Annotated in this window: 413 protein-coding genes, 13 tRNA genes, 2 pseudogenes and 1 riboswitch (2 of these 429 only partly in view); of the genes and pseudogenes, 229 read left to right on the forward strand and 199 right to left on the reverse strand. The window is 55.7% G+C overall.

What is annotated here, in order from left to right; all coding sequences use genetic code 11:
• A protein-coding gene (leuS, locus tag ACL2XO_RS08615; protein ID WP_203522331.1) for a leucine--tRNA ligase crosses the window boundary here: on the reverse strand, nucleotides 1–1566 show its 5' portion. Its footprint begins 1017 nt before the window's first position; the window shows 1566 of its 2583 coding nt (coding positions 1–1566); the start codon lies at nucleotides 1564–1566; its stop codon lies beyond the left edge, outside the window.
• Between the two features lie 290 nt (nucleotides 1567–1856).
• On the opposite strand from leuS, the gene ACL2XO_RS08620 reads away from it, so the two are divergent.
• The gene (locus ACL2XO_RS08620; RefSeq protein ID WP_132927842.1) at nucleotides 1857–2333 is read left to right on the forward strand and encodes a zinc ribbon-containing protein; all 477 of its coding nucleotides are present in this window, start codon (nucleotides 1857–1859) and stop codon (nucleotides 2331–2333) included.
• 75 nt (nucleotides 2334–2408) lie between these two features.
• On the opposite strand, the gene ACL2XO_RS08625 is transcribed toward ACL2XO_RS08620, so the two are convergent.
• The 10 genes from ACL2XO_RS08625 to miaB form a co-directional block, all read right to left on the reverse strand.
• Nucleotides 2409–3134, reverse strand: coding sequence for an amino acid ABC transporter ATP-binding protein (locus ACL2XO_RS08625; protein WP_203522328.1), 726 nt, complete (start codon nucleotides 3132–3134; stop codon nucleotides 2409–2411).
• Nucleotides 3134–3808 (reverse strand): glutamate/aspartate ABC transporter permease GltK, encoded by a 675-nt coding sequence (gene gltK, locus ACL2XO_RS08630; RefSeq protein WP_132927841.1) that lies wholly within the window; start codon nucleotides 3806–3808, stop codon nucleotides 3134–3136. The genes ACL2XO_RS08625 and gltK overlap by 1 nt, the downstream gene beginning before the upstream one ends.
• Nucleotides 3808–4548, reverse strand: coding sequence for an amino acid ABC transporter permease (locus tag ACL2XO_RS08635; RefSeq protein ID WP_132922830.1), 741 nt, complete (start codon nucleotides 4546–4548; stop codon nucleotides 3808–3810). Before ACL2XO_RS08635 ends, gltK begins: the two co-directional genes overlap by 1 nt.
• Before the next feature lie 151 nt (nucleotides 4549–4699).
• Nucleotides 4700–5596, reverse strand: coding sequence for an amino acid ABC transporter substrate-binding protein (locus ACL2XO_RS08640; protein ID WP_413723692.1), 897 nt, complete (start codon nucleotides 5594–5596; stop codon nucleotides 4700–4702).
• A 354-nt stretch (nucleotides 5597–5950) separates the two neighbouring features.
• The gene (locus ACL2XO_RS08645) at nucleotides 5951–6535 is read right to left on the reverse strand and encodes an MSMEG_1061 family FMN-dependent PPOX-type flavoprotein (protein ID WP_132922828.1); all 585 of its coding nucleotides are present in this window, start codon (nucleotides 6533–6535) and stop codon (nucleotides 5951–5953) included.
• 111 nt (nucleotides 6536–6646) lie between these two features.
• Nucleotides 6647–8185, reverse strand: coding sequence for an apolipoprotein N-acyltransferase (gene lnt / locus ACL2XO_RS08650; protein WP_413742551.1), 1539 nt, complete (start codon nucleotides 8183–8185; stop codon nucleotides 6647–6649).
• A gap of 7 nt (nucleotides 8186–8192) precedes the next feature.
• Nucleotides 8193–9071, reverse strand: coding sequence for a CNNM family magnesium/cobalt transport protein CorC (gene corC / locus ACL2XO_RS08655; RefSeq protein ID WP_132922826.1), 879 nt, complete (start codon nucleotides 9069–9071; stop codon nucleotides 8193–8195).
• 29 nt (nucleotides 9072–9100) lie between these two features.
• Entirely contained in the window at nucleotides 9101–9577 is a 477-nt protein-coding gene (gene ybeY / locus ACL2XO_RS08660) for an rRNA maturation RNase YbeY (RefSeq protein ID WP_132922825.1), read from the reverse strand.
• A complete protein-coding gene (locus tag ACL2XO_RS08665) occupies nucleotides 9577–10656 on the reverse strand; it encodes a PhoH family protein (RefSeq protein ID WP_413723696.1) in 1080 nt (359 codons plus the stop codon). The genes ybeY and ACL2XO_RS08665 overlap by 1 nt, the downstream gene beginning before the upstream one ends.
• Nucleotides 10657–10890: 234 nt before the next feature.
• Nucleotides 10891–12315, reverse strand: coding sequence for a tRNA (N6-isopentenyl adenosine(37)-C2)-methylthiotransferase MiaB (miaB, locus tag ACL2XO_RS08670; RefSeq protein WP_132922823.1), 1425 nt, complete (start codon nucleotides 12313–12315; stop codon nucleotides 10891–10893).
• A 170-nt stretch (nucleotides 12316–12485) separates the two neighbouring features.
• Between miaB and ubiF the strand changes: the two genes are divergently transcribed.
• The gene (gene ubiF / locus ACL2XO_RS08675) at nucleotides 12486–13664 is read left to right on the forward strand and encodes a 3-demethoxyubiquinol 3-hydroxylase (protein WP_413742552.1); all 1179 of its coding nucleotides are present in this window, start codon (nucleotides 12486–12488) and stop codon (nucleotides 13662–13664) included.
• Nucleotides 13665–13700: 36 nt separating this feature from the next.
• On the opposite strand, the gene ACL2XO_RS08680 is transcribed toward ubiF, so the two are convergent.
• From ACL2XO_RS08680 to nagB, 11 genes are all read right to left on the reverse strand, one after another.
• Complete coding sequence (locus ACL2XO_RS08680; protein WP_413723698.1) at nucleotides 13701–14273, reverse strand: PH domain-containing protein; 573 nt, start codon at nucleotides 14271–14273, stop codon at nucleotides 13701–13703.
• A 493-nt stretch (nucleotides 14274–14766) separates the two neighbouring features.
• Nucleotides 14767–14840, reverse strand: a tRNA-Gln gene (locus ACL2XO_RS08685).
• Nucleotides 14841–14846: 6 nt separating this feature from the next.
• Nucleotides 14847–14923, reverse strand: a tRNA-Met gene (locus ACL2XO_RS08690).
• Nucleotides 14924–14973: 50 nt separating this feature from the next.
• Nucleotides 14974–15048: transfer RNA gene (locus tag ACL2XO_RS08695), tRNA-Gln, on the reverse strand.
• 51 nt (nucleotides 15049–15099) lie between these two features.
• Nucleotides 15100–15174, reverse strand: a tRNA-Gln gene (locus tag ACL2XO_RS08700).
• Nucleotides 15175–15194: 20 nt separating this feature from the next.
• A tRNA-Leu gene (locus tag ACL2XO_RS08705) sits at nucleotides 15195–15279 on the reverse strand.
• A gap of 6 nt (nucleotides 15280–15285) precedes the next feature.
• A tRNA-Met gene (locus ACL2XO_RS08710) sits at nucleotides 15286–15362 on the reverse strand.
• A gap of 537 nt (nucleotides 15363–15899) precedes the next feature.
• Complete coding sequence (asnB, locus tag ACL2XO_RS08715) at nucleotides 15900–17561, reverse strand: asparagine synthase B (RefSeq protein ID WP_413742553.1); 1662 nt, start codon at nucleotides 17559–17561, stop codon at nucleotides 15900–15902.
• A gap of 227 nt (nucleotides 17562–17788) precedes the next feature.
• Nucleotides 17789–19012: a DNA-binding transcriptional regulator NagC gene (gene nagC / locus ACL2XO_RS08720; RefSeq protein ID WP_132922819.1), complete on the reverse strand. Its 1224-nt coding sequence runs from the start codon at nucleotides 19010–19012 to the stop codon at nucleotides 17789–17791.
• Nucleotides 19013–19033: 21 nt separating this feature from the next.
• The gene (nagA, locus tag ACL2XO_RS08725) at nucleotides 19034–20179 is read right to left on the reverse strand and encodes an N-acetylglucosamine-6-phosphate deacetylase (protein ID WP_132922818.1); all 1146 of its coding nucleotides are present in this window, start codon (nucleotides 20177–20179) and stop codon (nucleotides 19034–19036) included.
• Between the two features lie 20 nt (nucleotides 20180–20199).
• Nucleotides 20200–21000: a glucosamine-6-phosphate deaminase gene (gene nagB / locus ACL2XO_RS08730; RefSeq protein ID WP_132927840.1), complete on the reverse strand. Its 801-nt coding sequence runs from the start codon at nucleotides 20998–21000 to the stop codon at nucleotides 20200–20202.
• Nucleotides 21001–21340: 340 nt separating this feature from the next.
• Here nagB and nagE point away from each other — a divergent pair, with 340 nt between their 5' ends.
• Together nagE and glnS are read left to right on the forward strand one after the other, a co-directional pair.
• The gene (nagE, locus tag ACL2XO_RS08735; protein ID WP_413742554.1) at nucleotides 21341–23395 is read left to right on the forward strand and encodes an N-acetylglucosamine-specific PTS transporter subunit IIBC; all 2055 of its coding nucleotides are present in this window, start codon (nucleotides 21341–21343) and stop codon (nucleotides 23393–23395) included.
• A gap of 428 nt (nucleotides 23396–23823) precedes the next feature.
• Nucleotides 23824–25491: a glutamine--tRNA ligase gene (gene glnS / locus ACL2XO_RS08740; RefSeq protein WP_132922816.1), complete on the forward strand. Its 1668-nt coding sequence runs from the start codon at nucleotides 23824–23826 to the stop codon at nucleotides 25489–25491.
• On the opposite strand, the gene alsK is transcribed toward glnS, so the two are convergent.
• The 10 genes from alsK to ACL2XO_RS08790 all read right to left on the reverse strand — a co-directional run bounded on the left by alsK (nucleotide 25475) and on the right by ACL2XO_RS08790 (nucleotide 34703).
• On the reverse strand, nucleotides 25475–26416 hold the full coding sequence (alsK, locus tag ACL2XO_RS08745; RefSeq protein WP_413742555.1) for an allose kinase: 942 nt from the start codon (nucleotides 26414–26416) through the stop codon (nucleotides 25475–25477). The genes glnS and alsK overlap by 17 nt on opposite strands.
• Entirely contained in the window at nucleotides 26385–27071 is a 687-nt protein-coding gene (gene alsE, locus ACL2XO_RS08750; protein ID WP_132922815.1) for a D-allulose 6-phosphate 3-epimerase, read from the reverse strand. The genes alsK and alsE overlap by 32 nt, the downstream gene beginning before the upstream one ends.
• A 9-nt stretch (nucleotides 27072–27080) precedes the next feature.
• Nucleotides 27081–28028 carry a D-allose ABC transporter permease gene (gene alsC / locus ACL2XO_RS08755; protein ID WP_413742556.1) on the reverse strand — a complete coding sequence of 316 codons (948 nt, stop codon included), beginning with the start codon at nucleotides 28026–28028 and terminating at the stop codon, nucleotides 27081–27083.
• Between the two features lie 11 nt (nucleotides 28029–28039).
• Nucleotides 28040–29572 (reverse strand): D-allose ABC transporter ATP-binding protein AlsA, encoded by a 1533-nt coding sequence (alsA, locus tag ACL2XO_RS08760; protein WP_203522313.1) that lies wholly within the window; start codon nucleotides 29570–29572, stop codon nucleotides 28040–28042.
• Nucleotides 29573–29624: 52 nt separating this feature from the next.
• Nucleotides 29625–30563 (reverse strand): D-allose transporter substrate-binding protein, encoded by a 939-nt coding sequence (gene alsB / locus ACL2XO_RS08765; RefSeq protein WP_132922812.1) that lies wholly within the window; start codon nucleotides 30561–30563, stop codon nucleotides 29625–29627.
• A 19-nt stretch (nucleotides 30564–30582) separates the two neighbouring features.
• Nucleotides 30583–31470 (reverse strand): transcriptional repressor AlsR, encoded by an 888-nt coding sequence (gene alsR, locus ACL2XO_RS08770; protein WP_203522312.1) that lies wholly within the window; start codon nucleotides 31468–31470, stop codon nucleotides 30583–30585.
• 529 nt (nucleotides 31471–31999) lie between these two features.
• Nucleotides 32000–32476, reverse strand: coding sequence for a ferric iron uptake transcriptional regulator (fur, locus tag ACL2XO_RS08775; protein WP_132922810.1), 477 nt, complete (start codon nucleotides 32474–32476; stop codon nucleotides 32000–32002).
• 330 nt (nucleotides 32477–32806) lie between these two features.
• Entirely contained in the window at nucleotides 32807–33322 is a 516-nt protein-coding gene (gene fldA / locus ACL2XO_RS08780) for a flavodoxin FldA (protein ID WP_203522311.1), read from the reverse strand.
• A gap of 169 nt (nucleotides 33323–33491) precedes the next feature.
• The gene (gene ybfE / locus ACL2XO_RS08785; RefSeq protein ID WP_413723704.1) at nucleotides 33492–33791 is read right to left on the reverse strand and encodes a LexA regulated protein; all 300 of its coding nucleotides are present in this window, start codon (nucleotides 33789–33791) and stop codon (nucleotides 33492–33494) included.
• 135 nt (nucleotides 33792–33926) lie between these two features.
• On the reverse strand, nucleotides 33927–34703 hold the full coding sequence (locus ACL2XO_RS08790) for an alpha/beta fold hydrolase (protein WP_413742557.1): 777 nt from the start codon (nucleotides 34701–34703) through the stop codon (nucleotides 33927–33929).
• 204 nt (nucleotides 34704–34907) lie between these two features.
• Here ACL2XO_RS08790 and seqA point away from each other — a divergent pair, with 204 nt between their 5' ends.
• The 4 genes and pseudogenes from seqA to ACL2XO_RS08810 form a co-directional block, all read left to right on the forward strand.
• Nucleotides 34908–35435 (forward strand): replication initiation negative regulator SeqA, encoded by a 528-nt coding sequence (gene seqA / locus ACL2XO_RS08795; protein WP_132922806.1) that lies wholly within the window; start codon nucleotides 34908–34910, stop codon nucleotides 35433–35435.
• 27 nt (nucleotides 35436–35462) lie between these two features.
• Nucleotides 35463–37106: a phosphoglucomutase (alpha-D-glucose-1,6-bisphosphate-dependent) gene (gene pgm / locus ACL2XO_RS08800; RefSeq protein ID WP_413723706.1), complete on the forward strand. Its 1644-nt coding sequence runs from the start codon at nucleotides 35463–35465 to the stop codon at nucleotides 37104–37106.
• A gap of 528 nt (nucleotides 37107–37634) precedes the next feature.
• Nucleotides 37635–39443 carry an ABC transporter ATP-binding protein gene (locus tag ACL2XO_RS08805; RefSeq protein WP_413742558.1) on the forward strand — a complete coding sequence of 603 codons (1809 nt, stop codon included), beginning with the start codon at nucleotides 37635–37637 and terminating at the stop codon, nucleotides 39441–39443.
• Between the two features lie 336 nt (nucleotides 39444–39779).
• Nucleotides 39780–40466, forward strand: a pseudogene (locus ACL2XO_RS08810) (PadR family transcriptional regulator); the annotation flags it as partial.
• A gap of 68 nt (nucleotides 40467–40534) precedes the next feature.
• Here the strand turns inward: ACL2XO_RS08810 and kdpE are convergent.
• Nucleotides 40535–41215, reverse strand: coding sequence for a two-component system response regulator KdpE (kdpE, locus tag ACL2XO_RS08815; RefSeq protein WP_413723708.1), 681 nt, complete (start codon nucleotides 41213–41215; stop codon nucleotides 40535–40537).
• 256 nt (nucleotides 41216–41471) lie between these two features.
• Between kdpE and ACL2XO_RS08820 the strand changes: the two genes are divergently transcribed.
• From ACL2XO_RS08820 to pcp, 9 genes are all read left to right on the forward strand, one after another.
• The gene (locus ACL2XO_RS08820) at nucleotides 41472–42425 is read left to right on the forward strand and encodes a YbgA family protein (protein ID WP_413742559.1); all 954 of its coding nucleotides are present in this window, start codon (nucleotides 41472–41474) and stop codon (nucleotides 42423–42425) included.
• Nucleotides 42426–42439: 14 nt separating this feature from the next.
• Nucleotides 42440–43882 carry a deoxyribodipyrimidine photo-lyase gene (phrB, locus tag ACL2XO_RS08825; RefSeq protein WP_413742560.1) on the forward strand — a complete coding sequence of 481 codons (1443 nt, stop codon included), beginning with the start codon at nucleotides 42440–42442 and terminating at the stop codon, nucleotides 43880–43882.
• A 23-nt stretch (nucleotides 43883–43905) separates the two neighbouring features.
• Nucleotides 43906–44649 carry a type 2 GTP cyclohydrolase I gene (locus ACL2XO_RS08830; RefSeq protein ID WP_413723710.1) on the forward strand — a complete coding sequence of 248 codons (744 nt, stop codon included), beginning with the start codon at nucleotides 43906–43908 and terminating at the stop codon, nucleotides 44647–44649.
• 115 nt (nucleotides 44650–44764) lie between these two features.
• A complete protein-coding gene (pxpB, locus tag ACL2XO_RS08835; protein WP_413742561.1) occupies nucleotides 44765–45421 on the forward strand; it encodes a 5-oxoprolinase subunit PxpB in 657 nt (218 codons plus the stop codon).
• On the forward strand, nucleotides 45415–46353 hold the full coding sequence (gene pxpC / locus ACL2XO_RS08840; protein ID WP_132922796.1) for a 5-oxoprolinase subunit PxpC: 939 nt from the start codon (nucleotides 45415–45417) through the stop codon (nucleotides 46351–46353). The genes pxpB and pxpC overlap by 7 nt, the downstream gene beginning before the upstream one ends.
• The gene (gene pxpA / locus ACL2XO_RS08845) at nucleotides 46350–47084 is read left to right on the forward strand and encodes a 5-oxoprolinase subunit PxpA (RefSeq protein ID WP_203522298.1); all 735 of its coding nucleotides are present in this window, start codon (nucleotides 46350–46352) and stop codon (nucleotides 47082–47084) included. The genes pxpC and pxpA overlap by 4 nt, the downstream gene beginning before the upstream one ends.
• Before the next feature lie 120 nt (nucleotides 47085–47204).
• Nucleotides 47205–47936 (forward strand): DUF969 domain-containing protein, encoded by a 732-nt coding sequence (locus ACL2XO_RS08850; RefSeq protein WP_132922794.1) that lies wholly within the window; start codon nucleotides 47205–47207, stop codon nucleotides 47934–47936.
• On the forward strand, nucleotides 47933–48946 hold the full coding sequence (locus ACL2XO_RS08855; protein WP_413723712.1) for a DUF979 domain-containing protein: 1014 nt from the start codon (nucleotides 47933–47935) through the stop codon (nucleotides 48944–48946). The genes ACL2XO_RS08850 and ACL2XO_RS08855 overlap by 4 nt, the downstream gene beginning before the upstream one ends.
• Nucleotides 48947–48956: 10 nt before the next feature.
• A complete protein-coding gene (gene pcp / locus ACL2XO_RS08860) occupies nucleotides 48957–49604 on the forward strand; it encodes a pyroglutamyl-peptidase I (RefSeq protein WP_413742562.1) in 648 nt (215 codons plus the stop codon).
• 255 nt (nucleotides 49605–49859) lie between these two features.
• On the opposite strand, the gene ACL2XO_RS08865 is transcribed toward pcp, so the two are convergent.
• The gene (locus ACL2XO_RS08865) at nucleotides 49860–51140 is read right to left on the reverse strand and encodes a citrate synthase (protein WP_132922791.1); all 1281 of its coding nucleotides are present in this window, start codon (nucleotides 51138–51140) and stop codon (nucleotides 49860–49862) included.
• Between the two features lie 627 nt (nucleotides 51141–51767).
• Between ACL2XO_RS08865 and sdhC the strand changes: the two genes are divergently transcribed.
• The 22 genes from sdhC to nadA all read left to right on the forward strand — a co-directional run bounded on the left by sdhC (nucleotide 51768) and on the right by nadA (nucleotide 73590).
• Nucleotides 51768–52157: a succinate dehydrogenase cytochrome b556 subunit gene (gene sdhC, locus ACL2XO_RS08870; protein ID WP_132922790.1), complete on the forward strand. Its 390-nt coding sequence runs from the start codon at nucleotides 51768–51770 to the stop codon at nucleotides 52155–52157.
• Complete coding sequence (gene sdhD / locus ACL2XO_RS08875; protein ID WP_132922789.1) at nucleotides 52151–52498, forward strand: succinate dehydrogenase membrane anchor subunit; 348 nt, start codon at nucleotides 52151–52153, stop codon at nucleotides 52496–52498. The genes sdhC and sdhD overlap by 7 nt, the downstream gene beginning before the upstream one ends.
• Complete coding sequence (gene sdhA, locus ACL2XO_RS08880) at nucleotides 52499–54265, forward strand: succinate dehydrogenase flavoprotein subunit (protein WP_132922788.1); 1767 nt, start codon at nucleotides 52499–52501, stop codon at nucleotides 54263–54265.
• Between the two features lie 17 nt (nucleotides 54266–54282).
• Nucleotides 54283–54999, forward strand: a complete 717-nt coding sequence (locus ACL2XO_RS08885) for a succinate dehydrogenase iron-sulfur subunit (RefSeq protein ID WP_132922787.1) — start codon at nucleotides 54283–54285, stop codon at nucleotides 54997–54999.
• A gap of 386 nt (nucleotides 55000–55385) precedes the next feature.
• Nucleotides 55386–58193 carry a 2-oxoglutarate dehydrogenase E1 component gene (gene sucA, locus ACL2XO_RS08890; protein ID WP_413723714.1) on the forward strand — a complete coding sequence of 936 codons (2808 nt, stop codon included), beginning with the start codon at nucleotides 55386–55388 and terminating at the stop codon, nucleotides 58191–58193.
• Nucleotides 58194–58208: 15 nt separating this feature from the next.
• Nucleotides 58209–59447 (forward strand): 2-oxoglutarate dehydrogenase complex dihydrolipoyllysine-residue succinyltransferase, encoded by a 1239-nt coding sequence (odhB, locus tag ACL2XO_RS08895; RefSeq protein WP_132922785.1) that lies wholly within the window; start codon nucleotides 58209–58211, stop codon nucleotides 59445–59447.
• 112 nt (nucleotides 59448–59559) lie between these two features.
• The gene (gene sucC, locus ACL2XO_RS08900) at nucleotides 59560–60726 is read left to right on the forward strand and encodes an ADP-forming succinate--CoA ligase subunit beta (protein ID WP_132922784.1); all 1167 of its coding nucleotides are present in this window, start codon (nucleotides 59560–59562) and stop codon (nucleotides 60724–60726) included.
• On the forward strand, nucleotides 60726–61595 hold the full coding sequence (gene sucD, locus ACL2XO_RS08905; RefSeq protein ID WP_132922783.1) for a succinate--CoA ligase subunit alpha: 870 nt from the start codon (nucleotides 60726–60728) through the stop codon (nucleotides 61593–61595). The genes sucC and sucD overlap by 1 nt, the downstream gene beginning before the upstream one ends.
• A 1112-nt stretch (nucleotides 61596–62707) precedes the next feature.
• On the forward strand, nucleotides 62708–64276 hold the full coding sequence (gene cydA, locus ACL2XO_RS08910) for a cytochrome ubiquinol oxidase subunit I (protein WP_132922782.1): 1569 nt from the start codon (nucleotides 62708–62710) through the stop codon (nucleotides 64274–64276).
• Nucleotides 64277–64290: 14 nt separating this feature from the next.
• Nucleotides 64291–65430, forward strand: a complete 1140-nt coding sequence (gene cydB / locus ACL2XO_RS08915; RefSeq protein WP_132922781.1) for a cytochrome d ubiquinol oxidase subunit II — start codon at nucleotides 64291–64293, stop codon at nucleotides 65428–65430.
• A gap of 15 nt (nucleotides 65431–65445) precedes the next feature.
• Nucleotides 65446–65559: a cytochrome bd-I oxidase subunit CydX gene (gene cydX / locus ACL2XO_RS08920; protein WP_132922780.1), complete on the forward strand. Its 114-nt coding sequence runs from the start codon at nucleotides 65446–65448 to the stop codon at nucleotides 65557–65559.
• Nucleotides 65559–65852, forward strand: a complete 294-nt coding sequence (gene ybgE / locus ACL2XO_RS08925) for a cyd operon protein YbgE (RefSeq protein WP_413743047.1) — start codon at nucleotides 65559–65561, stop codon at nucleotides 65850–65852. The genes cydX and ybgE overlap by 1 nt, the downstream gene beginning before the upstream one ends.
• Before the next feature lie 132 nt (nucleotides 65853–65984).
• Complete coding sequence (gene ybgC, locus ACL2XO_RS08930; protein ID WP_132922779.1) at nucleotides 65985–66389, forward strand: tol-pal system-associated acyl-CoA thioesterase; 405 nt, start codon at nucleotides 65985–65987, stop codon at nucleotides 66387–66389.
• Nucleotides 66386–67072: a Tol-Pal system protein TolQ gene (gene tolQ / locus ACL2XO_RS08935; protein ID WP_132922778.1), complete on the forward strand. Its 687-nt coding sequence runs from the start codon at nucleotides 66386–66388 to the stop codon at nucleotides 67070–67072. The genes ybgC and tolQ overlap by 4 nt, the downstream gene beginning before the upstream one ends.
• A gap of 14 nt (nucleotides 67073–67086) precedes the next feature.
• Nucleotides 67087–67509, forward strand: a complete 423-nt coding sequence (gene tolR, locus ACL2XO_RS08940; protein ID WP_132922777.1) for a colicin uptake protein TolR — start codon at nucleotides 67087–67089, stop codon at nucleotides 67507–67509.
• A 54-nt stretch (nucleotides 67510–67563) separates the two neighbouring features.
• Nucleotides 67564–68877: a cell envelope integrity protein TolA gene (tolA, locus tag ACL2XO_RS08945; RefSeq protein WP_413723716.1), complete on the forward strand. Its 1314-nt coding sequence runs from the start codon at nucleotides 67564–67566 to the stop codon at nucleotides 68875–68877.
• A 141-nt stretch (nucleotides 68878–69018) separates the two neighbouring features.
• Complete coding sequence (gene tolB, locus ACL2XO_RS08950; RefSeq protein ID WP_132922775.1) at nucleotides 69019–70311, forward strand: Tol-Pal system beta propeller repeat protein TolB; 1293 nt, start codon at nucleotides 69019–69021, stop codon at nucleotides 70309–70311.
• A gap of 43 nt (nucleotides 70312–70354) precedes the next feature.
• A complete protein-coding gene (gene pal, locus ACL2XO_RS08955) occupies nucleotides 70355–70870 on the forward strand; it encodes a peptidoglycan-associated lipoprotein Pal (RefSeq protein WP_132922774.1) in 516 nt (171 codons plus the stop codon).
• Nucleotides 70871–70879: 9 nt separating this feature from the next.
• The gene (cpoB, locus tag ACL2XO_RS08960; RefSeq protein ID WP_413742563.1) at nucleotides 70880–71701 is read left to right on the forward strand and encodes a cell division protein CpoB; all 822 of its coding nucleotides are present in this window, start codon (nucleotides 70880–70882) and stop codon (nucleotides 71699–71701) included.
• Between the two features lie 256 nt (nucleotides 71702–71957).
• A tRNA-Lys gene (locus tag ACL2XO_RS08965) sits at nucleotides 71958–72033 on the forward strand.
• 105 nt (nucleotides 72034–72138) lie between these two features.
• Nucleotides 72139–72214 (forward strand) — tRNA-Lys (locus ACL2XO_RS08970).
• Nucleotides 72215–72528: 314 nt separating this feature from the next.
• A complete protein-coding gene (gene nadA / locus ACL2XO_RS08975; protein ID WP_132922772.1) occupies nucleotides 72529–73590 on the forward strand; it encodes a quinolinate synthase NadA in 1062 nt (353 codons plus the stop codon).
• 72 nt (nucleotides 73591–73662) lie between these two features.
• Here nadA and zitB read toward each other — a convergent pair whose 3' ends face one another.
• Nucleotides 73663–74619, reverse strand: coding sequence for a CDF family zinc transporter ZitB (gene zitB, locus ACL2XO_RS08980; protein WP_413742564.1), 957 nt, complete (start codon nucleotides 74617–74619; stop codon nucleotides 73663–73665).
• Nucleotides 74620–74939: 320 nt separating this feature from the next.
• Entirely contained in the window at nucleotides 74940–75296 is a 357-nt protein-coding gene (locus ACL2XO_RS08985; RefSeq protein WP_132922770.1) for a protein YbgS, read from the reverse strand.
• Between the two features lie 310 nt (nucleotides 75297–75606).
• Between ACL2XO_RS08985 and aroG the strand changes: the two genes are divergently transcribed.
• Nucleotides 75607–76677: a 3-deoxy-7-phosphoheptulonate synthase AroG gene (gene aroG / locus ACL2XO_RS08990; protein WP_132927837.1), complete on the forward strand. Its 1071-nt coding sequence runs from the start codon at nucleotides 75607–75609 to the stop codon at nucleotides 76675–76677.
• 70 nt (nucleotides 76678–76747) lie between these two features.
• Here the strand turns inward: aroG and gpmA are convergent, their stop codons facing one another.
• The 7 genes from gpmA to modE all read right to left on the reverse strand — a co-directional run bounded on the left by gpmA (nucleotide 76748) and on the right by modE (nucleotide 84479).
• Nucleotides 76748–77500, reverse strand: a complete 753-nt coding sequence (gpmA, locus tag ACL2XO_RS08995; protein WP_132922769.1) for a 2,3-diphosphoglycerate-dependent phosphoglycerate mutase — start codon at nucleotides 77498–77500, stop codon at nucleotides 76748–76750.
• 129 nt (nucleotides 77501–77629) lie between these two features.
• Complete coding sequence (gene galM / locus ACL2XO_RS09000) at nucleotides 77630–78676, reverse strand: galactose-1-epimerase (protein ID WP_413723720.1); 1047 nt, start codon at nucleotides 78674–78676, stop codon at nucleotides 77630–77632.
• The gene (gene galK, locus ACL2XO_RS09005; RefSeq protein WP_203522288.1) at nucleotides 78670–79818 is read right to left on the reverse strand and encodes a galactokinase; all 1149 of its coding nucleotides are present in this window, start codon (nucleotides 79816–79818) and stop codon (nucleotides 78670–78672) included. The genes galM and galK overlap by 7 nt, the downstream gene beginning before the upstream one ends.
• Nucleotides 79815–80864, reverse strand: coding sequence for a galactose-1-phosphate uridylyltransferase (gene galT / locus ACL2XO_RS09010; RefSeq protein ID WP_132922766.1), 1050 nt, complete (start codon nucleotides 80862–80864; stop codon nucleotides 79815–79817). Before galT ends, galK begins: the two co-directional genes overlap by 4 nt.
• A gap of 11 nt (nucleotides 80865–80875) precedes the next feature.
• Entirely contained in the window at nucleotides 80876–81892 is a 1017-nt protein-coding gene (gene galE / locus ACL2XO_RS09015; RefSeq protein WP_413723721.1) for a UDP-glucose 4-epimerase GalE, read from the reverse strand.
• 253 nt (nucleotides 81893–82145) lie between these two features.
• The gene (gene modF / locus ACL2XO_RS09020; RefSeq protein WP_413742565.1) at nucleotides 82146–83612 is read right to left on the reverse strand and encodes a molybdate ABC transporter ATP-binding protein ModF; all 1467 of its coding nucleotides are present in this window, start codon (nucleotides 83610–83612) and stop codon (nucleotides 82146–82148) included.
• A 75-nt stretch (nucleotides 83613–83687) separates the two neighbouring features.
• The gene (gene modE, locus ACL2XO_RS09025) at nucleotides 83688–84479 is read right to left on the reverse strand and encodes a molybdenum-dependent transcriptional regulator (protein ID WP_203522286.1); all 792 of its coding nucleotides are present in this window, start codon (nucleotides 84477–84479) and stop codon (nucleotides 83688–83690) included.
• A gap of 212 nt (nucleotides 84480–84691) precedes the next feature.
• Here modE and ACL2XO_RS09030 point away from each other — a divergent pair, with 212 nt between their 5' ends.
• The 7 genes from ACL2XO_RS09030 to modC all read left to right on the forward strand — a co-directional run bounded on the left by ACL2XO_RS09030 (nucleotide 84692) and on the right by modC (nucleotide 90311).
• Complete coding sequence (locus ACL2XO_RS09030; protein ID WP_132922762.1) at nucleotides 84692–84874, forward strand: AcrZ family multidrug efflux pump-associated protein; 183 nt, start codon at nucleotides 84692–84694, stop codon at nucleotides 84872–84874.
• Nucleotides 84875–85307: 433 nt separating this feature from the next.
• On the forward strand, nucleotides 85308–85844 hold the full coding sequence (locus ACL2XO_RS09035) for a hypothetical protein (protein ID WP_413742566.1): 537 nt from the start codon (nucleotides 85308–85310) through the stop codon (nucleotides 85842–85844).
• A 187-nt stretch (nucleotides 85845–86031) separates the two neighbouring features.
• Nucleotides 86032–86400, forward strand: coding sequence for a hypothetical protein (locus ACL2XO_RS09040; protein ID WP_413723724.1), 369 nt, complete (start codon nucleotides 86032–86034; stop codon nucleotides 86398–86400).
• 123 nt (nucleotides 86401–86523) lie between these two features.
• The gene (gene ddlA, locus ACL2XO_RS09045) at nucleotides 86524–87633 is read left to right on the forward strand and encodes a D-alanine--D-alanine ligase (RefSeq protein WP_413742567.1); all 1110 of its coding nucleotides are present in this window, start codon (nucleotides 86524–86526) and stop codon (nucleotides 87631–87633) included.
• Nucleotides 87634–87784: 151 nt separating this feature from the next.
• Nucleotides 87785–88564 (forward strand): molybdate ABC transporter substrate-binding protein, encoded by a 780-nt coding sequence (modA, locus tag ACL2XO_RS09050; RefSeq protein WP_203522282.1) that lies wholly within the window; start codon nucleotides 87785–87787, stop codon nucleotides 88562–88564.
• Complete coding sequence (modB, locus tag ACL2XO_RS09055) at nucleotides 88564–89253, forward strand: molybdate ABC transporter permease subunit (RefSeq protein WP_132922757.1); 690 nt, start codon at nucleotides 88564–88566, stop codon at nucleotides 89251–89253. Before modA ends, modB begins: the two co-directional genes overlap by 1 nt.
• Nucleotides 89253–90311, forward strand: a complete 1059-nt coding sequence (modC, locus tag ACL2XO_RS09060) for a molybdenum ABC transporter ATP-binding protein ModC (protein ID WP_413743048.1) — start codon at nucleotides 89253–89255, stop codon at nucleotides 90309–90311. The genes modB and modC overlap by 1 nt, the downstream gene beginning before the upstream one ends.
• Nucleotides 90312–90372: 61 nt before the next feature.
• Here the strand turns inward: modC and ACL2XO_RS09065 are convergent, their stop codons facing one another.
• Nucleotides 90373–91197, reverse strand: a complete 825-nt coding sequence (locus ACL2XO_RS09065) for a pyridoxal phosphatase (protein ID WP_132922756.1) — start codon at nucleotides 91195–91197, stop codon at nucleotides 90373–90375.
• 177 nt (nucleotides 91198–91374) lie between these two features.
• Here ACL2XO_RS09065 and pgl point away from each other — a divergent pair, with 177 nt between their 5' ends.
• Entirely contained in the window at nucleotides 91375–92370 is a 996-nt protein-coding gene (pgl, locus tag ACL2XO_RS09070) for a 6-phosphogluconolactonase (RefSeq protein ID WP_203522281.1), read from the forward strand.
• A 94-nt stretch (nucleotides 92371–92464) separates the two neighbouring features.
• Here pgl and ACL2XO_RS09075 read toward each other — a convergent pair whose 3' ends face one another.
• From ACL2XO_RS09075 to bioA, 4 genes are all read right to left on the reverse strand, one after another.
• Nucleotides 92465–92947 (reverse strand): kinase inhibitor, encoded by a 483-nt coding sequence (locus ACL2XO_RS09075; protein ID WP_132922754.1) that lies wholly within the window; start codon nucleotides 92945–92947, stop codon nucleotides 92465–92467.
• A 44-nt stretch (nucleotides 92948–92991) separates the two neighbouring features.
• Entirely contained in the window at nucleotides 92992–93672 is a 681-nt protein-coding gene (locus ACL2XO_RS09080) for a type 1 glutamine amidotransferase domain-containing protein (protein WP_132922753.1), read from the reverse strand.
• 34 nt (nucleotides 93673–93706) lie between these two features.
• Nucleotides 93707–94750 carry an NADP-dependent oxidoreductase gene (locus tag ACL2XO_RS09085; protein WP_132922752.1) on the reverse strand — a complete coding sequence of 348 codons (1044 nt, stop codon included), beginning with the start codon at nucleotides 94748–94750 and terminating at the stop codon, nucleotides 93707–93709.
• Between the two features lie 70 nt (nucleotides 94751–94820).
• Nucleotides 94821–96110, reverse strand: coding sequence for an adenosylmethionine--8-amino-7-oxononanoate transaminase (gene bioA / locus ACL2XO_RS09090; RefSeq protein WP_413742568.1), 1290 nt, complete (start codon nucleotides 96108–96110; stop codon nucleotides 94821–94823).
• 102 nt (nucleotides 96111–96212) lie between these two features.
• On the opposite strand from bioA, the gene bioB reads away from it, so the two are divergent.
• Genes bioB through bioD form a run of 4 tightly spaced genes read left to right on the forward strand, consistent with a single transcriptional unit; the run spans nucleotide 96213 to nucleotide 99816 of the window.
• Nucleotides 96213–97253 carry a biotin synthase BioB gene (gene bioB / locus ACL2XO_RS09095; protein ID WP_132922750.1) on the forward strand — a complete coding sequence of 347 codons (1041 nt, stop codon included), beginning with the start codon at nucleotides 96213–96215 and terminating at the stop codon, nucleotides 97251–97253.
• On the forward strand, nucleotides 97250–98407 hold the full coding sequence (gene bioF, locus ACL2XO_RS09100; RefSeq protein WP_413742569.1) for an 8-amino-7-oxononanoate synthase: 1158 nt from the start codon (nucleotides 97250–97252) through the stop codon (nucleotides 98405–98407). The genes bioB and bioF overlap by 4 nt, the downstream gene beginning before the upstream one ends.
• Nucleotides 98388–99146: a malonyl-ACP O-methyltransferase BioC gene (gene bioC, locus ACL2XO_RS09105; RefSeq protein WP_413742570.1), complete on the forward strand. Its 759-nt coding sequence runs from the start codon at nucleotides 98388–98390 to the stop codon at nucleotides 99144–99146. Before bioF ends, bioC begins: the two co-directional genes overlap by 20 nt.
• Complete coding sequence (bioD, locus tag ACL2XO_RS09110; RefSeq protein WP_413723731.1) at nucleotides 99139–99816, forward strand: dethiobiotin synthase; 678 nt, start codon at nucleotides 99139–99141, stop codon at nucleotides 99814–99816. Before bioC ends, bioD begins: the two co-directional genes overlap by 8 nt.
• Nucleotides 99817–100029: 213 nt before the next feature.
• Here bioD and ACL2XO_RS09115 read toward each other — a convergent pair whose 3' ends face one another.
• Nucleotides 100030–100740 (reverse strand): ATP-binding cassette domain-containing protein, encoded by a 711-nt coding sequence (locus tag ACL2XO_RS09115; RefSeq protein ID WP_132922746.1) that lies wholly within the window; start codon nucleotides 100738–100740, stop codon nucleotides 100030–100032.
• A 911-nt stretch (nucleotides 100741–101651) separates the two neighbouring features.
• On the opposite strand from ACL2XO_RS09115, the gene uvrB reads away from it, so the two are divergent.
• A complete protein-coding gene (uvrB, locus tag ACL2XO_RS09120; protein ID WP_132922745.1) occupies nucleotides 101652–103661 on the forward strand; it encodes an excinuclease ABC subunit UvrB in 2010 nt (669 codons plus the stop codon).
• Here the strand turns inward: uvrB and yvcK are convergent.
• The gene (yvcK, locus tag ACL2XO_RS09125; RefSeq protein ID WP_413742571.1) at nucleotides 103645–104586 is read right to left on the reverse strand and encodes a uridine diphosphate-N-acetylglucosamine-binding protein YvcK; all 942 of its coding nucleotides are present in this window, start codon (nucleotides 104584–104586) and stop codon (nucleotides 103645–103647) included. The two genes, uvrB and yvcK, sit on opposite strands and share 17 nt — an antisense overlap.
• A 256-nt stretch (nucleotides 104587–104842) precedes the next feature.
• Nucleotides 104843–104988: riboswitch (molybdenum cofactor riboswitch) on the forward strand.
• Between yvcK and moaA the strand changes: the two genes are divergently transcribed.
• The 15 genes from moaA to ACL2XO_RS09200 all read left to right on the forward strand — a co-directional run bounded on the left by moaA (nucleotide 104979) and on the right by ACL2XO_RS09200 (nucleotide 118644).
• The gene (gene moaA / locus ACL2XO_RS09130; RefSeq protein WP_413742572.1) at nucleotides 104979–105965 is read left to right on the forward strand and encodes a GTP 3',8-cyclase MoaA; all 987 of its coding nucleotides are present in this window, start codon (nucleotides 104979–104981) and stop codon (nucleotides 105963–105965) included. (Overlaps the previous riboswitch by 10 nt.)
• A gap of 20 nt (nucleotides 105966–105985) precedes the next feature.
• The gene (moaC, locus tag ACL2XO_RS09135) at nucleotides 105986–106465 is read left to right on the forward strand and encodes a cyclic pyranopterin monophosphate synthase MoaC (protein ID WP_132922742.1); all 480 of its coding nucleotides are present in this window, start codon (nucleotides 105986–105988) and stop codon (nucleotides 106463–106465) included.
• Nucleotides 106465–106710, forward strand: a complete 246-nt coding sequence (gene moaD / locus ACL2XO_RS09140) for a molybdopterin synthase sulfur carrier subunit (RefSeq protein WP_132922741.1) — start codon at nucleotides 106465–106467, stop codon at nucleotides 106708–106710. The genes moaC and moaD overlap by 1 nt, the downstream gene beginning before the upstream one ends.
• Nucleotide 106711: 1 nt before the next feature.
• On the forward strand, nucleotides 106712–107173 hold the full coding sequence (gene moaE, locus ACL2XO_RS09145; RefSeq protein ID WP_132922740.1) for a molybdopterin synthase catalytic subunit MoaE: 462 nt from the start codon (nucleotides 106712–106714) through the stop codon (nucleotides 107171–107173).
• Nucleotides 107174–107366: 193 nt separating this feature from the next.
• Nucleotides 107367–108077: a Bax inhibitor-1 family protein gene (locus tag ACL2XO_RS09150; RefSeq protein ID WP_132922739.1), complete on the forward strand. Its 711-nt coding sequence runs from the start codon at nucleotides 107367–107369 to the stop codon at nucleotides 108075–108077.
• Between the two features lie 59 nt (nucleotides 108078–108136).
• Nucleotides 108137–109126: a D-cysteine desulfhydrase gene (locus ACL2XO_RS09155; protein WP_413742573.1), complete on the forward strand. Its 990-nt coding sequence runs from the start codon at nucleotides 108137–108139 to the stop codon at nucleotides 109124–109126.
• Between the two features lie 33 nt (nucleotides 109127–109159).
• Nucleotides 109160–109915, forward strand: coding sequence for an L-cystine ABC transporter ATP-binding protein TcyN (gene tcyN / locus ACL2XO_RS09160; RefSeq protein ID WP_413742574.1), 756 nt, complete (start codon nucleotides 109160–109162; stop codon nucleotides 109913–109915).
• A gap of 238 nt (nucleotides 109916–110153) precedes the next feature.
• Nucleotides 110154–111584: an ATP-dependent RNA helicase RhlE gene (gene rhlE, locus ACL2XO_RS09165; RefSeq protein ID WP_413723733.1), complete on the forward strand. Its 1431-nt coding sequence runs from the start codon at nucleotides 110154–110156 to the stop codon at nucleotides 111582–111584.
• Nucleotides 111585–111862: 278 nt separating this feature from the next.
• Nucleotides 111863–112801, forward strand: a complete 939-nt coding sequence (gene dusC / locus ACL2XO_RS09170; protein ID WP_413742575.1) for a tRNA dihydrouridine(16) synthase DusC — start codon at nucleotides 111863–111865, stop codon at nucleotides 112799–112801.
• Between the two features lie 165 nt (nucleotides 112802–112966).
• Nucleotides 112967–113632, forward strand: a complete 666-nt coding sequence (locus ACL2XO_RS09175) for a DUF1345 domain-containing protein (RefSeq protein ID WP_132927835.1) — start codon at nucleotides 112967–112969, stop codon at nucleotides 113630–113632.
• Nucleotides 113633–113732: 100 nt separating this feature from the next.
• A complete protein-coding gene (locus tag ACL2XO_RS09180) occupies nucleotides 113733–114605 on the forward strand; it encodes a carbohydrate ABC transporter permease (protein ID WP_132922734.1) in 873 nt (290 codons plus the stop codon).
• Nucleotides 114595–115425, forward strand: a complete 831-nt coding sequence (locus ACL2XO_RS09185) for a carbohydrate ABC transporter permease (protein WP_413742576.1) — start codon at nucleotides 114595–114597, stop codon at nucleotides 115423–115425. Before ACL2XO_RS09180 ends, ACL2XO_RS09185 begins: the two co-directional genes overlap by 11 nt.
• A 10-nt stretch (nucleotides 115426–115435) precedes the next feature.
• Nucleotides 115436–116260 (forward strand): phosphodiesterase, encoded by an 825-nt coding sequence (locus ACL2XO_RS09190; RefSeq protein WP_132922732.1) that lies wholly within the window; start codon nucleotides 115436–115438, stop codon nucleotides 116258–116260.
• A complete protein-coding gene (locus tag ACL2XO_RS09195) occupies nucleotides 116260–117333 on the forward strand; it encodes an ABC transporter ATP-binding protein (protein ID WP_413742577.1) in 1074 nt (357 codons plus the stop codon). The genes ACL2XO_RS09190 and ACL2XO_RS09195 overlap by 1 nt, the downstream gene beginning before the upstream one ends.
• Nucleotides 117334–118644, forward strand: a complete 1311-nt coding sequence (locus ACL2XO_RS09200; RefSeq protein WP_132922730.1) for an ABC transporter substrate-binding protein — start codon at nucleotides 117334–117336, stop codon at nucleotides 118642–118644.
• Nucleotides 118645–118864: 220 nt separating this feature from the next.
• On the opposite strand, the gene ACL2XO_RS09205 is transcribed toward ACL2XO_RS09200, so the two are convergent.
• The 3 genes from ACL2XO_RS09205 to ACL2XO_RS09215 all read right to left on the reverse strand — a co-directional run bounded on the left by ACL2XO_RS09205 (nucleotide 118865) and on the right by ACL2XO_RS09215 (nucleotide 120702).
• On the reverse strand, nucleotides 118865–119488 hold the full coding sequence (locus ACL2XO_RS09205; protein WP_413742578.1) for a glutathione S-transferase family protein: 624 nt from the start codon (nucleotides 119486–119488) through the stop codon (nucleotides 118865–118867).
• Nucleotides 119489–119639: 151 nt separating this feature from the next.
• Nucleotides 119640–120209 carry a TetR/AcrR family transcriptional regulator gene (locus ACL2XO_RS09210; RefSeq protein WP_132922728.1) on the reverse strand — a complete coding sequence of 190 codons (570 nt, stop codon included), beginning with the start codon at nucleotides 120207–120209 and terminating at the stop codon, nucleotides 119640–119642.
• Between the two features lie 31 nt (nucleotides 120210–120240).
• Nucleotides 120241–120702 (reverse strand): DUF1348 family protein, encoded by a 462-nt coding sequence (locus ACL2XO_RS09215; protein ID WP_132922727.1) that lies wholly within the window; start codon nucleotides 120700–120702, stop codon nucleotides 120241–120243.
• On the opposite strand from ACL2XO_RS09215, the gene ACL2XO_RS09220 reads away from it, so the two are divergent.
• On the forward strand, nucleotides 120701–120892 hold the full coding sequence (locus ACL2XO_RS09220; protein WP_413742579.1) for a hypothetical protein: 192 nt from the start codon (nucleotides 120701–120703) through the stop codon (nucleotides 120890–120892). The genes ACL2XO_RS09215 and ACL2XO_RS09220 overlap by 2 nt on opposite strands.
• Before the next feature lie 142 nt (nucleotides 120893–121034).
• Here ACL2XO_RS09220 and ACL2XO_RS09225 read toward each other — a convergent pair whose 3' ends face one another.
• The 4 genes from ACL2XO_RS09225 to ACL2XO_RS09240 form a co-directional block, all read right to left on the reverse strand.
• On the reverse strand, nucleotides 121035–121322 hold the full coding sequence (locus ACL2XO_RS09225; protein ID WP_132922725.1) for a YjcB family protein: 288 nt from the start codon (nucleotides 121320–121322) through the stop codon (nucleotides 121035–121037).
• A 131-nt stretch (nucleotides 121323–121453) separates the two neighbouring features.
• The gene (locus ACL2XO_RS09230; RefSeq protein ID WP_132922724.1) at nucleotides 121454–123046 is read right to left on the reverse strand and encodes an efflux transporter outer membrane subunit; all 1593 of its coding nucleotides are present in this window, start codon (nucleotides 123044–123046) and stop codon (nucleotides 121454–121456) included.
• A gap of 1 nt (nucleotide 123047) precedes the next feature.
• Nucleotides 123048–124616: a DHA2 family efflux MFS transporter permease subunit gene (locus tag ACL2XO_RS09235; RefSeq protein ID WP_413742580.1), complete on the reverse strand. Its 1569-nt coding sequence runs from the start codon at nucleotides 124614–124616 to the stop codon at nucleotides 123048–123050.
• A complete protein-coding gene (locus ACL2XO_RS09240) occupies nucleotides 124613–125824 on the reverse strand; it encodes an HlyD family secretion protein (RefSeq protein WP_413723742.1) in 1212 nt (403 codons plus the stop codon). The genes ACL2XO_RS09235 and ACL2XO_RS09240 overlap by 4 nt, the downstream gene beginning before the upstream one ends.
• A 617-nt stretch (nucleotides 125825–126441) precedes the next feature.
• Here ACL2XO_RS09240 and ACL2XO_RS09245 point away from each other — a divergent pair.
• The 8 genes from ACL2XO_RS09245 (at nucleotide 126442) to pbpG (ending at nucleotide 136318) form a co-directional block, all read left to right on the forward strand.
• Nucleotides 126442–127566 carry a helix-turn-helix domain-containing protein gene (locus tag ACL2XO_RS09245; protein WP_413742581.1) on the forward strand — a complete coding sequence of 375 codons (1125 nt, stop codon included), beginning with the start codon at nucleotides 126442–126444 and terminating at the stop codon, nucleotides 127564–127566.
• A gap of 672 nt (nucleotides 127567–128238) precedes the next feature.
• The gene (locus ACL2XO_RS09250; protein ID WP_413723744.1) at nucleotides 128239–129309 is read left to right on the forward strand and encodes a helix-turn-helix domain-containing protein; all 1071 of its coding nucleotides are present in this window, start codon (nucleotides 128239–128241) and stop codon (nucleotides 129307–129309) included.
• A 332-nt stretch (nucleotides 129310–129641) separates the two neighbouring features.
• Nucleotides 129642–130154, forward strand: a complete 513-nt coding sequence (locus ACL2XO_RS09255; RefSeq protein ID WP_413723745.1) for a spore coat protein U domain-containing protein — start codon at nucleotides 129642–129644, stop codon at nucleotides 130152–130154.
• 15 nt (nucleotides 130155–130169) lie between these two features.
• Nucleotides 130170–130895, forward strand: a complete 726-nt coding sequence (locus ACL2XO_RS09260) for a molecular chaperone (protein ID WP_132922718.1) — start codon at nucleotides 130170–130172, stop codon at nucleotides 130893–130895.
• Nucleotides 130896–130927: 32 nt separating this feature from the next.
• Entirely contained in the window at nucleotides 130928–133231 is a 2304-nt protein-coding gene (locus ACL2XO_RS09265; RefSeq protein WP_413742582.1) for a fimbria/pilus outer membrane usher protein, read from the forward strand.
• 2 nt (nucleotides 133232–133233) lie between these two features.
• Nucleotides 133234–133689 (forward strand): spore coat protein U domain-containing protein, encoded by a 456-nt coding sequence (locus ACL2XO_RS09270; protein ID WP_132922716.1) that lies wholly within the window; start codon nucleotides 133234–133236, stop codon nucleotides 133687–133689.
• 147 nt (nucleotides 133690–133836) lie between these two features.
• The gene (locus ACL2XO_RS09275) at nucleotides 133837–135024 is read left to right on the forward strand and encodes a multidrug effflux MFS transporter (protein WP_132922715.1); all 1188 of its coding nucleotides are present in this window, start codon (nucleotides 133837–133839) and stop codon (nucleotides 135022–135024) included.
• 331 nt (nucleotides 135025–135355) lie between these two features.
• The gene (gene pbpG / locus ACL2XO_RS09280; protein ID WP_413723748.1) at nucleotides 135356–136318 is read left to right on the forward strand and encodes a D-alanyl-D-alanine endopeptidase; all 963 of its coding nucleotides are present in this window, start codon (nucleotides 135356–135358) and stop codon (nucleotides 136316–136318) included.
• An 88-nt stretch (nucleotides 136319–136406) separates the two neighbouring features.
• Here pbpG and ACL2XO_RS09285 read toward each other — a convergent pair whose 3' ends face one another.
• The 4 genes from ACL2XO_RS09285 to dld form a co-directional block, all read right to left on the reverse strand.
• Complete coding sequence (locus ACL2XO_RS09285; protein WP_413723749.1) at nucleotides 136407–137093, reverse strand: glutathione S-transferase family protein; 687 nt, start codon at nucleotides 137091–137093, stop codon at nucleotides 136407–136409.
• 53 nt (nucleotides 137094–137146) lie between these two features.
• Complete coding sequence (locus tag ACL2XO_RS09290) at nucleotides 137147–137626, reverse strand: GNAT family N-acetyltransferase (protein ID WP_132922712.1); 480 nt, start codon at nucleotides 137624–137626, stop codon at nucleotides 137147–137149.
• Entirely contained in the window at nucleotides 137626–138612 is a 987-nt protein-coding gene (locus ACL2XO_RS09295) for a Gfo/Idh/MocA family protein (protein ID WP_413723750.1), read from the reverse strand. Before ACL2XO_RS09295 ends, ACL2XO_RS09290 begins: the two co-directional genes overlap by 1 nt.
• A gap of 290 nt (nucleotides 138613–138902) precedes the next feature.
• Nucleotides 138903–140630, reverse strand: coding sequence for a D-lactate dehydrogenase (gene dld, locus ACL2XO_RS09300; RefSeq protein ID WP_132922710.1), 1728 nt, complete (start codon nucleotides 140628–140630; stop codon nucleotides 138903–138905).
• A gap of 386 nt (nucleotides 140631–141016) precedes the next feature.
• On the opposite strand from dld, the gene bglX reads away from it, so the two are divergent.
• The 10 genes from bglX (at nucleotide 141017) to ACL2XO_RS09350 (ending at nucleotide 154362) form a co-directional block, all read left to right on the forward strand.
• Nucleotides 141017–143308, forward strand: a complete 2292-nt coding sequence (gene bglX / locus ACL2XO_RS09305) for a beta-glucosidase BglX (protein ID WP_132922709.1) — start codon at nucleotides 141017–141019, stop codon at nucleotides 143306–143308.
• Between the two features lie 84 nt (nucleotides 143309–143392).
• Nucleotides 143393–144265, forward strand: coding sequence for an oxygenase MpaB family protein (locus ACL2XO_RS09310; protein WP_413742583.1), 873 nt, complete (start codon nucleotides 143393–143395; stop codon nucleotides 144263–144265).
• Nucleotides 144266–144413: 148 nt separating this feature from the next.
• Nucleotides 144414–144956 carry an isopentenyl-diphosphate Delta-isomerase gene (idi, locus tag ACL2XO_RS09315; RefSeq protein WP_132922707.1) on the forward strand — a complete coding sequence of 181 codons (543 nt, stop codon included), beginning with the start codon at nucleotides 144414–144416 and terminating at the stop codon, nucleotides 144954–144956.
• 175 nt (nucleotides 144957–145131) lie between these two features.
• Nucleotides 145132–146013: an ABC transporter substrate-binding protein gene (locus tag ACL2XO_RS09320; protein ID WP_413726901.1), complete on the forward strand. Its 882-nt coding sequence runs from the start codon at nucleotides 145132–145134 to the stop codon at nucleotides 146011–146013.
• Between the two features lie 30 nt (nucleotides 146014–146043).
• Entirely contained in the window at nucleotides 146044–147198 is a 1155-nt protein-coding gene (locus ACL2XO_RS09325) for an ABC transporter permease (RefSeq protein WP_203523130.1), read from the forward strand.
• A complete protein-coding gene (locus ACL2XO_RS09330) occupies nucleotides 147195–148160 on the forward strand; it encodes an ABC transporter ATP-binding protein (protein ID WP_132922705.1) in 966 nt (321 codons plus the stop codon). Before ACL2XO_RS09325 ends, ACL2XO_RS09330 begins: the two co-directional genes overlap by 4 nt.
• On the forward strand, nucleotides 148138–148869 hold the full coding sequence (locus ACL2XO_RS09335) for an ABC transporter permease (RefSeq protein WP_413723755.1): 732 nt from the start codon (nucleotides 148138–148140) through the stop codon (nucleotides 148867–148869). Before ACL2XO_RS09330 ends, ACL2XO_RS09335 begins: the two co-directional genes overlap by 23 nt.
• A 353-nt stretch (nucleotides 148870–149222) precedes the next feature.
• Nucleotides 149223–151367: an ATP-dependent DNA helicase DinG gene (gene dinG, locus ACL2XO_RS09340; RefSeq protein ID WP_413742584.1), complete on the forward strand. Its 2145-nt coding sequence runs from the start codon at nucleotides 149223–149225 to the stop codon at nucleotides 151365–151367.
• 117 nt (nucleotides 151368–151484) lie between these two features.
• A complete protein-coding gene (ybiB, locus tag ACL2XO_RS09345) occupies nucleotides 151485–152471 on the forward strand; it encodes a DNA-binding protein YbiB (RefSeq protein WP_413742585.1) in 987 nt (328 codons plus the stop codon).
• A 16-nt stretch (nucleotides 152472–152487) separates the two neighbouring features.
• Nucleotides 152488–154362: a M3 family metallopeptidase gene (locus ACL2XO_RS09350; RefSeq protein ID WP_413742586.1), complete on the forward strand. Its 1875-nt coding sequence runs from the start codon at nucleotides 152488–152490 to the stop codon at nucleotides 154360–154362.
• Nucleotides 154363–154441: 79 nt separating this feature from the next.
• On the opposite strand, the gene ACL2XO_RS09355 is transcribed toward ACL2XO_RS09350, so the two are convergent.
• The 5 genes from ACL2XO_RS09355 to dps form a co-directional block, all read right to left on the reverse strand.
• Entirely contained in the window at nucleotides 154442–154663 is a 222-nt protein-coding gene (locus ACL2XO_RS09355) for a hypothetical protein (RefSeq protein ID WP_132922700.1), read from the reverse strand.
• A 115-nt stretch (nucleotides 154664–154778) separates the two neighbouring features.
• Nucleotides 154779–155414 carry a flavin reductase family protein gene (locus ACL2XO_RS09360; protein ID WP_132922699.1) on the reverse strand — a complete coding sequence of 212 codons (636 nt, stop codon included), beginning with the start codon at nucleotides 155412–155414 and terminating at the stop codon, nucleotides 154779–154781.
• A 23-nt stretch (nucleotides 155415–155437) separates the two neighbouring features.
• The gene (gene ybiO, locus ACL2XO_RS09365) at nucleotides 155438–157681 is read right to left on the reverse strand and encodes a mechanosensitive channel protein (RefSeq protein ID WP_413743049.1); all 2244 of its coding nucleotides are present in this window, start codon (nucleotides 157679–157681) and stop codon (nucleotides 155438–155440) included.
• Nucleotides 157682–157932: 251 nt separating this feature from the next.
• Complete coding sequence (locus ACL2XO_RS09370) at nucleotides 157933–158199, reverse strand: DksA/TraR family C4-type zinc finger protein (RefSeq protein WP_132922698.1); 267 nt, start codon at nucleotides 158197–158199, stop codon at nucleotides 157933–157935.
• Nucleotides 158200–158318: 119 nt separating this feature from the next.
• Complete coding sequence (dps, locus tag ACL2XO_RS09375; RefSeq protein ID WP_132927832.1) at nucleotides 158319–158822, reverse strand: DNA starvation/stationary phase protection protein Dps; 504 nt, start codon at nucleotides 158820–158822, stop codon at nucleotides 158319–158321.
• 803 nt (nucleotides 158823–159625) lie between these two features.
• Here dps and ompX point away from each other — a divergent pair.
• Together ompX and ACL2XO_RS09385 are read left to right on the forward strand one after the other, a co-directional pair.
• Nucleotides 159626–160144: an outer membrane protein OmpX gene (gene ompX, locus ACL2XO_RS09380; protein WP_413723759.1), complete on the forward strand. Its 519-nt coding sequence runs from the start codon at nucleotides 159626–159628 to the stop codon at nucleotides 160142–160144.
• A gap of 782 nt (nucleotides 160145–160926) precedes the next feature.
• Complete coding sequence (locus ACL2XO_RS09385) at nucleotides 160927–162522, forward strand: ABC-F family ATPase (protein WP_132922696.1); 1596 nt, start codon at nucleotides 160927–160929, stop codon at nucleotides 162520–162522.
• 44 nt (nucleotides 162523–162566) lie between these two features.
• Here the strand turns inward: ACL2XO_RS09385 and moeB are convergent, their stop codons facing one another.
• Entirely contained in the window at nucleotides 162567–163328 is a 762-nt protein-coding gene (gene moeB / locus ACL2XO_RS09390; RefSeq protein ID WP_413742587.1) for a molybdopterin-synthase adenylyltransferase MoeB, read from the reverse strand.
• Between the two features lie 50 nt (nucleotides 163329–163378).
• Complete coding sequence (gene moeA, locus ACL2XO_RS09395) at nucleotides 163379–164614, reverse strand: molybdopterin molybdotransferase MoeA (protein ID WP_413723761.1); 1236 nt, start codon at nucleotides 164612–164614, stop codon at nucleotides 163379–163381.
• 343 nt (nucleotides 164615–164957) lie between these two features.
• On the opposite strand from moeA, the gene ACL2XO_RS09400 reads away from it, so the two are divergent.
• From ACL2XO_RS09400 to gsiD, 5 genes are read left to right on the forward strand one after another with little or no spacing between them, the layout of a single operon-like run.
• The gene (locus ACL2XO_RS09400) at nucleotides 164958–165902 is read left to right on the forward strand and encodes an isoaspartyl peptidase/L-asparaginase family protein (RefSeq protein WP_413723762.1); all 945 of its coding nucleotides are present in this window, start codon (nucleotides 164958–164960) and stop codon (nucleotides 165900–165902) included.
• Nucleotides 165902–167935: a dipeptide ABC transporter ATP-binding protein gene (locus ACL2XO_RS09405; RefSeq protein ID WP_413742588.1), complete on the forward strand. Its 2034-nt coding sequence runs from the start codon at nucleotides 165902–165904 to the stop codon at nucleotides 167933–167935. The genes ACL2XO_RS09400 and ACL2XO_RS09405 overlap by 1 nt, the downstream gene beginning before the upstream one ends.
• Before the next feature lie 28 nt (nucleotides 167936–167963).
• On the forward strand, nucleotides 167964–169505 hold the full coding sequence (gsiB, locus tag ACL2XO_RS09410; RefSeq protein WP_413723764.1) for a glutathione ABC transporter substrate-binding protein GsiB: 1542 nt from the start codon (nucleotides 167964–167966) through the stop codon (nucleotides 169503–169505).
• A gap of 9 nt (nucleotides 169506–169514) precedes the next feature.
• On the forward strand, nucleotides 169515–170435 hold the full coding sequence (gene gsiC, locus ACL2XO_RS09415; protein WP_413723765.1) for a glutathione ABC transporter permease GsiC: 921 nt from the start codon (nucleotides 169515–169517) through the stop codon (nucleotides 170433–170435).
• Nucleotides 170436–170444: 9 nt separating this feature from the next.
• Nucleotides 170445–171350: a glutathione ABC transporter permease GsiD gene (gene gsiD / locus ACL2XO_RS09420; protein WP_413723766.1), complete on the forward strand. Its 906-nt coding sequence runs from the start codon at nucleotides 170445–170447 to the stop codon at nucleotides 171348–171350.
• A 77-nt stretch (nucleotides 171351–171427) separates the two neighbouring features.
• On the opposite strand, the gene ACL2XO_RS09425 is transcribed toward gsiD, so the two are convergent.
• Nucleotides 171428–172255, reverse strand: coding sequence for a 5'-nucleotidase, lipoprotein e(P4) family (locus tag ACL2XO_RS09425; protein ID WP_413742589.1), 828 nt, complete (start codon nucleotides 172253–172255; stop codon nucleotides 171428–171430).
• A gap of 358 nt (nucleotides 172256–172613) precedes the next feature.
• Between ACL2XO_RS09425 and ACL2XO_RS09430 the strand changes: the two genes are divergently transcribed.
• On the forward strand, nucleotides 172614–173723 hold the full coding sequence (locus tag ACL2XO_RS09430) for a PQQ-dependent sugar dehydrogenase (protein WP_413723768.1): 1110 nt from the start codon (nucleotides 172614–172616) through the stop codon (nucleotides 173721–173723).
• 34 nt (nucleotides 173724–173757) lie between these two features.
• On the opposite strand, the gene ACL2XO_RS09435 is transcribed toward ACL2XO_RS09430, so the two are convergent.
• Nucleotides 173758–174384, reverse strand: a complete 627-nt coding sequence (locus tag ACL2XO_RS09435) for a glutathione S-transferase family protein (RefSeq protein ID WP_413723769.1) — start codon at nucleotides 174382–174384, stop codon at nucleotides 173758–173760.
• Nucleotides 174385–175349: 965 nt separating this feature from the next.
• Between ACL2XO_RS09435 and ACL2XO_RS09440 the strand changes: the two genes are divergently transcribed.
• Entirely contained in the window at nucleotides 175350–176552 is a 1203-nt protein-coding gene (locus ACL2XO_RS09440; protein ID WP_413723770.1) for a serine hydrolase, read from the forward strand.
• A gap of 48 nt (nucleotides 176553–176600) precedes the next feature.
• Here ACL2XO_RS09440 and ACL2XO_RS09445 read toward each other — a convergent pair whose 3' ends face one another.
• The gene (locus ACL2XO_RS09445; RefSeq protein WP_413723771.1) at nucleotides 176601–177890 is read right to left on the reverse strand and encodes an aromatic amino acid transport family protein; all 1290 of its coding nucleotides are present in this window, start codon (nucleotides 177888–177890) and stop codon (nucleotides 176601–176603) included.
• 1658 nt (nucleotides 177891–179548) lie between these two features.
• Between ACL2XO_RS09445 and ybjM the strand changes: the two genes are divergently transcribed.
• Nucleotides 179549–179914: an inner membrane protein YbjM gene (ybjM, locus tag ACL2XO_RS09450; RefSeq protein WP_413723772.1), complete on the forward strand. Its 366-nt coding sequence runs from the start codon at nucleotides 179549–179551 to the stop codon at nucleotides 179912–179914.
• Between the two features lie 172 nt (nucleotides 179915–180086).
• Here ybjM and ACL2XO_RS09455 read toward each other — a convergent pair whose 3' ends face one another.
• Nucleotides 180087–180353, reverse strand: a complete 267-nt coding sequence (locus ACL2XO_RS09455) for a GrxA family glutaredoxin (protein ID WP_132922682.1) — start codon at nucleotides 180351–180353, stop codon at nucleotides 180087–180089.
• Nucleotides 180354–180598: 245 nt separating this feature from the next.
• Here ACL2XO_RS09455 and rimK point away from each other — a divergent pair, with 245 nt between their 5' ends.
• The 8 genes from rimK (at nucleotide 180599) to rlmC (ending at nucleotide 188619) form a co-directional block, all read left to right on the forward strand.
• Nucleotides 180599–181501, forward strand: a complete 903-nt coding sequence (gene rimK, locus ACL2XO_RS09460; RefSeq protein ID WP_413742590.1) for a 30S ribosomal protein S6--L-glutamate ligase — start codon at nucleotides 180599–180601, stop codon at nucleotides 181499–181501.
• A 256-nt stretch (nucleotides 181502–181757) separates the two neighbouring features.
• Complete coding sequence (locus tag ACL2XO_RS09465) at nucleotides 181758–182237, forward strand: YbjN domain-containing protein (RefSeq protein ID WP_132922680.1); 480 nt, start codon at nucleotides 181758–181760, stop codon at nucleotides 182235–182237.
• Nucleotides 182238–182612: 375 nt separating this feature from the next.
• Nucleotides 182613–183725 (forward strand): spermidine/putrescine ABC transporter substrate-binding protein PotF, encoded by a 1113-nt coding sequence (gene potF, locus ACL2XO_RS09470; protein WP_132922679.1) that lies wholly within the window; start codon nucleotides 182613–182615, stop codon nucleotides 183723–183725.
• Nucleotides 183726–183851: 126 nt separating this feature from the next.
• Nucleotides 183852–184985 (forward strand): putrescine ABC transporter ATP-binding subunit PotG, encoded by a 1134-nt coding sequence (gene potG, locus ACL2XO_RS09475; protein WP_413743050.1) that lies wholly within the window; start codon nucleotides 183852–183854, stop codon nucleotides 184983–184985.
• A 14-nt stretch (nucleotides 184986–184999) separates the two neighbouring features.
• Entirely contained in the window at nucleotides 185000–185962 is a 963-nt protein-coding gene (gene potH / locus ACL2XO_RS09480; protein WP_132922678.1) for a putrescine ABC transporter permease PotH, read from the forward strand.
• The gene (gene potI / locus ACL2XO_RS09485; protein WP_132922677.1) at nucleotides 185959–186804 is read left to right on the forward strand and encodes a putrescine ABC transporter permease PotI; all 846 of its coding nucleotides are present in this window, start codon (nucleotides 185959–185961) and stop codon (nucleotides 186802–186804) included. Before potH ends, potI begins: the two co-directional genes overlap by 4 nt.
• A gap of 146 nt (nucleotides 186805–186950) precedes the next feature.
• On the forward strand, nucleotides 186951–187436 hold the full coding sequence (locus ACL2XO_RS09490; protein WP_413723775.1) for a YbjO family protein: 486 nt from the start codon (nucleotides 186951–186953) through the stop codon (nucleotides 187434–187436).
• A 55-nt stretch (nucleotides 187437–187491) separates the two neighbouring features.
• Entirely contained in the window at nucleotides 187492–188619 is a 1128-nt protein-coding gene (gene rlmC / locus ACL2XO_RS09495) for a 23S rRNA (uracil(747)-C(5))-methyltransferase RlmC (RefSeq protein ID WP_413742591.1), read from the forward strand.
• On the opposite strand, the gene artM is transcribed toward rlmC, so the two are convergent.
• The 5 genes from artM to ACL2XO_RS09520 all read right to left on the reverse strand — a co-directional run bounded on the left by artM (nucleotide 188616) and on the right by ACL2XO_RS09520 (nucleotide 192462).
• The gene (gene artM / locus ACL2XO_RS09500; RefSeq protein WP_132927830.1) at nucleotides 188616–189284 is read right to left on the reverse strand and encodes an arginine ABC transporter permease ArtM; all 669 of its coding nucleotides are present in this window, start codon (nucleotides 189282–189284) and stop codon (nucleotides 188616–188618) included. The two genes, rlmC and artM, sit on opposite strands and share 4 nt — an antisense overlap.
• A complete protein-coding gene (gene artQ / locus ACL2XO_RS09505; protein ID WP_132922674.1) occupies nucleotides 189284–189997 on the reverse strand; it encodes an arginine ABC transporter permease ArtQ in 714 nt (237 codons plus the stop codon). The genes artM and artQ overlap by 1 nt, the downstream gene beginning before the upstream one ends.
• A 9-nt stretch (nucleotides 189998–190006) precedes the next feature.
• Nucleotides 190007–190738, reverse strand: coding sequence for an arginine ABC transporter substrate-binding protein (gene artJ, locus ACL2XO_RS09510; protein WP_132922673.1), 732 nt, complete (start codon nucleotides 190736–190738; stop codon nucleotides 190007–190009).
• A 15-nt stretch (nucleotides 190739–190753) separates the two neighbouring features.
• Nucleotides 190754–191482: an arginine ABC transporter ATP-binding protein ArtP gene (gene artP / locus ACL2XO_RS09515; protein ID WP_132922672.1), complete on the reverse strand. Its 729-nt coding sequence runs from the start codon at nucleotides 191480–191482 to the stop codon at nucleotides 190754–190756.
• Between the two features lie 428 nt (nucleotides 191483–191910).
• Nucleotides 191911–192462 carry a lipoprotein gene (locus tag ACL2XO_RS09520; RefSeq protein ID WP_413742592.1) on the reverse strand — a complete coding sequence of 184 codons (552 nt, stop codon included), beginning with the start codon at nucleotides 192460–192462 and terminating at the stop codon, nucleotides 191911–191913.
• Nucleotides 192463–192682: 220 nt separating this feature from the next.
• Here ACL2XO_RS09520 and ACL2XO_RS09525 point away from each other — a divergent pair, with 220 nt between their 5' ends.
• Nucleotides 192683–193573 (forward strand): N-acetylmuramoyl-L-alanine amidase, encoded by an 891-nt coding sequence (locus ACL2XO_RS09525; protein ID WP_253073510.1) that lies wholly within the window; start codon nucleotides 192683–192685, stop codon nucleotides 193571–193573.
• Here the strand turns inward: ACL2XO_RS09525 and ltaE are convergent.
• From ltaE to cspD, 5 genes are all read right to left on the reverse strand, one after another.
• Nucleotides 193535–194587 (reverse strand): low-specificity L-threonine aldolase, encoded by a 1053-nt coding sequence (gene ltaE, locus ACL2XO_RS09530; protein WP_413742593.1) that lies wholly within the window; start codon nucleotides 194585–194587, stop codon nucleotides 193535–193537. The genes ACL2XO_RS09525 and ltaE overlap by 39 nt on opposite strands.
• A 90-nt stretch (nucleotides 194588–194677) precedes the next feature.
• The gene (gene poxB, locus ACL2XO_RS09535) at nucleotides 194678–196399 is read right to left on the reverse strand and encodes a ubiquinone-dependent pyruvate dehydrogenase (protein WP_413723778.1); all 1722 of its coding nucleotides are present in this window, start codon (nucleotides 196397–196399) and stop codon (nucleotides 194678–194680) included.
• A 170-nt stretch (nucleotides 196400–196569) separates the two neighbouring features.
• Complete coding sequence (locus tag ACL2XO_RS09540; RefSeq protein ID WP_413723779.1) at nucleotides 196570–197472, reverse strand: lysine exporter LysO family protein; 903 nt, start codon at nucleotides 197470–197472, stop codon at nucleotides 196570–196572.
• 151 nt (nucleotides 197473–197623) lie between these two features.
• Complete coding sequence (locus ACL2XO_RS09545) at nucleotides 197624–198577, reverse strand: VirK/YbjX family protein (RefSeq protein ID WP_413723780.1); 954 nt, start codon at nucleotides 198575–198577, stop codon at nucleotides 197624–197626.
• 292 nt (nucleotides 198578–198869) lie between these two features.
• Nucleotides 198870–199091, reverse strand: a complete 222-nt coding sequence (cspD, locus tag ACL2XO_RS09550; RefSeq protein WP_132922666.1) for a cold shock-like protein CspD — start codon at nucleotides 199089–199091, stop codon at nucleotides 198870–198872.
• Nucleotides 199092–199461: 370 nt separating this feature from the next.
• Between cspD and clpS the strand changes: the two genes are divergently transcribed.
• Together clpS and clpA are read left to right on the forward strand one after the other, a co-directional pair.
• Nucleotides 199462–199782: an ATP-dependent Clp protease adapter ClpS gene (clpS, locus tag ACL2XO_RS09555; RefSeq protein WP_132922665.1), complete on the forward strand. Its 321-nt coding sequence runs from the start codon at nucleotides 199462–199464 to the stop codon at nucleotides 199780–199782.
• Nucleotides 199783–199809: 27 nt separating this feature from the next.
• Nucleotides 199810–202083, forward strand: a complete 2274-nt coding sequence (clpA, locus tag ACL2XO_RS09560; protein WP_132922664.1) for an ATP-dependent Clp protease ATP-binding subunit ClpA — start codon at nucleotides 199810–199812, stop codon at nucleotides 202081–202083.
• A 301-nt stretch (nucleotides 202084–202384) separates the two neighbouring features.
• Here the strand turns inward: clpA and infA are convergent, their stop codons facing one another.
• From infA to trxB, 5 genes are all read right to left on the reverse strand, one after another.
• Complete coding sequence (infA, locus tag ACL2XO_RS09565; RefSeq protein ID WP_002211347.1) at nucleotides 202385–202603, reverse strand: translation initiation factor IF-1; 219 nt, start codon at nucleotides 202601–202603, stop codon at nucleotides 202385–202387.
• Between the two features lie 92 nt (nucleotides 202604–202695).
• Complete coding sequence (gene aat / locus ACL2XO_RS09570) at nucleotides 202696–203424, reverse strand: leucyl/phenylalanyl-tRNA--protein transferase (RefSeq protein WP_132927828.1); 729 nt, start codon at nucleotides 203422–203424, stop codon at nucleotides 202696–202698.
• 120 nt (nucleotides 203425–203544) lie between these two features.
• Complete coding sequence (gene cydC / locus ACL2XO_RS09575; protein WP_413742594.1) at nucleotides 203545–205266, reverse strand: heme ABC transporter ATP-binding protein/permease CydC; 1722 nt, start codon at nucleotides 205264–205266, stop codon at nucleotides 203545–203547.
• Between the two features lie 2 nt (nucleotides 205267–205268).
• Nucleotides 205269–207032, reverse strand: coding sequence for a heme ABC transporter permease/ATP-binding protein CydD (gene cydD, locus ACL2XO_RS09580; RefSeq protein WP_413742595.1), 1764 nt, complete (start codon nucleotides 207030–207032; stop codon nucleotides 205269–205271).
• A gap of 205 nt (nucleotides 207033–207237) precedes the next feature.
• Nucleotides 207238–208206, reverse strand: a complete 969-nt coding sequence (trxB, locus tag ACL2XO_RS09585) for a thioredoxin-disulfide reductase (RefSeq protein ID WP_203522219.1) — start codon at nucleotides 208204–208206, stop codon at nucleotides 207238–207240.
• A gap of 537 nt (nucleotides 208207–208743) precedes the next feature.
• On the opposite strand from trxB, the gene lrp reads away from it, so the two are divergent.
• From lrp to ACL2XO_RS09615, 6 genes are all read left to right on the forward strand, one after another.
• Nucleotides 208744–209238, forward strand: coding sequence for a leucine-responsive transcriptional regulator Lrp (gene lrp / locus ACL2XO_RS09590; protein ID WP_005287608.1), 495 nt, complete (start codon nucleotides 208744–208746; stop codon nucleotides 209236–209238).
• A gap of 122 nt (nucleotides 209239–209360) precedes the next feature.
• A complete protein-coding gene (locus tag ACL2XO_RS09595) occupies nucleotides 209361–212825 on the forward strand; it encodes a DNA translocase FtsK 4TM domain-containing protein (RefSeq protein ID WP_413742596.1) in 3465 nt (1154 codons plus the stop codon).
• Between the two features lie 166 nt (nucleotides 212826–212991).
• Entirely contained in the window at nucleotides 212992–213603 is a 612-nt protein-coding gene (gene lolA, locus ACL2XO_RS09600; RefSeq protein ID WP_413723784.1) for an outer membrane lipoprotein chaperone LolA, read from the forward strand.
• A gap of 7 nt (nucleotides 213604–213610) precedes the next feature.
• Nucleotides 213611–214954, forward strand: a complete 1344-nt coding sequence (locus ACL2XO_RS09605; protein WP_413742597.1) for a replication-associated recombination protein A — start codon at nucleotides 213611–213613, stop codon at nucleotides 214952–214954.
• Nucleotides 214955–215104: 150 nt separating this feature from the next.
• Complete coding sequence (gene serS, locus ACL2XO_RS09610; protein ID WP_132922657.1) at nucleotides 215105–216397, forward strand: serine--tRNA ligase; 1293 nt, start codon at nucleotides 215105–215107, stop codon at nucleotides 216395–216397.
• Nucleotides 216398–216674: 277 nt separating this feature from the next.
• Nucleotides 216675–217820 (forward strand): MFS transporter, encoded by a 1146-nt coding sequence (locus tag ACL2XO_RS09615; protein ID WP_413723785.1) that lies wholly within the window; start codon nucleotides 216675–216677, stop codon nucleotides 217818–217820.
• A 123-nt stretch (nucleotides 217821–217943) separates the two neighbouring features.
• On the opposite strand, the gene ACL2XO_RS09620 is transcribed toward ACL2XO_RS09615, so the two are convergent.
• The 5 genes from ACL2XO_RS09620 to ycaO all read right to left on the reverse strand — a co-directional run bounded on the left by ACL2XO_RS09620 (nucleotide 217944) and on the right by ycaO (nucleotide 226389).
• Nucleotides 217944–219686, reverse strand: a complete 1743-nt coding sequence (locus tag ACL2XO_RS09620; RefSeq protein ID WP_132922655.1) for an ABC transporter ATP-binding protein/permease — start codon at nucleotides 219684–219686, stop codon at nucleotides 217944–217946.
• 307 nt (nucleotides 219687–219993) lie between these two features.
• Entirely contained in the window at nucleotides 219994–220734 is a 741-nt protein-coding gene (pflA, locus tag ACL2XO_RS09625; protein ID WP_132922654.1) for a pyruvate formate lyase 1-activating protein, read from the reverse strand.
• 197 nt (nucleotides 220735–220931) lie between these two features.
• Entirely contained in the window at nucleotides 220932–223214 is a 2283-nt protein-coding gene (gene pflB / locus ACL2XO_RS09630) for a formate C-acetyltransferase (RefSeq protein ID WP_413723787.1), read from the reverse strand.
• Between the two features lie 56 nt (nucleotides 223215–223270).
• Complete coding sequence (gene focA / locus ACL2XO_RS09635) at nucleotides 223271–224128, reverse strand: formate transporter FocA (protein ID WP_132922652.1); 858 nt, start codon at nucleotides 224126–224128, stop codon at nucleotides 223271–223273.
• A 503-nt stretch (nucleotides 224129–224631) separates the two neighbouring features.
• Nucleotides 224632–226389: a 30S ribosomal protein S12 methylthiotransferase accessory factor YcaO gene (gene ycaO / locus ACL2XO_RS09640; RefSeq protein WP_413742598.1), complete on the reverse strand. Its 1758-nt coding sequence runs from the start codon at nucleotides 226387–226389 to the stop codon at nucleotides 224632–224634.
• 250 nt (nucleotides 226390–226639) lie between these two features.
• Here ycaO and serC point away from each other — a divergent pair, with 250 nt between their 5' ends.
• The 11 genes from serC to ACL2XO_RS09695 all read left to right on the forward strand — a co-directional run bounded on the left by serC (nucleotide 226640) and on the right by ACL2XO_RS09695 (nucleotide 240025).
• Complete coding sequence (gene serC / locus ACL2XO_RS09645) at nucleotides 226640–227725, forward strand: 3-phosphoserine/phosphohydroxythreonine transaminase (RefSeq protein ID WP_413742599.1); 1086 nt, start codon at nucleotides 226640–226642, stop codon at nucleotides 227723–227725.
• Between the two features lie 101 nt (nucleotides 227726–227826).
• Nucleotides 227827–229113, forward strand: coding sequence for a 3-phosphoshikimate 1-carboxyvinyltransferase (gene aroA / locus ACL2XO_RS09650; protein ID WP_413742600.1), 1287 nt, complete (start codon nucleotides 227827–227829; stop codon nucleotides 229111–229113).
• Nucleotides 229114–229455: 342 nt separating this feature from the next.
• Nucleotides 229456–230139: a (d)CMP kinase gene (gene cmk, locus ACL2XO_RS09655; RefSeq protein WP_132922648.1), complete on the forward strand. Its 684-nt coding sequence runs from the start codon at nucleotides 229456–229458 to the stop codon at nucleotides 230137–230139.
• A gap of 114 nt (nucleotides 230140–230253) precedes the next feature.
• A complete protein-coding gene (rpsA, locus tag ACL2XO_RS09660; RefSeq protein ID WP_132922647.1) occupies nucleotides 230254–231930 on the forward strand; it encodes a 30S ribosomal protein S1 in 1677 nt (558 codons plus the stop codon).
• Between the two features lie 93 nt (nucleotides 231931–232023).
• Complete coding sequence (gene ihfB / locus ACL2XO_RS09665) at nucleotides 232024–232311, forward strand: integration host factor subunit beta (RefSeq protein ID WP_132922646.1); 288 nt, start codon at nucleotides 232024–232026, stop codon at nucleotides 232309–232311.
• Nucleotides 232312–232585: 274 nt separating this feature from the next.
• Complete coding sequence (locus ACL2XO_RS09670) at nucleotides 232586–234856, forward strand: ComEC family protein (protein ID WP_413742601.1); 2271 nt, start codon at nucleotides 232586–232588, stop codon at nucleotides 234854–234856.
• A 37-nt stretch (nucleotides 234857–234893) separates the two neighbouring features.
• The gene (gene msbA / locus ACL2XO_RS09675; protein ID WP_132922641.1) at nucleotides 234894–236645 is read left to right on the forward strand and encodes a lipid A ABC transporter ATP-binding protein/permease MsbA; all 1752 of its coding nucleotides are present in this window, start codon (nucleotides 234894–234896) and stop codon (nucleotides 236643–236645) included.
• Nucleotides 236638–237645 carry a tetraacyldisaccharide 4'-kinase gene (lpxK, locus tag ACL2XO_RS09680; protein WP_413743051.1) on the forward strand — a complete coding sequence of 336 codons (1008 nt, stop codon included), beginning with the start codon at nucleotides 236638–236640 and terminating at the stop codon, nucleotides 237643–237645. Before msbA ends, lpxK begins: the two co-directional genes overlap by 8 nt.
• Nucleotides 237646–238022: 377 nt before the next feature.
• Nucleotides 238023–238205, forward strand: coding sequence for a Trm112 family protein (locus ACL2XO_RS09685; protein ID WP_132922640.1), 183 nt, complete (start codon nucleotides 238023–238025; stop codon nucleotides 238203–238205).
• Entirely contained in the window at nucleotides 238202–238954 is a 753-nt protein-coding gene (gene kdsB / locus ACL2XO_RS09690; protein WP_132922639.1) for a 3-deoxy-manno-octulosonate cytidylyltransferase, read from the forward strand. The genes ACL2XO_RS09685 and kdsB overlap by 4 nt, the downstream gene beginning before the upstream one ends.
• Nucleotides 238955–239131: 177 nt before the next feature.
• Complete coding sequence (locus ACL2XO_RS09695) at nucleotides 239132–240025, forward strand: YcbJ family phosphotransferase (RefSeq protein ID WP_132922638.1); 894 nt, start codon at nucleotides 239132–239134, stop codon at nucleotides 240023–240025.
• 12 nt (nucleotides 240026–240037) lie between these two features.
• On the opposite strand, the gene elyC is transcribed toward ACL2XO_RS09695, so the two are convergent.
• Nucleotides 240038–240808, reverse strand: a complete 771-nt coding sequence (gene elyC / locus ACL2XO_RS09700) for an envelope biogenesis factor ElyC (protein WP_413742602.1) — start codon at nucleotides 240806–240808, stop codon at nucleotides 240038–240040.
• Between the two features lie 153 nt (nucleotides 240809–240961).
• Here elyC and cmoM point away from each other — a divergent pair, with 153 nt between their 5' ends.
• The 7 genes from cmoM (at nucleotide 240962) to ACL2XO_RS09735 (ending at nucleotide 251865) form a co-directional block, all read left to right on the forward strand.
• Nucleotides 240962–241747 (forward strand): tRNA uridine 5-oxyacetic acid(34) methyltransferase CmoM, encoded by a 786-nt coding sequence (cmoM, locus tag ACL2XO_RS09705; RefSeq protein ID WP_132922636.1) that lies wholly within the window; start codon nucleotides 240962–240964, stop codon nucleotides 241745–241747.
• The gene (gene mukF, locus ACL2XO_RS09710; protein ID WP_132922635.1) at nucleotides 241744–243066 is read left to right on the forward strand and encodes a chromosome partition protein MukF; all 1323 of its coding nucleotides are present in this window, start codon (nucleotides 241744–241746) and stop codon (nucleotides 243064–243066) included. The genes cmoM and mukF overlap by 4 nt, the downstream gene beginning before the upstream one ends.
• Nucleotides 243047–243784, forward strand: a complete 738-nt coding sequence (gene mukE / locus ACL2XO_RS09715) for a chromosome partition protein MukE (RefSeq protein ID WP_413742603.1) — start codon at nucleotides 243047–243049, stop codon at nucleotides 243782–243784. Before mukF ends, mukE begins: the two co-directional genes overlap by 20 nt.
• On the forward strand, nucleotides 243781–248232 hold the full coding sequence (gene mukB, locus ACL2XO_RS09720) for a chromosome partition protein MukB (protein ID WP_413742604.1): 4452 nt from the start codon (nucleotides 243781–243783) through the stop codon (nucleotides 248230–248232). Before mukE ends, mukB begins: the two co-directional genes overlap by 4 nt.
• 391 nt (nucleotides 248233–248623) lie before the next feature.
• Nucleotides 248624–250423 carry a L,D-transpeptidase gene (ldtD, locus tag ACL2XO_RS09725; protein WP_413742605.1) on the forward strand — a complete coding sequence of 600 codons (1800 nt, stop codon included), beginning with the start codon at nucleotides 248624–248626 and terminating at the stop codon, nucleotides 250421–250423.
• Nucleotides 250424–250605: 182 nt separating this feature from the next.
• Nucleotides 250606–251154, forward strand: a complete 549-nt coding sequence (locus ACL2XO_RS09730) for a YcbK family protein (RefSeq protein ID WP_132922631.1) — start codon at nucleotides 250606–250608, stop codon at nucleotides 251152–251154.
• Nucleotides 251155–251238: 84 nt separating this feature from the next.
• The gene (locus tag ACL2XO_RS09735) at nucleotides 251239–251865 is read left to right on the forward strand and encodes an MBL fold metallo-hydrolase (RefSeq protein ID WP_132922630.1); all 627 of its coding nucleotides are present in this window, start codon (nucleotides 251239–251241) and stop codon (nucleotides 251863–251865) included.
• A 263-nt stretch (nucleotides 251866–252128) separates the two neighbouring features.
• Here ACL2XO_RS09735 and ACL2XO_RS09740 read toward each other — a convergent pair whose 3' ends face one another.
• The 4 genes from ACL2XO_RS09740 to pncB form a co-directional block, all read right to left on the reverse strand.
• Nucleotides 252129–253319 (reverse strand): amino acid aminotransferase, encoded by a 1191-nt coding sequence (locus ACL2XO_RS09740; RefSeq protein WP_132922629.1) that lies wholly within the window; start codon nucleotides 253317–253319, stop codon nucleotides 252129–252131.
• 208 nt (nucleotides 253320–253527) lie between these two features.
• Nucleotides 253528–254622, reverse strand: a complete 1095-nt coding sequence (gene ompF / locus ACL2XO_RS09745; protein ID WP_413723798.1) for a porin OmpF — start codon at nucleotides 254620–254622, stop codon at nucleotides 253528–253530.
• 334 nt (nucleotides 254623–254956) lie between these two features.
• Nucleotides 254957–256357: an asparagine--tRNA ligase gene (gene asnS / locus ACL2XO_RS09750; protein ID WP_413742606.1), complete on the reverse strand. Its 1401-nt coding sequence runs from the start codon at nucleotides 256355–256357 to the stop codon at nucleotides 254957–254959.
• 168 nt (nucleotides 256358–256525) lie between these two features.
• Nucleotides 256526–257731 (reverse strand): nicotinate phosphoribosyltransferase, encoded by a 1206-nt coding sequence (gene pncB / locus ACL2XO_RS09755; RefSeq protein ID WP_132922627.1) that lies wholly within the window; start codon nucleotides 257729–257731, stop codon nucleotides 256526–256528.
• Nucleotides 257732–258035: 304 nt separating this feature from the next.
• Here pncB and pepN point away from each other — a divergent pair, with 304 nt between their 5' ends.
• Nucleotides 258036–260657 carry an aminopeptidase N gene (pepN, locus tag ACL2XO_RS09760; RefSeq protein WP_413742607.1) on the forward strand — a complete coding sequence of 874 codons (2622 nt, stop codon included), beginning with the start codon at nucleotides 258036–258038 and terminating at the stop codon, nucleotides 260655–260657.
• 371 nt (nucleotides 260658–261028) lie between these two features.
• On the forward strand, nucleotides 261029–261883 hold the full coding sequence (locus tag ACL2XO_RS09765; protein WP_413742608.1) for an EcsC family protein: 855 nt from the start codon (nucleotides 261029–261031) through the stop codon (nucleotides 261881–261883).
• Between the two features lie 138 nt (nucleotides 261884–262021).
• Here ACL2XO_RS09765 and ACL2XO_RS09770 read toward each other — a convergent pair whose 3' ends face one another.
• The 12 genes from ACL2XO_RS09770 to ACL2XO_RS09825 form a co-directional block, all read right to left on the reverse strand.
• Nucleotides 262022–263545 carry a sugar ABC transporter ATP-binding protein gene (locus ACL2XO_RS09770; protein ID WP_413742609.1) on the reverse strand — a complete coding sequence of 508 codons (1524 nt, stop codon included), beginning with the start codon at nucleotides 263543–263545 and terminating at the stop codon, nucleotides 262022–262024.
• A 56-nt stretch (nucleotides 263546–263601) separates the two neighbouring features.
• Nucleotides 263602–264834: a sugar ABC transporter substrate-binding protein gene (locus tag ACL2XO_RS09775; protein ID WP_413742610.1), complete on the reverse strand. Its 1233-nt coding sequence runs from the start codon at nucleotides 264832–264834 to the stop codon at nucleotides 263602–263604.
• Between the two features lie 79 nt (nucleotides 264835–264913).
• Entirely contained in the window at nucleotides 264914–265951 is a 1038-nt protein-coding gene (locus tag ACL2XO_RS09780; RefSeq protein WP_413723804.1) for an ABC transporter permease, read from the reverse strand.
• The gene (locus ACL2XO_RS09785) at nucleotides 265948–266958 is read right to left on the reverse strand and encodes an ABC transporter permease (RefSeq protein ID WP_203522202.1); all 1011 of its coding nucleotides are present in this window, start codon (nucleotides 266956–266958) and stop codon (nucleotides 265948–265950) included. Before ACL2XO_RS09785 ends, ACL2XO_RS09780 begins: the two co-directional genes overlap by 4 nt.
• Before the next feature lie 53 nt (nucleotides 266959–267011).
• Nucleotides 267012–268061 carry a HoxN/HupN/NixA family nickel/cobalt transporter gene (locus ACL2XO_RS09790; RefSeq protein WP_413742611.1) on the reverse strand — a complete coding sequence of 350 codons (1050 nt, stop codon included), beginning with the start codon at nucleotides 268059–268061 and terminating at the stop codon, nucleotides 267012–267014.
• A gap of 89 nt (nucleotides 268062–268150) precedes the next feature.
• Nucleotides 268151–268648, reverse strand: a complete 498-nt coding sequence (locus tag ACL2XO_RS09795; protein WP_413742612.1) for a nitrile hydratase accessory protein — start codon at nucleotides 268646–268648, stop codon at nucleotides 268151–268153.
• 3 nt (nucleotides 268649–268651) lie between these two features.
• Entirely contained in the window at nucleotides 268652–269014 is a 363-nt protein-coding gene (locus ACL2XO_RS09800) for an SH3-like domain-containing protein (RefSeq protein ID WP_338091464.1), read from the reverse strand.
• Nucleotides 269011–269322, reverse strand: a complete 312-nt coding sequence (locus tag ACL2XO_RS09805; protein WP_338091465.1) for a hypothetical protein — start codon at nucleotides 269320–269322, stop codon at nucleotides 269011–269013. The genes ACL2XO_RS09800 and ACL2XO_RS09805 overlap by 4 nt, the downstream gene beginning before the upstream one ends.
• Before the next feature lie 16 nt (nucleotides 269323–269338).
• Complete coding sequence (gene nthA / locus ACL2XO_RS09810) at nucleotides 269339–269950, reverse strand: nitrile hydratase subunit alpha (protein WP_203522199.1); 612 nt, start codon at nucleotides 269948–269950, stop codon at nucleotides 269339–269341.
• 450 nt (nucleotides 269951–270400) lie between these two features.
• Nucleotides 270401–271015, reverse strand: a complete 615-nt coding sequence (locus ACL2XO_RS09815) for an ANTAR domain-containing response regulator (protein WP_132922618.1) — start codon at nucleotides 271013–271015, stop codon at nucleotides 270401–270403.
• Nucleotides 271016–271031: 16 nt separating this feature from the next.
• On the reverse strand, nucleotides 271032–272210 hold the full coding sequence (locus tag ACL2XO_RS09820) for a transporter substrate-binding domain-containing protein (RefSeq protein WP_413742613.1): 1179 nt from the start codon (nucleotides 272208–272210) through the stop codon (nucleotides 271032–271034).
• A gap of 14 nt (nucleotides 272211–272224) precedes the next feature.
• Nucleotides 272225–273961 (reverse strand): nitrilase-related carbon-nitrogen hydrolase, encoded by a 1737-nt coding sequence (locus tag ACL2XO_RS09825; protein ID WP_413742614.1) that lies wholly within the window; start codon nucleotides 273959–273961, stop codon nucleotides 272225–272227.
• 453 nt (nucleotides 273962–274414) lie between these two features.
• On the opposite strand from ACL2XO_RS09825, the gene pyrD reads away from it, so the two are divergent.
• Nucleotides 274415–275425 (forward strand): quinone-dependent dihydroorotate dehydrogenase, encoded by a 1011-nt coding sequence (gene pyrD / locus ACL2XO_RS09830; RefSeq protein WP_413742615.1) that lies wholly within the window; start codon nucleotides 274415–274417, stop codon nucleotides 275423–275425.
• 156 nt (nucleotides 275426–275581) lie between these two features.
• A complete protein-coding gene (locus ACL2XO_RS09835; protein WP_413723811.1) occupies nucleotides 275582–276130 on the forward strand; it encodes a cell division protein ZapC in 549 nt (182 codons plus the stop codon).
• Between the two features lie 20 nt (nucleotides 276131–276150).
• On the opposite strand, the gene ACL2XO_RS09840 is transcribed toward ACL2XO_RS09835, so the two are convergent.
• Nucleotides 276151–277257, reverse strand: a complete 1107-nt coding sequence (locus tag ACL2XO_RS09840) for a YcbX family protein (RefSeq protein WP_413742616.1) — start codon at nucleotides 277255–277257, stop codon at nucleotides 276151–276153.
• Nucleotides 277258–277360: 103 nt separating this feature from the next.
• Between ACL2XO_RS09840 and rlmKL the strand changes: the two genes are divergently transcribed.
• The 6 genes from rlmKL to rmf all read left to right on the forward strand — a co-directional run bounded on the left by rlmKL (nucleotide 277361) and on the right by rmf (nucleotide 285355).
• Entirely contained in the window at nucleotides 277361–279481 is a 2121-nt protein-coding gene (gene rlmKL / locus ACL2XO_RS09845; RefSeq protein ID WP_413743052.1) for a bifunctional 23S rRNA (guanine(2069)-N(7))-methyltransferase RlmK/23S rRNA (guanine(2445)-N(2))-methyltransferase RlmL, read from the forward strand.
• 5 nt (nucleotides 279482–279486) lie between these two features.
• On the forward strand, nucleotides 279487–281400 hold the full coding sequence (locus ACL2XO_RS09850) for an ABC transporter ATP-binding protein (protein WP_413723813.1): 1914 nt from the start codon (nucleotides 279487–279489) through the stop codon (nucleotides 281398–281400).
• Nucleotides 281401–281448: 48 nt separating this feature from the next.
• Nucleotides 281449–282711 carry a membrane integrity-associated transporter subunit PqiA gene (gene pqiA / locus ACL2XO_RS09855; RefSeq protein WP_413742617.1) on the forward strand — a complete coding sequence of 421 codons (1263 nt, stop codon included), beginning with the start codon at nucleotides 281449–281451 and terminating at the stop codon, nucleotides 282709–282711.
• The gene (pqiB, locus tag ACL2XO_RS09860; protein WP_203522191.1) at nucleotides 282704–284347 is read left to right on the forward strand and encodes an intermembrane transport protein PqiB; all 1644 of its coding nucleotides are present in this window, start codon (nucleotides 282704–282706) and stop codon (nucleotides 284345–284347) included. Before pqiA ends, pqiB begins: the two co-directional genes overlap by 8 nt.
• A complete protein-coding gene (gene pqiC / locus ACL2XO_RS09865) occupies nucleotides 284344–284910 on the forward strand; it encodes a membrane integrity-associated transporter subunit PqiC (RefSeq protein ID WP_413723815.1) in 567 nt (188 codons plus the stop codon). The genes pqiB and pqiC overlap by 4 nt, the downstream gene beginning before the upstream one ends.
• Nucleotides 284911–285187: 277 nt before the next feature.
• On the forward strand, nucleotides 285188–285355 hold the full coding sequence (gene rmf, locus ACL2XO_RS09870) for a ribosome modulation factor (protein ID WP_132922608.1): 168 nt from the start codon (nucleotides 285188–285190) through the stop codon (nucleotides 285353–285355).
• A 59-nt stretch (nucleotides 285356–285414) separates the two neighbouring features.
• On the opposite strand, the gene fabA is transcribed toward rmf, so the two are convergent.
• On the reverse strand, nucleotides 285415–285933 hold the full coding sequence (fabA, locus tag ACL2XO_RS09875; RefSeq protein WP_132922607.1) for a bifunctional 3-hydroxydecanoyl-ACP dehydratase/trans-2-decenoyl-ACP isomerase: 519 nt from the start codon (nucleotides 285931–285933) through the stop codon (nucleotides 285415–285417).
• Nucleotides 285934–285999: 66 nt separating this feature from the next.
• Nucleotides 286000–287751: an AAA family ATPase gene (locus tag ACL2XO_RS09880; RefSeq protein ID WP_132922606.1), complete on the reverse strand. Its 1752-nt coding sequence runs from the start codon at nucleotides 287749–287751 to the stop codon at nucleotides 286000–286002.
• A gap of 209 nt (nucleotides 287752–287960) precedes the next feature.
• On the opposite strand from ACL2XO_RS09880, the gene matP reads away from it, so the two are divergent.
• On the forward strand, nucleotides 287961–288416 hold the full coding sequence (matP, locus tag ACL2XO_RS09885; protein WP_132922605.1) for a macrodomain Ter protein MatP: 456 nt from the start codon (nucleotides 287961–287963) through the stop codon (nucleotides 288414–288416).
• A 115-nt stretch (nucleotides 288417–288531) separates the two neighbouring features.
• Here the strand turns inward: matP and ompA are convergent, their stop codons facing one another.
• Nucleotides 288532–289614, reverse strand: a complete 1083-nt coding sequence (ompA, locus tag ACL2XO_RS09890) for a porin OmpA (protein WP_132922604.1) — start codon at nucleotides 289612–289614, stop codon at nucleotides 288532–288534.
• 352 nt (nucleotides 289615–289966) lie between these two features.
• Entirely contained in the window at nucleotides 289967–290473 is a 507-nt protein-coding gene (gene sulA / locus ACL2XO_RS09895) for an SOS-induced cell division inhibitor SulA (RefSeq protein WP_132922603.1), read from the reverse strand.
• 208 nt (nucleotides 290474–290681) lie between these two features.
• Here sulA and ACL2XO_RS09900 point away from each other — a divergent pair, with 208 nt between their 5' ends.
• The gene (locus ACL2XO_RS09900; RefSeq protein WP_413742618.1) at nucleotides 290682–291287 is read left to right on the forward strand and encodes a TfoX/Sxy family DNA transformation protein; all 606 of its coding nucleotides are present in this window, start codon (nucleotides 290682–290684) and stop codon (nucleotides 291285–291287) included.
• 33 nt (nucleotides 291288–291320) lie between these two features.
• Here the strand turns inward: ACL2XO_RS09900 and yccS are convergent, their stop codons facing one another.
• Nucleotides 291321–293453 carry a YccS family putative transporter gene (gene yccS, locus ACL2XO_RS09905; protein ID WP_413723818.1) on the reverse strand — a complete coding sequence of 711 codons (2133 nt, stop codon included), beginning with the start codon at nucleotides 293451–293453 and terminating at the stop codon, nucleotides 291321–291323.
• A 20-nt stretch (nucleotides 293454–293473) separates the two neighbouring features.
• Complete coding sequence (locus tag ACL2XO_RS09910; protein WP_203522185.1) at nucleotides 293474–293920, reverse strand: YccF domain-containing protein; 447 nt, start codon at nucleotides 293918–293920, stop codon at nucleotides 293474–293476.
• A 159-nt stretch (nucleotides 293921–294079) separates the two neighbouring features.
• Between ACL2XO_RS09910 and helD the strand changes: the two genes are divergently transcribed.
• Complete coding sequence (gene helD / locus ACL2XO_RS09915; protein WP_413742619.1) at nucleotides 294080–296134, forward strand: DNA helicase IV; 2055 nt, start codon at nucleotides 294080–294082, stop codon at nucleotides 296132–296134.
• A 35-nt stretch (nucleotides 296135–296169) separates the two neighbouring features.
• Here the strand turns inward: helD and ACL2XO_RS09920 are convergent, their stop codons facing one another.
• Together ACL2XO_RS09920 and ACL2XO_RS09925 are read right to left on the reverse strand one after the other, a co-directional pair.
• Nucleotides 296170–296628 (reverse strand): methylglyoxal synthase, encoded by a 459-nt coding sequence (locus ACL2XO_RS09920; protein ID WP_132922598.1) that lies wholly within the window; start codon nucleotides 296626–296628, stop codon nucleotides 296170–296172.
• Nucleotides 296629–296723: 95 nt separating this feature from the next.
• Nucleotides 296724–297350, reverse strand: a complete 627-nt coding sequence (locus ACL2XO_RS09925) for a DUF2057 family protein (RefSeq protein WP_203522182.1) — start codon at nucleotides 297348–297350, stop codon at nucleotides 296724–296726.
• A 178-nt stretch (nucleotides 297351–297528) separates the two neighbouring features.
• On the opposite strand from ACL2XO_RS09925, the gene ACL2XO_RS09930 reads away from it, so the two are divergent.
• Entirely contained in the window at nucleotides 297529–297942 is a 414-nt protein-coding gene (locus ACL2XO_RS09930) for a CoA-binding protein (protein ID WP_132922596.1), read from the forward strand.
• 40 nt (nucleotides 297943–297982) lie between these two features.
• Here ACL2XO_RS09930 and hspQ read toward each other — a convergent pair whose 3' ends face one another.
• Nucleotides 297983–298300 carry a heat shock protein HspQ gene (hspQ, locus tag ACL2XO_RS09935; RefSeq protein ID WP_413723820.1) on the reverse strand — a complete coding sequence of 106 codons (318 nt, stop codon included), beginning with the start codon at nucleotides 298298–298300 and terminating at the stop codon, nucleotides 297983–297985.
• Between the two features lie 79 nt (nucleotides 298301–298379).
• Nucleotides 298380–299570, reverse strand: a complete 1191-nt coding sequence (rlmI, locus tag ACL2XO_RS09940; RefSeq protein WP_413742620.1) for a 23S rRNA (cytosine(1962)-C(5))-methyltransferase RlmI — start codon at nucleotides 299568–299570, stop codon at nucleotides 298380–298382.
• Between the two features lie 87 nt (nucleotides 299571–299657).
• Between rlmI and yccX the strand changes: the two genes are divergently transcribed.
• On the forward strand, nucleotides 299658–299942 hold the full coding sequence (yccX, locus tag ACL2XO_RS09945; protein WP_132922593.1) for an acylphosphatase: 285 nt from the start codon (nucleotides 299658–299660) through the stop codon (nucleotides 299940–299942).
• Nucleotides 299943–299944: 2 nt separating this feature from the next.
• Here yccX and tusE read toward each other — a convergent pair whose 3' ends face one another.
• The gene (tusE, locus tag ACL2XO_RS09950; RefSeq protein WP_132922592.1) at nucleotides 299945–300271 is read right to left on the reverse strand and encodes a sulfurtransferase TusE; all 327 of its coding nucleotides are present in this window, start codon (nucleotides 300269–300271) and stop codon (nucleotides 299945–299947) included.
• Nucleotides 300272–300399: 128 nt separating this feature from the next.
• Nucleotides 300400–301059, reverse strand: a complete 660-nt coding sequence (gene yccA / locus ACL2XO_RS09955) for an FtsH protease modulator YccA (protein WP_132922591.1) — start codon at nucleotides 301057–301059, stop codon at nucleotides 300400–300402.
• A gap of 229 nt (nucleotides 301060–301288) precedes the next feature.
• Here yccA and ACL2XO_RS09960 point away from each other — a divergent pair.
• The 4 genes from ACL2XO_RS09960 to ACL2XO_RS09975 all read left to right on the forward strand — a co-directional run bounded on the left by ACL2XO_RS09960 (nucleotide 301289) and on the right by ACL2XO_RS09975 (nucleotide 304421).
• Nucleotides 301289–301376 (forward strand) — tRNA-Ser (locus ACL2XO_RS09960).
• An 884-nt stretch (nucleotides 301377–302260) separates the two neighbouring features.
• A complete protein-coding gene (gene nac, locus ACL2XO_RS09965) occupies nucleotides 302261–303184 on the forward strand; it encodes a nitrogen assimilation transcriptional regulator NAC (protein WP_203523118.1) in 924 nt (307 codons plus the stop codon).
• Nucleotides 303185–303405: 221 nt separating this feature from the next.
• The gene (locus ACL2XO_RS09970) at nucleotides 303406–303672 is read left to right on the forward strand and encodes a sigma-S stabilization anti-adapter protein IraP (protein WP_132922585.1); all 267 of its coding nucleotides are present in this window, start codon (nucleotides 303406–303408) and stop codon (nucleotides 303670–303672) included.
• A 458-nt stretch (nucleotides 303673–304130) separates the two neighbouring features.
• The gene (locus tag ACL2XO_RS09975; protein ID WP_132922584.1) at nucleotides 304131–304421 is read left to right on the forward strand and encodes a hypothetical protein; all 291 of its coding nucleotides are present in this window, start codon (nucleotides 304131–304133) and stop codon (nucleotides 304419–304421) included.
• 142 nt (nucleotides 304422–304563) lie between these two features.
• Here the strand turns inward: ACL2XO_RS09975 and ACL2XO_RS09980 are convergent, their stop codons facing one another.
• From ACL2XO_RS09980 to wrbA, 3 genes are all read right to left on the reverse strand, one after another.
• Complete coding sequence (locus ACL2XO_RS09980) at nucleotides 304564–304767, reverse strand: HHA domain-containing protein (RefSeq protein ID WP_132922583.1); 204 nt, start codon at nucleotides 304765–304767, stop codon at nucleotides 304564–304566.
• Between the two features lie 732 nt (nucleotides 304768–305499).
• Nucleotides 305500–305709, reverse strand: a complete 210-nt coding sequence (locus ACL2XO_RS09985) for a YccJ family protein (protein WP_132922582.1) — start codon at nucleotides 305707–305709, stop codon at nucleotides 305500–305502.
• A 164-nt stretch (nucleotides 305710–305873) separates the two neighbouring features.
• Nucleotides 305874–306473: an NAD(P)H:quinone oxidoreductase gene (gene wrbA, locus ACL2XO_RS09990; protein ID WP_413723822.1), complete on the reverse strand. Its 600-nt coding sequence runs from the start codon at nucleotides 306471–306473 to the stop codon at nucleotides 305874–305876.
• 464 nt (nucleotides 306474–306937) lie between these two features.
• Between wrbA and ACL2XO_RS09995 the strand changes: the two genes are divergently transcribed.
• A complete protein-coding gene (locus ACL2XO_RS09995) occupies nucleotides 306938–307117 on the forward strand; it encodes a general stress protein (RefSeq protein ID WP_132922580.1) in 180 nt (59 codons plus the stop codon).
• A 452-nt stretch (nucleotides 307118–307569) separates the two neighbouring features.
• Here the strand turns inward: ACL2XO_RS09995 and ACL2XO_RS10000 are convergent, their stop codons facing one another.
• Nucleotides 307570–307827, reverse strand: a complete 258-nt coding sequence (locus tag ACL2XO_RS10000) for a DUF1883 domain-containing protein (protein ID WP_132922579.1) — start codon at nucleotides 307825–307827, stop codon at nucleotides 307570–307572.
• A gap of 654 nt (nucleotides 307828–308481) precedes the next feature.
• Between ACL2XO_RS10000 and ACL2XO_RS10005 the strand changes: the two genes are divergently transcribed.
• The 3 genes from ACL2XO_RS10005 to ACL2XO_RS10015 all read left to right on the forward strand — a co-directional run bounded on the left by ACL2XO_RS10005 (nucleotide 308482) and on the right by ACL2XO_RS10015 (nucleotide 311239).
• The gene (locus ACL2XO_RS10005; RefSeq protein WP_413723823.1) at nucleotides 308482–309195 is read left to right on the forward strand and encodes a helix-turn-helix domain-containing protein; all 714 of its coding nucleotides are present in this window, start codon (nucleotides 308482–308484) and stop codon (nucleotides 309193–309195) included.
• Nucleotides 309196–309368: 173 nt separating this feature from the next.
• A tRNA-Lys gene (locus tag ACL2XO_RS10010) sits at nucleotides 309369–309444 on the forward strand.
• A gap of 763 nt (nucleotides 309445–310207) precedes the next feature.
• Nucleotides 310208–311239 carry a helix-turn-helix domain-containing protein gene (locus tag ACL2XO_RS10015; protein WP_413742621.1) on the forward strand — a complete coding sequence of 344 codons (1032 nt, stop codon included), beginning with the start codon at nucleotides 310208–310210 and terminating at the stop codon, nucleotides 311237–311239.
• A 449-nt stretch (nucleotides 311240–311688) separates the two neighbouring features.
• Here ACL2XO_RS10015 and ACL2XO_RS10020 read toward each other — a convergent pair whose 3' ends face one another.
• Nucleotides 311689–312033, reverse strand: coding sequence for a GlpM family protein (locus ACL2XO_RS10020; protein WP_132922576.1), 345 nt, complete (start codon nucleotides 312031–312033; stop codon nucleotides 311689–311691).
• Between the two features lie 127 nt (nucleotides 312034–312160).
• A complete protein-coding gene (locus ACL2XO_RS10025; RefSeq protein WP_214513854.1) occupies nucleotides 312161–312385 on the reverse strand; it encodes a DUF2594 family protein in 225 nt (74 codons plus the stop codon).
• A 645-nt stretch (nucleotides 312386–313030) separates the two neighbouring features.
• Between ACL2XO_RS10025 and uvrY the strand changes: the two genes are divergently transcribed.
• From uvrY to ACL2XO_RS10055, 6 genes are all read left to right on the forward strand, one after another.
• A complete protein-coding gene (gene uvrY, locus ACL2XO_RS10030; protein ID WP_413723825.1) occupies nucleotides 313031–313687 on the forward strand; it encodes a UvrY/SirA/GacA family response regulator transcription factor in 657 nt (218 codons plus the stop codon).
• Nucleotides 313680–315512, forward strand: a complete 1833-nt coding sequence (uvrC, locus tag ACL2XO_RS10035) for an excinuclease ABC subunit UvrC (protein ID WP_413742622.1) — start codon at nucleotides 313680–313682, stop codon at nucleotides 315510–315512. The genes uvrY and uvrC overlap by 8 nt, the downstream gene beginning before the upstream one ends.
• Nucleotides 315513–315570: 58 nt before the next feature.
• Nucleotides 315571–316119, forward strand: coding sequence for a CDP-diacylglycerol--glycerol-3-phosphate 3-phosphatidyltransferase (pgsA, locus tag ACL2XO_RS10040; RefSeq protein WP_132922572.1), 549 nt, complete (start codon nucleotides 315571–315573; stop codon nucleotides 316117–316119).
• 168 nt (nucleotides 316120–316287) lie between these two features.
• Nucleotides 316288–316362 (forward strand) — tRNA-Gly (locus ACL2XO_RS10045).
• A 34-nt stretch (nucleotides 316363–316396) separates the two neighbouring features.
• A tRNA-Cys gene (locus tag ACL2XO_RS10050) sits at nucleotides 316397–316470 on the forward strand.
• Nucleotides 316471–316488: 18 nt separating this feature from the next.
• Nucleotides 316489–316575, forward strand: a tRNA-Leu gene (locus ACL2XO_RS10055).
• Nucleotides 316576–316797: 222 nt separating this feature from the next.
• On the opposite strand, the gene ACL2XO_RS10060 is transcribed toward ACL2XO_RS10055, so the two are convergent.
• The 8 genes and pseudogenes from ACL2XO_RS10060 to ACL2XO_RS10095 form a co-directional block, all read right to left on the reverse strand.
• Nucleotides 316798–317211, reverse strand: a complete 414-nt coding sequence (locus tag ACL2XO_RS10060; RefSeq protein WP_413742623.1) for a DUF2442 domain-containing protein — start codon at nucleotides 317209–317211, stop codon at nucleotides 316798–316800.
• Nucleotides 317201–317404, reverse strand: coding sequence for a DUF4160 domain-containing protein (locus ACL2XO_RS10065; RefSeq protein WP_207917827.1), 204 nt, complete (start codon nucleotides 317402–317404; stop codon nucleotides 317201–317203). Before ACL2XO_RS10065 ends, ACL2XO_RS10060 begins: the two co-directional genes overlap by 11 nt.
• A 424-nt stretch (nucleotides 317405–317828) precedes the next feature.
• Nucleotides 317829–317960, reverse strand: a pseudogene (locus tag ACL2XO_RS10070) (helix-turn-helix transcriptional regulator); the annotation flags it as partial.
• A 138-nt stretch (nucleotides 317961–318098) separates the two neighbouring features.
• Nucleotides 318099–318932: a metal ABC transporter permease gene (locus ACL2XO_RS10075; protein WP_413742624.1), complete on the reverse strand. Its 834-nt coding sequence runs from the start codon at nucleotides 318930–318932 to the stop codon at nucleotides 318099–318101.
• Entirely contained in the window at nucleotides 318914–319798 is an 885-nt protein-coding gene (locus tag ACL2XO_RS10080) for a metal ABC transporter permease (protein ID WP_413742625.1), read from the reverse strand. Before ACL2XO_RS10080 ends, ACL2XO_RS10075 begins: the two co-directional genes overlap by 19 nt.
• A 6-nt stretch (nucleotides 319799–319804) precedes the next feature.
• Entirely contained in the window at nucleotides 319805–320638 is an 834-nt protein-coding gene (locus ACL2XO_RS10085; RefSeq protein ID WP_413742626.1) for a metal ABC transporter ATP-binding protein, read from the reverse strand.
• Between the two features lies 1 nt (nucleotide 320639).
• A complete protein-coding gene (locus ACL2XO_RS10090; RefSeq protein ID WP_413742627.1) occupies nucleotides 320640–321656 on the reverse strand; it encodes a metal ABC transporter solute-binding protein, Zn/Mn family in 1017 nt (338 codons plus the stop codon).
• A gap of 315 nt (nucleotides 321657–321971) precedes the next feature.
• Complete coding sequence (locus tag ACL2XO_RS10095) at nucleotides 321972–322319, reverse strand: FlxA-like family protein (RefSeq protein ID WP_413742628.1); 348 nt, start codon at nucleotides 322317–322319, stop codon at nucleotides 321972–321974.
• Nucleotides 322320–323311: 992 nt separating this feature from the next.
• On the opposite strand from ACL2XO_RS10095, the gene ACL2XO_RS10100 reads away from it, so the two are divergent.
• Nucleotides 323312–323623 carry a hypothetical protein gene (locus ACL2XO_RS10100; protein ID WP_132922521.1) on the forward strand — a complete coding sequence of 104 codons (312 nt, stop codon included), beginning with the start codon at nucleotides 323312–323314 and terminating at the stop codon, nucleotides 323621–323623.
• Nucleotides 323624–323714: 91 nt separating this feature from the next.
• Here ACL2XO_RS10100 and ACL2XO_RS10105 read toward each other — a convergent pair whose 3' ends face one another.
• Entirely contained in the window at nucleotides 323715–324461 is a 747-nt protein-coding gene (locus ACL2XO_RS10105) for a carbonic anhydrase family protein (RefSeq protein WP_132922520.1), read from the reverse strand.
• 791 nt (nucleotides 324462–325252) lie between these two features.
• On the opposite strand from ACL2XO_RS10105, the gene ACL2XO_RS10110 reads away from it, so the two are divergent.
• Complete coding sequence (locus tag ACL2XO_RS10110) at nucleotides 325253–326197, forward strand: alpha/beta fold hydrolase (protein WP_413726907.1); 945 nt, start codon at nucleotides 325253–325255, stop codon at nucleotides 326195–326197.
• A gap of 62 nt (nucleotides 326198–326259) precedes the next feature.
• On the opposite strand, the gene ACL2XO_RS10115 is transcribed toward ACL2XO_RS10110, so the two are convergent.
• Nucleotides 326260–327399 carry a L,D-transpeptidase family protein gene (locus tag ACL2XO_RS10115; protein ID WP_413723833.1) on the reverse strand — a complete coding sequence of 380 codons (1140 nt, stop codon included), beginning with the start codon at nucleotides 327397–327399 and terminating at the stop codon, nucleotides 326260–326262.
• A gap of 333 nt (nucleotides 327400–327732) precedes the next feature.
• Here ACL2XO_RS10115 and ACL2XO_RS10120 point away from each other — a divergent pair, with 333 nt between their 5' ends.
• From ACL2XO_RS10120 to ACL2XO_RS10135, 4 genes are all read left to right on the forward strand, one after another.
• Nucleotides 327733–328347 (forward strand): alpha/beta hydrolase, encoded by a 615-nt coding sequence (locus ACL2XO_RS10120; RefSeq protein WP_413742629.1) that lies wholly within the window; start codon nucleotides 327733–327735, stop codon nucleotides 328345–328347.
• A gap of 137 nt (nucleotides 328348–328484) precedes the next feature.
• Nucleotides 328485–329180, forward strand: a complete 696-nt coding sequence (locus ACL2XO_RS10125; RefSeq protein WP_132922516.1) for a phosphohydrolase — start codon at nucleotides 328485–328487, stop codon at nucleotides 329178–329180.
• A gap of 88 nt (nucleotides 329181–329268) precedes the next feature.
• The gene (locus ACL2XO_RS10130; protein ID WP_413723835.1) at nucleotides 329269–329451 is read left to right on the forward strand and encodes a DUF2158 domain-containing protein; all 183 of its coding nucleotides are present in this window, start codon (nucleotides 329269–329271) and stop codon (nucleotides 329449–329451) included.
• Between the two features lie 296 nt (nucleotides 329452–329747).
• A complete protein-coding gene (locus ACL2XO_RS10135) occupies nucleotides 329748–329924 on the forward strand; it encodes a hypothetical protein (protein ID WP_165934143.1) in 177 nt (58 codons plus the stop codon).
• A 98-nt stretch (nucleotides 329925–330022) separates the two neighbouring features.
• Here ACL2XO_RS10135 and ACL2XO_RS10140 read toward each other — a convergent pair whose 3' ends face one another.
• Nucleotides 330023–331213: a beta-glucosidase gene (locus tag ACL2XO_RS10140; protein ID WP_203522146.1), complete on the reverse strand. Its 1191-nt coding sequence runs from the start codon at nucleotides 331211–331213 to the stop codon at nucleotides 330023–330025.
• Between the two features lie 219 nt (nucleotides 331214–331432).
• On the opposite strand from ACL2XO_RS10140, the gene ACL2XO_RS10145 reads away from it, so the two are divergent.
• The 3 genes from ACL2XO_RS10145 (at nucleotide 331433) to mdoH (ending at nucleotide 336577) form a co-directional block, all read left to right on the forward strand.
• The gene (locus ACL2XO_RS10145; protein WP_413723836.1) at nucleotides 331433–331948 is read left to right on the forward strand and encodes an O-acetyl-ADP-ribose deacetylase; all 516 of its coding nucleotides are present in this window, start codon (nucleotides 331433–331435) and stop codon (nucleotides 331946–331948) included.
• A gap of 551 nt (nucleotides 331949–332499) precedes the next feature.
• Complete coding sequence (locus ACL2XO_RS10150) at nucleotides 332500–334068, forward strand: glucan biosynthesis protein G (protein WP_243701440.1); 1569 nt, start codon at nucleotides 332500–332502, stop codon at nucleotides 334066–334068.
• Complete coding sequence (gene mdoH / locus ACL2XO_RS10155) at nucleotides 334061–336577, forward strand: glucans biosynthesis glucosyltransferase MdoH (RefSeq protein ID WP_413723837.1); 2517 nt, start codon at nucleotides 334061–334063, stop codon at nucleotides 336575–336577. Before ACL2XO_RS10150 ends, mdoH begins: the two co-directional genes overlap by 8 nt.
• 249 nt (nucleotides 336578–336826) lie before the next feature.
• Here mdoH and ACL2XO_RS10160 read toward each other — a convergent pair whose 3' ends face one another.
• The 4 genes from ACL2XO_RS10160 to rhaS all read right to left on the reverse strand — a co-directional run bounded on the left by ACL2XO_RS10160 (nucleotide 336827) and on the right by rhaS (nucleotide 341390).
• Nucleotides 336827–337843, reverse strand: coding sequence for an ABC transporter permease (locus ACL2XO_RS10160; protein WP_413742630.1), 1017 nt, complete (start codon nucleotides 337841–337843; stop codon nucleotides 336827–336829).
• A 10-nt stretch (nucleotides 337844–337853) separates the two neighbouring features.
• On the reverse strand, nucleotides 337854–338849 hold the full coding sequence (locus ACL2XO_RS10165; protein WP_413742631.1) for an ABC transporter permease: 996 nt from the start codon (nucleotides 338847–338849) through the stop codon (nucleotides 337854–337856).
• 2 nt (nucleotides 338850–338851) lie between these two features.
• Nucleotides 338852–340363 carry a sugar ABC transporter ATP-binding protein gene (locus ACL2XO_RS10170; RefSeq protein ID WP_413742632.1) on the reverse strand — a complete coding sequence of 504 codons (1512 nt, stop codon included), beginning with the start codon at nucleotides 340361–340363 and terminating at the stop codon, nucleotides 338852–338854.
• A gap of 67 nt (nucleotides 340364–340430) precedes the next feature.
• On the reverse strand, nucleotides 340431–341390 hold the full coding sequence (rhaS, locus tag ACL2XO_RS10175) for a rhamnose ABC transporter substrate-binding protein (RefSeq protein ID WP_413726908.1): 960 nt from the start codon (nucleotides 341388–341390) through the stop codon (nucleotides 340431–340433).
• A gap of 512 nt (nucleotides 341391–341902) precedes the next feature.
• Between rhaS and ACL2XO_RS10180 the strand changes: the two genes are divergently transcribed.
• A complete protein-coding gene (locus tag ACL2XO_RS10180) occupies nucleotides 341903–342520 on the forward strand; it encodes a hypothetical protein (protein ID WP_413723839.1) in 618 nt (205 codons plus the stop codon).
• 37 nt (nucleotides 342521–342557) lie between these two features.
• The gene (locus ACL2XO_RS10185; protein WP_132922506.1) at nucleotides 342558–342806 is read left to right on the forward strand and encodes a YceK/YidQ family lipoprotein; all 249 of its coding nucleotides are present in this window, start codon (nucleotides 342558–342560) and stop codon (nucleotides 342804–342806) included.
• A gap of 108 nt (nucleotides 342807–342914) precedes the next feature.
• On the opposite strand, the gene ACL2XO_RS10190 is transcribed toward ACL2XO_RS10185, so the two are convergent.
• Complete coding sequence (locus tag ACL2XO_RS10190; protein ID WP_132922505.1) at nucleotides 342915–343295, reverse strand: MysB family protein; 381 nt, start codon at nucleotides 343293–343295, stop codon at nucleotides 342915–342917.
• 275 nt (nucleotides 343296–343570) lie between these two features.
• Between ACL2XO_RS10190 and ACL2XO_RS10195 the strand changes: the two genes are divergently transcribed.
• Nucleotides 343571–343993, forward strand: a complete 423-nt coding sequence (locus ACL2XO_RS10195; RefSeq protein ID WP_413742633.1) for a hypothetical protein — start codon at nucleotides 343571–343573, stop codon at nucleotides 343991–343993.
• 1 nt (nucleotide 343994) lies between these two features.
• On the opposite strand, the gene mdtG is transcribed toward ACL2XO_RS10195, so the two are convergent.
• The 3 genes from mdtG to ACL2XO_RS10210 form a co-directional block, all read right to left on the reverse strand.
• Nucleotides 343995–345221 (reverse strand): multidrug efflux MFS transporter MdtG, encoded by a 1227-nt coding sequence (gene mdtG / locus ACL2XO_RS10200; protein ID WP_413723840.1) that lies wholly within the window; start codon nucleotides 345219–345221, stop codon nucleotides 343995–343997.
• A 206-nt stretch (nucleotides 345222–345427) separates the two neighbouring features.
• Nucleotides 345428–346348, reverse strand: coding sequence for a Kdo(2)-lipid IV(A) acyltransferase (locus ACL2XO_RS10205; protein ID WP_132922503.1), 921 nt, complete (start codon nucleotides 346346–346348; stop codon nucleotides 345428–345430).
• A gap of 151 nt (nucleotides 346349–346499) precedes the next feature.
• Nucleotides 346500–347597 (reverse strand): NADH:flavin oxidoreductase/NADH oxidase, encoded by a 1098-nt coding sequence (locus ACL2XO_RS10210; RefSeq protein ID WP_413742634.1) that lies wholly within the window; start codon nucleotides 347595–347597, stop codon nucleotides 346500–346502.
• 307 nt (nucleotides 347598–347904) lie between these two features.
• On the opposite strand from ACL2XO_RS10210, the gene ACL2XO_RS10215 reads away from it, so the two are divergent.
• A complete protein-coding gene (locus ACL2XO_RS10215) occupies nucleotides 347905–348966 on the forward strand; it encodes a rhodanese-related sulfurtransferase (protein WP_413723842.1) in 1062 nt (353 codons plus the stop codon).
• Nucleotides 348967–348998: 32 nt separating this feature from the next.
• Here ACL2XO_RS10215 and solA read toward each other — a convergent pair whose 3' ends face one another.
• The 6 genes from solA to rne form a co-directional block, all read right to left on the reverse strand.
• The gene (solA, locus tag ACL2XO_RS10220; RefSeq protein WP_413742635.1) at nucleotides 348999–350117 is read right to left on the reverse strand and encodes an N-methyl-L-tryptophan oxidase; all 1119 of its coding nucleotides are present in this window, start codon (nucleotides 350115–350117) and stop codon (nucleotides 348999–349001) included.
• Between the two features lie 155 nt (nucleotides 350118–350272).
• Nucleotides 350273–350527 carry a biofilm formation regulator BssS gene (gene bssS / locus ACL2XO_RS10225; protein WP_132922499.1) on the reverse strand — a complete coding sequence of 85 codons (255 nt, stop codon included), beginning with the start codon at nucleotides 350525–350527 and terminating at the stop codon, nucleotides 350273–350275.
• 202 nt (nucleotides 350528–350729) lie between these two features.
• Nucleotides 350730–350999, reverse strand: coding sequence for a hypothetical protein (locus tag ACL2XO_RS10230; RefSeq protein WP_132922498.1), 270 nt, complete (start codon nucleotides 350997–350999; stop codon nucleotides 350730–350732).
• A 216-nt stretch (nucleotides 351000–351215) separates the two neighbouring features.
• Nucleotides 351216–351455 (reverse strand): DNA damage-inducible protein I, encoded by a 240-nt coding sequence (gene dinI, locus ACL2XO_RS10235; protein ID WP_413723843.1) that lies wholly within the window; start codon nucleotides 351453–351455, stop codon nucleotides 351216–351218.
• Nucleotides 351456–351583: 128 nt separating this feature from the next.
• A complete protein-coding gene (gene pyrC / locus ACL2XO_RS10240; protein WP_413742636.1) occupies nucleotides 351584–352630 on the reverse strand; it encodes a dihydroorotase in 1047 nt (348 codons plus the stop codon).
• Between the two features lie 163 nt (nucleotides 352631–352793).
• Entirely contained in the window at nucleotides 352794–356648 is a 3855-nt protein-coding gene (gene rne / locus ACL2XO_RS10245; protein ID WP_413742637.1) for a ribonuclease E, read from the reverse strand.
• Nucleotides 356649–357273: 625 nt separating this feature from the next.
• On the opposite strand from rne, the gene rluC reads away from it, so the two are divergent.
• On the forward strand, nucleotides 357274–358230 hold the full coding sequence (rluC, locus tag ACL2XO_RS10250; RefSeq protein ID WP_132927816.1) for a 23S rRNA pseudouridine(955/2504/2580) synthase RluC: 957 nt from the start codon (nucleotides 357274–357276) through the stop codon (nucleotides 358228–358230).
• On the opposite strand, the gene ACL2XO_RS10255 is transcribed toward rluC, so the two are convergent.
• Nucleotides 358221–358826: a Maf family protein gene (locus tag ACL2XO_RS10255; protein ID WP_413742638.1), complete on the reverse strand. Its 606-nt coding sequence runs from the start codon at nucleotides 358824–358826 to the stop codon at nucleotides 358221–358223. The two genes, rluC and ACL2XO_RS10255, sit on opposite strands and share 10 nt — an antisense overlap.
• 140 nt (nucleotides 358827–358966) lie before the next feature.
• On the opposite strand from ACL2XO_RS10255, the gene yceD reads away from it, so the two are divergent.
• From yceD to ACL2XO_RS10365, 22 genes are all read left to right on the forward strand, one after another.
• Entirely contained in the window at nucleotides 358967–359488 is a 522-nt protein-coding gene (yceD, locus tag ACL2XO_RS10260) for a 23S rRNA accumulation protein YceD (protein WP_132922493.1), read from the forward strand.
• A gap of 16 nt (nucleotides 359489–359504) precedes the next feature.
• The gene (gene rpmF / locus ACL2XO_RS10265) at nucleotides 359505–359675 is read left to right on the forward strand and encodes a 50S ribosomal protein L32 (protein ID WP_132922492.1); all 171 of its coding nucleotides are present in this window, start codon (nucleotides 359505–359507) and stop codon (nucleotides 359673–359675) included.
• Nucleotides 359676–359690: 15 nt separating this feature from the next.
• Nucleotides 359691–360725, forward strand: a complete 1035-nt coding sequence (gene plsX, locus ACL2XO_RS10270) for a phosphate acyltransferase PlsX (RefSeq protein ID WP_132922491.1) — start codon at nucleotides 359691–359693, stop codon at nucleotides 360723–360725.
• A 6-nt stretch (nucleotides 360726–360731) separates the two neighbouring features.
• On the forward strand, nucleotides 360732–361685 hold the full coding sequence (locus ACL2XO_RS10275) for a beta-ketoacyl-ACP synthase III (protein WP_132922490.1): 954 nt from the start codon (nucleotides 360732–360734) through the stop codon (nucleotides 361683–361685).
• Nucleotides 361686–361704: 19 nt separating this feature from the next.
• Entirely contained in the window at nucleotides 361705–362637 is a 933-nt protein-coding gene (gene fabD / locus ACL2XO_RS10280; RefSeq protein ID WP_132922489.1) for an ACP S-malonyltransferase, read from the forward strand.
• Nucleotides 362638–362648: 11 nt separating this feature from the next.
• Nucleotides 362649–363383 carry a 3-oxoacyl-ACP reductase FabG gene (fabG, locus tag ACL2XO_RS10285; protein WP_132922488.1) on the forward strand — a complete coding sequence of 245 codons (735 nt, stop codon included), beginning with the start codon at nucleotides 362649–362651 and terminating at the stop codon, nucleotides 363381–363383.
• A gap of 154 nt (nucleotides 363384–363537) precedes the next feature.
• Nucleotides 363538–363774, forward strand: a complete 237-nt coding sequence (gene acpP / locus ACL2XO_RS10290; protein ID WP_132922487.1) for an acyl carrier protein — start codon at nucleotides 363538–363540, stop codon at nucleotides 363772–363774.
• A gap of 83 nt (nucleotides 363775–363857) precedes the next feature.
• Nucleotides 363858–365099, forward strand: coding sequence for a beta-ketoacyl-ACP synthase II (gene fabF, locus ACL2XO_RS10295; RefSeq protein ID WP_132922486.1), 1242 nt, complete (start codon nucleotides 363858–363860; stop codon nucleotides 365097–365099).
• Between the two features lie 78 nt (nucleotides 365100–365177).
• Nucleotides 365178–365978, forward strand: a complete 801-nt coding sequence (pabC, locus tag ACL2XO_RS10300; RefSeq protein WP_132922485.1) for an aminodeoxychorismate lyase — start codon at nucleotides 365178–365180, stop codon at nucleotides 365976–365978.
• A 12-nt stretch (nucleotides 365979–365990) separates the two neighbouring features.
• Nucleotides 365991–367013, forward strand: a complete 1023-nt coding sequence (gene mltG / locus ACL2XO_RS10305; protein WP_413742639.1) for an endolytic transglycosylase MltG — start codon at nucleotides 365991–365993, stop codon at nucleotides 367011–367013.
• Nucleotides 367003–367644: a dTMP kinase gene (tmk, locus tag ACL2XO_RS10310; protein WP_413742640.1), complete on the forward strand. Its 642-nt coding sequence runs from the start codon at nucleotides 367003–367005 to the stop codon at nucleotides 367642–367644. The genes mltG and tmk overlap by 11 nt, the downstream gene beginning before the upstream one ends.
• A complete protein-coding gene (holB, locus tag ACL2XO_RS10315; protein WP_203522131.1) occupies nucleotides 367641–368642 on the forward strand; it encodes a DNA polymerase III subunit delta' in 1002 nt (333 codons plus the stop codon). Before tmk ends, holB begins: the two co-directional genes overlap by 4 nt.
• A gap of 11 nt (nucleotides 368643–368653) precedes the next feature.
• Nucleotides 368654–369445 (forward strand): metal-dependent hydrolase, encoded by a 792-nt coding sequence (locus ACL2XO_RS10320; protein WP_132922482.1) that lies wholly within the window; start codon nucleotides 368654–368656, stop codon nucleotides 369443–369445.
• 315 nt (nucleotides 369446–369760) lie between these two features.
• Nucleotides 369761–371197: a PTS glucose transporter subunit IIBC gene (gene ptsG / locus ACL2XO_RS10325; RefSeq protein WP_132922481.1), complete on the forward strand. Its 1437-nt coding sequence runs from the start codon at nucleotides 369761–369763 to the stop codon at nucleotides 371195–371197.
• Between the two features lie 347 nt (nucleotides 371198–371544).
• On the forward strand, nucleotides 371545–371895 hold the full coding sequence (gene hinT, locus ACL2XO_RS10330) for a purine nucleoside phosphoramidase (RefSeq protein WP_132922480.1): 351 nt from the start codon (nucleotides 371545–371547) through the stop codon (nucleotides 371893–371895).
• Between the two features lie 12 nt (nucleotides 371896–371907).
• Nucleotides 371908–372294 carry a YcfL family protein gene (locus ACL2XO_RS10335; protein WP_413742641.1) on the forward strand — a complete coding sequence of 129 codons (387 nt, stop codon included), beginning with the start codon at nucleotides 371908–371910 and terminating at the stop codon, nucleotides 372292–372294.
• Between the two features lie 21 nt (nucleotides 372295–372315).
• The gene (lpoB, locus tag ACL2XO_RS10340) at nucleotides 372316–372897 is read left to right on the forward strand and encodes a penicillin-binding protein activator LpoB (protein ID WP_413742642.1); all 582 of its coding nucleotides are present in this window, start codon (nucleotides 372316–372318) and stop codon (nucleotides 372895–372897) included.
• Entirely contained in the window at nucleotides 372884–373744 is an 861-nt protein-coding gene (locus tag ACL2XO_RS10345; protein WP_413742643.1) for a phosphotransferase, read from the forward strand. Before lpoB ends, ACL2XO_RS10345 begins: the two co-directional genes overlap by 14 nt.
• Before the next feature lie 141 nt (nucleotides 373745–373885).
• Nucleotides 373886–374929, forward strand: coding sequence for a beta-N-acetylhexosaminidase (nagZ, locus tag ACL2XO_RS10350; RefSeq protein WP_413742644.1), 1044 nt, complete (start codon nucleotides 373886–373888; stop codon nucleotides 374927–374929).
• Nucleotides 374930–374967: 38 nt separating this feature from the next.
• Nucleotides 374968–375510 (forward strand): alpha/beta hydrolase YcfP, encoded by a 543-nt coding sequence (ycfP, locus tag ACL2XO_RS10355; protein WP_132922475.1) that lies wholly within the window; start codon nucleotides 374968–374970, stop codon nucleotides 375508–375510.
• 174 nt (nucleotides 375511–375684) lie between these two features.
• A complete protein-coding gene (locus ACL2XO_RS10360) occupies nucleotides 375685–376989 on the forward strand; it encodes an NAD(P)/FAD-dependent oxidoreductase (protein WP_413742645.1) in 1305 nt (434 codons plus the stop codon).
• A 384-nt stretch (nucleotides 376990–377373) separates the two neighbouring features.
• Nucleotides 377374–377928, forward strand: a complete 555-nt coding sequence (locus ACL2XO_RS10365) for a glycine zipper 2TM domain-containing protein (protein WP_132922473.1) — start codon at nucleotides 377374–377376, stop codon at nucleotides 377926–377928.
• A gap of 92 nt (nucleotides 377929–378020) precedes the next feature.
• Here ACL2XO_RS10365 and mfd read toward each other — a convergent pair whose 3' ends face one another.
• Nucleotides 378021–381470, reverse strand: a complete 3450-nt coding sequence (mfd, locus tag ACL2XO_RS10370; protein ID WP_413723853.1) for a transcription-repair coupling factor — start codon at nucleotides 381468–381470, stop codon at nucleotides 378021–378023.
• A 222-nt stretch (nucleotides 381471–381692) separates the two neighbouring features.
• On the opposite strand from mfd, the gene lolC reads away from it, so the two are divergent.
• The 5 genes from lolC (at nucleotide 381693) to pepT (ending at nucleotide 387219) form a co-directional block, all read left to right on the forward strand.
• Nucleotides 381693–382895, forward strand: a complete 1203-nt coding sequence (lolC, locus tag ACL2XO_RS10375) for a lipoprotein-releasing ABC transporter permease subunit LolC (RefSeq protein WP_132922471.1) — start codon at nucleotides 381693–381695, stop codon at nucleotides 382893–382895.
• A complete protein-coding gene (gene lolD, locus ACL2XO_RS10380) occupies nucleotides 382888–383595 on the forward strand; it encodes a lipoprotein-releasing ABC transporter ATP-binding protein LolD (RefSeq protein ID WP_132922470.1) in 708 nt (235 codons plus the stop codon). Before lolC ends, lolD begins: the two co-directional genes overlap by 8 nt.
• Entirely contained in the window at nucleotides 383595–384839 is a 1245-nt protein-coding gene (lolE, locus tag ACL2XO_RS10385) for a lipoprotein-releasing ABC transporter permease subunit LolE (RefSeq protein ID WP_165934280.1), read from the forward strand. The genes lolD and lolE overlap by 1 nt, the downstream gene beginning before the upstream one ends.
• 23 nt (nucleotides 384840–384862) lie before the next feature.
• On the forward strand, nucleotides 384863–385693 hold the full coding sequence (gene cobB, locus ACL2XO_RS10390; protein WP_132922468.1) for a Sir2 family NAD+-dependent deacetylase: 831 nt from the start codon (nucleotides 384863–384865) through the stop codon (nucleotides 385691–385693).
• Nucleotides 385694–385971: 278 nt separating this feature from the next.
• Nucleotides 385972–387219 (forward strand): peptidase T, encoded by a 1248-nt coding sequence (gene pepT, locus ACL2XO_RS10395; RefSeq protein WP_203522123.1) that lies wholly within the window; start codon nucleotides 385972–385974, stop codon nucleotides 387217–387219.
• A 122-nt stretch (nucleotides 387220–387341) separates the two neighbouring features.
• On the opposite strand, the gene ACL2XO_RS10400 is transcribed toward pepT, so the two are convergent.
• From ACL2XO_RS10400 to ACL2XO_RS10430, 7 genes are all read right to left on the reverse strand, one after another.
• Nucleotides 387342–388463 carry a cupin domain-containing protein gene (locus ACL2XO_RS10400; RefSeq protein ID WP_132922466.1) on the reverse strand — a complete coding sequence of 374 codons (1122 nt, stop codon included), beginning with the start codon at nucleotides 388461–388463 and terminating at the stop codon, nucleotides 387342–387344.
• A 198-nt stretch (nucleotides 388464–388661) separates the two neighbouring features.
• Nucleotides 388662–390125 carry a two-component system sensor histidine kinase PhoQ gene (gene phoQ, locus ACL2XO_RS10405; RefSeq protein ID WP_132922465.1) on the reverse strand — a complete coding sequence of 488 codons (1464 nt, stop codon included), beginning with the start codon at nucleotides 390123–390125 and terminating at the stop codon, nucleotides 388662–388664.
• A 5-nt stretch (nucleotides 390126–390130) separates the two neighbouring features.
• On the reverse strand, nucleotides 390131–390802 hold the full coding sequence (gene phoP, locus ACL2XO_RS10410) for a two-component system response regulator PhoP (protein WP_132922464.1): 672 nt from the start codon (nucleotides 390800–390802) through the stop codon (nucleotides 390131–390133).
• A 188-nt stretch (nucleotides 390803–390990) separates the two neighbouring features.
• Nucleotides 390991–392361 carry an adenylosuccinate lyase gene (gene purB, locus ACL2XO_RS10415; RefSeq protein WP_132922463.1) on the reverse strand — a complete coding sequence of 457 codons (1371 nt, stop codon included), beginning with the start codon at nucleotides 392359–392361 and terminating at the stop codon, nucleotides 390991–390993.
• Nucleotides 392362–392383: 22 nt separating this feature from the next.
• The gene (hflD, locus tag ACL2XO_RS10420) at nucleotides 392384–393010 is read right to left on the reverse strand and encodes a high frequency lysogenization protein HflD (RefSeq protein WP_413742646.1); all 627 of its coding nucleotides are present in this window, start codon (nucleotides 393008–393010) and stop codon (nucleotides 392384–392386) included.
• An 8-nt stretch (nucleotides 393011–393018) separates the two neighbouring features.
• On the reverse strand, nucleotides 393019–394140 hold the full coding sequence (gene mnmA / locus ACL2XO_RS10425; protein ID WP_132922461.1) for a tRNA 2-thiouridine(34) synthase MnmA: 1122 nt from the start codon (nucleotides 394138–394140) through the stop codon (nucleotides 393019–393021).
• 125 nt (nucleotides 394141–394265) lie between these two features.
• Nucleotides 394266–394718, reverse strand: coding sequence for an NUDIX domain-containing protein (locus ACL2XO_RS10430; protein WP_413723855.1), 453 nt, complete (start codon nucleotides 394716–394718; stop codon nucleotides 394266–394268).
• Nucleotides 394719–395289: 571 nt separating this feature from the next.
• Between ACL2XO_RS10430 and ACL2XO_RS10435 the strand changes: the two genes are divergently transcribed.
• Nucleotides 395290–396027 carry a metallophosphoesterase gene (locus tag ACL2XO_RS10435; RefSeq protein WP_413723857.1) on the forward strand — a complete coding sequence of 246 codons (738 nt, stop codon included), beginning with the start codon at nucleotides 395290–395292 and terminating at the stop codon, nucleotides 396025–396027.
• 310 nt (nucleotides 396028–396337) lie between these two features.
• Complete coding sequence (locus tag ACL2XO_RS10440; RefSeq protein ID WP_213085628.1) at nucleotides 396338–396523, forward strand: YnfU family zinc-binding protein; 186 nt, start codon at nucleotides 396338–396340, stop codon at nucleotides 396521–396523.
• A gap of 90 nt (nucleotides 396524–396613) precedes the next feature.
• Here the strand turns inward: ACL2XO_RS10440 and ACL2XO_RS10445 are convergent, their stop codons facing one another.
• Nucleotides 396614–397270: an MgtC/SapB family protein gene (locus ACL2XO_RS10445; RefSeq protein ID WP_203522121.1), complete on the reverse strand. Its 657-nt coding sequence runs from the start codon at nucleotides 397268–397270 to the stop codon at nucleotides 396614–396616.
• Nucleotides 397271–397915: 645 nt separating this feature from the next.
• On the opposite strand from ACL2XO_RS10445, the gene ACL2XO_RS10450 reads away from it, so the two are divergent.
• Together ACL2XO_RS10450 and ACL2XO_RS10455 are read left to right on the forward strand one after the other, a co-directional pair.
• Nucleotides 397916–398185, forward strand: a complete 270-nt coding sequence (locus tag ACL2XO_RS10450; protein WP_413742647.1) for a DUF1471 domain-containing protein — start codon at nucleotides 397916–397918, stop codon at nucleotides 398183–398185.
• Between the two features lie 494 nt (nucleotides 398186–398679).
• On the forward strand, nucleotides 398680–399639 hold the full coding sequence (locus ACL2XO_RS10455; RefSeq protein WP_203522120.1) for a 2-hydroxyacid dehydrogenase: 960 nt from the start codon (nucleotides 398680–398682) through the stop codon (nucleotides 399637–399639).
• A 100-nt stretch (nucleotides 399640–399739) separates the two neighbouring features.
• Here the strand turns inward: ACL2XO_RS10455 and ACL2XO_RS10460 are convergent, their stop codons facing one another.
• The 7 genes from ACL2XO_RS10460 to ACL2XO_RS10490 form a co-directional block, all read right to left on the reverse strand.
• The gene (locus tag ACL2XO_RS10460; RefSeq protein ID WP_413742648.1) at nucleotides 399740–400969 is read right to left on the reverse strand and encodes an FAD-dependent oxidoreductase; all 1230 of its coding nucleotides are present in this window, start codon (nucleotides 400967–400969) and stop codon (nucleotides 399740–399742) included.
• Nucleotides 400970–401091: 122 nt separating this feature from the next.
• Nucleotides 401092–402216: a toxin glutamine deamidase domain-containing protein gene (locus ACL2XO_RS10465; RefSeq protein ID WP_413742649.1), complete on the reverse strand. Its 1125-nt coding sequence runs from the start codon at nucleotides 402214–402216 to the stop codon at nucleotides 401092–401094.
• A gap of 171 nt (nucleotides 402217–402387) precedes the next feature.
• Nucleotides 402388–403497: a hypothetical protein gene (locus ACL2XO_RS10470; RefSeq protein ID WP_413742650.1), complete on the reverse strand. Its 1110-nt coding sequence runs from the start codon at nucleotides 403495–403497 to the stop codon at nucleotides 402388–402390.
• A gap of 199 nt (nucleotides 403498–403696) precedes the next feature.
• On the reverse strand, nucleotides 403697–405034 hold the full coding sequence (gene argG, locus ACL2XO_RS10475) for an argininosuccinate synthase (protein WP_203522116.1): 1338 nt from the start codon (nucleotides 405032–405034) through the stop codon (nucleotides 403697–403699).
• A 684-nt stretch (nucleotides 405035–405718) separates the two neighbouring features.
• Complete coding sequence (locus tag ACL2XO_RS10480; RefSeq protein ID WP_413742651.1) at nucleotides 405719–407518, reverse strand: sensor histidine kinase; 1800 nt, start codon at nucleotides 407516–407518, stop codon at nucleotides 405719–405721.
• Entirely contained in the window at nucleotides 407518–408168 is a 651-nt protein-coding gene (locus tag ACL2XO_RS10485) for a response regulator (protein WP_413723864.1), read from the reverse strand. The genes ACL2XO_RS10480 and ACL2XO_RS10485 overlap by 1 nt, the downstream gene beginning before the upstream one ends.
• A gap of 305 nt (nucleotides 408169–408473) precedes the next feature.
• Nucleotides 408474–409682, reverse strand: coding sequence for an MFS transporter (locus ACL2XO_RS10490; RefSeq protein ID WP_413723865.1), 1209 nt, complete (start codon nucleotides 409680–409682; stop codon nucleotides 408474–408476).
• A 374-nt stretch (nucleotides 409683–410056) separates the two neighbouring features.
• Here ACL2XO_RS10490 and ACL2XO_RS10495 point away from each other — a divergent pair, with 374 nt between their 5' ends.
• From ACL2XO_RS10495 to gutQ, 7 genes are all read left to right on the forward strand, one after another.
• Nucleotides 410057–410605 (forward strand): PTS glucitol/sorbitol transporter subunit IIC, encoded by a 549-nt coding sequence (locus tag ACL2XO_RS10495; protein ID WP_132922448.1) that lies wholly within the window; start codon nucleotides 410057–410059, stop codon nucleotides 410603–410605.
• Nucleotides 410606–410620: 15 nt separating this feature from the next.
• Nucleotides 410621–411664: a PTS glucitol/sorbitol transporter subunit IIB gene (locus ACL2XO_RS10500; protein WP_413742652.1), complete on the forward strand. Its 1044-nt coding sequence runs from the start codon at nucleotides 410621–410623 to the stop codon at nucleotides 411662–411664.
• A gap of 21 nt (nucleotides 411665–411685) precedes the next feature.
• Entirely contained in the window at nucleotides 411686–412048 is a 363-nt protein-coding gene (gene srlB, locus ACL2XO_RS10505; RefSeq protein WP_413723866.1) for a PTS glucitol/sorbitol transporter subunit IIA, read from the forward strand.
• A 22-nt stretch (nucleotides 412049–412070) separates the two neighbouring features.
• Complete coding sequence (gene srlD, locus ACL2XO_RS10510; RefSeq protein WP_132922445.1) at nucleotides 412071–412850, forward strand: sorbitol-6-phosphate dehydrogenase; 780 nt, start codon at nucleotides 412071–412073, stop codon at nucleotides 412848–412850.
• Between the two features lie 124 nt (nucleotides 412851–412974).
• On the forward strand, nucleotides 412975–413340 hold the full coding sequence (gene gutM, locus ACL2XO_RS10515) for a transcriptional regulator GutM (protein ID WP_413742653.1): 366 nt from the start codon (nucleotides 412975–412977) through the stop codon (nucleotides 413338–413340).
• A gap of 102 nt (nucleotides 413341–413442) precedes the next feature.
• Nucleotides 413443–414216, forward strand: a complete 774-nt coding sequence (srlR, locus tag ACL2XO_RS10520; RefSeq protein WP_132922444.1) for a glucitol operon DNA-binding transcriptional repressor SrlR — start codon at nucleotides 413443–413445, stop codon at nucleotides 414214–414216.
• A 100-nt stretch (nucleotides 414217–414316) separates the two neighbouring features.
• Entirely contained in the window at nucleotides 414317–415270 is a 954-nt protein-coding gene (gene gutQ, locus ACL2XO_RS10525) for an arabinose-5-phosphate isomerase GutQ (protein ID WP_413726909.1), read from the forward strand.
• A gap of 17 nt (nucleotides 415271–415287) precedes the next feature.
• On the opposite strand, the gene ACL2XO_RS10530 is transcribed toward gutQ, so the two are convergent.
• The 7 genes from ACL2XO_RS10530 to ACL2XO_RS10560 all read right to left on the reverse strand — a co-directional run bounded on the left by ACL2XO_RS10530 (nucleotide 415288) and on the right by ACL2XO_RS10560 (nucleotide 423446).
• Nucleotides 415288–416571 carry an arsenic transporter gene (locus ACL2XO_RS10530; protein ID WP_203523115.1) on the reverse strand — a complete coding sequence of 428 codons (1284 nt, stop codon included), beginning with the start codon at nucleotides 416569–416571 and terminating at the stop codon, nucleotides 415288–415290.
• 100 nt (nucleotides 416572–416671) lie between these two features.
• Nucleotides 416672–417739: an ABC transporter ATP-binding protein gene (locus ACL2XO_RS10535; protein ID WP_413742654.1), complete on the reverse strand. Its 1068-nt coding sequence runs from the start codon at nucleotides 417737–417739 to the stop codon at nucleotides 416672–416674.
• A complete protein-coding gene (locus ACL2XO_RS10540; RefSeq protein WP_413723869.1) occupies nucleotides 417736–418758 on the reverse strand; it encodes an ABC transporter ATP-binding protein in 1023 nt (340 codons plus the stop codon). Before ACL2XO_RS10540 ends, ACL2XO_RS10535 begins: the two co-directional genes overlap by 4 nt.
• Nucleotides 418759–418771: 13 nt before the next feature.
• Entirely contained in the window at nucleotides 418772–419626 is an 855-nt protein-coding gene (locus tag ACL2XO_RS10545) for an ABC transporter permease (RefSeq protein WP_413723870.1), read from the reverse strand.
• Between the two features lie 11 nt (nucleotides 419627–419637).
• Entirely contained in the window at nucleotides 419638–420588 is a 951-nt protein-coding gene (locus ACL2XO_RS10550; RefSeq protein WP_413723871.1) for an ABC transporter permease, read from the reverse strand.
• A 43-nt stretch (nucleotides 420589–420631) separates the two neighbouring features.
• Nucleotides 420632–422203 carry an ABC transporter substrate-binding protein gene (locus tag ACL2XO_RS10555; protein ID WP_413723872.1) on the reverse strand — a complete coding sequence of 524 codons (1572 nt, stop codon included), beginning with the start codon at nucleotides 422201–422203 and terminating at the stop codon, nucleotides 420632–420634.
• The gene (locus tag ACL2XO_RS10560) at nucleotides 422196–423446 is read right to left on the reverse strand and encodes a M20 family metallopeptidase (RefSeq protein ID WP_413723873.1); all 1251 of its coding nucleotides are present in this window, start codon (nucleotides 423444–423446) and stop codon (nucleotides 422196–422198) included. The genes ACL2XO_RS10555 and ACL2XO_RS10560 overlap by 8 nt, the downstream gene beginning before the upstream one ends.
• A 650-nt stretch (nucleotides 423447–424096) precedes the next feature.
• Here ACL2XO_RS10560 and ACL2XO_RS10565 point away from each other — a divergent pair.
• The 3 genes from ACL2XO_RS10565 to ACL2XO_RS10575 are packed head-to-tail and all read left to right on the forward strand — an operon-like array spanning nucleotide 424097 to nucleotide 426717.
• Nucleotides 424097–425107, forward strand: a complete 1011-nt coding sequence (locus ACL2XO_RS10565; protein WP_413723874.1) for a glycine betaine ABC transporter substrate-binding protein — start codon at nucleotides 424097–424099, stop codon at nucleotides 425105–425107.
• Nucleotides 425108–425114: 7 nt separating this feature from the next.
• Nucleotides 425115–425888, forward strand: coding sequence for an ABC transporter permease (locus tag ACL2XO_RS10570; RefSeq protein WP_203522102.1), 774 nt, complete (start codon nucleotides 425115–425117; stop codon nucleotides 425886–425888).
• Nucleotides 425889–425928: 40 nt separating this feature from the next.
• A complete protein-coding gene (locus ACL2XO_RS10575) occupies nucleotides 425929–426717 on the forward strand; it encodes an ABC transporter ATP-binding protein (protein ID WP_203522101.1) in 789 nt (262 codons plus the stop codon).
• Nucleotides 426718–426810: 93 nt separating this feature from the next.
• Here ACL2XO_RS10575 and ACL2XO_RS10580 read toward each other — a convergent pair whose 3' ends face one another.
• Genes ACL2XO_RS10580 through ACL2XO_RS10595 form a run of 4 tightly spaced genes read right to left on the reverse strand, consistent with a single transcriptional unit; the run spans nucleotide 426811 to nucleotide 429949 of the window.
• Nucleotides 426811–427494 carry an amino acid ABC transporter permease gene (locus ACL2XO_RS10580; RefSeq protein WP_132922434.1) on the reverse strand — a complete coding sequence of 228 codons (684 nt, stop codon included), beginning with the start codon at nucleotides 427492–427494 and terminating at the stop codon, nucleotides 426811–426813.
• A 4-nt stretch (nucleotides 427495–427498) separates the two neighbouring features.
• Nucleotides 427499–428281, reverse strand: coding sequence for an amino acid ABC transporter permease (locus ACL2XO_RS10585; RefSeq protein ID WP_413723875.1), 783 nt, complete (start codon nucleotides 428279–428281; stop codon nucleotides 427499–427501).
• Complete coding sequence (locus tag ACL2XO_RS10590) at nucleotides 428281–429105, reverse strand: amino acid ABC transporter ATP-binding protein (RefSeq protein ID WP_413723876.1); 825 nt, start codon at nucleotides 429103–429105, stop codon at nucleotides 428281–428283. Before ACL2XO_RS10590 ends, ACL2XO_RS10585 begins: the two co-directional genes overlap by 1 nt.
• A gap of 13 nt (nucleotides 429106–429118) precedes the next feature.
• Nucleotides 429119–429949, reverse strand: a complete 831-nt coding sequence (locus ACL2XO_RS10595; RefSeq protein ID WP_132922431.1) for an ABC transporter substrate-binding protein — start codon at nucleotides 429947–429949, stop codon at nucleotides 429119–429121.
• Between the two features lie 507 nt (nucleotides 429950–430456).
• On the opposite strand from ACL2XO_RS10595, the gene ACL2XO_RS10600 reads away from it, so the two are divergent.
• Nucleotides 430457–431317 (forward strand): VOC family protein, encoded by an 861-nt coding sequence (locus tag ACL2XO_RS10600; RefSeq protein WP_413723877.1) that lies wholly within the window; start codon nucleotides 430457–430459, stop codon nucleotides 431315–431317.
• Nucleotides 431289–431621 carry a hypothetical protein gene (locus ACL2XO_RS10605; protein WP_413723878.1) on the forward strand — a complete coding sequence of 111 codons (333 nt, stop codon included), beginning with the start codon at nucleotides 431289–431291 and terminating at the stop codon, nucleotides 431619–431621. Before ACL2XO_RS10600 ends, ACL2XO_RS10605 begins: the two co-directional genes overlap by 29 nt.
• Here the strand turns inward: ACL2XO_RS10605 and ACL2XO_RS10610 are convergent.
• From ACL2XO_RS10610 to ACL2XO_RS10635, 6 genes are read right to left on the reverse strand one after another with little or no spacing between them, the layout of a single operon-like run.
• The gene (locus ACL2XO_RS10610; protein WP_413723879.1) at nucleotides 431525–432307 is read right to left on the reverse strand and encodes an ABC transporter ATP-binding protein; all 783 of its coding nucleotides are present in this window, start codon (nucleotides 432305–432307) and stop codon (nucleotides 431525–431527) included. The two genes, ACL2XO_RS10605 and ACL2XO_RS10610, sit on opposite strands and share 97 nt — an antisense overlap.
• Entirely contained in the window at nucleotides 432304–433119 is an 816-nt protein-coding gene (locus tag ACL2XO_RS10615; protein ID WP_413742655.1) for an ABC transporter ATP-binding protein, read from the reverse strand. The genes ACL2XO_RS10610 and ACL2XO_RS10615 overlap by 4 nt, the downstream gene beginning before the upstream one ends.
• Nucleotides 433116–434060 carry a branched-chain amino acid ABC transporter permease gene (locus ACL2XO_RS10620; protein WP_203522094.1) on the reverse strand — a complete coding sequence of 315 codons (945 nt, stop codon included), beginning with the start codon at nucleotides 434058–434060 and terminating at the stop codon, nucleotides 433116–433118. Before ACL2XO_RS10620 ends, ACL2XO_RS10615 begins: the two co-directional genes overlap by 4 nt.
• A gap of 18 nt (nucleotides 434061–434078) precedes the next feature.
• Nucleotides 434079–434993: a branched-chain amino acid ABC transporter permease gene (locus ACL2XO_RS10625; protein WP_413723881.1), complete on the reverse strand. Its 915-nt coding sequence runs from the start codon at nucleotides 434991–434993 to the stop codon at nucleotides 434079–434081.
• 56 nt (nucleotides 434994–435049) lie between these two features.
• Nucleotides 435050–436189, reverse strand: coding sequence for an ABC transporter substrate-binding protein (locus tag ACL2XO_RS10630; RefSeq protein ID WP_413742656.1), 1140 nt, complete (start codon nucleotides 436187–436189; stop codon nucleotides 435050–435052).
• Complete coding sequence (locus tag ACL2XO_RS10635) at nucleotides 436186–436977, reverse strand: pyrroline-5-carboxylate reductase family protein (RefSeq protein WP_413742657.1); 792 nt, start codon at nucleotides 436975–436977, stop codon at nucleotides 436186–436188. Before ACL2XO_RS10635 ends, ACL2XO_RS10630 begins: the two co-directional genes overlap by 4 nt.
• A 532-nt stretch (nucleotides 436978–437509) precedes the next feature.
• On the opposite strand from ACL2XO_RS10635, the gene ACL2XO_RS10640 reads away from it, so the two are divergent.
• Together ACL2XO_RS10640 and ACL2XO_RS10645 are read left to right on the forward strand one after the other, a co-directional pair.
• Nucleotides 437510–438682 (forward strand): amidase, encoded by a 1173-nt coding sequence (locus tag ACL2XO_RS10640; RefSeq protein WP_413742658.1) that lies wholly within the window; start codon nucleotides 437510–437512, stop codon nucleotides 438680–438682.
• A 472-nt stretch (nucleotides 438683–439154) separates the two neighbouring features.
• Nucleotides 439155–439826, forward strand: a complete 672-nt coding sequence (locus tag ACL2XO_RS10645) for a Crp/Fnr family transcriptional regulator (protein WP_413742659.1) — start codon at nucleotides 439155–439157, stop codon at nucleotides 439824–439826.
• Between the two features lie 112 nt (nucleotides 439827–439938).
• Here the strand turns inward: ACL2XO_RS10645 and ACL2XO_RS10650 are convergent, their stop codons facing one another.
• The 6 genes from ACL2XO_RS10650 to ACL2XO_RS10675 are packed head-to-tail and all read right to left on the reverse strand — an operon-like array spanning nucleotide 439939 to nucleotide 447281.
• Nucleotides 439939–441021, reverse strand: a complete 1083-nt coding sequence (locus ACL2XO_RS10650; protein WP_203522088.1) for a nickel-dependent hydrogenase large subunit — start codon at nucleotides 441019–441021, stop codon at nucleotides 439939–439941.
• On the reverse strand, nucleotides 441018–441548 hold the full coding sequence (locus tag ACL2XO_RS10655) for an NADH-quinone oxidoreductase subunit C (protein ID WP_132922420.1): 531 nt from the start codon (nucleotides 441546–441548) through the stop codon (nucleotides 441018–441020). The genes ACL2XO_RS10650 and ACL2XO_RS10655 overlap by 4 nt, the downstream gene beginning before the upstream one ends.
• Complete coding sequence (locus tag ACL2XO_RS10660) at nucleotides 441545–442060, reverse strand: 4Fe-4S dicluster domain-containing protein (protein WP_413742660.1); 516 nt, start codon at nucleotides 442058–442060, stop codon at nucleotides 441545–441547. Before ACL2XO_RS10660 ends, ACL2XO_RS10655 begins: the two co-directional genes overlap by 4 nt.
• A 9-nt stretch (nucleotides 442061–442069) precedes the next feature.
• Nucleotides 442070–442498 (reverse strand): NADH-quinone oxidoreductase subunit B family protein, encoded by a 429-nt coding sequence (locus tag ACL2XO_RS10665; RefSeq protein WP_132922418.1) that lies wholly within the window; start codon nucleotides 442496–442498, stop codon nucleotides 442070–442072.
• 10 nt (nucleotides 442499–442508) lie between these two features.
• Complete coding sequence (locus tag ACL2XO_RS10670; protein WP_132922417.1) at nucleotides 442509–443468, reverse strand: respiratory chain complex I subunit 1 family protein; 960 nt, start codon at nucleotides 443466–443468, stop codon at nucleotides 442509–442511.
• 9 nt (nucleotides 443469–443477) lie between these two features.
• Nucleotides 443478–447281, reverse strand: coding sequence for a proton-conducting transporter membrane subunit (locus ACL2XO_RS10675; protein WP_413742661.1), 3804 nt, complete (start codon nucleotides 447279–447281; stop codon nucleotides 443478–443480).
• 444 nt (nucleotides 447282–447725) lie between these two features.
• Here ACL2XO_RS10675 and hypC point away from each other — a divergent pair, with 444 nt between their 5' ends.
• The 8 genes from hypC (at nucleotide 447726) to hypB (ending at nucleotide 453230) form a co-directional block, all read left to right on the forward strand.
• On the forward strand, nucleotides 447726–447974 hold the full coding sequence (gene hypC, locus ACL2XO_RS10680) for a HypC/HybG/HupF family hydrogenase formation chaperone (protein WP_132922415.1): 249 nt from the start codon (nucleotides 447726–447728) through the stop codon (nucleotides 447972–447974).
• A 34-nt stretch (nucleotides 447975–448008) separates the two neighbouring features.
• Entirely contained in the window at nucleotides 448009–448473 is a 465-nt protein-coding gene (gene hypA / locus ACL2XO_RS10685; RefSeq protein ID WP_413723885.1) for a hydrogenase maturation nickel metallochaperone HypA, read from the forward strand.
• A 16-nt stretch (nucleotides 448474–448489) separates the two neighbouring features.
• The gene (locus tag ACL2XO_RS10690; protein ID WP_413723886.1) at nucleotides 448490–449065 is read left to right on the forward strand and encodes a 4Fe-4S dicluster domain-containing protein; all 576 of its coding nucleotides are present in this window, start codon (nucleotides 448490–448492) and stop codon (nucleotides 449063–449065) included.
• Nucleotides 449065–450975, forward strand: a complete 1911-nt coding sequence (cooS, locus tag ACL2XO_RS10695; RefSeq protein WP_413742662.1) for an anaerobic carbon-monoxide dehydrogenase catalytic subunit — start codon at nucleotides 449065–449067, stop codon at nucleotides 450973–450975. The genes ACL2XO_RS10690 and cooS overlap by 1 nt, the downstream gene beginning before the upstream one ends.
• A gap of 2 nt (nucleotides 450976–450977) precedes the next feature.
• Nucleotides 450978–451751, forward strand: a complete 774-nt coding sequence (locus ACL2XO_RS10700) for an AAA family ATPase (protein WP_413742663.1) — start codon at nucleotides 450978–450980, stop codon at nucleotides 451749–451751.
• Between the two features lie 139 nt (nucleotides 451752–451890).
• Nucleotides 451891–452088 carry a CooT family nickel-binding protein gene (locus ACL2XO_RS10705; RefSeq protein WP_132922410.1) on the forward strand — a complete coding sequence of 66 codons (198 nt, stop codon included), beginning with the start codon at nucleotides 451891–451893 and terminating at the stop codon, nucleotides 452086–452088.
• 20 nt (nucleotides 452089–452108) lie between these two features.
• Nucleotides 452109–452336, forward strand: a complete 228-nt coding sequence (locus ACL2XO_RS10710; protein ID WP_132922409.1) for a hypothetical protein — start codon at nucleotides 452109–452111, stop codon at nucleotides 452334–452336.
• A 138-nt stretch (nucleotides 452337–452474) separates the two neighbouring features.
• On the forward strand, nucleotides 452475–453230 hold the full coding sequence (gene hypB, locus ACL2XO_RS10715) for a hydrogenase nickel incorporation protein HypB (protein WP_413742664.1): 756 nt from the start codon (nucleotides 452475–452477) through the stop codon (nucleotides 453228–453230).
• Nucleotides 453231–453382: 152 nt separating this feature from the next.
• Here hypB and opgB read toward each other — a convergent pair whose 3' ends face one another.
• Nucleotides 453383–455272 (reverse strand): phosphatidylglycerol--membrane-oligosaccharide glycerophosphotransferase, encoded by a 1890-nt coding sequence (gene opgB, locus ACL2XO_RS10720; RefSeq protein WP_413742665.1) that lies wholly within the window; start codon nucleotides 455270–455272, stop codon nucleotides 453383–453385.
• Nucleotides 455273–456095: 823 nt separating this feature from the next.
• On the opposite strand from opgB, the gene ACL2XO_RS10725 reads away from it, so the two are divergent.
• Nucleotides 456096–456362, forward strand: a complete 267-nt coding sequence (locus tag ACL2XO_RS10725; RefSeq protein ID WP_132927811.1) for a helix-turn-helix transcriptional regulator — start codon at nucleotides 456096–456098, stop codon at nucleotides 456360–456362.
• A gap of 87 nt (nucleotides 456363–456449) precedes the next feature.
• Here ACL2XO_RS10725 and ACL2XO_RS10730 read toward each other — a convergent pair whose 3' ends face one another.
• The 5 genes from ACL2XO_RS10730 to ACL2XO_RS10750 form a co-directional block, all read right to left on the reverse strand.
• Entirely contained in the window at nucleotides 456450–457784 is a 1335-nt protein-coding gene (locus ACL2XO_RS10730) for an MFS transporter (protein ID WP_413723890.1), read from the reverse strand.
• A 411-nt stretch (nucleotides 457785–458195) separates the two neighbouring features.
• Nucleotides 458196–458744, reverse strand: coding sequence for a hypothetical protein (locus ACL2XO_RS10735; protein WP_413742666.1), 549 nt, complete (start codon nucleotides 458742–458744; stop codon nucleotides 458196–458198).
• Nucleotides 458741–460243 (reverse strand): sugar ABC transporter ATP-binding protein, encoded by a 1503-nt coding sequence (locus ACL2XO_RS10740; RefSeq protein ID WP_413723892.1) that lies wholly within the window; start codon nucleotides 460241–460243, stop codon nucleotides 458741–458743. Before ACL2XO_RS10740 ends, ACL2XO_RS10735 begins: the two co-directional genes overlap by 4 nt.
• Nucleotides 460244–460268: 25 nt before the next feature.
• Complete coding sequence (locus ACL2XO_RS10745; RefSeq protein ID WP_413723893.1) at nucleotides 460269–461252, reverse strand: substrate-binding domain-containing protein; 984 nt, start codon at nucleotides 461250–461252, stop codon at nucleotides 460269–460271.
• Nucleotides 461239–461373 carry the 3' portion of an ABC transporter permease gene (locus tag ACL2XO_RS10750; protein ID WP_243701439.1) on the reverse strand. It continues 936 nt past the right edge of the window, so only the last 135 of its 1071 coding nucleotides appear in the window; its start codon lies beyond the right edge, outside the window; its stop codon occupies nucleotides 461239–461241. Before ACL2XO_RS10750 ends, ACL2XO_RS10745 begins: the two co-directional genes overlap by 14 nt.

Genomic DNA, 461373 nt, shown 5'->3' on the forward strand with positions numbered 1-461373 from the left:
CAGCCAGTAATTGGCGGCGGCGGGGTCCAGCATACCGGTGTCAAAGTGCGGGCAGGTATAGCGGGCATAATACCAGGATGACTCCATAAAGGTGTCGAAGGTATCGGTTTCACGTAATGCCGGCCTGCCGTTCACGGTGGTTTTCGCCCACTGCGGGTCGGCCTTTATCGGGCTGGTGATGCCGTCCATGATCACATCTTCCGGCAGCAGTACCGGCAATTGATCGTCCGGCGTCGGGATGACCGTGCCGTCTTCCAATGTGACCATCGGAATCGGCGCGCCCCAATAGCGCTGCCGGGAGACGCCCCAATCCCGCAGGCGATAATTCACCTTGCGCTCGCCAACGCCCAGCGCCACCAGCTTATCGGCGATGGCATTGAACGCGGCGGCGTAATCAAGGCCGTCGAATTCGCCGGAGTTGAACAGCACGCCTTTTTCCGTCATGGCCTGCGCCACGAGATCCGGTTCGCTGCCGTCCGCCGCCAGGATCACCGGTTTGATGGACAGCCCGTATTTGGTGGCGAATTCCCAGTCGCGCTGGTCATGGCCCGGCACCGCCATCACCGCCCCCGTACCGTAGTCCATCAGCACGAAATTGGCGACCCAAATAGGTACCCGTTCGCCGTTTAACGGATGAATGGCGAACAGGCCGGTTTCCATGCCTTTTTTCTCCATGGTGGCCATGTCGGCTTCCGCCACCTTGGTATTACGGCATTCGGCGATAAAATCCGCCAGGGCCGGATTGGCGGCGGCGGCCTGCAGCGACAGCGGGTGGCCGGCGGCGATGGCGACATAGGTAACACCCATGAACGTATCGGGACGGGTGGTATACACCGACAGCTTTTCGCCGCCGTCCTCGACGTCAAAACGGATTTCAACCCCCTCGGAGCGGCCGATCCAGTTGCGCTGCATGGTTTTCACCTGCTCAGGCCAGCTCTCCAGCTTGTCCAGGTCATACAGCAGCTGGTCCGCGTAAGCGGTGATTTTTACGAACCATTGCGGAATCTCTTTGCGTTCCACCTTGGTATCGCAGCGCCAGCAACAGCCGTCGATAACCTGTTCGTTGGCCAGTACCGTCTGGTCGTGGGGGCACCAGTTCACCGCGGAGGTCTTTTTATAGACCAGCCCTTTTTCATACAGCCGGGCGAAAAACCACTGTTCCCAACGATAATATTCCGGACGGCAGGTAGTGACCTCGCGGTCCCAGTCATAACCGAATCCCAGTAGTTTAAGCTGGGTTTTCATGTAATCGATATTGGCATAGGTCCAGGGCGCCGGCGCGGTATTGTTTTTCACCGCCGCGCCTTCCGCCGGCAGACCGAAAGCATCCCAGCCGATGGGTTGAAGCACGTTTTTGCCCAGCATGCGCTGATAGCGAGAAATGACGTCCCCGATGGTGTAATTGCGCACATGGCCCATATGCAGGCGGCCGGAAGGATAGGGCAGCATGGACAGGCAATAGTATTTTTGCTTGCTGCTATCCTCTGTGACTTTGAAGGTGTTGTGATCATGCCAGTGACGCTGGACGTGGGGTTCGATTTCTTCCGGGCGATATTGCTCTTGCATGGCAGCCAGTGGTCCTATAGTGAAATACAGCTACGCCCGTATTTTTTATCGGACGTTCTTAACCAAAGATCCGCATAGCATAGCTGATAAGCAACAGTGGCAACAACACCCGCCGCAGCCCAGAGGCGTATTTCTGCCACAATAGGTGTCATTGGAGCAAAATATTTCCCTGCCGCCGGCTTTATGCCGGATGAGTTTGCCGCCATGAGCTAGAATTATCGGCACAATACCTATTCCGGTTCGGCCAGCGGAGCATGACAGACCGGATTGGCTGAGACGAGGAGCTAATGATGGATAACGTTGCGCTATATTACCGGGAATTACTGGCCTCCCTTAGTCACCAACTGGAGCAGGGCGAACGGGATATCGATGCCTTGGTGGCGGATGGTCACCGGCGGCTGATCGCCGCGGGGGATCTGACCCCCGCCGAAGTGGACAGTCTGACCCGGGCGGTTCGCCGCGACCTGGAAGAGTTTGCCCGCAGCTATGATGAAAGCCGCGCGGAAAACACCGATAGCGTTTTTACCCGGGTAATAAAAGAGAGCCTGTGGCAGGAGCTGGCGGATATCACCGATAAGACCCAGCTTGAGTGGCAGGAAATCTTTAAGGATGTATCACATCACGGCGTCTATACCAGCGGCGAGGTAGTGGGGCTGGGCAATCTGGTGTGCGAGCGGTGCCATCACACCCTGCCGGTTTACACGCCGGAAGTGCTGCCGCTGTGTCCGGAGTGCGGTTTTGATCAGTTTCAGCGGCGGCCGTTCTAGAGGTCCATGCGAAGCGATTTCCCTTGGCGCGTCGACGTCTGGGTTTTCAAGGCTGCCGTCCCTGGCCGCCTGAGATCAGTGAAGGATTTTCGCCAGGAAATCCCGGGCGCGATCGGTTTGCGGATGCTGGAAGAACGCCTCTTTATGCGTGTCTTCCACTATCCGGCCTTCATCCATGAAAATCACCCGGTTGGCCACTTTGCGCGCGAAGCCCATTTCATGGGTGACCACCATCATGGTCATGCCATCGTGGGCCAGCTCCACCATGACATCCAGCACTTCGTTTATCATCTCCGGATCCAGCGCCGAGGTCGGTTCATCAAACAGCATCGCCACCGGGTCCATGCATAGCGCGCGGGCAATGGCCACCCGCTGTTGCTGGCCGCCGGACAGCTGGCCGGGATATTTATCGGCCTGTACGGACAGGCCGACGCGCTCCAGCAATTTCAGCCCTTTTTCCCGCGCGGCGTCTTTATTGCGCTTGAGCACTTTTATTTGCGCCAAGGTCAGGTTTTCGATAATGGAGAGATGGGGAAACAGCTCAAAATGCTGGAATACCATGCCCACTTTGGCGCGTAATTGCGCCAGATTGGTATGGCGGTCATTCACCACGATATCATTGACCTGGATTTTTCCCTGCTGGATGGGCTCGAGGCCGTTGACGGTTTTAATCAAGGTGGATTTGCCCGAACCCGAAGGACCGCAAACCACCACGACCTCGCCGGTTTGCACTTCGGTTGAACAGTCGGTCAGAACCTGAAAGTGACCATACCATTTTGAAATATTTTTCAGGGAAATCATCAAACCGTCCTTTTCTTCAGATAATTCACCAGCAGAGAAGCGCTCAGGCTGATGACAAAATAAACCGCCCCGGCAAACAGTATCATTTCCACCTGGGTGCCGTCGCGCTCGCCCACCGACGTCGCGGTGCGAAAAAAGTCCGCCAGGCTTAACACGTAAACCAGCGAGGTATCCTGGAACAGCACGATACCCTGAGTCAGCAGCAGCGGCACCATGGCCCGGAACGCCTGGGGCAGTATCACCAACTGCATCGATTGCCAATGGGTCATGCCCAGCGCCAGCGCGGCGGAGCCCTGTCCGCGGGCGACGCTGATGATGCCGGCGCGGATAATTTCGGAATAATAGGCGGCTTCAAACAGGGAAAACGCCACCATGGCCGAAATCAGCCGGATATCGGTTTTCGGCGACAGTCCCATGACTCTTTGCAGGAAGCTGGGCACCACCAGGTAAAACCACAGCAGCACCATCAGCAAGGGCACGGAACGGAACAGGTTAACGTAAATTTTAGCCAGCCAGCTTATGGGCTTGAACGGCGACAGGCGCATGACCGCCAGGATGGTGCCCCAGACAATGCCGACCACAACCGCGGTAACGGTGATCTTCAGCGTTATCGCCATACCCTGCAGCATATAGGGCAAACTGGGAACAACGGAACTCCAGTCAAATTGATACATCATTTACCTCCTATATGGCCGGGCAAACGCACTTTTTTCTCAAGGAGATACATGGCAAACATAATAACCGCGTTAATGATCAGATAGCCCACCGTAATGGCGGTGAAGGATTCATAGGCATGGGCGGAATAATCCAGCAGTTTGCCGGCCTGCGCCGCCATTTCCACCAGGCCGATGGTGGAGGCCACCGAGGAGTTTTTTACCAGATTCAGCATTTCCGACGTCATGGGCGGCAGGATGACCCGATAGGCGCTGGGCAGCAACACATAGCGGTAGGTCTGGCTCAGGGTCAGTCCCATGGCCAGCCCGGCGGCCCGCTGGCCCGACGGCAGGGACTGGATGCCGGAGCGCACCTGCTCGCAAATGCGGGCGGCGGTAAACAGTCCCAGGCAAACCATTGACGAGACGAAAAATTGTATATTCGGATTGAGCTCTGATTTGAACCACATGCCGATATTCGCCGGCAATAATTCCGGCACCACCAGATACCAGATAAAAAATTGCACGATCAGGGGCACATTGCGAAAAAGCTCCACATAACAGGTGCCCAAGGCGGAAAGGAAACGGTTTGGCACGGTGCGCAGGATGCCGAACAGCGATCCCACCAGCAGCGCGATAATCCAGGCGCAAAAAGAGACCGCGACGGTCATTTTAAATCCCGACCATAACCAGCCGAGATACGTGGTGTTGCCAAATGGAGCTGCCTCAAAAAAAATGCCCCAGTCCCAATTTATAGACATAAAAACTCCGGGAAAAAAGGGTAGCATCGCTACCCTGAAGATTGATGAAGACCACCATGTCCATACCGCGGGGAACGTCCGCGGCATGTCTGTCTGTCCGGGACCTCAAGCAATCGAGAGGACGGGGAGTCGCCCGTCCTTATAGTCGTTATTAGTTTACGGCTTTATCGTTAGGGGTTTTAAAGAGCTGCTTGACGTCATCGGACATCTCGAAATTCATATTCAGATTCTTCGGCGGAATGGGCTGTTTAAACCAGGTGTCATACCATTTTGCCGCCTGGCCGGAGGTCTGGATGGAGACAATGGTGTCGTCCATCAGCTTCTTGAACTGAGGATCGTCTTTACGCAGCATACAGCCATAGGCTTCTTTTGATTGCGGGGTGCCGACGATATCCCATTGTGACGGGTTTTTGGATTTGGCGCGTTCGCCGGCCAGCAGGGCATCATCCAGCATAAAGGCCACCGCGCGACCGGTCTCCAGCGTACGGAACGAGTCGCCGTGATCTTTGGTGGCGATGATGCGCATGTTCATATGCTTTTCGTCGTTCAGTTTATTGATCAGCACTTCGGACGTAGTGCCGGCGGTCACCACGACGGTTTTACCGGCTAAATCAGAAAAGTCCTTGATACCGCTGCCTTTTTTAACCGCAATTCGGGTGCCGATGACAAACAGTGTATCGGAAAAATCCACCTGTTTCTGGCGTTCCAGGTTATTGGTGGTCGAGCCGCATTCAAAATCATAGGTGCCGTTTTGCAGCAACGGAATACGGTTTTGCGAGCTGATAGGCAGGTATTTCACCTGGAGATTGGGCGCATCGATTTTTTTCTTAATGGCATCCACGATGGCATCGGAATAGTTCTGGGAGTAGCCCACGACCTTTTGCTGATTGTCGTAATAAGAAAAGGGTACCGAGGATTCGCGATGACCCACTACCACCACGCCGCTGTCTTTGATTTTTTTCAGTGTGCCGGTCAGGTCTTCAGCGTGGGCCATGCTCCCCGCCATACCTAATATCAATAATGATAAAGCCACTTTGCGCATTTGCATCTTCCAACTCCTTTGCTGTCATTACGGTGCTGGTGGAATAAGCAGCCCGTAATCATGAGTATCACGTTAAGCGCCTAATGCTTAGCGCGTAAAATCAAACGAAGCCTTATTAAAAGGAACTTTATTAAAAATAGTCGATTGTAAATTCTTTGAAATCAAAAAGTTTGAGTTTTGTGAGATTAAGCGCACCAAAATACGGCGTAAGGGGCGGATTCGCACGATAAAAGTGCATAAAATGCACCATGGCGGCGCATTTCGGGCGGAATTCCCTCAACAAAAAACAGATTTTAACGACCATCGCATGATTATGGAGCAATATCTATGCCAAGGTCATTAATTACATGCTTATTATGTTTAGTTGGCGTCAAGGGACGATAACGCCACGTGAGCTTTGAAAATGTCCATGGGCTTGGGGATCCGCGCCGGGTCGGGATGCTTTTCCGGGTTCCAGAGGTCGGCAAAACTGACGGCGCGGCCGCAATGGATAAAGGCTTCCTCAACGTCGATGCAAAGGATGCTTTTTGCCGGATGCCCGTTCAGCGGGAAGCGCCGGCACAGCGCCGGATCGACGGAGATGCGTGCCCGGCCGTTGACCCGGAACGTCTCCTGCCAGCCGGGAATGAGGAACAACATGCCCACGTAGGGGTTTTGCAGGAGGTTGTTCAAGCCGTCAAGGCGATTATTGCCGGCGCGGTCGGGCAAAAGCAGCGTCTTGTCATCCTCTACCTGAACGAAACCGGGTTCGCCGCCTTTGGGCGAGCAATCGATGCCATGGGCGCCGAGGGTACCGAGAACCATAAAGGGCGACAGGGCGATCAGGCGGCGGCCATAGTCATCAATATGATTGATTTGCTTGAGGATTACCCCTTTGGCGGGCTGCGCATAGTGCTCGCGAAGCTGAGCGGCATCGGTTATCAGATAACGGGGATCGGGCGTCATGGCTTTCTCTTTGCTGAAAATAAAGGGAGGCGTTGCTGTCGAAAAGATAGCAGTAATGAGAATGATTAACAATGGCATGAAAGCGGGCTGGGTCGCCCGCTGTTTGCTCTATCAGAACCGTGGTTGCCGGCGGCGGCCGAATACCAGCGCGGCAAAGCCCAGCAGCAGGGTGGCTATCCACAGCGGCCAATCGCCGAAACGGGCGTAAGGGGTCATGCCGGTGGTGGGAGTTACCCTGGCGCTGAGTACGTCGCGGGTAAACTGAGGCAACTGCGCGTCGATTTTGCCGTCGGCGCCAATCACCGCCGTTATGCCGTTATTGGTGCTGCGCAGCAGCGGACGGCCCAGCTCCAGAGAGCGCATCCGCGCCATCTGGAAATGCTGCCACGGCCCGATGGAGTGGCCGAACCAGGCGTCATTGGAGATGGTGAGCAGGAAATCGGTGTCGGGGCGGAAGTTATCCCTTACCTGGGAGCCGAGGACGATTTCGTAGCAAATGGCCGCCGTCAGCTTCATGCCGGCCACGCTGAGCTGCGGCTGAATATAATTGCCGCGGCTGAAAGACGACATCGGCAGATTGAAGAGCGGCGCCAGCGGACGCAGCAGCTTTTCAAACGGCACAAATTCGCCAAACGGCACCAGGTGGTGCTTAGAGTAACGATTCGGGCTCGGGTAATGGTAAGGGGTATTTTCCCCCAGCACCACGATGCTGTTGTAATACTGATAGCCCGCCGGCGACGGACGCGAATCGATAATGCCGGTGATAAGGCTGCTGTGCTCGTCCCGCAGCAGCCCATCCAGCGTCAGCAGGAACCGGTTCTGATCCACTTCGTCATCCGGTATTGCCGATTCGGGCCAGATGATGATTTGCGCCTTTCCCAGAACCGGGCGGCTATGGTTCAGATAAATATCCAGCGTCGGCCGTACCTGATCGGCGTCCCATTTCAGGGATTGAGCGATATTCCCCTGAACCATGGCCACGTTAATCGATCGCGCATCGTCGGCGGTGTACCAGCGCAGGGTGCTCAGCGGCCAGGGCAGCAGCAGCAGCGCCAGTCCGCAGACCGCCGCCAATGGGCCGCGCAGCGCCAGGGCGGCCACCAGCAGCCCGCTGACGGCCATCAGCACGAACGTCAGGGACTCGACGCCGAACAGCGGCGCAAGGCCCTTGAGGGGGCCGTCGATTTGCGTATAGCCGAACTGCAGCCAGGGTAGGCCTGTCAGCACCCAGCCGCGCAGGAATTCAGTAATCTGCCAAAGCACCGGCGCGCCCAGCGTCAGCCGCCACAGGGACGTGGCCGGCCAGATGCGCGCCAGCAGGCCGCTGAACAGCATCGGGTAAAGCGCCAGATAGGCCGCCAATATTACCACCAGACCGACATTGACCGGCCCGGGCAGGCCGCCGAACTGGGCGATGCTGACATAAATCCAGTTCATGCCGCTGCCGAACAGGCCGAATCCCCAGATAAATCCCAGCCAGGCGGCCTGGCGGGGCGTGCGGTTTAAACCGACCGCCAACAGGCCGGCCAATGACAAGAGCGCAGCCGGCCAGAAATCATAGGGTGAAAAAGCCAGCGTGCCGCAGGCACCTGTTAACAGCGCCAGCAGCATGCGCAGCCACTGGCGTTCAAATCGCTCGGCGATAACCATGTAAAAATTATTCTTCCATTATGGGTTGCGGTGAATCGTCGGGGATTTTGACATGAACCTGGATGATTCGTCTACTGTCGGCCATGGCGACCTTGAACACGTAGTTGTCAATTTCAATGGTTTCGCCGCGGGCCGGCAAATGGCCGAACGCCTGCATCACCAGACCGCCGATGGTATCCACTTCCTCGTCGCTGAAATGGGTGCCGAACGCGTCGTTGAAATCTTCAATGGGGGTCAGGGCGCGAATGGTAAAGGTATGGCGGTTAAGCTGGCGGATATCCCGATCTTCCTCATCGTCATATTCATCTTCGATCTCGCCGACTATCAGCTCCAGGATATCCTCAATGGTTACCAAGCCTGATACGCCGCCGAACTCATCGATGACGATGGCCATGTGATAGCGCTGGGATCGAAACTCCTTGAGCATGCGATCGACCCGCTTGCTTTCCGGCACCACCACCGCGGGACGCAATACTTTATCCATGCTGAAAGGCTGGGAATCGCTGAGCATAAAAGGCAGCAGATCCTTGGCCATCAGAATCCCCTCGATATGATCCTTATCCTCGCTGATGACCGGAAAGCGAGAGTGGGCGGATTCGATAATGACATCGAGGCACTCTTCCAGCGACTGGTTGTTTTTCAGAGTGACAATCTGGGATCGGGGAATCATGATATCCCTGACGCGCTGTTCGGCGATGTCCATTACGCCTTCCAGCATATCGCGGGTATCGGGATCTATCAGTTCGTTTTGTTCCGAGTCGCGGATAAGCTCCAGCAAATCATTACGATTTTTGGGTTCACCATGGAACAGTTGATTAAGGATAAGGGTAAAAAAGCCTTTCTTGGGACTGGGGCTGTCATTGCTTTGCGAATGGTCGTCGCTCATGGCGTTTAGTTAATTTCACTCGTAGTGGGTTAGGGGTTAACGTCTTTTTCCGCACGATAAGGGTCCGGATAACCCATGGATTGCAGGATTTCGGCTTCCAGCGCTTCCATTTCCTCAGCTTCCTCGTCGAGGATATGATCATACCCTAGCAGATGAAGGCAGCCGTGAACAACCATATGCGCCCAATGGGCCTCCAAGGGAACATTTTGTTCCAGCGCTTCACGCTCCACCACCTGGCGGCATATCACCAGATCCCCCAGCAGCGGCAGTTCAACTTGCGGCGGAGCTTCAAAGGGGAACGACAAGACATTGGTGGGCTTATCCATGCCGCGGTAGGTCAGGTTGAGTTCGTGGCTTTCCGCTTCATCCACCAGCCGGACGGTCACTTCGGCCTGCTGGCGAAAACGCGGCAGCACCGCCGTAAGCCAGCGGGTAAAGGCCGTTTCATCGGGCAAACCCGCGACGTCTTCGCAGGCCGGCTGTAAATCAAGAATAACGTCGCTCATCAGGCTTGTCCCTCGTTATCGCCGAACGTCCCATGGCCGTTGTAGTGGTTCTGGGCTTCGCGCTTGCGCAGCTCCGCCAGAGCGTCTTTACGTTTTTGTTCGGCGTTTTCCCATTCCTCATAGGCCACGACGATGCGGGCCACCACCGGATGGCGCACTACGTCTTCGCTATGGAAAAAGTTGAAACTGATTTCCTCGACCCCCGCCAGCACATCGATGGCGTGGCGCAGCCCGGATTTGGCGTTGCGCGGCAGGTCGATTTGCGTGATGTCGCCGGTAATCACCGCCTTGGAATTGAACCCGATCCGCGTCAGGAACATTTTCATTTGTTCAATGGTGGTGTTCTGGCTCTCATCCAGAATGATAAACGCATCGTTGAGGGTCCGTCCGCGCATATAGGCCAGCGGGGCGACTTCAATAACGTTGCGTTCGATGAGCTTTTCCACCCGTTCGAAACCGAGCATTTCAAACAGCGCGTCATACAGCGGACGCAGGTAAGGGTCTACCTTCTGGGCAAGATCGCCGGGGAGGAACCCCAGTTTTTCTCCCGCTTCCACCGCCGGGCGGGTCAGCATGATACGGCGTACCTCCTGGCGCTCCAGGGCATCCACCGCCGCCGCCACCGCCAGATAGGTTTTGCCGGTACCGGCCGGGCCGACGCCGAAGGTAATATCATGATCGAGAATATGGGCGATATATTGCGCCTGGTTCGGCGTCCGGGGCTTGATGACCCCCCGTTTGGTCTGGATGTTCACCGCTTTGCCATAATCCGGCACGCTTTCGGCGGTTTGTTCCAGAACCCGGCTTTCCTTGATAGCCAGATGGATTTTTTCGGGCTCGATATCGGCGATAAGGCCGCGTACCGGCGCGGTATCCACATAGAGCGTTCGCAGGATGCTGGCCGCCGCGTCAACGCTAAGCGGCGTGCCCACGAGTTTAAAGACGTTGTCACGACGATTGATTTCAATGCCCAACCGGCGTTCAAGATGTTTTATATTGTCATCAAACGGCCCGCAGAGGCTCATCAAGCGGTTGTTATCCGCAGGCTCCAGCACGATTTCTTTAGTGTCAACGTTCAAACTTTTCCTCTTGGCCGTAAAGACCATGTTATAGAGTTTTAGGGGTATCGAGGCCGGCCGGCAACGATAACGCCACGGGATGTATATTTAATAAGAGAAGTAAACACCCGTCGGCGCCACGGGCGCAAGCCTTCAAGATGATATGGGGGCACGAATCGTAAAAAGCAACCGATGGGTATGCCTGGGGGGAAGGGCGGCGGTAAACCGCCCGCCCCCCGGTGGATCGGGGAGGAATCACGGCTGGTAGATACCCACGCCGATATCGTTCTCTTTGCGGGTGCGGGCAATGACCGACGCCGGGCTTTCACTGACCCGAAGGCCCATTTGCTCCTCGGTGCGCACCACAACGCCGCGCAGCGAGTTCGGGTAAATATCGACGATTTCCACATCCACAAACTTGCCTATCATATCCGGCCGGCCTTCGAAGTTCACCACGCGGTTATTTTCGGTGCGGCCTGAAAGTTCCATCAGGCTCTTGCGGGAGGTGCCTTCCACCAGGATGCGCTGCACCGTGCCCTTCATCCGGCGGCTGTACTGCATAGCCTGCTGGCTGATGCGTTCCTGCAGCAGGTAAAGCCGCTGTTTCTTCTCGTCCTCGCTGACGTCGTCCACCATATCGGCGGCCGGGGTGCCGGGACGGGCGGAGTAGATGAAGCTGTAGCTCATATCGAAATTCACATCGGCGATAAGCTGCATGGTCTGTTCGAAATCGGCCTGGGTTTCACCGGGGAAGCCGATGATGAAATCGGAGCTTATCTGAATGCCGGGACGTGCCTTGCGCAATTTCCGGATAATCGATTTGTATTCCAAGGCGGTATGGGCGCGTTTCATCATGGTCAAAATACGATCCGAACCGCTTTGCACCGGCAGATGCACAAAGCTCACCAGTTCAGGGGTATCCAGATAGACTTCGATGATATCGTCAGTGAATTCGATGGGATGGCTGGTGGTGAACCGAACCCTATCGATGCCGTCTATGGCCGCCACCAAGCGCAGCAGCTCGGCGAAGGTGCAAATATCGCCGTCGTAGCTGGCGCCGCGGTAGGCGTTGACGTTCTGGCCCAGCAGGTTGACTTCCCGCACGCCCTGCGCCGCCAGCTGCGCTATTTCGAACAGGATGTCGTCGCAGGGGCGGCTGACTTCCTCGCCGCGGGTATAGGGCACCACGCAGAAGCTGCAATATTTGTTGCAGCCTTCCATAATGGAGACAAAGGCGGTGGGGCCGTCGGCGCGCGGTTCCGGCAGGCGGTCGAATTTTTCGATTTCCGGGAAGCTGATGTCCACCACCGGGCTGCGGGTGCCGCGGACGTGATTGATCATCTCCGGCAGCCGGTGCAGGGTCTGCGGCCCGAAAATAATGTCCACATAATGGGCGCGTTCGCGGATATGGGCGCCTTCCTGCGACGCGACGCAGCCGCCGACGCCGATAATCAAATCCGGATTGGCTTTTTTCAGCTCCCGCCAGCGCCCCAGCTGATGGAATACCTTTTCCTGGGCTTTTTCGCGAATGGAGCAGGTATTGAGCAGCAATACATCCGCTTCCTCGGGGTTATCCGTCAACTGGTAGCCATGGGTGCTGTCCAGTAAGTCGGCCATCTTGGATGAATCGTATTCGTTCATCTGACAGCCCCAGGTTTTGATATGCAGTTTTTTCGTCATCGGCTTGCCGTTTACTCAGTGCAGGTAAAAAGCATAAAGGCTTATGCTGGGCGCGTATTGTAATACGTTGGCCTGATTGTGACCAGCCTGCCGAGCATGAGGTTGTCCGGGATAATGAAAAATTGCGTTACACTATGCAAATCCTTATCAGCGATTTAAGTGTAACCGACATGGCAGACAATTCATCCTATGATGTGGTGGTGGCGGGGGGCGGCATGGTGGGCGCGGCGGCGGCGCTGGCGCTGGCGCAGGCCGGCTTCAGCGTGCTGGTGCTGGACCACGCTCCTCCCGTGGCGCCGCTGCCCGATGCCCCGCCGGATTTGCGGGTTTCCGCCATCAGTTGCGCCTCGGTTGAACTGTTGCGCCGCCTGGGGGCCTGGGAACGTATCGGCGAAGAGTATCGGGTCCCTTATCGCCGCCTGGAAACCTGGGAGTGGGACGCATCCCGGGTGACCTTTGACGCGGCGGCGCTGCGCTTGCCCGAACTGGGATTCATGGTGGAGAATTACCGTGTGCAGCGGGGATTGTGGCAGGCGTTCGAGGCCTGTGATAGCTTGCGGTTGCTGTGTCCCGCCAGCCTGACGGCCATGAGCTATGACGGCGGCAACTGGCGTCTGGCGCTGGATAACGGCGAGACGGTCACCACCCGGCTGCTGATTGGCGCCGACGGCGCGCAATCGCGGGTTCGCCGGCAGGCGGGCATCGGCGTGAGCGGCTGGCAATATCGTCAATCTTGCCTGTTGATAACCGTGGCCTGTCCCTACGGCCAGCAGGACACCACCTGGCAGGAGTTCTCTCCCGACGGCCCCCGGGCCTTTTTACCGCTCTATAACCAGTGGGCCGCCTTGGTGTGGTATGACAGCGCGGCGCGTATCAAACAGCTGCAGGCATTATCGCTGCCGGCGCTGGAGCGGGAAGTGCTGCGGGTTTTCCCCCGGCGTCTGGGGGCGGTCAAAGTGCATGCCGCCGGCGCATTCCCTCTGGTGCGCAGCCATGCCCGCCGCTATGTCAATCCCGGCCTGGCCCTTATCGGCGATGCGGCCCATACCATCAATCCCCTGGCGGGACAGGGGGTTAATCTGGGATTCAGGGATGTGGCGGCATTGGCGGACGTGGTAGCCGGCGCCCGCGACCATGGCGAGCCCTGGGACGAACTGCGGATTCTCAAGCGCTACCAGCACCGTCGCTACGCCGATAACCTGTTGATGCAAAGCGGGATGGATCTGTTCTATACCGCCTTCAGCAATAACCTGCCGCCAGTGAAATTGGCGCGCAATCTCGGCCTGATGTTGGCCCAGCGGGCAGGGGCGCTGAAAACGCGGGCGCTGAAATACGCCCTCGGATTATAGGGTGTGCTTGTGGCGTCGGGATCGCTCCCCGCCGGATCACATTGCCAGTATGCGGGCTTTTTGGGTGCTGAACTCTTCGTCGCTCAAAATGCCCCGTTCTTTCAACGAAGCCAGTTTTTCCAGCTGGATTATCATCTCCATCGGCGCCGGGTCAAGGGGATACTCCCGCGTTGCCGCCGGTCCGGCGACGGATGTGTTCAGCCGTTCACAGGCGCTGTTCACCAGGTTGGTGAAGGGGATCACCGCGCCTTTCATCACATTCTCGATGGTATAGACTTGGCCGGTGGTGTTCAGGATAATGCTGCCGGTCATCATCCGGGTCCTGCTGCTCACCGATACGATATCCGCCAAACTGACGTTCACCTGTTTAAGGCCGAATACCATGCCCTTATCCAGGAAAATCACCCGCCGATCGGTCAGGGTGATGAGCCAGGTGTTGCCGCCCATCAGGCCGGCAGCAACGGCCAAGGGGGTTTCGTCATCTTCCAGGATGGCGGGCAGATGGTAAAATTCTTTGCGGGTGCCAAGGGGCATATCGCCGGCCTGCTTGGATAGGCGTTTGAATTCGATTTTTAATTCTTCAAGCGTTGCGGTTTTATAGTTAATCATCGTTGATTCTCAATCAATAATTTACAATTTCATCTCTATCCATCCTGGATGCGGGGCAGTTTGCACGAGAAGCCGCGTTTAAAACCTTGATCTGGATTTACTTGCGCTGCTTTAGTGGTGGAAATGAACAAACGAGGCCGTCGATGCTGCCTCTCCTTTTTCTCAGAGTATAAAAACCAACCAAGAGTTCATTACGCAACGATGAACGGACCGACGGATCGGTATCTTTGCCCCATTAACGCGTCCTAGGGGAAATAGGCAGAGGATTATGGCGGGGATTAGGGTTTAAGGAACAATATATTGACGGCGGCGCGGCCGCGTATTTATGGGGAGAGCAGGGGGACACGCCAGCCAGCCGCCGGGCAGGACCGCCGTTTTCTCTGACGGTATTTGCTTGAGATAAAAAAAACGGAGCGATGTCAACGACATTCGCTCCGTTCTAAACAGCCCGCTGTTGTCAGCTTGACCGTTTGACTGCAAACGCAGTCTTGTATGGCTGGGGTACCAGGATTCGAACCTGGGGTGGCGGAATCAGAATCCGCTGCCTTACCGCTTGGCGATACCCCAAAAATGTGGTGGCTACGACGGGAATCGAACCTGTGACCCCAGCATTATGAGTGCTGTGCTCTAACCAGCTGAGCTACGTAGCCAAATTATACTTAAATATTCGTGGCTTACAATACTTTTTGCCAATTTATTTTGGCTGGGATACCAGGATTCGAACCTGGGGGTGGCGGGATCAAAACCCGCTGCCTTACCGCTTGGCTATATCCCAAAGCAACCGCAACCACAATAATTCTTGCCTCGCATAACTGAACGAAGCTATTGGCTGGGGTACCAGGATTCGAACCTGGGCGTGGCGGGATCAAAACCCGCTGCCTTACCGCTTGGCTATACCCCATCCGGCGCGTAACCGAAATATGGTGCGGGAGGCGAGACTTGAACTCGCACACCTTGCGGCGCCAGAACCTAAATCTGGTGCGTCTACCAATTTCGCCACTCCCGCAAAGTATGGTGGCTACGACGGGAATCGAACCTGTGACCCCAGCATTATGAGTGCTGTGCTCTAACCAGCTGAGCTACGTAGCCTTCCTTCCGCGTGACCATCATTCGGCGTTGCGGGGCGCATTATGCGTAGTTGCAGAAATTCAGTCAACACCTTTTTTTGGGAATCGGCCTTTGCGCATGCTGTTTGTCCGGCTTATGACCAACCTGATGATAAAAACCGCATAAGGGGGGATTTTAGCACTTTTAGACGCAAAAAAACCGGGCCGAACCGGCCCGGAGATGCTACTAACGGCGCTGCAACAAGTCTGGGCAGGCGGGAAGGCCACGCCTGCTTAACCCCTTCAGCACGGTTTCCCTTTAACACGCTTGTCGCACCCCCGGCGATCGCGGGCTTACCGCGCTGAGGGGCGCTCGGTCGGGCAGGAAAACCATGCCCGATTCGACCCCTTCAGCACGGTTTCCCTTTAACACGCTTGTCGCACCCCCGGCGATAGCGGGCTTACCGCGCTGAGGGGCGCTCGGTCGGGCAGGAAAACCATGCCCGATTCGACCCCTTCAGCACGGTTTCCCTTTAACACGCTTGTTGCACCCCCGGCGATCGCGGGTGCGGTCTTTACTCTAATAAGCCGACTGATGCACGCCTACGGCGCGTCCCGACGGATCGTCCATGTTTTTGAAGGACTCGTCCCATTCGATGGCCTTAGCCGACGAGCAAGCCACCGACGGACCGCCGGGAACACACTCGGCGGCGCTGGGTAACGGGAACAGCTCTTCAAAGATTTCGCGGTAGAAATAGGCCTCTTTGGAGGTGGGAGTGTTATAGGGAAAACGGAAATGCGCATTGGCCAATTGCTGATCGGTGATTTGCGCGGCGGCCACTTCCTTGAGGGTATCAATCCAGCTATACCCCACGCCGTCGGAAAATTGCTCCTTCTGGCGCCAGGCAATACTCTCCGGCAGGTAAGACGCAAAGCATTCGCGCAGCACGTGTTTCTCGATTTTGCCGTGGCCGCACATCTTATCCTGCGGATTGATCCGCATGGCCACATCCAGGAAGTTCTTGTCCAGGAAAGGAACGCGGGCTTCCACGCCCCACGCGGACATGGCCTTGTTGGCCCGGGCGCAGTCGTACATATGCAGCGCCTGCAGTTTGCGCACCAGCTCCTCGTGGAACTCTTTGGCGTTCGGCGCCTTATGGAAATAGAGATACCCGCCGAACACCTCGTCGGCGCCTTCCCCCGACAATACCATCTTGATACCCATGGCCTTGATTTTACGGGACATCAGATACATGGGGGTGGAGGCGCGGATCGTGGTGACATCATAGGTCTCGATGTGATAAATCACATCGCGGATGGCATCCAGTCCTTCCTGCACCGTAAAATGGATTTCATGATGCACGGTGCCCAGATGGGTGGCCACCTCTTTGGCGGCGCGTAAATCCGGGGAGCCTTCCAGGCCGACGGCAAAGGAGTGCAGCTGTGGCCACCAGGCTTCGGTGCGCGCCTGGTCTTCCACGCGGCGGGCGGCATATTTTTTGGTAATGGCGGAAATAATGGAGGAATCCAGGCCGCCGGACAGCAGCACACCGTAAGGCACATCGGACATCAGATGGCTTTTGACCGATTCCTCAAGGGCGTCGCGCAGGGCGGCTTTATCAGTGACGTTGTCTTTGACGCTGTCATAGGAGAACCAATCGCGGCTGTAGTATTCGCGAATTTCGCCATCCTGGCTCCACAGGTAACTTCCCGGGGGGAACTCTTTGATGCTGCGGCAGATAGGCACCAGCGCCTTCATTTCCGAGGCCACGAACAGGGTGCCGTTTTCATCGAAGCCCATATAAAGGGGGATTATGCCCATATGGTCGCGGCCGATGAGGTAAGCGTCTTTTTCGGTATCATAAAGGATAAAGGCGAACATACCGCGCAAATCATCAAGAAATGCCGGTCCCTTTTCCTGATACAGCGCCAGTATCACTTCACAATCCGAGCCGGTCTGGAATGCGTAGCGGTCCCCCAGTTCCTGACGGAGGGCCTGGTGATTGTAGATCTCGCCGTTTACCGCCAGCACATGGGTGTGGGCGGCATTGTACAGCGGTTGTGCGCCGGTATTGACGTCAACGATGGAGAGCCGTTCATGGGCGAGAATCGCTTTGTCGCTGGCGAAGACGCCGGACCAGTCCGGGCCGCGATGGCGCATCAGGCGCGACATTTCCAGCGCTGTTTTGCGCAGTTCCGTGGGATCGGATTTCAGATCCAGGGCACCAAAGATTGAACACATAATTTTTCCTTGCTTCTTTTAGAGTCGTGTAAGCCGTCTCGATAACATCGATTTAGCATCAAAATGCCCCAACTATTCAAGATCTGGCAATGAAAAAAGCCTTGCTGTTGAAGATTAAATAATTTTAATGGCTAAATAATGAGGATTCACTATTAAAAAGGGCCCGGCGGCCCCGGGATTTAACCAATCGTTAATGAATAAAACGGCTCATTCGTCTTTTCCGACATTTAGTTGCCTTCCAGCAAGCGTTGCAGCAGTACGCCGTTGAGCATGGCCCGTTTCACCAGGGCAAAGGCGCCGATGGCCGAGCCGTGGTTCAGCGCGGAAATCACCACCGGCAGATTTTGCCGGAAACCGCTGAGAGTCTGGTTATCAATGCAGCGCTGCACCGCCGGCAGCAGGACTTTATGCGCTTCGGTAATTTCACCGGCCAGCACCACTTTTTGCGGATTGAACAGGTTGATGGCGATGGCGATCACCTTGCCAAGATGATGTCCCACCTGCTCGATGACCTCGCATGCCAAAGGGTCGCCACGGTTGGCGGCTTTGCAAATGGCGTCAATCTGGCAATTGTCTAGAGTGAGCTTGCTCGGGTAGCCCTGGTTGAGCAAATGCCGTACCCGTTGTTCGATGGCGCCGTTGGCGGCAATGGTTTCCAGACAGCCAAAGTTGCCGCAGTGGCACCGCTCTCCAAGCGGGTCTACCTGGATATGACCGATTTCCCCCACGTTGCCGTTACTGCCGAGAAAAATCTGGCCATTCACCAGGATGCCCGCACCGGTGCCGCGGTGCAAACGAACCAAAATGGAGTCATCGCAGTCGCGGGATGCACCAAAATAGTGCTCCGCCAGCGCCAAACTGCGGATGTCGTGGCCGACAAAAGCGGTTAAATGGAACCGCTTTTGTAAATTTTCCACCAGCGGCCACTGATTGACGGTGATATGCGGCATATAGCGCACCACGCCGGAATAGGGATCCACCAGGCCCGGCAGAATCACCGAAATGGCGATGAGCTCGCGGATCTTGCGCTGGCTTTGTTCCAGAAAACGGCCGATGGCGGTAAACAGCGCCTCTTCCAGCGCCTGCTGGGTCCGCTCAGGCAGCGGCACATACTCTTCGCACAGGGATTTGCCGGTGAGATCATACAGGGTGATGGTCGTGTCGTGACGGCCCAGGCGAATGCCGATGGCCTGAAAGGCGCGGGTTTCGGCAACGATGGAGATTGCCCGGCGGCCGCCGGTGGAGGCCTGTTGATCCACTTCGCGGATCAGGCCGCGTTCCAGCAGCTGGCGGGTGATCTTGGTGATGCTGGCCGGCGCCAGCTGACTCTGTTCCGCTATCTGAATGCGCGAAATCGGACCTGATTGGTCTATCAGGCGGTAGACCGCCGCGCCATTAAGTTGTTTTACAAGATCAACATTACCTATCGGGGCCTGTCCGCCTGGGGTCATCAGTGCTCTACTCGCTCATCGTTAAACTTCATCGCCATTCACGATGGTTTTGATTATCCGGTAATCGCGGGTAAAGGCGGTAAGGTTAGCCGCTTTACCCACCTGCAGCGTACCCAGACGATCGCTTATACCCAGAGCCTGCGCGGGGTATAAGGTTGCCATACGCAACGCTTCATCCAACGGAATACCGACATACTCGACGCTATTGCGTACCGCGTCAATCATCGTGAGAGCCGAACCGCTCAGCGTGCCGTTTTCATCCAGGCACAGGCCGTCGCGGTAGTAGATTGTTTTGCCGGCGAAAATAAACCGGTCAATCTTGCCGTCGGCTCCGGCCGGCGCGGTGGCATCGGTAATCAGCACCAGCTTTTCACCCTTGATGCGTTTAGCGTTGCGCACGTTGGCGTAATTGACGTGCAGACCGTCGACGATGATGCCGCAGTAAATTTCCGGCGCATCGAAGATGGCCCCGATAAGGCCCGGTTCACGGCCCACCAGTTGGGGCATGGCATTAAACAGGTGGGTGGCGGAGCCGACGCCGGCGGCAAAACCCGCTTTCGCCTGTTCATAGGTGGCGTTTGAATGTCCGGCGGAGACCACGATGCCCGCCTGCCGCAGGCGGCGGATAACGCCGGCATCCACCTGTTCCGGCGCCAGGGTGATCTGGGCGATAACGTCGGCATTGGCGCACAGATAGTCAATCATCGCCGCGTCGGGGGTCCGCATCAGCGCCGGATCGTGCGTGCCTTTTTTGATGGGATTCAAATAAGGCCCTTCCAGGTGCAGACCCAGCGCCTGGTTTTTATGTTGGGCTAAAAAAGCGCGCATCACGTCAATGGCGCGGTGCATGAATTCGTCAGTGCTGGTGATAAGCGTCGGCAGGAAGCTGGTACAGCCCGATTTCTCATTGGCGCGCTGCATAATTTCCAGCGTACCAACCGATAAAGCGTCGAGGGAGTCGTTGAATTGCACTCCGCCGCAGCCATTAAGCTGCAGATCGATAAAACCCGGCGCCAGGAGGGCTCCGGACAAATCACGGCGTTCTATATCGGCCGGCAACGAAGCCGTCGGACAAACTGCGCTGATCAAGGCGTCGTCTATGATTAGCGCATAGTCGTCAAGTACTTGATAGCCGGTAAAAATCCGGCCATTGATTAATGCGTACATCGTTCGCTCCCGGTTGACAGTCAAACAGCTTTCAGACTATCCGCTTCCAGTTCACGGAAATATTTCACTGTTTTGACCTTAAGTTCCAAAGTAGAAGGTTCATCGCAAACCATCACCGCTTTAGCATGAAGTTGTAGGCAACTGATAGTCCACATATGATTGACATTACCTTCCACCGCGGCTTGCAAAGCCAGGGCTTTTTGGTGGCCAATCACCAGAATCATCACTTCTTCCGCGTCCAGCAGGGTGCCGACGCCCACGGTCAGGGCGAAACGGGGAACCTTTTCCACATCATCATCGAAGAAGCGGGAATTTACCCGGCGGGTTTCCTGAGTCAGGGTTTTGATGCGGGTGCGGGACGCCAGCGACGAGGCCGGTTCATTAAAGGCGATATGACCATCGTTGCCGACCCCGCCCATAAACAGATGGATCTTGCCGTAGGATTTGATTTTCTCTTCGTAGCGTCGGCACTCTTCGTCGATGTCAGGCGCATTGCCGTTAAGAAGGTTGATATTTTCGCGTGGGATATCGATATGATCGAAGAAATTCTTATGCATGAAAGTATGATAGCTCTCAGGATGCGACGCGGGCAGGCCGACATATTCATCCATATTGAAAGTGACCACATTTTTAAAGCTGACCTGGCCCGCTTTATGCATTTCAATAAGATATTTGTACGCTTCAAGGGGGGTGCTGCCGGTGGGCAGTCCCAGAATAAAGGGTCGTTCCGCGGTGGGTTTAAACGCATTGATGCGGCTGACGATATAGGCGGCGGCCCATTTGCCGACTTCAGCGGCGGTTTGTAACGGAATGAGTCTCATCATTGACCTCTTGCAGATTAGGGCATATCTCCGGCCTGGCATGAAGAGTATAGCGTTGACGCCTTCCCCCTGAAACAATCAGGGACTACTCTTCACGCCGCCGGTACAGTTTTATGCGGATTTTTCGCTAAGCAAAATAAGTTTGACATATTTATCAGAATAAGTCACAAATTCGACAGCAACAAGGTGACAATAATCACATATTGCTGGTATTTAATTTGCGTTGAAAATTAAACTTCCTACACTGCTGGTGATGGGGTCATTTAACGCGAAATTGGAAGCAGGCAGGGGTAACAGCCCAAAATTTGGGTTGTACAATAGGGTCTAAAGGGGAATCAAGGTGAATATACTCAGTTATCTACAGAAGATCGGCCGTGCGCTGATGGTGCCGGTGGCGACATTGCCCGCCGCCGCCATCCTGATGGGTGTCGGCTACTGGATTGACCCGGTGGGCTGGGGAAGCGACAGTTCGCTGGCCGCTTTTTTCATCACAGCCGGTTCGGCAATCATCAATAATATGTCTTTGCTGTTCGCCGTGGGCGTGGCGTACGGCATGTCCAAGGACAAGGATGGCGCGGCGGCGTTGTCCGGACTGGTGGGTTTCATGGTGGTCACCACCCTGTGCGCGCCGGCGGCAGTGGCGATGATTCAGAAAATTCCGGTGGCCAGCGTTCCCGCGGCCTTCGGCAAGATCAATAACCAGTTCGTCGGCATCTTGGTGGGCATCATTTCCGCCGAGCTGTATAACCGCTTCAGCCAAGTCGAGCTGCCCAAGGCCCTGTCATTCTTCAGCGGACGTCGCCTGGTGCCTATACTGGTTTCCTTTGTGATGATCGTCGTATCGTTCATCCTGATGTATGTCTGGCCGTTGATTTTTAATGCCCTGGTGGGTTTCGGGGTGTACATCCAACATATGGGCGCGCTCGGCGCGGGCATCTACGCCTTCTTTAACCGCCTGCTTATCCCGGTCGGCCTGCACCATGCGCTGAACTCGGTATTCTGGTTCGACGTGGCCGGCATCAACGACATTCCCAAATTCCTCGGCGGCGCGCAATCCATCGCCAACGGTACCGGTATCCCCGGCATCACCGGCCGCTATCAGGCCGGCTTCTTCCCGATCATGATGTTCGGTTTACCCGGCGCCGCTCTGGCCATCTATCATTGCGCCCGTCCGGAAAACAGAAGCAAAGTGGCCGGTATCATGCTGGCCGGCGCCTTCGCCGCGTTTTTTACCGGTATCACCGAACCGCTGGAATTCTCCTTCATGTTCGTGGCGCCGGTGCTGTATTTCCTGCACGCGCTGTTGACCGGTTTGTCGGTATTTATCGCCGCCAGCATGCACTGGATGGCCGGTTTCGGCTTCAGCGCCGGCCTGGTGGATATGGTGCTGTCGTCCCGCAACCCGCTGGCCGTGCACTGGTATATGCTGATTCCGCAAGGGATTGTGTTTTTCGTCATCTATTATGTGGTATTCCGTTTCACCATCAACCGCTTCAATCTGCTGACCCCGGGACGTGAACTGGCCATGGCCGGCGATGAAGCAGACGGTTACGATGTCGATGTGGACGCTAACCCGGTAGCAGGCGGCAAGGCCGGCGAAACCGAAGTGCTGGCGCGCCGTTTTATCAGCTCGGTAGGCGGATCGGATAACCTGACCGGTATCGATGCCTGCATCACCCGTCTGCGCCTGAGCGTCAAAGACTCGGCGATAGTAAATGAATCCCTGGCGAAAAACCTGGGGGCCCAGGGGGTGATTCGTTTAAATAAAGAGAGCGTGCAGATCATCGTCGGCACCCGTGCCGAAATCATTGCCGATGCCATGCGCAAAGTGCTCACCACCGGACCGGTGGCGGCGGCCAGGTCGGTTTCCCAAGCCCCCGCGCCCGCGGCGGCGCCGGTTACGCCGATTCATGCATCCCAGGCCGCGCGTCCGGTTGTGGTCAGCCTGATTTCACCGCTGACCGGTGAAATCGTGCCGCTGGAGCAGGTGCCTGATGAAGGTTTTGCCAGCAAAGCCGTGGGGGAGGGAGTAGCCGTTCGTCCCACCGGTAAGCTGGTCTTGTCGCCCGCCAACGGGACGCTGGTGAAGATGTTCGGTACCCACCATGCATTTTGCCTGGAAACCGACACCGGCGCCGAAGTGGTGGTGCATATCGGTATCGATACCGTCAATTTGCAGGGGCAGGGTTTCACCTGTCTGGTGGACGAAGGCAGCAAGGTCACCCAGGGACAGCCGATTCTTGAGCTGGATCTGGAATACCTGAATGCCAACGCCCGTTCCATGATAAGTCCGGTGGTTATCACCAATATGGACCAGTTCGGTGCGATTTCCGCTACCGCCACCGGCCTGGTGATTGCCGGCGAAAGTAAATTGCTCGATATCACCGCGAAATAAGGTTGGCCCGTTCCGATGGTTGTCGATAAACGTACTGGGAGTCAATCAGTCGGGACGGGATGATAGAAAAGTAAACCGTACGCGCCAGGGATGGCGCGGATCGAGCCTACAAGGACGTATTCACGGCGGGTTTACGATCTAGTATTCTGTCCTGACCGGGCACGTTGTCATAAGCTACGGAACGGTAAACCGTCCCTCCGTTTTTCCAGCCAAGCCCGTTTGCCGTTATCCCCCGTCCATTCCCTCCTTATGGTAGAATAGTGCTAACCGGCAACGCTCCGTCATTGAACGCCGAGCGGGCATCCGGCCAAGTCCGGCTTGAGATTTTTCGCAACTATCGGTTGTGTCGGAACCTGGCATGTTGGAACATATAGCCTTATGGGTATTAGAGGAATGAATGTCGTGCTTTCGTTTAGAGGAACATCAAGATGAGTGAGGCTGAAGCCCGCCCGACTAATTTTATTCGTCAAATTATTGATGAAGATCTGGCCACCGGGAAGCACACCTCCGTGCATACCCGTTTCCCGCCGGAGCCTAACGGCTATCTGCATATCGGCCATGCCAAATCCATTTGCCTGAATTTCGGCATCGCCAAGGATTATCAGGGAAAATGCAACCTGCGGTTCGACGATACCAATCCGGCGAAAGAAGATATCGAATATGTCGATTCCATCAAGCAGGACGTGAAATGGCTGGGATTTGAGTGGAGCGGTGAAATCCATTATTCCTCGGATTACTTTGATCAACTGCACGCCTATGCCATCGAATTGATCAACAAAGGGCTGGCCTACGTGGACGAGCTCTCTCCCGACGCCATCCGCGAATACCGCGGCAATTTGACCACTCCCGGCAAAAACAGCCCGTTCCGCGAGCGTCCGGTAGAGCAGAACCTGGCGCTGTTCGCCATTATGCGCAGCGGCGGATTCCCGGAAGGTTCCGCCTGCCTGCGGGCCAAAATCGACATGGCCTCGCCTTTTATGGTGATGCGCGACCCGGTGCTTTACCGTATCAAGTTCGCCGAGCATCATCAGACCGGGTCCAAGTGGTGCATCTATCCGATGTATGACTTTACTCACTGCATCTCCGACGCCCTGGAAGGCATCACCCATTCATTATGCACCCTCGAGTTCCAGGATAACCGCCGCCTGTATGACTGGGTGCTGGACAACATCACCATTCCCTGCCATCCGCGGCAGTATGAATTTTCGCGGCTCAACCTCGAATACGCCATTATGTCCAAGCGTAAGCTTAACCAGCTGGTGGCGGATAAGATTGTCGAGGGCTGGGACGACCCGCGCATGCCCACCATCTCCGGCTTGCGCCGCCGCGGTTATACCGCCTCGTCTATTCGTGAGTTTTGCCGCCGCATCGGGGTGACCAAGCAGGAAAACAACGTGGAAATGGCCGCGCTGGAAGCCTGTATCCGCGAGGATTTGAACGAATCCGCGCCTCGCGCCATGGCGGTTATCGATCCGGTGAAAGTCATTATCGAGAATCTGCCGGCGGGTTACGAAGAAGACGTCACCATGCCTAATCATCCCAACAACCCGGCGATGGGAAGCCGTCAGGTAGCCTTCAGCCGCGAGATCTATATCGATCGCGCGGATTTTCGCGAAGAGGCCAATAAACAGTACAAGCGCCTGGTGCTGGGGAAAGAGGTCCGTTTGCGCAACGCCTATGTCATCAAGGCTGAGCGCATCGATAAAGACCCGCAGGGTGAGATCACCGCTATCTATTGTTCTTACGATCCCGAGACCCTGAGCAAGGATCCGGCGGACGGGCGCAAGGTAAAAGGCGTGATCCATTGGGTTTCCGCCACGCGCAATATCGCGGCGGAGTTCCGGTTATACGACCGTTTGTTCAGCGACGCCAATCCGGCGGCGGCGGATGACTTTCTCGCCACCATCAATCCGCAATCCCTGGTAATCAAGCAGGGTTTCGCCGAGTGCGGCGTCCTGAACGCCAAGCCGGAACAGCCCTATCAGTTCGAACGGGAAGGGTATTTTTGCGCCGACAGCCGCTACTTTAGCCAGCAGCATCCGGTGTTCAACCGCACCGTGGGGCTGCGGGATACCTGGACTAAAATCGCCCTTTGACCGGCATGTTCAGTCCCATGCGGGCGGCGCCTATGGCGCCGTTGAAAGAGGACGAAGAGGCCTTGGCAAAGGTCAGCGCCGTATAAGGCAGGGGTTTGCGGGTAAACAGGCCGGTACGCTCCACGAGCCGGTCATAGGGGAAACCCGCCATATCCATCACGCCGCCCCCCAGCAAAACGTAATCGGGATCGAACAGGTTGATCCCGGTTGCAATGGCTTTTGCCGCCAAATCCATAAACTCCGCCAGGCTCTTTTCATTTCGGGCATAGGTGAAAATCTCAGTCAGCGGGTAGTCCCGGGGCGCTCCGGCGTACCAGCGGGCCAGGGCCACGCCGGAGCACAGGGTTTCCAGGCAGCCCGGATTGCCGCAGCCGCAGCGGGCGGCGGGATCCCCCAGGGGGATGTGGCCGAGTTCGCCGGCGACCCCGTGCGCGCCGACATAAGGGGCACCGTTCAGCCAGACCCCGAAACCGAAGCCGGTCCCCAGATAGAAGCCCAGAACCAGCTTATCCGCTATCTGCCCCTCGGTGACGTCATAATACAATTGCATATTCACATCACGTTCAAAGGTTACCGGGCATAAAAAATTCTCTTCCAGGCAGGTGGCCAGATCGGTGAATTCCCCGGCATCGCAAGGCAGGTTGGGCACGGAAATAATGGTCCTTTTATCCCGACCGATGGAGGCGGGAAGACCTATCATCAAGGCGGCGACATCCGCCTCGCGGCCTGACAGATGCCCCCTGATAAAGGCTACCAGCCCCTTGGCCAGGCCGCCGGCTATCACCGGTTGGGTTCTTTCCTTATCGGTTATCACTACCTGGCCGTGGGCGGTTAATAAACAGATCCTGATATGGGTGGCGCCCATATCCACCCCCACCACGACTTTCTGGCGTTTACGCATGGCCGTCAGCCTCGTTCTGGGCATGCTGGATATTCGCCTGCATGATTTGCCAGGCCTGGCGAATATCGGCGGCATTGTTGAATAAACCGGAGGAGCCGACGATAAACACATCCGCGCCCGCCTCAATCAAGGATTTAAACGTCCGCTCATTGCACGAACCGTCAATCTCGATTTCATAGCGCAGCCGATGCTGTTCGCGATAGCGTTTCAGCTCCCTGATTTTATCCAGCATTTCACTGATAAAAGGCTGGCCGGCAAAACCGGGATCGACGGTCAGCACGGTAATTTTATCCGCGAGATGGATATAATATTTCATGACCTCTACCGTGCTTTCCGGACTCAGGATAAAACCCACCTTTAGCCCCAGGGAAGTGATTTTATCCACCACCCGGAACGCCTGGCCGGAAAGCGTTTCGGGATGCAGGGTAATCATACCGGCGCCGGCGGCGGCCAGCGTTTCGATATAATCCTCGGGATTGGTGACCATCAAATGGCAGTCCATGGGCTTGGTGGCCAGGCGTTTTACCTGCTCGACAAAAAACGGCGACAGCGTCAGGTTGGGCACAAAATGCCCGTCCATGATATCGATATGCAGATAATCGGCGTGACCATCGATAAATTCGATCTGTTCTTTAAAATTGCTTAAATCCATACACATCAGAGAAGGCGAAATTTTCATATCGGGCCCCTATTTACTGATCAGCCGATCTAATGCCACGGCGGCGATAATTAATCCCCCCATGACCACTAATTGGTAATACGTTTGTACTTGCAGAATATTCAGTCCGTTATTGATGGTACCTATAATCAAACCGCCGATAACCACGGAGAAAATCCGCCCTTTGCCGCCAAAAAAACTGGTTCCGCCGATGATGGCGCTGGCGATGGCATAGGTCTCAAAACCGATACCGGCCAGAGGTTCCGCCGCCCCCAGGCGCGCGGTCGACACCACGCCGGCCAGCCCGGCGCAGATGCCGGAAATGATAAATACGATAAGAATGTGGAATTTGACATCGATGCCGGAAAAGAAGGCGGAATTCTTATTCCCCCCCAGGGCGTAAATGTTGCGGCCAAGACGGGTATGGGAGGTGATGAACCACAGGATGACGGCAATCAACAAGGCAAAGATCACCGGGACCGGGATCCCTAATGGACTGGCGGCGAAAAAATTAACGAAACCGAATGAAAAGCCATAAACCGAATTGGCATCGGAAATAACCAGCGTGACGCCGCGGAAAATCGCGTTGGTGCCAAGGGTAATGATAAACGGATGCAGGCCGGTCCAATTCACCAGACAGCCATTAATCGCCCCGAGCAGCCCGCCCACCAACACTCCGCCGATCAGCGCCGCCGATAGAGGGTCAAGGCCCGCCAGCATCAATTTTGCCGTTACCATGCCGGACAACGCCAATACTGCCCCAACCGACAGGTCGATACCCGCCACCAGTATGGCAAAAAATTCCCCCATGCCGATAAGCACGGTAACTGAACTTTGCACCAGAATCTGAGTGATATTATTGGCTTTTAAAAAATACTCACTGGATAAAGAACCAAAGATCGCAACGATAATGGCCAGGATAAAAAAGGTGCCGTATTGATCCCAAAATTTCTGGAAGTTGAACTTGGACTTATCCATTTTTATTTCCCCTAATTTTGTGGTAGCGCCCATTTCATGATATCCTCTTCGCTGATAGATTCGTTATTATCAAGAATATTGGCCAGTTGCCCTTCGCAGAATATGGCGATGCGATCGCAAACAGATAATATTTCCTGTAATTCAGAAGAGACCATTAAAATAGTCTTGCCGGTAGCAGCCAGATTACGCATCACTTTATAAATTTCCGCTTTGGCGCCGACATCTATACCACGGGTGGGTTCATCAAAAATAATAACTTCCGGTTCACAGCATAACCATTTTGATATCAATACTTTCTGCTGATTACCGCCGGAAAGTTCAGTGATATTTTGATCCACCGAACTGCATTTCAAAGACAATAATTCTTTTTGCTGCTCAGCTAATTCGCGCTCGCGCTCTTGGTTGAATAAACCCATGGCGCCCTTGAAACCACCATCTTTCAGGCTTTTACTGATGGCTATATTCTGGGCGATGGAAAAATTCTCAAAAAATCCGTTTTCGCGCCGGCTTTCCGTGATATACCCCATGCCTTTTTTCAAGGCGTCCAGAGGCGACGAGGGCGTGATATCTACGTTATGCAGCTTAACCCGGCCGGTACTGGTAGGCTCCACCCCGAAAATACAGTTCATGAATTCCGTGCGTCCTGAGCCCACCAGGCCGGCAAACCCCATGATTTCGCCTCTTTTCACCGTAAAGGAGATATGTTTCACCCGGCGTTTGTCTTTGCTGGTGATATCGCAGACTTCAAAAATGGTGTCGGCATCCTCCACGCCGACGCTCTCCTTCATGGCGCGGAACCGGTTTTGCAGTTCCCGCCCCACCATCATCCGAACGATATCGTCATTGGTAACGTCGGTGACCCGTCCGGAGGCCACGCTGTTGCCGTCTTTCATGACCGTGAACCGGTTACAGATCCGCCGGATTTCGTTCAGCTTATGGGAGATATAGACGATGGCAGTGCCATCTTGCCGCAGCTGATTCATTATCAGGAAAAGATAATCCACCTCGTTATAGGTTAATGAAGAGGTGGGTTCATCCATAATAATAACCCGCGCATCCAGCATTAAGGTTTTAGCGATTTCCAACATCTGCTTTTGGCTGATGGAAAGGTTACGCACCTTTTCATCCAGCCTGACTTTTAATCCTACCCGCAATAACATGATGGCCGCTTTGGTCCGCATCTCCTGCCAGTCTACCCGATTAAATCCCAAGGTCCTTTTAACCGGCAATCGGCCGATAAACAGATTTTCCAACACGGTAAGTTCATCAATAACGCTCAGCTCCTGATATATAATACCAATACCCAGCTTTGCGGCTATTTTATGATCCAGTCTATTGTATTCAATATTATCAATGGTGATTTTACCCGCCGTCGGTTCATAAATGCCGGAGAGAATTTTCATCAGGGTTGATTTGCCGGCGCCATTTTCTCCCAATAACGCATGTATTTCATGGGTGAAGATTTCAAAATCAACGGATTTTAATGCCTGCACGGGACCGAAACTTTTAGCGATCCCTTCCATTTTAATATATGGCGCGGTCATATCACTCTCCGGCGTATGCATGTTATGCAGATTTAATCGCTATTTGTCGGGATTATTTCGTCACTAATATTGAATCCACGGTGACAATTTTAGGCTGGGCATTCAATGCTATCAGCTTTCCGGATTTAACCGAGTCCACCAAAATAGCGAGGCCGTTGGCGCCGATTTCCGCCGGGTTTTGCGCTACGGTTGCGGTCATCATTCCCTCGGAAACCATCTTGCGGGCCTCCGGCACCCCGTCGGTGCCCACTACGAGGATATGTCCGGTTTGTCCGGCATTGGCCACCGCCTGGGCTACCCCCATTGCCATGGTATCGTTAGCGCAGTAAAACGCCTTGAGCTTGGGATTACGCTGCAGGACATTGGTGGCGACATCCAGCGCCTTGATGCGATCCCAATCCGCCGGCTGGCTGGCGACCAGTTTGATATTGCTGTCGGCTTTGAACGCTTGGGTGGCGCCGACACGGCGCGATTCACCGGAAGCATTGCCGGCCTTGCCTTCAATAATGGCCACGTCGCCGCCGTCTTTACCCAGTTTGCCAATAATGTATTTGGCCGCGCTGGCGCCGACGGTAACGTTATCAGTGGTAATGAAGGCTTCCACGTTGCCTTTGGCTTTGGTGAGGCTGTCCATATCGATTTTTTCATCGAGATTCACCAGGTGAATGCCTTGCTGATAAGCCTTGGCCACCGGGATAACCAGGTTTACCGAAGATAAAGGCGCAAAGGCGATGCCTTTATAATTTTTATTGGTCAAATCCTCGAACAGCTGTAATTGCGATTGAAAATCCCCCTCGGAGGGTGATGCGAAAATATCGACGGTTACACCCAGCTCCTTTGCCTTTTGCTCAACGCCTTGTTTCATTTCCACCCAATAGGGATTGGACAGGGTTTTCAATACGACTGCGTAATCGGCTGCCGCCCGGGCCGCCACGGTGGACAACATCAACCCGCAGGCCGCACTGCCGACAAATTTAATGAATTTATTCATTTTTATCTCCAAGAGAGAATTATTTATAATCACGCTTCAGGTACTGGGTAATGGCACTGGTTTTTTCCAAATTTTTATTAGCTAAATCAATATCCTGCCTGGCTACTGAAACAAAAAACGCATCCAGCAGGGTCAATTGCAGAATACGGGCCGAGGCATTCCTGCCCAGCAGCGGCGTTTCCGGGGCCGGTGAACAGATGTTGAAATCCGCCAGCCGCGCTATGGCTGAATTGCTGCTGTGGGTAATGCAAATAATTTTCGCCCCGTTGTCCTTGGCAATTTCCACCACCCGCTTGAGATCGGTGGTGCGGCCCGAATGGGACACCACCAGCGCCGCGTCGCCGGGCTGTAACAGGGATGCCGACATCATCATCAGGTGGGCATCGCGGAATGCGGTGCAGCGCAGGCCGATTTTCAGGAATTTGTGCTGAACGTCGGTACAAATTGAATTCGAGCCGCCGACGCCATAGAGTTCACGCTGGCGGGCATTGAAAAAACAGCGGGCGGCCTGCTGGATCTCCTGCGCATCGACAATGGCCTGGCCTTCAACGATGGTGCGTACCGTGAGGTTAAACACCTTATTCACCAGATCCTCCGGACTGTCATCCGGCGACAGTTCGGCGGTAATATCATGATCCGCATGATCAAAATATTCGACAATCGCGCTGCGTAGCTGCCGAAAACCGCTGAAGCCCAGAATTTTCGACACCTTGACAATCATGGCTTCCGACATGCCGAGGCTTTGCGCCACCTCTTTAATGCCGGAAATATGGCTAAGATTGCCTGGCGTTAAAAACCACTCCACGATTCGGCTTTCATTTTCGGTCATCCCTTCTTGCTTGATGCGAAGATAGGGAGCGATGCCGATACCTCGGGGCATGGCGCCGTTCAGTTCCGATTCAGTCATTTTCAGCTCTCTGATTATCATTGCTGACGGCACTATATCAACATAGGATGCATAACAAATATGCAGCATACTTCACGTTTTAAAATAATTTATAAAGTTAGTGCTTTTTGTAAAAGTAATGCCGGACATTGCTCATGGCGCCGTGGAAACGACACCGAAGCCTTACGGATAAAATATTATTATAATACAATAGTTAACATGTATTTTTAGCGAAGATTTTTTTTCGCTTGTGGATTTGAACAGCAGGAATGAGAATTGATGGGTGTGTGATTGTTTTAAATATTTATAATAAATTTTAATTCGTGAAGTTTCTTTTGCTGATGCGATTCCGCGGCGCAGGCTCAACGGGCTGTGGCCGCCTGGCCGGCATGAAGGGGCTGAGGAGCGAATGGAGTGAAAGAATTAACGGCAGCGGGATAAGAAACGGGGCGGCATCAGTCCAGGTGCCATCGGCAATTTGCGGAATAACCAAAACCACCCGTTTCAGCAGTGGTTTTCAAGCTTTGAACGATGCCCGGTGTCGCTATGGTTACTCTTTAAGGCTGTGCACCGCTTCGTCAACATCATGATCGTGCAGGGTCTCATCCTCACGGCAATTGCCGACTTCACAATGGCCATAAAGATATAAACTGTGATTAGTGAGTTTGATATTGTGTTTTTTAGCGATATCCCGTTGGCGCGCTTCGATAAACTCGTCACGAAATTCAATGACCTTGCCGCAATCAAGGCAGATCAGGTGGTCGTGATGATGTTGCTGCGTCAGTTCAAAAACGGATTTACCGCCTTCGAAATTATGGCGGGTGACGATCCCGGCGTCATCAAACTGATTCAGTACGCGATAAACGGTGGCTAAACCAATCTCCTCACCCATATCGATCAGTTTTTTATAGAGATCCTCCGCACTGACGTGATGGCATTCCGGATCTTGCAGCACTTCCAGAATTTTAAGTCTGGGAAGTGTGACTTTCAGGCCGGCCTTCTTCAATGCAATATTATTGTCAGTCATGCGGGTTTAGTCCTGTTGCTTTGATAATCTGATTGTAGGCTAATGTAGCCTATAACAATGGTCGGCCTGAAAAATGTAACGCCGTCTCATTATAGGACTGCCTGTGTAAAATGAAAACCGCGGCCTTTTTACAATGATAGTCTGTTTAAGGTGAGGCAAGTTTTATCACATTTCATTAAAATCGGTCTAACCGCCAGGCTATTGTACTGCTTTGTGGATGAAAGTTAAAAAATTGTATCTATCGATTTGAAAGGAATTATATATCAACAGCTTCAACCGGCCGTCAACGCTATGGACGGCACGGGTTTAGCCGGGAAACCCGGCGGCGGCTCAGCCGAGCTTGAGTTCGGCGCTGATTTGTTTTACCCAGGCGTCCACGCGGTCATTGGTCAGCTCTGGCTGGCGATCTTCGTCTATGGCCAAACCGATAAAATGCTTATCGTCCGCCAGACCCTTCGATGCTTCAAAATGGTAGCCGGCGGTAGGCCAATGACCCACGATGGTGGCGCCATGGGGTTCGATGATATCGCGAATGGTGCCCATGGCATCACAAAAATATTCGGCGTAGTCTTCCTGATCGCCGCAGCCGAACAGCGCTACCTGTTTTCCCGTGAAATCAATGTCTTCCAATGTGGGGAAAAAGTCGTCCCAGTCACATTGCGCTTCGCCGTAATACCAGGTGGGAATGCCCAGCAGCAGGGTGGAGAATTGTTCCAGGTCCTCTTTGCTGCTTTTGGCAATGTCATGCACTTCGGCAACATCGGCGCCCAGCTGCTTTTGAATCATTTTGGCAATATTTTCGGTATTGCCGGTGTCACTGCCAAAAAAAATGCCTACGCTTGCCATGAATTTGAAAACCTCTTAAATATTAAGGATATGGTTTACCAGACGATCAACCGGCTTTTCGGGAAATAATCGTGCAATAATAGCAGACCCTCACAGCGGGAGAAACTCGTTCAACCGGAGTTTTATCGCAAAAGCCGGTCTTTTCCGGTCCCGGACGGCGAGCCCGGCCTTAATCTTCCTTGCCGGCGGCATCCTGATGCCGTTCCAATTCGGCCAGCAGGATTTGTTCAATCAGCTCGCTGCGGGAGAGAGCGTGCTGAAAAGCCAGCTCGTTTAATGCAGCCACCGCCTGCGCATTGATTTTTAACTCAACCCGGCGCAGACCCCGCACCTTGTCCCGGCGCAATTGATTGCGTTTATTGATTCGCAATTGTTCATCACGGGAAAGCGGGTTGGTTTTCGGGCGCCCCGGGCGTTTTTCATCGATAAACAAATCCAGGGTGGTGCGGTCCGTTTGTTCTTTTGCCATAAGTCGTGAAGGGATTGTGCATCCAAAAGCGGGCGGGTAAGTCCTTGCCGGTAAACATAGCAAGCCATATTACCCCACCCCGGTGATAAACGACAATGATTAACACTGCCGGATGGGTAAACCGGCCGGTCGCGGCTAGCTCCCCAGGGAATCCGCCAGAAACCGCACAACGGCGCGCAGCGTCGCTTCAGGCTTTTGGGCATGCACCCAATGGCCCGCGCCGGCCACCACGTGGGCCCGCGCCCGTGGAAACTGCCGCCGGATGGCTTCGCTGTACTCCTCCTTCACATAGGGGGAGAGGCCGCCGCGGATAAATAATACCGGCCCGTCCCAGGGCGGTATTTCCTTCCAGCCGATAAGCGCCGGATAGTTTTCCCATAATGCATCGATATTGAATCGCCACGCGCCCTGGGAAAAGGATTTCAATAAGAACTGAATAGTGTCCTTATCGTCGATATCCTGTTCCATTAGCAGCGCCGCCTCGCTACGCTGCGCCGCTCCCGCCTTCTCCACCCGTCTGAGGGCGGCGAATACCGGGTCGTGATGGCGGGTGGGATAGGCCACCGGCGCGATATCAATCACCACCAGCGCGGCGATGCGATCCGGCATCAGCGCCGACAGCGCCATAGCCACCTTGCCCCCCATGGAGTGGCCGATAATGATGCATTTCCCCAATTGCAATTCGTCAAGCAAGGCCGCCACATCCCCGCTCATAGCGCCATAACCGGCCTCGTCGTCGTGGGGCGAAAGGCCGTGATTGCGCAGATCGATTTGCAGGGTGGCATGATTTTCCCCCAGCGGGCGCGCCAGTACGCCCAGATTGTCCAAACTGCCGAACAGGCCGTGCAGTAATACCACCGGCAAAGCGTTTCCCGGTTGCCGGGCCGGTTGCAAACGATAATGTAATTTCATCCCGATCCTCGTGTCGACAGCAAAGGCGACTAGCGTATCATGAGGTATTGACGCCTGCGCCGCAAAAAAGGGTATCAATCCCCGCATCGCCGTCGGGGAAATTCCGACTTTATGCCAAAGCCGGATACTAGCGCTGTTCGCGGGGCCGGTTTAGCTTGTATAATCCTGTTGATTGATTTAAGAGAAGAAAGCCCCCGGATAAAGATGAAAACAATCGAACTCGACGAAGACCTCTACCGTTTTATTGCCAGCCACACCCAGCATATCGGCGAAAGCGCCTCGGACATCCTGCGCCGGATGCTGAAATTTTCTCCCCAGGCCAATGAGCCCGTCCGTCCGGCATCCGCCGCGCCGGCAAAAACGGAAGCCTCGACCCCGGCCCGGGATCGCGTCAGGGCGATGCGTGAATTATTGCTCTCGGACGTCTATGCTGAACAAAACAAGGCGGTAGAGCGTTTCATACTGGTGCTGTCCACCCTTTATTCCTTGTCGCCCGCCGATTTCTCCGAAGCGGCGGACGTGCTGCGCGGCCGTACCCGGACCTATTTTGCCGGCGATGAGCACACATTATTGCAAAACGGCAGCCATACTAAACCTAAGCAGGTGCCGGGAACGCCCTACTGGGTTATTACCAATACCAACACCGATCGTAAACGGGGTATGGTAGAACACATTATGCTGGCTATGCAGTTCCCGGTGGAACTGACAGATAAAGTTTGCGGCACCATTTGATAAACGACAGCCAATGGAGAAGCACCGATGGCTAATAGCCCCCGTGCCGGACAACCCGCCCGGCAAAGTGATTTGATTAACGTGGCGCAGTTGACCTCGCAATATTATGTTTTGCGGCCCGAGCCAGGTAATGCCGCCCATGCGGTGAAATTCGGTACTTCAGGCCATCGCGGCAGCGCGGGGCGCCACAGTTTCAACGAAGCCCACATCCTGGCCATCAGCCAGGCGATTGCGGAAGAACGTCAAAAACAGGGTATTACCGGGCCTTGTTATGTGGGCAAAGATACCCACGCCCTGTCCGAACCGGCCTTTATTTCCGTACTGGAAGTGCTGAGCGCCAACGGCGTGGATATCATCGTCCAGCAGGATAACGGCTTCACCCCGACGCCCGCGGTGTCTAACGCCATTTTGGTCCACAATCGCCGCGGCGGTCCCCAGGCGGACGGCATCGTGATTACGCCTTCGCACAATCCGCCGGAAGACGGCGGCATCAAATATAATCCGCCCAACGGCGGACCGGCCGACACCAACCTGACCAAAGTCATCGAAGAGCGCGCCAATGCTCTGCTGGCGGATGAACTGCGGGGCGTGCGGCGCCAATCCCTCGACGCGGCCTGGAACAGCGGCCGTGTCCACGCCCAGGATCTGGTGCAGGCTTATGTGGAAGGTCTGGCGGAGGTGGTGGATATGGCGGCCATCCAGGGCGCCGGCCTCAAGCTGGGCGTCGACCCCCTTGGCGGCTCGGGCATTGCCTATTGGCAGCGCATCGCTGAGCATTACCAGCTGGATTTGACGCTGGTCAATGAAGAAATCGACCAGACGTTCCGGTTTATGTATCTGGATCATGACGGCATCATCCGCATGGACTGCTCGTCGCAGTGGGCCATGACCGGCTTGCTGTCGCTGCGGGACAAGTTCGATTTGGCGCTGGCCAACGATCCCGATTACGATCGTCACGGCATTGTCACGCCCGCCGGGCTGATGAACCCGAACCATTTCCTGGCGGTCTCCATTGATTACCTGTTCCAGCATCGCCCGCAGTGGGGCGCCGACGTGGCGGTGGGTAAAACGCTGGTGTCCAGCGGCATGATCGACCGGGTGGTTGAATCCCTGGGCCGCAAGCTGGTGGAAGTGCCGGTGGGCTTTAAGTGGTTCGTCGACGGCCTGTTTGACGGCAGCCTGGGTTTTGGCGGCGAAGAGAGCGCCGGCGCTTCGTTCCTGCGGTTTGACGGCCGTCCCTGGTCCACCGATAAGGACGGCATCATTATGTGCCTGCTGGCGGCGGAAATCACCGCGGTCACCGGCAAGAATCCGCAGCAGCACTATGACGAGCTGGCGCAACGCTTCGGCGCTCCCAGCTATAACCGTATCCAGGCCCCGGCCACCCATGCCCAGAAAGCCGTTCTGTCCAAGCTGTCGCCGGATCAGGTTGGCGCAAGCATGCTGGCGGGGGATGCCATTACCGCCCGGCTGACCACCGCCCCCGGTAACGGCGCCTCCATCGGCGGCCTGAAAGTAATGACCGCCAACGGCTGGTTTGCCGCCCGGCCTTCCGGGACCGAGGAAGCCTATAAAATTTATTGCGAAAGCTTTCTTGGGCCGAAGCACCGCGAACAAATTGAAAAAGAAGCGGTGGATATCGTCAGCGAGGTGCTGGCGGGGGCGAAATAACCCAACCCGTAGCCATTGCCGTGGAGCAGGCCCTCATGGGTGGCTCACGGCGTGTTGGCGAGCGGGTTGTCCCGGCCGGGAACGTTGTCTGTGAGGGTTCAGGCGCTGATAATTCAGCGCCTTCCGTGGGAAAACGGCGGGTGTCATCACTACCCTTATTCGATTGCGCCGAATATCAAATTCATGTGCGGTAATACCGGCTTTGCGCAAAATGATGAGTACTTTATCAACTCTATCCATTTACTTCCGTCAGGCAGTATTAATTCATATCAAGATTGTCATGAAATGTTGATACAAAAAAAGATAAGATACACTGCTTTTAAAAGACTGCTTTTAAAAAGAAAGATTGATGAGCACCTTTTATCCTTGAGAGGATATACATAAACATATAAATTTGATGACATGTATCAATTATAAATATGAAATGAATTCACCTCCTCCTATTTTGGAAGCCTGCCATTAATATCATTTGTTGACTTAGTTTTTTCTATCCAGTTTGATATCAATTTCCGTAAAAAGGAATTAATAATGGGTCGACTAAAGGATATCATTATGCGGGCCAAAAGATCGGTTGAAAGGGCCAATCCCTATTGGAAAATAGTGAACTTTTCTCTTGGTCAATATGCCGGGCGGCGATTGCAGATTATATGTCTAATAGGCACATCTTTTTTATTAACCTGCTCGGAGCTGTTCATACCGGTTTTTGTCGGGCGTCTGTTTGATACCCTATCCAAGGGAGCAAGCCATTTTCAGGACACATATTCATTATTAGCGATGATCGTCATATTGGGTATAATCTCGGTTTTTTTACGGGATATTATCTTTCGAGTGATAATATATTTTACCTCAGGGATAATGCGATTGTTGACAGTGAATATCTTTAGCCACATACAGCGATTATCCACGGAATGGCATATTCACAACCTTGCCGGCGCCACTCTACGTAAGCTGAGCCGTGGGGTACAGGCCATGGATCTTTTCAACTATTTGATATTTATAGAGCTTATTCCAAGCGCTTTTATATTGATTGGGGCTACGCTAATGATCGGATGGCACTGGCCGATGGCGGGCGTCATTGTGGGGACAAGCCTCCTGGTTTTCGTCTGCATTACGCTTTCACTGATCCAAAAGTATATCTATCCTGCCGCAAAAGTTGCCAATGACGCTGATGCCGTGCTGAACGGCACCATTTCCGATGCCATCTCATGCAATATGCTGGTAAAGAGCTTTGCTTCCGAGTCAAAGGAAGAGGCTATGGTCAGGAGCGAGGCCGCGGCGTGGCGTTCGCATCTCGTCCGTTTTTGGCATCGCAGCTGCACGGCGGGGAGTATTCAGTACGTGATGCTGGTTGCCTTGAACGGCGTACTGATTGGAACCGGATTGTGGTTATGGCAGCGTGGTTATGCTTCCCCAGGTGATGTGATCTATATCATCACAACCTATGCCATTATCAATGGATATCTTCGCGGTATGGAAAACAATATTCGCAGCCTGCAGCGTTCAGTGAATGAGATAGAAGATTTGGTGACTTTCAATAAGGTGCCTGTAGAAGCCGGAAGGGATGAAACTGTCACCACAAAAAGCATTAACGGGGGCTCAATTGTTTTTAAAAATATTGATTTTCGCTATCCCGGCCAGGATAAGCTACTTTATAAGAATTTCAATTTATCCATCGCGGCAGGTGAACGCATTGGGGTAGTAGGACATTCGGGTGGAGGGAAAACAACGTTTGTAAAGCTGCTGCAACGGCTTTACGAGATAGAGCGAGGCAACATCAGCATTGATGGCATTAATATTAAAGATGTTAATATTGAATGTTTAAGAAATCATATTTCCATAGTGAGTCAAGAGCCTCTGCTTTTTCACCGGACCTTATTGGAAAATATTAGCTATGGTAATGAGAATGTTTTTTTAGCCGATATTCACGACGCGGCCAAGCGTGCCCGGATACACGATTTTATTATGAGTTTGCCTGATGGTTATGACACCGTTGTGGGTGAACGCGGCCTTAGATTATCCGGCGGTGAAAAACAGCGTGTGGCCATTGCACGTATCATGCTACGCCAAACGCCGATAATCGTTCTTGATGAAGCCACCTCTAATCTGGACAGTATCTCAGAGGCGGAAATCCAGAGTGAAATTGAAACAAGCTGGTCAAACCGGACCCTCATTGTCATCGCCCATCGTCTTTCTGCCGTAAGAGATCTGGATCGCATTCTGGTATTCGCCGATGGACAGATTGTCGAAGAAGGGGACCACGAAACGCTCCTTCTTAAAAAAGACGGGAATTACAAGGCGCTTATGGAAAAGCAGAACAGATATTACCAAGCGACGTGACGTTGGCATCGGCAGCGCCGGCAGCCATGGCAGGATGCTGCCCTCGACATTTAGATATATCTTTTCTTGCATTTCCGATGTAGGTGATCTAACTTAGATATATCTAATTAGTTGTATCTAAGAAACAGGAGATAACCTATGTTTTTCCATTTACACCATCATCATGCCTGCCGGGATACCGGCGAAGGAGCGCGGGATACCGGCAGGGGCCATCGCCATGGCGGCGAAGGCCAATCTCGCCGGGCAGCTTTATTTGAGAGCCGGCGCGGCGGCGATGATTTTCGCGGCCAGGGCTATGGCGGCGAACGCCACGGCGATGATTTTCGCGGCCGGGGCTTTGGCGGCGAACGCCACGGCGATGATTTTCGCGGCCGGGATTTTGGCGGCGAACGCCGCTGCGGCGATTTTCGTGGCCGGGGCTTCGGCGGTGATTTTCATGGCCGCGGCAGAGGTGAAGATCGTGCCGGCGGCCATTTCGGACATGGACGCGACAGCGGAGGGCGGCATGATGGCGACCATCGGGGACGGCGTCCGCTGGAGCACGGCGATCTGCGCTTGGTGCTGCTGGCCCTGGTGGCGCGCAAACCCAGCCACGGTTATGAATTGATCAAGGCTATCGAGCAGGCGTCTTCCGGTTTGTATGTGCCCAGCCCCGGCGTGATATATCCAACCTTAAGCCTGCTGGTGGACCAGGATTTCATCAATGCCGCCAGCCCGGACGGGCAGAGCCGCAAAATCTATCAAATCACTGCCGAGGGACAGGCGGAGCTGTCCAAGCACCAGCCGCTTATAGATGCTGTTTTTACCCGGCTTTCGCAAATCGGCAGGCGGCGTGAGGGCAGTCTGCTTCCCGGCATCAGCGAGAGCCTGGATAGGCTAAGAGGGTTGCTGCGGGGTAATATGATGCGCGCCGATCTGGCGCCGGAGCAGGTTGAGCGCATCAATAACGCGCTGCTTACCGCGGTAAAAAATATCGAGGCGGAATTGATGGCGGCCCCCGATGCCGGCGCGGCGCAAGACTGATGCAGCGAGGGACGATGCTTTTCAGGGCGGCTTACCGGCCGCCCGGTTTTATGCCGTTTCCCGGATTATCAAGACATGAAACGATAGCCGATGCCGGTTTCCGTAAGCAAGTGACGGGGGCGGGCCGGATCTTCTTCGAGCTTTTGCCGCAGGTGCCCCATGTATATCCGCAGATAATGGCTGTGTTCCACCGCGTTGGGGCCCCATACCTCGCTCAGCAGTTGGCGCTGGGTGACCACTTTGCCCTGATGGGACAGCAGTGTGGCCAGCAGGCGGAATTCAATGGGCGTCAAATGGAGTAGCTCGCCGTCCCGCGTCACCTGGCGATTGACCAGGTCTACGTTGATGGCGGCAAAGGTCACCGTCGACGGTTTGTCTCCCCCCCGCAGCGGATGGCGCAGGGAGACCCGTACCCGGGCCAGCAGTTCACCGATACCGAAAGGTTTGGTCAGGTAATCGTCCGCCCCGGCGTCCAGGGCGTCAATCTTGTCCTGCTCATCGCTGCGGGCGGACAGCACCATCACCGCAACCGAACTCCATTGGCGCAGGTCGCGAATAAAATCAACGCCGTTGCCGTCCGGCAAGCCCAGGTCGAGAATCACCAGATCCGGCTTGCGGGTAGCCGCCTCAAGCAGGCCGCGCACCATATTTTCCGCATCGAAAACCCGGTAACCCTCCCGCTCCAGGGCCTGGCGGACAAAGCGCCGAATGGCAGCCTCATCTTCCACAATAAGAATATTCACTGTCATGGCGCTCATCATCCCATCCTTATGGCATTGCCCGGTTTGCGAAGCGGCGGCGGGTGGAACCCAACCTAAAACAACGTCGCCACGCCGGGACATTATCCACTTAAATATCATTGCGGTGAATCCCCCCGGCGCCGGCGGCGTGGGGATAGCGTATCATCGCGGATAAACCGGCAGGACTTTTGTTAAAAGCCGGCCACCGGGCGCGGCATAATCGTCTACGCTTTGCTGAACAAACAATAGTCTAGGAGGGCCCTGAATGAGCAATAAAATTCCTGTCGGCATCAGTGCCTGCCTGACGGGAGATGCGGTACGTTTTGATGGAGGCCACAAACGCCTCTCTTTCGCCATGGATGAGCTGGCTCCTTATGTTCGATTCAATCCTGTTTGTCCAGAAATGGCCATTGGCCTGCCGACGCCGAGGCCCTCTTTGCGGCTGGTGAAGGATAGCGGCGGTCGCATCAGCCTGCGCACCGGCAAAAGCGGTGACGATACCGATTTGACGGAATCCATGCAGCGGTTCGCCCGCGAGCGAAGCCGGCAGCTGACGGATCTTTGCGGTTTTATTGTCTGCGCCAAATCCCCCAGCTGCGGTATGGAGCGGGTACGGGTTTATGATGGCGCCGGCTCGCGGAAAAACGGGGTGGGCCTGTTTTGCCAAGTATTGATGGCTGAGTTGCCCTGGTTGCCGGTGGAGGAGGACGGACGGCTCCAGGATGCGCTGCTCAGGGAGAATTTTGTCGGACGGGTATATACGCTGTATGAATTTAATCAACTGCTGCGGGAAGGGCTGACGCGCGGCGCGTTAATGGCGTTTCACCGGCGCTACAAGCTCTTGCTGCTGGCCCATTCCCAACCGGAGTACCGTCGCATAGGGCCCTTTGTCGCCGCCATGGATCGCTGGGAGTCGCTGGAGGCGTTCGCCATGGAGTATCGCCTTCGTTTGATGACGCTGCTATCCCATAAAGCGACGCGTCCCAACCACACCAACGTGTTGATGCATGTGCAGGGCTATTTTCATCGTCACCTGACGCACAAACAGCGGGAGGAATTGTCCCTGCTTATCGACAGCTACCGACGGGGCGTGCAGCCGCTGCTCGCGCCCCTTGCGCTGGTAAGACATTATATGGCCGAGTATCCCGACCCGTGGCTGTCGCAGCAGCGATACTTCGAGCCCTATCCGGAGGCGCTGCGGCTGCGTTACGGACACTAACGGCAAGGAAGAACATGAAAAACCATATCGTCTGGCTGCGAAACGATTTACGCATCCATGCCAATCCGGCTTTATCAGCCGCCTGTTCCCGGCCGGACGCACGGGTGATGGCATTGTTTATCGCGACGCCGGGACAATGGCGAGCCCATGACATGTCGCCCCGTCAGGCAGATTTTCTGTACCGCAATCTTATCGAACTGCGGCGTGCCCTGGCGGATCGCGGTATTCCCCTGCATTACCATCAATGTGACGATTATGATGCCGCGGCGGCCTGGCTGGCGGATTTTTGCCGTCAGCGGCAAGCGGATGCATTGTTTTATAATTATCAATATGAATATAACGAGCGCCTGCGCGACCGGGCGGTAGAGCAGGCTCTCGACGGCCATGTGATATGTCAGGGATTCGACGACGGCGTGCTGCTGCCGCCGGGAAGCGTCACCACCGGCGATGGGGATATGTACAAAGTATTTACCCCTTTTCGCGCCGCCTTTATCCGGCGGCTGAGAACCGAAGACCCTCACTGTCTGCCGGCGCCGGCGCGTCGCGAGACAACTCCCCTGGATCCGATTGGCGAATTGGGGCCCTTCGATTACCCGCGCCGGGAGACCGAGGGTTACCCCGCCGGCGAAGAGGCCGCGTTATCCCGTTTGCGCGACTTTTGCCATGAACGGCTGCAGGGCTATTCCCTTGGAAGGAACCAGCCCGCCCTGGACGCCACCAGCCGGCTGTCCGCCTATCTCACTCTGGGGATATTGTCGCCGGTACAGTGCTACAACCGGCTGCGCACCGCCTGCCCGATAGTGCTGGATCAGGCCGACAGCGGGGCATTCAGCTGGCTGAATGAATTGATCTGGCGGGATTTTTACCGTCATATAATGGTTTTTTATCCCGACGTGTGCCGGCACCGTCCCTTTGTCGCCTGGACCCGCCATGTGGCCTGGCGGCGGGATGAGTCCTTGCTGACCGCCTGGCAACAGGGCCGCACCGGTTTTCCTATCGTGGATGCCGCCATGCGCCAGCTGAACGAGACCGGCTGGATGCATAATCGTCTGCGCATGATCTGCGCCAGTTTTTTGGTGAAGGATTTATTGATTGATTGGCGGAAGGGAGAGCGCTATTTCATGCGCCGGTTAATCGACGGCGACCTGTCGGCAAATAACGGCGGCTGGCAATGGGCCGCCTCCACCGGCACCGATGCCGCGCCCTATTTCCGTATTTTCAACCCCGCCACCCAGGGGCGCCGGTTTGATGAACAGGGCCGGTTTATACGGCGCTGGCTGCCGGAACTGGCGTCCGTGCCGGATAAATTTCTCCATGAACCCTATATTTGGCCTCTGGCCGAGCAAACCGGACTGGATTATCCGCGGCCGATCGTTGATCATGGACAGGCACGTCAAACCGCCCTGGCGGCTTATCAAGCGGCCAAAGCACAAAGTTCGGCTCCCTCCCCCGGGTAGCCGGCGAACGGGGATATCGGGCCATGCTTAATACGGAACTTGAACAACTCATCAATCAGCAACTGGACGCCGGCGCTTTTGAGGACTACGGCCCCAACGGGCTACAGGTGGAAGGCCGCCCGCAAATCAACCGTATCGTCACCGGCGTTACCGCTTCGCAGGCGCTGCTGGATGCCGCGGTGGCGCATAACGCCGATGCGGTGCTGGTACATCACGGTTATTTCTGGAAAAATGAATCGCCGGTAGTGACGGGCATGAAACAGCGCCGCCTGAAGACCCTGCTGAACCACGATATCAATTTACTCGCCTGGCATTTGCCCCTGGATGCCCATCCGGTGCTGGGAAATAACGCTCAACTGGCGGCGCTGTTGGACATAGAACCGCAGGGCCTGCTGGAACCGCTGCTGCCCTGGGGGACATTTGCCACGCCGGTCAGCGGGCAGGAACTGCAGCGCCGGCTGGAGATGCGGCTGGAGAGGGAGGTGCTGCACTGCGGTGATAACGCACCGGCGCAAATCCGCCGCCTTGCCTGGTGCACCGGCGGCGGACAAGGGTTCATCGAACAGGCCGCCCGCGCCGGGGTGGATGCTTTTATCACCGGCGAAGTCTCCGAGCAGACCATTCACATTGCCCGCGAGACGGGGATACATTTCTATGCGGCCGGCCATCATGCCACCGAACGCGGCGGTATCAAGGCGCTGGGGGAGTGGCTGGCGCGGGAACACCATCTCGACGTGACCTTTATCGACATACCGAACCCGGCGTGACCGGGAAAATAAACCCTTGCTTGCAAACGGCCCCAGGCTGTTTGCGGGATTTTTTACCGGACCATTCTGCCGGTACGCACCAGACGGAACCAGCATCGGTTCCCAGGAGGAGAGGTTGCAACGTGCTCGATGTTATTTATTGGGTGAAAGCGCGGTGGTGCTGGAGCTGGAGCCTCCCATAACCCTGGTCAGCCAGCGGCGGATTTGGGGACTTGCCGAACGCCTGATGCATCATGAAGACGTGCGCGAGGTAATCCCGGGCATGAATAATCTTACCGTGCTGCTCACCAACCCCCAGCAGCTGGCGCTGGACGCCATTGAGCGCTTGCAAAGCTGGTGGGAGGATAGCGATGCCATCACTCCTGAGCCGCGGGCTGTTTCCATTCCGGTGATTTATGGCGGCGAGGACGGTCCCGATTTGAGTCTGGTGGCCGAGTTTGCCGGTATGACGCCCAGTGACGTGGTGGCATGCCATGCAGGCAGCACCTATGACGTTTATTTTATCGGTTTCCAGCCCGGCTTTCCCTATCTTGGCGGTTTGCCGGAGCGTCTTTCCGTTCCGCGTCGCGGCGAACCCCGTCTCAAGGTGCCCGCCGGTTCGGTGGGCATCGGCGGCAGGCAAACCGGCATCTATCCGCTGGCGAGTCCCGGCGGCTGGCAAATCATCGGGCGTACGCCGCTTAAGCTGTTCAATCCCGACGCCGGCCGTCCGACCCTGCTGCTGCCCGGCGACAGCGTGCGTTTTGTCCCGCAGAAGGAGGGCATATGCTGAAAGTATTGCATGCCGGCATCATGACCTCGATACAAGACGCCGGTAGGACCGGTTACCGTTCCCTGGGTATCAGCCCTGGCGGCGTGCTGGACAAGCCGGCCATGAAACTGGCCAACCTGCTGGTGGGTAACCTTCCGGGCGCCGCCGTACTGGAGATAACCCTCGGACAGTTCAGCGCGCAGATTACCGCCCCGGGCTGGCTGGCGCTTACCGGCGCGGATTGCCATGCCCACCTGGACGGTAATCCTCTCTGGACCGGCTGGCGTTTCCCGGTACGCCCGGGCCAGGTGGTGAAGCTGTCGACGCCGAAACACGGTATGCGCAGCTATCTGGCGGTCAGCGGCGGATTTGCCGTTCCGGAGGTTCTGGGCTCCCGCAGCACGGATCTTACCGCCGGCTTCGGCGGCTGCTCCGGTCGCCTGCTCCAGGACGGCGACCTGCTGCCGGCGGGAGAGCCGGAAATGGTGCCGGAACGGCAGATCGGCATTCGCCAACTGCTGTTCGGCAACCGGGTCCGCGCGCTGCCCGGTCCCGAATACCGTGAATTCAGCGCCGATTCCCAAGATGCGCTGTGGCGTTCAAGCTGGCAGCTCAGCCCGCAGAGCAACCGCATGGGGTACCGCCTGCTGGGCCCGGCCCTGAAGCGCAATACCGAGCGTGAATTATTTTCCCATGGGTTATTGCCGGGCGTGGTGCAGGTGCCGCACGGCGGCCAGCCGATAGTGCTGCTGGCGGACGCGCAGACCACCGGCGGCTATCCGCGCATCGCCTGCGTTATCGAGGCCGATTTGTATCATCTGGCGCAGATCCGCCTGGGGGAACCGATTCATTTTGTGCTTTGCACGCTGGAAGAAGCCCATGACGCCTGGATTGAACAAACCCACTACCTCGAACAGATAGCCTTCCAACTGAAAATACTGGAGCCCATATGATCGATTTGAATGCCGATTTGGGCGAGGGCTGCCCCAATGATGAAGCCTTGCTGCAGTGGGTAAGCTCGGCAAACATCGCCTGCGGCTTTCATGCAGGCGACGCCGACGGCATGCGCCGGTCGATCCAATGGGCATTGCGCTACGGCGTCGCCATCGGCGCCCATCCCAGCTTTCCCGATCGGGAAAATTTCGGTCGCAGCGCCATGGCGTTGCCGCCGGAAACGGTGTACGCGCAAATCATTTATCAGCTGGGCGCCCTGGCGGCGCTGGTGCGGGCGGAAGGGGGCAGGATGGCGCACGTCAAGCCGCACGGCATGCTCTACAACCAGTCGGCGCGGGACCCGCTGCTGGCTGATGCCGTCGCCCGCGGGATAAAAGCGGTGGATCCGGCGCTGCGGCTCATAGGGCTGGCGGACAGCGAACTGACCAAAGCCGGAGAACGCCACGGCTTGACGGTGCGGCACGAAGTGTTCGCCGACCGGAACTACCGTCGGGACGGCACGCTGGTGCCGCGCAGCGAGGCGGACGCGTTGATTGAGGACGAGGAACAGTCCCTGGCGCATACCCTGTCCATGATAAAGGACGGCCGGGTACAGACGTTGGAAGGTGAGTGGATAAGCGTGAAGGCCGATACCGTTTGCCTGCACGGCGACGGCGCCCATGCGCTGGCGTTTGCCCGCCGTATACGCGCCGCCCTGCAGCAGGAGGGCATAACCGTCGCCGCCGGCTGAGGGCGCCATAAACCCGCTACCATAGGTATTCCCTATCTCCCGCCTAAATCATTTAGCGTTACCCTAGCCCGATACGCGCTTCTATCAGCTTATCTATCCACTTTTCAAGAGGGTAAACACATGCAACAAGCGGTGAATTTATGGCCGTTAATGGGCATTTTGGCCATCATTTGCGGTTTTTTATTACGCTTAAACGCCGTATTGGTGGTCATTATCGCCGGTATTATTACCGGGCTGGCGGCGCATATGCCGGTAGGGGATATCCTGGAAAAACTCGGCTCGGGATTTTTGGCTACCCGTAATCTGGCCTTTATTCTGTTGATACCCTTGGCCACCATCGGCTTGCTGGAGCGACATGGCCTGAAGGAGCATGCGCAAAGCTGGATCGCGAAAATCAAAAACGCCACCGCCGGCCGGCTGCTGATAATTTATCTACTGGCCCGAGAATTGACCGCCGCCATGGGCCTTACCAGCCTGGGCGGGCATCCGCAAATGGTGCGCCCGCTGCTGGCGCCCATGGCCGAAGGCGCCGTGGAAAACCGCTACGGCGATTTGCCGCAGCGGGTGCGGTATAGGCTGCGCGCCATGGCGGCGGCCACCGATAACGTCGGCCTATTTTTCGGTGAGGATATTTTCGTGGCGTTCGGCGCCATCCTGTTTATGCATAATTTTCTGCTGGAGTCCGCCGGTATCCAGACCGAACCGCTGCATATCGCCCTCTACGGCGTTCCCACCGCGATCTGCGCCTTCCTGATCCACGCCTACCGCCTGCACCGCCTGGATAAGCATATGGCGGAACTGCTGGGTACAGTTAAACGGGATGCGCTGAGCCACGCGGGAGCGGAAAAATGACGTTTCAGCAAGATTACCTGTACTGGCTGGCGGGAATACTGTTGTTGCTGGTGGGCGCCATGTCATTACGTGACAAGGCCAACCCGCGGCGGTGGCTCACCGGCGCCTTCTGGGGACTGTACGGACTGGTGTTTCTTATCGGCGACTGGAGCGTCGCTTTCATGGCGCGGATCGTCGGGCCGGGCATGGACCCGCAACAGTGGCTGCATAAAGCCATCGGCGCCTTGGTGGTCCTGCTGGCGCTGATTGCCGGTTTCGGCGGCGTGCGCACGGGCAGCTACCACCAGCCCGGCCGCCGGCAGCGGGAACAGAGCGCCAAACGCCTGGGCAATTTGTTGTTTGCGCCGGCGCTGGCCATTCCATTGGTCACCGTGGCGGGCGTGTTGATACTCGATAATATGCCCGCCTGGCAGCAGGCGCTGTTTGGCGCGGGTAACCACTCCACTTTGATTACCCTCTTTTCCATTACCCTGGGTTGTATTATCGGCCTGCTGCTGGCAGTACGCTTTACCGGCGACCGGCCGCTGCAATCAATCCAGGAATCGCGCCGGCTGCTGGATTCCATCGGCTGGGCCTTTATCTTGCCGCAGATACTGGCCACCCTCGGCCTGTTATTCACCAGCGCCGGCGTCGGCGCCGCCGTTTCGCATCTTACCGAAACCTATCTGGCGGTGGATAATCGATTTATCGCCGTGGTGGTTTTTTGTGTTGGCATGGCTGTGCTGACGATGATAATGGGCAATGCGTTTGCCGCGTTTCCCATCGTGGCCGCCGGGATCGGCATACCGGTTCTGGTGGTGCAACACGGGGGCAATCCGGCGGTCATGGCCGCCGTGGGTATGTTTTCCGGCTATTGCGGTTCCCTGATGACCCCCATGGCGGCGAATTTCAATCTGGTGCCGGCGGCCTTGCTGGAGCTGCCGGACCGGTATGCGGTGATCAAAGCGCAGATCCCCACCGGCCTGGCGCTGCTGCTGGCAAATGTGGCGCTGATGTATTTTATGCTATGAGATAACCTTCATGAAAACAGTCTTGCTCACCGGTTTCGAGCCTTTCGGCGGCGACTCGATAAATCCGTCCTGGGAAGTGGTGCGGCAGTATCGGTATCGGCGGATAGACACGGCCGACGTGGTGGTCTGTCAATTGCCCTGCGTTTTCGGCCGGTCCGCCGAGGTCTTGAATGAAGCCATCGATCGCTACCGTCCGTCGCTGGTGCTGGCGCTAGGCCTGGCCGGAGGACGGCAGCGGATTTCCGTCGAGCGGGTGGCCATCAACGTGGACGATGCGCGCATCGCCGATAATAGCCAGCGGCAGCCCATCGATCGTCCGGTGATTTCAGGCGGTCCGGCGGCCTATTTCGCCACGGTGCCCATAAAAGCGATGGTAAATGCCATGCTCGGCGCCGGCATACCCGCCGAAGTTTCCCAAAGCGCCGGTACCTTTGTCTGCAACCATGTGATGTATGCGTTGCTGCATCGGCTCGCCCACATGTCCGGCGCGGTCAGCGGGGGATTTATTCATCTGCCTTATCTGCCGCAGCAGGCGGCGGCTCTGGCCAATGCGCCCAGCATGGCGCGGGAGACCATGGAAGCGGGATTGGAAATCGCAATACAAACCGCGCTGGCAGTGGAAGAGGATCTGCATATCGCCGGCGGGACCGTCAGTTAAAGTCGAAGGCAGGCTCCGAAGCGGTGCGGATAAAAAAGCAAACGCCGCAAATTGCGGCGTCAGACTGTTGACAAACGCACTCGGAGTCAATAAGGCGGGACAGGCTGCCAGAAGAGTAAACCGTCCGCGCCATGGAAGGCGCGGATCGAGCCTACAAGGATGTATTCACGGCGTGTTTACGATCTGGCAGCCTGTTCCGACCGGGCACTTTGTCAATAAGCTCACGCCACATAGAGCGACGTTGATATAATCATCTCATTTAATCTGCGACTTGAATTCCCGTTGATCGTAACCGGTATACAGCTGGCGCGGACGGGCGATTTTGACGCCGTCGTCATGCATTTCCTTCCAATGGGCAATCCAGCCCACGGTGCGCGACATGGCGAAAATCACGGTAAACATGGATGCCGGGATCCCCATGGCTTTCAAAATGATACCCGAATAGAAATCCACATTGGGATAAAGTTTCTTCTCAATGAAGTACGGGTCATGCAACGCGAAGTGTTCCAGCTCCATCGCCACTTCCAGCAGGTTATCCGACAGCTTGAGTTCTTTTAGCACTTCATGGCAGGTTTCGCGCATCACGGTGGCGCGGGGATCGTAGTTTTTATACACCCGATGCCCGAAGCCCATCAGCCGGAAGGAGTCGTTTTTATCCTTGGCGCGTTTGATAAAGGAAGGAATATTCTCGACGGTGTCGATCTCTTCGAGCATGCGTAAACAGGCTTCATTGGCGCCGCCATGGGCCGGTCCCCACAAGGACGCAATACCCGCGGCAATACAGGCAAAGGGATTGGCGCCCGATGAACCCGCGGTACGCACGGTAGAGGTGGAAGCGTTTTGTTCATGGTCCGCATGCAGAATCAGAATGCGGTCCATGGCGCGTTCCAGCACCGGGTTGATTTCATAGTCTTCACAGGGGGTAGCGAACATCATATGCAGGAAATTGCCGGCATAGGAAAGATCGTTACGGGGATAAATGAACGGCTGGCCAATGGAATATTTGTAACACATCGCGGCCACGGTGGGCATTTTGGACAGCAGGCGGAACGCCGCGATTTCACGGTGACGTTCGACATTCACATCCAGCGAATCATGATAAAACGCCGCCAGCGCGCCGGTAACGCCGCACAGCACCGCCATGGGATGCGAGTCGCGGCGGAAGCCATTGAACAAACGGGTAATCTGCTCATGCACCATGGTATGGCGGGTCACGATGGTGCGGAACTCTTCGTATTGTTCCGGGGTAGGGGTTTCACCGTTCAGCAGGATATAGCAGACTTCGAGAAACGTTGAATTCAGGGCCAACTGATCGATGGGATAGCCGCGATGAAGCAAAATACCTTCATCGCCGTCGATATAGGTAATTTTTGATTCGCAGGATGCGGTAGAGGTGAACCCGGGATCGTAGGTAAAATAGCCTTTGCCGCCCAGGCTACGAATATCGATTTCCTTTTCACCCAGCGTGCCTTGCAGCACATCCAGCTCTATTGGTGCAACACCGGGTAGGGTTAACGTTGCTTTATTGTCAGCCATTACATTCTCCTTAGCGCTTATTTGATAAACCTTCCATCATAGGGTACCGGCATGCCTGCGGGGCCTTGCGTTTGTTGTCAGCCCATAGCTCTGGCTTAACGATATGCAGGGTACAGAGCTTAAGGATGGTGCAAGTTATTCCCGTCCAGGATGAAAGAACGGTTGTCCTCGATGTAAAAGATTTATTGATATTAATTTTAGCTATATAAAGTCATCTTAACCCACATGATTAGGATGCACTTTACACTGTTGCATAAACTTAGACGAGGCGGAAGTCTCAATGTATCGCATCCGATACTTATAGCATAACGCGGGGGCTATTTGTAATCAAATTGTTGCTTTTTTGTCAATATGGTTATATGAATTTGGGGTAAATGTGATAATCGTGATCCAGGTCACTAATTGGCCCAAATGTTACCAAACAAATTGTAGGGGAATTGTAATCATTATGTGAAAGCCCTATACTTCTCAAAGGTCTCCGGAGTCCCTGTTGTAGGAGCACCCAGCGTTATTTAACGCGTCATTTACGCAAAAGGGAATTGGTTTTGAGCACATGACGTGTCTTGGTCAACCTTAACGCTGTCTGATCCAGCCAGGACCGGAGGAAGGAAAAATAATAATAGCTGTGTGGGCAAAACCGTGAAAAAACAAAGACCTATCAACTTGGATCTGCAAACGATCCGGTTTCCCGTTACTGCAATTGCATCCATTCTTCACCGTATTACCGGTGTCATAATGTTCGTGGCAGTAGGCATCTTGCTATGGATACTCGGCTTGTCTCTTTCCTCCGCCGACGGGTTCAGCCAGGCGGCCGCCATGATGGACAGCTTTATCGTCAAATTCATAATTTGGGGAATTTTGACCGCGCTGGCTTATCATGCTGTGGGTGGAATTCGGCACATGTTAATGGATTTCGGCTATCTGGATGAGACATTTGCCATGGGTAAAATGACGGCAAATGTTACATTTGTGATCACTGTCGTGCTTTCAATTCTGGCTGGAGTACTCCTATGGTAAGTAATGCTTCGGCACTGGGACGTAACGGAGTCCATGAATGGTTGCTGGTTCGCGCTTCCGCCATAATAATCTGCCTTTACATCATTTACATGCTGGGTTTCATTCTGTTCGCCGATACCCTCACTTATGATGTCTGGCACGGTTTCTTCGCGTTACCCATGACGAAAGTCTTCACCCTGCTTACGCTGTTTTCCATCCTGGTGCATACCTGGATAGGCATGTGGCAGGTATTAACGGATTACATCAAATTACTGCCGCTGCGCCTGCTGCTGCAATTGGCCATCGTCATCGTATTAATGGTGTATTTACTTTATGGAACTGTCGTGGTGTGGGGTGCGTAAATGAATTTGCCGGTGAGAGAATTTGACGCCGTAGTCGTCGGGGCAGGGGGCGCCGGTATGCGCGCCGCTTTGCAAATTTCCCAAATGGGCCTTTCCTGCGCCCTGGTATCCAAAGTATTTCCCACTCGTTCCCATACCGTTTCCGCCCAGGGCGGCATTACCGTCGCGCTGGGAAATACCCATGAGGACGATTGGCAATGGCATATGTACGACACCGTAAAAGGTTCCGACTATATCGGCGATCAGGATGCTATCGAATACATGTGCAAGACCGGCCCGGAAGCGGTGCTGGAACTTGAACACATGGGATTGCCGTTTTCACGGCTGGACGACGGCCGCATCTATCAGCGCCCGTTCGGCGGCCAATCGCTGAATTACGGCGGCGAGCAGGCGGCGCGCACCGCCGCCGCCGCCGACCGAACCGGGCACGCATTGCTGCACACCCTGTATCAGCAGAACCTGAAAAACCATACCACCATCTTCTCGGAATGGTATGCGCTGGATCTGGTGAAAAACCAGGACGGCGCTTTTGTCGGCTGTACCGCGCTGTGCATTGAAACCGGCGAAGTGGTCTATTTCAAGGCCAGGGCCACCATACTGGCCACCGGCGGCGCCGGCCGCATTTACCAGTCCACCACCAATGCCCATATCAATACCGGCGACGGCATCGGCATGGCGCTGCGCGCCGGCGTGCCGGTGCAGGATATGGAGATGTGGCAATTCCACCCCACCGGCATCGCCGGCGCCGGGGTGCTGGTGACCGAAGGCTGCCGCGGCGAGGGCGGCTACCTGCTGAACAAAGACGGCGAACGCTTTATGGAACGCTATGCACCCAACGCCAAGGATCTGGCGGGGCGCGACGTGGTCGCCCGCTCCATCATGATCGAAATTCGCGAAGGCCGCGGCTGCGACGGGCCGTTGGGACCCCATGTGAAGCTGAAGCTGGATCACCTGGGCAAAGAGGTCCTTGAATCCCGGTTGCCGGGCATCCTTGAGCTCTCCCGCACCTTTGCCCATGTGGATCCCATCAAGGAACCCATCCCGGTAATTCCCACCTGCCATTACATGATGGGGGGGATTCCCACCAAGGTCACCGGCCAGGCCGTGACCGTGGACGCCCAGGGCAAGGACGTCGTGATCCCGGGGCTGTTCGCGGTGGGTGAAATCGCCTGCGTTTCGGTGCACGGCGCCAACCGCCTCGGCGGCAACTCATTGCTGGATCTGGTGGTGTTCGGCCGTTCGGCGGGCATGCATCTGCAGGAATCCCTGGCCGAACAGGGAGCATTCCGCGATGCCGGCAATGACGACATCGAGGCTTCCCTGGCGCGCTATCACCGCTGGAACGACAATCGCACCGGCGAAGACCCGGTTACCATCCGCAAAGCGCTGCAGGCCTGCATGCAAAACAACTTCTCGGTGTTCCGCGAAGGTGATGCGATGGCCAAGGGCCTGGCGGAGCTCAAAGAGATTCGCGAACGGCTGCATCATGCCCGCCTGGATGACACTTCCACGGAATTCAACACCCAGCGGGTGGAATGCCTGGAGCTGGATAATCTGATGGAAACCGCCTACTCCACCGCCGTAGCGGCCAATTACCGCACGGAAAGCCGCGGCGCTCACAGCCGGTTTGATTTCCCGGACCGTGATGACGCCAATTGGTTGTGCCACAGCCTCTATTTGCCGGAAAGCGACACCATGACCCGGCGCGAGGTGAACATGCAACCGACACTGCGCCCGGCGTTCCCGCCGAAAGTGCGTACTTATTAAGGGCGGAGGAGTTACTGATGAAAGTCGAATTTTCGGTTTATCGCTATAATCCCGATATGGACGACAAGCCGCGGATGCAGGAGTATCAGCTGGAGCTCGAAGAGGGCCACGACATGATGCTGCTGGATGCGTTAATCCAATTGAAAGAAAAGGATCCGACACTGGCGTTCAGACGTTCCTGCCGCGAGGGGGTTTGCGGCTCCGACGGCGTGAATATGAACGGCAAAAATGGTCTGGCCTGCATCACGCCGCTGTCCGCCTTGCGCAAAGGCAATAACAAAATCGTCATACGTCCGCTGCCGGGACTGCCGGTGGTGCGTGATTTGGTAGTGGACATGGGGCAATTCTATGCCCAGTATGAAAAGATCAAGCCTTACTTATTGAATAACGGCAGGAATCCGCCGGCGCGGGAGCATCTGCAAAGCCCGGACGAACGGGCGAAGCTGGACGGATTGTATGAATGCATCTTATGTGCCTGTTGTTCCACCGCCTGTCCCTCGTACTGGTGGAATCCGGACAAGTTCATCGGACCGGCCGGATTGCTGGCATCCTATCGTTTCCTGATTGACAGCCGCGACACTGAACAGACCGCGCGGCTGGATGATTTGAACGATGCTTTCAGCGTATTCCGGTGCCACAGCATCATGAATTGTGTCAACGTATGCCCCAAGGGACTTAACCCCACCAAGGCCATCGGACATATAAAAAGCATGCTGGTGCAGTACAGCGCCTGATGGACCCAGGCTAAGGCGCCGAACATCGGGAGAGCACGCCTTAGGGGCCGTAGCGGCGAAGGCCGCCGAAGCGCCCCTTGACGGGCTAGGCCCGATGGACTCGGGCTAAGGCGCCGAACATCGGGAGAGCACGCCTTAGGGGTCGTAGCGGCGAAGGCCGCCGAAGCGCCCCTTGGCGGGCTAGGCCCGATGGACTCGGGCTCAATACCGGGCAGGAAGCCTTTGAAAACCGGCGCTTAACTACCACTGCCGTTTTTCAAAGGTTCCTTCGGGTTGGTTATTTACGCCGACTGTGGGTAGGTAATTCACCGCTTGAACCGCTTAAACGTTATCCCATACATGATAACCACGGCGAAAACTGAAGCTAAACAGCTTAAGGGATCATAATGCAGAACGGCGCAATGAAGGCCTGGCTGGATTCCTCCTACCTGGCGGGGGCGAACCAGTCCTACATAGAGCAGCTCTATGAAGATTTTTTAACGGATCCTGACTCTGTTGACGATAGCTGGGGCACCATATTCAAACAGCTACCAACCGCGGGAGTCAGTCCTGACCAGCTCCATTCCAAAACCCGGGACTATTTCCGTCGCCTGGCGAAAGATGCTTCGCGCTATACCTCCCCGGTAAACGACCCGGACATCGATTCCAAGCAGGTAAAAGTCCTGCAGCTCATCAATGCGTTCCGCTTCCGCGGTCACCAGCACGCCAATCTCGACCCGCTGGGACTGTGGAAACAGGAAACCGTACCGGACCTTAACCCGGCATTCCACAATCTCACCGAAGCCGATTTCCAGCAAAGCTTCAACGTCGGCTCCTTTGCCATCGGCAAAGAGACCATGAAGCTGGCGGATCTGTACGACGCGCTAAAGCAGACCTACTGCGGATCAATCGGCGCCGAATACATGCATATCACCAACACCGAAGAGAAACGCTGGATTCAGCAGCATATCGAATCGGTGGTGGGCCAGCCGAGCTTCACGGTGGAAGAGAAAAAACGCTTCCTCACCGAACTGACGGCGGCGGAAGGCATCGAACGCTATCTCGGGGCGAAATTCCCCGGCGCCAAGCGCTTCTCCCTCGAAGGCGGGGACGCGCTGATACCGATGCTGAAAGAAATGATCCGCTATGCCGGCATCAACGGCACCCGGGAAGTGGTACTGGGCATGGCCCATCGCGGCCGCCTGAACGTCCTTATCAATGTGCTGGGCAAAAAACCCCAGGATCTGTTCGATGAATTCGCCGGTAAGCACAAAGAACATTTGGGCACCGGCGACGTTAAATACCACCAGGGGTTCTCCTCCGATGTGGAAACCGACGGCGGCATCGTTCACCTGGCGTTGGCGTTTAACCCATCCCACCTGGAAATCGTCAGCCCGGTGGTGGAAGGTTCGGTACGCGCCCGCATCGACCGCCTCAATGAGCAAAGCACCCGTATGGTACTGCCCATCACCCTGCACGGGGATGCGGCCATCAGCGGGCAGGGCGTGGTACAGGAAACCCTGAACATGTCCAAGGCCCGCGGCTACGATGTCGGCGGCACGGTGCGGGTCGTGGTGAACAACCAGGTAGGCTTCACTACCTCCAATCCCCAGGATGCCCGATCGACTCAGTATTGTACCGACATCGCCAAAATGGTGCAGGCGCCGATATTCCATGTCAACGCCGACGATCCGGAGGCGGTGGCGTTCGTCACCCGGGTTGCGCTGGATTTTCGCAATACCTTCAAGCGCGACGTCATGATCGACCTGGTCTGCTATCGCCGTCACGGTCATAACGAAGCGGACGAGCCCAGCGCCACGCAGCCGATCATGTACAACAAGATCAAAAAACACCCCACTCCGCGTAAAATCTATGCCGACCGGCTGGAACATGACCACATCGCCACGCTGGAAGACGCCACCGAAATGGTGAATCTCTATCGCGACGCGCTGGATCGCGGCGAGTGCGTAGTTCAGGAGTGGCGGCCGATGAATATGCATTCATTCACCTGGTCGCCTTACCTGAACCACGAGTGGGATGAAGCCTATAACAGCCAGGTGGATATCAAACGCCTGCAGGAGTTGGCCCGCCGCATCAGCGAAGTGCCGGAGGGGGTGGAAATGCAGCCCCGCGTGGCGAAGATTTACAGCGATCGCGCCGCCATGGCGGCCGGCACCAAACCTTTTGACTGGGGCGGCGCCGAAACCCTGGCTTACGCCACGCTGGTGGATGAAGGCATCCCCATCCGATTGTCCGGTGAAGATACCGCCCGCGGTACGTTTTTCCACCGCCACGCGGTAGTGCATAACCAGAAAAACGGCTCTACCTATACTCCCCTGGCCCATGTCCATAATGGCCAGGGCAAGTTCCGGGTCTGGGATTCGGTATTATCGGAAGAAGCAGTGCTGGCGTTTGAGTACGGTTATGCCACTGCCGAGCCCCGTACCCTGGTTATCTGGGAAGCGCAGTTTGGCGATTTCGCCAACGGCGCCCAGGTGGTGATCGATCAGTTCATCAGCTCCGGAGAACAAAAGTGGGGCCGGATGTGCGGGCTGGTGATGCTGCTGCCGCACGGCTATGAAGGGCAGGGACCGGAGCACTCCTCCGCCCGGTTGGAACGCTATCTGCAACTCTGCGCCGAGCAGAATATGCAGGTATGTATACCCTCCACCCCGGCTCAGGTTTACCATATGTTGCGGCGTCAGGCGCTGCGCAATATGCGCCGCCCGCTCATCGTTATGTCGCCGAAATCGCTGCTGCGTCATCCAATGGCTATCTCTTCCCTGGAAGAACTGGCGCAAGGGAGCTTCCAGCCGGCCATCGGCGAAATCGATCCGCTGGATCCGCGTGGCGTAAAACGCGTCGTGCTGTGTTCTGGTAAAGTTTATTATGATTTGTTGGATCAGCGCCGGAAAAACGGTCAGGAAGACGTGGCTATCGTGCGCATAGAGCAGCTTTATCCGTTCCCGCATCAGGCGGTGCAGGCTGCCCTGAAACCTTTTTCCCATGTGCAGGATTTTGTCTGGTGTCAGGAGGAGCCGCTGAATCAGGGTGCCTGGTATTGCAGCCAGCATCATTTCCGGGAAGTTATTTCTTTTGGCGCATCGCTACGTTACGCGGGACGCCCGGCTTCCGCCTCGCCGGCGGTTGGGTATTTGTCCGTGCACCAGGCGCAGCAAAAAAGCCTGGTTAATGACGCGCTGGACGTTAATTAAATATAAGGATTGATAATGAGTAGCGTAGATATTCTGGTTCCTGATCTCCCTGAGTCGGTTGCCGATGCGACCGTTGCCACTTGGCATAAAAAGCCCGGCGACAGCGTCCAGCGTGACGAGGTGCTGGTGGAAATAGAGACCGACAAAGTGGTGCTGGAAGTGCCGGCCCCCGAGGCGGGAGTATTGGACGCCCTGCTGGAGGATGAAGGGTCCACCGTCACCTCCCGTCAGGTGCTGGGACGTTTGCGTCCCGGCGACAGCACCGGCCAGGAAACCTCGGAAAAGGCCCAGAGCAAGGAATCCACTCCGGCGCAGCGGTATACCGCCGGATTGCAGGAAGAAAGCAATGAGGCCATCAGCCCGGCCATCCGGCGTCTGATTGCCGAACACGACCTGAAAGCCGACGACATCAAAGGCAGCGGCGTCGGCGGCCGGATTACCCGCGAAGATGTGGAAAAACACCTGGCGCGCAAACCGGAAACCGCCCCGGCCACAGCCCCGGCGCCATCGGTGACCACCACCGCGACTCCCGGCGCCATTCCGGCCCTCGGCGGCCGCAGTGAAAAACGCGTGCCCATGACCCGTCTGCGCAAGCGGGTTGCCGAACGCCTGCTGGAAGCCAAAAACAGCACCGCCATGTTGACGACATTTAATGAAGTCAATATGAAACCCATTATGGATTTGCGTAAAGAGTACGGCGACGCGTTTGAAAAACGCCACGGCATACGCCTTGGATTTATGTCTTTCTACATTAAGGCAGTGGTGGAAGGGCTCAAGCGTTTCCCGGAAGTGAACGCCTCTATTGACGGCGAAGATGTAGTTTACCATAACTATTTCGATGTCAGTATTGCGGTTTCCACGCCACGGGGCCTGGTAACGCCGGTACTGCGCGATGTGGATGCCTTGGGGATGGGCGATGTGGAAAAAAGCATCAAGGAACTGGCGGTAAAAGGCCGCGACGGTAAACTGAAAGTGGAAGAGCTCACCGGCGGTAATTTTACCATTACCAACGGCGGTGTGTTCGGCTCTTTAATGTCCACGCCGATTATCAATCCGCCGCAAAGCGCCATCCTGGGCATGCATGCCATCAAGGATCGCCCGATGGCGGTGAACGGACAGGTTGTTATCCTGCCCATGATGTACCTCGCCTTGTCCTACGATCACCGGTTAATCGACGGCAAAGAGTCCGTCAGCTTTTTGGTGACCATCAAGGAGATGCTGGAGGATCCGACCCGTTTACTGCTGGACGTTTAGCCGATAGCGGATACGGCGCCGCCGTATCCGGTTTCCGCCAAGGGCAGTACCTTTAAATGGCGGCTGGTTGAACGCCGCCGCCGACATTCCCAGACGAAGATGGATAAACATCATGAATTTACATGAATATCAGGCAAAACAGCTTTTTGCTCGGTATGGTCTGCCTGCCCCCACGGGTTTTGCTTGCACCACGCCACGGGAAGCGGAAGAATCCGCTTCGAAAATCGGTGCCGGCCCCTGGGTGGTGAAATGCCAGGTGCATGCGGGCGGGCGAGGCAAGTCCGGCGGTGTAAAAGTGGTCAACAGCAAAGAAGAAATCCGCGCCTTTGCCGAAAACTGGCTGGGCAAACGTCTGGTGACCTATCAAACGGACGCCTTGGGCCAGCCGGTGCACCAGATTCTGGTGGAAGCCGCCACCGATATCGCTAAAGAGCTTTATCTCGGGGCGGTGGTGGATCGCGGCTCACGTCGCGTGGTGTTTATGGCCTCCACTGAAGGCGGCGTGGAAATTGAAAAAGTCGCTGACGAAACGCCGCACCTGATTCATAAGGTGGCGCTGGATCCCCTTACCGGTCCGCAGCCCTTCCAGGGACGCGAGCTGGCGTTCAAGCTGGGCTTGACCGGTAAACAGGTGGGACAGTTCACCAAAATCTTCATGGGCCTCGCCGCGCTGTTTCTTGAGCGGGATCTGGCGCTGGTGGAGATTAATCCCCTGGTCATCACCACCGAAGGCAACCTGGTGTGTCTGGACGGCAAGCTGAGCGCCGACGGCAACGCCTTGTTCCGCCAGCCTGAACTGCGCGAAATGCGGGACAAGAGCCAGGAAGACGCCCGTGAGGCGCAGGCGGCGCAGTGGGAACTGAACTACGTGGCCCTGGACGGCAATATCGGCTGCATGGTAAACGGCGCCGGTCTGGCAATGGGCACCATGGATATCGTCAAGCTGCACGGCGGATCGCCGGCCAACTTTCTTGATGTCGGCGGCGGCGCCACCAAGGAGCGGGTGACCGAGGCGTTCAAGATTATCCTGTCCGATGAAAACGTGAAGGCGGTGCTGGTGAATATTTTCGGCGGCATTGTGCGTTGTGATTTAATCGCAGAAGGCATTATCGGCGCGGTGGAGGATGTGGGCGTTAACGTGCCGGTGGTAGTGCGTCTTGAAGGCAACAATGCCGAGCTGGGGGCCAAAATCCTGGCGGACAGCGGTCTGAATATCATTGCCGCCACCAGTTTGACCGACGCGGCGCAGCAGGCTGTCGCTGCGGTGGAGGGGAAATAATGTCCATTTTAATCGATAAAAATACTAAAGTAATTTGCCAGGGCTTTACCGGCAGCCAGGGCACCTTTCATTCCGAGCAGGCGCTGGCCTACGGCACCAAGATGGTCGGCGGCGTTACGCCGGGCAAGGGCGGCACCCAGCATCTCGGCCTGCCGGTATTCAATACCGTGCGTGAAGCCGTGGAAAAGACCGGCGCTACCGCCTCGGTTATCTATGTTCCCGCGCCGTTTTGCAAAGATTCCATTCTGGAAGCGGTGGATGCCGGCATTGAGCTGATTATCTGTATCACCGAGGGTATTCCGACCCTGGATATGCTGGTGGTCAAGGCCAAGCTTGAGCAGAGCGGTTCGCGCATGATCGGCCCGAACTGTCCGGGCGTCATCACTCCCGGTGAATGCAAAATCGGCATTATGCCGGGGCATATCCATAAACCGGGGCGGGTGGGGATTGTTTCACGCTCCGGTACGCTGACCTATGAAGCGGTCAAGCAGACCACCGATACCGGACTGGGTCAATCCAGCTGTGTTGGTATCGGCGGCGACCCCATCCCCGGTTCCAGCTTTATCGATATCCTGAAATTGTTTGAGCAGGACCCGCAGACCGAAGCCATTGTGATGATCGGTGAAATCGGCGGCAGCGCGGAAGAAGAAGCTGCCGCTTACATCAAGGATCATGTTACCAAGCCGGTGGTGGGATATATTGCGGGGGTTACCGCGCCGAAAGGTAAACGTATGGGCCATGCCGGGGCAATCATCGCCGGCGGCAAGGGCACCGCGGACGAAAAATTCGCCGCCCTGGAGGCCGCGGGGGTGAAAACCGTGCGCAGCCTGGCGGATATCGGCGGCGCGCTGAAGACCCTGCTGTCGTGAGATAGGGGTTTAGGCCCGTGTGCGGCGGGCCGGGCCGCGCGGATGCGTTCGCTGCACGCCCGGCGATCGCGGGCTTACCGCGCTGAGGGGCGCTCGGTCGGGCGGGAAAACCACGCCCAATTCGGCCCCATTGCCACGGTCTCCCTTTAACAGGTTCGCTGCACGAACGGTGTTTGCGGGCCTACCGCGCCATGGGGCGCTCGGTTGGGCGGGAAAACCACGCCCAATTCGACCCCATTGCCACGGTCTCCCTTTAACAGGCTCGCTGCACGAACGGTGTTTGCGGGCTTACCGCGCTGAGGGGCGCTCGGTCGGGCGGGAAAACCACGCCCGATTCGACCCCTTCAGCACGGTTTCCCTTTAACACGTTTGTTGCACGCCCGGCGATCGCGGTCTCCCTTTAACAAATTCGTTGCACGCGTTTTATTCGCAACATCCCCGGTAAATCTCAGCTACATTTAATTCATATATCGCTGCTTGTGATAGTCATTATTAATGGCGTCATATCATTATTAAATAATAGTGTGTTAACCAATTTTAAATAACGCGTCAAAAATTTTATCTTTCCAGGTAATTTACCGATCTGATTAATCACATATAATTAACAAAACGATCATCGCTGGTTAAATTTGAAATGATATTTAACATGAATGAGAAAATATTGCGCCAAATCAATGATTTTTTATAGTGGATTGGGATTAAATTGGCGTAAATTGCGCTGTCTCAATTTTTGCAATGACGGGACGTGATGAATGGATTGATCGAGACGTCATTTCCCGACCGCCGTCACGAAAAAAAATATTTATCATAAGTAAGTTGAGGGGTAGTATGTGGATTGTAAAATTCTGAATAGATCAGCCTTATTTAATACCCGTTCTCGATTTCCCGACACCGATGCCTCGGCGCTAGTGTTTTTGCCGGGTAAACCGCAGGCCGGAAAAATTATAAAGTTTTTTATACCTTAAATAATTCACGTTGCAGGAAAGCCAACGTAGCTGCAACGTGAGGTATGGCGGGTATGTTATTCACCGCGGGTTGTTGCAGGGCTTCGGTACATCGAAGCGCCAGATTACCGCACGTGGGATCCATCCTGTGAGGAGCAAGGAGTCAAAATGTTTGATGTCGTCGAACTGTCACGGTTACAGTTTGCCTTAACTGCGATGTACCACTTTCTATTTGTCCCGTTAACCCTGGGATTGGCGTTTTTACTCGCCATAATGGAAACGGTATACGTCCTGTCGGGCAAACAGATTTATAAAGATATGACCAAGTTCTGGGGTAAATTGTTCGGTATCAATTTTGCCCTGGGTGTAGCCACCGGCCTGACCATGGAGTTCCAGTTCGGAACCAACTGGTCATATTTCTCTCATTACGTCGGCGACATATTTGGCGCTCCTCTGGCCATTGAAGGGTTGATGGCCTTCTTCCTCGAGTCCACTTTTGTCGGCCTGTTCTTCTTCGGCTGGGATCGCCTGAGCAAAACCCAGCACCTCACGGTGACCTGGATGGTGGCTTTGGGCTCCAACCTGTCCGCGCTGTGGATATTGGTGGCCAACGGCTGGATGCAAAATCCCATCGCGTCGGATTTCAACTATCAGACCATGCGCATGGAGATGGTGAGCTTCGCCGACCTGGTGCTGAACCCGGTGGCGCAGGTCAAATTCGTTCATACCGTGGCCGCCGGGTACTGCACCGGCGCGATGTTTATCCTCGGCATCAGCTCATATTACCTGCTTAAAGGCCGCGACACCGCGTTTGCCAAACGCTCATACGCCATCGCGGCGGCGTTCGGCATGGCGGCGGTCCTGTCCGTTATCGTCCTGGGGGATGAATCCGGCTACGAAATGGGGGACGTGCAAAAAACCAAGCTGGCGGCCATCGAAGCCGAATGGGAAACGCAGCCCGCCCCGGCCTCCTTTACCCTGTTCGGCATTCCCAACCAGGCGACGCAGCAAAATAATTTCTCCATCCGCGTTCCTTATGCTTTGGGTCTGATTGCCACCCGCTCTACGGATCGGCAGGTTACCGGCATCAAGGATTTGATGGCGCAGCATCAAATCCGTATTCGCAACGGCATGAAAGCCTATGCTTTGCTGCAGGAATTGCGTCATGGCAATGCCGATCCGGCGTTGCTGGGCCAGTTCAATCAGGTTAAACAGGATTTGGGCTACGGTCTGCTGCTCAAGCGTTACACCGATAACGTGGCCAACGCTACGGAAGAACAGATCCAGAGCGCTACCCGGGATTCAATCCCGCGCGTGGCGCCGCTGTACTTCTCGTTCCGCATCATGGTGCTGGGCGGTGTGCTGATGCTCATCATTATCACTATGTCCTTCTGGAGCGTGATTCGTAACCGTATCGGCCAAAAAACCTGGCTGCACCGCGCCGCGCTGTACGGCATCCCCATTCCATGGATTGCCATCGAAGCCGGCTGGTTTGTGGCCGAGTACGGCCGCCAGCCCTGGGCGATTGGTGAAATCCTGCCCACCGCCGTCGCCAATTCCACGCTGACGGCCGGGGATATCCTGTTCTCCATGGGGCTAATCTGCGGGCTTTATACCCTGTTCCTGGTAGCGGAAATGTATTTGATGTTCAAGTATGCGCGCCTGGGGCCGAGCAGCCTGAAAACCGGCCGTTATCACTTCGAGCAGCCGACGCTCGCCGTGCAGCAAGCACATTAACAGGAGCTTTTGCCATGTTTGACTACGAAGTTTTTCGCTTAATCTGGTGGGTGTTGATTGGTGTCCTGCTGATAGGCTTTGCCGTCACCGACGGTTTTGACATGGGCGTCGGCATGCTGATGCGTTTTCTTGGCCGCACCGATACCGAACGCCGGGTGTTAATCAATACCATCGCTCCCCACTGGGAAGGCAACCAAGTTTGGCTTATCACCGCCGGCGGCGCGCTGTTCGCCGCCTGGCCCATGGTGTATGCCGCCGCGTTTTCCGGTTTTTATATCGCCATGATCCTAGTTCTGGCATCGCTGTTTTTCCGGCCGGTAGGCTTTGAATATCGCGCCAAAATCGACGATCCCCGCTGGCGCAATGCCTGGGACTGGGGCTTGTTCGCCGGCGGTTTCATCCCGCCGGTGGTTATCGGCGTGGCGTTCGGCAACCTGCTGCAGGGGGTGCCGTTCCAGGTGGATGAATTCCTGCGTCTGTCCTATACCGGTAATTTCTTCCAGCTGTTGAACCCATTCGGCCTGTTGGCCGGTATCGTCAGCCTGTGCATGTTCCTCACCGTGGGGGGCACCTATCTGCAGATGCGCACTGAAGGCGAACTGCTGGTGCGCGCCCGCGCCGTGAGCCAGGCTACCAGCCTGCTGACGCTGGTGACCTTCCTGCTGGGCGGCTTCTGGCTGGTGTACGGTATCGACGGTTTCACCATTACGTCGGCCATCGATACCAACGCCGTTTCCAACCCGCTGAATAAAGAAGTAGCGCATCAGGCTGGTGCCTGGATGGTGAAATATCATCAGTATCCGCTGCTATGGATAGTGCCGGCGCTGGGCGTGCTGCTGCCGTTGCTGACCCTGCTTTTCAGCCGTACCGGCAAAGGGGCCTGGGCCTTCGTCTTTTCCTCGCTGACCATTGCCTGCATTATTCTCACGGCGGGTATAACCCTGTTCCCGTTCATCATGCCCTCGATAACGATGCCTAACGCCAGCCTGACTGTGTGGGATGCCACGTCAAGCCTGCTGACGCTGAAGGTCATGACCGGCGTCGCGGTGATCTTTGTCCCCATCGTGTTGCTCTATACCTTCTGGTGCTACTACAAGATGTACGGACGCATCACTAAAGAACACGTGGAACAAAACACGCATACCCTGTACTGAGTAAGGAGCTGAAAAATGTGGTATTTTGCTTGGATTCTCGGAACGCTTCTGGCCTGCTCCTTCGGCATCATCACCGCCCTGGCGCTTGAGCATCATGAAGACAGCCAGGGGGAGAACGACGTCCGGTGATCAAAACCCTGGTCGACCGACTCTATAGTGCTACCGATAAGAGCCCATTGCGGGCTCTTTCGCTCATCCTGGCGCTGGCGCTGGCCGGTTGCGTGTTCTGGATGCCGGCGCGTTTTGCCGTGCAGACCAGTCATTTGAATGCCTGGCACAACCTGCTGGTGGTGTGGGCGGTATGCGCCGGCGTCATTCACGGCACCGGCTTTCGGCCGCGCCGGTGGGGCTGGCGGTTATGCTTTTTGCCTTTGGCGTCCCTGATTGTCCTGGCGGCGGCGCTGATTTACGTCTTTTATTAGCTGTTGCGGCTGCGTTATGGCGGCCGCAGCCTTCATTACATAATTATTTTCATTCCGCAAAGGGAATTTATTCCAAACGTGATCGGTCTTGCGTATAGTAAGCACCGTTGTTTTGCGTTGCTGGGATATACAGTGAGTAATACGTTATTCCAATGGCCGGTACGGGTCTATTACGAAGATACCGATGCCGGAGGTGTGGTCTATCACGCTCGTTACGTGGTTTTTTATGAAAGGGCCCGTACCGAAATGCTGCGCCAGCATAATTTTCACCAACAAGCCTTACTAAGCGCTAATATTGCTTTTGTGGTAAGGCGAATGACGGTGGACTATCTCGCCTCAGCGCGTCTGGACGATTTGCTCCTGGTAGAAAGTGAAATCGTTTCAATGCGCGGTGCCTCCCTGATTTTTGCGCAACGCATCCTGAATGCTGAAGGGCAGCTTCTCAGCCGGGCGGATGTTTTGATTGCCTGTATCGATCCACACCAAATGAAGCCAATTGCGCTTCCTAAGTCTATTGTCGCGGAGTTCAAGCAGTGACTGACATGAACATTGTTGATCTGTTCCTGAAAGCGAGCTTTCTGGTTAAACTGATCATGTTGATTTTGATATGCTTTTCCATTGCATCCTGGGCGATCATTATCCAGCGCACACGCATTCTCAATTCGGCGACCCGTGAGGCTGAAGCGTTCGAGGATAAGTTCTGGTCCGGAATCGAGCTGTCCCGCCTTTATCAGGAAAGCCAAACCCGCCGCGACACATTAACCGGCACCGAGCAGATTTTTTACTCCGGCTTCAAAGAGTTCGCCAGATTGCACCGGGCCAATAGCCATGCGCCGGAAGCGGTGGTGGAAGGCGCTTCCCGCGCCATGCGCATCTCCATGAACCGGGAATTGGAAGCCCTTGAAACCCATATTCCCTTCCTGGGCACCGTAGGGTCAATCAGCCCGTATATCGGATTGTTCGGCACCGTTTGGGGTATAATGCACGCCTTTATCGGACTGGGCGCGGTAAAGCAGGCCACCCTGCAAATGGTTGCTCCAGGTATCGCCGAAGCGCTGATTGCCACGGCCATCGGCCTGTTTGCCGCCATTCCGGCGGTTATGGCCTTTAACCGGCTAAGCCAGCGGGTGAACAAGCTGGATCAGAATTACGATAATTTCACCGAAGAGTTCATCGCCATCCTGCATCGTCAGGCCTTCGCCAGCGATAGCGCTAAGTAGAAGGAGGGGAGAACATGGCCCGGAGACGCGGTCGCAGAGAACTGAAGTCAGAGATCAATATCGTTCCCTTGCTCGATGTGTTGTTGGTCCTGGTATTAATTTTTATGGCTACGGCGCCGATAATTACGCAGAGCGTCGAAGTCGACCTGCCGGACGCGACGGATTCGAAAGCGGTGAGCAGTGACGATAATCCGCCGGTGATCGTGGAAGTGGCAGGCGTCGGCCAGTACAGTCTGGTGGTGGACCACAACCGTATGGAGCAATTACCGCCGGAACAGGTGGTTGCCGAGGCGCGATCCCGCATTACGGCCAATCCCAAAACGGTATTTCTGATTGGTGGCGCGAAAGACGTGCCCTATGATGAGATTATCAAGGCGCTGAATCTGCTGCATCAGGCCGGCGTGAAGTCGGTAGGCCTGATGACCCAGCCTATTTGATGGCATGCGGATAATGCGCGCTCTTTTTGGCAAACCTGTTTTTGGGAATCGATTGTGGTAAAGGCAACCGAACAGAACGATAAGCTCAAACGTGCCATTATTGTCTCGATTATCCTGCATATTCTCCTGTTCGGTTTTCTGATCTGGAGTTCCTACACGCAGGATGTCGACACAAGCGGCGGCGGGGGAGGCGGCTCGTCTATCGATGCGGTTATGGTCGATCCCGGTGCCGTGGTACAGCAGTATAACCGTGAACAGAATCAGCAGACGGATGCTCAGCGTGCCTCGCAATTACGTGAAAAGCAGGCTCAGCAGCAGGCTGAAGAGCTGCAGCAGAAGCAGGCGGCCGAGCAGCAGCGTCTGAAGGAACTTGAGAAGGACCGGCTGGCGGCGCAGGAAGCGGCCGAACAGCAGAAAGAGCAGCAGGCCGAGCAGCAAAAGCAGGCCGCGTTGCAAAAACAGCAGGCTGAAGCCGCCACTAAACAGGCGCAAGAGCAGCAGAAACAGGCTGAAGCGGCGGCGGCCCAGGCCAAGGCCGAAGCGGCCGAGCAGGCGAAAGCCGCCGCCGAGCAGGCCAAAGCGGCCGCCGAAGCGAAAAAGCAGGCCCAGGCTGAAGCCAATAAGGAAGCGGCCGCCGCTGCCGCTGCGGCGAAAAAGCAGGCTGATGCCGCCGCGGCGGCAGCCGCTCAGGCTAAAGCGCAGCAGGCGGCTCAAGCCAAGGCGGAACAGGCGGCCCAGGCCAAGGCGGCGCAGGCCGCCAAGGCCAAGGCCGCGGAAGAAGCCAAGCAGGCCGCCGCCGAAGCGGCGCAAGAAAAAGCCGATGCCGCCGAGGCCGCGCAAGAGAAGGCCGCCGCCGCCACAGCCGCCAAGGAGAAAGCCGCCGCCGCCGCCGAGGCGAAGGCCAGCGCCGCCGCGGCGAAAAAAGCCGCCGCGGATGCCAAGAAAGCCGCCGCGGCCGCCGCCGCCAAGAACTCCAGTGAGGTCGATGATCTGCTGGGGGGCCTGACGGATTCCAAGAACGCGCCGAAAGCCGGCGGCGGTCCCACGAAGGGGGGCAAACCCGCAGGCGCCGGCAACAGCAAGCAGAGCGGGGCGACCGGCGCGGAAATCAATGGCTATGCCAGCCAGGTGAAAGCGGCGATTGAGCAAAAATTTTACTCGGATCCTGCGTTTACCGGCAAAACCTGTACGCTGCGGCTTAAGCTGGCCCCGGACGGTATGGTGATTTCAGTCAGTTCAGAAGGTGGCGATCCGGCGTTGTGCCAGGCGGCTGTTTCAGCGGCCAAGCTGGCCAGAATACCGAAACCCCCGAGTCAGGCGGTTTATGAGGTGTTTAAAAACGCTCCGCTCGATTTTAAACCGCAATAAACGGTAAAGAAGTCTAAATGGCAAGGTAAATCTTTAAGATTTAGACTATGTTGTCAGCCTGGTCCTTGTAGTTATGTTTAAGAAGTTTGGCTAAAATTCTGCTAATTTATCGGTGCGTAACGCGTCGGTATGGGAGATGAAATGAAGCAGGCATTTCGAGTAGCGCTAAGTTTACTGTTTTTATGGGCATCCATACTTCATGCCGAAGTGAGAATCGAGATCACCCAGGGGGTGGACTCGGCAAAACCTATCGCCGTAGTGCCTTTCAAATGGGCCGGTCCGGGAGCCGCTCCTGAGGAAGTGGGCACCATCGTCGGGGCGGATTTGCGCAACAGCGGCAAATTCAACCCTATCGACCCCGCCCGTATGCCGCAGCAGCCCGCCACCGCCGCGGAAGTGACCCCGGCTGCCTGGACCGCCCTCGGCATTGACGCCGTGGTGGTGGGCCAGGTCCAGCCCGGCGCCGACGGCGGTTATGTGGTGAGCTACCAGCTGGTGGATACTTCCGGCAGCGCTCCCTCCGTGCTGTCCCAGAATCAATTCAAGGTGACCAAGCAGTGGCTGCGCTATGCCGCGCATACCGTCAGCGACGAATCCTTTGAAAAGTTGACCGGGATCAAGGGCGCGTTCCGCACACGCATCGCATATGTGGTACAAACCAACGGCGGGCAGTATCCTTATGAGCTGCGCGTTTCCGATTACGACGGTTTCAACCAGTTCGTGGTCCATCGTTCGCCTCAGCCCCTGATGTCACCGGCCTGGTCGCCGGACGGCAGCAAACTGGCTTACGTTACCTTCGAAAGCGGCCGTTCCGCCCTGGTGGTGCAAACCCTGGCCAACGGCAACGTCCGCCAGATTGCCAGCTTCCCGCAGCACAACGGCGCGCCGTCGTTTTCTCCTGACGGCAGCAAATTGGCGTTCGCCCTGTCGAAGACGGGCAGTTTGAATTTGTATGTAATGGATTTGGGCTCCGGCCAGATCAGGCAAGTCACTGATGGCCGCAGCAACAATACGGAACCGACCTGGTTCCCGGACAATCAGACCCTGGCGTATACTTCCGACCAGGGCGGTCGTCCGCAACTGTATAAAGTGAGTATCAACGGCGGTAGTCCGCAGCGCCTGACCTGGGAAGGTTCTCAGAATCAGGATGCGGATGTGAGCGCGGACGGGAAATTCCTGGTCATGGTCAGCAGCGATGGTGGCGCTCAACATATCGCTAAACAAGATCTGGTTACGGGAGCCGTTCAAGTATTGTCGGCCACGTTCCTGGATGAGACGCCTAGCGTCGCTCCCAATGGCACAATGGTAATCTATAGCTCCACACAGGGAATGGGTTCCGTGTTACAGCTGGTCTCGACTGATGGGCGTTTCAAAGCGCGTCTTCCGGCGACTGATGGACAGGTAAAATTTCCTGCCTGGTCTCCGTATCTGTGATGCATGTGTAAATATGTATGGCAAACTATAAAAGGAAAATGAGATGCAACTGAACAAAGTGCTAAAAGGGCTGATGTTGGCTGTGCCAGTACTGGCTATCGCCGCGTGTAGTTCCCACAAAAGCGCTAACAATGGTGCTGATACCTCCATGGGCGCTGGCACTGGTATGGACAATAGCGGTGCAAATAATTCGTCCTCCACAGAACAGGCTCGCCTGCAGATGCAAGAACTGCAGAAGAACAATATCGTTTACTTTGATCTCGACAAGTACGATATTCGTTCTGATTTTGCTCAAATGCTGGACGCGCATGCTAACTTCCTGCGCAGCAATCCATCCTACAAAGTGACAGTTGAAGGTCATGCGGATGAACGCGGCACGCCGGAATATAATATCGCCCTGGGCGAACGTCGTGCCAATGCCGTGAAAATGTATCTTCAGGGTAAAGGCGTCTCTGCCGATCAAATCTCTATCGTATCTTATGGTAAAGAAAAACCGGCTGTGCTGGGACATGACGAAGCGGCTTACGCTAAAAACCGTCGTGCCGTACTGGTATACTAAGAGAATTGCATGAGCGGTAACTTCAGACGATCTATCATCAGTCTGTCGTTGCTGGTTGGCGTAGCAGCCCCATGGGCTGCTACTGCCCAAGCGCCAATCAGTAATGTCGGCTCCGGCTCGGTGGAAGACCGGGTCACTCAGCTTGAGCGTATCACTAACGCTCACGCCCAGCTATTAACTCAACTTCAGCAACAGCTTGCCGATACCCAGCGCGATATCGATTCTCTCCGGGGTCAAATCCAGGAAAACCAGTATCAGCTCTCGCAGGTTGTGGATCGCCAAAAACAGATCTATCAGCAACTGGACACCTTGAGTAGCGGCCAGGGTGGGCAGGGTCAGCAAGGCAGCCAAAACGCGGCCCCCACGGACAGCGGCACGGCGACGGCGTCAAATGACACCGGCGGCGGCCAGGATGCGGCCCCCGCGGCGGCAGCTCCGGCGGTAGGCGCAGCCACGGGCGATGCCAATACCGACTACAATGCGGCGGTGTCCTTGGTGCTTGAGAAGAAACAGTACGATCAAGGCATCCTTGCGTTCCAGAATTTTGTCAAACGCTACCCGGATTCAACCTATCAGCCTAATGCCAACTACTGGCTGGGACAGTTGAATTACAACAAGGGTAAAAAAGACGACGCGGCATATTATTTCGCGTTGGTGGTCAAAAATTATCCCAAATCGCCGAAAAGCTCCGAAGCGCTGTTTAAAGTCGGGGTAATCATGCAGGAAAAAGGCCAAACTGATAAAGCGAAGGCCGTTTACCAGCAGGTGATCAAACTTTATCCCAATACCGATTCAGCCAAGCAGGCGCAAAAACGTCTGGCTGGTCTATAAGGCTATACCCAAAAAAATTTGAGTGGCAGGGCGGGGCCGTGTAATGCCAACGCACCTGCAACTTGAAGTATGATGGGTATATTCTGGCCTGGAACGTGGTTTAATCACCTAGTTTAGGCCTGAGTGCTCGAAGATCAGGCAGTTGAACGCTCCTATTGGAAATTTAGGTTGCGCAGAATTAATTAATTAGTAATATATGCCGCCGTTGCCATGGGAAAGCGTTCTGTCCAGGGTAGCAGTAAGAAATCGGGTAAAAGGGTCGTTAGCTCAGTTGGTAGAGCAGTTGACTTTTAATCAATTGGTCGCAGGTTCGAATCCTGCACGACCCACCATCATCCGACCAGGTCAATTTATTGTGACGCTCGCGGGATAGCATTTGCCCCGGCGAGTAACTCTTTTTGCCGTGTTTTGCTCCTTTCGCATAACACCGTCCCAGTGGGTCGTTAGCTCAGTTGGTAGAGCAGTTGACTTTTAATCAATTGGTCGCAGGTTCGAATCCTGCACGACCCACCACTTTTAAAATACTTCCCCTAGGCTGCAAATTTCCGCTTAACGCTTATATCGCACGACCCACCACTTTCAAAATACTTCCCCTAGGCTGCATATTTCCGCTTAACGCTTATATCGCACGAGTCGTCGTGCACCACCCACCAACATCTTGCTAGAATCCTTTCAACTAAACAAATATACAAAATAACACAAATTTATGGGGACTTTTGCCGCAAATTTGATTATTTTGTTTAGTATATAAAACATTCAGGTCGTAAACAGACCCACCGGCACAGGTCGGCATGTTGCCCTTGCACCGGAATATATGCGAGATAAAGATGATTGAGCTACTGGATACCAATGCTGCCATTTACCCGTTTCCGCCTAAACCGCGGCCGCTCAGCGTGGATGAAAAGCAGTTTTATTATAGCAAAATCAAAGAACTGTTAAAGCGTCGCAATGCGGTAATGGTCGCTCATTATTATACCGACCCCGAGATCCAGGCGCTGGCGGAAGCCACCGGCGGCTGTGTGGCCGACTCCCTGGAGATGGCCAGATTCGGCAGTACCCATCCCGCCACCACATTGCTGGTGGCCGGTGTGCGTTTTATGGGCGAAACGGCAAAAATTCTCAGTCCGGAAAAAACCGTGCTGATGCCGACCCTCAAGGCGGAGTGTTCGCTGGATTTGGGCTGTCCCATTGAAGAGTTCAGTGCTTTTTGCGATGCTCATCCCGATCGCACCGTGGTGGTTTATGCCAATACCTCCGCCGCGGTGAAAGCCCGTGCCGACTGGGTTGTCACCTCCAGTATCGCCGTGGAACTTATTGAGCATTTGGACGGCCTGGGTGAAAAAATCATTTGGGCGCCGGATCGTCATCTCGGCCGCTACGTGCAGCAACAGACCGGGGCGGATATTCTCTGCTGGCAAAGCGCCTGTATCGTCCATGACGAATTCAAAACCCAGGCGCTACTGCGTATGAAGGCCCTTTATCCCGAGGCCGCGGTACTGGTTCATCCCGAGTCGCCCCAGGCGATTGTGGAGATGGCCGACGCGGTGGGGTCCACCAGCCAGCTCATTCAGGCCGCGAAAAGGCTGCCGCAACAGCAGATGATTGTCGCCACCGACCGGGGCATTTTTTACAAAATGCAGCAAGCCTGCCCCGATAAAATGCTGTTGGAAGCCCCTACCGCCGGCGATGGCGCAACCTGTCGCAGCTGTGCCCATTGTCCCTGGATGGCCATGAACGGCCTTGAAGCCATAGCACGGGGACTTGAAGAGGGAGGAGAACAGCATGAAGTGCATGTGGCTGCAGGGCTGCGTGACAAGGCGCTGGTGCCGCTGAACCGCATGTTGTCGTTCGCGGCCGGGCTGAATGTCAAGGTCACCGGCAATGCCTGAACCTGACAATGAGGATGATGCCAGGGATGGAGCGCTCCCGCGTCTTGCCGGGCGGACTGAGGCCGCCGGCATTCAATGCGGGTGATGGGCATGTGCGTGGGCATGTGTTGGTTCCGCCGTGTCTACCGTGATACCGCAATCGTCCTCCGGACACTGCTGGTACTCCATTTGTACGGTGGCGTGGCTTATCTGATAGTGATCCAGCAGGTAGTGCTGGATCTGATGAAGCAGGGCGTCGTGGTCATAGGGGGGAATGACCTGGGCATGCAACGTCATCACCGGTCTTTCACCCACCTGCCAGACATGCACATGATGGATGTTGCGCACTTCGGGGATATTAAGACACATATCGCGTTTGAGTTTTTCAATATCGATTTGACTCGGCGTACCTTCCAGCAGCTCATGCAGGCTCTCTTGCAACAGCCGCCAGCCGCTGCGCAGCACCAGGCATGACACCAGGCATGACAATATGGGGTCAATATACAGCCAGCCGGTGAAAACAATCACTCCCGCCGCCACGATCGCCCCCACCGAACCCAGCAAATCGCCCAGGACATGCAGGGCGGCGGCGCGCAGATTGATATTCTTTTCCCCTTCGCCGCCGTGGAGCATCCAGAAAGAGAGCAGATTCGCCGCCAGGCCGCCCACCCCGATGATCAACATCGGCCAGCCGGCGATGGGATGGGGCTGGTAAAAACGCCGGACTGCTTCCCATACGATGAGCAGTGTGATGACCAGCAGGGCCAGGGCATTGATAAACGCCGCCAGGGTGGTCAGGCGCAGATAACCGAAGGTATGGCTGCTATTGGGTTTGCGCTGGGCGAACCTGACCGCCAGCAACGCCATCAACAGCGCCGCGGCATCGGTGAGCATATGTCCGGCGTCGGCCAGCAGCGCCAGCGAGCCGGTAAAAAGGCCGCCCGCGACTTCCACCACCATAAACAGGGCGGTTATGGCAAACGCCGCCAGCAGCCGCCGGTTATTGCTGTTTTCCGCCGCGCCATGCGCATGATTGTGTGTGGCCGCCATCAGGGTACCTTAAAATGAATAAAGTCATAAATGAAACGCATTTACCCCGAGTATACCGGTGATGGCGAAAGTTACCGTAAAATTTTATGCAGCTATTTTTTACCAAAAAGCACCGGGGCGTTCGGTGTGGCTGCCCCTAAGGTAACGTATCGACGGCTGCGGGGTATGCTCGCGTCAATGGCCGGATGCGGTGGTGAAATCCGAATAAAAAAAGGAATCAGGCCATGGCCTGATTCCCGGTATAATACTCAGTAAAAGATGGCGCTATATAAAAGTGCGGCATTAATCAGAGTATTCGAACAGCAGATACTTAAATAGCCTTACTGTGTCGTTCCGTCTGTTTTTGTCCCATTGGGCGTTGAACCGGGACCAGTTTGGACTTTGCTGTTGATGTTAGGACATTTTCCATCTTTGCATTTGGTATTTTTATCAATGTCACTGGCGCTCATATTAGAACTGTCGGTATTGCTGGTGTTAATCTTGCTGTTATCGACATTATTTGGCGGCAGGTTCTGTTTTGCGCCGGGACTGTTCGATTGATTTTCCTGACCATTGTTGGAGGTTGAGCCGGTATCGTTGGATGAACTTGCCGTCGCGGCTAATGCTGCTCCGCTACCCAAAGTCATTACCGCTGTCAAAAAAAGCATTGCCATGTTCTTTAGGGTGGTGGTTTGCATAATATTTTCCCTCTTTCGGACTGGGGGTGAATGAAAGCCCGCATTTTTACATTTTTCACGATCGGAAAAGCTGTTTAAGGCGCATCCGGGGGCCTCGCAAGAAAATGTTAAGCCAATGACTACGACAGGTTAAGTGCCGGTTATTTTTGGCTTATCATTGTTTAAGCATAGCCAACAATCGGCATTGATCAACTTTGAGTTGGCTTATGCCCGAAATGCGCATTTACAGATGAAGTCTGCCGGGCTAGATTATCCGGCATATATCATGAAGTTATCCCTAGGCGCCGCGGTGCGCAGAGAACTAAAGTTTATGAATTATCTCAATGACGATTTAAGAATAAGAGAAATTAAAGAATTGCTGCCGCCGGTGGCCCTTTTGGAAAAATTTCCTGCCACCGAACAGGCCGCCAAAACCGTTGCCGCCGCCCGGGCATCCATTCATCGCATCCTCAAAGGCAATGACGATCGTCTGCTGGTGGTGATCGGACCCTGTTCCATTCATGATACCGAGGCGGCAAAAGAGTATGCCGGTCGTTTATTGGCGCTGAGGAATCAATTACAGGACGAGCTGGAAATCGTCATGCGGGTTTATTTTGAAAAACCACGCACCACGGTGGGCTGGAAGGGGCTGATCAATGACCCTTACATGGACAATAGTTTTCAGATTAACGACGGCTTGCGCATTGCCCGCAAGTTATTACTGGACATCAACGATAGCGGGTTGCCGGCCGCGGGCGAGTTTCTGGATATGATTACGCCGCAATATGTCGCTGATTTGATGAGCTGGGGCGCTATCGGCGCCCGGACCACCGAGTCCCAGGTCCATCGCGAGCTGGCATCGGGCCTGTCCTGTCCGGTTGGGTTCAAGAACGGCACCGACGGCACTATTAAGGTGGCTATCGACGCCATTAACGCCGCGGGCGCGGCGCACTGTTTCCTCTCCGTAACGAAGTGGGGGCACTCAGCCATCGTCAATACCAGCGGCAACGCCGACTGCCATATTATTTTGCGCGGCGGCAGAGAGCCGAATTACAGCGCCCACCATGTGAAAGCGGTTAAAGACGGACTGGCGAAAGCGGGACTGCCGGCGCAGGTGATGATTGATTTCAGCCATGCCAACAGCAGCAAACAGTACCAGAAACAGTTGGATGTCGCGCGGGATGTCTGCGGACAGCTGAGCGGCGGCGAGCGGGGTATTATCGGCGTAATGGTGGAGAGCCATTTGCTGGCGGGAAATCAAAACCTGGAAAGCGGTGAAGCGCTGGTCTATGGCCGGAGTATTACCGACGCTTGCATCGGCTGGAACGACACCGAAACCATGCTGGGAGAATTGGCGCAGGCGGTGCGCGATCGTCGCCTGCAAGACGAAAAGCCGGCCTGATTTGATTTTGTGAACGCGATTGCCGGTAAAGCGTTTATCGCCGGCAATCGCTTCGGTTCAACGGGACAAATTACTTGGCTTTGCCCTGATTGGCCACCGCGGCCGCTTTGGCGGCGATTTCAGCGGCGTTGCCCAGATAATAATGCTTGATGGGTTTCATGTTATCGTCGAATTCATAAACCAGCGGTACCCCTGTGGGGATATTCAGCTCAAGAATTTCTTCTTCGCTCATATGATCGAGGAATTTCACCAGGGCGCGAATGGAGTTGCCGTGGGCGGCGATAATAACGCGTTCACCGCTCTTCATGCGCGGTAAAATCGTTTCGTTCCAGTAAGGGGTGACCCGTTCGATGGTCAGCGCCAGGCTTTCCGTGGTGGGCAGTTCAGCCTCTGTCAGCTTGGCGTAGCGGGCATCATGCCCCGGGAAACGTTCATCATCACGGGTGAGTTCCGGAGGGGTCACGGCAAAACCGCGACGCCATTGTTTCACCTGTTCGTCACCGTATTTTTCGGCGGTTTCGGCTTTGTTCAGACCTTGCAACGCGCCGTAATGGCGTTCGTTCAGACGCCAGGATTTTTCAACCGGCAGCCAAGCCTGGTCCAGTTCGTCCAGTATATTCCACAGGGTATGAATGGCGCGCTTCAAGACGGAGGTATAGGCGAAATCGAAAATAAAACCTTCATCTTTCAGCAGTTTACCCGCTTGTTTAGCTTCAGTGCGGCCTTTGTCGGACAAATCGACGTCCGTCCAGCCGGTAAAGCGATTTTCATTATTCCACTGGCTTTCACCGTGTCGTACCAGAACCAGTTTCGTTACCGCCATCGTTGACTCCTTAAAGTCTAAAGATTTTTGTGAAAACTCCTTTTATTATATTGCCTGCCCGGTGGATGCGGCAACCGCATAGCGTTAAACAGCGTGAAATAAATAACCCGCTACACTATTGCTATCTTGCTATAACGCCACGAACTGATAACGGGTTTGGGAACGATAGGTCTCGCCCGGCTGGAGCCAGCAGTCAGGCTGCGGCCATTCCGGGTGATGCGGACTGTCCGGCAAAAACTCGCTCTCCAAAGCCACGCCGCTGTAGTTGAGGTACTCCCCGCCCTGGCGCGCCGGCGTCCCCGCCAGGTAATTGCCGGTGTATAGCTGCAGAGCCGGCGCGGTGGTAAAGACCTTCAACAGCACCTGGCCGTCAGCCGACCAGAGCTGCGCCGCGGGACTGTCGCCGTCGCGGCAGGCGGTATACAGCAAATAGGCATGATCGTAGCCTTTGACCCGCTGTTGATCGCGATCGCGCAGAAAATCTTGGGAAATGGTCTTGGGTTTACGAAAATCCATGCCGGTATTGTCCACATCGGCCAGCGGCGCGCAGGGTATGCCGTCGCTGTCCACCGGCAGGTACTGGCCGGCATAGATCTGCAGCGTTTCCTGTCGGATGTCGCTATTGGCGCCGTCCAGATGAAAATAGGCATGATTGGTCAGGTTGACCGGACAGGGGTGATCCACGGTGGCGCGGTAAGCGATGGCCACGGCGTTGTCTTCGGTGACGGTATAACGCACCATCGCCGTCAGGTTGCCGGGAAAACCCTGGTCGCCGTCGGCGGAGGATAAGCGGTATAGCACCGAGGTCAGGCTATGTTCCACGCACTCCCAGCGACGGGCGTTGAAGCCTGTCGGACCGCCGTGCAACTGGTGTTCGCCCTGATTGGCGCTTAACGGCCAATGATGGCCGTCCAGGGTAAGATTGGCTTTTGCGATACGGTTGGCATAGCGGCCCACCGTCGCTCCCAGGTAGGCGCTCTGCTTGAGGTAATCCGCCGGGGTCGGACACCCCAGCAGCACTTCCCGTTTGGCGCCGGATTTCAGCGGCAGCTGGCATGAGAGCCAGGTAGCCCCCCAATCCATCAGGGTTATCTGCAGACCCGTTTCAGAGCCCAGGGTCAGGCAGTTGAACGGTTTACCGTCGGGGGCCGTGCCGGATTCAAACTCTTTTAACATAGACCTGTTCCTTCGGAAGCATGGCAAACATAAAAAGTCTCTTTAAGGCCGGTTTTTTGCCGGTATTGTTCCGCAACCGCCGCGCGTACCGACTCAACGCGCTCTGTGGGCACCAGCGCCACCACGCAACCGCCAAACCCGCCGCCGGTCATGCGAACGCCGCCTTCGGTACCGATTTCCTGTTTAACGATTTCCACCAGGCTATCGATGGGGGGAACGGTGATTTCAAAGTCATCCCGCATGGAAGCGTGAGACTCCGCCATCAAAATTCCCATTTTGGTTAAATCTCCCGCGGCCAGCGCCTCGGCGGCGGCCAGGGTACGCGCATTTTCAGTCAGCACATGCCGCACGCGTTTGGCGACCACCGGATCCAATTCGTGTTCCACCGCTTCGAACTGGCTCAATTCCACATCGCGCAGTTTGTCGACGGCGAAAAAACGCGCGCCGGTTTCACACTGTTCGCGGCGGGCGTTATATTCGCTATCCACCAGGCCGCGTTTCACGTTGGAGTTGATGATGATCACCGCGACGTTCGCCGGCATGGGCACGGCCCGGGTACCCAGAGTGCGGCAGTCGATCAGCAGCGCATGGTTATCTTTGCCCAGCGCTGAAATCAATTGATCCATAATGCCGCAGTTACAGCCGACAAACTGGTTTTCCGCTTCCTGGCCGTTAAGCGCCAGGGCCACGTCGTCCAGCCGGAGGTGATACAGGGTCTGGATGGCCTTGCCCACCGCCACTTCAAGCGATGCCGATGAACTCAGGCCCGCCCCCTGGGGGACGTTGCCGCTGAGCACCAAGTCGGCGCCGCCGAAATTCGAGTCACGCTGCTGCAAGTGTTTCACTACGCCGCGGACATAGTTGGACCACTGCTGGCTGTCATGGGATAAAATTGGCTCATCCAGCGAAAAAATATCTTGCTGATGGTCACAATCCACGGCAATAACCCGAATCTTGCGATCATCGCGTTTGGCGCAGCTCACCACGGTTTCATAGTCGATGGCGCAGGGGAGAACAAAACCATCGTTATAATCGGTATGTTCGCCGATCAGGTTAACGCGGCCGGGTGCTTTCACCGTGAGCGCGGCATCGTAACCAAAGGATTGACGGAAGGTGGTTTCGGTGATGTTTTTTAACGTCATAGGGATACTCCGGTGTCCCGAAAATGAATGTCGCCGACCGCACGCAGGCGGTCGCTGGCTTGCTCGGCGGTCAAATCGCGCTGGGTTTCCGCCAGCATTTCATATCCGACCATAAACTTGCGCACCGTCGCCGAACGCAGCAGCGGCGGATAGAAATGGGCATGCAGTTGCCAATGGCTGTTGTCCTGGTTGATAAACGGCGCGCCGTGCCATCCCATGGAATAGGGGAATGAGCATTTGAACAGGTTGTCATATCTGCTGGTAAGCTTCTTCAGCGCTACCGCCAAATCGGCGCTTTGTGATGCATTCAGGGCGTCCAGGCGCAATACATGGGCTTTTGGCAGCAGCAGGGTTTCGAACGGCCAAGCCGCCCAATAGGGCACCACCGCCAGCCAGTGCTCGGTTTCCACCACGGTGCGCGCACCGTCGGCCAGCTCATTGGCCGTGTAGTCCACCAGCATCGGCGAACCGTGCTGACGGAAGTAATCCCGCTGGTATCGGTCTTCCCGCTCGGCTTCATTGGGCAAAAAGCTGTTGGCCCAGATTTGGCCGTGGGGGTGGGGATTGGAGCAGCCCATGGCGGCGCCCTTGTTCTCAAATACCTGCACCCAGGGATAACGCTGTCCCAGTTCGGCGCTCTGTTCTTGCCAGGTTTTGACAATGGCCTCCAGGGCGGGCAACGGCAATTCCGGCAGGGTTTTACTGTGATCGGGGGAAAAGCAGATGACCCGGCTGGTGCCGCGGGCGCTTTCACTGCGCATCAAGGGATTGTCGCCCGGCGCGGCATCGGGCGTATCCTCCATCAGGGCGGCAAAATCATTGGTAAAGACATAGGTGGTCTGATAGTCGGGGTTTTTATCCCCCGAGACACGGGTATTGCCCGGGCACAGGAAACACTGCGGATCGTGGGCGGGCAATTGATTGGAGGCCGGCGTTTCCTGCTGGCCCTGCCAGGGCCGTTTCGCCCGGTGCGGAGAAACCAGCACCCATTGACCGGTCAGCGGATTGTAACGGCGATGGGGATGATCGACGGGGTTAAACTGCATGTGAATCTCCTTTATTCCGGATAACCATTCGGGTGCCGGGACTGCCAGCGCCAGGTATCTTCGGCCATATCGGCCAGCGAGCGGGTTACCCGCCAGTTCAGTTCACGGGCCGCCTTATCCGGTGAGGCCCAATAGGCGGCCAGATCGCCGTCGCGCCGCGGGGCGAATTGATAGGGGATCTCCCGGCCGCACGCCTTGCTGAACGCGTTGACTACCTCCATGACGCTGTGTCCGACGCCGGAACCCAGGTTATAGATATGGGTGCCCGCCTTATTACGCAGGGCGTTCAGCGCCGCCACATGGCCGTCGGCCAAATCCACAACATGAATATAGTCACGAACGCCGGTGCCGTCCGGGGTGGGGAAGTCATTGCCGAAAATCGTCAAGGACGGCCGACGGCCCACCGCCACCTGGGCGATAAACGGCATGAGATTATTGGGGATGCCTTGCGGGTCTTCCCCCATCTCTCCGGAGGGATGGGCGCCTACCGGATTGAAATAACGCAGCAGGGTGATGCTCCAATCGGGCTCAGCCCGTTGCAGATCCTGCAGTATCTGTTCCGCCATGAGTTTGCTGCGGCCATAGGGGCTTGATGGCTGACCGGCGGGCAAACTCTCGTCATAGGGAACGACAGGCTGATCGCCGTAAACCGTGGCGGAGGAGCTGAAAATCAGATTTTTCACCCCGGCCTCGCCCATGGCGTCCACCAGCGCCAGGGTGCCGTAGACATTATTTTCGTAGTATTCCACCGGCTTGATTACCGATTCCCCCACCGCCTTCAGGCCGGCGAAATGAATAACCGCTTCGATGTGATGTTCGCGAAAGATAGCCGAGAGCAGGGTTTTATCGCGGATATCTCCCCGGTAGAAGGTTGGTTTGGCGCCGCACAGGCGGGCCAAGGTATCCACGACGCTGGCTTTGCTGTTATACAAATTATCCAAAATGATCGGATCGTAGCCCGCCCCGTGGAGCTGCACACAGGTATGGCTACCAATGTAACCGCTACCACCCGTTACTAATATTGACATTAGCTGGTCCTCTATCCTTCCATGGGTTTAAATTATCATGTCACATCGCCTCAAAAGGTGATCTTGTCGATATAAATGAAATCGATTACACATGATTTTAGCTGAAATTTGCGACCTCGCCTACAGCATTCACAGGAAGTATCAGGGGAGAAGAGGGCACCATACCGCACGGCATGGGAGCGAGGAATATGGTAACGCTTACATTACTGAAAACCCAGGCCGGTGGAAAGGACCGGCCTGAGAGATGTGGCGATTATAACGTCTCGAACCGATAGCGGTAGATGTCCTCCTGCGGCACAAAGGTCAGCCGGTGGGTGATGCATTCGGGCGCATCTTCCGCATGGTGTGAAACGAATAGCAGCTGGGTATCCCCTTCGCCGATAAGCACATCTACCCAGCGGCGCACCAGCGCGCGGTTCAGGGGATCGAGACCCTGCAAGGGTTCGTCAAGGATCAGCAGGGCCGGATGTTTGACCATGGCGCGGGCAATCAGCACCAACCGCTGCTGCCCCCAGGATAAGCTGTGGAAAGGCGCGTCCGCCGCGTCGGTCAGTCCCAATAAGTCCAGCCACTGCCGGGTTAACAACTGCTGGCGTTCCGATACCGCCTGGTAGATGCCGATGGAGTCGAAAAATCCCGACAAAATGACGCTGCGGGCAGTGGCGCTGACCCGGTAATCCAGGTGCAGGCTGCTGCTGACATAGCCGATATGGCGTTTGATATCCCAGATGGTTTCACCGCTGCCGCGACGGCGGCCGAACAGCGTGAGATCGTTACTGTAGCCTTGAGGCTGGTCTCCGGTGACCAGGCTCAGCAGAGTGGATTTACCGGCTCCGTTCGGCCCGACGATTTGCCAGTGCTGGCCCGGCAGCACCTGCCAGTCCAGGTGGTGCAGGATGGGACGATCCTGATAGGTGACGACGCCGTTGCGCAAGGTAATCAAGGGTTCGCCGGCGGGCAGGGTGTTTTTTTGCCCCGGCGCCTCGGTGTCGGGCAATTGGATGCCGTTCATTGATTCGGCATGGGCCAACTGGGCCACCAACGCTTGTGCCAGCAGCGTTTCGCGATCGCCGGTACAGGTTAATTCACAATCCGCCAAGATCCCCACATTGCCGATATAGGCCGGAATGTCGTCGAACCGGTTGAGTATCAGCACCAGGGCCATGCTGCCGTCTCCCAGACCATGCAGCATGTCGCTCAGTTGGGCGCGGGAGGCCACATCAAGGCCGTCGAAGGGCTCATCCAGGATCAGGATATCGGGTTTGGCCATCAGCGCCTGGCACAATAAGGTTTTACGCGTTTCGCCGGTGGAAAGGTATTTGAAACGCCGGGACAGCAGATGGGTGATGCCGAATTGTGTCGCCAGCGTTTGGCACAGCGCCGGGTCTTTATAATCCTGCTGGATAATTTCTCCGGCGGTCCGGCCAGTATCCTCCTCCCCTTCGCTTAACAGATCGGTGTTATTGCGCTGCCACTCCTCCGCCACCAGCTTTTGCAGCTGTTCAAAGGAGAGCCTGGCTATGCGCCGGTAGTCGCTGCGCCGGGAGCCGGACATAAGGGGGAGTTCATCCGCCAGCGCCCGCGCCAACGCGGATTTGCCGCTGCCGTTGGCGCCGACAAACGCCCAGCCTTCACCGGCACGAATGTCCAGCTGTGGGATGGATAACGTACGTGTATCGCTAAGACGAAATAATCCTTGCGAAATATGCAATGACGGCATCGATTGTTCCTTTTTATGCAACTGATGCCGTCAGCATCAATATTTTACCCGCCGATGTCAACTTTTTTGCCGCCTTCAGCACAGCGTGGCGAGGATCACCTTATCGGCATTAAAATATGCTGTGATTTTCTGGCCGAGAGTGAAATGCTGCTCCGCCATCACGGCTTTGGGCAGCGTGGCGCATAACACTTCGCCTCCGGCCAGGGTCAGCAACACCTCATCGTTATGCTCTCCCTGTTCAATATGGGTCAGGGTGCCGTAGAGGACATTGTCGGCGTCGTCAATGGTTTGCTCCCCGGCTACCACGGAAACCCAGGGGGCCTTGATTAACGCCAGCACCTCTTTGCCCGGCGCCAGCTGCAACCGATCGCCGCTCTGCTGGGTCAGGGCCACCATCAAGCGGGTCCGGCCGTCCGCCAGCAGGATTTCAACCTGCTGCTGCACATGCTGGTGGGTGCGGTCAATGACGGTGCCAAAAAATTGGTTGCGGGCGCTGGTTTGCAGGGAAAAACGCGAAATGGCCGCCAGCAGGCTGTCCAGCGGCATACGATCGTCTTGTAAAACGTCAAAGGCCTTTTGCTGAATCTGGCCCAATAAATCATAGAGTTGCAGTAACCGTTCGGCATAGCGTGTCAGGGTCGCTCCGCCGCCGCCTTTGCCCCCGGTGGCCCTTTCAACCAGGGTTTGTTCCGCCAGTTCGTTCATGGCGCTAATGGCGTCCCAGGCGCTTTTGTAGCTAATACCCGCCAGTTTGGCGCCCTGGCTTATGGAGCCGGTCAGCTTTATCTGTTTAAGCAGGGCTATCCTTCGCGGGTCGGCAAAAAGACGCTGCTGAAGTTTCAGGGTTAAAAGGATTTCGGCCTGCATGCCTGTCTGCCTTGTCTGGTGGTTGATGGTTGGCTCGGCGATGGGGAAGCCGATAAATTCTCGCCGATTCAGCGCCCGGGGGCAAATGATATGCCGTCGCCAAGGCACATCCCGTGCGCTATAACATAAAAAGCTTAAGCAGCCGCGCCAGAAACTGGTATAAAGACATCATGATCCTGATAACACCTGCCGCCGGCATGAAATGAGGCCAAATGCTAGAATTACTGGAAAGCTTGTTAGTCGTAGTGCTCATGGTGCCAATCGTCATGGCCGTCATTTTAGGCTTGATTTACGGATTGGGCGAACTGTTCAATGTTATCTCCAAAATCGGCCATGCCAAGGAACATGACAAAAACTCCTCCGCCAAAACAGATTTGACGTCGGAACGCCGCTAACGGCGTACCCGGTCAAGGCTTGTCGCGATGCCATCCCACCGGATGGCATTATTTGTTTCACCTGCCGCTTTGTCCTTTCACGCCACTGCAAAAAAACATGAGGATGCCTATCCGGCCAGGACAAGAGCAAAGTGAATATATTCTTTAATAAGTATGATATGACTATCTCTTGTATTTATTAAATAACTTTCTTCATTTATTTGACGGTTATATCAGTATATTTGACATTGATATAAGTGTAACAGTTAAATGGTGTTTTCTTTTAGGTGACTTAAAAAAATAAATTTATCAGATATAATGCCACTCCACTGGCTATAGATTAATGGCAAGCGCCATTTCCGGAGGAAATATGGATTTCAATACCAATGGCATTGCGCCGGCATGCGGCACAAACGCCGGAACGGGAAGCCCTGCCGGTGGAAGCATTAATCGCATGGAATCATTCAGCAGCTTTTGTTTTGGCGTCGGTAACGGTTCCGCCCGCACCATGCCCATCGACATCCCCGGGCAAAACCGGTCCTTACGGCGGTCTTTTGCCCATGCGGAGCAAAGCCCGGAAAATGTTCAGCCTGCCTGCCGGTTCCTGGTGAAAGACCAGGAGGATGCGCGGCAGGTTGCCGCCTTGCTGAAAAACATGCGGGGGGTGGCGGATCGTATCGCCTGCACCCCGGACCGCCGGCGTTTTCTGGTTCAGCATCAAGGGTCCATATTCAATTTTTGCCTGGATGAGAACGGGAGCATTGCCGCATCGGCAATGGTTCATCCCCCATCCTGCCTTCGGCAGGATTTTGCCGGCGTCGCGGGTCAGCCCGCCCGGGTGTTCCAGAAGATGGAAGGCGCCCGGCAAATTCTTAATGCCTATCTGGCGGGAAAAACCAATGCTTCCCATCCGGCGTCCGCAGTCGCCGGCAGCGGCGGTGACTCGCTCCCGGACGATTTTTTCCCCTTTGGCCTCCCGCCGCTTCCGTAATGGGCCACTGTTCTTTTCGGTAATATTTGCGATTCGTTTAATGTCCAGCCCTGTTATTCCGTCGGGTATTGATTATAGAATAAATATCCATGGCGGCGCTGAGCCGCTGTGAAAATAACCCGAACATTATCTGGATAATGGAAGGGATAATGAAAAACAGTGTAAACAGTGACCGGAGAAACTGGCGATGGGGCAACCGCAATCGTTCAACGCAATAAAAATTCTGCTTACCGGACTTAATGGCGGCCTAACGCCGCGTCGTGAAGATATTCCGTTGAACATCGAAGATAATTCTGATTTTGACGCGGTTTACAATAAAAGGCTGAACACGTTTTTTGCCGGTTATGGCGACCTTTATCAAGCAGTACAAAACCAGGACAAGGCGGCGATAAAAACAGCGCTGACGCGGGCAAAAATCGCCACTCTGTCCCTGACCAGTTTTTTCACCGCCCTGGAAGATGACTGCATCAGCCTGTTATCCCATCTTGACGATGGTCACCCGGGGCAGGATGCGCTCGCGGAACCTCATGCCGGCGGTAAAGGCGTAATGGTTTGATGACGCGGATGCCCAGGATGGATCAAACTTTAAACGACCGCTCCAGCCGGTGCTTTACATGCACTTCCCCGGCTAATACTCTGTTGGCGTTAATATCTTGTCTTAACGACCAAAGAGGATGTGATGGAACAACCGGTAAACGGCAAAAAGCGGCTGGCGGTACTGTTCGGCGGTCAATCCACCGAACACGAGGTCTCGTTGCGATCGTCGATCAATGTTATCAAAGCCGTTGATCGGCAAAAGTATGATCTGACGTTGATTGGCGTCGATAAGCTTGGGCGCTGGATGCTGTGCGATGAGGCCAATTATCTGGTCAATCCGGACGATCCGGCGCGCATTGAACTCGCTCCCTCCGCGCATTATCTGGCGGTCGTTCCCGGGGGCCAAGGCGGTCAATTGAAAGATATCGCCAGCGGCGAAACGTTGCCGGCGATTGACGTGGCGTTTTCCGTGCTGCATGGCGCGGCGGGCGAAGACGGTTCCGTTCAGGGGCTGCTGCGGGTGCTTGGGATTCCTTTCGCCGGGCCGGACGTACTGGGTTCCGCCGTCTGCATGGATAAAGACATGACCAAGCGGATCCTGCGCGACGCCGGCTTGCCGGTGACGCCCTCGGTGACCATCCATCGCACCGATGCCGCCACGGCGGATTTCAGCGCCATTGTCCACCAGCTCGGGTTGCCCCTGTTTATCAAACCCGCCAGCCAGGGATCCTCGGTGGGGGTAAGCAAAGTGCTCGATCAGGCCGGTTTCCGGCACGCGCTGGACCTGGCGCTGGTTTACGATCATAAGGTCCTGGTGGAAACCGCCATCGACGGACGTGAGATTGAAACGGCGGTGTTGGGCAACGACCAGCCGGCGGTCAGCGTATGCGGCGAGATTCTGTCCAATGATGAATTTTATGCTTACGACACCAAATATCTGAAAGACGGTCAGGCCGGGCTGGTCATCCCGGCGCAGCTGGAAAATCGTCTGAGCGATGAAATCCGCCTGATAGCCCAGGCGGCATATCGGGTGCTGGGCTGTGCCGTTATGGCGCGGGTGGATTTTTTCGTCACCGAAGACGATGACATTATCATCAACGAAGTCAATACCCTTCCCGGTTTTACCTCCATCAGCATGTATCCGAAGCTCTGGGAAGCCAGCGGCCTGGATTATCCGCAGCTAATCGACCGGCTGCTTTCCCTTGCGTTTGAACGCGCGCGGGACGCCGCCGCCATCAAAACCGATCTATGATGTTTTAGCCGGCGCCGACGCCCGTAAAGAGAGAACCGGGTCCGGCGCCAGCTTTATATTTGGTAACAATGCCTAACACCCTACAATAAATAATGACAAAAAAAACCTCGCGTTATATGCTTTTTTTATAACGTTACCTCAAGGGAATAATATGAAACAGCATACATTTAAATGGGTTGCCGGAGCGGTATTGACCGCCGGCATGGTTTTTCAGGCGCTGGCGGCACCGGCTGACGGCAAGGTAACGGTATTCGCCGCCGCCTCATTGACCAATGCCATGCAGGAAATCGCCAAAAACTATCAAAAAGATCGCAAGGTGGATATCGTTTCCTCTTTTGCTTCTTCCTCTACCCTGGCGCGTCAAATCGAGCAGGGCGCCCCGGCCAATCTGTTTATTTCCGCCGATCAGCAGTGGATGGATTATGTGCAAAATAAACAGCAGATCGTGAACGATACCCGCTATACCTTGCTGGGCAATGAGCTGGTCCTGGTGGCCCCTAAAGAGAGCGCGCTGAAGAACGTCACGATCGACAAACAAACCAACTGGACCTCTTTGTTGAAAGGCCAGAAGCTGGCGGTGGGCGATCCGGATCATGTGCCGGCGGGTATTTACGCCAAGGAGGCGTTACAGAATCTCGGCGCCTGGGATACCCTGTCGCCGGTGATGGCCCGGGCCAATGACGTTCGCGGCGCATTGGCGCTGGTAGAGCGTCAGGAAGCGCCGCTGGGCATCGTTTACGGTTCGGATGTGCTCTCCAGCAAGGCGGTGAAAGTGGTGGGCATTTTCCCCCAAGAGAGCCATAAACCGGTGGAATATCCTATGGCGCTGGTTAAAGATAACGACACGCCCGCGGCCAAGGCTTTTTATGCCTATCTGAAAACCCCCGCCGCCGCCGCGGTGTTTAAACAATATGGTTTTACCCCTAAATAATGCACCTCACCGAATATGAATGGCAGGCGGTGGACTTAAGCCTGAAGGTTTCCCTTTGGGCGGTGGTTTGCAGTTTGCCGTTCGGTATTCTGGCGGCCTGGGTTTTGGTTCGCTGCCGTTTTCCCGGCAAATCCCTGGTGGACGGGATTATTCATCTACCGCTGGTGCTGCCGCCGGTGGTGATCGGTTATCTGCTGCTGATTGGCATGGGGCGGCGGGGTATTATCGGCTCCTGGCTGTATCAGCTTACAGGCTTCAGCTTCAGTTTCAGCTGGCAGGGCGCGGCGCTGGCCTCGGCGGTGGTGGCGTTCCCGCTGATGGTTCGCGCAATACGCATGTCGCTGGAGGCCATCGATTTACGTTTGGAGCAGGCGGCGCGAACCCTGGGCGCCGGTCCCTGGCGGGTTTTCTTCACCATTACCCTGCCGTTGTCCTTTCCTGGCATTGTGGTGGGCACGGTACTGGCTTTTGCCCGTTCCCTCGGTGAATTCGGCGCCACCATAACCTTTGTATCCAATATTCCCGGCGAGACCCGTACCATCCCGCTGGCGATGTATACGCTGATCGAAACTCCCGGGGCGGAGGGCGCGGCGGCCCGCTTATGCGTTCTGGCAATCTTATTATCCCTGGCATCGCTGATGATTGCCGATGCCTTGGCCGGCTGGGGCCGCAAGCGGCTGGGTGGATGATGCTACAGATTGATATTCGTCAACGGCTCGGAGATCTGGGCATGGAAGTGACCGCCGATGTGCCCGTCAAGGGTATCACCGCCATTTTCGGCGTTTCCGGCGCCGGCAAGACGTCACTTATCAATGCCGTCGCCGGCCTGACCCGTCCCCAGCAGGGACGGATTATTCTCAATGACCGGACCCTGTTCGATGCTGAAAGGCGTATTTTTTTACCGCCGGAGGCTCGCCGGGTGGGATATGTCTTTCAGGACGGACGCCTGTTTCCCCATTATCGGGTGCGGGGCAATCTGTTTTACGGCATGGCTCCGTCCATGCGCCCTCAGTTCGACGGCATTATATCGCTGCTGGGTATCGGCCACTTATTAAAACGCTATCCCGCCACCCTGTCCGGGGGAGAGAAGCAGCGGGTGGCCATCGGGCGGGCCCTGCTCAGCGCGCCGGAAATCCTGCTGATGGACGAGCCGCTGGCCTCGCTGGATTTGCTGCGCAAGCGCGAGCTATTGCCGTATCTGGAGCGGCTGGCGAAAGAAGTCGAGATTCCGGTGCTTTATGTCACCCACAGTCTGGAAGAGATCCTGCAATTAGCCGAACGGGTATTGATACTGGACAACGGTAAAATGAAGGCCTTCGGCACGCTGGAAGCGGTGTGGGCCAGCCGGGCGCTGCGGCCGTGGCTGCCGCGGGAAGAGCAAAGCAGCGTGCTGCAGGTGGCTGTCGCCGAGCCCCATCCTGATTACCCCATGACCGCCTTATCCCTTGGCAAACAGCGGCTTTGGGTCGGCCGTGTATCGCAGCCGGTGGGTACGCCGTTGCGTATCCGCATTGCCGCAGCCGATATTTCGCTGGCGTTGACGCCGCCCCTGGGCAGCACGATCCGTAATATTCTGCCCGCCACGGTCAGCGAGTGCCTGACGGTGGGGGATCAGGTTGAGGTCATGCTGGATATCGAAGGCCATACCCTGTGGGCGCGAATCAGCCCGTGGGCCAGGGATGAACTTGGATTGCACGCTGGCATGCCGGTTTACGCGCAAATCAAAAGCGTATCCATCACTCCCTGATCCCTGCTTGCTGAACTACACTTGCCTTGCTGAACCACTTTTTCTGAACTACAACCCCGGACTACAGCCCCAGCACCCGCTGATAAATGGTTTCGGCGATGGCCGGTGACTCGTTATCGCCGATAACCAGGTCGGCCCGCCCTTTGATTTCGTCAACGCTGTTGCCCATCGCTACGCCCAGGCCCGCCGCTTCCAGCATACTTAAATCATTAAAATTGTCGCCGAAGGCGATAACCCGATCCATGCCGATGCCTTCCGATTCCACCCATTGCTGCAGCAATTTTCCTTTGCTGTTGCCGGTTTGGGCAACGTCCACCTGATCGTGCCAGGACCATTCGCACGCCAGGCCCAGCTCCAGTTCCACCGTTTCGGCAAAGGCCTGCAGTGCGCCCTTATCGGGATGCGAGGTGGCGAACTTCCAGATGGAGTCCGCCCGTTCCGCCGTATCGGCCAGGCTGTCGACCTGGATGATATTAGGCCGCTGGGCCAAAGGCAGCGTATTCGCCCAGGCCAGGGAACGAATCACGTGCTCGCTGGGCTGCTCATAGACCATGGCGTCGTCCACATAGATAAGCCCGTGAATATCGTACTGGTTCAGCAGGCCGATGACCCGCTTGGCCTGCGATTTTTTCAGCGGATTGGAGGTCATGACTTTTCCGGCCTGATAATCATATAGATAGGTGCCATTGCAGCAGATAGCCGGGGTAGTGATTTTTAATGCCTGATAAAAAGGGTGAATGGCCACATGGTGACGGCCGGTGACCACCACCACCTGGACGCCGGCGGCCTGGGCGTCCGTTAATGCTTTGAGAGACGCCGGCAGAATTTTCTTCTGTTTATCCAGTAGGGTACCGTCCAAATCAAGTGCAATTACGCTATAGTTCATGTTTCTCTCATTATCATATTAATAATATTCTTCGTTAATGGTACACCGGAAGCGAGTTGGCGAAAACCGCGAAAATGTCTGTGGATTACAAACAACAACAGTGACATGCTAACTGCAGGTTCGCATTTCCCCTCTCATTATGAATGCCACAGGTGCAGGTGCTAATAAGGAGTATACATGAAGCAGATCGTCTATATTGCCAGTCCCGAGAGTCAGCAGATTCATGTCTGGCAAATGGATAAAGAGGGTCTGCTGACCCTATTACAGGTGGTGGATACCCCCGGACAGGGCCAGCCAATGACTATCAATCCGGATAAAACCCATCTTTATATCGGTGTGCGCCCGACCTTCGGCGTAGTGAGTTATTCCATTGATGAGAAGGGCCTGCTGACGGAAGCCGGCATGGCGCCCCTTCCCGGCAGCCCCACCCATATCTCCACCGATCACCAGGGCCGGTTTTTATTTTGCGCCTCCTACAGCATGAGCTGCGCCAGCGTCAGTCCCATTGATGAGCGGGGGATTGCCGGGGCGCCGATCCAGGTCTTGGAAAACATGACCAACTGCCATTCCGTCAATGTCGATCCCACCAATCAGATTGTCTGGATACCCTGTCTGAAAGAGGACCGTATCCGTCTGTTTGACCTGGGCGCCGACGGCCAATTGCAGCCTCATCGCCCGGAAGCCGTGTATTCCGTTGCTGACGCCGGCCCGCGACATATGGATTTCCACCCCCATCGGCCCTATGCCTATTGCCTGAATGAACTGAACAGCTCGGTGGACGTGTTTGCCCTGGATGACGGCGGCGCCGCGCCGCGCACCGTTCAGACCCTCGACAGTATGCCGGCGGGATTTGCCGATACGCGTTGGGCGGCGGATATCCACATCACCCCGGACGGCCGTTATCTGTACAGCTGCGATCGCACCGCCAGCCTCATTACCTGTTTTGCCGTTTCGGAAGACGGCAGCACCCTGAGCGTGGTGGGTCATCAAGCTACCCAAACGCAGCCGCGCGGATTCAATATTGACGCCAAGGGGCATTTCCTGGTGGCGGCGGGTCAGAAGACCGACCATATCGAAGTGTACCGCATCAATGATGAAACCGGCGCATTACAACCGCTGGCGCGTTATCCGGTAGGCAAGGGCCCGATGTGGGTAAGTATACTGAGTCGCTGAAAAGGCCGCGCGGCGCCCAATGGCTCGGTAGCCCCGCTCTCATCGACCGTGCAATGAGACCGTTAAAGGGCCACCGTGCCCGGCCGCGGATAGTTCAGATATACGTCACGGTCAACGACGCGCTGCCCAGCGTATGGAAATGCACATTAAAGCCCACCATCGCGCCGCTGGCGTTTTCATCCACATCAATGGATTCCACATCCAGCGCATGGACGGTAAAAATATAACGGTGCGTCTCTCCCGCCGGCGGCGCCGCGCCGCCGTAACCGGCTTTGCCGAAGTCGGTCCGAGCCTGCACCGCTCCCTCCGGCAGCCCATCCTGACCGGAACCGGCCCCCTGAGGCAGTAGACGGATATCGGCGGGGATATTCGCCACTATCCAATGCCACCAGCCTGAACCGGTGGGAGCATCGGGGTCGTAAACCGACACCACAAAGCTTTTGGTGCCCGCCGGAACATCGTCCCAGACCAAATGCGGCGAAATATTATCCCCTTTATAACCCATGCCGTTAAAAACATGGCGTTCAGGCATTTTTTCGCCGTCTTTCAGATCGTTACTGAATAATGTAAAAGCCATTTGTGCCTCATCGGTAAGTTATCGTTTAACGCTGGCGCCAATCCTTAGCATTTAAGCAGCTTCAGCACATTTTGCGCCGCCGCGACGGAGGACGCGGGATTCTGACCGGTCACCAGATGCCCGTCGATAATGGATAAAGACTGCCAGTCATCGGTTCTCTCGTAAACCCCTCCCAAGCGTTTTAACTCATCTTCCACCAAAAAGGGCACGATAGCGTCGAGCTTAACCGCCTGCTCTTCGCTATTGCTGAATCCGGTCACCCGCTTGCCGGCCACCAGGGGCGTCCCGTCGGGCTTTTTCACATGGCGCAGCACGCCGGGAGCGTGGCATACCGTTCCCACCGGCTTGTTGTCGGCAAAAATCTCTTCAATCAGCGCAATGGAATGCGGGTCTTCCGCCAGGTCCCAGAGGGGGCCGTGCCCGCCGGGGTAAAATATCGCATCAAAATCTTCTGCCCGCAGTTGAGCCAGCGGGACGGTATGGGCCAATGCCTGCTGCGCGGCGCGGTCGGTGCGAAAGCGCTCGGTATCCTGGGTCTGGGCGTCCGGCTGGTCGCTGGCCGGATCAACGGGAGGCTGGCCGCCCTTGGGCGACGCCAGGGTAATCTCCATGCCGGCATCGAAAAAAACATAATAAGGAGCAACAAATTCCTCCAGCCAAAAGCCGGTTGGCTTGCCGGTGTCGCCCAAGGTGTTATGGGAGGTCAAAACCATAGCAATTTTCATTGATTATCTCCGGTATGTGGGCCTGCAAGCAGGCTCAAAGAGTATCGCCTCCGACCCGTATCACCAGCTTGCCGAAATTTTTTCCCTCCAGCAGACCGATAAACGCCCGCGGCGCATTTTCCAATTCCTCCACCAGATCTTCGCGCATCCGGACCTTGCCTTCGGCTACCCAGGGTTCCATGGCCTCGATGAATTCCTGGTGGCGGTGTCCGTAATCCTGGGTAATGATGAAACCCTGCATGCGTATGCGTTTACGCAAAATGATGCCGGTGAGCAGCGGCAGCCGATCGAGGCCTGCGGACAGGTCCTTTATATTGTAGTTGGCAATCAGACCGCACAGGGGAATGCGTGCCGAGGTATTCAGCAGGGGAAGCACCGCATCGAAGACCGCGCCGCCGACGTTTTCAAAATAAATGTCGATACCGCCTGGGCAGGCTTGCGCCAACCGATGGGCGAAATCCGGCGCCCGATGATCGATACAGACGTCAAAACCCAGCGTTTGCGTCACATACCGGCATTTTTCCTCCCCGCCGGCCACGCCTACCACCCGGCAGCCCTTGAGTTTGGCCACCTGGCCCACCACCGCGCCAACCGCGCCGCTGGCTGCCGCCACCACCAGCGTCTCGCCGGCCCTGGGCTGGCCGATATCCATCAATCCCATATAGGCGGTGAAACCGGGCATGCCCAGGACGCCCAACGCCCAGGAAGGGTGTTGAAGAATATCCCCTTGCAGCTTCCTCACCTCCCCGGCATTTGCCAGGGCGTAATCCTGCCAGCCGCCTTGATTAAGCACCCAATCCCCGGGACTAAAGTCGGGATGACGGCTGGCTTCCACACGTGAGACGGTGCCGCCGACCATGACCGCGTTCAATTCCACCGGCGGAGAATAGGAAGGGGCATCGTTCATTCTGCCGCGCATATAGGGATCCAGGGAAAGATAAATGGTGCGCAGCAACAGTTGCCCGTCATCGGGCTGAGGAATGTCGCCGGTCTCCAAACGGAAATTATCCAATACGGGTTTGCCGTCGGGGCGGGAAGCCAACACAATACGGCGATTGACGTTTTTATTTTGGTTCATATTACCCGAATTCCTCGATCCAATGATTGACGTTATGGATGATAGCGCCTGGCCGTAGGCTTTGGGCCGTTCAGGGGGCGAAATGCGCGGGTTCGTCCAGGGACGCGGCCAGTGCGCCGGTCAGCAGCGCCAGCTGGCTGCTGGAAATAATATACGGCGGCATCAGGTAAATTAATCGTCCAAACGGGCGAATCCAGACGCCTTCATTGACAAAATAGCGTTGCAGCGCAGGCATGTTCACCGGCGTATGGGTTTCCACCACGCCGATGGCCCCCAATACCCGCGTATCGGCCACGCGGGCATGGGCGCGCAGCGGCAGCAAGGCCGTGCGCAACTGCGCCTCGATTGCCGTTACCTTTCCCTGCCATTGTCCCTGTTCCAGCAAGGCCAGGCTGGCGTTGGCGGCGGCGCAGGCCAGGGGGTTGGCCATAAACGTCGGACCGTGCATAAAACATCCCGCTTCGCCATTGCTGATGGTATCCGCCACCACGCGGCTGGTAAGGGTGGCGGACAGGGTCATATAACCGCCGGTAAGGGCTTTGCCCAGGCACAGGATATCCGGGGCGATGTCCGCATGCTGGCAGGCGAACAGCTTGCCGGTACGGCCGAAGCCGGTGGCGATTTCATCGACGATGAGCAGGATGCCGTAGCGGTCGCACAATTCCCGCACCCGCCGCAGATAGGCCGGATGGTAAAAGCGCATACCCCCCGCGCCCTGGACGATAGGCTCGAGGATGACCGCCGCCAGGGTATGGCTGCCGGCCGCCAACGCGGCGGCCAGTTCGTCGGCATCGCTTTCCCGCCAGGGTTCGTCAAACCGGCACGCCGGCGCCGAAATAAAATCATGTTCCGGCAGATAACCCCGGTATAAGCCGTGCATGGAGTTCTGCGGATCGCATACCGACATGGCGCCGAGTGTATCGCCATGGTAGCCGTGGCGCAAAGCCAGCAGGCGTTTACGGGATTCTCCCCGCGCCTGCCAATACTGCATGGCCATTTTTATCGCCACCTCCACCGCCACCGAGCCGGAATCCGCCAGAAAGACACACTCCAGGGACGGCGGCGTCATCCCCACCAGCCGCCGGCAGAGCTCAACGGCTTGGGGATGGGTAATGCCGCCGAACATGACATGGGACATATGCTGCAACTGATCGGTGACCGCCCGGTTGATGGCGGGATGATTGTAGCCGTGAATGGCCGCCCACCAGGAGGACATGCCGTCCACCAGGCGTCGTCCGTCGGCAAGCTGTAGTTCACACCCCACGGCGTCCGTTACCGGATAACAGGGCAGCGGGCGGGTCATGGAGGTATAAGGGTGCCAGATATGGCGTTGATCGAAAGCGAGATCTGCCGGCGTCATAGGTTTTATCGTCAACCATATTATAAAAATTTAGTTGACAGTATACCCACTGGACTTACACTGACGAAACTATTTTAAGTCCGTTATCGAGGACCTTTTCTCATGGAACACAACCCCCGTTGGACGGTGCGGCAGGCCCAGGCGCTGTTTGCCAAACCCTTTATGGATCTGCTGTTCGAGGCCCAGCAAATCCACCGGCAGCATTTCAATCCCAATCACATCCAGGTCAGCACCCTGTTATCCATCAAGACCGGCGCCTGCCCGGAAGACTGCAAATACTGTCCGCAAAGCGCCCGTTATAACACCGGTCTTGCGGCGGAGCAGTTGATGCAGGTTGAACAGGTGCTGGTGTCGGCCGCCAAGGCCAAGGCCGCCGGCTCAACCCGGTTTTGCATGGGGGCCGCCTGGAAAAATCCCCGCGATCGGGATATGCCCTATCTGGAGCAGATGGTGCAGGGGGTGAAGGAGATGGGAATGGAAACCTGCATGACACTGGGCATGCTAAGCACCGCGCAGGCGCAACGGCTGGCGGCGGCCGGCCTGGATTTTTATAATCATAACCTGGACACTTCGCCGGAATTTTACGGCTCCATCGTAACAACCCGCAGCTACCAAGACCGCTTGTCTACGCTGGATAAAGTGCGCGAGGCCGGTATCAAGGTCTGCTCGGGGGGCATTGTCGGCCTTGGCGAGTCGGTAACCGATCGCGCCGGGTTACTGGTACAGCTGGCCAACCTGCCGGAACCGCCGGAGAGCGTGCCGATTAATATGCTGGTGAAAGTAAAAGGCACGCCGCTTTCGGAAAATGAGGATGTCGATGCGTTCGATTTTATCCGGACCATCGCGGTGGCGCGCATTATGATGCCCCGCTCGCACGTGCGGCTCTCCGCCGGCCGCGAGCAGATGAATGAGCAGACCCAGGCCTTGTGCTTCCTGGCAGGGGCCAATTCGATTTTCTATGGTTGCAAGCTCTTGACCACGCCGAATCCGGAAGAAGATCGGGATCGGGCCTTATTCCGTAAACTGGGCCTTAATCCGCAGCCTCACCACACCGATAGCGGCGATGAGGAGCGCCGGCGTCAGCTGGCCGATGCGATACTGGATGCCGACACCGAGCAATTTTACAACGCGGCGCGCGGATGAGCTGGTCTGAACGAATCGCCCAGGGCTTGCAAAGCCGCAGGCAGGCAGACGCTTATCGCCGCCGCCTGGCCATTATCGGCGGCAACGGCCCCCGCCTTCAATACCGGGGCCGGCAATACCTGAATTTCTCCAGCAACGATTATCTGGGCCTTGCGCGCAATCCGGGTATTATCGCCGCCTGGGCAGAGGGTGCGTCGGCGCACGGCGTCGGCAGCGGCGGTTCGGGGCATGTGGCCGGCTATAGCGAGGCGCACCGGGACTTGGAGCAGCGGTTGGCGAGTTGGCTGGGATATGAGCGGGCTCTGTTGTTCAACGCCGGCTATGCCGCCAATCAGGGCCTGATCGCCGCGCTGGTGGCCAAAGGGGATATGGTATTGGCGGACAAGCTCAGCCATGCCTCGCTGCTGGAGGCGGCCGTACTGTCCCCCGGCCAGCTGCGCCGTTTTCACCACAACGACGCCGGTTCGCTTCGTCAGCTGACGCGGGCGGAGTGTACGGGCAACCGGCTGGCCATCACGGAGGGGATCTTCAGCATGGACGGCGACAGCGCGCCGCTGGCCGCCCTGCAGCGCGGCATCGCGGATGCCGGCGGATGGCTGCTGGTGGATGACGCCCACGGTTTCGGCGTGGTGGGGGAGCAGGGAAGGGGCAGCGCCTGGCAGCAGGGCTGCCACCCGGAACTGCTGGTGGTGACCTTCGGCAAAGCGGCGGGAGTGGCGGGGGCGGCGGTACTTTGCGCCGAGCCTGTGGCGGAATATCTCCTCCAGTACGCCCGCCATCTTATCTACAGCACCGCCATGCCGCCGGCACAGGTCTGCGCCATCGGCGCCTCCCTGGACGCCATCATCCGGGGCGACGGACTGCGGGCGCAGCTGGGGCGCAATATCACCCGCTTTCGCGCCGGGGCCGCCGGTTTGGGGTATCGCCTCGCTCCTTCCGCCAGCGCGATACAGCCGCTGCTGGTTGGGGAGAACGGCCGGGCGCTGGAGCTGACCGAGAGCCTTCGTGAACGGGGCTGCTGGCTGACGGCTATCCGCCCCCCCACCGTGCCCGTGGGCGGCGCCCGCCTGCGCATCACGCTCACCGCCGCCCATCAAAGCGCCGATATAGATTGTTTATTGGAGGCCCTCGCCGATGTACGCCGACCTGCATAAACAGGGTATTGCCCGCACCTTCGGACGTGCGGCGGCCGGTTATGACCGCCATGCCGCCTTTCAGCGCGCCAGCGGCGACGAACTGGCGGCCTTGCTGGGACCGCTGCAGGGGAAAACGCTGCTGGACGCCGGCTGCGGCACCGGATGGTTCAGCCGCGTTTGGCAGCGGTCCGGCAACCGGGTGATTGCGCTGGATCTCTCATCAGCCATGCTGGCGGAGGCGCGCCGTCGGGAATCGGCCTCGGTTTACCTGGCGGGAGATATCGAACGATTGCCCCTGGCGGACGGTAGCCTGGACATCTGCTTTTCCAATCTGGCGGTACAGTGGTGCGATGAGTTACCCCGGGCGCTGGCGGAATTTCACCGCGTTACCCGTCCCGGCGGCATGATCGCCTTCTCTACCCTGGCGGAAGGCTCGCTGGAGGAATTGACCCGGGCCTGGCGGCAGGTGGACAGCGCCGTGCATGCCAACCGCTTTATGACGGCCGCCGCCATCGCCCGGGCGTTGCAGCCTTATCGGCACCAATTGCATGCCGTACCCCACCGGCTCTATTACCCCAGCCTGGTGCCGCTGCTCCAGGATATCAAGGGGGTGGGGGCGGGTTATCTACGCGACGGCCGCCCGCTGGGGCTGGCCGGCAGCCAGCGCATCCGACGCCTCGAGGCGGTATGGGAGCGCCACGCCGCGGGTCTGCCGCTCACCTATCAATTGATTCACGGACTGATTTATCGTGACTAAAACCTATTTTATCACCGGCACCGATACCGATATCGGCAAGACGCTGGCCGCCTGCGCCCTGCTGCAGGCGGCCAATGGCCGCGGCCGCCGTACCGCGGGGTATAAACCGGTGGCTTCCGGCTGCATTGAGACCCCGCAAGGGCTGCGCAATACCGACGCCCTGGCGTTATCCGCCAACGGCAACGTCCGGCTGCCCTATGAGCTTATCAACCCGCTGGCGTTTCGGGAGGCGACGTCGCCGCATATCGCCAGCGGCGATGAACGGCGGCCCATCGACGCTTCCATCCTCTCCCGGGGGTTGGCAGCGGTACAGGCCCGCGCTGAATGGGTATTCGTCGAAGGAGCCGGCGGCTGGTTCACGCCCTTGAGCGATAACCTGACCTTCGCGCAGTGGGTGGCCGCCGAGCGGTTGCCGGTGATCCTGGTGGTGGGACTGAAACTGGGCTGTATCAATCATGCGTTGCTGACGGCATTGGCTGTCCGGCAGGCGGGATTGACCCTGGCAGGGTGGGTGGCCAACGATCTTTCCCCCGAACCGCATCGCCGCGCCGACTATCTGGCCACGCTTACACAACGCCTGGGAGCGCCATTGCTGGGGGAGATTCCATGGCTGGACGAGCCCGCGGGCGCCCGCCTCGGGCACTATCTTGATCTGGCGTTGCTGGTTTAACGGTATCAAACCATGAAATTGAACGGCGATGGCGCCGATATGACGCTTGTTCAAGCAAGGATATTGAACAGCGGTATTTCTGATGCGGCGGTGGCTTGATGCAGGGCGTCAAAACGGCGATAAACGCCCCGGAAAACCAGGCAGCGAGGAAAAAGCGAAGGCCGGGCGGTAATATAACGACATAGTCAGGCGTGGAATTATCATGGCTTTATGCTACACGGCCAGATAAGCCTGGATCAGGCTTTCATCCAGCTGCTCCAGCCTGCCCTGGGCCACGTTGCAACCCCCTTCCAGCAGGCAGAAACGATCGTCGCCCTGGGGCGTGAAAGGCAGCTGTTGTTCCACCACCAGCAGGGTCAGTCCGAACTCCTGCTGCAACTGGCGGATATTACGGCCTATCTCCGCCACCACAGTGGGCTGGAAACCGCCGGTGGGCTCGTCGAGAATCAGCAACTCCGGTTCAAGCACCAGCGCGCGCGCGATGGCCAATTGCTGTTGGCCGCTGCCGGTTAAATCACCGGCCCGGTGATGACGCATATCGTAGAGTACCGGAAACAGCTCATAGACCATCGGCGGTATACGGTTGGTCTTGTTGCGTCCGGCCATCAACGCCACGCGCAGATTTTCATCCACGCTTAGCTGCGAGAAAACCTGGCGTCCCTGTGGGACATAGCCTATGCCCAGCGCTGCCCGCTCCTCCACCGGATACAGCAGTAAATCCAGCTCCGGCTCGCCGTAAAGCTGCCAGCTAACGGTACCGCTGCTTACCGGCAGATGGCCCATGATACAGTTTACCAGTGTGGTTTTACCGACGCCGTTGCGCCCCAGCAGGTAGGTGCATTGGCCGCGGGGTAATTCCAAACTGATATCCCGCAGAATATGCTTTGGCCCGTAAAACTGATTTACCGCCTGCAAACGTAGCATAAGATTCCTTCCCCCCTTTTACCCTCTTCACTTTGTTTATGGGTGGCGCGGTGTGAAACCCATGGCCATCACCACCGATACGCCGCTCATAACATAAAGCAACTATCAGGCCAATGTGGTTTTAACGGAAAAAGATAACAGGATGAACTGTGGTCGCCGGTGGGTATTAGCATAAATAAATACCCTCAAGGGGCATTTACCAAACAAAGTGCGGGTTTTTGCACTTTTTCGGTGCTGACGACGGTTTAAGTGGTGCAGCCGACTTTTAAGGCACTATGAGAGTGCGCTTTTTGTGCAACGGCGACTCGCGGCGGTATTTGATAGTGACAAAAAGAGATAGTTATTTTAAGTATAACGGCGGCTGCCAAAAGGGGTAAAAATGGCTAAAAAAATTCTGTTTTGTCATCTGGGCGTCATTATTCTCGGCTTTACGGAATGCAAGCGGCCAGCGGCGCGGTGGGACTTATCCACCATTCCTGTGGATAACCGTGTGCATTAGGTTTAGAAAAGCATGCGTAGGCGAGACCAGACGCGGCCTCGCCGCATTTTGCCTGTATTCTCCACGCTTTTTTTAATCGCTATAAATACAATTGGTTAATTAAAATCAAGCAAATTTGTACAAGCTTTGTCAATCCAATGTCATTTTTCGACATTCTTTACCGTCGGATGAATTTCATAACGCTTTGTAAGAAAATCTTTCCAAAGGTCTGAATGGAAGCGGCGGAAATTCCAAATCCGGATCGTTGTCGATCTTTGCACCCGCGCCGAGATAGGGTATTATAATACTGGTTTTGTATCCAGTGCCGATGTGCTGGCAAAATAACCGCTCTGTTCCCATACTCTAGAATTATCCTGTAGAGTTATCCCGTAGAGTTATCCCGTCTTTCATTTCTCCAGCAGGTAGCCAGTAAATGAGTAAAGAGTTCAAACTGCACTCGAGCTTCAAGCCCTCCGGCGATCAACCGGAGGCTATCCGTCGTTTGGAAGAGGGTCTGCTGGACGGCCTGGCCCACCAGACGTTATTGGGTGTGACCGGTTCGGGCAAGACCTTTACCGTGGCGAACGTGATTGCCGATCTCAACCGGCCCACCATGGTCCTGGCACCGAACAAGACCCTGGCGGCCCAGCTCTATGGCGAAATGAAGGCGTTTTTCCCCGATAACGCGGTGGAGTACTTCGTCTCCTATTACGATTATTACCAGCCGGAAGCCTATGTTCCCAGCTCGGATACCTTTATCGAAAAGGATGCCTCGGTGAACGAGCATATCGAACAGATGCGATTGTCCGCCACCAAAGCGCTGCTGGAGCGGCGCGATGTCATTGTGGTGGCCTCGGTGTCGGCAATTTACGGCCTGGGCGATCCGGACGCCTATCTGAAAATGATGCTGCATCTGACGCGGGGAATGATTATCGATCAGCGCTCCATACTGCGCCGGCTTTCGGAACTCCAGTACAGCCGTAACGATCAGGCTTTTCAGCGGGGGACCTTCCGGGTGCGTGGCGAGGTTATCGATATCTTTCCGGCGGAGTCCGATGAAATCGCTCTGCGGGTGGAATTATTCGATGAGGAAGTGGAACGACTGTCCCTGTTCGACCCGCTGACCGGCCAGGTGGTGCAGACGGTGCCGCGTTATACCATTTACCCGAAAACGCACTACGTCACGCCGCGGGAACGGTTGTTGCAGGCGATGGAAGACATCAAGGTGGAGCTGGCGGATCGCCGCAAGAACCTGCTGGCGGACAACAAGCTGCTGGAAGAGCAGCGCCTGTCGCAGCGGACCCAGTTCGATCTGGAGATGATGAATGAGCTGGGCTACTGTTCCGGCATCGAAAACTATTCCCGTTTTCTTTCCGGCCGGGGGCCGGGAGAACCGCCTCCAACCCTGTTCGATTACCTGCCCGCCGACGGCCTGCTGGTGGTGGATGAATCCCACGTCACCATTCCGCAAATCGGCGGGATGTACAAAGGTGACCGTGCGCGCAAGGAAACCCTGGTGGAATACGGTTTCCGTTTGCCTTCCGCCCTGGATAACCGGCCGCTGAGATTCGAGGAGTTCGCCGCCCTGGCGCCCCAGACCATCTACGTCTCGGCCACCCCGGGGAAATATGAACTGGAAATGACCGGCGGCGAAGTTATCGATCAGCTGGTGCGGCCCACCGGGCTGCTGGATCCGCAAATCGAGGTGCGGCCGGTTACCACCCAGGTGGACGATTTGTTATCCGAGATCCGCAAGCGGGTATTGATTAACGAGCGGGTGCTGGTGACCACCCTGACAAAGCGCATGGCGGAAGACCTGACCGAATATCTGGAAGAGCATGGCGAGCGCGTGAGATACCTGCATTCGGACATTGAGACCGTGGAGCGGGTGGAAATCATCCGCGATCTGCGGCTCGGAGAGTTTGATGTGCTGGTGGGGATTAACCTGCTGCGGGAAGGGCTGGATATGCCGGAGGTCTCCCTGGTGGCCATTCTGGATGCCGACAAAGAGGGTTTCCTGCGTTCGGAGCGTTCCCTGATCCAGACCATTGGCCGCGCCGCCCGTAACCTGAACGGCATGGCCATCCTTTATGGCGACAAGATCACCCCTTCCATGGCCCGTGCCATTGACGAGACCGAACGCCGGCGGGTTAAACAGCATGCCTATAACCTGGAACACGGCATCATCCCCCAGGCCCTCAACAAGTCAGTGGCGGATATCATGGAACTGGGCCAATCCCCGGCCCATGCCAAACAGAAAAAACGCAAGGCTATGGAAGATGCGGCTCATTACGGCGCGATGACGCCAAAAGCCGTGGATCAGAAAATACGCGAGCTGGAAGCTAAAATGCAGGCGCATGCGCAGAATCTCGAATTCGAACAGGCGGCGGCGGTACGGGACGAAATACACGCCATGCGGGAACACTTTATCGCCATCTCGTAACGGCGGCTGGCATGCTTGAGCCCAGGGATAACAGCTTCTCCAGCGCGTCCCGAAGCAGCCTCCGGTCATGATGGTGAGGGATCTCCCCGGCGGCCAGCGGCTGTTGTATCCTCAGACGGTGTTCCACGTCGGAGGTATCGCTGTCCGGACCAAGTATCAGCCCATCGATTCTTTGCCCCACGCCTATGGCGTGTTCCATGATGTCCAGTTTTTGCCGCAGGCGCAGATTGGCGGCGGCGATGCTCAGCTCCCGTCCGAGGTTATCGATATAGATCAGCGGGGCCCGGCTTTGGCGCAGGGCCTCCGTGAGATCCGGCAGCAGCAGCAGCGGCATCAGGCTGGTGAAAAAGCTGCCGGGTCCCAGCAGGATAAGGTCCGCCGCCGATATCGCCTCCAGGGCATCCGGGGTGGCCGCCACCGTTGGGCACAGCCGCAGGCTTACCGGCAGCTCCTTCAGATTATCCACCGCCGTTTCGCCGTATATGATTTCGCCGCCGGCGGTTTTGGCCTGTAAATCCACCGGCTGTTCCGACATGGGGATTAACAGCGCTTCCACTTTTAGTAGACTGCGTATCAGGTTGATGGCGTCCAGAGGGCGGACGCTTAAATCATCCAGGGCGGCGAGCATCAGGTTGCCGAGGTTATGACCGGCCAATTCTCCCCGGCCGCTGAAGCGGTATTCAAACATTGCCGCCGCAATACTGGGTCCGGACGCCAGCTGGTTCAGGCAATTACGCGTATCGCCCCAAGCGATGCCGCCGTGAGTCCGCCTGATCCGACCCGTGGAACCGCCGTTGTCGGTGGTGGTGACGATACCGGTCAAACCGGAGCCGAGTGTAGAAAGCGCCGACATGGCCCGCCCCAGTCCATGACCGCCTCCCAGGGCCACGACATGGTTCAGTTCCGCCAGGGTGGGATTGCCCATAACGCTCCTCAGAATAGCCAACATTAGCCCCGTTATGCTTAAAATAGCGGATTCGGCACTAAAAGCGAGGCTGCGAACCGATTAACGCGCATTGGCTCGCAATCTTTTGAAAAATCAGGCTATAAATACATCAATATTACGCTATATATATGTTTATATAGCGAAATTTCTCCGACTCAGTCATGGCTAAGGAGCATGATTAGGATTAGAATGATTTTTAAACCAGGTTTTACCGCTGGAACGATGCTTTCGGCGCGTGAACCCTAACTCCTAGCCTTTACGCCTAAGTGGCTCCTCCGGGAACGATAGGGTGTATTGGCCGTGGCCCCTAAAGGCCGCCAGGGTGCAGGATAGAAATGTCCGCATCTCCCGTATTTGGAAAGGTGTTAACGGTGCCACAACTCATTGATGCGTTTGCGCGCAAATTTTATTATTTGCGCCTGTCCGTCACGGATGTCTGCAATTTCCGCTGTACCTACTGTTTGCCCGACGGCTACCGGCCCAACGGAAACACCAACAAAAGCTTCCTGTCGCCGGACGAAATCCGGCGCGTGACCCGGGCCTTTGCCGAACTGGGAACGGAAAAAGTCCGCCTCACCGGCGGCGAACCCTCGCTGCGCCGCGATTTTTGCGAGATCATTGCCGCGGTACGCTCCCATTCATCCATCACCACTCTGGCGGTGACCACCAACGGCTATCGGCTGGCGCGGGATATCGTTTCATGGCGCGACGCCGGCCTGACGGCGCTTAATGTCAGCGTCGACAGTCTGGACGCGCGCCAGTTCAAGGCCATTACCGGCCAGGACAAGTTTCTGCAGGTCATGGCCGGCATCGATGCGGCGTTTGACGCGGGTTTTTCCAAGGTCAAGGTGAATACCGTCCTGATGCGCGATGTCAACGATATTCATCTCGATGCGTTCCTGGACTGGATTAAACCACGTCCGATCCAACTGCGTTTTATTGAATTAATGGAGACCGGCGACGGCGCGGAGCTGTTTCGCCAACGTCACGTTTCCGGCGATGCCATTCGCCGGCGCTTGCTGGCCCTTGGCTGGGAATTGCAGCCGCGCGGGCGTACCGACGGTCCCGCCCTGGTGTTCCGCCATGCCGACTATCAGGGAGAGATTGGCCTGATTATGCCTTACGCCAAGGATTTTTGCGCCAGCTGCAACCGTCTGCGGGTATCGGCGACCGGCAACCTGCACCTCTGCCTGTTCGGCGAAGAGGGCATCCCTCTGCGGGATTTGCTGGATGGCGACGCGTCCCTTGCGGCGTTGAAACTGCGCATTGCCGGTGGGTTGCAAATGAAAAAACAAACCCATTTTCTGCATCAGGGCAATTCCGGCAGTACCCGGAATCTTTCGTTTATCGGCGGCTGAAACCCGGCAAGGAGCACATAATGTCATCCCTCACTCATATCAATGCCGACGGCGAAGCGTTTATGGTGGACGTTTCCGCCAAAGAAGAGACCCGGCGCGAAGCGCGGGCCGAGGCCTTTGTCGCCATGTCCGCCGCCACCCTGGCCATGATTATCGAAGGCAAACACCATAAAGGCGACGTCTTCGCCGTTGCGCGCATCGCCGGTATACAGGCCGCTAAACGGACCTGGGAACTCATTCCGCTGTGCCATCCGCTGGCGCTTAGCAACGTCGAAGTGCATCTGGAAGCGCAAACCGCCCATAACCGGGTGCGTATCGAGACCCGGTGCCGTCTTACCGGCAAGACCGGCGTGGAGATGGAGGCGCTCACCGCCGCGTCGGTGGCGGCGCTGACCATTTACGATATGTGCAAAGCAGTGCAAAAAGATATGGTCATAGGCCCGGTGCGGCTGCTGGCGAAAAGCGGCGGCAAATCCGGCGAATTCGAGGCGGCGAACTGATGATCACGGTGCTTTTTTTCGCCCGGATCCGGGAGTCGGTGGGAGTGGATCGCCTGACGCTGGACAGCGCCTACGGCACGGTGGAGGCGTTGCGCCTGGCGTTGTGCGAGCGTGGCGAACGCTGGTCCGTGGCGCTGGAACCGGGCAAAGTGCTGTCGGCGGTGAACCAGACGCTGGTCAGCCGGGATCATCCCGTGGCGGCCGGCGACGAGGTGGCGTTCTTTCCACCGGTCACCGGGGGTTGATATGGTAAATACCCGTATCCGTGTCAGCGAAGAGCCATTCGATATGGCGGATGAGTACGATTGGCTGGCGGCCTGCGACGAAGATGGCGCGGTGGTGACCTTCACCGGCAAGGTACGCAATCATAACCTGGGGGACGCGGTGACGACCCTGACCCTTGAGCATTACCCGGCAATGACCGAAAAGTCCCTGGCGGATATCGTGGAAGAAGCCCGGCGGCGCTGGCCGCTGCAGCGGGTAACGGTGATTCATCGGGTGGGCGAGCTGCGGGCGGGGGATCGGATAGTCCTGGTGGGCGTCAGCGGCGCCCATCGCGGCGCGGCGTTTGATGCCGCGCAATTCATCATGGATTATCTCAAAACCCGCGCCCCCTTCTGGAAGCGGGAGACCACCCCGGACGGCAGCCGCTGGCTGGATGCCCGCCCCGGCGACCACCAGGCGGCGGATCGCTGGCGGCCTGATTAACGACGGTTTTAAACCGCCGGCGGCCCGGTTAACGGCCCGCTTTATTAAGCGGCCATTGCCGCTTTTTTTGCGGCGGGTCCTTTATTGGCGCGCCGTTTTTTGTGGTAAGCTTTATGGTAGACTATATTCAGGCTGGCCGTAACCGCTTCATCATTGCGGCCTTGGTTTTCCCTATACGTTAAAGGTGATAGTCATGGATCGATTCCCCCGTTCTCAGGGTTCCATTGTGGAACGTGCTGATGCCGGTATCCAGCCATTTATGGCCCAGGTGTACGGCTGGATGACCTGCGGATTGTTTTTAACCGCTTTCGTTTCCTGGTACGCCGCGCGTACTCCGGCGGTGCTGAATCTGATTTTTTCTAGCCAGATCACCTTCTTCGGCCTGATTATCGCGCAGCTGGCGCTGGTGTTCGTGATTTCCGGCATGGTAAACCGCCTGAGCGGCACGGTGGCCACCGGGCTGTTCATGCTCTATTCCGCCCTCACCGGGCTGACGCTGTCGAGCATTTTTATCATCTATACCGCCTCGTCCATTGCCGGGACCTTTGTGGTGGCCGGCGGCATGTTCGGCGCTATGAGTCTCTACGGCTATACCACCAAACGCGACCTGAGCAGCTTCGGCAATTTGCTGTTCATGGCGCTGATCGGTATCGTACTGGCATCGGTGGTGAATATCTGGCTGAAAAGCACCCAGCTGATGTGGGTGGTAACCTATCTGGGCGTACTGGTGTTTGTCGGCCTGACCGCCTACGATACCCAGAAATTGAAATATATGGGTTCGCAACTTTCAGCGGATGATAAGGATAGCTACCGCAAATACTCCATCGTCGGCGCGCTGACCCTCTATCTTGACTTCATCAACCTGTTTTTGATGCTGCTGCGCATTTTCGGCAACCGCCGCTGACCTTTGGCGCGCGCCGGCAGGGAGGCCGTTAGCGTCCCCGCCGGCCCCGGAGACAGATAGTGGATTTATCACAGCAACTGGCGAACTTTCCGCGCCTGGATCTTATCGGCCCGCCGACGCCGCTGGAATACCTCACACGGCTTTCCGACTATCTCGGCCGGGAAATTTTTATCAAACGGGATGATGTTACGCCGCTGGCTATGGGCGGCAACAAGCTGCGCAAATTGGAATACCTTGCCGCCGATGCCTTGCGCCAGGGTGCCGATACCCTGGTGACCGCCGGCGCCATTCAATCCAATCATGTCTGCCAGACGGCGGCGGTGGCGGCAAAACTGGGACTGCGCTGCGTCGCGCTATTGGAAAATCCCATCGGCACCCGCGCCGACAATTATCTTACCAACGGCAACCGGCTGCTGCTGGATCTGTTCGATGTGGAAGTGATGTCCTGCGAAACCCTCGACCAGCCGGATCAACAGCTGGCGGATATCGCCGAACGCCTGGAAGCGCAGGGATTTCGGCCTTATGTGGTGCCGGTGGGCGGTTCGAACGCGCTGGGGGCGTTGGGATATGTCGGCTGCGGGGTGGAGATTGCCCACCAGTGCGACGGTATGATTCGTCCGGGCAGCGTGGTGACCGCGTCGGGCAGCGCCGGCACCCATGCCGGCCTGGCGCTGGGGCTGCAAACCCTGCTGCCGGAAACCCTGGTTATCGGCGTGACGGTATCCCGCAGCGCCGAACAGCAACGCCCGAAAGTGGCGGCCCTGCAGGAGCAATTGGCCCTGATGCTGGATTGCCATGAGCCGCCGGCGAAAATTACCCTGTGGGATGATTATTTCGCTCCCCGCTACGGTATGCCCAACGAGGAAGGGCTGGCGGCTATCAAGCTGGTGGCGCGGCTGGAGGGAATTTTGCTCGATCCGGTCTATACCGGCAAGGCCATGGCGGGATTGATAGACGGCGTCAATCAATCCCGTTTTCCCGACGGTCCCATCATGTTCGTGCATACCGGCGGTTCGCCGGCGCTGTTTGCTTATCACCCCACCGTATAATCCTGTGCTCTTGGAAGCATAAAGGGAGTCGTCATGAGCACTATTGAAGTCAGGCAGCTGGTAAAAACCTTTAACGGCCACCGGGTGCTTAACGGCATCGATCTTTCGGTGGAAACCGGCGACGTGCTGGCGATTGTCGGTCCCAGCGGGTCGGGCAAAACCACCATGCTGCGCAGTATCAACCTGCTGGAAGAACCGGACAGCGGCACCATTAAAGTGGGTTCGGTCCTTATCGACGGCGCCCGGCCCCTAAGCGCGCAAAAGCGGCAGATCCGGGCTTTGCGCCAGCAGGTGGGCTTTGTTTTTCAGAATTTCAATCTGTTTCCGCACCGTTCGGTATTGGAAAACATTATCGAAGGGCCGGTGGTGGTCAAGGGCGAACCGCGGGAAGAGGCCGTCGAACGGGCGCGGGCCCTGTTGGCAAAGGTGGGCTTGAGCGGCAAGGAGGACGCCTATCCCAAACGTCTTTCCGGCGGCCAGCAGCAGCGGGTGGCCATTGCCCGCGCGCTGGCGATGCGTCCTGAGGTTATCCTGTTTGATGAGCCGACATCGGCGCTGGATCCCGAACTGGTGGGGGAGGTATTGAATACTATCCGCGCGCTGGCGGAGGAAAAACGCACCATGATTATCGTTACCCATGAAATGAGTTTTGCCCGTGACGTGGCTGACCGGGCCATATTCATGGATAACGGTGTGATTACCGAACAGGGCGCCGCCAAGGATCTTTTTACCCATCCCCAACACGACCGCACGCGGCAGTTCCTGAATAAATTTTTGAACGCCGGCTGAGGGTTATCGCATTTCTGGACCAAGCGGGTTCGCTGGCGCAATTGCCAACGGACCATGTAACGACAACTGAATTACAGTTATTTATCCGATACCCATCCCATTTTGTTACTATTTTTGCTACAATCCTTGTAATAGTTTTCGTCCGTTCACCATGGAAAGGCTTAGCCTCCCATCTGATTATCCCCCTGAGCGCAGACTGGCTGGCGACGTCGGGGCGGATCTGGAGTTTTTCAATATTATGTCATTCGATTCACTTGGCCTGAGTGCTGAGATTTTGCGTGCGTTATCCGACAAGGGCTACGAGCAGCCGACGCCGGTACAGCAACAGGCAATCCCCTATATTCTGCAGGGCCGTGATATCATGGCCAGTGCACAAACCGGCACCGGCAAAACCGCCGCGTTTACCCTGCCGATACTACAGTTGCTGAGCCAAAACCCATTGGCCAAAAATCGCCGTCCGGTACGGGCGCTGATTTTGACGCCGACCCGGGAACTGGCGGCGCAGATTGGCGAGAATGTGGTTGAATACAGCACCAAGCTGTCCATTCGTTCGTTGGTAGTTTTTGGCGGCGTCAGTATCAATCCGCAAATGATGAAGCTGCGTGGCGGGGTGGATGTGCTGGTGGCGACACCGGGCCGCCTGCTTGATCTGGCACAGCAGCGCGCCGTCGATTTGTCGGCGGTGGAAATCCTGGTGCTGGACGAAGCCGATCGCATGTTGGATATGGGCTTTATCCATGATATCCGCCGGGTGATGAAGCTGTTGCCCGCGAAGAAGCAGAGCCTGATGTTCTCGGCGACGTTCTCAGATGATATCAAGGTGTTGGCCAATACCTTGCTGAACAATCCTGCACTGGTGGAAGTGGCGCGCCGTAACGCCGCTGCCGATCAGATTGAGCAGTGTGTTCATCTGGTGGATAAAAAGCGCAAGCGTGAATTGCTGTCCTATATGATAGGCCATCACGACTGGCGCCAGGTGCTGGTCTTCACCCGTACCAAGCATGGCGCCAATCATCTGGCGGAGCTGCTGAATAAAGACGGCATCAAGTCGGCGGCGATCCATGGCAATAAAAGCCAGGGCGCGCGTACCCGGGCGCTGGCGGATTTCAAGCAGGGAGAAATCCGTGTGCTGGTGGCCACCGATATCGCCGCCCGCGGGTTGGATATCGATCTGCTGCCCCATGTGGTCAACTATGAACTTCCGCAGATTGCGGAAGATTATGTACACCGCATCGGCCGTACCGGCCGTGCCGACGCTACCGGCGAAGCCTTGTCGCTGGTTTGTGTCGATGAATACGGTTTGCTGCGCGATATCGAACGTATGCTGAAAAAACCAATTCCGCGCATTGCGCTGCCGGGATACGATCCCGATCCGACCATCAAAGCCGAGCCGTTGCAGACCGGCCGCGGCAGTCGTTCCAGCGGTCCTTCACGCGGCGCTCCGTCCCGGGGCGGTGCGCGCGGCGGCGCCTCATCCGGCGGCGCGCGGGATGGCAACGGCGGTTCCCGCGAGAGCGGCAGCCGTGATGCCAGGCCGCCCCAGCGCCGCCGTGACGCCGACGGCGCTTCGCAGCCCGGCCGAAGCGGCGCCCCGCGCCGCTCAGCCGGTTCGTCTTCCTCCTATGCCGGATCCGGCGCGCGGGACAGCCGTAGCGGCAATAAGAAATAGGGAGCGGTGTCCCTTTAACAGGTTCGTTGCACGATGAGTGATAGCGGGCTTACCGCGCAGTGGGGCGCTCGAGCAGGCGGGAAAACCACGCCTGCTTCGACCCGGCCTCGGCAAACACGGTTTCCCTTTAACAGATTCGTTGCACGATGAGTGATAGCGGGCTTACCGCGCAGTGGGGCGCTCTCCCTTTAACACGCCCCGTTTGAGCTTCGTTAATAGCCATTGATTTTCCCCGTTCCAATCCCCTACTATGGCGCGATCTTTTTTGCGGATATCTCATGCGCGTATTACTGGCCCCCATGGAGGGCGTTCTCGATTCACTGATGCGGGAATTGCTCTGCGGCATTAACGATTACGATTTGTGCATCACCGAATTCCTGCGGGTGGTGGACAGCCTGCTGCCGGTAAAAAGCTTCTATCGATTGTGCCCTGAACTACGGCGGGGCGGCTTGACCCCTGACGGTACGCCGGTGCGGGTACAATTGCTGGGTCAATATCCGCAGTGGCTGGGGGAGAATGCATCGCGGGCGGTGGAACTGGGATCGCCCGGTGTCGATCTTAACTGCGGATGCCCGTCGAAAACGGTGAACGGCAGCGGCGGCGGGGCGACGCTGCTTAAGGATCCGGAATTGATTTATCAGGGGACCAAAGCGATGCGCGGGGCGGTCCCGGCCTCTTTGCCGGTCACGGTGAAAATCAGGCTTGGCTGGGACTCCTCCCTGCGGAGCCTGGAAATCGCCGACGCGGTACAACAGGCGGGGGCTACCGAACTGGTGGTTCATGGCCGCACCAAGGAAGACGGCTATCGGGCGGAGCGCATCGACTGGCCGGCTATTGCCGCCATTCGCCGGCGCCTGACCATTCCGGTTATCGCCAACGGCGAGATCCGCGACTGGCAAAGCGGCCAAGATTGCCGGGACGTCACCGGCTGCGATGCGTTGATGATCGGACGCGGCGCCCTAAGCGTGCCGAATCTCAGCCGGGTGTTGAAATATAATGAGCCTGTCATGCCCTGGCCGTCGGTGGTGGCCCTGTTGCATCGTTATGCCTGTTTGGAAAAATCCGGCGATACCGGTATGTATCACGTCGCGCGTATTAAGCAATGGCTGGGTTTCCTGCGAAAGGAGTACCCCCAGGCGATGGCGCTGTTTAATGAGATCCGGACGCTGAATACCGCTGAAGCCATCGCGGCGGTGATTTGCCGCGAGTGCGCCTAGTGATAAAAAATGGCCCGGACCGGGCACTTTGTTAGCAAACTCAAACCGGTCCGGACCGGTTTTCTTGCGTATGCTTCCGCCGGCCCCCGTCGCGGCCACTGGCGTTCGGCTCCCGGTAGGCTACGCTATCATCATCTTCTTCAAGGCACGGTCCAATCCATGAGTCTGCTTCTGCTACATCCGGTAAAACATTATCTGACCGCCCGTCCAAGGCTGCTAATAGCCGTCGGCGCCGGGATTCTGGCTTATTTTTTCTTGCCCGCGAGCTTTTCGACGCTGATGCGCCTGACCATTGCCTGGAATGTGCTGGCCTGGTTATACCTGTTCTTCCTCTGGTGGCTGATGATGCGTGCCCAGGAGGAAGATATCCGGCATATTGCCCGTATACAGGACGAGAGCGCCAGTACGGTATTGTCGCTGGTGAGCGTCACCTGTCTGGTAAGCATCCTGGTGATCCTGCTGGAACTGAGCACGGTAAAACACTTGTCGGGCACATCTAAGGTCATGCACCTGGTCTTGACCGGCACGACGCTGATAGGGTCCTGGGCCTTGTTGCCGACGGCATTCGCCATGCATTATGCCCATTTGTTTTACCGAACCCGCGCGCAGCCGGAGTTGGCGCTCCTCTTTCCCAATGATTTACGCAAACCCCGCTATTGGGACTTTTTATATTTTTCCTTTACCATCGGCGTGGCGTCGCAAACCGCCGATGTCGCCATCGGCAGTTCGGACGTCAGGCGCATCGCGCTGCTGCAGTCGGTATTATCCTTTATTTTCAATCTGGTTATCCTCGGCCTTTCCATCAACGTCTGCGCCGGGTTATTGAGTTAAAGAAGGAAGTAAGCGGGGCGTTAAGCATCACTGACTTAAAACTGTCAAAAACGGCCTATAGGATAGGATGCACTTGAAGCCGTGATGCAGAAGTCTTCTTATGCGCAAACGCCTTTTTCCCTATTTGCTGCTGGCACCCACGTTTATTTTCCTCGTCGGTTTCACCTATCTGCCGTTAATCCGCGCCCTGATTGACAGCCTGCATGATTCCAGGCTTTCCACCGACAGTCCGCCTTTCGTCGGCATGGATAATTTTATCCGCCTGTTTCAAGACCCGGTATTCTGGCTGTCCCTGAGAAATAACGGCGTTTATATCCTGCTGACCGTGATACCCGGTATTCTGCTGGCCCTGGTACTGGCGGTGTGGCTGACGGAGAACACCAGGGTAAATCGCTGGCTGCGCACGGCGTTTTTTTTTCCTACCATTATTCCCCTGGTGAGCGCCGCCACCTTGTGGACGTTTATTTTCATTCCCAACCTGGGCCTGCTGGATTATTACCTGGGCAAAGCGGTCGGTCCGCTGTCGGTGAATTACCTCGGCATGGGGAATAGCGCGATGGTTGCCCTGGCGGCGGTGGGTATCTGGAAGTTTGCCGGCTATTACATGCTATTTTTCCTGGCCGCCCTGCAAGGCCTGCCGGCTTCGCCGCGGGAAGCGGCTATTATGGAAGGGGCCGGCCGGCGGCAGGTGTTTTTTTATATCACCTTGCCGCTGCTCAGGCCGACCCTGAATTTTGTCATTATCATCGCCTTGGTTTATGCCATTACCCAAATTGATCATGTGGTCATCATGACCCAGGGCGGCCCCAACAATGCCACCTCGGTAGTGCTGTTTTATATCCAGAACCTGGCCAACAACAGCCACGATTTCGGTAAAGCGTCTGCCGCCACCTTCTTCACCATGCTCGCCCTGTTTGTGATTTCCATCCTCAATCTGCGCACCCTGGAAAAAGGGGTGCACTATGAACGTTAAACAGCGATTCCCGCTGCGCACCCTCTCGCTGCTGCTGATCTGCGCCGCCCTGCTGTGGCTAACGCCGATATTCTGGATGATCTCGTCGGCGTTCAGCGCCGACAGTTTTTCCCCCGCCATGGCGTCGATCCTGCCCCGCCGGCCCTTGACCTTCGGCACGCTGGAGGAGGCATGGGAGAGCGCCGATTGGCTGCGGTTGTATGCCAACACGCTGATTTTCGCCCTGGGGACGTTTGCGGTGCAACTGGTGACCATTACCACGGCGGGTTATGTGTTTGCCTATCACGAGTTTCACGGCAAAACCACGCTGTTTTACCTGCTGCTGATTCAACTGATGATCATGCCGGTCATGCTCATGGTGCCCAATATGATGACGTTGCACCAGCTCGGCCTGCTCAATACCCTGACCGGGACCATGCTGACTTATTTCGCCTCGGCCTTCGGCGTTTTCCTGATGCGGCAGGCGTTTCTCAATATCCCGCGCGAACTGGAGGATGCGGCGCTGATGGAAGGGTGCCGCTGGTGGCAGGTGGTGATGCATGTCCTGCTGCCTATGACCCGGCCCGCGCTGCTGGCGTTCGCCACTGTCTCCATTACCTATCACTGGAACGAATTTCTCTGGCCGCTGATGGTCTTGAACGACCCGGATAAACAGGTGCTTACCGTGGGCTTGGCCTCCTTTGCCCTGGGAGCGGAATCCGGCGGCCAGTGGGGGCTTATCAGCGCCGGATCCCTGATGGTCTGCCTGCCGCTGATGGTGGCGTTCATTCTGTGTCAAAAGCATTTTCTCAGTGGTTTTGGTTTCTCCGGTATCAAATAAGAGGACGACTATGTTCATTGCCCAACTTTCCGATCTTCACTTTCGCCAGCAGGGAACGAAGCTATATGACTTTATCGATGTCAATGCCGCCAATGGTGAAATCATCAACCGGATCAACGCGCTGGCGGAACGGCCCGATGCGGTAATCGTCACCGGCGATATCGCCAACTGCGGCGAGCCGGGGGAATATCGCCTGGCCCGCCGCATGCTGGGCATGCTGAACTATCCGCTCTATGTCATTCCCGGCAACCATGATAACAAAGCTTTTTTCCTTGACGCCTTCAGTGAGCTTTGTCCGCAACTGGGCCAGGATCCGGAAAATATCGCCTATCAAGTGGACGATTTCCCGGTCCGGCTGCTGTTTATCGATAGCTCGGTGACCGGCGCCGCCCACGGACATTTAAGTGAAAATACCCTGCGCTGGCTGGAGCGGGCGTTATCCCGCGACGATAAAGAGAGCTATGTTTTCATGCATCATCCGCCGCTGGCGTTCGGCTCGGCGCAGATGGACCCCATTGCCTGTGACAACGGCAAGGCGCTGTTGGCGCTGATTGAGCGCTTCGCTCACCTGACGCGGGTATTCTGCGGCCATGTGCATCGCATGATTGCCACCCAGTACCGGCAGGCGCTGATTTGCTCCGCGCCCGCCACCGTGCATCAGGTGCCTTATTACCATTCGGACGAACGGGCTTATTACAGTCTGGAACCGGGCGCCATGATGATGCACAACCTGGTGGAGGGGGTGGGGTTGGTGAGCAGCTACCACTCCCTGGCGCACTATGCCGGGCCCTGGTTATACGATCCGCGAATCAGCTGCCCGCTGGATACGTTCTGATGTTTTTATTGGCAATCGATGGCTTGACCAAGCGCTTCGGCGAGGTGGATGTCCTGCGGGAGGTGACGCTGGACATCCGGGAAGGGGAATTCCTGGTGTTGGTAGGACCCTCCGGATGCGGCAAAAGTACACTGTTGCGGATAGTGGCCGGCCTGGAGCAGCCCACCGCGGGCCGCATGCTGTTCAACGGCGGCGATATCGTCAACCGGACGCCGCGGGAGCGCAATTTCTCGCTGATTTTCCAAAATTATGCCCTGTTCCCTCATATGACGGTGAGAAATAACATTCTGTTCGGCATGAAAATACGCGGCGAGCCGGCGTCGGGATTCCCCCAACGGCTGGCCAAGGTGGCGGACCTGTTGCAATTGCAGCCGCTGCTGGATAGAAAACCGTCCCAGCTTTCCGGCGGCCAGCGGCAGCGCGTGGCCATGGCGCGGGCCATTATCCGCGAACCGGCGCTGTTTTTAATGGACGAGCCGTTATCCAATCTTGACGCCCGGCTGCGCGGCGAAGTCCGCGACGGCATCATGGCGCTGCATGAGAAGCTGAAGATCAGTACCGTTTACGTTACCCATGATCAAATCGAAGCCATGACCATGGCGGACCGTATCGCGGTTTTACATCAGGGCCGTCTGCAACAAATCGGTACGCCGGAATCCCTTTACCGGCGACCGGCCAATCTGTTCGTGGCGGGGTTTATCGGCACACCGGCCATGAATATCCTCAAGCTGCCTTGGGGCGACGGAAAGGCCTGGCTGGCGGGGCGGCCCATCGACGGGGCGGGCTATGCAGCGCGGGATTACGGGGAAACGGAAGTCTATTTCGGCATACGTCCCGAGCACTTGGCGGAGGATCGGCAAAACGGTTTTCTGCACGGCCGGGTGGTGCGGCGAGAGCTGCACGGCGCTGAGTATCTCATCGCATTAAACACCCCTGCGGGGGTTATTCAGTACCGCCGGGAAAATCGCGGCGCTATCCCGGCCCCCGGCCAGGAGATTTCTCTCTCGTTTTCACCGCTGGATTGTTATCTGTTTTCGGTGGTTAACCAACATACGCTTTTAGGGGAGCAATAAATGAAAATATCAGGGTGGATGCTATTGATGGGCGGCGTGGCGGCAAGCGGTGGCGCCTGGGGGGCACAGGCCATTGACTTTATGTTTCCCGCCCCGGTGGACGGTAAGCTGACGATGGAAATGACCCGCATCATCAAAGAATTTAATCAATCCCAGCAGCAGGTCGAGGTGCGGGGCATTTTTACCGGTGGCTACGATACCACCAAGGTTAAGGCGGAGTCGGCGGCCAAGGCGGGCTCCCCGCCGGCGCTGGTGATCATGTCCGCCAATTTTACCGTCGATCTGGCGCTGAAGGATGAAATTTTGCCCATGGATGAATTATTTAAATTCTCGGCGGATAAGCAATCGGCGACGGATTTCCTGCAAAAAAACTTCTGGCCCGCGGTACAGCAGAATGCCCAGGTGCTGGGCCGGACCTATGCCATCCCTTTTCATAATTCCACCCCCATTCTTTATTACAACCGCGACCTGTTCCAACAGGCGGGCATCAGCCAGCCGCCGCGGACCTGGTCGGAACTGGCGGAGGACGCCAAAAAGCTCACCAATAAAGATAAAGGCCAGTGGGGCATTATGATTCCGTCCACCAATGACGATTACGGCGGCTGGATGCTTTCCGCGCTGACCCACGCCAACGGCGGCAACTGGTCTAACGATAACTATCCGGGGGAGGTGTATTACGACACTCCCAGCGCCAGGGGCGCCTTGCAGTTCTGGCAGAATCTGGTGTATCGCGACGGGGTGATGCCGGCGGGGGTATTGAATACCAAACAAATCAGCGCCGCGTTTTTCTCCGGTAAACTGGGCATGGCGTTGCTGAGCACCGGCGCATTAGGCTTTATGCGCGATAATAGCCGCGATTTTACCATGGAGGTGGCGATGATGCCGGTCCAGCAGCGCCAGGCGGTAATTATCGGCGGCGCCAGCCTGGTGAGTTTTAAAGGCATCAGCGAAGCGCAAAAGGCCGCCGCCTATCAATTCCTCACCTATCTCACCAGCCCCGACGTGAACGGTCAATGGAGCCGTTTCACCGGTTATTTCGCGCCGCGCATGGCCGCTTACGATACCCCGGCCATGAAGGATTATCTTGCCAAGGATCCGCGAGCGGCGGTGGCGCTGAAACAGCTGCAGTATGCCCATCCCTGGTATGCCACCTATGAGACGGTGGCGGTACGCCAGGCCATGGAGAATCAGCTGGCGTCGGTGGTCACAGACAAATCGCGCCTGGTGGCGGATGCGGCAAGGGATGCCCAGCGCCAGGCGGATGAGATCATGAAGCCGTATGTGGCGCAAACGGCGTTGAAACAGCCCTGAGACTGGGGTTAAACCCCGGTCGGAGCTTGTTGACAAAGTGCCCGGTCGAGACAGGCTGCCAGATCGTAAACACGCCGTAAACCCTTCCCTGGGGGCTCGATCCGCGCCATCCCTGGCGCGGACGGTTTACTCTTCTAGCAGCCTGTCCCGCCTTATTGGCTTCGGGCATGTTTGTCAGCAGTCTGAGACCGGAGTTAAACCCCGGTCTTTCCCATGGCGATTAGGGCTGTCCGTTTCTGCCGTGGGCGATAAAAGCCGGCCGCAGGCTTAATCGTTCATAATAGGCGCTCACCGCCGGGAGGTCGGGGCGCTGGAGCGGGGTGGAAAACCAGCGGTGCACCGACAGGCCGATGGGGATATCCGCCAGGGTAAATGCCGGACCCGCGACAAAGGCACCGGTGGCCTTGAGCTGGCCCTCCAGGATCGACATTTTGTCGGCCCAGCTTGCGGCGGCGGCCTTGATGCGTTCGGGATCGGGATGCTCGGGATTGTGCCGCACCAGGGCGCTGAAAACATAGCTCCAGGCGGGATTGAGATCGGCGGCCTGCCAATCAATCCACCGGTCGATGCCGGCCCGGATTTTGGGGGCCGCCGGGTATAGCGATTCGCCGCGGTAGGCGCGCGCCAGGTAACGGATAATGGTATTCGATTCCCATAGGACAAAATCCTCGTCCTGGATAACCGGAACCATGGCATTAGGATTCAGCGCGAGAAATTCGGGGCTGTGGGTGGATTTGAATCCGTTGCCCCAGTCTTCGCGCTGATATTCGATGCCCAACTCCGCGCAGGCCCATAGGACCTTGCGCACATTAATGGATGAAGATCTGCCGAGTATTTTCAGCATAGGCTTCCTTTACAATCAATGTTAGGGTGACAGTGGCCAAGCCATACTGGCATTTTTCCCGGCGGCTGGGAACAGGAAAACGCCGGCTTAAAGTCTCCAGGGCTGCTTGCGCCATTGAAATGCCTTGCCGGTATGCCAATGATAAGTATCCCTAGCGCGCTGCCAACTGCTCGTTGACGCGCCTTTGCAAGCGTAGGAGGCTCTTGGAGAAGAACTCCGCGTCGTCAAGGGCGCGGGCCAGGATCAGGGCGCCCTGGATACCGGCCACCACCTCCTGCGACAGGACGGCGCAGGTGGCGTCGTCAACCCCAGCGCGCCGCAGGGCGCCCCCCAGCGCGGCTATCCACCGCCTGAAATAGCCGCTGATGGCGGTAGCGAACCGATCCCGCGTGCCGTCCAGGGCAAACGCCCCCACCAGGCAAACGCGTTTACCGGATTGAAAATAGTCATCCACTTCCCGCCACATGTCATCCAGAGCGCCGAAGGCGTTCTCCTGTTCCAGCGGCAGGAAAATATGCCCGGCGAACCAGCGGTGGATATGCAGCAGCACCTCAGCGGCCATCTCCTCCTTACCGGCGGGGAAAAAGTGATAAAGACTGCCTTTGCCCAGCCCGGTACCCTCGGTAATGCGGCTGAGGGAGGCGCCCTCAAAGCCGCACTCGCGGAATATTTCGGCAATGCGGGCTACCAGCTCGGTTTTTGCGTTTTCTTTGCTGTTCAATGAATGAATGCCTTGCAGTTACCGCGAACCACTACAACCCAAAATCGGACAGGCCGGGGTGGTCGTCCGGACGCCGGCCCAGCGGCCAGAAAAACCGGCGATCGTCGCTGGTAATGGGCAAATCATTGATGCAGGCAAAACGGCGGAACATCAATCCTTGCTCATTGAACTCCCAGTTTTCATTGCCGTAGGAGCGAAACCAGTTTCCGCTGTCATCGTGCCATTCGTAAGCGAAACGCACCGCTATCCGGGCGCCGGTAAATGCCCATAACTCTTTGATCAGCCGATAATCCAGCTCCCTGGCCCATTTGCGGGTCAGGAAGGCGACCACTTCCTCGCGTCCGGTAACAATTTCAGCACGGTTGCGCCACTGGGTATCTTCGGAGTAGACCAGGGAGACCCGGCGGGGGTCCCGGCTGTTCCAGCCGTCTTCCGCCAAACGGACTTTGGCGATTGCAGTCTCCAGCGTAAAGGGGGGAACCAGGTTAGCCATGATGAGTGCCTTTTCGGTGAGTGAAGAGAAGACTGTACCGATCGGTACAGTCATTGACAAGGTTTATTTTATCCTGTCAGGTTTCGCGGGAATTGCCGAAAACGTCAAGCCCGCCCGGAACGTGGCGGAAATGAACCGGGGTCCGAGGAGAAACGAAAAGCCGCACGTGTTGAAATCGGGTATGAAATGAGGGAACGGATGGGGGACGGAGGCGAACCGATAAAATCGGTTAAGGGATTTTAAACAGCAAAAGACCTGGCTGAATGCGCCATGTCTGAATGCGTGGGTCGTTAAAATGTATTAGCGGAATGGGCGTCCGGTAAAGGCCCGGATCAGGTAATCTGCCAGTCCGGCGGGGTGTGGACGATAATATATTCCCCCAGCTCTTTCAGACCGGCCCAGATATCGCGCCAGTGCGCCAGCTCCATCGAGAGGGTAATGCCCAGCAACCCGGCGACAAACCAATAGGCCATGCTGATGCCTACGCCGGTGAAGATAAAGGCAAGGGCATTTTTACTGGATCTACGGCATACAACATTTAGCGTGCTAGCGAAAAACATCATCACCGCACTGAGCAATTCCCAGCGCATCATCACAAAGCCTGCGGCCAGCGTACTCATGTGGAACCATCCTCCCGTTGATTAAGTTGCCGTAATTTTCTCCTGTTTTTAGGTATTGTGCTACAAAAATATGTGATGGAGGTCAAATTTTTTTGACGGTAATGGATAAGTTGTTTACTTTTTTGGTTTTTTTACTTTTGGGTGCCGGCCGCTACGGTTTCCGCCGGCCCGAACACCGGATACTTAGGTAAATTCACCTGCGTGTAGGGTTCCCAGCCTCCGCCCAGGGCTTTATAAAGCGCCACCAGATCAATGCCGGTCTGGACCCGGGCGGCGGCGACCTGCTGGCGGGCCTGGGCCAGCTGCCGCTGTGCATCAAGCATGGTGATAAATGACGTCAGTCCCTGGCGGTAGCTTTCGCTGGATAAATTGAAGGCGTTTTGAAATGACGCGGCGGCTTGCTCCAGGCCATCCACCTGCTGCTGATCCGTGCGGTAGCTCACCAGCGCGTTCTCCACATCCTGCAACGCGGTCAGGACGGTTTGGCGGTAGGACAAGACCGCATTGGCCTGTTGCACCCGGGCCAGCCGGACGCTTGACACCAGCCGGCCGCCCTGGAAAATCGGCAGCGACACCTGGGGACCGTAGCTGTAAAAATGGCTGCTCCAGTGGGTCAGATAATCCGCCTCGGTATTGCGCATGCCGAACTGGCCGGTGAGGGAAAAATCAGGGAACAATTGCGCCACCGACACGCCGATATTGGCGGTGGCCGCATGCAGATTGGCTTCCGCCTGGCGCACATCGGGACGGCGGCGCGCCAGGGCTGACGGCACGCCTACCGCCACGGCGGCCGGGACGGCGGGCTGCGGCTTGTCTTGGCGTAGTTCGTTATCCAGCGTGCCGGGAGGTTGTCCCAGCAATACCGCCAATCCGTTCATCGCCTGACGCTGTTCCGCTTCGTACTGCGGCAACTGCGCCCGCAGCGAACCGAGCTGGGCAGCGGCGTTTTCCACATCATACTGCGGCGCCAGACCGTGCTGCTGGCGGCTGCGGGTCAATTCCAGGGACTGTTCCGCCACATCGATTTGCGTGCGAAGCGTCTGCGCCACGGTCTGGGCGCCCCTCAGCTGCAAATAGGTCCGCGCCACCTCCGCCTCAAGGGACACCAGGGCATCGTTGCGTTCTTCAACCGAAGCCTGGCTTTGCGCCTGCGCCATCTCCACCGATCGGCGGACTTTTCCCCAAAGATCCAGCTCCCAGCTGGCGTCGAAACTGCCCTGATACAGGCTTATCGGCTGGGTCAGGGTATCCAGCGCGGAGGCTGCCTGCGGACTAAGACTCGCCACGCTTGAGGTGTCGACATGGGCCGAATCCAGCTGGCCCGCCAGACCCAGCTGCTCGCGCTGGGCGCTGGCCTTGGCCTGCACCGACGGCAGGTAAGCGGCGCCGGCCTGCAGGGTTTGCTCACGGGCGCCGGCGATACGCAGTACCGCCTGCTGCAGATTGATATTGCCGGCGATGGCCCGGTCTATCAGGCTATCGAGCTGCGGATCGTTAAAGCTATGCCACCAGGACGGATCGGGCAGCGCCGCCAGGGTAGCGGAGGCGGACCGGTTTTTGCCGCCGTTGTCGAGATTGTTGAACGCGGCGGGGGTCACCGGTGATGGGGGGCGGTAATCCGGACCCACCGAACAGGCGGTTATCATGGCCGCCAGCAAACCCAGGCCGAAACGGCGCAGGCGGGGAGCGTGCTGCAATTGAGCTTTTAACAAACGGGCCGGCATACTAATGGGCTCCAACGCTGCCTTCGCTCTTCACCGGCGAAAGCAACAGACAGAAAGGAATCAGGATAAACGCCACCACCGCGCAAATGGAAAACACGTCGATATAGGACATAATCCGCGATTGGATAATCATTTGCTGGTACATCTTGCCGGTGGCAATTTGCAGCGGGTCGCCTATTTGCAGGGAAAAGTCCCGGATGGCCGCCGCGCTGGTATTTACCGCCTGCTGGAATTGCTCATTAAGCGGCGACATGTTATGCACCATATACGCGCTGTGGACCTGGCTGCGTTCGGTAATGGCGGCGGTGGAAAGGGAAATCCCGACGGACCCCGCCACATTGCGGAACATGGTAAACAGCGCCGAGGCGTCGGCATTGAGCTTCGGCGCCAAGGTGATATAGGCCACGGTGGTGAGGGGCACGAATAAAAATCCCAGTCCGATGGATTGGGCGCTGCGCATCATGACCAGGGTCAGATAGTCCACATTGGGCACCAGCCGGCTGGAATAGATAAAGGCCAGCGCCAGTAACGTGAAGCCGAAAGCCACCAGCCAGCGGGTTTGTACGATGGGCATCAGTTTTATCACCAGCGGGATGGACAGGACGATTAAAATCGCCCCCGGCGACATCACCAGGCCGGAGAGGGTGGCGGTATAGCCCAGCTCCTGCTGGGCCAACTGCGGTATCGCCACCGAACTGCCGTAGAGGATCATGGCCATGCCGGCCATCAGCAGGCTGGAGACGGCGAAATTTCTGTCTTTGAGACAGCGTAAATCCACCACCGGCTTTTTGGCGTAAAGCAGCCAATAGACGGCGCCCACAATGCCTACCGCCGTCAGGACCGCAAACAGACGGATAAAATTGGACGAGAACCAGTCATCGTCCTCGCCGCGGTCCAGCATGACCTGCAAACATCCCAGGCCAAGAGCTATCAGGCCGATGCCGGTAAAATCAATGGATAATTTGCGGCCTTTGACCCGGCGTTCCCACGGAGGGTCTTCCAGCAGTTGGTAAATAGCCACCAGGGTCAGGACGCCGATGGGAATATTAATCAAAAACACCCAGCGCCAGCTGTAATTGTCGGTGATCCAGCCGCCCAGGGTGGGGCCCAGCACCGGCGCCACGATTATGGCGATAGAGGAGAGGCCGAAGGCTTTGCCGCGATCTTCGGGCTTGAAATAATCCAGCAGCACCGATTGTTGTACCGGCTGCAGTCCGCCGCCGAAAAAACCCTGCAGCACCCGGAATAAGATGATTTGCCACAGTTCGGTGGAGATGCCGCACAGGAACGAGCAGACGGTAAACATGGCGATACACAGCAGGAAATATTGCTTGCGGCCGAACACCCGGCCCAGAAAGGCGGAGATAGGCAATACGATGCCGTTCGCCACCAGATACGAGGTGAGCACCCAGGTGGACTCATCGTAGCTTGCCGATACGGTTCCGGCGATATGGGGCAGGGCGACATTGACAATGGTGGTATCCAGGATCTCCATGAATACCGCCAGGGTCACTACCCACGCCACGACCCAGGGGTTGCCCGTCGGCCGCCAGTGCCGATCGTCACTCATTTCAGGAATACCTTGGGCTGCACCGAGAGGCCGAGGGGCAGGGGCATATTCGGATCCAGTCCGCTGTCGATGACGATTTTCACCGGCACCCGCTGCACGATTTTCACAAAGTTACCGGTGGCGTTTTCCGCCGGGAACGCTGAAAAGCGCGAACCGGAACCTTGCTGCACGCTGTCCACATGGCCGTGCAGTTTCAGGTTGGGGTAGGCATCCACCTCAATATCCACCCGGTTGCCGGGCTGCATGCGCTCCAACTGCGACTCCTTGAAGTTGGCCGTCACCCAGACATCCGGTGAGACCACCGACATCAGGGCGCCGCCGGCCTGTACCAGCATGCCGGGCTGCACATTGCGGCGGGTGACGAATCCGTCGAACGGCGCGCGGACGTCGGCATAGGAGAGATTCAAATCGGCGGTTTCCACCTGCGCTTTCGCCTGCTGCACCTGTTGCTGGCGCGCCTCGACGGTGGTCTCCGCCTGGCGGATTTGCAGCGCCACCTGAGCGGCTACCTGCACCTGGGCGCGGGCATTGGCGACATCGGCGCTGGCCGCGCGCAGCTGCGCGTTGGCGCTGTCGATATTTTGCTGCGAAGTGGCCCGGGGATCGACGCCGCGCTGCCGGCGATATTCCGCTTCGGCATTTTGTAGATTAGCCTCGGCCCGGGCCTGTTGCGCCTGGGCCTGCGCCAGCTGCGCCGGATACTGCACGCGGGATAGGTCCAACTGCACCTGGGCCTGGTGCAGCTGCGCCTGGGCCAGACCCAGCTGGGCCAGGGCCTGGTCCCGCTGCGCGGTATAATCCCTTGGGTCTATTTGCACCAGCAAATCCCCTTTATGCACGCGCTGGTTATCCCTGACCGCCAGGTTGGCCACATAACCGGAGATTTTCGGCGCGATGGTCACCGCGTCGCTTTCGGTATAAGCATCGTCGGTGGTCTCCTGATTACGGGTGGACAACCAAAAGTAAAGCGCCACCAGGATGAGGAGCAGCACCACCACGGCCAAAATGATCAGAGGCTTTTTACCGGGACCTTTACGGGGCGGCTCCGACGAGTCGTCTTGCTTATCGCCTTCCTCGTCGGGCTGGTTGTCTTCATCTTGCCGGCCATGGGCCGGTGGCTGGTCTTGGTGGTCGTTATCGCGGCGGTCTTGGTTCGCCGGCAATGCGTCATCTGATTTGTCGTTATTATTGCTGTCCATAGGCCCCATCAAGATATCGGCAGCAAGGCGCTGCGCCGTTGATTAACAGAGAATCTTTGCATTGAGTAAAAGGATTATAGCAAAGTTGTGAACTGCGTCAGTTTATTGCTGCTTTGCGAATGCATGAGATGTGGAGACGCTGGCCATTTCTTGCCGGGCCCCCGTTGGACAAGCGGCGCGCAGCTTGATATCCGGCCTTCGCCGCTCGCCAGACCGCGGGATCCTGTTATAACAATACATTGGCCGGCGCGTGCAAGAGATGCGTTGAGCGGCGAAAAAAAATCGTTAGAAATTATGTCTAACACCGCGCGCGCCCGCTTTTTCGAGAGCCGGCGGGTTCTGCGGACCGCCAGGAGATGAGATAAACCGGCGGAAAAATCGTGCTCTGCTAAACTCATGCATAGAATAGATTAGAAAAATTAACCTGCCGGAGAGGAGAGCCGCAAGCAGGGATAATGAGAAAGGATCAGGTATCAGGCCGAATTTTCCCCGGTTCGCGGATGAATGACATCATCACACATGATTTATCATGAAGTATTGATTGTTCTACTTACCCTTTAGTCCGTGAGATGCTCCTCTCCCCATGGCCGCCGGGTACTTGTAAGTGCAATGGATCCGTATCGATTATGCTGAAACATACCAGGCCGATTGTCATTGATAGCACGGCCGGCGATATGCTCACGTGCCGTTCCTCTCAATCCCCGATATCGGGGATGGCTGCCGCCGAAGTGCGAAGAGCCATTATTCTGACCTATCCGGGATGTTTTCTTGGCGAGGCCATCGAGCTGCTGGAATTAATGACTGCGCTGAACAGCGATCATGTTATTCATTACGTGTCGCGGTTTTATTCGCTGTCGGGAGGACCGGTGGATTCACCGTCCAGCGAGCTTATCCATGTGGACTGCCTGGCGGTGGACGGCCCGTTGCCCATTGAAAACGATCTGCTGATCATCGCCTCCGGCGCCAGGTCGGCGGGGGATCCAACCGGGGAAATATCCCGTTGGCTGCAGGCGGTCTGCCCGGCGTCAAGGCAAATCGTCGCACTGGGCTCTGGGGTCTTGCGGCTGGCGGCCGCCGGCCTGCTGAACCACCGGCAAGTGACTACCCATTCCGCGCTGGCGCCGTTTCTCACCGCCAATTTTCCCCTGGTGGAGGTTAAAGCGCCGGGTGCGCTGCTTATCGACGGCAATCTTTTCACCACCAACGAACATATCGATTTGCGTAAGCTGGCGTTGCTGCTGGTGAGAGGGCCGCCATCGCTAAAAAGAGTACAGCGGCCGGCCAAGCCCGTCGGGCAGGCCGGGGTTGAGATTGTCTTTCATTCAGCGGCGTTCGTGAGTAAGGGAACCGTTGCGCACCGGATTCTCCTTTGGTGGTTGATCCATTTGGACTATGACATAACAATGCAGAGCTCGGCGAATTTTTTAGCTATGAGCGAACGCAGCTTCCGGCGTCATTTCAAAAGTGAAGTAGGATATAACCCCAATCTTTTTCTGCTGCTGCTGCGGCTGGAATTAGCCCGTCAGGCGCTGCTTGACGGTGATTTGCCGATCGATAAAATCGCCCGGCGCGGCGGATTGCACGACGGCCAACAGCTGGCGCGGATGTTTCGCAAGTTTCTCGGCATCACGCCTAATCAATACCGGGCGGTAAAAGGCCTGGGGGAACTGCCCCTTATGGATCCGCTCTACCACGCCGTCTTTGACGGCCGTCGGACGCCATGCTGGCTGCGGGAATTCCTGGGCCTGTAATATGCCGGGCCGGCGGCGGCTGGGGTAGGGAGAGCGGTTCCATTTTCTTCCTGGCGTAAAAATACCCAGGCGCGCCTTATCGGCAGAACCAAGGACTCCTAGAGTGAATTAACCGCGATTGGCCGGAACTGCAGCCATTCTGTCCGGATTTGCTGTGAAATGAATTTTCAACAATAGCAGCGAACAGTTTATATTGGCACTCGACAGTTCGGGTTTACCATACAAAATCCAATGGGTTAGCAACAGATCTTGCCGGGACCCCTATTACCGCTGCCAAAGAGCAGTATGTTTATTAATAAAGAATTTAAAGAGATTATTTTTATATTTACTCTATTTTATAAATTGGAAACTCTCGGCTTGAGTATGTATGAAGGATTATTTTTCGATTATTGTTCATTAACAAAAAATGCTTTTGAGCTGTGATTTTCTTAATATGCCTATCAATGAATATATCAGCTGGTAGGTCTTGATTTATCTCCACTGGAGAGTGATATATTTTCCATAATGCCGTGTCATTCTCAATGACGTTGTCGGCCGGATTATGATAACTATGCTTAAAAGTAATGCAGCTTTTCATTTTATCGGCAACCAGTCTGGCGTAAATGCCGGGCCGGGGTATATGCCCTCGCCGCGTTCCCGATCCTGATGGAGATTGGCAAGGATATCCGGAGGATGGCGATTTTGACCTACCCGGGCTGTTATTTCGGCGAAGCGATCAGATTACTGGAGCTGGTCATATCCCTTGAAGAGCCTTTGGCGGAGCAAAACCAACGCAGCACCCGCAATCTGATTCAAATCTACTCTCTGTCCGGAGGGCGGGTCTTTTCGCCGGCGTCATGTTTGATATATATGGATACCCTGATGATTCAGGGTCCGAAGCCGGTGGATCCCGACCTGTTGATTATTGCCCACGGCGCACGGGCGGCGGCGGATCACGCCGGCGAGTTGTCAGATTGGCTGCGGGAGGTATGTCCCGGGACGAAGCAGATAGTCGCTCTTGGCTCCGGCGTTATTCCACTGGCGGCGGCCGGCCTGCTGAATCATCGAAAAGTGGCTACCCACTCCGCTTGGGTGCCGCTGCTGGCCGAACATTACCCGCTGGTGCAGATCGATGATCTGTCGCCTTTGCAAATAGACGGCAATATTTATACCACCAGCGAACAAATCAATTTGCACGAACTGGCGATGTTGTTGGCAAAAAATAGCCTGTCTCCCGGCCATCGTCCGCCGCAACTGCTCGCGGTATCAAGAACGGGCGACGGCGTGGCGGCGTTCAGCCATGCGTTTACCCGGTCGGATTCCATCGCCCACCGGATCATACTGTGGTGGCTGGCGCATATCGACGAAGATATCAGTATGGAGCGTTCGGCGGAATTTTTATCCATGAGCGAACGAAGTTTCCGGCGTCATTTTAAAACGGAAGTGGGTTACTCGCCGTATTTGTTTTTGTTGCTGTTGCGGCTTGAACTCGCGCGCCAGGCAATGATCGATAGCGATCTTCCCATCGACAAAATTGCCCGTCGAGGGGGGTTGCACGACGGCCAGCAGTTAGCGCGCATGTTCCGCAAATTCATTGAAACATCCCCCCATCGGTACCGAACGGAAAAATGCAATGAGGTGCTGCCGATGCCCCATCCGATCTACGCCGCCTTGTTTGACGGCCGCACCACGCCCCCCTGGCTGCGGGAACTGCAATTCGCGGCGAAGCGAGATCGAGCCGAAGACCGGGGCTCAGGGCTGTGATGATGCGGTTTCACATTTTAAATCGCTGCGAATATCGACGGGTGCGCCGTCATTAAAAGAATAAAATGAAGTTTCATTTACTATAAATTTTGCTAAGAAATAATTATCCGGCCGAAAAAAATATATTACATCCACTCGGTTTTTATCGCTTATGGCGGGCTGTTCGTAAAATAAATATCATCTTTTGGCCGATATTGCGATTATTTAGTCCGTATTTGCGATGGTATAAAACCGTACTTAACTCAAATAGCCGTTATTATGTTTGTGAGAAATGACACAACCAAAGTGCCAAATCCATTCAAATTATCAGTCGCCTCTTTCAAGGAAATATCATGTCCTGCAAACGTCTTTTCAAAGTCGGTGCCCTGTCTGTACTCTGCCTGGGTACCGCTATTGCCAGCCAGGCTTATGCCGCCGGTACGCAAAATGCCAACATCGCGGTTACCGCCGCGGTTGAATCAGCCTGTACCCTTGCCACCACCGCGCTGACGTTCCCCGCCTATACCGGTGCTGCGGTAGTGGATACCACTGCGACCTTGACGGTCACCTGCACCAACGCCGCGCCGTATGTTATGGCCCTCGGCGCGGGTAACGGCGCAGGCGCCACCACCACGGTGCGCGTTTTGACCAGCCCGTCGACCACTTCTGTGCTGAACTACGGTCTGTATAGCGATGCTAACCATACCGTAACCTGGGGCAATACCGTTGGTACCGATACCGTAGGCGGAACCGGTAACGGTGCGGCACAAGACGTGACCGTTTATGGTGAAATCGCCGCTAACCAGCTTTCCGCCCAGGTCGCTACCGATTATGCCGACACCGTCGCTGTGACTGTGACTTACTAAGAAAAGTAAAGCCTAATGCCCAGTAATATCATTTTTATCCGGGTGCTTATGCTGGCAGTCCTGTGGGCCATCGTGCCCCAGGCTTCTGCCCAGGCATTGGCCATCGTGCCCATCCGTCAGGATTTATCATCGGTACACCGTTCCGCCAGTTTTACCTTGACCAACACCTCGGATAAACCGACGTTAATCCAGATTCGCGGTTTCAGCTGGATCCAGAAGGGAAATGACGACAATTTTGTCCCTACCTCCAAGCTGACGGTAAGTCCTCCTTTTGCCACTATTCCGCCGGGCCAATCGCAAACCGTGCGTTTGTTGCTACGGGATCCGGCAACAAGAGACGAAGAGTCCTATCGTATTGTATTTGACCAAATTCCCGATCGCGGCGTTAACCACATTCAATTGACCGTGCGCTTTACCGTACCGGTATTCTCCTTGAGCAATACCCCCGCGCACCCCGACGTGCGGTGGCGCATCGAGCGGCAGGGCAATGATCTGATGCTGGTGGCGGCGAACCAGGGATTATCACATAGCATGCTGGCCAACCTGAGCGCCGCCACAGCCGGCGGCGAATCCCTGAAGCTGGCGGGTCCCGGTATGCCTTATATCCTGGCCGGCAACGAACGCCGCTGGGTTATCAAAGATCCCCGTCATTTGTTAAACACCGGTTCACGTGTTCATGTCATCAATCCGGGTCCGCAGGACAAATCGGACCAATGGGTGAATGTCGGCCCTAGCAATTGATTTCATCACCCTATTGGCGCCAGGCAAGCGGTATGCTCGCCATGGCGCTGATGTGGCCGGCGGCGGCAACCGGCACCCCGCCGGATGCCGGGCAAAGCCTGCTGCTCGATGTGGTGGTGAACGGCCAGGATCATAATAACATTCAGGAAATCGCCCAGCGGCAGGGCGCGCTGCTGTTTACCCGAGAACAGCTTACCGCCTCCGGATTGGTGTTGCACGGTAAGGCGGCTGAAACCGGCGACGGCCTGATTTCATTGGACAGCATCAAGGAGTGGACCTGGCGGCTGGACGCCAATGCACAAACCTTATATCTCAAGGTTCCGGTGCAAAACCAGATTGCCCAGCAGCTCAACGCCGATCCCGGGTCGGCTGACCTGTCGCCCGCCCACAGCGATACCGGCGCGCTGCTGAATTACGATACCGAGTTTACCCACTATGCGGGCCAGACCGGCAATAGCCTGCTGGGAGAGCTGCGGCTGTTCGGCAATCGGGGGGTGCTCAGCAACAACGCCCTTGAAACCCATAATCCCTATCTTAGCCAGACGGTACGGTTGGACAGCACCTATAGCGTCTCCGACGTGGCGACCCTGCGCACCTGGAACGTCGGCGATTATATCAACGGCGGTCTGGACTGGACGCGTCCCGTGCGCATGGCGGGTATGCAAATGATCACTAATTTCGGGCTGCGTCCCGATTTGGTGACCTTTGCGCGGCCCGGCATCAGCGGCGAGGTGGCGGTGCCCTCATCGGTGGATATCTATGTCAACGGACTGCATCAGATGACCACCCAGGTGGACCCCGGTCCGTTTGAAATCAACCAGCTGCCGGTGACCAGCGGCGGCGGGGATGTGTCGATGGTGGTGAAAGACGCCAATGGCCGGCAAACCAACGAGACCCTGCCGTTTTATGCCAGCAGTAATCTATTGCAAAAGGGATTGGATTCCCTGTCCGTTGAAGCCGGCTCGGTGCGCCGGGCATATGCCAGCCGTTCCGATGATTATGCCGGCGGCGCGGCATCCATGAGCTATCGCCACGGCGCCACCGACCGGCTGACCTTGGAAACCCATCTGGAAGGCAGCGAAAAGGTGGCGATGGGGGGCGTGGGGGCTGATATGCTGGTGGGTTCTCTTGGTGTCTTGTCCGGCTCGCTGGCCGTCGGCGGCTACTGCCAGACGCCGGGAACGCAATACGGCGTGGGTTTTGTCCATAACGTTCATGCCTTCAGTTACGGCGCCAGCCTATTAAAGGCCGACTCGCATTTTTACGATCTGGCCTCGGCGTATGGCGACGGCACTCCCGGCACTACCCTGCGGGCCAATGTCGGTTTTCCATTGCCGGGGGGCGGTTCATTCGGCGTGGTCTACGCCAAGCGCTTGGTTAATTATTATAATGATTACAATTATGAATCCACCCGAATAGAAACCTCGACCCTGACCGCCACCTATTCAAGCTCGCTGCCGTTTTTGCGGGCATTTGGCTATGTTACGGCACTGCATGATTTTGATTATGACCATGATAACGCAGTGTTTGTCGGTATTTCCCTGCCCATCGGGCATCGGGCCACGGCCAGCGCCGGCGGCAGCGTCAGCAATGGGGAAAGCTATCAAACCCTGCAGGCGCAGCAGTCCGCGGTCCAGCGGGGCGATATCGGCTGGAGCCTTGGCGAGCAGAACGGATCGATATCCCGGCAGACCGCCGGGCTGGAATATAAATCCGATTGGGGATTGATGGGGGCCCAGGCAGAGCAGGGTACGGCGGGCCAGGCGCAGCGCGGCACCTTGCAGGGGGCCCTGGTGGCCATGGATGGACATGTCTTCGCCGCCAATACCATTCAGGACGGTTTTGCGGTGGTGGATACAGACGGGTTGCCCGGTGTCGAGGTCATGCAGGAAAATCGGCCGGTGGGTAAAACCGATAAAAACGGTTTGCTGTTTGTCGAAGATCTCCGCGCCTACGAGAGCAACCGTTTATCCATTAATCCCAATGATGTACCGATGGACGTCTCCCTTGAAAACGACAATCTCACCGTCAAGCCAAACGATCGATCCGGCGTATTGGCTAAATTCCCCATCCATCATACCAACGGCGCCACTTTGCGGCTGGTGGACTCGCAGCATGTGCCGCTGCCGCTGGGCAGCGTGGCGACACTGGTCAGTGGCGGGGCACAGGCCATGGTGGGGTATGACGGCGTGACCTATTTTGAGAATCTGGCGGAACATAACCGCCTCAAGGTCGCCACACCCGGCCGGCCGGACTGCGGGCTGACCTTCGATTATCGGCCACAGACCGGCGCCATACCGGAAATCGGACCATTGATATGTATCACCGGAGCTTGATTATGCAATTACTGAACGTTGTAGGCATGGTATTGATGTTTATCAGCGGGCCGGCATTGGCCTATGACTGCGGGATTTCCGGCACGCCGCTGAATTTCGGTTCGGTGGAAGGTATTGCCGGACATATACAGCAAAGCACCGCCACCCTGACCGTGGTTTGCCGCACCGGTAATGCCCCGGAAACCGTCAGCTACCAGATTCTGATGGTGGGGCCCACGGGGGATGAGCAGCGACAAATGTCCGTCGGGACGCATAACACCGGCTATCAGCTTTATACCTCGGGAAGTTACCAGCAAGTGTGGAGCAATACCGGCCCGGGCGTTATCAGCGACAGCTACAGTCTCGGGGCCAATGCCACCGTCTCGCGCAACTACACCGTTTATGCCAAAATGAAAGCCGACCGCGCGTCTTCCCCCGGCAATTACACGGATAATGTCGCGGTACAGCTTATCTACTGAACCATTGGATGTTATGGAACCCCTGGTTAAAGTGATTCCTTCACCGCAGAAAAACTGACAAATCACTGTTTTTTGCCGACAATAGTGGCTCATCCCCCATCTAAATTGGGTTAACGAGGACTTTTCGCCGGTTATAGGGATATGTTCATGACCACTTCTTCTCAACGACTGAGCTTCACCCTGGTGCTCGGCTCCCTGGCCGCGCTGGGCCCGCTTTGTACCGATTTCTATTTGCCCTCCCTGCCGGAGCTGGCGGCCGGCCTGGGCACCACTACCGCCACCGCGCAGCTCAGTCTGACCGCCGGGTTGCTCGGGCTGGGCCTGGGCCAGCTGTTTTTCGGTCCCTTGAGCGATAAGCTCGGGCGTATGCGTCCGCTGCTGGCGTCGCTGTTCATCTTACTGCTGGCTTCCATTGGCTGCTCCCTGGCCCGCGATATCTCGCAATTACTGGCGGCGCGTTTTATTCAGGGCCTGGCGGGAGCGGGCGGGGCGGTATTATCCAGAGCGGTGGCCCGTGATTTGTACAACGGCCACGACCTGACCCGGTTTTTCGCCCTGCTGATGCTGGTTAACGGCCTGGCGCCCATCGCCGCGCCGGTAATGGGCGGCGCGCTCTTGTCCTGGACGGATTGGAGGGGTTTGTTTATGGTGCTGGCGGCCATCGCATTGCTGCTGCTGGTATTGAGCGTCTGGCGGCTGCGGGAAACCCTGCCGGCGTCAAGGAGAACCCCGGCGTCCCTGTTCGGGGTTTACGGCGGCCTGGGACATCTGGCGACCCAGCGGCAATTTATGGGATTATGCCTGACCCAGGGGTTCAGCATGGCGGGAATGTTCGCGTATATCGGCGCCTCGCCTTTCGTCCTGCAGCAAATTTACGGTCTCAGCCCCCAGTCCTTCAGCTTTTGTTTTGCCGCCAACGGCCTGGGCCTGATCGCCGCCGCGCAAATCGCCGCCCGCTGCAGCATCAGATTCGGCGAGCTCATCCCGCTGAAAGTCGGCCTTGCCGTGGCGGGCGTGGCGTCGTCGGCCCTGGTGGCCTGCGGCGTGTTCCGGGCGCCGCTGCCCATGATTTTGACGGCGCTGTTTTTTTCCGTGATGATAAACGGATTAATCGGTACCCTGGCTTCTTCCCTTGCTATGCAAAGCCAGGGTAAAAACGCCGGCAGCGCTTCGGCGATTATCGGCGTCGGCATGTTTGCCCTTGGCGCCCTCAGCGTGCCGGTTACCGGTATCGGGGGTACCTCGGTGGTGACGATGGGGCTGACAATTTGGGGATGCTATATCATAGCCATCCTGATATTTACTTTTGTAGTGAATAAAAAGGTACTGGCTTAATACCCTATTAAGGTGATAACGAGGCGTTTTGGTGCTGACTTAAATCCAATAATCAGTTATATATCGCCTAAATGAATGCCGGAGAAGAGCTTATTATCGTTTATTCAAAGAGCGATGTTATAGCTTATTTAGCTCTTCCAGAGTTAATAAACTCTTTAACCCCAAGGAAAAGTCCGGTGATGGTTTTTACGAAAATAAAAACATGTCAATTTTAATCGTACTTTTTTGGTGACAAAAAAATACAGGGTTGAGGAGATTTTCGTTTTCCGATAATCGGATATACTATGGCGTCATTCACTGCGGTCTCGCTGTCATTTTCAGGTAATGAATAATGTTATCTTTTTTTCGTGTCGTTTGTTTGGGTCTGTCGCTTTGTACGCTCGGTAATGGATTGATCGGCGACGCAGAGGCCGCCGTCAGTACGGAGCCGGCGCCGCTGACATCACCTTTGGTAATAGCCTCCGGCAGCGCCATTGTGGTGGATATGGCGGATAACCGTCTGCTTTATGCCGCCAATGCGGATAAAGTGGTGCCCATCGCTTCCTTGTCCAAGTTAATGACCGCCATTGTGGTGCTGGATGCGCATCAGCCGATGGATGAAATTATTTCTGTGGATATTCATCAGACGCCGGAATTGAAAGGCGTATTTTCACGGGTCAGGGTAGGGAGTGAAATCAGCCGGCACGATATGTTGCTGCTGGCGCTGATGTCTTCGGAAAACCGGGCGGCCGCCAGTCTGGCGCATCATTATCCCGGTGGTTATCCGGCGTTTATTGCCGCCATGAATGCGAAAGCCCGATCATTAGGCATGCTGCATACCCATTATGTGGAACCCACCGGGTTATCGGTTAATAACGTGTCGACGGCGCGGGATTTGTCCAAATTGCTTATTGCCAGTGAAAATTATCCGATGCTGAGCGAGCTGAGCACTACCCACGAGACGATGGCGAAGTTCCAGAATCCCCCCTATACCCTGCCGTTCCGTAACACCAATCATCTGGTTTACCGTCCCGACTGGGCGATTCAATTGACCAAAACCGGGTTTACCAATCTGGCGGGGCATTGCCTGGTGATGCGTACGGTGATCAATCATCGGCCGGTGGGGTTGGTGGTGCTGGACGCGTTCGGTAAATATACGCATTTTGCCGATGCCAACCGTATCCGCAGCTGGCTGGAAACCGGCAAGTCTTCGCCGGTGCCGGCGGCGGCTTTGGATTACAAGAAGCAGAAGGCCCGCCAGTCCGGCGTGACGGCGCAGAATAACAGCCGCGACCAGAACGGTATCGCGGATTAGGTCATTCCTTCCTTGGCGCGGTCTCCCTTCAACCGGCCCGTTGCACGATCGGTGATGGCGGGCCTACCGGGCCATGGGACGCTCTCCCTTATTGCGGGGTGCGCAGATCCGCCACGATGTCGCCGTACTGTGCGGCTTCTTCCTCATGGCTTTCATCCCGCCACTCTTCCGCCAGCGCCTGCCGATACCACTCTTCCATGGCCGGTAGTGCCAGCATGGTCTGGCACCAGCGCTGGGCGGCGGCGGACAGCGGCAGTCCATAACTTTGAATGCGAAAAACCACCGGGGCATAAAAGGCATCCGCGGCGCTGAAGTCAGGGCCGGCCAGGAACGGACCGCCAAACTGCGTCAAGCCCTGTTGCCATAGCGCATCCAGCCGGGCGAGATCGGCGTTTAATTCCGGCGGCAGCGCCGTCAGCTTTACCCGTATTCCGCAATTCATCGGGCACATGGTGCGAAGCCGGGTAAATCCGGCGTGCATTTCCGCCGCGGCGCACCGCGCCCAGGCCCGGGCCTGGTACTCCTCCGGCCAGACCCCGGCATGGATCTCCGCCAGATATTCGGCGATGGCCAGGGAATCCCATATTGCCATCGCGCCGTCATACAGCACCGGCACCCGGCCGGTGGGAGAAAAATGCTGAAAAACATCGGCGTTATTGTTGCCCTGAAACTGATGAGTCGTTTCAGCGAAAGGAATGTTCAGGGCTTTCATTAAAAGCCAGGGGCGCAGTGACCAGGACGAGTAATTCTTATTGGCGATATGCAGTTCATACACGATTCATCACTCCCTCGTATTCAGCATGGCGGCGTATGCCGTTCAAGCGACGATCATTTCTCTGACGGAGAACGGCAGGGGGATAGGGTCACTTTAAAACGGGGCGTGCGATAGCCGGGGACCGTACCGGAATCCACAATACCCTCTTCACGGGCGCCCATGCGCTGGAAAAACCCGGCGGCGGCCGGGTCGCAGTCAATCAGTAAACGCTTGGCTCCGGCCCGGTGCGCCGCTTTCAGCGACCAACCGAACAGCGCCTTGCCGATACCGTGTTTGGTCTTGTCCGGCGACACGAACAGTCGCTGGAGAAAAGCGATTTCATCCTCGAAGTAGAGCTGGGCGGCCCCCAGCAAGGTGCTGTCGGCCTCCGCCACGCAAATTGAGGTCTTTTCCATGTCCGAGGGACGAAACCTGAGCATCTCCCGGCACCCGCGCATAAACGCGTCGTCATAACCTGATAATGCTTTCGATTGCAAACAGAGCTCTGTGAGTTTTTCCAACTCATCAATACGGGCCGCTCTGAGCTGAAGCATCAACTTTTCCTCTCTTGGCAACGGTAAATCTGCAGCACCAGGTCGGTGGTCCGCCTGGCATCCTTACCGTCCGCCAGCGGCGTGGTTCCCCGTGCCACCGCCTGTTCAAAGTCCGCCAATACCGCGGCATGGCGTGAAAAATCGGTTACGGTCGGGCTGCTGGCGCCGGGGTCGTCGGCCGGAGGAACGGTGCTGGCGGGGTTATCAATGCCCTCTACATGCCAGTCGCTGATGCAATCGTTAAGCAGCGTAAACGTGCCTTTTGCACAGCTCACTTCCAGCCGCGGCGGATATCCCGGCGGGGCGCAGGTGGAGGCCACGATGGTGCCGATCATGCCGTTGTCATAGCGCAGCACTACCGCGCCGTGATCTTCGGCTTCAATCCGGTGGGCGAAGGTATCCAATTCGCCCTGTACCCGCGCGGGCATACCGAACAGCCAGATATAGTTATCGATATTGTGGCAGGCCTGCTGCATAAAGACGCCGCCGCCGTCGAGGGCATAGCCGCCGCGGTAATCGGCGCTGTCATAATAGCGCTGGTCGCGCCAGAAACGGCAGCTCAGATCGGCGGAGTAGATCCGGCCGAAGGCCCCTTGTTCCATCAGGGCTTTCACCGCCATGTTATCAGGGTTGGTCCGGCGCTGGTAACTGACCGCCAGGGTAACGTTTGCCCGGGCCGCCGCGTCGATCATGCCGTCCATCGCCCCTTGGGTGATATCCAGCGGTTTTTCCACCAGCACATGCTTGCCCAGGCGCGCGGCTTCGATGGCGCTTTGGTGGTGCAGGCCGTTTGGCGTGGTGATAATAACCGCGTCGAACGGACGATCGACCTCCGCCAGGGTCGGCCAGCAGGGCAAGCGGTAATCATTGTCTCCGGAGGTTTTGCTGCGTGATACAAACCCGATCAGTTCGCATGCCGGTAATGATTGCAGGGCGCTGATATAGGTTTTGCTGATATTGCCCGTTCCGATAATGACATATTTCATAAGTGATTCGGTGCCTTGTAGAAAAAGAAGAACCGATCATCCCTGAAGGCCATGATAACCGGCAGAAGACCCGGCATACTTCCTCGCGGGAGCAAGGCGCGTCTCCTGTGAGACAATCGTCAGCTCCCGTATAGACCGATCATGGCTTGTTACACTGCAAAGCAGTATTGCAAAGGTAATGGCGCTTGCCAAGCCCCCTGCCGCGACTAATGGATGAGACGCCGGAATTCTCCATAGGGCCGTCCGGCGTAACCTGTCTTGGGATGGCGTTCGCCGGCGTTAAATCAGGATTATTTATGCTCAGCGGGTCCTTCGCCCCAATGCTTTAGTTTGCTGGTTTTACCGATGCCGGGATTGAAGCTGTTGGTGGGATCGGTTTGCCGGTAAAACGCCGCCAGCGACGGTTTTGCCTGGTAGAGGTGGCCGACGTTATGCTCGGCGGGATATTCGGCGTGCCGCTTGTCCAGCTCCTCCAGCATGCGCTGTTTGAGGGCGTGGCTGTCGACGCCCTTGGCGACGATATAGTCCTGGTGGAAGACATGGCACATGAAATGGCCGTAATAGAGTTTCGCCACCAACTGCCGGTCAATGTCCGGCGGCAGGGTTTCGAACCATTGGGTTTCATTGCGGGGCAGGGCGATATCCAGCGCCAGGATGTCCTCCACCTTGTCGCTATGGACGGCGTGATAACGGACAGCGGCGCCGGCGGCGGCGAAACGGTGTAAAAAGGCTTTGTTTCCTTCCTCCGGCGTGCAGGCAAAATAATCCCCCTCGGCCCGGGCGAAATAATCGGCCAGGTAATGGCGGGCCTCATCGATGCCGGCGCCGGACATTTTCAGCAGCAGGTGGTGTTCATAGCGATCCCGGTACTCTTTTATTCGTTGCGGCAGGTGGCTCGGCCAGAGCCGGCTCAGTCCCTGCAGGAAACGATCGCTGAGCTGCGAAGGCAGCCAGGACTGGGCGTTGAGGGTGGCGTCGACGCGTCCCTTCAGTTGAAACAGCCAGGGCATGCGATCGGTGCCCAGGCGGTTGATCATCACAAAGGTATCTTTACCGTAGGTCTCGGCGATATCGAAACAGTCCCGGTGCATATATTCCCCGGCCACCGGCAGTTGGCTGAAGCCGGAGAGGATATCCCGCCTCAGGGCGGTGAGCACTTGGGGGTCGTTGGTGCCGATATAGAACACCTGCTGCTGATCTTCGGCGGGGAAAGTATCCAGGCGCGCGGCGAAAACCGCCAGTTTACCGGCGCTGCCGGCGGCCTCGAACAGGCGGCGCCGGTCGGCATTGAACCGGGACGGGGTGTCGGCATCCACTTCCCGTACCCGCTGCGCATAGTCATGATCCGAACAGTCCCGCTGCGGCGGCAGAATATCCGTGGGCCCGTATTGTCCGTTCTCCAGCCGGGTGAGGATCTGTTCCGGCGTGCCCCCCAGTTCGATACCCAGATGGTTGACCAGAGTCAGGTCGCCGTCGGCATTGATTTTCGCATACAGCGCCATTTCGGTGTAGGCCGGCCCGCGTTTAACCAGTGAACCGCCGGAATTATTGCAAATGCCGCCGATGACCGATGCGCCGAGGCAGGAGGAACCGATGACCGAGTGCGGCTCGCGCCGGTAGGGTTTGAGGCGGTTTTCCAGCTCGTACAGCGTACTGCCGGCCAGGGCGATGACCTGCTGCCCTTCGTCGATAACCTGGATGCCTCCCAGCCGCCGGGTGCTGATTATCACCACCTCGCGGTCATAATCCGCACCGTTGGGGGTGGACCCTTCCGTCAGTCCGGTATTGGCCGATTGCATGATAATGACCTTATCGGCGGCGACGCAGGTTTCCAGAACCCGCCAAAGGGCAAGCAGCGAATCGGGCAGCACCACCGCCAGCGCCGGTCCGCTGCCGGAACGGAAACCCTTGCGGTAGCGCTGGGTTTGGCGCTCCCCGGTGAGCACATTATGCCTGCCGGCCAGGGTCTTGAGCTGTTCGATAAATATATGCGATGAATAAGGCGAACGTTGCGGCATGATAATGTCCCTTGATTATAATTTATACGGACGCGGCGCAGGCGGCGCACAGCCGCGGGAGCTGACCGACAGTTTAATCCAATATCGCCGCGCCGCCTTGATGGGTGCAGGTTCAGAGTGATTAACCAGCAGGATTTTTACCGGGCCTGTTATGCTGCTTTTATTATCATACATCTCGGTTAACAGGACGGCGGGATTTTCTGCCGCCGGCGCGGACGATTATTTCAGCACTCATCTGGAAACAAATGCTTTCAATAATTTAACCTTACCCTTTCGGCTTTGTGATGGGCTACACTGAGGCTAATAAATCTCGGTGGCATAGTGACAAAAACATCCATGACCGGGCTATATGCCCGGTTTGCTTTTGCGATTGTGAGAATAACGATATGAAATGGCTGTGTTCAATAAGCCTGTTTGTAGCATTAACGCTCAATTCCGCTTTGGCGGACAATACCCAGCTTCCTTCCCCCGATTTGCCCCGTGATGCTTATGTCAACGCATTGCTGCAAAAAATGACCCTGTCGGAAAAAATCGGCCAATTGCGCCTTATCAGCGTCGGACCGGACAATCCCAAAGAGGCCATCCGTGAAATGATAAAAAAAGGACAGGTGGGGGCCATTTTCAACACCGTTACCCGTCCCGATATCCGGGCTATGCAAGACCAGGTCATGCAACTGAGCCGCCTTAAAATTCCGTTATTTTTTGCTTATGATATCGTCCACGGTCAACGTACCGTGTTCCCCATCAGCCTCGGGCTGGCCGCCAGCTGGAATCTTGACGCGGTTGCCACCAGCGCGCGCATCGCGGCCTTTGAAGGCAGCGAGGACGGTCTGAACATGACCTGGGCGCCGATGGTGGACATTACCCGCGATCCCCGCTGGGGCCGGGTATCGGAAGGCTTGGGGGAAGATACCTTCCTGGCGAGTGAAATGGGCCGGGTGATGGTGTCGTCGTTCCAGGGCGATAATCCCGCCGGCCGGCACTCCCTGATGACCAGCGTCAAGCATTTCGCCCTGTATGGCGCGGCGGAGGGCGGCCGGGATTACAACACCGTCGACATGAGCCCGCAGCGGATGTTCCAGGATTACCTGCCGCCCTATAAAGCGGCGCTGGATGCCGGCAGCGGCGGCGTCATGGTGGCGCTGAACTCCATTAACGGCACTCCCGCCACCGCCAACACCTGGCTGCTGAAAGATCTGCTGCGCAAGCAATGGCATTTTTCCGGTATCGCCATCAGCGACCACGGCGCGGTTAAAGAATTGATTAACCACGGCGTCGCCGGTTCGCCGAAAGAGGCGGTGAAAATCGCGCTGGATGCCGGTATCGATATGAGCATGGGCGATATCTATTTCAGCCGCTATTTGCCGGAAATGATTAAAAGCGGCGAGGTCAGCGAGTCGGAGCTCGACGATGCCGTGCGCCACGTGCTGAATGTGAAATACGATATGGGACTGTTCCGCGATCCCTACAGCCATCTGGGGCCGGTGGGCAGCGATCCCAAGGATACCAATGCCGAAAGCCGTCTCCATCGCGCCGAGGCGCGTGAAGTGGCCCGGCAAAGCCTGGTCCTGCTGAAAAACCGCCTGCAGACCCTGCCGTTGAAAAAACAGGGCACCATCGCGGTTATCGGGCCGCTGGCGGACAGCCAGCGCGATATCATCGGCAGCTGGTCGGCGGCCGGTCGCATCGATCAGGCCGTTACGCTGCTGGCGGGAATACGCAACGCGGTGGCGGGAAAAGCCACCGTGGTCTACGCCAGGGGATCGAATATCACCGATCATAAAGATATGGTGGCTTTCCTCAACAGCTATGAAGTATCGGTGAAGCAGGATCCGCGCACGCCGCAGGCTATGTTGGACGAAGCGGTCAAGACCGCTGAACGGGCGGATGTGATCGTGGCGGCGGTGGGCGAGTCCCAGGGCATGGCCCATGAGGCTTCCAGCCGCAGCAATATCACCATTCCCGACGGCCAGCGCCGGCTGATTGACGCCTTGAAGGCCACCGGCAAACCGCTGGTGCTGGTGCTGATGAACGGACGTCCGCTGGCGCTGGTGCATGAAAATCAGCAAGCGGACGCTATCCTTGAGACCTGGTTCAGCGGCACCGAAGGCGGCAACGCCATCGCCGATGTGTTGTTCGGCGATTACAATCCTTCCGGTAAGCTCCCCATGTCGTTTCCGCGCTCGGTGGGGCAGATTCCCATTTATTACAATCACCTGCCTACCGGGCGGCCCTATAATCCCCAGGCGCCGGACAAATACACCTCGCATTATTTTGACGAGGCCAACGGTCCGCTCTATCCGTTCGGTTATGGCTTGAGCTATACCCGTTTCAGCGTCTCGGATGTGAAGCTGTCCAGTCCCACCATGCCTCGCGACGGCAGCATCAATGTCAGCGTGACCCTGACCAATACCGGCGATCGCGACGGCGATACCGTGGCCCAGCTTTATATTCATGATGTCAAGGCCTCCATCAGCCGGCCGGTGCAGATGTTAAGAGGGTTCCGGCAGGTGTTCCTGAAGGCCGGCGAATCGAAGCAGGTGACATTCAAGCTCGATGCCGAGGCCCTGAAATTCTATAATCAACAGATGCAATGGGTGGCCGAGCCGGGCGCCTTCGATGTGATGGTGGGGCTGGACTCCGCCCGGGTCAAAACGGCCCGATTCCAGCTGTTGTAGTCAGGCCATGCGGCCAAAGGGGATATCAGGATGCCCGAGGCGGGTGCCGTCAGGTTTTATCCCATGCCGCGAATGAGAGGATAGATGGAGCGGTTGCGTCTGCTGATTGAAAAACAGGTGCTTGGGGTCAGCGGCGTGGCCCTGGGCAATATCGATTTTTCCCATCCGGCGGGAGATCCTGGGCTCTATGGTCCGGATTCGGTGGTCTGGCAGGTACACGGCGATTTCACCTCGATGATGTGCGGCGGCATCAGCGCCTTGCTGCTGCAAATGCTGCATCCTTCGGCATTGGCGGGGGTCTGGGATCACTCTAATTTCCGCGAGGATATGTTGGGCCGGCTGCGGCGCACCGCGCAATTTATCTCCGGCACCAGCTTCGGGCCCCATGAGGCGGCCTGGGGGCTGATTGAAAAAGTGAAAGCAATCCATGAGCGCGTCAGCGGCGTGGACAGCCGCGGCGTTCCCTATCGGGCCAGCGATCCGGCGCTGCTCACCTGGGTGCATGTCGCCGAAGCCCATAGCTTTCTCTGCGCTCACCTGCGCTGGTGTAACCCGGCCCTCGGCGCCGGCGAACAGGACCGGTATTACCGGGAAGCGGCGCGGGTCGCCGAGGCGCTGGGGGCGGCGGATATCCCCGATAACCGGCGGGATGTGGCGCTGTATCTGCAAAAAATGCGGCCGGCGCTGCGCTGCGACGAGCGAACCCGCGAGGTGACCCGCCTGTTATTGAACGCGTCTTTGCCCGGCGGCCTGGCGGGACCGATGGGACGCCTGATGATGCGCGCCGGCATTGATCTCCTGCCGGACTGGGCCAGGGGCCAGATGCAGCTGGCCGGCACCCCCGGCGGCCCCTGGCTTATCGATCCCCCGGTACGCCTGCTGGCATGGGTTTTACGCTGGGCGGTACGCAACGGAGCCCGGCATCGCGCCATGGCGCGTGTCGGCCTAACATCCTAACTGCTGCTTTTAGTTAAACAGAGGTTAAATAAAACCGGTATCATTGCCAGGAAAGCGTGTTTTTTGAACTATTCTGCCGTTTGGCCGCAGATTTTTTATTTTTGCGCCGATAAACTCAAGGCAGAAAAATTCACCGAGGCATTAAGTTATGGCATTTACTGAAGTCATCCTGGTGGATGAGCGGGATCAGCCGGTGGGCCGCATGGAAAAGCTTAAAGCGCACCGGGAAGGGTTGCTGCACCGAGCCGTGACGGTCTATTTATTTAATCCCGAAGGCGATCTGCTGCTTCAGCAGCGGGCCGAAAGTAAATATCACTGCGGCGGATTATGGAGCAACACCTGCTGCGGTCATCCCATGCCGCGCGAGGAAACCGCGTCCGCGGCGCAACGGCGGCTCTATGAAGAGATGGGGCTCAATTGCGCCCTGACGCCGATCTTTACGCTGCAGTACCGTTTGCCCCTGTCCAACGGCCTGGTGGAGCATGAGTTGGGGCACGTCTTTTTCGGCATCAGCGGGCAGACGCCGAAACTTAATCCCGGCGAGGCCATGGCCTACCGCTATCAGCCGTTAACGGCGCTATTGGCGGAAACCCAGCGTGACCCGGCGCTGTTCACTCCGTGGTTTTTGCTCACGCTGCCCGACATTCCTCCTTATTTTAATGAGTTCCTGCGTTTAAGACATGCCGGGTAGTTCCGCCATTTTTGTATCCTGCAAAAGGTTCTATTCTTATACATTCTTTTTGGGTGAATAAATTCACATATGAACTATTATTTCAGTTACATATACCCCAAATAATAAACTTATAGGAACCCTCTTTATGGCCCTTATCTTTCATCAAGGACGTTTACTCGGCCTCGCCGCTATCATGCTGGGCATGACTCTGGGCGCGCAGGCGGCGGATCAACCGGTTCGTGTCGGTTCCAAAATAGATACCGAAGGCTCGTTGCTGGGCAATATCATCGTTCAGGTATTGGAATCCCACGGTGTCAAAACCATCAATAAATCGCAGTTGGGCACCACCCAGGTGTTACGGGGCGCCATTACTTCCGGTGAAATTGATATCTATCCGGAATATACCGGCAACGGCGCGTTCTTTTTCAATGATGACAAAGACCCGGCCTGGAAAGACGCCAATGCCGGCTATCAAAAAGTCAAAAAGCTCGACTACGATAAAAATCATATCGTGTGGCTTGATCCGTCGCCGGCCAATAACACCTGGACCATCGCTATCCGCGAGGATTTGGCGAAAGGACAGCATATCGATTCCCTGAGCGATTTAAGCCGCTATCTCAAGAGCGGCGGCAAGTTCAAGCTGGCGGCTTCCGCTGAATTCATCGAGCGTCCCGATGCCTTGCCGGCGTTTGAAAAGACCTATGATTTCAAACTCCAGCAGGATCAGCTGCTGTCCCTGGCCGGCGGCGATACCGCGGTCACCCTGAAAGCCGCGGCGGAACAGACCTCCGGCGTCAACGCCGCCATGGCCTACGGCACCGATGGTCCGGTGGCCGCCCTGGGGTTGCATACCCTGGCCGATCCTGACGGCGTACAGCCGATATACGCGCCGACCCCCATCATTCGCGAGTCGGTTTTAAAACAGCATCCCGATATAGCGCAGTGGCTAAAACCGGTCTTTGCCTCGCTGGATACGCAAACGCTGCAAAAGCTGAATGCCAGTATCGCGGTTGAGGGGCAAAACGCCAGCAAGGTCGCGGCGGATTACCTCAAGCAGAAAGGACTGATAAAATAATCCGGTTCCGGGCGCCGGGGAGAAAAGGGTATTTTGGTTAAAAATCCTGTACTGCTGACGCTGTTCATACTGCTGCTGGCGGCGGGGCTGCTGCTGCCGTTTGTCAATTATGCCCCCAACCGGCTGATGTCCGGCCGCGGCATCGGCCTGGAAGAACTGCTGACCGGCTACTGGCTCTGGCTGCCGGTACCGGCGCTGTTGGCCGGCGCCCTGTGCTTTATCACGCCGTCCCGGCCGCTCTCGGTGGCGGTGACGATACTGGCGGAGCTGCTGCTGTTCTGCCTGGTGGCGCTGGCGGGGAGCACGGCGGCCCGTTTGGCGGGACAGGGCGGTTATCTGGTGCGCACCTCCTTCGGCAGCGGATTCTGGCTGATGGCGGCGCTGTGCTTGCTGATGGCCGCGGATGCCATTGGCCGGGCCACGGCCAGCCATGCGCTGCGGGTATTGGCCAACGCGCAGCTCTGGCTGCCGCTGGCGCTGCTGCTGATGGCCGGTCGTCTGGACGAGCTGTCGCTGCTCAAAGAGTACGCCAATCGCCAGCAGGTTTTCCAGGCGGCCCTCGGCGAGCATTTGACCCTGCTGTTCGGTACCCTGGCGCCGGCCATACTCATCGGCATTCCGTTGGGTTTTATCTGCCATCACTCGGCCCGCTGGCGGCCGGCGCTGTTTTCCACCCTGAATATTATCCAGACCATTCCCGCCATCGCCCTGTTCGGCCTGCTGATTGCTCCCTTAAGCGGATTATCCGCCGCCTGGCCCTGGCTGCGGGACGCGGGCATCGGCGGAATCGGCCTGGCGCCGGCCCTGATTGCGCTGGTGCTTTATGCGTTATTGCCTCTGGTGCGCAGCGTGCACGCCGGTTTGCAGCAGGTCCCCGCCGAGGTGATTGAAACCGCCCTCGGCATGGGCATGACCCGCCCGCAGATTTTCCTGCGGGTGGAGGTGCCGCTGGCGCTGCCGATGATACTGTCCGGGATACGTATCATCGCGGTGCAGACGGTGGGCATGGGCATGGTGGCGGCGTTAATCGGCGCCGGCGGTTTCGGTGCCCTTATGTTCCAGGGGTTGCTCAGCAGCGCCCTGGAACTGGTGCTGCTGGGCGTTATCCCGGCCATCGCCCTGGCGGTGGTGGTGGATCAACTGTTTAAACTGATCGTTTCATTTCTTCACCAGGTGCGCCAATGATCCAATTTCAGCAGGTGAGCAAATATTTCCACGGCAAGCCGGCGGTGGAAGATCTGAATCTGAATATTGCCGCCGGTGAATTTACCGTGCTTATCGGCACCTCCGGTTCGGGCAAATCCACCACGCTGAAAATGATTAATCGCCTGATTGAACACGACCGGGGGAAAATCCTGTTCGCCGGTGATGAAATCCACAGTTTCAAGCCGCAGGAGCTGCGTCGCCGCATGGGTTACGCCATCCAGTCCATCGGATTGTTTCCACACTGGACGGTGGAACAGAACATTGCCACCGTGCCGCAACTGCTGAAATGGCCCCGGGGAAAAATACGCGATCGGGTGACTGAACTGCTTGAGCTGCTGCATCTGGACGCGGCGCAATTTCGCGGCCGTTATCCCCATCAATTATCCGGCGGCCAGCAGCAGCGGGTTGGGGTAGCCCGCGCCCTGGCCGCCGATCCGGAAGTCCTGCTGATGGATGAGCCGTTCGGCGCACTGGACCCGGTCACCCGCGGCGCGCTGCAACTGGAAATTGCCCGCATCCATCAACTGTCCGGCCGTACCATCGTGCTGGTTACCCACGATATCGACGAAGCGCTGGCCCTGGCGGATCGCATCGTGCTGCTGGATCAAGGCAAAATTGTCCAGCAAGGATCCCCTCGTCATCTGTTGACGCAGCCGGCCAATGCCTTTGTGCGACATTTCTTCGGCCAGAACGATATCGGCATCAAATTGCTGGGGCTGGGAGCGGCGGGAGATCGGGCCCATAAAGGAGAACGGCTGGAGGGGAAGGGCATTCCCGCCGATATGACCCTGCGGGAAGCCCTGTCGGAATTCGTGGCCCGCCGGACCGAACGATTGCCGGTGGTGGATGCGTCAGGCAACGCGGTGGGCGTGCTGCATATCGGCGACCTGGTTAACCCCACCGGGGAGGAGGCGTCCGATGCCGCGCCGGATACTCACTGATCCGCTGTTATGGTGTCTGTTGCTGCTGCTGGGCCTGATGTTCGGCATGCCGCGACTGGATGGCTTGTTCGCCTGGCTTTTCCCGGCTCTCGATCGTCCTGTATATCTGCAGGACAGTTTTGCCTCCCTGGCCTGGGCGCATCTGCAGCTGGTGCTGATATCCAGCGTTATCGCCGTGCTTATCGGCGTGGGGGCCGGCATCGGCGTAACACGCCCGGCGGGTATTGAATTCCGCTCGCTGGTGGAGACGGTAGTGGCGGTGGGCCAGACCTTTCCGCCGGTGGCCGTGTTGGCTGTTGCGGTGCCGGTAATGGGGTTCAGCGAACAGCCGGCCATTATCGCCCTGGTGCTGTACGGTCTGCTGCCCATCGTGCAGGGCACCATCACCGGCATTGAATCGGTACCGGATTCCATCCTTGAGACCGCCACCGGCGCCGGCATGACCCGCCGCCAAATATTAACCCGGGTGGAGTTACCGCTGGCGGCGCCGGTGATCATCACCGGTATCCGCACCTCGGTTATCATCAATATCGGCACCGCCGCCATCGCCTCCACCGTGGGCGCCAAGACCCTCGGCACGCCGATCATCATCGGCCTGAGCGGCTTTAACACCGCCTATGTGCTCCAGGGCGCGATATTGGTGGCGCTGTTGGCCATCATAAGCGACATGCTGTTCGAACGCGCCCTGGCGGCCCTACGCCACCCCTAGGGCGCGCCCGTCAGCTATGAACGATGATGATATAACCCGCCAGCATCACGCCGCCGATACCGCCGAGGGCCATAAGGGATATCACGCTGAAAACGACGGCTCTGGTGAAATTCATACATTTCCTTAATGCGGGGCAAGCGACCATTATAAAGCCTGCCGCCCCCGATACAAGCGCCCCACAGCACGGTAAGCCCGCTAACACCTTGGCATGGACCGGGGGTGTTAATGGTCACCCTAGCCGTCTTTATGCTATCCAAATTGCGATGCCCCCTGAAGATATAGCCAGTATCGGGCTGACGCCGCGTGCGGTCTGTGTGACAATAGCCATACCTGCACTCGGAAAATAGTAATCCATGCCGCTGTCCGTCGCCGCCAAAGCGCAAATCCACGATTGGTATAAAGCGCTGCAAAAACATATACCGGATTTTATATCCCGTACCCCCCAACGCCAGATGATCGCCGAAGTGGCCAGGGCGCTGGCGGGGGATATCGAACGCCACCTGGTGATCGAAGCCCCCACCGGGGTAGGGAAAACCCTCTCCTATCTGATACCAGGCATCGCCATAGGCCGTGCCGAAGAAAAACCGCTGGTGGTGAGCACCGCCAATGTCGCGCTGCAGGATCAAATTTTCAATAAAGACCTGCCGCTGCTGAAAAAGCTGATTCCCGACCTGAAGTTTACCGCCGCCTTCGGCCGCCGGCGCTATGTCTGCCCGCGCAATCTGGCGGCGATGGCCGCCGATGCGGTTTTCCAAGGCGATTTAAAACTGTTTCTCGATGACGAACTGGCGCCGGCCAGCGGGGCGGAACAGGCGATATGCGTAAAAATGCAGCAGGCGCTCACCGGCTTTGCCTGGGATGGCCTGCGGGATCACTACTCCCGCTCGGTGGACGATCCCTTATGGAACAAATTGAGCACCGACAAAGCGAACTGTCTCGGACGTAATTGCCATTATTTCCGCGACTGTCCGTTTTTCATTGCCCGCAAGGAAATTGAGCACGCCGACGTGGTGGTGGCCAATCATGCGCTGGTGATGGCGGCCCTGGACAGCGAATCGGTGCTGCCCGGCCCCAGGGATATGCTGCTGGTGCTGGATGAGGGCCATCATTTGCCCGATGTGGCCCGCGATGCGCTGGAAATGTCCGGCGAAATTACCCCAGGCTTCGTTGCCCATCAATTGGACCAGTTTATGCGCCAGACCGAACAGACGCTGGCGCAGTTCAAACCCGCCAAGCCGCCGCTGTTGAGCGAGAGCGAACGGCTGAAGAATCATTGCGATGAAATTCGCGAACTGGCGTTGCAGTTTGAACGGCAGGGAACAGCGTTTCTGCCCCGCGACAGCGTGGCGGGCGAATACCGTTTCGCCATGGGCCAACTGCCGGAAGAAATGAGGGAGGCCGCCGCCCGTTTATATAAGCTGGCGGATACGCTGCGCATGCTGGCGGAGTTTTTCCTAAACGATTTGAGCGAAAAGACCGGCAAGCAAGATATCGTCAGGCTGCATCAGGCGCTATTGCACACCAGCCGCATCCTCGGCTATTGGGAATCCACCAGCCGGTTATGGAAACTGGCGGCTCAGGAGAAAGCCTCCAACGCCCCCATTTCCAAATGGCTGACCCGGGAAATGTTCGACAACGGCGCCCATGTTTATCTGCACTGTGTCGGCATTCGGGTGAGCGACCAGTTGGAAAAGCTGCTCTGGTCGAAGATCCCCCACGCGATAGTGACCTCCGCCACGCTGCGATCCCTGAACAGTTTCGACCGGCTGCAGGAGCTTAGCGGCCTGCAGGAGCGGGCCGGCGACCGGTTTGTCACCCTGGCCTCGCCCTTTGATCACCGTCACCAGGGCAAGCTGGTGATCCCCCGGATGCTCACCGAACCGGTAATGGCGACGGAAGGAGAGCATCTGGCGGAAATGGCGCGTTTTTTCCGCGGCGAGCTGGCCATGGGGCGGCATCACGGCATTCTGGTGCTGTTTGCCAGCCATCGCGCCATGCAGGCGTTCCTGACCCATGTGACGGAGCTGCGGCTGCTGTTATTGGTCCAGGGGGATCAGCCGCGCTACCGTCTGATAGAAGAACACCGCAAACGGGTGGATCAGGGCAAAACCAGCGTTCTGGTGGGGCTGCAGTCTTTTGCCGAAGGGCTGGATCTCAAAGGCGAACTGTTGACGCAGGTCCATATCCACAAAATCGCCTTTCCCCCTATCGACAGCCCGGTGATCCTCACCGAGGGCGAGTGGCTTAAAAGCCAGAAACGGCACCCGTTTGAAGTACAAAGCCTGCCCAGCGCCTCATTCCAGTTGATCCAGCAGGTGGGTCGCCTGATCCGCAGCCATGCGTGCACCGGCGAAATCGTGATTTATGACCGGCGCCTGCTGACCAAATCCTACGGCGCGCGGTTACTGGCGGCGCTGCCGGTTTTTCCCATCGAGCAGCGTTCGATGCCGGAAGAGCCCATTCCTGCAGAACCGATTGAAAAAAGGCCCCGTCTGTGACTATGCTCGTTCTGACACGGATCTCAACGCCCGCCCCGGCAGGTAGTCGGATGTAAACCCGGCGGCGTTGCGTCGAGGCGGAAGTGAAACTATATCAAGGGCGGATCACCATCGGTTATGGATTTTAGCAAAGTCATCAAAGAAGTAGGGCGCGGAAAAAACCATGCCCGCGATCTGGACCGTCAAACGGCTTTTGAACTGTACCGCGCCATACTGGCGGGAGAGGTGCCGGAGCTGGAGCTGGGCGGATTGCTGATTGCCTTTCGCATCAAGGGCGAAGCCGAAGGGGAAATGCTGGGGTTTTACCAGGCGATGGAAGAACGGGTCATGGCCCTGCAGGCGCCGGCGGATATGCCGCCTCCCATCGTGATTCCCAGCTATAACGGCGCGCGCAAGCAGGCCAATCTGACCCCTTTGCTGGCATTGGCGCTGTCCCGTCTCGATTTTCCGGTGGTGGTGCACGGTGTGACCGAGGATCCGGGACGGGTCACCAGCGCGGAAATTTTCCGGGCGCTGGACGTGCCCTGGCAGGAATCCCAGGCCGGGGCGCAAAGCGCGCTGGTGATGGGGCGGCAGCCGGTATTTATCCCGATCCGCCTGCTCTGCCCGGCGCTGGACGGCCAGCTTAAGCTGCGCTGGCGCATGGGGGTCAGGAACAGCGCCCATACCCTGGCGAAACTGGCCACCCCCTTCCATCATCACCTGCACTGGCGCCTGGCCAGCGTCTCCCATCCCGAATATATCACGCGGGTGGGCGACTTTTTCAAAGCCATCAACAGCAGCGCCCTGTTGATGAACGGCACCGAGGGCGAATCTTACGCCAACCCGCAGCGGCTGAGTAAAATCTTCGGCCTGTACCAGGGTGAACAACAATTACTGCTTGACCCGTCGTTATATCCTTTGCCGCCGCTGGAAGCGCTGCCCGCCGATCGGGACGCGGCCACTACCGCCCGCTGGACGCAAGCCTGCCTGTGCGGCGAGTTTGCCCTGCCGCAATCGATCCGGCTGCAGCTGGCCTGCTGTCTGGCGGCCACCGGGCGATCGTTATCCATGGCGCAGGGTCTGGACTATGTGGACGGCGTATTCAGCCGCCCCCGAGGCTAATCTGAGAGAGTATATCATGCAGCAAGTGATTGATTATTTTGACGCGCTGAATCGCGACTATCTGGCGGTCCATCAAACCAAAGAGGACCTGTTCTGGCAAAATTATATGGCCACCGGCGGCGATGATGTGCCCGCGCGGTTCGAACGGGCGGAACAGGCCTACAAGCGTTTTATCGCCGACCCCAAGCGCCCCGCCCAAATCCGGGCGCAAATCGAATGGTTGGAACGCTCGCCCGAAAGCAGCCAGAGAGATGAATTGCTGCACGGCCTGCGCGGCTGGGCGCGTTTTTTTGACTGCAATGTCATTGAAGATGACCAGGCGTTATCCCTGATGGACGATATTGTCGCGGCGGAAAACGATTTGTACGCCCGGCGCAAAACCTTCCAACTGACCCACCTGAATGACCAGGGCGAACGCGTGCCGGCGACCCTGGGCGAACTGCTGACCAACCAGGCCAACAACGCCGATGAAACCTATCGCCGAAGTTCGCAGCAGGCCTTGCGGGAGCTGGAGCAGTGGCTGCTGCATAACGGCTTCCCCACCCTGGTGCGCCTGCGCAATCGCTTTGCCCGGCAGATGGGCTATCGGAACTACTTTGATTATAAAGTGAATAAAACCGAGCAGATGACGCCGGAGCAGCTGTTCGCCATTCTGGACTCTTTTGAACAGCAGACCCGGGAAGCCAACCTGCGCAGCCTGCGGCAATTGGCGGAGGAGAAAGGCCAGGATGCGTTAGCGCCCTGGAATATCCGTTATGCCACCGCCGGCGATGTGACCCGCCAGCTCGATCCCTACCTGCCGTTTGCCGAGTCCCTGCGGCGTTGGGTCGACAGCTTCAAACGGCTGCACATCGGTTTCAACGGCGCGCAGCTGCAGCTTGATCTGCTGGTGCGTAAAAACAAATATGAAAACGGTTTTATGCACGGACCTGTGCCGCCGTTCCGGCAGCATGAAACGTGGATCCCGGCCCGCATCAACTTCACCAGCCTGGCCAAGCCGGACCAGGTGGGCAGCGGCATCAGCGGCATCAATACGCTGTTTCATGAAGGCGGCCACGCCGCGCATTTCGCCAATATCCGGCAGAATGCCCCCTGTTTTTCCCAGGAGTTCCCGCCCACCTCCATGGCATATGCCGAAACGCAATCCATGTTTTGCGACAGCCTGCTGAATGACGCCGACTGGTTGAAACGCTATGCCCGCAACGGCAACGGCGCGCCGCCGCCGGATAGCTTGATCCAGGCGCTCATCGCCGCCCGGCAGCCGATGCGGGCCTTCAATGAACGTCATATTCTGCTGGTGCCCTATTTCGAATGGGCCCTTTATCAATGGGACGACGAACAGCTGACGCCGGAGGCGATTACCCGGCTGGCGCGGGAATGCGAGCAGCGAATTCTCGGCATCAGCGGCAGCCCGCGTCCGCTGCTGGCCATACCCCATTTGTTATCCCAGGAGTCGGCCTGTTCCTACCAGGGCTATTTGCTGGCGCTGATGGCGGTGGAACAGACCCGGCATTATTTCCTGCAGCGCGACGGCTATCTCACCGACAATCCCGCCATTGGTCCGGATCTGGCCCGCCATTATTGGCAGCCGGGCAACAGCGTGACCCACGACGACACCCTGCGCAGCCTGACCGGCGAGGGCTTTAATCCGGCCTATCTGGCGCAAAGCTGCAATCAAACGGTGGAGGAGGCCTGGCAGCAGGCGCAAATGAGCATTGCGCAGAGCGAAAAACGGGCGCAGCCGGCGGCCGATTTTAACCTCGACGCGCGGATAACCATTATCGACGGTGAGCGGGTACTGGCGTCCAATGCCCGCAGCGATGACGACATGTGCCAACGGTTTGCCGAGACGATCCAGCGGGAATATGGTCCCAAGACCACATCCGCATAAAGAAGTCCGTAGAGTAAGGGTGGGGAGATGGCGCGATGCGATACCCCAAACAGGCGCATCGCTATGGGATTATAGCCGTTTAGTCTTTATGATAAACCGGGCTGTAACCCTCCATCGCCTGGCTTTTCCCAGGCACAAATACCTGGCGCGGACAGCTGCCGGCCGTGTCGGCGGTGGTTTTGCTGATACAGGCGCTGTCGGTGCGCGGGTTGCGCGGCATATCCGGCAGCCTATACGCCGGAGCGCCATAGGCGGCGGCGCTGGAAATCGCGAGCAGGGCGGCGATAAATCTAAGTTTCATAATAATCACGTTGTAAATTATACCATAACGAATGCTTATACTACGCCCATCAGGTATTTTTTTCCGTGGCGATTATTGACGAAATATGTCAGAAAATTTGAACGAACATGACTGGCTATTTCCTGTCGTCGGGCCGGATAAGATCGAAGCGCTGCTGCTCGGATATGCCGTAATAAGCGCTCGGCCCGCCGCCGCGCAAAATCGGCTGGGCGGCGGTGGTTTGGTAGACGCCGTGCTCGTCAATCAAAGCTTTATCGATATGCACCGCCACCACTTCACCCAATACCAGCCAGCTTTCCAATTGCATGCCCTCAGCGTCCAGCAGCCGGATGATTTGCGATAACCGGCATTCAAAATTCACCGGGCTTTCCGCCACCCTATGGGCGGCGACCCGAGTGCCTCGCACCGGCGTCAGCCCGGAAAAACCGAATTCATCCTCGCCGGCGGCCAGCGAGGCCGAACTTTCATTCATGGCCTGCGCCAACGGGCGGGTCGCCAGGTTCCAGACAAATTCGCCGGTGGCGTTGATATTGGCCACGCTGTCTTTCCACCCCACGCTGCAAAAGCCGATGATGGGCGGATGATAGTTGAAACAGTTAAAAAAACTGTACGGCGCCAGGTTACGCTGCCCCTGGGGATTAACCGAGGCTATCCAGCCGATGGGGCGGGGGGCGATAATGGAATTCAGCGGATCGTGCGCCAGACCGTGTCCCTGTCTGGGTTCGTAATAATGATACTCTGGTTGATTCATCTTTACTCCAGGTGTGCTGCTTGTTAAGCGTTAGGGGCGGGGGGCGGCAGGCCATCATTGGCCGCTTCATGGACATTATTCCGCGTCGCGGCGGCGGAAATGATTTGCACCGCCTGATAGGGCGGCCGTATACCCGCTGCTTCAAAATGGTTTTTCACCAGACCGTCCAGAGTAAATCTCACCGTCCATTGTTTCAATGCTTGGGTGGTAAAAGATACCCGGACGGTAAAGGACTGATTGGTTAAACCCACCACACCGCCGAAATTGGGCTCGCCGATAACCATGGGACGAATATCCTCTTTGCTCATCAATTCAGTCACCGCGTCCCGCAGCGCCTGGTTGACGCGATCGATATCCTCATCGCGATTGACATCATAATTGGCCACGAATGAGCCGATGCCGCGCACAAAATTGGCGAAAGTGGTAATGGATGAAAAAGGAATGATGAAATAGGCGCCGGTATCTTGGCGTACGCCCACCGAACGGATGGTCATTCTTTCCACCACCCCGGTAATATCGCCGATGGTCACCAGATCGCCGGTATTCATGCCGTTTTCAAATTGTATAAACACACCGGTGATAACATCCTTCACCAGCGTCTGGGCGCCGAAGCTGATGGCCAGGCCCAGGGCGCCGGCGCCCGCCAGCAGCGGAGCGATATTCACGCCGATTTCGGAAAGGATGATCATGATGGTAATGGTGCTGATGATAACCGACAGGGCATTGCGAAACAGCGTCAACAACGTGCGGGTCCGGGCGCTGGGCTGGGGCCTGCCGTGGGCATCGGTGGCCAGCCGGTTTTCGACAATGCTGGCCAGCAAGGTCCAGCCGAGGGCTGAAAAAATCAGAATTATGAAAATCCGCAGCAGCGCGTCCACGATGCGGGCGCCAAAATCGCCGGTAAGCCAGTTGCGCAGGTTGAACAAATGCCAGGCGTCCAGCAATAGCAGCATCACGGCAAATACCACCAGCACCCGGCAAATTTTCAGCGCGCTGGAGACATAAACGTTAAGTCGCTGCTGCAGCTGCGGATAGTTGCGCCGGGCATCCGGCGAGAGGGTGATATGCCGCGAAATCCAGCGGGTCAATAATCCGGAGATCAGCGCCCCCACGCTGATGATCATCAGGCTTTTCACCGTAGCGGTAACCATGAATTTCAGACTATTGCCAGGGTCGAACTGGGTCAGTAAAAACAGCATGACAAAATACGCCACCGCCAGCCAATGCCAAATCAGGCTGAAGGCACGGATAAACACGCTGAAGAAAGCCAGCGAGCGGTTAGCAAACTGCTCCAGTTCCTTTTGAATATTGCGTTTATTGCGCACGATCAGCCAGAGCACATAGGCGGTGGTGGCGAGCATAATGATAAAATTCACCAGCGCCGCCGTTTGGGTATTGATTTGATTGGCAATGATCGGCACGATGACCATGGCGCTGTAGCCGATAAAGCCGCTCACCAGACTCAGCCGATGATTCCAATAACGGGCGCTTTTATCGGACATCGGCAAGCGCCGCAATTCGGGATAGCGCGGACAAAAAATCATTCGCAGCAAGGTCTTGAACAGCTCCATCACCGCAAAGGCATTGAGGAACAGACTTAACTGCCGGGCAATGGTCCGGCTGTCCGCGTTCAGATACTCCGTCAGAAACTGCCCGAGCATAACCGCCGCCAACAAAATGATCATTTCCACGGCAAACGCGCCGAATACCGCCGATATGCGTTTTACGCCGCTTTTATATTTATCATTGGCAGTATGACCCCACCGGCCCAGCCGGTGCAGCAGCGGGGTAACGAGCCACCGGCAGAAAAAATAAAAGGCGAAGGTGGCGACGGACAACAGAGCGAACCGGCTCAAGGCCAGTATAAACACCGCCCGGTTAAACGTATGCTGTGGCGCCGAGGTGATATTTTTGCTTAAGGTGTTCAGCTTCGCCGCCAGGGCGTGGCTGTAAAAGCGCGTAATGTCCGTTACGCTGTCCAATAACGTCGGGGTGTCCTTTTCTTCATCAGCGGGGGCCAGTAAGGGGGCGGCCTGGCTGGGCTGGCCTTGGGCGGCGGCACGCAGCTGTTTGATAAGCTCTGTTCGGGCGGCGTCGTTATTAAGGATATCCGCCAGGGCGGCGTAAGCGGCTTTTTCATCCGCCGGACTCGGCGGGTTGACGTTGGTGGCGGAGGGCGCGGCGGCGGCCGGTGCCGCTGGTGTCGCCGGAGCGGCGGCGGTGAGTTTTGAAAGGTAGGGCAAAGAGGCCGCGTGAAGCGAAGGCATAACCAGTAAACAACCTAACAGCAGCAGCGCGCCCGCTTTCCGCCAATACGTTCTGCGGCATGATAATGCCGACACGCGGGTAAAAACCGGCATGGATTTCCCTCCTGGGCAAGCGACTTCAAATAACACCAATCGGCGTTCCGCAAAAAAGAACTCAGTGTTTATTATAGCGATGCCTGGTGGCTGAACGGCTTATACATCGACCAAAATGTAAAAATTCAGCTTGCATGGGGAAAGTCTGCTGACAGGATTTAACGCAGTTGACTGTCTTTACTGCCCCGGCGGTTATAGCCGGCGTGGGAAGACATCTTTTTATCCCGTTCCGCCTGGCACGACAGGCAGAGCTGGACGCCGGGAAGGGCGAGACGTCTGGCTTCAGGTATGGGTTCGCCGCACTCTTGGCAGACGGCGGCGCTATTTCCCCGTGAGAGTGAATGGCGCGCTCGTTTTACCGCATCTTCAATAGTTGAGTCGATTTGGTCCTGTACCGCGCCGTCCGGCGCCCAGCCGCTTGCCATGGATCTGCCCCCCTTAAAGCGTTTTGAGAAATGTCTGCATAACAAAAAGGCCGGCAACCTGCGTTGTCAGCCTTTGCGCTTATCTGCAAAACCAGCCGGCGAATGCAGCCGGGTCGGGTTTATTCAATATTGGATTCGATAAACCACAGGAATTTATCAAGATCCCGTGACGCAGCGGTAAAGATATCCGCCGTGTCATCATCATCGGCTTGGGTTATTGCTTTACGTGTATCGTTGGCCACGACAGCATAACGTTCCGCCAGGGCCTTCAGATGGTCCTGCACGCTGTGGATATTGGTGGGATAGCTAATCAACGGCGTTTTGTCGTTGGTAACCTGAACCGTACCCAGAGCCACGCCGCCTAACTGGACGACACGTTCGGCAATGGTGTCCTGATGATCAAGGATAGCGGTACGGAAACCGTCAAGCATTTCATGTACGGCTATGAAGTTGGAACCGCGCATGTTCCAGTGAGCTTGCTTGGTAATCAGCGCCAAATCAACAAATTCCACTACCAGGCGATTAAGCAAAGCAATAGTCGAGACTTTCAAATCTTCTTCGATGTTGTTACGAGTATAAATTAATTCGGAAGATTTCGTTTTAACCAGTTTAGCGGTACTCATCATCAATCATCCTCTAATATTGATCGTTATTAATTCGTTCAGGCTTAAAAGTATAGCATCATTTGCAGGGTTTGCTCCCTATCGCTCATATTGCTGATACCTGTCATCCTACCCCTGCCGGCCGCCATGAGCGCACCGGCCAAGTTCCACCGGCGTTAACATAATCTTTGCGCGCTCCCGTGCCTGCCGGAGCATCCAAATACAAATGGTTTTCATTTAAAATTAACGCCTTCTTCATATATTATAGTACAACAAAATTTGATAAACGGCATTGGCCAAGGAACGGTCACGGTCAAAAAAAAACCAGGCAGCGGTCTCGGTGCGAATTAATTCCCGGGCATAAAGCCCTTGGCAAAATGTACCAAAAGGTACTAAAAATAATTCCGCCGGGTGCGGTATCCTCTATTCTTGGCAATGTTTCCCCAGCAATGTTTCTCCATGGAGGAATGCATTTTGCGTTCCATATTTTCGAATTTTCCTCATCAAATAATAAACGAAGCGGTAAAATACGAATCATCCTGAAATTTGCGACATGATATGTGAACAGAAAATTGAGGAAATATCGTTTTGATGGGCTATTTTTTATTCATCCGCTTCGGAATTATCTCAATATCTTGTAAGTATACGTAAAGGTGGGTTTTGGCCCCGGAGAGGAAAACATAAGAAAAAAGAATAGGATAGATGCAATAGAAAACTTATGTTACACGATACGTTCACTTGGACAACAATTATTAAGCAGAGTTTCGTGCTATTTTTTGTTATATTTTCGTGGTTAGGACGTAAATTTCACATTTGAGGTGGGTATGAAAAAAATTGCATGTCTTTCAGCGTTAGCTTGTGTTTTGGCCGTAACAGCAGGTTCAGCGGTCGCAGGCGACAGTACCGTAACAGCAGGTTACGCGCAGGGTGATGCCCAGGGCATCATCAACAAAGCCAGCGGTTTCAACTTGAAGTACCGCTACGAATGGGATAACACCAATCCCTGGAGCGCCATCGGCTCCTTTACTTATCTCGAAAAAAACCAGCTCAATGACGGCAACTACCAGAAAGGCCAATACTATGGCTTTACCGCCGGTCCGGCATTCCGTATCAACGATTGGGCCAGCATCTACGGTGTTGTAGGTATCGGCGCCGGTAAGTTTACCAATAATGCCACAGCAGTCCGTGATACCCATAGCAACGATGACGTGGGTGTTTCCTACGGCGCGGGTCTTCAGTTCAACCCGATGGATAACGTTGCTATAGACGTATCTTACGAACAAAGCCGTATCCGCAGTGTCGATGTCGGCACCTGGATCGCCGGTGTTGGTTATCGCTTCTAATAGCGATTACTCTGCGACATGAATTGACATGTTGGAGAATCGCTCATCGGCATGGTTGATAAGTCAGCCATGCCCTTATTCTTCAGGGTCTTCAGCCTTGATATGCTATTCAATCACCCGCCAGCGGTTACTCATTGTTGCCTGTAGCTGCATTTTCAGCTACATACTGTAAATACATCCTGCCGAAACAATCTGCAATATGCAGACCACTACCTTAGCGGGTTACACCGACATATACAAACCTCGACATGACTTTATCGATGAATTTTTCATGACATGCCGTCACAGCGCTATAATTCCCCGCCGACGCATCGCCAAGATACATTGCCTTCCTTTAATCATTAAAAGGCTCGACCTTTTCCACTCCTGCAGCACCGGCAGTGCTGGATAGGGGATTTAATGTTGATAAACAGGCCGAAATAAACGATGTCAAAAATTATCTGTCGCTAAAATGAAAATGGGTCTGTGAAAGATGGACATCTTTTAATAAATAAACCTTATAAAAAAATTATTTTCACTCCACGGTTGGCTGGAAGGATATTTAATATCAACGTCAATTCCGCCATGAACGCGACGACTTCAGGCCGCCCAAATGATGCGTTTTTCTGCACGATGATAATGATTCGTCGTCCCGCAAGCGGCCCGGAAACGGATAGCGCGGGTATCTTTTGTGCTGTCATGGTATGCGGACATGGGAAGGAGTGTGCAGACAGGGGGCGCAATTCGGCAGCGGATTGTGGCATAATGTGCCCAGTGTCACATTTTAATGAAGAGTATCTCTTTTGCTAATCAGTAATAACATCACCATGCAATTCGGCAGCAAGCCGCTGTTTGAAAATATTTCTGTCAAGTTCGGCGGCGGCAACCGCTATGGCTTGATTGGGGCCAACGGCTGCGGGAAATCCACCCTGATGAAAATCCTCGGCGGAGATTTAGTCCCCAGTTCAGGCCATATCGCCCTCGATCCTAATGAACGGCTGGGCAAATTGCGCCAGGACCAGTTCGCCTTCGAGAACTTTACGGTGCTCGATACCGTCATCATGGGGCATGCCGAACTGTGGGCGGTGAAGGAAGAGCGCGACGGTATCTACGCCCTGGCGGAGATGACCGAGCAGCAGGGATACAGGGTCGCCGATCTGGAAGTGCTGTACGGCGAGATGGACGGTTACACCGCTGAGGCCCGCGCCGGTGAACTGCTGCTGGGGGCGGGCATACCGCTGGAACAGCACTACGGTCCCATGAGTGAAGTGGCGCCCGGCTGGAAACTGCGGGTCTTGCTGGCGCAGGCCCTGTTTGCCAATCCGGACATCCTGCTGCTGGATGAGCCCACCAATAACCTGGATATCAATACCATCCGCTGGCTGGAGCAGGTCCTGAACGATCGCAACAGCACCATGGTTATCATTTCCCATGACCGGCATTTTCTGAATATGGTCTGTACCCATATGGCGGATTTGGATTATGGCGAGCTGCGGATTTACCCAGGCAATTACGACGATTATATGACCGCCTCCACCCAGGCCAGGGAGCAGTTGGTGGCCGGCAATGCCAAGAAAAAGGCGCAGATTGCCGAATTGCAGTCTTTCGTCAGCCGTTTTAGCGCCAACGCGTCTAAATCCCGTCAGGCTACCTCCCGCGCCCGGCAAATCGAAAAGATTACGCTTGATGAAGTAAAGGTTTCCAGCCGCCAGAATCCGTTCATTCGTTTTGAGCAGGATAAAAAATTGTTCCGTAACGCGCTGACCATACAGCAGCTTACCCAGGGCTATGAAGGCCAGCCGCCGCTCATCAAGGATATGAACCTGATGCTGGAAGTGGGGGAAAAGGTAGCGGTGCTTGGTGCCAACGGTATCGGTAAAACCACCTTGCTGAAGACCCTGGTGGGGGAGCTGGCGCCGTCGGTGGGCGAAATCAAATGGTCGGAAAACGCCAAGCTTGGTTATTATGCCCAGGACCATGCCAGCGAGTTTACGGAAAATATCACGGTGTTCGACTGGATGAGCCTGTGGAAACAGCCGAGCGATGACGAGCAGGCGGTGCGCAGCATTCTTGGCCGGCTGCTGTTTAGCCAGGATGATATCAATAAACCGGTCGGGGTGTTATCCGGCGGGGAAAAGGGCCGTATGATGTTCGGTAAGCTCATGATGCAAAAGCCGAATATCTTGCTGATGGACGAGCCTACCAATCATCTCGATATGGAATCCATTGAATCGCTGAATATGGCTTTGGAACTGTACCAGGGTACGCTGATTTTCGTTTCCCATGACCGGGAGTTCGTCAGTTCGCTGGCCACCCGTATTCTGGAGCTGACGCCGGACGGACTGGCGGACTTTACCGGCAACTATGAGGATTATCTGCGCAGCCAGGGAGTGAACTAGCTAGCGGCCCGGCTATGCAATGGCCTCCCTTTGACGCGCTCGGTTTAGGCTTCCGCGTTACCGCAGATCTCGCAGTGGGGATCGCGATGCAGCGCCATTTCCCGGAACTGCATGGTCATGGCGTCGTACAGCAGCAGTTTGCCGCCGGAGGGTTTGCCGAAGGCGGTTAATGCCTTGATGGTCTCCATGGCCTGCAGCGAACCAATCACACCCACCAGGGGCGACATGACGCCCGATTCGGCGCAGGTTAGGGTTTCGCCGCCGAACAGGCGGCTCAGGCAACGGTAGCAGGGCTCATCGGCCTGATAGGTAAAGACGCTGACCTGCCCCTCCATACGAATGGCCGCGCCGGAAATCAGCGGTTTGCGCCGGCTGAAACAGAGCCTGTTCAACTGCTCCCGGGTGGCGACATTATCGCTGCAGTCTACCACCGCATCGCTGCCGTCGATTAACGGGCCGAGGGCGTCATCATCCAATATGGCGTCATAGGCCGCAATGTGGACATGGGGATTGATTTGCGCCAGGGCCTCGGCGGCTGAATTCACTTTCGCCATGCCGATGCGCCAATGGGTATGCAGAATCTGCCGCTGCAGGTTGGATAACGCCACCTGATCAAAATCCAGCAGTTTGAGGCGGCCGATGCCGGCGGCGGCCAGGTACATCGACGCGGCGCAGCCCAATCCTCCCAGGCCGACGATCAGCGCCCCGGACCCTTTGAGCTTTTCCTGGCCGTCGAAATCAAAGCCGCGCAAGGTGATTTGCCGGTTATAGCGCAGCATTTCCTCATGACTGAGTTCGTTTGCCATGGTTCGTTCCTGTTCTTGCGTGCACTACTTGCCTGCACTACTTGCCGGCACTAGGCCAGCAATAATTGATTGAAAGGCTCGATTTCCACCCATTCCCCGGCCTGCTGCGCCCCCTGTTCGGCGGGCAGCACGATAAAACAGTTGGCGGCGCTGAACGAACTGAACACATGGGAGCCCTGGTCGCCGGTGCTGCTTACCTCGATCTCGCCCCGATCGTTGCTGTTAAAATAGCCGCGCTGGAAATCCATCCTGCCGGGAGACTTTTTCAACGGCGTCAGCAGCCGGGCACGCAGGCGGGCCGGTAACCGCCAGCCGACCCGGCCGGAAAGCCGGGCGATAACGGGCTGTACCAGCTGATAAAATGTGGCTGCGGCCGAAACCGGGTTGCCCGGCAGTCCGCAGAACCAGGCATGGTCCAGCCGGCCGAAGGCAAAAGGCTTGCCGGGTTTGATGGCCAGGCGCCAGAAATTGATATGGCCTAACTCTTCCAGCACGGTTTTGGTGTAATCCGCTTCCCCCACCGACACGCCGCCGCTGGTAATCAGCAGATCCGCCTGGTTATCCGCCTGTCGGAAGGCGTCGCGCAGGGCATCGGCGTTATCGGCCACGATACCCAAATCGATTACCTCGCAGCCCATTTGCCGCAGCATCAGGCGCACGGTAAACCGATTGGTATCATGAATTTGTCCGGCGGCCAGCGGCGCGCCGATGGGGCGTAATTCATCGCCAGTGGAGAACAGCGCCACTTTGAGCCGGCGCACTACTGCCACGTCGGCGATACCCAGGGAGGCCAGCAGCGGCAGTTCCGCCGCCCCGAGCATCCGGCCGGCCGGCAGCACTTCTTCTCCCCGGCGGATGTCGTCGCCGATACGCCGGATATTCTGTCCCGCCTTGACCGGGGCGGTAAAACGCACGCCATGGTCGGCCACCTCGGCCTGCTCTTGCATGACGACCGCTTGCGCCGCCGCCGGCGTCGGCGCGCCGGTCATGATGCGAACCGTCGTACCCGACGGCCATTCGCCGGTAAACGGGGCGCCGGCAAAGGCTTTACCGGCCACCGGCAACGGCAGTCCGCTTGCCAAATCCGCCAGGCGTACCGCATAACCATCCATGGCGGAGTTATCAAACGGCGGCACGTCGACCGGCGAGATAATCGGCCCGGCGGTCACCCGACCGGCGGCGTCGGTTAATGCCAGAACTTCACTGTCCGCCAGCGGCTGCACCACGGAGAACATTTTTACCAGGGCTTGCTCCAGCGTCAGCAAGGGAGAATGTGACTCGGCCATCTTGACTCCTGTGCCATCGGCCGGAAGAGTGGGCGGCCGGTAGGGGAATTAATCAGCCATTATGGCAGAAAACGCGTTCGGCGAGAATGAAAGCCTGCCGTTCGTTTTGCCGCGTTATGACTAACGAAATGCCGTTATCGCTTATACAATCAACACGGTGCATTTCTCCTTTACACCGACGAGCAGGGTCAATATAGTCAAAAATGATAACCTAATCGTTATATGCCACACTTATTAAAATAATTTATCCGCACAATTTTCAGTGACAGCAACAAGGGATGTCGGCATAGACCGGCGTAGCGATGGTTTTCACATTTAAAGCGCAGGCAAGGTAATTTATCCAGTGACAAGACCAGTGATAGTCATCCATGGCGGTGCCGGTGCTCTTGCGCGCCAAGCCATGAGTGGGGAACGGGAGCGGCAATATCGCGATGCCCTGGGCGTTATCGTCAGGCGCGGGCAGGAGATGCTGGCCCAAGGCGGCAGCGCCGTTGACGCCGTGACCGAAGCGGTGCGCCTGCTGGAAGAATGTCCGTTGTTCAACGCGGGCAAAGGGGCGGTATATACCCACCAGGGCGGGCATGAGCTGGACGCCGCCATCATGGACGGGAGCAACCGTGCCGCCGGCGCCGTCAGCGGCGTGTCTTGCATCCGCAATCCCATCCTGGCCGCCCGCGAGGTAATGGAACACAGTCCTCACGTCATGCTGATTGGCGCCGGCGCGGAATCTTTTGCTTTTGATCGGGGCCTTGAGCAGGTGGCGCCGGACTTCTTTGCTACGCCGGAGCGTTATGCCCAGTGGCAGCAGGCAGTGCAAAATGAAAGCGGTTCAGTGCTGGATCATGATTCGCCGGATCCTATCGATCCGGATCGCAAGCTCGGCACCGTGGGCGCGGTAGCCTGCGATGCATCCGGCCATGTCGCCGCCGCCACCTCTACAGGCGGTATGACCAACAAGCACGCCGGACGGGTGGGCGACTCGCCGATTATCGGCGCCGGCTGCTATGCTGACGACGCTACCGCCGCGGTCTCCTGCACCGGGACGGGTGAAATCTTTATCCGCGGCGTGGCCGCCTATGATTTGGCGGCGCAGATGGCTTATGGCGGCCGTACGCTGATTGACGCGGCCCAGCGGGTCATTTTCGAAAAAATCCAGCCTATGGGCGGGACCGGCGGTCTTATCGCCGTGGATCGCGCCGGCAACGTAGCGTTGCCTTTTAACGCCGAAGGCATGTACCGGGCCATCGGTTATGTCGACAGCGACATCCAGATCGGGATTTATCGCTGATGGCGCAGGACCTGGGGACGAGTCTCCAAGACAAGGCCACAGCCGATGGCGGTTTGGCGCTGGCCGGCCATCAGGTGCTGTCGGTGCGCGATCTCAGCGTGCATTTCAGCCATGAAAACCAGGTCATCGGCGCGGTGCGGGGCATCACTTTTGACGTTGGCCGGGGCGAAACGCTGGCGATTGTGGGGGAATCGGGCTCCGGCAAGTCGGTAACGGCGCTGTCGGTCATGCGGCTGGTGGAACTGGGGGGCGGTCGTATTGACAGCGGAACGCTGCTGTTTCGCCGCCGCAACGGCGAGGTGCTGGATCTGGCGCAGGCCAAGGCCTCCACGCTGCGGACCCTGCGGGGCGCCGACATGGCGATGATTTTTCAAGAACCGATGACCTCGCTGAACCCGGTTTTTCCGGTGGGGGAGCAAATCGCCGAATCCATCCGCCTGCATCAGGGCAAGGATCATCGCGGCGCGCGAGCCGAAGCGCTGCGCATGCTGGATCTGGTGCGCATTCCCAATGCCAGGAACATGCTTGACAGGTTTCCGCACCAGCTATCCGGCGGTATGCGCCAGCGGGTAATGATTGCCATCGCCCTATCATGCAAACCGGCGCTGCTTATCGCCGATGAACCCACCACCGCGCTGGACGTAACCATACAGGCGCAGATTCTGCAATTGATCCGCAGTCTGCAGCGGGAAATGCAGATGGGCGTAATCTTTATTACCCACGATATGGGGGTGGTTGCCGAAATGGCCGATCGGGTTTTGGTTATGTACCGGGGCAGCGATGTGGAATCGGCGTCGGTAAACCAGCTGTTCTCCGCGCCGCGCCACGCCTATACCCGGGCGCTGCTGGCGGCGGTGCCGAAGCTCGGCTCCATGGCCGGCCGCGATTTCCCGGCTAAATTTCCGCTGCTGAAAAGCTCGCCGGGGGCGGCGCCGGATGCTCAAGTCGTGGGACCCGGCGAACCGGTCCGGTCCGCAGAATTCACGCCGCTGCCCTTGCCGCCAGGCAGCCCATCACAGAGTGAAACAGGCCTGAATACTGATGGCATTGAACACGCGATCGGGGATGAAAGGCCGCAGAATACGGTACCGCCGGGCTCCTCCCCCATCCTGCAGGTGAAGGATCTGGTAGCGGGATTTGATCTGCGCGGCGGCATTTTCAACCGGGTCCGGCGGCGGGTGCACGCGGTGGAAAAGGTCAGCTTTTCCCTTTATCCCGGTGAAACCCTGGCTCTGGTGGGGGAATCCGGCTGCGGAAAATCCACCACCGGCCGCGCGTTGCTGCGCCTGGTGGAGAGCCAGAGCGGCGATATCATCTTTAACGGACAATCCATTATTTCAATGCAGGGTAACGCCCTGCAGCATTTGCGCCGGGATATCCAGTTTATCTTCCAGGACCCCTATGCCTCCCTCGATCCGCGGCTGACCGTAGGCTACTCCATCATGGAGCCGCTGCTGGTGCACGGCGTAGCGCAGGGAAAAGCGGCGCAGCAGCGGGTAGCAACCCTGCTGGAGCGGGTCGGCCTGCTGCCGGAACATGCCCAGCGCTATCCCCATGAATTTTCCGGCGGACAGCGCCAGCGCATCTGCATCGCCCGGGCGTTGGCCCTTAATCCCAAGGTGGTGATTGCCGATGAATCGGTTTCCGCCCTGGATGTGTCTATACAGGCGCAAATAATCAATCTGATGCTGGATTTGCAACGGGAATTCGGCATCGCGTTTTTATTTATTTCCCACGATATGGCGGTGGTGGAACGCATCAGCCACCGGGTCGCGGTGATGTACCTGGGACAAATCGTGGAAATTGGTCCGCGACGTGAGGTATTTGCCCATCCGCAGCATCCCTACACCCGTAAATTGATGTCCGCGGTGCCGGTGCCCGATCCTTCACGCCGCCGGCCTGAAAGTGCTTTATTGGTAGATGAAATTCCCAGCCCCGTCCGGGACCTGGGCGATGAACCCCTGGTTGCGCCGCTGGTCAAGGTGGGCGTCGGGCATTATGTTGCCCGTCACCCCGTTGGCGGCGCCTACTGACAAGGATCTTCATGGAGAACGAAACGTTATGACACAGCATAAAAACAAATGTCACTGGCTGGTGGCGGCGGCAGTATTGGCAGCCCTTTCTTCAGCGCCGGCATGGGCCGCCAAGGACGCGGTGATAGCGGTGGGATCCAATTTCACCAGCCTAGACCCCTATGACGCCAACGATACGTTGTCCCAGGCGGTGGCCAAATCCTTCTATGAAGGACTGTTCGGCTTCGATAAAGACATGAAGCAGGTGAATGTCCTGGCGGACAGTTATCAGGTCTCTCCCGACGGCCTGACCTATACCATCAAGCTGCGCACGGGCGTTAAATTCCAGGACGGCACCGACTTTAACGCCGCCGCGGTGAAGGCCAACCTGGATCGCGCCAGTAACCCGGATAATCATCTCAAGCGTTACAACCTGTTCAAGATGATTGATAAGACCGAGGCGGTTGATGCCGATACGGTAAAAATCACTTTGAAAACGCCGTTCTCGCCATTTATCAATAACCTGTCCCATCCGGCCGCGGCCATGATCTCTCCGGCGGCGCTGCAAAAATACGGCAAGGAGATCGGCTTCCATCCGGTGGGTACCGGTCCCTACGAATTCGTGGTCTGGAACCCCACCGATTTCGTGAAGGTTAAACGTTTCGACGGCTACTGGCAGAAAGGGGAGGCGAAACTGGACAGCATCACCTGGCGGCCGGTGGTGGATAACAACACCCGCGCCGCCATGCTGCAAACCGGTGAAGCCACCTTCGCCTACCCGGTACCCTACGAACAGGCCGCCGTGCTGGCGAAAAACAGCAAGCTGGATCTGGTCTCGGCCCCCTCTATCCTGCAGCGCTATATTAGCCTGAACGTGACGCAAAAGCCGTTTGACAACCTCAAGGTGCGCCAGGCCATCAACTATGCCATCAACAAAGATGCCCTGATCAAGGTCGCCTATGCCGGCTACGGCGTGCCGGCGCAAGGGCCGCTGCCGGCGGGGATAGATTATTCGGTGAAATACAAACCCTGGCCCTATGATCCGGCCAAGGCACGGGAACTGCTGAAAGAGGCGGGTTATCCCAACGGCTTCACCACCACCCTCTGGTCGTCCCATAATACCAGTACCTTTCAGAAAGCCCTGCAGTTCACGCAACAGCAGTTGGCCCAGGTGGGCATCAAAACCACGGTAACCGCCATGGATGCCGGCCAGCGCGCCGCCCAAGTGGAATCCAAAGGGGTTAATGAAACCGGCGTGCGCATGCTCTATACTGGCTGGTCGGCCTCAACCGGTGAGGCGGACTGGGCATTGACGCCGCTGTTCGCCACCCCGTCGGCGCCCCCGGCCATTTTTAATACTGCCTTTTACAGTAATCCCCAGGTGGATAAAGATCTGATCGATGCGCTGAAAACCACCGATCGCGGGGAAAAAACCCGTTTGTATAAAGACGCTCAGGATAAAATTTGGGCCGATGCCCCTTGGGTTTTCCTGCTCACTGAAAAGCTGCTTTACGCGCACAGTAAAAATCTCACCGGATTTTATGTGATGCCGGACAGCTCCTTTGATTTCACCCACGCCGACATGAAATAGCCCGCGCGCATGCTGAACTATTTTATCAAGCGTCTGCTGGGACTGGTGCCGACGCTGCTGATCGTGGCGGTGTTGGTGTTCCTGTTCGTCCACCTGCTGCCGGGGGATCCGGCCAGGCTGGTGGCGGGATCCAATGCCGACGCTTCGGTGGTGGCGCTGGTGCGGCAGGATTTGGGGCTGGACAGACCGTTGCCGGAGCAGTTTTTGCGGTTTTTCACCCGGGCATTACGCGGCGATTTCGGCCGGTCGCTGGTGTCGAAACGCCCGGTTAGCGAAGAGATCGCCTCCCGGTTTATGCCCACCTTCTGGCTGACGCTCACCAGCATGGTGTGGGCGGTGATTTTCGGCATGGCGCTGGGCATCGTTTCGGCGGTGTGGCGCAATCGCTGGCCGGATCGGATCGGCATGACGTTGGCGGTATCGGGCATCTCATTTCCCGCCTTTGCGCTGGGCATCCTGCTGATGCAGGTATTTTCGGTCTACCTCGGCTGGCTGCCCACCGTGGGGGCTGACAGTCTTAAGCATTATATTCTGCCTTCCATCACCCTGGGCGCGGCGGTGGCTTCCATTATGGCGCGATTTACCCGCGCTTCCTTTGTGGAAGTTATGCAGGAAGATTATATGCGCACCGCCCGCGCCAAAGGGGTGGGGGAATTCTGGGTAATCGTCAAGCACGGTTTACGCAACGCCATGATTCCGGTTATCACCATGATGGGTCTGCAGTTTGGTTTCCTGCTGGGGGGGTCCATTGTGGTGGAAGCGGTTTTCAACTGGCCCGGTTTGGGGCGTTTATTGGTGGATTCGGTGGAAATGCGCGACTATCCGGTGATCCAGGCCGAAGTGTTGCTGTTTTCCCTGGAATTTATTTTGATTAATTTACTGGTGGACATGCTATATGCCGCAATCAATCCGTCTATCCGGTACCATTAAGGGCTTGGAATGAAATTCTGGCGACGCGAGGCCGCCCTCGCGGCTATGCCGGTGATGTCTTCCCATCCCGTGCGCACACCCTGGCACGAGTTCTGGCGCCGGTTTAAACAACAGCCGCTGGCGCTGGCGGCGGGGATTTTTGTCGTGCTGCTGGTAGTCGTGGCCCTGCTTGCCCCCTGGCTCACGCCCTACGATGCGGAAAATTATTTTGATTACGACCGGCTGGATCAAGGCCCGACGCTGATTCACTGGCTGGGGGTGGATTCCCTGGGACGGGATATCTTCAGCCGTATTCTGATGGGCGCACGTATCTCCCTGGCGGCGGGATTCTTTTCGGTATTGCTGGGCATGGTAGTGGGCACCGCCCTCGGTCTGGTGGCCGGTTATTACGAGGGCTGGTACGATCGGCTGATTATGCGCATCTGCGACGTGCTGTTCGCGTTTCCCGGTATTCTGCTGGCCATTGCGGTGGTGGCTATCATGGGCAGCGGCATGACCAATGTGATTATTGCGGTGGCGATTTTCAGTATCCCGGCTTTCGCTCGCCTGGTGCGCGGCAATACGCTGGTATTAAAGCACCAGACCTTTATTGAATCCGCCCGCAGCATCGGCGCCCCGGATCGCACCATTATCCTGCGCCATATCCTGCCCGGCACGCTCTCATCCATCGTGGTCTATTTCACCATGCGCATCGGCACCTCCATCATCACCGCCGCCAGCCTGTCGTTTCTCGGCCTCGGCGCACAGCCGCCGATGCCGGAGTGGGGCGCCATGCTCAACGAAGCGCGGGCGGATATGGTCACGGCGCCCCATATCGCCATCTTCCCGAGCCTGGCGATATTTCTGACGGTGCTGGCTTTTAACCTGCTAGGTGACGGATTGCGGGATGCGCTGGACCCGAAGCTGAAAAGTTGACAAAGGAGATCCGCGTCAAAAATAAAAGCGGAATTCAATAAGGTGAAAGCCCCTATGGAAGTACGGATCCCAGCTCATTATTTCCCATCCCAGGCATCAATCATCTTGTCGCGAATCTTCAGCTTGTCCTGATCGCTTGCCGCAGAATACTCTTTAGACAGGCCATTCTCCCAGTCGCCATAGCTGGGATTGGGCAGCATGATATATCTATGGCCGAAATCGTCTTGATGACGATTGACGAAATCCCGGCGCTGGGTATTTAACTGATGATAAGGCTCGCCGCTGAAGTCATTGAGGTTATCGCCGACAAACACCGCGATATCATAGCCTTGTTTTTCCACATTGCTAAAACGATCCGTCTTATTGGTGCTGCCGCCGGCAGGTTTTAACAACAGCGTTTGCGGCGTGACGTCGGCAAAGCCCAAGGCCCTGAGGTTATCCACCGTAGCGCCGTAATCCTTCTGGTCGCGATTGGAGACATAAAAAATTTGCCCGCCGTGCTCATTGACGTAGTGGGAAAACTCCACCGCTCCGGGCAGCGCCTTGGCTTTACGCGCCTGGGTCCAGCGGCTCCAGCTGGCGTTGGTAAAGGGCTGGTGGTTTTTTATTTGCCAACCGGCGTAGGCGCTGTTGTCGATCATGGTTTCATCCAGATCCACCACCACGGCCTTTTTTAATCCTGGTTTGGGTCTCGCCTGATTAAAGGCCATTTCGGCGGCATTGAATGCTTGGTATGACAATGCGCTGTATTCGCCGGATTGCTGCATCCAGTTGACGGCGGATACCGTTTGATCGGCCAGCCGCTGTTGCGCCGTGCCGGCAACGGTTGACGGCTGCCGGGAAATGCATCCGCTGGCCGAAAGACTAAGGATAATAATGGCGAGGCCGGATTTTAAAGTATGCATTGCCACTCCTTATTTCATTCCTGCTGCAACGCCCCTCTTTATCCGGGCGGTTACGAGGGCTTTGAACCAGCCTTATTGGAGGACAAATGTGTCCCCCTCGTTGGGGTAGTCATGATGTTAATAATATTTATCATAATCATAAATTAATTAGCAATATGCAATTCATTAATTTTAAAGCAAAAAAATAACTGTCCGTGACGGCTTGGCTCAATTGCCATTCCCCTTATACCGATACGGCGGCAGAGAGCCCTCTATGTCCAACCGCTTTGTCAGTTAATGTAAAACTGGCAAACCTTCATCGCGTAACCTCCGGGTCATTTCTACGCTTAATCAGGAATCCTATGAGGGAGATAATCACATGCGAAGGATATTCGCCTGGCTGCTGTCGGTGGGACTGCTTTTGACGAGCGGGCAGGGAAGGGCGGCCGAAACGCGGGTTACATCGATATTGACGGGCCTGGACCACCCCTGGTCGCTGGCTTTTTTGCCCCTGGATGAAGGACTATTGATCACGGAGCGGCCCGGCAGGCTCCGCTATTGGCAGCCCGGGCAGCCCTTATCGGCGCCTATCGACGGGATTCCCTCTGTCTATACCCATGGACAAGGAGGGCTGTTTGACGTATTGCCGGCCCCCGACTTCGCTCAAACGCGGCGTGTTTATCTAAGCTTTGCCGAGCAGGGAAAAAATGATGCCGGAACGGCGGTGGGGTATGGCCGTTTATCGGAAGACCATCACAGGCTGACGGATTTCAAAGTCATCTTTCGCCAACAGCCTAAGCTCTCCAGCGGCGAGCATTTCGGCGGTCGTCTGGTTTTTGATCGGGAGGGATTTCTATTTATCAGCCTGGGTGAAAACAACCGTCGTCCTACCGCGCAGGATCTCACCAAGCATCAGGGCAAAATCGTGCGTTTGACCGGTGAAGGCGACATACCGCCGGACAATCCCTTCGTACATGATGAGAACGCCCGGCCGGAAATATGGTCGCTGGGGCATCGTAATCCCCAAGGGCTGGCGCTTAACCCTTGGACTGGCGTGGTATGGGAAAATGAGCACGGGCCAAAGGGAGGAGATGAAGTGAATATCATCTCCAAAGGGGCCAACTTCGGCTGGCCCATCGCTACCTATGGTATCAATTATTCCGGCTTGAAAATACCCGAAGCGCAGGGCGGGGCAGTGGCTGGAACCGTACAGCCCGTGTGGTATTGGCAAAAATCCCCGGCGGTGAGCGGCATGGCATTTTACGATGCGGACCGTTTCCCTTCCTGGCAGCATTCTTTGTTTATCGGGGCACTGAAGCAGCAGGCGTTGATACGGTTAACGCTGGATGGAGATAAGGTGGCGTCAGAGGAACGTTTGCTGGAGGCGCGGGGCAAACGTATTCGTGACGTGCGGGTCGGTCCGGACGGTTATGTCTATGTGCTGACGGATGAGCGCAAAGGGGAATTGCTTCGGTTGGAACTGGAATAATCTTGTCCCGGACGCCGGGGCGCCCGGTATAATGTCAGGTATGCGGTATCATGACTCGGGCTTGAAAGGCGGGCCTGGCCGAAACGGCGTCGTACCAATGCTGTAAATGCGTGCGCGGCTTGCGATGGATACTCATATTGAACCAATGATAGGCATAGCAGCCGATGGGGATATCGCCGATACCAAAACCGCTGCCGGAAAAATAAGGCTGTTTTTCCAGCGCGTTCTCGGCAATATCAAATAACAGCTCGCAGCGTTTGATGCCGGCAATTGAGAGCTTCTGATCACGAAGGTTCCCCTTTCCAGGGCCGGCATTGCTCAATAATGGCTCCAGTGCCGGCGCCAAACTGGATAGAACCCAATCCATCCATTTTTCGGCGGCGGCGCGTACCGATGCATCCGTCAGCAACCAGGTGCTCTGGCCGTATCGGGCCGCTAAGTAACGTACGATGGTATGGGATTCCCATAATACCAGGTCATTTTCATCGTCCTGCAGGCAAGGCACCAGGCCGTTAGGATTGAGGGAAAGAAAAATAGGATCATTAACCTTGCCATGTACGCCTCCGGCGGGAATGGCAGTGTAGGTAAGAGCAAGTTCTGCGGCACACCACAACACTTTTTTAACATTTATCGAGTTTTCATGTCCCCAGATCGTCAGCATCGCGCCCTCTCAGTATCAAACGTTATTGACGATAGTTCTTTGTGGTTAATGCCTTGCCGTAAGACGTCCATAAAGGCAGTAACTGCTCGCTTAATCTTATATGTTCCATCGATTTTTGGGTTAATTTTAGAATAACCGGTATGCGTTATCCCTCCATATGGTGTTATTGGCTGTTTTTATGCTTGATGTTTGAATATTTACCTGAAAAATTAATTAATATAATAATGATATTTTATATAAAAGCTTCTTACTGGTATTTTGTATTAGAGCTGACCGCTAAGCAAAGAACAAGATAGGCCTTTATGATATTTAAGATTCAATCATCAGATGAAAGGCCGGGATCACATTTTCTTTATCCAGAAAAATCGTTTTCATGAGCTTGATGAGAATGGTAAGTACGATATTGTTATTCTTTTGCATCGTCCCCCATCCGGCCGCGGCGGTGTATTTGATTAGGGAGAATTCCGCGCAAGCGGAAGTGCTATATATCTGATCTATGCCTTTCTTTTACTGCCGCTGCTAGTGAGAGATCTCTGATAGGGAGGACGGCCAAGCTGCTTTCAATCATAGGCGGGCCGCCGTCGGGAATTCCGCCGGATATCATCCAACGGCATTTATGATGGCAAAATAGCGTGCTGCGCCGCATCGATACCGTGGTGAGAACCTCATCCGTTCCGTGCCGTTGGTTAACCCGCCGGTTGCGTTATTACCGTTGACGCAGTTTTTGCTGGGGAATACCATTGGCCTCATTGCCACTGGGATGATGTCGATCGGCGTCACATCAGGACACAAAAATGCTGAAAATGAGTTCTTGATGCGGCAAAGTTAAGGGGTATTGAATAAACTCAACCAACTGGAACATGATTCCTACATCCTGAAAGCTGTTTATCAGGTTGCTACGCTCAATCCACTACCGTGAGTAACGCGGTAACCATTTTATTTTGAATGGATACTCTGGCCACGTCATGAAGAATTTCGCTCTCCCACATAAATGTCATGGGCTTACCCTCGGCGCCCTGTTGGTGTTCACCGTTCCGGCCGCCCAGGCGGAGACGGCGCCCGGTGTGCCGCAAATCAATGCCAAGGCCTATATACTGATGGATTACCAAAGCGGCACCGTTTTGGCGGAATCCAATGCCGATCAGCGCCTTGATCCCGCCAGCCTGACCAAGATCATGGCGAGTTATGTCATCGGCCAGGCCATCAAGGCCGGGAAGATTACCCAGCAAGATAAAGTCACCATCGGCAAAGATGCCTGGGCCACCGGCAATCCGGAATTGCGCGGTTCCTCTTTAATGTTTCTAAAGCCCGGCGAACAGGTTTCGGTAGCCGATTTGAACAACGGGGTGGTTATTCAATCCGGTAATGACGCCAGCATCGCCTTGGCGGACTATGTCGCCGGCAGCCAGGATGCGTTTGTCAGCCTGATGAATAAATATGTCGATGCCCTTGGCCTGAAAAATACCCACTTTATGACCGTCCATGGTCTGGATGCCGAAGGACAATACAGCACCGCGCGGGATATGGCCTTGCTGAGCCAGGCGTTGATTCAGGACGCACCGGATGAGTATGCGCTGCATAAGCAGAAAGAATTCACCTACAATAAAATCAAGCAATTGAACCGTAATCGTCTTCTTTGGGACGGTAATCTGAATGTGGACGGTATCAAAACCGGCTATACCGACGGCGCGGGTCACAGTCTGGTGGCCTCGGCCACCGACAGCGGAATGCGGCTGATTTCAGTCGTGCTGGGCGCTCCCACCGACAGCGTGCGCTTTCGCGAGAGCGAGAAGCTGCTGACCTGGGGATTCCGCTTTTATGAGACGGCGACGCCGATTACTGCGGCTCATGCCTTTACCCGGCAGCGGGTATGGTTCGGCGATCGCAGCGAAGTGGATCTCGGTGTCGCCAAGGATGCTTCCGTAACGTTGCCCAAGGGTCAGATGAAAGGTTTGAAAGCATCCTTCACGTTAAACTCACCCTATCTGGAAGCGCCGCTGTCGCGCCATCAGGTAGTGGGCACCATCGATTTCCAGTTAGACGGCAAAGTGATTGCGCAACGACCGTTGGTGGTGATGGATGAGGTGCAGCGCGGCGGATTTTTCCGTAACATCTGGGATTGGTTCCTGCAAAAACTGCACAGCTGGTTTGGGTTTGCCATGCGCTGATCAATAAAAACCTCCCCACGGGGAGGTTTCAGCCGGTTGACAGACGTTTTACAGCAGCTTATAAATAATCGCCGTCAAGGCAACAAATCCTACTCCCCAGACAAAATAATTGCTTGCCGCACCGCGGTAACGGGCCAATGCCGGAACTTTTTGAATAGCATACATCGGCAGCAGGAACAGCAGCATGGCTATGACGGGACCGCCCAGGGTTTCGATAATTCCCAGAATACTGGGATTGTAGGTTGCCGCCAGCCAGGCGGTGATAAGCATAAAACCGCCGGTCAGCCTATTCACCGTGTTTGGATGAACTGTTTTGCCGCACTTATGTATTGATTTGGCAAGCAGTCCGGAAAATCCCTCGCTGGCTCCCAGATAGTGGCCGAGAAAGGACTTGGCTATCGCCACGGATGCCACCAGTGGTGCCAATAACCCGATATAGGGATTATTGAAATGATTGGCCAGGAAAGTGAGTATTGAAATATTTTGCGCTTTGGCGTCGGCCATGTGCGCCGGTGTTAAGCTCAATACACAGCTAAAGACAAAAAATATGACGGTCAACACCATAAGAATATTGCTGAAGAACAATATCCTCGAGCACTTCTGCTCGGCGTGGTCGCCGTATTCGCCGCGTTTTGCCATGGCAAACGAAGAAATAATAGGTGAATGATTAAAAGAAAATACCAGTACGGGTATGGCCAGCCACAGGGTGTTGATTAAGCCGCCCTGGCCTGCGCCTGCGGTTAATAACGGCTGGTGGAATATATCGGCGTTCCAGTGAGGAATCAGGAATACCGCCAGAAACATCAATACCGCCACGAAGGGAAAGACCAGGATGCCCATTACCCTGACGATAATATCTTTGCCTAACCGGACAATGCTCATCAGACCCACGAGTAGAATGAGAGCCAATAATGCGCGTGGCGGAGCGGCAAGATGCAGTTGGTATGTGATGACATTTTCGACGGTATTGGTGATCGCCACGCTATACACCAGTAAAATGGGATAGATGGCAAAGAAATAAAGTAGCGTGATGATATTACCGGCAAGAGAACCAAAGTGTTGCTCAACGACGTCGGTAATATTGTTGCATTCCGGCTTACCTGACAGGATGAGGCGGCACAAGCCCCGATGGGCATAAAACGTCATGGGAAAAGCGAGTATCGACATAATAAGTAAAGGCAATAAACCGCCGATGCCCGCATTGATTGGTAGAAACAGTACGCCGGCCCCAATTGCCGTGCCGTAAAGGCCCAGCATCCAGACCGAATCTGATTTGCGCCACTGCATGGCCGTTCTGTGACGGACCACCGTAACAGAAGTAGCTTGCGTTGTATCCATTAATTCTCCGAAAAAAAGACCAGGTAGTGGGGTTAACGGCTCACTTGAGCCAGTGCATATATCACCCTTCGTCCTATTATGGCGAAAGGATAAAGTTACAAATAAGCAATCATCAAAACCGGATTAAATTTGATATCCCGCCTGTATAATATATCCTTTAAGTCGGATATTCATGCATAAAAGTGTTTTTTTTGAGCCTGATCGGTTATTTTACGGCAATCATGAAGGCTGCTGTTTACTATTAATCAGAGGGATTTATCTGTATCTATAAGAGAATGTTGTTTTGTGATGGGGATTTGATCTTGTTATTATAAATTCATCATGCTTTATCTTATCACTTTATGCTGTAATTTCGCTGGGTTACCATTCGAGTCTATAAAAAAATGATAATGGTATATTATTTAATTAATAATTATTTTCAATAAGCATTGATAAGAGCTCGCTATGCATAAGAGTCAATGCATCTTATACAGTATACTATTACACTATAGGTTCATAATTAGTTAGGTTATTAACTTATTACTTTAGAATAGACATTGGTTCAAATAAAAAACCATTTTTGTCTCGGAACAATATCCTCTTAATGGCATGATATGGTTTATTTTGCCGCCAAACATTTTGACACAGACGTTTCCCGCGCCGCGTATATGCAAAAAGCCTTCCGAAAGAAGGCAAACCTGAACAAACGTGACGGTCATCTGCGGTAAACCGGGGATGGGTGAAAATGTTGCGGACAATAAAAAACCCGAAAGTCTTGAACCTAAGAAGGCGGGACGATCGGGCTCCTCAATTTGGGGACATCAAAGAAAAGCAGTGGCACTAATTCAGACTCTATAAGGCAAAGAAAGTTCTTGATCACGGAAAATTTTTTTGTTCACAAAGTAAACATCTCTTACTCTTTGTCTCAACCAGCCATTATGACGGATAATTTATCCCGTGGCTGCAAGAGGTGTCCTGCCCGCATAAGCGAAGCCGGAAAAGCGCCGGTATGGCGGGTGCGCAATCCCTTGCCGTTCGTCTCGGCGTGCCGGCAGGCGTGGTGATAGTTGACCATCGTTAATGTAACGGTTTACCGTCGACATCCTCCGGTAGTAAGAAAAAACTGAATCTTTCTTTTCTGTGGCCCGTCCGGAGAAACCGGAAATGCATAATCCGCCTTTTAAAACTCTTTCATGTTCACGAAATGAGTAGGGCGGCGCACTAATTCTTTTTATTGAAAAATATCTTTGGAATGACGCATTTGTAGAAAATAGCGGGGTTTTATTTATTCAGTCCGGGAGATTTACTTCCCATATTCACTAACAAAGTGTCTTCGCCTTTTAACATATCCGATACGTTAATATTCACGAATGATAACTATATTGTTACCAGCAACTATTTGATATTAATGAATTTATCCGGTATATTCATTTTTATAAAACATGGGTCCATTTCATATATTTACAGCGGGTTATTAGCCGTGGCCCCACTAAGGACGTAGCGCCATCCATAAAGATCTCCTCCGCTGCATTTCGCCGGGAAGAACCGATCTTTTTTCTGATTATGATTGTTTAGGCTAGGCCGAAGATCATGATTTCTTTTTTTCGTTAAACAAAGGTATTCATGGATTCTCCCACTGGGGATAGGTAGCTGGATAAACGACGGGGAGGAAAATGGCGATGAAACGGCTAAGGGTTGGAACCATAAGCAGTGCTGTACTATTTCTTGTGGTTTTTGCCAGTCAAGAGAGCGGGCTCATTGTATTGAATGAAAGACACCAGGGCGCGGCGCTGGGGTTTTTACTGTACTTGCTGCCGGGAATCGTCGGCGGTCTGCTGTCTCGCGGCAGTAAAATCACTTGTCCGCTGCTGGGCGCCTTACTGGTATCGCCGTTATGCCTGCTGCTTTTCAATGTAAGCAACCAGCTGCATTATTCCCTGTGGTACCAGGTGACGTATTTGTTAAGCGCGATATTCTGGTGTGCCTGCGGCGCGCTGGTGTGTTTTTTTGCCAGCGAAATCTTCAAACGCCATACCCTGCTGTAAGCGGCATACATGGCTTTCAGATTGCTGTTATATCCCAAATAATCCGTGTCGCAATAAAGCCAGGACATTCGCAGCTTGAAATATGAGGGGATATAAACGTCTTTGGAACCAAAGCGGCGGGGCGCGAGGACAACCACTACGGGCCGGTAAGGCCGGCCCGGGGAAGTGTCGTTTATTGCTGATATAAACTGAGGTTTTCTTTAGCGTAGGCTTCAAAATCCGTACAGCCGCCGATATGAACCTGATCGACGAAAATTTGCGGCACGGTTTCCACCGGTTTACCTACGGTTTTCGACAGGTCCGCTTTGGAAATGCCTTCGGCGTGGATATCGACGTAACGGTAAGAGAAGTCATCCCGTTCAACAGTCAGTTTTTCAGCCAACTCTTTAGCGCGCACACAATAAGGGCAGCCCGGACGTCCGAAAATGACAGCAAACATATTCACTCCTTAACGTATAAAATGACAATCGAAACGAATCAATGAAAGTTGTTACGCTTCTTGTTGCCGTTTACTATGCCTGTGACCGGCGTCAAAAAAAAGCAGTAATTACCTTTCAGTTTAATGCCCCGTTCCTATCTAAAATGCCGCGACGCTGTTTTTAGCTCCCAGGCAAAACATTGCTCGACCGAAACCTACCCGCGGATTATTATCAACCGGATTATGACCAGAAAGCAGGGTACTGTGTGAAAATAGCCATTTTATCCCGGGACGGTTCCCTTTTTTCATGCAGGCGGTTACGGGAAGCCGCCGAAGCCGGCCGCCATAGCGTGGATATCATCGATCCGCTCTCTTGCTACATGAATATCAATTGTGACGCGCCGTCCGTTCACTACCAGGGCAGGCGCCTGGCGCCCTATGATGCCGTGATCCCCCGCATCGGTACCGCCATTACCTTTTACGGAACGGCGGTGTTGCGCCAGTTTGAAATGCTGGGCAGCTATGCCCTTAATAATTCCGCCGCCATTACCAGGGCGAGGGATAAGCTGCATTCACTGCAATTACTGGCGAAAGAAGGCATAGATTTACCGGTGACCGGCTTTGCCGATTCACCCGACGATACCGGAGATTTGATTGAAATGGTCGGCGGCGCCCCGCTGGTGGTGAAATTGGTGGAAGGCACCCAGGGGATAGGCGTGGTCCTGGCGGAAACCCCTCAGGCCGCTAAAAGCGTGATCGATGCGTTTCGGGGTCTGAAAGCACAGTTCTTGGTACAGGAGTATGTGCATGAGGCGCAAGGACGCGATATCCGCTGCCTGGTCATCGGCAACCAGGTGGTGGCGGCTATCGAGCGCCAGGCTCAGCCGGGGGACTTCCGCTCCAATTTGCATCGGGGCGGTACGGCCCATAAGGTGGTCATAACCCCGGCAGAACGGGCCATTGCGATAAAAGCGGTTGCTACCCTGGGCCTGGAAATCGCCGGTGTGGATATTCTGCGCGCCGAGCGCGGCCCGCTGGTAATGGAAGTGAACGCGTCGCCGGGGCTGGAGGGGGTGGAAACCGCCACCGGCATCGATATCGCAGGCATGATGATCCGCCATATCGAACAGCATGGACAACGGCGGTTGCTGTCTGCGCCGTCACGTTGATTAGCACTGCCGGTATTTTAGGATTTTGCCCCGTTTGACTGCCGTTAAAAAAGAATTGGGGTCAAATAATGCCCGCTAATCATTCAAAATCAACGTGATGTTATTGCATTACCGGCCGCCCGCTTAACCGCCGTAGTTCTCCTTTTGCCGGCGAGAGCGATATTTGATGTAAATTGCTGTGTTTGACCGTAGCGCCTTTGCTTAATATTCCGTAAGCTATGCCCCGTTTCGGATTTATTAATTAGGGGTTAGCGTTATGGATTCACTTGTTATTCCGGACCTTGATATCCTTAGACGCTGGTTGGAAAAAATGAGTCTCTCATTTTTCGAGTGTGACTCCTGTCAGGCGTTGCATCTGCCGCATATGCAAAATTTCGATGGAATATTCGATGCCAAGGTCGATCTGATTGACAATGTCATCCTTTTCTCCGCGCTGGCGGAAGTTCGGCCGACGGCGCTGATCGCCCTGGTGGGTGATTTAAGCCAAATCAACGCCAGTTCCCTGACCGTTAAGGCCTTTATCGATATCCAGGACGATAATCTGCCAAAGCTGGTGGCCTGCCAGTCCTTGAGTACCGAGGTCGGCATCACCTTCGGTCAATTCCGCCATTTTATGCAGCAGGCGGAAGAACAGGTTTCCATGCTCATCCTTGAAGCCCGCGCCAACGATTTATTATTCATCGAAGAGGAAGATACGCCCGCCGAGGAGAAGCATACGGCGCCGGTTATCCATTGATACCTAGGTCCTGCTGCTGCGGTAAAATTCAACTCATTGTTTTCCATGGTTTCTGCTGCGTTTTTACTCAATTCGCCCGATTTGCCTCTCCGGTTAAGCCATAAACACCCTATTTGATAGACAAAAAATGAATAATTAATCGATTAAAGCCATTTTTTTTGCAGAGCTCTGGCGTAGCTTTGTCGCTGCGGTTATGCTTGCGATACTGCTCTGGAATCAGGGAAACGGCATGGCGTTCTTCGTTATCCCCGCGAATCCGATGAATAAAAAATATTCACGGAGATTCCATCAGCCGCTGCACCTTATTGACGCGCTGTGTCTCGGTTGAGATGCATATATACATTTTTGTTGACTGGGATCTGGAGGAAGCAACGGATGTTCACCCAACGTAAGAAATGGCTGTCGGGTTTCGCTGTCGGCTTGTTGATGGCAGCATCCGCCACTGCAATAGCGGCGGAACAAAAAACATTGCATGTGTATAACTGGTCCGATTATATCGCGCCGAATACCGTACCGGATTTCGAGAAGCAGACCGGCATCAAGGTCGTCTATGATGTGTTCGATTCCAATGAGGTGCTGGAAGGCAAACTGATGGCCGGCAGTACCGGTTTTGATATTGTCGTCCCTTCCGCCAGCTTCCTTGAGCGTCAATTAACCGCCGGCGTATTCCAGCCGCTGGATAAAAGCAAATTACCGAACTATAAAAACCTGGATCCGGATTTGCTGAAATTGATCAGCCGGAACGATCCCGGCAATAAATACGCCATTCCTTACATGTGGGCCACCACCGGCATTGCCTATAACGTCGACAAGGTGAAAGCCATATTGGGCAATGACGCGCCGCTCAACAGCTGGGATTTGGTGCTCAAGCCGGAAAATCTGGCGAAGCTGAAAAGCTGTGGTGTTTCCTTCCTGGATGCGCCGTCGGAAATTTTCGCCACCGTGCTTAATTATCTGGGCAAGGATCCCAACAGCGGCAACGCCGCCGATTATACCGGCCCGGCGACGGACCTGCTGTTAAAGCTGCGCCCGAGCGTCCGGTATTTCCATTCATCGCAATATATCAATGACCTGGCAAACGGTGATATCTGTGTGGCTATCGGCTGGGCAGGGGATGTGATGCAGGCGTCGAACCGCGCCAAGGAAGCCAAAAACGGCGTGAATATCGGTTACAGTATTCCTAAAGAGGGCGCGCTGGCCTTTTTTGACGTGCTCGCCATTCCCGCCGATGCCAAAAATGTCGACGAGGCCTATCAGTTCCTGAATTACCTGATGGATCCCAAGGTCATCGCGCAGGTGAGCAACCAGATTTTTTATGCCAACGGCAATCTGGCGTCTACACCTTTGGTGGACGAAGCGGTACGTAACAATCCCGGCATTTATCCGCCGCCGGATGTGCGGGCTAAGCTCTTTACCCTCAAGGTACAGCCGCCGGCCATTGATCGCGTGATAACCCGTGCCTGGACTAAAGTGAAAAGCGGCAAATAGTTCCGTGCAGCAACCAAAAGGCTAAACCTAACCGACAGGCGGCTTAATCTCCCGCCTGTTATGCTTTTCAGAAACGGCAGGACAAAAACGCCTTGTCTGTTCCTTTTGTTCCGGAGAGCCATGTCAGTGAATGATGCACTACCCCGCCCACAGCCTAAAAGTCTGAAAATGGTTACGCCATTGCTGGAAATCCGCAATCTGTCCAAGGCCTTTGACGGCCAGTTGGCGGTGGATGACGTCAGTTTGACCATTTTCAAAGGGGAGATGTTCGCTTTACTTGGGGCGTCAGGCTGCGGCAAATCCACTCTGCTGCGGATGCTGGCGGGTTTTGAGCAGCCGACCCAGGGACAAATCGTCCTGGACGGCCAGGATCTTTCCCATATGCCGCCCTACCAGCGCCCGATAAATATGATGTTTCAATCCTATGCGCTGTTTCCCCATATGACGGTGGAGCAGAATATTGCTTTCGGGTTGAAACAGGACAAGCTGCCTCGCGGGGAGATTAAACAGCGGGTGGAAGAGATGCTTACCATGGTGCACATGCAGGAATTTATCGGCAGGAAACCCCATCAGCTTTCCGGCGGTCAGCGGCAGCGGGTGGCGCTGGCCCGCAGTCTGGCCAAGCGGCCAAAATTGCTGTTGCTGGATGAACCCATGGGGGCGCTGGATAAAAAACTGCGGGATCGTATGCAGCTGGAAGTGGTGGATATCCTTGAGCGCGTTGGGGTTACCTGTGTCATGGTGACCCACGATCAGGAGGAAGCCATGACCATGGCGGGACGAATCGCCATCATGAATCGCGGTAAATTCGTCCAGATTGGCGAGCCGGAAGAAATTTATGAGCATCCCAACAGCTGCTTCAGCGCCGAATTTATCGGCTCGGTGAACATGTTCGACGGATTGCTTAAAGAACGCCGCGACGATTCGCTGATTCTGCAAAGTCCGGCGCTGGTGCATCCGCTGCAGGTGAATACGGACGTGTCGGTGGTGGACGGCGTGCCGGTGCATGTGGCCTTGCGGCCGGAAAAAATCATGCTGTGCGATGAAGTGCCGGCGAATGGGTCCAATTTTGCCGTGGGGGAGGTGGTGAATATCGCCTATCTTGGCGATTTATCCATTTACCATGTGCGGCTGCAAGGCGGCCAGATAATCAGCGCTCAGCTGCAGAATGCCCATCGTTTCCGTAAAGGGACGCCCACCTGGGGCGATGAGGTCCGTCTCTGTTGGGATGCGGACAGTTGTGTCGTGCTGACGGTATAGGCCAAGGGGAAAACATGTCTGTTTCGGTTGAAAAAACGCCGCCCGGATCTGAACCGGGACAGTTGAATACCCCAGGCTACCTGACGCGGCTGCAGATGAAACACGGCCGCAAGGGGGTCATATTTTTGCCCTACCTCTGGCTGCTGCTGCTGTTTATGCTGCCGTTCCTCATTGTTTTCAAAATCAGCCTGGCGGATATGGCCCGTGCGATTCCACCCTATACCGATCTGGTCACCTGGGTGGACGGCAAGCTGGATATTTCGCTGAATCTGGCGAATTTTATGCAGCTGCTGGAGGATCCGCTTTATATCGAGGCGTATTTGCAGTCGCTGCAGGTCGCGGCCATCTCCACCTTTTTCTGCCTGCTGATTGGCTACCCCATGGCCTGGGCGGTGGCGCACAGTAAGCCTTCCACCCGCAATATCCTGCTGCTGCTGGTTATCCTGCCGTCCTGGACCTCGTTTTTGATTCGGGTCTATGCCTGGATGGGAATCTTGAAAAACAACGGCGTGCTGAATAATTTCCTGATGTGGCTCGGGGTTATCCATGAGCCTTTGGTGATCCTCCATACCAACCTGGCCGTTTACATCGGAATCGTTTACGCCTACCTGCCGTTTATGATACTGCCGATCTACACCGCGTTGACCCGCCTGGATTATTCGCTGGTGGAAGCCTCGCTGGATCTTGGCGCGCGACCGCTCAAGACCTTTTTCCAGGTGATTGTGCCGCTGACCAAGGGCGGGATTATCGCCGGTTCGATGCTGGTATTCATCCCGGCGGTGGGGGAGTATGTCATCCCCGAACTGCTCGGCGGGCCGGACAGCATCATGATCGGCCGAATCCTGTGGCAGGAGTTCTTTAATAACCGCGATTGGCCGGTGGCGTCGGCAGTTGCGGTGGTGATGCTGTTGCTGCTTATCGTGCCGATTATGTGGTTCCATAAGCATCAAAACAAAGCCCTGGGGGAACACGCGTGAATACTCTTCCGGTAGTGCGTTCGCCCTGGCGCATCGTCATTTTGGTCCTGGTCTTTACGTTTTTGTATGCCCCGATGCTGATGCTGGTGATTTATTCGTTTAACAGCTCAAAACTGGTGACTGTCTGGGCCGGCTGGTCAACCCAATGGTACGGGGTTCTGATGCATGACGACGCCATGATAAGCGCGGTCACCCTCAGCCTGACACTGGCGGCGGCCACCGCCACCATGGCGATGATTCTCGGCACGCTGGCGGCGGTGGTGATTGTCCGCTTCGGTCGTTTTCGCGGATCCGATACCTTTGCCTTTATGCTCACCGCGCCCCTGGTGATGCCGGATGTGATAACCGGTCTGTCGCTGCTATTGCTGTTCGTGGCCCTGGGGCACGCCATCGGTTGGCCGGCTGAGCGGGGTATGTTCACCATCTGGCTGGCCCATGTGACCTTTTGCACCGCCTACGTCGCGGTGGTGGTTAACTCCCGGCTGCGGGAACTGGACCAATCCATCGAGGAAGCCGCGCTGGATTTGGGCGCTACGCCGATTAAGGTCTTTTTCATCATTACGCTGCCGATGATTGCCCCGGCGATTATTTCCGGCTGGCTACTGGCATTTACCCTTTCCCTGGATGATTTGGTCATCGCCAGTTTTGTCGCGGGTCCGGGGTCCACTACCTTGCCGATGCTGGTGTTCTCCAGCGTGCGGATGGGGGTGAATCCGGAGATCAATGCCCTGGCCACTATTATTTTGGGGGTGGTGGGCATCATCGGGATGATTGCCTGGTGGCTGATGTCGCGCTCGGAAAAACAGCGCCGGCTGGACCGGCAGCGGGCGGCTCGCGGCTGATTGTCGGCACAGATGCGGCGGCATTCGCAGCGGAATGCCGATATCACTGCTCCGGCAGCGGACGGTCCGTAGCTGATTTTTGTCAAAGCTGCTAGTCTTGTTGGGTGCGCCGCACCTGTGTGGCCTCATCTGCGCGGAGAAAATCCATGTCGGAGATCTTTAGAAACCGTTATTCAGACCGGGCGCGCTGGACCGGCCATGCCCCGGTGGCGGTGGTTACCGCCGCTGTCGCCATTATCGCCACCCGCTGTCTTGGGGTGGTGATGCTGGCCGGCAATCTGGGCCTGGAGGGAATACAAAGCTTTATCAGCACCAGCAGCGGTTCCTGGGATTTGACGCTGTTGTTCCTGGCCGCCCTGGCAATACTTTTTCTGGAATTGCATTGCGGATTCGCCCTGTTGCGGGGGCGGACTCGTGCGCGCTGGTGTTTTCTTGGGTGTCAACTCATTAGCGCCGGCTATCTGTTTATCGCCACCTGGCACGGTTATTATCCCGAAATGTTCGTGCTGCCCGGCGACGGCGCAGCTGAAATCCTGTCTCAGCTTTTAATGCATAAACTACCCGATATGCTGATGCTGAGTCTGCTGTTCGTGCCGAAAACCGGCCAGCGTTTTTTTACCGGCAAACAATGATTTTGTTGCCCCGGCGGTGATACAATGCGCGCCCGTTCCGCTTTCCTGTCTGCCCATGCACTGCGATTTATTTAACGCCGACCGTTGCCGCTCCTGCCAGTGGCTGGAGATGCCTTATCCGCAACAGTTAGCGGAGAAACAGGCGCGTCTTGCCGAACTTTTGTCCCCATTGCCGGTTGAGCAATGGCTGGCGCCGGTGGCTTCGCCAGAGTCGGCCTTCCGTTATAAGGCCAAAATGGTGGTGGGGGGCAGCGTTGAGCGACCCTTGCTGGGCATGCTGCCGCAGGGCGGGGAGCCTGTTGATCTGTGCGATTGCCCGCTGTATCCCGCTGATTTCGCCCCGACGTTCAGCGTGCTGAAAGCCTTTATCGGCCGCGCCGGTCTGACGCCCTACAGCGTGGCGCTCAAGCGGGGGGAATTGAAATTCCTGCTGCTCACCGCCAGCAGCCACAGCGGGGACATGATGCTGCGTTTTGTGTTGCGCTCCGAGACGAAACTCGCGGCGCTGCGGGCGGCGCTGCCCTGGCTGCGGGCGCAGTTGCCGCGGCTCAAGGTGATTTCAGCGAATATCCAGCCGGTGCATATGGCCATTCTGGAAGGCGACACCGAAATCGTGCTTACCGGGCAAACCGCCCTGGAGGAGCGCCTTAATGACATCCCGCTGTTTATCCGTCCCCGCAGCTTTTTCCAAACCAATCCGGCCATCGCTGCCCGCTTGTACGACACGGCCCGTGAGTGGGTGGCGGCGCTGAATATCACCAGCCTGTGGGATCTGTTTTGCGGAGTGGGGGGCTTTGGGCTGCATTGCACGACGGCGGAAATGCGCTTGACAGGCATCGAAATCAGCCCTGAGGCCATCGCCAGCGCCCGGCAGTCGGCCAAGGCGCTAGGGCTGCGCCGGGTGGATTTCCAGGCGCTGGATTCCACCCGCTTCGCCCTGGGGCATGATACCCCCGATCTGGTGCTGGTGAATCCGCCGCGGCGCGGCATCGGCGCCGAGTTATGCGGCTATCTGGACCGCATGGCGCCGCCCTGGATACTCTATTCCAGCTGCCAGGCGCAGAGCCTGGCGAAAGATGTGCTGGCGCTGCCGTCTTACCGGCTTGTCAGCGTGCAGCTATTCGATATGTTCCCGCACACCGCCCATTACGAGACGCTGGTATTGCTTAAACGCCGGGATTAGCTGCGCCGTTCGAAGCGCAGCGCGCGATACTCCACCAGGCGCATCAGCAGCGTCAATATGCCGTTGACGCACAGATAGATAATCCCGGCGGCGCCGAACACCATCACATCATACGTCCTGCCGTACATCAGCTGCCCGTGCCCCATCACATCCATCAGCGTAATGGTATAGGCCAGCGACGTGCTTTTGAAGACCAGCACCACTTCATTGGAATAGGAGGAGAGGGCGCGTTTGATGGCGAACGGCATCAGCAGCCGCAATGACTGGGCTCGGCTCATCCCCAGCGCCGAGCATGACTGCCACTGGCCGGACGGAATGGCGCGCATGGCGCCGGTAAACAGCTGAGTACTATAGGCCGCGCTGTTCAAGGCCAGGGCTATCATGGCGCACAGCCAAGGCTGGGATACCAGCGACCATAACCAGGGTATGGCGCGTAATGCGGCAAACTGTCCCGGGCCGTAATAAATCAGGAATATCTGCACCAGCAGCGGCGTGCCGGTAAACAAGGTGATATAGATTTTCACCAGCGGCGTCAGCACCGGGAGCTTCAGGCTGACGATCACCGTAAACAGCAGCGCCAGAAACAGGGCTATCAGGATGGCGCACAGCGTCAGCGACAGGCTTACGGGCAATCCTTTCATCAAATCCGGCAGATAGGCCAGCATCACGAAGCCCTCGTTTCAAAACGCGTTGAGCGGCGTTCAATGGCGCGGAGAATGACCTGGCTCAGCAGGGTAATGGCCAGATACACCGCCGCAGCAACCAGATACCAGGTAAACGGCTGCTGGGTAAAATTGACGATACTTTTGGTTTGCAGCATCAAGTCATTGACGCTTATCAGCGAGACCAGGGCAGTATCCTTCAGCAGCACCAGCCATTGATTTCCCAGGCCCGGCAGCGCATGACGCCACATTTGCGGCAAAATCAGCCGGAAAAAAACGGCGCTGGTTTTCATGCCCAGCGCCTGGCCGGACTCCCATTGTCCCTGCGGAATGGCTTTGATCGCGCCGCGCAGGGTTTGAGATGCATAAGAGGCGTACAGCAGTGCCAGCGCCAGCACGCCGCAGATAAAGGGGCTGACGTTAACATCCGCCGGCAGGCTCAGGGGCAGATGATAGCCGGCCAGATTAAGGGTAAAACCGTCCGATAGCGTCAGCAGCAGCTGCGACGCGCCGAAATAGATAAACAGCACTACCAATATTTCCGGCAGGCCGCGCAGCACCGTGACCACGGCGGTGCCCAGCAGCCCCAGCCATTTCCAGCGCGCGGATTCCCAAGCGGCAAAACACATCGCCAGCACCAGGCCCACAACCAGCGCGCATAACGCCAGCCCCAGGGTAGTCCCTGCGGCGCCGGCGATAGGATAAAGTTCATTCATGAAAGCGGATTACTTCTTGAACCATTTCTGGTAAATGGCCTGGTAAGTCCCATCCTGCCTGACTTTGTTCAGCGCGGTGTTGAATTGATCCACCAGGGCGGCGTTATTCTGGCGTACCGCGATACCCAGACCGGTGCCGAAATAGGCTTTATCGGTGATTTTATCCCCCACCGTCGCCAGGGAATTATCTTTCTTAAGCCACTCGTTCACCACCGCGCTGTCGCCGAATACCGCGTCCAAACGACCGTTCTTCAAGTCAAGCACGGCGTTCTGGTAGCTGTCATACGGAACCGCGGTTATTTCCGGGTGTTTATCCTGCAGGAATTTCTGATGGGTGGAGCCGTTTTGCATACCTACGCGTTTGCCCTTAAGGGAAGCCAAATCGGTAAACTTGTCTTTTTGCGCGATAAAAATCGCGGAGTTTTCATAATAGGGCTGGGAAAAAGAGACTTGCTGCAAGCGTTCCGGGGTGATGTCCATTCCGGAAATCACCGCATCGAAACGGCGGAATTTCAGGCTGGGAATCAAACTGTCAAACGCCTGATTGGTAAAGGTGCATTGTGCCTGCATTTCCTTGCACAGGGCATTGGCCAGATCGATGTCAAAACCTTGGATGGTATTATTGGCATCGACGAATTCGAACGGAGAGTAAGAGGCCTCGGTGGCGAAACGAATGGTTTCGGCTGCGCCCGCTGAAGCGGTCATTCCGGCCAATACGGCGGCGATAATCAATTTTTTCATTTTTTGTCCAAATATTTAATGCGATAAGTAGTGAGCAAAGGCCTCGGTTTGCGGCCGGGCAAAATGTGTCGCATCCCCCTGTTCCACAATGCGGCCGTTTTCCATATAAACGATGCGACTGGCAGTCTTACGTGCTACCTCGACTTCATGGGTGACGATCACCTGTGTGATGCCGGTCTGGGCCAATTCGCGGATGATACTGACAATTTGCGCGGTGATTTCCGGATCCAGCGCCGCGGTGGGTTCGTCGAACAGTAAAACCTGCGGTTCCATCATCAGGGCGCGGGCGATAGCCACCCGCTGCTGCTGGCCGCCGGATAAATGCAGCGGGAAACGATCGCTGAAATCCGTCAGGCGCAGGCGATCCAGCAGCTTATCGGCCCGTTCATTGGCATGCGCCCGCGACAGGCCGAGCACCCGGCAGGGGGCTTCGATCAAATTCTGCCGCACGGTGAGATGCGGCCAGAGATTATATTGCTGGAAGACCATACCGACATTTTGCCGCAGTTCACGGATGTCCTTCTCGCCGGGCCCATGCCGGAAATCATAATGATTACCGGCAATGGCCAACTCGCCGGCGCGCGGCATCTCCAGCAGATTAAGCACCCGCAGCAACGAACTTTTGCCTGCGCCGCTGGGACCGAGAAGCACCAGCGTTTCCCCGGCCGGGCATTCAAGCGTGATATCAAACAGCGCTTGATAAGCGCCGTAAAAACAGTCGATATGGTTTAGTTGAATACTCATGCGTTGAAACTGAATAGCCATTGAGGCGGCAGATGTTAACGTTGACGGACGATTGATGCAATCCGCCATGATCAAAATTTACATTTAGGTGGGTAATAATATCATGGACAGCACAAAAGGTCTTTGTGCCGGGCAATTTCCCGGTTATATGCTCTGTTGACTCGTTGTCCCGCTATGGACCGCTTGCCTGTGCACCACAACGAGGCGCGGGCAGTCTTAATTTTCCAGCGCTGCGCTTCAAATATGCAGGGTCGGGACAGGATGATGGAACGTAAACACGCCGTGAACCCGTCATCCCTGGCGCGGACGGTTTACTCTTCCAGCATCCTGTTCCTCCCTTGAACTCCATGCGCATTTGCCAAATCGAACCCGTGGCCGGCACGGTTGAGAATGGGAAACCACAGGCTTGCAGGTTCCGGCTCCGGATTTTAGCGCTTTTCCAGGGTCTGCCGCAGCGTCCCGGCCGGGGCAGGGGACAGCATACCGAGATAGCGCACGTCATCCACAGCCCAGCATTGGCCTTCGCGGATCATCAGCACCTCATCCTGCCACTGGACGGATTGGCTGTTCGCGCCTTGCTGACGCGACATATCCACCCGTAACGGGATGTTCTTGGCATCGGTATTCAAGATGCGCGAAGCGCTGTGGACGCTGGCCGAGGCAGGGCCGGCGGCGTTGCTGCTGAAAATATCCCCGTCGGGTAATTTAGCCGCTTTACCGCTGTCCTGCAGGCTAGCGCTGAGCAACTGATACAGCCCGTCGCTCAGATAAGGCCGGTATTGCGCCAACTGGGCGCTGCCGGGCCGGCTCTGCACGCCTTGCTGTATGCGAAGGTTATAAAATTGCTGCGCGACATCATCCGGTCCGCCTTCGGCGCAAGGGCCGATGCGGGTACCGATATCTTTGTATGCCGGTTCAACCTGGGTACAGGCGCCCAACAGTAACGCCAAGGGGAACAGTACCAACAATCTTTTTTTCATTGTTAACCTTGTTAATAGCAAAGGAAAGAGGGGAAATTACCATTGAGTATAATGAAAAAACAGTCAGTTGTGGCGCAACGGCCACTTTTGTTCATCCCGCCCACCGGTCGAACCTCAAGAATATCCGCGCCGCGGCTTTTAAACCGGTTGCGGACAGAGCGTAACCTGGTGAGAATACCCGCGATTTGTTCGGGATTTTTTCAAACGAGGTAGAGGGTGCTTGGACAGCGGAAAACGCCGTGGTAGACCGCGGGCAGCAAGAATCACCTGGGCGTTTCGGCTCATTGTCGTATTATGCCTGTGCTATATCGGCTATCTGCTGGTGGAAAAAGAGAAGGCGGCGCCGCTTTTTTACCATGTAGACAGCTCACAAAAGGCGGCGGGAGCGGATGAGCGTATTCAGTTTCTGGTGCTGCATTATACCGCGGAAGATTTTACCGGTTCCATGAAAACCCTCACCACCGGCCAGGTCAGCGCCCACTACTTGATACCGCTGCATCCTGATAATGCCGCCGGCATCCCTACCGCCCTGCGGCTGGTGGATGAATCGCGCCGGGCCTGGCATGCCGGGGAGAGTTATTGGCGCGGGCGTGAAAATCTTAACGATACTTCCATCGGCATCGAAATCGAAAACGGCGGCTATTACCGCACGCTGACGGGATATGACGCGGCGCCTTATCCCCCTCATCAGATAGCGCTGGTCATCGCCCTGAGCCGGGATATCATCAAACGTTATCATATTTCGCCGTTTAATGTGGTGGGGCACAGCGACATCGCCTGGCGGCGCAAGCAGGATCCCGGCCCGTTATTTCCCTGGCGGCAGCTGGCGGCGGCGGGAGTGGGCATTTGGCCCGATCAGAATCGGGTACATTTCTACCTGGGAAAACGGGATCCTCGCCAGCGGGTGGCGATGCCGGCTATTTTGCAGCGTATGGCCCGCTACGGTTATGACGTGACGCCGGGGATGCCTGTGGCGTTGCAGCAAAAAGCGGTGGCGGCTTTCCAGATGCACTTTCGCCCCACTGATTTCCGCGGCCTGCCGGACGCGGAAACCGAGGCGATACTTGATGCGTTACTGGAAGTAGACGCCCGTGAGGGCGGCGCCCGTTAGTTCGCCATGATGATGCAGGAATTCGCGCCAGATCCGGACCACCTTTTCAAGGTCCTGACGGCTGATATTCAGATGAGTCACCAAACGGGTCACGGTGCCCGAGGCGATGTTGATATCATGCCCGAGCATCCATGGGCCAAGCTTAGCGGCCAGTTCCGGCGACTGACGGATAAACAGCATATTGGTCTGGGCGCCCGGAGCCATGATTTCCACGCCCAGCGCGCCGAGCTGTTGCCCGAGCCACTGGGCATTGTCATGATCCTCCCGCAGACGCTGTACGTTATGCTCCAGCGCATAACGGCCGGCCGCCGCCAGGATGCCGGACTGGCGCATGCCGCCGCCCACCATTTTTCGCCAGCGCTTCGCCTGCCGGATATAGTCTTCGCCGCCGCACAGCAGCGATCCCACCGGCGCACCCAAACCTTTGGATAAACAAATGGTCAGGGTATCGCAATATTGGCTGATATCGGTCAGGGGAACATTCAATGCTACCGCCGCGTTAAAAACCCGCGCGCCGTCAATATGCAGCGACAGCTTGTGGTCACGGCTGAATTGCCAGGCCTGTTGCAGATAAGCCAGGGGAATGACTTTGCCGTTATGGGTATTTTCCAGACATAACAGTCGGGTGCGGGCAAAATGAAAATCGTCCGGCTTAATGGCGGCGGCCACTTTATCCAGCGGCAGCGTGCCGTCGGCGTCCGCTTCCAGCGGCTGGGGCTGAATGCTGCCCAATACCGCGGCGCCGCCGGCTTCAAAGCGGTAGTTATGCGCATGCTGCCCGACGATATACTCTTCGCCGCGCTGGCAATGGGTCAGCAGCGCCACCAGATTCGCCTGGGTGCCGCTGGGAAAAAACAGCGCCGCCGCTTTACCGCTCAGGCGGGCGCCGTCCGCTTCCAGCGCCGCCACGGTGGGGTCATCCCCATAGACATCGTCGCCAACCTCGGCTTCAGCCATCTGCCTGCGCATTGCATCGCTCGGCAAGGTGACGGTATCACTGCGTAAATCGATCATGCTCACTCCGTTAGATTTTCAAGGCTACCACGCGTATGGCATTACCGCCCGGAAACGGGACAACCTGAACCCGGGCGGAAGCCGTCAGCCTTAACGCAGCCAGTTGGTTTTTGCCAATTCCACTATTTCGTCGCCGCGCCCGTTGATGATGGCCCGCAGCATATAAAGACTGAATCCTTTTGCCTGTTCAAACTTGATTTGCGGCGGCATCGCCAGCTCTTCTTTCGCGGTAATCACATCCACCACCACCGGTCCGTCGGTGGCAAAGGCTTCTTGCAGCGCGGCGTCAAGGTCGGCGGATTTTTCCACCCGGATGCCCTTGATGCCGGCCGCCTGCGCGATGGCGGCAAAATTCGGGTTTTGCAAATCCGTGCCGTCGGTGAGGTAGCCGCCGGCTTTCATTTCCATAGCGACGAATCCCAGCACGCTATTATTAAAAATAACGATTTTCACCGGCAATTTCAGCTGAATCAGTGATAAAAAGTCGCCCATCAGCATGGCGAACCCGCCGTCTCCGCACAACGCCACTACCTGCCGGCCGGGAAACGCGGACTGCGCGCCCAGCGCCTGCGGCATGGCGTTGGCCATGGAGCCGTGATTAAACGAGCCTAACAGGCGGCGGCGTCCGTTCATGGTCAGGTAGCGAGCCGCCCAAACCGTCGGCGTGCCCACATCGCAGGTAAAGATGGCGTCCGGCGCCGCCAGACGGCTGATTTCCTGCGCCACGTACTGGGGATGAATCGCTTTGTTGCCGCTGGGCTTGGCCAGCGTGTCGAGATCGCGCCGGGTTTCGTGATAATGCTGCAGCGCCGCATCGAGATGATTGCGGTTGGTTTTTTCCTTCAGCCGCGGCAGCAAAACCGCCAGCGTGGATTTGATATCGCCCACCAGGGCCATGTTCAGCGGGCAGTGCGCGCCGAGGCTGCCGGATTCGATATCGATCTGGATGATTTTTGCATCGGTGGGATAAAACGCCCGATAAGGAAAACGCGTGCCCAGCAGGACCAGGGTATCGGCGTTCATCATGGCATGGTAACCGGAAGAGAAACCTATCAGGCCGGTCATGCCTACATCGTAGGGATTGTCATACTCCAGGTATTCTTTGCCGCGCAGGGCATGCACTACCGGCGCTTTCAACAGCCCGGCCAACTGCACCACTTCATCGTGAGCCTGGGCGCAGCCGCTGCCGCACAGCAGGGTGATATTCTCCGACTGGTTCAGCAGGGCGGCCAGCTTTTCCAGTTCGCCCACCGGCGGAACCGCCAGCGGCTGCCGGGGGGTATACCAAAGGGGCGTGCCCTCTTCCGGGGCGGCTTTCAAGGCCACATCGCCGGGCAGGACGATAACCGATACCCCGCGGTCAAGCACCGCTTTACGGATGGCGATACCCAGTACCTGGGTAAGTTGTTCGGGATTGGATACTAATTCGCAATAATGGCTGCATTCACGAAATAACTCTTCCGGATGGGTTTCCTGAAAATAGCCGCTGCCGATTTCGCTGGAAGGGATATGCGCGGCAATAGCCAGCACCGGTACCCGGTTGCGGTGGCAGTCGTACAATCCGTTGATCAAATGCAGGTTGCCCGGACCGCAGGAGCCGGCGCATACCGCCAGTTCACCGGTGACATGGGCTTCGGCGCCGGCGGCGAACGCCGCCACTTCTTCATGACGGGTGCCCATCCATTGGATGGTGCCCATGCGGTTCAGACTGTCGCTTAAGCCGTTCAACGAGTCGCCGGTCACGCCCCAGATACGTTTGACGCCGGCTTGCTCGAGGGTTTTGGCAACCAATGATGCCACGGTTTGTTTCATAGCGTTCCCCTTGGTCAATGATAAAGCTCATTTGGAGTCAACATTTTCGTGCCGCTAAAGCTTAGTCCTTTTGGCGGCGGAATGGCAGCGGTGGGCAGGTAATGGCTATCGATGCCGGGGCACAGGACGACGGCCCGGCATGGCCGCCGGGAATCGGTATAAGGAAATCTTCAGGCGCTGAACAGGGCGATGAGTATCGGCGCCAGCAGGCTCAGTAAAAAACCGTGGACGATAGCGGCCGGCACTACATCCAGTCCGCCGGTGCGCGTGAGCACCGGCAGGGTGAAATCCATCGACGTGGCGCCGCATAAACCCAATGCCATGCTGCGGCTGCGGCCCATCAAGCCGGGGATTAACATGATGGCCAGCAGTTCACGCGCCAGATCGTTGAAGAAGGCGGCGCTGCCCACTACCGGGCCGAAGGCGTCGGTCATCAGGATCCCCGAGAGGGAATACCAGCCGTAAGCCGAGGCCATTGCCAGACCGGTACGCAGGGGCAGCCCCAATATCATGGCCGCCAGCGCACCGCCGGCCAAGGCGCTTACCGCCACCACCAGCGCCACCGTGGCGCCGCGCCGGTTGAGCAAAATCTGCCGCAGGGTCATGCCGCCGTTACGTAACTGGATTCCCACCAGCAGCAGCAATATTATCAAGGCAAACTCACTGGCTTTGGAGGCCGCATTCAGCCATGTCCATTGTGTCAGGCCGATGGCGAATCCTCCCACCACCACCAGACAAAGTTTCAACGAGTCCAAGGCCATATGCAGCCGCGACGGCGCGGGCACGCCCTGGCGGTGCGCCCCCGGCCAGGGCCGGCGTTTTTCCAGCCACCAGAGGGCGGCGCCGTTGAACGCCATAATGCACAGCGCGCTCACCCCCGCATACCAGGCTATCAGGCGCAGGTTGACGGCAAGATTGTCCAGAAAGGCCAAACTTATGCCCATGAAAAACAGGATGATATACACCATGGCGCTGAGGATGCGATCCACCCGGTGCGCCCAGGCGCGGGATACCCGCGGCAACAGATAGCCCGCCACCAGCGGGATGAGGATTATTAACAGGCCGGAATACATTTGGGCGCCACATCCTTTTGAACGGCGGGGGGAAAATTCCGCCCTAAGCTAAACAAAATGGCGAGCGCTGTAAAGCCGATGCAGGACAGGTTTTCAATTCTTCCTGGCTTCCCCCCATGTCGTGGGGGGAAGCGCTGGCCGAAGGCGGCCGTCACCTCCGCTCAAAATGACCGGAGACCTGGGCCGCCAATTGATCCAGCAGCCCATAGCGGCGACGGTATTCGGCGCGTTTTTTACTGGGCACGGCGGTAAGGCATTTACGCGGAATACCCAGCGGCAGGCTGAAATATCCCTGCGCCTGCGGTTGTGCGTTCATCGACAGCCAGAAATTGTCATAATCCGCATGTAGGAATCGTTTACTTTTATAAAAATAGCGCCATTCCTGATGCATATGTGTTCGGTTGCCCACGGCCAGAATCTGGTTCACGCCCATTTCTCTTCCCAGCAGGATCGCCGTTTCCAGCACCAGTCGTTTGGGAAACAGCCCGTGGCAGGCTTTGGTGGCCGAATGGATCGTTTCGTGGGACAGCTGGCGGCGGCCGCCCTGCAAACCGCCGATAAAGAGCGTAGCCCCCCGTTCGGGCGTAATGACGAACGTCATTTCCGCCAGCATGACATTGCCGTCGTCGCAAAACAGCAGGGTTGCCTCGCCCTCTCGGTTCAGCCGGTCAAGAGAGCAGAGGCGCAAATGGAAAATCCGGTCGTTTTTGGCCGTAAGCGTCGCCAGCGTAAAACCGTCCCGGCTCAGGTGTCCTTCAAGCAGGGGACGGGGCAGGCGCGCCTGGATATAGTCGTAATGATGCCCCAGGGCGGCCAGCTGCTTTTCAGCGCTCATATTGGCGGCCAGATAGGGGCGGTGCAGCTTGCAGGGCAGCCCGGGCTGGGAAGCCAGCATTTGTGTCAGCAGGGGGCATTTCGCCAGCTGTTCAAGCCAGGGACCGGAGTAGCTATGGGTGTAAAGATACCGCAGCATAAACTTGTAGCGATAGAAACGGCGCTGCCAGGCAATGCCCGGCACGAGCGTGCCGCGGAACAAGGACAGCGCGAGCTGCCAGCCGGATAATCCGTTGCGGGAGCGTTCCCGGTTGGATACAACTTGTGACATGGGTATTCTGCCCTGGAAGCAAGAAAATACCTATTTCAGCAAAATCGGGCTAAACCGCGACATAATGGCGGCCTTCCGACGGCATGGGAAAAACAAGCGTTTAAATGCGGTTTATGATGATGGCAAAAATCATAAGCAAGATACTCTTTGTGACAGACATAATTATGCTTGCGTCTTAAAATAAAAATGTTATACCTTGAGTAGGCGGGATAAGCGGCATAGCAGAAAAAATGCCAGCGATACGCACTGGCATTTCATTAATATCATTATGCATTAATCGCGAGGCGTGTTATCAGGCGACAGTCTCGGTTTCAACAGGCACAATCAGACTCGCGTGGTTCCCCTTGGGGCCCTGATGAACATCGAATCTGACCACTTGCCCTGCTTTGAGCGTTCGATAACCGTCCATCTGGATTGTTGAGTAATGCGCAAAGATATCCTCGCCGCCGCTTTCAGGACAGATAAACCCAAAACCTTTGGCGTTATTGAACCATTTAACTTTACCCGTCTCCATGTTTGTACATCCCTCGCAACAGAATCTTATATGTGATGAGGATTGTTGACGTCGTAAGCTTTATCCGTCAAAACCACGACGGCTTACGCAAGTACACTCTAGAGGATAGGAACAATAGGTCAAGTGGATGCGGGGGCAGTTGGCGGATGACATTACCAAACTTTGAAGCAGGTAACGCTATTGACACTTTTTTGACAAAATCGTAATACCATTGCTGCGATCGAAATCCTATTACAGATATAGGTAACGGCAAGGGGCATTAAGCAGCATCCGATGTTAAACTTGTAATAATGACGGAGTTGGGGCGATAAGGCTCTACGCCTGCCACAGCTAACTCTCCAGGCTTTAAAGACGTTTTGACGGAAAGACGATGGGTAAGACAAGCGATAGACCGGGTGAACAGCATCTTGCCGAAGAACTGGTGAAAGAGCTGGTAGTACCCCCGTCAATGTATAAAGTGATACTTATCAATGACGATTACACACCGATGGAATTTGTTATTGACGTACTGCAAAAGTTCTTTTCTTATGATGTTGAACGTGCAACGCAACTGATGCTTACGGTTCACTATCAGGGCAAGGCTATCTGCGGGGTCTATACCGCCGAAGTCGCTGAAACCAAAGTCGCCCATGTGAATCGTTATGCCAGGGAAAATGAGCATCCGTTGCTTTGTACGCTGGAAAAGGCCTGAACAGGCAATCTATTTGGGGAGGTGCCAATGCTCAATCAAGAACTGGAACTCAGTTTAAATATGGCTTTCGCCAGAGCGCGTGAGCACCGGCATGAGTTTATGACCGTTGAACATTTATTGCTGGCGTTGCTCAGTAACCCTTCAGCGCGAGAAGCGCTCGAGGCCTGCACGGTCGATCTGGTGGCGCTGCGCCAGGAACTCGAAGCTTTCATAGAACAAACCACGCCGACCTTACCGACCAGCGACGAAGAGCGCGATACGCAGCCTACGCTCAGCTTTCAGCGTGTACTGCAGCGTGCGGTTTTCCATGTTCAGTCCTCAGGACGCAGCGAGGTGTCAGGGGCCAATGTCCTGGTGGCCATCTTCAGCGAACAGGAATCCCAGGCGGCCTACCTGCTGCGTAAGCATGACGTCAGCCGCCTCGATGTGGTGAATTTCATTTCTCACGGTACTCGCAAAGATGAGACGCAGGCACCCGGTCCTGAAAATCCGGTTAATGAAGAGCAGGCAGGCGGGGAGGATCGTATGGAAAACTTCACTACCAATCTCAACCAGCTCGCCCGTGTAGGGGGGATCGATCCCCTGATAGGGCGGGAGCGCGAACTGGAACGCGCTATTCAGGTACTGTGCCGCCGCCGTAAAAACAATCCGCTGCTGGTGGGTGAATCGGGTGTGGGCAAAACCGCCATTGCCGAAGGGCTGGCATGGCGTATCGTGCAGGGGGACGTGCCCGAAGTCATTGCCGATTGCACCATCTATTCATTGGATATCGGTTCATTGCTGGCCGGCACCAAATACCGCGGTGATTTTGAGAAGCGTTTCAAAGGCCTGCTCAAACAGCTGGAGTCGGATCAGAACAGCATCCTGTTCATCGATGAGATCCATACTATTATCGGCGCCGGCGCTGCTTCCGGCGGACAGGTGGATGCGGCGAATCTGATCAAGCCCTTGCTCTCCAGCGGTAAAATCAGGGTGATGGGATCCACTACCTATCAGGAATTCAGCAATATCTTTGAAAAAGATCGCGCCTTGGCGCGTCGTTTCCAGAAAATTGATATCACCGAGCCGTCGGTGGAAGAAACGGTTCAGATCCTTACCGGCCTGAAAACCAAGTACGAGGCCCACCACGACGTGCGTTATACGGCTAAAGCCGTGCGCGCGGCGGTGGAGCTGGCGGTGAAATACATCAACGATCGTCATTTGCCCGATAAGGCCATTGACGTGATAGACGAGGCGGGTGCCCGCAGCCGGCTGATGCCGGTGAGCAAACGCAAAAAGACCGTTAATGTTTCCGATATCGAGTCGGTGGTGGCGCGCATTGCCCGTATTCCCGAGAAGACGGTTTCCGCCAGCGATCGGGATGTGCTGAGAAACCTCGGGGATCGCCTGAAGATGCTGGTGTTCGGCCAGGATAAGGCCATTGAAGCCTTGACCGAAGCCATCAAAATGAGCCGGGCCGGGTTGGGCCAGGATCATAAACCGGTGGGCTCATTCCTGTTCGCCGGTCCTACCGGGGTGGGTAAAACCGAGGTCACGGTGCAGTTGGCCAAAGCGCTGGATATCGAATTGCTGCGCTTCGATATGTCGGAATACATGGAACGGCATACGGTCAGCAGGCTTATCGGCGCGCCTCCGGGATATGTGGGCTACGATCAGGGCGGCCTGTTAACCGATGCGGTGCTCAAGCATCCCCATGCGGTGTTGTTGCTTGATGAAATCGAAAAGGCGCATCCGGATGTGTTCAATTTGCTGCTGCAGGTGATGGACAACGGTACGCTGACCGATAACAACGGGCGCAAAGCGGATTTCCGCAATGTGATCCTGGTGATGACCACCAATGCCGGCGTGCAGGAAACCCAGCGTCAGAGTATCGGTATGATCCAACAGGATAACAGCACCGATGCCCTGGGCGAGATCAAAAAAATCTTTACGCCGGAGTTCCGTAACCGCTTGGATAACGTTATATGGTTCAACCATCTGTCCCCAGAAATCATTCAGCTGGTGGTGGATAAATTCATCGTCGAACTGCAGGCCCAGCTGGATGCCAAGGGCGTTTCGCTGGAAGTCAGCGATGAAGCGCGCGACTGGCTTGCGGCCAAGGGTTATGACAAATCCATGGGTGCGCGGCCGATGGCCCGTGTCATGCAGGAAAACCTGAAGAAACCGTTGGCCAATGAGCTGCTGTTCGGCACTCTGGTGGATGGCGGGTCGGTGAAGGTTGAGCTGGATGCGGATAAAAAACAGCTTAAATATGATTTCCTGAGCGCGCAAAAACGCAAGACGGAAGGCGTGGTTCATTAAGCCGCCGCCGTTCGGCGGGAAAGAAAAAAAGCGATGCCGGTTGGCATCGCTTTTTTTTTGCATAAAAACTGGCCGCTGCAGCATTGAATGCTGCTGGTATAGCCTCCATGGGGCACTCTCTTTAACAGGCTTGGTTCACGCTTCGGTGATAAGGGCTTGGGTCGCCCTTATTGCTTTGCGGGCACGGGTCATCATACCGGGCCGTTTAAGGACGCCGGTATGAATGTTATGGTTTATTGCAATTGCTTGGGCGGGATACCGGCGCGCTACTGCGGGCGGATATCAGCGATAAAGAAGCCTATCAGCGGCTACGGAAGACAATGCGGCCTTTGCTCAGGTCGTACGGGGTCAGCTCAACTGTGACTTTGTCGCCCGTCAGGATGCGGATATAATTTTTACGCATTTTACCGGAGATATGTGCGGTTACCACGTGCCCGTTTTCCAATTCCACGCGGAACATGGTGTTAGGCAATGTATCCAGTACCGTGCCTTGCATTTCAATATTGTCTTCTTTGGCCATCGAATCCTCTAGGTTTGAATACCATAGTTTTTAACCGGCAAGATAATGCCGAAAAACCCTCATTATGTAAAGAAGTGATGAAGAACAACGCGTCATTCACCGGAATCCGGTTCACTGTTTAAGGTGACGACAGAGAGGGTTTGTGGTTGCCAGCAATGAGGTGCCAGCGTTAAAGGTTGTAACTGACCCAGCAGGGCGAGATAGTCGCGTCGGGGAATATCCCTCGCGCCTAACGAGGCCGTATGTGAGTTCAATACCTGACAGTCTATCAGTTTTCCGCCCTGTTGACTAAAGAAACGGCAAAAAGTCAGCAGGGCAATCTTCGAGGCGTTATCCCGGCGGCTGAACATGGATTCGCCGCAAAACAACGCTCCCTGGGCCACGCCATACATGCCCCCCACCAGGGTATCGCCGTCCCAGACTTCGATGGAGTGCGCCTGGCCGAGCAAGTGCAGCCGCTGATAGGCGATTTCCACTTCCGGACCGATCCAGGTGCCTTCCTGGCCTCGTTCGGCGCAGGACGCCATGACTTCGCCAAAAGCATGATTAAGAGTGATACGGTAGGGGCAGCGCTGCATGATGCGCCTGAGGCTACGGCTGACATGGAACTCTTCGGGGAACAGCACCGCGCGGGGGTCCGGCGACCACCATAATATGACGTCTCCAGGGGAATACCAGGGGAAAATCCCCTGTTGATAAGCGATGAGCAAACGTTCCGGGGATAAATCGCCGCCAAACGCCAGCAGCCCGTTGGGTTCATGCAGCGCTGATGTCGGGGCGGGAAACTGTAATGAATTGGGAGACAGCCGGTATAATCGCATATTACTTCTCGTCATATTCACCTATGCCGGTCAACAGGGCTACCGGGTAATTGTTTGCTGTGCCGCTGATCCGATTATACCCTTCATCTTTCAAGTTGCCGCCTTGCTGTAACTCGAAAGCTATTCGGTATAGACCTCTTCCGGGCGATGATAATGGTAATAGCGGCCCCTGCTTTCCATTAATTCACCATGAGTGCCTTGTTCAGTAAAATTACCCTGGTCCATCACATAAATCCTGTCCATCAGCTCCAGGCCCTGCAGCCGGTGCGTGATGATAACCAGCGTTTTTTGCCGTCCCAGTTGCTGCAATAATGCCAGAATATGCCGCTCGGTGGCGGCGTCAAGCCCTTCCGTGGGTTCATCCAGCAGCAGCAGCGGCGCATCGTGGAGCAGCGCGCGGGCAATGCCGAGCCGGCGTTGCTCACCGCCGGACAGCTGACGTCCGCCTTCGCCCAGCCAGGCATCCAGGCCCTCGGACCCCAGCAGCTTTTCCAGCCCCATGTGTTCCAGCATGGTCCTAAGCTTTGTGTCGTCCGCCGCGGGGGCGCCCAGCAGCAGGTTATCCCGCAGGGTGGCGCTGAAGACATGCACCCGCTGCGGCACCACCGCCATCATGGATCGCAGGGCCGGTTCGCTCCATTGCGAAAGTCCCTGTCCGTTCAGCCGAATTTCACCGGCCTGCGGATCCCAGGCACGGGTGAACAATTGCAGCAGCGTGGATTTGCCGCTGCCGGTATGGCCCAGTATGGCCACGTGTTCCCCGTGGGCGATGTGCAGCGACAGCCCGTTGAGGGCCGGTTGCTTTTGCCCGGGATAGGTGAAGCGGATATTATCCGCCGACAGGGCGGCGCTGTCCGCAGCCTGTGGTCCGTTCGCGGGGAAAGTCACCGCCGGCTCGCGGCGGATGATATCGGTGATGCGCACGGCGGAAGCCATCACCTGACCGAGATGCTGGAAGGCGCCGGCAACCGGGCCGAGGGCTTCAAAGGACGCCAGGGTGGTAAAGACCACCAGCGCAATCCATGCCCCGCCGACGTCGTCGGCCGCCAGCCACAGCAGCAGGGTAACCGCCAGTCCGGTAAGCAGGATAAGCAGGGCCTGGGACAGGGCGGCCAGCCCGGCCTGCCGCTGTTGCCGCCGCTGCCAATGACGTTCTGTTTCATCCAGCTGACGACGGTAGTCCCCGGCGGCGCCGTAGACGGTGAGCTCGGCATTGCCTTGCAGCCAGGTGACCAGATGCAGCCGGTACGCCGCGCGCAGGCGGGTTAAGTCCCGGCCGATGGATTTACCGGCGTGATAGAACAGCGGCGGGAACACAACGAGCACCGCCAGCATCATGGCGCCCAGCGTCAACGCCAGCCTGACGTCCAGGGCGCATAAACCGAGGGTGACCACCAGGGAAACCACCAGCGCGCTCAGCAGCGGCGACAGCACACGCAAATACAGGTGATCGAGAGTATCCACGTCCGCCACCAGACGATTGAGCAATTCGGCCTGGCGAAAACCGGCAATCACGCCGGGGGAGAGGGGCAGTATTTTGGTAAAAATATCGATTCGCAGCTGCTGCAGCACGCGGAAGGTGGCGTCATGGCTTACTACCCGCTCCGCCCAGCGTCCCGCCGTGCGGGTAATTGCCGCGCCGCGGACGCCGGCCGCCGGCAGCATGTAATTGAATGTGTATAACCCCGCCGTTCCCGCCAGGGCCGAGCCGGCCAGGAACCAGCCCGACAGGCTCAATAAGCCGATGCTGGCCAGCAGGGTGACGATGGCCAGCAGCATCCCCAAGGCAATGCGGCCGCCGTGACGGCGATATAACGCTAAAAAGGGCAGTAATACGCGCATAATCAGCATCCTCCGAGGCGATGGGCCAGCAGGCTGGCAAACGGACCGGGTTGGACCGCCAACCCGCTGTAGCGCCCCTGCTGAAGGATTTGGCCGTTGCCCATCACCCAGATGGCATCGAACTCGCGGATATCCGCCAACTGATGGGTTACCATAACCGTGGTCTGCCGGCGGGTTGCGCTGTCCAACGCCTGCATCACCAATGCTTCGCTATGGGCATCCAGGCTGGCGGTGGGCTCGTCCAGCAACAGCAGCGCCGGCGTGCGCAACATGGCCCGCGCCAGGGCGACCCGCTGCGCTTGTCCCACTGACAGCTGCGCGGCGTTTTCCCCCACCGCGCTATGAATTCCCCGAGGCAGCAGCGGCAGGAATTCCCGCACATAGGCAGCGTCCACCGCCCGTTCCAGCTCCTCGCCGCTCGCGTCGGGCTTGCCGAGCAGGATATTGTCCCGCACGCTGTCGGCAGGCAAAAAAGGACTTTGGCTTACCCAGCCGATTTGCCTGCGCCAGTGCTGGGGCGATACGTCCCGTAGCTCATGGCCGTTCAGGCGCAATGAGCCCTCATAGGGCAGGAACCCCAACAAGACGTTCAATAGCGAGCTTTTACCGGCGCCGCTCTCCCCGACAATGGCCACCCGCCGGCCGGCCTCGAGGGTGAAATCCAGCGGACCGGCCAGCCGGCTGCCGTCCGGCGCCAGGATAACCAGTTGCTGCGCGGACAAGGTCAGGGAACCAAAGTCCGGCTCCAGTTCACCGCCCCCCTGTGCGCGGGTGTCGGACTGCAAAAAAGTGACCAGGGATTCCGCCGCGCCCACCGCCTGCGCCTTGGCATGATAAAACGTCCCCAGATCCCGCAGCGGCTGAAAAAATTCCGGCGCCAGGATCAGCACCAGGAAACCGGCAAACAGCGTAACGCCGGCGCCGTAGCTGCCGAAGTGCAGTTCCCCCAGGTAGGAGAAACCGAAATAAACCGCCACCACCGCGATGGAGATGGAGGCGAAAAACTCCAGCACGCCGGAGGAGAGGAACGCCAGGCGCAGTACTTCCATGGTGCGCAGGCGAAAATCGTCGCTGGCGCGGCTGATATGAGCCGTTTCCGCCTGCGCCCGGTTGAACAGCCTCAGCGTATCCAGCCCCCGCAGGCGATCAAGGAAATAGCCGCTCAGCCGGGTCAGCGCCAAAAAGTTGCGCCGGTTGGCGTCGGCGGCGCCCATACCCACCAGGGCCATAAACAGCGGGATCAACGGCGCGGTGCAAAACAGGATCAGCGCCGCCGTCCAGTTGATGGGGAATAAAACCGCCAAAATCAGCAACGGCACCAGCCCGGCCAGGTACATCTGCGGCAGGTAGCGGGCGTAGTAATCCTGCATATCCTCGATCTGCTCCAGCAGCAGGCTGCTCCAGCTCCCGGCGGGTTTACCCTGTATCCAGGCCGGCCCCAGCAGCTCCAGGCGATCGAGCACCTGGCGGCGTATTTCCCGCCGCAGGATGCGGCCGGCGATAAAACCGGCGCGCTCCCGCAGCAGACCGATGACCGCCCGCAGGACAAACAGGGCGGCCAGGGCGAAAAATTCGTTGAGCAGCCCGGCGCGCGGCTGATGGTCCACGATCAGCGCCTGCAGCAGACGGGCCAGCACCCAGGCCTGGGCGACGATAACCACCCCGCTGAACAGGCCCAGCAGCAGCGAGAGGCGGAGCCAGCGCTTCACCAGCGCACTTTGCGATTTGAGCCAACGGACCAGCACGTATTGTCGAGTTTTATTCATTGGAAAACGATTTCAGCCGCTGTGGTATGCATTTAAGGCAAAAATCCCGCGTAGGGATGCGAAAGGCCGGGGCGGCTTTAGGCTGCCCCGGCGAGACGACATATTACCCGGTTGGCGGTAAGGAGAAAATAAGAAGCGGCAATTTAGAGATGGATAGACCCGCATGCTCTCCCGCCGCAGCGTTGGCGTTGGCGGGAGGTTGCCGTTAACGATCGTTGACCGCCGCCAGACCGTCCAGGTAGCGCTCGGCGTCCAGGGCCGCCATACAGCCGGTGCCGGCGGAGGTGATGGCCTGGCGGTAGATATGATCCATCACATCGCCGGCGGCGAACACGCCCGGGATGCTGGTCTGGGTTGCGTTGCCGTGAATACCCGACTGCACGCGGATATAGCCGTTCTCCAGCGCCAGCTGGTCACCGAAAATCGCGGTATTGGGGCTATGGCCGATGGCGATGAATACCCCCGCCACCTCAAGGGCGTCGCTATCGCCGCGAACAACGTGCTTGAGGCGCACGCCGGTCACGCCGCTCTCGTCTCCCAACACTTCCTCCAGCGTCCGGTCGGGATGCAGAACGATATTGCCGTTTTTAACTTTCTCCATCAGCCGGTCGATGAGGATTTTTTCAGAACGGAACGTATCGCGGCGATGAATCAGGTGCACTTCGGCGGCAATATTCGACAGATACAGCGCCTCCTCCACCGCGGTATTCCCGCCGCCCACCACCGCCACTTTCTGGTTGCGATAGAAAAAGCCGTCGCAGGTGGCGCAGGCCGACACGCCTTTGCCCTTGAACGCCTCTTCAGAGGGCAGGCCCAGATAGCGCGCGGAGGCGCCGGTGGCGATAATCAACGCGTCGCAGGTATAAACACCGTTATCGCCCGTCAGGCGAAACGGCCGCTCTTTAAGTTCCACCTGGCTGATATGGTCGAAGATGATTTCGGTGTTGAATTTGGCTGCGTGGGCGTACATGCGTTCCATCAGCAAGGGACCGGTCAGGCCTTCCGGATCCCCCGGCCAGTTTTCCACCTCGGTGGTGGTGGTCAATTGGCCGCCTTGCTCCATACCGGTGATAAGAACTGGGTTGAGGTTGGCCCGCGCGGCATAAACCGCAGCGGTATAACCCGCCGGGCCCGATCCCAGGATAAGTAATTTACTGTGTTTCACCGTTGACATGGTTTCCTCATTTTAGCCGCACTGATTTAGCTATCCGATTGTAAGAAAATTACCAGATTAAGAAAAGAATGCAAAAAGCCATTAGCGATTATTATCATTGTTATGTCCTATCTCTACGGCGTTTTAATGCTCCATCAGGGCATGATCGGGTAAATAAAGCTTTTTTACCCCCTGCCAAGGGCCCTACACCCGATTTTATCGGCATGTTGTTCTGATTTTTGTTGTTTTACTTTGACAATCCGCTGTGCTTTTGCGAAAACATCAGGTAAGAAGAAATTATTCGGTTGGTGTCGATTCGGTTAATCGCCATTCGGATGGTCGGCGGAGCCGCCGATAGGCCGCATGTTCAGCCGGTAAATTTCTTCCAGGCAGAATTCTCTTCTGCCGCTGTCGCGGTTTGGACAGACAGCGTGCGCGGCAGTGGAAATGGCAGACCTTAGAATAAAACAAACAGCAGGTCTTTAAAGCAAACCCTGAAACATTGAAGTCGGCAGGGGTATGGCAAGTGCAGGGAAGGAATGAAGAGAGACAATAATAATGGTAGACAATAAAAAACGCCCGGGAAAAGATCTCGATCGTATCGACCGCAACATCCTTAACGAACTGCAAAAGGATGGACGGATCTCGAACGTCGAACTTTCGAAACGGGTAGGACTATCACCGACCCCTTGTCTGGAACGGGTGCGTCGTCTCGAGCGTCAGGGTTTCATTCAGGGTTATACCGCTTTGCTTAATCCGCATTATCTGGATGCGTCTTTACTGGTTTTCGTTGAGATAACCCTTAATCGGGGCGCGCCCGATGTGTTTGAGCAATTCAATACCGCTGTACAAAAGCTGGAAGAAATTCAGGAATGCCATCTGGTGTCGGGGGATTTTGACTACCTGCTGAAAACGCGGGTGCCGGATATGTCGGCGTATCGCAAGCTGCTGGGTGAAACATTGCTGCGGTTGCCGGGGGTTAACGATACCCGGACCTATGTGGTGATGGAAGAAGTGAAACAAAGCAACAGATTGGTCATCAAAACGCGTTAAGAAACACCACAGGTGCAAAAGACTGCTTTTAAGGTTACACTCCTGTGGATTCATACAGTCTCGGCGCCGGCCAGCACGTCGGCGCTGTTGTTATACCGGTTGAGAAACCTGGAGAGCCTTTCTTGAGCCAGGAATATACAGAAGATAAAGACGTTACGTTAAAAAAAATGAGCAGCGGCCGCAGGTTACTCGAGGCCGTCCTCATAGTCATGGCTATTTTTGCCCTCTATTTGATGATTTCCCTGGTCAGCTTCGATCCGTCCGATCCCAGTTGGTCGCAAACGGCCTGGCATGGGCCTATCCATAATCTGGGGGGCGGCGTTGGGGCGTGGTTTGCCGATACGCTGTTTTTCACCTTCGGCGTGCTGGCATACGCGCTGCCGCCGATTATGCTGATCTTCTGCTGGAACTCTTTCCGTCAGCGGGAGGTGCAGGACTATGTGGATTATTTTGCCTTGGCGCTGCGCCTTATCGGCACCCTGGCGCTGATACTGACCTCCTGCGGCCTGGCCGCGCTCAATGTGGACGATCTCTATTATTTCGCTTCCGGCGGGGTGATTGGCAGCCTGCTGGACAACGCCATGTCACCCTGGTTCAACGGTATCGGCGCCACGCTGACGCTGCTGTGCGTCTGGGCCGCGGGGTTGACCTTGTTCACCGGCTGGTCCTGGCTGACGATCGCTGAAAAAATCGGCGGCGTGCTGCTGGGCAGCCTGACTTTTATGTCTAATCGTTCCCGCCGCGAGGAAGAGTATTACGATGAGGACTATGAGGACGAGGATGAGGCGGGGGATAATCCCGCTACGGCATCGAGCAACCGGCCTGCGGAGGGTGAGGACGGCAGCGATCCGCTGTTCTCCCCGCGCGCCGTGACGGATGCCGGCAGCGCGGCGGCGGTGGCCATGCCGGCCGCCGGTGCGGATATCGCTGCGCCGGCGGCCGGTGCGCAAGCCGGGCCGGCGAACGCCGCGCTTGCGGCCCCTGATGTCTCTTTCGCCGCCGCACCGCTGGCGGGGCAGGCCGCTATTGCGCCAGGCGACCGGACGAGCGCCGCGCTTCAGACACCGGAGGCTATTGTTCCCGCCGCGCCGTCAACCGCAGCCCCCGTGACGGCGGCGCAAGAGGCCGTACCGCAATACCGCTTTGAGCTTCCGGGCGGCCAGTCCGTTCCTCCCGCCGCGCAAAGTGACTTCGCCGATGACGACGACGGTCCCCGGATGGGCAACTGGCTGGCCGCCAGCCAGGATAGCGCCCATACCCCCTATGATTTCAGCGTGGGGCAGCAAAGCAGCGGACAATTGCCTGGCGAGGGCGCCGTGCCGGTGGATCACAGCGCCGCCTCGCTGACCTTTATGCCCGCCTTCAGCGCCATCAGCGATGGCAACCCGCAGGTCAAGCAAGGCATCGGCCCCGAGCTGCCGCGCCCGAACCCGGTGCGGATCCCGACGCGGCGCGAACTGGCGTCATACGGCATCAAATTGCCGTCGCAGCGGGCCGCGGACCACACCCATGGCCTGGCGCAAAGCGACGCGGCCAAATCCCATCCGGCGCTATCCGACGATGAACAGGCCCACCAGCAGGTGGAACTGCACCAGGCGTTCATGGCGCAGCAGGCCCAGCGCTACGGCAGTGACGGCGCCGAGGCGGACGAAGAGGCGGAATGGGAACAGCAGCGTTTGGCCGCCGAATTCAAACGCCAGCAGGATCAGCGCTACGCCGAGGAAAACGACGCACAATCGCCGGACCGGCCGGTGGCGGCCTCGCCGTTATCGCCCAAGGCGGATATCGATCTACAGCGTCATGGGGACTTCAATTTTTCACCCGTGGCGGATTCTACGGACGATGCTCAGGCAGCGCCGCTGTTCACCCTGCCGTCCCGTTATGCGGATCAACACGCGGCGGCAAACCCCGACGAAGACGAGAACCTCCCGGCCCCCTATGCGGCTGATGACGACGAGATAGCGCCGGCGGGACACGGGCATACCGGCGCGGCGGTTACCCCGCCGGCAGCGGGCACGCTCTTAGCCGCAACTGCCCCTCCGGCAATGGATAGCCTGATCCACCCGTTCCTGATGCGTAATGAACAGCCGGTGCAAAAACCCACCACGCCGCTGCCGACGCTGGATTTGCTGACCTCGCCGCCGCTGGAGGATGAACCGGTGGATATGTTCGCCCTGGAGCAGACCGCACGGCTGGTGGAAGCCAGGCTGGCTGATTATCGGGTGAAGGCCGACGTGGTGGGCATTTCCCCCGGGCCGGTGATTACCCGTTTTGAGCTGGATCTGGCGCCGGGGGTAAAAGCGGCGCGGATCTCCAATTTGTCGCGGGATCTGGCGCGCTCGCTGTCCGCGGTGGCGGTGCGCGTGGTGGAAGTGATTCCCGGCAAGCCTTACGTCGGTCTCGAACTGCCGAATAAGCGTCGCCAGACGGTGTATCTGCGTGAAGTGCTGGACTGTGACAAGTTCCGCGAAACGGTGTCCCCGCTGGCCATCGTGCTGGGCAAGGACATTGCCGGCCAGCCGGTGATTGCCGATTTGGCGAAAATGCCGCATTTGCTGGTGGCGGGCACCACCGGCTCGGGTAAATCGGTGGGGGTCAACGCCATGATCCTCAGCATGCTGTTTAAAGCGACGCCGGAAGAAGTGCGCTTTATCATGATCGACCCGAAAATGCTGGAACTGTCGGTGTATGAAGGTATTCCGCACCTGCTGACGGAAGTGGTCACCGACATGAAGGACGCCGCCAACGCGCTGAGATGGTGCGTTGGTGAAATGGAGCGCCGCTACAAGCTGATGTCGGCGCTGGGGGTGCGTAACCTGGCCGGGTACAACGAGCGTATCGAGCAGGCGGCGGCTATGGGCCGGCCGGTGCCGGATCCGTTCTGGAAGCCCGGCGACGGCATGGCGATGTCGCCGCCCATGCTGGAAAAGCTGCCCTATATCGTGGTGCTGGTGGATGAGTTCGCCGACCTGATGATGGCGGTGGGCAAAAAAGTGGAAGAGCTGATTGCCCGCCTGGCGCAAAAGGCCCGGGCCGCCGGTATCCATTTGGTATTGGCTACCCAGCGCCCCTCGGTGGACGTTATTACCGGCTTGATAAAAGCCAATATCCCTACCCGCATCGCATTCACCGTGTCGAGTAAGATAGATTCGCGCACCATTCTCGACCAGTCCGGCGCGGAGTCCCTGCTGGGCATGGGGGATATGCTTTATATGGCCCCCAATTCATCCATACCGGTCCGCGTCCACGGCGCGTTCGTGCGCGACCAGGAAGTGCACGCGGTGGTCAGCGACTGGAAAGCGCGCGGCCGTCCGCAGTATATCGACAGCATTACCAGCGCAGGCGAAGAGGGTGAGGCCGGCGCCGGCGGCCTGGACGGCGATGAAGAGCTGGATCCGCTGTTCGATCAGGCGGTGCAGTTTGTCGTGGATAAACGCCGGGCTTCGATTTCCGGCGTGCAGCGCCAGTTCCGCATCGGCTACAACCGCGCCGCCCGGATTATCGAGCAAATGGAGCTGCAGGGTATCGTCAGTTCGCCGGGGCATAACGGCAACCGCGAGGTCCTGGCGCAGCAGTCAGGGGAATAACGGTAACTGCTGTCTGCGGCCCCTGTGCAAAGATGCGTAAAACGGTGACGATTTCAGAGTATTATCCTATGCCTTATCATCGTTTCTCCGATAGAGTGAGTCGTAACAGGCGGGAGGGGCCGAGAAAGCCCTTGCCACGCCTTTCTTTTTTCAAGGGATATCTATAATGAAAATACGGTTGTTTGCCGCCTGTCTGTTGAGCGCCATGGTTTCGCTGCCGGCGTTGGCCGACGATGCCCAGACATTGCAAAGCCGCCTGAACCAGGTCAACAGCTTCCATGCCAGCTTTACCCAAACCGTCACCAGCGCCGAAGGCGGTTCGGTACAGCAAGGGGAAGGCGAACTGTGGGTCAAGCGGCCCAATTTGTTTAACTGGCATATGACCTCGCCGGATGAAAGCGTACTGATTTCCGACGGCAAAACCTTATGGTTCTATAATCCGTTTGTCGAACAGGTCACCGCCACCTGGCTGAAAAACAGCACCGGGAATACCCCGTTTATGCTGATAACCCGCAACAGCCCGGATGACTGGCGTCAATACAACGTCAAACAGCGGGGCGATGTGTTTGAGCTGACGCCCAAATCCGCTGCCGGAAATTTGAAGCAGTTTACTATCAATGTAAATACCGGCGGCACCATTAACGGTTTCACCGCCGTCGAGCAGGACGGGCAGCGCAGCGCCTATCAACTGAAAAGCCAGATAAACGGCCAGATAGACGCCGCTAAATTCCGCTTCACACCGCCCAAAGGCGTGACGGTGGACGATCAGCGTCAATGAGGTGAGCATGAGCAATCTGTCCCTTGATTTTTCCCGCAACGAGTTCCAGCCGCTGGCCGCGCGCATGCGTCCCGCCACCCTGGAAGAGTATGTCGGTCAGCAGCACCTGCTGGCGCCCGGCAAGCCGTTGCCGAGAGCTATCAAGAACGGACAATTGCACTCCATGATCCTGTGGGGACCGCCGGGCACCGGTAAAACCACGCTGGCGGAACTCATCGGCCGCTACGGTAACGCGGACGTGGAGCGTGTCTCTGCGGTCACTTCCGGCATCAAGGAAATCCGCGAGGCCATCGAGCGCGCGCGCCTCAACCGGGACGCCGGACGCCGCACCATCCTCTTCGTGGACGAAGTGCATCGTTTCAATAAAAGCCAGCAGGATGCCTTCCTGCCCCATGTGGAAGAAGGCACCATCACTTTTATCGGCGCCACCACCGAAAATCCCTCGTTTGAATTGAACTCCGCGCTGTTATCACGGGCCAAGGTCTATCTGCTCAAGGCACTCACCGCCGAAGATATCGAGACGGTACTGTCCCAGGCCATGACGGATCCCGAGCGGGGCTACGGCGGCCAGAATATCGTTTTGCCGGACGAAACCAGGCACATGCTGGCGGAGTGGGTGAATGGCGATGCCCGGCGGGCATTGAACAGCCTGGAAATGATGGTCGATATGGCCGAACCCGATGCCCTGGGCAAGCGGATTTTAACTCCGGCGCTGCTCAAGGAGGTTTCCGGCGAACGAAGCGCCCGCTTTGATAACAAAGGCGATCGCTATTACGATCTGATCTCCGCGCTGCACAAGTCCGTACGCGGTTCGGCTCCCGATGCGGCGCTTTACTGGTACGCGCGCATTATCACCGCCGGCGGCGATCCGCTTTACGTGGCGCGCCGCCTGCTGGCCATCGCTTCCGAAGATGTGGGCAACGCCGATCCCCGCGGCATGCAGGTGGCTCTTGCCGCCTGGGATTGCTTCACCCGGGTCGGCCCGGCGGAGGGCGAGCGCGCCATTGCCCAGGCCATCGTTTACCTGGCCTGCGCGCCGAAGAGCAATGCGGTATACACCGCCTTCAAGGCCGCCATGCAGGATGCTCGGGAAAACACCGATTTCGACGTGCCGGCGCATTTGCGCAACGCCCCCACCAAGCTGATGAAAGAGATGGGACTGGGGGCGGAGTATCGCTACGCCCATGACGAACCTAACGCCTACGCCGCCGGTGAGAACTATTTCCCGCCGGAAATGGCCGCCACGCGCTACTACCATCCCAGCACCCGCGGACTGGAGGCGAAGATTGCTGAAAAGCTTGCCTGGCTTGACGCACAGGATCAAAATAGCCCAACAAAACGCTACCGATAAACAGCCTGTTGCGGTAAGGTGAGCGGGAATAAATGGGTTGCCGCGACAGCCCGAAAAGGCCGCGGGAAGTCTTAAACATCAATCTGATATAAATTTGACAACTCTCACTTTGACGGCTGTCAATTTAACAACAACAAGCACAGGACTAGCATGCTCGATCCTAATCTACTGCGTAATGAGCTGGACGCGGTTGCCGAGAAACTGGCTCGCAGAAGTTTCAAGCTGGATGTCGATACTCTGCGTAAATATGAAGAACGCCGTAAGGTGTTGCAGGTAGAAACCGAAACGCTGCAGGCCGAACGCAATTCCCGATCCAAATCGATCGGCGCGGCGAAAGCCCGTGGAGAAGATATCGAGCCTTTGCGTCAGGAGGTGAATCTTCTGGGTGAGCGCCTGGACGCCGCCAAGGCCGAACTGGATATATTGCAAAATAGTATCCGCGACATGGCGTTGTCCATACCCAACATTCCCGATGACGTGGTGCCCTTCGGCAAAGACGAAAACGATAACCAGGAAATCAGCCGCTGGGGCGAACCCAGGCAGTATGATTTTCCGGTACGCGATCACGTGGCTTTGGGTGAAATGTCCGACGGGCTTGATTTCGCCGCCGCGGTGAAACTGACCGGCACGCGTTTTGTGGTCATGAAAGGGCAGATTGCCCATCTGCACCGGGCGTTGTCGCAGTTCATGCTGGACCTGCACACCGAGCAGCATGGCTATCTTGAAACCTACGTGCCCTATCTGGTGAACCATGCTTCACTGTACGGTACCAGCCAACTGCCGAAGTTCGCCGAAGATTTGTTCCATACCCAGCCCCTCAGTGAAGAAGCCGAGACCAGCGCCTATGCGTTGATTCCCACGGCGGAAGTTCCCCTGACCAATCTGGTGCGGGACGAAATTCTCGACGAAGACGTTCTGCCGCTCAAGATGACCGCCCACACCCCGTGTTTTCGCTCCGAGGCGGGTTCCTACGGTCGCGACACCCGCGGTCTCATCCGCATGCACCAGTTCGACAAGGTTGAAATGGTGCAGGTGGTGAAACCCGAAAACTCCATGCAGGCGCTGGAAGAACTCACCGCCCATGCGGAGAAGGTCCTGCAGTTGCTGAACCTGCCGTACCGTAAAATATTGCTTTGTACCGGCGATATGGGCTTCGCATCCTGCAAAACCTACGACCTGGAAGTGTGGCTGCCGGCGCAGAATACCTACCGGGAAATTTCCTCCTGTTCCAATATCGGCGATTTCCAGGCCCGCCGCATGCAGGCCCGCTATCGCAGCAAAGAGGATAAAAAACCGCGTTTGGTACACACCCTCAACGGCTCCGGCCTGGCGGTGGGACGTACGCTGGTGGCGGTCATGGAAAACTACCAGCTGGCGGACGGCCGGATCGAAATACCGGCGGTGCTGGTGCCCTATATGAAAGGATTGACCCATATCGGTTGATGCAGGCTAACGGCCATCGTGAACGATGGCCGTGATTAAGCGCTAACAGCCTATCCCCTGCCTGTTTCGACCGCCGTCGCTCTCTTTGTCCCCCGATATCCCGCGGTGCCGCAAGCACCATCCTTGCCGCTATTTGTTCCTTTGCGATATGGCGCGCGGTTGCCGGAATAAAACGGCTATTGCAAAAAATGCTGACGCGAATTTAGCCGCATTGACTTTTAATACCGTAGTGGCATGATGCGCACAATTTCTGCATTTTGAGTCCGGTTTCCATCCTATGTCCGTCTATTCCCGCCCGGTGGTGATGTTGCTTACCGGGCTGTTGTCGTTGACCGTTTCCATCGCCGTGCTCAATACGCTGGTGCCCCTGTGGCTGTCCCATGAGTCGCTGCCTACCTGGCAAATCGGGCTGGTGGGGTCGTCCTATTTCACCGGTAATCTGGTGGGAACCCTATTGGCCGGCACGCTGATTAAACGGGTCGGCTTTAACCGCAGCTATCACTTCTCCTGCGTACTCTTTGCCGTTGCCACCCTCGGGCTGGGCTTAACCATCGATTTCGGCAGCTGGCTGCTCTGCCGGTTTGTGGCCGGCGTCGCCTGTGCGCTGGTTTGGGTGGTGGTGGAAAGCGCCCTGATGCGCCGGGGTACGATACGCACCCGCGGACAACTGCTGGCCGCTTATATGATGGTCTATTACATGGGCACGGTCATCGGCCAATTGCTGCTGAGCGGCGTATCCACCGCCTTGATGTCGGTATTGCCCTGGGTAACCGCCCTGATGATCGTGGCGGTGCTGCCGCTGCTGTTCAACCGCATAGACGGACAGGGCACCGAGTCCCCCCGTGCCCCGGTCTGGCCGATGCTGCTGCGCCGCAATGCCCGCCTGGGCATCAACGGCTGCATCATCTCGGGCGTGGTGCTCGGGTCGCTTTACGGCCTGATGCCGCTCTATCTGTCACACCAGGGACTGAGCGACGGCAAGGTGGGATACTGGATGGCGCTGCTGGTGAGCGCCGGTATCGTCGGACAATGGCCGGTAGGTCGCCTGGCGGACCGTTTCGGGCGCTTGATGGTATTGCGGGTACAGGTATTTATGGTCATTATCGGCAGCCTGTCTATGCTGAGCGACGCCGCCATGGTTCCCGCGCTGTTCCTGCTGGGCTGCTCGGGATTCACCCTTTATCCTGTGGCCATGTCATGGGCCTGTGAAAAGGTGCCCACCCATGAACTGGTGGCAATGAACCAAGCCCTGCTGCTCAGCTACACCATCGGCAGCCTGGCGGGCCCGAGCATGACCGCCATACTGATGCAGCGCTATTCGGATCAGTGGCTGTTTGTTATCATCTCCGGGGTAGCCCTGATTTATCTGGTGATGCTGCTGCGCAAAGCGGATAGGCACCATACGCCGGTCACCACCGCCTGATAAAGTGACAAACGGCCTTGGCGTGCAGGCCCGCAATCACTGAAGCTTAAACCAAGCGTGTTAAAGCGCGCCTTGTGGTCGAAGCGGGCGTAGTTTTACCGCCCGCCCGATTAGGCGCCGGCGCTATGCCGCCGGCAATTCACTGCGATTAAGCACCGCGCAATCCTCCGCGTTCTGACGTTCAAAACGCAAGCAGCGCGTATGATAGCGGGCGACACTGTTACGATGGGCCACGCTAACCAGCGTCACGTCCGGCAAGGTTTCCGTCAAGAGCCGGTACATCAGCTGCTCATTCTCATCGTCCAGCGCGCTGGTGGCCTCATCCAGAAACAGAATATCCGGCTTGATCAACAGCGCCCTGGCAAATGCCAGCCTTTGCTGCTCGCCGGGAGACAGCCAATGGCTCCAGTTCAATTCTTTATCCAGCATAGGCCGCAAATGGGCCAGCTGGCATTCATCCAGCATCGACAGCATCTGCTCCCGGCTGAAATGATCCGGCGCTTCCGGATAACACAGCGCCCCCAGCAAACTGCCGATGGGAATATAGCTGCGCTGTGGCAAAAACAGCACTTTCATACCGCTGTGCAAACCAATACCCCCTGAACCATAAGGCCATATACCGGCAATGGCGCGCAGCAGCGTAGACTTACCGCAGCCGGACGGACCCACTATCAACACCTTCTCACCCGGCGCAATGGACTGCGTCGCCCCATGGAACAGCGCCCGCCCGGTGGGAATGGTGAGCGTCAAATCCGTCAATGCCAACGCCTCCCCCGCGGTTGGCTGACGCACGATGTCGGTATTCTGGCTGCTGTGGCGTTCCACCGCGGCGTTGAACCCCGCCAGCCGGTTAATGCAGGCCTTCCAGCTGGCCAACTGGTTAAAGGCGTCGATAAACCAGGACAACGCCCCTTGAATCTCGCCAAACGCAGAGGAAATTTGCATCAGAGTACCGAGCTGGATGGCGCCGGAGAAATAACGCGGCGCCGCCACCAGAATCGGGAAGATAATGGCAAACTGGCCGTAAAAATTACTGGCCACGTTCAGCCGCCGGCTGACGCGCATAATGGACCACCAGTTGGCGCGAATGGCTTCAAACCTGCCGTCCAACTGTTTAGCTTCCCGCGGCTCGCCCTGGTAAAGGGCGATGGCGTCATTGTTTTCACGGATACGGATCAGTCCGAAACGAAAATTCGCCTCAAATCTTTCCTGCTCAAAACCCAAACGTACCAGCGGCCGGCCGACCTTCCATATCAGCAGCGATCCCAGTCCGGCATATAAAATGGCAAACCACACCATATAACCGGGCACCGTGAAAAGATGGCCGCTCAGGGTAACGGAGATGGGACCGCTTACCGACCAGAGAATGGAAATAAAAGAGACAAATGTCACGACGCTTGAAAGCAAACCCAGCGCCAGCGACAGCGTGCCGCTGGTAAGGGCATTCAAATCTTCAGCAATACGCTGGTCGGGGTTATCAACGGTCTGTTGCTGTTCGGTATGGTAATAGACGTGGTGCTGTAACCACTTATCCATATATTGCCGGGTCATCCAGCGCCGCCAATACATTTGCAGGCCCTGGGTCAGGTAGATTTTATAGATGGAGATGACGATAAATATCAGCGCAAGCCAGGTAAAATAGATAAGCTGACTTTTGAATACCGGGAAATTTTTATTCTGCAGCGCATCGTAAAATACCCGGTTCCATTGGTTAAAAAGAACGCTGATATACACCGTGGTTAAAGAGAGGATAACAATCACCGCCAGCATTCCCCAGGCACGCCACTTTTCCTCGGAACGCCAAAAGGGCTTTATCAACTGCCACACTTCCCGCCAGTGCGCGGTTTTAATTTCTGCTGCTTTCATATGTTAGCGATCATTTCAATTGCCAAAGCCATCATAATACGTCATCACTGGAAACTTCTCTGGAAAAAATAGGCCAGTTTGGTAAGTAAACATGTAATGTACAGGCGCTTTATTGACAATAGGCAAGCGGGGAAGGGACGGATAACCAGGCAGAACACCCGCCCTGCCGAAAGCTGTCCCGGCAGGGCGGAGAAAGATACGGTCTGAAAATACGTTATTATACCCGTCATACTTCAAGTTGCAGGTAGGTTGTTTTTCTGCAACTCGAATTATTCAGGGTATATCACGAGCAGCGGCGGGGCAGCAGTTAATACATCACTTTATGGCCGTACCCGGCCAAAATAGCTTTTACATGCTCCATGGTTTCCGTGGTGGGAGGATTCACTCCTTCGAGCTTATATTCTTCACCCATGGCTATCCATTTGTGTTTACCCAGCTCATGGTAGGGCAACAATTCGATTTTTTCGATATTGGCCATATCCTTGGTGAATTCACCCAGCATATGCACCGATTTATCATCATCGGACCAGCCGGGCACCACCACATACCGCAGCCAGGTGCGTTTGTTGATCTTTTGCAGATAGCGGGCAAAATCCAGCACGCGGTGGTTGGAAACGCCCACCAGGTTTTGATGGATATCGTCGTTCATTTCCTTGATATCGAGCATCACCAGGTCGGTCACGTCCAGCAGTTCGTCAATGACCTCATCGTAACGCCGCACGTAGCCGTTGGTGTCAAGGCAGGTATTGATGCCTTCGGCATGGCAGGCGCGAAACCAGTCGCGCACGAATTCAGCCTGCAAAATCGCCTCGCCGCCGGACGCGGTGACGCCGCCGCCGGAAGCATTCATAAAGTGCCGGTAGGTGACCACCTCTTTCATGATCTCCTCAACGGATATTTCGCGTCCGGCGTGCAAATCCCAGGTGTCGCGATTGTGGCAATAGAGGCAACGGAGCAGGCAGCCCTGGAAGAAAATGATAAAACGAATGCCCGGACCATCGACGGTACCGCAGGATTCAAACGAATGGATGCGACCAAGTACTGACATTGCGGGGTTTTCTCCATCTTTGCAGGAAGTGTGTTTTGGCTGAACGACTCTGTTTATCTGCTGCTTATCTGCTTAAAGTAGCGCTTTCAGCCAAAGCATATTCGCCTGAACGTGCTGACAATCACCCGGTGCAGGTGATAAAAAGGCCCCACTTTCGTGGAGCCTTTATTTTACGCCTTTTCAGACGGTGAGGGAAATTACATCGACGCCGTGAAGGTACGGGTGATAACGTCCTTCTGCTGTTCTTTGGTCAATGAATTGAAGCGTACCGCATAACCGGACACACGGATGGTCAGGTTCGGGTAGTCTTCCGGATGTTCCATGGCCGCCAGCAGCATTTCACGGTTCATCACGTTGACGTTCAGATGCTGACCGCCTTCCACGCCGGCTTCATGATGGAAGTAACCGTCCATCAAACCTGCCAGGTTGGCTTTACGTACGTCGTCATCCTTGCCCAGTGCTTTAGGCACGATGGAGAAGGTATAAGAAATACCGTCTTTCGCGTAGGCAAACGGCAGTTTGGCAACGGAGGTCAGAGAAGCGACAGCGCCTTTCTGGTCACGACCATGCATCGGGTTGGCACCCGGTCCGAACGGCGCGCCTGAACGACGTCCGTCAGGAGTGTTACCGGTCTTCTTACCGTAAACCACGTTAGAGGTAATGGTAAGAATGGACTGAGTCGGCACAGCGCCACGGTAGGTCGGCAGTTTCTGAATCTTCTTCATGAAACGTTCAACCAGGTCGCAAGCGATGTCATCGACGCGGGAGTCGTTGTTACCGAACTGCGGGTATTCGCCTTCGATGTCGAAGTCAACGGCCATGCCTTCAGCATCACGTACCGGTTTGACCTTGGCGTACTTGATGGCGGACAGTGAGTCGGCGGCGACGGACAGACCGGCGATGCCGCAAGCCATGGTGCGATAGACATCACGGTCATGCAGGGCCATCAGCGATGCTTCGTAGCTGTATTTATCATGCATATAGTGAATGATGTTCAGCGCGGTGACATACTGCTTGGCCAGCCAATCCATGAAGTGATCCATGCTGTTTAGCACGGTATCGTAATCCAGGACTGCGTCGGCAATCGGCGCGGTTTTCGGACCGACCTGGATTTTGGCTTTTTCGTCCATGCCGCCGTTGATTGCGTACAGGACCATTTTAGCCAGGTTGGCGCGGGCGCCGAAGAACTGCATTTGTTTGCCGACAACCATCGGGCTTACGCAACAGGCAATGGCGTAATCGTCATTGTTGAAATCGGGACGCATCAGGTCGTCGTTTTCATACTGTACGGAAGAGGTATCGATGGAAACCTTGGCGGTAAATTTCTTCCAGCTGATCGGCAATTTTTCCGACCACAGAATGGTCATGTTCGGTTCCGGAGCCGGCCCCATGGTGTACAGGGTGTTCAGGAAGCGGAAGCTGTTTTTGGTAACCAGGGTACGGCCGTCAACGCCCATGCCGCCCAGTGATTCAGTGGCCCAAATCGGGTCGCCGGAGAACAGTTCGTCATATTCAGGAGTACGCAGGAAACGGACCATACGCAGTTTCATGACCAGATGGTCAATCAGTTCCTGAGCCTGTTCTTCAGTGATTTTGCCGGCTTTCAAATCGCGTTCGATGAAGATATCCAGGAACGTGGAAGTACGGCCGAAGGACATTGCAGCGCCGTTCTGGGATTTAACCGCGGCCAGGTAGCCGAAGTAGGTCCATTGAACAGCTTCTTGAGCGGTGGTGGCCGGGCCGGAAATATCGCAGCCGTATTTGGCGGCCATTTCTTTGATTTGACCCAAAGCGCGATGCTGGTCGGCGATTTCTTCACGCAGACGGATGGTGGCTTCCAGGTCTTCGCCGTTTTCCAGTTTGCTTTGCAAAGAGGTGAACTGGGCGAATTTGTCTTTCATCAGGTAGTCGATACCGTACAGCGCGATGCGACGGTAATCGCCAATGATGCGGCCACGGCCGTAGGCGTCGGGCAGGCCGGTCAACGCACCGGTCTTACGGCATTTCAGAATGTCGGGAGTATAGACATCGAATACGCCCTGGTTATGGGTTTTACGGTATTCGGTGAAGATTTTTTTCAGCTGCGGGTCCAGCTCGCGATCGTAGGCTTTGCAGGAGCTTTCAACCATCTTGATGCCGCCGAACGGGATAATAGCGCGTTTCAACGGTGCATCAGTTTGCAGGCCGACGATTTTTTCCTGGCTTTTATTGATATAGCCGGCGTCATGGGACGTAATGGTAGCCGCAACATCGGTATCGAAATCCACCGGCGCATGGGTGCGGTTTTCGGTTTTGATGCCTTCCATTACCTTCGCCCACAGGGCGGTAGTGGCGGGAGTCGCACCGGCCAGGAAGGCTTCGTTGCCTTCATAAGGAGTATAGTTTTTTTGGATAAAGTCACGAACATTGACTTCATTCTGCCAGTCGCCTTTGCTGAAACCTTCCCAAGCAGTGGCTAGTTTTGTGTTCAGATCGGTCATTTTATACCTACCTTCTAATGTGGATTTCTTAAAACCCGGCTTCACGGCGGACCAAATTAATGGTTATTTCCACCGCGCAGATAAATTACCCAATACGTTAACCCTACCAGTAACCCCCCGCCGATGATGTTGCCAATCGTTACCGGAATCAGGTTGTCGATAATAAAGTTACTTACGGTAAGATGTGAAAACTGGTCGGGCGCCATGTTAATGGCTTGCCAGAACTCCGGACCAGCAAAATTCTTAATCACAATACCCATTGGGATCATAAACATATTGGCGATGCTGTGTTCAAAACCGCTGGAAACAAACATCGCGACAGGGAATATCATGGCGAACATTTTGTCCATCAGGCTGCGGCCGGAATAACTCATCCATACCGCCAGACAGACCAGCAAATTCGCCAGAATCCCAAGACACACCGCCTCGATAAAAGTGTGATGCACTTTATGGTCGGCAGTCTGCAAAACGTTCAGGCCCCAGCCGCCGTTGGCGACCATATGCTCCCCGGAAAACCAGATAAGCGCCACGAAGAACAACGCGCCGATAAAGTTGCCGATGTAAACGTTGATCCAATTACGCGCCAACTGCCCCCAGGTGATGCGTCCGCTGGCCTTGGCGACCATAATCAGCACTGTGGAAGTGAACAGGTCCGCGCCGCACACCACCACCAGCATCAGGCCTAAGGAGAAACATACCCCGCCCACCAGTTTGGCGATGCCGTAAGGCATTGCGGTGGTACCCGTGGTGGCGGTGATATAAAAAGCGAAAGCGATGGAGATGAACACGCCTGCGGTTATCGCCAGGAAAAACGTTTTTGCCGGTTGTTTGGTTGCTTTATAAACGCCGGCTTCTTCAGCGACTTTTGCCATGGCGGCAGGCAAGAGTAAATCAAATGGGTTGTCAGCTTTCACACTAACTCTCTCGGTGAATAATTAAACGTTGTAATTCTAACAAAGCAGTATAGTGCAAAAATTGACTTGGATCATAATGGGCCGAACTTAACGGCCTTTCGGGTAGGGGAAATGGGGTAAATTAATTATAAGTTATTGATTTTTAAGTTAAAAATAAAGTTTAATAATTACACAAAGATTTGAAAACGGCATTTTTTGCACTTTTATGAACGTTATGAAATAGCATCGCATATAGCCGCAATGTTTCATCAGAGCAATAAAAACAACCAAATTTCACTTCACGATAACAATAAACTATTTATTGGAACCTTGGCGAGCATTATATTTCGCCAAACGCCCGGCGATAATGCTCAATGTCATCGGCGCTAAATAAAGACATGATTTATGTAGGGTTATTGCACCCGCTCGCCGTGACGACGGATAAATTTATTTTATCTTCCCCCCGCCGGACCGTAACGGCGGGGGGAAAAGAGCGTAGCGCTTATCTTTCCGGCTCCGGGATCCTACCGCCAGTAGCGGCGTTTTGCCAACTGCAATTTTTCATAGGCGGCCAGTAGGGCGCGATGGGCCGGCAGCGCGTGCAGATCGCCGTCGATGGTAAACAGGCCGGCAAAGCACTGCTTGCCCCGCAGTGCGGCGTTAGCGCTGGCAAGCGTGGCGGCACCGTACATGCGTTCGAACGCGGTGCGGTACTGCGCTGGATCCCGGCCGGACTCCTGGGCGAGCAGAAGGAGGGTTTGCAAACAGCGGTAATAATTTTCACGCTGCGGCGAAAATACCGAACTATTGAAATCCAGGGTCCATTCGGTCCAGATCAACGCCTGTTCGAGGTCGCCTCCCGCGAGCGCCAGCATGGCTTTCAACTCTCCCACCCGCAGGGTGAACCAACCGTTGTCCCGGCCGGTGGCCAGGCCCAGCAGCTCACGCACCCGGGTGAAATCGTCCAGCCCTTCATCATCAAGCCGCTCGATAAATGCCAGATACCGCTCCGGGGGCCACTGGCTTTCCGGCAGGCTTAGCAGCTCGTCGCGCAGATGGGCGGCCATGGTGTTATTGGCGAACAATAAATCCTCCGCCGGATAGATATCGGACATGCCCGGCACCAGTATACGGCAGGCATAAACGCCCAAATGCTCGTAGTCCGCGATATAGACCTCTGCCTCCTTTCGCCGGAAAATCTCCATCATGGCGGCGAATTCCGCGCCGGTGGTGCCGCTGAAATTCCAATCCACAAAGGGATAATCGGCATCCTCTTTAAACAGATCCCAGGAGATAAGCCCGCTGGAGTCAATAAAATGCGTTTCCAGGTTGGTTTGCTCCGCCACTTCCTCGTCGTCAAAGGTAGGCGGGGTAAAGACATCCAGATCTTTCAGGCTGCGGCCCTGCAACAGCTCGGTCACGGTGCGCTCCAGCGCCACGCCGAAATCCGGATGCGCGCCGAAAGAAGCAAAACAGGTGCCGTTGGCGGGATTGAACAGCACGACGCAGATAACCGGGTATTCGCCGCCAAGGGATGCGTCATAGGCGAAAATGGGAAAGCCTTCCTCTTCCAGCCGGCTAATGGCCGCCAAAACGCCGGGATAGCGGTCCAGTACCGTTTGGGGTATGAGCGGCAGACTGATGGATTCGGCGATGATGCGGTTTTTGATATGGCGTTCAAAAACTTCGGACAGCGCCTGTACCCGCGCTTCATTGGCGGTATTGCCCGCCGACATGCCATTGGATACATAGAGATTGCCGATGATATTCATCGGGATATAGATAACCGCCTGGTCCGATTGCCGGGTAAACGGCAGGGCGCAGATGCCGCGCTCTTTATTGCCGGATTGCAAATCCACCAGCGCGCCGGCCCGCAGCGCCCCGTCGGGATCGTAAAAATTCCGCAGCCGATCGTCCAGGATGCCGTGCGGCAACGTATCATCCGCCGTCAGGGGAAACCACTTTTCGTTGGGATAGTGCACAAAATCGCCCTGGGCGATGCTGTGGCCGAGATAAAAATCGGCAAAGAAATAATTGGTGGAAAGCCGCTCGAAATACTCCCCCAGAGCAGAGGCCAGCGCGGCCTTTTTACTGGCGCCTTTGCCGTTGGTGAAACACAGGGGGCAGTCGCGATCGCGGATATGCACTGACCAGACATGGGGAACCGGGTTGAGCCAGGAGGCCTCCTCAATATTAAAACCCAGCGCCGACAATTGTTGATAAAATCGCTGGATGGAGTCTTCGAGGGCGGCGTCTTTACCGGGGATAAATGTCTGGGTCATAAGGCTCACTTTATTATCGTCGCTAAACCGGCATAATACGGTGTTTTGCCTTCAGGCTCCACGTATTCTCTGTAAAGACCGCCGCCGAACGTAACAGCCTTATGAATGGTATGGTTGATATTCCGGCCGCGAATGCGTCGATGGCTAAAATGCGCAAGAGAGTCAATAAACGTTGCGACGTCCGAATGCGAGTGATAAAAACGATGGCATCGGATGTTCAAACGGTTTTCGGTCAATGTGGTGAGGGGAAATGAATCAGGTCTTTAATTTTAGCGCCGGCCCGGCAATGATTCCGGCGGAAGTATTGCAGCGCGCGCAGCAGGAATTATGCGACTGGCATGGACTGGGTACGTCGGTCATGGAAATCAGCCACCGCAGCAAGGAATTTATCGAGGTGGCGAAGGAATCCGAACAGGATTTGCGCGAACTGTTGAGTATCCCCGATAATTATAAAGTGCTGTTCAGCCACGGCGGCGCCCGCGCGCAATTCGCCGCGGTGCCGTTGAATCTGCTGGGGGAAGGCGCCGGCGCCGATTACATCGACGGCGGCTATTGGGCCCACAGCGCCGTGGCCGAAGCCCGCAAGTATTGCGATCCCCGGGTCATTGACGTGAAGACCCGCCTTGACGGCATGCGTGCCGTCAAGCCCATGGGCGAATGGGCGCTCTCCGCAGACAGCGCGTATGTGCATTACTGCCCCAATGAAACCATCGACGGGCTGGCCATCGACGAATTACCCGATTTCGGCGACAAGGTGGTGGTGGCGGACTATTCTTCCACCATTCTTTCCCGCCCGCTGGATGTCAGCCGGTTCGGCGTGATTTATGCCGGAGCGCAGAAAAACATCGGTCCGGCCGGGCTGACGCTGGTTATCGTGCGCGAAGATCTGCTGGGCAAGGCCCGGCGCGAAACCCCTTCGGTCCTGGATTACCAGGTGCTGGCGGAAAACGACTCCATGTTCAATACCCCGCCCACCTTTGCCTGGTATCTATCCGGCCTGGTATTTAAATGGCTCAAAGCGCAGGGCGGCCTGGCGGCAATGGATCAGCGCAACCAGGCGAAAGCCGATCTGCTGTACCGGTTTATCGACCGCAGCGAATTTTACCGTAACGATGTGGCGCCGGCTAACCGTTCACGCATGAACGTTCCCTTCCTGCTGGCGGATGCGGCGTTGGACAAGCTGTTCCTGGAGGAATCCGTTGCCGCCGGTTTGCATGCCCTGAAAGGTCACCGCGCGGTGGGCGGAATGCGCGCGTCGCTCTATAATGCCATGCCGCTGGCGGGCGTTGAGGCCCTGGTGGCGTTTATGACCGAATTCGCCCGGCGGCACGGCTGATCTTTCGCGGCCTCCGCTGTACGAATAGAATGAAATAACCTGCGACCCCGACCTTACCGCCGGGGTCGCTGATTTTTTAATTGTTGGAGAACGTGTTTCACATGCAGGAATCCCTGACCCTACAACCGGTGGCGCACATCAACGGCATCGTTAACCTGCCCGGTTCGAAAAGCGTATCGAACCGTGCTTTGCTGTTGGCGGCACTGGCCCGCGGCACCACCCGGCTGACCAACCTGTTGGACAGCGACGATGTGCGTCATATGCTGGCGGCCCTGGCGGCGTTGGGCGTCACCTACCGCCTGAGCGCCGACCGTCGGCAGTGCGAGGTTGACGGACAGGGGCATGCCCTGACCGCCGCCGCGCCCCTGGAGCTGTTCCTGGGTAACGCCGGCACCGCCATGCGGCCGCTGGCGGCCATGTTATGCCTGGGCCGGCATGACATCCTGCTCACCGGCGAACCGCGCATGAAAGAGCGCCCCATCGGGCATTTGGTGGATGCTCTGCGCCAGGGCGGCGCCGAGGTGGAATACCTGGAACAGGAAAATTACCCGCCGCTGCGCCTGCGGGGCGGTTTCCGCGGCGGCGAGATCGAGGTGGACGGCACTGTTTCCAGCCAGTTTCTCACCGCCCTGCTGATGGCGGCGCCGCTGGCGGCGGAAGATACGGTAATCCGCATTAAAGGGGAACTGGTCTCCCGGCCCTATATAGACATCACCCTGGCCCTCATGGAAACTTTCGGCATCCGGGTTCGCCATGAAAATTACCGGGTTTTTTACCTCAAAGGCAATGAATGCTATCGCTCACCGGGGCATTATCTGGTGGAAGGGGATGCCTCTTCGGCGTCCTATTTTCTGGCGGCGGCGGCTATTCGCGGCGGCACCGTCCGGGTGACCGGCATCGGTAAAAACAGCGTGCAGGGCGATATCCGCTTTGCCGATGTGCTGGAGCGCATGGGCGCGGTTATCCGCTGGGGCGATGATTTTATCGAGTGTACCCGCGGCGAGCTGCATGCGGTGGATATGGACATGAATCATATTCCCGACGCCGCCATGACCATCGCCACCACCGCGCTGTTTGCCGGCGGCACCACCCGGCTGCGCAATATTTATAATTGGCGGGTGAAAGAGACCGACCGGCTGTCGGCAATGGCCGCCGAACTGCGCAAAGTGGGCGCAGAGGTAGTGGAAGGGGAGGATTTCATCGAGATAACCCCGCCCAAGACGCTGAAGTTCGCCGAAATCGGCACCTACAACGATCACCGGATGGCAATGTGTTTTTCATTGGTAGCCTTATCCGATACGCCGGTCACCATACTCGATCCCAAATGCACCCATAAGACTTTTCCGGATTATTTTCAGCAGCTGGCGGCCATCAGCACGCTGAAGTAGACGCCGGTCCGGCGGAGGGATGACGGTCTTTTTTGTCCCGTGGCTCTCCCTGACGCATTGGGCCGTTAGTCGTGGAACATAATGGAAGCGGGTAGGGAAATTGTCGGATTGCCCGCGGAGCCAATCCTGTCGCCGGCTTGGCCGCTTAAGGATATTCCTTGCCGCCGGTCCGCGCGGAAACGGCGCGGGCAGACTACAATCGAGCCAACGCGCGGAAGATATTTCCTTATTGGATTAGCCGCGTGCAAGGGTAACCTATATTCCATAATGATGCGTATAATGTCCCACAAGACGTTTCGTTATTATGGAAATGAAGTTTCCCGCTGAGAGGAGAAAACAACAATGGCAGCAGTCGTCCCGGTGATCACCATCGACGGACCGAGCGGTGCAGGGAAAGGTACGTTGTGTAAAGCATTGGCGGAAGCATTGCAGTGGCATTTGCTCGATTCCGGTGCCATTTACCGGGTTTTGGCGTTGGCGGCATTACACCATCAAGTGGATATCAGTGCCGAAGACACCCTTGTTCCTCTGGCCGCGCACCTTGATGTGCATTTCAAGGTACTGGACGGGCAGTTGGAAATCGTGCTGGAAGGGGAAGATGTCGGCCAGGAAATCCGTACTGAAACCGTTGGCAATACCGCCTCGAAAATCGCCGCTTTTCCGCGGGTCCGCGAGGCATTGCTGCGCCGCCAGCGCGCTTTTCGCGAAGCGCCGGGGCTTATCGCCGACGGCCGGGATATGGGCACGGTGGTGTTCGCCGACGCGCCGGTGAAGATTTTTCTTGACGCGTCGCCGGAAGAAAGAGCGCACCGACGCATGCGGCAGTTGCAGGAAAAGGGCTTTAGTGTTAACTTTGAACGCCTTTTATCCGAGATAAAAGAACGGGACAGCCGCGACAGGAATCGTCCGGTGGCGCCGCTGATACCGGCGCCTGACGCGCTGGTACTGGATTCCACCAGTATGACTATCGAAGAAGTGATAGCCCAGGCGTTAAGCCATTCCCGACGGATCCTGGCGTTAGCATAGCTGTGCATGAATCAAATACCCTGTTGCAAGGACCGGCAACGGGGCGTGTAAAACAACCCCATCAAGCAGGATGCCGGATGGACGTTAATCAAAAACACCTGAAGATTATCAAATATGACAGAATCTTTTGCTCAACTCTTTGAAGAATCCCTGAAAGAAATCGAAACCCGCCCCGGTTCGATTGTACGCGGTACCGTTGTATCCATCGATAAAGATGTCGTTCTGGTTGACGCCGGACTGAAATCCGAATCCGCCATTCCCATTGAACAGTTCAAAAATGCCCAGGGCGAACTGGAAATCAAGGTCGGCGATCAGGTTGACGTTGCGCTTGACGCAGTGGAAGACGGTTTCGGCGAGACACTGCTGTCCCGTGAAAAGGCCAAGCGCCATGAAGCCTGGCTGATGCTGGAAAAAGCCTACGAAGAAGCCGCTACCGTTACCGGCATCATCAACGGCAAGGTCAAGGGCGGCTTCACCGTCGAACTGAACGGCATCCGTGCGTTTTTGCCGGGTTCGCTGGTGGACGTGCGTCCGGTACGCGATACCCTGCATCTGGAAGGCAAAGAGCTTGAGTTTAAAGTGATCAAGCTGGACCAGAAACGCAACAATGTCGTCGTTTCCCGTCGTGCGGTCATCGAATCCGAAAACAGCGCTGAACGTGACCAACTGCTGGAAAACCTGCAGGAAGGCATGGAAGTCAAGGGTATCGTCAAGAACCTTACCGACTACGGCGCCTTCGTTGATCTGGGCGGCGTGGACGGCCTGCTGCACATTACCGATATGGCCTGGAAGCGCGTTAAGCATCCGAGCGAAATCGTCAATGTCGGCGATGAAATCACCGTCAAGGTTCTGAAATTCGATCGCGAACGCACCCGTGTTTCCCTGGGCCTGAAACAGCTTGGCGAAGATCCGTGGGTCGCTATTGCCAAACGTTATCCTGAAGGTACCCGCCTGACCGGCCGCGTCACCAATCTTACCGATTACGGCTGCTTCGTTGAAATCGAAGAAGGCGTTGAAGGTCTGGTGCACGTTTCGGAAATGGATTGGACCAACAAGAACATCCATCCGTCCAAGGTTGTCAACGTGGGCGACGTGGTTGAAGTGATGGTGCTGGATATCGACGAAGAACGCCGCCGCATCTCCCTGGGCCTGAAACAGTGCAAAGCCAACCCGTGGCAGCAGTTCGCCGAAACCCACAACAAGGGCGACCGCGTTGAGGGCAAGATCAAGTCCATTACCGATTTCGGTATCTTTATCGGCCTGGACGGCGGTATCGACGGTCTGGTCCATCTGTCCGATATTTCCTGGAACGTGGCCGGTGAAGAAGCCGTGCGCGAATACAAGAAAGGTGACGAAATTGCCGCCGTTGTGCTGCAGGTGGACGCAGAACGCGAACGTATTTCCCTCGGCGTGAAGCAGCTGGCTGAAGACCCGTTCAATAACTATTTGTCTTTGAACAAGAAAGGCACCATTGTTACCGGTAAAGTCACTGCAGTTGACGCGAAAGGTGCTACAGTTGAATTAGCAGGTGGCGTGGAAGGATATCTGCGCGCCTCTGAAGCCTCGCGTGACCGCATTGAAGACGCTACACTGGTTCTGAACGTGGGCGACGACGTTGAAGCAAAATTCACCGGCGTTGATCGTAAAAACCGCGTTGTGAGCCTGTCGGTACGTGCCAAGGACGAAGCTGACGAGAAAGAAGCTATCGCTACTGTGAATACCAAGCAGGAAGATACCGGCAACTTCTCCAGCGCTATGGCCGAAGCGTTCAAAGCAGCTAAAGGCGAATAATAAGGGGGAGCGGTTTTATCGCCGCTCCTGGACGGTAGCTAAGTGAGTCGCGCGCCGCTTTGATGATGGTGGGTGCGCGAACTTGGAGGAACTATGACCAAGTCTGAACTTATTGAAAGACTTGCTGGCCAGCACGCTCATATACCGGCTAAAGTTGTTGAGGATGCGGTGAAAGAGATGCTTGAACATATGGCGACCACCCTCGCCAGCGGTGAGCGCATCGAAATCCGTGGTTTCGGCAGTTTTTCGCTTCACTACCGTGCACCGCGAGTCGGACGTAACCCGAAAACCGGGGATAAAGTGGAATTGGAAGGCAAATACGTCCCCCATTTCAAACCCGGCAAGGAATTACGCGACCGCGCCAATATTTATGGTTCATAACGCAAAGATCATGCTATAAGCGCGTTTGAAAACCTCGCATATAAGACACCTTCGGGTGTCTTTTTTTTGTTTTCGCGGTAGGGATAACGTCCTAAGCGGCAAGAAAATGCGCGTGAATACGCATCATTAGCTGTATCGCTGCAATCACAGCACTCTTTGCCGAACGGGCCGCGATAACTGATCATAGGGCGATGGCGCCGCCCGCCAGGCTATTCCACAATCGGTTGATACTCCCCTCCCGGGGCCTGCTGATTCATTTCCTGACGGATCATGGATGCCGATATCTCTTAATCACCTTGCCTTGTCCGCCATTCTCGGCGTGCTGCCGCTGACCTTGCTGCCGCAATTGCCCGGCACGGCGACGCTTTACGGCATTATGGCCGTAGCCTGGCTGCTGGTCATGAGCCGGGCATATTTCCCGCAGCTGGCGGCCGTTGCCTTGGCGAGCTTTGTCTGGGGATGCTGGTGCGCCGGGCATCTATTACAGCAAACCTCGCAGCTGTCCAGGCCCATAATCACCGTACAGGCTACCATCGCCAGCATCTCTTATACTGAGCATCCCCGCTCGAGGGCGCTAATAAAAATTACCCACGCCGGCGGTCGGCGGGTCTTCCCGCCGGTTTATGCCTCGGTAGGCTGGGCGTCGTTGCCGTCGCCGTGGTGCGCCGGCCAGCAATGGCGGATGACCTTGAAACTGCGGCCACAGCACAGCCGCCTGAATGAGGGCGGTTTCGACAGCCAGCGCTGGGGCATCGCCAATCATCAGCCGCTGGTGGGACGAGTCATCAAGGCCAGGGTTATAGATGCCCGCTGCAACCTGCGCCAGCGGCTGATAGATAATTCATACCGGCATATCAAGGGGCTTGACTGGCCGTCAATCCTGCTGGCGCTGGCTTTCGGCGAGGGTAAAACCATGCCGGAGAATATCCGATTGGCGCTGCAGCAAACCGGCACCGCCCATTTGATGGCCATCTCCGGCCTGCACATCTCCCTTGCGGCCATGTTCGGCTGGCTGGTGGGGCGGGGCGGGCAGTTTTTCCTGCCGATGCGTTGGATAAGCCCGGCCATGCCTTTGGCGGTGAGCTGGCTGACCGCCGCGGGCTACGTCTGGATCTCCGGCGTCAATTTTCCGGCGGTCCGGGCCCTGATTGCGCTGTCCTTGTGGATCCTGCTGCGTATACGCGGAGCCCATTGCAGCGCCTGGCAAGTCTGGCTGTGGTGCGTCGCCCTGATACTGGTTACCGACCCTCTTAGCGTGCTGTCCACCAGTCTGTGGTTATCCTGCCTGGCGGTATCGGCACTCATTTTCTGGTTTCAATGGGCGCCGCTGCCGGTTGGCTGCCAATCCGGCAAGCGATGGCTCGTCCTGCGCTGGCTGCATCTGCAAACCGGAATGACCCTGTTGCTGCTGCCGCTGCAATGGGGTTTGTTCCACGGCGCCAATCCCTGGTCCTTACCCGCCAATCTCTGGGCGGTGCCGCTGGTTTCATTCATCACCACCCCGCTGATTCTTTCGGCCCTGTGTTTTACCCTGCAGCCGCAGGTGGGAGCGTTATTATGGCGTTTGGCAGACTACTCCCTAGACTGGGTGTTCATGCCATTGCCCAGATTGCAGCGAGGCTGGTTTGCGCTGGCGGAAACCGGCATGGCTTTCAGTATCGGCGGCTGGCTGGCGGTGGTTATCTGGCGCTTCGGCTGGTGGAAAACCTATGGGTTGAACATGGCGGTGATAAGCGCTCTGCTGTTGCAGCCCAAGGAAAACCAGCGTCCACGCTGGCGGCTGGATATGCTGGATGTGGGTCACGGCCTGGCGGTGGCCGTGGAACGCAACGGCCGGGTGTTTTTATACGATACCGGCGTCAGCTGGAAAGGCGGCGACATCGGCAAAGCTGAAATCGTGCCTTATTTCATCTGGCGCGGCCTGGCGCCGGAGGCCATCTGGCTGAGCCACAGCCATCAGGATCATATCGGCGGTTTGGATACCCTTAAGAAGGTCTATCCCCGTGTCCCGGTGGCCAGCTCCTATCGCGCCGACGATCACCGGCCCTGTCTCAAGGGGCAGCGCTGGGTCTGGCAGGGGTTGCGGTTTGAGGTGCTGTGGCCGCCCAAGCAGGTGGCGAAAGCCAATAATAATGATTCGTGCGTGATTCGAATCGATGACGGCAAGTATCGGGTGCTGCTGACCGGCGATATCGAAGCGCCGGCGGAGCGGGCCCTTATCCGCGCCGGCCGCGGTTTATTGCGGGCGGATATTTTGCAAGTGCCGCACCATGGCAGCAAAACTTCGTCCACCAGACCGTTTTTGAGAGCGGTGCGGCCCAAGGCCGCCCTGGCATCGGCGGCGCGTTTCAACCAGTGGCATCTGCCGGCGGAAAAGATCCGTCTTCGATACCGTCAAGAGGGCATTCCCTGGCACGATACCGGACGATCGGGACAGATCAGCGTGCGGTTTTACGATGATAAATGGGTGATAAAAGGTTATCGGGAACAAATAATGCCCCGATGGTATCACCAGTGGTTTGGCGTCCAGGCGGATAATGGGTAGAATGGTCGGCTATTTAGTCTAAGCGCTGGTTAATTGAATGCTAAATGATAAAGATCTCTCCACGTGGCAGACGTTTCGTCGCCTCTGGCCGATGATCTCCCCTTTTAAGACCGGCTTGATCGCCGCGTCTATTGCGCTGATTCTTAATGCTGCCAGCGATACGTTAATGTTATCGCTGCTTAAGCCTCTTTTGGATGATGGCTTTGGTAAAACCAACAGCCGAATCCTGGTCTGGATGCCTCTGGTGGTCATCGGTTTGATGATAGTGCGCGGGGTGACCGGATTTGTCTCAAGCTACTGCGTGGCATGGGTATCCGGCAAGGTGGTGATGCAGATGCGCCGTCGGCTGTTCAGCCATATGATGGGCATGCCGGTATCCTTTTTCGATCAGCAATCCACCGGCACGCTCCTGTCGCGCATCACCTATGACTCGGAGCAGGTGGCTTCGTCGTCGTCCGGCGCGCTGATAACGGTCATCCGTGAAAGCGCCTCGATTATCGGCCTGTTTGTCATGATGTTCTATTACAGCTGGCAGCTCTCCTTGATCCTGGTGGTTATCGCGCCCATCGTCTCGGTGTCTATCCGTCAGGTGTCCAAGCGCTTTCGCAATATCAGTAAAACCATGCAGAATACCATGGGCCAGGTCACCACCAGCGCCGAACAAATGCTCAAGGGACACAAAGAAGTATTGATTTTCGGCGGCCAGAAGGTGGAAAGCGAACGCTTCGACCATGTCAGTAACCGGATGCGGCAGCAGGGCATGAAAATGGTGTCCGCCGCGTCGGTATCCGACCCGGTGATCCAGTTTATCGCTTCCCTGGCACTGGCCTTTGTACTGTATGCCGCCAGTTTCCCAAGCGTTATGCAAAACCTGACCGCCGGGACCATCACGGTAGTGTTTTCATCTATGATTGCCCTGATGCGGCCGCTGAAATCCCTCACTAACGTCAACGCGCAGTTTCAGCGCGGCATGGCGGCCTGCCAGACCCTATTCGCCATTTTGGATATGGAAAAGGAAAAGGATGAAGGCACGCGGGTTGTCGAGCGCGCCGAAGGAAATATTGAATTCCGTCACGTGACCTTCTCTTACCCGGGCTCCGATGTACCCTCGCTGCGGGATATCAATCTGACCATCCCGGCGGGTAAAACCGTGGCGCTGGTGGGACGTTCGGGTTCCGGAAAATCCACTATCGCCAATCTGCTGACCCGTTTTTATGACGTGCAGGAAGGGCAGGTGCTGCTGGACGGCTATGATCTGCGGGAATATACCCTGCCGTCGCTGCGGGATCAGGTGGCGCTGGTGTCACAAAATGTGCATCTTTTCAATGACACCATTGCCAATAATATTGCCTATGCCCGCAAGGACCGGTTCACCGCGGCGGAAATCGAGAATGCGGCCCGCATGGCTTACGCCATGGACTTTATTGAAAAAATGGAGCACGGGCTGGATACGGTAATCGGCGAGAACGGCGTATTGCTCTCGGGGGGGCAGCGCCAGCGCATCGCGATTGCCCGTGCGCTGCTGCGCGACTGTCCGGTGTTGATTCTTGATGAAGCCACTTCGGCGCTGGATACCGAATCGGAACGCGCCATACAGAAAGCGCTGGACGAACTGCAGAAAAACCGCACCTCGCTGGTGATTGCCCATCGGCTGTCAACCATCGAAAAAGCGGATGAAATCCTGGTGGTGGAAGACGGCAGAATCGTTGAGCGCGGCTCGCACGGAGAGCTATTGGCTAAAAAAGGCGCCTATGCCCAACTCTACCGGCTGCAGTTCGGCAATGATTGATCGCATCTGGTTCGGCGGAACGCGGTGGTATTGGCTTTTACTGCCCTTTTCCTGGCTGTACGGACTGGTGAGCGCCCTGATTAAAGCCAGCTACCGGCGGGGCTGGCGCCAAACCTCGCGTTTCCCGTTGCCGGTGGTGGTGGTGGGAAATCTGACGGCGGGGGGCAATGGAAAAACGCCGGTGGTATTGTGGCTGGTGACGCATTTGCAGCAGAGGGGATGGCGGGTCGGCGTCGTTTCCCGCGGCTATGGCGGCCGGGCCGAACGGTATCCGCTGCTGCTGGACGACAAAACCCATCCCCGGCAGGCCGGGGATGAGCCGGTGCTGATTTTTCAGCGCACCGGCGCACCGGTGGCGGTCTCCCCCAGCCGCGTCGACGCGGTGAAGGCCTTGCTGAAACAGCAGCCCCTGGATGTGGTGATTACCGACGACGGATTGCAGCATTATGCGCTGGCCCGCGATATCGAATGGGTGGTGATAGACGGCGAGCGGCGGTTCGGCAACGGCTGGTGGCTGCCGGCCGGCCCGATGCGCGAGCGTGCCTCTCGGCTAAAAAGCGTCAGCGCAATCATCACCAACGGCGGCCGTGCGCTGCCGGGGGAGGTGCCGATGCGGCTGCTGGCGGGGGAGGCCGTCAATCTTGTCAGCGGACAGACCCGGAAAGTGGATAGCCTTTCCCAGGTGGTGGCAATGGCGGGCATCGGCCATCCGCCACGCTTTTTTGCCACGCTGCGCGCACAGGGCGTCGAGCCGGTACGGGAAGTCTCCTTCGCCGATCATCAGTCCTATCGGCGCCAACAGCTGTCTGTCCTGACCTCGCCGGGACAGGTCCTGGTAATGACGGAGAAAGACGCGGTTAAATGCAGGGAGTTCGCGCAGGAGAACTGGTGGTATATCCCGGTGAATGCCCGATTGCCGGAGGGGGATGAAGAATCGTTGCTAGCACCCATTGAACAACTTATCCGGCGCTATCGCCAAGGAACCGCGCCTTCGAATTGACCAGCCCAAAAAAACAATCGGCCCGATGGGGATACCATCAGGCCGAGAGAGCGATGTATTTCTTGCTTAGCGGCTAAAATTAGCGAACATAGCAATGATTTTATTTACTGTTTTCATGGCAGGTTGTCTCTTAAATTCCGAAACTGTGATGTGGCTCACAAAAAATACTACGCTTTTAACATCTCGAGATCAATCACCTTTGTACAAAATTTGATAGTTATGGCCTCCTGTTGCGATAGGCGGGAGGTGGCGATGTTCTCAGGCACTCTTCTGGCTCCTTACACACTATTGCGGCACTCTTCCATTCCCGCCCGGCAGCGCAATATGCTATCCTCAGGGCCATCAACCCATGGCGGGATATGTAGGCTGGAGGAAACATGGATCATCGTTTACTGGAAATCGTAGCGTGCCCGGTATGTAATGGAAAACTTTATTTTAACAAAGAAAAACAAGAGCTTATTTGCAAGTCAGACGCCTTGGCTTACCCGGTTCGCGACGGTATCCCGGTCCTGCTGGAAAGCGAGGCCCGCGCAATGACCCTGGACGAGACAAATCAATGAGTTTTGTTGCTATTATTCCCGCACGGTTCGCATCCAGCCGTTTGCCGGGCAAACCGCTGGCGGATATCAATGGTAAGCCGATGGTGGTGCATGTGATGGAGCGGGCCCGTGAGTCCGGGGCGGATCGTGTCATTGTGGCCACCGATCATGCCGGCGTGGTGGACGCGGTCCGGCAGGCGGGCGGTGAGGTCTGCCTCACGCGGGCCGACCATCACTCCGGTACCGAACGCCTGGCGGAAGTGATTGAACGCTATCAATTCAAAGATTCCCAAATCGTGGTGAATGTGCAGGGCGACGAGCCCCTAATCCCGCCGTCGATTATCCGCCAGGTCGCGGATAACCTGGCGAACTGCGAGGCGGGCATGGCTACCCTGGCGGTGCCGATCCGCACGGCGGAGGAAGCCTTTAACCCGAATGCGGTTAAGGTGGTCATGGATGCCAAAGGGTTCGCGCTCTACTTTTCACGGGCGCCGATTCCCTGGGATCGCGAGCGTTTCACACAGTCCCGGGAACAGATTGGCGATACCTTCCTGCGGCATATCGGCATATATGCCTATCGGGCCGGTTTTATCCGCCGCTACGTCGATTGGTCCCCCAGCCGCCTGGAGCAAATCGAAATGCTCGAACAGCTCAGAGTGCTCTGGTACGGTGAAAAAATCCACGTGGCGGTGGCCAGGGAAGTGCCGGGTCTCGGCGTGGATACTCAGGAAGAATTGAACCTGGTCCGCCAGCTGTTGCAACAGCCGTAATGCCAATACATTAAGATTGATATCGGATTAGCGGTGCTAATCCGGTATCATTGCCTCGATTACCGGTCTTTTCCGCTAAAGCTTGATCTGAAACGAGGAATTTTCCTGACGATGCCAGCATCATGACGAGTGTATATTATTCATTCTTTATTATTACTGGTTAAGGTTCTATCTGTCATGGAACAGTTGAAAGCGGAGTTAAGCGCTGTATTGGGCGAGCCTTTAAGCCGTCTCGAACGGATTAGCGAACAGCCCTACGCACACCTTTACGCCATGTACGATAAGGAAGGAAATCCGCTGTCTTTGCTGGCGAAAAGTTACGTCTGCCAGGGTATCGCCCAGCAGGAAGCCTACAAACTCTCCATGCTGGCCCGTGAGGGGGACGTGCGGTTGCCGACGGTATACGGACTGGTGGTCACCCAGCAAGCGCCTTATAAAGAGCTGTTGCTGATGGAACGCCTGCGCGGAGTTTCGGTGGAAGCGCCCACCCGGACGCCCCAGCGCTGGGCGCTGCTGAAAGATCATATCGTCGAATGCGTGCTGGCCTGGCATCGCATCGATAGCCATGGCTTAGTGGGCACGGTGGACAGTACCCAGGATAATACCTGGTCGAAATGGTACGCGCAGCGTATGGAAGTGATTTGGTCAACCCTGCTGAAAGTTTCGGCCCCGCTGTTGACCTATGAAGATCGAAGCTTATTGTTCCGCACCCGCCAAAGCAGGGAAAAGCTGTTCGCGGAGGACCCTGAAAACTGCGTGCTGGTGCACGGCAATCTTACCTTGCGCAGCATGCTGAAAGATTCCCGCACCGACCAGTTGCTGGCGATGCTCAACCCCGGCCCGATGTTATGGGCGCCAAGGGAATATGATCTGTTCCGGCTGTGCGAGGACGGCATGGCGAAAGAGCTATTGTACCATTACCTCAGCAAGGCGCCGGTATCGGAAGCCTTTCTTTACCGCCGCTGGATTTACGCTATCTGGGAGGCGGCGGCCCGCTATATCCACACCGGTTTTCTCGATCGCGGCGTGTTCCAACAGGCCGGTCCCGAGCTGCGGCCCTGGCTGGATTGACCCCCCCTGAACTCAGGTGGCGGAATCGCCGGTCATCCTCTGCCAAAGTCCGCCTAGAGTCTCATACCAGGCGCGTTCCGTATGTCCCAGCCAGAGCGCCGAGGGATAAATCCGTTCCCAGAAATTCAACGCACTGGTCACTGCCAGCTGATTAGCCGGCACCGGAATCGGCGATAGGCCCGAGGCCTGGAAGAAACGCATTGCCCGCGGCAAATGATTGGCCGACGTCACCAGAAGAAACGGTGCCCGGCCCACCAGGGCTGCGACGCCGGCGGCTTCCTGCCCGGTATCGCGGGGCTTTTTCAGCTTGATGATATCCCCGGCCGGGACCCCGAGGCTTTCCGCTACCCGCGCGGCGGTTTCAGCGCTGCTGACCGGATTGTCCGCCGCCGCGCCGCCGGTGAAGACCATTTTGGACCCGGGATGGTTTCGGTACTGTCTGATACCTTCCACCACCCGCGGCAGGCTATTATTGACCAGGTTGGAGCTCGGCGCCCAATGGGGATTAAAGGTATACCCGCCCCCCAGCACCACCACATAAGCGATGCTGGTCCCGGTATCGTCATAAGTGGGATAGGCCGCTTCCAAGGGAGCGAGCAGCCTGTCCGCAATGGGTTGCAGGCTTAACAGCAGCAGGGTAAGCCAGCTTAGGGATACCAGGATTCTGCCGGTTATCTGCCGGCGGCTGAACCAAAGCAGAATAAGGCCCGCCGCCATTAGCAGCATAAGCAGCGGTAAAGGCGACAGCAGGCCGCCGACTATTTTTTTAAGCGCAAAAAGCATCAAAAAACGCTCCTATTGGGTGAAATCTAAGCAACCAGGCACGATCCGGCGCCATAAAGATCCATTCTAAGTCAGCCTGTGACAAAATAGTTTATTCACGGCGGGTTTATGGTAAAAACGCCTGTAGCGAACGCCATGCCCGGAGCATCTATCATGCAGGACCGCAATTTTGATGATATCGCCGAAAAATTCGTGGGTAATATTTACGGCACCACCAAGGGCCTGATCCGCCAGGCGGTGGTATGGCAGGATTTGCAGGAACTGTTGACCAGGTTGCCCTCGCGCCCGCTCTACATTCTCGACGCCGGCGGCGGAGAGGGGCGCATGGCCTGCCAACTGGCGGCCCTTGGTCATCGGGTATTGCTGTGCGATGTATCCGCCGACATGTTAGCGCGGGCGCGGCAACTGGCAAGTCTCCAAGGTGTGATGGATAACATGCAATTTGTACAAAGCGCCGCGCAGACCGTTGCCCCCCATTTGGAAAGGCCGGTTGATCTGATATTGTTGCATGCGGTCCTGGAGTGGGTAGCCGAGCCCAGGGAGCTATTGTACAAACTTTATGAATATCTGGCCCCGGCTGGCGCTCTGTCATTAATGTTTTACAATAAGCACGGTCTGGTTATGCGTAATATGATCCTGGGCAATATCGAATTTGTGAAATCAGGCATGCCGAAACGGAAAAAACGCTCGTTAATGCCGGATCATCCCTGCGATCCCGAACAGGTCTACGGCTGGCTGGCCGATATGGGGATGACCGTCAGCGGCAAAAGCGGTGTCCGGGTGTTTCATGACTACCTGCAAAACAAGCAGCAGCAACAGGATGATTTTCCGGCATTATTGGCGATGGAGCAGCGGTATTGCCGGCAGGAACCCTTTATCGGCATGGGACGCTACATCCACGTCATGGCGCATAAACTTCCCCTGAAGGATGGATTATGAGTGAATTTTCCCAGACTGTACCCGAACTGGTGGCCTGGGCGCGTAAGAATGATTTCTCTTTGTCGCTGCCCATTGAGCGACTGGCTTTTGTGTTGGCCATCGCCACCCTCAACAGCGAGCGGATGGACGGCGAAATGACCGAAGGGGAACTGGTGGACGCGTTCCGCCACGTCAGCAAGGGCTTTGAACAAACCCATGAAACGGTGACGCTGCGCGCCAATAATGCCATTAATGACCTGGTGCGCCAGCGATTGCTCAACCGCTTCATCAGCGAGCAGGTGGAAGGCAATGCCATCTACCGTCTGACGCCGCTGGGCATCGGCATCAGCGACTACTATATCCGCCAGCGCGAATTTTCCACCCTGCGCCTGTCTGTGCAATTGTCCATCGTCGCCCAGGAACTTCAGCGGGCGGCCGAAGCGGCCGAAGAAGACGGCGATGAATTTCACTGGCACCGCAATGTGTTCGCGCCCCTGAAATATTCGGTGGCGGAAATATTCGACAGTATCGATATGACGCAGCGCATCATGGATGAACAACAGCAATCGGTGAAAGACGACATCGCCGAACTGTTGAACCAGGACTGGCGCGCCGCCATCGCCAGCTGCGAATCCCTGCTGTCGGAAACCTCAGGCACCCTGCGGGAACTGCAGGATACCCTGGAAGCGGCGGGGGACAAGCTGCAGGCCAACCTGCTGCGCATTCAGGATGCGACGCTGGGACACCAGCATCTCGTCTTTATCGATAAGCTGGTGCTTGACCTGCAGAACAAGCTGGATCGCATTACCAGCTGGGGCCAGCAGGCCATCGATCTCTGGATTGGCTATGACAGGCATGTGCACCGGTTTATCCGCACCGCCATCGATATGGATAAAAACCGGGTATTCGCCCAGCGTCTGCGGCAATCGGTACAGCACTATTTCGAGCAGCCCTGGACGCTGACCTTTGCCAATGCCGATCGGTTGCTGGATATGCGCGATGAAGAATTGATGCTGCGTACCGAAGAAGTCACCGGCGAATTGCCGCCGGATATGGAGTACGAAGAATTCAATGAAATCCGCGAGCAGCTGGCCGCCATGGTGGAAAACGCCCTGGCGGTGTATAAGCAGCAGCGGCTGCCCCTGGATCTCGGCCGGGTGATGCGCGATTACCTGATACGCTTCCCGCGCGCGCGGCAGTTCGACGTTGCGCGCATTTTGGTTGATCAGGCCGTACGTCTGGGTGTGGCCGAATCAGATTTTTCCGGATTACCGCCGCAGTGGCAGGCAATCAACGATTACGGTGCTAAGGTACAGGCCCATGTCATCGATAAGTACTGAAGAAAACATGCCGGTTAAGCTGGCGAAAGCGCTGTGTAACGCGCTGTTCCCGGCGCTGGACAGCCAGCTGCGTTCCGGTCGGCATATCGGCGTCGAAGAGCTGGACAATCACGCTTTCCTGATGGATTTCCAGGAGGAGCTTGAGGGCTTCTATCGCCGCTATAACGTGGAACTGGTCCGCGCGCCGGAGGGCTTTTTCTATCTTCGCCCGCGGTCTACGACGCTTATTCCTCGTTCGGTATTGTCCGAGCTGGATATGATGGTGGGCAAGATACTCTGCTACCTCTATCTCAGTCCCGAGCGCCTGGCCCATGAAGGGATTTTCACCCAGCAGGAGCTTTACGACGAACTGCTCAGCCTGGCGGATGAAAACAAACTGCTTAAACTGGTGAATCAGCGTTCCACCGGCTCGGATTTCGACCGGCAAAAGCTGCAGGAAAAGGTCCGTACCTCCCTCAATCGTCTGCGGCGGTTAGGCATGGTGTGGTTTATGGGCAACGATGCCGCCAAATTCCGTATCACAGAAGCGGTGTTTCGTTTCGGTGCCGATGTGCGCAGCGGCGACGACCCGCGCGAGGCCCAGTTGCGTATGATACGCGATGGCGAGGCGATGCCTATCGAGCAGGCATTATCCCTGAATGACGAGCAGGACGATAGTGACGCTAACGGCATGATGAATGACGGAGAGTCAGATAGCGCCGAGGATGAACAGGCATGATTGAACGTGGTAAATTTCGCTCATTGACACTGGTTAACTGGAACGGATTCTTCGCCCGTACTTTCGATCTGGACGGGTTGGTCACCACCCTGTCCGGCGGTAACGGCGCGGGAAAATCCACCACCATGGCCGCCTTTATCACCGCGCTTATTCCGGACTTGACCTTACTGCATTTTCGTAACACCACGGAAGCCGGGGCCACCAGCGGATCGCGGGACAAAGGCCTGCACGGGAAACTGCGCGCCGGGGTCTGCTATGCCGCCCTTGACGTGATCAATTCCCGCCATCAGCGGGTGCTGGTGGGCGTGCGGCTGCAGCAAATCGCCGGACGCGATCGCAAGGTGGATATCAAGCCCTTCATGATCCAGGGCCTGCCCGTCGCGGTGCAGCCCACGGAGATCCTGACGCAAATCGTCGGCGATCGCCAGGCGCGCGTGCTGAGCCTGCAGGAGGTCAAGGAACGGGTGGAAGAGCATGAAGAGGTGCAGTTTAAAATCTTCAATTCCATCACCGATTACCATTCCCTGATGTTCGACCTGGGGGTGATTCCCCGCCGTCTGCGCTCCGCCGCCGATCGCAGCAAGTATTACCGCCTGATTGAAGCGTCGCTGTACGGCGGCATCTCCAGCGCCATTACCCGATCCCTTCGGGATTACCTGCTGCCGGAAAACAGCGGCGTACGCAAGGCATTCCAGGATATGGAAGCCGCCCTGCGGGAAAACCGCATGACGCTGGAGGCCATCAGGGTCACCCAATCGGACCGCGATCTTTTCAAGCATCTGATTTCCGAGGCCACCTCTTATGTGGCGGCGGACTATATGCGCCACGCCAATGAGCGGCGCCTGCACCTTGATCAGGCGCTTTCCCTCCGGCGCGATCTCTTCAGCAGCCGCAAACAGCTGGCGGCCGAGCAGTACCGTCATGTGGACATGGCGCGTGAACTGGCGGAGGTGATGGGCAGCGAGTCGGATCTGGAAACCGACTACCAGGCGGCCAGCGATCATTTGAATCTGGTGCAAACGGCCATGCGCCAGCAGGAGAAGGTTAACCGCTATCGCGACGACATCGATGAGCTGACCTTCCGCCTGGAAGAGCAGACCGAAGTGGTGGCGGAGGCCAGCGGGATCCAGCAGGATAATGAGGCCCGCCTGGAGGCCGCCGAGCTTGAGGTGGACGAACTTAAAAGCCAGCTCGCCGATTACCAGCAGGCCTTGGATGTGCAGCAAACCCGCGCCATTCAATACCAGCAGGCATTGCAAGCGCTGGAGCGCGCCCGCGAGCTCTGCCAGGCGCCGGATCTGACCGCCGACAGCGCCGAGCGTGAACTGGCGCTGTTCCAGGACAAGGAACAGGAAGCCACCGAAGCCCTGCTGCAACTGGAACAAAAGCTGAGCGTCGCCCAGGCGGCGCACAGCCAGTTTGAGCAAGCCTACGGGCTGGTGGAGCGGATTGCCGGAGCTACGCCCCGCGGCGAAGCCTGGCAGGCGGCCCGTGAGCTGTTGCGCGACGCGGCCTCGCTGCGGCATCAGGCCGAACGGTTGCATCCGCTGCGCGGCCAGTTGAACGAACTGGAACAGCGTCTGCGTGAACAGCAGGACGCACAGCGTCTCCTGGCGGATTTCAGCAAACGTCTGGGGACCGATTACCAGCCGGAAGAGCTGGACGCGGCGCAGCAAGAGCTGGAGGCACAGGTTGAAACGCTGTCGGTTTCGGTGTCCGAGGCCGGCGAGCGCCGCATGGGGCTGCGGCAGGAATTTGACCAGCTTGCGCAGCGGCTGCAAATGCTGACCCAGCGTGCCCCGGCATGGCTGGCGGCGCAGGACGCGTTGACCGCGCTCGAAGAGCAGAGCGGCGAGCGCCTTGAAAGCGGCTCCCTGGTTACCGAGTATATGCAGCAACTGCTGGAACGCGAACGCGAGACCACGGTGGAACGTGATGAAGTGGCCGGCGTCAAGCGGGGCATCGAGGAGCAAATTGAACGTCTGAGCCATCCGGGGGGCAGCGAGGACCTGCGTCTGGCTACCCTGGCGGAACGTTTCGGCGGCGTATTGCTCTCGGAAATCTACGATGATGTCACGTTTGACGATGCGCCATACTTCTCCGCCCTGTACGGACCCTCGCGCCATGCCATCGTCGTGCCGGATTTATCCCGCATACGCGACCAGTTGGACGGCCTGGACGACTGCCCGGACGATCTCTATCTGATTGAGGGGGATCCGCAGTCCTTCGATGACAGCGTTTTCGGCATCGAAGAACTGGAAAAAGCGGTGCTGGTGAAGGTCGCCGATCGGCAATGGCGCTATTCCCGCTTCCCGGCGGTGCCGCTGTTCGGCCGCGCCGCCCGTGAAAACCGCTTGGAAAGCCTCAATGCCGAGCGCGACGCCCTGGCTGAACGTTATGCCACCCTCTCATTTGATGTGCAAAAGCTGCAGCGGCTGCATCAGGCTTTCGGCCGTTTTGTCGGCAGCCACCTGGGGGTAGCGTTCGAAAGCGATCCGGAAGCGGAGATCCGTGCGTTGACCAGCCGCCGCGGCGAGCTTGAACGGCTGCTGAGCGATCATGAAAACCAGCACCAGCAGCAGCGCCAGCAGTACGAATCGGCTCGGGAAGGACTCAGCCTGCTCAATCGGCTCATCCCCCGCATAAGTGTCCTGCTGGACGACACTCTGGCGGATCGACTCGAGACCATCCAGGGGGAGTGGGAAGAGGCACAGGATGCGGTGCGCTATCTGCAAACCCACGGCGCCGCCCTGGAGCAGCTGGAACCGCTGGCGGCGGTGCTGCAAAACGACCCCGAGCAGCATGAGCAGCTGCAGGCGGATTACCTGCAGGCGCAGCAAACGCAGCGCCTGGCAAAGCAACAGGCTTTCGCCTTGACGGAAGTGGTGCAGCGCCGCGCCCATTTCGGTTATTCCGATTCAGCCGGCATGCTGACGGAAAACTCGGACCTCAACGATAAGCTGCGCCAACGGCTGGAGCAGGCAGAGGCCGAACGCGGCCGGGCCCGGGACGCCTTGCGCCAGCATCAGGCCCGGCTCACCCAGCTGAATCAGGTGCTGGCGTCGCTGAAAAGCGCCTTCGACGCCAAACGGGACATGTACCAGGAGCTGACGCAGGAGTTGCAGGATATCGGCGTACAGGCCGATGCCGAGGCGGAAGTGCGCGCCCGGGAGCGGCGTGATCAGCTGCATGCCTCCCTCGGCCAGAACCGCAGCCGCCGCAATCAGTTGGAAAAACAGATCACGTTCTGCGAGGCGGAAATGGACGGCCTGCAGAAAAAGCTGAACAAGCTGGAGCGGGATTACCACCAGATGCGCGAGCAGGTGGTGACGGCCAAGGCCGGCTGGTGCGCCGTGATGCGCCTGGTGAAGGACAACGGCGTCGAGCGGCGGCTGCATCGCCGCGAACTGGCGTACATGGAGGCGGACGATCTGCGTTCCATGTCCGACAAGGCCTTGGGCGCTCTGCGCCTGGCGGTGGCCGACAACGAGCATCTGCGGGATGTGCTGCGTTTATCGGAAGACCCGAAGCGGCCGGAGCGTAAAATCCAGTTCTTCATCGCCGTCTATCAGCATCTGCGCGAGCGTATCCGGCAGGATATCATCCGCACCGACGATCCGGTGGACGCCATTGAGCAAATGGAGATCGAACTGAGCCGGCTGACCGAAGAGCTCACCGCCCGCGAGCAAAAACTTGCCATCAGCTCCCGCAGCGTGGCCAATATCATCCGTAAAACCATTCAGCGCGAGCAAAACCGTATCCGTATGCTGAACCAGGGTTTGCAGGCGGTTAGCTTCGGCCAGGTGAAAAGCGTGCGGCTCAATGTCAACGTACGCGAGGCCCATGCCACCTTGCTGAGCGTGCTCAGCGAGCAGCAGGAGCAGCATCAGGATTTGTTCAGCAGTAACCGGCTGACCTTCTCCGAAGCCCTGGCGAAATTATACCAGCGGCTCAACCCGCAAATCGATATGGGGCAGCGGACGCCGCAGACCATCGGTGAAGAGCTGCTGGATTACCGCAACTACCTGGAAATGGAAGTGGAGGTCAATCGTGGTGCGGACGGCTGGCTGCGGGCGGAGAGCGGGGCGCTTTCCACCGGTGAGGCCATCGGTACCGGCATGTCGATATTGGTGATGGTGGTGCAAAGTTGGGAAGAGGAATCAAGCCGGCTGCGGGGTAAGGATATTTCGCCGTGCCGTCTGCTGTTCCTTGATGAAGCGGCGCGCCTGGACGCCAAATCCATCGCCACGCTGTTTGAGCTGTGCGACCGCCTGCAGATGCAGCTGATTATCGCCGCGCCGGAAAATATCAGCCCGGAAAAAGGCACCACCTATAAGCTGGTGAGAAAGGTCTTCAATAATCAGGAACACGTACATGTCGTGGGCCTGCGCGGCTTCGCCAACGAACTGCCCGCGCCGGCGCCCGTCGCGGCGCAGGAAGCATCCTAGCCTGGTCGGGACAGGCTGCCTGATCGTAAACACGCCGTGAACCCGTCCCTGGGGGCTCGATCCGCGTGATTACGGCTACCATCCCAGGCAGCCGCCCTGCGGGCCAACGCCTGGCGGCATTGTTCCAAAACGCTCCGGGCGTTTTGGTCCCTGGCGCGGACGGTTTACTCTTTTGGCAGCCTGCCCCTCCCCATTAGCTCCGAGTATGCTTGTCAGCTGTGTGAGCCCCGCGAGGCGGCTTTTTTCCTCCTGTTTCGCTCCGTTGAAAAGTTTGTTAATTTCTTCGCAATTTCCGTAACGCATATTTGGCTTTCTGCTTATATACTAAGGAAAAGTCCCATGCGAAAATAGGACGATAATAATTAACAATTCAGCATACAGGGGACAAAGGATGTTACTGACAAGTACCGTGGTATGGCGACGTACGGTGACCGGCTGCCTGCTGGCTTCGTGCCTGTTTCCGCTGTTTGCTCCCAGGGCGCAGGTGGCCACCGCCCCGATATTGCCTGAGACCCATACCTTGGGTCACAGCGCTGCGGCGCTGGCGGCAGTGATGCCCGCCGGCATCAAACCCTTTTATGCCGGCCAGCTGGCGCTGATTTATTCCGCTCACCATAACCAGCCGCTGTGGCAGGATCGCGACGCGGTGCAGCAGTTCCAGCAGCAGCTGGCGGAGTTGGCGTTATCCGGCGTCCAGCCTCAGTTTATTGTCTGGACGCAGTGGTTAACCGATCCGCGCGTCAATGCGATGGCGCGGGACGTCATTCTCTCCGATGCGATGCTGGGATATTTGCAGTTTGTCTCCGGCGTCGATCAAAACGGCGAAAAATGGCTGTTCAACGACGGCCCGTACGTGCTTACCCCACCGCCGGAGCTGGCGGTTCAACACTGGCTGCATGCGGTGCATGACGGCAACATCGGCCGGTTCGTCGCCGGCCTCGCGCCGCAGAACCCTCAATATCTGAAAATGCACCAGGCGCTGAAAACCATGTTGTCCGACACCCACCCCTGGCCGCGGCTGAACGGCCAGGAAAGCCTGCGGCCGGGGCAAATCAGCGATGATATTCCGGCCCTGAGGGAAATATTGCGGCGTAGCGGCATGCTGGTCGCGGCGCAGCCGGCGCCGGTGCCCACCGCGGATAACGCCCCCGCCGATGCCCGCGCGCCGGCGCCGGTGACCGACGCGCAGCAGTCGGTGGTGGTCAGCCCGGCCGCCGATTCCCCCAAACCCTCCGCTTCCACATCGGATCCTTCGGTCATTGCCACCGTCGATCCCCAGGACAAGGTTTTCACACCTGAGCTGGTGGATGGCGTCAAGCGTTTTCAAAGCTGGCAGGGACTGAACCCTGACGGGGTTATCGGCCGCCAGACCCGCGAATGGCTCAATGTCTCGCCTCAGGTCCGGGTCACCCTGCTGGCGCTGAATATCCAGCGCCTGCGGCTGCTGAATAAACAATTTAACACCTTCATCCAGGTGAATATTCCCAACTATTCGCTGGTGTACTATTACCAGGGCACCGAAGTGTTGTCATCAAGGGTCATCGTCGGCCGCCCAAGCCGCAAAACGCCGCTGATGCGCAGCGCGCTCAGCAGCGTGGTGCTGAATCCGCCGTGGAATGTTCCCACCTCGCTGGTTCAGAAAGATATCGTGCCGAAGGCTATGCGGGATCCGGGCTACCTGCAGCGCAATGGTTTTACCCTGTTATCCGGTTGGAGCAGCGATGCGGAAGTGGTGGATCCCGCCACTCTCGACTGGAATATGATATCGCCTGCCCATTTCCCTTACCGCCTTCGCCAGGTGCCGGGCGCCAATAACGCCCTGGGGCGCTACAAATTCAATATGCCCAGTTCCGACGCGATCTATCTGCATGATACGCCGAACCATAATCTGTTCCTGAGCGATATGCGCGCGCTCAGTTCAGGCTGTGTCAGGGTGAACAAGGCCTCGGATTTGGCCAACATGCTGCTGCAGGACGCAGGCTGGGGCGATGCGCGGGTCAGCGCCACGCTCAAACAGGGCAATACCACCTACGTCTCCATTCGCCATCAGATACCGGTAAATCTGTTTTACCTCACCGCGTGGGTGGCGGAAGATGGTAAACCGCAGTTCCGCACAGATATTTACAATTATGATAGCGCCGTTAAAATCGGTGTAAAAAGCCTGCCCAATGCGGAACGGCTACTGCAATAACCAGCTGAAGAAATGAGAATTGTTCTGGTCGGGGAGCGTTGAGCCCCGACCGGTCATTTTGTGAGCCTTTGCAAACCTTGACAAACCGTGGGTTGACTGCTTCATTTTCAGCGGTTATGGTTCCGGACGGTGCGCTAATGTGCTATTCGTCCGTTTCCTTATGCCAACTGGTTATTTTGCTCATGGATCCTATAAATCAACATCGCCGAAAATTATTGGCGCTAAGCTGCGCAACGATGGGCATCGCCCTCCTTCCCAATGCCTCGTTCGCCATGCTTTCCACACCTCGTCCCCGTATCCTTCATCTCAATAATCTCAATACCGGCGAAACCTTAAAGACCGAATTTTTTAACGGTAAAGGATATAATCAGGCGGAATTGTCCCGCTTGAATCATTTTTTCCGGGATTACCGGGCCAATAAGATAACCAGCATTGACCCGCGCTTGTTCGATCATATCTATCGGCTGCAAATGATGCTGGACACCAGCAAGCCGGTACAATTGATTTCTGGCTATCGTTCCCGCGAAACGAACAATGAGCTGCGCGAACACAGCTCGGGTGTGGCAAAACACAGCTATCATACCTTGGGTAAAGCCATGGACTTTCATATTGAGGGCGTTCAGCTCAGCAATATCCGAAAAGCGGCTATGAAAATGCGTATGGGCGGAGTAGGTTATTACCCAAGCAGTAACTTTGTGCATATTGATACCGGTCCGGTAAGAGCCTGGTAGGATGACAGCGCTGCTATTCGCCTATACCCTTGTCCGGGCCGTAACCCGTTGACGGCGGGCGTTTAATCGCATTTTCGGAGAGTTATGAAATACCATATTGTACCGGTGACGGCGTTTAGCCAAAATTGTTCGCTGATCTGGTGTGAAAAAACCGGGGACGCGGCGCTGGTGGATCCCGGTGGCGAGGCGGCAAAGCTGATGGCGGAAGTTTCCGCCAGGGCCGTGGCGGTAAAACAGATTCTGCTGACCCACGGCCACTTGGATCATGTGGGCGCCGCGGCTGAGCTGGCGGCTCATTATGGCGTGCCCATTGTCGGCCCGCAGAGCGAAGATCGCTTTCTGCTGGATGCGCTGCCGGAGCAAAGCCAGATGTTCGGTTTGGATGAGTGCCTGCCCCTCACCCCCGATCAATGGCTTGAGGAAGGGGAGGAAGTACGCGTTGGGGAAGAGCGGTTCGAGATATTGCACTGCCCCGGCCACACGCCCGGACATATCGTATTTTATAATCGCGACGCGCATATCATTCTGATGGGCGACGTGCTGTTCAAAGGCGGCGTGGGCCGCAGCGATTTTCCCCGCGGCAGCCATCAGGCCTTGATCAATTCAATCCGCACCAAGCTGTTGCCGTTGGGGGACGATATTGCGTTTATTCCCGGCCACGGCGCCATGTCAACGCTGGGCCATGAGCGCCTGACCAACCCTTTTTTATAATGCCGGCCTAAAAGAGCCGCGCCCGACCCAAAAAAAACCGTCTTTAGCAAGACGGTGAGTTTGTTGACAAAGTGCCTGGTCGGGATAGGCCGCCAGATCGTAAACACGCCGTGAATCCATCCCTGGAGGCTCGATCCGCGCCATCCCTGGCGCGGACGGTTTACTCTTCTGGCAGCCTATCCCTCCCTATTAACTCTGAGTACTTTGTCAGCAGTCTGACCGTCTTTAGCAAGACGGTATTCTTATTTTGGCGTGGAACCGGCTTACAGCACGGCAACAATGGCTTCGCACAGCTGCGCCATATTGTCCGTGGTCATGCCCGCCACATTCACCCGGCCGGAATTGACCGCGTAGACGCCGAACTCATCCCGCAGCCGCAGCACTTGCTCCTTGGTTAATCCGCTGAACGAGAACATGCCGTTTTGCTGATTGATAAACTCGAAATCCTGTTGCGCGCCTTTTTCCCGCAGCGTACTGACGAACAGCTGACGCATGCGTTTAATCCGTTCACGCATACCGGTCAATTCCTGCTCCCACAAGGTACGTAGCGCATCATTGCCCAGAATGGTCGCCACAACGGCGGCGCCATGGGACGGCGGGTTGGAATAGTTGGCGCGGATACAGGATTTCAGCTGGCTCAAAACGCGGTCTGCGGCTTCGGCATCCGCCGCCACCAGGGTGCATGCCCCCACCCGTTCGTTATACAGGCCGAAGTTCTTGGAATAGGAGCTAGCGATAATCATTTCGCTGTGGTTTTCAGTGAAAATCCGCAGGCCCTGGGCATCTTCTTCCAAACCGCGGGCGAAACCCTGGTAGGCAAAATCAAACAGCGGCAGCCAGCCCTTTTCACGGGATAAATCCGCCAGAATGCGCCACTGGGCCTCGGTAGGATCGATGCCGGTGGGATTATGGCAACAGCCGTGGAAAAGCACCACATCGCCGGCCTGGGCATTTTGCAGGCCCTGCAGCATGCCCTCAAAATCCAGCGTATGGTTTGCCGCGTCATAATAGGCATATTCAGCAGTGCCCAGGCCGGCGGAGGCGAACACGCCTTTATGGTTCGGCCAGGAGGGTTGACTTATCCAGACGCGCTTTACGGCGGTGTTTTTCGCCAGGAAATCGGCGGCCACCCGCAGCCCGCCCGTGCCCCCCGGCGTTTGGGCGGTGCGGGCGCGTTTAGCGGCAATTATCGGACTGTCGGCGCCGAACAGCAGAACCTGGGTACATTGCCCGAAGGCGGCCAGGCCGTCGATGCCAAGATAGTTTTTGGTGATTTCGCTTTCCAGCAATATTTGTTCGGCTTTTTTTACGCTGGTGAGCACCGGGGTTTGGCCGGTTTCATCTTTATAGACGCCGATGCCCAGGTTGATTTTGTTCGGACGCGGGTCGGCACGGAAAAGATCAAGCAGGCCGAGAATGGGATCGGCAGGAGCTAACGGAATATTTTCAAACATTTTGAAGGGTTCCAGGGGAAAATGAACAGTGAGCACAACGTGCTTTCAGGTTACCGCCAGAAAACCCCTTTGCCAACAGTTTGGATAAAAAATCCCCCCGTTTATCCCCGGTATAGCGATTATATGATAAAAAAAGAAGGCAGGGGAAAACCCTGCCTTCAATATCTCAGCTCAGGACATCAAGTGCCCATGAGAAGTTGACGTCAACTTAGAACTGGTACACTACGCCCAGGGCAACGGTGTCGCCGGTGGAGTAGCCCAGTTTGTTGTTGTCATTAAGGTCATTAATGATGTAGTCAACATAAGTGGACATGTTTTTGTTGAAGTAGTAAGTCGCGCCGACTTCGTAGTATTTGATCAGATCAACGTCGCCGATACCTTCAACATCTTTCGCTTTGGACTGGCCGTAAGCGATGGACGGGCGCAGACCGAAATCAAACTGGTACTGGGCCACGATCAGGATGTCCTGGGTTTTATTGGCAAAACCGGTATTGCCGCTGAAGTTGTTGGTCAGCCAGGTTGCATTACGGGTTTCGCCGTAGGTGGCAGCCAGATATACGTTGTTAGCGTCATATTTCAAAGAGGTCGCCCACTGTTCTGCACGGTCGCCGGCGCCGTAGAAGGTAGCGTTCTGAGAATCGGTACGATCGGAGGAAGCATAAGCACCTACGATACCCACGCCGATGGGGGAAACGTAAGAGACTGAACCGCCGTAGCCGTCGCCATTAGAGCGATGCGGGTCAGTTGAACGGTCGTTTTTACCCTGGTATTGCAGGGCAAAATCCAGGCCGTCAGCCAGACCGAAGAAGTTGGTGTTACGATAGGTAGCCACACCGGTGGTACGGCCGACCATGAAGTTATCGCTGTACGCGGTATCCCCACCGAATTCCGGCAACATATCGGTCCAGCCCAGTGCGTCGTAAACAACACCGTAGTTACGGCCGTAATCGATTGAACCCGCGTCGGCAAATTTCAAACCGGCAAAGCCCAAACGAGTCTTGGTACCGTCATTGTGGTCAGCGCCGCCTTCAGTGTCGTTTGCAGCGATTTGGTATTCCCATTGGCCGTAACCGGTCAATTGGTCGTTAATTTGGGTTTCGCCTTTGAAGCCGAGACGAGCATAAGACTCATCGCCGTCGCCCGCGAAACCGCCATCGTTGTCGCTGGAGAAGTAGTGCAGGCCGTCCAAACGTCCGTAAAGGTCCAGTTTGTTGCCATCTTTGTTATAGATTTCGGCCGCGTTTACAGCACCCGCAGCCAACAAGGCCGGAATTACAAATGCAAGAATAGTGCGCTTCATCATTATTACCCTCATTGGTTTTATTTGGACACCTGCCACTGCCGCTAATAATTTCTTACAGAAGTCATAGTTTCGACATGAACTATAAATTCTAATGAAACATTAATGAGAGTTTGGTGTCTTTCTGTGTCTGCACGCAGTGTTCCATTCACAGACATGTTAATCCACACAGAAAATGCTACAAAGGTCGCAATAATGTTTCAGCGGGAAACAGAGTATTGCAAAATGTAAATATGAGGGAACTTTGTGAGAGAACTCAAACTTTAAAATAATAAAGGCCAGCAATGCTGGCCTAAAGAGTTTATATATATGTTTTTCTTATATTTAATGAAGAATTTTAGAAGTTCGCATTGCGCGGACTGCGGGGGAAGGGGATCACGTCACGAATATTTTGCATTCCTGTGACATAAACCACTAATCGTTCAAAACCTAACCCAAAACCAGAATGCGGAACGGTGCCGTAACGGCGCAGATCACGATACCACCAATAATCTTCTTTATTCAATCCCATTTCAGTCAAACGCTGGTCCAGACGATCAAGGCGCTCTTCGCGCTGCGAACCGCCGATGATTTCACCGATACCCGGCGCCAGGACATCCATGGCGGCTACCGTCTTGCCATCGTCGTTCATGCGCATGTAAAAGGCTTTGATATCTTTGGGATAGTTTTTTACCACCACCGGCGCATGGAAATGTTTTTCCGCCAGATAGCGTTCATGTTCCGAGGAAAGATCGATGCCCCAGGAGACCGGGTTTTCAAAGTTCTGCCCGGAAGCCTGCAGGATGTTAACCGCCTCGGTATAATCTACCTGGGCGAAATCAGAGGCGATAAACTGTTCAAGACGGGTGATGGCTTCTTTGTCCACGCGCTCGGCGAAAAACTTCATATCGTCGGCCCTTTCGGTCAGCACCGAGTTGAAGACATATTTCAGCAGGTCTTCAGCCAACGCCGCGATATCATTGAGGTCGGCGAAGGCTACTTCCGGTTCCATCATCCAGAATTCCGCCAGGTGCCGGGTGGTATTGGAGTTTTCCGCCCGGAAAGTCGGACCAAAAGTGTAAACCTTTGATAATGCGCAGGCATAGGTTTCGGCATTCAATTGGCCGGAAACCGTCAGAAAAGCTTCCTTGCCAAAAAAATCCTCATCAAAATTGACTTTTCCCTGGGCATCCCGCGGCAGGTTTTCGACATCCAGAGTGGAAACGCGGAACATTTCCCCCGCGCCTTCAGCATCCGAGGCGGTGATAAGGGGAGTGGATACCCAGAAGAAGCCCCGCTCGTGCATAAAGCGGTGAATGGCTTGCGCCAGGGTATTGCGTACCCGGGCCACGGCCCCGATCATATTGGTGCGGGGACGCAGATGCGCCACTTCGCGCAGGTATTCAACGCTATGGCGTTTCGCCGCCATCGGATAGGTATCGGGATCATCCACCCAGCCCAGCACGTCGACTTTTTCCGCCTGGATTTCAAAACGCTGTCCGCCGCCCAGGGATTCAACCACCCGGCCGGTTACCGCCACCGAGCAGCCGGTGGTCAGACGCAAAACATCCTCTTTATAATTCGGCAAAGTATTATTTATGACCGCCTGTAATGGATCAAAGCAGGAACCGTCGTAGACGGCAAGAAAGGAGATACCGGCTTTTGAATCTCTCCGGGTACGCACCCAACCCTGTACAGTGACTTCACTGTCAGCTGGCATGCGCCCATGCAGTACGTCGACTACAGGCACTACGCTCATAAAATACTCTCTTAACTCAGGTTGATTTGAAATAGGGCTTTATCGCCGATGCGAAGGGTTAATATGTTACTTGGCGGACGGAAGGACACAAGCAAAAAACACCGTTTTGCCCAGAGAATTTGAATCTCGGCATTCGGCTCGCGCCGGAAATAATTCCGGCGCAATCATTCAGCTGGCTTTTTTGACCTGGGGTAAATCGAACGCTTTGCGCAGCGCCCTGACAAAGGCTTTATCGTGGCACATGGTCTTGCCGGGGCTATCGGAGAGTTTTGCGACAGGTTTGCCGTTGCACTCCACCAGCTTGATCACGATATTCAATGGCTTGACGCCGGGGATGTCGCAGGTAAGACGGGTGCCGATACCAAACACCAAATTCACGCGCTGCCAGAAATGGCGGTATAACTTCAGCGCCTGATCAAAATCAAGGCTGTCGGAGAAGACCAGCGTTTTGGTCAGCGGATCGATGCCCAGCTTCTGGTAGTGAACGATGGCTTTTTCTCCCCATTCCACCGGATCGCCCGAGTCATGGCGAAGCCCTTGGTAGCGCTTGGCGAAGTCCGCGCCGAAATCGCGCAAAAATGCGTCCATGGTAATGCAATCGGTTAGCGCGATGCCCAATTGGTCAGGATATTCATCCAGCCAGGCCTGCAATGCGGCGCGTTGACTGGTGGCCAGCTCCGGACTGATCTGCTGGTGGGCCTGGAACCATTCATGGGCCTGCGTTCCCACCGGCGTCAGGGAAAGCTCCCTGGCCATATCGTAATTGCTGGTGCCGATCAGATAGGGAAAATCTTGTTTCAGTTCGGCGACCACATCATACTGCACCTGGCGTGAAAAGCGCCGGCGGGTGCCGAAATCCATCAGCTTGAAATGGGAAATATCCACATCCCGGCTGGCTTCCCGGAAATGCTGGAGTTTTTGCCGCAGTTGCGCCAGCGCCATGTCGCGAAGATTGCAGGGGGAACGATGGTGGTGGACCACTTCGCTTATTACCGCCAGCAGCGGCACCTCCCATAGAATCACTTCCCGCCAGGGGCCGGTAATGCGGATATCCAGTTTGCCGTGATGATTGCGCACACTCACCTGCCGGGGATCGAAACGGAACGACCGCAGCCAAGTCAGGTAATCCTGCCGGAAGAACGGCAGTCCGGCCAGATAACCCATCTCCTGGTCGGTCAGGGCAAGATCGCGCATCATTTCAATCTGTGCGCTGATATCGCCGGCATACTCACCCAGTAAATCGTCGCCGCGGCAACGGAATTCAGCGGCGACGGTGACGTCGTGGTATCGGTGATATACCGCCTGCTGCATATGCAGCTTATAGGCATCGGTATCGAGTATCGACGATAAAATCGGCTTAGTGGCTAAATTCATGGCGCGTTACAGCATCCTCTTACGACGCAAAATCACAGTCGGCAAATGGCGAAACGACTGAAGTCTTTCCGGGCTTTCTTATAAGTGTAGTCACATCAAATCATAGATTGCGTAATAACGTCGAGGCTTAAACGTGCCGTTCTGCCGGATTAAGCCGGTATGAAAAACGGCAAAGCCCATGGTATTGCTTCATTTTTATCCGATCCGAAGCATTTTAAGAAATGCATTCGTTTACAATGGCAACATAGCCTTAACAGGAATAGACTTATTCCGAGAAATCTATGACGATGCCAAAAGGTTAATTATGACTCAGCAGCCGCAAGCAAAATACCGCCATGATTATCGTGCGCCGGATTATACCATCACCGATATCAGCCTGGAATTTGATCTCAATGCCGAAACCACCACGGTGACGGCGGTCAGCAAGGTAGTCCGCCACGGTCAGCCAGGGGCGCCTTTGTTGTTGAACGGAGAGGATCTCCAATTGCTCGTGATCCGTGTCGATGGCCGGGAGTGGTCGCACTACCGCCAGGAAGCCCCTGGGCTGGTCATTGAACAGTTGCCGGAGGCGTTTACATTGACCATTGTCAATGTGATTCATCCGGCGGAAAACTCCGCTCTGGAAGGGCTGTATCTCTCCGGCGATGCCTTGTGCACACAGTGCGAAGCGGAAGGTTTCCGCCATATTACCTATTATCTCGATCGTCCCGACGTCCTGGCGCGTTTTACCACGCGGATCACCGCGGACAAAGACCGCTATCCCTTTTTGTTGTCCAACGGCAACCTGATTGATAAAGGCGACAACGAGGATGGCCGCCATTGGGTGGTCTGGCAAGATCCTTTCCCCAAACCCTGCTATCTGTTTGCCCTGGTGGCCGGCGATTTTGACGTTTTGCGTGACTCTTTTACCACCCAATCGGGGCGGGAAGTGGCGCTGGAGCTGTTTGTGGACCGCGGCAACCTGGATCGCGCCGGCTGGGCCATGACCTCGCTGAAAAACGCCATGCGCTGGGACGAAACCCGCTTCGGCCTGGAATACGACCTTGACATCTATATGGTTGTGGCCGTGGATTTCTTCAATATGGGGGCGATGGAAAATAAAGGCCTGAACGTATTCAACTCCAAATATGTTCTGGCGAGGGCACAGACCGCTACCGATAGCGATTATCTCAATATAGAACGGGTCATCGGCCACGAGTATTTTCATAACTGGACCGGCAATCGCATTACCTGTCGCGACTGGTTCCAGCTCAGCCTGAAAGAGGGACTGACCGTTTTTCGCGATCAGGAGTTCAGCGCCGATCTGGGTTCGCGCGCGGTGAATCGCATCGGCAATGTCCGGGTCATGCGCGGCTCCCAGTTTGCCGAGGACGCCAGCCCGATGGCTCATCCGATTCGTCCTGATATGGTTATCGAGATGAATAACTTCTATACCCTCACCGTATATGAGAAGGGTGCGGAAGTGATTCGCATGATGCATACGCTGCTGGGTGAGGAGAAATTCCAGGCGGGGATGCGGCTTTATGTCAAACGCCATGACGGCAGCGCCGCCACCTGCGATGATTTCGTCAATGCCATGGAGCAGGCATCCGGCGTTGATCTGACGTTGTTCCGCCGGTGGTACGGTCAATCCGGCACGCCGGTACTTACGATCCGGGACGATTACAATCCCGAGCTGCGTCAATATCAACTGCACGTGAGCCAGATGACGCCGCCCACCGCCGGGCAAAAGGAGAAGCTGCCGTTACATATCCCCCTGAATATTGAATTGTATGATGTGGAAGGCCAGGTTATTCCGCTGCAGCGGGAGGGCAGGCCGGTGAATAATGTGCTGAACGTTACCGAAGCGGTGCAGACCTTTATTTTCGACGACGTGCCGTCATTGCCGATTCCTTCGCTGTTGCGCGGCTTTTCGGCGCCGGTGAAGCTTGATTACCCTTACGGCGATCAGCAACTGGTATCGCTGATGCGTTTTGCCACCGACGAGTTTTCCCGTTGGGACGCGGCGCAAAGCCTGCTTTCCATTTATATCCGCCTGAGCGTGGCGCGCTTTCGCCAAGGACAGCCCCTGACGCTGCCCCTGCATGTGGCCGATGCCTTCCGGGGCATATTGCTCGATCCCGGCCTTGATCCGGCCTTGGCCGCGCAAATCCTGACCCTGCCCGGTGAAAACGAAATGGCGGAGCTGTTTGAGAAAATCGACCCCGCCGCCATCCACGCGGTGCACGAGGCCTTGATTCGCTGTCTGGCGACGGAGCTCGGGGATGAACTGCTGGCGGTTTACCATGCCAACAAAACGCCGCTATACCGGGTGGAGCAACAGGACATCGGCAAGCGCGCCTTGCGTAATATCTGCCTGTTCTATCTGGCGTTCGGCGAACACGATCAGGCGGTGGCGCTGACCACGCAACAGTATCACCAGGCGGATAATATGACCGACATGCTGGCTGCCCTCGGCGCCGCCGTAGCGGCTCAACTGCCTTGCCAGGCGACACTGCTGGCGGATTTCGACCAGCATTGGCATCACGACGGACTGGTAATGGACAAGTGGTTTACCCTACAGGCCACCAGCCCGGCCACCGATGCCCTGAGCCAGGTCAAGATTCTTTTGACGCATCGTTCATTCAGCCTGAACAATCCCAATCGCATCCGCGCGTTAATCGGCGCCTTCACCGCCGGCAATCCCTCGGCGTTCCATGCCGCCGACGGCAGCGGTTACCGCTTCCTTGCGGAAATCCTCGTTGAGCTCAATACCCGCAATCCCCAGGTGGCTTCCCGGCTTATCGAACCGCTGATCCGTTTGCAGCGTTACGACGATTCGCGCCAGGCGCTGATGCGCCAGGCGCTGACAACGCTGCAGGCCTTGCCGAACTTGTCCGGCGATCTCTACGAGAAAATCACCAAGGCGCTGGCTACGGAACAATAAGACGCAGGCCGGCATAGGCCGGCCGCAGACTGCTGACAAACGCACTCGGAGTCAATAAGGCGGGACAGGCTGCCAGAAGAGTAAACCGTCCGCGCCATGGATGGCGCGGATCGAGCCTACAAGGATGTATTCACGGCGTGTTTACGATCTGGCAGCCTGTTCCGACCGGGCACTTTGTCAATAAGCTCAGGCCGGCATAGGCCGGCCGTGTTTTTTGCGCGGCCTCTCTGATATTCCGCAACCCTTTTTGCCTCGCGGCGCTACTTTCCCCCATGATACAAAAACGGGGCCGGCCCGTTATGCATTTCGCTTATTGCACATGTTTGCGTGCAAGGGCGGGGGAAAGTTTCATTGCGTAAATGGGGGGAAGCATGATGATCCCGGATCATTATGAACGACAGGCCATGCTTGAAATACAGCATTGGAAAAATCCGCGGGCCGGCGGTTCACTCAGGGCATTTAAAGTGATTAATAAGCCGCTGGACTCTCTTGGGAACGCCATTTTACAGGCGCCAGGCATCGGCGGGATTTTGCAGGGCGTGATCATCGCCCTTACCGGTATTTGCAATGATTTGGCGCAATTAAGCGTCAGGCCACAGGCCATCTTCGAGGAGTTCCGCCGTGACGGGTGGAGCGGCGTGGCGTCCCTTGGTGATATCGGCGCCTTGTCTCTGGCCGGCATTGACAAAACGGTAGGATCCCTGTCGGCCAAATATAAAGGACTGGCGCTGGCGGAAGGCATGGGGGCGGGGCTTACGGGCATCGCCGGGCTGGCGCTGGATATTCCGTCGCTGATTACGCTCAATTTGCGGGCCGTCGGCGAATATGCCACCTATTACGGCTTCGATATCAATAAACAGGAAGAAAAACTCTTTGCCCTACAAATTATGGGCCTGGTTTCTTCCCCCTCCGACGCCGCAAAAAATATCGCCATGGCGCAGCTGGCGGCCATAGCCCGGGATACGGCCAAAAAAAGAACTTGGCGCCAATTGGAAAAACATGCCCTGGTGAAAATTATCCAGGAAATAGCTAAAACGCTGGGTATCCGTTTAACCAAGGCCAAACTGGCGCAAACCTTGCCGATTGTCGGGGCGGTAGTAGGCGGCGGTTACAACGTCTATTTCACCACTCAGGTGTGTGATGCCGCCTATTATTTATACCGGGAACGTTTTCTATCAATGAGATTCGGGCCGCAGGTAACCGCTGTCGCCGTCAGGCCGGCCTAAGCGACGCGCCGGTCCCGCACCGCGCCAGTGTGCCGGACCATAAAGTCGTAGGGCATATTATGCCGTTGGGCGCCGCGAAAGCTGATACCCTGCGTGGCGGAAAAGGAGCGGTCATCGGCAGCCGGTACCGGGGCTGTGTCAGGACGCCGCCAGGTTGCCGGTCATCAGCCCGACCATGTGGCCTTCGTCCAGCGACCGGCGCGGGATATCCGCCACCAGGCCGCCCTGGTACATAACCAGGCACCTGTCTACCAGTACAAAGAGTTCGGCCAAATCGGTGGAGTACACCAGTACCGATCCGCCGGCGGCGGCGTAGGTATGGATAGCCTGATAAATGATCTCCTTGGTGCCGACATCCACGCCGCGGGTCGGATCGAACAGCAGCAGCGTTCTGGCCCCGGTTATCAGTGCGCGCGCAATAAGCGCCTTCTGTTGATTACCGCCGGAGAGACTGGTGATTTTAAAGTTAAGATAACGGTCGCTCAGCTCCACCTGCGGCGACACATTAGCGACGGCACGTCTTTCACCGCGGCGGTTTATGCCGCCCGCCACGCTGAACCGGCGCAAAATCGACTGGGTAATATTGGCGGCGGTAGACAGCGTGGGGAAAATGCCTTCGCTTTTACGATCCTCCGGCACAAAAGCGATGCCGCCGGATTTAAACAGCGCATCGCGGGGATTACGCAGCCTGACTTCCTGGCCCTGCATCACGATTTGCCCGCCGCTGGGCGGCATCAGTCCGGCCAGGGTGCGGAAAAGTTCGCGCTGGCCCTGTCCCTCCAGGCCGGCGACGCCGACGATTTCCCCGGCTCGCAGCTCAAAGGAGACCGAATCAAAATCTTGCCCGCACAGATCGTTAGCCATCAGCAACGGCTGGGAGTTTGCGCCTGGATCCGTGCCGGCCGGCGGCCGGTGTTCTCCCCGCGCTCGCCGGCCCACCATCATTTCAAAAATATCCCCGTCGCCCACGTCCTCCAGACGGACGGTGGCGATGGAGCGCCCGCTGCGTAGTACCGTGGCATGAGAAGCGATTTCACGGATTTCGGCCAGACGATGGGAAATAAACAGGACCGACGTACCCTGCGCCGTCAGGCGACGGACCAGCGTAAACAGCCAGTCCACGTCCGCCAGGGCGCCGGTGGGTTCGTCCAGTATCAATAACCGGGGCCGGCGGTGCAGGGCGCGGACGATTTCCACCCGTTGGCGGGCGGCGATGGACAGGTCATCCACCATGGCCCGGGGGGAGATATCATGGACATCATGTTCGGCCAGGATGGCATCCGCCAGGCGGGCCATCTGCCGGGGGGCGATAAGGCCTCCGGCGCCTTTGGCTGAGCGCGGCAAAAAGAAATTTTGCGCCACCGACAGGTTGGGCAGCAGGCTCAGTTCCTGGAACGCGGTGCAGACCCCCGCCTGGCGGGCATGTAAAGGTGAACGGGGGGCATAATCGTTTTCGTCCAGCGTCATCGTTCCGTTATTGGGCGCGACGACCCCCGACAGAATTTTCACCAGCGTGGATTTACCCGCGCCATTCTCCCCTAACAGTGCCTGTACCTGGCCGGGATTAAGCGTCATTGAGACGCTTTCCAGCGCCACGGTGGCACCGTAGGCTTTCGATACCGATGTCAGGGTCATGCCCTGGGATAGGTTTTGTACCATCATTTCGTTCGCCTTTTGAAAAGCCGCCGGCGCCAGAGCCCCGACGGCGCGCCGCTGGATTAAGGTTGAACCGTCGCCGTGACTTTGGTGAGCCTGTATTGGTCAACCGGCGGCTGGCAGTGTTCGCAATTGATACCCGGTTCGTCGGGGGCTTTGACAATCGCTGCCGGCAGCGGCTGGATGGTCATCCCCGGCGTTGGAGTGCCTTTGAGCGCCGAGTCCAGCGTCACTTCCGGTAACAATGTCGGGTTATAAATCTCGGTGGAGAATCCTTCGGGTACCAGATTACCGGCAAAAACGTTACAGCCGTCGGCAATGGCGCTGCCTTTGCACAGCTTAATCTGGTCTGCCGTCGCCCAGGGCAGCGGATATTCCACGTTGGTCGGTTCCAGTTTGCGTTTGCCGGTCAGCACTTCCATCATCAATTTAAAGGCGTAGCCCGCCGTTGCCGGCGGTGAACCGGCGGAAACCCCGGTCAGCCCGCGTTTGCGATAGTCGTCGTTGATAAATCCGAGACGGAATCCGTTCATATTTTCCCCGGTAATCGGCATCATTTTGCCTTTACGGTCGGCGACGGCGTTTAATACCCCAGCTTCACCCAATTCCGACCAAATACCGTCTACGTCCGGGTGCGCCGCCAGCGCCTTGGCAGTTTCACGCTGGCTGATACGATCGTCCCAATAGCCGTAATATTCAGAGACCACTTTGATATTCGGATATTGGGAAAATATATGCATTGCGCCGTCATAATGCCGTTTATCCACCGAGGTGCCGGGCACGCCGCGATTCATAAATATCTTTCCTTTACCGCCAAGCGTATTAACCAGAAATTGGGCCATATTCTCACCGGCGCCGGCGGTAATATAACTGATGTTATAAGCGCATTTTTCCGTTACGGTAGAATCAAACATAAAAAACTTCACGCCTTGGCTGCATCCGCGCCGGACTACCCGATTTAACGCCGTGGGAGAAATGGGAAAGCTGATAATGCCGTCGGCCTTGGCGGCAATCATGCTTTCATAAGCCGATATTTGCGCCTGCGGGTCAGTACCGGAGATGACCTCCTCCAAATCGACCATTTTGTCGTAGGGCGGTGTTTTTGCAAGCGATTTAATAATATTGGCTGTTTCGCTCATCCAGTTATTTCCGCTATAACTCAGGCTAAGAAATATTTTGTATTTTTTAGCGGGCGGCGGCGTATCGGCGGCAAGGGCGTAATTCATTACGCCGCATAATAACAACGCCGAGGCGGCAAGAGACGCATATCTCTTGAGATATCTATTTAAAGACATATTAACTCCTGAATAGTTATTGACGGTTTATACACTACATCTTTCAATTTGCAGGTCTGACGGTTTTATTACTCACCCGTTATTTCTTGAATAATTTGGCGCAATTTTCCAGCCAGACGGCCAACGCATTATCCGAACCGGATTGAAATAATAGCGCCAGGGTTATTACGACACCTGATACTATTTGTCGCCAGCCCTGGCTCAGCCCGGTCGCGGCGATAACCGAATCGAGGGTGACCAAGAATAGACATCCGACAATGGTGCCGACAAAAGTGCCTTTACCGCCCAGGATAGATGAACCGCCCACCACCACGGCGGCAATCGACGGCAGCAGATAAGGATCGCCCATGCGCAACGTCGCCCCGTCGGAATAGCCGGTCAGAAGCGCCCCGCCGGCGGCGGCGCTCAGGCCGCTGAGCGCATAGGCGGCGATGGTGACGCTGGTGACGGGCAGGCCGCTGACGCGCGCCGCTCCAAGGCTACCGCCCATCGCATACAGATTGCGGCCGAACACCGTGCTCTTCTGGATAAATATCCCCAGCAGGCAAAACAGGATAAAGAACGCCAGGATGCAAGGCATGCCGGCTATGGATCCTTTTACCAGAGCCGACAACAGCGGCGGCGACGCGCCCAGGGTACTGCCGCCGCTGGCGCCCAGCGCCAGCGAGGCGACGATAATGCCGGTGCCCATCGTCATGATAAAAGGCGGGATGCCGAGCAGGGCGATGCCGATGCCGCTAAAGGCGCCAATCGCCGCCGCACCCAGCAAAATCAGCGGCAGCATGTAGGCGACATTGCCGCCGTCTGCGCCGATGGCCCCGGCGGACATGACGCCGCCGAACATAAACAGCGAGGCCACCGACAGGTCCATGCCGCCGCTCAGGATCACCAATCCCTGGCCGAACGACACCAACAGTAAAAATGTGCTCAGGGTTACTATCATCAGCATCTGAGACCATGAGCCTAGGGCCGGGCTGATCAACCGGGAAGCGAAAATCATCAGCACTGTCAGCAGGAGCAGCATCAGCGGCGCAATATACTCCCCATTGATGCGCGATCCTGTCCGTTGATCGCGCCGTGGGGAGGCGCTCGGGTTAACCGGTGTAGACGTATTCATCTGGCCGTACCTCCTGCGCGGGGGCGATTAATCACCCGGCCGCACACAATGGCTAAAATCAGTAATACCCCTTGGAAAAAACCGATATAAAACGACGCGACGCCCAGGGCAAACAGCATTTTCTGCATCAAGAGCAGCACCGCCGCGCCCACCATTGAGCCAAAGGCGCCGCCGTGCCCGCCGCTGAGGCTGGTGCCCCCGAGGGCGACCGCGGCGAACGACAGCAATAAAAAAGGCAGGCCTGCATTAGGGTCGCCGGTGGCGGTCTGAGCGCTCAGCATAAAACCCGCAGCGCCGTAAAAGCAGCCCGCCAGGATGAAGGCTTTGCAACGGGTCCATTTCACCGGTATGCCCGACAGGGCGGCGGCATTGTCATCCGCGCCGACGGCGTAAAAGGCAATACCGGTATCGGTATTTTTCAGCCCCAGCCACAGCAGGGCAAAAAAGCCGACGATCAACGCTGAAACGGGCACGGTGTTCCAGAGCATATCGGTCAGGGTATCGCTGACAAACGGGGCCACCGAACCGCCGGGCACCGGCAATAGCAGCAGCGCAATACCCTGGCTGATAATCATCGTGCCGAGCGTGGCCGCAATGGTCTGGATACCCCGATAGGCCACCAGATAACCGTTTACCGCCCCGACCACCGCCCCGGCCGCCATGGACAGCGCCAGGCTGAACAGCGCGCCCAGCGGCCCGTCGAAGGGCGCAATCGCTGTCAGCACATTGGCTATGGAAATAACCCCCGCCAGGGATAAATCGAATCCGCGGCTCAGGATCACCAACGTTTGGCCGGCGGCGGCCAGCGCCAGCGGCGCGGCGTTATTGAAAAGATTGGCTATGGAATACGCGCTGAACGCGTCCGGTTCGGCCAGCCCATACAGCACGTACATCACCAGATAGACCAAAATCGCCAACAGAGCGCCGCGAAACAGCGGTTTGCGACCGGCTTTAGGGCGTAAGCCGCCCGCGGTATGCGTATCTATACCGTGCGATAGATGACTCATGAGAAAATGTCCTGTGAAATTAGGGATTCATTAAGTGAACCAGGCCATGTCCTTCAACTTTGTTCAAACTTGACATCGATGTCGTCGAAATTGCGCAGGCGGTAGATCATCATCGAGATACCCCAGCAGCCGATAAACAAGGCGATGACGATATAACCCAATAGATTGAAATGGGCGGTCAGGTTCTGGATAACGTCCCACGCGCTTCCTTGCAGGGACAGTTTGTCGGATAGCAGCGCCAGCACTTCGATACCGCCGATAAAAAACGCCACCATTACCGACAGCAAAGTGATGGTCATGTTGTAGTAGATTTTTCGGATGGGACGAACAAAGGCCCAGCGGTAAGCGCCCACCATCAGCATGCCGTCCAGGGTATCAATCAGCAGCATGCCGGCGGTGAACAATGCGGGCATTACCATGATGCTCAGAAAGGAGAGTCCGCCGTGGGCCTGGGTGGAGGACAGTCCGAACAGCGCCACCTCGGTGGCGGTATCAAAGCCGATTCCGAACAGAAAGCCAATGGGGAATAAATGCCAGCTTTTTGACACCAGCGCAAACAGCGGGCGAAAGATCCTGGCAAAAAATCCCCGGCGGCTGAGAAGTAAATCCAGGTCTTCTTCAATGATTTCCTCGCCCCGGCGCACGGCGCGGAACGATTTAAACACCGACAGGAAAATCAGAAAATTGATCACGGCGAGAAACAGCAGGAAAGATGCGGAGGCGATGGTACTGATAATGCCGCCGATGGCCTTCATATTGCCCATGTAATTTTGGATGGCAACCGAGGCCGCCACCACGCCGGCGCACACCAATATAACCACGGACGCGTGGCCGAGTGAGAAGAAAAAACCGGCGCTGCTGGCCGTTTTGCCTTCCTGCATCAGCTTTCGCGTGGCGTTATCAATGGCTGCGATATGATCGGCATCCACAGCGTGGCGCAGGCCGAAGGTGTAGGCCAGCAATGACGTACCCAGGAGTGTGGGTTGATCGTGGAATAATAACAGCGCCCATGCCCAGGCAACGACGTTAAGAATCACAATGGCCCAACGGAGAAAACGGGTGTGCTCGTCGCCTTTAATAAACTGTTGTAGAACATCTTTCATCGTATTCACCTGTCAATAGACTGCTTAACGTTAGGTCCGCCGGCCGCGGCCGGCGGATGCCGCGGGTAGATAAATCGGCGGCGTTATTTTTACCGTGTCGCTGCGCGGCCCGGCGATACCGCGATGGGCGTGGGGGCCGCCGGACCCTGGGCATGATGATGGTGATGATGAGCATGGGGCGCCGGCGTGAGAGACGCCCGCTCCAGCGCGGCGCAGGGATCGGCGATTTGCTCCACCTGGTTGAGCGAGACCGGCTGGCCGTGTGGCGTATGAAGATAAGCCAAATGCCATAAGGCCTGCCGCGTGGTCACATCTTCTTCGCGCAGCACCGCCTTGTGTGCCAGCAACCGTTCCAGCGCCGCCAGCCATTGCCGGTAGTAGGCGTCGCCGATGCTTTCATCTGCCCGCTGCGGCTGTTCGCGGATAATGGCCGAGAAAGCCTGTACCCACTCCGTCCAGCTATACAGCCCGCCGTGGGAGAGCTGCAACGCGGTGGCGAAGGCCTCCGCCTGCCAGGGTTCGCCAAACGACATCTCGGGTTCGTCCATAATGGGAATCGGCCGCTGTTCCTGGGTTAACCTGGACATGTATTAGCCCTCCGCCGGTGCGGGGTCGATGTAGTCATCCCACAGATCGAGATAGACGGCTGACTTTCCTTCGGTCTGTGCGCCCCAAAGCGCCTGCGCCTCGAAACGCACGCTGTAGACATGCTGTGGCCGTTCCCCCTGCCCGTGGGCGGTGGTGTCGGGGAACACAAAGGCGCCCTGGTGGCGGAACACGGTGCCGGTTTTGCCGCGCACATAGCGGGGCAGGCGCGTGTGTCCCTTGGGATGAATATTTTTCGCCTGCACCCGATCCCCTGCGTTGAAACGCTGCGCACGGTCGGTAGGACGTACATATACCGGATTGGTTTTTACCGCCGCCAATACCTGATCTTTTTCCAATACCATCATGGCCGTGCCTCCTGGAGCTGTTTGATTTTGTCTGCAAGTTCTTCGGCGGTGAACAGGCCGTTATCCAGGCCCAGGGTTTCCATGGCATGGAACCAATGGACATAGTAAGGCGTGCTCAGGTACTCGGCGGGATCCATCACTTCTATGGCGTGGCGGAACTCGTCAATGGGGCACAGGCCGCCGGCAAAATAGAGGCCGATGGTGGAGAAAACCTGTTTTTCCCAGGCGGCTTTAAACACCGGTTCGTTGTGATCAGGATTGATCGGTCCCAGGTTGTGCATGCCGCCGACATCGTGAATTGAATTCATGGCAGATTCTCCAGTTTCAGGGGTGGGTGACCGGCGCCAGCAGGTCGGTTCCGATCATCGAGTCACGGCTCACCAGTGACGCCAATTGTTCTTCGCTCATGTCCTCGCTGCCCGCAGGACGCTGCGGCAGCACCAGATAGCGGATTTCGGCATTGCTGTCCCAGACCCGGACCTCGACGCTATCATCAAGGGTTACCCCGAATTCGGCCAGCACGGCGCGCGGCTCGATCACCGCACGCGAGCGATACTGCGGCGCTTTGTACCAGGTGGGCGGCAGGCCGAGTGTCGGCCAGGGATAGCATGAGCACAGGGTACAAACCACCATGTTGTGCACGGCGTCGGTGTTTTCCGCGACGTACATGTGCGCGCCTTCCAGGCCGGTAAACCCCAGTTCGGCAATGGCTGCGGTTGCATCGGCGAGCAGCCGCTGTTTATAAGCGGGATCCGCCCAGGCTTTTGCCACAACCTTGGCTCCGTTTTTTGGTGCGAAACGGTGCTCGAAGATATCGATGATTTCATCGATGGCTTCCGGTTTCAGATAGCCTTTCTCAATTAATAGCGATTGAATGGCCTTGATTCGCAATGTGGGAATCGACGGCGGCGTCGTAGGTTCAAAAACGTCTTTCATTACGATCTCCTGTGTTGTGACGTTATTTTTTACGCATGTGCTTTAAGAACATGGTGTCGCGGTTGTGCGTAAAGCGATAAAAAAAGCCCCAGCGACTCAAACGAGTCGTTGGGGCATCTTTGCCGATTCTGCGCTGTTCAGCGGCCGGTGATTTTATATTCCGGCCACATCTTTAATACCGTTAAGCATTACTCTTATCAGCCGCTCATACGGCATTCTTTGCTATTAACTAAGCAATTAGGATGCCAAAACGGCTTTTTAATCAGAAATCTATATAAAACATGAGATTGTTTTAAAAATAATTAATTTTACGCTTGGCACCGGGGAAAATATGACTCATCCAGGTGCAATTTATTTGTGAAATATCACCACTTTTGTGCATAATTATCCTTGTTAGTTGTAATGGCATCCTGCTGTGGCAAAAATCATTAACACGCTAAGTTATTTTTATCAGGGATCAAAACAGCTGCGGGATTTAATTTTCTGCAACCACTCATGGGGTCTGGCCAATAATTCAATGCTGAGTTCTTCCACGGTTGTTTGCCGCTCAGTGGCGAACCGGCGCAATAAAATATAGGACTGCTGTTCGTCGCACTGCAATGTGTTCATTAACAAAATTTGTGCCGACAGTAAAAACTTTCGCGACTTGACCCGGATCTCCAGCTTTGCGATGGTGGTTTTATCATCCTGCTTGCGCCGATATTGGTTCATCGCCAGCAGGATGGTGGAGAATATCCCTTCTGACTTCATGGGCTTACGCAAATAGCCGTCGATATCCTGGTTGATAATCCACAGCAGGCGGGACGGCGCTTCCGATCCCAGCAACGCGATTTTCGGGCATTCCGGCCAGGGCTGCGCTTCCAACTGCCGCAATAAGATATTATTGTCGCTGTCGAAAATAACCATGTCATGCCCGCCGTTCAGAGTATCGGGTTCGGGTTCGGTAAAAGGAATGCCCATGATGCCCAGACGGCGGAACTGCTGCAATAAATGCTGTTCATCACGCGCGTTGCAGCCTAACAGCGCAATTCGCAAGCCGCGCACCACCAATCGGTTATTTTTCACGTTATCCCTCATCGCGTCAGCGTTTCGCACCGGGTTCGGGCACTCCGACCCAGGTAAGATAGGGGTCGGGCTTTACCGGTTCGGGCGCCTGCCAAAAAATATGGAATTTGCCGTCCGCGCCGCAGCGCGCCAGTTTGGGCGTCAGCCAGGCATGATTGTTATCCGCATCGATTCGGGTTGCGCCGTTGGGAGCCATGAAAACATCCTCGTAGGCCGCCTGGCGAACCAGCGCCACATCATCGCTGCCGCAGCGCGTAATGGCATTCGCCAGCATATGGCCGCCAATCCATGCCGCCTCGGCATCTACCGACGGCGAGCAGTCCTCGCCGAAACGCCGGCGATAGCGCGCCAGGAACTGTGCATTTTCCGGCGTATCTATCGATTGGAAATACACCGCGGAAACCAGGTAGCCTTCCACCGTTTCGGCGCCGACCATATTCACTTCCGCTTCACAAAGGGTCAGGCTAAGCCGCGCGATGGGGTGTGAGCGCAAAAAAGGGTGGTCGGCCGCCATGTCATGCCAGACGCGGTAAAAGCGGTAAGCGGAAATACCTACCAGGGTAACCAACACCACCGGCGGTTTTTTAACGATGATATCCTCTATAATCGCCGCAACCTCGGTTTCCCCCAGCGGCAAGAGGCGGCTGGCGATCATGCGTCCGCCCAGGGGCTCCACGGTTTCGCCCGTAATTCTGTCGATTTCCCAGGACCAGACATAATCGGAACCGATATGATAGATATCCGGCTGGTAGTGCTCAGCGACGTATCGAATCATCGGCAGGACATGCTGGTTGGGCGCCGCGCCGAGATAGATCACATTATTGCTGCTTTCGAACCCCTCATAGCGCGCGGTATGCCATAGCAGGGCGTTAGCCCCCTCAACCAGCGGCAGGATCTGCTTGCGCGACGCCGACGTATAACATCCGACGATATGCCTGACGCCGTGCCGGTAAAGCAATTCATGGCAATAGTGATAATAGTTTTCCAGGTTGCAGGCCGGGTCGAAAATCACCGGCGCCAGGGTAAATGGCAAGGCGGGGTTGGCGTTAACCTCTTCAATGGCCAACAGGATGCCGTTAAGCATTTCCCGTCCAATGACGCCGTACTGGCCCGAGACGGAATAAAGAATACCGATCGGAATCGGTGACTCCCGCCGGCCGCGGTATGGCCGCGGATGTATGGCCGTAGTGAGCATCGCGTCTCCTTTTATTATGCGGTTTCACCGGGCTGGCAACGGATTAAATCCGGATAAAAATGCGTTTGGCGCATGGCCACCAGGTCCTTGCGCCTTACGACATTGGTGGGATAAGTACTGTCGAGATTACGGGTGTCCACATCTTCAATGACCACGTCGCCGGCTCCCACCACCAGGGATTCGCGCCGCGGCCAGAGGAAGGTATCCGGTCCGAAGATACCGCTGGGCAGTACCGGCAGCGACTCGCTGCTATCCTGGGCGTTGGCGAACGCCAGATACACATTATTTTCCCCGGCACGGACCCTGGGCAGCAGCCAATGATAGGGACTGGCGCCGGTGGCGATGGGGTAGTTATGCGGGATACGGGTGCCGGTATGCGCTCCGGCTGCCGGGGCGTTCAGCGCTGCGGGGCAGGCGATGATATCGCAGCCGCGCAGGGCCAGTATGCGGCCGGCCTCAGGGAAATTAAGATCGTGCCCCAACAGTAGTCCGACCCGGCCGCAGGGCAGGTCTATCGCAACCCACTCGTTGCCCTCGGCGGCCCAGGCGGCGTCTTTGGCGGTTAAATGGATCTTGCGATAGCTGCCGATGACGCCCTGCGGACCGACGGCCAGCGCGGTATTGTAAAACGCCCCTTCTTGCGAGGCCTCCACCAGCCCGGCTACCAGGGTTAAACGGTGGCTAACCGCCAGACGCATTAGCGCGAGCACCGCTTCGCCGTCCAGCGTCAGGGCAGACTGCGGGCCTCGATATTCACCGCTCAGCGCCAGCTCGGGCAGTACCAGCAGTTCTGCCCCTTGCCGGCTGGCGCGGTCGGCCAGACGGGTGATAACGGCCAGATTGCCGGCCACGTCATCGCCAGGCGCGAATTGACCGACGGCAATACGCGAGCATTTACCGGCCGGCAGGGGGCGCATGCCGTACAGTCGGAAAAAGTCCAGCGGGTTCCAGGCATAGCTGTTGTTCATCAGCTCTTTGTACAGCGCCGGCCGGCGCTGCCGGATCAACGCGCCCGGACGGGATGCGCGCCTGATGGTGCCGCTGACCAGGCCGTCGCCGCAGTCGCGCCAAGCCTGTATATGACCGTCCGGCTCGATGATGCAGCTGCCGCCGCTGAATTGCACGCCCCGTTCCAGGCCCCAGCGGTTGCTCTCGATGAGATAACAGCCGTTCTCATAGGCTCGGTTAATCCAGTAAGGTGCGGGGGTGCGCTCGGCCAGCCAATTGCTGATATGGCAGATGACATCTGCGCCGTGGATTCCCGCCAAACGGGCGGTTTCAATAAAATGGATATCCATGCAGATCAGCAGCGCAATATTTCCGATGGGCGTACTGAACACCGAATGACCCAGATCGCCGTTGGCGGCCCACTTAGGTTCGGAAATATAAGGGTGAGTTTTTCGATGTTTGCCGATGACCCCTTCAGGACCGATAAGTACCGCTGTATTGTAATAAAGCCCGTTAACGGCGTCCTCTTCCGGTAATCCGATCACCAGATAGCAATCGTAGCGCCGGGCCAGTTCGGCAAAAAGGCCGGTAGTGGCGCCGGGAACGGGTTCAACATAGGGCGCCACTTCTTCGCGATCCTGCCAGCAATAGCCGGTGGTGCCCATTTCCGGCATTACCACCAGACGCGCGCCCTGTCGTGCGGCCTGTTCCGCCAGGTCCAGCAGGCAGCGGATATTCTCTTCTTTATGGAATAACCTTGGCTCAAACTGAATGGCCGCGACGGGGATTGGTTCAGTGCTCATAGTAAAACTCCAGGATTATCTAAAAATACTCGGCGCGTGATGTCAGCGTCCAATGGCCCCGGCAATGCGTTCAATTCCGTCAGGATAAAAAAAAGCCCCGCTAACTCAGAGAGCTAGTGGGGCATCTTTGCCGGTTCTGTTTGTTTGCATGAAAAGCACGCCGTCCGCTTAACGGCTGCCGTTGATAATAAGTTAAGCAGGAACTATGCCAAAAAAATTTATTGATATAAATCAATAAAATGTCATATTTCTGTTTTGTCAATGGACCGGTATGGCGCCCTGAAAGCGCTTTTGCAGTGCAAAAATGGGGCTGTCCGCACCAAAAGAAGGCGAAGGACGCCGTAATACAGCCAAGGATGGGTAAATTGCTTTTTTTTACTCCGTTCAATTTCTTTTCCGCAGGGGATGCCCGATAATACCGCCCCGGTTGCAACCGGGATATCAGGAGACCCTATGTTTTATCCCCTCGTTAAACAGGCGTTATTTCAGCTCGATCCGGAACGCGCCCATGAATTCACCTTTCAGCAGCTGCGCCGAATTACCGGCACACCCTTTATGGGGCTGGTGCGCCAATCGGTACCCGTCAAAACGGTCAGTTGCATGGGCATAACTTTCAAAAACCCGCTGGGGCTGGCCGCCGGACTGGACAAAGACGGTGAGTGCATCGATGCCCTCGGCGCCATGGGATTTGGGTTTATCGAAGTCGGTACGGTGACGCCGCGTCCGCAGTCCGGTAATGATAAACCGCGCCTGTTTCGTCTGGTGGCGGCCGAGGGGTTGATTAATCGGATGGGGTTTAACAATAAGGGTGTTGACTATCTGGTTGAAAACGTTAAAAAATCTCATTATGACGGCGTATTGGGCATTAATATCGGCAAAAATAAAGCCACGCCGGTAGAGCAGGGCAAGGATGATTATCTCTATTGCATGGAAAGAATATATCCCTACGCGGGATATATCGCGATAAATATTTCTTCACCCAACACTCCCGGGTTGCGGACGTTACAATTCGGCGAGGCGCTGGACTCACTATTGCTGGCCATAAAAAATAAACAGGCCGAATTGAACCAGTATCACCACAAATATGTCCCCGTTGCGGTGAAAATAGCCCCCGACCTGACGGATGAGGAGCTGTGCCAAGTGGCCGATAGCCTGGTGCGCCATAATATCGACGGCGTGATCGCCACCAATACCACCACCGGACGGGAGTTGGTCCAGGGTTTGGAACATTGCAATCAAGCCGGCGGCTTGAGCGGTCGCCCGCTGCAATCACGCAGCACGGAGGTGATACGGCGTCTGTCCCTGGAATTAAACGGCAAATTACCCATCATTGGCGTGGGCGGCATTGACTCTTTGGTGGCGGCGCGGGAAAAAATAGCCGCGGGCGCATCGCTGATTCAAATATATTCCGGGTTCATTTTTCACGGTCCGCAGCTGATTAAAGATATTCTTACTCATATTTGACACTTTTTTGTAATTTAATGGCCTTTGGGGTTTATTTATCCCTTAGGCTCGTTTATCTTTTATCTGGTTGCTGTTCATGGTTTGGTGGATTTTATTTCCAGGCCCCAAAGGAAGACCAGATATTGCTTAAGCGATTGCGACGTGAAAGGATTAAATATGAAATTCACACCCGGCGATAATTGGCGTTGGTTCTTCGATGCCGAACACGATCGGATGATGCTGGATCTCGCCGACGGTATGTTATTCCGTTCTCGCTTCTGCGCTAAAATGCTGATTCCCGATGCTTTCAGCGAGTCGGTTTTTTGCGTGGATGACGCCGCCTTGTACTATACCTTCGCCGAAAAGTGCCGCGGGCTGCCGTTAAAAGAAGAGCAGCGCGCCGAATTGATTCTCAACGCGCTGACGGCGCTACGCTTCCTTAAGCCCGTCATGCCCAAGAGCTGGCATTTCCTGCCGCAGTCAACGTCGTCGGACTGGCAGCCGGTCACCGGTGATGATGTCCTGGTGCGCTTGCAGGAAAACGGCGAATACGCCCGTATGCTGGTGGCGGAAGCCGGGGATAACGCCAGTTTGTGCGTATTGGCGCAGCAGCAGCTGAGCGTTGCGTCGCGGCAGATGGTATTGGGCGATGTCATCAAGATCATGCATGACCGGCTGATGCCTTATCCCCAGCAGGATGAAATCCGCTATGCCGCGGCGGTTTAACCCGCCTGCGCCAAAGGGCCCTATCCCAAGCGGAGATCGGTTTTGGGCATGCAGCTGCAGGTCAGTATCTTGCCCGGTTCGCCGATCGCGCTGGCGGTCAAAGGGGTGACCTCTCCCGCCAGCAGCCGGACCTTGCATGTGCCGCACAAACCGGCCCGGCAGGAATAGGGTATGCGTATGTTCTGCTGTTCCAATTGCTCCAGTAAAACTTGCCGATTGTTGCCGGTGAAGGTTTGCCCCCGATAGTCAATGGTTACGCTGTATTCATCACCCGCCGGCGCCGCGCCGGTTTCTTCCGCCGCCGGGCTGCCCCCGTAACGGCGGGGCGTCTGTTCGGTGAGTATCTCCACCTCGGCGCCCACCCGGATAATACCGCTGCCGCGGGCCAACAGATTCTGGCCGAAGTCCACATCGCCGTTCTCGGCGGTCCGGTAGCTTTTTAACGTGCGCAGTGGTTCGGCGGCAGGATGCCTGCGGCCCTGTTCGACGCTGACGGTGGTCAATACACAGCGTCCGCAGGGTTTTACCACCTCAAACGGCACTTCGCCGATCCTGAGGGTGTGCCACCGGTCTTCGGCATAGGGCTCGGCTCCGGCCACCACCAGGTTCGGCCGGAATTGCGTAAGTTTGATGCCGGCGGGACAGCGCCGCTGTAAATCACCGAAAGAGGCTTCGTTTATCAAGAGGTAAGGATAACCGTCGGCAAACGACAGCGGAACGCGGGGATGGGCTTTCACCCGGCGATGGCTTTGGGCGCCGGTCCAGCGTAGCTGTACCGGGTGGCCTATATAGCCGCTTAGCCAGTTATTGATGGCCTCGGGGGCGATATAGGCGGTAAAATGATTGCCCCAGACCTCCGTTGGATGCGCGTCGGCGGTAAAATCCTGATAGCAGGCCATGGCGCTTTGCCCGTCCGGTGCGCTAATATGCAACCCGTTTTGTACTATCACCGGTGTGAACAGGACCATTTGCGGATATTGCCGGGCGGTAATAAAGGTGCCGTCGGTTTCGGTCAGCATGAACGTCCGGTCCCCCGCCAGTCCTTCAGCGCGGGCCAATGCGTAAGAGAGTTGTAAACCACGCATAGATTTAACCGGATGAATATATAATCGCGATAAACTTACCATTTTTGCCTCCCTGCCGGACGACTCAGTTGGGCCAACTTTATGACAACGGGTCGGGATTAGCTATAATGCGCAACGAATTTCTTTTCAGATGATAAGCGACATGATGAATGCACTCTTTGCCAGTACGGCACAAGGTTTGGAAGAACTGTTAAAAAGCGAGCTGGAAGCACTGGGTGCCCTGGAATGCAAAATCGCCCTCGGGGGCGTGCATTTTCGCGCAGACCACCGGCTGCTTTATCGGAGCCTTCTTTGGAGCCGTCTGGCTTCGCGCATTCTATTGCCGCTTAATGAATTTGAAGTGAAAAGCGACAGCGACCTCTACAGGGGGGTACAAGAAATTGACTGGCCGGCGATTTTTCCGGTGGAGAAAAACTTTGCGGTGCATTTCAGCGGCACCAACGACGCTATCCGCAACAGCCAGTACGGCACGTTGAAAGTCAAAGACGCCATCGTCGACCAATTCACCGACGCGGTGCAGCGCCGGCCGGATGTGGCCAAACAGCAGCCTGATATCCGGGTACAGGTTTACCTGCATCGGGATCGCGCCGTCGTATCGCTGGAGCTCAGCGGCGGGGGACTGCATCAGCGCGGTTATCGCGACAGCGCCGGGCAGGCGCCGCTGAAAGAGAATTTGGCCGCCGCCATCGTCCTGCGTTCGGGCTGGCAAATCGGTACGCCGCTGGTGGATCCCATGTGCGGTTCCGGTACGTTGCTGATTGAGGCGGCCCTGATGGCGGCCGATCACGCGCCGGGGCTGCTGCGCCGGCAGTGGGGGTTCGATGCCTGGCTCGGCCACGATGAAATCCTCTGGCGGACGGTACTGGAGGAGGCTCGGGAACGCGCGCGTCTCGGCCTGGCACAGGCGGTCCCGTTATTTTTCGGATCGGACAATGATGGCCGGGTGCTTGAGAAGGCCCGCGCCAATGCCCGCCATGCCGGTATCGCCGGGCTGATTTCGTTTTCGGTCAACGACGTCGCCAATTTGGTGAACCCGCTGCCGGAAGGTCCGGTGGGTACCCTGGTGAGCAATCCGCCCTATGGCGAGCGGCTGGAGAGTGAGCCGGCGCTTATCGCCCTGTACAACCAGCTTGGCCGGGCGGCGAAAAGCCACTTCGGCGGCTGGCGCCTCTCGCTGTTCAGCGCCTCGCCGGCCTTGCTCAGCGCGCTGCAGTTACGCGCCGAGCGGACGTTTAAAGCCAGGAACGGGCCGCTGGAGTGCGAGCAGAAAAACTACCTGCTGGCTGAAGTCCCAAGCGTCATGGCTTCCCGCGGTATCGCGGAGGATTTTGCCAACCGGCTGCGTAAAAATATCCGCAGCCTGGAAAAATGGGCCGCCCGCGAGCATCTGGATTGCTATCGGCTGTACGACGCCGATCTGCCGGAATACAACGTGGCTATCGACCGCTACAGTTCCTGGGTGGTGATTCAGGAGTACGTGGCGCCGAAAACCATCGACCCGGAGCGCGCGCGGGCGCGGTTGTACGACGCCATCTCCGCTACCCTTGCGGTAACCGGGATTCCCGCGAGCCAGCTCGTGGTGAAAGCCCGAGAACGGCAGAAAGGCAAAAACCAGTATGAGAAGCTGGCGCAAAAAGGCGAGTTCCTGCTGGTGGATGAATATGACGCCAGGCTGTGGGTGAACCTTACCGACTATTTGGATACCGGCGTCTTTCTTGACCACCGCATCGCCCGTAAAATGCTCGGCGAAATGTGCCGCGGCAAGGATTTCCTCAACCTGTTCGCCTACACCGGCACCGCCAGCGTCCATGCCGGTATCGGCGGCGCCCGCAGCACCACCTCGGTGGATATGTCCCGCACCTATCTGGAGTGGGCGGAGAAAAATCTGCGCGGCAACGGCCTCACGGGCAAGCAGCATCGTCTTATCCAGGCGGATTGTCTTTCCTGGCTGCAGCTTTCCCAGGAAAGCTTCGATGTGATCTTTATCGATCCGCCGACATTTTCCAACTCAAAACGCATGTCGGAGAGCTTCGACGTGCAACGTGACCACCTGCTGCTGATGCAGGATCTGAAAAGATTGCTCAGGCCGGGCGGTACGATAATGTTTTCCAACAACAAACGCGGTTTCCAATTGGATACCGAGGGCTTACAGGCTTTGGGTCTGGCCGCGGAGTCCATTACCGAGCGTACGCGTTCGCCGGACTTTGCCCGGAATCGCCATATACATAATTGCTGGCTGATAAGCCATGCCGATCGGGATCAATAAACGCCATGTCATTAATCAGTCTTTCCGGCGCCTGGTTGTCCTTTAGCGACGCACCGCTGCTGGATAATACCGAGCTTCATATTGAACGCAACGAACGTGTCTGCCTGGTGGGGCGCAACGGCGCCGGCAAGTCCACCCTGCTGAAAATCCTCAGCCGCGAAGTGCCGCTGGACGACGGACAGCTTATTTTCGAACAGGATACGGTGGTTGCCCGCTTGCAACAGGATCCGCCGCGCAATGTCACCGGCACCGTGTATGATTTCGTGGCCGAAGGGGTGCAGGCACAGGCGGAAATTCTCAAAGCCTATCACACCATTTCCCATCTGGTGGAGCAGGATCCCAGCGACAAAAACCTGATGGAGATGGGCCGGCTGCAAGAGATGCTGGATCATCAGAATCTGTGGCATCTGGACAAACGCATCACCGAGGTGCTCGAACAGCTGGGCCTGGTCGCCGATACCGAATTATCGGCGCTCTCCGGGGGCTGGCTGCGTAAAGCGGCGCTGGGCAGGGCCCTGGTGTGCGATCCGCAAATCCTGCTGCTGGATGAGCCCACCAACCATCTGGATATCGAAACCATCGATTGGCTGGAAACCTTTCTGAAAAGTTTCACCGGCAGCATTATCTTCATCTCCCATGACCGTTCCTTTATTCGCAGCATGGCGACGCGCATTGTCGATCTGGACCGCGGCAAGCTGGTGTCATGGCCGGGCAACTACGATAAGTATCTGGCGGGAAAAGAGGAAGAGCTGCGGGTGCAGGAACTGCAGAATGCTGAATTCGACCGCAAACTGGCGCAGGAAGAGGTCTGGATCCGTCAGGGCATCAAGGCACGCCGTACCCGCAACGAAGGCCGCGTCAGGGCGCTCAAGGCCTTGCGTCAGGAGAGGAACGAGCGGCGGGAAGTGCAGGGCACCGCGAAGATGCAGGTGGAAGAAGCCAACCGCTCCGGTAAGATCATCTTCGAGCTGGAAGATGTCAGCTACCGGCTGCAGGATAAAGTCCTGATCAGTCATTTCAGCACCCAGGTATTGCGGGGGGACAAGATTGCCCTGATCGGTCCGAACGGCTGCGGCAAAACCACCTTGCTCAAGCTGATGCTCGGTCAGCTGGAAGCCGACAGCGGTCGTATCCAGCGCGGCACCAAGCTTGAAGTGGCCTATTTCGACCAGCATCGCGCCGAGCTGGATCCCGAACGCACGGTCATGGACAATCTGGCGGAAGGCAAACAGGAAGTGATGGTTAACGGCCGTTCCCGCCACGTGCTGGGCTACCTGCAGGACTTCCTCTTTCATCCGAAACGCGCGATGACCCCGGTAAAAGCCTTGTCCGGGGGGGAGCGTAACCGCTTATTACTGGCTAAACTCTTTTTGAACCCCAGCAATCTGCTGATTCTTGATGAACCTACCAATGACCTGGATGTGGAAACCCTAGAACTGCTGGAAGAAATGATTGACGGCTATCAGGGCACCGTTTTACTGGTGAGCCATGACAGGCAGTTCGTGGACAATTCGGTCACCGAGTGCTGGATTTTCGAAGGCGACGGCGTGATAAGCAGCTATGTCGGCGGCTATTTCGACGCGCAGGAACAGCGCCGCAACCGGCGCGCGCTGCGTACGGCTCCGGCGCCGGCGGTGGAGAAAACCCAGGCCTCGGCCCCGAAAAACCAGGGGCCGAAACGCGTAAGCAAGTTAAGTTACAACCTGCAGCGCGAACTTGAGGCGTTGCCGCAGCACATCGAGCGTTTGGAACAGGAAGTGAGCGATTTGCAGGCACAAATAGCCAGTCCGGATTTTTTCAGCCAATCCCATGAAACGACCCAGGCGGTACTGGCCGCCATGGCCGCCGCTGAACAGGCGCAGGAGCAGGCATTTGCCCGCTGGGAAGAACTCGAGGCGCTGAAAAACAGCAAGGAGTAAGCGCCGCGAGCCGGGAGTGAAATCGAATAAGCCATCCAAGGGGTATGCATGTGTTCTGCCGTTCATAAAACGCGATACGTACTTTGCCCGCACTGTGATTTATTGACTACGCTGCCCGTCCTGAAGGATGGGCAGAAGGGCATCTGCCCGCGCTGTAAAAATACACTGATGAGCCGCTGGGACAATCCCCGGCTGCAACCGGTGGTATTTGCCATCAGCGCCTTGATTATGCTGCTACTGGCTAACCTGTTTCCGTTTGTGAACATGAAAGTCTCAGGCCTCGGCAACCAGATCTCCCTGCCGGTCATTCCCCAGGTCATGGTGGTGGATCACTTCTCCTTCCTGGCTTTTTTGTTCCTGCTTTTTGTCCAGGTTATCCCCGCCCTGTGCATGGCAAGCATTATTTTATTATGCCTGCAGGTCCATATGTCATTCAGGACGCGGGCATTTTTGGCGAAAACGCTTTTTGCGCTGCGCGCCTGGGGCATGGCGGAAATTTTCCTGGCGGGGGTACTGGTGAGCTTCGTCAAGCTGATGGCCTATGGCGATATCGGCGTCGGGCTCAGCTTTTTGCCGTTCTGTTTATTCTGCATCCTGCAGCAGCGGGCATTTCAATGCATCGACCGGCGATGGTTATGGGACAATATCATGCCGATGGATTCGCCGGTCACCGCCTTTAAAATCGGCACCAGCGGCCTGTCGCAGAATATCCGTGCCTGTCCTTGCTGCACGCTCATTCTTCCGGCCGGACAGCCTGTCTGCCCGCGCTGCCGTACCCGCGGCCGTCCGCGCCGGCGCCACAGCCTGCAGTGGACCATGGCGCTGCTGATAACCTCGCTGCTGCTCTATATTCCCGCCAATATTCTGCCCATTATGATAACCGAAGGCTTAGGCAGCCGGCTGAATTCCACGATTATCGCCGGGGTCATATTGCTGTGGGACGACGGTTCCTATCCGGTGGCGCTGGTGATTTTCATCGCCAGCATCATGGTGCCGGTACTGAAAATGATTGCGCTTTGCTGGCTATGCTGGGAAACCCAGGGAAAAGGCAAGGCCGATAGCGAGCGGATGCATACGATTTACGAAATGGTTGAGTTTGTCGGACGCTGGTCAATGATTGACGTCTTTGTCATAGCGGTACTGTCGGGCCTGGTGAGAATGGGCCAGTTGATGAGTATCAGGCCGGGTATCGGGGTCGTGCTGTTTGCCATGGTGGTGATGATTACCATGGTGGCCGCCCATACCTTCGATCCGCGTCTGCTTTGGGACCGTGTGGAGAAAAACATGCAAAAGGAGTCTACCGTTGACTGAAAATAATTATAACGTCGCCGATATCGAAAAAATCAAACGATGGTCGCCGGTGTGGATTATCCCCATTGTGACCATCCTTATCGGTGCCTGGATCCTTTATTACCATTTCAGTCATCAAGGTAAGGTCATCACGCTTGTCACCACCAGCGCCGAAGGCATTGAAGCCGGAAAAACCGCCATCAAAAGCCGCAGCGTGGACGTGGGCATCGTGGAGAGCGTGGTGCTGAGCGATAATCTGCAGCAGGTTGAAATCAAAGCGCGCATTAACAACGGCATGGAAAAGCTGCTGCGCCGCGACTCCGCTTTCTGGGTGGTTAAACCCCAAATCGGGCGGGAAGGGGTTTCGGGGCTGGGGACGTTGTTATCAGGAGCCTATATCCAGTTGCAGCCCGGCAACGGCACGGAGAATGCCACAACCTTCACCCTGCTGGATGCTCCGCCGCTGGCCTCGCCGGATGCCAAAGGCATTCGGGTGGAATTGGACAGCCAGCAATCCGGACAGCTAAATGCCGGCGATCCGGTACTGTTCCGCGGTTTTCGCGTCGGCACGGTGCAAACCAGTTATTTTGATCCCCAAAGCCGCAAGATGCGCTATCAGCTGTTTATCGATGCGCCCTACGACAGCCTGGTGACGAATAATGTCCGTTTCTGGAAAGACAGCGGCGTGACGTTTGATATGTCGGCGCAGGGCATGCGGGTGGAAATGGGCTCCCTGACGACGCTGTTCAGCGGCGGCGTCAGTTTTGATGTGCCCACCGGTTGGGAGCTGGGCGAAAAAGCCCACGAATATCAGGCGTACCAGTTATTTGATAACAAAAACTCCATTGCGGATTCGTTATACACCATACATAAAGACTACGTGCTGTTCTTCAGCGATTCCATTCGCGGGCTGCAGCCGGGGGCGCCGGTTGAATTCCGCGGCCTGCGTTTGGGCACCGTAGCCCAAGTGCCGTTTTTCACCACCGCGGTTAATCAGACCATCAATGACAACTATCTGGTGCCGGTGATGATCCGCATCGAGCCGGAACGGTTCGCCAGCAAGCTGGGGGCGAGCTTTGATATCAACGCCCGGCTGATGCAGGCGGAAGGGCGCGGTTTGCGCGCCGCGCTCAAAAGCGCCAATCTGCTCACCGGCTCGCTCTACGTGGATCTGGATTTTTATCCACAGTCGAAATCCTGGGTAGGGCCTAAGGAAGTTGAAGGCTATCCGGTTTTACCCACCACCAGCGCCGGATTAGCGCAAATTCAGCAAAAACTGATGACCACCCTGGATAAAATCAACGGCCTGCCCCTCAATCCCATGATAAACGAGGCAACCAAAACCCTGGCGCAAAGCCAGTCCACCCTGCGTGAACTGCAGCAAACGTTGAAATCGGTCAATACCCTGACCCAAAGCCCGGCGATGCAGCAGCTGCCGCAGGATATGCAGCAGACGCTGCGTGAGCTGAATACCAGCATGAAGGGCTTCCAGCCCGGTTCCCCGGCCTATAACAAGATGGTGGATAATATGCAGCGCCTGGATCAGGTGCTGCGTGAGCTGCAGCCGGTGCTGCGTACGCTGGACAATAAAAGCAACGCCTTGGTCTTCGGGGCCGATAAAGGTAACGACCCAACGCCTAAGAGGGCTAAAAAATGAGAAAAGGTATTCTATTGGCGGCGCTGATGCTGCTGGTGGCCTGTAGCGGCGCCAGCGACAAACGCTATTATCAGTTGCCGGCAGCGGCGGATGCCCAGCCCCTCCAGTCGTCATCCCGCACGGCTACAGGCCATCTGTGGCTTTCACGGATCAACCTGTCGGATTTCCTGGCGGGCAACGGCGTGGTCTACCAAACCAGCGACGTTCAGTATGTTACCGCCGGCAATAATCTCTGGGCCAGCCCCTTGCAGCAACAGTTGCAGCAAGCCATGGTGGCCAATTTGAGCAATGCCTTGCCCGGCACGCTGGTCTCCGCCAGTCAGATTTCCGGTGAGCAGGATCAATTGGAAGTGGATATCACCGGCTTTCATGGCCGTTACGACGGCAAGGTGGTTATCCGCGGCGAATGGCGGCTTACCCATAACGGCACGGTGAGCCGGTTCCCCATCAATGTGGTCTTGAAACAGGATCAGGACGGCTATGACGCCCTGGTCAGGACCCTGGGGCAAGGGTGGCAACAGGTGTGTCAAAATATCGCAAAGCAAATATCCGCTTTGCGGTAATAACGAATCGTTCTAAAGCGCCGGCACCGTTGCCGCGCCCGGTGTAAATGGGGTGAAAAGGGCGGTGCTTTAGTGGGTAATCAGTGGTTTACCCTGACGGCCGCCTCGCTTGGCGGACAAAAAATATCGTCATTATGCCTAATTGTCATGACGTTTATGTGAAATGTTGCATTGATCTCGAGCCGATTTATCGCTAAAGATAAAGTGTAATCACCACCCAGTGGTTACCGTTTTCTTACCATTTTCTTTCCACCAGACAAGATGAGGAAAACATGGCATGAAGAGACAAAAACGAGATCGCCTCGAACGTGCACATTCGCGTGGTTATCAGGCAGGATTATCCGGACGATCCAGCGAGTTATGTCCATATCAATCTCTGGATGCACGGTCTCACTGGTTGGGAGGTTGGCGAAAGGCCATGGAGGATAGATCGGTAACAGTATGATCGATCTGTCAGCAAAGGGATTGACCTCCGCATTCAGCGGAGGTTTCATTTCAGGGGTATCAAAATGACGTGGTGTCTTTGAACAGTCCGACTTTCAGATCGCTGGCGGTATAGATGACATGTCCGTCGCACAGCACTTCGCCATCCGCCAGGCCCATCACCAAACGGCGGTTTACCACGCGGCGGAAATGGATGCGATAGGTCACTTTTTTTGCCGTAGGCAGGATTTGTCCGGTAAATTTCACTTCACCCACACCCAGCGCCCGGCCCTTGCCCTCTGCGCCAAGCCAGCCGAGATAGAAGCCCACCAGTTGCCACATGGCATCTAATCCCAGGCAGCCCGGCATCACCGGATCGCCGATAAAATGGCAACCGAAAAACCACATATCCGGATGAATGTCCAATTCGGCTTCCACATAGCCCTTATTATGGCTACCGCCGTCTTCGGTCATTTTAACCACCCGATCCATCATCAGCATATTCGGCGCGGGCAGCTGCGGGCCCTCTTTACCGAACAGTTCTCCGCGACTCGAGGCAAGCAGGTCTTCTCTAGTATAGGATTCGCGTTTATCTACCATGTTTATTCAAACCTTTATTAATGAATCACGCACGTTAACTCACCGTTTTACCCGGCACAACCCCGGCTAACTCTGGTTAAACCAGTTCAGCCAGCGGAATCCCCAAGGTAAGCGTAGGCGTTCGTGCTGATTGATATAAGCGATACGCTCGCGTATTGAAGCAATCAAATTGGGTTTCTGCTCGTGATCGTAAGGTATCCCGGTCAGCAATTCCAACGCCTCATCAATAGTCTCCACCGGCCAGATATGGAATTGTTCATCCCGTACCGCGTCGACCAACTCTTCATGCAGGCATAAATGGCGCACATTGGCGGCGGGCATAATCACGCCCTGGGTTCCATCGAGCCCGCGGTTCCGGCACAGGGCGAAAAAGCCTTCGACCTTTTCGTTGACGCCGCCGATGGGCTGCACCCGGCCGAATTGATCCACCGACCCGGTAACCGCGATCCGCTGCACGATAGGCTTGCCGGACAGGGCGCTTATCAACGCGCTGAGTTCCGCCAGCGAAGCGCTGTCGCCATCCACTTCACCATAGGACTGCTCAAACACCAGCGACGCGGAGAAGGGCAGCTGTTGATCCAGCTCCAGCGACGCCATGAGAAATGCCTGCATGATCATCATGCCCTTAGCATGAAGATTTCCGCCCAGTTCAGCTTTACGTTCCACATCGTTAACTTCCCCGTCGCCCAAATGCACCACGCAGCTGATACGCGACGGCTCACCGAACGGCAAGGGGTGACCGGGGAAATCCATGACCGACAATGCATTCACCTGGCCTATCATCGCGCCGTCGGTTTCCACCATGATCTGCCCTTCGGCAATCTCATCCTGCATGCGCTCTGTCAGGTAGCTTTCACGCCAGATACGGGTACGATTGCTGTCGGACAGCGCCTGGGCATTAATGACATCCTGCTCGGCGTACTGGGCCGCCTCCCTGATGCGCCGGGTCAGCCATTGAGGGCACAAAGGCAGCTGATACTGATCGCCGCTATAGCGAACCGCCTGCCGGATCAACTCCGGCCAGGCTTCCGCGGCCAGGGGCGGCATCGATTGTGCTTGCAATAAACTGTTTACATAATCGCACCAGTTTTGCATGTCTTCCGTTTGGGTGACCTTCAGCTCCGACTCGAACTCGCCATACAGCGCCAGCTTGGTCAAACCGGGTTCCAGATCGTTCAAATCCGCCAGCGATTCACGATCGCCGATGACTATCAACCGCAGGTCCAGCGGCATCGACGGGATCGAAACCGGCAGCGGGCGGGTTTCATCCAGCGCCAGCCAGTCAAAACGCTGCTGCAAAATCATCTGTTTAAGACGCAGCCACATCAGCGGCTGGCTCACCAGGGCGCTGGCGCCCAGCATCAGCACTCCGCCATTGGCTTCGTGTATTTTACCCGGTTGCAAATCGATGACGTCGCGGTAATTCCTGACACAGCCGAACAGCTGCTCGTTCTCAATCCAGGGCTGGTAAATACATTTGCCGCGTCCGGCAAAATTATCCCCCGGCTCAACGGCGGCTTGAATTTTTATTTCATTGCCCGCGATGATATAACGACTGCCCGCCAGAGGCTTATCCTCGGGCAGGGCATTGTCCACCATGCGGGAAATGAGCCGCAAATACTCCTCGTCCTCCTGCGCGGTCAGCAACATAAAACGGCTGGGCGTCATAGGGTGGCAGAACTGAATAAGGCCGTCCATCAAACGCATCTGCAACGATTCCAGGGGTGCAGACAAGGGCTGGTAGGGCTGGGCAAATACCGCCGTAAAAGGCGTAAGATCTGGAACTAAATATTTCCATTCTAATTGTTTAATGGTCAAAGTATTCGGTAACGTCGCTATTCAGGGAAACGGTGATTATACAAGAATTTCACTCTACGAGCTTCATGCATCTTTCAATGAACGAATATTCTGAGGCGATCCGGGTTTAACTTGTCTGAAAATCAGTCAAAATATGACGTTCGTAGGGGAATTAGGCGGGGAAACTGTTATTATCTAGCTAACGTTACACGGTCACGGGTGCATGTACCATGAAATATCAGCAACTCGAAAATCTGGAAAGCGGGTGGAAGTGGACGTATCTTGTTAAAAAACACCGTGAAGGCGAGCGCATTACGCGGCATGAAGAAAACAGCGCCGCGGAGGAAGCGGTGGAAGCGCTGATGCTTTTCGAGCATCAAGCCGACAATATTCTTCTCTGGATTCGTGAGAATATGAATCCGGCTCTTGAAAACCGGATGAAACAAACCATCCGGGCACGCCGCAAGCGGCACTTCAACGCTGAACACCAGCATACCCGCAAGAAATCCATTGACCTTGAATATCTGGTTTGGCAGCGTCTGGCTGCTTTGGCGCAGCGGCGGGGCAATACCCTGTCGGAGACCATAGTAAACCTGCTTGAAGACGCCGAGCGTAAAGAAAAATACGCAACCCAGATGTCCTCTTTGAAACAGGATTTGAAAGCTATCCTCGGCGAGGATCGCTAAGCCGCCGCAGTTCAAGCCCGATGCCTTTGAGCAGGGCGGCGAAACGGTATCGGCAGGCAATTACAGTATAAAAAAAAACCCCGCCATGGCGGGGTTTTTGCAATTTCATAAGAACTTAAGATTGCGGCTGTGTAACCACTTCTTTGTAGCCCTTCACTTCGATCTCTACGCGACGATCCGGTGCCAGGCAAGTAATCAAAGCAGCACGGCCCTTCACGTTATCACAGGTGTTGCCGGTGACAGGATTCGATTTACCCATGCCGCGAGCGGAAATCTTGTCGGACGGGATACCCTTGGAAATCAGGTAAGTCACGACGCTTTGCGCACGAGCCTGAGAAAGTTTCAGGTTATACTGTTCTGAACCGATACGGTCGGTATAGCCCAGGACTACAACGGAACCGTCTTTCGGATCCAAGGAGCTCAACTGGGAATACAGTTGATCCAGGGCCTGTTGACCTTCCGGCTTCAGAGTGGACTTGTTGAAGTTAAACAGTACGTCTGAACGCAGTGTGAAATGCTTGGTTTGTACAACCGGGGCCGGAGCCGGGGCCGCAGGAGTCACGACCGGAGCCGGAGTACCCTGACCGAAGCGGTAAGAAACGCCCACGCTCAGCAAGCCATTATCAGGACGCGCGCCGACAGTGCTGGCATCGCCGATATTGTTGACCCACTGGTAATCAAGACGGGTTGCCCAGTCCTGGGTGATAGCGTATTCAAGACCAATAGCGGCCAACGGGGAAACACCGGTATCGTGATCGCTCAGGCGACCGGCAGAACCGTTGTCGTAGTTGGCTTTCGAATCAGCACGCCAAACCATGCCACCCAAACGGGTGTAAATGTCCAAATCGTCGGTAAGCGGATAGCTGAGTTTAGCTGCCAGCGAAATACCTTGGGCCTTAAACGCACCGTTGTCCACGCTGCCTTTGTAAGCCATGCGGCCTAGCCAGTCATAGCCCAGTTCAAACCCTAAATACGGATTTGCCTGATAACCGAGAAAAGCACCGGCACCTAACTGTTCGTTACGGGTAGGACCATTGCCGATACGGTTATCATAACCATTACCGTAAAAACCGGTATCATGGTAAGAGGACCAGCCCAATTTACCACCGGTGTACCAGGTGTTATCTTGGGGAGCGGCTTGCGCTACGGTTGCGAAACCCGCCAATGCCACTGCAAGTGCGATAGCTGTCTTTTTCATTCTTTGCGCCTCGTTATCATCCAAATAGGCAATGAGCTCTTAAAGCTAATTTAAAAAATCCATTGCCAGAGTCAGTGCTCCGCGTTTAAACATCGCCATTCAACAGGCGTTATAGAGCAACCCTGGCGAATTAAAGTCTACAACGAAGTGGGAAACTTACAAGTAAGATGTAGTAAGCCGCTAATAAAAAACAGCGTTTCGTGTATGTTTCATTGACCGAAATCGTGACAAAGTGATAGCCGCTCACGGCACTGGAATGGCTGGCGACCCGCATATATACTGGAGTGAGGCAAATTTAAAGGGATTTTGTCTTCCGTGCTGACACCCTTATTGAGATAAATCTTAAAATTAGTCAATGATAGCGCGAAGAATGAATTTTTAGCCCTGAAAACTGTCCAGAGGACCGGTTAGTCTCGTTTTGAGGATACATAATGAACCCGTAAGACCCCCCTTGTTGCGCGGCATCGCGCAGTCGACGCTTCTCATTGTCCGTCAATTCTTCAGGAAACCAGCCCAGGATTACGCTGTAATTTCCCGTCAATAATGCTTTCTCCATCGCCGCAACGGTATCGAAAGCCGTAGGTTGACGCAATTGCACCATTTTTTCCAGCGGCAGGCCCGACTGCATCAGCCAGGGGCGGCTCAATTTGCGTGACGAGGTCAGCCACAGCAGCCAGCGTGACTGGGTTCCCAATTGCCGCAGCAACGGCAAGAGGATATGTCCCACCATGGGCTGATCTTCAAAATAAACCACTTCGCTGATAATACCTTTGGCCATGGAGAGCGAGGAATCCTCCGATACGTTTTCCTCCTGGATCGTTTGGCCGAAATGACGTGCGGCTTGAAGTTGAGTGTGCATGGAATGTACGCCCCTGGTTAACTGTATATAAATACAGTATCCGGGTTCGGGATGAAAATCAACCGGAATTTTAAGCAGCCTCGCAAAAATCCTCCTGACAGGGCGCCTGCGGCGGATTAAGTTGAAAACCACATGGAAAATACTGTATTTTTAAGTAGTTGCACGAATAAAGAGTAGGGACTCTCAACACAATAACACGGAGCATTTGATGGAAACGGCATATAAACAGCGGATTTCACAGGCAGTACCTTTCTTCGCGCCGCTGGGCGTTATCACCACCCGATCGCAATTCGGCGGCTACAGTATCTGCGCCGATAAGGTGATGTTCGGGCTGATACTGGATGGCGAGCTTTATCTTCGCGGCACCCGGCAAAGCGAACACGTTTATCTCGCCGAAGGCATGCAAAAACTCATCTATACCAAACGGGGCGTTCCGGTATCGTTGAATTATTATCATGTGAACGAAGAGCTGTGGCTAAAGGGCGATAGACTGCTGGTCCTGGCCGCCCAGTCCCTTGATGAGTCAAAACACGATCGGCGTGAAAAAACCTCCAGCCCCAGGCTGAAGGATTTGCCCAATATCGGCCAGGGTATCGAGCGGCTGTTATGGAAAGCCGGCATACAGGATATCGAATCCCTGCGCTGCTATGGCGCCAAGAGCAGCTACCTGAAACTGCGCGCAATTAAACAAAACCTGAGCGTCAAGGTGCTGTTCGCCCTGGAGGGCGCATTGTCCGGCCACCACTCAGCCGCATTGCCCCCGATGCAGCGCAGTGAATTGCTTGAATGGTTTGAGCGGCAATCCTGCCGCTAGCGCCGCCGTCCGCCGCCGTTCCGGCGACGGCAGCTAAGCCGGTTTGAATCGGGTTTCAACATCCTGTTTGCGCGCTATCAGTTCAGGCAACAGTTCAAGCAACAGGCCGATTTGCTGTAGTACCAGCTGTTCCCTGGCTTCCGGCTCCGGCGCGATATGCTGGATGCGATCAATCAATTGATCCCGTTCCTGATTCACCCGCAGGGACAATTTATCCTGATATTGCAAGGCGTCGTCCACATAACAAGCGGCATCGTCCAGCACCTTCAGCAGCGCCGCCGAGGACATTTTTTCGCGATGGGCTCCCAGGGTGGAAATATAGCTCAGGAAGGTATGATTCAGACAAAGCAGCCGGAACGCCAGGTCCATCACCGCACCGGGCGTTCTGGATTCCGCCGCCATATTTGACACCACCGAGGCCAGCTCGGCGTCCTTGTTATGGGCGTCACGCCGGGCAATCCGGTAGTCCAGGCGATTATCCTTGCCCTGATGGTACTGCACCAGGATGGCATCCAGATAACGGCAATTGGCGAAAAGACTGTTATTCATTACCGCGGGCAGACGGCGAAAACGCCAGTCCGGCCAGATAAAACTCACCGCCGCCCAGGCGATGGCGCAGCCGACAAAGGTATCGAATACCCTGGGCAGCGCCACGTCGAACCCTTCCCCCAGCAAATTGAAGCATAGCATCACCAGCAGGGTAATAAACATGGTGGCCTGGGCGTACTGCCTGTTGCGAAAGGCAAAGAATAACGTGCCGCTGAGCACGATGAGGACCAGTTGCCCTTCGGTTGAAGGAACAAAATAGAGGATGGGCAGGCTCAGCAGGATGCCGCCGAGGGTGCCGATAATCCTCAGCGCCAACCGTCTTCTGGTGGCCTGGTAGTTGGGCTGGCAGACAAACAGGCTGGTGAGCATAATCCAGTAGCCATAATGCAGTCCGCTTAGCTGGATAAACGCGTAACCGACGCACAGTACCAGGGACATTCGCACCGCATGGCGGAACAGCGCCGATTCCGGACTGAGATGGCTGCCGATACGCGATCGGATATCGCTGAACCCGGTCAGCTTATCGTCCGCGAGATTATTTTCTTCCGGGTTATTGCGGGCTATCGCCTGTTCAGATTCGATGGTGGCCAATTGAGCGTCGATGGCGCGCAGATTATTCAGCAGATTTTTAAGCCCCTTGACCTGCCCCGGCCCGGCCCCGCGATCGATTGCCGCGTCCAGATGGCTGAAGGCGCGCTCGAAACGCTGGTCATGCTCATATTTCTGATGCAACAAAATAGATTGTGAAAGGGTGTCGCAGGCGCGGGCCTGCATAGCCAGCAGCCGCTGGAAACGAAACAGCACATCGCTGTAGCGCAGTTGTTCCCTCAGTTGCTGGTACTGCACATGGGATGAGCTGGCCCGTTCGTGAATATCCTGTGCGACAAAATAATAATGCAGCGCGCGTCGGGTGCCGCGTTGCCCGCGATCGCCGCGCAAACGGGTCAATAACGACGACTTGATCTGGTTCATCGCCTCCACGACGTCGCTGTTTGCCATGGCGACTTCAATCAGGGCGCGGTCATCGGCATCCTCCAGATCCGGATCGAACAGATTGGCCTTGGCGTCGAGGTAACGGGCCAGAGCGTGGTAACCATGGGCAAGGTTATCCTGCAGCGGACGGATGGGAAAAAGCATATGACCCAGCAGGGTAAGCACGTTGTACCAGATAGCCCCCGCCAGCAGCAGCGCCGGCTGCAGATACCAGGTTTGGTACATGGCGGCGCCCAGCATGGTATATACCGCTATCAGCAGTGCGCCGAAAGCGATGGTGGCGTATCGCTGGCCCAGCGCTCCTAGCAAAATGAAACCGCAGGTGGATACCGCCAGGCCGATGCCGAACAGCCATGGGTAAGGAAACAGCAGTTCGATGGATACCGCGGCAATGAAAAAACTCACCAAGGTGATCAGCAAATTGCGCAATCTGCCGCTCAGCCGATCGTCCAAATCCGTTAACGCCGCGGCCACCACCCCCAGCGTCAACGGTATGGTGAGGGTTGCCATATTGAACCACCAGGGCAAAAGCGCCGCGCCGGCCAAGGCGATAAAAATCCGTACGTTATAGCGCCAGCGGCTATCAAAAGCCAGGCGGCGAAATCCGGGTGCTACACTTCCCACTGCATGTCCTTATATTGGCGTTAACGATAGCGGCGTCGGTCGGGATTGATATGCAATTCTTCAGCCAGCTCCACCGGTACCACCCGCTGGCCCACCGGCCAGAGGGCGATGGCCGCCAGTTTGAAATGGGCGATGCCCGGCGGAATACCGATAATGGTCAGGCATTGGCCGATGCCGGTGACGATATGCGATAGACACAGCCACCAGCCGAAGAGCACCAGCCACAACAGATTCAATAGCGTGCCGCCGGATGACAAGACCACATTGCGGTTCTCAGGATAGAGTATGTCCACATGAACGGTGGTATTGCCAAAGGGTACCAGTGAGTATTTGGTTATCTCCCAGCATGAACGGGTGAAGGGCCAGGTGATGATGAGTATCAGGCTTACGACAGTGGCCAGCAGCCACCCCAGGGTGGTAAAAAAACCACCTAAGATAAAATTGAGCAAATTAAGTAAAGTACGCATTATTCCCATTGTCTGTTTTTGCAGGTGTGGAGGTTGTTTCGGTAGGCTACCACAGTAGAATGAAGACTATTCTACCCTGATTTCCAGGCCGGGGCAGAACAAGTTAATATGGGTAGCAGACCCCCTTGCGTCTTAACGAAAAGGAATCGCGGCAACCCTATGGAACTGAAATCGACTTCCCTCGGCAAGCATCTGGCACAGCATCCCTATAATCGGGTGCAATTGTTACACGCCGGCGTCGAGGTCAGCGGCGATAAGCACCATTACATCATTCCCTTTAATGAAATTCTGGCCATTCGCTGCAAGCGGGGAATTGTCTGGGGCGAGCTGGAGTTCGAATTGCCCGGGGCGAAGGTAGTTCGTCTTCACGGCACGGAGTGGCAGGAAACGCAGCGGTTTTATCACCACCTGCAAAAAAGCTGGCTCGATTGGAGCCGTGATATGAGCGAAGTGTGCGCCGATGTGCTCCGCCAGCAGGTGATAGCCATTGAACAGGCCGCGGCCCGGGATCAATGGTTCCAGGCGAGCCGGCTGGCGGCGCTGCAAGACAGCATCCGCGAGGCGTTTGCGTCTTTGCCGTTGCCGCTGGCGCGCCTGGAGGAGTTTGAACACTGCCGCGACAACTACCGCCTGTGCCTGAAATGGCTCGAGCAGGGCCCGGCGATGGCGCTGCGCTGCAACCAGCAGTGGACGAATAACATGCTGGAACAGCATAAAGACTATTTTGATACCGTCGAAAGTTCTCCCCTTAATCTTACTCAAAGCCGCGCGGTGGTTAACGGTGAAAACGCCCTGCTGGTGCTGGCGGGCGCCGGCAGCGGCAAAACCTCGGTGCTGGTGGCCCGCGCCGGCTGGCTGTTGAGACGCAGGGAAGCCGATCCGGAGCAAATACTGATGCTGGCCTTCGGGCGGCAGGCGGCGGCGGAAATGGATGAGCGTATCCGGTTGCGCCTGCGGGTGGAGGGCATCCGATCCTGGACTTTCCATGCCCTGGCCCTGTTTATTATCCGGCAAGGCAGTAAAAAGGCGCCGGCCATAAGCGCTTTGGAGAGTGACGGCCCGGCGCGGCGAGCATTATTGATAACGCAATGGCGCCAGCAGTGTAGTGAGAAAAAACCCCAGGCAAAAGGCTGGCGGCAACTGATCGTCGAGGAACTGGGATGGGACGTCCCGGAAGGGGAGTATTGGCAGGACGAACGGCTGGCACAGCGTCTGGCGCCCCGTATCGAGCGATGGATCGGCTTGATGCGCATGCACGGCGGCACCCAGGCGGAAATGATCCAGCTGGCACCCGATGATTTACACGATGTCTTTCAAAAACGTATCCGCCTGCTGTCGCCATTGCTGAAAGCCTGGAAACAGGCCCTTAAAGAGGAAGGCGCAGTGGATTTTGCCGGACTGATGCACCAGGCGGTGGATATCTTGCAAAAAGGCCGGTTTATCAGCCCTTGGAAACATATCCTGGTGGATGAATACCAGGACATATCCCCCCAGCGCATAAAGTTATTGGAAGCGCTATGCCGGCAGAATCGCCGAACGTCGCTGTTTGCCGTCGGCGACGATTGGCAGGCCATTTATCGTTTCAGCGGCGCCGAGCTCTCCCTGACCACCGGCTTTACCGAACGTTTCGACGCCGGAGCGCAGTGTGCCCTGGATACCACCTATCGTTTCAACCAGCGTATCGGTGAAATCGCCACGGCGTTTGTGCTGCAAAATCCCTATCAGCTCAAAAAAGACCTGAATAGTTTGACTAAAGGCACCAAAAAATCCGTTTTGATCCTGCCCGACTCTCAACTTGAGACGCTACTGAATAAGCTCAGCGGCTTCGCCCTGCCCGCGGAACGGATCCTGATACTGGCCCGCTACCATTATCTGCGGCCGTCCCTGCTGGATAAAGCGGTAACCCGCTGGCCAACCCTGAATATCGATTTTATGACCATGCACGGCAGCAAAGGGCAACAGGCGGATTACGTCATCATTATCGGTATGAATGAGGGCAAGGACGGCTTCCCCGCGGCGGCGCGTGAAACCGTGTTCGAACGGGTCTTGCTGCCGCAGCCGGAGGATTTCCCCGATGCCGAGGAGCGGCGTCTGCTGTATGTCGCCCTCACCAGGGCAAAGCAGCAGGTATGGTTGCTGCACGATCCCGGGCAGCCGTCGGTATTTATCGAGACATTAGCGCAGTTGGGCGTGCCTAAAGTACATAAACCTTGATGAGCCGGACGGTTGCAATCACCGTCCGGAGCCGGTTATTGCAAACGGTCGGTGAGATAACGCTGGTAATCGGGGATTTCGATTTGAATCTCGCCGCTGAATAATGCGGAGCTTATTAATAAATCTGCGGTTGAACGATTGGTGGCCACGGGAATATTCCACACGGTCGCCAGCCGCAGCAACGCTTTTACATCGGGATCGTGCGGTACGGCATTCAATGGGTCCCAGAAGAAAATCAATACATCGATTTTGCCTTCCGATATCAGTGCTCCCACCTGCTGATCGCCTCCCATCGGTCCGCTCAACATACTGTGCACCGGCAGTCCGGTACTCCTCTGCACCAGATTCCCGGTAGTCCCGGTGGCGTAAAGGGTATGCTCCGCCAGAACGGGCTTATTGATCTCGACCCAGTTGAGCAACGATTGTTTGCAGTGATCGTGAGCGACCAAGGCAATATGTTTGCGTATGGCGATGGTACGGGTGATTGACTCCATATACTTTCCTTTAATGAAATTTACGCTGTCTATAGACTATCGAAAGTCGATTTCACTGCAAACCATTTAATGCTGACTCTGGTAATGACACGCGCTCAGTCCAGCCACTGGGGACGGGTACTTGACCCGGAGGGCAAAAACCAGAAACGCAACATTTGCTCGATATGGGCGGCGGTGCTGTTCTGAAGGGGAGACGCAATCCATGCATCCGCGGCCGGGCTCTCATTGGGAGCGGGAAGCCGAGGCGGCATTGGCAACGTGGCGCCATACTCTCTCTCGTGATGCCGCAGAGCCGCCATCACCCCCTCATTGCCCACCGGCAAGCGGCTGTAAGCCGCATTCACCGCCGCATCATGTTCATCCAAAAGTGTTAGCACCGGCAGGCTGATAAAATGATCAATCTCATCGCGGGTGGTGAGCGGCGGCAGCCGGAACCGCAAGCGATGTGCATTCCAGGTATCGAACAGCACAATCAGGTAGAACGGTCGATAAATTCCCAGCCTATCATAGTCATGGTAAGCCCTGCGATTCAGGGTGAATACCAGTTGGTGCCCGCCCTGGGCTAACTCAAGGCTGCCGGCGCCGCGTAACAGTATGCTATTCACCGGCGTACCGTCGACTATCAATAATTCCATGGCCTGCGGCAATTGCAGAGTCGTCGCTAACGCGGGCAGGCCCGTAAAGAGGCTTATCCCGATAACAATGACGCGCAAAAAATTCATTATGTTCCCTCGCCGGATATCATTGACTACTTATATATTTAGAATGTACATAATAATATTTTTGTAGTATTTATTCACAAATATTTTTATTTTGAAATTATTTGATTAACCTTAATTATCTTGCTTTTTTCACCGCTGGTATACACTTAATCAACAAGTATGAAACCGGAGAAACGTCATGACCGATACCGACATTGCCGACATTTTGACGTCCGTGAAGACGATTGCCCTGGTGGGGGCCAGTGAAAAGCCTGCGCGGGCCAGCCACGATGTCATGGCTTATTTACTTGAACAGGGCTATCAGGTTTTCCCGGTTAATCCCATACTGGCGGGGCGTGAGATCCTGGGGCAACGGGTCTACGCCGATCTGGCGAGTATACCGGTTAAGGTGGATATGGTGGATATCTTTCGGCGTTCAGAGGCGGTGTATGACCTGACCCAGGAGGCCATTACCATTGATGCCAAGGTATTATGGACGCAGTTGGGCGTAGTGAACGAACAGGCGGCGGTGTTGGCGAAAAATGTCGGTATGAAGGTTGTGATGGATCGCTGCCCGAAAATCGAGATCAGGCGGCTGGGGCTGGCGAAATGAATATAGAGTTACGCGGGCGGGGCCGCCCGCGTCTAGTTAATCAGTTTCTCAGCCGTGGTGCCTGCAGTTGCTGGCGTATAGACTCCGCCAAATCGTCCAGGGTCGGTTGTTCCGGATGTACCGGCGCCGTTTCATAATTCAACTGGACTTCGGCAAGATAGGTGTGCACCGGCTTGCCTTCGTCGTCTTCCATCACCACATGGTACCAAGGGGCGGCGCGAAGCTTGTCGTCAGCCGCAATCTCGTCAATTGACGGCTTTTCCAGGGAGTATTCGGGGTCGACATCGATGATGACACCCAAATAGCCCAGTAGCTTGTGGCGGACCTGTTGTCCGATTCCAAATTTGCTGGCAATCATAAAGAGCTCCCGCGTACGTAATAGTGCCTTATCCTAAATATGGGGGATACGCGGACAATATCAAGGGAGGGCGGTCTTTTTAAATTACCCGGCAAGCGAAACCCTTTAGATAAAGGCCTTCCGGGTAGGGGGCCGACACGGGATGATCGGCCGCCTGGCGGAATTGCTCAATAAATTGTATGTCTCTGTGGGCATCAAGGGCGGCATCGGCAACTATCTTTTGGAACAGATCGGTGGTCATCAGCCCGGAGCATGAGAAAGTAAGCAAAATACCCTCCGGCGCCAGCAGTTGGAGCGCCAGCATATTAATATCTTTATAACCGCGGCAGGCGCTGGCCAGCTGGTTTTTATTTTCCACAAATTTCGGCGGATCCATGACTATCATGTCGAACTGCCGGCCCTGTTCGCGGTATTGCCTCAGCAGTTGAAAAACGTCTTCCCGTACAAATTCGGCTTTGCCCACGTCCAGATGATTGCGTTCAACGTTTTGCCTGGCGATATCCAGCACATGCTGGGAGGTATCCACATTCGTCACCTGCAGGCAGTCCCCCATCAAGGCTGCCACGCTAAAGGCGCCGGTATAGGAAAAGCAGTTCAGGACACGGCGTCCGGCGGCATATTTACGCGCGGCCAGGCGGCTGTCCCGTTGATCCAGATAAAATCCGGTTTTGTGGCCCTGGGTGATATCCACCAGCAAAGACATATCATGCTCGCGTATCGCCAGCAAATCCGGAGGGGTTTCGCCGGTTATTAATCCGCAGGTCAGCTCCAAGCCTTCCTTTTTTCGCACCGCGACGTCTGATCGGTCATAAATAGAACAGGCCGGGTAGCATTGCTGCAAAGCCAGAATCAGCGCGGCCCGATGGTATTCCGCACCGGCGGAGAGCAGTTGCAATACCAGGAAATTACCGTAGCGATCAATGGTAATGCCCGGCAAACCGTCCGATTCACCGGCAATCACCCGGTAGGCGTCCAGATTATCGCGTTTTGCCAACAAATCCCGTAAGCGTTGCGCGGTGGTCAGCCGCCGGACAAAGAAGTCTGTATCAATGGATTCGTCGGCTTGGAAAGTCCAGACGCGGGCACGGATTTGCGACTGGGGAGAATAGGCGCCGCGGGCCAGCCAATTTCCCTTATCGTCGCAAATGTCGATGGTCTCACCGGATTGCGTTTTGCCTTCCACCCGCTGCACGGCGCCGGAAAAGACCCAGGGATGCCGGCGAAGCAAGGATTTTTCCCGGCCTTTGGCAAGAAATAAACGTTTTGTCATCTTGAATTATACTGATTAAGGGAAAGAGCGCCATTTTGCGAATAAGCGCGGACAATTGCAAACATTAGCCGTTAACCAGGGGGAATGATGAGCAAGGTATGTACCTCAATCTATATTTACGGCGTAGTGCAAGGGGTGGGGTTCCGTTATCACGCCCAGCATCGGGCTCAAGATTTGGGGTTGGTGGGCTACGTACGTAATCTCGACGATGGCGGCGTTGAAGTGGTGGCCTGCGGCGAGGGCGCGCAGCTGGACAAATTTCAAGACTGGCTAAAACAAGGGGGCCCCCGCAGCGCCCGTATTGAAAAAATCCTAAGCGAACCAAAACCGGTTGTTGAAAGCGAATTCAACGGCTTTAAGGTCCGCTATTGAGATCAAATACATTTCACGGGTTTTGGCAAACCGGCGATTTTGGTGGCCTGTTTTGCCGGCCCTTGGGGAAATAACCGATAGAGGTAACGGCTGTTGCCTTTCTCCTCGCCGTATTTTTGCCCCATGGCCTTAACCAGCATACGGATGGCGGGAGAAGTATTGAACTGCAGGTAGAAATCCCGGACAAAATGAATCACCTGCCAATGCGCCTCCGTCAGTTTAATCTGTTCCTGTTCGGCAATGGCTTCTGCCAGCGCTTCGTGCCAATCATCGATATTTTTCAGATAACCCTGCGCATCGGTTTCAATGTCTTTGCCGTTAAATTCCATCCTGTTCCCCATAACTCGTCAACCTGGCGGGTTATGTTAGCAAATGTACCGATAAACGGCATACAGCAAAAAGGGCCTTCATAGCCGACGGCCCTCGATGCGTTGTGCGCAGCCTGAAAGCTCGCCAATCAATTGTTGCGCATAAAGCCCAGGATGCTCAGCAGGCTGACGAATATATTATACAGTGAAACGTAAAGACCCACGGTAGCGCGGATATAATTGGTTTCCCCGCCATGGATGATATTACTGGTTTCCCATAAAATAGCGCCCGACGAAAACAGGATAAACAAGACGCTTACCGCCATTGACAGGGCCGGTATATGCAGGAACAGATTGGCGATGACCGCCACCAGCAAAACGACGAACCCGGCCAACATCATACCCGACAGGAACGACATATCTTTACGGGTGGTGAGAACATAGGCGGAACAGCAGAAAAACACCAGAGCGGTTCCTCCCAGCGCCAGCATAATGATTTCACCGGCCCCGGAGGCCAGCAACATGCTCAGCAGCGGTCCCAGGCTGTATCCCAGAAAACCAGTGAACGCAAAGGCCGCCAGAATGCCCGCCGGCCTGTCGGCCAAACGGTATGTCAGGAACATCAGGCCGTAAAAGCCGGCCATCATGAGAATCAGTCCCGGCGCGGGCAGGTGCAGCAGGGTGCTGGCGGTGGCCGTTACTGCGGAAAAGCCCAGGGTCAGCGAGAGCAGAAAATAGGTATTGCGCAGCACTTTATGGGTGCTTAGCAATGAGCGCTCGCGGGTGGATGTCGCGACCAAACGATCCATAGGTTTTACCTCTTGGTGGAAAATAATCATCGGTATGTGGCTGTCAGATTAATGGCCGTATGACGCCCCACCTAATCGTTTTACCCTTCTTTACGCATAGAAAGGCTGGTTTATCGGCTTATAATGTATAGGGATCATCCATCAGCAGGACTAGCGGTGAAATTTCAAGCGATTAGAACATTTCTCCCTTTACAACAGAAACGACTCTGTTTATAGTTCGCCTCGTTGCGGAGGAGTGGCCGAGCGGTTGAAGGCACCGGTCTTGAAAACCGGCGACGCGAAAGCGTTCGTGAGTTCGAATCTCACCTCCTCCGCCACTTGTTAATGACTCTAAAGGTCTAATTCACGTAATTTCCAAATCTTCCATATACCTCCCATATATCTCCCATGTAGTACCGCCTTAAAGCATAAGTATCCTGAGCTCTGACACGGCATATCCTGCTGGAGTTCACACCTTGTCCCTTTTCTTCCCGTTGGCCATTATTCAATATTTTTTTGCCTTCTCAGGACAGGCCTATATTTCATAGTTCATATCTGTCAAAGGATTTACGTTCGTTCACAAATCGTCCATGCAAATAAAAATTTGCTTCTCAGTTATTGTTTTCGGGCGATGGCCTGTTTATCAAACAGTATAGCGAGAACCCGATTGGCTATTGCCGCATGGCAGGGTGCGAGCCGATACTTGCTGGAATCATCAGGATCATGTTCTGGAGCAGCATGGCGATGATCGTGTCGTCCGGCTTCGGGGTCTTGTTAAGCTCCATGATGGGGCAATAGTCCCGGCACATTCATAGTGCATTCGGTTCCTGCCGGCAGGCGGAATACCGTCACTTTGCATGAAAATAAATGGCAGGTGATAACATCTTCTTATCATGGTGTGTTGAAAAAGATGTCTGTGGCGTCGCCAGCGCGACATCCAATATCACCACATAGGCCGGTTGCCGCAGCTTTTGCGCGATTGTGACGGATTGTTAAGGTCTTATTGCCATCGAGGTGCGTCTTAATGGTGCAGTTACTGCCCAAGGTATTGCACATATTTTGTTTATACCCTATGAGCCCGGGCGGGAAATAAGTCATAACTTATTCTTATTTAACTATAAAATTCATGATTTGTCACTATTGGGCAACGACTTCAACTTTTTGGTCTGCTTCTTGCATTCTCATTATCAATGATAATGGTGAAGCTGCGACGGAGGCAGAAATGAATTTAAGACGACTCAAATACTTTGTAAAAATCGTCGATATCGGTAGCCTGACACAGGCGGCGGAAGTTCTGCATATTGCGCAACCGGCGTTAAGTCAGCAGGTTGCCACTCTGGAAAGTGAACTCGACCAAAAGTTATTGGTTAGAACCAAACGGGGGGTTACACCCACTGAAGCAGGCAAAATTCTGTATTCCCATGCCCGTGCCATTCTACAACAGTGCGAACTTGCCCAAAAAGCCGTCTGCAATGTTGATCAAACCCTGGAAGGACAAGTCTCCATAGGCCTGGCGCCCGGAACCTCTTCCTGTCCGTTGATTATGCCGTTATTGCAATCCGTGAGGGATCAATATCCTCAATTAACGGTTTATTTGCATGAAAACAGTTCCGTTGCATTAAATGAAAAAGTGAGCTGTGGCCATCTTGATATGGCGATACATTATGATCCAACCCTTTATGCGGGTATTAACTGTCTGCCGTTGCTGAAAGAGGATCTTTACCTCGTCGGGACAGAAAATAATCCCGGTAAAAATATTGAATTAAGCGATGTCGCTTCAAGACAACTGTTTTTGCCCTGTGATTTTTCCGCTATCCGTAAGAGAGTGGATGAAGCATTTTCCCTGCGTCGACTTAGCGCAAAAATCATCGGTGAAATCGACTCCCTTGCCACATTGACCGCTGCGGTGGCTAGCGGTATGGGGGCCGCGGTATTGCCGGAGTCCACCGCTTCTGCCGTGGTTAATTCCGCTAATGCCTGGATGTCCCGTATCATCAGTCCCGGTCTTCCCTTGCCTCTAACGCTGAATATGTCTTCCCGCCTGCCGTTATCCCCCTCAGCGACAGCAGTCAAAAATGTTCTAACGGCGCTGGCGACATCGGCGCGGCCGGCGCATGAAAAACAGGCGTTATTATTGGCAAGTTAACCTTTCCCGTCCTATCATTATCTACAAGGCGGCACCCAAGTAACCTGGGTGCCGCCTTTTATGATATAAATCATGGTATTGAAGGATTTTTTTCTTCATTTCTTTAATTAATGTTTATATCTTGATATTAATTATGTTTATCAATTATGATGCAGATCGTGTAGACAGGATCCTGGGATAGCCAGATCTTAAGGAATCGACCTTTTTTTTAGGAGGCCTTTATGAACAGCTTACTCTCACAGTTATTAATCAATCTGGCGCAAAAAGAGGCTGCTGAAAAGGAACTGCATGCAATGGTTGAGTCGTTGGAAATTTTAGTGGCGGCGCTGATCGCATCGTTAAGCCATAAAAAAACCGATGAACTTGTTAAAAGCATAGAAGTGGCTTTGGATGAAATGCGTCAGCGGAACGATATAGAGTTCAAATCCGATATTGAGTTGCTTAGCAGTAATATCTCGCGTATTACAGCGGTCGCTAAAAGACGTTAAAATGTCGCTTTCCGGCAGAAAGAAATTTCTTTCATTTAAATATAATTAATTGATTTTATTTATTATTTTTTTTTAATTTATGCGGACGCGCTAGTTACTGATTTCTTGAATGTTAAGCATGGCTAATTGATTTGAATACTGATCAATCATTTTTCAACAACCCGTCTGTGATTGCCGAAATCTTATTCGATAAATTTTCATACAATAATTCCCTTTAAGTAACAAAAAAAATCTCATAGTGTTAGTTGCTTATAACTATAAGTATTAAGACTATAATACATTGAACTATGTGCAGTATTAAATATTTATGACTATGGATTGGATTTTTTTTAGAGAGTTGTCATTAATTGCTTGGTTAAGCGAGCATTCCTTGCCCTAATGAATATACTCATTCTGAGTATAATTACTTTTTGAGGTCTTAATGACCGTTCTAGCTTTTCATTAGTAGGCGAATCATCATGAAAACACTAGGGTTTATCCTTGAAAGCGTCTTGGAAGAAATTGGTACTGGTAAGAAATTATTCACTCCTGAATCAGGCACTCAGGAAGCATTGGATAAATTTCAAAAGATTGCAAAAGCTATCAGCTATGCGGACAGTGAAGGGTTGCTGGAACAATGCCAGTTTGGTATCGCGGATTTTACCGATAGATTGATTTTTTCCCGCGTTTTAGTGACCGGGGGCGTGACAGAAAAAGGCCAGGAATTTTTACGACTTCGATTTTCTGACCGCCACCAAAAAGTAGGTTGAATGGCAAAGTCTGCCTTCCTGATAGCTGCCAACTCACGGGTAATTAATTGCACAAACATGGGCACAAAAAGTTAACTGATCAATCTTTTGCTCGCTATTAATTCATGTTTTATGTGTGAAATTTTGCCTAAGCGTGCTATTTCTATTTGACAAATTGCCAGACGGTGGGAGGGACTTTGTCATAAAGCTTTCCCATGGTAAGTTCAGCCAAGCGATGATCCGCAGCTCCATAGAAGTCTGCCAATTCCGCTGCCGGCAATCTCTCTTTCATATGCTCAATCACTTTTTCCAGCGTATCGATTGTGCTGCATCGTCTTAATCGCATCAAAAAATCCACTTTGCCCATATACTTACATTCATCCACTTTAAAGTAATAAAAAACCATTAACTAGAGATTATAATTGCCTCAATGTCGGAGGAAACTCATCTTTCAAAATTATTACGATGCCAGGCGGAATAATAAAACAGAGTACCTCAGCTGAACTGATTGTATTAGCGCATCTCTTCAGTTTTTTTCTAACGCATCGGTAAACGTTGGGTTTCCTGCGTAAAATACATTCAAAATCAATTACACACCACAACGGATTAAGTAATGCATACGCTCGTTGATTCGGCACACCGATACCACAGACTGTATAGCATACCATTTAGAAGGCGCATTTGAAAATGCTTAATGTCAAAATCTCATTTTTGCGAAGCTGGGCGGAAAATTGTATTATTCCTCTTCCTTTACGTGATAAGTCCTATCAACCCTTTAAAGTCATAAGCAAGTATCGTTTGGTTAGCGACCGCTTTCATCGTTATTTAATAGTTTGATTCGCTTAGGTTGGTCCACTTACATAACCTGCTTTAATTACATGGCGTGAATAAACTTACAGGATTGCCTGAAAAGCTTACAAAATTTGATTAATTTTCCTGGCAGGCAAGTTTAAGGAAGTTGATCTTCGGGAGGGTTACACAAAGGCATGGTCCTATCAAATAGCCATGACAGCCTGAGGCTGCGAAGCTGCAAAAAAATACTGTTTCACCCCGGAGGGATGCTTATAAACCGGGGATATTTTAAGGGCATCGATTGATGCTAGACGTTTTTACGTTCCACGGTCTCTTCACCCCAAAACAGCTTATTTTGATCTGTCTTGGCAAATGCGATTTCCAATGCTTCATCGCTGCCTTCTTCCCAGATTTTTTGTGCCATGACTTCATCGTTATCAGCGATTTCAAAAATGGCTTCAGCAATTTCAATGGAAGTTTCACGAATCTCAGCCCAGGATTGTATATCTTTAGCCATGAATATCTCCTCGTAATGGGTTTTCAATTATACGCGTCAGTGATTCCATAAATATCTGATTGTCATTCTAGACCAAATATTGTGAACCTGCGCGGCCAACGAAAACCCTTGGTGTATAACGGCGCGCGATAATCCGCAGCCGTTATGAATCACGCGATACAGGTTTAATGATGCATTTTTAATGTGATACCGGCGACGTATTCTCCCTGATAGCGTGCAATTTCCAATTCTTGATCCGAAGGTTGGCGTGAACCATCGCCGCCAGCCAGCGTAGAGGCGCCATAAGGCGTTCCTCCCCGCACCTGGGAGATATCAAAAAGCTGCTTGGCACCGTAACCGATGGGTACCAAGATCAAGCCGTGATGCGCCAGAGTCGTCCAGGTTGAGAGAATAGTCTGTTCCTGCCCGCCCCCGGTTCCGGTGGAGGTAAATACGCTGCCGATTTTACCGTACAATGCTCCGGCAGCCCATAAGGCGCCGGTTTGATCGAGAAAGGTTCTCATTTGCCCGCTCATGTTACCGAAACGGGTCGGGGTTCCTATAATGATGGCGTCATAATCTGCCAATTCAGGAGGTTTGGCTTCGGGAACCGACAAGTCGGCTTTACCACCGGCCTGGGCAAATAGCGCCGGCGGCATTGTTTCCGGCACGCGTTTGACCGTCACTTCGGCACCGCTGACCTTGCGGGCGCCTTCGGCTACTGCCTGGGCCATGGTGGCGATATGTCCATACATTGAGTAATAGAGAACGAGAACCTTTGCCATAATGCTGTTCCTCTTTGTTGATAATCAGAAGGGCGGGATGATTTATCGTAAATCGAGGTCGGGATGTATTAACCATAATAGGTCACAACGGCTCTGCAAATTTATTGTAATCAAAATGACCTTGGTGAAGAAGGGCACTTTGTCGCAGACCAGATCAAATGTTGTGGAATGAATGATTAAAAATGTTTCATTATAAAAATACTCCCGAAAATTCATAGTTTATATTTTCTGCAGTAAAACAATGGCTTTCACTGCCAGCAGAAATCAAAAATTATCTTCCTCTCTGAAATTTGTATCAATATATTAATATTTTCCTCCTGTGTCGTGAGTGCGTTATAATTAAGAACATGACGTTGGCATTGGAAGTCGTTTATGAATTGACGCTAACGTCATGATGAAATCTGGCTGGTTAAAGCAGGTTTCAACAATATGATGATCTCTTAAACCTTACTCGGAGGTTAACAATGACCGAACATCGTGGCGGTACAGGTAACTTTGCGGAAGATCGTGAAAGAGCATCAGAAGCAGGTAGAAAAGGTGGTCAGCATAGCGGGGGTAATTTCAAAAACGACCCGCAGCGTGCGTCCAAAGCGGGTGAGAAGGGGGGCCGTAGCAGTAACAGCGGTCGCAGAAGCTCTTCTTAGCGCTGTAAAGGATGTAACCTTCCGACCCTTATATTCATATAGCGGATGATGTGGAGGTAAAGCTTCGCAAGCAAGTGGTTCGCTTGTGGATTCGGATGGATCATTATTTACGTTCGAAAGACAACTTCACTGTTGCCTTTCAACGCTCATTATCGGAAAGCTGGTAAGCAGTAAGCAGTAAGCAGTAAGCAGTAAGCAGTAAGCAGTAAGCAGTAAGCAGTAAGCAGTAAGCAGTAAGCAGTAAGCAGTAAGCAGTAAGCAGTAAGCAGTAAGCAGTAAGCAGTAAGCAGTAAGCAGTAAGCAGTAAGCAGTAAGCCTATCCGATTGACGTAGTGAATAATGATTGTTGTTACATCCTTACCACCTGGCCGTCGGATCAACATCCGGCGGCCTCATAATTACCTTTATCGCGATTCTGTAAATACTATCTACGCTCTAGGCAATGGCTTCGATTATGCCGGTAAGTAGCTTACGGAGTGTTCCGGGCTTTCACTTTTGGCATCGATCACAACGCTCCATAATCCGCTGTACGGAACCCCCAGATAAGCGGTTGCCCGTCCACTGACACCCATGACATCGCCAAAACCTAACGATTTTTGAGCATCCTGTTGCTGATTTTCACACAGCAGATGAATATTGCATTTTTCCGAACAATGGACGACAACGGTGTCACCGCCGAACAACTTCAGTCGGGTGCGAATAACGGACATGGAACTGACTCCCCCAATCTCGATGATGAATTTTCTCGTGGTCGACAGAATGAACGTGAAGTGCATCACTGACAGACCAGAAGAAGGTCTGTTGTTATAAAATCATTGGGAGGGATATGGATTTATGACTTTAATCAAATTTTATTGAGTTTAGAAAAAATAGTTGAAGATTTAAACAGCTCGTTTTCGCCATTAAATGTTGTAGATTTAAATAACTCATTGAAAATAATATTAATTTATAATCAATTTTCTAGACAGGCATACCATAGTTACAGCGGTAGGGCCGAGTCGTAAAAAACCAATGATTACCCTTTACCTCTTTCAGCCGTACCAATGACGGAATCCCAAGTGGCCTAGGGTCTAGTGGAGTTGACGTGTGCCGCCTTGTCAGATTCTGGCCCTATGGCCCTATGGATGGTGGCGAAAATCCATCGATCATTTAACGAGCTTTTTTTTTGTACATATGAATGAAATGCCAGAACATGTATGCAAAGTCGCAGGTCCGGATAAAAAACAGTCATGACGGATTAAATTATAGCTTATGTTTAGGAATTTTGAATGCATGTTGATTCGATTATGCTGCGGTTGAATTGATCTAAGGTATGAATGAGTACAATATCATTGTAGAAAAAAATTAGGGATATGGTAATAATAATGAATATATTACAATTCATTCTGTTTAAAAAAAACGGAACATTAAGCCTGGATGGTAAAATTCATGCTATACCACAAAACCATATTGTTGTAGCTGATGAAAACGCGATACCGGTCAAGAAAAATAATGATGACTTTGTTTTTATTACCTGTTACCCCGTTAATCTATTACCTTTGCACCAAGATCTCATTTCTCAGGCTGCAATATTGTCATGTTGCAAGCCTTTTAAAAAAAATATTTACAAAACGGTCCCGGTCGATAATTCAGTTATAGAGAGTACTGAAAAATTGATGACCATGGAGAAAAGTCTACCTATCTGTTTTCTCTACCTTTATTGCTTGGGTATAGACAAATACTACTTCGCCAGCCTGTTGTGCCAGTTTGTTGGAGTCAATATAAACAACACGTTACTAGAGTTTTTTGAGCAAAATTACATCAACCAATGGCCGGTGTCTCGATATGCCAAGGAGTTGGGGATATCCACCCACAAATTGAATGTGATCTTCTATCAAAAATACGGCATGCCGGTCAAACAGTGGCTCATGGAAAAGCGCCTGAAAAAGGGGGGTGAGTTGCTTTTAACCAGCACGATGCGTGTCGCTGATATTGCCCTTGAGTGCGGCTTTAGCAATCATGCGCATTTCACCGCTTTATTTCGCCGCCGCTTCCAGATTTGTCCGTCGCTATTCCGCGCTGCGGCTAAACGTAGCTAAAATGCACCTTTGACTTGCTCTAGCCTAAGCCCTAATCAATTATGTTAATGAAAAGTTAAAGCTGGTTAATATTCAATCAAATATAAAATCTGTGGGGCATGATCTTATTTTTTTAGTAAAAACGTCAGGGAGTATTGACATAAGGGTTCGATTAGAGAATAATTCACGGCGTTGGGTCGTTAGCTCAGTTGGTAGAGCAGTTGACTCTTAATCAATTGGTCGCAGGTTCGAACCCTGCACGACCCACCAACAACTTCCTCCGCTGCATTATTTTTGTATTATCCCCCCTGCTAAAACAATTGCTAACAAAACTCGATTGCAACAGCTTTTTTGAATATATGAATTGGCACATATTTTCCACAATGCGTATATTTCATTCAGTTATGCTGCTGCGTAAATTATGAGCAGTTTTTATCCTTAATGATATAATTGCTCAGAGATTTACTGGTCATTAAGGATTATTTTCAAGAGAGGGCCAGCGTTAATTCATTTAATCGACGAGTCAGTTCCGGAAAAAAATTGATACAAGCCGAAACCCTTCAGGATGTTGTCATTTGTGCTGGCCTCCGTGACCGCTTTCCCAGGCGCCTTCCCCTGCCATAGAAAATTTCGCTATGCTTGCAATACCTCAGCGTTCGCCCTAAGGTTGCTGTTTCGCTGCGATGAACAGCGTGGGGTCAAGGACGTTTTACATTATGTCATAGGGAAGATTTGGCCTCCCATCAGGTTTAGCACATGTTAAAAAGGAAAATAGGCAAAAAATGGTTTATAACTCCAAATTAAAAAGGAAAAATTGGATTATCTACTGATTTGACATTAATGCGGTCCGATGAGGCTTTTGGTGTTGTAAGAAAAAAATATAAAATAATAATTATAATAAAATCAGTTGGTTATTTGTTATTTTAATGAAATGGAATCAGGAATATCCTAATTTAGATATATGTCATACAAGTTTAATTGTGCCGCCTTTATTATGGAGGATAGAACCTCTTTGGGACAATTTTGTAAACATATGACTAATAAAAGCGATCGTATCATTTATGACCAATCTTTGCCCGCTGAAGGTGTAACCTCCAAAGTAGAACGCTGGCGCTCCGGTGTGAATGCCGCCTTGCTGGAATCTGATTTTACGCGCACTGAAGCGGAGACTTTTAGCTGGAGCGTTGAAGCGCATCATTTTGATGTTTTTATTTGCGGGCATATTAGGTCTAGCGAGCAAAAATTGGTCAATTTGCCGCATAAATATGACAATCTAAACGATCATTTCATCATGATGATAATGATTGATGGAGGAATCGAAGGATTAGCAGGTCGATTAGCCATTCAACTTGAGCCGGGCGACATTATCATATTAGATTTGCTTCAACCGATTAAACTCGGATTTAAAACTGGACGGAAGTCAAGTTYTGTTGATGTTCTTTATGTGGCATTCCCGCGAGTATTATTATCTGAAATTGATAACAGCTGTGAGTTGCACGGTAAAATCATACGTCAGAAAGATTTTCTCAGTCGCCTGATCGCTTCGAATATTATTGCGCTTATAAATCACAGCGCTAATTTAAACAATAATGAAGTGAACAAAGTCGCCAGGCCGGTGATAGATTTTATTATCAGCGCCATCAGGACATCCCACGCACCTATTCAACCCATAATGATGGACGCAAGACTGCATGTTATCACGAGGGTTTGTGACTTTATTCAGGAAAACCTGCGTCTTCCCGCACTCTCTTCAGAGCTGATATGCCAGAAGTTCGGCCTTTCCCGGTCCTCTTTGTATCGGCTCTTTGAACCCTTTGGCGGTATTATTGCGCATATTCGCAAAAAACGAATCGTTGCGGCGACCCGAATGCTGCTCAGTCCACATTATCGTCAGTGGAAAATTGCCGAAATTGCCTATTATTGGCAGTTTGAACCAGCCACGTTCAACCGACTTTTTCTGTCTACCTACGGCATGACGCCTAACCACGCCAGAAAAGAACATCACGAATTATGGGCCTTGGAAAATATGAACGGATCGCAGGTGATCTGGCTGCGTTCATTATAATATAGCGTTTGCTTTTCAGGCTCTCAACGGGAAGGCCGTTTGAATACTCTTTGAGCGGAAATGGTTCGCGGTAAGGAGCGTTAGGTTAAGGCATTTTTATACCTGTAACTGAACACTCGCCCCCTGGCAGCGGCAAGCGTCATACCAAAAACCTATCGCTAATAAAGAATCAAGGTGCTGCGGTTGATCCGCAGGAGCAATTAACTAAGCTTGTGCAGGTGCATCCCCCCACATTTTGAGGACTGCCCTGCGGGACCGGCGCTGAAGTATGCCGAGGTTCGACGCAGCCGGTAAGAAAAGAACTCGATAAGGCTAGACAGACGACAAATAATATCCTCTTCATAGTCTACTCCTGATGTTTTTTTTGATTATAGGTGATTTTGTCAACAAGCATAATTAATGATATCATTTAAATGATAGGAAAAATAAATATTTAGAGTGATAATTATTTAATTCAGGCCATACCAGCGACGCCAAAAAAGGATGAGTATCCAGGCGGCGATGGACCAGCAGAGCACGGCGCTTATCAGGGCATAGGGCAACCGGAGTGACCCGATAAGAAAATACAGGGTAACAAGATAAGCCAAATAGGGAATCACGGCCCAAATGCCGAATAAGATCGTCGCCCTCAATGCTTCAACACCGCGCTCGGTGCCGACGATATAGTGGGCTATCAGGGCGAAGGTGGGGAAGAGGGGAAGAAGGCCGGCCAGGTAGTAATTTCGCGTTTTCGATAATAAAGCAATTAAAAGTACAACAATGGCGCCAGTTAACGCCTTAAGTATCAAGTTCATTATTTTTAGCCTATCGGTACATGCTGACGGGCAATGTAACATAGCCTATGTCAGGCTTACCATCCGCTTCGGGCATACCGTGACCTGGAGACACCCTATCAAGGCCACGGCATCCATGCCGGTAGCGTTACTGGCGGTAGGCGTATTTGATCTGCTTTATGGTATTATTGAATACTTCAGCCTGTGCGGGATCTTCAAGCTCCGCAATGTATTTTTCCATTTTAATGATGACCTTGCCCGCATCGGCCTGTCCCATCGCTTTCAATATCAATGTCAGCATGGCCTTTAGGCAGTTCACTTCCTGAGCCAAGGTGTTTGCATTGTTATCGGTTAAAAACTCAACGTTACCCATAGAGTCGCCTCGTTGCTATGTTGTCGGTATTGGATATGGCGCGAAATCCCCGGCCATCCTCCCCTGATTTCAGCGGCGATTATAGCAGAATTTGTTTGGGAAATTTAACAAAACAGGATGCACTTACCAGCGAAACGGCAGCTTTTTTGAAAAGGCAATGTGGACCCTAATTCACATGGTTGAGACGGGGGTATCGGGATCGGACAAATAAATTGTTTGGAAGATTATTTCATGATCAGATTAAAAGTAATAACTAATTAAAATGAGTTATTAAATTAACGGATAGGAGAAAACAAAATTTATAATAAACCTCAAATTTTTATCATGCCAATAACCTATTGTATTAATTATATATTTTCTATTAATAATTTTTGTCTTTCAACAAAAATTATTCTGCTTATTTAAGGCGGACGTGTCTATGGCCGCCATGGTCGTGTAGTAAAGTACACCGGTTATCTGATTTTAACGAAATTCTCTTGCGGTGCGAGAACCTATCTGTCTAAAATGGGCGATAACAGACGTCGATGCTGAATTTTATAGTACAAGCGGATAAACTTTATTCATTATTTACTTAAAAAGTAGTAATATTAAGTCATAAATATTTGATTCGCTTTACATCACTCCCTCATTTTGGAGATTTTCTCTTTGATAAGCGTTTTTCTTGTTGATGACCACGAATTGGTGCGTGCAGGGATACGACGCATTCTTGAAGATATCAAAGGCTTTAAAGTCGTTGGCGAGGCCCAGTGTGGCGAAGACGCGGTGAAATGGTGCCGGGCCAACTGCGTGAACGTTGTGTTGATGGATATGAACATGCCCGGCATCGGCGGGCTTGAAGCGACCCGAAAAATTATACGCTTTTCTCCGGACATTAAAGTCATTATGCTTACCATTCACACCGAGAATCCGCTACCAGCCAAAGTCATGCAGGCTGGTGCAGCGGGTTACCTGAGCAAGGCTGCGGCGCCTCAGGAAGTGATCTGTGCGATACGTTCCGTTAATGCGGGAAAGCGTTACATTGCTTCGGACATTGCACAGCAGATGGCATTGAGTCAGCTTGAGCCCCAGGCCGTGACGCCTTTCGAGTGTCTGTCGGAGCGTGAATTGCAAATCATGCTGATGATTACCAAAGGCCAGAAAGTAAATGAAATTTCCGAACAGCTCAATCTGAGTCCCAAAACGGTAAATAGCTACCGTTACAGGATGTTCAGTAAACTTAACATCGGCGGCGATGTTGAGTTAACGCACCTGGCGATTCGTCATGGGCTGTTCAACGCGGAGACATTGTTAAGTAGTGACTGATAGCTTCAACGCAAAAGAATTCCTCAAAACCGTCACCAGTCAGCCCGGCGTCTACCGTATGTATGATGCCGCTGAGACTGTCATCTATGTCGGCAAGGCCAAGGACCTGAAAAAACGTCTGACGAGTTACTTTCGTCTTCAGGTCGGCAGTCGCAAAACCGAAGCCCTGGTTAAAAGCATTGCGCAAATCGATGTCACCATTACCCATACCGAGACGGAAGCGTTGTTGCTCGAGCACAACTATATAAAGTTGTATCAGCCTCGCTATAATGTCCTGCTGCGGGATGATAAGTCTTATCCTCTGATTTTTCTCAGTAGCGATATCCACCCCCGCCTGGGTTTCCACCGCGGCGCTAAACATGCCAAAGGCGAATATTTCGGTCCGTTTCCCAATGGTTATGCCGTCAGGGAAACATTGGCTTTGCTGCAAAAGCTTTTCCCCATTCGACAGTGCGAGGATAGCGTTTATCGCAACCGTTCCCGTCCTTGTCTGCAATATCAGATTGGTCGTTGCCTCGGGCCCTGTGTGAAGGGACTGGTGAGTGACGAGGAGTATCAGCAGCAGGTGGAGTACGTGCGCCTGTTTCTCTCCGGCAAGGACCAGCAGGTCATGAATCAGCTGGTGGAACGGATGGAGCTGGCGAGCCGGGCATTGAATTTTGAAGATGCCGCGCGTGCCCGCGATCAGATCCAAGCGGTTAGGCGTGTTACCGAAAAGCAGTTCGTTACCGGAGATCATGAGGATCTGGATGTTATCGGCGTGGCATTTGAGGCGGGCATGGCCTGTGTGCATGTGCTATTTATCCGGCAGGGCAAAGTGTTAGGCAGCCGCAGTTATTTTCCCAAGGTGCCATTGGGTACCGAACTCTCAGAGGTGGTTCAGACCTTCGTCGGCCAGTTTTATTTGCAGGGGAGCCAGATGAGAACCTTGCCCGGTGAAATCCTGTTGGATTTTTCCTTATCGGAAAGCGACTTGTTAGCCGAGTCCCTAAGCAGCCTGGCAGGGCGAAAAATTCATATCCAGGCGCATCCGCGGGGTGACCGCGCCCGGTATCTGAAACTGTCCCGGACCAACGCCGCCACCGCTTTGGTGACCAAGCTCTCCCAGCAGTCGACCATTCACCAGCGGCTGAAGGCCTTGGGGGAACTGCTGGGTGTAGAGTCCATTAACCGGATGGAGTGTTTTGACATCAGCCATACCATGGGCGAACAGACCATAGCTTCATGTGTGGTGTTTGACTCCAACGGGCCGGTGCGCGCCGAATACCGGCGATTCAATATCGAAGGCATAACGCCCGGTGACGACTACGCCGCCATGTCCCAGGTCCTGCGCCGGCGTTACGGCAAGGCGCTGGAAGAGAATAAAATCCCCGATGTGGTGATTATCGACGGCGGCAAAGGCCAATTGGGCATGGCCTTGGATGTCTTCAATGAACTGGACGTTCCCTGGGATAAATCGCGTGTCATATTACTTGGCGTGGCGAAAGGGGCGGATCGGAAAGCAGGTCTGGAGACGTTATTTTTGAAACCTCATGGCGAAGGGATCTCCTTGTCGTCCGATTCCCCCGCGCTGCATGTGATCCAGCATATCCGCGATGATTCGCATAATCATGCCATCACCGGCCATCGCAACAAACGTGCGAAAGTGAAAAATACCAGCGCATTGGAATTAATTGAAGGCGTCGGCCCCAAACGTCGCCAAACCCTGTTAAAATACATGGGCGGTTTACAGCCTTTAAGGAACGCCAGTCTTGAGGAAATTGCTAAGGTGCCCGGTATCTCTAATGCATTAGCAGAAAAAATTTTTAATGCATTGAAACACTAACCGCAATGTAGCAACATACTCATCAATCCACTCCAGCCAGATAGTTACCTATAGTGCTATGCAATTGAATATACCGACTTGGCTTACATTGTTACGTGTCGTAATGATACCGTTTTTTGTACTGGCGTTTTATTTGCCTTTTTATTGGGCGCCGCTGGTATGTGCTTTGATTTTTATTCTGGCGGCGGTAACCGATTGGTTTGACGGCTTTCTTGCCCGACGCTGGAAGCAGACCACCCGTTTTGGGGCGTTTCTGGATCCGGTGGCTGATAAAGTCATGGTGGCTATAGCGCTGGTATTGGTGGCCGAGCATTTTCATTCGTGGTGGATAACCTTGCCTGCCGCCACCATGATCGCTCGGGAAATCATCATTTCCGCCCTTCGCGAGTGGATGGCTGAAATAGGCAAACGCAGCAGCGTGGCGGTCTCCTGGATTGGTAAAGTCAAAACCACCGCTCAAATGCTGGCATTGGTGGCCCTTTTGTGGCGCCCCGATCAATGGGTAGCGGGTGTCGGTATTGCGGCACTGTACGTCGCCGCAGTGTTGACATTTTGGTCCATGTTCCAGTATTTGAACGCGGCTCGCCATGATTTGTTTGAACACTGATATAAGCGCCGTAAAAATCAACAAACGAGCATCACGGCGCGATAATTCTGTTGACTCGTAACGTCAGGTCAGTAGAATGCAACGCATCGAAAGCAACGACTGATTGCTTAAAGATGATAGTAAAAACAGCGAGTTTGATAGCTGGTTTGTCAAGTGGTTTTCATCGATGCGGGAATAGCTCAGTGGTAGAGCACAACCTTGCCAAGGTTGGGGTCGCGAGTTCGAGCCTCGTTTCCCGCTCCAGATGTACAACGAAGCCTTGATATAAGGCAGTAAAGGCGCGTTGGCAGAGTGGCCATGCAGCGGATTGCAAATCCGCCTACCTCGGTTCGACTCCGGGACGCGCCTCCAAGTATTGAATTTCCCGACGCCCGGGTGGTGGAATCGGTAGACACAAGGGATTTAAAATCCCTCGGCTTTATGGCTGTACGGGTTCAAGTCCCGTCCCGGGTACCACACCGAATTCGTAATAAAAACAAAGTAGTATGAGTAACATTGATGCCGTCGAGAGACGGTTTTTTTATGCCTGCGATTTGCCAAAATCTCCCGAAAGTGACTACATTCTGACTAAATTAGTGAAATATCATGCTTTTTTTCTTAAAATATTAGCTATATACGCTGATTTTGCTTAAATGGAATGTCCGCATGCTATGCGGGAATGCCCGTCCCCAGTGATATTCAAGCCACTTTTGCTTTTCTAGGCCTGCCGCCTAATTTTCCATTCGCCTTTGAAGCAGCGCTTTTTTTCTCGGAGGTTGCTGAACCGCCTTTGCGGCCCAGTTCGCGCGCCATCCATTTGCTGGTTCCGGTATAGCCATCCATTATCGCCGGGATAAAGACATCGGCGTCGATGGCGGGGAAGTAGAGCCCATTGCCCAGCGGCGTAATCTCTATGTCTTCCAGTTCCGCAGCACTAGCAGTGCTTAATCCCTGCACGATGGCTGGTGGTATGGCCAGCTCGATACCGGATGCCAACGTCACGATGACGCGTTGCGATTTGGCATCGTAGCGGGCCGCAATGGCCCGTAAAGGGCTATTCATCGTTTCCTGGCCGCGCTGTACAGCGGCATCAATTTGTAATTTAGTTGCCATGGATTTGCTCCCATGCTGACTGTAGTTGTGGCAGTTGGTTAAGAAGCTCCTTTTCGATCTCCGCCAGTTCCTTAGGTTTTACGCCAATCATTTCTCTGAGCTCAATGTTGTCTTTTAGCAAAACGAAAACAACCTGCCCGTTGGCACCGATAACATGTACATGCGGTGGTAAATGATCCATGGTGTAAATCATCACCCGCCATCCTTTAAATCTGAAAATTGTTGGCATGGGCAACATAAACCTAAACGTTTAGGTTATTTTAGACGGCATTTTGTCAGATTGCAATGCGTTGGGGAGGCCGTTGATAGAGTCAAAGGTGATGACTACCGCAACCGCATAGGCACCAATTAACCCGCCATCATGATTTGTAAACGGCTGATTTTACACAATTATTTTATTTTGTTATTGTGCTGAGGGTTTTTAAAATCCCTCGGCTTTATGGCTGTACGGGTTCAAGTCCCGTCCCGGTGCCAACCAATAATTCATAATAAAAACAAAGTGATAGGAGTAACATTGATGCCGTCGAGAGACGGTTTTTTTATGCCAGTTTTTCGCCATTCCTAAGAAAGGATCCTAAGATGTTTTCCGCACCGCGCATAATCATTAATATATTCTGACCGCCCACCAAACGTTGTACTGTAAAAGGGGCGACATGCAATGCTCGGGATAACTCACGAATGCCGATATTCAAATCGTCCAGGGTCTCTGCAACGATTTCACCGGGGTGCGGCGGATTGAACATCGTCATCAGTGATAATCCTTATAGTTAACGATATAGGCGTTGCCGTCCATAACTGACAGACGTAAGCGAAGTTTACCAGAATGCTTCGCATCGATTTGTGCTTTAGTTGCCGGATGCACTCCCATGCTGTTGTTATGGAGTTGTTCAACAAGCTCCTGTTCGATCTGCGCAAGTTACCGCACGTCTCCTCGACTGGGTGTTGATATGCCTCCAGACGCGGTCTAGACCATAAAATATTGCACCTAAACCGCCGACAAAAAAACCAACCGGCCAGTTTGTCAAATAGGAGAGGGCGATGGCGGTCCACACGGTGACCAGCGAAAGGACGACCGAGAGTAGGGTTGCCCGCAACGGACTGTCCGTCAGGGTCCGCGCGACGGCAGCCGGCCCGACCATCAGGCTGAATACCAATAGTGCACCCACTACCGGCAATGAGAGCGCCGTGGCAAGCGCCAAGATCGTCAGGAACCAGAGCTCCATGCGCCGTGAACTCACCCCTTGGACTTCAGCCAGCTCGGGGGATATAGAGCAGAGTAATAACGGGCGAAAAAATACCGCGGCAATCGCAACCGAAAGGGAGCCAATGGCCGCAACGGGGAGTATCTCGGTTGTGCTGACGCCGAGGACTTCGCCGAACAGCAAGGCATAGACTTGCTGTGAATACTGTTTGCACATGCTCAAAAAAAGCGTTCCAAGGGCGAGCAGCATCACCAGGGAAAGCGCCGTTGCGACCTCATGGCGACCCAGACGACCGAGCTGGCTTATCCCGATGACACCGAGTCCGGCAAATGCAATCAGGCCAAAGAGCGTATTCACCCCGAGCAGACTTGCCAGCGCGGCTCCGGGAAATGTACCCAAGGGCAAGGTATGAGCAGCGAAAGAGGAGCTTCGTATCACGACAAAAAAGCCGACAAAACCGGCCACTGCCGCCACAAGAGTGGCGACAATCCAGGTATTGATCATAATACTTGAGAACATGAGCCGGCCTCCCTTAGCCACTGAATCCACCCTGTTACGATATACAATACAAAAATGAGCAAAACGATAAAAAAGCTCACCGGCCAACCGTGGCCGGGGGTCCAATAAAAGCTGTCATATGCCAGGAAAATGCCGCCCCAGGTGGTTATAAGGCCTATCGATGCAGCGAGTATCAGTGCCTGGCCAGGTCTCTTCACCAGACGTAGGGCGATCGCCGCCGGACCGATCAATAGCGCGGTGGATAAAACCGCACCAACCGTCATAGCGGAAAGCGCCACTGCCAGCGCCAATATCAGAAGATGAAGCAAACCAATCAAACGCACCCGAATGCCGCTTACAAGCGCAAGTTCGCTATCCAGAGAACAAAGAAGCAACGGGCGATAAAGTAGCGCGACCATAAACAACGCGCCAAAACCGATGATCAGGGCAAGAGGGATAGTGGATGGGGGAATGGTAAACATCGATCCGAACATGACGCTGACCGCCGCTCCGGTTGTGCTGTGGGTGATGACGTCAAAATAGAGAAATAACGCTGATAGGCCAAGTCCCGCGCCTAATATGATTCCGGTTATCAGGTCCCGTTCCCGGGCCCGACGAATGCCGATAAATTCTATTCCTGCCGCCGCTAGCAGCGCCAAGCCAAGGAATCCGGCAAGCGGATTGATCCCCAGCAGAAAGGACAGCGATCCACCCGCGCTGCTGATGTCGGCAAGCGCATGGCCTGCGAACGACTGGCCGCGGATAACGGTAAATACGCCAATCACGCCTGACATCACGGCGGCGCCGCCGCCGATGATCGCCGCCGTACGGACGGGGTCACTTGAAAAGATACCGGCTTCAACAACTGCATGTAAAAGAGAAGACATGATTGATTAGATGATCCCGGGGTTATGTATTAGATTCGATTCAACGGTACGTTGGCCGTCAGTAACGGCTGTGGCCGCGATGACCAAAATCCTTCCGCTCACCCGGATGACATCAATGTGGTAGCCATAGAGTTTACTCAACACCTCCGTTCGTACGACGTCTTCGGTATTCCCGCTTACGGCCCGTCCATTGGCCAGGTATACGATGCGATCCATGACTGAAAGCAAAGGATTCATGTCATGGGCGGAAAGTAAAAGCGTCACGTTATGCTCGACGGATAACCGGCGTAACAGCGACACAATTTCGGCAACGCTGCCCATATCGAGATTGGCCAGCGGTTCATCCAATAATAAAAGACGAGGCTGTCGTATCAACGCATGGGCAATCAGTACGCGTTGCTGTTGGCCGCCCGACAGGCTGCCGACACGTTTGTCGGCAAAACTCGCCGCACCGACCGCGTTGAGCATCTCATCCACTTTATTGCTGCGTTCTTTGGACGAAAAGGGGAAACCGAGCCGATGGCCATCAAGACCAAGAGCAATCAGATCTCTCGCACGCAGCGGAACTTCAGGGTCAAACAGGATTTTTTGCGGTACATAGCCCACCGAGGTATGACCGGAGCGACCGGAGGCGTCATTGATAATGATGCTTCCCTGGTTAAGCGCTTGAAAGCCCAGGATAGTCCGCAGCAGCGTGGTTTTACCGGAACCATTGGCGCCGATGAGTCCGCAAAATTCACCTGCTTTAAGGGAGAAGCACACCTGCTGAAGAACCGTACGCCCGGAAAATGAAACGCTCGCGTTATTCACCACGAGCAATTCGCTCTCTTTGCCCGCCATTTTATTGGCCCGCCTTCAGAGCCTCGGTTGAGACATTGTCGGTTACTGCTTTGTTCAAGGCGTTAATTTCGGCCAACATCCAGGATTGGTAGTGATATCCCGGCGTCGGCATGGTTTCGTAAACACCGACAACGGGAATACTATTTTGTTTGGCCAAAGAGAGGAACGATTGGGTTAACGGATCCGTAACCTGCTGGTTATAAACGAATACCTTAACCTTATGGTCATTGAAAAGTGCGTTTTGCGCCGTGATGTCCTGAGGCGACGGATCGGTGCCATTCATGACAGCCGCCTCAAGATTGAACGGCGTCGCAATATTGGCGCCGGCCGCTTTGAGCAAATAATCTGCCACCGGCTCGGTAACGGCGACAGGGGTATCTCCATGGTCTTTTTTGAACGCGGCAACGGCGTTTGTCCATGGCGTAAGCGAAGCATCAAATTTTTTCAGATTGGCCTGGAAATAGGCAGCCTGCGTCGGCATCAGGGATGAGAGGTCGGCGGCGATTGCTTTAGCCACCGCCGGCATCGTCGTCGGGTTGTACCATAAATGGGGATTGGGGGTATTGTCTGGTAGGCCAAGAAGCTGCTGGACATCAATAACCTTTCTATCGGGATTTGGCGCGGCGGCGATGATTTTGTCAGTCCACGAATCATAGCCGATGCCGTTTTTGACGATCAAATCGGTATGGGCGATATTTGCCGCTATCTGGGGGCTGGCTTCAAAGGTATGGGGATCGGTATTGGGATCTGTTTCGATCGCCGTGACCTGAGCGTATTTGCCGCCAATCTGGGAAATGACATCGGCATATTCATTTTCAACGCCAATGGCCTTGACGGTCCCGGTTATCGCGGCAAAGGCGCCGCCGCTAGGTATCATGGACAAAAGCAACACGGTCCATAGCCCCTTTAACGCGGTTTTCCCGGTGTCTTTCTTAACCGAGCAGGCTCGTTGACTGCTTAAGGAAGCATTATGGACGCGGGACATGGAGCGCTGTGAAAAAAAATCTATTAATTTCATTATAGTAACCTATGCATGATTTATGGGGTAATGTTATGAGATTGGTTTAATTGATATGTTATAACATTACTTATTGGATTATTATAGATTTTGTTATGTTTTTTTTTGCACCTATAAGCAGAGCAGCGACTGGAGTAAAGAGATAAGCGATTTGATATATTCAATGAAATGATATTTGAGGGGAGCCCCAGGTAAAAAGCGCCGTGGTTATCTTAGCTGGGGGAGACCATACAGATTGCAGGTAAACAAGAGGGGAGGTTTGGTTATCATGTCGGCACTCCTTTGCCGGCGCGGTAGTGGATAGGCAAAAAACGTTTAAACGTAAATATCAATTTGATTGCTGCTGCTGTTGCCGTCATTGCTGCTGCTGCTGCTGCTTGTGCTTGTGCTGCTGTTTTGTACGGAGGCAGCAGGCTGAGCGGTGTTGCTCTGCTCTGCTTGCTGCTGCAGGGCGCTCACTTGGGCTTCCAGCATTTTGATTTGTCCCTCGATAAGCTGCGCCTGTTCCTGTTTTTGATCGGCGGGCAGACTGGATTCGGCCAACGTGGACAACTGCTTTGTTAGTTTGGCGATCTGCTTCTCGATATTACTGATTTGGGAAGAGGCATTACTGCCGCCGCCTGAAGACACCGGTAGCACGGATGTGGAAATTGTATTGGACAAGGCCGCTCTCCTGTTTGAAGGTATTTACATGTTATCGGCAGGCTGATGTTTCGCTTCAGGGGGGAAACGTAAAGGAATAGCAAAGGAATGGTAAAAAAAACGGGTGAATGGCACAGGCAATACAGATAATCATTCGCTGCAAAAAGCGAGCACGGTAGCGATACAGGCAATGGACTTTTGGTGATGAGCGCGGGCATTAATTGCCATTTTACGAACATGGCGGAAATACCCCACGGCGACAACCAAGCCTGCATTACCAAGACGTTATGATCGTCCTTTCTAACGTCTGATGGACGGCTATGTTAAATAAGAGTTAAATCCAGAGGTGTGAAGTCCATTATAAAATCAAACGTTAAGCCTTAAATAATAATACATTACCAAAACATTTTGACTAATACGCAACCGAACACAATGCCGGCAAACGCTAACGCCCAGCAAAATTTCAACAACATCAAATCAGTTTTCGCTACATTTTCCATGATAATTCCCTCAACTATATTGTGATATTGGTCACTATTTTATGGGGAAATTGCCTTCATAAAGTGTGATTAACATCACATTTAAATGATTTGTCATACAAAATTATGAGATGAACGCCTGTCTGTTCAAAAGACACTCAGGTACGCCTGTAAGCGATATAAAAACGAGTACGCAGTCATTTGGAAAGAGTACGGGGTTTAATGATTGCTGGCACATTATTGCACTCGAATTATTTATTTCATCTGAGATTACCGATACATCAAAGATGTCTTGTTCAAGTTCTGCCGGTGGATAGCTGCCATGAAACGGGCAAATAAAAACGTAGCTAACCCAGCATAACGATCGGTTATAACGCCGTGATTAATTCAAACCCGTCATTCCGCTGATATATGCAAATGCAATCGACTTTTACGGACCTTTACCGTTCCTGTTAAAAAACAGACATTCAGTGGCTATATTTTTGATAAAAAAAAGCCGACACTTCTTCTGATTATCCTCATAGGATGGCATCAGTGAAATTAGAAAAATTCTACTCTATTCCCGGCAATCATGATGTTACCGCCAAGGTCACCATTTTTTTTACCGGTTTTATTTACATTGAATTGATCGGTTTGCATTGCCAGCTGCGGGCCCATGCCGATGAGCTTGAATGCCGGTTATTTACCGATGCGGATCGGCATAATGAAATGGAACTGAAGTGTTGCGCAAAAAAAAGCAGCGTGCCTTTGTGGAAACTGCACCTGTTCCAGCAGGACGCAGCGGAATTGATGTCATTGATCCAGTGGCGGGAGCATACCCTTAATTATTTTAAACAGGAGGGTTAACGTTTGCCTGGGCTTGAAAATGATGAAAAGTCAACAGCCCGTAAGGGCTGATGACTTGGAAAATCGGCCGGAATAAGATGTCTGGGCTTGCTTACTCAGTAAAAAACTCTACTTTCCCCGCGGCCAGATCATACATGGAACCGACAATTTTTAGTTTGCCGTCGGATTCCAGTTTATTGAGAATATCGCTTTTCCTGATCTCATCCATGGTTAATTTGACATTGGTCCTGGCGACGGCGTCGACAAACTCGTCGTTACTGCTGGTCCTTTCTTTGGTATATTCCGTTTTATCAATGGCCGGCTTGATTTTATCCAGCAAGCCGGTTAGATGTCCCAGTTGAACGTTATCAATCGCTCCCTTGACAGCGCCGCAGGCCGTATGCCCCATAACCAGGATAACTTTGGCCCCCGCGGCGGCACAGGCGAACTCAAGGCTGCCGAGAATATCATCGTTGGCGATATTGCCGGCAATGCGGCTGTTAAAGGCCTCGCCTATGCCGGTATCGAGAATGATCTCCGCGGGCGCGCGGGAGTCGATGCAGCTCAGGATAACGGCAGAGGGGAATTGGCCTGCGGCGCTGCTGCGTTTTTGCGCCAGGTAGTTATGCTGATGAGCCTTGCCGCTATGAAAACGGATGTTTCCCTGCTTCAGTCCCTCGATGATTTCATCGGGCGTCAACTTATCCCTGGCTTCTCTGGTCATCGCCGCCGCATAAGAAAGGGAAGGTATACCGACACTCATGACACCGGCGATGCCTAAAATGGAGAGTCCGGCTGCCCGCTTTATTAAAGTGCGCCGCGTAGGTTCTGATGATGGCAATGTGTCTTTATACATCATTTACTCCAGTGGTTAGAATAAATTCTAACAGCTCGATGATATTAGAGTTGATGGTGGATTATTGTTTCGCTGCGCAAAATTTATAACGCTTCGGCATTCTAAGAGAAGAAGGGGCGCGATAATGTGATAAATGTAGTTATTTCATCATAGCGTTTATATTTTTGGCTATTGCTGGGGAGATAGTTTGATATTTGGAATCAGTATCACGCATATTGATTAATAAGGGTTATTCAATAGTGTGGTAATATTTATCCCTCTGATAATGAAGATTATTTAACATTAAAAAATATATTCTTTGCTAAAAAGTGTATCATGTAAAAATATTAAATATTGACGCGCAGGGTAGCTTATATAAGTCTTGTTGATGTTATAAATGAACATATGACTTATGTGAAGTATTGTATCTTTTGGCCCCTGTCAGGATATGGGGTTTTGTAGGCGTGATTCTTATGAATAAAGCTGATTATTATGAGTGTTATTTGAGCAGTTATTACCGTATTTATGGCTAATTGGGCCGGTGAAAATGGCGCATTGATTAACTTGGCGGGGTGCCGCGTCAGAAAAAAGTAAAAATGAAGGTTTGATCCGGTATCCGTTTACCCTTAATCTTATTAGGCATTCATTACGATAGCCGCTTTTTCTCGCCGGCGGGTGAAGAGATAGCGGGGCGTCCTAGCGGTTGCCCTTTCTTTAGCGGCTGGTCAGTTAATTCGAAAGGTCGAATCATGTCTCGTTTTGTCAAATACCTGCTTATCGCCATCACCTGTTTTTTAGGTTCGTTCCAAACGGCCATGGCGGCAACGCCGCTATACGGTCCGCAGCTACAGGGATTTACCTATCCGTATCCGTTGCACCATTATTCTTTCACTTCCCAAGGTACCCCCTTAGCGATGGGGTATATGGACGTTGCGCCCCAGGGGGGCGCCAACGGTAAGACCGCGGTGCTGTTGCACGGAAAGAATTTTTGCGCGGCCACCTGGGAGGATACCATCAAGGCATTGACCCAGCAGGGCTACCGGGTGATTGCCCCGGATCAGATTGGCTTTTGTACCTCCAGCAAGCCCGATCATTATCAATACAGTTTTCAGCAGCTGGCCGCCAATACCAATGCCTTGCTGCGTAGCCTGGGTATTGCCAAGGCAATGGTGGTGGGGCATTCTACCGGCGGCATGCTGGCGACGCGCTATGCGTTGATGTACCCCGCCGAGGTGCAAAGATTGGTGCTGGTGAATCCAATCGGGCTGGAGGATTGGAAAGCCCTGGGCGTTCCTTACCGTACCCCCGATCAATGGTATGAGCGTGAACTCAAGACCTCTGCCGCGGGTATTCGTCAATATGAACTTACCACATATTATGTCGGGCGCTGGAAACCGGCCTATGACCGTTGGGTGGATATGTTGGCCGGCTTGAATCAGGGGCCGGGGCATAAACTTGTGGCCTGGAATTCGGCGCTGATTTACGACATGATTTTTACCCAGCCGGTGGTTTATGAATTCAAGGATTTGCAGGTGCCGACGACCTTGATAATCGGTACGGCGGATACTACCGCCATAGGCAGCGATATTGCGCCTGCGTCGGTAAAAGCGGCGCTGGGGCATTATGACCGGCTCGGCAAAGAGACGGTGAAACGAATTCCCGGCGGGGAATTAATAGAGTTCGCGGGATTGGGACATGCACCGCAGATGGAAGAGCCGGAGCGGTTCAATCAAACCCTTTTGCGGGTGCTGGACCGATAAGCAAGGGTTGCCGCGATAAAGGCGGAAACCCTTATGGGATTCCCGCCTTTGGGCATTATAGCTTAATTGGAGCTGCCGGAAGGCGCCTGTACCGGCTGCGCCCCGCCGTCAGTAGCCGGCGCCTGTGGTGCCGTCGGCTGCGCGGTGCCGTCGGCGGCTGGAGCCGGTTGTGGTACGTCGCCCGCGGGCTGGGGTGCGGTCTGCGTTGAATCCGGCGCGGCGGCCGGTGCATTGGCCGGAGCGCTTGCCGGCAAGACTGCCGGAGCGTTGCTGTCCGGCGCGGTGACATTTACCGGTATACCGGAGCGGTTCTGCAGCGCCATGTTAACCACATTCTGGTTAACCATCTGATCCACCAATATTTTACTTACGCTAGCCGGAAGCGTAATTGGTACCGGCTCGTTGGATGTGAATTGTTCTTCGGTGGAGGACAACGGGTTATGCACTTCCAGATAACGGGAACCATCCGGCTCAATGGTGGCTTTAACCGGTTCGTCGATAAACTGTACCCGGGTGCCCACCGGAACGTGATCAAACAGATACTTGATATCGTCGGCGCGCAAACGGACGCAACCGTGGCTCACCCGTAAACCAATACCGAAATTGGCATTGGTGCCGTGAATGGCGAATAACCGGCCGACATACATCGCATACAGTCCCATCGGATTATCCGGGCCCGCCGGGAATACGCTTGGCAGGCTTTTGCCTTCAGCCGCATATTCCGCATGCATCGCCTTGGTGGGGGTCCAGGTCGGCCCGGCCTGTTTACGTTGTACCGTGGTCAGCCAGTTCACCGGGGTATCCTTGCCCAGTTGTCCGATGCCGATGGGCAATACCACCACGGTCTTGGTTCCCTTCGGGTAATAGTACAGGCGCATCTCGGCGCTGTTTACCACAATGCCTTCATGGGGCGTATCGGGCAGGATCAACTGATGAGGTATAATCAGCTTGCTGCCGGGGGTCGGCAGGTACGGATCGACCCCGGGATTGGCCTCCAGCATATTGCTCAGGCCCATTTGATACTGTGCGGCAAAATGCTCCAGCGGCAATTTACTGTCCTGGGGAATTTCCACTTCCAGATTTTGCCCAATCAGCCGGCTGTTGTTGTCGGCAGGCAATGGGTATACCACGGCAAAAGCGGAGTGACTGAACGCAGCCACGGCCAATATTGCCGTACAGATAGCACGCATATTCATTTTCATAGTTGTCAGATGTTATCGCCACACAAGCAGTAATTAGGTTTTCGATTCCAGATCGATGATGACCGGATGGGCATTATATGTGCACAGCGGCCAAAGTGGGAAATAATATGTGTAACTTAGGGTTTGACGCAATGGTTATATGTTTTTTCGGATGATAATTTGTCCCCATGGCGGGCGCGAAACAGCCGACATTGAAAATCCGCCGCCGGCAAGCGGATAATGGCAGGGCAAAGTGAAAGAGAATGACGGCGCGCTGAACCTGAAGGGTAGGGTGCAGGCCGGTTCGGAGCGCCCCTAAGGGAGCGGATTGTTCATGATGGAGAATGAGGATAAATGAAACGAAGCCTGATTATTTTCTTGCACGGCGTCGGCAGCAACGGCGACAGTCTGGCGCCGCTGGGCGAGGTTTGGCGACACAGCCTGCCGGATACGCTATTTGCCGCCCCCAACGCGCCGATGCCGTTTGATATGGGACCCGGTTATCAATGGTTCAGCGTTTACGGCGTGACCCCGGAAAACCGGACGCAGCGGGTTTTGGCCGCCGGGCTGGCCTTCGACGGGCTCATTGCCCGGATAATGGCGGAGCAGGGCATGGCCGGCCATCCCGATCGGGTGGTATTGGTGGGGTTTTCCCAAGGTTCGATCATGGCTTTGGATGCCATCGCGTCGGGACGTTGGCCGGTTGCCGCCGTGGTGGCCTTTTCCGGGCGGTTATCATCGCCGCTGCCTTTGATGCCGGCCGCCGCCACGCCGGTACTGTTGATTCATGGCGCGGATGATCAGGTTATCCCTGCCTGGGAAACCGAGCATGCCGGGAAAGCCCTGCAAGAAACGGGCGTGGCGGCGACCACCTTCATCTTGCCCCGTGTGGGCCATGAAATTTCCGCTGAAGGCGTGGCGCTGGCGGGACAATTTATTTCTCGGACGCTGGCCGCAGTTGCAAAATGAAACGGTTAATAAGCTTGAAGACCGGCGCGGGTTGTGTCTTAGTAAGTCGAGGGAAGGAAACGTTGGGTGTAACAAATAATTAACAATTATCGGCAAGAATACTATTATAAGAAATATATCGCAGGCAGGAGGTAAATATGGGATTAGAGGAATGGGAAGCACGCTTCAAAGCTTATTTGGAACAGCATTTCCCCCAGGATGACAAAGCGCACGATCTCGCCCATTTCAGCCGTGTCTGGCATACCGCTCAAAAAATTATGCATTTGACCCGGGCCGATGAATTAACCGTGCTGACAGCCTGTTATTTTCATGACGTGGTCAACCTGCCGAAAAACCATCCCGAACGTCATTTGGCCTCCGCCAAGGCGGCAAAAAAGACACAGAGTATCCTGGCCGAGAGTTTTGCGGATTTTCCGGTGGCGAAATATCCCGCGGTGGCTCATGCCATTGAAGCGCACAGCTTTAGCGCCGGCATTCCGCCCCGGACGCTGGAAGCGAAAATAGTCCAGGATGCCGACCGGCTGGAATCTTTAGGCGCCATAGGGCTGGCCAGGGTATTTCACGTTTCGGGACAACTGGGCCGCGGTCTGTTCAATGTGGAGGATCCCTTGGCTCTTCATCGGCCGCTGGATGATCTCAAATACACCTTTGATCATTTTCAAACCAAGCTTTTGACCCTTGCCGATACCATGCAAACCGAAATGGGTCGCCAGATGGCAGCCTATAATATCGATTATCTGGTGACTTTTATGAGCAAGCTTTGCGCTGAGCTCAAAGGGGAGTATTACCAGTTGGATACAGAAACCCTGGAGCGCTTTCAAATCAAACGTTAGCCTTTATTGACGCGCGTACCCGACGATTATAGGCTTAAAATAGCAACTGGCAGCGGGCCTATCCCGACGCGGAAATGGGGAGTGATTCATGACATTTGAAACCGGTGATGTGGTTCAGCCTTTGAAGGGCGGACCGGCAATGAGTGTGATAAAAGTTGAAAACGGTATCGTCTATTGCGGCATGATGGATTCCGGTGAGGAAAACGCGAAACAGTTCAAAGCCGAAGAACTCTCCTTATACCAGGAAGATGGGGATTTCGGCGTCTGTTAGCCCACCTGAGGGGGCCCCTTGCAAAGCCCCCTCGATTCGCATATTTTATAAGCGGATTCTTTGCCTGCCGGCAGGGAGTTCTTTCGATGTATATCTGATAATCTGTTAATTCTTAAGCATATTAGTGATAAAAAGCCGTCAATCCCGTCGCGAAAAAGATTACCGTGAGACCCTGAATGATGCGCAGTTTGCGATAGCGGTGCTTGCCATTGCCTCAGGGACGCTCATCAGTTTTATCATATTAGCGACACTGTGGTTTGTGTGATGATCACGTCGATAATAAGGAAGGATTGGACATGGAAAACAGCAAACTTGATGATACAAAACTGCTTGCAATAATCGGTTTGTTAATCTCAGTCTTGATAACCGTATCGGTGCTGTTCGGTATCGCCTATTTTTATGATATTCGGCACAGCAACAGCGTTGATACCGGTGCTTGTTATAGCAAAACCGGCGGGGTCCAGAATTTATAAATAAAGCAGTGAAGCCTGGACTTTCCGCCCCTCCGGCAACGGGTGCCCGAGGGGCGGATGCTGTATCGGGCATTCTCGCAAAAGCCTTTCCCGTCTTTTCACGCCGGCATGGCGCGCTGGTCAGGGAGGGGATCCTCCAGCAGCCCTTTGAGCCGTATTTGCTGACTGTGTATTTCCAGCGCCAGAGGCTCGAATAATGAACGGCACCCATTGACGTCCTGCATGCCGAGCAGACCGAACGGCAAATGTTTATCGCCGCTCCAGCTGCGATAATCCGCCACCGGATAGATACAAATGCCTTCAACGGCAATGTTTGTTTGCATTGCCAGAACGGTTTGCTCAAATATATAGCGCATCCAGGGAACCCGCATATCGTTTTCCGCACCGGTCTCGGCGATGAGGATCGGCCGCAGGTAACGCTTATGGACTTCCTCCAGGATAGCCGCGAAGGGCCGGTAATGGATGTCATCCACGGCGATGACTTCCCCTCTGAAGAACCACTGGTTGGCCGGACGGTAGCTGATTCCGACAATATCAAGATAATGAGGGCCGCCTCCAAGCTCGGGGCAAAGCCGGCCGCTCAGCATATCCCAGACTTCAAACTGCGCCATGCGGAGTTCTTCCGCGGCGGGCTCCAGCTCCGGTTTGTCTTCCGGTGCGTTGATATGCACCACGGGTTCGGGTTGCACGAACCGGGCGGTGTCGTCCACCGCGCGGATAGCGTCCATGGCGGCAAGGGTGGCGCGTACCAACTGCTGCTTGAGCACTTTGCCTTTATTTGAAGCCATGGGCTGGATATGCGCCATTTCGCCGCCGGCCCATGCCAGGAAGGAAATGGAATTTATCGGCGTATAACAGGGGCGGCGGATGCCCTCGTTACGCACCTTTGCGGCCACGGCGCCGGCGAAACGCGCAAAATGCTCCACGAAGGACGGTTGCCAGATATCGAGGTGATCCGGCCAGCCGTAATGGCATAGATCCCAGATGACCTGGACATTATTGGCCTGGGCGGCATGCAGCGTGGGCAGGAAACTGGACCAGTCGTATTGGCCGGGGGTTTCCTCAATCAGATGCCAGCGCAGTCCGTCCCGCACGGTAACCATTTGTTGTTCCGCCAACTGGGCGTAATCCTTGCCCGCCAGCATTTCATGGCCGCTGGAGTGGATCAGATCAAGCCGGCGACCGTCGCCGCGCACTTCGGTGGAGCAGGCGAATCCGCCCTGGAAAAAGCTTTGAAATAGTGTCGGATGGTACATGGGTGATATCCCATGTTCGATTTGATCTTGCATTGGGCTTCCCCCTTCCCGAGACAGTTTTGCCTGACCGGGTCAATCTGCTTATCATGTAAGATTAGACAGGTGACAGCTAAAACGTTTCCGGATATGGCGCGCTTTGCGATCTTTATTGCAAACTTAGCTCACCAGAGAACCGCAAAACGCCCGATGAGTCAACTTTTGTCCGCTGCCGGCGAAGTGTACAAATCCGTGCGGACAAACAGGGGGATAACGATGCCAGCAAGAATGGACGTTATGGTGGGGGATATTACCGAATTGTCCGCCGACGCTATCGTTAATGCCGCCAACAGCGCGCTGATGGGCGGCGGTGGGGTGGACGGGGCGATACATCGGGCGGCGGGGCCCGTGCTGGCGCAGGCCTGCGCCGAAATTCGCCGGCGGCAGGGAGGATGCCCGGTTGGCACCGCGGTACTGACCGTCGGGGGAAATTTACCCGCCGGGGCCGTGATCCATACCGTCGGACCGGTCTGGCAAGGCGGCGGCAGTAATGAAGCCGAGCTGCTGCGGCAGGCCTATCACAGCAGCCTGGCCATCGCCCGCGATAAACAAATGCACCTGGTGGCTTTCCCGAATATCAGTACCGGCGTCTACGGTTTCCCCAAAGAGCTGGCCGCCGATATCGCTATCGCCGCGGTGGGTGAATTCCTGGCGCGGTACAGCTGGCCGGAAAGGGTTATTTTTGTCTGCTTTGACCGGGAAAATGCCCGACTCTACCAAGCCAGGTTGTGACGGTCCCACCGATGTAAATCGCCGCCGGGGATAATTGACAACCATGGTTTTTCCGGATGTCGGCGGCGCTATTTTTGAATCTGCGCTTATTTGCGCGCATACTCTTTTGCGCCTGAGATTATTATAAATCGGCCTGCCGACTGGAGGATGGGAACGATTATAATGTAATAAGATTTTTCCTATAATCGCCGTTAATTAATTTTGGCGCACGATTTGTTTCGGCCGTCCTGGCGGGTCCGCCGGGCTGTGGCACGGCAAAATGGCCGTCGCGGGGTCTTTTAACCCGGCTTTTATAATAACTTCCTGCTTAATGTTAAAAATGATTAACCCCCCGTGGATGGCTCAGGTAAAATCAGCGGGCGGTTCTGATTGTTGGAATGTGCTGTTTTAGACTATCTTTTACCGGTAGATGCGCTTGTTTTCTGATCGTTGATTAAACACTGTGCCGGTAAGAATATTGTGAGGAACCATCGTTGTATCACGCTGTCGGAAAAGTGATTTATCAATTAAAATTGCTTTAAATGATCAAGAGCACACGCATAGGGGGGGATGTGCCAACTAATAAATTTTTCGTCAAGTTACCCAAAGCGAGTCTCCGTTTGCTGGGAGCGACGTTATTGTTATCGTTATACGCTTTGCCTTCATGGGCATTTTCTATTGACGATGTGGCTAAACAAGCGCAGGAACTGGCCGGTAAAGGTTACGAGGCGCCCAAAAGCAATTTGCCTTCGCAATTTCGCGAAATGAAATTTGCCGATTATCAGCAAATTCAATTCAATCATGATAAGGCATACTGGCACGATCAGCCTACCCCCTTCAAACTGGAGTTCTATCATCAGGGGATGTATTTCGACACGCCGGTGAGAATCAATGAAGTCACCAGCTCCGCCGTGACTGAAATCAAATATTCGCCGGATCTGTTCACTTTTGGTTCGGTCAACCACGATCCCGATTTGGTCAAGAATCTCGGGTTCGCCGGTTTTAAAATCCTTTATCCCATCAATAAAGCTGACAAGAGCGACGAAATCGTCAGTATGCTGGGAGCCAGTTATTTTCGGGTGATTGGCAAGGGACAGGTATACGGCCTTTCCGCACGCGGTCTGGCCATTGATACCGCCCTGCCGTCCGGGGAAGAGTTCCCGCGTTTTCGCGAATTCTGGATTGAGCGGCCGCAGCAGAACGACAAGCACCTGGTGCTGTATGCGCTGCTCGACTCGCCGCGGGCCACCGGCGCTTATCGCTTTGTCATCTATCCGGGGCGTGATACCAGCGTGGACGTGCAGGCCAGGGTATTCCTGCGCGATAAAGTGGGTAAACTGGGTCTGGCGCCATTAACCAGCATGTATCTGTTCGGCCCTAACCAGCCTTCCACCACCATGAACTTCCGCCCGGCGCTGCATGATTCCGACGGACTTTCGATCCATGCCGGCAACGGCGAGTGGATTTGGCGTCCGCTGAATAATCCCAAGCATCTTTCCGTCAGTACCTTCCAGGTGGAAAACCCCCGCGGTTTCGGTTTGCTGCAGCGCGGCCGGTCGTTCTCCCAATACCAGGATCTGGACGACCGCTATGATTTGAGGCCCAGCGCCTGGATTGAACCCAAGGGCGATTGGGGTAAAGGCCATGTTGAACTGGTGGAGATACCCACCGCCGATGAAACCAACGACAATATCGTGGCGTTCTGGACGCCGGAAAAACTCCCGGATACCGGTAAACCTTTCGACCTCGCTTACCGGCTGCACTTTACCCGCGATGAAGACAAAATACATTCACCGGAATTTGCCTACGTTCAGCAGACATTGCGCTCCGCCGGAGATGTAAAGCAGTCCAATCTGATTCGCCAGCCGGACGGCACTACCGCCTTCGTGGTGGATTTCGTCGGACCGTCCCTGAAGGCGCTTGACGAGAATACGCCGGTGGCTTCCCAGTTGAGCGTTGGCAATAATGCCGACGTGGTGGAAAACAATGTCCGCTATAATCCGGTAACGCATGGCTGGCGTCTGACGCTGCGTTTGCGCGTGAAAGATGAAAAGCAGCCTACCGAAATGCGCGCCGCGCTGACCAGCGGCGACAAGACATTGACTGAAACCTGGAGCTATTTGCTACCTGCCAATGAATAAATCAACCGAACCCAGCCTCGATTATATCGAGGCTTTACCTCTCTCTCCCGAGCAGAAGAGTTCGCTGCGCGCCAAGTTGCCGGGGGAGGGCAGTTCGTCCCTTGCATCGTTGCATGCCGATATCGGCAGCATCACGCCCGGCACGACGCCCAATGAAGACAATGCCGCCTTGGATTCGGTGAAGTCGCGGTTGAACATGGCCTGGCCGGTCACCGAAACCTGCAAGGAGCTGCTGGTGGAGGATGGCCTCGGCCGTACAGCCATCAAGGCGATGCCCACCATTACCCGTACGCCGATGTTTCCGGAGCCCTGGCTGACCAACCCCGTTTCCCGTTTCTGGAATGCGTTGCGCGGTCATACCCCCCCTCCGCGCCATAAGGGGGAAGCGGCCGCGCGCGAGGACGGCAACTGGCGCCGGGTGGGAACCATGCGCCGGTACGTTTTGTTGATTCTGACGCTGTTTCAAACCGCCGTTGCCACCTGGTATATGAAAACCATCCTGCCATACCAGGGCTGGGCGCTGATTGACCCGATGGATATGCTGCATCAGGACTGGCTGCAATCGGTTTTGCAACTCTTGCCCTATGTTTTGCAAAGCGGCATCCTGATTCTGTTCGCCATACTGTTTTGCTGGGTTTCGGCCGGGTTCTGGACGGCCCTGATGGGTTTTCTCCAGTTGCTTATCGGCCATGATAAATACAGCATCTCCGCCAGCACCACCGGTGATGAACCCCTGAATCCGCAGCACCGCACCGCGCTCATCATGCCCATATGCAATGAGGACGTTGAGCGGGTTTTCGCCGGACTGCGCGCCACCTATGAATCGGTGGAAGCCACGGGGCAAATTGAACATTTCGACTTTTACATCCTGAGCGACAGCTATAACGCCGATATCGCCGTGGCCGAGCAAAAGGCCTGGATGGAGATCTGCCAGGAAACCGGCGGATGCGGCAGAATTTTTTATCGCCGCCGCCGCCGCCGGGTAAAACGTAAAAGCGGCAATATCGATGATTTCTGCCGCCGCTGGGGTAAACAGTACAGTTATATGGTGATCCTGGATGCCGACAGCGTCATGAGCGGCTTTTGCCTCACCAACCTGGTCCGGCTCATGGAAGCCAACCCCACCGCCGGAATTATCCAGAGCGCGCCGAAGGCCTCCGGCATGGATACGCTTTATGCCCGCTGCCAACAGTTCGCCACCCGCGTCTACGGACCCTTGTTTACCGCCGGTCTACATTACTGGCAATTGGGGGAATCCCATTACTGGGGTCATAACGCCATTATCCGGGTCGATCCCTTTATCAAACACTGCGCCCTGGCGCCGTTGCCCGGCGATGGTTCATTTGCCGGCTCGATTTTATCCCATGATTTCGTGGAGGCGGCATTAATGCGCCGGGCGGGATGGGGCGTGTGGATAGCCTATGATTTGCCGGGCAGTTACGAAGAGCTGCCCCCCAATCTGCTGGATGAGCTCAAGCGCGACCGGCGCTGGTGCCAGGGCAATTTAATGAACTTCCGGCTGTTTCTGGTCAAAGGCATGCATCCGGTGCATCGGGCGGTATTCCTGACGGGGGTCATGTCGTATTTGTCCGCGCCGCTGTGGTTTATGTTCCTGGCCCTGTCTACCGCACTGCAGGTAGTGCATACCCTGATGGAACCGCAGTACTTTCTGCAGCCCCGCCAGCTCTTCCCCGTTTGGCCGCAATGGCGGCCGGAGCTGGCGGTGGCGCTGTTCTCCACCACCATGGTATTGCTGTTCTTGCCGAAGTTGCTCAGCGTGATCCTGATTTGTGCCAAAGGGGCGAAACAGTACGGCGGAGTCGTTATCCTGTTCTGCTCAATGCTGCTGGAGATGCTGTTTTCCGTGCTGCTGGCGCCGGTTCGCATGCTGTTTCACACTATCTTCGTGGTCAGCGCGTTTCTCGGCTGGTCGGTGCAATGGAATTCGCCGCAGCGGGATGACGACGCGACGCCCTGGGGCGAATCTTTCACGCGCCACGGTTCGCAAATGCTGCTGGGGCTGGTCTGGGCCGGCGGCATGGCCTGGCTGGATCTGCGTTTCCTGTGGTGGCTGTCGCCTATCGTCTTTTCGTTAATCCTTTCGCCGATGGTGTCGGTTTTCTCCAGTCGTGCCAATCTCGGGTTGGCCTGCAAACGCGTCAGCCTGTTCTTGATTCCCGAAGAGTACTCACCGCCGAAAGAGCTGGTGGATACGGAGAACTATTTGCAGCGCAATCGGGCGCGGGCGCTGTTGGACGGGTTCCGCCATGCGGTTATGGATCCGGCCTATAATGCCCTGGCCACCGGCATGGCCACCGCGCGCCACGGTGTCAGCCAGGCTATCGAGGTCAATCGCGAAGAGCACATTCAGGCGGCGCTGCAACGCGGCCCGCGTGGCCTGACTCCTCCTGACCGGCTATCTATTTTAAGCGATCCGGTTATCCTCTCCCGTCTGCACCTGCGGTTATGGTCTCAGCCGCAGGCTTGGCCGGCCTGGGATAAAAAATAGCCGATGGCTGTCTGAACCACCCGCCAAGGTGGTTTGAGCTTGTTGATAAAGTGTTCGGTCGGGGCAGACTGCCAGATCGTAAACACGCCGTGAATACCTCCCTGTAGGCTCGATCCGCGCCATCCCTGGCGCGGACGGTTTACTCTTCTGGCAACCTGCCCGGCCTTATTGACTTCGAGTGCCTTTGTCAGCAGTCTGAACCACCCGCAAGGGTGGTTTTGTTTATTGGTGTGTATTGCAAGGCATCCCTCAGGATGCTCTCTTTTTGCGCGCCAGAAAACGCTGCGTCAGTATGGGCAGCGATATCACCGTGATAAGCATCGCGCCGACAATAATCGACATCACAATGCCCGGCACGTTCAGCAGGCTCAGTCCAAAGGTGACCAACCCCATCAGGAACGCCGCGATAATCACGCCGGTCATGCTGCCGGATCCCCCCAGGACATTCACCCCGCCTAAAACCACCATGGTTATCACGCTGAGTTCCCAGCCCAGCGCCAGGGTGGGACGGGTGCTGCCCAGGCGCGAGGTCAGCAATACCGCCGCCAACCCCGACATGACGCCCACCATAATGAACAAGATCAGGTTATGGCGTTTCACGTTGATGCCGGAATAATAGGCGGCGACGGGATTGTTGCCGATGGCGTAGGTCCGCCGGCCAAAATTGGTTTTATGCAGCAAAAAGTAAAACAGGACGGCCAATAGGATGAATAGGGCGAATTCGAACGACAGGGCGCCGAAGACATACCCCTGGCCGAAGAAGGCGAAGCTGGCCGGGTAATGGTTGATGGATTGATCCCCCAGCAGCACATAGGTGATGCCGCGGAACAGGCTCATGGTACCGATGGTGATCACGATGGACGATAAATTCAACCGGGTCACCAGCAAGCCGTTGATCAGGCCGCACAGCAGGCCGACCCCCAGTCCGACGCAGACCAATACCGGGGTTCCCATCCCGGCCTGGGCGCAAAAGCCCATGATGGTTGAGCTCAGCGCCATGGTGGAAGCCACTGACAGGTCTATTTCCCGGGCGATAATCAGCATCGCCATCGGTAACACTATCATGGCCTTCTCGGTGAAATTAAAGGTCGCGTCCGACAGGTTCCAGAGATTTAAAAAATAGGGCGAAGCCGTGGCGTTAATGGCAAACACCACCACGGTTACCGCCAGTAAAAAACCTTCCCAGCACAGCAGGCGCCGAAACCAGGGGATGTTATGCAGCGGAACCGGCTCCGGATGCGAGTGAGAAAGCAGCGTCTTGTTCATAGTGAATCTCTCACTTTAGTCGGGGCTGATTGGCAAGGACGGCATTACGCAGAATCAGGCGGCCCTTACGTTTGTTCGAGCGTTCGTTCAGGATGACGGCAATAACAATGACACCGCCGGATATCGCCATCTGCCAGAATGGCGATACTTCAATCACCGGCAGGGCATTATTGATAACCCCTAAAAACAACGCGCCCAGCAGGCAGCCAGACACCGAACCGATCCCGCCCATGGTACTGATGCCGCCTATCACGCAGGCAGCAATAATCTGCAATTCAAAACCATTGGCGACGTCGACGTAGGCTACCGCAAACCGCGAAATCCATAGATACCCGCAAAATCCCGCCAGCGTTCCGGACAGACAGAAACTGATAAACTGCATCTTGCCGGCATTGATCCCGGTGTAATAAGCCGCGGTGGCATTGCCGCCGGCGGTATAAAGCGCCCGGCCGGTGCGGCTGTAGCGCATGAAATAACCCACCGCCAGTAGCGCCGCGATGGCGCTCCAGCCCAGCAGCGGTAAATGCAGAAACTCGCTGCGCGGCAAGCCGAGGAATGGCGCGCTCATCTGATGGGCGTTAATCCAGCCGCCGCGGGACAGTAAAAAGATGATGCCGCGATAAATGCTCATGGTGCCGAGGGTTACCACGATAGAGGGGATGCCCATCTTCCAGACCAGCAAACCGTTAATGGCGCCCATCAGCAACCCCATGACGGTGGCGATGACCACTAAAAGCCCGATGGAGAGATCGGGATGATGGAAATTCAACAGCGCCACTATCATGCCGGTCAGCGCCAGATTGGCGGCCATGGATAAATCAATGCCCTTGGTCAGCAACACCATCATTTGGCCCAGGGCCAGGATGATGAGAATCGAGGTATCGTTAAAGGTTTCCAGCAGGTTCTCAACGCCCAAGAATTCGGGAGACCGGCTGCCGACCCCCAGCACCATCAGTATGATAACCAGCCCCAGCAGAATTTCGCGGTGTTTGAGTAAGGTTTTCATCTTTATGCCCCCTCCGCGCCGGCGCCGCTGGCCGCGCTGACAATCATTTCCGCCGTTGCCGCGCCGGCGTTGAATTCCGCCGCCATCAACCCTTCATGCATAACGATAATGCGATGGGACATGCCCATCACTTCGGGCAGCTCGGATGACACCATAATCACTGCCAGTCCCTGTCCCACCAGTTCGGACATGAATTGGTGTACAGCCGCTTTGGAGCCGATATCGATGCCCTTGGTAGGTTCATCCAGAATAATGATCTGGGGTTGAGTCGCCAGCCATTTGCCGATGACCACCTTTTGCTGGTTGCCGCCGGACAATGTAGCCACCTGCTGGCGCCAGCTAAAGGCTTTTACCTGCAGGCGGTTGGCGTAATTATCCGCCAGGGCCCACTCCTTTTCCTCATTAAGGATGCCGTGCGGATTGAGATGGCTCAGCTGCGGCAGGCTGATATTCTGATAAATGGGCAAATCAATAATGGTGCCCTGGCTTTGGCGCTCTTCCGGCACGTAAACGATTCCGGCACGGATAGCCGCCGCGGGGTTGGCAAAATGCCGGGCCCTGCCGCCGACGATAATCTGCCCGCCGCTGGGTTGGGTTACGCCGAACAGGGCTTTCATCAGCTCCGTCCGTCCCGCCCCCACCAGACCGTAAAAACCGAGGATTTCTCCTTTGCGCAACGAGAAATCAATGCCGGAAAACTCGGTGGGATGGCTCAGATTTTTCACCGCAAGCACGGTATCACCGGGCAGGCCGGACTTTTTGGGATAAACCTGGCTGATTTCGCGGCCGACCATCATGGTGACCATCCTGGCCTCGGTGATATCGCCCATTTGGCCCGAACCCACGTAGCTGCCGTCGCGCAGTACCGTGTAATAATCCGCGATGGCAAAAATTTCGTCGAACTTATGGGAAATAAACAGGATGGCTTTATTTTCCTGCTTCAAACGTTCGACTATCTGATAGAACTCGGTAATTTCATGCTGGGATAACGCCGCGGTCGGCTCGTCGAGAATCACCACCTGTGCGTTGAACGATAGCGCCCGGGCGATTGCCACCATATGTCGCTGGGCGATGCTCAGCTCTTTCAAAACGGCGTAGGGATCGATCTGCACCTCCAACCGCGCCAGAATTTCCCGTGATTGTTTGTGCATGGCGGGCCAGTTCAGGCGTTTAAGCCAACCGCTGTAAAGATAGTGCCCGGCAAAGATATTCTCCGTTACCGTCAGCTCGTCGAACAGCACGGTTTCCTGATGGATGGCGGTGATGCCGATTTTGTGGGCGGCCTCCGGATTCACCAGTTTGATGGGGATTTTTTTATATTCTATCGTGCCTTCTTCCGGCTGATAGATGCCGGTCATCACCTTGACCAGCGTTGATTTCCCGGCGCCATTCTCGCCTACCAGCGCCGTGACTTTGCCCGGATAGAGATCGATATGGACATTTTCCAGCGCCCGCACGCCGGGAAATACTTTCGTGATCCCTTTCAATGATAATAAAGGTATGGCGTCGGTCATCACAACCCTCCGCGTTCTATGGCAAATCATGAAGGCTCACCGTGAGTCGGTGAGCCTGATGAATGAATCAGAACACTTTGGCGAATTTATCAATGTTAGTGGCGTCATAAATGAAGGGTTTGCCCATGGCGCCGTTGCCGTCCGCATCAAGCTGGACCTTTCCCAAACGGCCCATGCTGGCCTCTTTGGCGGTGGCCGTGCCTTTCACCAGATCATAGGCGATGTAGGTTGCCGCATAGCCCAGATCGATGGGATTCCAGATGGCGAAGCTTTTGCTGGCGCCGGACTTCACCGCGCCGGCCATTTCAGAAGGCAACCCCAGGCCGGTCACATAGACCTTGCCGATTTTGCCTTGGTCTTTGACCGCCTGCGCCGCGGCGACAATACCCACCGAGGAGGGAGAAATGATCACCTTCAGGTTCGGGTAGGATTTCAGCAGGCCGATGGTTTCGCGGTAGCTTTTATCGGAAAGGTCATCGCCGTAGGCAACCGCAACCAGATTCACCGACGGATATTTCGGCAGCACCTTTTTCATTTCCTCAATCCAGATGTTCTGGTTGGTGGACGTCGGCGTGGCGCTTAAAATGGCCGTATCGCCCTTTTGCAGTCCTAGGGCCTTGATGGCATCGGCGGCCAGCTGAACATTCATCTGGCCGATCAGGTCATTACTGGACGGATTAAGATGGATCTGGCGGCCCGCCTTGGCGACGCCGGAATCCCATGACACCACTTTGATGCCGCGCTGCATGGCTTTTTTCAGCACCGGCACCAAGGCATCGGGATCGTTCGCCGACACCGCGATGGCATCCACCCCCTGGGCAATCAGGCCGTTAAGGACTTCAATCTGCGCTTCGGCGGTAGTGGTGGTGGGGCCGGTATAAATAACCTTAACATCCCCCAATTCTTTGGCCGCCTGCTGCGCGCCGGTATTTGCCGCTTCGAAGAAACCGTTGCCCAACGATTTTGCCACCAGGGCAATTTTGACTTCGGCCGAGGCCGAGGCGGCCAGCGCCAGGCATGAAGCCATGAGGGTACAAGTCAGTAGTTGTTTTAATTTCATTGTTTGTACTCCACTTAATTAATGTAATGACAACAAGATGTAGGGTTTTAAAAAATAACTAAGCGTATCGGGAATGGGAGTATCGCCAAACACACTGCCCGGAAGAGCCCGGGTAATGGGAAATGATGTGTTGCAAGGACAAGGGGATAATCATAATCAAAACCTTCATGGAAGGATGATCACGACTTTAAAACCTTGTTGTCCCAGCCGCCTTTATTATATTGCCAATTCCCGTGAGAAGCTGGCAGTCAGACGAAGGTGGGGATGAGAGATATCACAAATCAATAACATTTTTCAGAGGAGCGGATTTTAATCAACGGCTACCGGCCCGCTTTACCGAATCCCCGTTGAATACGGCCCGAGCAATACGCCTTACCGGCTTTGGCGTCGCAAAATGCCGCCGTCAGCATTTAATGTCACTTCCTACAGAATCGCTGCCGTTAATATTTTGAATCTTTTAGAGAACCATGGATTTTGCCGTGCAAGACGATTTACTGTTTGTGCTCAAAAAGGTGGGCGCTTTTTTGATTTTCGCCGCCATCGTTTCGGCGTTTCAATTATTGCTGTTTATCGATGTTCGCTTCCTGCATGACTCGGTCAACGAGATTTCACTCACGGAAATCAGCCAGGAAATCATTTTATTCGCTATTGTTGTATTACATCTCTGGTTGATTCGGGTGCCAGCACATCGGGCCGTCAATGTGCTGGTGGGGGGATTTTTTACCTGTTTGCTGGTGCGCGAGATGGATTTTGCCTTTGATGTCATCCAATACGGGTCCTGGTTATGGGTGGCGATGGCGGTGTGTGTGCTATGTGTCGCGGTGGCGGCCCTGGATTACCGGCGTACGTTGGCGGGACTGGCGGATTATTTCAGGCATCCGGGTTATGGCCTGGTGTGCGCGGGCTTGCTAACTGTGCTAGTGTTCTCCCGTCTGATGGGAATGGGCGGCCTGTGGCAGGCGTTATTACAGGATGCCTATGTCCGCACGGTGAAAAATGCCGTGGAAGAAGGCGGCGAGCTGTTCGGTTATGTTCTGTGCCTGCTGGGCACGCTGCTCTATATGCTGGATAAACGTAACATGAGCCGCCCGGACTGAGCCGATATGCCCGGCCGGAGGGCCGGCTGAATCTGGGATGCGAAGCAAGGTGAACAGGGTGCGAATACTGGTGGCGGCGTTATGCGTGTTGGGCCTGACCGGCTGCGGCAGCATTATCAGCCGCACGTTTCCCGGACAGGGGCACGGCAATCAATATTATCCGGGCGTAAAATGGGATTTACGCGACTCTCCCTGGCGATATATCACCGTGATAGATCTGCCGCTGTCGATGGTGGTGGATACGATTCTATTGCCGGTGGATATGCGGCACGGGCCGTATCGCTAGAGTATCAACCCGCTGGGGTTTATGTAGCTCCACGGGTTGATACTCCGGCGGATGCCTGGACAAGAGGGGCGCGTGCTTTAACCCGGACAGGGGCGTGGTCTGCCGGTTTTACAGTTCTTCCCACTCATCGGCCGCGGTCTGCCCCTCTTCGGTGTCCAGCGGCGGCTCATATTGATAGTCACCTTCGTCCCATTCATGCAAGGTGTTCTCCTCCTGCCATTCCAGACGCAGTTCGGTTTCATCAAAATCACCGTCAAAAATGGCCTGGGCGGCTTCTCCGGTTCGAAAAGGCAATGCATCCGCCGCCTCGTTCTCATCGGCCAGGAACTCCGCTTCCCACATGATTTCACCGTCCTGCATAATATATTTTTGTAAACTGAACTGACTCACTACCGGGTCCTGATCGTCATTGCCGCTGTCACGGGAGGCTTCAAGAAATTCCTCACGTGCGGTATCTATGGCTTCTTCCAGAGTTGCGTACATGCTCATTTTGGCTCTCCTGTGATCACTGCATCGATCTGACGTTACCGCGCCCTTGGCGGGCATCAATGTAATTGTTGTCGGAGTCTGAAAACTTTCAAGTATCATTAATAAAATGATTTCCAGCGGGGATAAAAATTCCCGGTCAGGTAAAAAAATATTTTTTTACCCGCATTCATCAATGCAAAGGGCATGTGGTTATCTGGTAAAAATTTCGCAAAGGAACCTTCGGCGGGGTGGAGAAGCGCTACAGTAAGCTAAGTGGACAACCTGGAGAACGTATCATGACCCTGTTTAAAAAATCACTGATAGTCATCACCTGCACGCTGGGTGCATTGAGTTTCACCGGCATGGCGGCAGCCCCTGCCGGTACTCCATCGGCAGCGCCCGCCGATACTTCGCCGGCCGCGCAGGCCGGTTGGCAGAATCAACCTCGGCCGGAGCCCGGACCGATGTTCTTTCACCATCCAGGCGGGCCCATGATGATGCGCCATGGTCCGGGCTTCTGCCACGGCGGCGAAGTTTTTTGCGCATCAGTGCAAAGCGATAATCCCGGCGAGACGATACAAAAGCTGAACACTATCCTGCCGGCTCCCGCCGCCGGCAGTCACTATGAAGTGCGGCTTTCAGTGGTAAAGGTCCCCAATCATTTCGGGGATAACGCGCCGGATGGCGGCGAGACGCCTCATCCGGCCAACGGCGGCTGATTTATTCATTCGGCAGCCTGATGCGGGACGGGCCGTGCTGCAAGCTCCACCAGGAATAGAACACATTAAACAGCACCACCAGCGCGGTAACGCCAAATACCGCGCGAAACCCATAGCTGGCGGAAACAAAGGCGCCGATCAGCGGGCCGCTGACATTGCCCACGTCGCGAAAAGATTGGTTATAGCTGAAAATCCGGCCGGCCACCTGATTGGTGCAGTTATAGATAAGCAAGGTCTGTACCGCCGGCAGCAGGGCGCCGTCGGCGGCACCCAGCAGAAAGCGCAGGGTGCCCAGTTGCCAGGGGGTCTGGACAAAGGCCATGGGAATCAGCAGCAGCACCGAAACCGCCAGCATGCAGATCAATATCCGTTCCGGTCCGATCTTATCTCCCAGCCTGCCCAGCCGCGGAGCGCTTAACAACGCCGCCATACCGGGAACGGCGGCGATCATGCCGCTGACAAACGCCAGATTCTGGATGTTCCCGGCCAGCTGGCGCACATAAAGCGTCAATATCGGCGCAATCGAGCCGGTGGCGACCTGGATAATCATGGTGGTGATAAACAGGCTTAATACCAACCGGGGTTTGGTCAGCGAGGCGAAGACCTGCCGCGCGGAAAGCATGTCCTTTTTTTGCACCGGCTTGAAACGTTCTTCGACGAAAATATAGGTCATGATAAAACAGATCAACAGGACCAGGGCGGTAATGAAAAATACCAGGCGCAAGCCGTAATGGTCCGCCAGCAGCCCGCCGATAAGCGGCCCGATCAATGCGCCGCCCACCGCGCCCGTGGACAGGGTTCCCAGCGCCCAGCCGCTTTTGTTGCGGGGAACCTGGGTGGCTATCAAGGCATTGGCGTTGGGCACGAATCCCCCCAGCAGCCCCAGCAAGGCGCGCAGAACCAGGAACTGACCGATATTTTGCGCCAGGCCCATCAGCGCCATGACAATCGCCATGCCCAGGGCGGAGCGGAGCAGCATGATTTTACGGCCCCGGCGATCCGCCAGGCCGCCCCAAAAGGGCGAGGCTATGGCCGAAAACAGGAATGTGATGCTGAAAACCGCGCCCGACCACATATTCAGTTCGCGCGGGTCCGTGACGCCGAGCATTTCAACGTAAAGCGGCAGGAAGGGCATAATCAGGCTGAATGCCGCGCCGGTGAGAAAGCAACCGACCCAGGCAATGTAGAGATTACGTTTCCAGTTTATGGGTTCCGACACCGGCGTCATGACATCTCAGTAAAATAGGCAACGGCGGTCAAACAATGTGACAAGGCTCTAGGGCGTTATCGCCGAGGTTTCGCAGAAGGGGATAAGTATGCGCCTAAACGGGGCAACGGGCAATTTGCGGGGCATCAATTGCACCAAACCGCCATTATCCGGCGGCAGCGGACAGCGGCCCGCCGAATGGCGGGTTTATCGTTGATGATGTGGCGTCAATAGAGGGAGGGCTGTCCCGGCGGCCGGGTTTTGAACCGGCGGTGCAGCCACATATATTGATCCGGCGCCAGCAAAATGGCCTGTTCCAGCACTTTGTTCATGTAGGTGGCGGTGGCGACATCGCTCTCCAGCGGCAAATGCTCCTCATTGGGCATGATAATCAGTTCATAGCCTTTACCGCCGGGTAAACGGCGTGGGACGAAGGGGATTACCGCCGGTTTGCCCAGCCGCACCAGCATATGCGTGCCGGCGGTGGTGGCCGCCTGCTCCATGGCGAACAGCGGGGCGAAAACGCTGCTCTTCGGGCCGTAGTCGTGATCCGGCGCATACCAGATGATTTCACCGTTTTTGAGGGCGCGAATCATGCCTTTGATATCCGACCGGTCGAGCATGGATTTATTGGAACGCAGACGTCCCCAGGTTTGCAGCCAATCCAGCAGCTTGTTGTCATTAGGTCTATAGACGCCGATACCGGGGTTGTGGATACCGAAAATGCGCGCACCCAGCTCCAGGGATAAAAAATGCAGCCCTATCAGCAGCACGCCTTGCTTATTTGCATGCGCCAGACTGATGTTCTCCAAACCGGAGACCTTGAACAATCGTTTTACCCGCCAGTCGGGCCAGAACCAGCCCATACCGGTTTCAAACAGGCCCATGCCCACGGATTCGAAATTTTTGATAAGCAGCGCCTCTCTTTCAGCGCTGGACTTGTCGGGGAAACAGAGTTCAAGGTTGCGGCGGGCGATATGGACGCGTCGGGGCATAAAACGCATGGACAGGCGACCAAGCGAGGTGCCGAGCCGATACAGCAGCGGGTAGGGCAATAATACCATAAGGTATAGCAGGCCGATGCCGATCCAGGTGGGCCAATAGCGCGGGTGCAGCAAGGAACGGTTAAACGTTGGAATAGTTGTCATTTATTCTTGTCACCATAAGCGTCAAGGTAATACTCATTACATAATTTTTAGTCCGCCCACTGAATTCAGTGTGGCATTTTTTTTCAAAAGGGAAAGCCGGCGGCGCGTGAAAGTATTCATTACCCTTTCACGCGCGTTTTGCCCGGCAAGGTTAATCTTTGTTGAAAAGATTTTTTACATTATGCGGCTCGCTGCGCCAATACTGCCTGGGGCCATTGATTTTAGCACCCAGTTTTGCGGCGGCGTGCCAGGGCCAGCGCGGGTCGTAAAGCACGGCGCGCGCCAGCGCAATCATATCCGCGTCACCGGCGGCCACAATGGTCTCCGCCTGTTCGGCGTCGGTAATCAGGCCGACGGCGATGGTATTTAATCCGGTTTCGGCCTTGATACGCCGGGCGAATGACACCTGGTAACCGGGGCCCACCGGAATTTTTTGCTGGGTGGACAGCCCGCCGCTGGATACATGTATATAGTCACAATCAAGGGATTTCAATGCCTGGGCCAGTTTTACCGATTGTTCGATATCCCAGCCGCCTTCGACCCAGTCGGAGCCGGAGATGCGCACACCCACCGGAAATCCGGGGGAAACCGCCTGCCGAACCGCCTGGACCACTTCAAGGGTCAGCCGCATGCGGTTTTCCAGACTGCCGCCATATTGATCCTGCCGCTGGTTCGCCAGCGGCGAGAGGAACTGGTGCAGCAAGTAGCCATGGGCCGCGTGGATTTCAATGAGATTAAAGCCGATACGCTCAGCCCGTTTGGCCGCGGCGGCGAAATCCGCCTTCAATGCTTCAATTTGCGCCAGTGTCATGGCCTGGGGCCTTGAATCCGTTTGTGCAAAGGGAATGGCGGAAGGGGCCAATGTTTGCCATCCCCCCCGTTCGGGAGAGATATTACCGCCCCCGAACCAGGGCGCATGGGTAGAGGCTTTACGGCCCGCATGGGCGAGCTGGATGCCCAGGGCTATGGGGGAATGCGTCTTGACGGTAGCGACCACCGCCGCCAGCGCCTGTTCGGTAGCGTCATCCCATAACCCCAAATCCTGCGGCGAGATGCGGCCTTCCGGCGTCACCGCCGTTGCCTCGATGATGAGCAGGCCCGCACCGGACAAGGCCAGATGGCCCAGATGTATCTCATGCCAGGAAGTCGCCTTGCCTTCGTCGGCGGAGTACTGGCACATGGGCGCGATAACAATACGATTTGAGAGCGCCAGGTTTCCCAATGTATAGTTCGAAAACAATAGACTCATAGGTTGTGCCTCATAAGGGGGGATTGGCGTAGTGCTGAAGGCATCGATGTTAAAATTCATTCATCAAGCCGTTACGCCGTATCAGCCAACGTTAGCAATTTAATAAAATTTTGCCTCGGCGTTAAATGCTTTTTTACCCGGTTGGTATGGAAATTCAGGGCTGCCGGTCCGGAAGATTTATTGTATGATGCCGCCCTGCCCGTCGGTCAAAACCGGCTTATCATGCACCGCTATTATATAAAATTGTCATCACGATATTCATAGCGAGCATTCATTACATTCATTAGTTACTACAGGAACGTACACCATGCCAGTGTTACACAACCAGGTAGCCAACGACGAACTGAAAAGGCGCATGCTGGCGGAATCCGCGCCGCGCACCACCTTGTCATTTTATAAATATTTCCGCATTGATAACCCGCAGGCGTTTCGCGACGAATTATACCTCTCCATGAGCGAACTGGCGGTTTTCGGCCGGGTGTATATCGCAGGGGAGGGGATTAACGCCCAAATCAGCGTACCGCAACATCGGTTCGAGGCATTCAGGACGCTGCTATATGCGGCACATCCGGCCCTGGACGGCGTGCGGCTGAACCTGGCGTTAGATGATGATGGTAAATCATTCTGGGTGTTACGGATGAAGGTCCGCGAGCGAATCGTGGCCGACGGCATTACCGACCCCACGTTTGATCCCACCCGTACCGGACATTACCTGCGGGCGGAGCAGGTTAACGCCATGGCCGACGATCCCGATACGGTATTCGTGGATATGCGCAATCATTATGAATATGAAGTCGGCCACTTTGAGCATGCCATAGAGATCCCCTCCGACACGTTTCGGGAGCAATTGCCGATGGCGGTGGAGATGCTGGCACCGGTAAAAAATAAGAATATCGTCATGTATTGCACCGGCGGAATCCGCTGTGAAAAAGCCAGTGCTTATATGCGGCATCATGGTTTTGAGCACGTCTATCATGTGGAGGGGGGGATCATTGAATATGCCCATCAGGCCAAGGCACTGGGATTACCATTGAAATTCACCGGCAAAAACTTTGTCTTTGACGAGCGGCTTGGCGAGCGAATCACCCCGGATGTGATAGCCCATTGTCATCAATGCGGCGCGGCCTGCGATACCCATGTCAATTGCCTGAACCAGGGGTGTCATTTACTGTTTATCCAGTGTCCGGCCTGCGGGGAAAAATATCAGGGTTGTTGCAGCGAAATCTGTCGCGACGAAAAGGATTTGCCGGTCCAGGAGCAGCGTGCCCGCCGGGCGGGACGCGAAAACGGCCTGAAAATATTCAATAAATCCCGCCAGCGTCTAGCCATGGATTTACCGCGGCGCCAGCCCGGTAATCCGGAAGAATAAGGTAAACGGGCCAGGGCGCGCCTGCGCCCGCTTTAGCCGAAACGGGCCAACGAGAAAGGCGTCAAATCAAACGCCGCCTCGCGTCCGGCGGCAAAACCGGCGGCTATTTCCCCCAATACGCTGGCGAATTTGAAACCATGGCCGCTTAGTCCGCTGACTATCAGCATATCCGAATTGCCCGGCAGGGTATCGATGATAAAGTCCTCGTCCGGCGAGAGATCATAACTGCAGGCTTCGCCGTTGAGGCAAACGCCGACGCCGGGCAGAAACTGCCGCAAGAAACGGAAAACCTCGCTGCCGTCAGTGCCATGGCTGCCGAAAGGCGTGCGCTGTTCCGGCTCGTCAATAGGCTGCCCGCCGTTATGCTTGCCCACTTTCAACTCATTGTTAATGGCGGGAAAACCGTAATATTGCCCGCCGTCAGGCGTTTCCACGGTAAATGCCGGGAAATGATTATCTTCACTAAAGCGGCCGTCCGCCTGATGCCAGGCGAAGACTTTACGCACCGGGGTTATGGGCAGCATGGGGAGGAGTTTTTTCACCCAGGTTCCGGCACTCACCAGCAGCTTATGGCACTGGTATCGGCTTCCCTCTATGGTCACCACCTCGAATCCACGGGGCAATGCAATGATTTGTGTGACGCCGCAGTTAAATAGCTGCCCACAGCCGGCATTTTCCGCCAGCCGTATATAGGAGGCGATGGACAGCTCCGATTTAAGGTAGCCGGCCTGCGGTTCGTAAACGCCGAGATAATCATCCGGCACGATAAATTCCGGCCAGCGGGCGGATATCTGGGCGGCATCCAGCGTTTCGCACGGCAAATGGAAGGCTTGGACGCTGGCGGCGGCGTTTTGAATAAATTCTGCCTGGCGCGGCCCCAGATTAAGCACGCCGCTGCGATGAAACAGGGTATTGCCGCTGCGCTCCGCCAGTTCCTCCCACAGGGCCTGGGCCCGCAGGACCATTGGTACGTATTTTTCACCCTCCCCGTAAGCGTGCCGGATGATGCGGGTATCACCGTGATGGCTGCCGGCGTGATGAGGGGGAAACGCCGCATCAATCATCAGGACATTCAAACCGGCTTCGGTTCCGTAGAAACCCGCCGCTGAACCCACCGAGCCGCTACCGACAATAATAAGATCATAAATCATGTGGTTAACTCCTTGAGTCAGGCAATCCGGGCTTTGCGTAGTATAGACTTTCGGCGAAGGATGGGTATATCGTCATTTGGCGGAAACAATCACGGGGGGGATAATAAAAAAGCATCCGGTGCTAAGCAGCGGATGCCCGAGGGGCAACATCGAGATTAATGTTTTCGGTGGTCAAGATCCTGGTAGTCTGTCGATTCAATTTTTGCAATGCCGGCTTCAAGTATGGATATGAGTTGTTTAGCGACATCGGTGGTCAACCACAGGGTTCTGTCCACTTCTGCGTCTTCGGTAGCCTGGTTGGTTGAATTGATATAATGCAAGCGGATCATCATGGCATTATAGGCATCTACGGTGCTGATATCCCAGCCGACCAACGGATGGGTATGGATAATCTCGTTTTTTCTGTCCATAAATACCCCTTTTCTGACTCGTTTAAAAAAAAGAGTAACGTCGAGGTTAAATGCGGCTCCATTTTAGCGAGCAATTTAAGTATACCCGTCTTTGTCACTTTTTTGCCATATAAGCGACTTTTTTTTATAGCGGCGTTTTGCCGGGACGCATTCGCATTCCCTGGTCTTGTGGTTTGTCATGGAAAGCGCTGACGCCATCGGGTCAGGAGGCGACGGGAGGAACTGCCGGGCGGATTCGTCTTGCCATTTCGTCGGCCAATTGAGAAAAATATTTCTGCATGACGGCATCGCGGTTCTGATTCTGCGCTTCCAGCAGCAGATTATTTATCAGCAGCTGATTGGCTTTTTCATCCAGGCTGAAAGAGAGATAAGAAAAGGCGATTTCCAGCACATTCAGCCGGCGTTGCTGCTCGCTGATTAACTCGAGCAGTTCGCCGAAGGTCATGGCTTCTTCTGGTTTATTGACATTCATGGTCACACTCCCCGAAAATTCCACAAAACGCATATATCCTGGCTGATTACAGACCAGAAATAGCTATTTGCCAAGAGTGGCGCGGATTATTTTCAGTAAGGGAAGACGGGTAAAAGGCGGGATGGGGGAGAGAAGAGATCAACTGGCGGCAACTGCGGTGCCGGGGGAAAGTATAGCCGGGAACATCTCCCGGCGAGGCACCGGCATACATGGCCTTTATTGCGGATCGAACCAGTCATCGGCGCTTTCCCACGTTTCTTGCAGGATGTCGGTGATTAACGCCTTATCTTCTTTACTGCCGCCCATGACGCTGATGCCGTTGGCCCCGGCATAACGTACCTGTACATGGGAATCGCTAAAATGTTTATCAATCCGGGTGGTAAATTCCTGGGTCAGGGCCTCAAGCGCGCCCGCGGGAAGCGGCGTTGCTTTAGCCAGAGTGATTTCAATACGCATATTTTTGTCTCATCGCATCAACGCCTGTTTATATATACAGTCCCCATAACGATAAAGCAAGAGGCATAAAAGATTTTTCGTTTCGCTCGCCACGGCGCGGGCACCGCCCGGCCGTGGAAAAAAAGATTTCAATACTTAACCGACCAGTTCAGGCTTTGGCCCGCAAGAAAAGGCACCAGCATGATATCCCCCAGGGAGATTTGTTCCGGCTGGGTTTCCGGCCTGCGGTGCAGTTCGATAAAATCACTATTGACGGGCAATCCGTAGAACCGCGGACCGTTCAGGGAACAAAACGCTTCAAAATGCTCCAGCGCGCCAATCTCTTCAAATACCGTGGCATATGCGGCCAGCGCGGCGGGGGCGTTGAATACGCCGGCACAGCCGCAGTCGTTTTCTTTTCGCTGACGCAGATGGGGCGCCGAGTCGGTACCGAGGAAAATGCGATCGCAACCGCTTGCCACCGCCTGGCGAAGCGCCTCCTGGTGCGTATTGCGTTTGAGGATCGGCAGGCAATAGAGGTGCGGACGGATTCCTCCCACCAGCATATGGTTGCGGTTAAACATCAGATGCTGCGGGGTGACGGTTGCCGCCAAAAAACGATCGCCGGCCAGTACATACTGGGCCGCTTCGCGGGTGGTGATATGCTCGCAGACTATTTTCAGCCTGGGAAAGCGGCGCCGTATCGGCTCCAATACCGTCTCGATAAACCGTGCTTCCCTATCGAATATATCGATTTCCGCCGCGGTGACTTCGCCGTGAATCAGCAGCGGCATGCCGTTTTCTTCCATGGCCTCGAACAGGGGATAGATGCCGGTGATTTTTGTCACGCCATGGCTTGAGTTGGTGGTGGCGTTGGCCGGATAGAGTTTGGCGGCGGTAAACACCCCCTGGCGGAACCCCGCTATCAATTCCTCCGGCGCCTGCGTATCAGTGAGATAGCAGGTCATTAACGGCTGGAAATGATGGCCGTCGGGGACTGCCGCCAGAATCCGCTCACGGTAAGCGATGGCCTGGGAAACGGAGGTGACGGGGGGCGTCAGATTCGGCATGACGATGGCCCGGCCGAAGATACGGCTGGTATAGGGCAGCACCGTGCTCAGCATCTCGTCATCACGCAAATGCAGATGCCAGTCATCAGGGCGGCGGATATGGAGTATTGCGGGCTGTGCGGTCATGGGGAGAGACTCCGGCTATTGAAGTAGGTGCATAAAAAATCAATGTCAGATTAAGGGGTACAAGAATAAGCGGAATAGACGGCAGATGCATTAATTAGTTGGCGTCGATGACGGTATAAAAAAAGACCCGCCGGAGCGGGTCTTGCAACGTTACGGTAAGGCGTTACTCTTTATCATCGGGCAGCGCAGGTTTTGCCGCGGGTGCGGCGGCATGCGTTACCGCGGCATGGCCGCCGGCCGCGCCCGGTCCTTCAAAGTGGTAATCCGGACGGTGCCACTCGCCGGGCTTTTCCGCCGGCGGCACATAAACCGGTGCGGGAGCCTTGGTCATAGGCGCGCTCACGTGATGTTTAAAACGCGGCTGTGCGTCGGCAATGGCAGCGGGCGAATCACTACCAGGCGTACCTTGGGTTTCCGCAGAGGCGTTCCCAGCGGCAGGTTCGGCCGGCAGGTCGGCCACCTTGCTTAACGCGGGCTCCGCCGATTCGGCCGCCGGGACCGGTATCGCCGGATTCAGGTCCGGCTCCGTCGTTTTACGGGAGAGCTGGCTGGCGACAATAGTATCGTCCGAAAGGTATTGCACAGCCACCGGCGGCTTCGCGGCGATAACATCCGCTGCGGGAGCGTTCTCTTCAGGTTGAGCGGCGGGCGTTGCAGCAGCCGGAATAGCGTTGCTTCTTTCAGGGATAACCGAACCGGTAACGATCGGCTGGTTGACCACCGGCACTGGCGCGGGCTGAGCCGATGTATCGGCGTCCGCTTCGGGAATAACCGAACCGGTGACAATCGGCTGGGTAACGGCGGGAGCCGGTTGGGCGGACGTGTTCGCGTCGGATTCACCGGATTCAGCCGCCGGAGCGGACTGTGCGGGCACAATGATATCAGCTTCGCCGGTTTCAGCCGCCGGAGCGGACTGTGCGGGCGCATCGATATCCGCTTCGCCGGTTTCCACCGCCGGAGCGGACTGTGCGGGGGCATCGATATCGGCTTCGCCGGTTTCCACCGCCGGAGCGGACTGTGCGGGGGCATCGATATCGGCTTCGCCGGTTTCCACCGCCGGAGCAGACCGGACCGAGGCAGTGATATCGGTATGCTCTGGCTCTTCGTCGTCAAAGGAGACCTCATCGGAACGATTCGCCGCGGACGAGCCGGATTTTACGCTGCCGTAAGGTTCGTCGGTCATGATCTCAGCCGGCTTGGCGGCGGATAACATCGCCCATGATCCGGGATGATCCTCGTCTTTGATTACCGAGGGGACTTCATCGACGGCGGCTTGCTGCGCCGGGGTGGCATGCTGCGGCACCACCGTTGTCGCGGGACGTTCCCGGGCCGACAGAGGTTCGGACAGCATTACGCCATTCCGGTCATCCCCGGTCAGGGGTTCCAGCTCTTCCAGCGGCGCAACGGGCGAAAGCTCGAAACGTTCCACGGGCGTTACCGGATAACTGATCCAGACTTTACCGGACGCCATTTCCGGCGACATCACCGCACTGCTCAGGGGGACCGGTGATTGAGCCAGATAGCGCTCGTCACGATAGCGGCGACGGCGTTGGCCGCTGACCCGCAAATGACGGGGCGATCGGCGGGAGCGGCGGGGCAGGCCCGTTTCGTTATTGTTGCGACTGTTATCGCCGTAATTTTCCGCGGATGAATTGTCCTGAACATCCGCCAGAACGGGCAGCGGCGTCTCATGGCTTTCCTGCACCGGAGCGGCGTAGGACGCATCGGTGACCCCTGGTGCGCTGCTTTCAGCGGCGGGATCGGTAACACGGATTTTTTGCGTAAGGTTACGACGGGGCCGGCGCGGCATGACCGGTGTCGGCTGGTCGTCCTCATTCACCGTCTCGACGATGTCAGCGGGCTCTTCAACGGGCAGCGGCTTCGCTTCCTGCTGCGGCGCCTGGCGTTTATCATCCTGGCGGCGGCGCGGGCGATCGCTTCGGGGCTCGCGACGCGGCGCAGGCTGGGCCTCGGTTGGAATCTGCTCCCCGATTTCATCAATGATCTCCGTCTCGACGGGAGCATTCTGACGTTTGCCTTTGCGCGCTTCATCACGGCGATCCCGCGGTTCCCGCGACTCGCGAGGTTCGCGAGGCTGCCGTCCTTCCTGCGGCGCGCGGGCTTCGCGTTCGCCGTTACGGTCGCGGCGCACGTTCTGACGACGCTGCCCCCGGCCTCCCTGACGGCGCGGAGTCTCGGACTCTTCGGCGACGGCCTGTTCCACCGGCTCCGCGGGTTTTACTTCTTCTTCCGCCGGGGCGCTGAACCAGCCTTTAATCCGGCTGACGGCGCGGCTCAGCAAACCGGCGGAGGCCGGCGCGGCGGTCGCGGCGCGGGCGGGCGCGGCAACGATATCCGCCGCGGCCGGGGCCGGTTCCTTAATGGCCGTGTCGCTGGCGATGGGCGGGGAATCCGGCATGACGAATGCGGCCAGTGCCGGCTGCTCGGGCAGCTTGCGCTCGGCCGCGGGCTCTTCGGACGGCTGAGCCATTTCCGCTTCGTGCAGCTGCGGCAGCAAATAGCTTAACGTCGGCGCTTCTTCGCCCTTGCGGACGCGCAAAACGGCGTAATGCGGCGTCTGCATCTGATCGTGGGGAACAATCACGGCGCGTACGCCGCCCTGGCGCTTCTCGATGGCATTCACCGAATCGCGTTTCTCGTTGAGCAGGTAAGAGGCGATTTGCACCGGCACGATGGCGTGGACTTCGTGGGTATTCTCTTTTAGCGCCTCTTCTTCAATCAGGCGCAAAATGGAAAGCGACAGCGATTCGTTATCGCGGATGGTACCGGTGCCGCCGCAGCGCGGGCAGACGTGGTGACTGGATTCTCCCAATGAGGGGCTCAGTCGCTGACGGGACAGTTCAAGTAAACCGAAGCGGGAGATGCGGCCGATTTGTATCCTGGCGCGATCCTGGCGCACGGATTCCCGCAGGCAGTTTTCGACTTCACGCTGATGGCGTACCGGCGTCATATCGATAAAATCGATGACGATCAGGCCGCCGAGATCCCGCAGGCGAAGCTGGCGGGCGATTTCATCCGCTGCCTCCAGATTGGTATTGAATGCGGTTTCCTCAATATCGCCGCCGCGAGTGGAGCGCGCGGAGTTGATATCGATGGCGGTCAGCGCCTCGGTGGAGTCAATAACAATCGAACCGCCCGAAGGCAGGCGGACTTCACGCTGGAACGCGGATTCGATTTGCGATTCGATTTGATAATGGCTGAACAACGGAATATCGCCGCTGTACAATTTGATCTTGCTGCTGAAATCCGGACGGCCCAGAGAGGCGATGTGTTCCTTCGCCTTTTCCAGCACGTTGGGATTATCAATCAGGATTTCACCGATATCGGGGCGCAGGTAATCGCGGAAAGCCCGGACGATCACGTTGCTCTCCTGATGAATCAGAAACGGCGCCGGCCTGCCTTCGGCGGCTTTTTTAATCGCTTCCCAATGCTTGAGGCGGAAAGCCAGATCCCATTGCAGCGCATCGGCGGATTTGCCCACCCCGGCGGTACGGACGATAAGCCCCATGCCTTCAGGCAGTTCCAGGGAAGATAGCGCCTCTTTGAGCTCGGTGCGGTCATCGCCTTCGATGCGGCGGGAGATCCCGCCGGCGCGAGGGTTGTTCGGCATCAGGACCAGATAGCTGCCGGCCAGGCTGATAAAGGTGGTCAAGGCCGCGCCTTTGTTACCGCGTTCCTCTTTATCAACCTGGACGATCACTTCCTGTCCTTCCCGCAGCACGTCCTTGATATTGGGCCGGCCGTGGGAGGAATATTGCGCGGGAAAATACTCGCGGGCGATTTCCTTCAGGGGAAGAAATCCGTGGCGTTCGGCGCCGTAATCCACAAACGCCGCTTCAAGACTGGGTTCGATACGGGTGATTTTACCCTTGTAAATATTGGCTTTTTTCTGCTCATGACCGGGGCTTTCAATATCCAGATCGTAGAGCCGCTGGCCGTCTACCAGGGCTACGCGCAACTCTTCCTGCTGAGTCGCGTTTATTAACATTCTCTTCATCTTCAACTTACTCTTTTTTATGCATTGGCATCAGAGCTGCGGGCAAAAAAAACGCAAGACCGGGTAATCACCGACGGCCCCGTGTCTTGTCGCAATACCGTCAACCTCACGGTTGTCGTCAGCAGAGGGGCGCATTATTTCGGTAGCCTGTTTTCCGAGAGAAAAACAGCGCTTTTATTGAGGGAATAACGTCTGAAGTCTGTCGCCAGAACGAATTCCTTTTGCCGGCCAAGCTGCAATCCGCAGCCCGCTAACTGCCTGAATAATCAATACGTCTTACGCCATTGCCGCGTGTATGGTTAATCAGGCAAATTTAAAAAATTCCACGTTTCTTCGCCTTTACGTAAGCAGCGTGGAAAGTAAAGACATTATTCCACCGCTGACACACATATAGCAAGGCGACTTTACCTCTCGGCAACAATATTCAGACTTACGGTTATACCCGTCATCTTTCAAGCCGAAGCCGAGTTGGCTGCAACGTGAAAGCTATTGGATAAATATTCCGCCGGCATGGGTCTGCCGAGAGCGCGAAAACAACCCGCAAAACTTTCTTACCGATTAAAGCACAGTTAAGCACAGAAAAAGGAGTGGCGCTATGCCGACGGTATATTTAGAATCGCCTCCCATGAATGAAAATAATACCGGCGTACAATTTATCACCATTTCCGCTGACCAGGCCGGCCAGCGAATCGACAATTTTTTGCGTACCCGATTAAAGGGCGTACCGAAAAGCATGATTTATCGCATCGTGCGTAAAGGGGAAGTGCGGGTCAATAAAAAGAGAGTCAAACCGGAATACAAACTGGAAGACGGCGATGAGCTGCGTATTCCGCCGGTACGCCAATCGGAGCCTGAACAGGCGCCGGTTTCCGTTCATCTGGACAAGGTGGCGGCCCTGGCGGATGCGGTGCTCTATGAAGACGATCATCTGCTGATTCTCAACAAGCCCTCGGGTACGGCGGTGCACGGCGGCAGCGGATTAAGCTTCGGCGTTATCGAGGGATTGAGGGCGCTGCGCCCGGCGGCCCATTTTCTTGAATTGGTGCACCGGCTCGATCGCGATACCTCCGGGGTGCTGCTGATTGCCAAAAAACGCTCGGCCCTGAGGCTGCTCCATGAGCAATTGCGCCTCAAGGGCATGCAAAAAGATTATCTGGCGCTGGTGCGCGGCGAATGGCCGTCCCACAACAAAGCGGTGTCCGCGCCGCTGATTAAAAATATCCTGGCCAGCGGAGAGCGTATCGTACGGGTCGGCATCGAGGGTAAACCCTCCGAGACGCGCTTTAAAGTGGAAGAGCGTTTTACCCGTGCCACCCTGGTGAAGGCCAGTCCGGTTACCGGCCGCACCCACCAAATCCGTGTGCATGCGCAGTTTGCCGGCCATCCCATCGCCTTTGACGATCGGTATGGCGACGCCGAATTCGACCGGTTTCTGAAGGGAACCGGCCTGCACCGGTTATTTCTCCATGCCGCCGCCTTGCGCTTCGATCATCCCGCCACCGGCGAAACCATGCGTATCGAAGCGCCGCTGGACAATGAACTGCGCCAATGCCTGGCCTATATGCGGCTTAATCACAAATAGCGGGGGCATTGCGCTCCGTCAAGGGGATTAATCCCCTCGTTACGCAGCATGGCCGCCAGGGCGATGAGCGGCAGGCCTATCAAGCTGTTCGGGTCCCGGCCGTCAAGGGACTGGAACAGGGTGATGCCCAGTCCCTCGCATTTGAACGCACCCGCGCAGTTTAAAGGCTGCTCGGCGTCTACGTAACCCTCGATTTCCCGATCCGACAGGCTGCGAAACGTCACCTGGAACGTCTCCACCGTTTGCTGCAGCCGTCCGGTGGCGCTGTTGAGCAAAACCAGGCCGGTATAGAACGTCACCCTCTTACCGCTGGCGCGTCGAAGCTGTCTGACGGCGTTCTCCCTGCTAAGGGGCTTGCCGGTGATTTCGCCCCCCAGGACGCAGCACTGATCGGAGCCGATAATCAGGTGGCGCTCATATGTTATCCGCGGCGCGGCAGCCTTGCCGGCGGACAGGCGCAGTACCATATCCCGCGGCGATTCCCCGGACAGCGGGGCTTCATCTATATCCGGCGCACAGGTGAGAAACGGCAGCCGGAGTTTTTCCAATAGCGCCCGGCGAAAGGGCGAAGAAGAAGCGAGAACGATTTTGCACATAAATTTTAATCCGACCGTAGCGTATTTCCCTGACTCATTTTAAACTGTTCGCCGCTCTGGAAGCGAATATTGGTAAAAGGCGCTCATAATTAGCCTTTTTCTTTGACTCTATGCCGTTACAAAGTTAATATGCGCGCCCTATGCAAAAGGTAAAATTACCCCTGACCATTGATGCGGTACGCGCCGCTCAGAAACGCCTGGATTATGTTGGTGTCTATGGCTCTGAGCAGGTGAGTCGCGTTGCCGAATCCGTGGTAAGTGTGGATAGCGATGTTCAGGCGGCGTTATCGTTCGATATCGATGATCAACGCCTGGCGGTTATCAGGGGCAGCGCGGAGGTGGCGGTCACGCTCACATGCCAGCGCTGCAACCAGCCGTTTGCGCATCAGGTACACACGACATTTTGTTTTAGCCCGGTCGTTACCGACGAACAGGCTGAGGCATTGCCGGAAGCGTACGAGGCGGCCTATGTCACTGAATATGGCGAGGTAGACCTGCTGGCGATGATTGAAGATGAAATTATTCTTTCATTGCCCATCGCACCGGTGCATGATCCTGAACACTGTGAAGTGTCCGACACGGAACAGGTATTCGGCAAATTGCCGTCCGAGGTTGAAAAACCCAACCCGTTTTCCGTATTAGCCAGTTTAAAGCGTAAGTAATCAAGGAGTAAGGTCCATGGCCGTACAACAAACCAAGCCGTCCCGTTCCACCCGTGGTATGCGCCGTTCACACGACGCGCTGACCACATCCGCCGTCTCGGTGGATAAAGCCTCCGGTGAAACTCATCTGCGTCACCATATCACTGCCGACGGTTTCTACCGCGGTCGTAAAGTTATCGCCAAGTAATACAAAGGCGATACATTGATACGTCTAACCCTTGCGTTAGATGCAATGGGCGGTGATTTCGGTCCCGCCGTTACGGTGCCTGCTGCATTGCAGGCACTGGCTTATCATCCTCAATTAGAGCTGCTGCTGGTCGGCGATCCCGCCGCGATAAATCCTTTACTGTCAAAAACAGATTCCGTTCTGCGCGAGCGTCTGACGGTGGTTACCGCTGAATCCGTTATTGCCGGTGACGCTAAACCTTCCGTTGCCATCAGGGCCAGTCGCGGCACCTCCATGCGCGTCATGCTGGAACTGATCAAGGAAGGACGGGCGCAGGCCTGCGTCAGCGCCGGGAACACCGGTGCGCTGATGGGACTGGCCAAACTGCTGATCAAACCACTGGAGGGCATCCAGCGCCCGGCGCTGATGACTATATTGCCCCACCAGCAGAAGGGAAAAACCGTGGTGCTGGATCTGGGCGCCAACGTGGAATGCGACGGGGAGATGCTGGCCCAATTCGCCATTATGGGCGCCGTGGTGGCGGAAGATATCATCGGCATTGAAAACCCGCGGGTGGCGCTGCTGAATATCGGCGAGGAAGAAACCAAGGGTCTCGATAATATTCACCAGGCGGCTGTCATACTGCGAAGTATTCCGTCAATCAATTATATCGGGTATCTTGAAGCCAATGAATTGCTGACCGGAAAGACCGACGTTTTGATTTGTGACGGGTTTGTCGGCAATGTCACGTTAAAGACCATGGAAGGGGTGATAAGACTTTTTCTGTCTTTGCTTAAATCCTCAGGGGACGGCGGCAGGCAGAGTTGGTTTATGAAGTTCGCGAAACGTTGGGTGAAAAAACGTCTCGCCCGCCAATTCGGTCATCTCAATCCCGACCAATACAATGGCGCATGTCTGTTAGGTTTACGTGGTACGGTTATCAAAAGTCACGGCGCGGCGAATCAGCGCGCGTTCGCCGTCGCGATCGAACAGGCAATGCAAGCGGTGGAGCGGCAGATTCCCGAAAAGATCGCCGCGCGCCTGGATGCGGTATTACCCAAGAGTGATTAAGCGTACATGTATACAAAGATTCTCGGTACCGGGAGTTATCTGCCGGTGCAAATAAGGTCGAATGCGGACCTGGAAAAAATGGTGGATACCTCCGACGAATGGATTGTGACGCGTACCGGTATTCGTGAACGGCGCATCGCCGGAGTGCACGAAACGGTGTCCACCATGGGTTTTACCGCCGCGCAACAGGCTCTCGACATGGCCGGCATCCGGCCGGATCAGGTGGGGCTCATTCTTGTCGCCACCACGTCATCGAGCCATGCCTTTCCCAGTTCGGCATGCGAAATCCAGCTTAAATTGGGCATTCGCGATACCGTTTCTTTTGATATCGCGGCGGCTTGCGCGGGTTTCGCCTATGCGCTGAGCGTGGCGGATCAATATATCAAAAGCGGCGCGGTGGAGTATGCGCTGGTGGTGGGTTCGGATATGCTGAGCCGCACCCTGGATCCCACCGACCGCGGCACGCTGATTCTTTTCGGCGACGGGGCGGGCGCCGTAGTGCTGGGCCGCAGTGAACAGCCGGGCATTTTGTCCACCCATCTGCATGCGGACGGACGTTATGGCGAGCTGCTGACCTTGCCGTACCATAACCGTCTCGATCCCACGGCGCCGGCGTTCCTGACCATGTCGGGCAACGAAGTGTTTAAAGTGGCGGTCACCGAGCTGGCGCACATCGTGGATGAAACCCTGACCGCCAACCGGCTGGATCGGTCCGAGCTTGACTGGCTGGTGCCCCATCAGGCGAACCTGCGCATCATCGCCGCCACGGCGAAGAGGCTCAATATGAGCATGGATAAAGTGATAGTCACACTGGATCGTCAGGGCAATACCTCCGCCGCCTCCGTGCCGTTGGCGCTGGACGAAGCGGTGCGTGACGGCCGGATTCAACGGGGACAGCTGATTTTGCTTGAAGCTTTCGGCGGCGGCTTTACCTGGGGTTCGGCTCTGATTAGATTTTAATCTAATAGGTAATAAAAATATGACAGAACTGGCAATGGTTTTCCCGGGGCAGGGTTCGCAATCCGTGGGTATGCTGGCTGAACTGGCCGCGCTTTATCCGCTGGTTGAGACCACTTTTGGCGAAGCCTCCGCCGCACTGGGATATGATTTATGGGCATTAACGCAGCAAGGCCCGGTGGAAGAACTGAATAAAACCTGGCAGACCCAGCCGGCATTGCTGGCGGCTTCGGTGTCCATTTGGCGGGTTTGGCGGCAGCAGGGCGGGAAAATTCCCGCCTGGCTGGCGGGACATAGCCTGGGCGAATATTCCGCGCTGGTGTGCGCCGGCGTGCTGGAATTCACCGCGGCGGTTAAGCTGGTGGAACTGCGCGGCAAGCTGATGCAGGAAGCGGTTCCCGCCGGCGTCGGTGGAATGTCGGCCATTATCGGCCTGGATAATGCCGCCATCGCCAGAGCCTGCGAAGAATCGGCGCAGGGACAGGTGGTCGCGCCGGTGAACTTCAATTCGCCGGGCCAGGTGGTGATCGCCGGCCATAAAGAAGCGGTTGAGCGTGCCGGCGCGGCCTGTAAAGCGGCCGGCGCGAAACGCGCGCTTCCTTTGCCGGTGAGCGTGCCTTCCCACTGCGCGCTGATGGAGCCGGCGGCGGAAAAACTCGCGCTGGCCCTGCGGGACGTTCGTTTCTCCATTCCTGAGGTGCCGGTGGTGAATAACGTCGACGTAAAAGCTGAAACCGACCCCGACGCCATCCGCAGCGCGCTGGTGCGCCAGCTTTACAACCCGGTACGGTGGACGGAAACGGTTCAGTATCTTGCCGCCCAAGGCGCCGAGGTATTGATTGAGGCGGGTCCCGGCAAAGTCCTTACCGGTTTGACCAAACGCATCGTTGACACCTTGTCCGGCCAGGCGGTGAACGATCCCGCTTCGCTGGCCGCGGCGATTGAGCAAAAATAATGGGGAATTTAATGGGTTTTGAAGGTAAAATCGCCCTGGTCACGGGCGCCAGCCGAGGTATTGGCCGCGCTATCGCCGAGAAACTGGCGGCATGCGGTGCGACGGTTATCGGCACCGCCACCAGCGAACCGGGCGCCGACGCCATCAGCGCTTATCTCGCCGGCAAAGGCAAAGGGCTGCGTCTGGACGTCTCCGACAGCGCCTCCATCGAGTCGCTTTTGGAGAAAATACGTGCGGAATTTGGCGAAGTCGACATTTTAGTGAATAATGCCGGCATCACGCGTGATAATCTACTGATGCGCATGAAAGAAGAGGAATGGCAGTCTATCCTAGATACTAACCTGACCTCCGTGTTCCGCATGTCCAAGGCGGTAATGCGCGCGATGATGAAAAAGCGCTACGGCAGAATCATTACCATCGGTTCTGTCGTCGGCTCAATGGGTAATGCCGGGCAAGCAAATTATGCCGCGGCGAAAGCCGGCCTGGTGGGTTTTAGCAAATCCCTGGCGCGGGAAGTCGCTTCGCGGGGCATCACGGTAAACGTGGTGGCGCCCGGATTTATAGCTACAGATATGACCGAAGCGTTGACAGATGAACACCGAGCGGAAATTTTGACCAGAATTCCGGCCAACCGTCTCGGCGATCCACAGGAAATTGCCAGTGTTGTTGCTTTTTTCGCTTCTGACGAGGCGGCATACATTACCGGTGAAACGATACATGTCAATGGCGGCATGTATATGCTGTGAAAAGCACGAAAATCATTTGCGTTATTTGTGGTAAAAACCGCAAAATAGCATAAAATCGTGGTTTGACCAGCCGGGATTTAGTTGCATCTTTTTCAACATTTTATACACTACGAAAACCATCGCGAAAGCGAGTTTTGATAGGAAATTTAAGAGTATGAGCACTACCGAAGAAAAAGTTAAGGCAATCATCGCTGAGCAACTGGGTGTTAAGAAAGAAGAAGTCGTGAACAATGCTTCTTTCGTTGATGACCTCGGCGCAGATTCCCTTGACACTGTTGAGCTGGTAATGGCGCTGGAAGAAGAATTTGATACCGAAATTCCGGACGAGGAAGCTGAGAAAATCACTACTGTTCAGGCAGCGATTGATTTCATTCAGGCAAGCCAGCAGTAAGCGAACATCCCTAGGCGGTCATTCGACCGCCTAAGTTTTTTTTCGTCCCATAGTATCATATTTTCCCTCCCTGGAGGACAAGCGTGTCTAAGCGTCGAGTTGTTGTGACCGGACTCGGCATGTTGTCTCCTGTCGGCAATACCGTAGAATCTACGTGGAGCGCGCTCCTTGCCGGACAGAGTGGCATCGGCCTGATCGACCATTTTGATACCTCAGCCTATGCAACGCGTTTTGCGGGCTTGGTGAAAAATTTTAATTGTGAAGATTATCTATCGCGTAAAGAAGCACGCAAGATGGATATTTTCATCCAATACGGCATTGCCGCCGGCATACAGGCAATGCAGGACTCGGGACTGATAGTTACCGAAGAAAACGCCACCCGCATCGGCGCGGCGATTGGTTCGGGAATCGGCGGTCTGGGTCTGATTGAAGACAACCATACCGCGCTTATTAACGGCGGGCCGCGTAAAATCAGCCCGTTTTTTGTGCCCTCCACCATCGTAAATATGATAGCCGGCCATCTGACCATCATGTGCGGACTGCGTGGCCCCAGCATTTGCATTGCTACCGCCTGTACTACCGGAGTGCATAATATCGGCCAGGCCGCGCGTATCATCGCTTATAACGATGCGGATGTGATGCTGGCCGGCGGCGCCGAAAAAGGCAGCACGCCTTTGGGCGTCGGTGGTTTTGGCGCCGCGCGCGCATTGTCCACGCGCAATGATGATCCCCAGGCGGCGAGCCGTCCCTGGGACCGGGATCGGGACGGATTCGTACTGGGGGACGGTGCCGGCGTCATGGTGCTGGAAGAGTACGAACACGCAAAAAAACGCGGCGCGAAAATATACGCCGAATTGGTGGGTTTCGGCATGAGCAGCGACGCCTACCATATGACGTCGCCGCCGGAAAATGGCGCCGGAGCGGCGCTGGCCATGGAAAACGCCTTGCGCGACGCGGACATTACCCCATCTCAGGTGCTTTATATCAACGCTCACGGCACGTCAACGCCGGTGGGTGATAAAGCGGAAACCTATGCCGTGAAGTCAGTCTTCCGGGAAGATGCGCATAAGGTCATGATAAGCTCCACCAAATCCATGACCGGCCATCTGCTGGGGGCCGCCGGGGCGATTGAGGCCATATTCAGCGTGCTGGCGCTGCGCGATCAGGCGATACCGCCCACCATCAACCTGGATAATCCCGGCGAAGAATGCGATCTGGATTTTGTGCCCCATGAAGCCCGCCGGGTGACCGACATGCAATATACGCTGTGTAACTCTTTCGGTTTCGGCGGTACCAACGGCTCGCTGGTATTCCGCAGGATCTGACTCAGCGTTGTACTTTATGGCCCGTTAATCGGGCCATTTTTTTATCCCGTCCCATCACAGCCCCGGCGCAGGTGAGATATGTATTGGATCAACGGAGAACCTCGGCAGCAGCTGCCTTTGACCGATCGTGCCATTCAGTTCGGCGACGGCTTTTTTACCACCGCCCGCATCCGAACGGGACGCATAGATCTCTTGTCCTACCATTTGGAAAGATTGGCGCAGTCAGCCGCCCGTCTGCTGTTTGACCCCCTGGACCTGGCGGTGCTGGAACGGGAAATGCGACAGGCGGCTGAACAATGGCGGGACGGAGTGCTCAAAGTCATTATCAGCCGCGGCAGCGGCGGCAGGGGCTACAGCGCCGCCGGCTGCGGGATGCCGCTGCGGATTCTCAGCCATGGCGAGGCCCCGCCCCATTACCCGTTGTGGCGCCGCCAGGGTGTGAATTTGACTCTTAGTCCCGTTGCCCTGGCATGCAATCCCCTGTTGGCCGGGATAAAGCATCTCAACCGCCTGGAGCAGGTATTGATTCGCACCCGGCTGGAGCAGACCGCCGGCGCGCAGGAGGCCGTGGTGCTGGATACCCGGGGTTACGTCACCGAATGCTGCGCCGCGAATATTTTTTGGCGGCGCGGCAGCGAGGTTTACACGCCGACGCTGGAACAGTCGGGGGTGGCGGGTGTGATGCGGCGGCATATCATAGCGCTGTCCACGGGATCGCCCTTTACCCTGCATCTGGTGGATGCCCTGCCGGCGGCATTGCTTGCGGCCGACGAAGTGATCATTTGCAATGCCTTGATGCCCGTTTTGCCGGTGAATCGTTTTGATGAACGCATCTATCAGGACAGAACATTATTTGAATATCTTAGACCGAGCTGTTAACAGAGTTCTTGCATGAAGAAAAACATACTTATTTTCGCCGTCATTCTGGCGCTATTGGCCGGCGGGGCGGCTTATTGCCTGTTGCAAATCAGGCATTTTGCCGCATCGCCCCTTACCATCACGCAGGAGAAAATCTTCACCTTGCCGGCCGGTACAGGGCGTGAAGGGCTAAAGACCGCGCTGCGCCAGGAGCATATTATCAAGCATGCCCGCTGGCTGCCCTGGCTGTGGCAATGGGAACCGAGTTTGGCCGCATTCAAGGCCGGGACCTATCGGTTTACCCCCGGCATGACCGTTCGGGAAATGCTTGAATTATTGGCCAGCGGCAAAGAAGCCCAATTTTCTATTCGCTTTATCGAAGGCTCGACCCTGAAAGAATGGCTGGTTATCCTGGATAAAGCGCCTTATGTTAAACACACGGCGGCCAATCTGCCGCTGGATCAATTGGCCGAACGCCTGGGCGTGGATCCGGCGCAGCCCCTGGAAGGGCATTTCTATCCGGATACCTATCTCTATACCGCCCAGACCACCGATATCGCGCTGTTGAAACGGGCCTGGCAGCGCATGGATAAAACTCTCGGTACCGTCTGGCAGGGCAGAGCGGACGGATTGCCTTACAAAAAGCCCGCGGACCTGCTGACCATGGCGTCTATCGTTGAAAAAGAAACCGGCCTGCCGGAAGAACGGGGCAAAGTGGCGTCGGTATTTATTAACCGCCTGCGGCTGGGCATGCGTTTGCAAACCGATCCCACGGTCATTTACGGCATGGGGGATGGGTATAAAGGCACCCTCAGCCGACAGGATCTCGGCGAAGCAACGCCGTATAATACCTATGTGATTACCGGGCTGCCGCCGGCGCCGATCGCCATGCCGGGCCACGCATCGCTCCTGGCCGCCGCACATCCGGAAAAGACCTCGTATCTCTATTTTGTCGCCGATGGCAAAGGCCGGCATGTGTTCAGCAATAACCTGGCGAGCCATAATAAAGCCGTGCAGCAATATCGTGAAAGCCTCAAGGAAATCCATGGACAGTAAATTCATCGTTATCGAGGGACTGGAAGGCGCCGGCAAAACCAGCGCGATTCAGGTTATCGTCGAGACGCTACGCCGCCACGGCATTGAAGATGTGGTCTTCACCCGAGAGCCGGGGGGAACGCCGCTGGCGGAAGCATTGCGTCGGTTGATCAAAGACGGCGCCGACAATGAGGCGGTCACTGATAAAGCCGAACTGCTGATGCTGTACGCGGCCCGGGCCCAATTGGTGGAGACGGTGATTAAACCGGCGCTGGCGCGCGGCTCATGGGTGGTGGGGGATCGTCACGATCTCTCGTCCCAGGCTTATCAGGGCGGGGGCCGCGGCGTGGATCCGCAACTGCTGGAGACGCTGCGCGACCTGGTGCTGGGGGACTTTCGTCCGGATTTAACCCTATACCTGGATTTGCCGCCGGTCTTGGGTTTGCAGCGGGCCCGGGCGCGGGGCGAACTCGATCGCATTGAACAGGAGTCGCTGGCCTTTTTTGAACGTACCCGGCAGCGCTACCTGGAACTGGCGGCGAAGGATCCCTCCATCGTTACCTTGGATGCTGGCCGTTCGCTGGAACAGGTGGCCGAGGACGTGCGCGCCTTGCTGGAAAACTGGTTTACCGCCCGGGAGCGGCGCCCATGAACTGGTATCCCTGGCTGAACGCGCCTTATCGGCAAATTATTGCCCGCTATCAGGACGGCCGGGGGCACCATGCCTTATTGATTCATGCCCTCAAGGGCTCCGGCGTTGACTCGCTGTGCTACGCCATCAGCCGCTGGCTGATGTGCCGCCAGCCGGAAGGAATGAAGAGCTGCGGCCATTGCCACAGTTGCCAACTGATGATGGCGGGCAATCATCCTGACTTTTACCGGCCGGAGCCGGAAAAGGGGCGAAGCAGCCTGGGCGTGGACAGCATACGGCAGGTGATAGATCCGCTGTATAACCATGCGCAGCAGGGGGGAGCGAAGGTGGTGTGGCTGTCGGATGCCGAAGCACTCACCGAACAGGCGGCGAATGCCCTGCTGAAAACATTGGAAGAACCGCCGGACCGGACCTATTTTCTGCTGGCCTGCCGCGAGCCGTCGCATCTGTTGCCCACCCTGCGCAGCCGCTGCCTTTACCGGCATCTGCCGGCGCCTGATGAACCCACCGGTTCCGGCTGGCTGTTGCAGCAGGGCATCCGCGACGCGGAACAGGCCCGCACGGCGCTACGGCTGTATAACGGCGCGCCCCTGGCGGCGCTGGACATACTGCAGCCCGCCAGATGGGCGGAACGGCAGGGGCTATGCGACGGTATTCGGCAGGCCCTCGCCCGGCGGGATCTGCTCTCGCTGCTGCCCTTTCTGAATAAAGACAAGGATGACGAACCGCTATACTGGCTGCTCACGCTGCTTACCGATGCGTTGAAATGGCAGGCGGGGGCGGTCGCCTTTGCCGTTAATCAGGATCAGCGGTTGCTGGTGGAGCAGCTCGGCACCCGCTATCCGTCCGGTATCCTGCATCACCAGCTGCATCAATGGCTGGAATGCCGCCGGCAATGGCAGACTATCAGCGGCATCAATCGCGAGCTGTTGCTCACTAATCAGTTGCTTAACTGGGATGAGGCGGCGGATGTCGGCGCCCACCCCTGGAGCCTTTAGAGGAAAAGAAGATGTTTTTGGTCGATTCTCACTGTCATCTTGACGGATTGAATTATGAAACCGTGCACCGTGATGTGAATGACGTCGTGGCGAAGGCCGGGGCAAGGGATGTGCGCCTGATGCTGGCAGTGGCCACGTCGCTGCCGGGTTTCCATAAAATGACCGAACTTATCGGTCGCCGCGACGAGGTGCTGCTCTCCTGCGGCATACATCCGCTGAATCTGGACGAACCCTATGATTTTGCCGAACTCAGGCGCCTTGCGGCCGGCGAAGCGGTGGTGGCGCTGGGTGAAACCGGCCTGGATTATTATTACCAGCAGGATAATAAACCGGAGCAGCAGACGTCGCTGCGGGAGCATATCCGTATCGGCCGTGAGCTTGATAAACCGGTGATTATTCATACCCGTTCCGCCCGCGAGGATACGCTGGCCATTCTGCGGGAGGAGCGGGCCGGGGAGTGCGGCGGCGTACTGCATTGCTTTACCGAGGACACCGAGACGGCAAAAACGCTGTTGGATTTGGGGTTTTATATTTCCTTTTCCGGCATGATCACCTTCAAAAAAGCCGACGCCCTGCGTGAGGCGGCGCGATATGTGCCGCTGGACCGGCTGCTGGTGGAAACCGATTCCCCCTATCTTGCGCCGGTACCTTACCGCGGCAAGGAAAACCAGCCGGCTTACGTCCGGGATGTGGCGGAGTATATGGCGGCGCTGAAAGGGGTGACGGTGGAACAGCTGGCGGACGCCACCACCGACAATTTCGGCCGTCTGTTCCATGTGGATCCCCGCCGATTGGGTAAATGATTTATATTGCGGCGATAAATGTGATTTTTCGACTCGTATTCGGCCGCTTTTAGCGCTACTCTTCCGCCGCGCAAATGTCCGGGGATGTGCAATCTCCGCGGCGGCTTAAAAGTGCATAAACAGGGGGCGGCGACAGGGACGAAATCGCTGAAATCCCGGAAACGTGATTACTATCAAACACATTTTCGCGGATTTATTTTACCCTTCGTAATAAATAAAGGAACCCGGTTTCCATACGATCAAAAGTCCTATGAGGCTTTTGCGCCCGCTTGTGCGGGAAAAGATCAGCAGCATTGACTCAGGAGCATACAATTTATGTTTAACAACGCATTTGCAGACCTGCAAAAAGTAGGTAAATCGCTAATGCTGCCGGTATCGGTATTGCCCATCGCCGGCATTTTGCTAGGCGTCGGGTCGGCCGAGTTCAGCTGGATTCCCGCGGTTATTTCCCACGTCATGGCGGAAGCGGGCGGTTCGGTCTTCGCCAATATGCCGCTGATTTTCGCCATCGGCGTGGCCCTGGGTTTCACCAATAACGACGGCGTCTCGGCGCTGGCGGCGGTGGTGGCCTACGGTATCATGGTCAAAACCATGGCGGTGGTCGCTCCTTTGGTACTGCATCTGCCCGCGGACGAGATCGCCGCCAAACATCTGGCGGACACCGGGGTGCTGGGAGGCATTATTTCCGGCGCCATTGCCGCCTATATGTTCAATCGTTTTTACCGCATCAGGCTGCCCGAATACCTGGGATTTTTTTCCGGGAAACGATTTGTACCCATTATTTCCGGTTTATTCGCCATTCTGCTGGGCGTTGTGCTGTCCTTTATCTGGCCGCCCATCGGGGCGGCGATTCAGATCTTTTCCAAGTGGGCGGCGTACCAGAATCCGGTGGTGGCTTTCGGTATCTACGGTGTCGTGGAGCGCGCGCTGGTGCCGTTCGGCCTGCACCACATCTGGAATGTGCCTTTCCAGATGCAGGTGGGTGATTATACCAACGCCGCCGGCCAGGTCTTCCATGGCGATATTCCCCGCTATATGGCGGGCGACCCGGAGGCGGGTAAATTGTCCGGCGGTTTCCTGTTCAAGATGTACGGCCTGCCGGCCGCCGCTATTGCCATCTGGCACTCCGCCAAACCGGAAAACCGCGCCAAGGTGGGGGGAATCATGCTGTCGGGGGCATTAACCGCCTTTCTGACCGGCATCACCGAACCCATTGAGTTTTCCTTTATCTTTGTCGCACCCATCCTGTACGTGATCCATGCGATCCTGGCCGGCCTGGCGTTCCCCATTTGCATCCTGCTGGGCATGCGCGACGGCACCAGCTTTTCCCACGGCCTGATTGATTTCATCGTGCTCAGCGGCAACAGCAGCCGTATCTGGCTATTCCCGGTGGTGGGCATTATTTACGGGATAATCTATTACACCCTGTTCCGGGTGCTGATTGTAAAATTGGACCTGAAAACCCCGGGCCGCGAGGTCACCGGCACGCAGCAGCTGGCACAGGCCGGTACGGAAATGGCCGGCGCGCTGGTGAAAGCCTTCGGCGGCAGGGAAAATATTACCAACCTGGATGCCTGTATTACCCGTTTGCGCATCAGCGTGGCGGATATTACCAAGGTGGACCAGGCCGGGCTCAAACGCCTGGGCGCCGCCGGCGTCGTGGTGGCGGGCTCAGGGGTGCAGGCCATCTTCGGCACCCGTTCGGATAATCTGAAAACCGACATGGATGAATATATACGTCAATTTGCCTGATTCGGTATAAACCCGCTATACCCAAAATCATTCGAATTGCAGGAAGGCGGCAACGCTGCGACAAATCTGTCAGGAACAGATTTGAACAGCGCTTGCGCTGACCCGAAGGGTGGGCCTCAGGGATGATGCTCATCCATCCCCAGGCGCTTACTCAGATAGGTGACCGGGATGAGCGAGGGAAGCCAACGCGCCTGCAACTCGGGGATGTGAGCCGTTATCGCGCGGATCGAGCCTCCAATCAAGTTTCCCTTCAGGTTACGCGTAATAAATTGCGTTCAAGGTTGAAAAAAGAGGGGTAAGTCGCTCATACTCCTTGCACTATCCTTTTTGCTACAAGGAACGATGCCATGGCAGAAGAAACCATTTTCAGCAAGATTATCCGCCGGGAAATCCCTTCGGAAATCGTTTATCAGGATGAGCTGGTTACCGCTTTTCGCGATATCTCCCCCAAAGCCCCAAGCCACATCGTTATAGTGCCGAACGTGCTGATCCCCACGGTAAATGATGTCACCGCCGAACATGAAGCGGCGCTGGGACGCATGTTTACCGCCGCGGCGAAAATCGCCGAGCAGGAAGGGATCGCCGAGGACGGTTTCCGGTTGATAATCAACTGTAATCGCCACGGCGGCCAAGAGGTTTATCATCTGCATATGCATCTTTTGGGCGGTAAAGCCCTCGGACCGCTGGTGTCATACTGATCGGGGAAATATATGCGTTTTGCGCGTTTTGCTCCGTCATTGTTAGCGGGCCTGCTGCTGGCCGCGGGTTGCAGTAGCGGCGGCCATAAGACGCTGATGATTAACAATCAGCAATCCCTGGTGATGGATCCGTCGGTGATGACGGCGGGCATAAACGCCCAGCCGCCCTCCATCGGCGACGTTCAGGGACAAAAGCGGGCTGCGGCCGTGATACACAATGACCAGTCCCATCCGGTCACTGTTCATTATCGTTTCTATTGGTATGACCGGCAGGGTCTGGATATCCTGCCTTATGCCAGCGTGCAGACCCTGGTAATCCCGCCGGGCGCTACGGTGACGGTGGATGCCACCAGCGGTAATCTTGAGGCGCGACAAGTCCGCCTTTATCTTTATATCTGATTTTCGCCTGAGTGAGCAAAGATGAAAAAGTTTACCTTCGTCGTGCTGGCCGCCATGGTCCTGACCGGATGTCTGACACGTCCGCCAGAGCAGCAACAGCCGGCTCCCATAGAACCGGCGCAGCCTGTGCCTAGTCAACCCCCGGTGTCCGTGCCGCCGCCGGCGACGGTACCGGCGCCGCCGACCATCAGGACGCTTGACTGGCTGGGCAGCGTCGCACCGCTGGTGCAACAGATGCTCACCGTTAAGGATATCGCTCCGGGAAGCATGCTGGTGGTCAATACGGTCAAAAACAATACCAACGGCACTATACAGACCGCCAAGGCCACCGACGCCATCTACAATGCCCTGGCGTCCAATGGTAAGTTTACCGTCGTCGCCCAGCCGCAAATTACTGCGGCCAAGCAAACCCTCGGCCTATCGACGGATGACAGCCTGGAGTCGCGGAGCAAAGCGGTGGGACTGGCGCGTTACGTTAATGCGCAATACGTTCTGTACACCGATGCCGGCGGTGACGCCAAGGCGCCGGACCTGGAGATGCAGCTGATGCTGGTGCAGACCGGGGAGATTATCTGGTCGGGAAAAGGAAGTGTGCAACCCTGATTTTGATCTCGCCTTGTGGTTAAGACGGCTATTGCCCCCATCGGCATCAGCCGGCTGCCAGATAGAGAAGGTGAGCGGGCTGAGCGGCGAAAGCCGGCGTGTGCGCGCCGGGGAACGGGACTGGCTGGCGCGGCAGGTCACGCCGCATAAACGCATGCTAGGGGCCGACAATGTGCGCGAATATCGCATTTTGCGGCAGCTTTCCGCCAGCGGATTGGCGCCCAGGCCCGTCGCGCTGATCCCCCGCGGGTTAGTGGTGGACTGGACTCCGGGTGAGAGCCTGTCCGCGGTACAGTGGCAGGAGTGCCTAAACAATGGCTCCCTCCCCCGGCGGATCGGGCAATTACACCGGCTGCCGCGCTACGGTTATCCGCTGGCGCTCCATGGCCGCTATGAAACCTATTGGCAATTGACCGATCCCGCCCGGCGTTGTCCGGCCTGGCTGCGGCTACACCAGCGGTTTATGGCGCAAAAACCCCCTACGCCCTTGAAAGTGGTACCGATGCATATGGATGTGCATGCCGACAATCTTATTCGTGACCGGCAGGGGGCTATCTCTCTAATTGATTGGGAATATGCCGCCGACGGTGACTTTGCCCTGGAGCTGGCGGCGCTGTTTCGCGGCAATGGCCTGAACATCCGGCAGCAGACCGTGTTTTTGGCCGCCTACCTGGCCTGTTCCGGCGGATTTACCCCGGCCGCCGTAACACGGCAGATTTCCGCCTGGCTACCCTGGGTGGATTACCTGATGCTGATGTGGTACGAAGTGCGCTGGCACCAAACCCGGCAGCGTCAATTTTTGCAGTTTGCCCGGCCGCCGCGGCTCCGTTTGGGGCTACCGGTCTGAAGGCCGCCGCGGCCACGGGCGGGATGACGTCCGATTAGGGATTATAAACAAGAATATATACCCTAAATAATTCGAATCGCAGGAAGGCCAATGCACCTGCAGTTTGAAGCATGCTGGGAATATCAAAATGTTGAGGTTGCTGTGGGTCCACTGATGTTAGATGTCGCCGGCTACGAGCTGGATAACGAAGAACGCGAAATATTACAGCACCCGCTGGTGGGCGGTGTGATTATCTTTACCCGGAATTATCACGATCCTGAACAGCTGGCGGCATTGATTAGACAAATACGTAAAGCCTCCCGCGAGCGCCTGGTGGTGGCGGTGGATCAGGAGGGCGGACGGGTACAGCGCTTTCGCGAGGGATTTACCCTGATACCGGCGGCTCAGTCCTATGCCGCGTTGCTGGATATGCCGGAAGCCTTGCGTATGGCCCGCGAAGCCGGCTGGTTAATGGCCTCTGAAATGATCAGCATGGATATCGATATCAGCTTTGCGCCGGTATTAGACATCGGCCACGGCAGCGCGGCAATCGGCGAGCGGGCTTTTCATGACCAGCCGGAAACGGCGGTTGAATTGGCGGCCAGCTTTATCGACGGCATGCATGAAGCCGGCATGAAGGCCACCGGCAAGCATTTTCCCGGCCATGGGGCGGTAATAGCGGATTCCCATAAGGAAACGCCGGTGGACTCCCGGACGCTTACGGAAATCCGCAGGCGGGATATGCGCGTTTTCTCCACCCTGATCCAGCGCGGCGCGCTGGATGCCATCATGCCCGCCCATGTTATCTATCCTGACGCCGATCCCCTTCCCGCCAGCGGCTCTCCTTTCTGGTTAAAACAGGTGTTGCGGCAAGAACTGTCGTTCAACGGCATTATTTTCTCCGATGATTTATCCATGGAAGGCGCGGCGGTGATGGGGAGCTATACCGAGCGGGCGCAGGCCTCCATGGCGGCCGGCTGCGATATGATATTGGTTTGCAACAATCGCGCCGGCGCGGTATCGGTATTGGATAATCTGTCGGCGATCAATGTCGAGGCGCCGGCCGCGTTATACCATCGGGGAAGCTGCCCTCGAAAAACCCTAATGAGTTCCGCCAGATGGCGGCAAACCCATCGGCAGCTGACTCTGCTATCGAAGCAATGGGCGGATGAGAAACAGCGGCGGGAGGAGTTCCCCGAACGCTGAGGCATCGGCAACCGACCTTATGCAAGACGAGGATAACGATGATCATCTATTTGCACGGTTTTGATTCCAATAGTCCCGGTAATCACGAAAAGGTGCTGCAACTGCAGTTTATTGATCCCGATGTCCGGCTGATAAGTTACAGCACGCTCCACCCGCGTCACGATATGCAGCATCTCCTTAAAGAAGTGGACAAGATGCAGCAGTTGACCGATGACGAGCGTCCGCTGATTTGCGGCGTGGGGCTGGGCGGCTTTTGGGCGGAGCGGATCGGTTTCCTGTGCGACATGCGCCAGGTTATCGTCAATCCCAACCTTTTCCCCGCGGAGAATATGCCCGGCAAAATAGACAGGCCGGAAGAGTATGTGGATATCGCCACTAAATGCGTGGAAAACTTCCGCGATAAAAATCGCGACCGCTGTCTGGTTTTGCTGTCCCGACATGACGAAGCCCTCGACAACCAGCGTAGCGCCGATCTGCTTAAGCCCTACTACGAGATAATCTGGGACGAAAAGCAAAGCCACAAATTCAAAAACATTTCGCCCCATTTGTTGAGGATCCAAGCTTTCAAGGCGCTGGGTTAGGGCGTCCGTCTCAAAATGCCGTCCCCTGAAAATTGATTTATATCAATTTTGGTATGACCAAATGACCTGACATGATAATCTTACTTCAGTAAGAAATTATTTCAGCGTAACCACGTGTTATATAAGGATATTCATAAGCCTTTATTAACGGTTGGTTTACAATTGGAGGTCATTTTGTCATCAACCCTAAAGAAAATTGTCATCATCGGCGGCGGCGCCGGCGGGCTGGAGCTGGCCACCCGCCTGGGTAATACCCTTGGCCGCAAGCGTCGGGCACAGATTACCCTGGTGGATCGCAATCACAGCCATTTATGGAAACCCCTGTTGCATGAGGTGGCCACCGGTTCGCTGGATGAAGGCGTCGACGCCATCAGCTATCTAGCCCATGCCCATAACCATCATTTTCATTTTCAGATGGGCAGCCTGAGCGACATCGACCGCGGCGAAAAAAAGGTTCAGCTGGATGCTATCCGCGACAGCGCCGGCGAACTGCTGGTGCCGGCGCGGCATCTCTCCTATGACATACTGGTCATGGCGCTGGGCAGCGTATCCAATGATTTCGGCACCGAAGGCGTGAAGGAACATTGCATTTTCCTGGATAATCCGGTGGAGGCTCAGCGTTTCCATCACCGGATGCTGAATTTGTTTTTACGGCACTCAACCCGATCCAACGACGATGAACGAGTCAATATCGCCATTGTCGGCGGCGGCGCCACCGGCGTGGAACTGTCGGCGGAGTTGCACAATGCCGTACAGGAATTGCACAGCTACGGTTTTGAGGGCGTCGATAACCAGGCGCTGAATGTCACCCTTGTCGAAGCCGGGGAACGTATATTGCCGGCTCTGCCGGTACGTATCTCTTCATCCGCCCATCAGGAGCTGACGAAAATGGGCGTACGGGTGCTCACCGGCACGCTGGTGACCCGTGCCGCAGCGGACGGACTGACCACCAAAGAGGGCGAATTTATCCCGGCGGAGCTGATGGTATGGGCGGCCGGCATCAAGGCGCCGGATTTTATGAAGGATATCGCCGGACTGGAAACCAATCGCGCCAACCAGCTGATGGTGCATCCGACGCTGCAAACTACCCGGGATCCAATGATTTTCGCCATCGGCGATTGCGCCTCCTGTCCGCAGGGTTCCGGCCGGCTTGTGCCGCCGCGAGCCCAGGCGGCCCACCAGATGGCGACGCGGGCCTATGGCAATATTCTGGCGTTATTGAACGAAAAACCCCTGACGGCCTACGTTTACAAAGATCACGGCTCGCTGGTATCGCTTTCCCGGTTCAGCACCGTCGGCAGCCTGATGGGTAATTTAATGCGCGGTTCCATGATGATCGAAGGGCGCATCGCCCGGGCGGTCTATATCTCGCTGTACCGCATGCATCAGATTGCCCTGCACGGCCTGCTTAAAACCGGCCTGATGATGCTGGTGGGGCGTATCAACCGGGTCATCCGGCCGCATTTGAAACTGCATTAATGTCCCGGCCCTGCCGCAGGCAGGGCCAACACCACCTCGCAACGTCCCGATACCTACGGTGATGGCTACCCGCTGTCCGTCAAGCAATCTATGACGCCTTTGTCTTATTTTTCAGTATAAAGTGTTAATAAATCGATCGGAAGTGTTAAGAATTCTCTCAAAATTGGATTTATGACGGAGAAATGCACCATTTTCAGCCATCTGTCTTATTGCCACTCTTGACTCGCTTGGGCAGACTTCGCACTAACCGGGGTAATAATCGCGCATGTCGTCTCGGTCGGGTTGGGGTTGCCGTCAAAACATTATCCTCTGGCGCAGGCGCCCCGCTGTGTGAAGCTGCTCTCTCGCAGTGATGCGCGAATGTTGATTTAAGGAGAATTTTCCATGAATAAATCGATGTTAGCCGGCGTCGGCATAGGCGTAATAGCGGCTTCCGGCATTGCAGCGGTGGCCGGGTTGGACGTATTCTCCTCCGGCCCAAAATATGCGCAGGTGGTTACGGCGACGCCTATCAATGAAACCGTCAGGACTCCTCGTCAGCAGTGCCGTACCGTTGCCGTTACCCACCGGCGCCCGGTGCAGGATGAAAATAAAATCGCCGGGTCGCTCATCGGCGCGGTAGCGGGGGGGGTGCTCGGGCATCAGTTCGGCGGCGGTCACGGCAGAAGCGTGACCACGGTTGCGGGCGCGCTGGCGGGCGGCTATGCCGGAAACCAGGTACAGGGCAGCCTGCAGAATAACGACACCTACACCACCAACCAGGAGCGGTGCCAGACGGTGTATGACAAATCGCAGAAACTGCTCGGTTACGATGTGACTTACAAAATTGGCGATCAAGAGGGCAAAATCCGCATGGATCGCGATCCCGGCACCAAGATACCCTTGGACAGACAAGGACGCCTGGATCTTAGCGGCAGCAACAGCGATAACAAGGCCTAAGCCGCCGGATCCATATGGCACGCCAGGCCCCGCCATCACCGGACGTGCCACGGCGTGTTAAAGGGAGACCGGGCCGATGGGGTCGAAACGGCTCAGGCCGGAAGCCGATGCTGATCCAAGCCTTCCAGCAGTTGATGCACATACTCCAGCCGGGCCGGACGACCCGGCAGCTCCTTAATAAACTTCAGCCGGGTCGGGCCGTCCAGCCGAAAGGTCTTCGGGTCGCGCTGCAACAAGCCAATCAAATATCCCGGATCGACGCAATTCTTCCCGCTGAACTCAATAAAGCCGCCCTTGTCATTGCCCTCGATACGCTTAATCCCGAGCTTGCGGGCACGCTGGCGCAGCACGGCAATATCCAGCAAATGACGGGCCGGATCGGGCAGCAGCCCGAACCTGTCTATAAGTTCAACCTTAAGCTCTTCAATCTCCTGCTTGTCCGGCGCGCTGGCGATGCGCTTATAAAAGGACAGCCGCGTATTCACGTCGGGAATATACTCTTCCGGCAACAGAGCCGGCATACGCAACTCCACGTCGGTCAATTCGCTGGTAAGATCCTCCAGCGACGGCTCCCGCCCGGCTTTCAAAGCCTCCACCGCGCTTTCCAGCAATTCCATATACAGCGAAAAGCCGATGGTCTCCAGTTGGCCGCTCTGATCTTCCCCCAACAGTTCCCCGGCGCCGCGGATCTCCAGATCATGGGTTGCCAAGGCGAATCCGGCGCCCAAATCTTCCAGTGAAGCGATGGCTTCCAGCCGTTTCAGCGCGTCCTGGCTCATGGCTTTCGGCGGCGGCGTAAGCAGGTAGGCATAAGCCTGATGATGGGAACGCCCGACCCGGCCGCGCAGCTGGTGAAGCTGCGCCAGGCCGAAATTGTCCGCCCGCTCGATAATAATGGTATTGGCATTGGCAATATCGATGCCGGTCTCAATGATGGTGGTACACACCAGCACATTAAAGCGCTGATGATGAAAATCGTTCATCACCCGCTCCAGATCGCGCTCCCGCATCTGCCCGTGGCCGATGGCTATCCGTGCTTCCGGCACCAGCTCCTGCAGGCGCCGGGTGGCTTTCTCGATATTTTCCACATCATTATAGAGATAGTACACCTGGCCGCCGCGCAGCACTTCCCGCAGGATGGCCTCACGCACCACCAGGCTGTCATACTCCCGGACAAACGTTTTTACCGCCAGGCGGCGCGCCGGCGGCGTGGCGATAATGGACAAATCGCGCATGCCGCTCATGGCCATATTCAGCGTGCGGGGAATAGGGGTGGCGGTCAGGGTCAAAATGTCCACATCGGCCCGCATCGCTTTGATGCGCTCCTTATGCCGCACCCCGAAGCGGTGCTCCTCATCCACAATCAGCAGGCCCAAATCCCGCCATTTGATATCGCTTTGCAGCAGCTTATGGGTGCCGATAAGAATATCCACCTTGCCGTCGGCGGTCAGCTCCAGCACCTGGGCCTGATCCTTGGCGCTGCGAAAGCGGGAGATCATCTCGATGCGTACCGGCCAGTTGGCGAAGCGATCGCGGAAATTATCGAAATGTTGCTGCGCCAGCAGGGTAGTGGGCACCAGGACGGCTACCTGTTTGTGATTCTCGATGGCCAGGAAGGCGGCGCGCATGGCCACTTCGGTTTTGCCGAAGCCGACATCGCCGCACACCAGGCGATCCATGGCCAGCGGGCGGCACATGTCGCTAAGCACCGCATTAATGGCCTGCGCCTGGTCGGGGGTGGGTTCAAAGGGGAAACCTTCGCAGAACAGCTGGTAATTTTCACGGTTGTGGCGAAAGGCAAAGCCGGTTTTCGCCGCGCGCTGAGCGTAAATATCCAGCAGTTCGGCCGCCACGTCCCGTACCCGCTCCGCCGCTTTTTGCCGGGCGCGCGACCAGGCATCGCCTCCCAGTTTGTGCAATGGGGCGTTTTCTTCCGAACCGCCCGCGTAGCGGCTGATCAAATGCAGCGACGAAACCGGCACGTAGAGCTTGTCATGGCCGGCATAAGTCAGAATCAGGTATTCCGCCTTGATGCCGCCGGCTTCAAGGGTAGTCATACCGGCGTAGCGGCCGACGCCGTGTTCAAGATGAACCACCGGCTGGCCGGGGTGCAGTTCCGCCAGATTGCGTATCAGCGTATCGGCATTGATGGTGCGGCGATTGTCCTGGCGCCGCCGGCTGACCCGTTCCCCCAGCAGATCCCCTTCGCAAATCAGGGCGCGGCGATGGTAATTATCGATAAAACCGCGCTCGCTGGCGCCGATGATCAGGTAATTCCCCGGCGTCTCGGCATTATCCAGCCGCTGGATTAAGCGGGGATTGAGTTTGATGCGGGCCAGTAGTTCCTGCAGGGTTTCCCGCCGCCCTTCGCTTTCCACCGAAAAAATCACCCGGCCGTCGAACTGCTCGCAAAACCGGCGCAGTTTATCCAGCGGGGCTTTGTTCTGCGCCTCAACCGCCAGGTCGGGCAGGGGGTGATAATCCAGATTGATATTGGCGGATTTCTCCGGCAGCTTGTCGCTGATAAGCTGTATCCGCGGCCAGTTTTTCAGTTCGCTGAACAAACTGTCCACCCGCAGCCATAATAACTCTGGCGCCACCAGCGGACGCATGGGATCCACGCCGCGGTTTTCGTAGCGCAACTGCACATCCTGCCAGAAACGGTTCGCGCCGGTATCCAAATCGCCGGTGTTGATAAGCAGCGTATTGGCCGGCAAATAACTGAACAGCGGCGGCAGCGGCTCGCTGAAAAACAGCGGCTGCCAGTATTCGATACCGGTGGGCAGCATACCTTTGCTCACCTGCTGGTAAATATGTTCGGCGTCCCGCCGTACCTCGAATTGTTCACGCCACTGGCTGCGAAACAGCTCAATGGCGGTTTTGTCGGTGGGAAATTCATGGGCCGGCAGCAGATTGATACTCTCCACCTCATGCAGGGTCCGCTGGCTATCCACGTCGAAAATGCGCAGGCTGTCGATTTCATCATCGAAAAAGTCAATACGATAGGGCTCTTCGCTGCCCATGGGATAGAGGTCGAGCAGGGCGCCCCGGGTGGCGAACTCTCCGTGCTCCATCACCTGGTCCACTCCCCGGTAGCCGGCCTGCTCCAGCTGGGCGCGCAGCCTGTCGCGGGACAGCCGCTGGCCCTTTTTCATCACCAGCGCATGCCCGTGCAGGAAGGAGTGCGGACATACCCGTTGCATCAGGGTATTGATCGGCAGGATAATAATTCCCCGCTCCATCGACGGCAGTTGGTATAATGTCGATAGCCGGTCGGAAATAATTTCCTGATGCGGTGAAAAATTGTCGTAAGGCAGCGTTTCCCAATCGGGCAGCGTAATCACCCTCTGGGCGGTAAACTGGCTGATTTCATCACGCAGCCGCAGGGCGTTTTGCACATCCGGCGCTATCAGCATGACCGGGCCGGGATAGCGATCGACAATGGCGGCGCATTCCACTGCGCAGGCCGCACCGGTGAGCTGACCCAATAAACGCTGTTCACCGGGGCGTACAGGTAAGGTATAACGATATTGTTCGGACATAAACAGTGGCTAAATCTCTTCTTTTACGTTTGGGGTGCGTTACGGGGCCTTTTCAGCACGGCCTGTGGCGAATCGGTTATGCAGTAAGCATGATGGCGTATGTTGAGTTGCCTAACAAGAATAAAAGCCGGTTATGGCGGCGGTTAATGGTTCCATAAAACGGTACGACCCTTTATTATCCTTGATCACTTTGCTTTGGCAACCGCATCCAAACGGAATTCAATGTATCAACCTGTCGCATTATATATCGGCCTGCGCTACATGCGCGGGCGGGCATCGGACCGATTCGGGCGCTTTGTCTCCTGGCTATCCACTATCGGCATCACCCTCGGCGTTATGGCGCTGGTCACCGTATTATCGGTGATGAACGGCTTTGAGCGCGAGCTCGAAGGCAATATTCTCGGCGTGATGCCCCATGCGCTTATTACCACGGCCGAAGGCTCGTTGGATCCTAAACGTATTCCGCCTTCAGCGCTAGAAAGACTTGCGGGTATAAGCCATATCGCTCCCCTCGTGACCGGCGACGTCGTGCTGCAAAGCGCGCGCAGCGTGGCGGTGGGGGTGATGCTGGGAGTCAATCCCGCGGACCCGGAACCTCTGGCCCGCTTTCTGGTGAACGTGCGGATGGATGCGCTTGCTCCCGGCGGTTACCAGGTGATCCTGGGAGAACAGCTGGCCGGCCAGCTCGGGGTGAAACGCGGCGATCGGCTGCGGCTGATGGTGCCGGGCGCCAGCCAGTTCACGCCGATGGGCCGCATTCCCAGCCAGCGTCTATTCACCGTTGCCGGCACCTTTAACGCCAATAGCGAAGTGGACGGTTACCAGCTCTTGACCAATCAGCAGGACGCCTCGCGCCTGATGCGCTATCCGGCCGGCAATATCACCGGCTGGCGCCTGTGGCTGAACAAGCCGCTGGACGTGGACGCCGTCAGCCGCCAGGCGATGCCGCCGGGCACGGTCTGGAAGGATTGGCGCGAACGCAAGGGAGAACTGTTCCAGGCGGTGCGCATGGAAAAAAACATGATGGGTTTGCTGCTCAGCCTGATTGTGGCGGTGGCGGCGTTTAATATCATCACCTCCCTGGGCTTGCTGGTGATGGAGAAACAGGGCGAAGTGGCGATATTGCAAACCCTAGGCCTAACCCGTCGCCAGGTGATGCTGGTGTTTATGGTCCAGGGCGCCGGCGCCGGTATCATCGGTGCGCTGCTGGGGACCGGGCTCGGGCTGTTGCTGGCCAGCCAGCTTAACAATCTGATGCCGGTGATCGGCACCTTCCTCGACGGCGCGCAGTTGCCGGTGGATATCGATTCCCTGCAGGTAGCCGTCATCGCCGTGCTGGCGATGGCGGTGGCGTTGCTGTCCACGCTTTATCCCTCCTGGCGCGCCGCCGCCGCTCATCCCGCCGAGGCTTTACGTTATGAATAGTGCTCCTTTGTTGCAGTGTAACAAGTTGAGTAAGCGTTATCAGGAAGGCAAGCTGTTTACCGATGTGCTGCGCGACGTGACCTTTTCCCTGCAGCCGGGAGAAATGATGGCCATCGTGGGCAGTTCCGGTTCCGGCAAAAGCACCTTGCTGCATATGCTGGGGGGATTGGACGAACCCACCTCCGGCGAGGTGATTTTCGAAGGGCGGCAGTTGAACAGCCTGTCGTCCCAGGCGCGGGCGGAGATCCGTAACCGCCGGCTGGGATTTATCTATCAGTTTCATCATCTGCTGCCGGATTTCACCGCTATGGAGAACATCGCCATGCCGCTGCTGATTGGCGGCACCTCTGCCCAAGAGGCGCGAGCCACGGCGCGTGAAATGCTGGCGTCGGTGGGGCTGGAGAAGCGAGGCCGGCACCGGCCGTCCGAGCTGTCCGGCGGCGAGCGCCAGCGGGTGGCCATTGCCCGCGCGCTGGTGAACCATCCGGCGCTGGTGCTGGCGGATGAGCCTACCGGGAATCTGGATCAGCGCACCGCCGACAGTATTTTTGAACTGCTGGGCGAACTGAATATGCGCCAGGGCACGGCGTTCCTGGTGGTTACCCATGACCTGCATCTGGCCCGGCGGTTGAATCGACAGCTTGAAATGCGCGACGGGCAGCTGTGGCAGGACGGCGAATTGCTGGGAGTGCGGGAATGATAGGTATCCCGCTTTCATTGACGATTGCGCTGCGTTTCAGCCGGGGAAGGCGGCGCGGGGGCATGGTCTCGCTGATTTCCATCATCTCCACCCTGGGCATTGCGCTGGGCGTGGCGGTGCTGATTATCGGCCTGAGCGCCATGAACGGTTTCGAACGGGAGCTGAACAACCGCATTCTGGCGGTAGTGCCCCATGGTGAAATCGAGCCGGTAAATCCGCCCTTCACCGATTGGCCGGCGATATTGACCCGTATCGAAAAGGTGCCTGGCATCGCCGCCGCGGCGCCCTATGTGAACTTTACCGGCCTGATTGAACGGGAGGACAAGCTGAAAGCCGTTCAGGTCAGGGGCGTCGATACCGCGCAGGAGGCCCGGTTAAGCGCGCTGCCGCAGTATGTACAGGGCGATGCCTGGCGGAATTTCAGCGCCGGTAAACAGCAGATCATTATCGGACAGGGGGTGGCGCAGGCTCTTAACGTCAAGCAGGGCGACTGGCTGACCATCATGATCCCCAACAGCGATCCGCAAATGAAGCTGCTGGAGCCCAAGCGCATCCGCCTGCAGGTGGAAGGTATCCTGGCCCTGAGCGGCCAGCTGGATCACAGCTTCGCCATGGTGCCGCTGGCGGATGCCCAGCAATATCTGGACATGGCGCAGGATGTCAGCGGCATCGCCATCAAGGTCAACAATCCCTTTATCGCCAATAAGCTGGTACGGGATGCCGGCGAAGTGACCCGCTCCTATGTCTACATCCGCAGCTGGATGGGTACTTACGGCTATATGTACCGGGATATCCAGATGATTCGCGCCATTATGTATCTGGCCATGGTGCTGGTTATCGGCGTAGCCTGTTTTAATATTGTCTCCACGCTGGTGATGGCGGTTAAGGATAAAAGCGAAGATATTGCCATATTGCGAACGCTGGGGGCCAAAGACCGGCTCACCCGTGCTATTTTTATCTGGTACGGTCTGTTGGCAGGACTGACGGGAAGCGTGAGCGGCGTGGTGGTAGGGGTATTGGTGGCGTTGAATCTGACGGGACTGGTCAAGGGCATTGAATCGCTGCTGGGCCATAATCTGCTTTCCGGCGATATTTATTATATCGATTTTTTGCCCACCGAGCTGCATTGGCTGGATGTGGCCAGCGTGCTGGGCACGGCATTGCTGCTCAGCCTGGTGGCAAGCTGGTATCCGGCCCGTCGCGCCAGCCGCATCGATCCGGCGCGGGTACTTAGCGGTCAGTAGTCATGCATTAAGGAACCACCAGCATGCGTATACATCGCCGGTTAATCCGGTTTCGTAAAAGTAAACGCCTCAGGCAGCAGCGATTGCGTTCGCGTATTTTTCATCGGGATACCATGGCGGTGACTAAAATGAAAAAACCTTTTGTGGTGGTTTTGACCGGGGCGGGAATCTCCGCGGAGTCCGGCATCCGGACGTTCCGCGCCGCCGACGGGTTATGGGAAGAGCACCACGTCGAGGATGTGGCTACCCCCGAAGGGTTCCAGCGCAACCCCCAATTGGTGCAGGCGTTTTATAATGCCCGCCGCCGTCAGCTGCAGCAGCCTGATATCGCCCCCAATGCCGCGCACCGGGCGCTGGCGGAGCTGGAACAGATCCTGGGGGATAATTTTCTGCTGGTAACGCAAAATATCGATAATTTACATGAACGGGCCGGCAGCCGGCGTATTATCCATATGCATGGCGAACTGCTTAAGGTGCGCTGTGTGCAAAGCGGGCAGATTGTGGAGTGGACCGACGACATCACCGAACAGGATCGCTGCCACTGCTGCCAGTTTCCCGCGGTATTACGTCCCCACGTGGTCTGGTTCGGCGAGATGCCGCTGGGTATGGAAGATATTTACGACGCGCTGGGTCGGGCGGATTATTTCCTGGCCATCGGCACGTCCGGCCATGTTTATCCGGCGGCGGGTTTTGTCCATGAGGCCCGCTTGAACGGTGCCCGAACCGTAGAGCTCAATCTGGAACCGAGCCAGGTGGAAAGCCAGTTTGAAGAACATGTGTACGGTCCGGCCAGCCAATGCGTTCCGGCCTTTGTCAGTAAATTCATCAGCGGCTTCGTTGAACAGCGGGGCTAACTTGCGTCCGTCCGCCCGGGACGGACCGGTCTGCTTTGCCTGCCATTTCCCATTCGCTCTCCAGCATTCCCCTTCGCGCAAACAGCGGTTATTTCACCAAAATGTCATTACATAGTCGGTATCTTGCTAAGAAAAACGCAGCTTTAGGTTAAGTGGAAATACGCTATGCTAAAGCTATGCGCTTTTTTGCGACCAAAACAGTGAAAAATGACCTGACACAATATTTGAAGAATCATCGCTACCCATAATGGGTGTCGTAGATGCGACAGGCGGATAAAATGGATAAATTACTCGATCGTTTTTTAAATTATGTTTCCTTTGATACCCAATCCAAGCCGGGGGTTAAGCAGGTACCCAGTACCGACGGACAGTGGAAGCTGGCGCATGCCCTTGAAGAGGAACTGAATGTCCTTGGTTTTTCCCATGTGTCGCTAAGCGAGCACGGCTGCGTGATGGCTACGCTGCCGTCTAATGTCGCCTGGACGGTGCCCGTCATCGGTTTTATTTCCCACATGGATACCTCACCGGATTTTACCGCCAAGCATGTCAATCCGCAGATCGTTGAAAACTATCGCGGCGGGGATATTGCCCTGGGGAACGGAGACGAAATTCTTTCGCCGGTGATGTTCCCGGTGCTGCACCATTTATTGGGGCACAGCCTGGTCACCACCGACGGAAAAACACTGCTGGGGGCCGATGACAAAGCCGGTATTGCTGAAATCATCACCGCTATGGTCCGCCTCAAAACCAAACAGATTCCCCACGGCGATATCCGTATTGCCTTTACGCCCGACGAGGAAGTGGGCAAAGGCGCGCAGTTTTTCGATGTTGAGCGGTTCGGCGCCGAATGGGCATACACCATGGATGGCGGGGGCATCGGCGAACTGGAGTACGAGAATTTCAATGCCGCGTCGGTAGTGGTTAAAATCGTCGGTAATAACGTCCACCCCGGAACCGCCAAAGGCGTTATGGTAAACGCCTTATCCCTGGCAACCCGTTTCCATCAAAAAATGCCGGTGAATGAAACCCCTGAAACCACCGAGGGCTACCAAGGTTTTTATCATCTTCACAGCCTGAAGGGCTCGGTGGATCGGGCGGAAATGCACTATATCCTGCGTGATTTCGACAGGCAGAGTTTTGCCGCTCGCAAGCAGTTTATGATCGATACCGCCGAGGAAGTGGGGAAGGGACTGCATCCGGACTGCTACATTGAGCTTACCATCGAAGACAGTTACTACAATATGCATGAGCAGGTGGCGAAATATCCGCATATTATCGAGCTGGCCCAGCAGGCGATACGCGACAGCGGACTCGAACCGGTAATGAAGCCGATTCGCGGCGGTACCGACGGCGCGCAGCTGTCGTTTCGCGGATTGCCCTGCCCGAATGTGTTTACCGGCGGTTATAACTACCACGGCAAACATGAATTCGCTTCCCAGGACGGCATGGAAAAAGCGGTACAGGTGATCATGCGCATCGCGGAACTGAGCGCGCTGCGCTCCAAAAGCACCGGGCAAAAAAAGTAAGATCGAGTTGCAGCAAGCCGCGGCCTACACTGCCGCGGCTCGAAAGATGAAGGCATTGATAACCAATAGTTTTCGAGTTGCAGCAAGCGCAGCCAACACAGCTGCGGCTCGAAAGATGAAGGTTAGTTTTTGAAATACCAGTAGCCGCTATTGATAAGCGCTGTAAGCAGCGCCAGGAAAGAAGGATCTTCCAGCGCGTCGCCCAATTGACTTGCCGCCACCTGATAATCGCGGGCCAGGGCGGCCACCGCCGCTTGATGCGTGGTGACAATCTGTTCGCCGTTAACAAAAAATTCCGTGCCGACTTTTAATACCCGCAGGCCTCCCAGCCGTTGCAGGCTGTCCCCCTGTTGCAGCAGATCGTAAATTTCCCCTGCCTGATAAGGGGGCTCGGGCGGCGCCAGATCCAGTTCATGGCGGGATTGGGAAATAAACTCGCCGAACCAGTGGTTGAATTGCTCAGGCTGCTGTACCAGATCCGTCATCATGGCCCGCAGCGCGTCGATCTCTTCCGGCAATACCGCCGCCGGGTCTTCGCGCAAAGAGATGCCGGGATCGCTATAACGCTCACTGCCTAATTCCTGGGCCAGGACGTAATCCGCAAAGCCGCTCACCAGCTCGCGCCCGCTCGGCGCGCGGAAACCCACCGAATAATTCAGCGCATTTTCCAGCGAATAACCCTCATGGGGAAATCCCGGCGGAATATACAGTACGTCTCCAGGCTCCATTTCTTCATCGATAATGGCGTCAAAAGGTTCAATCTGAAGCAGATCGGGGTGCGGGCAGTGCTGCTTGAAGACCCCTTTATCACCCACGCGCCAATGACGGCGGCCGGTGCCCTGAATGATAAAAACATCGTATTGATCAAGATGGGGGCCCACGCCGCCGCCGGGAACGGCAAACGAGATCATCAGATCGTCGATACGCCAGTCGGGAAGCTGCCTGAAAGGGCGCAACAATGCGGCGGAAGGCTCATGCCAGTGGTCAACTGCCTGCACCAGCAGGGACCAGTTGGTCTCGCCAAGGTGATCGAAGCTTTCAAACGGACCATGGCTCACCTGCCAGCGGCCTTCATCATGGCTGACCAGGCGGCTATCGATCTCGGTTTCCATCGCCAGCCCGGCCAATTCATCCGGTGAAAGGGGATCGTGAAAATTTTTAAAGGCACGCTTAATAATGACGGGCCGTTTTTGCCAGTAGCGCTGTAAAAAGTCTTTCCAGTCAATATCGAGTTGATAATCCATAGCCTATTCCACCATAAGGGACCCTGAATGGATTATAACGGAAGCAGGCGGGATAAGGTGGGTAATTTATCTGATGGAGTGCATAAATCCGCTATAAAATAATCCGTTAGCTAATAAAAGCCTTAAAAGATTTTTATTTCAAACGCTCAATGGACGGGATTTTTCACAATAAGACCCCTTATCGGCGGGGGGGAGGGCTTAATCATCCTGATACCCCTGCTGGCGTTTGAATATCACTTCCACCAGGGCTCCGCCCAAGGCGCTTTCACCGACGATAATATCCCCCTCATACTGCTCCAGGATCTCCGCCGCCACGGATAATCCAAGGCCTTGCCCGGGCCGCAGGGTATCGGCGCGCTGGCCCCGCTGAAAAATCAGGGTACGTTTGGACGCGGGAATGCCGGGGCCATCGTCTTCGATGACCAGATGCAGCTGGTTTTCATTGGCGCGGGCGGTCACTTCGACGAATTCCAGACAATATTTGCAGGCATTGTCGAGGATATTGCCCATCACTTCCATGAAATCGTTTTTCTCGCCGATAAAGGTCAACTCGGGGGTAATATCCAGTGAAATCGAGACCCCTTTGCGCTGATAAACCTTGTTCAGAGCCGAACACAGGCTGTCAAGCAGAGCGGGAACCGAGTGCAGCTCGCGGCTCAGCACGTTGTGATCCGAATGCACGCTGGCACGATGCAGGTAATAGCCTATCTGCTGCGAAATCCGGCTGATTTGTTCGAGCATAATCGGCTCAACCAGCTCGATATTGGTCTCCCGTCCGGTGCGCAGCGATCGCAGGGTGGTTTGCAGCACTGCCAGCGGGGTCTTCAGGCTGTGGGTGAGATCGGAAAGGGTGGAGCGGTATTTCTGATAACGCTGACGCTCGTTATTCAATAGAATGTTCAGGTTGCGCACCAGGATGCCCAGCTCGCGGGGCGGGTTTTCATCCAGCCGATCCCGTTCTCCCGCCTCCAGCTCCCGCACCTGCTGCACCAGATCCTTGATGGGCCGTAAACTCCAGTGCGCCGCCAGCCACAGCAGCGGCACCACCAGCAGCAGGTTGGCCAGCAGCACATAGCTGAACCATTCCCACACCAGGTCGGTACGCTGCAGTTCATGGGGTATGGTATCCACAACCACGATGGTCAGCGGCGGCAGCCGTTCGGTAGCCGGATAGCGGTTGACCGCAACGGAGTGGGTCAGCGCATTGCTGTCGCTGCTGTCAAAGTCTTTCAGGCGATTCTGCGCGCTCGGATTGTCTCCCAGAACGGCGCTGCTGGTGCGGGTATCGGTATCCAGCTCGAAATAGCCGGTTTTCTGCAGCCAATCGGGTTTCAGCCTGGATTCCAGCGCCGGCACGTAGCGTTGACGCCAGAGGATATGCCCCTTCTCATCGTAGATCAGTACCAGGGCGGCGAAATTAATATCGATATTCGGCGGCACGGCAATGGTGAGGCGACTGTCTTTCCACTGGGCCAGGCTGAAAAAGAGATTGCTTTCTCCGCGCAATAAACGAAAAGATGTTTTATCAAAGCTCACGCTATAGCCGATGACCGCCACCATGCCATAACAGAGCGAAAGCGCCAGCACCACGCACGCTGTGGCTAATAGAAATCGGACACGAAGCGAAAAAGGCTTTTTATGATAATACGGGAAATGGGTCATAAAACTTAGTTAACATCAAAACGATAGCCTTGCCCGCGAACCGTCGTAATAACCTCATAAGGATAATCGGCCTGCATTTTTTTCCGCAAACGCCCCATGAGTACATCGATGGTATGGCTCTCGCGCAGTTCGGCGTCGGGATATAGCTGCAGCATCAGCGAATCCTTGCTGACGACTTTACCGGCATTTCGAATCAACGTTTCTATAATGGTGTATTCGAAAGCCGTCAGCTTGATATGCTCGCTGTTAATCATCAGCTCGCGCCGGGAAAGATCAATCTGGAACGGCGGCAACGTAATGACCTGCGATGCCAGGCCGCTATTGCGGCGCATCAGGGCCTGCATTCTGGCGACCACTTCCTCCAGATGAAATGGCTTCGTCACGTAGTCATCCGCGCCGGCTTCCAGCACCGTTACCTTATCCTGCCAGCCTTCCCGGGCGGTAAGAACCAGTATGGGGATTTTGACCTGATGCGAGCGCCAGCGGCGAATCAAGCTCAGACCGTCTTCATCGGGCAGGCCGAGATCGACAATGGCGATATCGGGCGGATGTTCATGTAAAAAATAGTCCGCCTCTCTGGCATCGGCGGCGGCATCGACCTGATGTCCCATTTCACGCATTTGTACCGTCAGGTGATGACGAAGAAGAGAATTGTCTTCTATAACCAGAACTCGCATCGCAACTCCTAAGTTAAAGCGCCAGTAACGGGACACTGAAGACCCGCCTCTGTAAACTTGTAAAAACAATCCCCTGAGCAATCCGGACGTCTTTAACGAGAGTATCCCAGAGCATGGCTAAACTGTCCTTAAACGGAGCTTTAACCGGAGCGGGTAAAAAAGGTGAAGTCGCAGCCGCATTTGGCTGATTATTTCAACTCGTCCACCAAGCCAACGGCGCGGCCGATATAATTGGCCGGCGTCAGGGCCTTGAGCCGGTTTTTTTCCTCTTCGGGCAAAGGCAGGCTGTCGATAAATACCTGGAAACCCGCGGCATCCACACGTTTACCCCGGGTCAGCTCCTTGAGCTTCTCATAGGGTTTTTCTATACCGTAACGGCGCATAACCGTTTGAATCGGCTCGGCCAGGACTTCCCAGTTCTGATCCAGCTCCGCCAGCAGGCGATCGCGGTTCACTTCCAGTTTGCTGACGCCCTTTAGCGTGGATTGGTAAGCGATAAGGGCATAGCCGATACCGACCCCTAAATTGCGCAGGACGGTGGAATCGGTGAGATCCCGCTGCCAGCGGGACACCGGCAGCTTCCCGGCCAGATGCCCCATAATGGCGTTGGCCATGCCCAGGTTGCCCTCCGAATTTTCAAAATCGATGGGATTGACCTTATGGGGCATGGTGGAGGAGCCGATTTCACCCGCGATGGTGCGCTGTTTGAAATGATTCAGGGCGATATAACCCCAGATATCGCGATCGAAATCGATAAGGATGGTATTGAAGCGCGCCATGCAGTCGAACAGTTCGGCGATATAGTCATGAGGTTCGATTTGTGTGGTGTAGGGATTCCAATCTATGCCCAGCGAGTTGACGAAGGATTCGCTGAAACGGTGCCAATCCACCTCGGGATAGGCCACCATGTGGGCGTTATAGTTGCCTACGGCGCCGTTGATTTTCCCCAGGATCTCCACCTGCGACAGCTGCCTGTACTGGCGCTCCATGCGGTAGGCCACGTTGGCCATCTCTTTGCCGACGGTGGAAGGCGTGGCCGGCTGGCCGTGTGTGCGTGACAACAGCGGGATATCGCGATACTGGGCCGCCAGCGTCTTGATGCCGTCGATAATCTTTCGCCAGTAAGGCAGGATGACATCCTGGCGCGCGCTTTGCAGCATCAGCGCATGGGACAGGTTATTGATGTCTTCCGACGTGCAGGCGAAATGAATGAACTCGGTAACGGCATGAAGGGCCGGCACCGATGCCACGCGCTCTTTCAGAAAATATTCCACCGCCTTGACGTCATGATTGGTGGTGCGCTCGATGGTTTTAATCCGCGCGGCGTCCTCTTCGCTGAAATTGGCCGCCAGAGCGTCAAGGAAAGCGTTTGCTTCCGGGTCAAACGGGGGAACCTCTTTGATTTCAGCGCAAGCGGCCAGTTTTTGCAACCAGCGCACTTCCACCCGAACGCGGAATTTCAGCAGGCCATATTCACTGAAAATCCCGCGCAAGGCGCTGACTTTATCGCCGTAGCGTCCGTCTATGGGGGAAACGGCGGTCAGTGAGGATAATTCCATCGTTTGCGACTCCTGGAGAAGGTTAACATTGTGCAAGAATTTGCCGGGCCTGTTTAAACAGCCGGTTACGGCCGAACATCAATTGTAAACGGCCGCCTCCCACCTGTTGCCAGAGCACGGCGGAACGTATACCGGCCAATAACGCGGCGCGTATCTTAGCCTGTATCTGTGTGTTTTGCAGCATGGCCGGCGTGCCGGTCACCTGGATTCTGGGGCCAAGCGGGCTGATGATATCCACGTAGATCGCCGCCATGGCGCTGATTAATGTCTCTGATAATAATTCAAAATGTGTTAGCTGACGATCTAACTGGGTGATGCGCTTCGCCAGTTCATCAAGGGATTTTTTATTACCGTTCAGCTTGCGTTCGAGGACCATCAGACTGAGGGTATAGCGCGTCAATTCCGCGCCGGGCCCGGTGCGCGACGCATTCAGCATACCCAGCATCGATTCCAGCCCAAGCTTGAGATTCGCCGGCTGGTTGCCGTAAACGGCCAGGGTCGAGGCCGGATTGAGATCCAGCGTACTGCGCAGCGATACCTCGAGCATCCCATCGTCGCACTGTCCTTTATGGGCCAACTGCTGCACCAGCATGGCGCTTTGGCAGATGCCCGCCAATGCCAGCGTAATGTCAAAAAAATTCTTAGCCAAAGTTGCTCCTATACACGTCCCTGAGTAGGCAGAGGCAGCCTGGATTCAATGACTCCGCCGCCAAGACAATGCTCGCCGAGATAAAAAACCGCGGACTGCCCGGGCGTCACCGCCGCCACCGGCCGATCGAAGGTGACCTTGACCCGGCCGTCGGTTTGGGATTGCACCAGGCAGGGTATATCCTGCTGGCGGTAACGGGTTTTCACCACGCAACGCAGCGTGCCGGTGAACGGGACCCTGTCGACCCAGTTCAGCTGGCCGGCCAGCAAACCCACCGACATCAGGCGGGGATGCTCATGGCCCTGGGCCACCACCAGGATATTATCGTCCATCAGCTTGTCCACCACGTACCAGGGCTCTTCATTGCCGTCTTTGGTGCCGCCGATGCCCAGTCCCTTGCGCTGTCCGAGGGTATGATACATCAAACCCTGGTGTTCGCCGACCGGCTGTCCGTCGGTGGTGATGATTTTACCCGGCTGCGCCGGCAAGTAGCGGGACAGAAACTCGCGAAATTTTCGTTCGCCGATAAAACAGATGCCGGTGGAGTCCTTTTTCCCGGCGGTGACCAGCCCCAGTTCGCCGGCAATCCGCCGTACTTCGGGTTTTTCCAGCTCTCCCACCGGGAACAGGCATTGCGCCAGCTGACCGTGGCTCAGGGTGTACAAGAAGTAGCTTTGATCTTTATTGTCATCCAGGCCGCGCAGCAGACGGCTTTTGCCGTCAACGTCCTGCCGGCGGACGTAATGGCCGGTGGCGATGAAATCCGCTCCCAGATCTTCGGCGGCGAATTCAAGAAACGCCTTGAATTTTATCTCCTTATTGCACAGCACATCGGGATTTGGCGTACGGCCCGCCTTGTATTCCGCCAAAAACAGCTCAAATACATTATCCCAATATTCCGCAGCGAAATTCACCGTGTGCAGCGGGATGCCCAATTTGTCGCAAACCGCCTGCGCATCCGCCAGGTCGCTGGCGGCGGTGCAATACTCCTCATTGTCGTCCTCCTCCCAATTTTTCATAAACAGCCCCTCCACCTGATAGCCCTGCTGTTGCAGCAGGTATGCGGATACAGATGAATCGACGCCGCCGGACATACCGACGATCACTTTGAGCTGGCTGTTTTCTGACATGGATTTCTCACGACCGGGAATCGCGCCGCCAAGGGCGCATTATAGCTGATAAACGCTGGATTTTATCACGACCGGGCATGGCCCCGCCACCTTAGTGTCGGTTGTTGCCGGTGGCGGAGCGGAGATTATAGCGGTAGCGGCCATTGGAACGCGTTAAGAACATCCAGGGGGTAACGCACGCCCTGCTGATAGCAAAGGATACTTTCCGCCACCAGGGGGGAACGTAATAGGTGCGAGTTCAGGATTTCATCCGCTTCAAGCCACAAACAGCGGTCAATATCATCGTCCTGGGGAATGGCGGTGAGCCGTTTTGGCAACTCTATGGCGAACAGAAAGCGTATGAAGGGGGTTTTGTCGGGAGCCATCCATTGATGAATACGCAATAATGATTGCGGTTGGGCATGGATACCCGCCTCTTCCCATAACTCCCTGGCCGCCGCCTGTATTACGGTTTCATCCGCTTCAAGATGGCCTGCCGGCTGATTCCAGCGGGGATTGCCGTGTATGGTTTCTTCCACAATCAGAAAATGATTTTCCGCCTGTACCACGCAAGCGACGGTGACATGAGGTTTAAACACTCGCACTCCTTAACAACAGGGGACTGCCTTATATCAGGTTAACCTGATAGCGCGGTTCATGGGGACGAGTCTATGGCGCTAAGGCTGAAACAGGCAAGGTAATGGTGTTATATCAGGCATGAATGTTAAAAACGAATCGCGTCATCAGTCTGTGCAACCACCGTCCTGTCTATCATTATACTGCAAATCGGCCCGGGAGGGAGGGAGGGATTTTACTCGCTATAATGGTAACGACCAATGCCCCGTAAGCGAAGTGATAGATAAAAGCGTCAGCACCAGTGAACAATCGCTTTTGAATTTACCGCCACTGATAACGTCGATTCAGATAGCAAGCGAAAGATATTCCGTCTCAACGTAGTAAAATAACGATGCCTCCCTATGCTGCAAATATTTATATTCAAGGGTTATCATCCAAGTTATACTGGCTTTAGGACTTTAAAAAATAGATAGATTATGCTTGAGCAAAAAATAATATTAACATACATTTATTTTTAATGAAATTAATTTAATAATTTCGATTCCAGCAGGAAAAATGGACTGACGTGTTAAAATAAATCCAAAGGAAGGAAAAATGAAATTTATCCAATTAACAGACTTTCATCTTTTTTCAAACCAAGAAAAGACAATGCATGGTTATTGTACCTATGAATGTTTAAAAATTGTCATAGACGCAATTCTGCAGAATGTAAATCTAAAGGCAGATGCAGTTTTTATCACGGGTGACATATCGGAAGACAGATCTATTGAGTCTTATGTGCTTGCCTTGAGTCAGGTGCAAAGGTTAAACCTGCCGATTTATTTTTTGGCGGGTAACCATGATAATAAAGAATGTATGGCATCGGTTTTCAATAAATCCAAACTTGTTTTTGCAACCAATGAATTTTCTTATGAGGATTGGATTTTTATCAAGGTAGATACCGTTCAGCAGGGTAAAGACAGCGGCTTTCTTTCCATTGAACAGAAAAATGCAATCGCGGACAGAATCGCGGCAGTGAAAAGCCAGAAAGTCGGATTATTTATGCACCATCATCCTATCCCGGTGGGCATCCCCTTGGTAGATAGCAGTAAGTTATTGAATAGCGAGAGCCTCCTAGACCTCCTTGTTAGCAGGAGTGAAATCAAGAGCGTCATCTGTGGCCACGCGCATACTCTGTTCACTAGAAAATATAATAAATGTACAATTGATGTATGTCCGGCAACGTGCTTTCAATGGAAATCAGGCGCCCAAACTTTGCTAACTGACAATAAAAGGGGTTATAAAGTACTGGATTTTTCATACGATTATCATTCTGAGACCTTTTTTGTATAGCTAATTTAAGGTGTTGATAGCAATATTAGAAATAAGGTTCGTATTAAGAGAAAATGATTTTTTAACGAAAATCTATTTCTCTTTCATTTTTTAATCAAATCAAAATGAAAGAGATATTTAACATCGGAGATACAACTTCTCCGAGGGGGCCATCGCGGCTTATGGACAAAGGAAGCACACATGGTCAGCCAGCCTGTTACCTGCCCGGCGGGATGAGCTTGCCAGCGACAATATTATATTTTTTTAACGCCGCGGCAAGCGGTACCATCCGTGCTACAATAAGGTCTATGCACCGAATAGGCTGAATACGATGTCATTCTTCTCTGATGTGCTTCAAAAAATTCAAAAGATGCCGACAAATATTGAATGTCCTATTTGCCATCAATCCTCCAAACAAGATTTCAATAAAATTTCGAAAGACAAGGTCATGATATGCCCGCATTGTCATTCCTATTTTCTTAAAAACCAAAAATCACCGCAAAAATCAGATGATTAAGCTTTATCCGCTGCGTTAATAAACGTGGCCGTGGGCCGCACAGCCAACTGGCGGCTGGACTGTGCCCCTGATTACGGCGCCCTGGCCCGCTTAGCGGATCTCGATTTTGTGAACGCCGTCTATGGACATGAGCTGGCTGTAGATATCCGCGGGTTTGTATTTGGCACGCAGCATGATTTCCATGGATAATTTACAGTCCTTGTTTTCGTTTTCATTGCGGGTCACGCTTGAACGCATGACCCGAATGCGAAGCTTACGCAGGGTTTGCATGGCCATATCCATGCTGGCGGGGGTTAACGACAGCATCAGCATATAGCGCTGCCCCATCAGGCGGGTGCTTAGCTGGCGAATGCCTTCCAGCACCAGCAGCGTCATAATGGTGCCGAATATGCCGATGACATAAAGGCCGCTGCCCACAATCAGTCCGATGGCCGCGGTGACCCACAGGCCCGCCGCCGTGGTCAGGCCCCGGACAAATTGCTTGTTCAGCATGATGGTGCCGGCGCCGAGAAAACCGATGCCGCTCACTACCTGGGCGGCAATCCGGCTGGGGTCGAGAGCTATGTTATGTTGCCCCAGGATATCGCCGAAACCGTATTTGGAGACGATCATAAACATCGTACTGCCGATACAGACCAATATATGGGTACGTAACCCCGCCTCTTTGGCCCGAAGCTGTCGCTCCACGCCGATCAACGCTCCCAATGCGCCGGCCAGGGCAATACGCAGCAGTAATTCAGTGTTCATCTCTCCATCCCCTCACGTTTGTTCATACCTCCGGGCCATATCCTGGCCGGTAGGGGTCAGTATCGATTGTTTTGACTCTATCTTCAATCATGGATGTTGATGAGAAAATGTTACAGCGAATGTTTTAATAATAGTTTAAATATGAAAAATAACTGTACGTTGGATAATCATTGTACGATTTATCGGCGGATCATCAGGCCGAAAAAATAATGTGTCATTTTAGTTTTTGGTATTATTAAAGGCTAAAGAATGTAAATAAAAAACCACTTTTTGCATATTCTCTTTCATCCTGTCATCCACCATGTCAGGAAAAAAAGGCATATGGATTTTATTGTTAAAAAAACGGTAATTTTTTGCTAAAAATCACTCTATTTAAAATTAACAATGACGATATAAATTTCCTTGGTTTGGTGCGGTTTGAGGACCGTTGCATGGATGGGGGAGAAAAAGAAGACCTATCAGTTTTATTTATCTATTTCCCTTGATAAAGCCGCTTACAAAGACGGGCTATTATACTACGTATTTTGAGCTAATTATTTACCCAACCGCTACGTTTTCTTCGCCCGGACGACACTGGCTTATTAAATCGGGGCCGTTGAGCAAGAGCATAGCTATTATATGTAGTAGATAAGTTGGAGAATAACCATGAAATTGTTACCCTTCCTTTTCACAGCAATATTGGGCGGCATGTCTTTTGCCGCGCTGGCGTCCCAGCAAATAGACCAGGCGGAAGCTGCCGCGCATCAGCAGATAGGCAGCATCTCCGTCTCAGGCGTGCGGGGCTCTACCGACGACGCCGTGAGGGCGTTGGCCCGTAAAGCCGATGAACAGAACGCGCCTTATTATCGGGTGATTGAGGTAGCGAACCCCGGTAATTCCAGTGCCTGGTTAGGCAATGCTGATATTTATCGGTAAATATTACCGATAAGAATACCCGTAAATACTTTTCATTAACGTCTGTAGATTTAAAGATGAAATTCCTTGGCAATCGCCGGCGCTCTGCAAAAACGCCGGCGGTTGGTCAATAAGAGGGTGGTATAATAAATTATATTAAAAAAGTAGTGCTAGATATATTTAAAAGCGGCAGCGGCCTTTAAGTGTATTGGTGATCTAATTTCATTATAAAAAACCGGTAATGCCATTATTCAGCTATGGATCGCGTACCGCAAAATCTTTACGCCATCCGTGTCCATTCCACTGGCTTGACCGGGGCCACAGGTCCGGTATCTGCTTCTCCCGTTATAGCTCCTGTCCGCTATGGAATGCCGCACCGGTATGCGTCCGTGTACCGGGCAGGGCTAAACTGTAGCAAAGTGTATGGAAGTATAATCAAATAGCATCACCTTATTTCAAAAAGTCATCTTTTCGGGTTATGTTTGCTTCACCTTTTACGAAAAATGCTGGTAAAAATGCCTATCGCCTTGTTACTGCATGTGGACATTCCCATGTCTTTTCGCGCCGGTTTTGAGCAAGCCGGTTTTCTCCTGCGTCCGGCCCTGCGGGAAAACGATCGCAGCCCGATTTTACCTGACGGAGATGCCGATGAGATTCAGGGACTGCTGACCATCGGTTCCATTGGCCTGCAAGCCGAGGATATGGATGCGTTTCCCAATTTGCGGATAATCTGCTGCCAGGGCGCGGGATTCGAGAAAATCGATCTTGATGCCGCCCGCGCCAGAGGCATTATGGTGACCAATGGCACCGGCACCAACGATACCTCGGTGGCGGATCATGGGGTGGCGCTCATTGCCGCCGTGGCCAGGAATATCGTGAGTCTCGATAAGGCGGTGCGCCGCGGGGAATGGCAGCAACTAAGGCAGATCCGACCGCAGCTTACCGGCAAGCGCCTGGGCGTATTGGGCTTGGGAAATATCGGTTTGAAAATCGCCGAACGCTGCTCCGCGGGATTCGGCATGCAGGTGGCTTACCATAACCGGCGGCCACGGGCCGGCAGCGACCTGCGTTATTGCGGCTCGTTGGAGGAATTGGCGCAGTGGGCGGATTTCCTGGTGGTCGCCACCCCCGGCGGTGGACAGACGCGGCATCTCATTAACAAGCAGGTGCTGGCATCGCTGGGGCCGGAGGGCTTTTTGGTCAACATTTCCCGCGGCAGCGTGGTGGATACCGATGCGCTGATTGAGAGCCTCCAGCAGCGAGCCATCGCCGGCGCCGCGCTGGATGTGCTGGAGGATGAGCCGAAGGTGCCGCAGGCTCTGCTGCAGCTGGATAACGTTATTCTGACGCCCCATGTGGCGGGGCGTTCGCCGGAAGCCAGGGCGGCCGTGTTCCAGCGGGTATTGGAGAATCTGACCCGTTATTTTGCCGGGCAGCCGGTGCTGACTCCGGTACCGGGCATGGATAACGCTTGAGCCACGGGTGTCTGTCGATGAATGGCGGCAAAGATGTGCATCGATGCCGGGCAATGGTCTCGTTGCGTGCGGATGGCAGGTTCGTACATCTGCGGTACCGTTAGCGCCCGGCTAGTCTGGGCAGCTCGCGGCGAAATCCCAGGCCGATGATGCGGCCGGCGATATGCGGCAGCCAGGACCGACGGCGCAGCCACTGCTCAATAATCGAGGGCGTTCGGGGCGGCTGCCGAGGTTTATCGGCGCCGGCGGTCATCATCAGCTGCAGCCTCTGCGTAAGCCGGGTGGGCAGAGACCGGCGCCGCTGCACCCGCTTGAGCTGCAGCAGGCTGACATTTCCTTTCAGGAGCGGCGCGGTGAGAATATTTGCCGCCGCCACCGCGTCCTGTATGGCCAGGTTGACGCCGACTCCGCCGATGGGCGACATGGCGTGGGCGGCGTCGCCGATGCATAGTACCCCCGGCGCCGCCCAGCGCTCCAGCCGGTCGATACGGATTTCCAGCAGTTTCAATTGGGACCAATGCCCTGTCGCCTGCGACAGGCGATTGAAATCGAAGGGGGAAACCGCCGCGACCCGTTGCAGAAAAGGCGCCAGTCCTTCCTGTCGCAGGCTATCGAAGCTGCCCTTGACGATGCTGTAACCGCACTGCCAGTATTCCCCCCGGTCGAGCATGATAAAATTCTTTTTCGGCCCGCCGTGGCCGCTGTCCCACTCTGCATCGCCGGATTCCTTCGGCACCCGAATCCAGACCACGTCACGGGGGGCGCCGAATTCCCGACGCGGCAGGAGGGCGGCCTGCCGGACCATGGACTGCCGGCCATCGGTACCCACCACCAAGCCGGCGCGGATAGGCAGCGTTTCACCACCGGGACCTTGGGCCATGACGCCGCATATAAGCCCGTCCTCCCGCCACAATTCATCGGCGCAGGTGGATCGCAGCAGGGTAAATCCCGGCAGTTTTTCCGCCCGCTGCGCCAGAAAGTTCAGAAAATCCCACTGCGGCATAAACGCCATGAATTTGCAGCGGGTGGGCAGGCGGGAAAAGTCCGCCAGCGTGACGGACTCGCCCTGGAATTCACCCTTCAACTTCACCACCTGCTGATGGGGCAGTTGAAGAAACTCTTCCAGCAGACCGAGGTTATCCAGTATATCCAGGGTTGAAGGATGGATGGTGTCACCGCGGAAATCCCGCAGGAAATCGGCGTGTTTTTCCAACACCGTAACGTTGACGCCGGCCCTGGCCAGTAAATAGCCCAGCATTAACCCGGCCGGACCGCCGCCGACGATACAGCAATCTGTGGTGAGCGGCGGGGTAACGTCCGATGGGTTCATCCGCGGTGTCCTTAATAAAATAGACTGGAAATGATAATACTTATCATTTCTAGTCTTGCAAGGTTATTTATTATTCCCCAGACTTTAACGCCTGACTTTCACCACGGTTGCCCATGACCGGATCATGAGTTCGGGTCGGGTTTTTCCCAGCCGACATTGTAAAGCTGCAGGGAACCGTCCGCCAAATCCACGGCGCCGACAAAGCGGGTAAGTTCAGGCCTAATATCCGCCGCCAGCTTGGCTCTCAACACATCCGCCCGTTCGTTTGACAGCTCATCATCTCTGCTTATATTGCACAGAGTGTATTTTTTTTTCTGCGCATCCACTAAAAATAGAGTATCGCCGGTTTTGATGATGTTGCAGGCATGTCCGTCAACCCAATGGAATATCCTGCGCCAGAGAGATGGAGGACGTTTGATAGTCAGCACGATGTTAAGATCGCCGGAGACTGTCAAGTGAGACGCCAACTGCTCCACCGAGTCCAACCGCGTGATATTGACGGCGTTTTGCAATGTGGCAAATTCACTGGGGCGGCCGCCGCGCTGGGTAGGGAAGGCTTGATACATTTTTCCTTGCTTTAGGGTGTCCGCGACAGAAGCGGCGCATGACAGGCAATTGGATTGTCCGAAGCCGTGATAACCAAACCAGGAGGCGATGGCGGCCAGCGGCCGTAGCAACAGGGGCGCTTTGCCCTGCTGGTTGACTTTGGCTATCAGCGTCCGGGAGATATACTCGCCCAGTTTGTCAGCATAATCGCAAGCACCATAGCGGGGCGGGGCAAGGGTGTCGGCCGAGGCTATGAGCCCGGAGGGTCCGGCTGAGTTATTGTTATCTCCAGGAAAACGATCTGCCTGGTTTGAAACAATATCAAAATCAATTAATGTGAAATTTTCGTCATCTACAGGGAAACGCGCTGTATCACCAGGAATATTGGACCTTTGGTCATTAATACCGAAGGGGTATGCCGGGGAACTTTCTCGGACAAGACAGGCGTTACCGGTTATAGCCGAAAAGCGGGTGTTGGCATCGGCGCCCTTGGTCTTATTAAATGCCTGGTCATCATCAGAAGAGGTGGAATGACTGGCCGGGATGTGAGGGCAGGAATTACTTTGCGGCAAGCCACCACTATTCGTTGAATTATGCACCTTCAGCAGCTTTTTAACAGGGTCATATACCGGCCTAAAATTATCGTTATCCCGGTTTGAAGGTTTTTCAAAAGCGTAAAGTGTGGTTATATTATTTCCCATAACTCGATTCCCATTGTGCACAAGAATCAAGTCTTGCAGAGAGTTGCTATATTGGTAAATGATGAAATCGCTTATTATGACAAAATGAGCGAATTTTGCTGATTGCAGCGCGTTGACTGTGGGCGAATGTCCACAACCGGCTGGGCCCGCGGCGGTTGCGGGTTAGACGGCCTATTTGCCTTTTTTTATCATCCAGCCGACATTATAAGGCACCAGGCTGCGTTTCTCCGGGGAAACCGCGCCGATAAATTCTTGCAATACGGTTATCAAGTCCTCGGATAAACGGTTGGCGGATGTCATGTTTACCAGCGTATAACGCCGTTTCTGCGCATCCACCAAATGCAGATCACTGCCCGTTCTAATAATATTACAGGCGTGACCGTCCACCGCGCTGAACAGGCGCCGCCAGAAAGATGAGGGCCGTTTGATGGTCAGCACGATATTAAGATTGACGGGGCTATTGTTCAAGTAAGAGGCCAAATCTTCAATGGAGTCAATCAATTCTTCATGGGTTTTTAGCGGGTTTTGTAAGGTGCTGAACTTAGAGGGACTGATGTCGCTTAACGTCGAAAAGGCTTGATGCAAGACCCCTTCCTTAAGAGTATCCGCTACCGACGCGGCGCAGGACAGGCAATTGGTTTGACCGACGCCGTAATAACCAAACCATGCCGCAACGGCGGCCAGAGGTCGCAGCCAAAAGGGGGCTTCACCATGCTGGTTGACCTTGATTATGAGCGTGTTGAGAATGTAAAATTCCAAGCGCTTGGAATAATTTTTGTCACGATGGTCCGGCACCGGCAGCCCTTCCGTGTCTATTTTAATCCCCGAGGGCCGGTAATTTTCATCTTTAATAAGCTGATTGGTTTCGGTATATTCTGTTGACTTGCCGGGTAAAACAAAATCGGATTTGATTCCTTTAATGCTGAATTTTTTATCGGCTATGCCTGGCACGGTGCCCCCCTCGCCGTATGAATAGCGTGCGTTCTGTTGCGGGACATAGTTATTGTCAGTTTTGTCGACTCTTTGCAGGTTTTTCGCTACCGGGCCCATTGTTGATTTTGCCTTCCACTGTGCTAATGACCCTTGGGAAGGTTTCCATGGATCACTGGGCCTGCATCTCTTCACTGATGGATTGATAGGCAAATTCACGACATTATAAAAGCTATTATAAAAACGAGCCGATTTACTGAGAGGATTGTTACTTGTCAGTGAATAATTTTTTTCTCCATTTATAGATTCTTTATAATTATGAAAGTTCTTCTGGATTAAAATTTTTCCCATGATTTGTCCCTTTTTTCATCACAGGAATGGATTCTTGAAAAGATATTCACCTATGTCAAATGTTTTCCTGGTAAAAGAAAAATATAAGCGAAATTTGAAAATAACGGCGAATTTACAGGGGATAAAGAGAGTGGATTCCAGCCGGCGGCTGATAACCGCCGCTGATAATGCCGCGCCGGTTATCAGTAAAAATCATGGCTTATTTGCCGTTTTTATCGTCCAGCCGGGGCAGGCCGGAGTCGTCGGCGGCTGAAAGCAGGCCGGTGCTCATGTAGTTGATGAGTTTTTCCCGCGTATCGGCGATATCCAGATTACGCATGGTCAGCTGGCCGATGCGGTCTTCCGGCGAGAATACCGAATCCCCTTTTTCCATGGTCAGACGTTGCGGCATGTAGGTCAAATTGTCCGATACGGTATTGAGAATGGAATAATCGTTGCCGCGGCGCAGCTCCAGCGTCACTTCACCGGTGATTTCACTGGCAATCCAGCGCTGCGAAGAGTCGCGCAGCATCAGGGCCTGGGGGTCGAACCAGCGGCCTTGATACAACAGACGGCCCAGCTGGCGGCCGTTGGCGTGGTACTGCGCAATGGTATCTTCGTTGTGGATGCCGGTGACCAGGCGTTCATAAGCGATATGCAACAATGCCATGCCCGGGGCTTCATAGATGCCGCGGCTTTTGGCTTCGATAATGCGGTTTTCAATCTGATCGCTCATGCCCAGCCCGTGGCGTCCGCCGACCCGGTTCGCTTCCAGCATCAACTCCACCTGGCTTGCGAAGCTGGCGCCGTTGATGGACACCGGCAGGCCGCGTTCGAAACGCAGCGTTACTTCCTCGGCGGGCACCCGTACCGCGTCATCCCAAAATTTCACGCCCATGATCGGGTTGACGATTTTAACGCTGGAGTTCAGGAACTCGAGCTCCTTCGCTTCGTGGGTAGCGCCCAGGATATTGGAATCGGTGGAGTAGGCTTTTTCCGCCGACATTTTATAATCAAAACCGGCCTGGGCCATGAATTCCGACATTTCCTGCCGTCCACCCAGTTCATCGATAAAATCGGTGTCGAGCCAGGGTTTGTAGATTTTCAGCTCGGCGTTGGTGAGCAGGCCGTAGCGGTAAAAACGCTCGATATCATTACCTTTATAGGTGCTGCCGTCGCCCCAGATGTTGACGCCGTCTTCCTTCATGGCGGCCACCAGCATGGTGCCGGTCACGGCGCGGCCCAGCGGCGTGGTATTGAAATAGGTCACCCCGGCGGTGGAATTGTGGAAAGCGCCGCACTGCAGGGCGGCGATACCTTCCGCCACCAGCTGCGCGCGGCAATCGATAAGCCTGGCCTTTTCCGCGCCATACGCCAGCGCCTTGCGCGGTATGGCGTCGTAGTCATCTTCATCCGGTTGCCCTAGATTGGCGGTATAGGCATAAGGCACCGCCCCTTTTTTACGCATCCAGAGCAGCGCGGCGCTGGTATCGAGACCGCCGGAGAAGGCAATGCCTACGCGTTGGTTGACGGGGAGGTGCCTGAGAATCGTTTCCATTAATGTGAGCCCTATAAGAAATTTTTACAGCAAAATGTTCAATCGTCCGGCAGTGCCCAGCCTCTGAAGCCACGCGAGCCAAACTTTTTTGCAGAAGGATGTTGCCGTTATCCGGCCGCCAGCTTCATCTTAAGTAAACTGGCGCGAGAACGCTACCCTGCCGAGTAAAGCATTTCCTGTAGGTATGTGGCGTTGAGACCGGTAATGGAGGGGAGAAAGGGGCGCCGCCGATATCCGGCTGTTCGGAACACGACAAAAAGGCCGCCCGAGGGCCGGCCTGTGTCCGAAAAAAATGTGAGCGGCCAACGGCTGTGGCGGTAATTACCCTGGGCTGCATTTGGGTAATTAATGAAACAGCCGCATCCTTTTCTTATTTCTCAGATCGGTATATCTATTAGGCAATCTTGTTTTATTTTTATTTCTGTTATGCATTAATAATGAAAACACCATTAATGCAACCAGCAAAACTAATCCAATAACCGGTAAAATGATTTGCATTTTATCACCTAATTAAATAAAGAGCGGTTGTTACTATGCTGTATGTCGTTTTTGGGTGGTATCTTCAGTCCTATCCTGCCGGACCGGCATTGCCAAAATCCCGGTGGGGGATACAAGTACTTCAATGATGCGAAGCATACGCATTTCACTTAAGTCACGCATACCCTGTTCAAGGTATTCGTATTCTCATTTTTGCGGCTGCAGGCCTTGTGCTGAAAAAGGCAGGGATAATATTACCTCGGTGCCCCGCGGACCGCCCTGGATCAACAGCCGGACTCCGAGCTTGTCGGCTCGAGTCTGCATGCCGTTAAGACCACGGGATCCCGGCCGCCGCTCGCCCGGTATGACGCCGTGGCCGTTGTCCGACACGCGGATGACGACGGCGCCTTCGCGGGGCTGCACGGAAATGGTAATCAGGGTCGGCTGGGCATGCTGTAAGGCGTTATTTACCGCTTCCTGTACGATACGCAGTACGGACAATGCGGATTCCGGCGTCAGGTAGGCGAGGGGCGGTATGGGTGAGACATCCCACGCCAGGCGAATGCCCAGCGCCTGCAGGCGCGGTTCCAGACGAAAGCGCAAGTTACCCAGCAGCGGCAGCAGGTCGTGTTCGGTCATATCCAGCGAGTCGATAATCAATCTCAGATCCTGCAGGGATTCTTCAATATGGCGGGCCAGTTCCTCGCGGTCGGTGTCTTCCCGCCGCGCCAGGCGCAGCGCGGTGATTAATTGCGCGCCCATGCCGTCGTGCATGTCCTGCAGGATGCGCATGCGCTCGGCGATAATCGCCGCTCGCTGCTCGCGGCGGCTCCCCTCGCGGCTGGCGATGAAGCGTTCGGCGAAATAAAAGATCATGACCAGACAGAACGGCAGCGCGCCGGCGATGCTTAAACGGAAGCTGTCCCAGGGCAACCAATCCATGATGATAAAATAGGATTGCGCGACGGTGGCGTTCCAGAACAGTGCCGTCAGCCCCAGAGCGATGAGCTTAAGCTCGCGGGTTTGCCAGCCGCGATAGATAAGCAGGCCGATGGGCACCAGGCGAATCAGCACATGAGGCCAGGTCACCAGCCAAACCCGGTCCGTTGCTTTGCCGAGCAGCAGGATGACCAGGATAACCGCCAGGGTGGCGACCGTCAGGCTATGCAGCAAAGGGAGAAACCCGCGCAGCCGGATGTCGGCCAGCCGGTAGCCCGCCACGCATAAAGCCCAATACATGAAGGTGGTGATTATCGTCCGCAGGGCTTGCTGCGCCCCCAGGGAGATCCTAACGTCCAGTATATAGCTCAGCAGGCTGGCCACTGACAGTATCAAGGCAAACTGGATGATGAAGATGCGTCGCTGCTGCCAGGTATAAGCCAGCAAAAAACAGAGGGAGCCGGCAACCAGGATGAGCAGCACATAGGGGGTAACCACCTGGAGCAGGTAGCGCTGGAAATAAATGCGATGCAGGTGCATGGCGGGGCCTATGGTGATGGCTGAAAGCCCGCTGCGCACCGAGCTGTCCCCCAGCAGCCTGACGGCCAAAACATTATCGCCGGGCCGGAATAAACCGGCGGGCAGCACGATAAAAACGGGCCGGTCGCTCATCGCCTCCACCTGTTTCCCGCCGGGGGCGCCAAAGCGTACGCCGGGATTAAGCAGCGAACCGTTGAGCCAGATTTCCCCGGCGACGGAAAGATGCGGCAGATAGAGGCCCAAAGGCCATTTCGGCATCTCGGCCAGGTTAAAAGGCAGACGATACCAGGCGATGCCGCTGAAGCGCGGGGCGCGCATGCGCCAGTTATCCGGCAACGAGACCAGGGCTCCCGGCTGCGCGGGCGGCTGCGGCATATCGCCGACGATAAATTCGGCCTGATCAAACCGGACGAGTTCATGGGGTCGCAGCTGCACCGCGCCGAATGCCGGCGGCAATAGGAGGAACAGCATAAGCAGAATGCCGGTGATATAAAGGCGCGCCTGTTTTTCCGGTGCGGCGGCCCTCATTATATCAAGCCTTTGTTCCTGGCCTGGATGATGGCTTCTACCCGGTTGTGGACGGCTAATTTGCTGTAGATATTCTTGATATGGGTCGCCACGGTATGGCTGGACAGACTCAGCATGCGCGCCGATTCCGCCACGGTAAATCCCTGGGAAATATGTTTGAGAATATCCATTTCTCGCAGGGTAAGGCTATCCGGTCCCGCCTGGACGGCGGATTTTTCGGCGGGCTCGAAGCGTTTAAGCAGATGGCGGGCAATCTGCGGCGACAGGGGAGCACCGCCGGCGTGCACCAATTCCACCGCACGGGCGAAATCCACGATGGACGTGTCCTTGAGGAGATAGCCCCGTGCGCCGGCCTCGATGGCCCGTATCACATGGGCCTCATCGCCGAAAACGGTGGCTACCAGCACCGCGGTGGGGAAGGTCTGCTGCTGCAGGGTTTTGATCAATTCGATACCGTCCCCGTCGTGCAGTCCGAGGTCAATAATGGCGACATCGGGAACGGTGTGGTGTAACAACACTTTGGCTTCGGCCAGTGTGGCTACACTGCCGACCAAACTGAGCTTGGGATGGGTTGTCACCATCGACTCGAATTCCAAACGCATAGATTCATCGTCTTCAACCAGTAAAACCTGAATGCTGGATGTTTTCATGGTGGCGCCATTGAGAAAAGAATTTTGCAACTCATTCGCTAAGTCTTGCCATTAGCTCCGCTCAAGGCTCGGCGCGATTGATCACAGGGTTTGCGCCGGTCTGTTTGGTTATGCTTGAGAGAAAAAAAAAGGAAAGCCGGCATAATTAGTTAGCATGATCAGTTACTAAAAGTAGTTTTGCATGGAATGACGGCATTGGGAAGATGAGATATTGCCCGGTTCAGCCCGCTTCTTGTCGGCCTTGCCAAAACAGGGGGTTCCCGGGCTCAATTTTCAGACTATTATCACCTTTTTTTTGTAGGGCTTTATGCCGGCAGAGATTTGCCCATGACTTTAAGGGTCCCGGCCAGGGCGGAGAACATCACCAGCATGCACAGCGCAACGAACAGTTCACTGCCGATTTGCAGTCCCCAGGTATTCGCCGCAAAGCCCATGACGCCGACGGTTATGCCGGCGGTGATATAGCCGCCGAAAAAAAACGTGCCGGTAACTCCCGCCAGTTCGTCCGGCGGCGCGTACTGCTTGATAAGCGTAATACCGGCGAACTGCGACAGGCTTTGGGCGAAACCGGCGCTCAGGGCCGCGGCCAGCAGCAAGCCGATGGAGGCCTGATATTCGGCGCTCACCACCAGTGCCACCGCCAGCAGACCGAGCAGCTGGCTCACCAGCAGGGTAGTGAACAGGCGCCAGCGGCGCAGGGTGAGCTGAGCCATGGCGCCGGCGCCGAATACCACAAAGGCGCAGGCGCCCGCCAGCAGACGGCTATCATTGTGCAACAGGCTCGCCAGCAGGCTCGGTCCGAGGGAGATAAACAGGGCCGACAGGGCAAAGGGGCCGGAGAATATCATGATTGCCAGCAGGATAATTCCCCGGTTGTGCTCGGGCAGCCGCGGTAGTTGAAACCAGGATTGTTTCCTGGTCCCGGCTACCGGCGCCGGCGGCGGGATGCGCAATACCGAAAACGACACCGCCGCCAGACAGGGGATAAGCAGCAGGAAAATCAGGCTGGTGGGCAGCGGGGCGAACTGGGCGAAAGCGCCGGACAGCAAGGGACCGACGCCGAAAGCCATGACCGTGGTAAAGCTGGCCACCAGCGGGGCGAACCGGTAGCCGCGCCGAACCCCCGCTTCAATCACCGCCGCGGTGCCGGCGCTGGCGAAAGCCCCGCTGGCAAATCCGATCAATAACCGCCCGGCCGCCAGCCACAGCATATTCTGCGCAAAGGCGAAGCAGACGCAGGCGGCGATGGCCACGAAGAGCGCCGGCACCAGCACCGCGCGCCGGCCATGGATATCCGACAGCCGGCCGGCAATCAGCAGCGATAACAGCACGCCAAGGTTATAGCAGATAAAAATGTAACTGATGCCGGAGGTGGGAAAACCCATTTGCCGTTGCCAGAGGATATAAAGCGGTACCGTCGCGTTGGCGGCGACAAAAACCAGTAACAGGCCCAGTGTTACCCCTACCAGCGGGGGATGCGGCCGGCGGGGGGCGACGTGATGGTCAGATATCATACATTATCCGTACGGCTTGTGACCCCTGGCGCAGGCGGCAGGGTCAACACCCGATCCTTTCTAATATTGAAGCGGCGGCAACCGCCTTGGCCATTGATGGCCGGACGAATCAGTACGCTATGACGTTTGGCCGGGGTTGTCCAGCCCGCGGGGAGGGAATAGCCACAAACGGATGTCAATACCTCAAGCGAAACTAAAAAATTTCATTTGAAAATAAATTTCCCTATATATCTTTCATAATAAAAGTTTACTCTTTCAAATTGTGATGTATATCTGATAAATAAAAAGGTAACTTGGCTACCTTAAGCATCGCATTAACAACACCGCCGCTGGCGACCCTGTTGTTTTCCGCTTAAGCGAACCAAGGAGAAAAAATGTTTGATGTCATAGCCCACGGAGCCGAGTGGTTTATCGGCCTGTTTCAAAAAGGAGGGTCGGTGTTTGTCGGAATGGTCACCGGCATACTCCCGCTGCTGATAAGCCTGCTGGTCATCATGAATGCCCTGATCGTATTCGTCGGCCAGAGCAGAATAGAGCGCCTGGCCCAGCGTTGCGCCGGCAATCCCGTATCCCGCTACCTTTTTTTGCCCGTTATCGGCACCTTTGTGTTCTGTAATCCCATGACCCTAAGCCTGGGCCGCTTTATGCCCGAGAAATACAAACCCAGTTATTATGCCGCCGCCTCTTATAGCTGCCACTCCATGAACGGTCTCTTTCCCCATATCAATCCCGGCGAGCTCTTTGTCTACCTGGGTATCGCCAACGGCCTGACCACCCTTAATCTCCCCCTGGGTCCGCTGGCGGTGAGCTATCTGCTGGTGGGCATGTTCACCAACTTTTTCCGCGGCTGGATTACCGATCTGACCACGTCAATCTTTGAACGCAAAATGCATATCCAACTCGATCAGCACGTCCGGCTTTGAAGCAAGGAGAATGAGATGAACAGGTTTATTCGTATCGAAAAAGGCGAAAGCGGCTGGGGCGGTCCTTTGATTATCGAAGCGGTCCCGGGCAAAAAAGTGGTTTATATCACCGCCGGCACCCGGCCGGCGATCGTGGACAGGCTGAGCGAGCTCACCGGCTGGCCGGCCGTAGACGGTTTCAAGGAGGGCGAGCCGCCGGCGGACGAGATTGGCGTGGCGGTCATCGACTGCGGCGGCACCTTGCGCTGCGGTATTTACCCTAAGCGCCTCATCCCGACGGTGAATATCCATTCCACCGGACGCTCAGGTCCGCTGGCGCAATTTATCCATGAAGAAATCTATGTTTCGGGGGTGCGGGAGAACAATATCCAACTCTTGCCCGACCACCCGATGACGGATGCCGCTGTGCCATTGCCGGCTAAAGCGGACGTTATTCCCGCCGCGGCGGAGCTGCGTGCGGCGCCGGCCGACGGCCGTCACTTCGGCGACGGCAAGGAGTACGACACCCGTAAAAAAATCACCGAACAGAGCGACGGCCTGCTGGCGAAAATCGGTATGGGCATGGGATCGGTGGTGGCGGTATTTTTCCAGGCCGGCCGGGAGACCATCGACACGGTATTGAAAACCATCCTGCCGTTTATGGCCTTTGTGTCTGCGCTGATCGGCATCATTATCGCCTCGGGACTGGGGGATTTCATTGCCCACGGGCTGACGCCGCTGGCCAACAGTCCCATCGGGCTGGTAACGCTGGCATTGATTTGTTCCTTCCCGCTGCTGTCGCCGTTCCTTGGCCCGGGGGCGGTTATCGCCCAGGTTATCGGTGTGCTGGTGGGGGTGCAAATCGCCCAGGGACATATTCCCCCTCACCTGGCGCTGCCGGCTTTGTTTGCCATTAATGCCCAGGCGGCCTGCGACTTTATCCCGGTAGGGCTGTCACTGGCCGAGGCCAAGCAGGATACGGTGCGGGTCGGCGTGCCGTCGGTGCTCGTCGGCCGGTTTCTCACCGGTGCGCCCACGGTATTGCTGGCCTGGGCGGTATCGGGTTTTATCTATCAGTGATTGAGTCGTTTAGGAGCCGTCATGAATATCATTTACCAAACCACCTTCACACGCATCGGCGATTACGCACGTGACTCTCTGGCGGAGAATATGGTGATTACCTTCCGCGAGGGAGCGCCGGAGGACATAGAGTCTTTTTGTTTTATCCACCGTCCCGGCGAGAGCAACGGCGATTTACAGTCCGGCGCAACGCTGCAGCTTGCCGGAACCCGATTTCCCATTACCGCGGTAGGGTCGGTGGCGGCCCAAAATCTGCGGGAGCTGGGGCATATCACGATTCGTTTTGACGGCGCGGGGCAGGCGGAATACCCGGGAACAGTGCATGTATCCGGCGCTGCGCCGGCGGATATTCCCGTCGGCAGTACGTTGATGATTCTGGCTTAAATTAATTGTGCAGGAGAAGTCTATGAAGCAGGTTGCGGTAGTCATTGGTGGTGGCCAGACCCTGGGGGCGTTTTTATCCGCGGGTTTGGCGGAGGCCGGTTATCGGGTGGCGGTGGCCGATTTAAATGCGCAGCATGCCCGGCAGGTGGCGGCGGATATCAATACCCATTTCGGGTCAGGGACGGCGGAGGGTTTTGAAACCGACGCCACTAGCGAAAACAGCGTGCGCCAGCTGGCGCGGGAAGTGGATGACGCGTTCGGGCAGGTGAACCTGCTGGTCTATAGCGCCGGAGTGGCCAAAGCGGCGCCCATCACGGCGTTTAATCTGGATGATTTTGATTTGTCCCTGCAGGTGAATCTGGTGGGATACTTTCTCTGCGCACGGGAATTTACCAAATTAATGATCCGTGACGGCATCGCCGGCCGCATTATCCAGATAAACTCCAAATCCGGCAAGGTGGGCAGCAAGCATAATGCGGGCTACAGCGCCGCCAAGTTCGGCGGTGTGGGATTGACCCAGTCCCTGGCGCTGGATTTGGCGGAATACGGCATTACCGTGCATTCGCTGATGCTGGGTAATTTGCTGAAGTCGCCGATGTTCCAGTCATTATTGCCGCAGTATGCCGAAAAACTCGGCATCCGCCCTGACCAGGTGGAGAAGTATTATATTGATAAGGTGCCGCTGAAGAGGGGCTGCGAATATCAGGATGTGCTGAATATGCTGCTGTTTTACGCCAGCGACAAGGCATCTTACTGCACCGGTCAATCTATTAATATCACCGGCGGGCAGGTGATGTTCTGAGTCATGGCTTCCCGGCGCTCTGCGACCGGGAATTTTCTGCAAAGACAAATGGAGAAGGGATCATGACCAGCATGCTGATTACCCAGGACGGGAACCTTTTGCCAAGACAAACGGAGGGCCGGCGATGAATATGACCACCGTGCTGATTACCCTGGCCGCGCTGGCCTGGCTCTGCCAGATTGTCCTGGGGGGCTGGCAGATTCACCGCTTCAACCGGGCTTATGATGTCTTGTGCCGCCAGGGGGAGGCGGTGGGGGTGGGCCGCTGCGCCGGGCGTTTCAAGGCGCGGGTGGTGCTGGCGCTGGCGTTCGATGGGCAGGAACGGGTTTGCGCTGCCTTTGTGCTGCGGGGTCTGACGGTCTTTGCCCGCCCCCGGCCGGTGCCGGCGTTAATCGGCCTGCGCAAATCCCAATTAAACCCGGATGTGATCTTCCCGAAAGATCGGGCATGTCAAACTGCACTTTTATTAGCGATTAAACCACAAACATGATATTTTCATTTTAAAAGATACTTCCTTTCATTTGAAATGTTCAAAAACCGTTTTCACGGGCTGTGGGGGGGAGTATTCACTCATGTACGCGGGAAAATCGTTATGAAACCAAAGCAGCGCCATGCGGCGATTCTGGAACATTTGCAAAGCCACGGTAAAACCTCCGTTGATGAACTTGCCAGCCGCTTCGCCACCACCGGCACTACCATTCGCAAGGATTTAACCTTGCTGGAAGACGAAGGCTCGGTTATACGAACCTATGGCGGGGTGGTATTAAGCAGGGAAGAGGGCGATCAGCCCATCGATCGCAAAACCCATATCAATACCGCTAAAAAGCAGCAAATCGCCCGCCGGGCCGCCGGCCTGATTAACGACGGCGATTCACTGATTTTTGATGCCGGCAGTACCGTACTGCAAATGGTGCCCTATCTGGCGCAATTCAATAATATCACCGTGATGACCAATAGCCTGACCATTGTGAACGAGCTGGTGGAGCTTGATAACGATCAAACCATCCTGATGCCGGGGGGAACCTACCGCAAAAATTCTGCGTCTTTCCACGGCAGCCTGGCGGAAGCGGCGTTTTCCCATTTCAGTTTTGACAAGCTGTTTATCGGTGCCGACGGGGTCGACCTGAACGCCGGCGTCACCACCTTCAACGAAGTGCATACGGTGAGCCAGGCGATGTGCCGGGCGGCCAAGCAGCTGATCTTGCTGGTTGATTCGTCAAAATTCGGTCGTAAAAGCCCCAATGTGGTGTGCGAGTTGAGCGCGGTGAATCTGCTGATAACCGATCGCGGTATCAATGAGGAATATTTATCGGCACTGCGTGAGAAGGGCATTAACGTTCTGCTGGTGGGAGAGAGTGATGAGTGAAGAAACAGGAATAGGCGGTCTGCTGCAGGGGGGGCGGGCGGCAGGAGCCGATGGCGATGACCGGCAGATCGGGGCGCAAGGGACGGTCAGCGATGAAGAGTTGCTGTCCTATGCGCTGGAGACCCTGGATATCGAGCTGGCGGAAGCGCGGCGCATGCGGGATCGCCTGGACGGCAGTATCGTGCGCGCCTGCCGGCTGCTGCTGGATTGCCGGGGCAAGGTGGTGGTTTCCGGCATGGGTAAATCGGGGCATATCGGCAAGAAGATTGCCGCATCCCTCGCCAGTACCGGGACGCCGGCATTTTTTGTCCATCCGGCCGAAGCGCTGCACGGCGACTTGGGTATGATCGGCGCGCAGGATGCGGTGATCTTTATTTCCTACTCCGGCCGGGCACGGGAACTGGATCTGATTTTGCCGCTGCTGGCGGAAAGCGCGATTCCCCTTATTGCCATCACCGGCTCCGGCGATTCACCCCTGGCCCGGGCCGCCGCCTGCGTGCTGGATGTGGGCGTGGAACGGGAAGCCTGTCCCATGGGTCTGGCGCCGACGTCAAGCGCGGTAAATACGCTGATGATGGGGGATGCTCTGGCCATGTCGCTGATGCGCTTTCGCGGATTCAATGCTGAACAGTTTGCCCGCTCACATCCCGGCGGCAGCCTCGGGGCGCGTTTGCTCAACCGGGTGTACCATCTTATGCGCAGCGGCGAGCGCCTGCCGCTGATTGCCTGCCGGGGCTCGGTGATGGACGCCATGCTGGAGCTTAGCCGCACCGGTCTGGGGCTGGTGGCGGTTTGCGATGAACGGCAGCGGGTGGCCGGCGTATTTACCGACGGCGATTTGCGGCGCTGGCTGTTGAAAGGCCGCACGCTGGACGATCCCATCATCGATGCCATGAGCCGGCCGGGGTATGTATTACCGGCGCAATGGCGCGCCGGCGCCGCGCTGGAAGCGCTGCATCAGCGGCATATTTCCGCCGCGCCGGTGGTGGACGAGGAGGGGCGCCTGGTGGGGGCGATAAATCTGCATGACCTACACCAGGCTGGCATTGGCTGAAGCCGGCTTTTTACGGGTCAGAGTGAGAGCACCAGCGCCAGCGAAGCCAAGGTGACCAACAGCACCGGTACCGTCATAATGACGCCGACCCGGAAATAATAGCCCCAGGTGACGGACAGATTTTTCTGCGCCAGGACATGCAGCCATAGCAGGGTGGCCAGGCTGCCGATGGGGGTGATTTTCGGCCCAAGATCGCAGCCCACCACATTGGCGTAAATCATCCCCTGCTTTATAACGCCGGCGGCGCTGCTGCCGTCAATGGATAATGCCCCCACCAGCACCGAGGGCAGATTATTCATCACCGACGATAAAAACGCCGTCAGCAAACCGGTGCCGAGAGTGGCGACCCATAATCCCTGTCCGGCGAGATCATTCAACCAGCCGGATAATAAATGCGTTAGCCCCTCGTTGCGCAGGCCGTAAACCACCAGATACATGCCCAGTGAGAAAAAGACGATCTGCCAGGGAGCCCCGCGCAATACCTTGCCGGTATTGATGGTCGACCCCTTGCGCGCCGCCAGGTAGAGCAGCAAGGCGCCGAGGGAGGAGATCAGGCTGACCGGCACGCCCAGCGGTTCCAGGCCAAAAAAACCGCATAACAGCAGTGCCAATACCCACCAGCCGGTTTTAAAGGTACGCAGATCGCGAATGGCTTTTCTCGGCGCCGGCAGGCGCGATCTCTCATAGGACGCCGGGATATCCCGGCGGAAGAACAGGTGCAGGGTGATGAGGGTGGCTATCACCGAGATAATATCCACCGGCACCATCACCGATGCGTAGCGATTGAAGCCCAGTTTGAAAAAATCCGCCGAGACGATGTTCACCAGATTGGATACCACCAGCGGCAGGCTGGCGGTATCGGCGATAAAGCCCGCCGCCATGACAAAGGCCAGCGTGGCCCCGCGGCTAAAACCCAGCTCCAGCAAAATGGCCATGACAATCGGCGTCAGTATCAGCGCCGCGCCGTCATTGGCGAACAGCGCGGCGACAACGGCCCCCAGCAAAATGATATAACTGAACAGGCGCCGGCCGCGACCCCGGCCCCAGCGGGCCACATGCAGCGCCGACCAGGTAAAAAAGCCGGATTCATCCAGGAACAGGCTGATGATGATCAGCGCGATAAAGGTTATCGTCGCGTTCCAGACAATCTGCCAGACCACCGGAATATCGGCAATATGCACCACGCCGGCCAGCAGGGCCAGCAGCGCCCCCAGGCAGGCGCTCCAGCCGATGCCCAGGCCGCGGGGCTGCCAGATGACCAGTACAATGGTTAGGATAAATATTGCCACCGCCAACGCCAACCCCATAACACCCTCGTTTTTTTATGATTTATCCTGTGGATGAGGATAATACTAGCAATAGTCAGGGGGTGTCGGTTATGAAAAGAGTCATCTTCGGTAATCATGGATATAAATGACAGGCGACCCGGTGTTGCCGGCTGATATAGCGTTCCGGCGGGGTTTGCTCATGGCATCGGGGCGTGGCATAAGCACAGCGGCCGCTGAAAACGCAGCCTCCCTGTCGCGGTTCGCCGCCGGTATCGCCGGCAACCGGCAGGGGCCCGATTTTTTTCAGCCGGGGATGAGCGGGGGGAATCGACGCCATCAGGAAGCGGGTATAGGGATGCCGGGGATCGGAAAACAGCGTTTGTGTCGGCGCCTCCTCGACAATGCGTCCCCGGTACATAACGCCGATGCGGTCGGCGATATGATGCACCACGCTCAGATCGTGGGCGATAAACAGATAGGAGAGCGCCTGCTCCCGCTGCAACGCCAGCAGCAGGTTGAGGATTTGCGACCGGATCGACACATCCAGCGCCGATACCGGCTCGTCGCACACGATCAGCCGGGGATTGAGGATCAGGGCTTTGGCAATCCCGATGCGCTGGCGCTGGCCGCCGGAAAATTCGTGCGGGTAGCGCCTCTCGTCCGCCGCGGTCAACCCGACCCGGACCAATGATTGCCGTACCCGCTCCCGCCGCTGGGGCCTGCTGCCCATACCGTGGATAATCAGCGGCTCTTCGATGCTGTAGCCGATGCTGCGTTTGGGATCGAGGGAGGACAGCGGATCCTGGAAAATCATCTGGATCTCTTTGCGCCATTCACGCAGCGCCCTGTTCCGCAGGCTGAAAATCTCTTTCCCGTCGAAACGGACGTGCCCGGCGTCGGCGTCCACCAGCCTTAATACCGCCCTGCCGGTAGTGCTTTTACCGCTGCCGGATTCCCCCACCAGAGCATAGGTTTCCCGCGCGTTGATATGAAAACTTACGTCATCCACCGCGGTGAGCCAACGGGAGCGGAAACCCTGCCGGACGGGGAATTGTTTGGTCAGATGATCCACAACCAACAGCGGATGGGCGCCGTTATCCGAAGCGCCGGGGCTTTCCGGCAAAGAGCGGGCGCCGTTGTCCGAAGCGCCCGTGCTTTCCGGCAAAAGGCCGGGGTTATTACCCGGCGGGTTTTGGCTCATACCGGCGCTCCGCTTGGTATGTCGGCGGTTCGCCAGCAGCGGACCCTGTGCGCGCTGATGGCGGATGCGCCGCCGGCGTCATCATTAACCGATAACAGCGGCGGCCGCCGCTGCCGGCAAAGCGTGTCGACATAGGGGCAGCGCGGGGCAAAACCGCAGCCGGCGACCGTCTCGGCGAGAGGCGGAACGCTGCCTTTGATTTCCGTCAGCGGGATTTTACGCGGTCCGTCCAGTGACGGCATCGAGGCCATCAAGCCGCGGGTATAGGGATGCAGAGGGCTGTCAAACAGCGTCATGACGTCCGCCTCCTCGACAATTTCACCAAGATACATCACCAGCACCCTTTGGCACATGAGCGCCACCACCGAGAGATCGTGGGTAATCAGGATGATACCCATGCCATGGTCCGCTTTAAGCTTATCCAGCAATGCCAGGATTTGCGCCTGGATCGTCACGTCCAGCGCGGTGGTCGGTTCGTCGGCGATAAGCAGGGCGGGATGGCAGGCAATGGCCATGGCAATCATCACCCGCTGGCGCATGCCGCCGGAAATTTCATGGGGATAGGCCGCGGCGCACGCCGCCGGATCGACAATGCCCACCTGGCGCAATAGGGTGATAACCCGTTCCCGCAGCGCTTTACCCCGCAGCGGCCTGTGTACTTGCAGGCTTTCCCGGATTTGGCCGCTCACGGTCATCAACGGGTTGAGACTCGATAGCGGATCCTGAAAAATCATGGCCAGATCGGCGCCCCGTACGGCCTGTCGTCCCCTGGGCGTTAACGACAGCAAATCCTGTCCCCGGAACAGAACCTCGCCCTGAACGTTGGATAACGCCGGCGTCAATAGCCCCATGATCGACTCAGCGGTCACACTTTTGCCGCAGCCCGATTCGCCGATGATGCCCAGGGTTTCGTGTTCATCCACCCGAAACGTCACGCCGCGCACCGGCGCGACGATTCCCTCGCCGGTGGCGAAATTCACCGTCAGATTGTTCACCGCCAGCAGGGGCCGTTGGGTCATAACACACCTTTGGTTAGCGTTTTGCCCTGAGCCGCCGGAGCATACTCCGGGACAGGGGTTTGATATTCGGATCCAGCAGATCCCGCAAGCCGTCCCCCGCCAGATTCAGCGCCAGGATGAGTAAAATAATGGAGATACCCGGAAAAAATGTCATCCACCAGGCGGTGAAGATCACTTTTTTGCCTTCCAGCAATAGGTTGCCCAGGCTGGGCATCGGCGCGGGAACGCCGGAACCCAGAAAGCTCAATGCCGCTTCGGTGAGTATCGCCACGGAAAAAATGAAGGTCATCTGTACGATAAAAGGCGGCAGGACATTAGGCATGATATGGAGCCAGATGATTCGCCGGTCGCTTGCTCCCTGCGCCCGCAGTCCTTCAATGTAGTTTTTCTCTTTTACCGACAGGGCCGCCGAGCGCACCACCCTGGCGACGGAGGGGATGTACACCAGCGATAGCGCCAGCACGACGTTGGCGGTATCCGGCCCAAGAATGCCCACGATGGCAATGGCCAGCAATAGCGACGGGAAAGCGAACAGGCCGTCGCAAATCCGCATGGCGATGAGGTCAACAACGCGGTAGCCGGCGGATAACAGGCCGATGACCATGCCCAGCACACCGGCTGAGACCGTCACCGAAAGCCCCACCGCCAGGGAAATCCGGATGGCGAAAGCCACCCGGATAAACAGATCCCGGCCGAAGTTATCCGTACCGAACCAGTGGTGGCTGTCAGGCGCTTTCAGGCGGCTTAACGGGTCGAGAGCGTAAAGATCGTACGGGCTCACCGCCAGGGTCGCCAGGGATACCGTCAGCATTGCCACCACTACCAGGCCGCCGGTGAAAAGCAGGGTATTGCCGCGTAATCTCGCCATCGGTTTGTTCCTTATGACCGGCTGACGTTGATGCGCGGGTCGATAAAACCAAAGGCCAAATCGACAATCAGGTTAATCAGAACATAGCTGACGGTAATCAGTAATACCGATCCCTGAATCACGGTTAAGTCCCGGCGCTCAATGGAATCCACGATCAATAATCCTATTCCCGGGATGCCGAAGACGCTTTCAATGACGATTGCTCCGGTCACCAGCGAGCCAAAGGACTCGCCGCAGATATTCAGCACCGGGATCAGCGCGTTTTTGAAGCCGTGGCGCCATAATACCGTCCACTCGGACAGCCCTTTGGCCCGGGCGGTTTTGATGTAGTGCTCGCTGAGGACCTCCAGCATTACCGTGCGCGTCATGCGCGCCAGCAGGGCTGCGATCCTGATGGCCAAGGCCAGGGCCGGTAAAAAAAGATAATAAAGATTCTGCCACAGGCCGATGCCGTCGGATTTGTAGCCCACCACCGGGAACCAGCGCAGATGCACGGCGAAAAAGAAAATCAGAAACAGCCCCAGCAGAAAACCCGGGATCGACAGGCCGAAGGTCGCCAGGGCCATGATGATTCGGTCGGCCCAGCGGCCGCGGCGGTAGGCGGCGAGGATGCCGCCGCCGATGCCCAGCGCCATGGCAATGCTTTGCGCCAGCACGGCCAGAGCGAGGGTAGGTTTGAGATGCTGCGCGAACAAAGACGCGACGCTGTCTCCCAAAAACAAAGAATGCCCCAGGTTGCCCCGCAGCACCTGGGCAAACCAGCGCCAGAACTGTTCCGGTAACGGTTTATCCAGTCCCAATTGTTGATGCAGGGCCAGCACGTCCCCTGGGGAGGCGTTATCGCCCAGAATCACCAGCGCCGGATCTCCCGGCGTCAAATGCACCAGGCAGAACACCACCACCGCCACCACCAGTAATACCGGGATCAGCGCCAGAATGCGGTGCAGCGTGTACCAAATCATTGAACATCCTCTAAAACCCGCCGCCCTGAGGACCGGACCGGGGTTATTGCTTGTTGACCCTGACGTTCCACAAGATGGGACCAATCAGGTCGTCATACCCCTGCACGGTGTTTTTGACGGCGATAATGTCGGGCTGGGTATGTCCCAGCACAATCACCGGCAAATATTGCCAGGTCAGCGCATGCAGCTTGTCAACCAGCGGCCTGGCGGCTTTCAGCGACGGGGCCTGTTTGATCTGATCCAACACCCCGTCGATATCCGGACTGTTGGACCAGCCCGGAAAATGCGCACGGGAATCAAGAAACGGGTATTGATGCAATACCTGGCGCATGGAGAACTCCAGGGCGCACAGATCGAAATTCTTCGGATCCTGGCGCCGCTGCAACACGGTGGGCCAATCGTAAACGTCCAGCCGGGAGTTGATGCCGATCTGCTTGAGCACCTGCTGGGCGACTATCGCCAGATTATAAAGCTCCGCATACTCCTTGGTGGCGATAATGACCACCTCCTGGCCGTGGTAGCCGGACTCCTTGACCAGTGCCCTGGCTTCGTCCAGCTTATGCTGATTGTAAAAGGGTTTCCCCGCCTCGCTGTACCAATCCACCTGCTGCGGGAACCCCAAGGAGGAGTCGGCGCTGAAGAACTGCGGGTCGCTGTAGCCGGCCACCAGTACGCTGTTGACATCCAATGCCAGATTAAAGGCCCGGCGCAGTTTGATATCGGCGAACGGACCGGTTTGCTTGTTGAACAGGTAGGTGATTAACGAGCCGCCGGACGCCGGGGCATACAGATGAATACCCGGCGCGTGTTTCAACTGATCGATATTGTCTTTCGGCAGATTGAATACCAGATCGTATTCGCCGGTCAGCGCGCCGGCCAGCCGGGTGGATTCATCGGTGATGTAACGGAAATAAATATCTTTTACATAGGCGTTTTTCTTACCGGACAATCCGCTGGCCGGCTCTTGCCGCGGGATATAGCCGTCGAACCGGGTAAGATGGAGATATTCCCCCTGCTTAAACTCCGCCAGGCGGTAAGGGCCGGTACCGATAAGCTCAGTGACGGGCTGTTTGTCGCCCTGGGCCCGATCGATAATGCTTTTCGGCATGATGGCCGCAATATTTTTTACGTCCGCCAGGATATTCAGCGTAATCAGCGACGGCGTTTTCAAGGTCAGGCTAACGGTATAGGCATCAAGCTTATCGAACCGCGCCCCCGGTAAGTTGGCCTTGCCTTGGGTGGATACCGCCAGCCAGCGATTCATCGACGCCACCACATCATCGGCGGTAAGGGACTGGCCGTTATGGAAAACCAGGCCTTTGCGCAGGTTGAACGTGTAGGTAAGGTTATCCGGGCTGACGCGGTAGCTCTCCACCAACTCCGGCACCGGCTGGAACTTGTCGTTGATGACGAACAGCTCTTCGAAAATATTCCGATCCACATCCGAAGTGGCATTATTGGTGGTGAGATAGGGATCAAGGGTTCCCGGCCGGTTGCCGTAGGCGATGTTCAGAACGGCGTCATGGTCGGTCTGCGCCGCCGCCCCGGCCGCGCCGCCGGCCAGGGGTAGCAGCAGGCCGAGCAGCAGGGCGGCGGCGAACGGCGCTTTATTCATTAAACGACTCCTGGGGAGTAGAGGAACGGACCGATTCCGTGTCCGGCCGCCCGCCGGCGAATTCCCGCCGGACCTGCTGCAGCAGCGCTGCGTCGGTTAATAATCTATAGCCGGCTTTCGCCAGTACCCGGGCGCCGGTGACCAGCGCCCGGTAACCCTGCTCGGAATCGGCGGCCTCGCGAAATTCAACCGTGTGGCCTATGAGGGAGTCCGGGCCGATTTTGATATAGGGATGTGCGGTGGGGACCGCGTGGCTGATATCGCCGGCATCGGTGGATCCTTTGCCCTCTTTGGGGGACAAATCCACCTGTTCCCCATGGGCGGTCAACAGATCCAGCAGCAGGCCGTTCAAGGCGTGGTTGATATTAAAATCCCGCGGACCCACCTGGTGTTCGATTTCCAGCCGGGCGCCGGTGGCCAGCGCGGCGCCTTCCGCGATAGCCCGGATCCGGGGTTCCAGGGCGATGACTTCGTCGCGGGTATTGGCGCGGATGTAATAATGTGCCGACGCGTATTCCGGAATCACATTCGGCGCCTGGCCGCCGTTGGTAATAATGCCGTGGACCCGCACCCCGTCGGGCAGCTGTTGGCGCAGCGCGCTGATGCCGTTATACAGCAATACCACGGCATCCAGGGCATTGATGCCCAGATGGGGAGCGCTGCCGGCATGAGACGGTTTGCCGTAGAAATGGAAATACAGATGATTATTGGCAAGGGACGGGCCGGACAGCCGGGTGCGACCGGCGGGATGGATCATCAGCGCCGCGTCGACATTGCGTAAAAAACCGTGCTCCACAAAGCGGGCCTTGACGTTGCCATTCAGCCCGCCCGGGCCTTTCAAACCGCCTTCTTCCGCCGGCGTGCCCAGCACGACGATTTTGCCGCCGGTGTGTGGCAGGGTTTGTGCCACGGCGATGGCGGCGGCCACGCTGCTGACGCCGATGATGTTGTGTCCGCAGGCATGGCCGATATCGATCAGGGCATCATATTCCGCCAGATAGGCGATGGTGGGCCCGGGTCGCCCGCTGTCTTTTACCGCGTAAAAAGCGGTTTCATGGCCGGCTACATTGGATGTTACCTCAAAGTCCGCCTGTTCCAGCAGCTCGGTCAGCACTTTATTGGCATAATATTCATTATTGCCGGTTTCCGGATGTCCGTGAATATCCTTGCTGACGGCGATATAGTGCTGCCGATGGCGTTCAATGGCGTCGTCTATTAATTGAAGGTTGTTGTCCGTGCTCATCTTTACCCTCGCTACCGCAAAAGTCTATGGAAATGAATAAGCCAAACGGCTCGCAAACAGATAAAAAACCAATCCCATCGTCGAATGAACGCTGAATTTTTCCGGCAGAATACGCAGGATCTTTTACTGTCCGGGAACATGGTCAGAACCATACACTAAAAGGGTTACCGGTTTAAAATGCAAAAAACGCATAATATAAGCTGTTTATCAACCTATCGCGTTCGCCAGGAAAATCCTGATTTTTCGGTTTTCAGTCAGCTGGATAATATGCGGTGTTGTGGCTTTGACGTTTATAATGATTATTTTGTTATAATTAAGATGAAAATATAAAAATAATCAATATCAGAATGTTATGACATATTTGGTTATTTAATAGCCCATTTTAAGAACAAGGAATAGCCTTTGCAAGCACAGGTCTGTCATTAATTTAGGCAATTTATGGCTGTTTTATAATCAAAATAACGTAAGGGTAAAATTCAACTTAATATATCCATATTTTGGCTAAGGGCGAATTATTTCCATCCCCTATACTGGTCGCTCTAACTTATATTAATAAGGCTATACCCGTCATACTTCAAGTTGCAAATGTGTTGGCTTCCTACAACTCGAATTATTTAGGGTATAAATTTCGCCAGAATAAAAGGGTCATTATGCGTAAAATAGTCAGCCTGTTGCTGGGCGCGGGAAGCGTGCTGATGTCTTTATCCGCTGCCTATGGGGCGGCGGTGCCGGATGAGGTGAGAATTGCCTATAGCGGCGGCTCTCAGGTGCTGCTATTAGCCAAGGTGGATGGTTCGCTGGAAAAAACGCTGGGCACCAAGGTGAAATGGGTTCAATTCGCCACCGGCGCCGATGCGCTGAATTATTTCGCCAGCGATGCCATTGATATCGCCAATTTTGGTTCCAGCCCGGCGGTGGCCGGTATCGTTCGCAAGCTGCCCATCGAGATCGTCGGCGTGTCGGGGGTGATTTCCACCTATGAACGTTTGATCGGCAAGAATGGCATCAACCAATTGAACGATATCGAAGGCAAGCGGGTGGCTTATCCCCCTAACTCCACCTCCCAGTATGCGCTGGAGGCGGCCATTGCCGTCCATAAACTGGATCGGTCCAAGATTACACTGATCCCGCTGCGGCCGGCGGACATGGTGGCGGCCTGGCAACGCGGCGATATCGACGCCGGTTATGTCTGGGCGCCGTTTGCCCAACAGCTGGAAGCCGACGGCGGCCATCAGGTTTTCGCCACCCGGGATCTGCAAAAAGACGGCTATCTGATTTACAACAACTATGTGGTCCGTAAAGCGTTCGCCCAGCAATATCCGCAAGTCGTGGCCGATTTCCTCAAGGTTCATCAGCAAAAAGTGGATGAGTTCCGCCGCGATCCGGAGCGGGCGGCCGCCATCGTAGCGAAAGAGGTCGGCGCGCCGGTCTCCACCGCCACCAATACCCTGGCCGGTCTGGAATACCCTTCCCTGGCGGAGCAGGGCACCGCCGCCTGGCTGGGCAACGGCCAGGATACCGATAATAGCGGCATCGGCCAGGCAGTGAGCAAAACCGCGCACTTTCTGGAAGGTACCGGTGATGTAAGGCAACGGGATATCCCGGCCACGTGGAAAGATGCCATCGATTCCCGTTTTGTCCGGCAGGCGGCGGGAAAGTGATGGGTTTATGAAATCTGTACATCATGTCGCCATCAGCGTGACCTCGGTGGCGGCGTTTTTCCTGCTCTGGCAAGTGGCCGGGCAGCGCCACTGGATCGATCCTTTATTACTGCCGCCCTTGTCCGATATCGCGGAAACGACGGTTGAGCTGCTTCATGACGGCTATCGCCAGGTGCCGCTCTGGCAGCATGTGGCGGTGAGCCTGGCCAGGGCGCTCAGCGCGTTTATCACCGCCGTCGCGGTGGGCGTGCCGCTGGGTTTGCTGATGGGGCTTTCGGAACCGGTGGCCGCCATACTGAATCCGTTTGTGCAATTTTTACGTCCGCTGCCGAAAATCGCCCTGATCCCGCTGGCGGTGGTTTGGCTTGGGATCGGCGAGTCGTCCAAATTCTTCCTGATTTTCATCGCCACCTTTCTCAGCGTGGTGGTGGGGGCCACCGCCGCCGTGGCCCGGGTCGGCCGGACGCGCATTCGGGTTGCGCAAACTCTTGGGGCGTCGCGCCGCCAGATCTTCTGGCGGGTGGTGCTGCCCGACACGTTACCGGAGCTGTTTACCGCCGTGCGCCTGTCCATCGGCGTCGGCTGGACATCGCTGATAGCCGCCGAAATGGTGGCGGCCACCTCCGGTCTCGGCTGGATGGTGATTAACGCCAGCGCCTACCTGCGTACCGACATAGTTATGCTGGGTATTCTGCTGCTGGGGATAATCGGCTATTTATTGGATTTATTGCTGGTGGGGCTGCAGAAATGGCTGGTGCCCTGGGCGGGGAGGGACGTATGACGGCTAATCAGTATCCGCTGTTACGGACGGGGAAGCACCCATGACCGACTATATCGACGTCGAGCGCGTCACTCTGCGTTTTACGGAAAAGCAGCGGCAATTGACCGTGCTGGAAGATGTTTCGCTATCTCTGGCGCGCGGGGAGTTTGTGGTACTGCTGGGACCGTCGGGCTGCGGCAAGTCCACCATCCTGAATATGATTGCCGGCTTCACCCGCCCGCAGCAGGGCCGGATTTTGTGCGATGGGCGCGCTTTCAGCGGGCCGCACCCCAGCCGCGGCATGATTTTTCAACAGCCCAATCTCTTTCCCTGGCTGTCGGTGCTGGATAATGTCACCTTCGGCCTGCGGATGCAGGGGCAAAGCAAAACCGAGGCCGATAAGCGCGCTTTGACCTGGCTCAAGCGGGTGGGGCTGGAAGGCTTTGAGCGGCATGCCCCCTGGCAGCTTTCGGGGGGCATGAAACAGCGGGTCGCCATGGCCCGTGCCTGGCTGCCGGATCCGGCGGTATTGCTGTTGGATGAGCCGTTCGGCGCGCTGGATGCGCAAACCCGCATGATGATGCAGGAGCTGCTGCGCAGCGCCTGGCGGCAGACCGGCACCACGATTTTATTTGTTACCCACGACGTGGAAGAGGCGCTGTTCCTGGCGGATCGGATCCTGATTATGTCGGCGCGGCCGGGTAAAATCGTTGAGGAGGTCAGGCCGCCGTTCGGACCTGAACGGGATATCGAGGCCCTGGCCCAGGCGCCGGGCTACAGCGAAATCAAGCGACAGGTTCTGCACCGGGTGCGCACAGAAGCGCGGCGCCAGCAGTTAGCCAACGGCTGATGTTTATCATAAAAGATAGACCGGGGTTTATTGACAAAACGCCCGGCTGAGACAGGATGCCAGCTTTCGGCTGCTTTCTGATGATTTCGGCCGCTAAAGGGGCTTGGGCGCCCCCAGCCTGGTCGCCAGGGCGGACAGGCCGTAGCAAAGCAGATAATAAATCACGCCGACAAAAACGAAGATTTCGGTGGGATAAATCTGCTCCCGGTTATTCACCTGTCCGGCGACGGTGGTGAGTTCCGGCACATTGACGATAAATGCCAGCGAGGTGTCCTTGATCAGGGCCACCATCAGGCCTATATAGGACGGCATCAGGTTGGGCATGGCCTGGGGCAGCAGGATAAAGCGCAGGATTTGCCATTCGCTGAAGCCCGACGAAATGCCCGCTTCCGTTTGCCCCGCCGCCAGGGCGTTAAGTCCGGCCAGGGTGGTATGCATCACCGCCGCCGAGGTGAACCAGCCCAGGGCCAGGATCACCGTCAGCGGGCCGGGTATCGAGCCGCCGAACAGGATAGGCAGCAGGAAAAACATCCAGAAGATGACAAAAATCAGCGGGATGCCGCGGATAAACTCGGCCCAGATAAATAATATCCGCCGGGTCCAGCCCTTGTAACGCCAGGCCACGCATGCCAGGGCGACGCCCACCCCCCAGGCCAGCACCCCGGCGCCCAGCGCCATGAGAAGCGTCAGCAGTACGCCCCCCGGCTGGCCGTCGGCGAGCCGCCCCCATAGCAGATAGGTCAGGTTGTTGCCGATTACGTCCACATTAAACGTCATGCCGTCAATCCTTTGTCGGGTTATCCATGGTCGCCGCGATTAAGGGCAGCGGCCGCCGTCCGTCCCGGCGTTTCGGGCCGAGCCATAGCAGCAGGGAGCCCATGACGATGCCCAGCAGCAGGTAAAGCCCGGTGCCCACGGCGAAGCCTTCCAGCGCATGGGCGTTATAACTTTCGACTTGGCTGATTTGGTAGGTGAGTTCGGCAAAACCTATGCCGCTGGCCAGGGAGGAGAGTTTCATCAGATTCAGATATTGCCCGATAAGCGGCTGCCAGGCGTTAACCAGACCTTGAGGCAGCAGCACGTAAGTCAATAGCTGCCATTGGCTGAAACCCTGGGATATCGCCGCCTCCGTCTGTCCCGCCGGCACCGAATTCAGCCCGGCCTGCACCTCTTCAATCAGAAACGCCGCGGTGAACAGGCCCAATCCCCAGGTGGCGCAGAGGAATTCCGGCGTGAGCCAGGGAATGTTCATGGGCAGTACCGCCCAGGGATGGGTATCGCCGATATAGAACCGCCACTCCTGCGGCAGTGCTCCCCAGGCGGCAAAATACCAGAACAGCAGCTGCACCAGCAGCGGGGTATTACGGAATATCGAGACATACACCGCCACCAGGCCGCGGCCGAGCCGGCCGGGTGTCAGCCGCAGCGCCAGCATCAGCAGGGTAAGGAACGTCGACAGGATGCAGCCCGCCAGGGTGACATAAAGGGTGGTCATAAAGCCGGAAACGATCCAGGCCAGCGGCTGGCCGCTCAGGACGCCGGCCCAATCCGCATGCCAGCTCATCAGACATCCTCCACGCGGGCATGCAGCGGATTCAGAACCTTTTGCAAAAAGCGCTGCGCCCGCGGATGCTGCGGCGCGGTAAAAAAGCGTTCCGGGTCAGCCTGCTCCAGGATGGCGCCGCCGTCCATAAACACCACCCGATCGGCGATTTCCCGGGCAAAGCTCATCTCATGGGTCACCACAATCATGGTGATGCCGCTGTGGGCCAGTTCCTGCATCACCTGCAGCACTTCGCCGATCATTTCCGGGTCCAGCGCCGAGGTGGGTTCGTCAAACAGGATAAGGCTGGGGTCGGTAACCAGCGCGCGGGCGATGGCCACCCGCTGCTGCTGGCCGCCGGACAGTTGGGCGGGATAATGCCCGGCTTTATCGGCCAGGCCCACCCGTTGGAGCAGCAGCGCGGCCTTTTGGCGGGCTTTCTCATTCGGCCAGCCGTGGACCCGGGTTAATGCCAGACTGACGTTTTCCAGCGCGCTGAGGTGGGCATAAAGATTGAATTGCTGAAATACAAAACCGATGTGGGTACGCAGCCGGCGTAACGCTTTTCCTTTCAGGCGGGAGGTGGGTTGTCCGTCAACGAGAATTTCCCCGCCGCTGAGGACTTCCAACTGGTTAATCAGCCGTATCAGGGTGGATTTTCCCGAACCCGAAGGTCCGCAAATAGCCACCACCTCGCCGCTGGCCACGCTGAAATCCACCTTATGGATAACCTGATGGGGACCGAAATATTTATCCACCCGGCGAAATTCCACCGCGGCGGAGGACGGTGCTGAGATATCCGCCGCATCCGCGGCGGATAAAGGTTTATGGTGCGGCAATAGCATGGATCCAGCCTGTTTATTTCGCGGTGATTTTGAACAAACGCGGCTGCGGTGATTTGGTCTGCGGACCGAACCAGGTATTGTAAATCGATACCGCCTGTCCGTTGGCTTCCAGCTTGAGCAATTCGTTATTGACGAAGGTCAGCAGGGTGGTTTCGCCTTTTTTCACGCCGACGCCGATTTCCTCTTTACTGAGCAGTTCCGGCAGCACTTTGTATTTAGCCTTGTCCGGCGCGCCGTCCAGCAAACCGGTCAGGATAGTGCTGTCCTGGGTAATGGCCTGGACGTTGCCGTTGCGCAATGCCGACAGCGCCAGGGGAATATCGTCATAGGAGAGTACGCGGGCGTTCGGGAAACGGTTATGCAGCTCCTGTTCGCCGGTGGTGCCTTTCACCGCGCCGATACGGGCGTTGGCATAATCGTCCAGCTTGTCAGAGGAGGCGGCCGGCACCAGGAATTGCTGGCCGGTGACAAAATAAGGAATGGAAAAATCAATGACCTTGGCCCGTTCAGGCGTAATGGTGATGTCCGCCACGATAATATCGGCCTTGCCGGACTGCAATAACGGAATACGGTTGGCGGGATTAGTGGGCACCAATTGCAGTTTCACGCCGAGGGATTTGGCCAGGGCATTGGCGAAATCCACGTCATAACCGACGATATCATGGGTCTTGGCGTCAACGGAGCCGAACGGCGGGTTGGAATCAAAGGTTGCCACCCTGATAACGCCGGCCTTCTTGATATCCGACAGCTGATCGGCGTGGGCGGCAAAAGACGCAACGCCTCCCAATGCCAACAGGGTAAGTACCGCCAAGGCGGAAGGACGATTAACGGAAGAATGCGCCATAAGTTTTTCCTTGAGATATTTGCTGAATAATTGAGCTGCTTCAGTGGGTTATTGGCTGAGGACGGCTTTTAGGAATGGAATATTACACAGCGCCCTCTAATACACCACGTATAAAAAAGCATATCTTTATCACCGCCAAGCATAAGTAAAACTTATGACCGGTTTATTTTGGCGCGGTCACAACTTTTTGCTGTAAAAACAAGGGACGGGCAATTTAGACAGACGTGGGAATTCCTCCGGTACACCTGAAAATAATGCACTGCCGGCCAACGGGGTCAGGAGGAAATATAAATAATGTATTCAATCAATTTAAATTTTAATTATTCAATCGCGATTGATAATTATTTTGGTTGTTTACTTTATGTTTAATTAATATGACCCTCATGACAATTAAACGTTAACGGCTGATTAAGCGTCTTTTGTGCGTATCAATGCTGAAATCGTTCCTTTGGTTTGGCGACCCGCACCGTAAAATTACATCACGATTTTGTTTTAGCGGGGCGGAAAATGAGCGTATTAACGCCGGTAGTGGACCATGTAGTGATCAATGTCGCGGATGATTTGGATAACGCGGCGCAGGTTTACCAAGTCCTTGGATTTCAACTGACGCCGCGTGGATATCATTCCCTGGGCACCAGCAACCATCTGGCGATTTTTGGCGAGAATTACCTGGAATTGCTCGGTCACAAGGGAGGATATACCGGCAGGCAAGGCAACGGCTGGCCGGCGCAGCCCGGCCTAAGCGGACTGGTCTGGAAAACCGGCGGCGCGGACGCCGATGAGATATACCGGCATCTGCAGCGGGTGGGATTGGCCGGCGCCGAGCCGGAATACTTCTATCGTCCGGTGACGTTGCCGGACGATAGCCAAGGGGAAGCACGGTTTCGCACCGTGCGTCTGGCCCCGGAACGCATCAATAACGGCCGCAGCTTCTTTTGCCAGCATTTGACCCCTGAACTGGTGTGGCAGGCGCCCTGGCGAGCGCATCCCAACGGCGTGACGGACATCATCGGCGTAGCCATCGCCGCCCAGGATCCATTTCTCATCGCCGATGTGTATAGCCGGTTATTCGACGGGAACGCCCCGCTTCACTCCGATGGGGCGGGAGGATACTGGCTTTGCGCCGGGAAAACCACGCTGTCGTTCGTCACTCCCCTCAGGGCGCGGGATATATACGGCCCGGCGGCCCGCGGGGATAACGGCGCCGAACGCATGGTGGCGCTGGAGCTGGCCGTGTCGTCGCTGGCGCATACCGAAAAGTATTTCCGGCGGGCAAGTCTGGCCTACCGGACCGAAGGACAACAGCGGCGGTTGTTCATTCCCGCCGGGGAGGCGTTTAATGTTGCCCTTGCGTTCCGGGAGGAGTAATTTTTGGGCCGGTCTTGTGCAGGCCGGCCTGCGGATGCTGGCAAAACGCACGGCGCCACCCTCCGGGACCGCCGGACGGGTGGTGCGGCGCTATCGTCTCTCCCGCGAGGCATCGCTGGTGCCGTTTGACGGCTGCGGCGGATTTATCCCGCTCTCAGATGGAGTAGAGCATACCTATTTTCTTGAGGTAAGCCTGGACGGCCGGCTTTACCTGCTGGAGACCGATGAGCGACGGTACGAACTGGCGGCGGTGGGCGACAGCATATCGCCGCGGGAAGTCTCTGCCCGGCGTTCCCCCAGATAGGCTCGGCGGACGCGTTCGTCGCCGGCCAGGTCGGCGGCGGCGCCGCTCAGTGAGATGCGTCCCCCCTCCACCACATAGGCCCGATCTGAAATCTTCAGCGCGGCGCGGGCGTTTTGCTCCACCAGCAGGATGGCGATGCCCTGGCGGCGTATGTGCTGCAATAACTCAAAAATCTGCTGCACCAGACGAGGGGCCAGGCCCAGGGAGGGCTCATCCAGCAGCAGAATGCGCGGGCGCCCCATCAGCGCCCGGCCGATACACAGCATCTGCTGTTCGCCGCCGGAAAGTGAGCCGGCCTTCTGTTTCAATCGCTCTTTCAGCAACGGAAACAGGGACAGTACCCGCTCCCGTTCGCGGGAATGTTTTCCCTGCTGTATACCGCCGAGGATCAGGTTCTCCTCCACCGTCATGGTGGGGAAAATCTGCCGTCCTTCCGGCGCCTGGGCCAGGCCGAGCCGGACAATGGCGTGAGCCGGCAGGCGGTGAATCGGCTGTCCGTCCAGGATAATCGAGCCTTTTGCCGGATGATAGATCCCCGACAGGGTGCGCATCAGCGTGGTTTTTCCCACCCCGTTGGCCCCTAATACGCAGACAATCTCCCCTTTATCCACCCGCAGCGAGATATCCCGCAGGATGGACAATCCCCCCAGCTTCACTTCGATGTGGTCCAGCGTTAATAAACTCATGCCGCCTCTTCACCCCCCAGATAGACATCCTGCACCGCCCGGTTGTCCAGAATTTCCGCCGGCGTGCCCTGCGCCAGCAGCCGGCCCGCGGCCAGCACCAGCACCCGCTGACACAGATTCATCACCAGGTCGAGATCGTGCTCCACCAGCAGCAACGTCAGGCCCTGGCGGTTTAACCGCGCCAGGAACGCCGACAATTCACCGGTTTCTGTATCGTTAAGTCCCGCCGCCGGTTCGTCCAGGATCAACAACTGCGGATCAAAGGCCAGTCCACGGGCAATTTCCAGATATTTGCGTTTTCCATAGGAGAGATTAGCGGCCAGCTCGTTGGCATAGGGCAGCAGACCGGTTTGCTCCAGCGCCCGCCAGGTGGCCTCTCCCACCTCTTTGGCCCTGGGGGCGCGGTGCAGCAGGGTATCCAGCAGGCCATAACGGTAGCGGCCGATGGCGCCGACGCTGACGTTGTCAAACACCGTCAGATTAGGGAATACCCGCAGATTCTGAAAGGTACGGGTGATGCCCAGCCGGGCGATGCGGTGCACCGGCGCATTGGTGATTACCTTCCGGCGCCAGCGGATCTCGCCGCTGCTGGGCGCTGTAAAGCCGGTAATCAGATTAAACAGGGTGGTTTTTCCCGCCCCGTTGGGGCCGATAAGCCCCACCAGCTCGCCTTCGGCAAGGGTGAAACTGACGTCTTCCACCGCCGTCAGTCCGCCGAAACGGCGGGTTACGCCCGCCAGGCTCAGCAGGGACTCTTCAGCCAAAGCCTCCTGGCCGGGGGACGCAATAACATTTAAACGGGGTCCGTTCATTTCCATCCCTCCCGCAATCCCCACCAGCCGCGCACCAGCTTCAGCGCCGCCGCTTCGGGCCATAATCCTTTCGGCCGGAACAGGATGGTGAGAAACAGGATAAGCCCGACGGTGAACATACGGTAATCGCCGATGGGGCGCAGCACCTCCGGCAGGGCGATTAACAGTATGGCGCCGATGATGGCCCCAGGCAGACTGCCCAGCCCGCCAACCACTACCATGGCCAGAATCAGTACCGACTGATCGAATTTAAACGAATCCGGCGCGATATATCCGGTGGTGTGGGCCCAGAGCGCGCCGGCGATGCCGGCAAAAAAATAGCTCACCAGCAGCACCTGGCTTTTCAGGCGAAACGGCGACAAACCCAGCGCCTGGATGCACTGATCGTCCTCCCGCAGGGCGCGCAGGGCGTTGCCGTAATAAGAGTGCATGACCCGGTGAATGAGATAGAGACACGCCAGGGTGATGGCCAGGGTTTCCCAGAAGATGGCGCCCTGGCCGCCGCCGCCGAGGGTAGGAATATCGGTAATACCCATGGGGCCGCGGGTCAAATCCACCCAGTTCAGCAGCGTGACATAAATGATTTCGCCGATGCCGAGCGTGGCGACGGCAAAGTAGATACTCACCAGCCGCAGGGTGGGCAGGGTCACCAGAAAGCCGATCAGCGAAGCCGCGGCGCCGGCCAGCGGCAGCGCAAGCCATGCCCCGAGACCGCACTGCGTGCTCAGCAGGGCGCTGGCATAGGCTCCCAGGCCGTAGATCGCGCCGTGCCCCAGGGACATCAGCCCGCTGACGCCGGTCAAAAGATTGGCGCTGGCGGCCAGCAGGATAAAAATCAGCGCGGTGGTGGCGACCCGCCAGGCGTAGCCGGAATCGGCATAGGCCAACGCGGGCAAAGGCAGCAACAGCATCAGGTAGCTGTATTTATTAAAAGCGTTCATGTCCGCCTCCGTATCGTCTCAGACCCGTTCACGCCGGCCTCCGAAGATGCCGTTGGGGAAGAACAGCAGCGTTAACAGCAGCAGGCCATAGCTGATGAGATCCGCCCAGCCCTGAGGGATATATTCGGTGGCGATGGATTCGCTCAGCCCGAGGATCAGGGCACAAACGATCGCGCCGGGAATGGAGTTCAGTCCCCCCATCACCATGGCGACAAACGCCTTGATGCCGGCGCCGAAACCCATGGCCGGAAAAATATTGCCGGTATAGAGTCCCACCAGGAAGCCGGATACCGCGCCAAGAGCCGCGCCGAGCATAAAGGTCAGGACAATGGTGCGCTGGATATCGATGCCCACATGCAGCGCCCCGGTGAGATTGCTGGCCACGGCCCGTACCGATAGGCCGCTGCGGGTATAAAACAAAAACCATTGCAGCGCCAGCAGCATGGCCAGGGCGAAGCCGAAGATCACGAACTGCCCGCTGGCGAAGGTCAGCGGACCCAGCGTAATCGGGGCCATCAGCAAATATTGCTGCGGGATGGTTTGCATATTGGAACCGAACAGGTTGGAGACCAGTTCCCGTACCACGATGGAAATCGCCAGGGAAGAGAGCAGGGTAGCCTCGCGGATGGCCTTTGATTTCAGCGAAGCTTCGTCGGCGAACCGCCGCAGCGGCCGAAAGGCGATGCGCTCCAACAGCACGCCGCTCATCAGTCCCACCGCCACCACCAGCAGCAATACCGCGAAAAGCGGCGGGGCAAAAGCCTGGATAACCAGTAAACCGGCGAAAGCCCCCAGCATGTACAGTTCGCCGTGGGCGAAGTTCACCACGTTCAGCACGCCGAAAATCAGCGTAAACCCGATGGCCATCAGGGCATAGACCAGCCCCTGGGATAAGCCGTTAATCACCTGCTGGAAGAAAAAAGCATCAAACATACCGCAAACCCTCGAAGCTCTGGCCCGGCGCCGCACCGTTGCGCCGGGTCGGCCGGTTATGCTTTGGTGGAGGCTACCGGGACGAATTGACCGTTCTGCACCACCAGCCGGGTCTGGCTCTTGGTAGGTTCGCGCGTCACCGGATCAAAGGTGGTGATACCTGTCACGCCGGGGAAATCCTTGGTGGCCGCCAGCGCATCGCGCACGCTTTGGCGGGTGGCGCCGGCGCCGCCGCCCTTCACAATGGCGTCCAGCAGGATATTGGTGGCGTCATAGGCCTGCGCCGCGAATTGGTTCGGTTCGGTGTGGTACAGGGCGCGGTACTGTTCCACATAGTGCTTGACGTTCGGCACCTGGCTGTTGAGATCGAAGGAGGTCGGCAGGCGCAGCCCCTCGGCGGCCGGGCCGGCCAGTTGAATCAGCTTCTGTTCGTCCAGTGAACTGGCCCCGAACAGCGGCGCTTTCACGCCTAACTGACGGATCTGCTGCAAAAACGCCGCGCCGTCCTCATAGAATTGGGCAAGGTAAATCACATCGGGTTTTTGGCGGGCAATCTTGGTGATGATGGCGCGAAAATCCCGGGTGCCGGGGTTGAAAAACTCCGTGGTGACCACTTGGCCCCCGTCGGCGATAAAGCCATGGGCAAATTCCTGCGCGGCGGACTGGCCCCAGTCGTTCTGGATGGCGACGATGGCGGCGCGTTTGGCTCCGGTATCATGCACCCAGTTGGCGGTATAGGGCCCTTCATAGGCCATGGTGGTGATATTACGGAACTGCCAGGGGCTGATTTTCACGAAATCGGGATGGGATGCGGTTTGCGACAGCTGCGGCACGTGGGTTTCGGCATAGACCTTGCCGGCGGCAATGGATACCGTGGAGCTGAAATCGCCGATCACCCCGACAATGGTCTGATCGTCAGAGAATTTACGGGCGATGTTCACCCCTTCTTTGGCATCGCCTTTGCTGTCCTCGAACTTCACCTCCACCCGCACGCCGGGCAGGCGGTGCGACTGGTTGAATTCCGCCACCGCCTGGTTGGCGGAGTTACGGAATAGCGTACCGTACTGGGCATATTCGCCGGTCAGCGGCGCCTGATAGCCGATGGAGACGACCTTGTCGGCGGCGGCGGCCCAGCCGGAAACCAGCGCCAGCGTCAGCAGTGCGGCCCGGCCGCCGTGCAACCAAACTTTATTCATTTTGCAGTTCCTAATTGAATGGTACGTTTCACCGACGCCAGTACGCTGCGTTGCAAACCGGCGGCGAAATCGCTGTTATTAAGCTCATACAGACCGTGCATACCCACGCCCGCCGGCGAGTTGTTGATATCCAGCAACTGGCGCGGATGCAGGCCGCTTTGTTTCAACATTGCGGCGGCGCCCACCAGGTTTTCCAGCACCACTTCCGTCGCCTGCGCCCGCGGCAAGCCCGCCAAAACGCCCGCATCGGTGAGGGATTCCACAAAGTAATAAATGTAATTGGGACCGGCCACGCCAAAACCGGTAAAGACATCAATGAGGGATTCCGGCAGATAAAGAATCTTGCCGAAACTCTGTAAAAACGGCTCTACTTGGGAGGCGGCCACATGTCCGTTGAGGGTAACGCCGCTATAACCGTAGCCGGTATCGGTAAGGGTATTGGGGATCACGCGCGCGATGGGGCGTTCCGGCCCCAGCAACGCGGCGAGACGCTGCAGGGTGACGCCCGCCACGATGGATATGACAATGGCCTGCGGCGAGGCCTGCCGGCGGATATTTTCCGTGACGGCGTTGATATCGTCCTGCGGCCGGACGGCAATGACGATAAGCTCGGCGTCCGTCGGCGCCGCGGTTTCCTGCACATGGTATTGTCCGATAAGCCGCGTGACGCGCTGCGGATCAATATCCGTTATGGCTATCTCATCGCCGGTAAATGCGCCGCTGCCAATCGCCGCACGAATAATAGCCTCGGCCATTTGTCCCGCGCCGATAAAATGAATCTTGGCCATGTCACCCTCTGATAATAACGATTGTTGATGCCGGTATTAGCGCATCCATTAAAGATCAAACAGGAGGTTCGGCTAACAGATTATTTTCGCTAAGCATTGCTATTAACGTTATTAATAGAAAACTAAAAAAAATTGTTTTTATATAATCGACTGTTTTAACTCGATAATGATTTTTAAAAGATATCTGCTATAACTATTCCATAACATAACAAACCTGAATACGACTCCTGCTCTCTATTTATTAATGGTCATAATTTAAATAATGAATAAAAATCGCGCGGTAATTTTTCACCAAATGTTAAAATGATGGGTTATATAATAATTTAATATGACCGTTGTTAAATGTTACGATATTAAATGACGTTTTTGCAAAAATCAGGTTACTTTATGATGTGATAAATTAATAATAGCTTATGATGTTGCTGATTAACGGCTTATGCCCGCCGTGCTATACATACAGCGCTTCATTGCAGTGTCATTACCGGACGGCCTTATATGCGTCGCGCCGGCCAGCGTAACAACAGGAGCCACAATGCAAGATAACGCCTTTGCCTTTATGCCTTACCCCCCGGCGGACGTCCCCCATGCCCCCGCCGGACCGCTGGCCGGATATACCTTTGCCGTCAAGGATCTGTTCGATGTGGCCGGCTACCCCACCGGCGGCGGCAGCCCGCATATCCTGGCCATGTCCGGCATCAAAACCCGCACCGCCCCCGCGGTGCAGCGTCTTTTGGATGCCGGCGCCGAATTGACGGGCAAAACCCATACCAATGAACTGGCCTACTCCATGACCGGTAAAAACATTCATTACGGCACCCCGCGCAACGGCGCCGCGCCAAACCGGATCCCCGGCGGCTCCTCTTCCGGCTCGGCGTCGGCGGTATCCAACGGCCTGTGCGACTTCGCCCTGGGTACCGATACCGGCGGATCGGTACGGACTCCAGCCAGCTATTGCGGTTTGTTCGGCCTGCGTCCGAGCCACGGCCGCGTCTCCCTGGAAAATTGCCAGGAGCTAAGCCGCAGCATGGACACCGCCGGCTATTTCACCCGCGACGCCCTGCTGTTCGAACGGGTAGGGCATTGCCTGCTGGGTGACGATCCGGCGCCGCTGCCGGCGGAACCCTCTCTTACGGTGAGCGAGGAGCTGTTCTCCCTGCTTTCGGTACCGGTCAGGCAGGCGCTGCAGCCGGCTTTGGAGAAGATTGCCGCCGGCGTCGGGACGCCGGCCCTGCTGGGCGGCGCGCTGCCGGACCTGGCCGAAGCCTACTGGGCTTTCCGCCATATCCAGGGATATGAAGCCTGGCGGGCCCAGGGCGACAATATCAGCCGGCACGGCTTTGCCTTGGGTCCCGACGTGGCGTCGCGCTTTGCCTGGGCCGCCACGGTGACCGAGGATCAGTACCGCCACGCCTGCAATGCGCGTGACCTGCTGCGCGGCGCCTGGCAAAAGCTGCTTGGCGATCGGGTACTGGTGCTGCCGACCCTGCCGGATATCGCGCCCCTGGTGACCGCCGGCGAGGAAGAAATCGAGCTGACCCGCCGCCTGTCCCAGCAGTTGCTGGCCATTTCGGTGATTTGCGGCACCCCGCAGGTGACGCTGCCGCTGGCGCACAAGGACGGTGCACCGCTTGGTATTTCACTGCTGGGACCCCGCGGCAGCGATCTCAGCCTGGTGCGGCTGGCGGCGCGCATCGCCACCCATTGAGACGGGCCGGAGCGCCTCATGGCCCGCCATCACCGAACCTGCACCGAGCGTGTTAAAGCGAGCCCATGTTAAAGGAAAAACCTGCCGGATGTCTGTCCGGCGGACTGATATTTTTGTAGCGCGGAAAATAGGTATTATATTCAGCCACTCCCGCCGCAAGAGGTAGAATAGCCGTGTCGGCGAAAATAAACGACTATACTGAAATGCGCTCTTTCATTAAGGGCCGCGTAAAAAAGAATCGTTTTTTTGTCATCTCCCGTTCAATTCCATGACTGGTCGCGCAAACAATTTCTATGCAGTCGGTATAATAAGGTAACGCTATTTTAGAATGTACTGATTTATATTCCATTATCCTGTATCGTCTATTTGGCGACATATTAGAGGGTAACTTAATTACGCCGGTGATAAAAGTTGATATTGATCAAAATCATTATAGTTAATTCGGGCCCTGGCCAGAATAAAGGAGCAAAACATGCGGTCTAAAATGAGGCTCTCGAGTCAAAATCTGACTGAATTGCTAAAGGGACCGCAATTTGACGGTTTTTTAGATAACTTTCGCCGCAAGAGCTTTCAGAAAGGGAACATGATCAGCATGCCCGGCGGCGGCGGCAATGACGTGCTGATCGTCTCGTCCGGCCGGCTGCGGGTTTTCCTGTCCTACGAAGGCCGCGAGTTCACCCTCTGTTTCCTTGAGGAAGGAGACATTTTCAGCACCCACACCAGGGCTTTTATCGAAGCGGCAAAAGACTCCGTTATATTATTATCCACTGCCCAGGCTTTTCGCCAACAGCTTGTTGAACACCCTGAAATAACGTTATTAATGACCGGTATATTAGGCGAGGTATTGGGCAGTTCCTGGGATGTTATTGAAGGATTGATTTTTCATGACGCTAAATCACGTTTGACGGCATTTATCGTTTCACTCGGTCGCGAGCGTGGAGTGGGCACAGCTGACGGCATTGAATTTGAATGTGATTTAACCATGGAAGATATTTCACTGATCATTGGCGCGACCCGCCAAACCACTTCATCTTTATTCAATATGTTAATTAAAGATGGGGATTTATGTCGGACTGTAAAAAATAAATTTGTCATCAATGATATTGAGGCCCTGGCCTCAAGACTGTCCGTCTACAAGAAATAAGCATGGTACGCCGCACCCTTGAGCGGTGTAAACCGGCATAATGCCAATGCGGGCGCGCGTTAAAGGGAGACCGCGGCAAGGGACCGCAGCGTTCCCGCCCGGCCGGAGGGGATCAGCGCTCGGTGCAGGAAACGCAGGGATCGATGCTGTTAACGATCAGCGCCACATCGGCAATGGTATTGCCCTGCATCATCACATGCAGCGCATCCCAGTTGGGATAGCTGGGCACCCGCCATTTCATCCGTTCGGGCATATCGGTACCGTTGGTGCGCAGGTAATAGATCAATTCGCCGCGCGGGGCTTCGGTTTTGGCAATGGCTTCGCCGGCCGGGATATCCGGCAAACCGCTAATGGCGATGGGGCCGTCCGGCAACTTGGCCAGGCACTGCCGGATAAGGGACAGCGCCATACGCACTTCGTCCAGACGGACCATGGCGCGGGACCAGACATCGCCGTCCGGCTGGGTCTGGATGGCGAAATCCAGCCGATCGTACATGGCGTAGGGCGAGTTCCTGCGCACGTCGTAAGCCACTCCGGATCCGCGCGCCACCGGTCCTATCAGGCCGAATTCCAGCGCATCCTCCCTGGGCAGCACGCCCACGCCCCGGGTGCGGGTCAGGATTGAATGATTGGTGGCGTAAATGCCGCGGATCTCTTCCACCGCCGGCTGCACTTCATCCAGGCGGGTCAGCAGGTAGGCGATGCGTTCGGCATCCAGATTGTACTTTACCCCGCCGATGCAGTTGGCGCCGAGATCCATCCGGTTGCCGTAGAGGGTTTCCTTGATGTCCTGCACTATCTCGCGGGTTTCCAGCACATGCATAAACAGCGATGTAAAACCGATGATATGGGCCATGATGCCGACGTTGAACAGGTTCGATGCCACCCGTTTGATCTCGTCGGCAATCATCCGCAGATACTGGCCCCGCTCCGGCACCTCCACCCCGGCGATATCCTCCAGCGCCATGCAAAACGTGGTGGGATGGCTGTTGGAGCATAACGAGCATATGCGTTCGGTAAGGGTGATGTTCTGATAGAAATTGCGTTTCATCACCAAATACTCCACCCCGCGGTGCACATGTCCAGCGGAGATATGCAGACCTTTGATGGTTTCCCCTTCCAGGTCGAGCTTGAAGTACATCGGCTCTTCCAGCGCCACGTGCAGCGGGCCCACCGGTACCTGATATCGGGTCATTTTTTTTCTCCACGTTGGCTCATGATTTTTTCCCACAGGGACTTGGTGCTGGCGGCATTGACCATTTCGGAAAACGGAATGAATTTCTGCAGCACGGCCGGATCGATATCGTCATCCAGAAATAGCCGGGTTGGATTGGGATGTCCCACCACGTTCAGATCGTAGAGTTCCATAAATTCCCTTTCGTTCCAATTGGCATTGCGAAAGAGCGGGGTGATGGAGGGGATGTCCCGCTCGCCGGCCGGCAGGTGCACCGTCAGGGTCAGGGTGTCGCCGTCGATATCAAAGTGGTAGGCGATCTCATGGACATCCGACGGCTGCGGGCTGGCGTGCTGATAGGCGGTTATGGTGCTCAGCCGGCTGCCGGCCTGTTTAATCAGGGCGACGGCGGGCAGCAGCAGCGCCGGCGATGACAGGGTGCACCAGGCGGTGACAACGCCCTTGGCGTTGATATGGATATCATAGGTAAAGGGAGCGTCCAGCGTCTCGGTAAACAGCGACTGGATGCGTTTGATTTTCTCAATCATAGTCCTGCTCCGGGAGTATTCAAACGTGAGGCGGAAAGGCCGCGGCGGCAGTCGGGACACAGCCGGCTCAGTTCCGTCAGGGCGGCGGAGTTGCCGCCATAGACCTTCTCCAGCAGCGCATCGCTGGGGGGAATAAAGCGTTCGCCGCAGCAGGCGCAGGCCAGGTAGGCCACGGTGCCTTGCTCAATCATGCGGTACTTGTCCTCCTGCTTGTGCGCCAAGTGCCAATCCTCCGTCAGATGGATGGCGCGGGGGATGCAGTAATGTTCACACAGGCCGCAAAACGTGCAGCTGTTGTGCCAGAGGGTGAATTGCAGGCCTTCAGGACTTTCATCAAAACGAATGGCGCCGCCGGCACACACATGCTCACACATCCGGCAGCCGGAACACTTCGATTCATCAAAGGCAATTCGGCCGCGCAGCCCTTTGGGGGTGAAGGTTTCGCCGAAGGGGAACGGGTCCGTGGACGGGCCCTTGAGCAGATTGCGAAACAGGATCCTGATAAAGTTCATCGTGCTTTCCTACAGGCGGTGCTGCCAAATGTCGATGGCCATGGCAATGCCTTCAATGATGGCCTGGGGCCGCGGCGGACAGCCGGGAACGTTCACATCCACCGGCAGGTAATTATCCACCGGCCCGGCGATGGCATAGCTCTCCCGGAATACGCCGCCGGAAATGGGGCAAATGCCGATGGCCACCGTGACCTTGGGTTCGGGGATCTCCTGGAACACCCGCAGCACCCGGTCTTTTACCCGCAGGGTCAGGGGACCGGTAATGAGTACGATATCCGCATGCTTCGGGCTGCCGCAGTACTGGCACCCCAGCCGCTCCACGTCATAGCGCGGAATGCAGGCGGTGGTGGCCAACTCCACATCGCAGCCGTTGCACGAACCGGCGTTGAGGCGATACAGCCAGGGCGAACGTTTGGCGATACCGGTTAAAAAACCCATAGCTTTTCCCCTATGCCCGCACAATGACGGTGACAAGGCTTATGACACCCAGCAGTTCGGGCCATTTGAGATAAAAAAGAAACGCCTGATCGATACGCATCCTTCCCACGGCGGTGCGCAGCAAGGTTTTCCCCAGGATAAACAGCACCAGGCACTTGAGCATAAACACCGCCACGCCGGCAAAACCCGCCGGCCCGATGGGGAAAAACAGCGTGATGCCGAGACCTATCACCACCACGGCCTTCAGGGCCGACATCATGCTGAACAGCGCCAGGGCGGGTCCTGAGTACTCCAGTAGGGGGCCCTCCAGCACCTCCGCTTCCGCTTCAGGAATATCGAACGGCGGAATGCCGAGATTGGCGGGGAAAAACAGCAGATAGGTCGCCACCGCCGGCCACATCCAGGGATCCAGCAGAAAGGCGCCGTGCTGCTGCTGATAGCGCACAATCTCCGGCAGGGAAAACGTCACCCAGCCGCCCTGGGCCATGCCGGTTTTCATGGCGACGCTGGCCAGCACCAGCAGCAGCGGGCCTTCATAGGCCAGCACCAGCGCCATTTCCCGTGAGAAGCCGATGGCGCCGTAAACCGATCCCGACGCCGACCCCGCCAGCATCAGTACCACGGCGGGGATGGTCAGCAGGTAGAGCAGCACCAGTAGGTCCCCCAGCATGGCGGCGGGATGATAGACCCCGGCAATGGGGATAAGCGCAGCGGCCAGCAGCATGCTGCCGGCGCCCGCCGCCGGCAAGGCCAGGAACAAACCGCGGGGCGCCCCTTCGGGCACCATGGTCTGTTTGCGCATCAATTTGATGATGTCGAAAAAAGGCTGGAGCAAAGGCGGACCGACCCGGCGCTGCAGACGGGCGGCAACGATGCGATCCACGCCTTTTAGCAACAGGCCGAACAGCAGCGCCCCCAGTCCCAGGGGGAAGATGGCCAACGGGGCAAACAGCGCGGTGAAATCCAACATGATTAAACCCTATTCCTTATCTTTCGGCCGAAGCGCCAGGCGGATGAACCGTTCCGGCGCCTGGTATAAACCGGATGCCGGGACATGGGCCTGGGACGGGAGGAGGTCGGTGACGCCGCCCTGGTGCAAATGGATAGACACCGATTGCCGATTGCTCAGGCGATAGAACAGCCAGCCCGCCAGGGCGATGCCCGCCATCAGTATGGACAGCGTCAGCGGCTGCCAGCCGTCGATGCCGGGCAGTCCGCCGGTCCAGGTGACCGCCAGTTGCCCCAGTGACAGCTCGCTCATGACCCGGCTCACCGGCACCAGCAGCAGGCCCGGGAACAGGCCGACGGCGACACAGCCGGCGATGAGCAGCGACATGGGCAGCAGCATCGAGAGGGGCGCTTCCCGCACGTTGCCCAACGCCTCGCGGGGCTGGCCCATAAAGGCGGCATGGGCGAATTTAAGCACCGCCGCCAGGGTAAACAGACTGGACATCATGGCCGCCAGTCCCAGCACATAATGGCCCGACTGGAACGCCGCCTGGTAGATAAGCCATTTCGACGAGAAGCCGTTCAGCGGCGGAATCCCGGACAGGGAAAGGCCGGCGAACAGGAACAGGCCGAAGGTTATCGGCATCTTGCGCCCCAGCCCTCCCAACTGATCCAGGCTATCCACATGAATCTGCGCCATGATGCAGCCGGCCCCCAGGAACAGGGTATCCTTCAGCATCATATGATTCACCAGATGCATCAGGCCGCCGGCCACGCCAAGAGGCGAACCCAGGGCGAAGCCCAGCAGGATGTAACCCAGCTGGCTGACGGTGCTATAGATAAGCAGGCGTTTGATGCCGTTTTGAATGACCGCCATGGCGCCGGCATACAGCAGCGTCACGGCGGCGATGATGGCGATACCGTACATCACATCGCTCATGCCCCCGGCGGTGCCCAGCCGGGCGAACAGCAGTCCGGCCCCGCCGAGGGTGAAGAGCTTTATCACCCCGTACACGCCGCTTTTCAGCAGAACCGCCGAGATATAACCGCTCACCGGCGTCGGTGCGGTGGGGGGGTGCATCTGGTAGTCGATGCGCCACGGCAACTGCGCCGCCTTCATCAGCAGACCCAGCAGCATAAGCAGCAGTGCGCCGCCGAACCAGGGCAGGGACATGGTGCGCGCCGCCAGGGCCAGGGCGGTAAAATCAAAGGCGCCGGCACGGGCAGTGAGCATGGCGACGCCCAGGAACATGCAGGTGGCGCCGACGAAGTTAAAGATAAAGTACTTGAAGCCCTCGGTTAAGGCTTCGTCGGTTTCATCATGGATAATGACGAAATAGAGCGTCCAACTGCTCATGATTTCCCAGAAGGCGAAGAAGTTGAACAGGTCCTTGCTGGCGGCCAGGCCCAGCAGGCCGCCGATCATAAACACAAAGAAAAAGAAGAACCGGTGCCGGTGATGGCCATGGGCCATATAGCCGACGGCATAGAGCATATTCAGCAGACCGACGCCGGCAATCAATGCCGCGAACCAGTAAGACAGCAGGTCATAGCGTCCGGCGTTCATCAGCACCGCCCCAAGGGCGACCGCCATCACGGCCACCGCCACAGCGCCGGCATTGACCTTGCCGCTTTTACCGGCGATAAAGGTCAGCAGCGCGCCGCAAACGGCAATCAGCGCCGCCGGCGTCCAGGCCAGATTGAGGTGGGGCAGGGGGATGATGGCCAGGCCTTGCCTGAGGGCGATTTGATCCACCGCCGGGCGCACCAGGTGCTCCAGACCGAAATCGGGAAACAGGCCGCCGAGAATCACCAGTACCGCCAATAAGCCCATGGCGATGCGCATGGACAGCGGCGCATCGGTGGTCACCGTGCCGTTATAGGGCGAAAAAAACAGCACCCGCAAAATGCGCAAATAGTACATGGCGGCCAAAATGCTGCCCGCCAGGAACAGCACCGCGATAGTAAGATGGCCCGATTGCGCAGCCGCGTAAATCATCAGGAATTTGCTGAAAAAGCCGCTGAAGGGCGGCAAGCCCATCACCGCCAGGGCGCCGACGGCGAAGCACAGGGCGGTAAAGGGCATCACGCGGCCAAGGCCGGCCACATCGGACAGCCGCTTGCCGCCGGCTTTGGCGATGATGCCGCCGGCCGCCAGGAACAGCAGGTTTTTGAAGATGGCGTGGTTAAGCACGTGCAGCAGCGCGCCGGCAAAACTCAAATAGGTGGCCAATCCCACCATGGTCAGGATCTCACCCACCTGGGCCAGGGTGGAAAAGGCCAGGATCCGTTTCAGGTTTTGCTCCCTGAAGGCCATGACCTCGCCATAGATCACCGTCAGCGCCCCCAGCACGCTTACCGCCAGGCCGAGAGAGGAGAACGATATCCACGGCAACACCCGTGCGACGATATCGGTGCCCAGGATAACAAACAGAACCTTGATAATGCCGTACACGCCGGCTTTGGTGAGAATGCCCGACATCAGGGCGGAAACGGACGACGGCGCCACCGGGTGCGCGTCCGGTAGCCAGCTGTGCATGGGATAAAGACCGGCTTTCACCCCCAGCCCCGCCAGGAAACACAGGCCGATCACCGCCGCGAACCCCGGCGTCAGCTGCGAGGCATGGGCGGCGACCACCGACATATCGAAACTACCGAAGCGCTGGTGGCACAAGAGGATGCCGAAATGCATGACGTAGGCGCCGGTGGTACACATCAGGAAATATTTTCGGCCGGCTTTGAAGGCCTCTGGGGTCTGTTCATGGGTCACCAGGAAATAGGAACTCCAGGTCATCAATTCCCAGAACATATAGAAATTGCCGAAATCGTCGGCGGTAACCACGCCCAGCAGGGAACCGGCCATCAGGAACAGGAAAAAATAGTAACGGTTGGCGTGCCCGTTATTTCGCATATACCCTTGAGAATAGATCACGGCAACAAAGATCAGCGCGGCGAAAATAAGGGTAAATAAACGGGATATGCTGTCTATCCCCCCCGCCTGCCAGGCAAAATACAGAGTGGCGGCGGAAATGATTAGGGCGGCGCGGTCCCGGAGCCGGGCATTAATCCGTCCCAGGGCGAAAAGGACAAAACCGCCAATATAGGGGAATAACACCAAAAAACGCCAGGGCGCTTCAAATACCGGTACTTCGCCTTTTACCGACGGCGAGGCGAAGCGTTCGGCCAAATGCAAAAACGGGCCGGGGACCAAACTCATATAAATAGTGATGGCGGTCAATAAATACATTAACAGCCAAATGGGTGTGAAAGGAATTGACGATAAACCGTTTTGTTGATGAGCGCCGGCCGCGGGCACGGATTTAGCCGGTTCCAGGCAGATGCGCTGAATAACGATAATGTAATAAACCGCCGCTACCACCGTGGCCAGGGTGGCAATGGCGGCAAGCCACCATTCCCCCTGCTCCATTGCCCCGTACAAAATCAGGAATTTACTGAAGGAGCCTTTAAACGGGGAGAGGCCCATCACGGAAAACAGGCCGAAGCCGAACAGCAGCGATGCCAGCGGCATTCGGCTGCCGCTGCCCGCCAAATCGTCCAGGGAGCTGGAACCGGTGCGTTTGATAAGGTAGCCGGCGCTGACGAAGACCAGCAAGCGCATGGTAACCTGAAATCCCAGGTGCATCAGCGCGCCGGTGATCCCCGATTGATTATCGAGGCCAAAACCCAGCAAGACAAAACCGATTTCCGCTATGGTGGAAAACAAAAGGAGTTTTACCAGATTCCGGATATGCAACAATGCCATTATTTCACCGGCAAGCAGAAGAAATGTTCCTCCCCATGCCAGTAATGGAATGCTGAAGAGTGATACTCCCATGTATTCCTCGCTATAAATCTGAGAGCGGATAAAAAATCTCTACCCTTGCCATTTCGATTTTCAGCTGGGTTGGCTGCGGCTCGGAATATATTGGGTATGCGATGAATTTATTAAAAATCGGCGGTAATGTCTGTCGGCTAGCTGACAGATATTACGGGGCGAAACTGACAATATGACGGCAGGGAACAAGCTCAACGATTAACGCGCTACCGTGAAAGCCATAAAATATGATCGCGCTCACTTTATAATTGAGAATCGTAATTAATACGGCCAGATTAAGAGAAAAAAATAAAATTATTTTTATTTTGATAATCGGGAAATGAAAACGAATTAAAATTGATCTCAATCAATAAAATAGACGAACGAGAATTGTTCCCATATAAAAAATAATCCGGCGTAGGGGGGGAATTATTTTCCGCACCGCTCCGCAGAGGGAAACGCATTATGTGTTTGGGTGTCCCGGGAAAAATACTGGCCATAAAGGATGCCGCTAATCTGCTGGCCACCGTGGAAGTGGCCGGAGTGAAGCGGGATATCAATATCGCCTTTATCGTCGATAGATCCCATGTCCCGGCTGATTGTATCGGTGATTGGGTGCTGGTGCACGTGGGGTTCGCCATGGCGCGCATCGATGAGGAGCAGGCGGCGGAAATGCTGGCCATGCTCAGCGAACTGGGGGAACTGCCGGAATGAAAAGCTTCCTTGTCCACGCCCGTCGCAGGCCGGTATGTCCAGCGTCAGGCGACAGCGATGGGATGCCGGACATGCCGGTGTCGTCCATCGCACGCGGGCGAGGAGTAATTATTACGGCCCGGAACGCGTCGGGCCGTTATCGGCCGCGGGAGAACCGGCTATGCATGAAGCGGCGTTAACCCAGGGGCTGGTAAACATCCTGTTAAAGGAGGCGGCCCGCCACCAGGTCCGGTCCATTACCCTGGTGCGGCTGAAAGTAGGACGAATGAAGGCGGTGGAGCCGCAGGCGCTGGTTTTCTGCTTCGGAGCCTTTACCGAAGGTACGCTGGCGGAAGGGGCCGAGCTGATTATCGAACCGGTGCCGGCGGTGGCGACATGCCGCGGCTGCGGCGGAGATTTTGAGGTTATCAAATTCCATTTTCAATGTCCCCGTTGCCAAAGCCGGGATGTCGTTTTGATTCAGGGCGACGAACTCTACATTGAAAGTTTTGACGCTTGAAGCAGAAGGTAACGCCATGAAAGAACGAGAAAATGTCATTATTTACGCCAATGCGCTGAAGTGTCTTGGCTGCCATAGCTGTGAAATGGCCTGCGCGGTGGCCCACGGCGACGGCAGTCTGGTGGCCGCCGTGACGAGTCAACTCCCCTTGCATCCGCGCATGAAGGTCGTGGCGTCCGGCGACATCACCATGCCGATGCAGTGCCGTCAGTGTGAAAACGCCCCCTGCGCGCTGGTGTGTCCCACCGGCGCCTGCCGCCAGGCGGACGGTCAGGTGCAAATCAATGAGGACAATTGCGTCGGCTGCAAACTGTGCGTGATGGTCTGCCCGTTCGGCGCCATTACCGTTCGGCGCGCAGCGGAGAAAGAGCATTTTAGCGCCACCAATCAAGGCGTGGCGCAAAAATGCGATCTTTGCGTGGAGTGGCGTAAAAAACAGGGCAAAACCGAGACCGCCTGCGTTGAGTCCTGTCCCACCAAGGCCATTAGCCTGGTGGATATGAAGACTTATCGTCAGGCGCTGATCAAGGCCCGGGCCGGAGAATTGGCTCAATCTCAAAAGAATATTACCTTGGCATTAAGGGGACTGTAATGGATATCAAAATAAGATCGAGCGATCCCGCCGTTATCGCACTGTGCCCTGTTGCTGAACAAGAAGGGATTGCGACGGTTTTCGATCGGTATGAAATGCAGCAGCCGCAGTGCGGTTTCGGCACGCTGGGCTTGTGCTGCCGTATTTGCTGGAAAGGGCCCTGCCGGGTGGATCCGTTCGGCGACGGCCCGCAGGCCGGTATTTGCGGCGCCGGCAAAGACACCATCGTGGCGCGCAACCTGATTCGCATGATGGCCGCCGGAGCGGCTGCGCATTCGGAACACGGCCGGCATATCGCCCTGGCCATGCAGCGCGTCGGCAAAGGGGAACTGCCCGATTATCATATCCGCGACGAAGAGAAACTGAAAAGTATTGCCGGGCGGCTGGATATCGCCGTCGCAGACCGGACCATAACGGATATTGCCTACGACGTGGCCACCAAGACCCTGGAGGATTATCAGAATCAGGACAGCAAGGTTCCCTGCCACTGGATAAGCGCCTCGCTGCCGGCAAAACGCCTGTCGCTGCTGGGAAAACTGGGAGCGTTGCCCCATAACATCGACGCCACGGTGGCGCAGATCATGTCGCGCACCCATATCGGTTGCGACGCCGACCCGGAAAACCTGGTGCTGGGCGGAATGCGCGGCGCCCTGGCGGATTTCAACGGCATGGCGCTGGCGACGGAGCTGTCGGACGCGATGTTCGGCACGCCGAAACCTGTTGTGACCCAGGCCAATATTGGCGTTATCAAGAAACAGGCGGTGAATATCGCCGTTAACGGCCATAACCCGCTGCTCAGCGAAGTGATTTGCGATATCGCCAGCGAAATGAACAGCATTGCCCGGGACGCCGGCGCATCGGAAGGCATCAATATCGTCGGTATCTGCTGCACCGGCAATGAAGTCATGATGCGCCACGGCATTCCGCTGGCCACCAACTATCTGTCGCAGGAAATGGCCATTTTCACCGGCGCGCTGGACGCAATGGTGGTGGACGTGCAGTGCATCATGCCGTCGCTGCCGCAAATCAGCGAGTGTTATCACACCGAATTCATCACCACCATGGATGAAAACAAGATGCCGGGGGCACGCCATGTCAGTTTCCACGAAGACAAGGCCAGAGAAACCGCCCGCAAAATCGTGCAGTACGCCATTGACGCCTATGGCCGCCGCGACGCCAAGCGCATCAATATCCCGGATATCAAACAGACCGCCATCGTCGGTTTCAGCAGCGAAGCGGTCATGGCGGCCCTGGCGACCCTCAACGCCGCAGACCCCCTGGCGCCGCTGGTGGAAAATATCGTCAACGGCAATATCCTCGGGGTGGCGCTGTTCGCCGGCTGCAACAGCACCCGCGCGATACAGGATGAGAGTTTCCAGGTCATCGCCAAGATTCTGGCCCGCAACAATGTCCTGCTGCTGGCCACCGGCTGCGGCGCGGGCGCATTCGCCAAACACGGCCTGATGAACCAGCAGGCCACCGAAGCCTGGGCAGGTGATTCGCTTAAGGCGGTATTAACCGCCATCGGCGTGTCGGCGGGCCTGGAAGGGCCGTTGCCGCTGATACTGCATATGGGCTCCTGCGTGGATAACAGCCGGGCGGTGCAGTTGGCCACGGCGCTGGCTGACAGGTTGAACGTGGACCTCAGCGATTTGCCGCTGGTGGCCTCCGCGCCGGAAGCCATGTCGGAAAAAGCCATCGCCATCGCCAGCTGGAGCGTCGCCATCGGTTTGCCGACCCATCTGGACATCGTTCCCCAGGTCACCGGCTCAGCGGTGGTGACCGATCTGATTACCGAAGGGGCGAAAGATCTGTTCGGCGGCTACTTCCTGGTGGAATCCGATCCGGCCCTGGCGGCGGAAAAACTGGTGGCGGTGATTCGCGAAAAACGTCACGCCTTGGGGATATAAGCATGAAAATAGCCATAGCGGGAAAAGGCGGCGTGGGCAAAACCACCCTGGCGGGATTACTGGCCCGCTCTTTCGCCGCGGAAGGAAAACACGTATTGGCCATTGATGCGGATCCCGATGCCAACCTGGCGTCGGCGCTGGGGATCCCCGCCGGGCGCTATGCCCACGTGCAGCCGTTTTCCCATATGAAGGACCTGGCGAAAGAGCGCACCGGCGCCGACAGCGGTTATGGCGGGCTGTTTATCCTCAACCCGAAGGTTGACGATCTGCCGGACGCCTTTTGCGTAGAGCATGCCGGGGTCCGCTTACTGCTAATGGGCACCGTCGAACATGGCGGCACCGGCTGCGTCTGTCCGGAACATACCCTGCTGCGCAGCCTGATGAAGCATCTGCTGCTTGAACGCCGGGACCTGGTTATCATGGATATGGAAGCCGGCATCGAACATCTCGGCCGCTCCACCGCCGAGGCGGTTGATCTGCTTATCGTGGTGGTGGAGCCCGGACAGCGCAGCATCCAGACTACCCGGCAGATAGAGAAACTGGCCGCCGACATCGGCATCAAAAAAATCGCTTATGTCGGCAGTAAAATCAAGAGCCAGGAAGATCAGGCCTTTTTGGCATCGGCGCTGCCGGCGGAAAAAATGCTCGGTTACCTCTCCCTGAACGAGACGATTCGCGATGCGGACCGCACCGGCGCCGCGCCTTATGATATCGGCGGCGATTTTCTGGAAGAACTGCGGGCCATCAAAACCCGGCTGCTGGACTATGCGGGATAAGAACGGCCGGTATGCATGCCGAACAAGTAAGCCGGGCAAGAAAAGCCGCATGAAAATGCCTACTGAGAATGCCGATGTCAATATGGCCGGCGAGGGGGGGACGAAAAACCGCCGCGCCGTCGCCAACAAGAGGTGATATATGTGCCAGCTTAAAGTCAGATTGATCCTGGCGGACAACCGGGAAGAACGGGTGGACGACGTTGCCCACATCGAGGTGTCGCCGGACAGGATCACCCTGTCGAGCCTGTTTGAGCCGCCCCGCGAGCTGTACGGCTTCCAGATTAAAGAAATTGACTGTCTGCGCAATTCCGTCTTGCTGGAATGGCGCGCCGCATAATAACCGCCGAGGAACCCACCATGGCCGATAAAACATTAACTGAAAAACTAACCGTTATGCTGCCGCATTGGCTGGAACACAACGAAGAGCATATCGCCGAAATGCAAAAATACCTCCACGCCCTGGAAACAGAAGGGCAGACAGCACTGGCCGGGGGATGCAGCGCCACCATCACGCAGATGAACCGCGTAAGCGATGCGTTAACCGCCATGCTGGCGCTGCTTGATACGCCGTCCTCCCGGCATTGATCCGATTGCGGCCGTATGGGAAAGGCCGCCGCCCCGCCGGGCCGCGAAGGCGGCTAACTCGCCCGGCGGCGCGCCAAGGCGCGGGAGCAAGGATTGATATCATCACCGCGGCCACACGACGGCCACTAGGATAAAAGTATGTGCAACAGCTGTGGCTGCAATATCACCACCGGCAGCCGTCTGTTATTGAAAAACGGCGCCATCCGCGCCATCCGCCCGCTGAAACCGGCCGCGCCCCACTCCATAGAAGTCCTGCAGAATCTGCTGCAGGATAACGATCGGCAGGCGGAGCGGAACGCCGCGTTGTTTAATGCCCAAGGCACGGTAGTATTCAATCTGATGTCATCCCCCGGCAGCGGCAAGACCGCCCTGCTGGAGGCCACCATTGAACGGCTGACGGCCCGGGGACTGAACATCGGCGTCATCGAAGGAGATTTGGAAACCGAAAACGACGCGGTACGCCTGCGTAAAAAAGGCGTGCCGGTGGTGCAGATTACCACCGGAATGGCCTGCCATCTGGATGCGGCCATGATCGGGTCCGCCTATCAGCAGCTCGCCGGCGCGGCGATGGATATTCTGTTTATCGAAAATGTCGGTAATTTGGTGTGCCCGGCCAGCTTTGCCTTGGGGCAACACTATGACGTAGTGTTGCTATCGGTGCCGGAAGGGGACGACAAGCCGGAAAAATACCCGGTGATGTTCCGGCTGGCGGATAAGGTCCTGGTCACCAAAACCGATCTGCTGCCCTATTTTGACGATTTCAGCGTGGCGCGGGTACGGGACGAAATCAGCCTGCTGGCCAATCATACCGACGTGCTGGAAGTGTCGTCCAAAACCGGACGGGGCATGGATGGCTGGCTCGACTGGCTGGCAGGAGCGATCGCCGAAGCCTGAACCGAGCGTGTTAAAGTGAGCGCGTGTTAAAGGGAAACCGTGCCAATGAGGTCGAAGCGGGCGTGGTTTTCCCGCCCGCCGGAGCGCCTCATGGCTAGCTAGGCCAGCCACCACCGCGGCCAGAACCGAGCGTGTTAAAGGCGCCCGCGCCGTCACTGCGGCATGGAGTTGGCGGCATCCTCGGCAAGTTTGTTGACGGTATTCTGATAAATGGAATCAGGATCGTCCCCCTCCCGGGGCTGATTGAATTTCACCTTGCCGCGATAAACATCGCTATCGATTTTCACAATTTTGGGATGAGTATTAAGCGTACCTGTCGCCACGCAGGTATTATTCACCTGATTCAGCTGATCGTCCCAGACATTGGCCATTTTGGTACAATCATCCACCCAGACAAATTTTTCATTGGCATCCAGCTTAGCCAATTGCTGATTCAGCGGAACCGACAAATACACATCAAACATAGGTTCCACCCGGTTCTTTTCCACTTTCAAAATTAACGGCGTCTTGAAACTCACACCATTGAACTTAATGGTTTTAGACGCAACGTCGATTTTATACTTAGTGATTTTGCGCGGGAAATCCCACTGCCGGATAATGGCCGGTATCCAGCCGGTTATTTTTTGATTGATATTCATAAAATAGGTTGCCAAAGAGACGTTCGAAAGGCTGCTGCGGCCTAAACCGATGAAATTATCTCCCCCCAGCACATCCAGCACCGTGGCGCCGTTATCCAGCGTGCTTCTCTTTACATTTATTTCCTGCTTTTTAGCCGTATCGCCGCGAATGATAAAAAACAAATCCTTCCGATCATTCTTGGTTAATATGTCATAGGCAGTATTGTTCATGGCCAGATGATCGGAAGAAACCACAATCACAGTATTACTGAAATAGGGTGATTGTTTTATTTTATCAATCAGGTCCGCGATATGTTGCTGGCTGCAGGCAACAGCGCTCAGGGAGCTGTTTTCCACATGATTAAATTCGTAGGTTTTTTTAGTACAGGTTCTGGAAATATAACCATCCGGATGATGGGTATCCACCGTTAAGGCAAACAAAGCGAAACGTTTATTCTCTTTGGACAGCTCAACATATTTATTGTAAACGATATCCAATAGGGTATCGTCATACCAGCCCCATTCATTTTTGTAATTCGGGTCCTCCACCTGATCCTGCAACTCCTGGAGCCCGTATAAATGATCGATACCGTGAGACTTCAAGAACAGGCCTTTACCACCGAAGGCCAAATCGGCGCCCTGGTAAAAATAGGTATCATAGCCTGAAGAGTGAAGAACGTCGCCCAGGCAAACCGCATGGGGATAGAAGGTAGACAGGGAACTGGATGCATTGCCGTCAAAGGGGGCGAATAAAGGGATACCGCACTGGGACGCCACAATGCCGGCAATGGTATAGCCCGTGCCGGGTAACTGGATAGTATTTTCAAAAGAAGTGGAATCGACTTTATCCGAATTGAGCTCGGAGGTTAAACCGGGAAATACATCTTGATCAAAATAGGTCTTTTCCAGGCTTTCGGCATAGATATAAATTAAATTGGGCTTTTTGCCCGACATGGTTTTTTTGGGTGTTTTATAATAGCTATAAAAATCGGATTTATCCTGACCGAATTCAGACTTCATCAAGCCGGCAATTTCCCCGAACGCCGGAGTGACCACCACCGAGGCGCCGGCGAAAATCAAAGCCAGAATACTGTATAAGACATTAGTATTTTTGCCGCTGGTCCTGAGCAAAACCCATGACATCAAGCCGAACACCGCCAGGGAAACCAGTAAAAAACCCGCAAAGGGTAAGATGTATTTCCCCACGCCGGCGCCGGTGAGATTGCTGGTAATGGTATACAAGACTGAATCGTTGATACCGTCGCCGGTAAAATAATTACTGGCTACTCGAATTAAATTAAGAACAATATAAAGCCCTAGTATAAATAATACTAATATAAACCATAGCTTATTTCGATCGGCCCGCAGCGAGTATATTATGATGGATGTCACAAATAACACAGCTGAAAGTATTTCTGCAGACATCTAGATGCCTCCGCAACTGGTTACGGTAAAACCTTGTCCCGACAAACAGTAACGATTCAATGCGGTCATCCGTCCCGTTTCTTCTAATAATAGCTATATATACCAATCAATGTTTGGCGGAGCCAGAGATTTTTAGCCGACAGCCGCCGCAAAGGCGGGGCAGGCTTGTTTCCGCCGGCACCGTTATAGTGCGTCGGCGTGGGGTATTTATGATGGTATTGATTCTAATTCAATGGGTTAACCAGGGTGGATATCGTACTGAAACGCACCTCCACCGACGGTCGGCAATATCAAGGGACGCAAAATTTTACACACTTTTTGCTGCAACTATATGACGGTGGATTTTTGCATGCGCTTACTGCCCGCCGTCCGCCACCAGTCGGGTAAAACGGATTTGATGGCTGACGATTATCATGCTCAGCCCGAACGCCTGCGCCAGGCTGCGGATGATTTTCAGCGCTTTATCCACCCGATTGGCATCCTGCGTGGGGAGGGTGCGAGTGGACGGTTTGTGATTTAAATCAGAAAAACAGGAAAAAAAATCGGGGGTGCCGGCCTTGAAAAAAACCGAACAATCATGAGCGGTATGCAGCATAAAATAGTAAGAGCGATTGTCTCTGCGTTTTTTATTATTATTTAGAATAGCTGTTATAAAACAAAGCTCTGTAGTACGCTTTTTTTTTAATCACCAAACGAGCCGGCAATTACCGGCCCTAACCCTGGCGCTTTAACTTTAGCTTTTATATGTTCAGCTAAACTAAACAACATTGATGTTAAAGGATGCTAAACAGATAAACAAGTGAACATTGCTAAATATATCGAAATGATCCCAAAACGTCTGAAAGAAGCCCGTAAAAGGGCGAGACTGACGCAAGAAAAATTGGCCGTTATGGCGGGAATAGACGAGTCCACGGCCCGATCCCGCATCAGCCAGTATGAAAATGGTATCTACCGGCCCAATTTTGAGACATGTTGCGCTTTCGCCCGGGTACTGGAAGTACCGGAATGCTACTTTTACACTGTAGACGATACCTTTGCGTCCGCGTTGCTAACCCTATACAGCGTGAAATTTCTGGAAAAGAAGAGTTAAGCGCCCCGCGACAGGCCTGGTCTACGGCCCCTTAAAACAAAGGCCAGCCTAGGCTGGCCTGGTGTGTTGCCGGGCGGCAACCGCAGCTTATTCGGGGACTTTCTTCAGTTCAAGCCGCTGGATTTTACCCACCACCAGCAGATAACAGAGCATGGACATCAGCGCCGAACAGCCGACGAAGATCAGCGCGGCGTTAAACGAATGCAGGCCCTTGACCAGATAGCCGATGAGCAGCGGCGTCACGATGGATGCCACATTGCCGAACATATTAAAAATCGCGCCGCACAGTCCGATGACCTCTTTGGGCGCGGTATCAGCGATAACCGGCCAACCCAGCGCGCCGAAACCTTTGCCGAAGAAGGCCAAGGCCATCAGCGCCACAACCAAAACGGTGTTATTGGTGTAGTTGCACAAAATCATGCTTGACGCCAGCAGCATGCCGAAAACAATCGGTGCCTTGCGGGCAAAGGTCAGGGAACAGCCGCGTTTGAGCAGCAGATCGGAAACCATGCCGCCGGAAATGCCGCCCAAAAAGCCGCATATCGCCGGAATAGAGGCAATGATACCCACTTTCATAATGGTCATGCCTTTTTCCTGCACCAGATAAATCGGGAACCAGGTCAGGAAAAACCAGGTAATGGTATTTAAAAAATACTGGCCGAAAAATATACCCAGCATCATTCGACTGCTTAATAGCTGTTTGACATAATTCCATTTGGGGCCTTGGCGGGCGCTTTTTTTCTGATCCATATTCACTACGCCGCCGCCCTGTTCAATATAATCGAGTTCTTCACGGGAAGCGTAGGGGGATTCAAACGGGTTATGAACGAATTTGGTCCATATAATGGTTAATACAAATCCGATGACGCCCATAATGACAAAGACGTGTTTCCAGCTCCAGGCATAAACCAGCCAGCCAAGAAACGGCGAGAAAATGGCCAGTGAGAAATATTGCGCCGCATTGAATATGGATGAGGCGGTGGCGCGCTCTTTGGCGGGGAACCAAGCGGCGACTATGCGCGCATTGGCTGGAAATGCCGGCGCTTCGGCAAAACCCAGCATAAACTGCAGCATAAACAGCGATAACACGGCGGCGGAAATGGATAATCCGCCGACAAATCCCTGCAATAGGGTAAACAGCGACCAGAAAAACAGACTAAAGCTGTACACTTTTATGGAACCGAACTTGTCCAGCAGCCAGCCGCCCGGTATTTGCATTACCAGGTAGGCAATACCGAAGGCGGAAAATATCTGGCCCAAATCCACTACGTCTAACCCCAGCTCTTTCGAAACCTGGGTACCGGCAATAGACAGGGTTACCCGATCGGCATAATTTACTGCTGTGATAATAAAAATAATGAGCAAAACATAAAAACGAACGTGGGTTCGCTTTTTAGTTAATAAACTCGTTTCAACCGCCATGATATTTCTCCACGTGAATTTTGCTTTTGCGTGCGGCATGTGCTGCGGAGCTGTGAATAAGCCCGTTAGACATAAATATAATTGTGAAAAGGAAAGCGTTAATTAAAGGCGGGCTTTTTCACAATGAAATTCCCTGAAGAGAAAATAACGTCTCATTAACCGCTCCGCTCTTTTGCCGAGAATGGCAGTATAAAAAGCGTGGGCGGCTAAGTCATTATGCAAATGACCAATCTTATGGCGGTTCAAGAGGTCTTTTTTGTGATATCAGGTTGAATGTGCTTAAGGTCACATTACGACAACTTGGCGTGGGAGAATATTCAAAATATGACAATAATCACAATAGGTTGGGCGGATGCCAGACTTTTTGCGGTTATATGCACAACTATTGCGTGCCGAAAAGGGCGGTCCCCATCACCACGAGATCCCCCGGCAGATTCCTGAGCAACCCGGCGTGGTGTCTTTGCATTTTACCGTCGTGCATACCGGCAAACCCGCCGGCAGAGCGCGGGCTTTCGCCAGCATTTCCGGCATGAAGTCGCCGCCCCCCGGCGGGGCGCTTAATATCAGCGCGCCGTCCGCTTCCTCCAGTAAATGCCGCACCGACGAAACGCTGATATGCGGACTGAGGGCCAGATAGGCGCGGGATTTATAGTCCCTGATGGCCCGCAGCAGCGCCAGCGGATTTTCGCAGGTTTCAGGATGAAAGGCTATCCAGCGTGCTCCCATCTCGGCAAAGCGCAGCGCCCAGGATTGCGGATGCCGGATCATCAAATGGACGTCGATGGGCAAATCAACGCTATCGCGCAATTGGCGGAACAGGGTCTGGTTCAGGCCGTGGAACGGCACGAAAAGCCCGTCCATCACATCAAAATGCAGGGATTCGAGATGCGGCAATAGCGGCAGCAGTTGCGCCATAATACAGCGCTGATCGGCGGCATAGACGCTGGCGGAAATATTCACGCCGCCGCCGTTTCGCTGTCCCAGGCCGCTTTGCGCAACATTGCCGCCGTGATTTCACCGGCGGGAAGGATAACCCCGTCGCACTGCCCGTGCCGGAAAACGGTAATCACATCCGCCACTTCCAGCAGCTCTTCTTCTTCGCTGGAGACCATGATCACGCAGCAGCCGGCATCCGCCAACTGCCGGATGATCCGATAAATATCCGCCTTGGCGCCGATATCCACTCCCTTGGTGGGCTCATCCAGCAAAATAAGCGTGGCCTGCTGGCCTATTACCCGGGCGAACAATACTTTCTGCTGGTTGCCGCCGGATAAGGATTGGATCGGCCCGTCCAGCGAACCGAGGGTATTCATGCTGTGCAAGATAGTCCGCGCGTTCCGGTCCGCACTGCGGTGGTTGATCATGCCGCCCTGCCGGAAACGGCGCAATATCGGCAGCACGGCATTGGTCAGGCTCGACATTTTCGGGATGAAGCCGTCTTTTTTACGCTCTTCGGTAAGATAGGCGATGCCTCGTTTGATGGCCAACGCCGGGTTGGCGGGATGATAGGGACAGCCGTTCAGTACGATCTGGCCGCCGGTCATGCTCTCCAATCCGTAGAGAGTACGGCAAAAGCGTGTCCGGCCGGCGCCGGCCAGACCGTAGACGCCCAATATTTCGCCGCGCCGGGCGCTCAGGCGGATATTTTTCAAGCGTGTCGTGGAGAGCTGATTGACGCTCAGGAACGGCGTCTTGTCTCCGTCGATCCCGCGGTGGCGCTGTTGGGTACGCTGGTAGGCGGCGGCGTCCCCCACAATGGCATCCACAATGGCCTGTTTGCCGAGACTCTGTTTGCCGGCGTGGTAAATCACCCGTCCGGCGCACATAACGGTGGCTTCGTCGCACACCCCCAGGACTTCGTCCAGCTTGTGGGACACCAGCACTACGCCGATGTTTTTTTCCAGGGCGATATGCCGGACGGCCTTCAGCAATTCTTCGGCCTGGCCGCCCTCCAACGCGGTGGTGGGCTCATCCAGAAATAAAAAACGCGCGTCGCGATCGAGATTGGCAATCACCTCCAGCATCTGTTTATCGGGGTGTGACAGATTTTTCACCAGGTCGCCGGCGCTGAAATGCAGCCCGTATTCAGTGATAACCCGCTGGGTATGGCGCAGCATCGCCGTCTTGTCGAGAAAACCGCGCCGCCGTATTTCCCGGCCGAGGAACAGATTCTGCCAGGCATACATATCGGGTATCAGCCGCAGTTCCTGATAAACGCAGGCGATGCCCTCCTTGAGAGCATCCCTTGGCGAAGCGAGACGGATGACGCGATCCCCCAGCAGGAGCCGGCCCTCGTCGTGGCTGTTCACCCCGGCCAGAATTTTCAGCAGGGTGGTTTTACCGGCGCCGTTATGACCGAACAGGCCGTGGATTTTTCCGGGCTCGACGCAAAAATCCACTCCGTGCAGTACCTGCACCCCTGAAAACGCGATCTTGATACCGCGGGCAGCATAATTCATCTTATTTCGCCTCCGCCGTTATGCCTTAATATGCCGCATCGATGACTTTGGGGGCATTGTCTTTATTCACCAGCAGCGGCGGACTGTTCAGCAGCGGCGGCAGGGTTTCCCCGGCGAAATGTTTTTTCACGCTATCCACCAGCAGGGAGGCCAGCTTAACCGGTTCCTGTATGGCGCCGGCTTTAAGAATGCTGTTGTCCTCGATGCGTTTGACGCCTTCTTTATCCACAAAGCTGTAAAGCTGCACGTTGCCTTTCTTGCCCAATTGTTCGATGGCCGCCGCGGCGCCCAGCGCCGAAGGTTCGGTATCGGAAAATACCACCGTCATTTCCGGGTTGCCCTGCAGCATTTCCGTGGTGACCTTAAGGGAGGTGGTCTCTTCCACCTTGCCGTTCACCAGGGCCACCACTTTCAGGTTGGGATTGGACGCGATGGCCTGTTTGAATCCGTCGTCGCGGGCGTTGGCGGAGATGGAGGTCGGTTCGCCGACGATACCGATAACCGCTTTGCCATCGGGGCCGAGGTCTTTCACCAGCTGTTCGCCGATATAATGGCCGCCTTGCGCCTGATCGGTTTGCACGCCTTGCACAACGCTGACGCCTTGCTGCTTCATACCGTCGGTATCGGGCAGCAGATTAATGGTAAAGGCCGGAATCTTGGCGCGGTTCAATTCACCGATGACCGCAACGCAGGGGCCTGAGGAGACACAGTTCACCGCCACGGCGTCAACTTTCTGCTGCACGAAACTCTGCACCTGGGAGAGCTGTTTGGCGTCATCATTGTCGGCGATGGACACTTTTACATTAAACCCCTGCGCCGCGCCGTTATCTTCGAAGCTTTTTTTCATCGCCACATAGTAAGGGTTGGTTAAGTTGGGCAGCGTTACGCCGAGGGTTTTTTTCGCCGGCGCGCCGGCGGTTTGACTGCTGTCTTCGCGATTGCATCCCGCCAATGCGGCGCTAAGCACCAGCATTGTGGTGGCGACAATGAACTTATTACGGATTTGCATGGCCTTCTCCTGGCTGTTGGGTACGTTGATTTTGATTTTTTGTTATGGATTTGCAGAGGGGTTTACGGCGTTTAAGCCAGGGAAGGGTGATTTTCCTGGCGGTTCTCAGGGTGTCGAAGGT

This window comes from Sodalis sp. RH15 (assembly GCF_047324255.1).
In the GTDB taxonomy this organism is placed as follows: Bacteria; Pseudomonadota; Gammaproteobacteria; order Enterobacterales; family Enterobacteriaceae; genus Acerihabitans; species Acerihabitans ligni.

Bases quoted from the DNA above. Each gene is read 5' to 3' on its own strand.
- ACL2XO_RS09330 (WP_132922705.1), top strand. From the start codon at position 147,195: ATGATCCAATTTCAGCAGGTGAGCAAATATTTCCACGGCAAGCCGGCG.
- cydX (WP_132922780.1), top strand. From the start codon at position 65,446: ATGTGGTATTTTGCTTGGATTCTCGGAACGCTTCTGGCCTGCTCCTTC.
- ACL2XO_RS10545 (WP_413723870.1), bottom strand. From the start codon at position 419,626: ATGGCGAGATTACGCGGCAATACCCTGCTTTTCACCGGCGGCCTGGTA.
- ACL2XO_RS08805 (WP_413742558.1), top strand. From the start codon at position 37,635: ATGGGTCGACTAAAGGATATCATTATGCGGGCCAAAAGATCGGTTGAA.
- potH (WP_132922678.1), top strand. From the start codon at position 185,000: ATGTCTGTTTCGGTTGAAAAAACGCCGCCCGGATCTGAACCGGGACAG.
- pyrD (WP_413742615.1), top strand. From the start codon at position 274,415: ATGTTTTATCCCCTCGTTAAACAGGCGTTATTTCAGCTCGATCCGGAA.
- alsB (WP_132922812.1), bottom strand. From the start codon at position 30,563: ATGAATAAATTCATTAAATTTGTCGGCAGTGCGGCCTGCGGGTTGATG.
- opgB (WP_413742665.1), bottom strand. From the start codon at position 455,272: ATGTCTGCAGAAATACTTTCAGCTGTGTTATTTGTGACATCCATCATA.
- ybeY (WP_132922825.1), bottom strand. From the start codon at position 9,577: ATGAGCGACGTTATTCTTGATTTACAGCCGGCCTGCGAAGACGTCGCG.
- cydD (WP_413742595.1), bottom strand. From the start codon at position 207,032: ATGAATAAAACTCGACAATACGTGCTGGTCCGTTGGCTCAAATCGCAA.
- ACL2XO_RS09075 (WP_132922754.1), bottom strand. From the start codon at position 92,947: ATGGCTTTTACATTATTCAGTAACGATCTGAAAGACGGCGAAAAAATG.
- bioB (WP_132922750.1), top strand. From the start codon at position 96,213: ATGGAACACAACCCCCGTTGGACGGTGCGGCAGGCCCAGGCGCTGTTT.
- bioC (WP_413742570.1), top strand. From the start codon at position 98,388: ATGTACGCCGACCTGCATAAACAGGGTATTGCCCGCACCTTCGGACGT.
- ACL2XO_RS09220 (WP_413742579.1), top strand. From the start codon at position 120,701: ATGATGAGTGCCTTTTCGGTGAGTGAAGAGAAGACTGTACCGATCGGT.
- artJ (WP_132922673.1), bottom strand. From the start codon at position 190,738: ATGAAAAAATTGATTATCGCCGCCGTATTGGCCGGAATGACCGCTTCA.
- ACL2XO_RS10495 (WP_132922448.1), top strand. From the start codon at position 410,057: ATGTTTGATGTCATAGCCCACGGAGCCGAGTGGTTTATCGGCCTGTTT.
- ACL2XO_RS10120 (WP_413742629.1), top strand. From the start codon at position 327,733: ATGAAACGAAGCCTGATTATTTTCTTGCACGGCGTCGGCAGCAACGGC.
- rhlE (WP_413723733.1), top strand. From the start codon at position 110,154: ATGTCATTCGATTCACTTGGCCTGAGTGCTGAGATTTTGCGTGCGTTA.
- ACL2XO_RS09290 (WP_132922712.1), bottom strand. From the start codon at position 137,626: ATGCTTCAGCTCAGAGCGGCCCGTATTGATGAGTTGGAAAAACTCACA.
- ACL2XO_RS10590 (WP_413723876.1), bottom strand. From the start codon at position 429,105: ATGCTATTGCCGCACCATAAACCTTTATCCGCCGCGGATGCGGCGGAT.
- pgl (WP_203522281.1), top strand. From the start codon at position 91,375: ATGAAGCAGATCGTCTATATTGCCAGTCCCGAGAGTCAGCAGATTCAT.
- ACL2XO_RS10105 (WP_132922520.1), bottom strand. From the start codon at position 324,461: ATGATGTATAAAGACACATTGCCATCATCAGAACCTACGCGGCGCACT.
- hspQ (WP_413723820.1), bottom strand. From the start codon at position 298,300: ATGATTGCCAGCAAATTTGGAATCGGACAACAGGTCCGCCACAAGCTA.
- lnt (WP_413742551.1), bottom strand. From the start codon at position 8,185: ATGGTTATCGCCGAGCGATTTGAACGCCAGTGGCTGCGCATGCTGCTG.
- ACL2XO_RS10585 (WP_413723875.1), bottom strand. From the start codon at position 428,281: ATGAGCTGGCATGCGGATTGGGCCGGCGTCCTGAGCGGCCAGCCGCTG.
- hypC (WP_132922415.1), top strand. From the start codon at position 447,726: ATGTGTTTGGGTGTCCCGGGAAAAATACTGGCCATAAAGGATGCCGCT.
- ACL2XO_RS09085 (WP_132922752.1), bottom strand. From the start codon at position 94,750: ATGAACCAAAATAAAAACGTCAATCGCCGTATTGTGTTGGCTTCCCGC.
- ACL2XO_RS10580 (WP_132922434.1), bottom strand. From the start codon at position 427,494: ATGACGTTTAATGTGGACGTAATCGGCAACAACCTGACCTATCTGCTA.
- nthA (WP_203522199.1), bottom strand. From the start codon at position 269,950: ATGAAAGACGTTTTTGAACCTACGACGCCGCCGTCGATTCCCACATTG.
- rlmKL (WP_413743052.1), top strand. From the start codon at position 277,361: ATGAATGCACTCTTTGCCAGTACGGCACAAGGTTTGGAAGAACTGTTA.
- ACL2XO_RS10705 (WP_132922410.1), top strand. From the start codon at position 451,891: ATGTGCCAGCTTAAAGTCAGATTGATCCTGGCGGACAACCGGGAAGAA.
- rlmC (WP_413742591.1), top strand. From the start codon at position 187,492: ATGCACTGCGATTTATTTAACGCCGACCGTTGCCGCTCCTGCCAGTGG.
- ACL2XO_RS10570 (WP_203522102.1), top strand. From the start codon at position 425,115: ATGAAATCTGTACATCATGTCGCCATCAGCGTGACCTCGGTGGCGGCG.
- gsiC (WP_413723765.1), top strand. From the start codon at position 169,515: ATGCTGAACTATTTTATCAAGCGTCTGCTGGGACTGGTGCCGACGCTG.
- ACL2XO_RS09825 (WP_413742614.1), bottom strand. From the start codon at position 273,961: ATGAGCACTGAACCAATCCCCGTCGCGGCCATTCAGTTTGAGCCAAGG.
- ACL2XO_RS09790 (WP_413742611.1), bottom strand. From the start codon at position 268,061: ATGAAAGATGTTCTACAACAGTTTATTAAAGGCGACGAGCACACCCGT.
- ACL2XO_RS09230 (WP_132922724.1), bottom strand. From the start codon at position 123,046: ATGCCGGCCCGTTTGTTAAAAGCTCAATTGCAGCACGCTCCCCGCCTG.
- cpoB (WP_413742563.1), top strand. From the start codon at position 70,880: ATGAGCGGTAACTTCAGACGATCTATCATCAGTCTGTCGTTGCTGGTT.
- wrbA (WP_413723822.1), bottom strand. From the start codon at position 306,473: ATGGCAAAGGTTCTCGTTCTCTATTACTCAATGTATGGACATATCGCC.
- serC (WP_413742599.1), top strand. From the start codon at position 226,640: ATGAATCAGGTCTTTAATTTTAGCGCCGGCCCGGCAATGATTCCGGCG.
- ubiF (WP_413742552.1), top strand. From the start codon at position 12,486: ATGGCAGACAATTCATCCTATGATGTGGTGGTGGCGGGGGGCGGCATG.
- ACL2XO_RS10605 (WP_413723878.1), top strand. From the start codon at position 431,289: ATGTTGCCCTTGCGTTCCGGGAGGAGTAATTTTTGGGCCGGTCTTGTG.
- ACL2XO_RS10020 (WP_132922576.1), bottom strand. From the start codon at position 312,033: ATGAACTTGATACTTAAGGCGTTAACTGGCGCCATTGTTGTACTTTTA.
- ACL2XO_RS10335 (WP_413742641.1), top strand. From the start codon at position 371,908: ATGCGTTTTGCGCGTTTTGCTCCGTCATTGTTAGCGGGCCTGCTGCTG.
- ACL2XO_RS09265 (WP_413742582.1), top strand. From the start codon at position 130,928: ATGCTCGCCATGGCGCTGATGTGGCCGGCGGCGGCAACCGGCACCCCG.
- yccX (WP_132922593.1), top strand. From the start codon at position 299,658: ATGAGCAAGGTATGTACCTCAATCTATATTTACGGCGTAGTGCAAGGG.
- corC (WP_132922826.1), bottom strand. From the start codon at position 9,071: ATGAGCGACGACCATTCGCAAAGCAATGACAGCCCCAGTCCCAAGAAA.
- cmk (WP_132922648.1), top strand. From the start codon at position 229,456: ATGGCAGCAGTCGTCCCGGTGATCACCATCGACGGACCGAGCGGTGCA.
- ACL2XO_RS10255 (WP_413742638.1), bottom strand. From the start codon at position 358,826: ATGTGCAAAATCGTTCTCGCTTCTTCTTCGCCCTTTCGCCGGGCGCTA.
- artM (WP_132927830.1), bottom strand. From the start codon at position 189,284: ATGCTGGCCTATCTGCCGGATTTGATGAAAGGATTGCCCGTAAGCCTG.
- ACL2XO_RS10170 (WP_413742632.1), bottom strand. From the start codon at position 340,363: ATGACCGACGCCATACCTTTATTATCATTGAAAGGGATCACGAAAGTA.
- alsK (WP_413742555.1), bottom strand. From the start codon at position 26,416: ATGCCCAGAACGAGGCTGACGGCCATGCGTAAACGCCAGAAAGTCGTG.
- helD (WP_413742619.1), top strand. From the start codon at position 294,080: ATGGAACTGAAATCGACTTCCCTCGGCAAGCATCTGGCACAGCATCCC.
- ACL2XO_RS08620 (WP_132927842.1), top strand. From the start codon at position 1,857: ATGGATAACGTTGCGCTATATTACCGGGAATTACTGGCCTCCCTTAGT.
- ACL2XO_RS09820 (WP_413742613.1), bottom strand. From the start codon at position 272,210: ATGCTCACTACGGCCATACATCCGCGGCCATACCGCGGCCGGCGGGAG.
- fldA (WP_203522311.1), bottom strand. From the start codon at position 33,322: ATGGCAAGCGTAGGCATTTTTTTTGGCAGTGACACCGGCAATACCGAA.
- pncB (WP_132922627.1), bottom strand. From the start codon at position 257,731: ATGAATTTAGCCACTAAGCCGATTTTATCGTCGATACTCGATACCGAT.
- artQ (WP_132922674.1), bottom strand. From the start codon at position 189,997: ATGAATGAACTTTATCCTATCGCCGGCGCCGCAGGGACTACCCTGGGG.
- ACL2XO_RS10470 (WP_413742650.1), bottom strand. From the start codon at position 403,497: ATGGGAAAAATTTTAATCCAGAAGAACTTTCATAATTATAAAGAATCT.
- ACL2XO_RS10555 (WP_413723872.1), bottom strand. From the start codon at position 422,203: ATGAATAAAGCGCCGTTCGCCGCCGCCCTGCTGCTCGGCCTGCTGCTA.
- ACL2XO_RS10540 (WP_413723869.1), bottom strand. From the start codon at position 418,758: ATGACCCAACGGCCCCTGCTGGCGGTGAACAATCTGACGGTGAATTTC.
- srlB (WP_413723866.1), top strand. From the start codon at position 411,686: ATGAATATCATTTACCAAACCACCTTCACACGCATCGGCGATTACGCA.
- srlD (WP_132922445.1), top strand. From the start codon at position 412,071: ATGAAGCAGGTTGCGGTAGTCATTGGTGGTGGCCAGACCCTGGGGGCG.
- ACL2XO_RS09430 (WP_413723768.1), top strand. From the start codon at position 172,614: ATGCGAAGGATATTCGCCTGGCTGCTGTCGGTGGGACTGCTTTTGACG.
- ACL2XO_RS09730 (WP_132922631.1), top strand. From the start codon at position 250,606: ATGGATCCTATAAATCAACATCGCCGAAAATTATTGGCGCTAAGCTGC.
- lolD (WP_132922470.1), top strand. From the start codon at position 382,888: ATGAATAGTGCTCCTTTGTTGCAGTGTAACAAGTTGAGTAAGCGTTAT.
- ACL2XO_RS10190 (WP_132922505.1), bottom strand. From the start codon at position 343,295: ATGAGCATGTACGCAACTCTGGAAGAAGCCATAGATACCGCACGTGAG.
- pqiC (WP_413723815.1), top strand. From the start codon at position 284,344: ATGAGAAAAGGTATTCTATTGGCGGCGCTGATGCTGCTGGTGGCCTGT.
- gltK (WP_132927841.1), bottom strand. From the start codon at position 3,808: ATGTATCAATTTGACTGGAGTTCCGTTGTTCCCAGTTTGCCCTATATG.
- bssS (WP_132922499.1), bottom strand. From the start codon at position 350,527: ATGGACAGAAAAAACGAGATTATCCATACCCATCCGTTGGTCGGCTGG.
- zitB (WP_413742564.1), bottom strand. From the start codon at position 74,619: ATGGCGGCCACACACAATCATGCGCATGGCGCGGCGGAAAACAGCAAT.
- yceD (WP_132922493.1), top strand. From the start codon at position 358,967: ATGCAAAAGGTAAAATTACCCCTGACCATTGATGCGGTACGCGCCGCT.
- ACL2XO_RS10565 (WP_413723874.1), top strand. From the start codon at position 424,097: ATGCGTAAAATAGTCAGCCTGTTGCTGGGCGCGGGAAGCGTGCTGATG.
- pyrC (WP_413742636.1), bottom strand. From the start codon at position 352,630: ATGACCGCACAGCCCGCAATACTCCATATCCGCCGCCCTGATGACTGG.
- cydB (WP_132922781.1), top strand. From the start codon at position 64,291: ATGTTTGACTACGAAGTTTTTCGCTTAATCTGGTGGGTGTTGATTGGT.
- holB (WP_203522131.1), top strand. From the start codon at position 367,641: ATGAACTGGTATCCCTGGCTGAACGCGCCTTATCGGCAAATTATTGCC.
- moaC (WP_132922742.1), top strand. From the start codon at position 105,986: ATGTCATCCCTCACTCATATCAATGCCGACGGCGAAGCGTTTATGGTG.
- ACL2XO_RS08625 (WP_203522328.1), bottom strand. From the start codon at position 3,134: ATGATTTCCCTGAAAAATATTTCAAAATGGTATGGTCACTTTCAGGTT.
- ACL2XO_RS09065 (WP_132922756.1), bottom strand. From the start codon at position 91,197: ATGAACTATAGCGTAATTGCACTTGATTTGGACGGTACCCTACTGGAT.
- srlR (WP_132922444.1), top strand. From the start codon at position 413,443: ATGAAACCAAAGCAGCGCCATGCGGCGATTCTGGAACATTTGCAAAGC.
- ACL2XO_RS10080 (WP_413742625.1), bottom strand. From the start codon at position 319,798: ATGTCTTCTCTTTTACATGCAGTTGTTGAAGCCGGTATCTTTTCAAGT.
- ACL2XO_RS09685 (WP_132922640.1), top strand. From the start codon at position 238,023: ATGGATCATCGTTTACTGGAAATCGTAGCGTGCCCGGTATGTAATGGA.
- ddlA (WP_413742567.1), top strand. From the start codon at position 86,524: ATGGAACAACCGGTAAACGGCAAAAAGCGGCTGGCGGTACTGTTCGGC.
- lolC (WP_132922471.1), top strand. From the start codon at position 381,693: ATGTATCAACCTGTCGCATTATATATCGGCCTGCGCTACATGCGCGGG.
- lpoB (WP_413742642.1), top strand. From the start codon at position 372,316: ATGAAAAAGTTTACCTTCGTCGTGCTGGCCGCCATGGTCCTGACCGGA.
- pgm (WP_413723706.1), top strand. From the start codon at position 35,463: ATGGCTAATAGCCCCCGTGCCGGACAACCCGCCCGGCAAAGTGATTTG.
- ACL2XO_RS10400 (WP_132922466.1), bottom strand. From the start codon at position 388,463: ATGGATTATCAACTCGATATTGACTGGAAAGACTTTTTACAGCGCTAC.
- gsiD (WP_413723766.1), top strand. From the start codon at position 170,445: ATGAAATTCTGGCGACGCGAGGCCGCCCTCGCGGCTATGCCGGTGATG.
- ACL2XO_RS10125 (WP_132922516.1), top strand. From the start codon at position 328,485: ATGGGATTAGAGGAATGGGAAGCACGCTTCAAAGCTTATTTGGAACAG.
- hypA (WP_413723885.1), top strand. From the start codon at position 448,009: ATGTCCAGCGTCAGGCGACAGCGATGGGATGCCGGACATGCCGGTGTC.
- ACL2XO_RS09370 (WP_132922698.1), bottom strand. From the start codon at position 158,199: ATGGCAAGCGGCTGGGCGCCGGACGGCGCGGTACAGGACCAAATCGAC.
- ycfP (WP_132922475.1), top strand. From the start codon at position 374,968: ATGATCATCTATTTGCACGGTTTTGATTCCAATAGTCCCGGTAATCAC.
- asnB (WP_413742553.1), bottom strand. From the start codon at position 17,561: ATGTGTTCAATCTTTGGTGCCCTGGATCTGAAATCCGATCCCACGGAA.
- ACL2XO_RS10620 (WP_203522094.1), bottom strand. From the start codon at position 434,060: ATGAACGCTTTTAATAAATACAGCTACCTGATGCTGTTGCTGCCTTTG.
- sucC (WP_132922784.1), top strand. From the start codon at position 59,560: ATGAATTTACATGAATATCAGGCAAAACAGCTTTTTGCTCGGTATGGT.
- ACL2XO_RS09980 (WP_132922583.1), bottom strand. From the start codon at position 304,767: ATGGGCAAAGTGGATTTTTTGATGCGATTAAGACGATGCAGCACAATC.
- ACL2XO_RS10615 (WP_413742655.1), bottom strand. From the start codon at position 433,119: ATGAACGGACCCCGTTTAAATGTTATTGCGTCCCCCGGCCAGGAGGCT.
- ACL2XO_RS09465 (WP_132922680.1), top strand. From the start codon at position 181,758: ATGGATTCACTTGTTATTCCGGACCTTGATATCCTTAGACGCTGGTTG.
- ACL2XO_RS09240 (WP_413723742.1), bottom strand. From the start codon at position 125,824: ATGGGGCCTATGGACAGCAATAATAACGACAAATCAGATGACGCATTG.
- ACL2XO_RS09740 (WP_132922629.1), bottom strand. From the start codon at position 253,319: ATGTTTGAAAATATTCCGTTAGCTCCTGCCGATCCCATTCTCGGCCTG.
- pepN (WP_413742607.1), top strand. From the start codon at position 258,036: ATGACTCAGCAGCCGCAAGCAAAATACCGCCATGATTATCGTGCGCCG.
- hypB (WP_413742664.1), top strand. From the start codon at position 452,475: ATGTGCAACAGCTGTGGCTGCAATATCACCACCGGCAGCCGTCTGTTA.
- ACL2XO_RS09195 (WP_413742577.1), top strand. From the start codon at position 116,260: ATGTTTTTATTGGCAATCGATGGCTTGACCAAGCGCTTCGGCGAGGTG.
- yccA (WP_132922591.1), bottom strand. From the start codon at position 301,059: ATGGATCGTTTGGTCGCGACATCCACCCGCGAGCGCTCATTGCTAAGC.
- modC (WP_413743048.1), top strand. From the start codon at position 89,253: ATGCTACAGATTGATATTCGTCAACGGCTCGGAGATCTGGGCATGGAA.
- ACL2XO_RS09490 (WP_413723775.1), top strand. From the start codon at position 186,951: ATGTCGGAGATCTTTAGAAACCGTTATTCAGACCGGGCGCGCTGGACC.
- ACL2XO_RS10115 (WP_413723833.1), bottom strand. From the start codon at position 327,399: ATGAAAATGAATATGCGTGCTATCTGTACGGCAATATTGGCCGTGGCT.
- ACL2XO_RS09785 (WP_203522202.1), bottom strand. From the start codon at position 266,958: ATGAGTCATCTATCGCACGGTATAGATACGCATACCGCGGGCGGCTTA.
- rluC (WP_132927816.1), top strand. From the start codon at position 357,274: ATGAATGAAAATAATACCGGCGTACAATTTATCACCATTTCCGCTGAC.
- modB (WP_132922757.1), top strand. From the start codon at position 88,564: ATGCACCTCACCGAATATGAATGGCAGGCGGTGGACTTAAGCCTGAAG.
- idi (WP_132922707.1), top strand. From the start codon at position 144,414: ATGGCATTTACTGAAGTCATCCTGGTGGATGAGCGGGATCAGCCGGTG.
- rmf (WP_132922608.1), top strand. From the start codon at position 285,188: ATGAAGAGACAAAAACGAGATCGCCTCGAACGTGCACATTCGCGTGGT.
- ldtD (WP_413742605.1), top strand. From the start codon at position 248,624: ATGTTACTGACAAGTACCGTGGTATGGCGACGTACGGTGACCGGCTGC.
- fur (WP_132922810.1), bottom strand. From the start codon at position 32,476: ATGACTGACAATAATATTGCATTGAAGAAGGCCGGCCTGAAAGTCACA.
- modE (WP_203522286.1), bottom strand. From the start codon at position 84,479: ATGCAGGCCGAAATCCTTTTAACCCTGAAACTTCAGCAGCGTCTTTTT.
- kdsB (WP_132922639.1), top strand. From the start codon at position 238,202: ATGAGTTTTGTTGCTATTATTCCCGCACGGTTCGCATCCAGCCGTTTG.
- odhB (WP_132922785.1), top strand. From the start codon at position 58,209: ATGAGTAGCGTAGATATTCTGGTTCCTGATCTCCCTGAGTCGGTTGCC.
- ACL2XO_RS09080 (WP_132922753.1), bottom strand. From the start codon at position 93,672: ATGAAAATTGCTATGGTTTTGACCTCCCATAACACCTTGGGCGACACC.
- ACL2XO_RS10165 (WP_413742631.1), bottom strand. From the start codon at position 338,849: ATGAAAACCTTACTCAAACACCGCGAAATTCTGCTGGGGCTGGTTATC.
- bioA (WP_413742568.1), bottom strand. From the start codon at position 96,110: ATGACGCCGGCAGATCTCGCTTTCGATCAACGCCATATCTGGCACCCT.
- ACL2XO_RS10635 (WP_413742657.1), bottom strand. From the start codon at position 436,977: ATGGCCAAGATTCATTTTATCGGCGCGGGACAAATGGCCGAGGCTATT.
- ACL2XO_RS10710 (WP_132922409.1), top strand. From the start codon at position 452,109: ATGGCCGATAAAACATTAACTGAAAAACTAACCGTTATGCTGCCGCAT.
- ACL2XO_RS09350 (WP_413742586.1), top strand. From the start codon at position 152,488: ATGCAGCAAGTGATTGATTATTTTGACGCGCTGAATCGCGACTATCTG.
- ACL2XO_RS10145 (WP_413723836.1), top strand. From the start codon at position 331,433: ATGCCAGCAAGAATGGACGTTATGGTGGGGGATATTACCGAATTGTCC.
- ycaO (WP_413742598.1), bottom strand. From the start codon at position 226,389: ATGACCCAGACATTTATCCCCGGTAAAGACGCCGCCCTCGAAGACTCC.
- modA (WP_203522282.1), top strand. From the start codon at position 87,785: ATGAAACAGCATACATTTAAATGGGTTGCCGGAGCGGTATTGACCGCC.
- ACL2XO_RS09320 (WP_413726901.1), top strand. From the start codon at position 145,132: ATGCTGGGCATGACTCTGGGCGCGCAGGCGGCGGATCAACCGGTTCGT.
- pflA (WP_132922654.1), bottom strand. From the start codon at position 220,734: ATGTCAGTACTTGGTCGCATCCATTCGTTTGAATCCTGCGGTACCGTC.
- rne (WP_413742637.1), bottom strand. From the start codon at position 356,648: ATGAAGAGAATGTTAATAAACGCGACTCAGCAGGAAGAGTTGCGCGTA.
- uvrB (WP_132922745.1), top strand. From the start codon at position 101,652: ATGAGTAAAGAGTTCAAACTGCACTCGAGCTTCAAGCCCTCCGGCGAT.
- bioF (WP_413742569.1), top strand. From the start codon at position 97,250: ATGAGCTGGTCTGAACGAATCGCCCAGGGCTTGCAAAGCCGCAGGCAG.
- ACL2XO_RS09795 (WP_413742612.1), bottom strand. From the start codon at position 268,648: ATGTCCAGGTTAACCCAGGAACAGCGGCCGATTCCCATTATGGACGAA.
- ACL2XO_RS09440 (WP_413723770.1), top strand. From the start codon at position 175,350: ATGAAGAATTTCGCTCTCCCACATAAATGTCATGGGCTTACCCTCGGC.
- artP (WP_132922672.1), bottom strand. From the start codon at position 191,482: ATGAGTATTCAACTAAACCATATCGACTGTTTTTACGGCGCTTATCAA.
- ACL2XO_RS09975 (WP_132922584.1), top strand. From the start codon at position 304,131: ATGAAAACACTAGGGTTTATCCTTGAAAGCGTCTTGGAAGAAATTGGT.
- glnS (WP_132922816.1), top strand. From the start codon at position 23,824: ATGAGTGAGGCTGAAGCCCGCCCGACTAATTTTATTCGTCAAATTATT.
- bglX (WP_132922709.1), top strand. From the start codon at position 141,017: ATGAAATGGCTGTGTTCAATAAGCCTGTTTGTAGCATTAACGCTCAAT.
- ACL2XO_RS09295 (WP_413723750.1), bottom strand. From the start codon at position 138,612: ATGAAATATGTCATTATCGGAACGGGCAATATCAGCAAAACCTATATC.
- pbpG (WP_413723748.1), top strand. From the start codon at position 135,356: ATGTTATCTTTTTTTCGTGTCGTTTGTTTGGGTCTGTCGCTTTGTACG.
- aroG (WP_132927837.1), top strand. From the start codon at position 75,607: ATGAATTATCTCAATGACGATTTAAGAATAAGAGAAATTAAAGAATTG.
- ACL2XO_RS10075 (WP_413742624.1), bottom strand. From the start codon at position 318,932: ATGTTCTCAAGTATTATGATCAATACCTGGATTGTCGCCACTCTTGTG.
- galE (WP_413723721.1), bottom strand. From the start codon at position 81,892: ATGTCAATATTAGTAACGGGTGGTAGCGGTTACATTGGTAGCCATACC.
- ACL2XO_RS09850 (WP_413723813.1), top strand. From the start codon at position 279,487: ATGTCATTAATCAGTCTTTCCGGCGCCTGGTTGTCCTTTAGCGACGCA.
- ACL2XO_RS09435 (WP_413723769.1), bottom strand. From the start codon at position 174,384: ATGCTGACGATCTGGGGACATGAAAACTCGATAAATGTTAAAAAAGTG.
- ACL2XO_RS09405 (WP_413742588.1), top strand. From the start codon at position 165,902: ATGGCGCAGGACCTGGGGACGAGTCTCCAAGACAAGGCCACAGCCGAT.
- pqiA (WP_413742617.1), top strand. From the start codon at position 281,449: ATGTGTTCTGCCGTTCATAAAACGCGATACGTACTTTGCCCGCACTGT.
- ybiB (WP_413742585.1), top strand. From the start codon at position 151,485: ATGGATTTTAGCAAAGTCATCAAAGAAGTAGGGCGCGGAAAAAACCAT.
- phoQ (WP_132922465.1), bottom strand. From the start codon at position 390,125: ATGACCCATTTCCCGTATTATCATAAAAAGCCTTTTTCGCTTCGTGTC.
- mukF (WP_132922635.1), top strand. From the start codon at position 241,744: ATGAGTGAATTTTCCCAGACTGTACCCGAACTGGTGGCCTGGGCGCGT.
- pal (WP_132922774.1), top strand. From the start codon at position 70,355: ATGCAACTGAACAAAGTGCTAAAAGGGCTGATGTTGGCTGTGCCAGTA.
- ACL2XO_RS09775 (WP_413742610.1), bottom strand. From the start codon at position 264,834: ATGTCTTTAAATAGATATCTCAAGAGATATGCGTCTCTTGCCGCCTCG.
- seqA (WP_132922806.1), top strand. From the start codon at position 34,908: ATGAAAACAATCGAACTCGACGAAGACCTCTACCGTTTTATTGCCAGC.
- ACL2XO_RS09925 (WP_203522182.1), bottom strand. From the start codon at position 297,350: ATGAATTTTTTGCGCGTCATTGTTATCGGGATAAGCCTCTTTACGGGC.
- gsiB (WP_413723764.1), top strand. From the start codon at position 167,964: ATGACACAGCATAAAAACAAATGTCACTGGCTGGTGGCGGCGGCAGTA.
- trxB (WP_203522219.1), bottom strand. From the start codon at position 208,206: ATGTCAACGGTGAAACACAGTAAATTACTTATCCTGGGATCGGGCCCG.
- ACL2XO_RS10595 (WP_132922431.1), bottom strand. From the start codon at position 429,949: ATGGCGCATTCTTCCGTTAATCGTCCTTCCGCCTTGGCGGTACTTACC.
- sulA (WP_132922603.1), bottom strand. From the start codon at position 290,473: ATGCACACTCAACTTCAAGCCGCACGTCATTTCGGCCAAACGATCCAG.
- ihfB (WP_132922646.1), top strand. From the start codon at position 232,024: ATGACCAAGTCTGAACTTATTGAAAGACTTGCTGGCCAGCACGCTCAT.
- ACL2XO_RS10490 (WP_413723865.1), bottom strand. From the start codon at position 409,682: ATGATATCTGACCATCACGTCGCCCCCCGCCGGCCGCATCCCCCGCTG.
- ltaE (WP_413742593.1), bottom strand. From the start codon at position 194,587: ATGATCGATTTACGCAGTGATACCGTCACCTTGCCGAGCGATGCAATG.
- ACL2XO_RS10700 (WP_413742663.1), top strand. From the start codon at position 450,978: ATGAAAATAGCCATAGCGGGAAAAGGCGGCGTGGGCAAAACCACCCTG.
- ACL2XO_RS09215 (WP_132922727.1), bottom strand. From the start codon at position 120,702: ATGGCTAACCTGGTTCCCCCCTTTACGCTGGAGACTGCAATCGCCAAA.
- ACL2XO_RS09995 (WP_132922580.1), top strand. From the start codon at position 306,938: ATGACCGAACATCGTGGCGGTACAGGTAACTTTGCGGAAGATCGTGAA.
- infA (WP_002211347.1), bottom strand. From the start codon at position 202,603: ATGGCCAAAGAAGACAATATTGAAATGCAAGGCACGGTACTGGATACA.
- nadA (WP_132922772.1), top strand. From the start codon at position 72,529: ATGATTGAGCTACTGGATACCAATGCTGCCATTTACCCGTTTCCGCCT.
- poxB (WP_413723778.1), bottom strand. From the start codon at position 196,399: ATGAAACAAACCGTGGCATCATTGGTTGCCAAAACCCTCGAGCAAGCC.
- ACL2XO_RS09615 (WP_413723785.1), top strand. From the start codon at position 216,675: ATGTCCGTCTATTCCCGCCCGGTGGTGATGTTGCTTACCGGGCTGTTG.
- galM (WP_413723720.1), bottom strand. From the start codon at position 78,676: ATGTTAAAAGAGTTTGAATCCGGCACGGCCCCCGACGGTAAACCGTTC.
- ACL2XO_RS09765 (WP_413742608.1), top strand. From the start codon at position 261,029: ATGATGATCCCGGATCATTATGAACGACAGGCCATGCTTGAAATACAG.
- ACL2XO_RS08635 (WP_132922830.1), bottom strand. From the start codon at position 4,548: ATGTCTATAAATTGGGACTGGGGCATTTTTTTTGAGGCAGCTCCATTT.
- ACL2XO_RS09930 (WP_132922596.1), top strand. From the start codon at position 297,529: ATGACCGATACCGACATTGCCGACATTTTGACGTCCGTGAAGACGATT.
- lolA (WP_413723784.1), top strand. From the start codon at position 212,992: ATGAAAATACGGTTGTTTGCCGCCTGTCTGTTGAGCGCCATGGTTTCG.
- ACL2XO_RS10450 (WP_413742647.1), top strand. From the start codon at position 397,916: ATGAAATTGTTACCCTTCCTTTTCACAGCAATATTGGGCGGCATGTCT.
- ACL2XO_RS09455 (WP_132922682.1), bottom strand. From the start codon at position 180,353: ATGTTTGCTGTCATTTTCGGACGTCCGGGCTGCCCTTATTGTGTGCGC.
- ACL2XO_RS09225 (WP_132922725.1), bottom strand. From the start codon at position 121,322: ATGAGTACGCTGGCCGCAGGCTTTGTGATGATGCGCTGGGAATTGCTC.
- ACL2XO_RS08680 (WP_413723698.1), bottom strand. From the start codon at position 14,273: ATGATTAACTATAAAACCGCAACGCTTGAAGAATTAAAAATCGAATTC.
- ACL2XO_RS09835 (WP_413723811.1), top strand. From the start codon at position 275,582: ATGAAATTCACACCCGGCGATAATTGGCGTTGGTTCTTCGATGCCGAA.
- ACL2XO_RS10365 (WP_132922473.1), top strand. From the start codon at position 377,374: ATGAATAAATCGATGTTAGCCGGCGTCGGCATAGGCGTAATAGCGGCT.
- ybfE (WP_413723704.1), bottom strand. From the start codon at position 33,791: ATGGCAAAAGAACAAACGGACCGCACCACCCTGGATTTGTTTATCGAT.
- ACL2XO_RS09040 (WP_413723724.1), top strand. From the start codon at position 86,032: ATGGGGCAACCGCAATCGTTCAACGCAATAAAAATTCTGCTTACCGGA.
- ACL2XO_RS08855 (WP_413723712.1), top strand. From the start codon at position 47,933: ATGACGTTTCAGCAAGATTACCTGTACTGGCTGGCGGGAATACTGTTG.
- ACL2XO_RS10575 (WP_203522101.1), top strand. From the start codon at position 425,929: ATGACCGACTATATCGACGTCGAGCGCGTCACTCTGCGTTTTACGGAA.
- ACL2XO_RS09900 (WP_413742618.1), top strand. From the start codon at position 290,682: ATGGAAACGGCATATAAACAGCGGATTTCACAGGCAGTACCTTTCTTC.
- mdtG (WP_413723840.1), bottom strand. From the start codon at position 345,221: ATGACGCCGGTGTCGGAACCCATAAACTGGAAACGTAATCTCTACATT.
- ACL2XO_RS10195 (WP_413742633.1), top strand. From the start codon at position 343,571: ATGACCCTGTTTAAAAAATCACTGATAGTCATCACCTGCACGCTGGGT.
- ompA (WP_132922604.1), bottom strand. From the start codon at position 289,614: ATGAAAAAGACAGCTATCGCACTTGCAGTGGCATTGGCGGGTTTCGCA.
- ACL2XO_RS09770 (WP_413742609.1), bottom strand. From the start codon at position 263,545: ATGATGGTACAAAACCTATCCCAGGGCATGACCCTGACATCGGTATCG.
- mukE (WP_413742603.1), top strand. From the start codon at position 243,047: ATGTCATCGATAAGTACTGAAGAAAACATGCCGGTTAAGCTGGCGAAA.
- sucA (WP_413723714.1), top strand. From the start codon at position 55,386: ATGCAGAACGGCGCAATGAAGGCCTGGCTGGATTCCTCCTACCTGGCG.
- ACL2XO_RS10625 (WP_413723881.1), bottom strand. From the start codon at position 434,993: ATGTTTGATGCTTTTTTCTTCCAGCAGGTGATTAACGGCTTATCCCAG.
- ACL2XO_RS09115 (WP_132922746.1), bottom strand. From the start codon at position 100,740: ATGCTACGTTTGCAGGCGGTAAATCAGTTTTACGGGCCAAAGCATATT.
- sucD (WP_132922783.1), top strand. From the start codon at position 60,726: ATGTCCATTTTAATCGATAAAAATACTAAAGTAATTTGCCAGGGCTTT.
- ACL2XO_RS09030 (WP_132922762.1), top strand. From the start codon at position 84,692: ATGCTAGAATTACTGGAAAGCTTGTTAGTCGTAGTGCTCATGGTGCCA.
- ACL2XO_RS10060 (WP_413742623.1), bottom strand. From the start codon at position 317,211: ATGGCAACTAAATTACAAATTGATGCCGCTGTACAGCGCGGCCAGGAA.
- tolB (WP_132922775.1), top strand. From the start codon at position 69,019: ATGAAGCAGGCATTTCGAGTAGCGCTAAGTTTACTGTTTTTATGGGCA.
- cydA (WP_132922782.1), top strand. From the start codon at position 62,708: ATGTTTGATGTCGTCGAACTGTCACGGTTACAGTTTGCCTTAACTGCG.
- phoP (WP_132922464.1), bottom strand. From the start codon at position 390,802: ATGCGAGTTCTGGTTATAGAAGACAATTCTCTTCTTCGTCATCACCTG.
- ACL2XO_RS09695 (WP_132922638.1), top strand. From the start codon at position 239,132: ATGGAACAGTTGAAAGCGGAGTTAAGCGCTGTATTGGGCGAGCCTTTA.
- potF (WP_132922679.1), top strand. From the start codon at position 182,613: ATGTTCACCCAACGTAAGAAATGGCTGTCGGGTTTCGCTGTCGGCTTG.
- ACL2XO_RS09780 (WP_413723804.1), bottom strand. From the start codon at position 265,951: ATGAATACGTCTACACCGGTTAACCCGAGCGCCTCCCCACGGCGCGAT.
- ACL2XO_RS10665 (WP_132922418.1), bottom strand. From the start codon at position 442,498: ATGGGTTTTTTAACCGGTATCGCCAAACGTTCGCCCTGGCTGTATCGC.
- ACL2XO_RS10675 (WP_413742661.1), bottom strand. From the start codon at position 447,281: ATGGGAGTATCACTCTTCAGCATTCCATTACTGGCATGGGGAGGAACA.
- ACL2XO_RS08885 (WP_132922787.1), top strand. From the start codon at position 54,283: ATGAAAGTCGAATTTTCGGTTTATCGCTATAATCCCGATATGGACGAC.
- ACL2XO_RS09275 (WP_132922715.1), top strand. From the start codon at position 133,837: ATGACCACTTCTTCTCAACGACTGAGCTTCACCCTGGTGCTCGGCTCC.
- ACL2XO_RS08640 (WP_413723692.1), bottom strand. From the start codon at position 5,596: ATGCAAATGCGCAAAGTGGCTTTATCATTATTGATATTAGGTATGGCG.
- aroA (WP_413742600.1), top strand. From the start codon at position 227,827: ATGCAGGAATCCCTGACCCTACAACCGGTGGCGCACATCAACGGCATC.
- ACL2XO_RS10135 (WP_165934143.1), top strand. From the start codon at position 329,748: ATGGAAAACAGCAAACTTGATGATACAAAACTGCTTGCAATAATCGGT.
- ACL2XO_RS09800 (WP_338091464.1), bottom strand. From the start codon at position 269,014: ATGATGGTATTGGAAAAAGATCAGGTATTGGCGGCGGTAAAAACCAAT.
- ACL2XO_RS09035 (WP_413742566.1), top strand. From the start codon at position 85,308: ATGGAATCATTCAGCAGCTTTTGTTTTGGCGTCGGTAACGGTTCCGCC.
- rpmF (WP_132922492.1), top strand. From the start codon at position 359,505: ATGGCCGTACAACAAACCAAGCCGTCCCGTTCCACCCGTGGTATGCGC.
- ACL2XO_RS10560 (WP_413723873.1), bottom strand. From the start codon at position 423,446: ATGAGCACGGACAACAACCTTCAATTAATAGACGACGCCATTGAACGC.
- ybiO (WP_413743049.1), bottom strand. From the start codon at position 157,681: ATGCCTTCGCTTCACGCGGCCTCTTTGCCCTACCTTTCAAAACTCACC.
- pflB (WP_413723787.1), bottom strand. From the start codon at position 223,214: ATGACCGATCTGAACACAAAACTAGCCACTGCTTGGGAAGGTTTCAGC.
- rhaS (WP_413726908.1), bottom strand. From the start codon at position 341,390: ATGGCTTCATGCCTGGCGCTGGCCGCCTCGGCCTCGGCCGAAGTCAAA.
- ACL2XO_RS09910 (WP_203522185.1), bottom strand. From the start codon at position 293,920: ATGCGTACTTTACTTAATTTGCTCAATTTTATCTTAGGTGGTTTTTTT.
- msbA (WP_132922641.1), top strand. From the start codon at position 234,894: ATGCTAAATGATAAAGATCTCTCCACGTGGCAGACGTTTCGTCGCCTC.
- ACL2XO_RS09245 (WP_413742581.1), top strand. From the start codon at position 126,442: ATGCTGAAACATACCAGGCCGATTGTCATTGATAGCACGGCCGGCGAT.
- ACL2XO_RS09520 (WP_413742592.1), bottom strand. From the start codon at position 192,462: ATGAAAAAAAGATTGTTGGTACTGTTCCCCTTGGCGTTACTGTTGGGC.
- ACL2XO_RS10185 (WP_132922506.1), top strand. From the start codon at position 342,558: ATGCGAAGCAAGGTGAACAGGGTGCGAATACTGGTGGCGGCGTTATGC.
- galT (WP_132922766.1), bottom strand. From the start codon at position 80,864: ATGCAGTTTAACCCCGTCGATCATCCCCATCGCCGTTACAATCCGCTG.
- modF (WP_413742565.1), bottom strand. From the start codon at position 83,612: ATGCCGTCATTGCATATTTCGCAAGGATTATTTCGTCTTAGCGATACA.
- ACL2XO_RS09335 (WP_413723755.1), top strand. From the start codon at position 148,138: ATGCCGCGCCGGATACTCACTGATCCGCTGTTATGGTGTCTGTTGCTG.
- cooS (WP_413742662.1), top strand. From the start codon at position 449,065: ATGGATATCAAAATAAGATCGAGCGATCCCGCCGTTATCGCACTGTGC.
- ACL2XO_RS10065 (WP_207917827.1), bottom strand. From the start codon at position 317,404: ATGATTTACACCATGGATCATTTACCACCGCATGTACATGTTATCGGT.
- ACL2XO_RS09605 (WP_413742597.1), top strand. From the start codon at position 213,611: ATGAGCAATCTGTCCCTTGATTTTTCCCGCAACGAGTTCCAGCCGCTG.
- ACL2XO_RS10745 (WP_413723893.1), bottom strand. From the start codon at position 461,252: ATGCAAATCCGTAATAAGTTCATTGTCGCCACCACAATGCTGGTGCTT.
- ACL2XO_RS09540 (WP_413723779.1), bottom strand. From the start codon at position 197,472: ATGTATTCCGGCCTGTTAATAATCCTCATCCCGCTGGTGGCGGGCTAT.
- ACL2XO_RS08645 (WP_132922828.1), bottom strand. From the start codon at position 6,535: ATGACGCCCGATCCCCGTTATCTGATAACCGATGCCGCTCAGCTTCGC.
- lpxK (WP_413743051.1), top strand. From the start codon at position 236,638: ATGATTGATCGCATCTGGTTCGGCGGAACGCGGTGGTATTGGCTTTTA.
- moeA (WP_413723761.1), bottom strand. From the start codon at position 164,614: ATGGCCGAGTCACATTCTCCCTTGCTGACGCTGGAGCAAGCCCTGGTA.
- nagB (WP_132927840.1), bottom strand. From the start codon at position 21,000: ATGAGACTCATTCCGTTACAAACCGCCGCTGAAGTCGGCAAATGGGCC.
- hinT (WP_132922480.1), top strand. From the start codon at position 371,545: ATGGCAGAAGAAACCATTTTCAGCAAGATTATCCGCCGGGAAATCCCT.
- ompX (WP_413723759.1), top strand. From the start codon at position 159,626: ATGAAAAAAATTGCATGTCTTTCAGCGTTAGCTTGTGTTTTGGCCGTA.
- ACL2XO_RS09185 (WP_413742576.1), top strand. From the start codon at position 114,595: ATGAACGTTAAACAGCGATTCCCGCTGCGCACCCTCTCGCTGCTGCTG.
- ACL2XO_RS08865 (WP_132922791.1), bottom strand. From the start codon at position 51,140: ATGGCTGACAATAAAGCAACGTTAACCCTACCCGGTGTTGCACCAATA.
- nac (WP_203523118.1), top strand. From the start codon at position 302,261: ATGAATTTAAGACGACTCAAATACTTTGTAAAAATCGTCGATATCGGT.
- ACL2XO_RS09920 (WP_132922598.1), bottom strand. From the start codon at position 296,628: ATGGAGTCAATCACCCGTACCATCGCCATACGCAAACATATTGCCTTG.
- ACL2XO_RS10130 (WP_413723835.1), top strand. From the start codon at position 329,269: ATGACATTTGAAACCGGTGATGTGGTTCAGCCTTTGAAGGGCGGACCG.
- ACL2XO_RS10730 (WP_413723890.1), bottom strand. From the start codon at position 457,784: ATGGCGGTTGAAACGAGTTTATTAACTAAAAAGCGAACCCACGTTCGT.
- ACL2XO_RS10630 (WP_413742656.1), bottom strand. From the start codon at position 436,189: ATGAATAAAGTTTGGTTGCACGGCGGCCGGGCCGCACTGCTGACGCTG.
- ACL2XO_RS10435 (WP_413723857.1), top strand. From the start codon at position 395,290: ATGAAATTTATCCAATTAACAGACTTTCATCTTTTTTCAAACCAAGAA.
- ACL2XO_RS10550 (WP_413723871.1), bottom strand. From the start codon at position 420,588: ATGATTTGGTACACGCTGCACCGCATTCTGGCGCTGATCCCGGTATTA.
- lrp (WP_005287608.1), top strand. From the start codon at position 208,744: ATGGTAGACAATAAAAAACGCCCGGGAAAAGATCTCGATCGTATCGAC.
- rlmI (WP_413742620.1), bottom strand. From the start codon at position 299,570: ATGACAAAACGTTTATTTCTTGCCAAAGGCCGGGAAAAATCCTTGCTT.
- ACL2XO_RS10160 (WP_413742630.1), bottom strand. From the start codon at position 337,843: ATGAACAAGACGCTGCTTTCTCACTCGCATCCGGAGCCGGTTCCGCTG.
- sdhA (WP_132922788.1), top strand. From the start codon at position 52,499: ATGAATTTGCCGGTGAGAGAATTTGACGCCGTAGTCGTCGGGGCAGGG.
- ACL2XO_RS09545 (WP_413723780.1), bottom strand. From the start codon at position 198,577: ATGTCACAAGTTGTATCCAACCGGGAACGCTCCCGCAACGGATTATCC.
- acpP (WP_132922487.1), top strand. From the start codon at position 363,538: ATGAGCACTACCGAAGAAAAAGTTAAGGCAATCATCGCTGAGCAACTG.
- elyC (WP_413742602.1), bottom strand. From the start codon at position 240,808: ATGCTTTTTGCGCTTAAAAAAATAGTCGGCGGCCTGCTGTCGCCTTTA.
- ACL2XO_RS10140 (WP_203522146.1), bottom strand. From the start codon at position 331,213: ATGCAAGATCAAATCGAACATGGGATATCACCCATGTACCATCCGACA.
- cspD (WP_132922666.1), bottom strand. From the start codon at position 199,091: ATGGAGACGGGTAAAGTTAAATGGTTCAATAACGCCAAAGGTTTTGGG.
- ACL2XO_RS10025 (WP_214513854.1), bottom strand. From the start codon at position 312,385: ATGGGTAACGTTGAGTTTTTAACCGATAACAATGCAAACACCTTGGCT.
- ompF (WP_413723798.1), bottom strand. From the start codon at position 254,622: ATGATGAAGCGCACTATTCTTGCATTTGTAATTCCGGCCTTGTTGGCT.
- ACL2XO_RS10215 (WP_413723842.1), top strand. From the start codon at position 347,905: ATGCCAGTGTTACACAACCAGGTAGCCAACGACGAACTGAAAAGGCGC.
- ACL2XO_RS09190 (WP_132922732.1), top strand. From the start codon at position 115,436: ATGTTCATTGCCCAACTTTCCGATCTTCACTTTCGCCAGCAGGGAACG.
- tcyN (WP_413742574.1), top strand. From the start codon at position 109,160: ATGAGCACTATTGAAGTCAGGCAGCTGGTAAAAACCTTTAACGGCCAC.
- dld (WP_132922710.1), bottom strand. From the start codon at position 140,630: ATGCCGCAACGTTCGCCTTATTCATCGCATATATTTATCGAACAGCTC.
- ACL2XO_RS10645 (WP_413742659.1), top strand. From the start codon at position 439,155: ATGCGGTCTAAAATGAGGCTCTCGAGTCAAAATCTGACTGAATTGCTA.
- ACL2XO_RS10660 (WP_413742660.1), bottom strand. From the start codon at position 442,060: ATGAACTTTATCAGGATCCTGTTTCGCAATCTGCTCAAGGGCCCGTCC.
- pepT (WP_203522123.1), top strand. From the start codon at position 385,972: ATGGATAAATTACTCGATCGTTTTTTAAATTATGTTTCCTTTGATACC.
- pabC (WP_132922485.1), top strand. From the start codon at position 365,178: ATGTATTGGATCAACGGAGAACCTCGGCAGCAGCTGCCTTTGACCGAT.
- fabG (WP_132922488.1), top strand. From the start codon at position 362,649: ATGGGTTTTGAAGGTAAAATCGCCCTGGTCACGGGCGCCAGCCGAGGT.
- galK (WP_203522288.1), bottom strand. From the start codon at position 79,818: ATGACGTTAAAAAACATCACCGAAACCACCTTCCGTCAATCCTTTGGT.
- ptsG (WP_132922481.1), top strand. From the start codon at position 369,761: ATGTTTAACAACGCATTTGCAGACCTGCAAAAAGTAGGTAAATCGCTA.
- miaB (WP_132922823.1), bottom strand. From the start codon at position 12,315: ATGACGAAAAAACTGCATATCAAAACCTGGGGCTGTCAGATGAACGAA.
- ACL2XO_RS10005 (WP_413723823.1), top strand. From the start codon at position 308,482: ATGAATATATTACAATTCATTCTGTTTAAAAAAAACGGAACATTAAGC.
- nagA (WP_132922818.1), bottom strand. From the start codon at position 20,179: ATGTACGCATTAATCAATGGCCGGATTTTTACCGGCTATCAAGTACTT.
- ACL2XO_RS10090 (WP_413742627.1), bottom strand. From the start codon at position 321,656: ATGAAATTAATAGATTTTTTTTCACAGCGCTCCATGTCCCGCGTCCAT.
- serS (WP_132922657.1), top strand. From the start codon at position 215,105: ATGCTCGATCCTAATCTACTGCGTAATGAGCTGGACGCGGTTGCCGAG.
- ACL2XO_RS09355 (WP_132922700.1), bottom strand. From the start codon at position 154,663: ATGAAACTTAGATTTATCGCCGCCCTGCTCGCGATTTCCAGCGCCGCC.
- ACL2XO_RS09970 (WP_132922585.1), top strand. From the start codon at position 303,406: ATGAACAGCTTACTCTCACAGTTATTAATCAATCTGGCGCAAAAAGAG.
- ACL2XO_RS09235 (WP_413742580.1), bottom strand. From the start codon at position 124,616: ATGAGTGACGATCGGCACTGGCGGCCGACGGGCAACCCCTGGGTCGTG.
- ACL2XO_RS08820 (WP_413742559.1), top strand. From the start codon at position 41,472: ATGAGCAATAAAATTCCTGTCGGCATCAGTGCCTGCCTGACGGGAGAT.
- ACL2XO_RS09255 (WP_413723745.1), top strand. From the start codon at position 129,642: ATGTCCTGCAAACGTCTTTTCAAAGTCGGTGCCCTGTCTGTACTCTGC.
- ACL2XO_RS10275 (WP_132922490.1), top strand. From the start codon at position 360,732: ATGTATACAAAGATTCTCGGTACCGGGAGTTATCTGCCGGTGCAAATA.
- moaE (WP_132922740.1), top strand. From the start codon at position 106,712: ATGGTAAATACCCGTATCCGTGTCAGCGAAGAGCCATTCGATATGGCG.
- ACL2XO_RS08850 (WP_132922794.1), top strand. From the start codon at position 47,205: ATGCAACAAGCGGTGAATTTATGGCCGTTAATGGGCATTTTGGCCATC.
- pxpC (WP_132922796.1), top strand. From the start codon at position 45,415: ATGCTGAAAGTATTGCATGCCGGCATCATGACCTCGATACAAGACGCC.
- pgsA (WP_132922572.1), top strand. From the start codon at position 315,571: ATGCAATTGAATATACCGACTTGGCTTACATTGTTACGTGTCGTAATG.
- mnmA (WP_132922461.1), bottom strand. From the start codon at position 394,140: ATGTCAGAAAACAGCCAGCTCAAAGTGATCGTCGGTATGTCCGGCGGC.
- ACL2XO_RS10480 (WP_413742651.1), bottom strand. From the start codon at position 407,518: ATGAGGGCCGCCGCACCGGAAAAACAGGCGCGCCTTTATATCACCGGC.
- moaD (WP_132922741.1), top strand. From the start codon at position 106,465: ATGATCACGGTGCTTTTTTTCGCCCGGATCCGGGAGTCGGTGGGAGTG.
- clpS (WP_132922665.1), top strand. From the start codon at position 199,462: ATGGGTAAGACAAGCGATAGACCGGGTGAACAGCATCTTGCCGAAGAA.
- ACL2XO_RS10740 (WP_413723892.1), bottom strand. From the start codon at position 460,243: ATGAATTATGCTGCCCGCGGTATCAAGATCGCGTTTTCAGGGGTGCAG.
- alsE (WP_132922815.1), bottom strand. From the start codon at position 27,071: ATGAAAATTTCGCCTTCTCTGATGTGTATGGATTTAAGCAATTTTAAA.
- dinG (WP_413742584.1), top strand. From the start codon at position 149,223: ATGCCGCTGTCCGTCGCCGCCAAAGCGCAAATCCACGATTGGTATAAA.
- ACL2XO_RS10655 (WP_132922420.1), bottom strand. From the start codon at position 441,548: ATGATTGAGAAAATCAAACGCATCCAGTCGCTGTTTACCGAGACGCTG.
- mdoH (WP_413723837.1), top strand. From the start codon at position 334,061: ATGAATAAATCAACCGAACCCAGCCTCGATTATATCGAGGCTTTACCT.
- tolR (WP_132922777.1), top strand. From the start codon at position 67,087: ATGGCCCGGAGACGCGGTCGCAGAGAACTGAAGTCAGAGATCAATATC.
- ACL2XO_RS09805 (WP_338091465.1), bottom strand. From the start codon at position 269,322: ATGAATTCAATTCACGATGTCGGCGGCATGCACAACCTGGGACCGATC.
- sdhD (WP_132922789.1), top strand. From the start codon at position 52,151: ATGGTAAGTAATGCTTCGGCACTGGGACGTAACGGAGTCCATGAATGG.
- ACL2XO_RS09150 (WP_132922739.1), top strand. From the start codon at position 107,367: ATGGATCGATTCCCCCGTTCTCAGGGTTCCATTGTGGAACGTGCTGAT.
- ACL2XO_RS09840 (WP_413742616.1), bottom strand. From the start codon at position 277,257: ATGGTAAGTTTATCGCGATTATATATTCATCCGGTTAAATCTATGCGT.
- solA (WP_413742635.1), bottom strand. From the start codon at position 350,117: ATGATTTATGATCTTATTATTGTCGGTAGCGGCTCGGTGGGTTCAGCG.
- cmoM (WP_132922636.1), top strand. From the start codon at position 240,962: ATGCAGGACCGCAATTTTGATGATATCGCCGAAAAATTCGTGGGTAAT.
- ACL2XO_RS09425 (WP_413742589.1), bottom strand. From the start codon at position 172,255: ATGCATACTTTAAAATCCGGCCTCGCCATTATTATCCTTAGTCTTTCG.
- purB (WP_132922463.1), bottom strand. From the start codon at position 392,361: ATGGAATTATCCTCACTGACCGCCGTTTCCCCCATAGACGGACGCTAC.
- ACL2XO_RS08790 (WP_413742557.1), bottom strand. From the start codon at position 34,703: ATGAAATTACATTATCGTTTGCAACCGGCCCGGCAACCGGGAAACGCT.
- aat (WP_132927828.1), bottom strand. From the start codon at position 203,424: ATGCGATTATACCGGCTGTCTCCCAATTCATTACAGTTTCCCGCCCCG.
- rpsA (WP_132922647.1), top strand. From the start codon at position 230,254: ATGACAGAATCTTTTGCTCAACTCTTTGAAGAATCCCTGAAAGAAATC.
- ACL2XO_RS09200 (WP_132922730.1), top strand. From the start codon at position 117,334: ATGAAAATATCAGGGTGGATGCTATTGATGGGCGGCGTGGCGGCAAGC.
- cobB (WP_132922468.1), top strand. From the start codon at position 384,863: ATGCGTATACATCGCCGGTTAATCCGGTTTCGTAAAAGTAAACGCCTC.
- ACL2XO_RS10210 (WP_413742634.1), bottom strand. From the start codon at position 347,597: ATGAGTCTATTGTTTTCGAACTATACATTGGGAAACCTGGCGCTCTCA.
- clpA (WP_132922664.1), top strand. From the start codon at position 199,810: ATGCTCAATCAAGAACTGGAACTCAGTTTAAATATGGCTTTCGCCAGA.
- ACL2XO_RS10640 (WP_413742658.1), top strand. From the start codon at position 437,510: ATGCAAGATAACGCCTTTGCCTTTATGCCTTACCCCCCGGCGGACGTC.
- ACL2XO_RS10670 (WP_132922417.1), bottom strand. From the start codon at position 443,468: ATGTTGGATTTCACCGCGCTGTTTGCCCCGTTGGCCATCTTCCCCCTG.
- matP (WP_132922605.1), top strand. From the start codon at position 287,961: ATGAAATATCAGCAACTCGAAAATCTGGAAAGCGGGTGGAAGTGGACG.
- ybjM (WP_413723772.1), top strand. From the start codon at position 179,549: ATGAAACGGCTAAGGGTTGGAACCATAAGCAGTGCTGTACTATTTCTT.
- fabD (WP_132922489.1), top strand. From the start codon at position 361,705: ATGACAGAACTGGCAATGGTTTTCCCGGGGCAGGGTTCGCAATCCGTG.
- alsR (WP_203522312.1), bottom strand. From the start codon at position 31,470: ATGACTGAATCGGAACTGAACGGCGCCATGCCCCGAGGTATCGGCATC.
- ACL2XO_RS08830 (WP_413723710.1), top strand. From the start codon at position 43,906: ATGCTTAATACGGAACTTGAACAACTCATCAATCAGCAACTGGACGCC.
- ACL2XO_RS09260 (WP_132922718.1), top strand. From the start codon at position 130,170: ATGCCCAGTAATATCATTTTTATCCGGGTGCTTATGCTGGCAGTCCTG.
- ACL2XO_RS10230 (WP_132922498.1), bottom strand. From the start codon at position 350,999: ATGAATGTCAATAAACCAGAAGAAGCCATGACCTTCGGCGAACTGCTC.
- gpmA (WP_132922769.1), bottom strand. From the start codon at position 77,500: ATGGCGGTAACGAAACTGGTTCTGGTACGACACGGTGAAAGCCAGTGG.
- ACL2XO_RS10205 (WP_132922503.1), bottom strand. From the start codon at position 346,348: ATGACAACTATTCCAACGTTTAACCGTTCCTTGCTGCACCCGCGCTAT.
- dusC (WP_413742575.1), top strand. From the start codon at position 111,863: ATGCGCGTATTACTGGCCCCCATGGAGGGCGTTCTCGATTCACTGATG.
- pcp (WP_413742562.1), top strand. From the start codon at position 48,957: ATGAAAACAGTCTTGCTCACCGGTTTCGAGCCTTTCGGCGGCGACTCG.
- dps (WP_132927832.1), bottom strand. From the start codon at position 158,822: ATGAGTACCGCTAAACTGGTTAAAACGAAATCTTCCGAATTAATTTAT.
- ACL2XO_RS10455 (WP_203522120.1), top strand. From the start codon at position 398,680: ATGCCTATCGCCTTGTTACTGCATGTGGACATTCCCATGTCTTTTCGC.
- tmk (WP_413742640.1), top strand. From the start codon at position 367,003: ATGGACAGTAAATTCATCGTTATCGAGGGACTGGAAGGCGCCGGCAAA.
- ACL2XO_RS10610 (WP_413723879.1), bottom strand. From the start codon at position 432,307: ATGAGTTTATTAACGCTGGACCACATCGAAGTGAAGCTGGGGGGATTG.
- ACL2XO_RS10085 (WP_413742626.1), bottom strand. From the start codon at position 320,638: ATGGCGGGCAAAGAGAGCGAATTGCTCGTGGTGAATAACGCGAGCGTT.
- ACL2XO_RS09310 (WP_413742583.1), top strand. From the start codon at position 143,393: ATGGAGCGGTTGCGTCTGCTGATTGAAAAACAGGTGCTTGGGGTCAGC.
- ACL2XO_RS10725 (WP_132927811.1), top strand. From the start codon at position 456,096: ATGATCCCAAAACGTCTGAAAGAAGCCCGTAAAAGGGCGAGACTGACG.
- tusE (WP_132922592.1), bottom strand. From the start codon at position 300,271: ATGGAATTTAACGGCAAAGACATTGAAACCGATGCGCAGGGTTATCTG.
- argG (WP_203522116.1), bottom strand. From the start codon at position 405,034: ATGGAAACGATTCTCAGGCACCTCCCCGTCAACCAACGCGTAGGCATT.
- ACL2XO_RS10460 (WP_413742648.1), bottom strand. From the start codon at position 400,969: ATGAACCCATCGGACGTTACCCCGCCGCTCACCACAGATTGCTGTATC.
- alsA (WP_203522313.1), bottom strand. From the start codon at position 29,572: ATGACCGCGCCATATATTAAAATGGAAGGGATCGCTAAAAGTTTCGGT.
- phrB (WP_413742560.1), top strand. From the start codon at position 42,440: ATGAAAAACCATATCGTCTGGCTGCGAAACGATTTACGCATCCATGCC.
- ACL2XO_RS09620 (WP_132922655.1), bottom strand. From the start codon at position 219,686: ATGAAAGCAGCAGAAATTAAAACCGCGCACTGGCGGGAAGTGTGGCAG.
- ACL2XO_RS09735 (WP_132922630.1), top strand. From the start codon at position 251,239: ATGAAATACCATATTGTACCGGTGACGGCGTTTAGCCAAAATTGTTCG.
- mukB (WP_413742604.1), top strand. From the start codon at position 243,781: ATGATTGAACGTGGTAAATTTCGCTCATTGACACTGGTTAACTGGAAC.
- ACL2XO_RS10600 (WP_413723877.1), top strand. From the start codon at position 430,457: ATGAGCGTATTAACGCCGGTAGTGGACCATGTAGTGATCAATGTCGCG.
- ACL2XO_RS09250 (WP_413723744.1), top strand. From the start codon at position 128,239: ATGGCGATTTTGACCTACCCGGGCTGTTATTTCGGCGAAGCGATCAGA.
- ACL2XO_RS10000 (WP_132922579.1), bottom strand. From the start codon at position 307,827: ATGTCCGTTATTCGCACCCGACTGAAGTTGTTCGGCGGTGACACCGTT.
- ACL2XO_RS10440 (WP_213085628.1), top strand. From the start codon at position 396,338: ATGTCATTCTTCTCTGATGTGCTTCAAAAAATTCAAAAGATGCCGACA.
- ACL2XO_RS09270 (WP_132922716.1), top strand. From the start codon at position 133,234: ATGCAATTACTGAACGTTGTAGGCATGGTATTGATGTTTATCAGCGGG.
- ACL2XO_RS08985 (WP_132922770.1), bottom strand. From the start codon at position 75,296: ATGCAAACCACCACCCTAAAGAACATGGCAATGCTTTTTTTGACAGCG.
- dinI (WP_413723843.1), bottom strand. From the start codon at position 351,455: ATGCGTATTGAAATCACTCTGGCTAAAGCAACGCCGCTTCCCGCGGGC.
- pxpA (WP_203522298.1), top strand. From the start codon at position 46,350: ATGATCGATTTGAATGCCGATTTGGGCGAGGGCTGCCCCAATGATGAA.
- moeB (WP_413742587.1), bottom strand. From the start codon at position 163,328: ATGGCAAACGAACTCAGTCATGAGGAAATGCTGCGCTATAACCGGCAA.
- ACL2XO_RS10535 (WP_413742654.1), bottom strand. From the start codon at position 417,739: ATGAGCCAAAACCCGCCGGGTAATAACCCCGGCCTTTTGCCGGAAAGC.
- ACL2XO_RS10320 (WP_132922482.1), top strand. From the start codon at position 368,654: ATGTTTTTGGTCGATTCTCACTGTCATCTTGACGGATTGAATTATGAA.
- ACL2XO_RS09205 (WP_413742578.1), bottom strand. From the start codon at position 119,488: ATGCTGAAAATACTCGGCAGATCTTCATCCATTAATGTGCGCAAGGTC.
- ACL2XO_RS09445 (WP_413723771.1), bottom strand. From the start codon at position 177,890: ATGGATACAACGCAAGCTACTTCTGTTACGGTGGTCCGTCACAGAACG.
- mltG (WP_413742639.1), top strand. From the start codon at position 365,991: ATGAAGAAAAACATACTTATTTTCGCCGTCATTCTGGCGCTATTGGCC.
- ACL2XO_RS09360 (WP_132922699.1), bottom strand. From the start codon at position 155,414: ATGAATCAACCAGAGTATCATTATTACGAACCCAGACAGGGACACGGT.
- ACL2XO_RS10465 (WP_413742649.1), bottom strand. From the start codon at position 402,216: ATGGGAAATAATATAACCACACTTTACGCTTTTGAAAAACCTTCAAAC.
- ACL2XO_RS10500 (WP_413742652.1), top strand. From the start codon at position 410,621: ATGAACAGGTTTATTCGTATCGAAAAAGGCGAAAGCGGCTGGGGCGGT.
- ACL2XO_RS09985 (WP_132922582.1), bottom strand. From the start codon at position 305,709: ATGGCTAAAGATATACAATCCTGGGCTGAGATTCGTGAAACTTCCATT.
- ACL2XO_RS10445 (WP_203522121.1), bottom strand. From the start codon at position 397,270: ATGAACACTGAATTACTGCTGCGTATTGCCCTGGCCGGCGCATTGGGA.
- ACL2XO_RS10690 (WP_413723886.1), top strand. From the start codon at position 448,490: ATGAAAGAACGAGAAAATGTCATTATTTACGCCAATGCGCTGAAGTGT.
- ACL2XO_RS10110 (WP_413726907.1), top strand. From the start codon at position 325,253: ATGGCGGCAACGCCGCTATACGGTCCGCAGCTACAGGGATTTACCTAT.
- mfd (WP_413723853.1), bottom strand. From the start codon at position 381,470: ATGTCCGAACAATATCGTTATACCTTACCTGTACGCCCCGGTGAACAG.
- cydC (WP_413742594.1), bottom strand. From the start codon at position 205,266: ATGCGCGTATTACTGCCCTTTTTAGCGTTATATCGCCGTCACGGCGGC.
- kdpE (WP_413723708.1), bottom strand. From the start codon at position 41,215: ATGACAGTGAATATTCTTATTGTGGAAGATGAGGCTGCCATTCGGCGC.
- alsC (WP_413742556.1), bottom strand. From the start codon at position 28,028: ATGGATAAGTCCAAGTTCAACTTCCAGAAATTTTGGGATCAATACGGC.
- gutM (WP_413742653.1), top strand. From the start codon at position 412,975: ATGAATATGACCACCGTGCTGATTACCCTGGCCGCGCTGGCCTGGCTC.
- ACL2XO_RS10650 (WP_203522088.1), bottom strand. From the start codon at position 441,021: ATGACCCGATATCAGGTACCGGTGGGCCCGCTGCACGTGGCGCTGGAA.
- ACL2XO_RS09670 (WP_413742601.1), top strand. From the start codon at position 232,586: ATGCCGATATCTCTTAATCACCTTGCCTTGTCCGCCATTCTCGGCGTG.
- asnS (WP_413742606.1), bottom strand. From the start codon at position 256,357: ATGAGCGTAGTGCCTGTAGTCGACGTACTGCATGGGCGCATGCCAGCT.
- ACL2XO_RS09180 (WP_132922734.1), top strand. From the start codon at position 113,733: ATGCGCAAACGCCTTTTTCCCTATTTGCTGCTGGCACCCACGTTTATT.
- nagC (WP_132922819.1), bottom strand. From the start codon at position 19,012: ATGACCCCAGGCGGACAGGCCCCGATAGGTAATGTTGATCTTGTAAAA.
- yvcK (WP_413742571.1), bottom strand. From the start codon at position 104,586: ATGGGCAATCCCACCCTGGCGGAACTGAACCATGTCGTGGCCCTGGGA.
- ACL2XO_RS10485 (WP_413723864.1), bottom strand. From the start codon at position 408,168: ATGAAAACATCCAGCATTCAGGTTTTACTGGTTGAAGACGATGAATCT.
- fabA (WP_132922607.1), bottom strand. From the start codon at position 285,933: ATGGTAGATAAACGCGAATCCTATACTAGAGAAGACCTGCTTGCCTCG.